Source organism: Paenibacillus sp. FSL R5-0914, from assembly GCF_038004525.1.
Lineage (GTDB): Bacteria > Bacillota > Bacilli > Paenibacillales > Paenibacillaceae > Paenibacillus_AQ.
Window position 1 is genome coordinate 1,672,471 of record NZ_JBBORH010000001.1, and the last position, 461,373, is coordinate 2,133,843.

Sequence of the window (461,373 nt, forward strand, 5' to 3'; positions counted from 1 at the left end):
CATCTGTGGAGAATGCCCTGAAGGCAGGGGAGGAGCAGGAACATATCGGCTTCATGCGGAAGATGGCTGATCCACAATTAATGGCCATAAGAGATGAAGATGCCGCATTAAGCGATCCGGTCCGTCAGGCGATAGATTATGTGGAAATGCATATAGAAGAGGCGATCAGCCTGCAGGAAGTAGCCGGACTTGTTCATCTGAACGGGAGCTATTTCAGTTCTCTTTTCAAGGAGCAATGCCAGATGAATTTCAGCGAATACGTCGCCCGTAGAAAATTGCAGAAAGCGAAGCAATTACTGCTGAAAACGAATCTGCCTATAGCGGAAATTGCCAGCCTTACGGGTTACCAGACGGTTAAATATTTCAACAAGCTGTTCAAGGAATACGAAAGAATGAGTCCAGGGCAGTATCGTTCTTCCATGAGGAATGGTATAGAAGCGAATATCCAATAACGGCTCGGCAAGGGGGGAATATCTACGAAGAGGATCGGATTATACATTACCCTTTTCTTAACATTGTTGTTGATAACAACTGCTTGCAATGGGGATAAGGGGAATAGCAGTAAGAGCGACGGCGAGAAAATCACTTTAAAAATGATGCATCTATGGCCGGATAGCAATAACTCCGCGCAAAACAAAATGGTAAAAGAAATCATCAGAGAATTTGAAGAAGCTAATCCGAATATCACCATTAAGACAGAAGTTCTTGAAAATGAGCAGTATAAAAGCAAACTGAAGGTACTTGCCGCTTCCAACGATCTACCGGACATCGGATTCACCTGGGCAGCAGGCTTTATGGATCCATATGTTAGGGGAGATAAGTTTGCAGCCGTGGACGATCTTTTACAGGATGAGTTGAAAGGAAAATTCGTAGCTGGTACGACGGAGGGGTACTCTTTTGATGGGAAGACGTATGCCCTTCCTGTCGAACTAAACATAGTTCCGGTCTACTATAATAAAGAAATATTTTCAGAATTTAATCTGCAGCCTCCCCAAACCTTGGATGATCTCAAAGCGATCATTCGAACACTGAACAACAATGGCATAACACCTGTTACTCTTGGCGGCAAGGACGGTTGGCCGGCTTCCTTCTGGTACATGTATCTAGCTGATCGTATTGGGGGACCTAACCTGATGGATAAAGCTGTTGCGGATCAGGACTTCACAGATCCTTCCTTGCTAGAGGCTGCAAGACAAGTACAAGAGTTGGTAAACCTGAACACATTCATCAAAGGCTACAACGGATTATCCAATGATGAAGCCAAGGTACAGTTCATGAACGGAAAGTCAGCCATGTTCGTTACAGGGACTTGGGAGCTGCCAGATTTCACGACCACTACAAATATAGCCCAAGAATTTAAAGTCAACATCGGTTATTTCAAGTTCCCGACAGTTGAAGGCGGCAAAGGCAACGTGGATGATTGGGTCGGTGGTCCGGGTACTGGATTGTTCGTTTCCAAAAATTCGAAGCATGCTCTGGAGGCCAAAGAATTCGTCAGCTTTTTCGTTCAAAAGTGGGGAGAGCATTCTGTAGTCAATGCAGGCGTAATCCCGGCTACCAAAGTAGATACTGCGGCCATCAAGCTACCGCAAATGTTCATTGATCTATTAAACGAGTTAAATAAGGCTAATAAAGTAACTCTTTATCTGGATACACAAATGAAGCCAGTCGCATCTACTATACACATGAATCAGATTCAGGCATTGTTCGGTGAAGCCGTCACACCAGAAGAATTCATCAAGAAACAGGATGATGCGCTAAAAGTGGATAAGTAATGATCAGAAATATAAACAGATCATGGAGACACCAAGGGAAAGATCCCTTGATGTCTCTTTTTTTGCGCTCTATAGAACTGAATCTAAAAATAGTGGAAGTTTTCCTAAAGAGGGTGTCCTTATGCTTAAGGATTGCAGGCTCTATAATTATGTATGCGGTTACAAAAAGCCGAAGTAATAATACAAAAGGGGAGGCAAAGATATGAAAAGTATGAAACGTAGTTTAGTGGGGATCTCTACATTGCTCGTGATGTCATCTGCTCTCGCAGCATGTGGTGGGAACTCGAATTCTAACTCATCTAGCTCAAGCCCAACGACTGCACCAGCAGCCAACGCTACCGAAGCTCCATCAAAAGGAACAGGCGAGAAAGTCACTATCAATCTCTGGAGCTTTACAGATGAGATACCTAATATGACCAAGAAGTATATGGAAACTCATCCGGACGCGAATGTTGAGTTCAAGACTACAGTTATTGCAACCACCGACGGCGCTTATCAACCTGCGCTTGATCAGGCTCTGTCCGCTGGAGGAAAAGATGCTCCGGACATTTATGCAGCTGAATCAGCATTCGTACTCAAATATACACAAGGGGACGCATCCAGCTATGCAGCCAACTATTCTGATATGGGCCTTGATGACCAAATGGTTAAGGATGCTGGCATCGCGCAATACTCGGTTGATATCGGTAGCTTAGACGGTAAATTAAAAGCCCTCGGCTATCAAGCGACTGGCGGCGCCTTTATCTATCGCCGCTCCATTGCGAAGGATGTTTTTGGAACAGATGATCCAGCCACCATCAAAAATGAAATTGGACCAGGCTGGGATAAATTCTATGATGCAGCCGCGAAGTTGAAAGCTAAGGGATACGGCATCGTTTCTGGTGATGGCGATATCTGGCACCCGATCGAGAACAGCTCTGACAAAGGTTGGATTGTTGATGGTAAGCTTCATATCGATCCGAAGCGTGAAGAGTTCCTGGATCTTTCTAAAAAGCTGAAAGACAATGGCTATCACAACGATACGACAGACTGGACGGAAGCATGGTACGCGGATATGTCCGGTGCCGGCGCTCAACCGATCTTCGGTTTCTTCGGTCCTGCTTGGCTCATCAACTACGTGATGAACGGTCAAGTAAAAGACACGAATGGCGACTGGGCGGTTTCCGAACCACCGACAGGCTTCTTCTGGGGTGGCACTTGGCTGCTTGCCAACAAAGACGTTACCAAGGACGAAGCCAAGAAACAGGCTGTTGCGGACTTTGTGAAGTGGGTTACACTCGACACCTCCGAAACGGGACTCCAACATTACTGGGCTAACGGTACGATGAAGGAAGGCGAGCAAGGTACGAAGGACAGCGTTGCTTCCTCCGTTGTCATGTCGAAGTCAAACGGTGAAGTTCCACTGCTCGGTGGTCAGAACATGTTCGACGTGTTTGTACCGGCCAATGCAAACGCTTCAGGTAAAAACTTGACCCAGTACGACGAAACAATCAACAAGCTCTGGCGTGATCAAGTGCGTGAATACACCGCGGGCAATAAGGACCGTGCCAAAGCGATCGAAACCTTTAAGCAACAAGTCAAAGACCAACTTGGCATTGAAAGCGAATAAGAAGGATTCGGAGGGGCGGGGGAGTAATCCCGCCCCTTCATATCAACTAAAGAGGTGAGAGCATGCGCCGCAAAAATGTGAACTATTCGAAATACGGTTATATTTTTACCTTCCCATTTGTTCTTGCATTTCTGATTTTCTCACTGTATCCCATTTTATATACCGCAGTCATTGGATTCACCGATATGAAAGGAATCATACCAAAACCGATCCATATTCTTGATAATCCTTTTCAAAACTTCAAAGATCTTCTCTTTGATAATCCTTCGTTCCGGAAGTCTTTGATCAACACTGGATTGCTCTGGATTACTAACTTCGTTCCCCAGATGCTTCTCGCGCTCTTGCTAACGGCATGGTTCACGAATAAGCGTCTCAATATAAAGGGACAAGGCTTGTTCAAGGTTCTGCTCTATATGCCTAATATCATCACAGCGAGTACGATTGCCGTGTTGTTTAGCACTTTATTCGCCTATCCGATGGGTCCTGTAAACAGTTTGTTTCAAATGTTGGGGTGGACCGACGCTCCGGTGTTCTTCCTGCAGGATAAGACGACAGCACGGGGCATTGTCGCGTTCATCCAGTTCTGGATGTGGTACGGCAACACCATGATCGTCCTGATTGCTGGCGTTATGGGTATAAATCCTGCTCTCTTCGAGTCTGCATCGATTGACGGGGCTAACGGGTTTCAAACCTTCTTCCGCATCACACTGCCGAGTCTGCGTACGATATTGCTGTTCACACTGATTACATCGATGGTGGGTGGTTTGACCATGTTCGATATTCCGCAATTATTCCTTGCAGGTGGACCGGACGATTCTACGCTTACCACGTCCATGTTTATCTACGGGCAAGCATTCAAGGGCAGCTATATGTACAATCGTGCTGCAGCAGCAAGCATGATTATGTTCTTGATTTCGGCAATATTGGCCGGAATACTGTTCTACGTGATGCGTGACCGTGATGCGTCAAGACTTAAAAAAATACAAAAACAAAAGAATAGAAAAGCTGCTATAGCAGCCCGTGAGGGAGGTGTAACACATGGCAAATAATCAGAAAAGCGGAACCGTTAACCGAAAGATCAACAAGACAATTATCTATGTTGTTTGCATCTCTTTGGCGGTGCTCAGTATCCTGCCGTTTTGGATCATGTTTGTAAATGCCACACGCTCTACACCGGAAATTCAAAGCGGACTTTCTCTGCTTCCTTCGAGCCACATGATGAGCAACCTGCGAGTGTTGCTCGATAAGAGCTTCGATCCGCTTCAAGGGTTCCTGAATTCATTTATTATTGCCAGTTCTGCAACCCTCTGTACAGTCTATTTCTCGTCCTTGGCGGCCTATGGGCTCGTCACTTACAGCTGGAAGCTACGGGGGCCATTCTTTACCTTTATCATGTGCGTGATGATGATTCCTTCCCAAGCAAGCGCAATCGGATTCTATCAGTTCATGTATAAATTACATTGGACCAACAATTTTCTCCCGCTGATTCTACCAGCAATTGCTGCACCGGCGGTGGTGTTCTTCATGCGCCAATACTTGCTCGCAACTCTGTCGATAGAGATCGTGGAAGCTGCGCGTGTAGATGGGTCTGGTGAATTCTTCACTTTCAACCGGATTATCTTACCGCTGATGATGCCGGCAGTAGCAACACAAGCCATCTTTGCCTTTGTGGCTAACTGGAACAACCTGTTCATGCCGCTGATATTGCTGACACAGAAGGAGAAATATACTATGCCAATCATGGTAAGCTTGCTCCGAGGTGATATCTACAAAACGGAGTTCGGCTCGATCTATATGGGTCTGGCTTTGACGGCTTTACCGTTGTTTATAGTTTACTTCTTGTTATCCAGATACATTATCGCGGGCGTGGCACTTGGTGGTGTCAAAGAATAACCCAGGCAAGCTGGCTTCGAATAAGGCAACACCATGGAACCAATCAATTCCAATCTAGGCCTGTTGATTAGCTAAATTATAGTTATGGAAATGTGAGAGCATTAGCTGAAAATACTTTAGGAGCGCCTTAGTGTACCTTTTTTTGAAATATCAGAAAGTATAAGTTTCACATGTCTACTCATGTTCTGATATTTCTCGCAGAAACGGAACCGTCCCTATAAGGACGGTAAAATCCATTTCTGCTTGGCTAATCAACAGGCGTAATCTCAATCAGGAGGAGAGTCCTATTATGGCAACAAAAAATGAACCGTTAGTTACCCATCTCTATACAGCCGATCCCTCCGCTCATGTATTTGAGGGCAAGCTGTATATTTACCCATCCCATGATATTGACCATGATGGACCTACAAATGATAATGGTGACCAATATGCGATGGAGGATTATCATGTGTTTTCCTTGGAAGATCCTACATCCCCCTGTGTAGATCACGGAGAGGCGCTTCATCTTCGGGATGTGCCTTGGGCTTCGAAGCAAATGTGGGCGCCCGATGCCGCGTACCGGCAGGGGACGTATTATTTATTTTTCCCGGCCCGGGACATGGAAGGTATTTTCCGTATCGGAGTGGCTACGTCAACTTCTCCATCTGGTCCTTTCCAGGCTCAAGAAAGATATATCGAAGGGAGCTTCAGCATCGATCCAGCCGTATTCGTGGACGAGGATGAAAGAGCCTACATGTATTTTGGCGGCTTATGGGGCGGACAATTAGAAAAGTGGCAAGACGGTATTTTTCAACAAGATGCGGTAGAAAAGGGCCCAGAGGAACCGGCTTACGGTCCTTGGGTGGGTGAGCTGAGTGAAGACATGCTGACATTCAAATCTGACCCTCAGGAGATCACCATTATTGATGAAGAAGGGAACTCTATCCTTGCGGGTGATGAAGACAGGAGGTACTTCGAGGGTCCATGGATGCACAAGTATAAAGGGAAATACTATCTCTCGTACTCTACTGGCACAACCCATAAGATCGTCTACGCGGTGAGTGATAAGACTTGCGGACCTTTTGTTTTTCAAGGTACGATTCTGAATCCAGTTATTGGCTGGACGACACATCATTCTATCGTGGAATTTAACGAGAAATGGTATTTGTTCTATCATGACGCATCGCTGTCTGGCGGCGTGGACCATAAACGCAGTATGAAATTTACGGAACTCCATTATGAAGAAGACGGCAGAATCCGGACGGTAGAGCTTTAATCGAATGTACAGCGTCCCTTTTTTATAGGGTTTATTATGAAATTATACTTAAGGGTGTCTTGAAGCTAATACTTCAGAGACATCCTTATTTGTGTTTTCACCTTCATATTACAGGAAATAATTTCTAATATTCTGATTGCTTTTTTTATAAATGAGTTTTATTGTAAAGAGGAATGAATATTCATTCCGCAAGAAGGAGAGGTGTTCTTATTGTCTACAAACAAGCAAGAGGAAATTTATAAAGCGGCTTTAAAATTATTTGCAGAAAGAGGTTATGATGGAACGACTGTCCCTATGATTGCGGAAGCGGCAAAAGTAGGAGCGGGTACCATTTATCGATATTTTAAAAGTAAAGAGTCATTAGTTAATTCATTGTTTCAAAAAGTAGTGATGGAGTTTTCAGAGATCATTAAAACTGATTTTCCAAACTCAAATGAAATTCGTGAGCAATTTCGCCATGTGTTTTATCAAATGGTCGGATTTGCAAAAAGCAATATATACGCGCTGCTATTTATAGATTCACATGCGGAGTCATATTATTTGAATGAGAAGAGCCGGAGCGTGTTTGATGGATTTATGAATTTTTTAGTCGCAATCATAGAAAGCGGCAAAGAGAGAGGGGTGTTCAGCTCCCTTCCTTCAAATGCATTGATTTGCATTGTTTATGGCGCATTTGTTAGCTTCTTCAAAGAAATTCAACATGGAAAAATAATTGAGACTCCAGAGCTTATTCAAGGAATAGAAAGAAGTTGCTGGAATGCTATCAGAATCGACTGACTCAGCTGATATAAAATAATAGTGTATGGGAGGATTATTCTATGGGAAATTACCTGTTAAATAATGGGGTTTTGTTACCAAAAGTCGGATTGGGTGTATACCAAATGAAAAATGAACACGAAGATGCAATCATTTGGGCATTGAGAAATGGATATAAGCATATTGATACCGCCGCTTTTTATCATAATGAGGAACTTGTTGCAAGTACAATTAAAAAATCAGGTGTAAATCGAAAGGATATATTTATTACAACAAAACTGTGGAATTCAGATCATGGTAAAAGAACGAAACAGGCTTTTGAAATGAGTTTGAAAAAACTGGGAACAGATTATATAGATCTTTATTTGATCCATTGGCCATCCCCAAAATATGTTGAGAGCTGGTTGATATTAGAGGAATTGTACAAAGAGGGTAAAATCAGAGCCATTGGTGTGTCTAACTTTGAACAAACGCACCTGAGTGATGTATTGAAGCATGGCTCAATAGTACCTGCAGTAAATCAAATTCATACGAATCCGTTTTTACAGCAGCCCGACTTGCATAATTATATGGTGAATAAGAATATCCAACATGTAGCGTGGAGTCCTTTTGGACATGGAAATAAAAATTTATTCGATAACCCTATATTAACAAGCATTGCTGAAAGACACGGTAAAACAACGGCTCAAGTTATGTTAAGATGGAACATTGAGCGTAATGTTGGGGTTATTCCCAAGTCGGTTAATCCTGCAAGATTAAAGGCGAATCTGGAAATCTTTGATTTTAGTTTATCTGATGAGGAAATGAAACAAATATCGACATTAGATAAAAACAAAAAGGGATTTGTTAATCCTGACAACAAGCTGTTTTTATGGGCTACTACACTTTTGCGGTAATTTAGTTGGAATTCCAAGAGGGCAATGATTAAATAGAAAAATCCTTGCCTTTTAGATTTATTAAAGTTATTATAGATTCACAAAGTCGTTAATTGGAATACTTAAAGGAATTATTCTTAGTATCTAGAAACAAGAAAATAGTGGATCTGGCAACAATTATAATGACGGAGTAAGATCCGTTCTTTTTTTAGGAAAATTAGAGATAACATAAGTCTCTAATATCTTTAATATAAATTGAAAAGCGAAAGGGTGAATAGAAATGACTTACGATTGTGTAATTATCGGAGGAGGACCGGCAGGTCTAAATGCTGCTCTGGTGCTAGGCAGGGCAAGAAAAAGTGTGGTTGTTATTGATGAAGGACGCGCACGTAATAGGGTTACTCGAGAAACGCATGGCTTTCTTACTAGAGATTCTATAAGTCCAAGCGAATTTAGGAGGATTGCGAAGGAGCAGATTAGTGCCTATCCATCCGTTAATTTTGCGGAAGATACCGCCCTATCGATTACGGGAACCGATGGCGATTTTCAAATTACGACGGTTAAGGGTCAGACTTTTCAAAGTAAAAAGGTGCTCTTCGCCATAGGGATGAAGGACCTCCCGATGGATATTAAGGGACTCTCAGACGTATATGGTAAAAGCGCCTTTATCTGCCCCTATTGTGATGGATGGGAACTAAGAGATCAGCCTCTTGTCGTAATTGTTAAGGGAGCCGATGCAACGCATATGGCCCAAGTGTTATCTGGTTGGACGAAAAAGATTACCATATGTACTAATGGATCTGATGACTTGACGGATGCACAACGCGAAGAGCTAAATCAACATAACATTCCTGTCTATGACTCACCGATTCAGTCGATCGAATCTGACAATGGCATGGTGCAGCAAGTTGTGTTGAAGGATGGTACTAGCATCGGATGTACGGGGATATTTTTTAGACCGAAGCTCATGATCGGGTCGGGTTTGCCACAAGCCATTGGTTGTGAACTCACAGAAACAGGAGCAGTCATCATCGATAATCTCGGTAAAACGAACGTTTCAGGCGTTTATAGTGCCGGTGATGCAGCAACACATCTTCATCAAGCCATTATTGCCGCTTCTATGGGCTCCTTAGCTGGGGTCGGCATTAACAATGAACTAAATGAAAAGGAATGGCGTAACATATGATGCTATTGTACAAAATAGTCTAATTCATTTATTCCCTTGAGCTGAATCTTCATCCAGATTAGTATAGAAACTAGCTATATTTATTCTGAGAGGGGTAGTTCAAAATAAAAATTGGATTTCTAATTATTGATATGCAAAACCTTTTCTTACACGATCATATGGAGAAGTTAAATGTAAGTGAGGCTTGTGAATACATTAATCATGTGTCTGGGTTACTTCGTGCGAAGGACCAAATCGTCATCCATATACAAGACATGGAAGGGGCGAATGCGGATACGGATCCAGAAGCAAGAAATAGCATACCGGAAATTACAGTAGCACCGACAGATATCCAGATGGCAAAAGAATATTCTAATGCTTTTTGGAGGACGGATTTGGAACAACTGCTACGTGAACATGGTGTTGAATTCATCATCGTTGCGGGCTTCGCCGCAGAACATTGTGTAACCTTTACTATTAACGGTGCACAAGAAAGAGGCTTTCAAGCAGCCCTTTTACAGAAGGCAATCCTTAGCACACGGCCAGATGCTATTACCTCGATTTACCGTGATCGGCACATGATCTCTTACCCGGTGATCGAATTTTTAATGGAGACCATTGCTTGAGATTCTACTAATAGAAGCTATTGTTTATAATTGGAGTTACGTATTAGATAACTAATATGTAACTTCATTTTATTATTGTGAAAAATACATATGGAGGTAATTAAGTTTGAGTACTCACTACTATCTCAGTTGGTTTAATAATTTTTTTCCAGAGAAGCTGGTCCATTGTTTGCATGAGGATATACAAGACAGAAAATCGCTTGTTATGATTAGCGCTGAACCGTCTGGTTATACAGGGGAGCAAATTAACATTGATGATGTTTCTGAATGTACATGGTTAAATCAGGCTAACATTATTTTTGATGAATATCATTTCATTGATTACCGCATGCAGAAGGAAGATGCGCAGCGATTAATTCACAACGCTTCTGTCATTTTTTTATGCGGTGGAGATCCTGTTTTGCAAAACGATTTTTTGGCGGATTATGAATTATCAAATGTTATTAAGAACAGCAATGCCGTTATAATGGGTGCCAGCGCCGGTGCGATAAACATGGCTGAAAAATGGTTATGCTTGAAAAACACTGGCAATGAAGTTGAAACAAGTACTATTTATGATGGTATTGGCTTTGATCATTTTGCCTATGAATCTCATTCTAAACGCGACTACGCTACGTTTGTTCAAGGTTACCTCTTCCCCTTGTCTGAAGAGATTGATGTTTATGCGGCAGAACAGGAGAGTGCAATGCGTGTAAAGGACGGCAAAATAGAAATAATGGGTCCTGTATATTTAATTTCCCACTCAAAGATTCAGAAATTGGTTGAGACGCTCTAATTAGGCTTACAGCGAATCATCTCAGGTTATTAATATCTCCAGGACTTATTGTTGGGCAGAAATGATAAATTTTAGACCGCCTTCAATGGCGGTCTTTCTATGTCCGGCAGATGCTAGCTGTTCATTTTATTGAAGTAATGGGCAGGATAACTCAGTAATTTCGCGAATAAGACGTTATAAGAAATCAGCGAGAAACTATAAGGAGCAGAAAACATGAAATGCCCTCACTGTAACAACGAATTAAGTGAACTTCCTTTATGTTACGGAAGTGAAGCGCCATATTATTTTTACACTGTACCAGAAGAGAAAAGAACAGAATTAATTAGAGATTTTTGTGTAATTGATGAACAGCATTTCTTTATTAGAGGACATATTGAAATACCAATAATTGATAGTAAAGAGAAATTTATATGGAGTGTTTGGGTTTCTCTTAGTGAAGAAAACTTTTTGAAATCTAATGAATTATTGCACGTAGAAGGAAGGGAAACTGAAAAACCTTATTTTGGTTGGTTATCGACTGAACTTTCAATATATCCAATAACTACATTATCGTTAAAGACAATGGTACATACACAAGAAGTTGGTGCTGTTCCGTTAATAGAATTAGAACAAACGAATCATCCACTTGCAGTTGAACAAAGAGAAGGAATTACAATGGGGAGAGTTAAAGAAATTGCTCATTTAATAAATCATAGTCTGTAAGAGAAGAATTTGAAAGTTGCTCTCCTTGGTCTGCTAAGGGTTTTTCGGTGAGGCGTAATCAGCAGATAACCCTGCAAGGCTAAGTCTATCGGACTGGTGCGTAATGTCGATTAAGCAAGCGGGGCACATTAGTGGGATAGCGGTTGCTTCGGCAGCCATTTTTTATTTGTTCAACTAACGGGCAGGTTAGTGAAACCACACAGTTTTCTCTAACGTATAATCATTATTCAAATTTTTCCAATATGGCTCATGCAGAGGTGAACTTGGCTGGAGCATTTTTATGACTTGGTTCAATTGGCGTTCTCGATCGCTCTCATCTATTCCTTAGTGTCAATTCCATTCACCTATTTTTCTACACAAGAGATACACTGGGGTTATGAAATTGCTCCAGCCGGTTTAACTTGGTTTGTGGCTGTCAGACTGTCACAACCGAGCAGCATTCAGCGGTGGATAGTACGTACCGCCAGACGAAGAGAAGCTCCTGATGAAGAAGACCTTAGTCCTTCCCCACATTGATATTCCATACTTTCAATTAGGGAGGACAACGATGAAAAAGATTTTGTTGTTTCAAAAATGGGCCAAGCCCATTCTCGTCATGTTGATTGGAGTTATTCCGATCATTGTGCTCAGCGGGTGTTCGACAGCATCCCAATCAAACTCGATTAATGCCGATTCAGCAGGGATATTTAACCACTTTTTTATTTATCCATTTTCGATCTTGATCAAATTCTTCGCGAATGCATTTCACGGAAACTACGGATTATCGATCGTGCTGATGACTTTCATCATCAGACTCGCGATTATGCCGCTCATGATGAATCAAACCAAGAAACAAATGGACATGAAAGAAAAGATGGCCGTCCTCCAGCCGGAGTTAACTGCACTTAAGGAGAAGTATAAGAACGACGTCAGTGCGGATGCAAAAAAACAACAGCAAGTCGAGATGATGCAGCTCTACCAGAAGCATCAATTTAATCCCTTAAATATGGGGTGTTTACCGATGCTTCTCCAATGGCCGATCACCCTCGCATTTTACTACGCAATTCGTCGTACCTCAGAGATTGCAGCGGACGATTTTCTGTGGTTTAGCTTGGGGAAAACAGATATGATTTTGCCGCTTATTGCCGCTGCGGTGTATTACGTTCAGTTCCGCGTGTCTCAATCCGTTTCAGCACAGTATCAGCAAAATCAAAATAACCAAATGGCTTTCATCGGATTGTTGTCACCGATCATGATGGGTGTATTTTCTTTTCAGATGCCCGCCGCGTTACCATTATATTGGGCAGTTGGCGGTATATTCATTATCGTGCAAACGATCATACTCAATAAAATGTACACGAAGCCAAATGTAGTGAGTAAAAACTTACCCACCGGTGTAGAAGATTTATGAAATTGAACCAGGTCATAAAACAATACTAAATACAAGGCATCTGAGGCGTGACCTCAGATGCTCTGTTTTTTATGTTGGCGGCTCGTTAACGGGGAACATAGTTCAACATAATGAGAAAAATGAAAGGGCCATCCCACAAAAGGATGGCCCTAAAACTTACCGTTACAGACAGCGCGGAGAACCGTATCATAAATAACGATTAAGCTAATGGGAAACTATAGCTCAATAACACCAGAACGAAGCTGCCGACTTGAATCGGCAGCTTTGTTCTGCTAACGGGCAGTTTTGTACAAGAGAAAATGATAAGCTGGAATAAACACTTGCAGTACTGATGGGAGAAAAAGGTGAATATATGGATTCAAATGAACTAAAACCTTTAATGAACAACACAAAATGGGAAGAAATAAGACAAGCAATGCTCAACTATGCTTTTCCAACCAAATGGAGGACTAAAGACATTGATACTGGCTATATCAGCCTTTGGGATGGAGATTGGTATTACCATTTTTCAGATGGTGGCTACAAATTTATTGAGTGGTTAGAAATTCATGCTGAAGATTACTTGATAAAAACTGATTTAATTCAAATCCTGAAAAAAATACATGTTCCAGGTGAAGTAACTACCGACTCCATCATAATTTATGGATATAACAAAACTAATGAATTCATTGATTATATTTGAGTAATTACACCAATGGGTAGCGTTAGCTCAAATACGATTAGGCAGCCGTCAGTCAACGCGATCAGCTGCCTTTATTCAACTAACGGGCAGGTTAACGCTATAAACCTCTTAGGATTAGTATGCTTAGGTAAAAGAAGTATTCTCATGAATTCTCTAATGTAAATAAATACAAATTCCACTTCAGTTAATCCATTTTCTATACATATTTTTAAGAGTATATTGAGGTAAATAAAGTGATTATTCACTTTGATAAATCCGAAATTGCTATGTCGGTATTATTTTATGGCTTCGTAAGGATTGCAAAACCATCGAAATATGGGAGTTTAAAACAGATGTTGTACCGTAGTTAGTTTTATGAAAGGAAGGTACAGGGGTGAGTATTTATTACGCTTCAAGCAAAGAGGATATCACTAAGGATGCACTCCAAGAGTTATTTCTTTCAGTAGAATGGGAGTCTGGCAAGTACCCAAACGAGCTTTTACAAGCAATCGGAGGATCTCATTCAATTGTTACCGCTTGGGAAGGAGGAAAGCTTGTCGGTTTAATAAATGCTTTGTCAGATGGTGTTTTAACGGTATATTTTCATTATATGCTTATTAATCCTAGTTATCAGAGTATCGGTATAGGTAAGGAAATGATGAATATAATGCTTGATAGATATAAAGGGTGTAAAACAAAAGTATTAATTTCTTATCCTCATGCAGTGGATTTCTATAATAAATTTGGCTTTAATACAGAGGATGGAGCTACACCAATGTTTATCTCAGAGTTGATATGATTGATGGTATAATTTTCTTATACAAATAATTACATAAATTAAATCCTTAAAAAAGGGGATGAGCAATATGGCAAATATCGAGCACTTGCAGACCGTGAATGTTCCAGCTTCAACGGTATATGAAGCATTAACCACTGCAAAAGGACTTTCAGAAATATGGACAAATGAACTAATAGTCAATGATCAGATCGGTTGTATAAATGAGTTTCGATTCGGCGGGAAAGGCTTAACAAAGATGCGAGTTGATGATCTTGTTCCCGATAAAAAGATTTTGTGGCAGTGTGTTGATTCAGATCCAGAATGGATAGGTACGACAATTTCTTTTGATATGAAGGAAAAAAACGGGAAGACTTCAATCATTTTTCGTCAGATGAATTGGGAGGAAGTGACCTCATTTTATCGCGTATGTAATTATAACTGGGCTATTTTTTTGTACAGTCTTAAACAGTATTGCGAAGAAGGCGAGGGTCTTCCGTATCATAAACGGAAGTTTTAGAACCATTGAAAACACGGATGGGTGACTAAAGTACATGATCCCGAGAACTGATTTCGAAAGTACTGGGTAAGTACGAAGAAGTTGTCACCCAAGTCTTGACAATCCTTCGTTCAACAAACGGGAAACCATAGTTCTATAAATAGCGGTAATCTAAGATTTTAATTTGCCTTGAACAACTGATGAATGAAAACGATTGAACTTTTGTGGTTAAACCATTAAATTTTTATGTTTTTAGCCTAAAAGATGCATTGACCCGGAAAAGGTTGGAGCCTATAATCATAAACAGGGAAAATTCATTAGATATGGAGCTATCTGTAACCTGAGGATTTCTCAATAGTTCTATTTGTAAACGCATACAATGAGGTTTTTCCATATTTTCTAAGAAGGAGGAGATTGATAAGTTAGATTGTTTCTTTTTTTCTCATTTTTGCAAACGTTTGCACAACGTAATTTGCACTTAAAATTAATAAGGAGGTTATTTAATTGGTACGAAAACAATCTAGGCGGTTTGTTTCTTGGTTGATCATTTTTTCGCTAATCTTTAGTTTATTCGGTTTATCGGGCGGGGCTTCAGCCAGCAACACTGATTATACAGTCTCCTATACGAACACCACAGCATCTTCTGTGACACTGCATTGGACTACGAATAATTGGACGAATACTACGGACACAGTCATGTCTAAAAGTGGGACCACGTTTACGGCCAACCTCAATGTGCAGGAGGGCGCAACACTCATTTATTGTTATCACATCACAGCCCCGACGGATAGCTGGGACAGCAACGGAGGGAAGAACTGGACGGTAGTTATTCCGGTTGCTGGGAAGTATGAAGCTGAGAGCGCAGCCTTGTCAGGTAGCGCAAAAATAAATACGAATCACACCGGATATACCGGCACTGGTTTTGTTGATGGATACACAACCACAGGAGCAACTACCACCTTTAATATTCAATCTTCCGCTGCAGGCGCCTATAATGCCACGCTTCGCTATGCCAATGCGACTGGCAGTGCCAAGCAAGTTTCCATTTATGTGAATGGAGCAAAGGTAAAGCAGACCACTTTAGCGAACTTGCCAAATTGGGATGCATGGGGTGACCAAACAGAAACGCTCTCCTTACAGGCAGGAAATAATACGATCGCTTACAAATTTGACTCGGATGATACTGGGAATATCAATATCGACTATCTAACTCTTTCAGCCACAGCAACGCCAACGCCTACCGCAACACCAACACCAACCGTAACACCAACAGTGACTCCTACGCCAACACCAACCGTAACAGCTACACCAACACCAACACCAACACCAACACCAACACCAACACCAACACCAACACCAACACCAACCGTAACACCAACACCAACCGTAACACCAACACCAACACCAACACCAACTTCGGCTGGCTTAACGGTTCATTTTAAGAAACCAGCAAACTGGAGCTCAACGATCCGAATCCATTACTGGAATCTGAGTCCGACAACGGTTCCAACAAGCGGAGCTTGGCCGGGAATTCTGATGAAATCGGACGGAAACGACTGGTACAGCTATACTATTGCCAACGCCACCGGCACAAGCCTTATCTTTAATGATGGAAACGGCAAACAGACGGCCGACTTGTCCCGCAGTGTAAAAGAGGGCTGGTATAACGCAGATAATGTGTGGTATGACGCTAATCCAGAAATTCCGAAGATCCCCGTGATTTCAGTCTCTCCTACGCCGAAGACATATGATTCTGCCCAAACTGTGAAGCTCTCCAGTATCAATACTGGCGATAAAATCTACTATACGACAGACGGGTCGACACCTACGACATCCTCTACCTTGTATACCACTCCAATCCAAGTGGCCTCTACTATGACCATTAAGGCTTTTGGTGTTAACTCCATCGGTCAAGCAGGCAGTGTAGGCACTTTTGCTTATGTCATTGACCTAAATCTCGACCTGCAGGCCCCAACGATAACCGCGAATTTACCTGTTGGGAATTCAAGCTCTGCCGTTACCGTCTCTTTTAATATAAAAGATAACAAAGCAGCAACGACCACCGCATATTACACAGATAATGGGACGGAACCAACTACCAGTTCAAATCTCTATGTCTCGGGCAATGCTTTAACTGCTCTAGCTGGACCGTCCATTCTTATTAATAAGACGACGACACTGAAATTCCTGGTGGTTGATGGTGCCGGAAATGAAACGAAACAGAGCTTTATCTATACGATTGGAAATAAAGGCGATTTCCGTGAAGACACCATTTATTTCGTAATTACTTCACGATTCTATGATGGTGATCCGAGTAACAATGTACATTCATGGGAGGATGCTAAAGCAGGAAATCCGGATTCAGACCCAGCTTGGAGAGGTGACTTTAAGGGTCTGATTCAAAAGCTCGACTACATCAAAGCGCTCGGATTCAGTGCCATTTGGATTACGCCAGTGGTGCAGAATGCCAGCGGGTATGATTATCATGGCTACCATGCGATTAATTTTTCCAAAGTAGATCCAAGGTATGAATCAGCGGGAGCCTCTTATCAGGAATTGATTAATGCAGCTCATGCCAAAGGGATAAAGGTTATTCAGGATGTTGTTGTGAATCATACCGGTAATTTTGGGGAAGAGAATCTGTTGCCTATGTTCAAAAAAGATCCGACTGCAGCGGACACCATAAATAACATGCTTAAAATTACGGATAAACTGCCAGCTAACTATGATACGATGACCCCTGATCAGCAATATCAGGCCAGACTCGCAATCATGAAAAATGCGGAAACCAACAATAACATGTATCACACCGAAAAAAGTCTTTCCTGGGAATCTTACACTGTACAGACAGGACAGATTGCAGGAGACGCTGTGGACTTGAATACGGAAAATCCTGTAGTGAATCAGTATCTAATTGACAGCTATAATCAGTATATTGATATGGGTGTTGATGCTTTCCGGGTCGATACTGTGAAGCATGTGAGTCGGTATGTTTTTAACAAATACTTTGTTCCTGCTTGGAAAACAAGAGGGGGCTCAAACTTCTTTGTCTTCGGTGAAGTGGCTACTCGGTACAGAGATGTATGGAATAGTGGGATTCCGGCAATATCGACTCCATTCTATACATGGAAAAGCTCGAAAGCCTATCCGGGTGATGGACAAAATGACTACGCTTCCAACAAGCTGTCAGTGGAACAAGAGTGGGCAGATAACTCTACTACAGCAGGGCAGCCAACCTCGAACAATGCTTTTTTAATAGGCAATAATTATCACGCGCCTGACTATTCGATGAAATCGGGTATGGATGTTATTGATTTCCCGATGCATTGGGCATTCAAGTCTGCACAGGAAGCATTCAGTATGAAGAGCGGTGATCAATATTATAACGATGCTACTTGGAATGTAACTTATGTTGACTCTCATGACTATGCACCTGACCAAGCCCCAGAGAATCAACGATTTTCAGGGACACAAGACACTTGGGCTGAGAATCTCTCGCTGATGTTCACTTTCCGGGGAATACCTGCGATCTATTATGGTTCTGAAATCGAGTTTAAAAAAGGATCAGTCATCGATGTAGGCCCGAATGCACCACTTAGCTCAACAGGGCGTGCTTACTTTGGAGATCAAATTGAGGGTAGCGTTACTGTTCAGGACTACGGTAAGTATACAAATGCTACTGGCACACTTGCCGATTCATTAAACTATCCTTTGGCAAAACATATCAGACAACTCAATTTAATCAGAAGAGCTGTTCCAGCCTTGCAAAAAGGCCAGTATTCCACAGAAAATGTATCCGGTGATTTGGCATTTAAAAGAAGATATACCGATAGCGCGAAAGGCATCGATAGCTTTGCGTTAGTTACGATCTCAGGAAATGCGACATTTACCGGAATTCCGAATGGAACTTACGTGGATGCGGTGACTGGCGATACCAAAAACGTTACTAACGGCACAATCACTCTGGTATGCTCTGGAAAAGGAAACGCTAGAGTGTATGTATTGAACGGTAGCGGTGGAATTGGAGTAACCGGAACCTACCTGAAGTAGTATAAAATCTTTTAGTAAAAAGAGAAGAAGCAACCTCAGTTCGGATTGTTCACCGATCTAAGGTTGCTTCTTCATATACAACTTAATCATTTAATCCTTTTCCATCCAGAATTTGCGGCATCCATTTTTCAACCCTAGATACTCGAGTTTTGGATTGCTTGGGTACAGAAAAATGATGAAGGTATGCTCTTTGCCGCCCGGGCGTCAAGGCTTCAAAAGCATTTTTCAAGACAGGCATTTCATCGAGTTTATTTTGAAACTCATCAGGAATGATGTAATCTGTATTCTTTTTAAATTCCACTTCCAAACCAGCTTTTTCAACTTCGATGGCTTCATAAATATATTCTTTTATGATGCTTTCTTTTTCAAGGATCTCTTGAACATTGGTGAACCGGATCTGGCGTGCAGCTTGTACATTCTCCGTTTGTTGAATCAGAATCCCATGGGTATCCTTTAATAAGACACCTTTATGAAATAGCAGTGCAATATATTCTTTAAATCCATGGATTAAGACTATGTTTTTGTTCTCAAACGTGTAACAAGGATGCATCCATTTAAAGTCTTCGGTCAACTCACAGTCAAGAACGATATTTCTCAACGTCTCGTATTCTTCCTGCCACTGTTTTACTTTCCTTAGAAATCCGTCCACCTTAGGATTCGTTTTACTATTAGTCATTAAGGAACACCCTTCTTCCTCGTAATCATATTAAGATTTCAACTTGCTTAGCTTGTCCCTTTTGTGGCTGATCTAATTGCATAGTTTGCATACTGACACTAGTAAAGCTAACATAAGATTAGATGTCTCTTATGGAAATGGCTAGTAAAACTTATGATAGCGAGGTATTTATGAACCGAATAGAAGTATCAATGTTTAATGCAAACTTCCTGCCACTTCATAAGCCAGTGATATTGTTGATCGCAAAATTCTTTGGATATACATTGTAATCCTTGGCATTGTACTATTCTTGAGATAATTTGAAAATGTCTGATCGCAATAAAATCGAAAATCGCAAGAAGTTCCCTGTCGCTCAGTGTGCGTATTTTACTATATCCATTATAAAAGCGTTCGTATAAACGTAAGGTTTGATCATACATTGATTCATGAAATTCATTAAAATGGGTATCATCACACATATATGCAACATCCATACTCGAATAATCACCTGAAGCGTCGTCAAAGTCAAAGAGAACATATTCGCCATGCTCGTTTCTGATCATATTTCCCGTATGAAGGTCACCGTGACAAAAGTTTTTTGGGAGCCTAGTGATGCGTTCCCATAATTCATTACCGTATTGATTAAGTTCTAGAATTTTTTCTGGATCAAAATGGAGTTCTTTCATATTGGAGATATAGCCATCGATGTAATCGACTTTCGTCCTGTTAATAAGTTTATTGGGATATAGTTTCATTAGGTTATGGAGTTCTGCAATCTGATTTCCGATACTCTCGGCCTCAAGCTTAACCTCGGGCATTGCGCCCTCGACATAATCGTATAATATACCTACGCAGCTACCAACCTGATTACTAAGCATAATATGGCTATCATTTTCGACAGTTCTAACCACAGATACTGCTGGATATGAATTTGCTTTTAAATAATCTAAGATCTGAACTGTCTGCAAGGCGTCATCCGATTTAAAGTTACGGTATATTTTAAACATATACTTTTGTTCTTGATTCTGTAAGTAATATACTTTACCGATCATTTCTCGATGAAGTTTGATATTCTCTATATTTATTTGATAGGCTCGCTTGATTTCACCGATAAGACTATCAACTTTCATGAGCTGAATTCTCCTTTGAGTAGAACTTGGGCTATATAAATTATCTTTACTGTATATCCAATATGTAAATACTAACGATAGCTTATGTCACAAACAAATATACGGAAGTATTTTACAATAATGACAGCGAAGTTGAATATGGGCTGTTCAGCGATATTTTTTTATGATAGGTGACAAATAACTTTTGTTTGGAGAGATAAACATTGAATACAATTACCGTAGATTTAGTTGCAAGATTAATTAATGAACAATTTCCCGCGTGGTCCGATTTAGAGATTAGACCAGTAAAATTCAGCGGGAATGATAATCGAACGTTTCATTTAGGTGAGCATATGAGCGTGAGGTTACCAAGTGCAGCAGCTTATGCTCCACAAGTAGAGAAAGAGCAACTATGGTTGCCCATATTAAGTAAAGAACTCACGTTACCTATTCAAATACCATTAGTCAAAGGGAAGCCTAACGAAGAGTATCCATTGCCGTGGTCTATCAATAAGTGGGTAGAGGGTGAGACATTAACGTACCAAAATATTAATAATCTTAACCAGTTTGCAAGAGATTTGGGAGCATTTTTAATAGAATTACAATCTATTGATGCTAGTGGGGGACCTTTAGCAGGAGAACATAATTTCTATAGAGGTGGATCTTTAGCTGTATATGATGAAGAGTCTAGACATGCGATTGAGCATAATAAAGATATTTTTAAAGAAGATCTATTGAGAAAAATCTGGGAATTAGCATTAGATTCTAAATGGAATTCCAAGCCGGTTTGGGTTCATGGAGATATTGCGCCAGGGAATTTACTAGTCAAAGATGGAAAGCTGTGTGCAGTCATTGATTTCGGAATCTTGGGTGTAGGCGATCCTGCTTGTGATGCGGCAATGGCTTGGACCTTTTTTGATGAGGATAGTAGAAAGGTATTCAAGAATGTATTACAGATGGATGAAGAGACTTGGAATAGAGCAAGAGGATGGGCTTTATGGAAAGCGTTAATCACATATAATGGAAATCGGTACTCTAACCCAAAGGTAGCGAGAGAATCTTTAAATATTATCAATTTAATAGCAGATGACTTCGAATTGTAGAAATTGCTCTACATAAAACATGTAAACTAACCCATACTAGTTCATAAGTATGATAATTTATGAACATTTAGCGACTGACAACGATTATCATATTAGAATTATTATAAATAACTTGACAGGCCTTAATTTGGTTAATTATAATAATTACAAATAGTATTCAGATATGTGATGTTTGCAGATTTGAATATTGTATCCACAAAAAATAAAACTTAAAGGAGATTTAAATAATATGTCACTTATCGGAACAGAAGTCCTACCATTCAAAGCAAGCGCATTTCAAGATGGGAAATTCATCGATGTATCAGAAGAAAACTTTAAAGGTAAATGGAGTGTAGTTTGCTTCTACCCAGCTGACTTTACATTCGTATGCCCAACTGAACTTGAAGATCTGCAAAACCAATATGAAACCCTAAAACAATTGGGTGTTGAAGTATATTCCGTTTCCACAGATACTCACTTTACACATAAAGCATGGCATGAAAGCTCTGCAGCTATTGGCAAGGTAAAATACATTATGATCGGCGATCCTTCTCATGTGATTTCCCGTAACTTTGATGTTCTGATCGAAGCTGACGGTCTTGCTGATCGTGGTACATTCATCATTGATCCAGACGGTATTATCCAAACCGTTGAAATTAATGCTGGTGGTATTGGTCGCGATGCTAGTGCACTTGTTAACAAAATCAAAGCAGCACAATATGTACGCAATCATCCAGGTGAAGTTTGCCCAGCGAAATGGTCCGAAGGTGCAGAAACTCTTAAACCAAGTCTCGATCTTGTAGGTAAGATTTAAGGAGCGAAAGCTAAATGAAATTAGATCAAGAAATAAAAGCTCAACTAGCTCAATACCTAGAACTCTTGGAAGGCGACGTAGTACTGAAAATCAGTGCAGGCTCTGACGAAGCATCTCAAGAGATGGAAGCGCTGGTTGATGAAATTGCCAAAATGTCAGCTAGGATAACGGTAGAAAAAACCGAACTGCCTAGAACCCCAAGCTTTAGCGTAAATCGTGTGGGTGAAGATACGGGCGTAACCTTTGCTGGAACTCCGCTAGGACATGAGTTTACTTCATTAGTGTTGGCTCTATTGCAAGTTAGCGGAAGAGCGCCTAAGGTTGAGCAAAGTGTTATTGATCAGATCAAAAGCATTAATGGCGAATATAAGTTTGAAACTTATGTCAGCCTAAGCTGTCACAATTGCCCTGATGTTGTACAAGCACTGAACCTAATGAGTATCTTCAATCCTGGCATTACCCATACGATGATTGACGGCGGAGTGTTCAAAGAAGAGGTAGAACGCAAAGAAATTATGTCTGTTCCAAGCGTTTACCTTAACGGAGAATTTTTCGAAAGTGGTCGTATGACGGTTGAAGAAATTCTAGCTAAAATGGGTAGTACTGTAGACGCATCAGAGTTTGACAATAAAGCTCCTTATGATGTTCTTGTTGTTGGCGGTGGCCCAGCAGGTGCAAGTGCAGCAATTTACGCAGCGCGTAAAGGAATTCGCACAGGGATTGTCGCTGAACGCTTAGGCGGACAGGTTAACGACACACTTGGCATTGAGAACTTTATCAGTGTAAATTACATTGAAGGTCCTCAGCTAGTGGCTAAACTCGAAGAGCAAGTGAAAGAGTATGGCATTGATGTGATGAAGTTACAACGTGCCACACGTTTAGATAAGAATGATTTAATTGAAGTTGAACTCGAGAACGGTGCTGTTCTAAAGAGTAAGACGGTCATTCTGTCGACAGGTGCTCGTTGGCGCAATATGGGTGTGCCTGGTGAAGCTGAATTCAAGAATAAAGGCGTAGCCTACTGCCCACACTGTGATGGTCCTTTGTTTGCAGGCAAAGATGTTGCCGTTGTCGGCGGCGGTAATTCAGGGATTGAGGCAGCTATTGACCTTGCGGGTATAGTGAAGCATGTAACGGTTCTGGAATTTGCTCCAGAGCTCAAAGCAGATGCTGTACTGCAAGATCGTCTCTACAGCCTACCTAACGTTACTGTGCTTAAAAACGTGCAAACGAAAGAAATTACCGGAACTGATAAGGTAGATGGTATTTCTTATATCGATCGTGCGACAGAAGAAACTCACCATATTGAATTACAGGGTGTGTTTGTACAGATCGGTTTGGTTCCGAACACAGATTGGTTAGGTGACATGGTTGAACGTACTCGCGTTGGCGAGATCGTTGTAGATAGCCATGGTGCCACAAATGTACCAGGAGTATTTGCTGCTGGCGATTGCACTAATAGTGCTTATAAACAAATCATCATTTCGATGGGATCCGGTGCAACTGCAGCTTTAGGTGCATTTGATTATCTGATCCGCAACTAATCGATACTGTTAATTAAAGCAAGTAACCCAAAGCCCTCACTTTTCACAAGGTGGGGGCTTTTTTGTATGCTATCCGTATGTTATGAGAGAAAAAGGGGATTTGTAAACTTTTTTGGAGGATTTTATGAGAATTCCTCGAATACATATTTCAAATATGAATTAAGCAAAATTGAGAATTTAGCACGGTTGGAAAAACCTTTTGCTGGAATGGAGACTATATTTCTGTGATTAATAATATTGAATCTTTAGACAAATTTATCGCGATTATACCTATAATAAAATTATCTGTTCCGGCTGATTTATCCATAGCCATATGTGATTTGGAACGGTTTGTTGCTTATTTTCCTGGCAATACCATTAATTTAAACATTACCGAAGGACAGCTTTTAAACAAAGAAGAACCGCTTTACATAGCTATACGAGAGAATCAAGAATTAAAGTCCGATGTTCCGGCCAACTTCTATGGATTTGAGTTTACGGGTACAGCGACACCTCTTCATGATCAAAACGGTCAGGTCATTGGCGGGATTGCAGTTCAGATTCGTAGACAAAGTGAATTAAAGGCTATTGTAGAACAAATCTCAGAATCACTGACCCAAGCTAATGAGCAAATCAATAATATTTCGTATGGATCCAATTCACTTGCGGATTACTCTCAGCAACTACTTATTCAATCCCAACAAGCTGGTAAGGATGTGGAGAATACTACAGAGGTCCTATCGATTATTAAAAAGGTTGCTGACCAAACGAATTTACTCGGGCTGAATGCAGCCATAGAAGCGGCTCATGCAGGTGAGAAGGGAAGAGGATTTGAAGTCGTAGCTAAGGAAATTCGGAAATTTTCACGGGAAACCGTTTCTTCTACTCAAAACATAAATGAAACCATGCTACAGATTAAGGGGATTACGAACCAAATGGCTAATTCGATAGAGAAGATAGCGGCTATCGGACAAGAACAGGCTGCATCTGTTCAGCATACTTCTGCATTTATCGAGGAAATAAAAATAATGTCTCAAAAGCTTAACGAGTTTGCGAATAAATTGTAGCAAGAGAATCAGTTCTTTTTTTGTTGAAACAAAAGAATATTTTAAACGTATATTTAAATTCATGGATGGTATAGTAAGATAGTAGTTGAGTAACAAACTTAGGAGGAATAAATTATGTCAACGCCGCACAATGCAGCACAAAATGGTGAAATCGCCAAAACAGTATTAATGCCAGGAGATCCGTTAAGAGCGAAGTATATCGCAGAAACCTATTTGGAGAACCCAACCCAATTTAATACGGTACGGAATATGTTTGGATATACAGGCACTTACAAAGGTAAAGAAGTGTCAGTAATGGGTTCGGGAATGGGAATGCCAAGTATCGGTATTTATTCTTATGAACTATACAAAAATTATGGTGTGGAAAACATCATTCGTATCGGTAGTGCAGGTGCCTACACAGATAAATTGAATTTATTTGATGTGGTACTGGCGGATAGTGCGTGGAGTGAATCTACATACGCCTATGTGCAAAGTGGTGTAGAAGGAGACGTACAGCTGCCAAGTAAAGAATTGAACGAAGTCATTGAAGAAGCGGCTAAACGTATTAACAAGCCACTTTTGACGGATAGAATTCATTCAAGCGATGTATTCTATCATGAAGATAACGTGCCAGGCCACAATGAATTTTACAATGAACATGGCTGTGTATGTGTAGAAATGGAGAGCTATGCATTGTTCCATAATGCGAAAGTATTAGGTAAACAAGCAGCATGTATTCTTACTATTTCAGATTCATTAGTTACTCATGCAGTAACCACGGCAGAAGAAAGACAAAATTCTTTCAACAGCATGATGGAAGTTGCATTAGAAGCAGCGATTTCTCTTTAAGATTAAGAAGTGAAAGATAAACTAAAACATCTTTATACAGAAATTGTATAGAGGTGTTTTTTTGTGTTTTCAAGACTAAAGAGGATATACCCTTAGGTTCGTTATTGACAAGAAGAAAAATCCAGATCATAATAACATATGAGCACTTGTTCATATGTTATTATGATCTGGAGCTTTTGAATACCACTGCGCGCGCATACAAATACTATCTTGCTGAAGGTAAATAGGAGGTAAATCATGAAGGACAAGAAGAATAACCACAATCATCAGATTGAGCATGTAGACAGGCAACACTCCGATCACGATCACAGCGATCACAATCACTCCCATGCAGGACATGATCATTCCCATGGGCCTCACGGTCATCATCATTTTGATCCTAGCGGAAACAAAAAAGGACTAATGATTGCATTAATAATTACAGTAGGAATTATGTTTTTGGAGTTTTTTGGCGGACTGATCACTAACAGCTTAGCGCTGCTATCGGACAGTGGGCATATGCTAAACGATGCAAGCTCCTTAGCATTAAGTCTAGTGGCGGTCTGGTTTGCAACTAAACCTGCATCTCCCAATAAAACGTATGGATTTCATCGGTTTGAAATTCTAGCGGCACTATTGAACGGGGTCACCTTATTTGTAGTTGCTGGTTTTATCATCGTGGAAGCTTATGGCCGATTCTTCGAGCCGCCTACGGTTGCAAGTGGTTCTATGATGCTGATCGCATGTATAGGTCTTTTAGCCAATGTTGCTAGTGCTTGGTCTCTTATGAGAAAAGGAGATGTAAAGAATAACATTAACCTTCGCAGCGCTTATCTTCATGTGCTTGGCGATGCTTTAGGCTCGGTAGGAGCTATTATTGCAGGTTTAGTTATGATGATTTTTGACTGGTATATTGCTGACCCGATTATAAGCGTACTAGTTGCTCTATTAATTCTTAGAGGTGCTTGGGGAATCATCAAACATACCGTTCATGTTCTTATGGAAGGTACACCGATTACAGTGAATCCTACTGAGGTGAAGGCAGTTCTAGAAAATATCGAGGGCGTTATAAATGTTCATGATCTTCATATTTGGACAATTACCTCGGGTCTTGATTCACTAAGCTGCCATCTCTTAATCAAAGATCAGGAAGATGATCAACGTATTTTGCAGCAAGCCATTCAGTTAATAGCGGAACGCTTCAAAATCCAGCATACTACTATTCAAATTGAGACATCGGTGATATCCCATGAAGTGATGAAAGTCTAATTATATTTTATATTTTGAATAGATTAGGGGGGCTATAGTATAATAAAACTATATGGAAAGGAGTGATTGGTGCATGGAAGATCATACGCACGAGCACGAATCATGTAGCACGGGTGAACGAAAAAGTCATCACTCTGAGAAGACTAAAAAGAACCTGGTTAGCCGACTCAATAGAATTGAAGGACAAGTAAGAGGGCTAAAGGGATTAATTGAGAAGGACACCTATTGTGATGATGTGCTGCATCAAATCTCTTCGGTCCAATCTGCTTTGAACGGCGTAGGAAAGCTTTTGTTAGAACATCATATGAAGAGCTGTGTCGTAGAACGAATTCAAGATGGTGAAAATGAAGTGTTAGATGAGTTATTAATTACCATCAATAAATTAATCAAATAATTGATAATAGAAAGGATTCGTTGGAATCCTTTTTTATTTAGATTCATATATAGTATAGGGGGGTATACTAATGTTGTTAGAAAATATACTGAAGGAGGACGACCCATATGAACGTAGAGGTATTTACAACACCGACTTGTGAGGATTGCAGAAATTTTAAAAAGTTCTTAAGTGAGCATCATATTCCATTTACTGAATTTAATATTGCAGATCATCCTGACCATGCAGATACGTTATTTAATCGAACGGGAAAAAGATTGGTTCCTACCATTTTCATTAACAATCAGGTATTCTTCGGATTTGTGTTCAATCGTCAAGAAATTGAGAAACAGCTGCTTGTCTAATGTTCAGTTCGGACAATTTCTCTGAGCATGATAAGTTAGCTCACGATTGGGTATATATAGAGTAGGGGACTATACTAAATTACATCTTGAGAGGAGCTTTTATGATGTCACATCAAAACTACAAAGCGTGTATTGAAGAATGTTTAAAATGTATGGTGGCTTGTAATCACTGTTACTCATCTTGCTTGGAGGAAGATCATGTTGGAATGATGAAGGAGTGCATTCGCCTGGATCGTGAATGTGCTGAAATATGCGGATTCACTGCACATGCCCTGTCGATGAACAGTAAATATGCCAAGGCCTTATGTTTAGCTTGTGCAGAGGCTTGTGAAGCCTGTGGCAACGAATGTAAAAAGCATGACCATGATCATTGCCAGCAATGTGCAGAAGCATGTTTTGCCTGTGCGAAAATCTGCCGTGAAATGGCTGCTTAACTCAGTAGGACTCTCTTCAGAGAGGACGGATTCATGAGGGAGTTTTCTCAGAAACAGGATTTCTGTTACTGAGAAAACTCCTTTTTAAGTATTTAGAGTATAGTTTGTCGCTTGACATAATATAGGGTAGGGGGGTATACTAACATCAAGAAGAGGATGATGCAAACAATGGAAATCATCACAAAAGTGGAAGAGGTGTTTATATAATGACTACTGCTGCGGCGGGACAATCACAAACATCATTACAAATCACAGGGATGACTTGTGCTGCTTGTGCAAACCGCATAGAAAAAGGCTTGAACAAGTTAGAAGGTGTAACAGAAGCCAACGTAAACTTTGCAATGGAAAGGGCTACAGTGACTTATGATCCGAACATAGTGGACGTAAGTAAGATGGAAGCAAGTATTCAGAAGCTAGGGTATAGCACGGCTAAAGAAGCTGTAGATTTACAGCTTGTAGGTATGACATGCGCTGCTTGTGCATTGAAAATTGAAAAGACTCTGAATAAACTGCCTGGCGTAAGCACCGCTAGTGTGAACTTTGCGATGGAAACAGCACATGTCGAATATAATCCCGTTGAAGTTTCTGTATCTGACATGCAGAAGCGGGTGGAGAAGCTTGGATACAAGGCTGTTCCCAAACAAGAGCAAGGTGACCCAGCGGAACAGCGACAACAAGATTTATCCAAACAAAAACGTAAGCTGCTGATCTCCGCGATTCTATCGTTTCCACTGCTGTGGGCGATGGTGAGCCACTTTTCCTTCACTTCGTGGATATGGCTGCCTGATCTTTTTATGAATCCATGGTTCCAATTGATTATGGCAACACCAGTTCAATTTTATATTGGTAAACAATTTTACATCGGTGCTTATAAAGCACTCCGTAACGGCAGTGCGAACATGGATGTTCTAGTTTCACTTGGGACCTCAGCGGCCTTTTTTTACAGCCTTTATTTAACCATTGTTTGGGCTGTCGATGGTGGGAGCGCGCATCATGGACCAGAAATGTATTATGAAACGAGTGCAGTATTGATTACTCTGGTTCTAATGGGAAAATTGTTCGAATCCTTGGCAAAAGGACGGACCTCGGAAGCTATTAAATCCTTGATGGGCCTGCAGGCCAAGACAGCTTTAGTTGTCCGCGACGGTGAAGAATTAAGCATTCCGGTAGAGGAAGTTATTACTGGTGATATAGTACTTGTTCGTCCAGGGAATAAAGTACCTGTAGATGGTGAAGTTCTGGAAGGGATCTCTTCAGTAGATGAATCCATGCTGACCGGAGAAAGCCTCCCTGTTGAAAAGAAAGCCGGAGATTCCGTCATTGGAGCGACGATTAATAAAAACGGTATGCTTAGAATCAAGGCAACAAAAGTAGGTAAGGAAACTGCTCTTGCGCAGATCATCAAAGTGGTAGAAGAAGCGCAAGGTTCAAAAGCTCCTATTCAACGGGTTGCTGACGTCATCTCCGGTATCTTTGTTCCTATCGTTGTTGGGATTGCCGTTATTGCATTTTTAGTGTGGTACTTCATCGTAACACCGGGTGATTTTGCAGGAGCTTTGGAAAAAGCAATCGCCATTCTGGTTATCGCTTGCCCTTGTGCTTTGGGTCTGGCTACGCCAACCTCCATTATGGCTGGTTCCGGACGTGCAGCTGAACTGGGAATCCTGTTCAAAGGCGGAGAGCATTTAGAGCAAACACATAAAATTGATACGATTATCTTGGATAAAACAGGCACAGTAACAAAGGGCAAACCTGAGCTTACCGATATTTTGGTCGAAGGCAACGAGACAGAATTTCTTAGACTGGTGGGTGCAGCCGAGAAGAATTCAGAACATCCACTTGCAGAAGCTATTGTCGCAGGCATCTTGGAAAGAAATATTGAATTGCCAGGGACAGAATCTTTTGAAGCTATACCGGGTTTTGGGATCAAGGCTGTCGTGGAAGGCAAAGAGCTGTTAATTGGTACTCGGCGTCTCATGGACAAATACGGTGTAGAGGCAAGTCATGCTTATAACATCATGTCTACTTTAGAAGAATCCGGTAAAACAGCAATGCTTGTTGCTATAAATAAAGGGTACGTAGGTATGGTAGCTGTTGCGGACACCATTAAAGAAACCTCTCAGGCTGCTGTCAGTCGGTTGAAAGGAATGGGAATCCAGGTCATCATGATTACCGGAGATAACGAACGTACGGCAAAGGCGATCGCTGCCCAAGTTGGCATTGATCATGTACGCGCTGAAGTGCTTCCAGAAGGAAAAGCGGAGGAAGTGAAAAAATTACAAGCGCAAGGCAAGATAGTAGCCATGGTTGGCGATGGTATTAATGATGCTCCAGCTCTCGCAACTGCAGATATTGGGATGGCCATTGGTACCGGTACGGACGTGGCTATGGAAGCTGCGGATGTTACTTTAATGCGAGGCGATCTATCCAGTATTCCTGATGCCATCTACATGAGCCGTAAAACGATGACTAATATTAAACAAAATCTATTCTGGGCGCTTGGATACAACTCCCTTGGGATTCCAATCGCAGCACTTGGTTTCTTGGCTCCATGGGTAGCGGGTGCAGCAATGGCGCTCAGTTCGGTTTCCGTTGTACTTAACGCGCTTCGTCTACAACGTGTGAAGATCCGTAACTAAATCGCTTGAGGAATGGAGACGGAGATAAGGATATGGGAGAGATAACGAAAATCGCAGTTGCGCCTCCAATTCAAGTGGGAGGAAGCCTGTTCACACCAGAGCAGCTTGCTACAATTGGAGCTATTGTAGGGACAAATGCAAGAATTGAAATGACATCTTTTAAACAGCTATATTTGGAGGTACCTCTGGAACATCGTGAAGAGATTGTGGAACAACTTGAGCGTACGGGCTTGGAAGTATATCCAGCGGGTTTTGTCACAAAAAGCCTGATTGCTTGTAATTTTTGTAAAGGGGCTGAGGAAGCAGGTCTGGCAGTTGCACAGAAATTAAATCAGTCCATCGCAGGGATTGAAACACCTATGCCACTGAAGATTGGTTATGCGGGCTGTGCACTCGGAACAAGCGAGCCTTTGTTGAAAGACATTAGTGTTGTCAAAATGCGTAATACCTATGAGGTTTTTATTGGAGGAGAACCTAAAGGACTTAAGACTTCAATCGCTCAATCCCTTAGATCAGGGCTAAGTGAAGATCAACTTATTCCAGTGATTCTGTCATTGATTAACTACTATAAGGCCAACGCCAAAGGCAAAGAGAAATTCAGAAAATTCATTGACCGGATGACGATAGAATTGCTGCAACAAGTTGTTGCAGTGTAGGGTAAGGTTATAATTTTAAGAGGGGCTTCCTTTATAGGAGCTCCTCTTTTTAGTGTGATCTAAGAATAATGCTACGAAATGCAAAGTTTGTAAAATTAATAAACTATTTAAGTAAATAAAGTGTTAAAATTTATAAAAATAATACCTTTATTATCAAGATAAATAGATGCCATAGGGGATGGCATGGAAGATGCGATGATCATTATATAAACAGAATGAGAGGGAAGTTGACCAAATTATGATCAATCTTAGTTCAGAGCGACAACAGCAAGTTAGCTATATTGGGATTACTGAGGCTGATTTAAATGTATTGAAAAGTAAGGAGAAAGAATTCAAGCAAATCGTAAGCTCCCTTGTAGATGAATTGTATAAGCAGATGATAGAGGAACCTGAGCTACTTCACATCATTGAACAGCACAGTACGCTTGATCGATTGAAGGAAACACAACAGTGGTATTTTTTATCCATGGCCTCGGGTGTGATTGATGAAGCATTTATTGAAAGACGACTGCTTATAGGCAAAATTCACTCGCGTATTGGTCTGACCACGAATTGGTATTTGGGCACTTACATATTATATTTGGATCTCGCTACAGCTTATTTTGAACGGATATTACCGACTGATTGGAAACCCGTCATTCATGCATTAACCAAGATGTTTAATCTGGATTCACAGTTGGTTCTTGAAGCCTACGAAGTCGATGAAAAAGCAAAAATAGAAAATTTATTGGAAAAGCAAAACCACTTGCTTACAGGTGTTAGTTCTGCGGTTCAAGAATTAGTATCCTTAATGGTTCAACTGAAAGATAGCAGTGAATCCATCGAGGAATTAGCTAGTAAGAATGCTGATTATCAAGAGAAAACACATCAAACTGTGTTATATCTCGACAAAGAGGTAGAGTCTATTCATCAAGTGGGTACAATGATTAGGGAAGTAGCTGATCATACGCATCTTTTGGGCTTAAACGCAGCCATTGAAGCGGCAAGAGCAGGGGAGTACGGAAGAGGCTTTGAAGTCGTCGCGAATGAAGTACGCAAGTTAGCTCGTCGCTCTAAAGATTCAATAGGGATGATTGATGAGAAGCTGAATAATATCAACTCCACACTGTCCAAGGTGAAAAAAGAATCGGAACACAATTTCATGTATTCCAGAGATCAGGTGAAGGGCTCTCAAGAACTGGCCTCCTTCGTGAATCTGATTGAAAAAGTGACCGTCGAGTTAGAAAATTTGAAATAATCAAGAATGTCCTCATATTGCGGATCGAATGTTATGTATTCATTTCTGGTACAAGGAGCGATGAGTGTGCCTGTAGATCATCATGAACAAGATACAGAAAATTCATCTAGAAAGATTGTGGCAGGATTATTCATGTCGCTGGATGGAGTGGTAGACTCGCTTGAAGCCTCACCTAAGAAGTGGGGGAGCAATGAAATGAATGAGACGATTGCTGCGGGTGTTGCACAGGCGGATACTGTACTGCTTGGACCACGTACTTACAAGATGTTAGCCCAGTTCTGGCAGCATCAGAGTGATGATCTACCCATGGCAAGATTCCTGAACCATTCTGACAAATATCTGGTCTCCAGTACGATTACGGAGGACATACTCGAATGGCAACCTGCGAGCCTGATCAAGGGCAAGCTCTTCGAAGAGATAATGAAGCTAAAGCAACGGCCTGGAAAGAACATTCAGATCCCTGGTAGTCCGAGATTAGTCAGATCCCTATTACAAAATGGATTGTTAGATGAGCTTAGGCTTAATATCTGTCCCGTAGTCATTGGCTCAGGAATGCGTCTTTTTGACGAGATCACGAATCAAGTCCCACTTCATCTTGTGGACTCAAAAGCTTACAGTAACGGTGTAGTAGGCTTAACGTATCGCATATAATCTTTGAAATGAAACACTCCTTCAGAATATTCTGAGGAGTGTTTTTTTGTTTAACAGTGCGGTTTAGACGTCGGTTTTGGAAACACCGTTTAAGCTGGGAACATAATCGGCAGCTTTATCGATGTTTACCATCTGAGCCGCTTCATTAAAGTTATTGTTATTCTGTGCATTGTTTTTCTTACTTGGTTGATGTTTGCCTGGTTCACCTTTGGGACTGGCGTTATTTTTTGGCATGACATTCACCTCCATATTCTCCCCATAGTATGAGAAGGTAGTTTGAATTTTATGCCAGACGTGGAGGTGATGGGGTGCACTCGTTGTTTATAGATGAAGGAATATCATGCATAAAAGTATATTATTCCCTATTGAAATCATTTAAAATGGTAGAGAATACATGGCTCGAATTACAAATATGTATAATTTTGTTCTTCCGGGAGATTCAAATGAGAGTGAAACCCGTTATTTTTTCATATCAGGGCTACTTTGCAGTTTTTGCTTTCTTATCATTCATTTTGTGGGGATCATCATATCAGCATATGGGCTTGTCTGGCATCAAAGAACGTGTAGCGAGTTTAGAAGGAAAATGTACGTTTAACTCGGAGAAGGGTAAAGGGTTGGAGGTTATTATTTATTTACCGACAACGACTTTTGTGGAGAAGAAAAATAGAGGAGGCGATGACGATGATACGTATCTTGTTGGTTGATGATCATCCTTCAGTTGGAGAAGGAACCAAGAATATGATTGAGCAGGATGCTGATATGGAGGTAGCCTTTGTTTTGTCAGCGATGGAAGCTTTCGATATGCTGGAGCAGCAAGGATTTGATGTGATATTATGCGATCTTAATATGCCTACAATTAGCGGACTCGAATTCACCAAAAGAGCCGTTCAGCGTGATCCCGAATCTAAAGTGGTGATTTATACCGGGTATGAAATCAGTGCGCATTATAACCTGTTGATGGAGTCAGGGGTTACAGGATTTATCTCTAAGACAGCTTCCAGAGAACAGCTGTTAAATACCATTCGTTGCGCACTAAGAAATGAGGCTGTCATTCCAGTTTCTTTACTCAAGCAGCTGCGCAGAAGTGATATCAAGATATCCAATAACCGAGATAATCAGCTCATTGAAGAAGTATCTATTAATCAAAAGGAACAAGAAATACTCCAGGAAGTTGCCAGTGGAAAAAGTAACAAAGACATAGCCAGCAAGCTCTTAATGTCACAAAGGACAGTGGAGTATAATCTGACGAGAATCTTCGAGAAGCTGAGTGTGCATTCGAGATCAGAAGCTATCGTAGAGGGAAAACGGCTGGGACTTGTTAGAACGGAGCAATTTTGAGCTGGACAAATACATAGTCTTGTAAATTTACAAATTCGAAGATATGAAGGAGAGATCTCATAATGATCGACATGGACAAAATATATTTGATTACAGATATCCCCGGTTATTCACCACAAATTAGTCGTCTTTTATCCATGATGAACTACGCAAGACACACAACATTAGAGGCTGTTAAGGACTTAAGTGTAGACCAACTGGACTACTTATTGGACTCAGAGAGCAACTCCATTGGAGCGTTATTATCACACTACGCTGCGGTAGAATATGCGTATCAAGTGGCTACGTTTGAGGGAAGAGATTTGTCTGAGGAAGAATTAACAATATGGGGGCCAGCGTTAAGCTTAGGAGACGAAGGGCGAGCGATGATTAAAGGGAATGATCTTAACTATTATTTAGACCGTTTAAATGAAGTAAGAGAAAGAACGTATGCATTGTTCGCAACCGTTGATGATGACTGGTTATATACAGAAGAGGAATTCTGGCATCACAAACAGGCGAACTACTATTTCATGTGGTTTCATGTATTCGAAGATGAAATTAATCACAGAGGCCAAATTAGATTGATACGAAAAAGAGCGCTAGCTTAAAGAAAGGGGAACATAAATGGAGTTCATAGAGAAGAGTATTAAGCCTTTATTTAACAAGTATCCGTTGCTCTCGAAATTTATCTTAGCAGTGCTAATCTTTGATATCGTCTATTACACAGGTAAAGAAGTTGGGCGAATTGCCTATTATATGACTCACTAAATCTTTATAAAATGTGCCTAACAGAAAAAGGCGAATTCGACTCCATGCTGAGTGAGAATTCGCCTTTTTCTATGACTTGACCTAAAAATAAACGGAGGAGAGTTACGAAGGGGCAATTTGGAACTGTAGGAGCGGTAGCGACCGCCTTTGTCTCCGAATTTCATCCGCTAACAGCGGTACAATTCAGGGAATTTGGAGACAACAGCGGCCGGAAGTCCAAAAGTTCCCCGTAGTTACCACTTCCTCCTTAAATGTATTGTCTCAAGATGAGGAGGGATTCCAGTTCATTATCAGTTCACATAAATTTGTTAGGATAGGCAACATCAAAGGAAGAGATAAAGAGCGTGACCCAGGAGAGGAAGAGATCGGAATGAACATATTAGAGGTTAAGAATGTTAAAAAATCGTATACTTTGTATGGTAAGGAAAAGGTTCCAGTACTCCATGATGTGAATTTAAGCTTTGAGACAGGTGAATTTGTCTCTATCCTCGGTGAATCCGGTTGCGGCAAGTCCACACTAATGAATATTATTGGTGGAATGGACTCTGATTATGAGGGCGATGTCCTTGTTCGCGGGAAGAACCTAAGCAAGATGACCGAAAAGGAAATGGATGACTATCGCAAAAACAACATCGGCTTCGTATTTCAAAACTTCAATCTGATTCCACACTTATCAGTCTTGGAAAATGTTACGGTTGCGATGCAGATGACGAATACAAGCGAGAAGGAACGTAATAAGCGTGCTATAGAGATTTTGACTGAGGTAGGATTAAAGGATCATCTGAAAAAACGTCCGAATCAACTGTCTGGTGGACAGAAGCAACGGGTATCCATTGCACGCGCATTGTCGAACAATCCAGATATTATACTGGCAGATGAACCTACGGGTGCGTTGGATAAGGATACAGGTGATCAAATTTTAGTTTTGTTGGACAGCATAGCGAAAAGAGGAATCTTGGTCATTACCGTGACCCACTCGCAGAAAGTAGCTGATTACGGTAGCCGTATCGTTAAGCTTGAAGAGGGATTGGTGAAAGACGATATTCATTTGAAGGAACGTTCCATGGCTACCTACGATGGGGGAGATGGTTCGGCCAGAAACCTCAGCTTAATGGCTTCTTTCAAAATGGCCCTTCAAAATATGAAGCTTAATGCCAAACGTAATGTATTGGTAGCTTTGGGTGGATCGATAGGTATTTTAAGTGTACTCTTGATGCTCTCCTTAGGAAATGGGATCACTAGCTATATTAATAATGAAATTAATTCAAGTATGGACCCTTTGCTGGTAGATATCACTAAGCCAAATCCAGAAGCCAAAGACATGAAAGGCCCAGAAGCGATGATGTTACCGGGTGTTTCGTTTACAAAGGCCGATGTTGAAACGATTCGTAACCTCCCAAATGTAGATCATGTGGAGACTATAACAACGATTACAGGTAAGTCTACTACGGTTTTTGGAGAACAAACGGGTAGTCTCACACAATTAACCACCTTAAACGATACATTTGATAAAGCGACGATTAAAGCAGGGGCTTTACCGAAAGAAAATGAAGTATTATTACCAACGAAAATAGCGAGTCAATTAAGTGGAAATGACCAACCGAATGCTATGGTAGGGAAGTCTATTCATCTGTATATTAATGAAATGGATGCTCAACATAAACCGATAACGTTGGAAAAAGAAATCAAGGTCTCTGGTGTTTATGAAGCCACTGATCCAAGAGCGCAAATGTCACCAACAGGATATATTCCAACACAGACACTGGAGCAAATGTATACTGATAAAGGGATTACCATTGGCCCGATTCAGGTTAATGCTTTTGCAACGGATATGAAATATGTGAATGATATTAATAAAGCGGCTGTTGATGCGGGCTTCTCGGGCTCCCAAACGGCAAAAATCATGGAGCGTATCACGACTTATGTGGATATGGCTACGATCGTTCTATCTGGTATTGCAGGGATTTCGCTCATCGTATCAGGGATTATGATATTGGTTGTACTTTACATTAGTGTAGTGGAACGGACTAAAGAAATTGGGATCCTTCGTGCGATTGGAGCAAGAAAGAAAGATATCAAGCGAATATTCTTTTCCGAATCCGCATTATTGGGTATATTTAGTGGTGTCTTCGCAATAATCTTTGCAGCTATTATTAGCTTTGGTTTAAATATACTTCTGGAAAATGCTTTTGGCGTAAAGCTTATTAACTTATCTGGATCTTATATCGTATTCGGATTAGTTGTAAGTACAGGGATTAGTATTGTCGCTGGTTTGATGCCTTCATCGAAGGCTGCCAAGCTCGATCCAATGGAATCTCTGCGATACGAATAAATACAATGTTGGAAAGGAAATTGATGTATGAGCACAATTCTAGTGGTTGATGATGATTCCCATATCCGCAAATTAATACGATTATATCTTGAAAAAGATCAGTTTTCCGTAGTGGAAGCGGAAGATGGTCAAATAGCATTAGACATTCTAGCTCATACAAAAATTGATTTAGCGATTGTGGATGTGATGATGCCTCATATCGATGGTATTGAACTGACAGAAGATATTCGATCTTATATTGATATGCCGATCCTAATGGTTACAGCCAAAGGAGAGTCTAAGGATAAAGTCAGAGGATTTAATGCGGGGTCAGACGATTATTTAGTAAAGCCGTTTGATCCCATTGAATTGGTACTGCGTGTGAAATCTTTATTAAAGAGATATCATGTAACCCCTTCGAATGTTATTCAATTAGGGGGAGTGACGATTGATCTAGGGAATTTAACAGTCGCTAATGCCGATCAAATGGTTGAATTGAAAAAGAAGGAATGTGAATTGCTGTTTGCTTTGGCGGGTTCGCCAAGGCAAATATTCACCCGTACTCAGCTAATAGAGAATATATGGGGAATGGATTATGAAGGCGATGAGCGGACGGTTGATGTGCATATCAAACGCTTGAGAGAACGTCTTGAACCCATCCCACAGTTCATTATTTCTACGGTAAGAGGACTTGGATATCGTCTGGAGCTAGCCTAGATGGTGAGAAAAAGTCTGCGTCTTCGAATCGTCGTTACGTTCATTGGTATTGTTTTAGTCAGTTTAATTATTTCCTTTTTTCTTTTTATGCAGTTTTCAGAAAAAAATAATACCCCAAACCATATGTTTATTAATATTGCTAAAGATATAGCAAAGGTGACAAATCTGATAGATGATCCGGAAAAAGTAAACGCATTTGCAGATCTGCTTAATCGATTTGGTATAGATATAGCGGTTGTTAATGAGCCTAGTGAATCTGTTTTTTCTTTAGACAATGAGAAAGTTGCTATCTTATTCAATTCCAACACAACCGATGCGGTCTTTCTATCGGGTAGGGGTGGACTTGCTATCGTAGGGGTTCCTAAGATAGATGATGGAAAAGGTGCTTTCATTATTAAGATTGATTTTTCATCGATTGTAAGAGGCTTGAGAATTACGCTTCTGTTTACACTTTTAGCTGTACTAGTCATCGGAAGCTTGCTTATCTTGTTCATGTCCAGGTATATTGTGAAGCCTATTAAGAAGCTAACTGTTGCAGCAAAGGAAATGGCGTCAGGCAATTTATCTGTCCGATTGACTTATCGTAATAAAGATGAATTTGGTGAACTGATGGAGAGCTTTAATCGTATGGCAAGTGAGCTGCAGAAAATGGACTCAGTTCGTGATGATTTTGTCAGCAATGTTTCTCATGAAATGCAGTCACCGCTTACATCGATTAGAGGATTTACAAGAGCGCTGCAAGACGGTGTCATTCCATTAGAAGAGCAAAAAGAGCATCTGGATATTATCTATGAGGAAACCTTACGCCTATCTAGGCTTAGTGATAATCTGCTCCGATTAGCCTCACTCGATTCGGAACACCATCCGGTTAATCCCACCACATTCCAATTAGACGAACAATTAAGAAGAACGATCGTATTAGCGGAACCACAGTGGGCACGGAAAGATATTATGATTGAATTGGATTTATTGCCTTGCGAGATCACGGTGGATAAAGATTTATTTGATCAGGTCTGGCAGAACTTAATAAATAATGCTATAAAATATACGGGGCAAGACGGTACCATTCATGTTGAAATTGAGATGAACGCGCAATTTGTGAAGGTTTATATTAAAGACTCTGGAAAAGGCATTCCTGAGGAAGCACTTCCGCTTATCTTTGATCGATTCTATATGGTGGAGAAGGCGCGTAGCAGCGCTCTTAAAGGGAATGGACTTGGACTTTCCATTGTAATGAAGATTCTGAAAATACATGATTGTAATATTGATGTGGAGAGTAAAGTTGGAGAAGGAACCCAGTTTGTTGTAACGATTCCTAGAACCTGAACCACATGAATAGTTAATGGGCTAAAGCTAAAGGCAAACTTTGAGGGGGATGATGATGCAAGATCTAAATCCTATCTATTTACGCGAATTGAAGCATACGGACTGGAAAGATGTTCATTCGTATTGTTCACAGGATCGTGTGTGCCGTTTTCAAGCCTGGGGTCCAAATACTGCTGATCAAACTCGTTCATTTGTGAGCCAGGCACTAGATGACTCTCAAAAAGTTCCCAGAACTCGGTTCGCGCAAGCCATAGTTGCAGTAGGAACTGAAAATTTGATCGGCATGGTTGAATTAAATATTAGAAGCCATACGGACAGAAGCGGTGAAATCGGCTATATTGTCCATCCTGATGTCTGGGGACAGGGAGTCGCTACAGCAGCAGCCGGACTAATGTTGAAGTTTGGTTTTGAAGAACTGCATCTACATCGAATATACGCGACCTGTGACCCTCGAAATAGTGGATCATCCAAGGTGCTCACCAAGATTGGCATGACCTATGAAGGCAGATTAAGAGATGCTTTACTCATAAAAGATGGCTGGCGAGATTCTTTAGTGTTTAGTGTATTGGAGCAAGAATGGGATAAGGAAGTGCGCTAAAATAAAGTCTTGCTTCTAAATGTCTAGTTCATTACAATATAAGTATTCGCTTATATAAGTGTTGGAAGGAGGAGAAGTAGGGATGCAGTCACTGACGGATATTGCAGATGATTTGAAGCTCTTAGGAGATAAGACGCGACTGGCCATGCTTTCACTTTTGAAAGAACGGGAATGGTGCGTGTGTGAATTCCTTGATATTTTTGATATATCCCAGCCGGCGATTAGTCAGCATTTACGGAAATTGAAGAATCGAGGGATCGTGAAAGAAAGCAAACGAGGGCAGTGGGTGCATTATTCATTAAATGTCGAGGATAAACCACATCTTAAGGCTGTTCTTCAACAAATGCCCAGCTCAGCCGCGATATTGGCTAGTTTGAATAAAGAAGTTAAAGCACCGCGCTGCGACTAAAATATAGTTGTAGTTTTTTAAAGTATATATAACTATATAGTTATATGGTGATATAGGATTTATTCGTAGATTATAGGAGTGTTGAGAAAGTGGTCATTCTAGCCATACTTATTTTTATGGTAACTTTAATTTTTGTAATCTGGCAGCCTCGAAATTTATCGATTGGATGGTCAGCCTGCGGCGGAGCGATCATTGCTTTACTAGCTGGGGTAGTTAGCTTTAATGATGTTCTGGATGTAACACAAATGGTTTGGAATGCGACGTTGGCGTTTGTTGCAATCATCTTAATTTCCTTAATTTTAGACAGTATTGGATTTTTTGAATGGGCTGCGTTACATATGGCGCGAGCAGCACGGGGGAACGGAACACGAATGTTTGTCTATGTCATTGTTCTTGGTGCGTTGGTTTCTGCCTTTTTTGCAAATGATGGAGCGGCGCTAATACTTACCCCTATTGTACTTGCTATGGTTAGAGCGCTGAATTTTGATGAGAAAAAAGTATTTCCATTCATTATTGCTAGCGGCTTTATTGCGGACACCACCTCATTGCCGCTTGTGGTTAGCAATCTTGTGAATATCGTATCGGCTGACTTTTTTGGAATTACCTTTATGGAGTATGCGGGGAAAATGATTGTACCTACGCTATTCTCATTGATAGCGAGTATCGTGGTGCTTTATTTCTTTTTTCGCAAAAGTATTCCGAAGCGATTTAATGATTCCGAACTAAAAGATCCGCAAGAGGCTATTAAAGATAAGAAGATGTTCCGATTATCATGGATTGTACTGGCTATTCTTTTAATAGGGTATTTCGTTAGTGGATTCTTGAAGATACCGGTATCAGTGGTTGTGGGAATCATTGCAATTTTGTTCATGCTCCTCGCGAGAAGAAGCCCTTCCGTCAAGGTGAAAGAAGTGCTTACAGGAGCACCTTGGGCGATTGTGTTCTTCTCCATTGGAATGTATGTCGTGGTATATGGACTTCGGAATGCGGGTCTAACTGATCTACTCGCTAAGGCGATAGGAATGATTGCTGATCAGGGTCTATTCGCTGCAACTATGGGTATGGGGTTCATTGCTGCATTGATCTCATCATTGATGAATAATCTGCCTACTGTAATGATTGACGCACTCGCAATTGATGCAACGCATACAACCGGAGTTATTAAAGAGGCATTAATATATGGGAATGTTATAGGTTCAGACTTAGGGCCAAAAATCACCCCGATTGGCTCACTAGCAACGCTGCTGTGGCTCCATGTGCTTTCGGCCAAAGGTGTGAAGATATCCTGGGGAACGTATTTTAAGACGGGTATTATATTAACTATCCCAACGTTGTTTATTACACTTTTAGGTCTTTATCTGTGGTTGTTGATTACTTAATTTGAAAAGGGGAAGATCAGGATGAACAAGAAAACGATTTATTTTTTATGTACAGGAAACTCTTGCCGGAGTCAGATGGCTGAGGGCTGGGCAAAGCAATATTTAGGGGGAGAATGGGACGTGTACAGCGCTGGAATTGAAGCCCATGGTCTAAATCCAAAAGCTGTACAAGCCATGAGCGAAGTAGGCATAGATATCACCGGACAGACCTCGGATATGATTGATTCTAATCTGTTGAATAATGCTGACTTAGTCATTACGTTATGTGGGGACGCTGCGGATAAATGTCCAATGACACCTCCGAAGGTCAAACGAGAACACTGGGGCTTCGATGATCCGGCAAAAGCGCAAGGGACCGATGAAGAGAAGTGGGCAGTGTTCCAGCGTGTGCGTGACCAGATTGAGGTAAGAATCAAACGATTTGCGGAGACCGGCGAATAGTTACCAGGTGAAGCATCCTATTCTTTTAAAAATATAAGAAAGTATAAGTTTCACACAATACCTTATCCTTATATTTCTGGCAAAAACGCTTACCGTCCTTTAGGGACGTTGGAGGCGTTTTTGCTTGTCTTAGGATATTTCACAACGGGCCACTTCACTTTTCGTAAGGCATTCATAACCTCTGGTCCAACGTTCAGGTTACTTTGAACCAATTCATGGGGAGTGAGAGCCATCCATTGATTCAGAGAAACGTCGGCAAAACGATCGCTTTTGAACATTTCAAGGAACCATAAGGAGTCGTCGCCTGTATTCTGAATATAATGTCCAAACGCAAAAGGAACATATCCTACATCGCCTGCTCTGTAGTTGAAGGTACGTGCTACACCATTTCCAGCGAATACGGTCATGCGTCCTTTTCCGGTAAGATAATACTGCCATTCATCGTTATTTGGATGCCAGTGCAGCTCTCTCATCCCTCCGGGTTCAATTTCTACCAATGCGGCAGCTACGGTTTTGGAGATGGGAAAGTTACTGGAATCGACTATTCTGACGCTTCCGCCGGGAGTCTTCAGCGGAGGTTGAGCCAATAAGGAATGTTTAAAGGTTTGTGGGATCTCTCCGTATGGAGATTCTACCCTTTGACTTTGCAATGAACCCGGAACCTGATCCTGATAAATATAGACCTGTTCGGTGGGAATGGAGTCAAATGCAGCGGCAGGCACCCCAAAGTTAGCCGAAAGCACTTCTTTCGGAGTATGAGCAAACCAATCGGAAATGGACAAGGTGTTTAGATCAGAGAAACTTCCATCGTCGAATACAAGCAGAAACTCACAGCCTTCTTCAAGACCTTGTATAGAGTGGGGAATACCTGGCGGAAAATACCATAGATCACCTGGCCCCACATCTGCTATGAAGTTTCGACCATTTTGATCTACGGCAGTAATTCGAGCTCGACCTAGCAGCATATAAGACCATTCCGCTTGCTGATGCCAATGGAGTTCACGTACTCCACCGGGGGTTAGGCTCATGTTGACGCCAGCTAGTGTAGTGGCGATGGGGAGGTCTCTGACCGTCACCTCTCTCGACCAGCCACCATGATTAAGCTGCATGTGTGCATCGGAGAAAGAGAATTTTAAATTGGGGACGAGACCGGCATCGGTCACAGGAGGAACAAACATATCCGGATTCTCCAAATCCCGCATAATATCACGTGGTCCTTTATCTAATCCCCCTGCGCCATCGCTTCGAATGGGCTGAGGGATATTTGTCGTTCTTGACGAATCCTGTCCATCTGCAGTCATCCATCGCACTCCTTTCATGATTCTAAATAACTCAATGAAAATATATGCGGAATGCTGTCTTTTATGATGAATAGCAAAAGTGGAACAAGTTGACATGCGCAAGGGGATCATAGATTATTAACCTATAGAGGTTAAGGTTCCAGACGGAGTAGAGAGGGAGAGGGGTTTGAGATGAATCATATTAAGGAGTCCTTACAACGATTAGGGAAAATAAGAGCTTATGTCATAGGTCTATTAGTGATTATGTTCGCCGCGGGTTCTGCGGTTACACCTACATCGGTGTCGGCAGCTGTCCAGTTAGGGACTCAGGTAATGCCACTGTCATACGGGGGGTATTACGTCCTTTTTCCAGGTAAACTCGCTCCTTATTTTAAATCAGGTAAATTAATGGTGCCGATTCGGGCTTTTTCGAGTGCGATAGGTGCAGATTTGCTCTATGACGCATTAACGAACAGCGTTACAGTTTCACTACTGGATCGCTCTGTAGGGAAGATTAAAGCAGGGCAGCTAGAGGCAGAATTTAATGGAGAGACAGAAGATTCATTAGGCATCGCCCCAGAGATCAAGGATGGAATCCTGTTTGTTCCAGCATCCCCTATTCTAGAGGGGTTAAAGACATTTCGCTGGGAAACTCAGTTCAATAACGTGAATAAATTAACCCTTGGCATTGGCGCCAGAAAAGGGGAGGAATGGGCGAAGCCTGAGGCAGATCGTGCGCTCACGCCTTACCCAGTGGAGACGACAGCACATCCGTATCCGTTATATCCTTTTAAGCTAACACAAGCTCAATCCGGAAAAGAATTCAGACTAACCTTAGGCGTGCAAAATACCTCCGGCTTCGTCATCCCTAAAGGGAATGCGGAACTAGAGCTGGTGAGTGTGGACCGCAAGGGGAATTCTTACTACCAAACCTTAAAAGGACCTGATGTGTTAACCTCCAAGGCGGCATTGTTGTCATTTTCCGTTTCCATTCCTACAGAAGCTGAATACGTCATTTTCAGATCTCGTACATTGAGAGCGGAATAAGTATCATAGGTGTTCTAACAAGATATACAGAGAGCAGGTTAAGAAATAGATGACAGGAAACGAAGGGCAGCACTATCGCTTCAGTGAAGCACCCATTTGGGAATTGCAGCGGGCTTATTATGAAGAACAGGGATTAAAGGCTTGGAATAATGATCAGGTTCCGCAGTATATTACGAGTAATCCTATGATTGCGACTGCATACGCAGAAATGATCTTCGGATTCCTGCAAGATCGGGCTGGACAAGGTCATCTCTCTGAAACAGTCACCATACTGGAATTGGGAGCAGGAGCGGGTCGATTAGCGTACCATATCCTTAAGAAACTATGCGAAATCATAGATTATGCGGGAACTCCGCTTCCTCCTTTTCGTTATGTGATGAGTGATTTACCCGCTAAAAATATAACCAGCTGGCAGCAGCACCCAAGCCTACTTCCATTCGTAGAGCAGGGTATACTGGATTTCGCACGTTTTGATGCAGTACAGGATACTGAACTGTATCTAGTGCACGCTAAGCTCAGCATCAAACCTGGTGATTTACAGCAGCCGCTGCTACTTGTAGCGAATTATTTTTTTGACAGTATCCCGCAGGAATTAATTTATGTGGATGAAGGTAAAATATTTGAATGTGAGGTGTCGATTCAGTATTCAACGGATGCAGATTCGGACAACCCCTCAGATGTACTCGGCAAAATCATTCCTCAGTATCATTATCGCCGTGCGGCTAATTACGAAGCGGAGACCTATCCCTATCATGACGTTATAGCGCTTTATCAGCAAAAGCTGGAGGATTCCCATATCCTGTTTCCGGTGGTGGGGCTTACATGTCTGGAGCGGCTTGCTAGGTTGTCTAAAGAAGGTTTCGTACTACTAACAGCAGATAAGGGAGATCACCGTATCGAGAATTGGGAATTTGCCGAGCCACCTGAGCTTATTCATCACGGAAGTTTCTCCTTAACGGCGAACTATCATGCGATTCAGCATGTGTTGGAGAAAAAAGGGGCTCAATCCTTATTTACCACACATCACTATAAAAACTTGAACATCGGATGTATTCTTATGCTGGACGCGCCGATGAGCTATACGAACACTCGGCTGGGCTACAAACGGTTTGTAGAGCGTTTTGGTCCGGATGATTTCTTCAGTATGAAGGAATGGGGCGACCATCAATTAGACGCTATGGAGATACAGCAAATTTTGGTCTTTTGGCGATTAGGCGGGTACGATGCGGAATGGTTTATCCACAGTGCTGAACGGATTTCTGAGCTATTACCCACTGCAAGTGATGAAGAAATGCTGGATCTTCAGCAGGGGATACGATTAATGTGGACAGGTTACTATCCGATGGAACAGAGCTATGACCTATCACTGGATGCCGGGTTACTGCTGTATGAAATGGATAAGTTCGAGGAGGCGTTAGCCTACTTAGAGCGGTCTATGCATGTCAATTCGGAAGAACCATTAGCCTCGGTGCTTTATAGTATGGCGATTTGTAATTATGAGCTTGGAGCTGAAGGGGCTGCACTGGATTACGCGCGTAGAGCTTTTGCTGTAGAGCCGGATAATGAAGTAGTGTTGGAACTAATAACGGCACTGAGCGAGGATTAAATCGTAAGAAGACAGAAGTACAGCACCATTTACACAGGACCATCTATTTGGTATCCTATACAAAATAATTAAACGCGATGACGAGAAGAGTAAATAAAATCATTCCTTCACAGAGAGCCCTGAATGATGAGAACAGGGTAAGGGAGATTTTATCGAAACAAGCCTCTGAGCGGCATATCGGAACCGATCGACGGGGATGGTATGACGGGAGCTCCTGTTATAGAGCTAGAGTATAAGCGCTGCGTAAGCTGCATTGCCGTACTTGATGAGATTAATATGGCGACATATTAATGAACCTGGGGTGGTACCGCGAGAATTTCGTCCCCAAGACCATAAGTCTTGGAGGTGAGGTTCTTTTTATTTTACAGAGGCGGATATCACTTATAAACAGGAGGTAATACCAATGAACAAGGAACCGGAAGTATTAGCAGAGAGTTACATCGACAGATTGATTCAAGAAGAGCTGGAAGCTGGGACTTACAGTAGAGATATTTGCACGAGATTCCCACCGGAGCCTAATGGGTATCTGCATATTGGCAGTGCGTATGCTATTCACACGAACTATACGACTGCGAAAAAGTATGGCGGGAAGTTCCATTTGCGGTTCGATGACACCAATCCTTTAAAAGAGGATCTGGAGTATGTAAATGCTATTTGCGAAGATATGTTATGGATGGGCTACCCGCCGGACCATACTTTCTACGGATCAGACTATTCGGAAAAAATATATAATAGCGCGGTAAAGTTAATTCAAAAAGGAAAAGCCTACGTCTGCGATTTATCACCTGAAGAGGTGTCAGCTTATAGAGGAACGCTTACGGAGCCGGGAAAGAACAGCCCTTATCGGGAGCGTTCTGTGGAAGAGAATTTGAAGTTATTCACGGAGATGAGGAATGGAGCCTATCCGACGGGAGCCAGAGTATTACGGGCCAAAATAGATATGAGCTCACCTAATATCAACTTGCGTGATCCAGTGATTTACAGAATCATTCATGCGGAGCATTATAGAACCGGCAACGATTGGTGTATCTATCCGATGTATGATTTTGCCCATCCTATACAAGATGCGATCGAAGGGATTACGCATTCCCTATGTTCCATTGAGTTTAAGGATCATCGACCACTGTATGAGTGGGTACTGAATGAACTGGATACCCCTGAGGCTCCAAAGCAAAGGGAGTTCGGACGCGTAAATATCACCGGCGTCGTTACTAGCAAACGGTATATTAGACAACTGGTTACAGGACATTATGTGGATGGCTGGGATGATCCAAGACTTCCAACGCTTCGCGGACTGCGGAGAAGAGGTTTTACGCCGGAGAGTATTCGGAATTTTGTGAAGGAAATTGGTTTTGTTAGAAATAGCACCATTGTAGATATTGCCATGTTAGAACATTCGCTTAGACAAGATTTGAAGGCGAAGGCAACTAGCGTGATGGCTGTTCTAAAGCCTCTTAAGGTGGTTATTACTAACTACCCTGAGAATCAAAGCGAATGGCTGGAGATTGAGAATAACAGTGAGGATAAGACGCTAGGGGAAAGGGAAGTTCCTTTTTCACGGACGCTTTATATTGAACAAGAGGATTTCATGGAGGAGCCACCCAAAGGTTATCACAGGCTGACTATAGGGAATGAGGTTAGGTTAAAGGGCGCCTACTTCATTAAGTGCAATGAGGTGCTCAAGGACGAAGCAACTGGAGAAGTTATAGAGCTTCGCTGCACCTATGATCCGAGAACGAAGAGTGGAAGTGGATTTAATGAACGGAAGGTTAAAGCGACCATCCACTGGGTATCGGCAGAGCACGCGATCAAGGCGGAAGTTCATCTATATGAGCGGTTGCTAAAAGATAACGACGGTCCTAAAGAAGAGGATGAGCGCTGGGACGCGTATCTTAATCCAGATTCCCTAACCATTCTGAAGGATTGTTTGTTGGAGCCTTCCATGGCGAGTGCACTTCCAGAAGATAAATTTCAATTCATCCGGCATGGATTCTTCTGTGTGGATAAGAAATATACCACAGCAGATAAGCTAGTACTGAACCGAATTGTGCCGCTGAAGGATACATGGAAAAAGAATTCGTAACCTTTAATGATGATATTTATGATTAGAGTAATTGGCTTAAGCCGGGCGAAGATCGGGTAATTCCTGATGTCGTCCGGTTTTTTTGTTCTTGGTCGTAGGTGGACAAGCATATGAAAATTTCTAATGAAACATATTTACATTTTTCAGAAATGAGCATATACTTTAAATATAAGTTGCACAGAGGAAACTTTCGTGTATATAGACAACTTTTTTTGGGCAAGAGGAGGAATGGACATGTTGGAACAAACTTTAATAGAAAAACCACATATAGAACAACCGCATATGAGACAACATAAAAACTCCATTTCGGCGCAAGCCGTACTTAATGGGGAGACCAAAGGAATTAAAAGATTACTTCCTTTCTTAGGTCCAGCGTTTATCGCTGCGGTTGCTTATCTGGATCCAGGTAATTTTGCCACCAACATTACGGCAGGTTCAAAATACGGCTATCTTTTATTATGGGTGATTGTAGCCTCGAATTTAATGGCCGTTCTTATTCAGGCGTTATCTGCCAAGCTTGGTATTGCTACAGGAAAGAATCTGCCGGAGATCGCTCATGATCGTTTTCCGAAGAGTGTATCGATCTTCTTATGGATTCAAAGTGAACTGGTGATTATAGCTACGGATCTGGCGGAGTTTATCGGGGCAGCATTGGGGCTTTATCTATTATTTGATATTCCCATGCTGCCGGCAGCACTCATTACTGCGGTCGGTTCATTTGCTATCCTAGAGCTTCAGCGCCGGGGTTACCGTTCCCTTGAGGCCGGAATTGCTGCAATGATTCTTATAGTTGTATTAGCCTTTGCTTTTCAAGTAATTGTAGCTAAACCGGATATGGGTGCTGTTGCTGTAGGCATGTTTACACCTAAGTTTGAAGGGGTGGATAGCATTCTTTTGGCCGCAGGAATTCTAGGCGCAACCGTGATGCCACATGCCATTTATCTACATTCATCACTTACACAGAACCGTATTGTCGGAGTAAATGAAGCGGAGAAGAAACAAATCTTTAAACTGGAATTCATAGATATTATTATTGCGATGATTATTGCAGGGGCAGTGAATCTGGCGATGGTTATTGTCTCAGCCGCATTATTTTTTAAAAATGGTATCGTGGTTGAGGATTTGGATGTTGCGTTTCAGCAATTTAGTCACTTAGCTGGACCCGTAACGGCGATCTCCTTTGGCTTAGGACTACTCATCGCAGGACTATCGAGCTCTTCTGTAGGAACTATGGCTGGCGATGTGGTAATGCAAGGCTTCATCAACAAAAGAATTAACCTGTACTTACGCCGTGCGATTACGATTATTCCACCTTTGGCTATCATTGGTTTTGGTGTAAATCCAACGAAGGCGCTCGTTATCAGCCAGGTGATCTTGTCCTTTGGGATTGCCTTTGCTCTGGTACCACTGGTTATGTTTACAAGCAATCGTCAGATTATGGGCGGGTTAGTGAATCGTAAGATGACAGCTGCTCTCGGCTGGCTTATCTCTGGTCTGGTTGTATCGTTAAATTTATTTTTGGTATATCAAATATTTGGATAAGGCAGGACATCTTTATTTGGTGAGTGAAAAAAGGTATACTTGAGCATGTTTATAATTCACGCCAGAGTAAGGAGATCGACAATGTCCATGCAAGAAATATCCGGTTATAAGTCTATAGCCCTTGATATTGCACAAAGAATTGTAAGCGGGGAATTTCCCGTACAGAGTAAGCTATCCGGGCGTTCTCTATTGGCAGGGCAATATCATGTTTCTCCCGAGACGATTCGTAAGGCTATGGGATTATTGAAGGATGAGAATATAGTGTTTGTTTCGCAGGGGAAAGAGATTATTGTCATCTCTGATCAAAAGGCGTATGAGTATATCACCAGGAATAACTATCTGAAATCAGCTTATTCATTGAAACAGGATCTACAGCAATTGTTGCTTGAAAAGAAGAAGCTCGACGGTAAATTTGAGAAGCTACTAACTGGAATTATCGAGGCATCAGACCGGATGAAGAATTTAAAGCCGTACCACCCGGAAGAAATTACAATCCATGAAGAATCACATGTGGTTGGCAAAACCATTGGAGCATTACAATTTTGGCAGAATACAGGGGCTACGATTATAGCGCTTCGCCGAGGTGCTGATATAACCATCTCTCCAGGTCCACATGTCATACTCAGAGAAAATGATGTACTTGTAGCCGTTGGTGATGAGAAAATGTACCAAAGAACGGAACAATTTATCAATAAAAATTGAGAAAATCATTTATAATAATAGCTTGAAAAAGGCTATCCAGCGGGGGTTATCACTGGATAGCCTTTTTTTATAATTAACATATTACAATTATTAACAAACAACTTATTGAACATATGTAGGTTGTCAGTTCGGGGATTGTTTGTTATAGTTTAACTTACAGAGTCGCCCGGAGAGATGATCTGACGATAGATATTAGAAGGAGGAACCTCATGCTGAAATTTGAAGGAGTAGGTAAGAAGTATGCTAATGGTTATGAAGCAGTTAAGAACATTAGTTTTGAAATCGAAGCTGGAGAAATACTAGTACTGATCGGTCCCAGTGGTTGCGGAAAGACAACAACAATGAAAATGATAAATCGTCTTGTCCCGCATACATTAGGCCATATTTATATCCACGGTAAAGATATCACCAAGGATAACCCCGTAAACCTCCGCAAGAACATCGGTTATGTTATTCAACAAGCTGGTTTGTTCCCGCACTACACCATAGAAGATAATGTAGGCTTGATTCCCGACCTAAAGGGCTGGGATGTGAAGAAGAAAAAAGAACGGGTGCTCGAAATGCTCCGCCTAGTCGGACTTGATCCTGCCATATTTGCCAAACGTTATCCGAAACAATTATCAGGTGGGCAGCAGCAGCGTGTAGGTGTAGCTCGTGCATTGGCAGCTGATCCCGAGATCATATTGATGGATGAACCGTTTGGTGCTTTGGACCCTATTACCCGTGAGCAGCTGCAGGATGAATTACTGCGCATGCAACAAGAAGTGAAGAAGACAATAGTATTTGTAACACATGATATGGATGAAGCACTGAAGCTTGGAGATAAAATCGCTATTCTTAAAGATGGTGAAATCGTTCAACTAGATACACCGTATGAGCTGCTCAGCCGGCCTGCTAATGATTTCGTAGAGTCATTTATCGGCAAAAACCGTATTTACCAAAACCCTGAGTATATCCCCGTAACAGAAGTCATGCGTGACAATCCATCCACATCTCTTCCAAGCCGCACGCTGGGTAAAGCTCTTACCTTTATGCGTCAACGCAAAATGGATACACTACTGGTTGGAAACGAGAAAGGTAAGCTGCTTGGCATAGTCTCCGCTTATGATGTTACCGCTAAAATGGAACAAAGCCTTACTATCGAAGAAATTATGACACCACCTGGGGTGGTGCTGCAGGATACAGCAACAGCAAGAGACGCATTATCATTGATTACGGAAGCTCCTTACGGCATTATTCCGATTGTAACCGCTGAGGGGAACATTGCCGGGATTGTTACAAGAGGTAGTCTTCTGACGGCGTTTGCAGCACAATGGGGCGGCACGAAAGAGGAGGAAGTGTCTGTATGAGAGATCAATCGTTATGGCAACAACTTATATATCAATTAGATATACGTAGGGAAGATTTGATTCATTCTATGGGAGTGCATATGCAACTTGTGCTCTTGTCCATGTTATTTGCAATTATTGTTGGCATTGCGCTTGGAATCATGATTACACGGGTTAAACCTCTGAAAGGGATTACTCTTGGTGCGGCTGGGATTTTTCAGACAATACCTAGTCTGGCGATGCTCGGATTTATGATTCCTTTATTTGGCATAGGGATGAAGACGGCAGTTGTAGCTTTGTTTCTGTATTCACTGCTGCCAATTATCCGCAACACCTACACGGGAATTACTGATGTGGATCCGTCTATAGTGGAAGCGGCCCGGGGAATGGGTATGAAGAGCTGGCAAATTCTATTCAGGGTTCAACTCCCTTTAGCTTTAAGTGTAATTATGGCGGGGATCCGTACTGCTGCAGTTATTAATGTCGGGACAGCAACACTGGCAGCCTTTATCGGTGCTGGCGGATTGGGTGAATTTATTTTCCTAGGTATTCAACGGAACATCGAAGCACTAACCTTACTTGGCGCTATTCCGGCTGCGATTCTTGCACTCGTGCTGGATTATCTGCTTGGTTTGCTTGAACGGTTAACGACTCCAAAGGGATTGAAAGTATAACTAAAACTCTGGTCTCGAAAGAATATAAAAGGGGAGATTATATATGAAAATTCCAAAATTGATGACAGGCGTTTTAACTACAGTATTAATGGGGGCGCTACTTGCCGGGTGTGGTGGCGGGAATAATAACGCTGCTGCGGGTAACAGTGGAGAAATCACAATTGGCTCTAAAAACTTCACGGAGAATGTTTTACTCGCTCATATGATGGCAGATTTGATAGAAGATAAAACAGATATTAAAGTGAAGCGCCAGATGAACTTGGGAGGCTCTAATGTAGCTTGGAGTGCACTTGAGAATAATAACATCCAGCTATATCCGGATTACACCGGTACCATTGTAGCTAATTACTATCAGGAGAAGACAGGAAACTCCGAGGAATCGTTGGCCAAAACCAGAGAACTGCTTGAAAAAGATGGACTGGCCTTTCTGGATCCATTCGGCATAAATAATACCTATACTTTAGCTGTTAGTCGCAAAACGGCTGAGAAGTACAATCTAAAGACTTTCAGCGATTTGGCGAAAGTATCTGGAGAAATGGTTCTTGGCGTAGAGTTCGAGTTCTTGGATCGTGAGGACGGGTACCCAGGTATCCAGAAACTTTACGGTATGGATTTCAAGCAGAGCAAAGGAATGGACCATGGTATCATGTACCGTTCGATCGACGATGGGGAAACAGATGTAACCAATGCATATGCGACGGATGCGCAAATTAAAGTACATGATCTGGTGATTCTGCAGGATGATAAGGAATTCTTCCCACCTTATGATGCAGGACCGATTATTCGTCAGGAAACGTTAGATAAATACCCTGAATTGAAAGGTGTCTTAAATCAATTGAACGGACAAATCAGTGACGAAGAAATGCAGCAATTGAACGCAGAAGTTGATGTGGATGCGCTCAAGGAAGAGGATGTAGCTCGTAATTTCCTGATCAAAAAGGGATTAATAGAAGGCTAAATATGAAATATAAACTAAAGCAGGCTAGGGAATTTCCTAGCCTGCTTCTTTGCTGATTATTTATAGGTCTGTCTAGTTTCTGAAGTAGTCTGCCAATCCTTCGGCGATAGCCTTGGCTGCTTTTTTCTGATAGGAGGATTTACGGACAATTGACTCATCTGTAGGGTTGGTAAGAAATCCGAGTTCAACTAAGGTAGCTGGAATTCGATTCTCCCTTAGGATGTGATAATCACCAAAGGACAACCCATTGCTCTTTAGACCGATGCCTTGTCCCAGCCGGGTTTCAATCGCCCGTGCCAGCTTTAGATCATCGGACTCGGAGTAAAAGAAGGTTAGTGTCCCGGACACTTTTTTCGGAGAAGAATTATAATGAATGCTTACAAATGCATCTGCACGCAGAGCCTCACTCATCTGAACACGCCGAGCGAGTGTAGGCTTCTGATCCTCCCGGGTACGTGTCATTTCTACCCGTGCACCTTTAGCTACAAGGGCATCGTGGAGATAAATTGCAGTTTGCAGATTCAAATCCTTCTCCATGGTGTTATATGTAGTGCCGAGCATTCCCGGATCACTGCCGCCATGACCGGGATCTACGACGATTAATTTTCCTCGTAAATTTCCTGTGTGCGAAATGCTGCTTGTAGTGCTTGTGCTTCTTGGCGTGGTTCCAGATCGGATATATTGCGCTGCGACCCAACCGATGTCACCGCTAGCTGTTCGAATTCGTGCCCAATCGTTCTGATGAAGGAGGAGGGTAGCTGTATCCTTAGCTTTTAAAGAACCGAGCACCTTATATTGGGTGCCTGGACCGCTTCGTACGCGTAGTGAATCTGCCGTAACTGTAACCTTTGTGGTGCTACTCAAGGCGCTGGTTGAGGTGGAAGAAGTGGTGCTGGGTTTGGAAGCTACCGATGATCCAGAAGCGCCAGATTGCTTGGAGCTATTGTTCACCTTTTTTAGGTAATAGCCGGCTACCCAGCCAGAGGTGTTCCCCGTCGTAACCTTCAACCACCCGTGTTGTTCATCGGTCACAGTTACTTTTGCTCCGTTCTTAATAGATCCTACAACAGTTGCATTCTTTGCCGGCTCATTGCGTACATTTAAAGAGTTCGCGTATACCTGAGCGGTATAACTTCCCGTTGCTGTTTTGGCTTCAGCAGGCTGGGGTGCTGCTATAGCTACAAGGCAAGCTGTGAGCAGTGTGACACCTATCATTTTTTTCATAGTATCCTCGCTTTTTCAGAGTAGTCATAATTCTTTACCCAATTTACGAGATTTAGAATAATATTTTCTGAGATGATTTATGAGAACTTGGCCTCTTTTCCGGTGGTCTAAAGACTTGTATAATTATTACATATCGGGAAGGATGAAGGAGCACTGCCGTGACTAAACCAAAGCTATTCATTGGATCTTCCAGAGAATCCATACGTTATGCAAGAGCGATTCATGAGCAGCTGAAGAGGGATGCTGAAGTACATCCTTGGTATGCCAATGCCTTTCGAGCGAATGAATACACGATGGAGGCACTGGAGAGAAATTTGGATGAGAGCGATTTTGCCGTATTTGTGTTCTCGCCAGATGATGTCGCCAAAATACGCGGTAAATTTTATTATGTGACTCGTGATAATACGGGGTTTGAAATGGGATTGTTTTGGGCCAGATTACGGCGTAATCGTGTTTTTTGCTTAGTGCCGGATCAGGTGACTGCCCGCGACGATTTAATCCCTGGACAGAATGTTGAAGAATATCATCTGTTGTCCGATTTGTCGGGAATTACAGCTTTAGAGTATGAGATGCACCATGATAATCCTACGGCTGCTGTGGATGTGAGCTGTGGTAAGATTATTGATAGTGTCCAGGGGTTTGGAAAATTCCGTGACCCGGTGAAAGATTTAGAGCAGCTAAAGATGGAATTAAGGCGCAAAGAAAGTATCCTTCATTTTTTTTGGCAATATAATAGTAATGTGACCATCTCTGAGGATGGAGAGAAGTATCACGCACTCAGTGAGGCGATTCGCAATTCTTTCTTACCTCCGAAGCATTGTCGTGTGATCGGTGCTGCGATCTGGCAGGCTCAAGAGAAGGAACAGCTTGTTCAGGTGGGAGGGAATGTCGGACGTGGGCACTCCTATTCCTTGACTGTTACGAAAGGGAATGAGAAGCAGCCTAGTGTGGTAGATGCATTTTTATCGAGCAAATGGACTTTTTTTCAACGCACGGAAGTTGCGGAGGTATATATCCTATGCTATCCTCTAGGTAAGAAGTATGTTCTTTCCGTACACTTTTCAGGGAGTGATGGATTATCTGCGGATGATCTTAAGGCGGTAGTTGCGAATAATCAGGATTTATTCCGTACCATCAATCATTTAGTAGGGGAGGATTCAGCATGAAGCGAATAAAGGGTATTAACAACTTATCGGGTGCTGTTCTCCGCTCTGCAAGTGGTGGAAGCAGGAGTGCAGAAGATAATAAGAATACCACAAGCAAAACAGGGTCGAGCCATTCCGCTCAGCAACCAGCTTCAGCTCAAATTTATACTGCGCCTTCTTTAGATGGCGGAGACGATGAATATAAGAAGCTTATTAGCGGGAAGGTAGACAACAATAAACCATCCTTTGCGTGATGAGCATAAGTGGCTGTCTCAAAAGTAGTGATCTACTTATGGGGCAGCTTCTTTTTTTTGAGAGTAATTAGGGAAAAGCTCCCTGAAAATAGCTGATAATTACTCTAAATGAGTGAAATCAGGGAATTCCTCCCTAAAAATCGGGGAAATATCTATATTTACCGTCGAATCAGGTTAATTATAGGGAGGTATTCCCTAATTGTTTGTCTATTGAGTAGAAATCTCCGATTTTCAGGGAGATATTCCCTAATTCTTGAGCAGAGCTTCCGGTTCACTTCTTACAGCAAGACACAATGTTGCAACAGCACAAAAAGCACTTCTCCACGAGTGAAGTGCACCCCTTAGAATAGACATTGGATAAAACCCCTGGTTTGTCCGATGAAATTCTAGGGGGTGTATTTTTATGGCGATTAAAGGACAGAAGTTCAAAACTTACTCGGATGAGATTAAAAAAGAGGCCATTCGTTTACATGTGGAGGAAAGATGGACTTACCGGAAAATTACGGAGCATTTTGAGATTCAAGACCAAGGGCGGGTAAAGAAATGGATGAAGAAATACCGAGAGCTAGGGGAATTTGGGTTACTAGATCAACGGGGGCGTCGTAAAGAATATATCGATCAAGATAGGTATGTTCAAAAGCTCAGACGGGAAAATGAAATGCTAAAAAAGTGCTTGGAAATCTGGATGCAGGAGGTGAAACGCACAAATATAGAACCATTGAGAGCGCTGCAAAAGAGTATGCCGTTAGCGACCTGTGTAAACTCTTTAGGGTCTCCAAAAGTGGATACTACGCTTTCTTGAAGCGCAAAGGAACAGATCGGGATCAGGAAGCAAAGGCGCTCATTCAAAAGGTATATGAACGGTATAACGGAGTCTACGGTTATCGCCAAATTCAATTATTCTTGCTACAAGACCACGGGGTTTGGATGAATCATAAGAAGGTACTCAGAATTATGCAGGATTTAGGCATTCGTTCGAGGATCCGCCGAAAACATCGTTTTAATTATGCTACTTCCGAAGGAGATCGTGTGGCGAAAAATATATTGAAACGGGATTTCAAAGCGGATGCTCCCAACCAAAAATGGGTGACAGACATTACGCAATATCGCATAGGCGAAAAGTGGCTCTATCTTTCAGCTATTAAAGATTTGTTCAATAACGAAATTATTGCTTATCAAATGAGCGCTAGGAACGACAATGAACTGGTTCTCCGGACCTTTCAGCAGGCGTGGAGTCAACAAAAAGACGTGACCGGACTGATCGTTCACAGCGATCAGGGGTTCCAGTACACGTCTCATGCATACCACGACATGCTGCCAAAGGTTGGCGCCCGAATCAGCATGTCTCGCCGAGGCAATTGTTATGACAACGCCTCTGTGGAGAGCTTCTTCTCGCATCTCAAAACGGAAGGACTCTATCCTTATGATATCCGAAATATCGATGAGGCACAAAGGAAAATTGAAGATTACATTCGATTTTATAACCAACATCGGCCACAACGAAAGCTAAATAAGCTGCCTCCGGTAGAGTACCGGAAACAGCTTATTGCCTAGGGTCTTTTTTCAGCGTCTATAAAATGGGGGCTTGACCACGAGCGGGAGAAGTGCTTTTTTATTAACTGGTACAGCCCCTCAGTTCTATCGGCTATTCTTCTTGGCAATCTCGCGTCGTACGACAGGGGCGACCTCAGTTGCCAATAGTTCAATAGCTTTGGCTACCTTGGCGTAAGGAAGGCCGCCGATGTCGAGCTGAGTCATAAAGCGGCTATGGCCGAACAGCTCATGCTGATAGAGGATTTTTTCAATAATTTGCTGCGGGCTACCTACAGCCATCGTGTTATCAGCAGATACATATTGCCCAAAGTCGTCACGAGACACGCTGTAATCTTGACCAGGTTTTGGGCTGATGGAATTACGATAACTATAGTAGTATGGGTAATATTCATCGAGCGCTTGCTGTGAAGTTTCGGCAATGTAGCCGTGGCTAGTAATCGCAATCTTTAAAGATTCAGGGGCATGACCCGCCTGAATTCCAGCGCGTCGATAAGTTGCAGCAAGCTCTTGGAAAGGTTCTGGACTACCGCTAAGAATGGCGATGGCCATTCCAGTTCCGAGTACGCCAGCTTTTTCCGCGCTTTCAGGAGAACCACCTACACCAATCCATACAGGAAGGCTTTGCTGAAGAGGGCGTGGTGCAATCTCAGAATCCTTCAAGGATGAGCGGAAGGAACCCTCCCAGTTCATAATTTCATGCTTATTAAGCTCGAGAAGCAGATTAATATTCTCGGCGAATAGTCGATGATAGTCTTCAAGTTCGTACCCAAAGAGCGGAAAAGATTCCACAAAAGCACCACGTCCAGCAATAATCTCTGCACGGCCATCTGATAGTAAATCAAGTGTGGCGAAATCCTCGAATACGCGCACGGGATCAATGGTGCTTAATACAGTAGTGGCGCTCGTCAACTTGATTCTGCGGGTAACCTGGGAGATGGCTGCCAGCACGACTGGAACCGAAGAAATCGCAAAATCAAGACGATGATGCTCACCTACACCGAATACATCAAGCCCCGCCTCATCCGCCAGCTTGGCCGCAGCTACAACTTCGTCGAGTCGTTGTTTCGGGCTGATCTTATTCCCGGTATGACAATCAGCTACAATGTCTCCTAAGGTGTAGATACCGAATTCAAAATCGGATGCTGGTGCTGTGGTTACCTCGTTACTCATGATTACAAACCCCTTGTTATTCATATATTTGATAAAGCTTGTTCGTTTATAGAAGAATGTGATTATTATAACACAATAACTTACAAATTGTAAGTTTATGAGTAAATGTTTTGATTTCTGCTCTTTGGGATGTCAAAATGAGGAAGAATAATCCATGTTCTTACATCCTGCTCGTCATTAGTATTATATTTTATTTTGAGAATCTATCCAATTGAAGCATTTATATGAGGAGGCGTGTGGTGGTGAGAGGAACATTATTGAAGTCGTATCTTCGTACTGTGATTATTGGTTTAGGGTTATTGCTTATGGTAAACCCGGTACAAGCTGCTGCGGTTGATTCGCACACCTCGTATGTAGGATCGAATTTTGAAGATTATTATGCAAACCTGCCTGCTGCGAAGGTGGAGTGGTCCACTACAATCGATGTACCAGCTGCTGAAAATTCATCAACGGATTACCTCATGGGTAATGGGGTTGTTTCTGTAGGAGAAGGGAAAGCTTTTATCCTACAAAAGGGTCAACTACTCGCTATTAATGTTCAGACTGGAAAGGTAGTATGGAAATATGGCGCCAAACTAAAGACACCACTGCTCTATCAAGACGGAGTAGCTTATGTGACTTCTGAAGCGGGTACCATTTATGCTGTTCATGCGGCTACTGGTAAAAATAAATGGAGCTCATTCATAAATAGCAAAGGTATCAGTCAATTGGTTATTGATAAAGACCAGCTATTTGCTACCGCAAGTGGTGATATTCAAAGTTACAATCTGAAGGATGGCAAGCTGCAGTGGCGTGATAATTTTAATGCACCGCTGTTTGATCCATTCGTGATTGAAGATAATTTAATATTAGCTGAAAACTCAGAATCCGGCGCTTATACGTATAACATCTTACATGCATTTGATCGTATAACCGGTAAGGAGCTCTGGAATAGTCGGAATCATAGTCTTCCGATTGCAGCAGGTAATGGAACGCTCATCTCACAACGGCAAGCTACCTTGATGGATCTTATCCCTTTGACAACGCTCGATCATCTAGATGTGAAGACAGGTAAGGTTGTAAAGACGGTAGAGTATAATCCTAATAACATTGACCCTGAGAACCCAGTGACAGAAGATGGATATATAAGTAGTGGCGGTATAGCTTGGATTATTGGGGACAGAATATATATCGGGGGACAAAAAGGGGTATTCAGCTATCCAGCAAATGCTGATCCTGCTACCGTAACACGAGATAATTACACTTACGCATCTATGGCAAGTAAGCTGTCCTATGCGGCAGGCCCTTATGATGGAAAAATTCTTTTCAGCGACAATCAAAGTATTTATGGTGTGAAAATGGTGAATAAAACCGCAGTCCAGTACGGCGGATTAAGCAATCCGATTGCCCGCTTCGATCTGCTCGGACATGGCATGTATGTAGCCCAGACGGATGGTAAACTAGTGGCTATAGATTTGATTAGTGCCAAACCGATTTTACAGCTTAAAACATCTGATCGAGTATTTGGACCCACACTGCTTGAGAACGGAATGATTATTGTACAAAGCAAAGGGAAGTTAACTGCTTTCAAGGAGCCTCAGGCTCTGAAGATGAAATAATAAAACGCATCAGCGGCTCGCCGAAGAATATTCGGTCGGGCCGTTTTCTATGAATTGGACTCTAAAATCCCAGTGCGAAAAACACAAATCTAATTTATAATTAATAGGTTATAGGTTTAAAAGATTACTAAGAAGGACCGGGGGATATCATGGAACAGCAAGCGATTTGGGCGATAGGTATTTTTCTACTGATTTATGGACTGATTATTTCTGAGAAAATTCACCGTACAATCTTAGCGATGTTAGGCGCTATTGTTATGGTAGCGATGGGTATTGTGGATCAGGAGACGGCACTGCATCATATTGATTTTAATACCATCGGATTACTTGTAGGCATGATGATGATTGTAGGGATTACTGCAGAGACAGGACTTTTTAAATATGCGGCAGTGAAATCAGCAAAGCTGGCGAAAGGGAAGCCGAGAAGAATCCTGATTGCTTTGTTTGTTGTTACTGCTGTGGCTTCTGCTTTCTTGGATAATGTTACAACAGTGCTACTTATGGTGCCTGTTACCTTCAGTATTACAAGGCAACTGCGCATAAATCCGCTGCCTTTTTTGATGTCACAAATTATTGCATCTAATGTCGGTGGGACGGCAACATTGATCGGAGATCCACCGAATATTATGATCGGAAGTGCTGTGAAAGAGCTGACTTTTATGTCCTTTATCAGCAATCTAACACCTGTGATTATCATCATTATGTTAGCGTATATCCCGCTTTTACTACTGATGTTTGGTAAGCAAATTAAATCCACTCCGGAATTGCAGCAAAGTATCATGAACATGGATGAGAAGGCAATGATTACAGATCATAAGCTGTTGCGAAAATGTTTGATCGTACTTGGAATTACGATTACGGGCTTCTTTTTACATCAGGCGTTACATTTGGAGTCAGCAACGGTTGCCTTAGCGGGGGCTTTTTTACTGCTCTTATTAACTGGAGGAGAACACATGCTGGAAAAAGCTTTTCACAGCGTGGAGTGGATTACGATCTTCTTTTTTATCGGACTGTTTGTTTTGGTATCAGGACTCGTCGAGACAGGTGTCATCGCGGAGCTGGCTGCCAACGCGATTGATTTAACGGGTGGGGATGTGCTCATGAGCTCGATGATGATCTTATGGGTCAGTGCAATTGCTTCTGCGTTTCTTGATAATATTCCTTTTGTAGCAACGATGATTCCTTTGATACAGGAGATGGGGCAGATGGGGATTACCAATCTGGAGCCCCTCTGGTGGAGTCTAGCCTTGGGTGCCTGCTTGGGTGGCAATGGTACATTGATCGGTGCCAGTGCTAATCTGATTGTTGCTGGTCTAGCTGGAAAAGAGGGTTATCCGATTACATTCATGAAGTATTTGAAGGTGGGTTTCCCTTTAATGCTGCTGTCCATTGTGATCTCAAGCATATATTTATATTTAAGATATTTGATGTAAACAAGTGTGTCTGAAAAAAGTTTTATTGTTGACAGCTTTTCAAATGGATGATATTTTAAATATTATAATTCCAATTGATTTACTTTGAATAAAAATTACCGACTGTTCCTACAGAGGTATTGCGAATGTAAAAGCGCAATACCTCTGTTTTTTTGTATACAGAATTTAAGGAGGGGTCACGATGGGAGAAGCGTTGCTGTCGATTTCAAATCTAAATAAACGTTTTGAGACTACCGGAGGGCATGTTCAGGCACTGTATAATGTTGATCTCCATGTGCAAGAGGGTGAATTCATTACGGTCATCGGGCCCAGTGGCTGTGGCAAAAGCACGCTGCTGCGCATCGTGGCCGGTTTGGACAGTGGATATACGGGGAGTGTTACCTTAGGAGGGACGGAGATTGGGGGTCCCGGAATCGATAAGGGATTTATTTTTCAAGAGCATCGTCTCTTTCCTTGGCTCACCGTAGAGAAGAATATTGCTTCTGATTTGCCGCTAGGCAACAAAGAAATTAGACGCAAGGTCGATGAGTTAATTGATCTCGTCAAGTTAAATGGGTTTGAGAAATCCTATCCCCGGGAGTTATCGGGAGGGATGGCCCAGAGGGTGGCGATAGCCCGTGCGCTACTGCGAAATCCCAAAATCCTGCTGCTGGATGAACCGTTTGGTGCACTGGATGCGTTCACTAGAGCGCATATGCAGACGGTGTTACTGGACATTTGGCGGGCTAACAAAACAACCATGATTTTTGTAACGCATGATATTGATGAGGCTGTATTTCTAGGTAATCGGGTAGTGATTTTAGAACCTCGCCCCGGGAAAATACGTAAGATTGTCCCGGTTGATTTGCCGTATCCACGTAAAAAAACAACGTCTTCTTTTCAAGAGTTACGCCTGAAGGTGCTGAATTATTTTGAAAAAGTCGATGAGCTTGAGCTTATTGACGGGGCAGGAATATAAATATGTCGACCATACCAATGGAGACCTCCGAAAGTGTTCAATATTCGAGGGTCTCTTTTTGTTATTTAAAGAGATTGTAAAGCTAAAAAAGGTGGGTGCAGAGCATGACAAACCGGGCTATAGCCGTAAGAACTTCCGGACGCCCCGGAAAGGTAACAACATTTGGACTGGGCCTTCTGCTGCCGGGCACTGTACTGATTCTGTGGCAGACCCTTGGACACTATGGAATGATCTCAGAGATGCTGTTCCCGACGCCGTATACCATTGCAGAATCATTTGTAACTTTGGCTGCTTCAGGGGATTTATGGCCGAACTTTAGGATCAGCTTGGTCAGAGCCCTTGCCGGATTCCTGCTCGGTGGTGGACTTGGTCTGCTATTAGGCATTCTCGTAGGTCTGTTCCGCAGATCAGAGAAATTGCTAGATCCATCCCTGCAAATGATTCGCATGATACCAAGCTTGGCTGTAGTGCCGCTATTCATTTTATGGTTCGGGATCGGTGAGGAGTCTAAAGTGCTGTTGATTGCTAAAGGAGCATTTTTTCCGCTTTATATTAATACGTTCATGGGCATTCGCGGCGTGGATAACAAGCTGTTCGAAGTATCTCGAGTGCTTGGATTCAGCCGGTTAAAACAGGTTGTAAGACTTGTACTTCCAGCGGCATTGCCGAATATTATTCTCGGAGTGCGCCTTTCCTTGGGGCTCTCTTGGTTAGGTCTGGTAGTCGCAGAGCTGATTGCTTCCACTTCAGGCATTGGGTATATGATGTCGGACGCGCGTCAATTCGCGGATACACCTGTGGTGTTCGTGGGAATTATTATTTTTGCCATTGCAGGACTGGTGAGTGATTCTATTGTTCGCTACATTGAACGTCGGCTGCTGAGATGGCAGGACAGCTATCGCGGATAAACAGAAAACGCGCAAGAAACGAAAGGGGGATGCGCCATGAGCGATGGAGCAGAAGCTATTTTGAATAACACTACAAGAGCAAGAGAATCGCTAGATAGCAGTGATATTGCTCCTTTATCGACTAAGAAATTGGAGAAATCCGCGGTACCTATAGCATGGAAATCTCTACTGTCAGATTGGGGAACAGGCGCTATCATTCCGGTGATTACAATAGTACTTTGGCAGCTGGCAGGAAGCACCGGACTGATCTCCGCGCAGTTTCTGCCGACTCCATTGTCGATCGCCAGAGCTTTTACAGGCCTATTGGTGACTGGAGAGTTAACTCATCATCTAGGTGTCAGTATGGGGAGGGCGGGAGTTGGATTTCTTATCGGAGGTGTTCTAGGCCTTTTATTCGGAGTACTGACTGGCTTGTTTCGCAGTGTGGAATATGTGCTCGATCCTAGTGTACAGGTCCTTAGGCTTGTTCCTCATCTAGCTATAGCACCGCTGATTATTTTGTGGTTCGGATTTGGGGAGATGTCCAAAGTAGTGATCATTCTGACAGGGTCATTCTTTCCACTCTATATTAATACGTTTATGGGCATCCGCAATGTGGACAATAAGCTGTTTGAGGTGTCCCGGGTGTTAGGCTTTAGTCCTTACCAAAAGCTGCGCAGGCTGATATTGCCGGCAGCATTACCCGGGATTTTGTTAGGATTGCGGCTGTCATTGGCTGTAGCATGGATCGGTCTTGTTGTAGCTGAACTCATTGGATCACAATCCGGCATTGGATTCCTGATCAATGAGGCGAAGCAGAACTCTAATACAGAGGTTGTGTTTGTAGGCATTATTATCTTTGCTATTGTCGGGAAGCTAATCGATTCTTTGTTCCGAATCATTGAACGCAAGTTCCTGTTCTGGCGCGATAGTTACGAAGGGTAAATCATTTGAGGAGGTCTTGAGCTATGAGTGGATCGATACAAAAAGGATCGTTGAATTTGGTGGCGGATGTGCTTGTTATAGGTGGAGGACCGGCAGGAACATGGGCAGCCCTTACGGCCTCAGCGAAGGGGGCGAAAGTTGTCCTCGCAGATAAAGGCTACTGCGGTTCGAGCGGTGCAACGGCCCCCTCAGGAACAGGAGTCTGGTATGTGAAGCCGGATGAGAAGCTCCGGGAGGAGGCCAAAGCAAGTCGTTATACATTGGGCGGTCAGTTGGCTGAATCCCGCTGGATGGACCGAGTGCTAGACCGTACCTATGCCAATATGAACAAACTTGGCGTTTCAGGATATCCATTCCCTGTAGATGAGCAGGGTAACCAGTATCGCAAGAGTCTTCAGGGACCGGAATATATGAAATTAATGCGTAAGCTTGTGAAAAAGGCGGGCGTTAAAATTTTAGATCATAGCCCAGCCATGGAGCTCCTTGCGGATGAGCATGGCGTAGCCGGAGCGGCTGGAGTCCATACCCAGAGTGGTGAGACCTGGACAGTTCAAGCAGGGGCAGTCGTTATTGCTACTGGGGGTTGTGCCTTCCTAAGTAAGGCGCTTGGTTGCAACGTGCTTACTGGTGATGGCTATCTATTTGCAGCTGAGGCTGGGGCGAACTTGTCCGGCATGGAATTCTCCAATGCCTATGCTATCTGCCCTACGTTCTCCTCTGTAACCAAGACAGCATATTACAACTATGCCAGCTTTTATTATGAGGATGGAAGCATTGTGGAAGGGGCGGGTTCCAAGAAAGGGCGTTCAGTTATCGCTCGGAATCTGCTAGCAGGCAATCAGGTATATGCCAAGCTGGATGGAGCACCAGAAGATTTAAGACCTCTTCTGCGGGTGGCGCAGACGAATTTTTTCTTGCCCTTTGATCGACAAGGGATCGATCCTTTCAAGGATGCTTTTCCGGTTACGCTTCGTCTCGAAGGAACGGTTCGTGGGACGGGTGGTATTCATATCACGGACGAAAGCTGTGGCACAGGTGTTCCCGGACTTTATGCGGCAGGAGATGCAGCTACCCGTGAGCTAATTTGCGGGGGATTTACTGGTGGTGGCAGCCATAATGCGGCTTGGGCTATGTCATCCGGCAGTTTTGCAGGAGAAGGGGCTGCTGTCTATGCGCAGAGCCTTGGCTCGAATGCAGCGTACCGTAATCCAGTCGGCTTATCATCTTCTCCACTGGTTCATCAAGAAGTGAAGCCTGGAGTATCAGCTCATACGTCAGAGGTTGTGTCTGCTGTGCAGGCTGAAGTGAAGCCGTATGACATTAATTTATTCCGTACGGATAAAGGGCTGACCTCTTCATTAGGTCGTCTGGATGAATTGTGGAAAGATCAGCGTAGCCGTGAGATTCAGCGTACACCTGAAGGGGTTAAAGCGCGTGAAGCTGAAGCCATGACTGCAACCGCCCGCTGGATGTACAATTCCGCGCTTGCCCGTACGGAGACGAGGGGCATGCATAAGCGTGAAGATTTTAAGGGAACGGATCAAGAACAGCATCATCGCTTGATTAGCGGTGGATTGGATCAGGTATGGGTGAAGACAGAAGCCGTGGCCAAGGAGGGTGTTCTATCATGATTGAAGTGATCAGCGCTGCCAGATGTGTAGAGTGCAACCAATGTGTATCGGTCTGCCCGACCAATGTCTTCGAACGGGTAGAGGATGGCATTCCTGTTATTGCCCGGCAGAGCGATTGCCAGACTTGCTTTATGTGTGAGCTGTATTGTCCTGTGGATGCTCTCTACGTTGCGCCAGATTCAGAGAAAGTGATTGGGGTGACAGAGGCAGGGCTTCAAGAGCAGGGATTACTTGGTGGTTATCGTGAAAAGGTAGGCTGGGGCAAAGGCAGACAACCGGTAGCAAGTCATGAGTTTATGTACAAATTGGCGTCGAGGGCAGGGTTCTGACCTTGATTAAGATTAAGATAAATAACATAAATCTAGGGGGAGAAAGAAATGAAACCAGCGTACAGAGAGATTCAAGGGAAACGTTCTAAAAGGATACGATTTGCACTTTTAACTACGATTATGATGGTTATGCTGGTTCTTCAGGCTTGCGGAAATAACGCTGGAGGAAATGGAGCATCTGCATCCGGCGGCTCTAGTACAGAGAAATCTGGAGGCAAAGCCGAAAGTAACGTTCCAGCGGTACTGAACTTTGGTTTTATAGGCTCTAATAAGCTGAATGTGCCAGGTGGCGCGGAGGGCTGGGGCTTTTATAAAGGGATCATTCAAGAAGAGTTGAAGAAATATGGCATTACTGAAGTGAAGCTTACGGGCTTTCCAAACGGCCCTGATCAGACAGAATCCTTAATTAGTGGTCGATTAGATATCGGCAGCCTTGGGGATACACCTGCTATTATTGCTTATGCTTCTGGCGCCAAGACACGTCTGATTTCACAATCCTCAGCCAACACTATCGGTTATCTAATCGGTAAGAAGGATGGACCAAAGACGGTGAAGGATCTGCAAGGGAAGACTATTGCCATTCAAAAAGGCTCTTTCATGCACCGCTATGTGGTTGGGTTACTTCAGGAGGAAGGCGTAACTGACTATAAACTCGTGCATATGCTCATTCCGGATGCTACCGCAGCTTTGGCCCGTGGAGATGTAGATGCTACGACTAATTTGGGTGTACCTGCGCTGAAGTTAATTGACCAAGGTTACACTCACTTAGACGATGCCTCGAAGCATCCGAACTTGCTCGGCACTAGTGCAACTGTCGTGTCCGAGGACTATCTGGCGAAATTCCCTGACTTTCCGAAGGCGTGGAACGAAGCCCGTGAGAAAGCCTTGGCGGATTTGAAACAACACGAGGATGAATATTATCAATTTTTGGCTGAAATCGGAGATACAACGCCAGAGCTGGCGAAGCAAGTAAATCCAATTAGTGATATCAAAGATACCGCGTTCACTGACGAAGGAACCAAGCTACTGGAGGGTACCAAGAACTTCCTTGTCGAAGAAAAATTAGCGAAAAAAGACTTCAATATTAGCGATTGGCAGCTGAAATAACAATTGCTTGGAAAGCGCAAATGCTTGGGAGGAAAAGATATGTCGCAGCTTAAGAAGGAAATGACAGTGGATGTGCTCGTGCTTGGCGGAGGTCCCGCAGGAGCTTGGGCGGCATGGAGTGCAGCGTCGCAAGGAGCAAAAGTAGTCCTGGCCGATAAGGGCTACTTGGGCACAAGCGGCGCCACTGCTCCGGGCGGTACAACGCTGCTCGTTATCCCTCCAATTGCCGAGCTGCGTGAGCAGGCGGTTCAATCCAGACTAAAATCTGGTGGATATCTGTCGGAGAATGCTTGGATTCACCGCGTGCTGGATCAGGTAGAGCAGAATCTGGCTCTAGTCGAGCAGTGGGGTTATCCTTTTCCGAAGGATGATGAAGGTAACTCACTGCGTACACATCTGCATGGACCAGAGTACATGCGGATTATGCGAAGAGTTGTCCGCAAAGTGGGGGTCACGATCCTCGATCAGTCGCCAGCGCTAGAGCTTCTTCATGATGAACATGGGGTTGGCGGGGCACGTGGGATTAACCGTCTGACAGGGGAGTCTTGGGAAGTGAAGGCCAATGCCGTTGTGATGGCAACCGGAGGCTGTGCTTTTCTCAGCAAAGGTCTTGGCTGCAATGTACTGACAGGAGAAGGGCTGTTGATGTCCGCTGAGGTGGGAGCCGATTTGTCAGGCATGGAATTCAGCCGCCAATACGCTCCGAGCTTTGCAGATGGAACTGTAACACGTGGCCGTATGCTAGCTTGGGCAACGCTTTATGATGCGGACGGTCATCCGCTGCATAAAGGGGATCGGACCTTTGGCAGCATCCCTGAAATGATGCTCAAGGGGCCGGTTTATGCTTCGCTCGATCTGGCAGATACAGCGGAGAAACAGGATTTTCTGCGAAAAGCGCATCCGATTTTCTTTATGCCGCTGGAGCGGGCGGGAATTGATGCGTTTAAGCAGAAATTCCCGCTCACCCTGCGCTATGAGGGAACCATGCGCGGCACTGGGGGTCTGCGCCTTACGGGCACGGACTGCCGGACGACCGTGCCCGGACTCTATGCGGCCGGAGATGCCGCATCTCGCGAGAAAGTGACCGGCGCCATCTCCGGCGGCGGGGCTTATAACGCTTCCTGGGCCATATGCAGCGGAAGCTGGGCAGGCCAGGGAGCCGCGCAGCATGCGCGGTCCTGCCGAGGGCAGGCGAACAGCCGCAATCTGACCGCAGCGGGACGCTACGGTTTGGCGGCTGGCGCCGACACCTCGGAAACGCTGGAGGTGAAGCCGCTAGTCGCGGCGATCCAGCGTGAAATCTTACCGCTGCAGATTAATTATTTCCGCAGCGAACCGGGCATTTCTTCAGCCTTGAAGCGGCTGAATGCCTTGATGCCCTTGTTGAACGGGCGCGTTCCCGCCACCGTACAGGGCATCGTGCAAGCACGCGAAGCCGCGGCTATGCTCGCGGTTGGTAGATGGATGTACACCGCCGCGCTGGCCCGGAAGGAGACGCGCGGCCTGCAAAAGCTCGCGGAATATCCGGAGCTTGATCCGCGTCAAACCCACCGACTGATTGTATCCGGTATAGAGCAAATAAGCATCGGTACCGAGGCTGTGCCCCATGCTCATGAACTGAATCTACTAAAGGAGGGGCAGGCGATATGATCGAACTAATCAGCGTGGAACGCTGCGTGGGTTGTAAACTGTGTACGAAAGTATGTCCGACAAACGTATTCGAAATGCAGGGGAAGATTCCGGTTATTGCGCGTCAGGAAGATTGCCAGACTTGTTTTATGTGTGAAGCTTATTGCCCTGTAGATGCACTTTATGTAGCGCCACAGGCAGATCAACTGATCGGTGTAAATGAGGAGGCGCTAATCCAGACAGGGTTGCTAGGGAGCTGGCGGGCTGAGATCGGCTGGGGACCGGGCGCTAATGGCTCAATGGCTGAAAGGGATACCACCCCTTATTTTGAAGTGTTTACCGAGCAGTACCGTACGTGAAAAAGCCGCCCAGAGTTGGAGTCTGGGCGGCTTATTGTTGTATAGAAATTCAATCTATGTAGGCCTTTGTCCCGGGATTTCCACCGCGAAGAGCGGTTTCAATCAAGAAATCTGGGGACAACAGCGGCCGGAAGTCCAATTATTCACCGCAGTGACTACTGTGCTTTAAGTTGATATCATTAGTTCGGTATATATCTAAAAAAAACTATAGCAGTGCTTCGATCGCTGGCTCAATATCCAGCGGATCCACAGTAGATTCGAATCTTGTAATTACATTGCCTTCGCGATCAATTAGAAATTTAGTAAAGTTCCATTTGATTTCGTCATTGTTCAGTGCTTCCGGATCTTTGCTCTCAAGCATGCTTTGAAGCAGCTTTCCTGAAGAATGGTTCATGTCGAAGCCTTCAAATCCAGCCTGCTCAGTAAGGTGAGTGAAGAGGGGATGTTTATTTTCGCCCTTTACTTCAACTTTCTCAAAGAGAGGGAACGTAACGCCGTAATTGATTTGGCAAAATACATTCACTTCTTCATTGCTGCCAGGTTCCTGTTCCCCAAACTGATTGGAAGGGAAACCGAGAATTTGGAAGCCACGATCTTCGTATCGCTCATAGAGCTTTTGCAGGTCGGAGTATTGGTGGGTAAACCCACACTTACTTGCTGTATTCACAATCAAAAGTACTTTACCTTTGTATTCCTCTAGTTCGATCTCTTTTCCTCGAATACTGCGTGCTGTATATGGATAAATGCTCATGCTGCTACATCCCTTCAGTTATGTATTGTCAACGCTAAAGCTGCCAGTGAATAAGAACAGGAAATATTTTCAATGATTTAATTGTAAATAATCAAAATATCGCTGTCAACTTCATACATAGAAAGGGATTGGAACCTTTTAATCAGTGGCAGAATAGTATGGGTATGGGTTATTTCATACTTCAAAGCCTATTCTAGCGAGTTGTTATAAGAATAATTGTATCTCATATGATTTTATTGCGTTAAAGCTACTCAGCGTTCCATTATTATCTTGCATCGGAAACATTTTTTGATTAAGATAGCAGAAACCAGCGCAAAAGACGCGCTGACATAAATAAGACTATGACGAAGAGAGTAAGCATTATAGCGGATCTTAACAGGGAAGGTGTGCCGGAGACTGAGAGCACCCTCATGAGACGATTAATGCCGAAGTTCACTTCCGAGTCGGCCCCTGAAGTAGTTTGTCACAGGTCGTGACAGGTATGAGTAGGGAGGCCCGCGCCCCGCGTTACCGGGTTTAAGATAGAGTTAATCTTTAGTCGAGGGAATCCGATTTTCTATTCCTTTGTGCTAGTTTAAGGGTTAATTCTAAATAAGGGTGGTACCACGGCTCCTCGTCCCTTGCGACGGGGGGCCTTTTTGCGTTTCAAATTATAAATAAGAAGAGGGAGTGGAAGGGTAATGAGTAACGTAGAATTGGATGTTCTTAGAGGTCGTCTGGATGAAATTAATGGGCAATTGCTGGAGCTGATCTCCGAGCGGGCTAAAATTGTGCAGGAGATTGGAGTAGTTAAAGAAAAGCAAGGTGTGCCTAAATTCGATCCAGAACGTGAAAAGAAAATGCTGGATCAGCTCGTAGCGAGCAACAAAGGACCTTTCACTAACGGAACCATCCGCAGCCTCTTCAAACAAATTTTTTCAGCATCTCTGGACTTACAATCCGATGAACATAAAAAAACTTTACTAGTAGCGCGTAAGAGTCACAAAGAAGACACTGTGATTGTTCTGCCGGGAGATGTTACTGTTGGCGGTCCTTCTTCACTGATGGTAGCTGGTCCTTGCTCTGTGGAAAGTGAACTACAGACCCGCACCGTAGCTGCAGCCCTGCAAAAAGCTGGTGTACGTGTTATGCGTGGAGGTGCCTTCAAGCCGCGGACTTCTCCTTATGATTTCCAAGGTCTAGGTATGGACGGCCTAAGAATATTACGTGAAGCAGCAAATGATTATGGTCTGCTGACCATCAGTGAAATTGTAGATCCAAGACATATTGAAGAGTCCTTAGATTATGTAGATATTATCCAGATCGGTGCACGGAACATGCATAATTTTGAGCTGCTTAAAGCGGTCGGAGAAGTCAATAAGCCTGTGCTTCTGAAACGCGGATTGGCTGCTACGCTCGATGAATTCATACATGCAGCGGAATACATCATGTCTCGTGGTAATACACAAATCATGTTGATTGAACGCGGAATTCGTACGTATGAAAAAGCGACCCGCAACACGCTCGATATCTCAGCAGTGCCTATTCTTAAGCAGGAATGCCATCTGCCAGTATTGGTCGATGTTACTCACTCCACAGGACGCAAAGATATTCTTATCCCTTGTGCAAAAGCCGCACTCGCAGCCGGAGCTGATGGTATTATGGTCGAGGTTCATCCTGATCCTGCAACTGCGTTGTCCGATGCTGCGCAGCAGCTGAATATTGATGAGTTCAACAACTTCTTTAATGAAGTGAAAGCTTCCGGACTATACCGGTAATCTAGAAATATAGAATTTGAATGATATTTCAAGGATTGGCTAGAAAATGAGGTGAATAAGCGCTTACAAGTCTATCTAATCTTTTTGTGAAGGTGAAGGCGGGTCGAGTACAATAAGGAACATTAGCGTTGCACCGGCCCCGGGTCTTTTTGAAAAGGCCTATATACCTTATTAGTCACAGGAGGAAATTAGATTTTGAAGCAGCTTACCTTAAATAATGGGTGGTTTTCTAACACTCGAACCGATATTTTATCGGGGATGACCGTAGCCGTTGCACTGATTCCTGAAGCGATCGCTTTTTCGATCTTGGCGGGAGTAAGTCCGATGGTTGGTTTATATGCCTCTTTTTGTATTGCAATTGTAACCGCACTTGCCGGAGGCAGACCCGGAATGATCTCGGCGGCTACAGGGGCTATGGCCCTATTAGTCGGAAGTCTCGTACTAGAGCATGGAATAGAGTATCTGTTCGCGGCAACTGTACTGGCTGGTGTGTTTCAGATATTGATGGGGATGCTAAAGCTGGGCCGATTCATCACTTTTTTGCCACAGCCGGTCATGACGGGGTTTGTCAACGCGCTGGCGATACTGATTTTCATGGCGCAGCTTACCCATTTTAAGGGACAAGGCTGGATGATGTATGGACTGGTAGCTCTGACATTACTTATTATCTATACGGTTCCTCGGTTTACCAAAGCCGTACCCTCAGCGCTTGTAGCGATTGTTATCGTTTCTATTCTTAGCATCGCTCTTCATCTGGACGTAAGAACCGTAGGGGATATGGGGAATATTACAGCAAGTTTGCCACTATTCCATTTACCGCAGATCCCGTTCACGCTGGATACGCTGCTTATTATTTTGCCATATTCACTCTCGCTGGCCGTAGTTGGGTTATTGGAATCACTGATGACTGCCACCTTAATAGACGATATTACGGGCACAGGGAGTGATAAGAACAGAGAGGCGAAGGGACAGGGGCTGGCGAATGTAGTCACTGGTTTTTTCGGAGGGATGGCAGGCTGTGCGATGATTGGCCAGTCAATGGTTAACATGAAGTCAGGAGGACGCACGCGTCTGTCCACGTTTGTATCAGGGATCTTTTTATTGTTCCTAATTATCGTACTTGGCGATGTGGTTAAGCAGATTCCGATGGGCGCGCTCGTTGGCGTAATGATAATGGTCTGTATCAGCACCTTTGAATGGGGCTCGCTTAAATCTCTAACCCGTGTTCCGCTTAGCGATGCGTTGGTTATGATTGTGACGTTGGTCACCGTGGTGGCTACAGACAATCTTTCTATTGGCGTTTTGTTTGGGGTTCTGCTAAGTGCTTTAACGTTTGCTTGGAAAATAGCTTCGATCCGCCTAACAGTTCAGGAAGCTGCTTCTTCCAAAACATATGCGGTTACCGGCCAGCTGTTCTTCGGCACGACAAGCCACTTCATTCATGAATTCGCCTACGATAGCGATCCGGATCATATTATTATCGATTTTTCACACTCCCATGTGTGGGACCAATCAGCAGTTCATGCCATAGCGAAGACGATGAGCAAATACGCCGAGCGTGGCAAAAAAGTCACCATTACCGGACTTAATGATCAGAGCTCACAGCTGGTTCAGCGGGTGGGATTATCCATATGAAAAAAGATTGCGCTATATGCGCGATCTTTTTTTTATAGCAGATATTAACTGTAAGAGTAGACGAGCAGGGTTTTACTTTTGGTGCAAACTGCTATAAAGTATAAAGTGGATAATGTTTATCCGCTTTATACTCGGGTGATATAGTCTACAGTTTGTATTAAGCAATTTACGTAGATTGAGGTGCTGTACATGCATATGAAAACAGGGGTAGAACAGTCAGTGTATGCACTGGTTCTGCTTAACATGCTGCCGGACAAGGCGGTGTTGTCTGGAGAAGCGATTAGCCAGCAGCTCGGAGCATCGGCGACCTATTTTCAGAAACTGTTAAGAAAGCTGGTAACCGCAGACATCATCACGTCTGTTCCCGGCATTAAAGGTGGCTTTAAATTAAAGAAGAGACCTGAAGATATTCGTGTATATGACGTTTACCTTGCGGTGGAAGGACAGCAGTCGCTGTATTCATCCAATGGTATTTTGGTAGACATGTTGGATTTAGAGAAAGAAGATAGCTGCTGCCTGTTAACCAATCTGATGGAAGAAGCTGAATCCTCTTGGAAAGCTGTATTAAAGCGGGAGACTATTGCTTCGTTGTCGGAGGAAATGCGTGGTGAACGCTTTAAAGATAAGATTGCAGCCTTAGAGGAATGGATCAGCAATAAAATGGTCATCTGACCAAAGAAGGGATGTATTCGCATGAGATTAAGCGTATTGGATCAGGCACCCGTGACAAGTGGTAACACAGCGGAAGGTGCTCTGAATAAAGCAGAAGAACTAGCTATTTTAGCAGATGAGTTGGGATATAGCAGAATGTGGATGGCTGAGCACCATGGCGGAAATACATTTGCTAGCTCGGCTCCGGAAGTAACGGCAGCCCGTTTAGCCGCTAAGACCAACCGTATTCGAATCGGCACCGGCGGTGTAATGATGATGCATTATTCTCCACTTAAGCTGGCGGAAGTATTTAAAACGTTAAGTGCTTTTTCCCCGGGGAGAATTGATTTCGGTGTGGGACGAGCTCCTGGTGGCGATACAAGTGCCATGTACGCTCTGTCTGAAGGCCGCGAGTTAATGCTGCATAACATGTATGATAAGCTTGGCATTACTATGCAGCTGCTTAGTGATCAGATTCCGGAAAATGAGTTATATGCCAAAAATCTTGCCGCTCCAACGAAGGTGGCGCTCCCTGAGGTATGGTTGTTAGGCTCGAGCGGCAACAGTGCGCGAAAAGCAGCACAGATGGGAGTCGGATACTCCTTTGCGCAATTTTTTAATGGTGCGATGAGTAATGAGATTTTGGATCAATATCGGAATAACTACCAGCCTTCTATCTTCATGGACAAACCTGAGATTAGTGTATCCTATATGGTAACCACAGCAGAAACGAAGGAAGAAGCTGAGTATGAGGCATTACCGCAGGATATTTTTCGGTTGATGATGAGCAAGGGCAGAATTACTCAGGTGCTGACACCAGAAGAAGCTCAGAACATATCGTTATCGGAAATTGACCGGATGTCAATCAAGGAAAGCCGTAAGATTCATTTGGTTGGTGCGGTTAAAGACATCGCCGTACGCTTGCAAGAAGAACAAGCTCAATATGGTTTCCAGGAAGCGATGATATGCAGCATTCCGCATTCGCAAGAGAAACGTCTAGAGGTTTACCGACTACTGGCGCGTGAACTGCTAGGTTCTTGATACTTTCCACTCAAACCCGCATTTGATGCGGGTTTTTGTATGCCCATTTAGCCTTTTGATCGACGCATGCCCTCAAAAGAAAATAAATTAACCCTCCCGCCCCCTAAAAGTAACAATTGAAATTCTAACTTCATCTATGATTAATGAAAGATTTAATTTTAAAAAGAGGATAGGAAGTGAATAGGAGATGTTTCCTTTACATAAATCCGTTACGCTGACAGTTTTGCTTCTAATGAATCTGCTGGCAGGTTGCCAACATCAGGTGGACCCATCCCCCTCTCAATCGGCTAACGATTACCACACATCAAGACCGAAGCCAACAGACACCTCTGCTAACCTCATGAAGCTGGAGTGGATGCTGGTGGATACAATCCCCGTAGTCTCTCAACTAAGTGCTCCACCTACAGGCGCTACTTTGATTACAGAGAAGAAGCTGGATAATTTCGGAGGAGTCAAAGTGAAGGTGTATACGATGGCTAGTGACGAAGACTATGTGTATGCCAAAATTTCTACTTCCAAAGGACAATACAGTCTAGGGGCGATAGGAACTTATAATTATCGTCAGCCGGAGGATATCAAGGTAGAAGTGGTGCGGATTTTTAGCGAAAAGGTGCTGAAAATCACCGGTGGACTAGGAGCAAATAACTCGCTCACTAACTATTATTTAATAGACGAGAGTGGTAACCCCTCGGGATTGCTGCAGATAGATACCGGACATTCCAAAGAGCTGGATGTTGATGGGGATGGATCTATTGAGGGTGTAGCCGCGCATGGAAATCCGATGAGTGCCTACATTTACCGCTGGAATGTTGATCACGCTGAGGTAACTTACGTTAATGATGCTTTAAAGGCGGACTCCGTAGTGCTAACGGATGAAGGAATATATGAAGCTTTTAATATCGGGGACAAGCAGAGCAAAAGATTCCGATTGACCCTAGAAGGACTGATCCCAGAGCGGTAACGCCATGACCACTGCTGCTGAAATATTTCCTGCGACCAATTCCCTCAAACCTCCGTATAGACGATTAAGCTTGAATGATTATCCATAATCTAGGAGGGGTATTGGATGAATATGCAAATGAATCCGAAATTGAAACAGCTGCGACCGGGGAAAATAGTTAGTGGTGTTGCAGCGGTGCTCATTGTATTGTTGATTGGCGCGAACTCTTTTGTATCTGTGGAATATGGGCATGTAGGTTTGTACAAAACCTTTGGTAAATTAAATGACAATACGTTGTCACCTGGCATTCATTTTAAAGTTCCGTTTATTCAGACGGTGATTCAAGTCAATACGCAGGTAACGAAAGCGGAGACCGATACTTCAGCCTCTTCAAAAGATCTTCAGCCCGTATCCACACATGTAGCGGTGAACTATTCCGTAAATAAGGCTTCTGCCTTTAATCTGATGAACAATATCGGAGGTAATTTTGATAATGTAATTATCAATCCGGCCATTCAAGAAATCGTTAAAGAAGTGACAGCCAAATATCCAGCAGAGGATTTGATTACACGCCGTGATGTAGTGTCGAGTGAGATCAGTGAGCACTTAACCGCTAGGCTGGCAAAATATGATCTGATCGTCAACGATATTAACATTGTTAACTTTAAATTCTCTGAGGCGTTTAACCAGTCGATTGAAGCGAAGCAGGTCGCCCAGCAGCAGGCGCTGAAAGCCGAAAATGATCTCCGGCGGATTGAGATTGAAGCGAAGCAAAAGATCGCCCAGGCGCAAGCTGAAGCCGAATCTTTAAGACTTAAGAAGCAAGAGGTTACGCCTGAGCTGGTGCAGCTGAAGCAAATAGAGGTTCAGGAGAAAGCGCTGGAAAAATGGAACGGCGTGCTGCCATCTGTAACAGGGGGAGCCACTCCATTTGTGGATGTTCAATCCCTGACTAAATAATTCATTATTGGATTTCTGATTTATATCACAAATTGCTAACATCTGCTCCTCTGATGGGAAAGCCCTACTTCTATAGAAGTAGGGCTTTTTATGCTATTAATATTGATAAAGCATTGTAGGAATTTGCCAACCAGCACCAACCGACCAGAAGAAGACATAATCGCCACGTTTGATTCGTCCGTCTTCGACTCCGCGTTGAAAGGCGATAAAAGGACTGCTTGTAGCCGTATACCCGAACTCGTCGCCTACATAGATGAATTTCTCATCAGTAAGTCCAAGACCCTCTTGGATGAGTTCGATATTTTTGAGAGAGAATTGTGAAAGGCAGAAGGCAGATATATCATCTGTAGTCAGGCCGTTTCTTGAGAGAAGCTCTTTCATGTCTGCAACCGCCGCATTTACACAAACAGTACCGTCAAAGGGTGTCCATCGTATCCGAATTTGCTCAGGTGTAATGTCCTCGTGATAAATATTCGATAAACCGCAAGCAGGGAACATAATATTCTCAGATCCCTCAGAATCAGTGTAATAAAGGGAGTCAATGAAGCCTGATTGCTCGCTACTTCGTTCCAGAATGACAGCTGCTGCGGCATCCCCGAAGTTAGGGTAAGTAATTTCATCATCCGTATTGCAGTGCACTGAGCTATAGTCGCTTCCCACGACGAGTGCGTACCGGATACTAGGATTAGCTTGCATATAACGACTTGTCTGCTCTACAGCAGACACCATTCCTGCACAGTTGGCATTGGAATCTTGCGTAATGGTCCGATGTTTACCTTGTAGCATGCGGTGCAGCAGGAGTGCGTTGGTAGGATAGGTATATTCCGGTGTCTGTGAAGCGAACATGATCATATCCATATCTTCACCTTGTAAATTGGCTTCTTGTAGCGCTTTTTGGGCGGCCTTGAGTCCCATCGTTAGGGCATTTTCATCCTTATCGTTTACGATGTATCTCCGGTCACGACCCATGACTTCTAGGAATCGCTTAATGTCCTTGCCCATACTCTGGAAATGCTCCAGATAATAATGATTAGATACGACATGTTCCGGATGGTAATAAGCGGCTTGGCGGATGGTTATATGTCCCAAATGAAACCTCCTATGCTTCAATAATTTCGTAATTTTCTAATTTCGTTGCCCGGGCTACTCGGCTTAGCTGCATTTTTAGGACAGGGCTTTTGGCAATAATGAAGGTTACTTTTTTAAATCCTGATTCTTTATACAGTATGTAGCATTGCTCAAGCATAGGAAGAGTGTCGGGCGAGGATACGTTTAATGTCTTGCAATCTAAAATGATCTCATATTGTGCTGGGTCAAATGTACTTACGATTTGGTTGTACTCCTGAATGAAGCGCCCGGCGTCCTCCGGTGACATAGAACCTTCTACTTGTACATTCAGTTTTTGGGCTGCAGCGTTTGAGGTGAAATTAAAGTTTCCCATTTTAAATCGATCTCCTCCTAAATATGATGAAAGAAAAATTTAAATAAATAGGCTAAAAAACCCATTTATATAGATATTATCGTATTTTTTAATGGGAAAGTTTAGGGGGATTATCCTTTATATTTTAAAAAATACAAGAAGGTATAAAATTAACTTGAAAAGATAATTTAGTAAATAATGACCTTCTCTAAGTGTATTTATATGAGTTAATCGAGGTTAGGGTGGGTCTGATCGTCCAGTCGACTTTGCAAAGCAGAGTTCTATTGGTATGATTACAGAGATGAAAAAAATTCACTATCCAAATCATGGAGGAATGACAAAAATGAGCGAAATTACACTATCGCGGATCATTGATCATACACTGCTTAAAGCAGATGCACGGAAAGAAGATATCGTTAAATTGGCAGAGGAAGCAAAAGCATATAAGTTTGCTTCAGTCTGCGTAAACCCTGCTTGGGTAGCTACTGCCCATGAAGTGTTGAAGGATACGCCTGAGGTTAAAGTCTGCACAGTTATCGGCTTCCCGCTCGGATCCTCGACAACAGAGACCAAAGCATTTGAGACTACCAATGCTATCGCTAATGGTGCAGGTGAAGTGGATATGGTCATCAACATCGGAGCGCTGAAAGATGGTAACAATGAGTTGGTTAAACGTGATATTGCAGCAGTTGTAGACGCAGCTCGCGGCAAAGCACTGACTAAGGTCATTATCGAGACCTGTTTATTAACGGAAGAAGAAAAGGTTCGTGCCTGCAAGCTTTCTGTTGAAGCTGGAGCAGACTTCGTAAAAACATCCACAGGATTCTCTACAGGTGGGGCAACGAAGGAAGATATCGCGCTGATGCGTGCAACGGTTGGACCTAATGTGGGTGTGAAGGCTTCCGGTGGTGTTCGTAGTGCAGAAGATGCACATGTAATGGTACAAGCTGGTGCAAGCCGTATTGGTACCAGCGGCGGTGTAGCTATTGCTAAGGGTGAAACAAGCCAAAGCAATTACTAAAAGAAGATAAGTAAAATGGTAGCGGTGAGATGAGGTGGATAAGCTTTATCCGCCGCTATTCTATTTTTTATTGCGTAGATGTTCTGTGTCAGGTACATATGGTTATACACGTTTCTTCGGCTTAAAAATTTTTATTGAAAGCGTTATCTGAGGTTCATCGGACATGCTTTCCTTCGAATAAATCAAAATATAATAATTCGCACCGGAATAATAAGATTTTTTTCTTTTCAAATGATGTCGTTTATGAGAGAATGGGTACAATTATTCTTTGTTAAAGATTTCTATTCTTATTTATAAAGGGAGGAAATACCTATGTCAGAAGACCGTAAGCTGTCATTTGAAACTTTGACTGTTCATGCAGGCCAGGAAATTGATCCAACTACTTTCGCACGTGCTGTACCGCTTTATCAGACCACGTCTTATGGATTCCGTGATGCTGATCATGCAGCGGATCTGTTTGCGCTCAAAGAATTCGGTAATATTTACACTCGGCTGATGAATCCGACTACAGATGTATTTGAACAGCGTTTGGCAGCACTAGAAGGTGGAGCAGGTGCACTTGCTACAGCTTCCGGGGCAGCGGCTATTTCTTTCTCCATTCTAAATATTGCGGGCGCTGGGGATGAAATTGTATCTGCGGCAAGCCTATACGGTGGAACTTATAATCTTTTTTCTACAACGCTGCCTAAGCTTGGCATTAAGGTGCATTTTGTGGATTCGGATAATCCAGAGAACTTCCGTGCTGCGATTAATGATAAAACCAAAGCTTTGTATGCAGAAACCATTGGTAACCCACAGGGGAATGTACTAGATATTGAAGCCGTTGCAGCGATCGCACACGAACATGGAATTCCTCTTATTGTAGATAATACGTTCCCAAGTCCATATTTACTGCGTCCGATTGAGCATGGAGCTGACATCGTTGTTCATTCGGCAACTAAATTCATCGGCGGGCATGGTACATCTATCGGTGGAATTATTGTGGACGGTGGTAAGTTCGATTGGAAGGCAAGCGGTAAGTTCCCAGGACTTACAGAGCCTGATCCAAGTTATCATGGCGTTGTTTATACGGAAGCTGTTGGACCGATAGCTTATATTATCAAAGCCCGCGTTCAATTACTTCGCGATTTAGGTGCTTCTATTTCACCATTTAACTCTTGGATGCTGTTGCAAGGGCTCGAAACACTCCATTTGCGGATGGAACGTCACAGCCAGAATGCACTAAAGGTTGCGCAATATTTGGAGGCACACGCAGATGTAGAATGGGTAAGTTATTCTGGACTTCCTACTCATCCATCTCATGAATTAGCACAAAAGTATTTACCTAAAGGCCAAGGAGCGATCCTTACCTTCGGTATTAAAGGTGGAAGTGCTGCAGGACGCAAGCTGATTGAAAATGTGAAGCTGTTCTCGCATTTGGCGAATGTCGGTGACTCCAAGTCATTGATTATCCACCCTGCAAGCACAACACATGCACAGCTGTCGGATGAAGAGCAAACCACAGCAGGAGTAACTCCGGAATTGCTCCGCTTATCGATTGGTACGGAATCTATTGATGATATTATTTATGATCTGGAACAGGCCATTGCCGCCAGTCAACAATAGAACAATGAAGTTCAAGGAAGGCATCTGCTGCTATGCGGCGATGCCTTTTTTTGTGATTTAATAAGGCTAATTATTCATATGATTTGGCAACGCTTGCATATTTCATGGGAGGTTCCCGTATTTATAAGTGTGGTAATAAGATGTCGGTGGCATGATGTTTATTTACTAGGCGTACCGGCAGCAATCCAAAGATAAAGGGTGGGTGCGAAGATGAAGGGTGAACGTCAGCAGGATGGTTTTCGGAGTAGTGAAGAGCGCCCGTTCAAGTTCATGTATAAGGCCGGTGATCGGGCTGTTGGGATGGAAATGAGTCAAGCCGGATCCGTTGCCTCCGCTGCCGCAGAATTTATCACCGGAGTAGAGCAGAAGGATGTCGTAGAACCTTTGAACCGTTCTTATTTTAAGCGCCCTGGAGAACAGTCGGCTTTCTTAGTGCTGCGTGAAGGACGAGAAGAACGTGAAGAGCGCCCTACTGCAAGAGAAGGAACAAGATCCGTTCAAGCTGGACCTTGTCTGATACGAAGTGAGGAATGGCTGCTTGAACCTGAATTGTTCTGTCTTTATGAGAACTGGTTATCCAGTGAAGATGAGCTGCAGGCTAATCGAATGCTGCAGCGGATTTATTATCGATTGCAGGCAGCGACCACAGCGCTGCTGGAATCGCCGGATGGTGAATGGGCAGCGCTCACCCTGCTGCATCCAGAGGAGCTTGCGGCGCAGCCCGCAAAGCTCACCGCGCTTCAGGACGCGCAGCTCGAAGCGCTTTTTACTGCGGTGGCGGAGAGCCAGCGTCAAGGCGGCGATTGCCGCCTTGACCTGCTGGTCGCCTACACCGCAAGCGGAGCCGAATTCGCGGCAAAGCGCGAATTCATCGAGGTCGTGGCCGATCAGACACTCGGCCACGCTTATGCGGCGGCGTGCCGCATCGGGGCGCTGATCGCGCCCGATGTGGAGCCCTCCGCCGCCGCGGAAATCGCGCGCATCGCCGATTTCCTAGTGCTCGACGGCGCGGCGAGCGAGCTCGCGCCGGAAGGGGCCGCCGCAGAGGGCTTCGCCCTGGCGGCGGGGGAGATCCTTGCCGCCGTGCGGAGCGTGAAGCCGGCGGCGGTAGTTCTCGCCGCGGGGACTCCGGCGGCGTCGGCTTTGGCCGATCTGTATCAGATCGGCCTCAGCGGGATCTTTTGCAGCGCAGGTCAGCGGACCGAAGCGCTGCTTAGAGCAGCCTGTCTGATCTGGATCGCCAGGCAGCAGGAAACACTGGATACTGCCGCCGGTGGAAGGCAGTAGGACAACAACGAAGCGGCTGTCACATAAGCCGCTTTCTCTTCTAAATAAGACGATCCGTTTCATTTAGAATCGATAAAAAGACAAAAGAGCAGTGATTCTGCCGTTATTGGAGAATCACTGCTCTTCGTTATTGAATGATCACTGTAATTTATTGTTGGGAGATCTTCTTCAACAGAGCTTTTAGATAAAATTCGCCACTAAACGGGCAGCTAACACATATTCTGAAATAAATGGCGTTTAGCTGAATAGATAGGCTTTACTTTTTAATTCCTGGTGGTATGATTAAAATATAAGTTGCACTAAGGAAATATAGTTGTACTATTGCAACAATGATTATCATTCTCACTACCTATAGTTATCAATCATGCTGTCCCGGCTAAGCCGGGGCAGCATGTGTCATTTTAGGGGTCTTAATAATGGCTCTCATTCTCACTTGGCAGAAGCAAAACTCCACAAAACAGAGCGTATGCTCACGAACTAAGTTTTGTTTCGAAGAAAAACCAATGAAGTTAGGCTCCACAAAACAAAGCGTATGCTCACGAAGCAAGTTTTGTTTCGAAGAGAAACCAATGAAGTTATCCTACAAAACTCTTAAGGACGGCGATTATTATGCAAGCAACATCAAAACATTTACCCAAGCAGTCATCTATCTCTGGCAGCATGAAGAAGCCAGGGGCTCCAAAGCGCCGGTTCGATCCGCGTGCCATGCTCAGCAATTCTGAAATGCAGGCTGCTCTGGGCAGCGGACTGCTTATGCTTTTCGCTTGGTCAGTTGGTGGATGGTCAGAAATTCTTTCCATAGCGCTCTATGTCATTTCTTATACGATTGGTGGCTGGAACAAGGCAAAGGAAGGCGTAGAAACGCTCGTCAAAGAACGAGATCTCGATGTGAACCTATTAATGATTGCAGCCGCACTAGGCGCAGCTTCCATTGGATACTGGAATGAAGGTGCTATGCTTATTTTCATTTTTGCACTCAGTGGAGCATTAGAGAGTTATACGATGGAACGTAGTAAAAAGGATATTTCCTCGCTGATGGCACTCAAACCGGCTACGGCTATGCGCATTGAAAAAGGAAGTATGAATGAGGTTAATATTGACCAGCTGGTGATCGGAGATCTGCTGCTTGTGCGCCCGGGAGATTTGATTCCGGCAGACGGCAAGGTATATCGGGGGGAATCAGCAGTAGATCAGGCTTCCATTACGGGAGAATCGGTTCCTGTAGAGAAATGTGCCGGTAGCGAGGTTTTTGCAGGCACTGTTAATGGAGAAGGCCCCCTTTATATTGAGGTAACGAAAGCAGCTGAGAACACCCTTTTTGCTAAAATCATCAAAATGGTAGAAGAGGCAGAGACGGAAGTTCCTAACTCGCAGCGTTTTATTAAAAGACTAGAAGCCATCTATGCACGGGTTGTCGTAGCCTCGACAGTGGCACTGATTATCCTTCCACCGTTTTTGCTGGACTGGAGCTGGAGCGCAACCTTCTATAAAGCGATGGTCTTTCTAGTAGTAGCATCACCTTGCGCTTTGGTCTCTTCCATTATGCCAGCGATGCTGTCAGCCATCTCCAAAAGTGCGCGAAAAGGGGTTCTGTTTAAAGGCGGGGTCCATCTGGAAAATATGGCACGCACAACGGTTGTGGCATTCGATAAGACAGGGACGCTTACAGAGGGAACTCCTCAGGTAACTGATTTTATTGCAGGTGAAGGCTACAGTCGGCAAGAGTTGCTAACGGTTAGCGCATCCATTGAGCATATGTCCCGTCATCCACTGGCGGAAGCGATTGTGCGTAAAGCAGAAGAGGAAGGTTTAGCGCTACAGGGAGTAGAAGACAGTAAAACCATTACAGGTTGGGGAATTGAAGGTCAAATCGACGGACATCTCTGGAGAATCGGAAAGTCTAATTTGCTCGATGAGCTGACTCCATCTGCTATGAATCCTGAACTAGAGCATTGGAAACTTAAGCGGCAGCAGTTGGCTGAAGAAGGGAAGACCGTCTCCATCATTCTGGACGGTGAGCAAATTGCCGGAATGATTGCTTTACAGGATACGGTTCGCCCACAAGCAGAAGCCGCAGTGCGTAAGCTGCAGGAGCTTGGGATTAAGGTGGCAATGCTTACCGGTGACCGTGACGCTACAGCTCAGGTTATTGCAGGTACAACTGGAGTGGATATGGTATTTGCCGATCTATTACCGGAGGATAAAGTGAAGCATATCAAAGCACTACGTGAAAAGTATGGTCACGTTGTTATGGTTGGTGATGGTGTGAATGATGCACCTGCTTTGGCGACAGCAACCGTAGGCATGGGGATGGGTATGAAAGGAAGCGGCGCAGCACTTGAAATAGCCGATGTAGTGCTTATGAATGATAATATAGAAGAGATCGCTTCAACGATATCATTGGCGCGTCGTTCGCAGCGTATTGTGAAGCAAAATATGATTTTTGCTGTGACTGTGATTGCAGTGCTTATGATCAGCAACTTTGTGCAAGGGATCGCACTTCCTTTTGGCGTGATAGGGCATGAAGGCAGTACGATATTAGTGATTCTAAATGGACTAAGATTATTGCGATAATATTTTTTAAAATTAAATTGTTCACAAAATAGTTTCGGAACTTGGGAGTCTGGCATATTGACATATTTGCTTTCAGTTATCATAATTAACACTACATTATAATTATTTTAAATAAGAAGCGACGTCATTGCCGTTTAGCTCAAGGAGGACATAGATATGTATAAATCAATAATTGTTGGTACTGGACCGGCAGGATTAACCGCCGCTATCTATTTGGCTCGTGCCAATTTGAACCCACTAGTAATCGAAGGACCTCAACCCGGTGGACAATTAACCACAACTACAGAAGTGGAGAATTTCCCTGGATTTCCTGAAGGAATCATGGGCCCTGACTTGATGGATAATATGCGTAAACAAGCTGAACGTTTTGGTGCAGAATTCCGTACGGGCTGGGTGAACAGTGTAGAACTTGGAGAGCGCCCTTTTAAGCTGAATGTTGAAGGAATGGGTGTTCTTACTACAGATACATTGATCATTTCCACAGGCGCTACAGCAAAATACCTCGGTATCCCAGGGGAGCAAGATAACGTAGGACGCGGTGTGAGCACCTGCGCAACCTGTGACGGATTTTTCTTCCGTAATAAAGAGATCGTGGTTGTTGGTGGCGGAGATTCCGCACTTGAGGAAGCAGGTTTCTTGACTCGTTTTGCTTCCAAAGTGACTTTGGTGCACCGTCGTGGAGAATTGCGTGCTTCGAAGATCATGCAGGATCGTGTACGCGCTAATGTTAAAGTAGACTGGAACTTGAACCGTACTCCTCTGGAAGTGACTTCGAGCGAAAGAGGCGTCAATGGACTAAAAGTGCTTAACAATGAGACTGGTGAAGAAGAAATCATCGAAGCAAGCGGCGTGTTTGTTGCGATTGGCCACCACCCTAATACCTCTTTCTTAGGTGGACAGATCACAACCAATGCGGATGGCTATATCATGACGAACCCAGGCACTTCCGAAACTAATATCCCAGGTGTGTTCGCATGTGGTGATGTACAGGATACTCGTTACAGACAAGCGATTACTGCAGCAGGTAGTGGATGTATGGCAGCTATGGATGCTGAGAAATATATCGAAAGCTTAGAGCACAGTGCAGTTATTCTATAATTTGGTTTGAAAAACCCTCATTGCTACAATTGATATCATCACTGTATTTCTTTTATAGGAGGTCATACCATGGAGAATGTAATTGTATATACCTCAACAAATTGCCCGCATTGCCGTCAGGTGAAGAGTTTTTTAAGCGAAAAAGGCGTATCCTACGAAGAACGCAATGTCGAGCAGAACGATGATTTTGCGCAGCAAGTATGGGACATGGGAGTGAGGGCTATTCCTGTAACTGTAATCGGTGAGCATAAAATTGTTGGCATGAACAAAACTCAGTTCGACAAAGCACTCGCGACTGTTTAAAAATATAAGAATTTATATGCTGCACAACTATAATATCCTTATATTTCTACGAAGAACCGATGTCGTCTTAATAGGACGATAAAGTCGTTTCTTCTTGTTAAATAAGATTTGCGTAAGGAAATTGTAATGGGCCGCTTCCGATTAGGAGGCGGTCTTTTTTGAAATATAAGAAAGTATAAAATATCTGCGAGCTTTAGCATACAAAAAATAGTCTGACGCATCTGTGCGCAGACTATTTTTATGAAAGTAGATCTAGAAGTAGAGTTTAGGTTTGAGTGAAAGATGTAATGAGCTGAAATAGTACGTATACAGCAGCGCCGCTGCCAATAAGAATAAATCCTGATTTCTTTTTAGCTTGAAAAAAACGGAGCACGCCGAGGCTGATCAAAGGGGCAATAATGAGCAGAAAAAGCAACACAGTGATGAACATCTGTGCCGAGATATCAGACGTATCAACATAGGTCATGGACTCGCTCTCCATTTCAAAAAAGGGGTTGTAGTGATAAATGTCACACTAGCTTGACCTTTATTATATAGGATTTCTGTTCTTTTTACTGCACTTTTGATTCACTCAAATGCGTCAATTTTACGTCAATTATTTCAAAATATAAGAATGTATATGTTCCACGCTATAAATTATTCTTATATTTCTCACATAAACGCTTCGCTTACCGTTATGGATTATAGGGTCACCCGAATATCGCCCAGGAAATGCATAACAGCAGAGAAACCTGCGCCGATCATCGTTCCACGGCTGCCGAGCTTAGAGAATGTAATTTCGAGTTGCTGCTTATGGTAAGGAAGAGTACGCTCAGCTACAACCCGACGCAGCGGTTCGCCTAGCCATTCTTCAGCCTCAGACAATGCCCCACCGATCACAATAAGCTCTGGATTGAAGCTATTGATTAGATTGGTCACCCCGATACCGAGATATTCACCCATCGTTGAGAAGTGATGCAGGGCGTCTTCTTGCCCGCCGGCTGCAAAGCGAACCAGCTCTGGCGTAGTATGGGCAGGGAGGGAGAGATCGGGATTATCATAAGTTTTCTCAGAGGCATATAACTCCCAACAACCACGACTCCCGCAACTGCAAGGCTTGCCTTGTGCTTCAATCGTCATATGTCCGGTTTCGCCGGCATATCCTCTTGCACCCTTGTACAGCTCCCCACCAATAATAATTCCAGATCCAATCCCTGATCCCGCACTGATGTAAAGGAGATGCCTTACCTCTCGTGCCGCTCCAAAGTTGAGTTCACCCTGTGCACCCGCGTTCGCTTCGTTATCAATGGTGACAGGAACGGAAAATTCAGCTTCGAGTATCGCTCGCAGCTCGACCATTTCCCAGCCAAGGTTGGGAGCGAAGAGTACAACACCATTTTCATCCACCATCCCGGGGACACCTACTCCGATGCCGACGATGCCGTAAGGGGATTCTGGGGCGTTGATAATCAAGCCTGAGATAAGTTTTTTCATTTGTTCCAGAACGTAAGGGAAATCATGGTTTTCTAAAGAGAAATCGCTTTCGTAAAGAATGCCCCCGCTCAGATCACATAAGACCGCTGTTAGCTGCTTTACCCGTAATTCTATGCCGATTACACTACCAGCCATCGTGTTAAAATGCAGCATTAACGGTTTGCGGCCACCGCTTGATTCCCCAGGTCCGACTTCAGTTACCAATTCTTGCGTGCACAGCTCGGCTACCAAATTGGACACAGTAGCTTTATTCAGTCCGGTCATCTCTGAGACCTTCGCGCGCGAGAGTGGAGAGTGTCTTCGAATGGTATGTAGTACAATCGATTTATTTATTTTTTTGACCAGCGCTTGGTCTCCAGTAACCTTCACAAATCACACATCCTTCTTAAATTATAAGAAAGTATAAGCTTCACGGTATACTTTCTCCTTATAATTCTCGCATAAACGCTTACCGTCCTTAAAAGGACGCTAAAGGCGTTTAGCTTGGCATAGTTCCCATTTGTTGTATGCCACTTAGTCTAGAGTGATGTGCTGCAAATTGCAATACGTAGCGTCCAGAGGAAATTTTCCAACAGGGATCTCCTATATTTGGGAAGAGGAGAGAGGAGGCTAGACAGGGTCCCAAAAAATGGACAAAAAAAACTTATCAAAACTTTGTTTAACCAATATACAAAGTCCAAAAGATGTGTTAAGATGATCCTGTAAACGCTTGCGGGCGAAGCACAAATTGAGGAGGATTACACAATGGCTTATTTTGAGACAGTGAACAAAATCTCTTACGAGGGAAGCCGTTCCACCAACCCTTTCGCATTTAAATTTTACAATCCTAAAGAAGTCGTAGCCGGCAAAACTATGGAAGAACATCTGAAATTTGCAATGGCTTATTGGCATACATTAACTGCTGGCGGTTCTGATCCGTTTGGCGCTGAAACAGCAATTCGCAGCTGGAACAAATTGAACGGTCTGGACAAAGCTAAGGCTCGCGCTGAAGCAGCATTTGAATTTATGGACAAGATGGATCTCCCTTACTTCTGCTTCCATGATGTAGACATCGCACCAGAAGGCGCATCTTTGCGTGAATTCTACAGCAACATCGACACCATCGTTGATATCCTTGAACAAGGCATGAAGACTTCCGGCAAGAAATTGCTGTGGAATACAGCTAATATGTTCACTAACCCACGTTATATGCACGGTGCAGGTTCTACACCTAACGCTGATGTTTTCGCACATGCAGCAGCACAAGTGAAGAAAGGTCTGGAAGTTGGTAAACGTCTGGGCGCTAGCAACTATGTATTCTGGGGCGGTCGTGAGGGTTACGAAGAATTGCTGAATACAGATATGGGTCTTGAACAAGACAACATTGCTCGTCTGTTCAGCATGGCTGTAGATTACGCTAAGGAAATCGGCTTTGACGGTCAATTCCTGATCGAGCCTAAACCAAAAGAGCCTACGAAACATCAATATGATTTCGATGCAGCAACAACGATCTCTTTCTTACAAAAATACAACCTCGACAAGCACTTCAAGCTGAACCTTGAAGCTAACCATGCTACGCTTGCAGGTCATACTTTTGAACATGAGCTTCGTGTAGCTCGTATCAACGGCATGCTCGGATCGCTTGATGCTAACCAAGGTGATACATTGCTCGGATGGGATACAGATGAATTCCCAGTTAACATCTACGATGCAACACTTACACTGTATGAAGTACTCAAGAATGATGGTCTTGGCAAAGGCGGAATCAACTTTGACTCTAAAGTACGTCGTCCTTCCTTTGAGCCTGAGGATCTGTTCCTAGCACATATCGCTGGTATGGATACTTATGCAAAAGGCTTGAAGGTAGCTGCTAAATTGATCGAAGATCGCGTATTCGAAGATTTCGTTGAAAAACGTTACAGCAGCTTCAATGAAGGCGTTGGTGCGGACATCGTATCCGGCAAAGCAACTCTGGCTTCCTTGGCTGAATATGCTTTGAACAATGAGAACCCACGCCCTAACCAATCCGGACGCCAAGAATACCTGAGAGCTACCCTTAACCAATACATCTTGGCTGAGTAGTCTTTACAGGGAGCTTGAAGCTTAGGCTTTGAATCCAGTTTGAACAAATGCAACGGGGGTTGCTGAAGAGAGCATTCTTCGGCAGCCCCCTTTTTGTACAAAGATATTCTAGAAATGCTCATAAATCTAAGTGGATGCTTACGAAGCGAGTTTTATTCGAAGTAGTTCAATGAAGCCTATGCTCATAAAACTAAGCAGGATGCTTTCGAAGTAAGTTTTATTGCGAAGAGAATCAAGTAGCTAAGCTCCATAAAACTTTTAGGAGGTAAAAAATGAAATACGTTATAGGTGTAGATTTGGGCACTAGCGCAGTGAAGACTGTTCTAGTGGACCCACAGGGCAAGGTGGCTTTTGAGCATTCCGAGTCCTACCCGCTAAGCAGACCGCAGCCGAACTGGAGCGAACAAAATCCTGAGGACTGGGTAAAAGGCACGCTGGTCAGTCTTCGTCGTTTGATTGAAGTATCGGGCATAGATCCATCACAAGTTGATGGTCTTAGCTTCTCCGGGCAAATGCACGGATTGGTACTAGTGGATAAGGAAGGGCAAGTGCTTCGTCCGGCCATTCTTTGGAATGATACTCGTACTACTGCACAGTGCAGAAGAATAGAGAAGACGCTCGGAGCAAAGCTTATTGAGGTTGCTAGAAACCGTGCACTGGAAGGCTTCACACTTCCTAAAATTCTATGGGTACAAGAGAATGAACCTGAGGTATTATCACAAGCGTATCAGTTCCTGTTGCCAAAAGACTATGTGCGTCTCCGGTTGACCGGTGATTATGCGATGGATTATTCCGATGCTGCAGGAACGCTTCTATTAGATGTAGGTTCTAAAACGTGGAGTGCTGAAATTGCTGAAGCTTTTGAACTGCCGCTTTCCCTTTGTCCTAGACTGGTAGAGTCCTTTGAACAGACAGGAACGTTATTGTCGGATATTGCGGAAGCATCAGGTCTTTTATCATCAACAAAGGTATTTGCTGGTGGTGCGGATAATGCATGCGGGGCTCTTGGAGCAGGTGTCCTTGGTGAAGGCCGGACGATGTGCAGTATTGGTACATCTGGTGTAGTTCTTTCCTATGAGAGCAACAAAGACTTGAATCTCGAAGGCAAAGTCCATTTCTTCAACCATGGTGAAAAAGATGCCTACTATATCATGGGCGTTACTCTAGCGGCTGGTCATAGCCTTACATGGTTCAAAGAAACCTTTGCGGCAGACAAAAGCTTTGATGAATTGCTAAGTGGAGTAGCTTCCATTCCAGCGGGTAGCGGCGGACTGCTCTTTACACCTTATATCGTAGGGGAACGTACACCACATCCAGATGCGAATATTCGCGGAAGCTTTATTGGTATGGATTCTGGGCATACGTTGACTCATTTTACACGTTCCGTATTAGAGGGCATCACCTTTTCGCTACGTGAATCTATTGAGATTGTACGTGATTCAGGTAAAGAGATTACAGAAATCATTGCGATCGGTGGCGGGGCTAAAAATGAGGCATGGCTCCAGATGCAAGCAGATATTTTCAATGCATCCATCGTGAAGCTTGAAAGTGAGCAAGGTCCGGCTATGGGAGCAGCGATGTTGGCAGCTTACGGTAGCGGTTGGTTCACATCACTTAGTGCATGTGCAGAAGCTTTCATCCGACCTGCGGATGTATATAAACCAGATCCGAAGCAAGCGGCAATCTATGACGGCTTATTTAACCTCTATCAGGAAGTCTACGATCAGACCCGTGAACTGAATAACAAGCTGGCAGCGTACCGCCAATAATTAAGGACGCCGAAGGGTTTATGCTTGATATGTCTGATAAAAAAGGTCTTTCGCATATGGCGAAGGACCTTTTTATGACCATCTCGTTTATTGATCTAAGGATAGGCTGTATTCGAAGTTGTTGCCGTTCCTATTTTTCTTCTGTAAAGTATGGGGTATCTCCAGGGCAGCGTTAAACTCTGCATGAGATAGTGAAGGTTTCGGGGGGCGGAAGGCCATGTTCCAATGGATTGTTAAGCTGTTGAATGACATCAAAATCCGCAATAAGCTGTTGCTTGCTTTTTTACTCACCACGTTACTTCCGGTATTACTGGTAGGCGGTTATCTTACGTTTGAGATGAGAACCATGGCGTTTCAGAGCGCACTGGAACAAGCTTCAATTAACGTAGATCGGGTAAAGAAAAGAACAGAAGAAGTCATCGGTGTATCTCAAGATATCGCATATCGCTTGAGCAATGATGCACGGTTGAAGAGACTTGCCATACGTCAGTATGTTAGCACTTATGATGTGGTGGAAGCTTACCGCGATTATTCGGATATGCGTGAGTATCTAAGGTTGTATAAAGATATATCCAACATTCGCTTATACACTGACAACGCTACGCTGCTTAACAACTGGGAGCTGATCAATCCTTCACCTGAGATTAAGGAGAGCCAGTGGTATCAGAGAGCACAGCGGTACGATAGTCTTGTCGGTTGGGAATATATCGAAGATGAGCGTGATAAGCGGAATTATTTAAGTCTTGTCCGCAAAATCGAGCTGGAGGGCTCCAGTAAGATCGGTGTACTCGTTATTAATGTGAACAGTCAGCAGCTTGCATCCATTCTAAGCCAGGAATCTTTTGATACCATGATCGTCGATGATCAAGACAATATCATTGCAGCGAACCGGAAAGATCGGACAGGTAAAAAGCTGGTGGATGTTTCTTTTGACACGAAGCTCTTGGGGCAGGGAAGTGGAAGCTATGAAGCAGTAGTAGATGGCGAAGCTTCCAAAATTGTGATCGAGGAGCTTAAACCACAAGCCAGCCGAAATGCACTACGAATTATATCTGTTTTTTCGATTGAAAGTATAGTTAAAGAACCCAATCAAGTGATTAAGCTTTCGATTACTGTGGTTGCGATAAGTGTTTTATTGGCCTTTTTAATTATATATAGCTTCTCCTCGTTGTTTTCGCGACGATTGCTGCATTTAAGCAGACATATTAACCGAGTCAGTACTGGGGATTTTGATACGACATTAAAGATTGATGGCAAGGATGAAATCGCCCTGTTAGCTCGTCAATTCAATTCCATGGTACGCAGCATTAATGATTTGATGTATGAGGTACAGGAATCCAATGCTCAGAATAGTCTGCTGGAACAGAAACAAAATGATATACGATTCAAAATGCTGGCCAGCCAGATTAACCCGCATTTCTTATTCAATGCACTAGAAGCGATTCGGATGGAAGCTCACATGAAGGGGCAAGTGGAAATTGCCCGTGTGGTACGTCTTCTAGGTAAAATGATGCGCAGTAACCTGGAGGTAGGCCGAAGTAAAATTTTGCTTAGTCAGGAATTAGAAGTGGTACGTTGTTACTTGGATATTCAGCAATTCCGTTATGAGGAGAGGTTGAAATATCAATTTACTGTAGACCCTGCCGTTGAATCTCTTTATATGCCCCCGCTTCTTATTCAGCCACTTGTTGAGAACGCAGTAATCCACGGACTGGATAATAAGATGGAAGGTGCATTTGTGACGGTGGAAGTTGTACAAGTTGGGGATCATGCTAAATTTACGATTACAGATAACGGAGTAGGAATATCTCCAATTCAGCTGGAGGAATTACTGAACACGCTTGAGCGTAAGGAAGAGCGTGAAGGTGAGCGAATTGGACTTCGTAATGTACATGACCGGCTAAAACTATCCTACGGCGCAGAATATGGGCTAACGATTGAAAGTAGACCTAATGTAGGAACGGTTATTTTCTTCTGCATACCAATGGAGGACAACAATCTATGATAAAAGTGATGATTGTCGATGATGAGCCGAAGCTACGGGAAGGACTTCGAAGTCTGATCCCATGGGAGAAGCTCGGTTATACGGTGGTAGCTACAGCAGCTAATGGCTTGCAAGCACTTGAAAAGTATCATACCTTCTACCCGGAGCTGATCGTTGCTGATATTCGTATGCCTGGAATGGACGGTCTGGAAATGATTAGTGAGCTTCGTAAAGAAGGCTCGGAAAGTCATGTGCTCATCTTAAGTGGACATGCTGATTTTGAATATGCTAAGCGGGCGATTGGATATCGGATCGACGGCTATTTGCTGAAGCCAGTGGATGAGGATGAGATGATCGTATGTCTGGAACAGCTACATGAAACGATCGAGCAGGAGCAACGGTTCAGTGACTGGAATGAGGAGGAGCCCGCTCGCAATAGGGAAACTTTACTCCGAGCGCTTCTGCAGCCAACTTCAGAGGAAGAACTGGAGGAGGACCTTAGCAGACATGTGGATGCGCTAGGACTCGATCAGGGGAATTATGAAGTCATTCTCATTGAATTAAGAAAAACAGCTGGTGCAAATGATGAGGATCTCCGGGGAATCAAAACAGTAATGGAACAGCATTTTAGTAATCATCCTAATGCATCATTCTTTACATTGTCACAGTATTTGGGCATTCTCATGAAGGATCCGGACCAGAGCGCGAGCAAGCGGGAAGAATTATATAAGGGATTATCTGCAGTGATAGAACCAAAGGGTTACGACTTCATTGCAGTAGCGGGGGGAGTAGTACCTCGACCTGAAATGGTGGGAGAATCGTTTAATTCAGCACGTGAACTGTTAAGACGTTCCTTCTTCTTCAAAAAGGGGATCATCATCAGTACAGATCCTTCAGGATTTCTGATGGAGATGAAGGAGAAGACTGAAGAGGATCAGGAGACGGAGAGTCGTCTGCTGCTTGCAGTAGAAACCGGAAGTCTGAGCGCGATTCGACCGATAGTGCTGACTATCTGTGCTGAACTTGTATCTGCGGGCAGCGACGAATTGCGAATTAAAGAGACCTTTGTGAGACTCCTTAGTACTGTCCTGGCCCGTCTGGAGCCTACGTATCCGGAAATTCGCACCTATGCAGCAGAGCATTCCCCTCCAATAGGGGAGCTTTATCAAAGTTATTATTTGTCTGATTTGCAGGATCAGGCTGTTTCATTTCTCGAAGAAATTGCGGGCCAGATGACCAGTGGGCGTGGAAATGAAATTAAGAAGATTACAGAAATAATCAACCGTCGCTACAATGAGAACCTAAAGCTGGAGACCTTATCCGAGTTATTCTGCTACAACAGCGCTTATCTCGGTAAAATGTTCAAGAACACCACAGGAGAATACTTCAATACGTACGTGGACAAAGTGCGGATTGAGAAGGCTAAGGAATTTCTGACGCAAGGGATGAAAGTATACGAGGTGGCTGAGAAGGTAGGATATATGAACCCTGATTATTTCAACGCTAAGTTCCGTAAATATGTAGGAATCTCACCAACTTCTTATCGAAAAAGCATCTAAGGATGGTGTGGTATTCTTGTCTTGTCTGTTATACCCGTGGCTGAGTTCAGGTGGTTTTCTGAACTTCAGTCCACGGGTCTTTTTTTTGTTTTCCCTACTCCCACCAATTGTACGTGGTGAAGTATTAATGCAGTTAAATAGACACCTGCTTAAGCTTATGCGGGTGGAGGGCTAATGCATTTTCTTTAGAATCAGGGCTCTAAACATCTGCTGGTAAAGGAGCGAAGAGGAATTTTTGGAACTGTAGAAGCGTTTAACGCTTCTAATTTTAAAAGGGCGACTGGTAGAAGAACGAAGAGGAATATTTGGAACTGTAGAAGCGGAGCGTTCGCCTTTATCCTCGGATTTCTACCGCGAGAAGCGGTTCAAATCAGGAAATCTGAGGATAACAGCGATCGGAAGTCCAAATATTCCGCGTAGTGGCTGGTTACCAGAAGCTTAGTTGGAAAATTCGAAAAAGGTGCGATCGAAAGTCCAAATATTCCGCGTAGCGACTAATATCCAGCAGATTGTTTTATGAACCGTATCAAAAGAATAATGCAGACGCAGCAGCATTAGCCCCTCTGTGTCGATGAGCCGAAATGAGAATTCACCCCGGACAAAAATCTCTAATTTTCACCTGATTTTAAGTCGAATTTATAGGGTACTGCAATCGCTTACAAAGTTTTAGAATTAAGGCATAGAGAGGAGGGGCTTTATGAAAGCGGACACAGTAACTGCTCAAATCCCGCCGGACACCCGAATGCGCAACAAAAAGCCTGCTTCAGGAGGACGGTTTTGGAGAAGCTTTAAGAATCAAAAGTATTTGTGGCTGATGTCGATACCTTTTGTAATCTGGGCATTCGTCTTCAGTTATCTCCCATTATGGGGCTGGACGATGGCTTTTCAAAAGTACAAGCCCGCACGTGGCTTTTTTGAACAAGAATGGGTAGGTTTTGAACACTTTAAGACATTGTTCAGTGACTCGCAATTCCTTCTGGCGCTACGTAATACGCTGGCGATGAGTGGAATGGGCTTGGTCGCAGGCTTTATCTTTCCGATAACGTTTGCAATATTGCTCAATGAATTGCGTCTTGGATTTTTTAAACGTTTTGCTCAGACCGTCTCGTATTTGCCTCACTTTGTATCATGGGTGGTTGCAGCGGGAATTGTAACTAAAATGTTATCTAGCGAAAATGGTCTTGTAAACGATCTCTTGTTAACAATTGGATTTATAGATTCACCTATCCAGTTCATGGCTCAGGGCCATCTCTTCTGGGGAATCGTTACTTTATCAGATGTGTGGAAAGAAACCGGATGGAATGCGATTATCTACCTTGCGGCCATCTCGGGTATTGGACCTGAACTGTACGAAGCGGCCCGAGTAGACGGTGCCAGCAGGCTCCGCCAGGTATGGCATATCACCCTTCCAGGTATCCGGCCGACCATTACAGTGCTACTCATTATGTCGATCGGTAATTTGCTAAATATCGGCTTTGAGAAGCAATTCTTGCTTGGAAACAACCTCGTTACCGACTATTCTCAGGTGCTGGATCTGTATTCTCTGAAATATGGACTTGGCATGGCGAGATATTCCTACGGTACCGCGATCAATATATTCAACTCAGTGATCAGTGTAATCCTGCTGTTTACGATTAATGGAATCTTCAAGCGTACAACTAAAGAGAGCCTTCTGTAACACAGAGGGCCCTTCTAACAATCGTGGCAGCAAAATTGCCCTTTTCTTGAAAGGAGAGCGTTACAGTGGGAAATACAGCTATCACCGGAAAGTCGTGGTCAGACCGGATCTTTGACTTCATTGTATACTTTGTAATACTGTTCGTGGTTGTAATCACGATCTATCCGTTTCTGAACGTGCTTGCGATCTCGCTGAATGATTCAGTGGATAGTGTGCGCGGCGGTATCACCATCTATCCTCGGGAATTTACCTGGGACAATTACTTGAAAATCTTCAGTTTCTCAGGGCTGATCACCGGGTTTAAAATATCCGCTTTGCGGACAGTCGTCGGTACTTTGTTCGGTCTGATCAGTGCCTCGATGCTAGCATTTACGATCAGCCGTCCTGATTTTGCAGGCCGCAAGTTCGTCTCCACATTCTTGGCGATGACCATGTATATCTCTGGAGGAATGATTCCAATATACATGCTGATCAAGGATCTGCACATGATGAACAGCTTTGCAGTCTACGTATTGCCTGGATTGGTTAGTGCTTTTAATGTCTTCGTTATCCGCTCCTTCATTGACGGCCTGCCGTATGCACTGCAGGAATCGGCGAAGCTGGATGGAGCTAATGACTTTACCATCTACTGGCGTGTCATCCTGCCGCTGATGAAGCCGGCGCTAGCAACAATCGCGCTGTTCCTAGCAGTAGGTCAATGGAATGCATGGTTTGATACGTATTTGTATAATGGTTCAAGCCCTCATCTGACGACATTGCAATATGAACTGATGAAGGTTTTGCAGAGTACAACCAGTGGTAATGGTGGCGATTATCGCTCCAACATTGCTTCTCTAGCTTCGAATCAAGTCTCGCCAGAGTCTATCAAGATGGCGATTACGATTGTCGTAACCGTGCCAATTTTGTTGGTGTATCCGTTCATTCAGAAGTACTTTGTTCAAGGTATGACACTTGGCGCTGTGAAGAGCTAATTACAGCTAACAGGGGAGCATAGTCTCCCCTAAGCTTTAAGAGTGTTTTGTATCCGTTTTCTTTTCTTGTGGGAAGTTTTGGGATAAGTATTAACAGGATTTATCTGTGATACGATAGATAAACAATTTTAAGGAGGGTTTATGTAATGGGGAATAATAGAAAAATAAAAGCTAAAGCAACTGCACTTACACTTACTTCTATTATGATGCTCGGCATGCTCGCAGGTTGTGGTGGAAACAACGGCAATAACGCAGCTGGAGATGCAGCTGGAAATGCAACAAATAAGGGGAATGCGGCTAATTCAGCCAATGCGGTTGAGGATACTTCTCCGCTCACGATGACTTTCTTCAGTGCTGACCCTAACCCGAACTGGACAGGCATGCAAGATGAAGTAGGCAAAGTGATTACGGAAAAAACGGGAGTTACCTTGAATGCTGAATACGCGGTTGGTGACCCTGCTCAGAAAGTAGCGTTGATCGCAGCAAGCGGTGATTATCCGGATCTGATCAGTGCCAAGACCGACGTAAGCAAGCTGGTGGATGCAGGCGCAATGCTTGATCTGACAGATCTGATTGAAAAATATGCTCCGAACATCAAAAAAGTATTAGGCGAAGAAGGCATGAAACGCTCACGCTATAGTGACGATGACCACGCGATCTATGCTATCCCTACGTATGCAGGTGTGGATAACAAATACTTTGATGCTGGCGGCGGATTTGAACTACAGCACCGTGCTGTTAAAGAAGCGGGATATCCTGCAATTAAAACTGTCCAAGATTATGAGAACGTAATCAAGGCTTACCTGGAAAAACATCCAACCGATGAAAATGGTAACAAAAACATCGGTCTGACCCTAAATGCAGATGATTGGTATATGTACATTACAGTAACTAACCCAGCATTCACTACTACAGGCTCTCCTGATGATGGAGAATATGCAATTGATATCGACACACAAGAAGTAACTTATCACTTCCGTCGTCCTGCTGAGAAAGAATATTTCCGCTGGCTCAACCATATGAACGATATCGGATTGCTTGACCCGGAAAGCTTCGTTCAAAAGTATGATCAGTACAAAGCTAAAATCGCTACCGGCCGTGTTATTGGTTTGATCGACCAAGACTGGGGTTATGGCGATGGAGAAAGAGCATTGAAAGCTGAAGGTAAGCTGGATCAAGGATACGGACACTATCCAGTAACCCTGTCTGAAGAGTACAAAGAAACTTCCTTCTGGCCTACAGGCTTTATGGGTGGTAACGGCATTGGGATCAGCGTAGATGCTAAAGATCCGGTACGTGCAATTAAATTCTTGGACTACTTAGCTTCCGATGAAGGTCAAGTATTGGTTAACTGGGGTATCGAAGGCAAGCATTACAACGTAGTTGACGGCAAACGCGTCATTCCTGAAGATGTGAACAACCGTAAATATAATGACACTACCAATTTCCAAAAAGAAACAGGACTTGGCAATGTCGGATCAAACTACGCTCTGCTTAGCGCTCACTATGGTGACGGCGTATTGGATCCAACTGGAAACTACTATACAACTCGTTTCCCTGAGCAAGTAACAGTAGGCTACAATGCAGTTGAAAAAGAAACACTTGCTGCTTATAAAGCAACAACTTGGAAAGACCTCTTCCCAAATGAAGATGAATTCAAAGTTAAACCTTGGGGCGCGGCATGGAACATCACGATTCCTGGGGATAGCGAAATTGTCGTTCTCGACAACAAGCTGAAGGATATCAGTTGGAAACGGATTCCTGAAGCCATCTTGTCCAAACCAGCTGATTTCGACAAAGTTTGGGATGCTTACATGGCTGAACTCGATAAAGCTGGTGTAACAAAAGCTGAAGATTTACGTGAAGAGCTGGTTAAACAACGCGTGAAACTTTGGAATGAGTAATTATTGAATTAAGGTTAATAAAATAAAAGCATGAAGATGGCGGGAAGTCCGAACGAAAGTCCGGGCTTCCCGCCGATTTGTTTTCATCTGTAATTACAGGATAGGAGGAATATACGTGGAAGAAAGTAAGAACACTGGGCGGCATAAGCTCTGGTATAAGCAGCCGGCAGTTGTATGGGAAGAGGCACTGCCCGTGGGTAATGGCCGTTTGGGCGGCATGATCTTTGGCGGAACGGAAGAAGAACTAATTCAACTAAATGAAGACACCTTGTGGTCGGGCTTTCCGCGGGATACAGCTAATTATGAGGCGCTGCGTCATTTGGCTCCGGCCAAACAATTAGTGGCAGAGGGGAAATACAAGGAAGCGGAAGCGCTAGTGGATGCCAAGATGTTAGGCAGACGGACTGAATCCTATCAACCGCTCGGAGACTTGCGAATGAAGTTCAATCTTGGTGGTCCTGTAGAGGATTATCAGAGGGAGCTTGATTTGGATCAAGCGCTTGCTACGGTATCTTATACTGCGGGGGATGTAAGGATTGTGCGCGAAGTTTTGGCCAGCAGACCAGATGAACTTATAGTCATTCATATCCGTGCAGAAGGAAAAGAAGGGCTGGGGATTTTGCCGGATTTCTCAGTGGCTCTGACTTCGCCGCATCCTTTCCGACTAGAGATCACTCCGGATGGCGCGCTGATGATGATCGGTCGTGCTCCATCGCATGTGGCTGATAATTATGTAGGAGATCATCCGCGTTCCATATTATACGAAGAGGGGCTTGGCATAAGTTTTGCCGCTGCAATGGAGATCCGTACAGATGGCGGCAAATGTAATGCTGAGAACGGCATGTTGTCGGTTTCAGGTGCGCGCTCCATTACGATCCGCCTAGCTGCCGCAACCGATTTTGTCGGGTATGACCGGATGCCAGGAAGCGGCGGTAAGCTGCCTTCGGAGTTGTGCCTAGAGCAATTGGCTTTGTCCTCTAATGGATATGCAGAGCTGAAGCAGCGCCATCTAGAGGATCATCAGTCCTTGTTCCGCCGCGTGGAGTTGACGCTTGCACCCTCGTCCTCCCGGATAGAGCTTCCCACGGATGAGCGACTAGTACGCTATCAGGAGGGGCAGGCAGATTCTGCGCTAGAAGCGCTGCTGTTCCAGTATGGCCGCTACCTGATGATTGCTGGCTCACGACCGGGGACGCAAGCTCTGAATTTGCAAGGGATCTGGAATCCCTTTCTTCAGCCGCCATGGAACAGCAATTATACGACTAATATAAACACTGAAATGAATTATTGGCCAGCCGAGTTATGCGGGTTGGGTGAATGCCATGAACCTCTAATCGATTTTATTACGGAGCTTAGTATGGCTGGCAGCCGTACAGCAAATATTCATTATGGCGCACGTGGCTGGACGGTGCATCATAATACAGATTTGTGGCGTATGACGTCTCCGTCAGACGGCAAGGCGATGTGGGCATTTTGGCCAATGGGAGGCGTTTGGCTCTCTCGCCAATTGTGGGAGCGTTACGCTTTCCGTCCAGATGAGGAATATTTGCGAAACACAGCTTATCCTTTGTTAAAGGGAGCCGCGTTATTTTGTCTGGATTGGCTGGTAGAACTGCCTGATGGAAGCTGGACAACGGGTCTGTCTACCTCACCGGAGAATGTATTCTTGACTGCTGATGGCACGCCATGCAGTGTTTCAGCTGGCTCAGCTATGGATTTATCGCTGATCGCTGAGCTGTTCAAGCATTGCATTCAAGCTGCTGAGATTTTGAATACCGATGCCCAGCTGAGGCAGGAGCTACGCCAGAAACAGGAACGACTCGCTCATCCTGGGATTGCACCGGACGGACGTATTCGTGAATGGAACGAGGATTTTGCTGAACAAGAGCCTGGGCACCGCCATGTCTCTCATTTGTATGATTTATATCCCGGGAATGTAATTAGTCCTTCCTCCACACCAGAGCTAGCAGAGGCGGCAGCGTTATCGCTTAAGAAGCGCTTGGAAGGGGGGGGCGGACACACGGGCTGGAGTGCAGCCTGGCTACTTAATCTATATGCGCGTTTGAAGGATGGAGAGAATGCGTATAGCTGTTTACGTCGTATTTTGCAGGATTCAAGTCTGCCGAATTTATTCGGTAATCACCCTCCATTTCAGATTGACGGTAACTTCGGAACTACGGCCGGAGTTGCTGAGATGCTCTTGCAGAGTCATCAGGAAGGGCTTGAATTATTACCCGCTCTTCCAGAAGAGTGGTCTGAAGGAAGTGTGAAAGGCTTGGTAGCCCGAGGCGGCTTTATCACAAATATAGAATGGCGTGAGGGACGCTTAACGAAGGCGGAACTGACCTCGACGCATGGACAAATATGCAGAATTTACAGTCACCAGCCTTTGCTCATTCAAAGTCCCGATGGTTCACGAATAGGGATAGAGATGGAATTTGAAACCGTTATAGGAGAGACCTATATCATTACACCGCAAAGCGAATAAAACACATCGTTCTAGCATATAGGCTGTTCTCAGAGTAGAATTATTCTACAGGGAGCAGTCTTTTTTTGCCTAAACGCTCATTATCTATTAAATGGTAGGGTTCATTACAAGTCTATAGGAGCCGGAGGAACGGAATATATATGTGGAAAAAACGCTTCACATTAGTAAAGATCATTCTGGGAGGAGTGATTATATTCGCTGCTATTCCACCGATGATTTATTGGGGCTGGGGTCATGCTTATGCGGCTTCGAGTTCACCCACCCTTCGTTCTGTAAATGAAGTAGCGCAGAAGCTAACGGGTGCAATGAACAACCGCAGGGAGACCATTACTTTTACTTATGAGAGCAAAGCTTCAAATTTGAAAACGAAAATACAAGCGGCTCTGGATCAAGCGATGGCTAGTGACCCTTATTTGTATTACATTATAGACAGCTACGGATATACTTATCGAGGAAGCGCAAGCTCTGTAAAAGTTACGGTGGAAGTGAAATATTTGGAGACGCTGGAGCAGACGGCTTTTGTAAACAAAGAAGTGAAGGCTGCGCTGAAGAAGATCATAAGGCCGGGCATGAACAATCATCAGAAGGTGAAGGCTATCCACGATTGGGTTGTGCTTCATCTGAAGTATGACACTTCGTATCGTAAATATACGGCTTATGAAGGATTGAAGAGTGGCAGCGCCGTTTGCCAAGGGTATTCGCTGTTGACCTATAAGCTGTTAAAGGAGGCTGGATTCACGAATAAAATCGTTGAGGGTACAGCCAAACAGCCTGGAGGACGTAGCCAGTTGCATGCCTGGAATCTTGTGCTGTTAGATGGACGGTGGTATCATCTCGACACGACTTGGGATGACCCGACACCTGATAAAGCAGGTGTGGTTAGCACTGCATACTACTTGAGAACGGATGCGCAGATGCGTCAGGACCATAGCTGGACGAAGTCTTATCCGGCAGCTTCTGTAGGTTATCATAAGACCTTGTCTGCGCTTGTGGAGCGTGGAGGACAGAATGCGGCTGTCTATAAACAGCTTCAGAAGGATCTTAATTATGAGCTATATGCCGAGGAGTTAATTGTACGTTCGGTAGGAGATCTGACTCGGCTAGCGAATAAGGCAATTGCCTCCGGTGAGGTGTCTATATTATTCCGTTATCAAGGGAGTGGGACCAAGCTTAAGAACGACCTGCAGGAGCTATATAAGCTTGGACTAGAGGATGTATCTTACTCCAGTTCTGCTTTTGACAATACGGGCGATCTCAAAGTGTTTGTGACCTGGGAATAGAAGGATAACAAAAAAGGACATCCCATAAGCCTAAGTGGCTACGGGACGTCCTTTTTTGTTTTTTACCGGGTCTATTTTATTCTGGGTGAGTACTTAGGTCGCATTTATCCAAAGGAATAATATTACTCTTCCGGAACCAGCGATAGCCTACCCAGATCAAGACAAACAGCGGCAAGCTGATATAGGAAACGGCGATACCATACCAGTCGATATTTCCACCTGAGAAGGCGCCCATATTCTGACCGAGGATAGCTACAATACAAAGTCCTAAAGCAAAGATAGGTCCGAATGGGAACCATCTAGCTCGGTAAGGTAGTTCATCTAGCGAATGCCCTTGTGCTATAAAAGCACGTCTGAAACGGTAATGGCAGACCGCAATACCCAACCAGTTAATAAATCCGCACATACCAGAGGCGTTCAGTAGCCAGTTATATACGGCACCGTCACCAAAGAATGAAGCGAGAAAGGCGAGCATTCCGACAGCCGTAGTTACTAGCAAAGCGCCAACAGGGACACCACGGCGATTGAGCTTACCCAGTGCGCGCGGAGCCATGCCATCCTTAGCCATTGCATACAGGACACGGGTGGAAGCATACATTCCAGAGTTCCCTGCCGACAGTACAGAGCTGAGAATGACGGCATTCATTACGGATGCAGCAATTGCAAGCCCGGCTTTATTGAACACGATCGTAAACGGACTGACTCCGATGTCATCGATGCCTCCACGCAGAAGATCTGGATTCGTATAAGGAATCAACATTCCGATTACAAATATAGCAAGGATATAAAAGATTAATATACGCCAGAATACTTGGCGGATCGCAATTGGGACGTTGCGGCGTGGGTTCTCGCTCTCACCAGCAGCAACGCCGATTAGCTCGGTACCCTGGAAGGAGAATCCGGCTGCCATAAAGACCCCGACGAAGGCGAAGAAGCCACCGTGGAAGGAGCTGCCCCCGATTTGGAAGTTACTGAAGCCTACGGCTTCTCCACCCATAATGCCGAATATCATGAGGACACCGACAACGAGGAAGGCGATAACGGTAATGATTTTGATAATGGCAAACCAATATTCTGATTCCCCGTAGCCACGAGCAGATAGGAAGTTTAGGCCGAACATCAGCAGTAGGAACACCAGACTCCAGAGAAAGGAAGGGCTGTCCGGGAACCAATATTTAATGATGACGGTAGCCGCTGATAGCTCTGCTGCAATCGTAACCGCCCAGTTATACCAGAAGTTCCAGCCGATGGCGAAGCCAAAGGCGGGGCTGACGAAACGAGTGCCGTAGGTACTGAAGGACCCGGAGTCCGGTAAATAGGTGGCGAGCTCCCCAAGACTAGTCATGAGAAAATAAACCATTACACCCACAGCCGTATAAGCTAGAAGCGCTCCACCAGGTCCTGCTGAAGCGATCGCGCCGCCACTGGCTAGAAACAGACCCGTTCCAATAGATCCGCCAAGCGCGATCATGGTCAAATGTCTTGCTTTGAACGATTTTTTTAGCGCAGGCTGATTTATGTTGCCTTGCGCTGGGTTTTGCTGATTGCCCTGCATGAATATGACACTCCTTATGATCTAATCTTACTGTTCATGAACGGGGAGTGCTGAGCTGCTGACTCCCGCAAGGCGGGAGGTATACTTCGTGATTTCCAGAAGGTTATGGATGACTGTACGAAACATACAAATTCTGTAAACGCAAAGAAGCCGCAAACTATGTCTGCGGCTTCCATCTATACAGCTCCGCATCATACTCCCTGTGAAGATAGCGCAACACACTGCAGTCTGCTATTTACGCAGGCTGTACAATGTGACAGTTCCGTGCCTTTCGGCAACGGCCCCAGCCTGCACCGCTGTAAGAGCTACAGCGCAAGCTTCGGCGGATATTCCTTTCGGCGTGATTCATAGACGGCTCTAACGTCTCCACACGCGTACTCTTTATATCCGCGACCTCTACCTCATCTTAGTATGACGAGGCTATCTTTACTTCATTCATTTATAAACAACAGGAATTAGTATAAAGCAAGTTTACTTCTCAAAGCAATGACAAAATCAGGTACTTCCATGTTAATTACGACGGCGTTCTGACATCTGTTGCCATACGGTGCCTGCTGCGGCTTCACCTGAGGCGATACGCTCCAAAGCCATCTTGGCCTGAAGGCCAACCTCGAACTCTGGATCATCTGCTGCAAGTGTGAGTGCATCTTGAGCTTCGGATGTGCCAACTTCATAAAGAAAACGAGCTGCGCGCCAGCGGACAAGCTTGCTCTTATCTGTTAGCGCCGCCGTCATCACTGGCGTGGCGGCAGGATCGCCGATGTCGGATAGCGTATCGCCAGCCGTACGTCTTACGGCTGGGGCGCTGTCAGCCATCGCCTCATAGAGCAGCTCCATCGCCTCAGGCGTGCGAAGGTCGCCTAGATACACGACCGCAAGCCTGCGAATATGCAGCTTGGGATCGTGTATCGCCGCCTTAAGCTCCGGCAGGAGCTCCGCCGTCGGCGTAAGATCCTCTAGCGCGGCGTAGCGCACGCGCCAATCCTCATGCTTCAGGTCTCGCAGCAGCTCATCCTGTGTGCGAGTTCGTCTCTGCTCGACGAACTCACCTTCGGCTCCGTGCGCAATGGCTTGCTGCACGAGGGAGTCGAGGCGTTCCTGCGGATACGCTGCCTCGATCTCTTGCTCGACCTCGCGCGCAATGTCCGCGGGCTCGCCATAACGCACGCCGTAATCAGTGAGCTTGCGCTCTTTGATCATCACGGCGCTAGCCACATCCATAACCGCTTTAGTAAAGCGGTTAGCTAAGGATATGCGCTCTTCATTCGCGCCCGTTTTGACGCGGATTTGCATCGGAATTCCGCGGAATAATTGGACGAAGACTTGCGCTTCCCCAAAATGAGCACCGGCATTCTCGTCAGCTAGGCTCCAATCTCCAGTTACACCTTCGCTGTTAGCGAAGCGGCTTTGAACTTCTCTTAGAATGGCTGCCCAATCGGCATTGCCTTTGCGCTCAAGTGCTGCGAAGTCAGCAGCATGATAAATGCTAATAACGCCCGGTATCGTTAACATTTCACGTGCCCAAGCAGGTGCGGAACGCTCACTTTCTGGAGTATAGGTTCTGCGAATTCCGGGTTCTAAACTTTCGTCCAAATGTAGCTTCATCGTATTTGGACTTGGAGTCGGTTCAATAAAAGTAATCTTCATACGTAGCTCCCCCTTGAACGGTATATGCACCGCCATACTTTATACACATATTATCTCATTTCTGGTGTGAAACCAAAAGAACTCTTCTATTATTTCGCTAAAGTCTGCAATTGTGAGGAATAAAAGGGCGAACCTTTACCATGCTATTTGTATATTTTGCAAAATACGCTGCTGTTCAATATAGTTGTAGTATATTCGCTAAAGTTAGGGTTGCTCGGTAAACTTCTGTAGAAGAGGTGTTGTATGCCTAAAACTCGTTACCATAACGTCGATAATGTAAGTACCGATAAATCATTAAAGGAATTTCGCCAGTGGCGTGAGGAACGTCGTCGCAAGAAGAAGGACTATTCATATGTTGTACCGAATACGCCGCCCAGATTATCTTATCTGTCTGAGAATCGATTGGAGTCTACCATTACGTGGATTGGGCATTCAACATTTTTCCTTCAATATGAAGGGATGAATATCATTACAGATCCCATCTGGGCGAGAAGGCTGGGCTTTGAGAAAAGACTGGGACAACCTGGGATTCCACTTAGCGAAGTGCCACCGATTGACCTGATTCTGATTTCGCACTCTCATTATGACCATTTGCATATTGCCTCTATCCGCAAATTATATCGGGCAGGGACAACGCTTGTAGTTCCTGTTGGTCTGAAGCGAAAAATGCTTCGCAAAGGGTTCCACAACTGTGTGGAAATGGAATGGTGGCAGGAGATTAAGCTAGGTAAGATCAAGCTTAGTTTTGTGCCTACCCAGCACTGGACGCGGAGAACGCCATGGGATACGAATACTTCTCATTGGGGTGGGTACATCTTGGAGCCCGCTGATTCCGGAAATCAGAAGTCTTCTCCGAATCTTTATTTCGCTGGGGACAGCGGTTATTTTCCAGGCTTTAAGGAGATCGGAAGTCGTTATAAGATCGATATCGCGCTTATGCCGATTGGGGCTTATGAACCGGAATGGTTCATGACCTCTCAGCATGTAAATCCTGAGGAAGCCGTTCAAGCTTTCCTAGATGTAGGGGCGGAGACCATGATTCCGATGCATTACGGTACCTTCAGACTTGCTGATGATACCGCCCGGGAAGCACTGGATCGCATGGAGAACGCCCGAGTTAAACACGCGATTTCGGACGAAAGAATTCGTATACTCGGTTATGGAGAAACACTGGTCGTACAAAAGGAGAATCGCACATCTGGGGAATAATTGAAAAAATTCCTCCTTAAAAGTTGTCGCCGTAAAACAGTTGGAATAAGTTTCGTAGGAGTGAGATCAGCTTAAATGCCTATTTCACGGGATTTTTGCACTGATTTTATGCTATAATGAGCCGAAACCCTAAAGTGAAAAGGATGGTAATGCGTAATGATTAGCACAAGCGGCGTAACACTCCGCTACGGAAAACGCGCTCTCTTCGAAGATGTAAACATAAAATTCACCCCTGGTAACTGCTATGGTTTGATTGGTGCCAATGGTGCTGGTAAATCAACCTTTCTGAAAATTCTGTCTGGGGAGATTGAAGCGAACACGGGTGATGTTCATATAACACCAGGTGAACGCCTTGCAGTTCTGAAGCAGAATCATTTCGAGTACGATGAATTCCCAGTACTTGAAACAGTAATTATGGGTCACACTCGTCTTTATGAAATCATGAAAGAAAAGGACGCGCTTTATGCGAAGTCTGATTTCACGGAAGCAGATGGTCTGCGTGCCGGTGAGCTTGAAGGCGAATTTGCCGAACTTAATGGCTGGGATGCAGAGCCGGATGCGGCGGCTATGCTGATCGGTCTTGGCATTATGCGTGAACTGCATGATAAGAAAATGGCCGAACTGAGCGGCAATGAGAAGGTACGGGTACTCTTGGCACAAGCCTTGTTTGGCCGTCCAAACAACCTCCTGCTCGATGAGCCTACCAACCACTTGGATCTAGAATCGATTGGCTGGTTAGAGAACTTCCTCATGGATTATGAAGGTACTGTTATCGTCGTATCCCATGACCGTCACTTCCTGAACAAAGTATGTACGCATATTGCGGATATTGATTTTGGCAAAATCCAGATGTACGTTGGTAACTACGACTTCTGGTACGAGTCCAGTCAGCTTGCTCAAGCTTTACAGCGTGATTCGAACAAGAAGAAGGAAGATAAGATCAAGGAACTGCAAGCCTTTATTCAGCGTTTCTCGGCCAATGCTTCCAAGTCTAAACAGGCGACTTCTCGTAAGAAACAACTCGAGAAAATTACGTTGGATGACATTCGTCCATCTAACCGTAAATATCCGTTCCTCAACTTCAAACCTGAACGTGAAGCAGGTAAGCAGCTTCTGACGATTAGCGGATTGACCAAATCGGTTGAAGGTGAGAAGGTTCTTGATGAAATCAGCTTTGTAGTTAACAAAGGTGATAAGATTGCTTTCGTGGGTCCTTACTCCCAGCCTAAATCACTTCTATTTGATGTGATCATGGGTGAGCAGGAAGCGGATGCGGGTGAATATGCGTGGGGCGTCACTACAACTCAAGCTTATTTCCCGAAAGATAACTCCAGCTATTTCGATGGCGTGGACTTGAATCTCGTAGAATGGCTGCGTCAGTATTCTAAAGATCAGGATGAGACGTTCCTGCGTGGATTCCTTGGACGGATGCTGTTCGCCGGAGAAGAAGCACTGAAGAAAGCGAGTGTATTGTCCGGGGGCGAGAAGGTTCGCTGTATGTTGGCGAAGATGATGCTGAACGGTGCGAACGTGCTTGTATTCGATGAACCTACCAATCACTTGGATCTGGAATCCATTACGGCACTGAATAACGGACTGATCGATTTCGACGGGACTATTCTCTTTACTTCCCATGACCATCAGTTCATCCAAACGATTGCTAACCGTATCATCGAGATCACACCTACAGGTGTAATTGATCGCACGATGACTTACGATGAGTATTTAGAGAATCCTGAAATTAAGGAAATGCGCCAACGCATGTATCCTGTAGAAGTATAATATTTACTTTCCGTTATGCGGAAGGAACCCGTCAAGCAGCTACTCTAATCCTAATAGGATTAGGGTAGCTGTCTTTATAATTTCGATTTTGAAAAGGTCACGGTAGGTGAAGCATGTGGACAGAACTATTTTTATTATGAGGCATGGGGAGACCGAGTTTAATACGCAAGGTCGTTACCAAGGACAATTGGATTCACCTCTGACTGAGCATGGAATGGATCAAGTCAGACAAATGGGTAGGCTGCTTCGTTATTCGTTGGAGCATCCCTCCGAATGGAAGGTGATTTCAAGTCCACTTGGGAGAGCGCTGCAAAGCACACAAATTTTGTGTGAAATCTTAGGTTATGATTTCAATAAAATAGAAACGGATTCTAGGTTAAGTGAAGTTTCCGTTGGTTCTTGGTCAGGGCTAACGCTCAAGGAAATTGAGCAGGGCTGGCCAAATAGTCTTGAAGATACGAGTATGTATGATTGGTATTTTCGTTCACCAGATGGAGAGAGCTATGAAGCGGTTCAGGAGCGTGTCACAGACTGGCTGGAGAGCTTGTCCTCCACTCCGCGGGTCATTGCGGTTACACATGGATTAACAAGTAGAATTCTACGGGGAGTATACGCGGGGCTTGCAAGACAGGAAGCCTTATCACTTGAGGTTTCCCAAAGCGCATGTTTTCAGTTGGCTAATTGTACAATAAAGAGAATCAGTTATGAATTTGATGAGTTCTAGCCCATCCTTTAAGGCAGGCGAACGCATAAAAGGCTGCGTTGTCCCTGAGGGATGCGCAGCCTTTTATGTTTATAAAATAGTACTAGGACCCGCCGGTACGACGGCGTTGGTTGTTAGGCTTTTTGTTATTCTGACTTTTTAGTGGTTTAGCGGATCCGGCCTGAAAAGTTGATCCAGGTTTGGAGGAAGATTGTTGTTTCTTCTGCTCCAGCTTTTGCCGGATAGCTTCAGCTAAATTGATTTTTCCTTTTTCATTGTTTTCGCTCATTATGATAACCTCCTTTGAAGCAAGTCCTTCACTTTATTCTAATTGTTTTTAAATGCTGCTACAAGGGCAAGAATAATTGAAAGAATTCTTTTCTAACAAGACTGAAAACGAGGAGATAGCCAAAATGGTTGATATTTACGAAGATATACGTAAAGGCGAGCGGGGCGCTTGGGTTAGCATAGCGGCTTACCTCATTTTATCGACTTTCAAGCTGGTTAGCGGTTATCTATTCGCCTCTAGTGCATTGGTCGCGGACGGAGTCAATAATTTAACTGACATCGTAGCATCTGCAGCCGTGTTGGTTGGTCTAAAGATTTCGCGGAAGCCACCTGACTCTGACCATGCTTATGGACATTTTCGGGCAGAGACAGTAGCTGCATTGTTGGCTTCTTTTATTATGGCGGTAGTAGGTATTCAAGTGATTGTGGAGGCGGTGCGGTCCTTTTTCGATCGTGCAAAGGAAACCCCGCAGCTATGGTCTGCTGGTGTGGCTCTAGTGTGTGCAGTAGCAATGATGGGAGTATACATATACAACAAAAGGCTGGCTAAGCAGATAAATAGTAGTGCACTCATGGCAGCGGCGAAAGATAATTTTTCCGATGCTATGGTTAGTATAGGTGCTGCTGTTGGGATTGTAGGTGCTCAGTTCGGACTGCCATGGATTGATTCTGCGGCGGCAGTAGTTGTCGGACTGATTATCTCTAAGACGGCATGGGATATTTTTCGTGACTCGACCTACCGGCTTACGGATGGCTTTGATGAAGATAGATTGATGGATCTACGTAGTACGATTGCTCGAACACCGGGAGTAGAGGGGATTAAAGATGTGAAGGCACGGGTTCATGGGAATCATGTACACGTGGATGTTGTAGTGGAGGTAGACGCGAATATTACAGTGGTGGAAGGTCATAGGATCAGTGACTCCATTGAAGAGAGAATGAGCAAGCTACACAATATTATGAATGTACAGGTGCATGTGGAACCTAAAGATTAAATTTGAAAAATTCTATTTTAAGGAAAAAACAAACATATTTAAGGAGGATTCAAGACTTTAGTCCTGTATTTTACCATAAAGTGGCATGATTATATGTGCAATTTGGAGCATGTTCCAAATCCCGGGCAAGCCTATAATGAGGGCATAAAGGAATGTAGTTCACACCTTTGTTGAAATCTCATCATGGTATTGGGGGAACGTATGATTAAATCACATAAGCAATTAACAGCATCCTTATTGGTTTCAGCTGCAATTGTTGCAGGTTTAGGAGTATCTGCTCCTGGAAATGCAGCAGCAGCCTCAAGTCCATCAAATTCAGTTATGGCAGCAGCAGCCGGTCAAACAGCGGTCATCGAGGCAAGTGTTCGCCTTCGCAGTACACCTTCTACAAGTGGAGAAGTAGTGAAGTATTTGCAAAAAGGAGATCAAGTGCAGATTGTGGCACAACCGAATAGCTATTGGTATCAGGTGAAAGCAGCGGATGGATCCGTAGGCTATACAAGTACAGATGATAAGTATATCAGCGTAAATTCATCTTCAGTAGGTACACCAACAGCACCATCAGCACAAACGGGAACCATAAAGTACGGAGTGAATCTTCGAACTGCGCCTTCTACAAGCGGAAAAGTACTGAGACTTCTGAAGAAGGGGGAACAAGTACAGCTTCTGGCACAGCCGAACAGCTCCTGGTATCAAATTCAAACCTCTGATGGTAGCATTGGATATATAAGTTCAAGTGATCAATATACTTCGTTCGCTAATAATGGGGGGACTGGGACGGTAACGCCGACACCAACGCCGCCAGCACCAGTACCACCTATTTCTACACCTGGGGCTTCTGCCCAAATCGAGAGCGTAATCTCAGCAGGTATGGGCTATCTGGGTACACCTTATGAGTTTGGTTCCAGCAGATATGATACAAGCACCTTCGATTGTTCTGATTTTATCCGGCAAATTTTCATGGATGCTGTGAATTTGAAACTGCCTGCTGATTCCCGTCAACAGGGAGATTGGGTGAAATCGAATAGTACGGTAGTTACGTCTACTTCCGGTTTGAAACGCGGCGATCTAATGTTCTTTATGGATTATAAAGGGAACTCCGCTTCAGCGTATGAAGGGATCGACAAATCTAAGGCAAGAATATCGCATGTTGCTATGTATCTAGGAGATGGACAAGTTCTCCATACGTATTCCGTAGCCTCAGGCGGGGTGAAAGTAGATAAATTAAGCGCTTCTTGGACGAATCGTTTCCTCTTCGGGGGATCGGTCATCCGATAATTATATAGGTATACAGAAGCGGCAGCATCGCATGTTTGTGACGGGTGAACAAAGGCGGCGTAAGCGCAAAAGCTACCCCCTCAGTAGAATGATCTACTGAGGGGGTAGCTTTTTGTAAATATAAGAATTTATATGTTCCGTTCTATAAATTATCCTTATATTTCTCGCTTAAACACTTGCCGTCCTTATAGGGACGCCGAAGCGTTTATGCTTGTTATCATCTTTTCTGTACTAATTACATAATTACATTGGCAGCAACAGGAACCTTTACCCACGCTTTTCCTAGCCAAGTGTAGATTTCTCTCCATTCATTGCCCCAAGTATCCGTAATCACTTCACCTGTGGTATCAAGCGTTTGAGCGCTAAGCCAGCCTGCGGGAATCATACTGCCAACTGAAAAGTGGAAAGCTGTTTTTTCGGTTAGAACAATTTGTGGTGTGGCTGGAGTAATATCCGATGGGGTAATGATCGTTTCAAATGATGTTGTGTAAGTGCTTCCAGTTGCGGTCGTAGAATCTGTAGTTGTCCCTGTTACCTCTGAGGCTGATGCTGTAGCTGCTATTGAAGCCATAAGTCCCAAGGCAACTGTAATGCTGGCGAATTTTTTCATGTTAAGTTCCTCCTCATTATGATCTAACTTCAAAATTTTTTCTTATTTTCTCAAGTGACATCTGTGTGGGAATGACCTATACTTTCTGCATGATGAATAAGATATATGGATACATATGGGAGGAGGCTACATCGATCTACCTCTGCGTCCCGTGAAGAGGGAAACAACAAACAGAACCAAGAATACGAAGAATAGTATCTTTGCAAGACCAGCAGCGGCTGCTACAAGATTGAAGAAACCAAAGATACCAGCGATTACAGCTACAACTAGCAGAATTGCGGACCATTTTAACATTACATATCACCTATCCTTTTTTTGATTTGTAGTCATTGTATAAACGGGGACTTTGATTCTGAAACAAAGGGGAGCAGGGAATTTTGACAACGCTCGACAGATTGTTTCGGCATATGGTAGTAGGGGTAACTATGCAGTATACAAGGCTGATTAGCCACTATTTATGAGATTTGGAAGGGGTTATGAATATGATCATTGAACTTAGTGTAGCTCTCGTTGCTATCGCATTCGCAATACTTGTTTTCTTTCTAATTAAGACTTTGCAGTCAGCGAAGCAATCTCTCGACAAAGTAAGCCAGACCTTGGTGGAAGTGCAGAAGACGATGGATGAACTGACTTATGAAGTGAAGACTACAGTCAGACATGCAAATGAAATTACCGCTGATGTACAGAATAAAATTCAGAAGATTGATCCTGTCATAGATTCTGTGAAGAATTTGGGAGAAGTTATGAATGAGTTAACCTTAACCGTTAAGCAAGTTTCAGTAACTGTGATTGAGAGATATCGTAAATCACATGAACTGAGGGAGAAGCGTAAGGGGGTATCCATAAAAGAAGCTCCGCTGACTCCAGCTGAGGAACGTACGGTAAACTCTTATGATGCTGTTAATAACGAGAAAGCACCGGGGAAAATAGCTACTGTGTTAAAAAGTGTAGATGTAGCTGCAACTCTTTGGAAAAAATTCCGTCATTAAAGTTAAGGCAGCAAGTCCTCTGTAAATGGCGGCTGCAGATAAGAAAGGTGGGATAACAACATGAACATTATCATACTCTTGTTTAGTCTACTTTCCCCATACTTTGATGCGTCTCCACAGTTGACGCCTATCTCGACTTTTAGTGATCAGCCTAAGACAGTTCTTACATTCGAACATTCCTCAGAAACGAGCCCTGCTATAAATCAGTTTGATTCACTGCAAGGTGTTGCTTTATATGCTACGAAGGAAGAATTGCTTCTGGCCAAGGGCAATCCGCTGGCGGTAACAAATGATCCATTGCAAGGGACAGAGGAGTACCAATACGCAGATGTAACAGTGGGTGTTGGTGAGGGGTTTGTACTGTATGTGCATGTCTCACCTTCTCAAGCACAGCAGTTTGGGCTACATGTAAATGGGGTGGGAATTGATCCCGTGAAGGATAATGTGCAATCGACCTTGGGTAAACCGTATTTTATTGCCGAAGATGGTGATGTATATATGAGAGGAAACAATGCGCTCAAAATATATCGAAATTTGGCAGGTGAATTTGAAGGTATTGATTTATTTGATAGTATTTCTTCTTAATATGTTTCACTTTTGACCATTTTGGTTAATAAACAGAGGCTGTCTTTACCATAGAGTAACCTCCCGAACCACTACATGTAGTGGTTCGGGAGGTTACTTTGCTGAAGGCGTAAATGAACCTATTACTATATTTACATATATTAAAAATAGAAATAACACATTTAAATAGCGTATGATATAGGTAATGAGTCGCAGAATTTTACGTTCGTAATACTATTCGTGTGAGGTGAAGATGATGAGAATCTTAATCGTAGATGACAATCCGACTAATGTTATCATTATCCGTGAAATCCTGAAAAAAGAAGATTACCGAAATTTCGTAACCGCATCCTCTGCAAAAGAGATGCTTACACGGTTGGGTATCGGTTCTGTGAGTGAAGATGGACGTCCTCGGATGTCAGATATCGATCTGATTTTACTGGATATGATGATGCCGGAAATGGATGGAATCGAGGCATGTCGTGTTGTACAGCAATACGAACACCTAAAGGATATTCCAATAATAATGGTTACAGCTGTTGGCGATTCCAAGAAGCTGGCAGAAGCACTGGATGCAGGTGCAGTAGATTATGTTACGAAACCCATTAACAAAGTGGAGCTGATGGCCCGAATTCGGCTCGCGCTGCGGTTGAAGCGAGAGAAAGATTGGCATAAGGAACGAGATCAGCGAATTCAAGAAGAATTGAGACTGGCCGCACTTGTTCAGAATGCTGTGTTGAGCTTGCCTCTTCAGGAAGAGAATTTTGAGGTCAATGCCATCTATCAGCCATCCTCTGAGCTTGCCGGTGATTTATACGCGTGGTACCCCCTTGGTGATGGCCGATATGGCGTGATCCTGCTGGACATTATGGGACACGGAATATCGTCATCTCTTTTTTGTATGTTTCTTGCTTCTGTGTTGAAGGACACGGTAACTACGTATGTAGAGCCGGAAAAGGTAATTCAGGAGCTCAATCGAAGGTTTAATCAGCTCTATATTGAGAAAAAGCTGATCCAATACTACTTTACGACCATTTATCTTGTGATAGATACCCGTATGAAACGTATTGACTACGTCAACGCCGGGCATCCACCTGCGCTATTTTTTGAAGGAGTGGCTAAGACTCCAGTCATGCTGGAAAGTAACTGTCACCCAGTAGGTTTGTTTGAACGGATTGATATTCAGCCACAGAGCTTAACCTATGAAGATGAAGGGCATCTAGTTCTTTATACAGATGGTCTATTGGAACTGGTTGAGGGCGAACAAGAAGAGCAGCTGGAATTTATGATTCAACATTTAAATGTTGAACATGAGTGGAACGATGAAGCTATTCGAGCTGCTTTTTTCAATGTTGAGGTTCCTAAAGAGCGTGATGATGATAAGTGTATTGTGTGGATCTCACTGAAGAAGGGAACAGATAGAGAATGAAGATAAAGGCTAAACTCTTAATTGGCTTCAGTGCCATGTTAGCGATTATGCTTGCGCTTACGATGATAGGATACGACCGCTTAAATTATATGAATAACCAACTGGAAGGGTATCAGGATAGATATATGAAGGGGCGGTCTTCTTCAGGGATGCGTGGAGAAGTCAATGATATGGCGCGAATATTAACCACGACCATGTTAAGTGCAGATGCATCATCGGTAGAATCTCAAAAGAATGAGATTGATAAAAAGATCACTAAAGCCAATGAGCACTACGAGAAAATAAAAGCGTCGATGACTAGCGCTGAAGAAATGCAAATGGTCAGTCAAATAGATGGCGCGTACACTACTTATTTAAATTATCAGGAAAAGGTATTGAAACTGCTATCGGCTGGTTATTTTCAGAATGCTAGCACGTATTCCAACACAGAGGGACAAGCGATTCAGAATGCCGTGTTAAACGCTCTGAACAGTCTCTCTGATTATAATGCTTTTATTATGAATGAAGAGAGTACGAAGGCCAACGAAGCTTATAAAAGTTCGACTCAGATGGTAGTTCTAATGATGATTATGGGCTTACTTCTCGGACTTGGAGTAGTTCTATGGATCATCCCAAGCATCACTCGGGGGCTTAATGTCGTTTCGATGATGATTACCAGCTTTGGCAACGGTAAAGTGAGGGCTATACGGCGTATAAAGGTTACTACTAAAGATGAAATTGGTGAGGTTGCTCTTGTCTTTAAAAAGATGGCTTTAGATCTTGAACAGAAGCAGCAAATGGAACAGGCCTATGCGCAAGCGCAGAATGACCAATCCTGGCTGAATGCGAATGTTGCTCGGGTGACGGAACTATTGCGAGGTGTTAGCTCCTTGGATCAGGTCTCACAGACCTTCATCAATGAGTTTACCCCTGTGCTGGGAGCACAGTTCGGAGCTGTATATTTAAAAGATGCCAATCGTCCTGATTTTTTACGAAGCAGTGGATATTATGCAGTAGATAATGATAAGAAACCTAAGGACGGGTTTGTGATTGGAGAAGGGCTTGTAGGACAAAGTGCGCTCGATATGCACCCGATCAGACTGGAGAAGGCTCCTGAAGACTATTCATCCGTTAAGTCCGGATTCGTGGATGCGCAACCTGGATATATTTCTATCCATCCGCTTATTTTTGAAGACGAACTGCTAGGCGTAGTAGAATTTGCTTCATTCCAACCTTTTAGCAGTTTGAAAAATGATTTGCTGCAACAACTCGCTAATAATTTAAGTATTATTTTTAATAATATTAGCCGTCGTTTGATCGTGGAAAAATTGTTGCGTGATTCACAAGCTCTTACGGAAGAGCTGCAGTGTCAGTCGGAGGAATTACAGACTCAGCAAGAGGAATTGCGCCGTTCCAATGAGAACTTGGAAGAGCAGACGGATGCGCTTAAACGTTCGGAAGAATTGCTCCAGCGTCAGCAGGAAGAACTGGAGCATTATAATACGGAACTTATTGCCAAGACCCGCGCTTTAGAGGAACAAGTGCAGGAGGTTGAAGAGAAGAAAGATGAAATTGAGCATGCAAAAATTCAATTAGAGAAACAGGCCAAGCAATTATCCGTTACTAGTAAATATAAATCAGAGTTCTTGGCGAATATGTCTCATGAATTGCGAACTCCGCTCAACAGTCTCTTGATTCTATCGCAGCTACTTACGGAGAATAAGGATGGCAACTTGTCAGAGAAACAGGTTGAATTTGCACATACGATTTATATGTCAGGTGCAGACTTGCTTAAGATGATTGATGAGATTTTGGACTTATCCAAGGTTGATGCTGGCAAAATGGAACTGAACCAAGAAGAAATTAAATTAACGGAGCTGAAGAGCTTTGTGAAGCAGAATTTTGCTCCGCAAGCGCTCAAAAAGGGACTTTCTTTAAAAATTACCTTTAACGAGCCACTGCCAGATAGTGTCATTGCCGATGGTCATCGGTTGAAGCAGGTGTTAAGAAATCTGCTTTCTAATGCCTTTAAATTTACGATGGAAGGATTTATTGAGTTCTCGGTTAGTCAAGCAGATGACAATCTTATTCCGCTAGATCTGCCAGGTGAAGTTGAATATATTGCTATTGCTGTAAAGGATAGCGGAATTGGTATTCCGGCAGACAAAACTGATATTGTGTTCGAAGCCTTCCAACAGGTGGATGGAACTACCAGCCGTAAATTTGGGGGGACAGGCTTAGGTTTGTCCATTAGCCGTGAGTTAGCACGTTTAATGGGTGGAGCTATTGTACTGGAATCCCGTGAGGGCCAAGGTAGTACCTTTACTATGTATTTGCCAGTTATAGGGAATTATATTAAGCAGCAACCTGCAGTAATAGAAGCTGCTGCTTCTAGAGAAGATGCAACCTTCGAGGGGTATATTGGAGATATACTTCCAACCCTTGTACCAACGCAGGCTCATGCACCTATCCCACAATTAGTGATCGATGATGATCGTGATCAATTAACTGCAAATGATAAGGTTCTGCTTATTATTGAAGATGATGAGAGCTTCGCAAAAATACTGCTGGATATGGCTCATGGCCGCAACTTCAAAGGACTGGTAGCCCTCCAAGGGGATACCGGATTGCAGATGGCGAAGACTTATTTACCAGACGCGATTATTCTTGATATTCAGCTGCCGGTTATGGATGGCTGGACCATCCTTAGAGAACTAAAGAGTGCATCACAGACTCGCCATATCCCTGTCCATGTCATCTCTGTAAATGATGAAGTGAAGCAGGGGCTTATGATGGGGGCAATGGCTTATTTAAGAAAACCTTCTTCTAGAGAGGCGCTTGAACGGGCTTTCTCGCAAATCGAGAACTACACCTCCAGTACGTTGAAGTACTTGCTGATTGTAGAGGATGATGAGATTCAACGTCGTTCGATCATGGAATTGATTGGTCATGACGATGTGGCTATAACCGCAGTTTCAACTGGCGGGGAGGCACTGAATGAGCTGCGGAAGCAGAGATATGATTGTATGGTTCTAGATTTGATGCTTGAGGATATGACAGGCTTCGATCTGCTGGATCAGATTCGTGATGATGAGGAATTAAATGATCTGCCTATTATTATTTATACGGGTAAGGATTTGGATGGCAAAGAAGAGACGCAGCTGCGCAAATATGCGGAATCAATCATTATCAAGGATGTACGTTCTCCAGAGCGGTTGTTGGATGAGACAACATTGTTCTTGCACCGGGTAGAAGCAAATCTTCCGGAAGATAAACGTAAGATTCTGCAGAAGCTTCATAATAAAGAAGAATTGTTCGAAGGAAAGAAAATATTGCTCGTCGATGATGATATTCGCAATGTCTTTGCGCTCTCCAGCGTACTCGAAGAGTATCATATGGAAGTGAAGTTTGCGGAGAATGGACGCGAAGCGCTGGAAATGCTGGTAGAGCAAGAAGATTTTGATCTTGTACTAATGGATATGATGATGCCAGAAATGGACGGATATGAGGCTATGCGCCGGATTCGCGAGATGCCACAGTATCAGAAACTGCCTATTATTGCGCTGACCGCCAAAGCTATGAAAGAGGATCGTGCCAAATGCATTGAAGCTGGAGCCTCTGACTATATGAAGAAGCCAATTGCAACAGGTCAACTTCTATCTTTAATGCGAGTCTGGCTGTATTCGTAACCTTAATATTGGGGTAATACTTTAAAAGAACTAACAAAAAGCCATTCTTCAAAAGTACGGCGTGTTGATAAGGGAGTCGGGATAACAATGAAAGCAATAGAACACGGATATGAGGAGCAACCCGTTCTGGCGGGAAGTGACGAACTGGAGCAAATTGAGATTGAGCTGCTTCTTGATGGGGTACACCGTTTATATGGCTATGATTTCCGGAATTATGCGTTGCCTTCATTAAAACGACGCATCTGGCATCATGTTCATGCGGAGAATGTACTCACCATATCCGCGCTGCAAGAGAAGGTTCTGCATGATCGGGCTTGTTTTGAACGATTTGTCTACAGTCTCTCTATTCCTGTGACTGAAATGTTCAGGGATCCGGGATTATTTCTAACTTTTCGCCAGAAGGTAGTTCCTTTGTTAAGAACTTATCCCTATATTCGTATCTGGCATGCCGGATGTTCCACTGGGGAAGAAGTTTATTCTATGGCCATCCTGCTTCATGAAGAAGGGCTTTATGATAAGGCTCGAATTTATGCCACAGATATGAATGAGCGTTCTTTACAGCAGGCTAAGGAAGGCGTTTATGATATTAGCAGAATGAAGCAATACACAAAGAATTATTTGGAGGCAGGAGGTACTCGGGCATTTTCCGAATACTATACTGCGAAGTATAACTCAGTTATTTTACAACCTTATTTACGCAAAAATATTATTTTTGCTGAGCATAATTTAGCTACTGACACTTCATTTAATGAATTTAATGTTATTCTCTGCCGGAATGTAATGATCTATTTCAATGATGAGCTTCGTGATCATGTTCACGGGTTGTTTCATGAAAGTCTAAGTCGCTTTGGAATCCTTGTTCTGGGCTCTAAGGAGTCCATTCACTTTACGAAATATAGCGATTGCTATGAATCTTTAGACAGAGTGGAGAAAATATACCGTAACATAAAATAACGCATGTAGGAGGGTGGTCCTATGGGGTTTCAAGAACCAATTCATATACTACTAGTAGACGACCGTCCTGAAAATTTGCTGGCGCTGGAGGCAGTGCTTGAGAGCCAGCATTACGAGCTAATTAAAGCTACCTCCGGTGAAGAAGCGTTGCGCTGTTTGTTAAGGTATGATTTTGCTGTCATTGTACTGGATGTACAGATGCCGGGTATGGATGGAATTGAAACTGCCAAATTGATCAAGGCCAGAGAGAAAACGAAGGAAATTCCGATTATTTTTATCTCTGCCAATAGCAAAGAAGCGGAGCATTTATTCGCGGGCTATTCGGCAGGGGCTATTGATTATATGGTCAAGCCTTTCATTCCGCAAATTTTGAACTCTAAGATACAAGGCTTTGTCGAAATGTACATCACGAGCAAGAAGCATCAGACTCAAACCATGCTGCTGCAGCAAAAGACGAAAGAACTGGAAATCATTAATAGTGAGCTTATCAAGGCAAAAGAAGAGGCGGAGATTGCCTCCAAAGCAAAGTCAGAATTTCTAGCCATGATGAGTCATGAAATTCGTACACCTATGAACGGCGTAGTTGGCATGATCGATCTGTTAATGGAGACGGATCTTACTTCTGAGCAAAAGGAATATTCGGAGATCATTCGGAAAAGTGCGGACACGTTGATTACGGTAATTAACGACATTCTTGATTTTACTAAAATGGAATCCGGAAAAATGGAAGTTGAAGAGCACTTATTTGAACTTCGAAATTGTATTCAAGAGGTGTTCAGCCTCTTCTCGATAGAAGCGGGAAAGAAGAACCTGGAGCTCGCTTATTTTATTGATCAGAAATTGCCTCGGCTTTTATATGGGGATATGGCTCGTTTACGCCAAGTTCTAATTAATCTGATCGCTAACGCAGTTAAATTCACAAATCAAGGTGGGGTCTATCTAGTCGCCTCGATTAAGAGTGTTGCGGATCATAAGATGGAAGTAGAATTCACAATTATGGATACGGGGATTGGTATTTCTCCGGAGAAATGTGACCGATTATTTGAGCCCTTTTCGCAGCTTGATTCTTCCATGACACGGAAATATGGGGGAACAGGTCTGGGACTAGCTATATGTAAATCTCTTGTCGGAATGATGGGCGGAGAAATTCGGGTAGAATCGATGGAGCAAAAAGGAGCTACTTTTATCTTTACGATTCAGGCATCCATGCCAGGAGAAGATTTGATAGGTGGATATCAAGAAGAGGAATCCACGCATCCTGTTCCCAATCAAGAGGGGAGAAGTAGAATCCTTGTTGTGGATGACCATCCGATTAATCAGCGTCTAATGGTCAGCATGCTGGATAAGCTGGGCTATGCGGCCGATATGGCTGAAGATGGTCAACAGGCTGTGGAGATGGCGATTAAACATCCTTATGATTTTATCTTTATGGACCTTCAAATGCCAGTGATGGATGGCTTAGAGGCGACCGCTCAAATTCGTCGAGAGGGTGGTCCTGCTGCCGAGAAGACCATTATCATTGCAATGACGGCGAACGTCATGGAAGGGATTCAGAATCGCTGTAAGGCCTCTGGAATGGATGATTACATCAGCAAACCGCTGAAGATGAGTAGTATAAAACAAATTATTTCTCGATATTCTAGCAACGACAATGTATTAGTAGAACCTGATATATCTATTTTCCAAGCGTAATCTAGTATTTACCAATCTGTTTTTTTAACGTTATCTGATTCAAAGGTATATCATTAAGGTTATTAATATAGAAAATATTTGTTCAGGAGAGATCGTCTAATGAATACGCATAAAAGTAACAAGTTCCATGCTAAGACAGAAACCAAAGGGAATGTATGCACCGTTTTCCTGAGTGGTGAACTTGATTTATCAGTTGCTTCCGATTTCCGCCTGGTTATGGAGCCACTTGTGGGAGATACCAAACTAGATTTAGTTATTAATCTAAAAGAATTAAAATACATCGATAGCACAGGGATTGGTATTCTACTTTCGATCCTGAAATCAAGACAAGGAATGGACGTTAAGTTTATGGTTGAGGATGTTCCTCCACAAATTCAGAAGCTGTTTGACATGACTGGTATTTCCAAGTTTTTTGCCTCCCAAGAGAATTCCCACTAGGAAAGGATAGAACAAAGAATGAGTGATGATGTGCAAAAAGTAATTCTTCAGTTGCCTGCTAGCGCAGAGTATGTGGATATTGTTAGGTTGAATTTATACGGCATTGCCTCGAAAATGGGTTTCACCTATGAGGATATAGAAGACATGAAAGTGGCAGTGTCAGAGGCGTGTAACAATTCAGTATTATATGCTTATGGCCAAAAAGACGGAGTAGTAGATGTTATTTTTGAGGTAGAAGAAAGCTCCTTATCCATTACAGTCAAAGACGAAGGGGAGAGCTTTGACGGCTTGGACAAGTCTAATGAACGTATGACACTGCACGATAAGGAGTTAAGTGACGTTCAGGTTGGCGGGTTAGGGTTCTACTTAATGCAAGCGTTGATGGATGACGTTAGTGTCGTAAGTGAAGCCGGAAAAGGGACGGTGGTAACTTTGAAGAAGCACCTTAATTTTAGCGAGGAGAAAGTATGAGTGACAAAGTGACTCCCCCCGAGTCCATGAATGAAGCAGTCACCCAAATTTGGGAGTATCAGCAGACCAAGGATAACGATCAGGCGACGTTGCTGATACAGAAATATGAGCCTATGGTGAAAATGGCTGCTGGGAAAATTTCCCGTAATCGCCCCGACTTGTATGAGGATTTATATCAGGTCGGGCAAATGGCGCTCATCCGGTTACTGCAGCAATATGATATCAGTCTCGGAATCCCTTTTGAGCCCTATGCGATGAAAAGCATGATTGGACATATGAAGAATTATTTGCGTGATAAATCTTGGTACATACAGGTTCCTAGACGGATTAAAGAAAAAGGAGCGCTTGTTCAACACGCGATTGATGAACTTACAGTGAAGCTTGAGCGTTCTCCTGCGGTCGATGAGATCGCTCATTATCTTGATCTGTCTGTTGAAGAAACTGTAGAAGTACTGGCAGGCAGAGAATGTTACCATTACGTATCTCTAGATTCACCGCTTTCTCAAGAGGAGACTGGAGCTACGCTAGGGGAGCTTATCAGCTCTGATGCGAACGATTACGAGACTGTAGAGAAACGAATGGATCTGCAGCAAGCACTAGGACAATTGAAGGAGCAAGAGCAGCAAGTGTTGCTGCTAGCCTTCCAAGATGGTCAATCCCAGCGGGCAATTGCTCAGAAGCTGGGGGTTTCACAGATGAGTGTTTCACGGATACAGAAGCGGGCCACTGAGAAGTTAAAGCAGATTATGGCCAACTCATCCTATTGAGCTCCTTTATGTGTAATATACATTACCTGGATTTGAATTCTACTGTTCGACGATAAGGACATGCCTCTCTCCGTGCCTGGAGAATAGCATGTCCTTTATTTGTGTTCCATAACGCCCTTACCCCGCTTGTCCCGCTAACCCTGAAGGATTAGACGGACAAGCGGGGTAAGGGGGAGCGGTGATAGATGGGCGATAGATAGCCCAGTTGTTAGCTGTTCGCATCGATGTATTTTTTGATCTCGCCAAGGTACTCACCGATCACGGGAACATCAAGAAATAGGCTAAGAATGTAGCCCAGAACACCAAGGACTACGAACGTTCCGAGAGATAGGCCGAGACCTCGGGATATACCGGCCATCAAGTTTGTGATAATTCTTTTTTTTGGATCTGAGTAGTTATCAAGGATGTCCTTAAATTCTGATTTTTCTAGTGAATCAGCAATCTTGTCCAGACGATTGTTTAAGCGTTTGACCTCATGACGTAATTCGAAAGGATGTTCATCAATTTCATATGCTTTTGTTTGGCTATTTGATTCTCCCATGGAGCACCCCTGCTTTCTGTAGCCCGATCGGGCATTCATTAAGGATCTATTCAATCAGATGAAACTTTATATAGGGTATAACTAAACAACAGCCAGCTGCGGACAGCTGGCTGTTGTCGGATGAAATGATAGCTGTATTATGCCGCAGATTAGTAACTGGATTTATAGGAGGATTTAACATCCTCTTTCGCATCTTTAGCCTCATCGGCGACTTCTTTAGAGGATGCTTTGGCTTCGTCAGCCACTTCTTTAGAAGCGTCTTTAACATCAGAGGCTACATTATTTGAGGCTTCACTTATAGTGTCACCAATTTTGCTGCCTGCGTCTTGAAGGGTAGCGGCAATTTGCTGCTTGCTGTCACTGACAGTAGTGTAGATATCAGAGGCTTTGACTGAAACCGTACTAGCCAGATCGGTTGCTTTTTCACCTACAGTTGTGGCAATGGCTTTGGTCTTGTCAGTTACGACACCAGCAACTTCTTTTGTTTTGTCAGTAGCAAGCGTAAGTTTATCGGACAGATCACTGCGCATTTCACGACCAGGCTTTGGTGCAAATAATAGGGCTGCTGCAGCACCTATTAAGCTACCAATAAAGATGCCTTTGAAAAAGTTGCTTCCGTTTTCTACTTCATGCTCTACTTTATGTTCTACGTTACTCATCACCAATCACTCCTTATAAGTTATCTTACTTCGTATTTAAACTTTGGCGTATAGGCTGAAACAATTGATGAGCAAGGCGTAGATGGCGAGGGGCTCTTGTTATGGACTATTTATTAACAGCTTGGAATACCGCATAGCCGAATTCGGGCAGATTCAGATGTAGTAATGATGTGAATTTTTCTGTTCGCTTCTGCGTCTCTAGGTTTACCCATATAGCATCCATCCCGGGTACAGGAATGGTGGCGTCGACTAGCACCTCTTCATTGTTTAGCACGATTAAGAAGCGGTTATGTTCGTCCCACCGTTCATATACAAGCAGTCTTGGGTGGTCCGGGATCTCCAGCGATTTAAAGCCGCTACTACGGAACGCAGTATGCGACTTACGAAGACCGATCGTCCAGCGATAGTATTCAAACAGTTCCCTGTTCTGTTTCTGGATGTCCCACTCCATACATTTACGATTATCTGGGTCATATTCACCTTCCATACCGATTTCATCGCCATAGTAAATACATGGTGTTCCCTGAAAGGTCATTTGGAACAAAACAGCCAGTTTTAATCTCCGGATGTCACCACCGCAAAGGGTCAGGAAACGAGTTGTGTCATGGCTGTCTAATAGATTAAAATTGGCCTCTGTAATTTGCTGCGGGTAATTCGCTAGCATAGTAGCAATCGATAGAGAGAATTGTGAAGCATTAATTTGTCCGTGAGCGAAGAAATTAATCTGAATATTGGTTAGTGGGTAATTCATAACGGCATCAAATTGATCGCCAAGTAGCCACGGCAAGGAGTCATGCATAATTTCGCCTACAAGATAGGCTTCTGGATTAATGCTTTTGATCGTATTACGGAATTGTCGCCAGAACGTATGAGAGACTTCATTCGCGACATCAAGCCGCCAACCGTCTACACCGATTTCCTCAATCCAATAACGACCAACGTTCAACAGATAATCTCTGACTTCAGGATTCTCAGTGTTGAATTTTGGCATGATAGGCTCGAATGCAAATGTGTCATAGGTGGGAATTCCGTCGATGACTTGTGGTGGCCACTCACGCACATGAAACCAATCGGCATAACGGGAAGAGCGCCCGTTGGTGAGCAGATCAACAAATGGCGGAAAGGTATGGCCGCAATGATTAAAGACACCGTCTAGAATGACGCGGATCCCTTTGGAATGACAGGCGTCGACAAGTTCTTTTAGCAAAGCGTTGGTTCCAAAATGAGGGTCCACCAAGAAATAATCCTTTATATCATATTTATGATTGGTGGTTGCCTCAAACAGAGGATTGAAATAGATGGCGGTAATGCCCAATTCACAGAGATAATCCAAATGGTCTAGTACACCTTGCAAGTCTCCTCCGAAGAAATTCCGGGGACTCGGCGTACCGCCCCAATCTAGCACATCTGCCGGATCGTTAGTAGGATCGCCATTTGCGAAACGCTCCGGAAAAATTTGATAAAATACTGCATCCTTTACCCATGCTGGAGGGGAGTGTACATCTTCACGGTTCAAGAAAGGAAAGTCGAATAAGCCCTCATATATTATGACTGGAGGCTCTGGGAAGAAGCCTTTTTCCAAATAATAAAGGACCTCATCTTTGTTATAAAGTGCAAAATAGTAAGTGAGTCTGCGATAAACAGGACGGACCGCAGCCTGCCAATAATCGAATAAGCTATCAGAAGCCATGTGCTGCATGGGAATCACCTCATGGGTTTTGTCCCAACTGTATTTATCTCCGCAAAAAAGATCAATCTTTGACACGTTATCCCGTTTAGTTCTTATGCGAATATGCAGTGTAGACTCATCGTAGGCATATGACCAATTCTGCCCCATGCGATGATAAACGGCTTCTTGTTGAATCATAATCAATTTCCATCCCTTCGTGGCCTGTAAACGCAAAAAAGGGCCAACCTCATGATAATCAGAGGTTGAACCCTTGGCGGTTTCATTGCCTTTAAATTTTGTCTGAATCTTATCATACCCCTCAAGATTAAAGCAAGAGATTATTTCACATGAATTCACAATATGGAATATTTAGTATGTAGTTAAAAAAAGGAGAAAATATAAGGAAAAACAAGAAAAGTGCTATTAAATCACCCCATTTAGATCTATACTCTGATTGCAATCCAAATTATGGGTATTATAGAATGAGGGCGAACGAACTTGATTTTTCTTAATACGCAAACAAATTAAAGGCACTGTTACCTAAAAGGTACAACCTCGGCACTTTGTGCAAATGAGGTTGTACCTTTTTTGCATGCTCTTTTTCTATGCGTGTTAGGTCTGATCACTTATGAATAAAGGGGAGATGAGCAAATGAAGAAGAGTAAACGATCTAAAATGCAAGCGGTATCATTTAGTTTGACCCTAAGTCTGCTGTTGGCATTGACGGTTACGGCTTGCGGTTCAGGCAATGGGAACTCTACGGCTCAGCCGAATTCAAGCCCGAATTCCACAGTGAACGAGCCGGGGGGAACTACAAATGAGACAAATCCCGCCGAAGAGGAGCTGAAACCGGAAGCTGGGGCCGAATTAACGGTCTGGGAAGCCAAGGAGCAGGTTGAGTACATGAAGCAGTTAGCCGCTGAATTCGAAAAAGAATACGGCGTTCCTGTCAAGGTTGAGGAAATGGCGGGCGGCGATCAGGGAACAAGGTTGGCGACAGATGGCCCGTCCAAACTAGCCGCCGATGTGTTGACTCTCCCGCATGATCAGATTGGTCAGGCTGTCAAAGCGGGATTGCTTTTGCCAAATGATGTGTTTGAGGAAGAAACGAAATCAACTATGGTGGAGACAGCTATTCAGGCATCGACTTATGACGGTATCCTGTACGGCTATCCTAAATCGGTGGAGACCTATGCGCTGTTCTACAACAAGGATCTGATATCCGAAGCTCCAAAAACTTGGGATGATGTGATCGCTTTTGCCAATACGTACAATAAGCCGAAAGAGAACAAATTTGCGATCATGTGGGAATTCGTCGGGTATTACAGCTATCCATTCATTGGCAGCTTCGGCGGATACATTTACGGTGACAACAATACGAATGTCAAAGATATCGGCTTGAATAATGAAGGCACCGTCAAAGGATTTACCTTTCTTCAGAGCTTAAAAGGAATTCTCCCATTGAATGCAGGAGATATCACCTATGACGTTAAAACTCAATTGTTTCAGGAAGGCAAGCTGGCGATGAACATCGACGGGCCTTGGTCCATAGCGATGTTCAAGGATCATGTTAACCTTGGAGTGGCGCCTCTTCCTAAGGGACCTGATGGTCAAGACAGCATTTCTTTTTCCGGTGTTAAATCGTATTATGTCAATTCCTATACGGTATATCCGGTCGCTAGCCGCTTGTTCGCACATTTTGCAAGCAGCAAGGAGAATCAGCTAAAGAACTTTGAAATGACGGGTGCGATTCCTGCGAGCATTGAAGCCGGAGAAGCGCCGGTAATCAAAGATGATCCGATTATAAGTGGATTCTTCGAGCAGTTCCAACACTCCGTGCCGATGCCTTCTCTATCGGAAATCAAATCCGTCTGGGAACCGCTAAAGGCAGCTTTTGTATCCCTGTGGAACGACCCGGGTCTTGATGTTAAGCAGACGCTCGATAAGACTGTATCAACGATTCAGGCCGATCTGGATTCGAAGTAAAGGACAGGTGACTTGAGCTATGCACAAAAAAACAGGTGCAGCGCTACTCTCGGCTATTATTCCGGGACTGGGCCAGTTCTTCAATCGACAGTGGCTGAAAGGATTAGTATTCCTGCTGGTGGGGTCTGCTGGAATCTATTTTATTGCTCATGATCTAATGGGTTATTTGCGGGGATTGATCACACTTGGTGAATTTCCAAGCCGTATGGTCAAGGTAGGTAAATTAACCCGGATGGTGGAGGGCGATCACTCCATTTTTATGATGATCAATGGTCTGATGTCATTGCTGGCGCTGCTGTTTTATACAGCTTTTCATTTACTGAATATCAGGGATGCCTTTCTAGTTGGAGCTGCGCGGGACCGGAATGAGCCCATTCATTCATTCGGTGAATCGCTCAGACATATGGGGCGTAGAAACTTCGCCTATCTTGTACTAGCGATTCCTTTTGTGGCAGTGGTTTTTCTGACGATATTGCCGCTTGTTTTTTCGGTGCTACTGGCGTTTACGAACTATGCCGACCCGATTTTACCGCCTGCGCATCTAGTAGAATGGGTGGGGTTCGGTAATTTTAATAAAATGCTAAGTTTGGATGTATGGAGTTCAACCTTCGGCGGAGTGCTGACTTGGACACTGATCTGGGCGATTATTGCTACTGCGACGACTTACATTGGAGGTGTGCTCATCGCTGTACTTATTCACCAGCCCCGTGTTCGGTGGAAAAAGCTTTGGCGTACACTGCTGATCGTTCCCTTTGCTATTCCTAATATGATTTCTCTGCTCGTCATGCGTAATATGTTCAATAATCAGTTCGGACCGATCAATAGTTATGTAAGAGCTTTGGGATTGGAGGGGGTGGCCTGGCTGACTAATCCTTTCTGGGCAAAGGTCACCGTAATTCTGGCTAATATGTGGATCGGAATTCCGGTTACCATGATTCTGGCCTTTGGGGTACTGACAACGATTCCAAGGGATATGTACGAAGCTGCTGAAGTGGACGGTGCTGGGGCATTCTACAAATTCCGCATGGTTACACTGCCTATGGTACTGTTCGCGACTGCTCCAATCCTGATCATGCAGTTTGCCGGTAACATTAATAGCTTTAACGTCATTTACCTGATGACCAACGGAGAACCGGTTAATCCGGATTACCAGTACGCGGGCCATACCGATCTGCTGGTGACTTGGCTCTACAAACTGGCGCTTAACCAATCGCAATACAGCTTTGCTTCCGTAATCGGGATTGTCATCTTCCTGCTGGTCGCGACCTTCTCCATCTGGAGCTACCGCCGAACGCGATCCTACAAAGAGGAGGATATGATTGCATGAAGCCAAAACTGACAGAAGTGTTTAAAACGATTGGAAGCCATTTGCTACTGATTGTGCTCAGTTTTATTAGTCTTTTTCCAGCGTTTTGGATTATTATGTCTTCATTCAAGACGGGAAACAGTTTGTTCAGCGACTCGTTGATTCCTAAAAATATCACGTTCATTCATTACAAGGAACTGTTTGAGCAAACTAAATATTTGATTTGGTTCATGAATACACTAAAGGTTGCAGCGCTGTCTACGCTACTTGGCACTTTTCTGCTGCTGTTGACTTCGTATGCCATCTCTCGCTATCGGTTCACGGGTAGAAAAACGACACTGACCGCGCTTCTAGTTCTGCAAATGTTTCCGGGATTCATGGCTATGATTGCAGTTTACGTGCTGCTGAACACGCTTGGGCTACTGAATTCCCATTGGGCACTTGTGCTTGTATACAGCAGTGGCGCCATTATCACCAATGTGTTTGTGGCTAAAGGTTTTTTTGATACTATTCCTAAAAGTCTGGAAGATGCTGCGCGGATGGACGGGGCGAGCCACATGAAAGTTTTCCTCTCTATAATGATCCCGCTGTCAAAACCGATGCTTACCTATGCCAGTCTTATGATATTTAATGGCTGCTTCGTGGATTTCATATTCGCGGACCTTGTATTGCGTACGGAAGAGACGAGAACACTCGCTGTCGGGCTTTTCCGGATGGTGAATCAAAGCAATTCGACCGAATTCACATTGTTCGCCGCCGGAGCGGTGCTGGTTGCTCTCCCGGTCACGCTACTGTTCATTTTCCTTCAGCGTTTCCTGGTGGACGGTCTGACCGCGGGTGCAAGTAAGGGTTAATTCGATTTGCGCTCCCACTATACAGCAGAACTGAATTCCATAAAAACCACTTCCTTTTCAGAAGAGCAAGAATCTGAAGCGGGAGTGGTTTTTTAATTTAAAAGCTTCATTTATGTTCCTGTCATTCAGGATTTATTGCTGATGGAATTGTTTTTGTGTGGTTTCTAAAATCTTCTTGGTGCGGAGAGGATTGAAGAATGATGAAAATAGGAGTAGAATTCCTCATGGAACTAACACTTAAGGGAGTTTGTGATGTATAAAAAATCCCCGGAGCACGGGGTTATTTTCTAGCATTTATTAAATGTAGAATCCTAATAAATCCTTGTGAGTTATAGAGCAGCAAAGAGAAAAGAGGAGAGTTACCATGGAAACAGTATTAGTACGAGAATATCGGTCAGATTTGCTGGAATGTGTCCATAGCGGACATATTGCTATCGTAGGAGAAAACGGCAACGTAAAGGGCTATGCAGGTGATCCTGAGTTTGTATCCTTTACCCGTTCTGCGGCCAAGCCACTTCAGGCTATCCCAGGCATTCGTGGAGGAATCGTGGAGCATTATGGTTTTACACCCGCTGAGGTTGCCCTAATGACTGCTTCTCACCGAGGAGAGAGCTACCATGTTGCTGCGCTAGAGAGTATTTCCTCCAAGATTGGGATCGATGAGCAACAAATGATATGTGCCACTAGCTATCCACTGGATTATACGAGTAGAGAGAATGCCATTCGCGGCGCGGGCAAAAGAAAGTTCTATCATAACTGTGCAGGCAAGCACATGGGGATTTTATCGTATAGTAAGCTCAAAGGACTACCACTTGAAGAATACTCTCAGCCGGAGCAAACGGTTCAGCGTGAGATTATAGATACGATTGCTTATATGGCTGGTGTAGCACCAGACAGTATTGGTCTAGGTACGGATGGATGCGGTCTGCCGGTATTTGCCATGCCTTTGACAGCCTTGGCGACTGCGTATTTGAAATTAGCCAATCCTGATTTAATTGCTGACGAGGCAACTCGCAGAGCGGTCACCACAATCACTGCGGCCATGAATGCTCATCCGGAGATGGTTTCTGGGTCTGGACGCCTTGATTCAATCCTTTTGGAAGATGAAAATATTATTGCTAAGGGTGGATTTAAAGGCGTATATTGCTTCGGGTTGCGCCGCGAGCGACTGGGCATTGCCTTCAAGATTCTGGATGGATCAGAAGAAGAGTGGGGACTTATTGTACAGGGGATTTTAAATCAGATTGGATACAGTCAGAAAAATACTTTGGAAAAGCTGCGTAATGCATTTTCAGGTGTGATCTACAATGATGGTGGTACACGGGTAGGTCATGCAGATACAGAATTTCAGCTTCATTTCATGAAATAGGAACTTAAAAAGGAGCCCGTCGCTGCGCATCCATCTCGGATTCGCAGCGACGGGCTCCTTTTGTAAACGAAGAACAATTATTTCTGACGTAGACGGCCGAGTTCGGAGACGAGCGCTTCCACCTGAGAAATACTGAGTCTATCACTGCCCATGGCTACCTCATAGACATCGAAGATATCTTCATATTTATCTACTGAAAAAGCGGAGGCTTGCATTGCAGCAGCACTTGCCATCTTCAGTTTGTTCTTGATGGCCTCGATCATATATTCAACATTTTCCTGACTAGGTTGTGTTAAATCCATAGGGTTATTAACATCCTTTCTGTACACTGATTCATGTATTTTACCATGATTGTGAGCTTGATCACCATTTTTTTGTCGGGCTCACAGAAATCATGTTAAATTAAAGGCATGAAATCAAAAATATCGTCGAAGGGAGGAAAGGTATTGGCAATTAGAGAACAGGGAAGCAGTAAACGAAGCAAAATGGACGATGTAGGATTGGTGTCCTTTTTTATGGAAATTGCAGCGCTACATTCAGCTAAGAAAGTTACCTTTCTGTGTATCGGAACGGATCGATCTACAGGTGATGCTCTCGGTCCACTAACAGGCAGCAAACTTCTGGAATATGGCTTTCCGCACGTAATCGGTACGTTGCCATCTCCTTGCGATGCAGATAATTTGGTGGCCAGAGTCGCTGAGATTCCATCTGAGCATATCATTATTGCTGTGGATGCTTGCCTAGGACCTCCAATAGCTCTTGGATATTACTTCGTTTCGAATGAGCCGCTTCAGCCAGCACAATCGGTGGGGGTATGCCTTCCCGCAGTGGGGCATTATAGCTTGGCGGCGATTGTAGATATCAACGGTCCCAAGCCCTATCGGACGCTGCAGACGACTCCACTACATAGAGTTATGGTTATGGCTGAACAAATTGCCGCCGCAGCAGCAAAAGGGTTTGGAATTGGGCGTTAAGAATAGGATGCTGGTTTCAAGGAGAGCTGTTTTGCTTAATAATAGATATTAGTTAATATATCTTAGTAATTTGGAAAGAGGGAAGCAGCCATGGAAAGAGTACGTTGTGACGGAAGCAATATTTGCTACAGTGATCAGGGGAAAGGCGAGGTTATTGTATTACTGCATGGCTTTTGCGGAAGTGCTGAATACTGGGAACAAATCATTCCCATCTTAAGCAGCGACTACCGAGTGATTGCTCCCGATTTACGTGGTCATGGAGCTTCAGAGGCTCCACTAGGCCCCTATACTATTGAACAAATGGCAGACGATGTTCTGGGCTTGTTAGATACACTAGAAATTTCTGAATGCACCATGCTGGGACATTCTCTTGGTGGGTATATTACACTTTCGTTCGCGCAGCGGTATGCCTCTCGATTGAAGGGCTTCGGATTAATCCATTCTACTGCATATCCGGATAGTGAAGAAGCTCGGGAGAATCGATTGAAAAGTGTCAGCAGGATTCAAAATGAAGGCATTACTCCTTTTGTGGACAGCTTCGTCCCAGGAATTTTTGCTAAAGCAACCGCTTCTGCATCACCGCAGCTGCTGGAGCGAGCTAAAGAAATTGGTTACAAAACGCCTCCACAAGGAGCAGCGGGAGCTGCGCTGGCGATGCGCGAGCGTCCGGATCGGCGTGATGTGATCACAGCTACCACGTTGCCGGTACTACTTGTTGCTGGCGAGCAGGATGAACTGATTCCTGCGGAGCGCACCTTTACTTCGGATAAACCAAATATAACGCAAGCTACGATTTCTGGAGCGGGCCACATGAGCCTCTTTGAAGCTCCTGAACGGTTAGCTGAGGTTATCAAGGAATTCACCCAAGCTACGGTTAGTATTAACAGCCATTCGTGATCGCTGAAATAATAATTCAAAAAGAGGCAGCTCCGCGTCAAAGTAACTGGCGTGGGCTGCCTCTTTTTTAGGAGACTATTTGAAACTTACGGATTACCAATCCGGCAAAGATAGCTATGGTTGTTACGCCGCCAATGAGGAACGGCATTTCATGTCAATAAGTAGAAGGATTCTAGTCATTATTTTTCCCGTAATTGCTTTAGTGGCATAGCGTAGTGCAATGGTTTAAGATAAATGAATAAAACACATATAATACCTAGATACAAAAGCTTCACAGTTACAGTATGGAAAAGGGGGAAGTTCATGTTCCGAAGAGACTATATTGTCCGAATGATCGAAGATATGACGGCGATGGTTGCCAAGGTTCTAACGCTGAAGCAAGAGCGAAAGACAACGGAAGCCTTATGGGAAATTGATGAGCTATTGAACCGACATTTTCCGCTGAACTCACGTCTTTTAAATTCACTATCTGTAGAAGATATTATAGATATGTTCCGGTTTAACGGTGTATTGGAGTCAGATAAGCTTCAAGGTGTAGCTAAGCTGCTTAAGGAAGAGGGCAGCATTTATGCTGCAAAAGGCGATCATGACGCGGCACTATTCAGAAGTATGAGAGCACTGCATTTATATTTGTACGCAGATTTGCACGGCGCTGATCGAGAAATGCTGCAGATGACGGAGGATATTAATGAACTTCTGGAGGAAGTCAAAGCGTATCGGCTTCCAGCCAAGACGGAACGGCTGCTTCTAGATTATATGGAGTCAATCGGACATTATAGTAAAGCGGAGGACAGTCTGTATCGACTATGGGAGCAGGGAGAAGATGTCTCACTGGAAGGTGATGAATTGTACAGACGGCTGCTGCTTAAATCACCGGAAGAATTGGAACAAGGTTCGCTTCCTATCCATGAAGTGGAACAAGGATGGAAAGAGTGGCACCGGATCACAGAAGTTCGAAGGGAGTCGGAAGCCTAATGAATACCCCCTTATTTATTATCGATGCCTTTGCAGGAAAAGCATATTCAGGAAACCCGGCAGCAGTATGCTTGCTGAAGCATCCAGTCGACGAGGCATTTATGCTTAAGACAGCAGCAGAAATGAACTTGTCAGAGACGGCATTTCTCTGGCCGGAGAATGATGGATATCGTCTGCGCTGGTTCACGCCCAAGGTTGAGGTTAATTTATGTGGCCATGCTACTCTAGCGAGTGCACATATATTATGGGAGGTGGGATTGCTGGATCCAGAGGTGGAAGCTAGATTTTATACACGCAGTGGGTTGCTTAGAGCTTCTCGTGCGGATGACCTCATCTCACTGTACTTCCCGCCTTATGAGCTTAAGTCTTCTCCTACAATTCCGGCTCTTATAGAAGCGCTTGGTATTACAGAAGAAAATGTGGTAGAAACTATGCTCTATGCTGACAATGTACTTGTACGGCTCGATCAGGAATCCCTAGTTCGCGAACTTAGCCCAGACTTCGGGGCTTTATCCCGGCTTGAAGAGCGAGCCTTTGCGGTTACTGCAGAAAGCTCCATCGAAGGCATTGATTGTGTGTCACGGTTCTTTGCACCGAAGATGGGGGTAAATGAGGATCCGGTCACAGGCTCAGCACATACTGCGCTAGCACCTTTCTGGGCTAGTCGACTTAACCGTACGCAGTTGACCGCTTATCAAGCTTCCGAACGAGGAGGCTTACTTCAACTTGAGGTAAGCAAAGATCAAATTAAGATGTCTGGCCGAGCAATAACTATTGTTAGTGGAGAGCTGCATGTGAAGCCCTGATAGGATAACTCTTGTAGAGCCGTGATATAATGGAACGATGATGGTTAGGAGACAATGATTCTCCATTTTTAATCCCGAAAGTGAGATGTGCGTTGTGGAATCTTTAAAAGCTCTTATTGAACAACTGATTAATGACCGTACCTTGATTATGGCTACCTTAAGCCAAGTACGTAACAAAGGGGAGACCTGTACGAAGGTACAGATTAAACCTGTCGAACTAAAAGGTAAGTTGCATTATCAGTTTGCGTCCTATATTGGTACAAAGGTTGAACATCGCAACGTACCGGCAGAATTAGCAGCGGAGGACATGACTCTTTTATTTAGAGAATCATATCGCCAAGGCTTGTTATGCACGGTGGAAGCGGATTATCAGGTGCTGATTAGCAAGAAATTCAAAGTATCCATCCTTACCAAGTCTCCAAGTAAAAAAGAAGAGCCGGATCTAGCACACAACCGCCGCAAGCGTTATGTGCTGGAGGATGGAGAACCTGTGCCATTTCTTGTGGAGCTTGGCATAATGAACAGAGAAGGAAAAGTGCTGGCCAAGCGATACGATAAGTTCCGGCAGATCAACCGTTTCTTGGAGATGGTTGAGGATGTGCTTGCCGATCTGCCAACGGGACGGCCATTAACGATTGTTGATTTTGGCTGTGGTAAATCGTATTTGACCTTTGCTCTTTATCACTATCTGACCGTCCGCAAGAAGCGGGAGCTTAATATTATTGGACTTGATTTGAAAGCGGATGTAATTGAGCATTGTAATGAGCTTGCTGCGAAAATCGGTTATGATCACCTGAAGTTCCTTGTGGGTGACATTGCCGAGTACGATGAGCTGGATCAGGTAGATATGGTTATAACGCTTCATGCTTGTGACACAGCTACAGATGCTGCACTCGAAAAAGCAGTACGTTGGGGCGCCTCCGTCATTTTGTCTGTGCCTTGCTGTCAGCATGAATTGTTCGCGCAGATTGAGAATGAAGTAATGAGTCCGATGCTTTCACATGGGATACTTAAGGAACGTTTCTCTGCCTTGGCTACGGATGCTATCCGTGCCAAATTGCTCGATATGATGGGTTATAGCAGCCAGCTGCTGGAATTCATCGATATGGAGAATACACCGAAGAATATTTTAATCCGCGCCGTTAAAAGCTCGGGTGGTGATAACTCCGTCAAATGGCGTGAATACACCGCATTCCGTGATTTTATAGGGGCGAAACCTTACCTTGAGCGCGTATGTGCTGACCTGCTTCCGAGTGAAATTTCGGTGGAGGGATAATAGCACGGCATTTTAGGAGCGGTAAGTTGCTTTAGTTGTATTTTGTGCAGCTATATATGCTTTGAAGATGCTTTTTTTGGACTTAATTGTACTCTGTACACTTAAAAATGAACAATTCTCCGCATATGGCGGAATTCTCGAAAAATAGTTGTACATTATGCAATTACACTAGGATGCAGTAACGAATATCAGAGGTTAGTTGTACTTTTTGCTTCTATATAGCTTTTTTGATGAGAATTGGGACGGTACAGCTCCTTCGTGGAGAGGTATCGTCCTTTTTGCATTCTAGTTTTGCGAAGGGGAAATGTGGAAAGGATAGAGATAACTTAACGAATATAGGGGTATCTAAATGGGGAGCGTTAACAGAGAGCGGAGTCTGGATTCAATAATCGTATATTTTAGTGCAGCCTTAGTCATCGCAGCCGGAGTAGGAGCTTGTTTGCTGCGTGGATTTTTTTTTACAGAGGAGATGTACCTCTTTCTGACCCTATGGTTTGTGATGTGTTCTGTGGCTTTGCTTTATTTGTACATTGGAGTAGGCAAGTGGAGAAGTAGCACAGGGGGAGCAAGTGGAGTACGTAGAGCTTTGAAAATAATGTTGACTGCACCTTTAATAGTTCTATCACTCTATCAGATTCATTGGCTAAGAGATCCTCTTTCGGCACAGGGAACAATGAATGAAATATTACGGTGGGGCTTGTATGCTAGCTTTGCATTTTTGGTTTGTTTTTGCGCGTTGAATCGGGTGGGGCGTCAGCTTATCATTGCTGCGTGGTCTATTTTGGGCATATTCTTAAGCATAAGTGCTTTGCTGGCAGTGTGCGGGGTGGTAGAGTTACCTTTCGCTATAGCCTACAGCAATTCATCGGAAGTAAGCATTACAGGTGCCAGATTAGCAGGGGTGATGGAATATCCTAATGCCTTTGGTGCTGTGATGGCTGTTTTTCTACTGGAGCGGCTGTTTGCTGTCGCTGCTTATTATGAAAGACCTCAGAAGAGTGTGGATAGATGCGATAGATTGGAACGGCGAGAACCGCGAAGCACGGCCGCCGCGCTGCTGCGCTTGCTGCCGCTGTTCCCGTACGCCGCGGCGCTGCTCCTCAGCGAGTCGCGCGGCGCGTGGCTGACGGCGGCTTGCGCCTGCGCCGCCGTCTTGCTCTGGAAGCGGCAGCTCATCGCGCCGCTTCTTGCCGCTGGCACCGCGCCCGTGGTCGCCGCGGCGCTGCTCTACCGCCAACTGGCCCGTGCCGGGTTGGCGGTAGAGCCTTTGCCCGGCCTGCTGTTGCTGGCCGGGCTTTGGGCCGGCGCGTTGCTAGCCGGCCTATGGCTGTGCCGCCGCCAGCGCAGCGCGGCGGGCAGTGCCCGAGCCACCATGCTGGCATTGGCGGCAGCAGGTTGGACGGCGGCGGGCACCGTCGTCCTCCTGCACGTGCGCGAGCGGATCACCGGACCGTCATCGACGGTATCCGCGCGTGGTCTGTTCTACCGCGACGCCTGGCGGCTGGCGGTAGAGGCACCTTGGCTGGGGCGCGGGGGCGAGACTTGGCGGAGTTCATACCTCGCCGCCCAATCTCGCCCTTATGTTGGCAGCCAAGTGCATAGCGGTTATCTCGACATCCTGTTGAACCTAGGATTTGTCGGCCTGGCAGCCATACTGCTTATGCTGCTAGCAGCAGGCTGGCTGCTGGCTAAGAGATCGCCGCGTCTGCTGCCGCCATTTTTGGTTATCGTTATGCATAGCGCAGTCGATTTTGACTGGAGCTACGGATTAATCTGGCTGCTGCTTTTTTGGCTGCCAGCACTTGCCCTGTCTGAATATGAGCAGAAACATCAATCTGCGAATACCCGCTTTACGTCCATAAGTTTGTTCACCACTCATTTCGCATCCGCGAACCTCAGCGCCCCTATCCCTGCATTCGCGAGCATGTCACCCCCATATTCCCGCCGACTATTCATCACTGTCGCCTGCTGCCTTTGTCTCATGCTATCTGTATTGTCCCTTCACGCCACACAAGGAGAGAGGTACTACCGGCAAGCAGTTCAGACGGTTGATCCCTCGGTGAAGGTAGATTTGCTAGAGCAATCACTAGCGTGGAATCCCCAGTCTCCTAAAACAGCTGTAGCATTATCCAGGCTACTTACGGGTGAACAAAGCGTGAGTATACTCCAGCAGAGTTTGCAATATTCTCCGGAGAATGCAAGTTTAAACTGGGAAATGGCTAGACGATGGATATACAGTGATGATCCGGGAGCTGCATTATATTGGATACGCCGAAGTATTAAGCTCGATAAATACAACTCTGTTAAGTGGGTCAAAGGGATTGAAGGCATGCTTATGATGGGCCGGAAGAAGTTAGCGGAAGGGAATCGAATGGAGGTCATAAGCTGTATTGCCTCAGGGAACGAGCTTCTGCGGGAGTATAGAGTGTTGGCAGAATACGAGGCAAGTAAAGGTGAGCAGCATAATGACCGGAAGTTCCAAATAACAGAACAAGCCGACGACCTGAGTCGACGGCTTAGTGTATTGGCTTCACGATTTTAACTGACGTGAAATGATCCAAGAGTATAGAACAGGAACGAGAATAACAAGTACAAGAGCTGTAATAATAAGGGTCTGAGACAAGACGCCGCTCAAAAAGGCTCCCCCAAAAATAAGCAACCCGCCGATCATCCACATTCTTCCGGAAAGACGATGTGTTTTTCGCCACACCTCTGGGCTAGAGAGCGTCCATGCTGTGCGAACACCGAACAAATAATTATCTTTTACCTGTGGCATGTAGTTGCCGAGCGCAATAAACATCACTCCTAGGGCTCCTATAGCAATTTTGCCCACATTAATATCTTTACCCAGACCGTAAGCAACCGTGAGCACGAGCATGAGATTAAAAAGCACCCCAATGGCGAGTCTGCTCATAGCATAGGCATTTTCGAACTTCTTATAATTTTCCCGTTTAGGATCGATGCTACGTGTGAATTGCATGATCAGCGGAAGCACAATACCCAGGATTCCGAACATAAAAATAGCTATGTTTTTATCCCAATACCGGTTGACTTTACCCGAAATTCCCCACTGCGCGGGCAGCTCCTGTGGCAGCTTGCCATAATTGATTAAAGCATAAGCTAATGAAGCTAAACCTAATATCACAATCAGTGTATCTTGCCATCTCCATTTAAAATCATTCATCTTCAATCAGCCTCCTTCTCAGAATCCATACCACGGCTTTGTTTTCCGTCCAGTGATTTGCTTTCCGTCTCCGTTTGCTTTCCCGTACGTGTAAGCTCGAGCAACCAGCCAAGAACCTCTTCGAGAACCGTCGTATTTAATGAATACATAATGAATTGACCTTTGCGTTCATCCTGTACGAGATCGGCATGCTTCAGTGCATTCAGATGGTGAGAAATGCTTGGTTTTGACATGTTGAAAAAATCAGCAATTTCACCTGCGGTTCGGTCCTTCTCCCTTAGTAACCGAATGATTTGGCGACGGGTAGGGTCAGCTAGTGCTTTGAAAGACTCATTCATATTCCACCCACCATTTCGATATTTAGGTAATTATCTAAATATATAATAACCATTCTTATTCTTATCTGTCAATGCGTATTCTCCTCATTTTGATTGAGAAAGAAATTGTCACCGAATCTTTGGATTTACCGGCGTTTGCGGCTATGCCCTTGCTAATACTAACTGTGGGCAAGTATTCGATGAATGGTTCGAAACATAGAAGCGGAGGAGAGGATATATGATGCTGACGAATAAGGTTGCAGTTGTTACAGGTGCGGGTTCTGGGATTGGGGAAGCAATTGCTCTTCTTTTTGCCCAGCAAGGGGCTAAGGTTATTGCTGCGGACATCCATCTGGGGGATGTTGAAGCGGTGGCCAAGAAGGCAGAACAAGGTCATGGCAACGGGGTGGTGTATCCTGTAAAGGCAGACGTTTCGAAGGAAGAGGATACTCAGCGAATGATTGATGCCGCAAGTACACAATTTGGTGGACTTCATATTCTCGTTAATAATGCGGGGATCATGGATAAAATGACCCCGGCTCATGAAATCACAGACGACTTATGGGAGAACGTAATTGCAGTGAACGTCACCGGACCCATGAGAGCCATTCGTAAGGTCTTACCGATTTTCATGGCACAAGAAGGTGGATGTATCATCAATGTAGCATCGATCGGCGGCTTAGAGGGATCACGTGCAGGAGTGGCCTATACTGCCTCCAAGCACGCTGTCATCGGTATGACTAAAAATGTAGGGTATCAGTACTCGAAGCTTGGAATTCGCTGTAATGCTATAGCACCAGGTGGGGTAAAGACGAATATTGATTTGTCTAATCCGAGTGCTTTTGGTAGTCAAAAGGCAGGAGATGGTATGGCGTCCATGCCGCGAACAGGGGAAAGCAGCGAGATCGCATCGATAGCTTTATTCCTGGCTTCAGAAGCTGCGAGCTTCGTGAATGGAACGGTAATAACGGCGGATGCCGGATGGACCGCTTATTAAACAGCTTTTACATTTTAGACAAACAGGTGTCCATTTCCATCTTCATTGCTGGAAGTGTACACCTTTTCTGGTTATACAGGTCGTTCTAACTCTTTTTAAGAGAGGGTCGATATAGGATAATGGCCTCGCCGCTGTAAGTAGATGTGATAAGGTTGCTTGTGCTAGAATAGGCTAAGAGAAACTGGAAAATAGAGCAGAGCGGCAGAGCTTTTAAAATATAAGAAAGTAAAAGTTTAGCATCTATACTTTATGTTCTTATATTTCTCGCTTAAACGCTAAGCGTCTTTATATAGACGCCAAAGATGTTTATGCTAGATACATAGCCATATTCTGCGGAAAAGGGAGGAGGAGTACGGTTGCATGTTATTTCTGATCTGATCTCAACATTGTTTGAATGGATTCAGAGTCTTGGTTATTTTGGGATTATGATCGGACTTATGATTGAAGTTATTCCGAGTGAAATTGTACTGGCTTTCGGTGGCTTTTTAGTATGGAGTGGAGATATTAATTTTTTTGGCGCCGTATTATTCGGTACGATCGGCGGAGTCATTGCACAGATTTTTGTATATTGGATTGGCCGTTATGGTGGCAGACCTGTTTTGGAGAAATACGGGAAATATATTTTCATTCAAAAGAAGCATATTGACCATTCGGAAGAGTGGTTCAATAAGTACGGGACTGGCGTAATCTTTACAGCTCGTTTTATTCCGGTTGTTCGTCATGCCATTTCCGTTCCAGCTGGGATATCGAAAATGCCTTTAGGTAAGTTCACTTTGTTGACTACGCTTGCTGTTATTCCATGGAGTGCTCTGTTTGTATATCTGGGTATGACCTTGGGGAATAAATGGGAAGATATTGACAAAGTAGCAGCTAAGTATACCAACGAAATTATACTTGTAGCGATCGCTCTGATCATCATTTACTTTGTGTTTAAATGGTACAAATCCAAGAAAAAGGGGACTACAAAATGAAGCAGAATGTAGCTCAAAAGTTTGGAAAAGGCCTAACACCGCGCCAATTCGTAGAAAGTATGACGAAGAATCAACAGGCTTTTGAATCCTGGTATGAGAAGTTTAATTGGGAAGATGAGAGCGATAAGGAATATTTCGAAAGTCTGAACCATCGCGACGATTTGCGAGTACTTATCCTAGCAGCGGATTGGTGTGGAGACGTAGTACGCAATGTTCCTGCTGTATTCCGTATTCTGGAGACGGCGGGAATGAAGACAGAGGTATTTATTTTGGAAGAGAATCCGGAGCTTATGGATGATTTCTTGACCATGGGTGGCAGATCTGTCCCAGTCGTGATTTTTGCAGACACTGGAGGATATGTGCTCGGACATTGGGGTCCTAGACCAGAGCATGTGCAGCGTATAATGAGAGAGTTCAAACGTGAGAATCCTGACCGTGAGGCCGCTGATTACGACAGCAAAATCGCAGAAGCACGTAAGGCCATGGGGCAAGCCTATGGGGAAGGAACGGAATATCAGGCAGTTATCGCAAAAGAACTGCGTAGTCTGATTTCCGGATTCTAAACTGATGCTAAATATACGTTCATTTAATCTGGGCCCGCTTCAAACGAATGCCTACTTACTGACAGGTGCGGATCCTGCGAAGGGTATCATCATAGATCCTGGTATGAATCCTGCTGCATTAGTGCGGAGTATCGAAGGAATGGAAATCGAAGCTATTTTGTTAACACATGCACATTTTGATCATATGGGCGGTGTAGACGAAATTCGTAAAGCTAAGAAATGTCCTGTTTATTTACATCCACTTGAAAGTGAATGGCTAAGCAGCCCCAAGCTGAACGGTTCACTAATGTGGTCGGAGGTGTCACCTCCTCTAGCTACAGATCCTGCGGAATATGATCTGGCAGAAGGGCAAGTTCTGCAGTTCATTGGACACACCTTCCGTGTGTACCATACACCTGGTCACTCTCCAGGCAGTGTAAGCTTCCTTTGTGGAAATGATCTATTCTCCGGAGATGTACTCTTTAAAATGGGAGTTGGGCGCACAGATTTGCCTGGTGGTAGGGAACGGGATCTGTTCGATTCTATTCGTGGCAAGCTATACAAAATGGATGATGAAGTGAAGGTTTATCCAGGACATGGTCCACGGACAACCATTGGATTTGAAAAGATTCGCAACCCTTATGTTCCTCAATAGACGTTGGTTCTAGTAGAACCGACAAAAACCGAGGAAGTTTTAATAGACAAAAGACTACAAAAGGACTAGAATGAGGTTAATTAAATGTAACATTAACCTCGCGAAGCACGCAGACTGCGGAATTAATCCCGGTTTGCGTTCTTTTTTTTGTCTTCATATAGGCTTAAAAGCATGGAGGGAAGTAGAATGGAGAAGAATATATACTACCCGCTGGACTACGGTTGGTATGACTCCAAGGAGAAATGGAACCATTTTTGCAGCAGTAATTGCCGATTTTTTTCGGAGTGTTCAGGAAAGGGTGGCTTTTGTTCATCCATAGAACGTAGAGACATACAATTTGAAAATAAGGAACTTCGTAATGGCTTGCTTCAGGAGACCTGTGGGGTTTACGGGGGAGTACCAGTGGTTTCAGGAGGCGAGCTCAGAAGAACGCCTCTTTTTTGGCATTTTCCGGCAAGGAAAGGGATAATTCAGCCCTGGCGGCGTAAGTTGTGGGATCTCAAAAAATAATTATAGAGTGGAATGAACGATTCATAATACATATTCGTACTACAAATAGAAACGAAATCTTGAATGGAGGGGCAGATGAGCGATCAGTCGCTGGAGAGAATCAGACGGGCACAGCAGGGAGATACTTCAGCACTGTCTTCACTGCTGCGGGAACACTATACTTTTTTATTCAAATATTTAATCAAGGTGACCATGGACCCGTTGCTGGCAGAGGATCTTGTACAGGACACCATGGTCAGATGTATGGAGAAGATCAACACCTATAACGGAACTTCTTCCTTTTCCTCTTGGTTAATCACAATTGCTACCAGAATATTTATTGATCGAAAGCGGCGCTGGAAGCGTGAAGCGGAATGGAAACAGCGGGAGCAACAGGAACAGGGGATCCGTTCGATTCGTTGGCGATTTGAGAGCAGGGGGGAAGAGTGGAGTGAAGTGCTGGATTCCCTCTCCAGATTACCTTCTGCGCAAAGAGTGGCCGTGCTACTGAAGCATTACTATGGCTATAGTTATGACGAAATTGGCGAAATCCTGCGAGTTCCTTCAGGTACAGTCAAGTCGCGTGTATCCCTTGGACTTAACCAACTACGAAAGGAGCTGAATGAGGATGGAGAAGGATAAAGATAAGGAGCCTGAGTTGTATTTGCATAAGCTTTCAGATGAGCTTGACCGGTTAGATGCACAATATAATGACATCACACCACCTTCATTACAGGAACTGGAGAGGTTAATAGTTGATGCCTCTGTGCATAGAAAGAGCATGGAACGTAAAGAGCTGCTGTTATTCTGGGGCATATCGCTGATTCTGATCAGTGTATTTCTATCCATTCTCGGTTCTGCACCGATGATCTATTGGATTATTCAAGCGCTTATTCCTATTGCGGGACTCAGTGCTCTAGGAATAGCGAGGATCAGGAGGAACAGAGAAGGTGCGCAAGAATGAATGAGCTGCAGGATGTGCCTCTATGGTTATGGTTTTGCATAGCGATAGCATTATTGCTGCAAGGGACATTGCTGTTCCGGGACGCAAGACGACGCGGAAGAAAAGCTTGGTTCTGGGGACTGTGGGCTATTACTACAGTTCCGTCACCCGCATTAGTCTACTTACTTGTTGTCATTCTTCCTGACCGACGTAGAAGGAAGAAGCAGTTGTAAAGCTTTAGTAAGAAGCTCGTTCCTTTCATCCTATTACAAGGAGTGGTACTTCATGGAAGAGGTAAAATGGGGTTTAATCATGCCGTTAATCATTCTGCAGGCTTTGCTTGCTATTATTGGACTGATATCTCTGGCCAAAGCGGATAACGTTCGTGGTCCAAAATGGATGTGGATTATTATCATTATTTGCGGAAATATATTAGGCAGCGTAGCTTATTTCACAATAGGAAGGAAAGATGTCTGATGTCACTCCTTCAAGTTACGAATTTGCGCAAAAGCTATGGGGCGCATGTTTCCGTAAATGATATAAGCTTTGAAATTGAGAAAGGACGGTGCGTCGCTTTACTTGGGCCTAACGGTGCTGGGAAAACGACCACACTTCGTATGCTGGCAGGGCTGTTAGAACCCACCTCTGGAATGATTTCATTTGAGGGGAGCCGTCCGGGAGCAGGATATCGCAGGGAATTAGGATATGTGCCACAGTCTCCAGCTTTTTATGGGTGGATGACTGGACATGAATATGTTATTTTCGCTGCAAAGCTTAGTGGAATGGGAACTAAAGACGCTACCAGCAGGGTATTGGAATCGCTTGAGCGTGTAGGGCTTAAAGGTGATGCTCGTCGCCGGATTGGTGGATACTCTGGCGGGATGAAGCAGCGGCTGGGTCTGGCTCAGGCGCTTGTGCATCGGCCTCGTCTACTATTGCTTGATGAGCCTGTATCTGCACTTGATCCGATTGGTCGCAGAGAAGTAATGGGACTGATGCGGGAAATACGTGAAGAGACAACTGTAGTTTTTTCTACACATGTGCTGCATGATGCAGAAGAAATTTGTGATGATATTATTTTAATGAATCAGGGCTTGATTGCTGAGAAGGGGTCTTTATCACAGCTTCGTTCACAATACAGCCTTCCTGTTATTCGTGTACGTACGGAGAAGCAAGAAAAAGCTATTCAGTGGCTGGAGTCTCTTGCTGCCAAACCGTTTGTACTAGAGACTCAGTTGTTCGGAGATCAGGCCATTTTTAATGTGAACGATGTAGACATGGCTCGTTGGACGATTCTGCAAGAAGCGGCGCAGCTTGAAATTCCATTGCTGCAATTTGAAGCGGGTTCTTCCACGTTAGAGGATTTATTTATGAAGGTGGTGGGAGTATGAGAAGCGCCTGGGTCCTTTATCGCAAAGAAATGCTCGAAATGACTCGCAGTTATAAGTTAATCTGGATACCTGTCGTTTTTATCATATTAGGCATTATGCAGCCGTTAACTACTTATTATTTGCCGGAAATATTAAAAGCTTCAGGTGATGTTCCCCCAGGACTGCTAGAGGGGTATGAAATACCGAGTGCCGCAGCTGTGATGGCGCAATCTCTGGGACAGTACGGAACGATCGGAATGTTAGTATTGGCGCTTGGCGCGATGAATGTTTTAGCTGGTGAGCGCTATAGCGGAACTATGGAATTAATTCTGGTAAGGCCGGTTTCTCCGGCCGCAATAATGTTCGCTAAATGGGCAGCGCAGCTGACCCTGTTGATCGTAGCTCTTGGATTGGGTGCGGCGGGCGCGGCTTACTACACGGAGCAGTTGATTGGTTCACTATCTTGGGGCGATGTTATCGCAGCTTCTGGAGTATATAGTTTATGGTTATTATGTGCTGTCTCGGCTACGTTGTTGTTTAGTGCCTTTTTAAAACCTCCAGTAGCCGCATTTTTAGCACTGGCGTTAATGGCTGGCTCGTCATTAGGCTTAAGCTTATTGCCTACATGGTTTGACTGGACACCCGCAGGACTTTCCGGGCTGTCAGCAGGAATTCTTACAGCTGGAGAGGGCTTTAGAGCAGGTCCATATCTTTCTGCCGGTGTATTGATCATAATTTGCCTTGTTGGGGCTTCGCTTTTGACAAGGAAGAATAACTTTCCCGACTGATTATTATCCTGTGCTGTATCGAATATAGTATATTTTAGTAGAATTCTCAGGATCGTCCGGCCTGCCGCTAGACAGTTCTATCTTTTTTTAGTAGACTGTTGAAATAAGCAAAATCATGATAGATTTTGGGGTCAGGAGGTAGGGCGATGCTGCGTTTAGGAGAAAAGATTGTCATTGTTGCGGACGCTTTTGAGCAGAGTCTTCCTATCGGGGAATACGGCTACCTAATTGCTTACGACCGCAATCCCGATAATGCGTTTGACTATGTTATACGTGTACCGGAAGCCAACAGGAACTTTTATGTTCCGGCTGAAGACATTGAGGCGGAAGAACATTTATTAGTAGCTGAGGCTGAAAGAGCAACGCATGAAGCGTTAATTGATTATGCTTTGTCCACGTACAATGAGAAGCTGTTCCATCATTTGATGAACGGTGAAGATATGGATACAGAAGAGACGGAAACAACGTCAACCGAAAGCATGTCCCAAGCAGATTTCATCAAACAAGTGAATCTTAGAGCTTGGATTTAAGGAAGGCCGGCGAAAGCCGGCTTTTTTGTTATAACCCCATCATTGAATTGTCCAAGCTTCTACAATATAATTAAAAACGTTATCCGGGCGCTTTAGCCCTTTAAACAGGAGGGATTTATCTTATGAGCATTACCGTTAAAGATGTGCAGCATGTGGCCAAGCTGGCTCGTCTGCAATTGAGCCCGGAAGAAGAGGCAACCTTTACAGAACAAATGAATGCTATTTTACAATATGCTGAGAAGTTGAATGAGCTAGATACGGAGAATGTGAAGCCGACCACGCATGTACTGCAGGTCAGTAATGTGATGCGTGATGATGTTGTGAAGGAAAGCCTAACGCAAGAGGAAGCACTTCTTAACGCGCCGGATGATGAAGACGGACATTTCAAGGTTCCAGCTGTTTTGGAATAACTACATAATTAGAAAGGGGGAAGAATCTTGAGCCTGTTTCAAAATCGATTGCCTGAAGTACATCGCATGTTAACTGCTAAAGAAGTATCGGTCAGTGAACTGACTGAAGAATCGCTGGCGATTATCGCTGAGCGGGATAAGAAAGTAAATGCATTTTTGACCTTGAACGAGGAGGGCGCTCGTAGTACCGCACGCGCTTTGGACGACAAACTGGCATCTGGAGCAGCACGTGGATTGCTGTTTGGTCTTCCTGCCGGAATTAAGGATAATATTGTAACTAAAGGACTACGCACGACCTGTGCCAGCCAATTTTTGAAAGATTTCCAGCCGATTTATAACGCTACTGTGGCTTCTAAACTGCAACAGGCAGATGCCGTAACGATCGGTAAATTGAATATGGATGAATTCGCAATGGGTGGATCTAATGAGAATTCAAGCTTTGGTCCTGTACGCAATCCTTGGGATTTAGAGCGTGTGCCCGGCGGTTCCAGTGGCGGATCTGCTGCAGCAGTAGCTGCTGGCGAAGTATTCTTCTCACTAGGCTCGGATACTGGGGGTTCCATCCGCCAGCCTGCTTCCTATTGTGGTGTTGTAGGTCTCAAACCTACTTATGGTCTTGTATCACGTTATGGACTGGTAGCCTTTGCTTCCTCACTCGATCAGATTGGACCATTAACACGTAATGTAGAGGATTCTGCATATGTGCTTCAAGCGATTGCTGGTTATGATGCCCAGGACTCTACTTCAGCTAAAGTTGAAATTCCTGATTATTTGAGTTCTCTGACTGGTGATGTTTCCGGACTTCGCATTGCTGTACCTAAGGAATACTTAGGAGCAGGTGTCGATGCTTCTGTGCGTGAGACAGTCTTGTCCGCACTTAAGGTGCTGGAAGGAATGGGTGCTGTCTGGGAGGAAGTTTCGTTACCACATACGGAATACGCAGTAGCAGCTTATTATTTGCTGTCCTCTTCGGAAGCTTCATCTAACCTTGCGCGTTTTGACGGTGTGCGTTATGGTGCACGTGTAGATGAAGGCGGAGGGTTGCTTGATCTATATCTTAATTCCCGCAGTCGCGGCTTTGGCCCTGAGGTCAAACGTCGTATTATGCTAGGGACTTATGCGCTTAGCTCCGGGTATTACGATGCTTATTATTTAAAAGCACAAAAAGTGCGTACTTTGATTAAACAGGACTTTGATGACATCTTTAAAAAATATGATGTGGTCATCGGGCCAACAGCGCCTACGACAGCATTCAAATTAGGTTCACAGACGGAAGATCCGCTGACCATGTATCTGAACGATATTCTCACGATTCCTGTGAGCTTGGCAGGTATTCCTGCCGTTAGCGTTCCTTGTGGCTTTGCGGAAGGCATGCCAGTAGGTTTGCAAATTATCGGTAAAGAATTTGACGAGAGTACGATTCTGCGTGTTGCTCACGCTTTTGAACAAAATACTGATCATCACAAGCAGCGTCCACAGCTGTAGTAAAGGAGGGAATGGGACTACTTATGTCTAAATACGAAACGGTCATCGGCTTAGAGGTTCACGTAGAGCTTCATACCAACTCTAAAATCTTTTGCGGATGCTCCACTGAATTTGGAGCCCCGCCTAACACGCATACCTGTCCTGTCTGCCTGGGTCACCCCGGCGTATTGCCAGTTCTAAACAAACAAGCGGTAGATTACGCTATGAAAGCAGCGATGGCGCTAAATTGTACCATTGGTGATGTTAGTAAATTCGACCGCAAGAACTATTTTTACCCGGATTCACCGAAAGCTTATCAGATTTCGCAGTTCGATCAGCCTATCGGTTTGAACGGCTGGATTGACATTGAAGTTAATGGAGAGACCAAACGAATCGGCATTACTCGTCTTCATTTGGAAGAGGATGCAGGTAAGCTCACTCACGTTGATGGCGGTTTTGCGTCGCTTGTCGATTTTAACCGAGTGGGAACACCGCTTATCGAAATCGTATCTGAGCCAGACTTGCGCACGCCAGAGGAAGCTCGGGCTTATCTGGAGAAAATCCGTGCGATTATGCAATACTGCGACGTATCCGATGTCAAGATGGAAGAGGGATCGATGCGCTGTGACGCGAACATCAGTCTACGACCAGAAGGACAAGAGGAATTCGGCATTAGAGCAGAGCTTAAGAACATGAACTCCTTCCGCGGAGTACTGCGTGGACTGGAGTATGAGCAATATCGTCAAGCTGAGATCCTGGATGATGGTGGAGTGGTTGTGCAAGAGACTCGCCGCTGGGATGAAGCACAAGGAAAAACTTTATCTATGCGTGGGAAAGAAGAAGCACACGATTATCGTTATTTCCCAGATCCAGATCTGATCGTGTTGCATATTGACGATGCCTGGAAAGAATCCATTCGTTCGACGATCCCGGAACTACCGGATGCAAGACAAGCTCGCTACAGTGAAGAACTGGGTCTTACAGCTTATGATGCTGGCGTGATTACTTCCTCTAAACCGCTAGCGGACTTTTTCGAAGGATGCCTTACTTATACGCAGGATGCCAAGGCTGTAGCTAACTGGATCATGGGTGAGTTGCTTGCTTATTTGAACAGTAATAACCTGGACTTGTCTCAGGTCAAAATTACGCCGCAAGGGCTCGGGGAAATGATCGGCCTCATTGCAGGCGGAACCATCAGCAACAAGATCGCTAAAACGGTATTTAAAGAAATGCTAGAGAGCGGTAAATTGCCTGCTGCAATCGTTGAGGAAAAAGGTCTGGTACAAATCAGCGATGAAGGTGCCATTAAAGGAATTGTGGAAGCAGTCGTAGCTGCTAACCCGCAATCTGTAGAGGATTATAAAGCAGGTAAACAGAAAGCCATTGGCTTCCTTGTGGGACAAGTTATGAAAGAAAGTAAAGGTAAGGCAAATCCAGGTCTTGCGAATAAACTTCTGATCGAGGTATTGAGCAATTAAAACGATTATCGTCTTTAGTGGTCGATAACGTTGTTTATACTTGGGGTAATATACTTATGTAATAAGCTAAGGGCTTGTCGGCAACGGCAGGCCCTTAGCGGCATATAAGGGGACTAGTAGGGATGAATACAATTATTAAGCTAAACCTCCAGGATGATAGTACCGTTAATGAACTATGGAGCCTCCAGCATAAGGCCTACCGGCTAGAAGCGGAGTTAATAGGGTTTCGTGAGATCCCACCGCTTATGGAGACGAGGGAGATGCTCAGCCACTCTAAAGAGGATTTTTACGGCTGCTTTGATGAAGATGAAGAACTGATGGGTGCTATTGCTATAGAAGAAGAATCCCCGGGCAAACTCACGATTACGCGGATGATGGTGGGACCGGACTTTTTCCGCAGAGGTATTGCAAGCAGTCTCTTGGAATATGTATTTGAACATTTTTCAGGGATGGAGCAATACATCGTATCTACGGGGAAGCTAAACCTGCCTGCCGTTTCTTTGTACAGCAAGCATGGTTTTGTACCTATGGGATCGCAGGAAGTTGCTCCCGGTGTGGAATTGATTGATTTTTATCGGAGTGGTTCACTTTGAAGAAGCATATACACAGACCCATGTTTACGAAAGGAGGAGCCGAGATATGACAAATGATTCTGCAATGCTCTCAGCGCAGGAAGAGCAGCGGGGTTCAGCCGATCTTGAGACTACGGAGAGTGAGATTCAGAAGAAGATAATCCCTCCACGTCCAAAACGGCGCCGCCGCAAACGCAAATTTATCGCTGGACTATTGGCAGCTCTCATCCCAGGAACTGGGCACTTATACTTTGGGCTTCTCCGCAAAGGAATTACCTTTATCTTCTTGATACTATTGGATATCTCAGCTTTAATTTATTTCTCATCCATTGGAATGCAGATTAATGTTCCGTTGCTTATTTTACTTGCACTAATTATTCCGGCGATATATTTCTATAATGTGTATGATGTACTGCAATCAGCGGACAAGATTCTCCGTTACCCTGAAGATCAAGAGCTTGATGATTCTGTGGCAAAAATAACTTCACCTCCTAAGCGTCGTAGTATCGTCAGTGAACCTGGTGTATCCTTTGGATTTCTACTTCTTTTAGGGGGAGCGCTTCTCATTCTGTTTCGCCAAAAGCCAGCATGGCTGCAATTTTTTATTGAGCATTACTCCGAAGTGGCCGTGTCTGCAGTTTTATTATGTGGTGGTATATATGTAGGAGCGAGAGAAATTGTCAGAGGAATCGTTTCGCGCAAAAAAAATGAGTCTCATAACCGGCGTGTAGGAAGATATACGGCATCGGTCTTGCTTATTGCTATGGCCATCCCGTTGTTTCTGGATTGGAGAGACGGGTCGGATTATATGCTTTTACTCTTGAAGTGGTGGCCGGTCATCCCAGTGTTATGGGGGATTGAGTTCCTGTTCATGTATTTCTTCTCTGGTCGTTCAGGCTCTGTACAAAAGGGAACAAGAATCAGATTGGATTTACGCGGCCTTTTATCTGCTATATTGCTTGCTGCGAGTGTGTTTATCGTTGCCGAACAAGAACATTACTTATATCTGTGGAAAAATGTGAGTCTCAACCTTACAGCAGCTGCAGTCGACTATGGCGAGGCGAAGGGAAGTAAATTCCAGAAGGCTCCGCTTATTGTTCCAGTGAAGCTAAATACAGCCAAAATATCCGTTGATGGTATTAATGGGGATATTTTATTGCACCGGGCTCCCGTAGATAATATTCAAATTACTACTACAGTTTGGGTAGATCAATTGGAAGGTCCGATGGCTGAGGCCATTTCGGAACAGTCCTTTGTGGATGTTGTTGAAGGACCAACTATAAAAATCACTTCAAACAGCAAGGCGTACGGAGAATCAGGTAAGCGTCAGCCGCGAATGGATTTGGACATTTCTTTGCCGGAAGACCGCCGGTTTAATCTCGATGTTCGCACTATGAATGGTGGGATCACCCTGCAGAACATAGAAGCGATCGAAGATATTTCGCTGGAAACGGGGAATGGAGAACTTATTCTTCATCGTATCTTTGGTAATGTGAAGGGGAAAACACTGAATGGAGCTGTGCGTGCGAGATCCGTCCAGGGCAGTGTTGATTTATCAACGAGCGGTGGCAATATGAATGCTTGGAATGTCACAGGAGCCTTGAAATTATCAACGGCAGTTGGCAATATCGGTGCAACCGGGAATGAAGCCGAGATCGATATTTCTAGCAAAAATGGTAATTTAGAGATTGATGGAGCCAGATCAAAGCTGCATGCAGAATCCTTGAATGGCATCATTGATGTTCGTTCGCATGAAGTCGGAGGAGACTGGGACATTTATAGTGCAGTTGGCGATATTCAATTGTATTTGCCGCAGTTAGGGAACTATAAGTTGAATGGCTCAAGTGGATATGGCGATATTATTTCAGATTTACCTACCTTAACCATTGATAAGAAGAAGATATCTGGTGAAGTGGGCACAGGTGAGTTCAAGATTCAGGTTGAGGGAAACAGCAACTTAAATGTGAGAGGTTATTGAAAAAAGTAATTTTTCTTATATAATAATGAATATAATGTATCGACTTCGTTGACAAGATTGAAAACCCAGTCTTACAATTATAAGAAATATTTCTTTTATTTTTAAATTTAAAAGGCGGTGACAGTCATGGGGAGTGGCGTACAACATGCATTGGAACAATTAAAAACAACAGGTGTCCGTATAACGCCCCAGCGTCATGCGATTCTTACGTATTTGATGGAAGCAATGAATCATCCTACAGCTGACGATATATATCGGGCATTAGAGCCTAAATTTCCGAGCATGAGCGTGGCAACCGTATATAATAATCTCAAGATGTTTATGGAAGCTGGCATGGTTCGTGAGTTGACCTATGGGGATAGCTCCAGCCGTTTTGATGCCAATGTGTCTGATCATTATCATGTTATATGTCAGAAATGCGGTAAGATTGAGGATTTCAGTTATCCTTCGCTTAGGGATGTAGAGCTGCATGCTGAGCAAGCTACAGGCTTTAAGATTACAGGATTGCGTATGGAGCTGCATGGATTTTGCAAAAGTTGTAGAGAGAAGCAGCATTAAGACTAGAATAGAACGGTATCAAGGCGATCTACCAAGTTATCACTAAACGTGCGAAATCCGAAAGCGGAGGACTCACGTTTTTATTTTTTTACAAATATAAGAACGACAACGTCATTTCTTCTTGAATATAACAATTTGTAGGATAAATGACTATTTTCTACTGGTTATACGAAACCAAGTGGATGTTATAATCGTAATGTTAGACTCTATTAAAAATCATATTATTATCTGGAGGATATATTTTGGACAGAAGACTGGGACAGAGGCGCGTCAAAAAGCGCGGAGGTTTTTTTAGACGTTTATTTGGACTTTTAATCATTGTAGCAGCAGCATATTGGGTAGTGTTTTATGTATTGCCAAATCGTCAGCACATAGATGTAGATTGGAAAGCTCAAGCGCACCCCATCTTTGTAAAAGGAGAGTATACAGGTTATTCTGCCTCGGGGACTGGGGATAGCATGTTATTACCATTACCATTGTTGCAAGAGTATGTGGATCCTTCCATTCGTTATGAAGAGAAGACGAAATCGGTCATCCTATCAACGGATAGTGAGCTCCTTTACATGCAGGAGGATAAAACCGATGCTAGTCTGAATAATCGTCCGCTGCAGCTGCGGTTAGCGCCTGAAGTAAAGGAAAAAGTGACCTACCTTCCTGCGGATGTATTAGAAGATCTATATGGGTTTGAAATACAGGAGGATACGAATACCGGAGCAATACTACTAATGACGGCAGGAGAGTCTGTCTCGCTAGGAAAAGTTAAAGGTGAAAAAGGCGACAAGTCAGTAGCTCTACGAAATGAGGCATCCATCCACGCACCTATAGTTGCGGATATGTCTCCTGGGGCAGTCGTGAATATTTGGAATGAAGAAAATAAGGACTGGCTGTTTGTACAATTAAGCAGCGGGTATGCAGGTTATGCCAAGGCAAGTGACATTGTTCGGGATGGTCAAAAGACAGTGGAACCGAAAAAATCCACGCCAACACGCGCTGAACGTAACTGGAAAGGGAAGTCAGTGAATTTGTATTGGGAGGCTGTTTACCAACGCAAACCTAACCCAGAAACCTTCGGTGAGCTACCAGGCGTTAACGTGGCTAGCCCAACCTGGTTTAGTATTATAGATGGTGATGGCAATGTGCGCAGTCAGGCCGACAGTGCGTATGTGCAGTGGGCGCATGGGCGCGGGTTAGAGGTATGGGGGTTGCTTAGCAATAGCTTCGATCCAGACATGACTACTGAGGCATTGTCCAGCTATGAGAAACGGATGAATGCAATCGTACAGATCTTAGAATATTCGGATTTATACAATTTGGATGGAATTAATATCGATTTTGAGAATGTGTATACGAAAGACGGAGAGAATGTCACTCAATTTATGAGAGAGCTAAAACCGATGGCTCAGGCTAAGAATCTAATCGTCTCCATAGACGTGACACCTAAATCCAATAGCGAGATGTGGTCAGCATTCCTTGATCGTAAGGCTCTTGGGACATTAGTCGATTATCTAATCGTGATGGCTTATGATGAACATTGGGCAGCTAGCCCTATCGCGGGCTCTGTTGCCTCCTTACCTTGGGTAGAGAATTCAATAAGCCGGATCATAGAGGAAGACAATGTGCCGCCTGAGAAGGTGATTTTGGGGATCCCATTGTACACCCGCATCTGGACTGAGGCTCAAGTAGATGGCAAGACAAAGGTAAGCTCCAAATCCGTTAGTATGAATGCCGTTGAAAAAATTATCAAAGAGAAGAAGCTAACTCCTACATTTGATAAGGCTGCTGGGCAGAATTACGTAGAGTACAAGGAAGATGGCGCTCTTAAGAAAATATGGATAGAAGATAAGGTTAGCTTAAAATCAAGAGTTGAGCTTGCTAAGTCCATGGGGCTTGGAGGCATCGGATCATGGAATCGCAGTTTTAGCAATCCATCAGCATGGGAAGCATTACAAGAGATTCATAAGTAATCATAATTTCATTTATAACAAACAAAGAGGCTCCCATATCGGGGGCCTCTTTGTTGTATTAACAAATATTTGAGTGCATTTTAACTAGTTAGTAATGAGCCTCTGTAAGGTGTGTTTAGTGGTTTAGTTGCTGATGCTCAAGCTGATCTGCAGTAATAGTAGCCTCAGCCCGATCCATAGTAAGAATGGTGTGGCAGAACATACAGCGGTCTGTTTTACCGAGCATCTTGGTCAGCTTGTGACACTCAGGGCACTCTAGCTGAACTGCACTCGTTGAGAGCATGCCAGCCCAGAAATAGATCGCAAGACTTGCCATCATGGAAATTAAACCGATTACAAGTCCGATTCCAGCGAATACTTTCCCAGTCGATCCCCAGAATACGATGCCTGCTGTACCCAAAACCATAAGTCCCATTCCGAGCATTGTGAGCAGTAATCCCCATGTGCGAAAAGCGTTGATCTTAGCCGTTTTAAACTTCATGAGTGTTTGCTCCTAACTAAATATAGTTGGGTTGTCCAGAAGGAACTGTCTTTCATATGTAGAATAATTATTATAACTGAATTATAACTGACTGGACGCAAATTCGCCAAATTTAATGGAGGGAAGCATGGAATTATCCAATGTAACTTTGTTGAGTGGAGAAACGTTTGAAGAAAATGTTTTAGGAGCTGTCGCTTTGCGGCAGAAAGGGAGTACTCCTTTTCAAAGCGCGCTACTTCACGATTTTGATATGGTTGTGTTAGTTTTACATGAGGAACAGGATTTAGAACATATTGTTCGCCACACCATTGCCGGTGACACACGGACCCAGTCAGTCCATATTGGCCTTTCCGCTTTGGAGCGGGCTGTCATGGCGGGAGATAATAACGAGCTCCTTACTAGTTTGATGATTGGGGAAGTGATCTGGGATCCCAAAGGAATACTAGGGGATATGCGCCGGGAGATTTTACAATTTGAAGGGCCTCTTAAGGAACGAGTTGAGTTCATGGAGTTTGCACGATTCTTGCATTTGTATGTGAAATCTAAACGGTATATAGAAGCTGGCTACATTATGGATGCATATAACTGTGTATTGATGGCTCTATATCATTGGGCAAGAATAGAAGTGAGTGAATCTGGTTCATTTCCAGAGCCGGCTGTTTGGGAGCAGGTTAAAAGTATGAACACTTCGGTCCATAAACTATATGAGGAACTAACCATCAGCACGGAGACCTTAGAGCAAAGAGTAGAGCTTGTTCTTCTAGCATGTGAATTTGGGATCATGTCCAAAATGACGGATTGTTGTGCATTGCTTTTCAATATTCTGAATAGTCGTAAGGAAGCGTGGAGTATAAAAGAATTACTACAGCATTCTGGCCTGTGTCAATTAGAGGCTGAGTTGCCCCTAGTTTTACGAAAGCTTGTTTCTCGTTCGCTAATCCGTGAGATTACTTTATGGGCTGACGGTCATGGGGGAGAGGGTCATGCGATCCGATATACCTTATAGAGAAGAAATTAGATGCAGGATTTGCCGGTAATCTATAGATAAAATAAGTTGGGATAGGGAGAGGCTGAGCACTCTCTTTTTTGTTTGCCCGCTATTATGATGCGCTCATATTTATTCTAATAAATTTATGGTTGACTCTTTCCTAGTTCATGTGTTAAATTATAACTCGTCCCTCTGACACAGAGATGTGCTTTCGAAAACATTCGAAAGACAACCGAAAAAAGAAATTAAAAAAAAGGTTGACTAAAACGAGGGCGCTGTGATATATTATAAAGGTCGCTGCTGAACAACACAACGACGAAATAAACAGCTTGATCTTTGAAAACTGAACAACGAGTGAGTGGGAAATCACGAAAGTGAAATCCAAAATTAGAGAATTAATTTTCTCGTCAGATGTTTCAAAATGAGCATATCGCTCTTTTCAATACTAATTGGAGAGTTTGATCCTGGCTCAGGACGAACGCTGGCGGCGTGCCTAATACATGCAAGTCGAGCGGAGTTATTTTGAAAGCTTGCTTTCAAAATAACTTAGCGGCGGACGGGTGAGTAACACGTAGGCAACCTGCCCCTTAGACTGGGATAACTACCGGAAACGGTAGCTAATACCGGATAATTTCTTTTTTCTCCTGAAGAAAGAATGAAAGACGGAGCAATCTGTCACTGAGGGATGGGCCTGCGGCGCATTAGCTAGTTGGTGGGGTAACGGCCCACCAAGGCGACGATGCGTAGCCGACCTGAGAGGGTGAACGGCCACACTGGGACTGAGACACGGCCCAGACTCCTACGGGAGGCAGCAGTAGGGAATCTTCCGCAATGGACGAAAGTCTGACGGAGCAACGCCGCGTGAGTGATGAAGGTTTTCGGATCGTAAAGCTCTGTTGCCAGGGAAGAACGTCCGGTAGAGTAACTGCTATCGGAGTGACGGTACCTGAGAAGAAAGCCCCGGCTAACTACGTGCCAGCAGCCGCGGTAATACGTAGGGGGCAAGCGTTGTCCGGAATTATTGGGCGTAAAGCGCGCGCAGGCGGTCATTTAAGTCTGGTGTTTAAACCTTGGGCTCAACCTGAGGTCGCACTGGAAACTGGGTGACTTGAGTACAGAAGAGGAAAGTGGAATTCCACGTGTAGCGGTGAAATGCGTAGATATGTGGAGGAACACCAGTGGCGAAGGCGACTTTCTGGGCTGTAACTGACGCTGAGGCGCGAAAGCGTGGGGAGCAAACAGGATTAGATACCCTGGTAGTCCACGCCGTAAACGATGAGTGCTAGGTGTTAGGGGTTTCGATACCCTTGGTGCCGAAGTTAACACAGTAAGCACTCCGCCTGGGGAGTACGGTCGCAAGACTGAAACTCAAAGGAATTGACGGGGACCCGCACAAGCAGTGGAGTATGTGGTTTAATTCGAAGCAACGCGAAGAACCTTACCAGGTCTTGACATCCCTCTGAATCCACTAGAGATAGTGGCGGCCTTCGGGACAGAGGAGACAGGTGGTGCATGGTTGTCGTCAGCTCGTGTCGTGAGATGTTGGGTTAAGTCCCGCAACGAGCGCAACCCTTAACTTTAGTTGCCAGCAAGTAATGTTGGGCACTCTAGAGTGACTGCCGGTGACAAACCGGAGGAAGGTGGGGATGACGTCAAATCATCATGCCCCTTATGACCTGGGCTACACACGTACTACAATGGCCGGTACAACGGGAAGCGAAACCGCGAGGTGAAGCCAATCCCATCAAAGCCGGTCTCAGTTCGGATTGCAGGCTGCAACTCGCCTGCATGAAGTCGGAATTGCTAGTAATCGCGGATCAGCATGCCGCGGTGAATACGTTCCCGGGTCTTGTACACACCGCCCGTCACACCACGAGAGTTTACAACACCCGAAGTCGGTGGGGTAACCCGCAAGGGAGCCAGCCGCCGAAGGTGGGGTAGATGATTGGGGTGAAGTCGTAACAAGGTAGCCGTATCGGAAGGTGCGGCTGGATCACCTCCTTTCTATGGAGAATCGTCTTCTGCAATGAAGACATTCAAATCGGAAGTTAAACTTCCAAAATCTCAGGTTTAGGCCTGTTACTCACTCGTTGCTCAGTTTTGAGAGTTTAAGCTCTCAAGTAAGACTTGATCCTTGAAAACTGGATACCGAAACGAATTTGCGTTTTAGAACATCTTTTAGCAACTTGTGCAAACAAGTAAATGTTATTAGTGAGATTTTTCTTAGGAAAAATCAAGGTTAAGCTAATAAGAGCACACGGAGGATGCCTAGGCGCCAGGAGCCGACGAAGGACGTGGCGAACAACGAAACTGCCTCGGGGAGCTGTAAGCAAGCTTTGATCCGGGGGTGTCCGAATGGGGAAACCCAGCTGTGGTAATTCGCAGTTACTCATCTCTGAACACATAGGAGATGTAGAGGCAGACCAGGGGAACTGAAACATCTAAGTACCCTGAGGAAGAGAAAACAATAGTGATTCCGTCAGTAGCGGCGAGCGAACGCGGAACAGCCTAAACCTAAGAGCTTGCTCTTAGGGGTTGTGGGACGTCTCACATGGAGTTACAAAGGAATATGGTAGGTGAAGAGGTCTGGAAAGGCCCGCGATAGAGGTAAAAGCCCTGTAACCTAAACTGTGTTCTCTCCGAGACGGATCCCGAGTAGTGCGGGGCACGTGAAACCCCGTATGAATCCAGCAGGACCATCTGCTAAGGCTAAATACTACCTGGCGACCGATAGTGAAACAGTACCGTGAGGGAAAGGTGAAAAGCACCCCGGAAGGGGAGTGAAATAGAACCTGAAACCGTGTGCTTACAAAAAGTCAGAGCCCTATTAATGGGTGATGGCGTGCCTTTTGTAGAATGAACCGGCGAGTTACGTTTAACATGCAAGGTTAAGTCGAGAAGACGGAGCCGCAGCGAAAGCGAGTCTGAATAGGGCGATTTAGTATGTGGACGTAGACCCGAAACCGTGTGATCTACCCCTGTCCAGGGTGAAGGTGCGGTAACACGCACTGGAGGCCCGAACCCACGCATGTTGAAAAATGCGGGGATGAGGTGGGGGTAGCGGAGAAATTCCAATCGAACTCGGAGATAGCTGGTTCTCCCCGAAATAGCTTTAGGGCTAGCCTCGGTATAAGAGTAGTGGAGGTAGAGCACTGATTGGGTGCGGGGTCCGCAAGGATTACCAAGCTCAGTCAAACTCCGAATGCCATATACTTATTGCCGGGAGTCAGACAGTGAGTGCTAAGATCCATTGTCAAAAGGGAAACAGCCCAGACCATCAGCTAAGGTCCCCAAGTGTGTGTTAAGTGGGAAAGGATGTGGAGTTGCACAGACAACCAGGATGTTGGCTTAGAAGCAGCCACCATTGAAAGAGTGCGTAATAGCTCACTGGTCGAGTGACTCTGCGCCGAAAATGTAACGGGGCTAAACACACCACCGAAGCTATGGCTAGATACGTATGTATCTGGGGTAGGGGAGCGTTGTATGTGGGTTGAAGGTGTACCGTAAGGAGCGCTGGACAGCATACAAGTGAGAATGCCGGTATGAGTAACGAAAAGATCAGTGAGAATCTGATCCGCCGAAAGCCCAAGGTTTCCTGAGGAAGGCTCGTCCGCTCAGGGTAAGTCGGGACCTAAGGCGAGGCCGAAAGGCGTAGTCGAAGGACAACAGTTTGAAATTACTGTACCACCGTAATCCGCTATGAGCGATGGGGTGACGCAGGAGGGTAGTGACGCGGACTGATGGATATGTCCGTCTAAGCAGTGAGGCTGATGTGTAGGCAAATCCGCACATCGTTAAGGCTGGGCTGTGATGGGGAGCGAAAATTACAGTAGCGAAGGTCATGATCTCACACTGCCAAGAAAAGCCTCTAGCCAGGAGAAGGTGCCCGTACCGCAAACCGACACAGGTAGGCGAGAAGAGAATTCTAAGGCGCGCGGAAGAACTCTCGTTAAGGAACTCGGCAAAATGACCCCGTAACTTCGGGAGAAGGGGTGCCCCGGTAGTGTGAATAGCACGAGGGGGCCGCAGTGAAAAGGCCCAAGCGACTGTTTAGCAAAAACACAGGTCTGTGCGAAGCCGCAAGGCGAAGTATACGGGCTGACGCCTGCCCGGTGCTGGAAGGTTAAGGGGAGTGGTTAGGGGTAACCCGAAGCTATGAACCGAAGCCCCAGTAAACGGCGGCCGTAACTATAACGGTCCTAAGGTAGCGAAATTCCTTGTCAGGTAAATTCTGACCCGCACGAATGGCGTAACGACTTGGGCGCTGTCTCAACGAGAGATCCGGTGAAATTTTAATACCTGTGAAGATGCAGGTTACCCGCGACAAGACGGAAAGACCCCATGGAGCTTTACTGCAGCTTGATATTGAATTTGGGTACGATCTGTACAGGATAGGTGGGAGCCGTAGAAATCGGAGCGCAAGCTTCGGTGGAGGCGCCGTTGGGATACCACCCTGATCGTATCTAGGTTCTAACCTAGTACCCTAATCGGGTACGGGGACCGTGTCAGGCGGGCAGTTTGACTGGGGCGGTCGCCTCCTAAAGAGTAACGGAGGCGTTCCAAGGTTCCCTCAGAATGGTTGGAAATCATTCGAAGAGTGCAAAGGCATAAGGGAGCTTGACTGCGAGACCTACAAGTCGAGCAGGGACGAAAGTCGGACTTAGTGATCCGGTGGTACCGCATGGAAGGGCCATCGCTCAACGGATAAAAGCTACCCTGGGGATAACAGGCTTATCTCCCCCAAGAGTCCACATCGACGGGGAGGTTTGGCACCTCGATGTCGGCTCATCGCATCCTGGGGCTGAAGTAGGTCCCAAGGGTTGGGCTGTTCGCCCATTAAAGCGGTACGCGAGCTGGGTTCAGAACGTCGTGAGACAGTTCGGTCCCTATCTGTCGTGGGCGCAGGAAATTTGAGAGGAGCTGTCCTTAGTACGAGAGGACCGGGATGGACGTACCGCTGGTGCACCAGTTGTTTCGCCAGAAGCATGGCTGGGTAGCTACGTACGGACGGGATAAGCGCTGAAAGCATCTAAGCGTGAAGCCCCCCTCAAGATGAGATTTCCCAATTAGTAAGACCCCTTGAAGACGACGAGGTAGATAGGTTGGAGGTGGAAGTGCAGTAATGCATGGAGCTGACCAATACTAATCGGTCGAGGGCTTATCCTATACTTAAAACGCAAATTCAATTCGGATTCAGTTTTCAGGCATCAAGCCTGGTATGAATATTCCCTGATAGCTCAGTTGGTAGAGCACTCGACTGTTAATCGAGTTGTCACAGGTTCGAGTCCTGTTCGGGGAGCCATATGGAGAGGTGTCCGAGTTTGGCCGAAGGAGCACGATTGGAAATCGTGTAGGCGCCACAAGCGTCTCGAGGGTTCGAATCCCTCTCTCTCCGCCACAAATTTTACTTAGTATGGCCCGTTGGTCAAGGGGTTAAGACACCTCCCTTTCACGGAGGTAACATGGGTTCGAATCCCATACGGGTCACCAAATTTTCACTTGATTTTACATAGTGGACTTTGGTACAATAACAATTGTTGTTTACGGAGGCTTAGCTCAGCTGGGAGAGCATCTGCCTTACAAGCAGAGGGTCGGGGGTTCGATCCCCTCAGCCTCCACCATATTCATTTAAGAACGACGCGGGGTGGAGCAGCCCGGTAGCTCGTCGGGCTCATAACCCGAAGGCCGCAGGTTCAAATCCTGCCCCCGCAACCAATTTTCATCAAGTAATTATATCTTTTGGAACCGTGGTGTAGTTGGCCTAACATGCCTGCCTGTCACGCAGGAGATCGCGAGTTCGAATCTCGTCGGTTCCGCCATTTTCTTGGCTCGATAGCTCAGTCGGTAGAGCAGAGGACTGAAAATCCTCGTGTCGGCGGTTCGAATCCGTCTCGAGCCACCATATAGTATACAACTTAATATGCCGGTGTAGCTCAATTGGTAGAGCAACTGACTTGTAATCAGTAGGTTGGGGGTTCAAGTCCTCTCGCCGGCACCATCTTTGGGGGATTAGCGAAGTGGCCAAACGCATCAGACTGTAAATCTGCTCACGTACGTGTTCGGTGGTTCGAATCCATCATCCCCCACCATTTTTTTAGGGGCATAGTTTAAAGGTAGAACAACGGTCTCCAAAACCGTTGGTGTGGGTTCAATTCCTGCTGCCCCTGCCAATCTTTATCTAAAGTCTTTCTCTAAAGTTTAATATGGCGGTCGTGGCGAAGGGGTTAACGCACCGGTTTGTGGATCCGGCATTCGTGGGTTCAAGTCCCATCGGTCGCCCCATTTACTTTAAGAAGAACAGCAACAATATTAGTTTAATATGGCGATTGTGGCGAAGTGGTTAACGCACCGGATTGTGGTTCCGGCATTCGTGGGTTCGAGACCCATCAGTCGCCCCTTTTATTTTAAAATGTTATTGGGGATTAGCCAAGCGGTAAGGCAACGGACTTTGACTCCGTCACGCATAGGTTCAAATCCTATATCCCCAGCCATTTTATGCGGACGTGGCTCAGCGGTAGAGCATCGCCTTGCCAAGGCGAGGGTCGCGGGTTCGATTCCCGTCGTCCGCTCCAAAGTTTTCATATGGCGCCATAGCCAAGTGGTAAGGCAAAGCTCTGCAAAAGCTTTATCCCCAGTTCAAATCTGGGTGGCGCCTCCATTAAGTTCATATGTGCCGGCGTGGCGGAATGGCAGACGCGCTCGACTCAAAATCGAGAGGGAAACCGTGGAGGTTCGAGTCCTCTCGCCGGTATATCAAAAAGGTTTGTAAAGTTGCTTATACAAGCAACTTTACAAACCTTTTTTCTTTGTCTTTGAGCTTTTATTCTTAAGCCGTTGAATTAGAGGCGTCTCTAATCAACGGCCTTTTTGTGTGGAATGTTGTTTTATTGACTGCTTAGTCGGAATGCTCGTGGGGTGAGACCAATTTCACGTTTAAACATATTGCAGAATTGGGCGTCATTCACAAACCCAGCAGCAGCTGATACTTCAGAGATATGCATTTGGGTATGTTGCAAGAGAGACTTTGCATAATCCAGACGTTTCAATAGTAGATAGCGCAGAGGTGAAGAACCGAATCGCTCTTTAAATAAATGGCGGAAACGATCATAGCTGTATCCAGACATCTCTGAAAGTGTTGCGACCGATAGCTTATGGCGGTAATGCTCATTCATATAGTTTAGAACATATTGGACTCTGTCTTCCGTTGGTGATTGAAACCCAGAGGCGCTAAGAAGCCGTATCAGATGAACAGTGATTTCGCTCATTTGAAGGTTCAATAGTTCAGAGAATCCATCTTGTTTGCGCGTAAACTCTGCTTTCATTCGAAGCAAGATCTGTAGAACAGTATGGTCTTTATCATCTTCATATACGCCTTGCAAATTCTCCATATTTGGGTGATTTGAATGGAAGCCTACAAATAGTATAGTAGCATCCTCGCGATGATTCTCGTCATGTTTATGATTGGGTGGTATCAGCGCGAATGAAGAAGAACGAAAATGATAACTTCGCGAACCTACATTGGTAGTTCCTAATCCGTTTAAATAATAGACTAGTTCATAACATTCATGCTGGTGTGGTGGAATATAGGTATTAACCTCATGTGCTGCATTTACAATATATAGAACACGATCCATGATGAGCCTCCAATAATTATGTTTTAGCCGAATCGCACAAAATTATGACCGAAATCATATAATTATTTTCATTAATATTTGATATGATCGTATCAAGAAATCCGAAGATTAGCAACCTGACTGGCCATCTCGTTCGGAAATTAGTCGGATTATTCGTAAAAATTATAATTTTCTCTCTTTTTTTGAGTGTATTCGTTAAAATCATTAAATTTTTGACAATGTTACATGAAAAATGAGAGTTTCCATCTAAATCGTGAAATATACAACGGACTAAGAAGGAGAATCTCTCAAATTACTAACCAACTATAAATAGGGGGAATAGAAAAATGAATAAGAAAGTTCTTTCTTTGTTGTTACTAGTAGTAATGGTAATGGTCACAGCCTGTGGAAATAATACGTCGAGTAATGGATCTTCCGCGAATGCAGGATCTAACGCAGCTGAAGGTGGAGAAACAGGTTCAGGGGATAAACTCAAAGTTGTACTTCTGATTCCAGGAACGCTTGGAGATAAATCTTTCTTTGACTCTGCGAATAGCGGTTTGCAAAAGGTTAAGGATGAGCTGGGTGCAGAAACAAAAGTTGTAGAAATGGGTGTCGATAAAACGAAATGGGAGCCTACGTTTAACGATATCGCCGCTGAGGACTGGGATGTTATTATTTCTGGCGGATCGGAAATTACAGAGATGTTTAATGCAACGGCTGAATTATATCCTGACAAAAAGTTCATTAACTATGATACCGATATAGATGAAGCACCAGAGAATATGTACAACATGTCTTATGCAACAAATGAAGTATCTTTTCTAGCAGGTGCTGTAGCGGCGCTAGCTACACAATCGGATATGGAAAATGCTAATCCTGAGAATGTGATCGGTTTTGTAGGCGGCATGGACATTCCAGGAATTAACGCTTTCTTGGTAGGCTACATTCAGGGCGCTCAATATGTTGATCCTGATGTGAAGGTCGCAGTATCATATGCTGGTGATTTCGTTAACCCGGCTAAAGGCAAGGAGCTTTCGCTGATTCAATATAACTCCGGTGTGGACGTTATTTTTAACGTGGCTGGGGGCACAGGTCTTGGAATCTTTGACGCAGCTAAGGAGAAGAAGAAATATGCTATCGGTGTAGACTCCGATCAGGCGATGTTGCTTAACGATACAGATAGCGAAAAAGCAAACTTGATCGTTACTTCTTCTATTAAAAAGATTGATAGTGCTATTCTGGGTGCCGTGAAGAGATTACAAGACGGTACACTTGAGATGGGTAAACGTGATGTGTTGAGCTTTGTAGATGATGGTGTAGGCATTGCAGAGAATGAAATCTATAAAAATATCTTTCCTGCCGATCTTCAGGCTAAAGTTGAAGAAGTGAAGCAAAAGCTGATCAATAAAGAAATTACAGTAGATAACGCGATGGGAATGGAAACCTCTGAAGTAGAAGCCATTCGTAACGCAGTTAAGCCTTAAGTATAGCTATAAAGTGATAAACCTACAGTTGGAGATTCTTCTTTTAGAAGAATTCCAGCTGTATATTTTTGCAGACCTCCAAGTCGAAAGGCGTTGAGACCTATGAACAAAGCTCTGCTGGAAATGCGGGGAATTACCAAGGTGTATCCCAATGGTGTCGTTGCAAATAAAGACGTGCATTTTTCTTTACGTGAGGGAGAAATTCATGCGATTGCGGGCGAGAACGGCGCTGGTAAATCAACTTTAATGAAGATCATGTTCGGCATGGAAGAGCCTAGTGAAGGTGAAATCTTTATCAAGGGTGAAAAAGTGAAGCTGCAATCTGCTCAGGATGCCATTGATAGAGGGATTGGTATGGTTCACCAGCATTTTATGCTGGTCCCTTCTTTTACAGTAGCAGAGAACATGGTGCTGGGCATGGAACCTCGTAAGGGCGTCGGCATCAATTATGCAGAAGCTGTACGCATGACCGAAGAGACTGCGAAGAAATACAATCTGGCAGTGGATCCAAAAGCAAAAGTGGAGGATCTCACGGTTGGTATGAAGCAAAAGGTTGAAATTCTGAAGGCGCTGCTGCGTGGTGCAAAAATCCTCGTTCTGGATGAGCCGACCGCAGTGTTGACCCCACAGGAAACAGAGGAATTGTTCCGGGAGCTTAAGCAGTTAAGAGAGCAGGGTCATACGATTGTTTTTATTTCACACAAGTTGAAAGAAGTTAAAGCGATCTGTGACAGAATTACGATCATGCGTAGTGGACGTAGTGAAGGTGTCTTCCAAACGAAGGACGTTACGGAGCAAGAAATCTCACGCCTTATGGTGGGCAGAGACGTCGTGTTGAAATATGACAAGGAGATTCTGTCTATTGGGGAACCGGTACTCACTGTGCAGGGCTTAGGTGTAAATGATGCACACGGCAAAGCGTTGCTAACAGATATCAACTTTGCAGTACGCGGGGGACAAATTATCGGGATTGCTGGTGTAGAAGGGAATGGGCAGACACAGCTCATTGAGGCTCTTACGGGTAGCCTAAGAGGGGTCTCAAGCCAAGGCTCTGTGCTAGTGAAGGGAAAAGATATTCGTGAATCGGATATTTTAGATATTCGTAAGCTAGGCGTTTCCTATATCCCAGAGGATCGGATGCATCAAGGGATAGCCAGTGATGCGAGCATAGCGGATAATCTGCTGTCCACTCAGTATCGTACAAAAGCTATGAATAAAGGTCCCTTTTTAAATGGATCACGAATTGCCAAGCTTGCAGTATCACTTGTAGAAGAATTTAAAGTCCGCTGTTCGGGACCTTCTCAGCCAATAGGTATGTTATCAGGTGGTAACATGCAGAAGGTTGTCGTAGCTAGAGAGTGTTCTACAGAACCGCAACTGCTAATTGCAGAGCAGCCGACAAGGGGCGTGGATATAGGCGCGGCGCAGTTCATACATCAAAAGCTGTTGGAGCTGCGCTCAGACGATTGCGCTATTTTGCTAGTGTCAGCAGACTTAAATGAGATCTTGGAGATCAGCGATAGTCTACTAGTGATGTATGAAGGAAAGATTGTTGCCTTTTTCGAGGAGCCTTCCAAGGTTAGTGAAGAAGAATTAGGGCTTTATATGCTAGGGATTCATCGACAGGACGAGGAGCAAATCAGGAGGGCCGTAAATCATGTTTAAAGTAAAATATTTTGAATACATTCGAACATCGGCAGTAATCGTAATTGCACTCGCTATTGCTTTTCTGATCATCTCATTGGTCAGCAATCAGCCGGTGAAGACGATTGGGATATTCCTATTTGAGCCGCTATCCAGTAAAGGTCATATCGGTAATGTGATTGAGATGGCCATTCCGCTCATGTTCACTGGGCTAGCAGTTTCCTTGTTGTTCCGGGCAAATATGTTCAATTTGGGAGCTGAAGGGATTTTCTATTTCTCCGGTGTCGTAACTTCCGTGTTGGCTATTCATTTAACGCTGGATGGGTGGCTTCATCCGATCGTAGCTATTGCTGCGGGTTCTATTGTTGGTGCGTTGCTCTCGGCAATACCCGGGATCCTCAAAGCCAAATGGAATGCTAATGAGCTGGTTACATCCTTGATGTTCAATAATATTTTGTTTGGAGTAGGTTTATATCTACTGAACTATCACTTACGTGATGCAAAAGCATTTGCCAATGTATCCTACAAATTCGAGAAAACGGCACTGCTGAGTAAAATGGTACCTGGCACCCGTATTCATACCGGACTTATTATCGTTATCGTGCTTATTATTGCAGCGCATTTATTCCTATACAAGACTAAATGGGGATATGAGCTGCGAATGACAGGCATCAACCGGAACTTTGCACGTTATTCAGGCATGAAGACCGCGAAGGTTATTATACTGGTTCACTTGATTGCTGGTTTTATCGCGGGAATGGGTGGTTCCGTAGAAGTGCTAGGGATGTACAATCGATTCCAATGGACATCGTTACCAGGTTATGGCTTAGATGGTGCTCTTGTAGCGATGTTAGCCAAGAATAATCCGCTATCCGTAATCGGCGCTGCATTGTTCCTTGCATATATCCGGATCGGAGCCGACATGATGGCACGTCTATCGGATGTACCTTCAGAGATGATTTCTATTATACAGGCGATTATCATTCTTCTGATTTCGGCTGAGCAATTTCTGAAGTTCTGGAAAAATCGGATGCTCTTGAAGGAGGCGAAGGAAGCGTGAACAGCTTGTTTGATGTAATTTTTACGACTGACTTTGCGTTTTCTGTTCTTCGAGTGACGACACCGATTCTATTCGCCGCTTTGGGAGCGTTAATCTCTAATAGGGCTGGCATCATCAACATTGGTATGGAAGGCATCATGCTTGTCGCGGCGTTAGCCGGTGTCATTGTAAGCAGCTACACGCATAGTGCGTGGGTAGGTTTACTTGGGGCTGTGATGTCCGGAACACTGATCGCTGGAATATTAGCTTTTTTCACACTGAAATTTAAAACACATATTATTCTCGGCGGTGTAGCTATTAATATGTTCGCTTCAGGAGGAACCGTGTTTATTCTTTATCTGCTGAGTGGAGACAAGGGTTCTTCTACTTCTCTGGCGAGTAAAGTGCTACCTAGTGTAGAGATTCCTTTACTGAAGGACATTCCAATGCTGGGGCCTATTCTATCAGGACATCACATTTTGACGTATGTATCTATTATTGCTGTGTTTGTTGTCTACTATCTCTTAAACCGTACACCGCTTGGTCTGCGCATTCGTTCAGTGGGTGAAAATCCACATGCGGCTCAATCTGTGGGAGTAAGTGTTGTGAAAATACAGTATATGGCTTTGCTGCTTAGTGGATTTTTCGCTGGTTTGGGTGGAGCTTACATGTCGATGGGTTACCTGTCACTGTTCACTCGCGATATGATCGCTGGTCGGGGCTGGATTGCGATTGCCGCAGAGTCTATGGGGAGAAGTACGACAGTGGGTACGGCGCTGACCTCTCTATTATTTGGTACGGCAGACGCCTTGTCGAATGCGCTACAGGTCTTGAAGATTCCTGCAGAACTGATCGCGACGCTTCCTTATGTAGCAACGGTAATTGGACTAGTGATCTATGCCGTATCTGAGACACGGAAAAAGAATAAAAAACTTAAAAGCCCGCTAGTGAAATAGCGATAAGAGTAACGAGGATTTATACAACTAAGGAGTGAATGACTATGCGAACACCTATTATTATTGACTGCGATCCAGGGCATGATGACGCAATCGCTATCCTGCTTGCAATAGCAAATTCGGAGAAGCTGGATCTGCGCGGGATTACAACGGTTGGTGGAAATCAGATCCTCGATAAAATCACAGAAAACGCACTTAAAGTGATCAGCTTTGTGAATGCTGATATTCCTGTAGCCAAAGGGGCTGCAGGTCCGCTGTTCGGCAAGCTTGTTACAGGTGAGGAAGCGCATGGTGAATCTGGCATGGACGGCCCACTATTGCCACCAAGTAAATTCCGGCCTGTAGAAGAAGGCGCTGTGGAATTCATGCTGAATATTATCCGTTCTTCGGAGGAGAAGATTACGCTCGTACCGATGGCTCCTTTAACAAATATCGCCCTGCTAATCACTGCTTATCCAGAGATTAAGGAAAGAATTGAAAAGATTTCACTGATGGGCGGAGGAATTTCTTATGGAAATGTAACCTCTACTGCGGAGTTTAACATCTATGTAGATCCTGAAGCTGCTCGTATCGTGTTTGAATCGGGTATTCCGATTACCATGAGTGGTCTGGATGTGACCGATAAGGCAGCCATTTTCGAAGATGAGATCGTAGCATTGAAAGAGCGTGGGCCAGTGTCCACTATGGTCGGAGAACTGTTAGATTTCTATTCGATCTTCGGAAAGAAAATGGGCTATGTCGGTAGTGCACTGCATGATCCATGCGCCGTAGCTTGGCTCTTGCACCCAGAACTGTTTGAATCCGAGCATCTATATGTAACGGTAGAGACAGAAGGTAAGCTGACGCGGGGAATGACGGTTGCAGACAAACGAAAGAAGACGGATCGCCCAGCGAATGTAGAAGTCCTGGTGGGAGTAGACCGGGAAGCATTTATGAAGTTGATTTTTGATTCACTGGAAAAGCTAGATCAAGAGCTGCTTGCGGCTGAAGGGAACTAACCTATGGCAGGATGGGAGAGACTTCAGGAGACGGTTCAGTTTGAATTGGTTCAGCGTGGAGAAGAAGGCTGCAAGATTGAAGGCTTCGCGGATAAACTAGCTGCTGCAGGTGCCGATGAGATTAAGCTGATGCAGGTATACAACGAGTTGATGGAGCTCACGGTTGCTGAGGACTTTCCTTATGAAGAGCCGTCTTCACTGGAGGAGATTCGTCGTCTTCGTCCAGAAGGTCCACGCAAGCTTGAGGCTGACTGGAGCGAAGCAGAATGGAGAGATAAGTTCTACGGAGCTTGGCTAGGTAGAAGCGTCGGTTGCGCACTTGGCAAACCATTGGAGTATTGGGACTACCTCTACGGTAAAGATGGACGTCCGGGCTGGGAGAATATTGAGCTGTGGTTCCGGGGTGCCGATGCATGGCCTATTACTGGCTATACGCCTGGGCATTCACGGGCAGAGGCAGAATATGGTCTTGGTTTAAGTGATTGGACGTATGCGAGTACCAGCGAGACTATTAAGTTTATGGAGAGCGATGATGATATTCGTTACACGGTTCTAGGCCTTATGCTGCTGGAGCAAAAGGGGCTGAGCTGGGATTCTTGGGATATCGGGAAGCTCTGGCATAAACATCTGACATACGCCCAGGTATGTACGGCAGAGACACAGTCGTATATGAATTTTGCGCAGGAAACGTCTCATCTGCATGGTGAGAAGCCTGCGGATTGGCTGGCGCGGCAGGAAAGAGTGCGGATGCACTTAAATCCATACCGGGAGTGGATTGGTGCGGCTATACGCGCAGATGGACTGGCTTATGGTGCAGCAGGCCATCCTGAGCTTGCAGCGGAGTTAGGCTGGCGCGATGCTTCTTTTTCACATGTGAAGAACGGAATCTATGGTGAGATGTTTAATGCGGCGATGATTTCGGCTGCTTTTGCTGAAAAAGATAACGAGCGTATTCTTGAGATTGGTCTTAGTGAGATCCCTAGTACTAGTCGCCTGGCAAGTGACGTTCTACGAGGTATAGATATTGCGCAGAAGGCCAAAAGTGAGCGTGAGTTGGTAAGTAAGATTTGGGATACATTCAGCCACTATGATGCGGTGCACACCAATAATAATGCTGCTCTTGTAGCTGCTTCGCTGGTCTATGGCGGGAATGATTTTGAAAAAGCGGTCGTTACATCCGTTTACGGAGGAATGGATACAGACTGTAATGGTGCTACAGTGGGTTCTATTATGGGAGCGAAGCTTGGAGCAAGTGTGTTGCCGGCTTCGTGGATTGAACCGCTCCATGATACGCTATATGCGGATCTACCTGGTTTTCATCCGATAGCGATTTCGGAATGCGCGGAGCGCAGCTATCAGGTCTTCTTGAAGATTCGAGGAGAGCTTGGCGAAAAGTCTTAGATCAAGGATTACGAAAAGAATGAAAGGATGTCTTAAGCTATCGAGCTTAGACATCCTTTTTTTTTCGTGGCGATCTAGTTCTTGAAATAGATGTAACAGCGGGTTTAGGAGTTAGGTAACAGGAGAATCCTGATTTGAAGAGGGATTAAGCTCAGTCATTTATTGGGAGATAAGCACGTGAAAATAGTCCGATATAATGGGCTTTTATTCTTTAATCCTTTTAATCTGATATATTATTAAAATAAAAATGATGACACAGAACATAAAATGCCTTATTATTTAAAGAGATTTTTAGTAAAACAGTTTTTAAATAATTATAGTACAAACCTTGGCTTAGAAGGTTTCAGAATAAACGGAAAGGAAGGGGGAGTTTGCAATCCTATCGCTGAGTCGGGTGAGTAAAGGATTCAAGCTGAAGGACGGCACATATCAGGCGGTAGATGATGTATCGCTTGATGTGAAGAAGGGATCGATTCACGGGATTATTGGTGAAAGCGGGGCAGGGAAATCCACGCTGCTACGATTGATTAATCTGCTGGAAAAGCCGGATCAAGGGACAGTTACCGTAGAAGGGCATAATTTAACCGAAATGCCGAGTAAACAGCTACGGAAAGCTAGGGAAAAGATTGGGATGATTTTTCAGCAATTTAATCTGGTCAATAACGTCACGGTAAGCCGCAACATTTCGATCCCTCTGGAACTGGCGGGGGTGCCGAAGCGTGAACGGATGAAGCGGGTGAAGGAATGTCTCGATTTTGTCGGATTGGCTGATAAGGCAGAGCAATATCCCGCACAGCTAAGTGGAGGACAGCGACAACGTGTGGCGATCGCCCGGGCGCTTTCGAACAGTCCAGGACTATTGCTATGTGACGAACCAACATCCTCACTAGATCCAGGAACAACTGCGGATATTCTAGACGTCCTGAAGCATATTAATGGGGGCCTTGGGGTTACGGTAGTGATTGTTACGCATGAGATGGATGTTGTCAAAAGCATATGCACTCACGTATCGGTGATGGAAAATGGCCGAATCGTAGATTCATTCTCACGCCAAGATGGTGATTTCCGGCCTGCTGCAGTCCGTACTGGATCTTACCGGGATCAAATTCTGGGTAAAGCGGGGGAAACGCATGTTTGATAGTGTACTTCAATATCAGGCACAGATGTGGGAATCGATCGGAGAAACTTTTATAATGGTCGGTATTTCTGTTGGTGCCGCACTGCTGCTGGGGCTTCCACTCGGGACGTTGTTGTTTTTTTGCCGAAAAGGGCAGCTCTATGAGAATAAAACATTGTCACTGGTACTCAACAGCATCGTAAATATTATCCGTTCATTTCCATTCCTGCTGCTTGTGGTTGCACTCATTCCGGTCACTCGTTTCCTCGTCGGAACTGCGATTGGAACAATGGCTGCCACGGTTCCGTTATCCATTGTTGCCATTGCTTATTACTCTCGTCTGGTGGAGCAGTCTTTGCTGGAGGTTCCTAAAGGAGTTATAGAAGCGGCGTTGTCTATGGGAGCCTCGAAGCTGGGATTAATCTTTAAGTTTCTGTATGTAGAGGCTCGTTCGGGTCTAGTGCTCGGACTTACTACCTCCACCATTAGTTTTATCTCTTACTCGACCGTAATGGGGGTTGTTGGAGGGGGCGGGGTTGGAGATTTCGCGATCCGTTACGGATATCAGCGTTTTGAGACTGAAGTGATGATCTATGCGATTGTTGTGATGATTGTATTGGTTCAGTTGGTTCAATTCACAGGAGGTACGATCTCACGGCTGTTAGATAAACGTTAATCGTTCAACCCGTACATCAAATTTTGTAATACAAAATGGTTAAACATATAAACTGGGGGTTAGTTGTAGTAATGAAAAAATCAATGATAGTTGTGCTTATGTTAATGGTATTGGTCGTAGCGGGTTGTGGCTCTAATAAAGCAGCCGAGAACAATTCTGCAAAAGGTAGCGATGAGCTAACGAAATTAAAGATTGCTACTTTGATTCCACCAATGACGGAAATTCTGGATATTGTGAAGCCACTTCTGAAGGAAGATGGCATTGATCTTGAAATCGTTGTGCTGTCTGACAATGTACAGCCTAATGAGGCTTTGGCGAATAAAGAGGTAGACGCTAACTTTTTCCAACATGTTCCTTATATGAAGCAATTTAATGAAAGCAAAGGCTCCAATCTAGTAGAGGTACAGCCTGTCTATGACGCTATTTACGGTGGATACTCGAAACGTTACAAGAATGTTGCGGATCTGCCGGAAGGCGCAACACTAGTAATGGCTAATGACCCTTCAAATATCGGCCGTTCTTTACAAATGTTCGCTGCAGCTGATTTGATTAAGCTAAAAGAAGGTGTAGGCATCAAGGCTACACAAGCAGACATTACTGAGAATCCAAAAAACTTTAAGTTTGAGGAAGTAGATCTATTGATGTTGGCCCGTATGCTGGATGATGGAGATCTAGTGGCAATGACTCCGGCTTATGCCAGCCCGCTTGGATTGACACCAAAGAAAGATGCACTGATTACTGAAGGCGCGGATTCTGAATTCACGATCACCTTGGTTGCGCGTGAAGACAACAAGGACTCTGATGCGATCCAGAAGCTAGCTAAACGGATTAGCGGACCAGAAGTGAAGAAATTCCTTGAAGATAACTATGCGGATATCGCGTTGCCTGCTTTTAAATAAGAACAACATGGATCTATAAACAGAAGGCAGGCCCAGCGATAATCGTAGGCCTGCCTTTTTTTATATAAGGAATGATGTGCTCCCTGTTACTCGGTTTCTCTCAGCCGTTCCACAATCGATGCTTGGCATAAGGTTTTATAAGCTTTTAGTGTTACTGAGTAAGCGATGGTTAATAAAACAGGAACAGTAAGGATAAAAGGCAGCCAACTCATCTGAAATACCATAAAGGCCATATTTTCCGTGATGCTTTTGGAAAGGTTATAGGTCAGGAATACACCTAATGTTGAGGTTATAAGGACGGTTAGCAGCACGGTGTAGAGTCCTTCAAGGATCAGCATACGTTTTAGCTGCTTTTTGGTCATGCCAATACTCTCCAGCATGGCAAATTCATTGCGGCGTGAGACTACCCCGGTGAGTACAGTGTTGATATAATTCAGCACCCCGATTAGAGCAATTACCAGGCTAAGCCCGTACCCAACGGTTTGAAAAATGCGAATGAATCCACCGAGCTCCTTCTTGTAATCCTCCCTGGATTTCAAGGATAATTCATTTGTCGAATCTGTTAGAGCCTTGGCTGCTTGTTCTACTAAATCCATTTTAGCTGGATCGACATGTAGTGTGGCTGTAACAATATTGGCTGGATCTGTGCCTTGCGGCATTTCCTTCTGCAGCTCCGAAGCAGGGAGGAAGGCGTTGTAACCTAATATAGAGAAAGATTTTGTTGTCGCAGCATATACTGCATCATATTTTAATACCGCCATCACTTCATAAGATTTCCCCGAATTCCCGAAAGTGATTGTATCTCCAGAATGATAATAGGTGCGGTAGCTATCTTCTTCTAATAAACTGGCCTCGGTAATGAGCGCAAACTTTCCTGAAGAAAACATCTGCCTATTAAACTCACCTTCGATAATATCTTTGTCCACAAGATCATACCAGCCTGGATCTAATCCATATAGATTAATGTTAACCATCCCCCCCTTATCTAAGGTGGAGAGAAGATAAGGATGTGGGTCAGCAGCTACCGTTGGTTCCAAAATAGCCCGGACAGCATCATCGACAGGAGATGGAACATATCTGTGGTAAACCTTATCAACACTTTCTACACCGTCAATTTTACTTAGATTGTTGGCGAATTCCTCTGAAAGCTTATATGGATCACCGTCTCGAGGCCCTGTAATACTGACTAGAACTTCATTCTGAACCACAAAATCACCGGAGATAAAGGCACCCAGATATTTATTCACATCCAGTGAGGAAATTACTGTGAAAATGGTACTGAACAAGATGATACTCAAGGAGAGTGAAGAGAGCATCAAGATCAGCTTTTTTTTGCTTCTGAACAGGTTGGAGAACGCCATGTTGTGAAGTTTTGCGCCATGTTTTGATTTTTTGGCTTTCCGTTTTCCACCGCTGCTGACTCCGGCAAATTTTACAGCCTCTACCGGCGAGGTTCGCGAGGCCATCCGGCCTGGCTTGCTTGCGGCAATCCAAACTGTTATATACGAGAATGCTGCTGCACCAATAAATATCCACGGGCTAACAGAATAGACATTATCGGTAGAACTACTTGAAATTGAGGTCGCCATGGGGAGAAGCAGTAGACCGAGCAAATATCCCAACCCTAATCCAAAGGGGAGCGCGACGAGATAAAGTGAGCGCGCCTGAATCGAGATGATCTTTTTCAGTTGTCGAGGTGTGGTACCGATGGTCTTTAGCAGCCCATAAAATTTCACATCCCGAACGACGGAAATAAAAAAGATATTGTAGATCAGCAAATAGCCGCTCAGCATTGTGATAAGAATGACAATTCCATAAGGAACGATATTCATTAGATTCTCGGAGAGAGAGACACTTGTATAAGCCGGATTTACACCATAGGGCACATCTAGGCCAGTGTCCGTCAAAATCTTTTGTACCTTCTTTTCAATATTATAAGAATTGTTAAACATCACCCCCAGGCCTGCGGTGTTCACATAAGAACCCGTTGCTTCAGAGATGTCCGGGTCAATATGGGAAATGTTCTTCTGTGTAAATGCTTCTGATACAAAAGCCAACCCTGACATCGCCAAATTTTGATCAGCTTCGTAATATCCGGAGAGCTTAAAGTCTTGACTTATGACTTTTTCACCCGTGTCTATATTCAGCTTCACACTCTGACCTAACTCATGTTTTGCTCCAAGCAAGTCTAGCACCCAAGTATTTAGGACGATTTCATTCTCTTGGGAGGGCAGTCCGCCAGCTATAAAGTTGATAAATCCGTGTTTGGCAAAATTCTCGTCAATTCGAAGGACCTCTACCCGGTTATTCTTGAACAGACTAGTGCTTATATCGCCAACGTTAAGAAAGACACCATACTCTTTGATGGATGGCTGATTCTTCAGCTTCTCCAACTCGGCAGGATTCAGATATTTGAAGCTTCCATGATAATCACTACCGGTAGTCTGCATTTGTGCGCGTTGCATCGATTGGTTAATACTGAGTGCCAAGGTAAATACGGCGGTGATCAAAAGCGTAGTCAGTACGATGGCACAGATGATAGTGAAATTGCGAGCCCGGTTGGCTTTGAGGCTTTTTTTGGCTAAAAAAGCAATGGTCTTCCGGTTATTCGTGCTGATCATGGCTGGCTCACTCCAGAGCTACCGGATTGTCCAGTGAAAATAATACCATCTTCAATACGGATTATCCGGTCAGCCGTTTGGGCAATCTGTTCATTGTGCGTGATCATCACGATGGTCTGATTGAATTTCTCGCTCATCTGCTTCAGCAGAATCAGCACTTCCTGACTTGTCTTGCTGTCCAGATTACCTGTAGGTTCATCTGCTAAGATGATTGAAGGTTTGGTCGCCAATGCTCTGGCTATTGCCACCCGTTGCTGCTGCCCACCAGACAGATTAGAAGGTAGATTATTTATCTTCTCCTGCAAGCCTAAAGTGCGGATGATCAGATCAAGATAAGCTTCGTCAATTTTGCCACCGTCCAGTTCAATGGGAAGTACAATATTCTCCCGCACATTCAGTATGGGTACTAGATTGTAGTTCTGAAAAACAAACCCCACCGATCTGCGCCGAAAAATGGTCAGCTTCTCATCACTCATCGCAAAAATATCGTTCCCGTCCACGTAAACCTTGCCCTCTGTTGCTCGGTCTAGTCCGCCAAGCATATGAAGAAGGGTACTTTTACCGCTGCCGCTGGTACCGACGATGGCGACAAACTCTCCTTTTTCCACCGTCAGCGATACGCCGTCCAGAGCCTTAACGCTAGAGCCGATCTTTCCATAGTGTTTTTTTAAATTTTCTGTCTGTAAAATAGGCATAACTCTTTCCCTCCTATGAGATCTTTTTTACTATGTTCCAAGAGTAGCAAATCAATCTGACAGGAGAGTGTCTGAATTCTGACCATAATGACACATTCTATATCATCTCTTGGGTAGGAAAACGGAGAAGCTTGTACCTTCCCCGGCTTCAGAACTAACTTTGATATGACCGCCTTGCGCCGTGATAATCTCTCTGGATAAAAACAATCCAATGCCGACCCCTTCGAATTCACGCGCCTGCTTCCCTCGGTAGAACCGCTTAAAGATGTGGGGAATTTCTTCACTGGGGATTCCAAGACCAGTATCGGTAAGCTGAATACAGGTAAACATCTCATTGGTTTCAGCTAGGATGGAAATTTGTCCACTGTGCGGCGTATATTTCACAGCATTCTCCAACAGGTTGAATAGAGCTTCACTTGTCCATTTGACATCGTGGCAGGCTAAGATATGTGTCCCGCAGTCAATATTGATGGTAATTTGTTTGTTTTCTGCTTGCGTATACACTTGGGATAACGCCTTGGTCAAAGTCTGAATGAGCGGTTTAGCTTCCATCTGCTGCAGGGAGATCATTCCTGTTTCCAGCCGTGATAATTTGATTAGAGACTGGATTAGCCAATCCAATTTATCTGACTGCGCTTGAATATGCTGCACGTAGTGCCGGACATTCTCATCCAGTCCGGGTATCTCCTCCAGCAACTGACTGAATACCATGATATTAGAGAGGGGAGTCTTAGTCTGATGGGAAATATCCGAGATTAGTTCTTTTATTTTGTTTTTCTCGGTTTGAATAATTCGCTCATTCGTCTTAGCAATCCCTATATATCGCTTCAGTTTATGTTCCATCGAAGACAGGGCTGTTTCTTCATAGTTAGTAAGTGGCGGCTGATCATGCATAGCCCGCTCAATCGCTGCATCCAAGGTCTGCATATAATTCGCGATCCTGCGGTTCCATAACCATACCCATGTGGCTCCTGTTGCTAACAGGCAGATGATGAACAGAATAGCGAGCTGGAGTAGATTCGGGTCGAACCCGTACCAAAACATAATTCTTCCGATAAAACATGCCACGAGAACAATAATGATCAACAAAAAGGGGCTATGTATTTGCTTGAAATGGGGAGGGGTTTCGTTTGTATTCATGACTTTTGCCCTTCAGCCCACATGTACCCCAGTCCGTAGACGGTCTTGATATATTTGGGTGCTGCCGGGTCGTCCTCAATTTTAGCCCGCAGCCGTTTGATGGCTACTGTCAACGCGTTTTCATCCACGAATTCGGCATCCATACTCCAGATCTTGTCTATTAGTTGTTCTCTGGTCATAATGTTGCCCATATTCGTCACCAGCAGCCTCAGCAGTTTTTGCTCGGTTTTACTCAGCTGGAGTGGTTGTTTGTATTTGCTGTACTCCAGGTTTTCAAAATTGAGTTCTAACGGGCCTAATGTTATTTTGCCAGTGGATTGCGAATCCGTTCTTCTAAGTACTGCCATTACTCTAGCGCGAAGAACCATCAGACTGAACGGTTTGGTGATATAATCATCGCCTCCCAGTCCAAAGCCGGTGATAATGTCGGATTCCATATCGTTAGCGGTGAGGAATATTATGGGTACCCGTGAGGTCTTACGTAGTTGTTCACAATAATCCAGCCCACTGCCGTCTGGCAGATTGATGTCCAGAATGATGAGATCGATAGGGTGAGTGGTGACAATATGCTCAGCCGCGGCAAGATCGTAGGCTTGGTGAATCACCACATCGTTTTGAGAAAGAGTGAGAGCGATCCCTTTATTTAAGCTGCGGTCATCTTCAACGATCAGTATGTTCACGGTAATTCTCCTTCGTTTCTGGGATTGAAAATATTAGGACAACTTCATTACAGTTTAAAAGAATGGTTCTATATAAGACAATAATATATCTTGCTTGCATCCCATTTATAGATGTGTAGGTTGATTATCTCCTATAGCTAGCCCAACAGTGGTCTGCAGTCGCACAGCTACCTCGACTAAGGTCCAGTACCAAAAACCGTCGTTGGTCTGTTTTGAAAGTCTGCGAATTGCTCTAGAATAAGGCTATAAGGTTAAGGACAACGAAAGGCGGTGAGAAAATAATGCAAAGAAGACAAGGAAACGGATTGGCGGTTGTGCTGATTGTGATTGGTGCGGTAATGCTTCTCGGTTTAGCGCTTCCTCTGATTCACGGTATTTTCAGACTACTGTTCCCAGTATTGCTGGTTGTTCTCGGGTACTATGGGATTAAGAGTGGACGCAAGGTTATCGGTTGGGTACTAATGTTCATTGGTGTCATGTCCCTGATCGCGAAGCTTTCCTGGATCATCGGACCACTTCTAGGTGTGGCGTTGATCGTATGGGGAGTGTCAGCTTTAAAGGGTAGAAGAAATGGTACTTATTAAGAAGGATTGTACTTAAACAAGAAGCAGGGAGGGAGCAGGAGATTATGAGTGTTTTTCGTCGCATGAGGGATATTACAGTAGCTAATCTAAATGAACGTCTAGAGCAAAGCCAAGATCCTGTGAAGCTAATTGATCAATTTCTACATTCAACTCGCGAGGAAATCAGTGAAGCTGAAAGATTGTATCAGCAATACGCTTCCCATACGAAGCAATTGCAACAGCAAGTGAACCAAGCGACTGCCATGAGAAATAAACGTGAGGAACAGGCATTACTCGCATTAAAGGCAGGAGAAGATCATCTTGCAAAGCTGGCTTTGCAAGAAAAGATCATTCACGAGGAAAAGTTGGAGCAGTACAGCGGGCTACTAGAACAAAGTAAGCAATCCTTGTTTGAACTTGAGGGACAGCTGAATGAGCTGAAAATAGAGTACCAGACAGTTTATAGCAAACGTCAGTATTACGCAGCACGTATGGAGTCGCTGAGACTGCAGCAACGTATGAACCAAAGAGCAAGTGCTTATGGTAACGGTGGTGATGTTCCCAAAATGTTCGGACGTCTGGAAGATCGGATGTCAGATTGGGAATTAGAAGCGAAGAGCTTGCGCGATGTGCGTCGCATGGGACAGGAATATGCGGTGCAAGCAGGTGAGACTGTAGCAACCGTACTCGAAAGAGAAATGGCTCGCTTAAAGGAGAAACTGAACAATGGTGGAAAGGAGTAGCGCTATGAGTCGATTATATCGTTCAACCAGAGATAAAGTGATGACGGGTCTTGCAGGTGGATTATCTGAGACACTCGGTATTGATTCCACGCTATTCCGGATTCTGTTACTGGTCAGCATTCCGTTTACAGGAGGTGCCGTGATTCCAGTGTACTTCATTGCAGCGTTGGTCATTCCGAAGGAGCCTACGCATTATAATCCTTTCGGACCAGGCCCTGGTGCACCGGGTGGCCCATTCGATGGTCCTTACTCAGGTAGACCGGAACATGGACACGGACCGCATGCTAATGGCGGACATGGACCTTATGGACGCCAACCTAACTACAATCCTAATTTTGAGAAGAACAACGCATATTCAGCTCCGGATTCCGGTTTGGATGCGATGATGAAGGATATCGAGAAAAAGGCTTTACAAAAAGAAGTAGAAGAACTCAAACAAAAACTGTCTAAATATGAGAAAGGGGAATTGTAAATCATGGGAGTATTTCAAAGAATTAAAGATATGACTAAGGCGTCGGTAAATGACTTGTTGGATAAGGTAGAGGACCCAATCGTAATGCTTAACCAATATCTGCGCGATATGGAGGCTGAAATCCACGAAGCGGAAGTTACAGTTGCCAAGCAAATGGCGAACGAACGCCGCATGAAACAACGCGTGGAAGAAGCAGCAAAAATGTCCGCACAACGTGGAGCACAAGCTGAATTGGCACTGAAAAATGGCCAAGAAGAAGTGACTCGCAAGCTGTTGGAAGAAAAAATCTACTTCGATCAAAAACAAGCGGAATACAGCGATCTTCATGCTCAAGCTGAAGTGCAAGCGAAGGAATTGGTTGGGCAGCTGCATGATATGAAGGATGAATTCTACAAGTTGCGCAACAAGCGTAACGAGCTCGTATCCCGTGCTCAAATGGCTAAAGCGAAGAAACAAATGACGCAAATCAGCAGCGTACATTCCATCGAAAGTGGCAGTGCGTCACTCGGATTCCACCGGATGGAAGAGAAGATTATGCAGCTTGAAGCAGAAGCAGATGTAATGCGTGCACCTTACAGCCCATCCGCTGCCTACACTAAACCAGTCGATGTTGAGAAGCAACTGAAAGTGGATGAGCAACTGGCTGCACTGAGAAGCAAGCTGAATGATACACCGGCTGCTCCTTCTTTAAACAAAAAAGAAGAATAAATCCTGTTCCTAAAACTTAAGTAGATATGATATGCTGGACAAGAAGAAGCCATACGGTATGGATCTCCATACCGATATGGCTTTTGTAGCGGCTGGCTATAATATATTGATGGTTGTAGTTTTGCTTACAAAGTTAGTTTTGCTACGCAAAACTTTTGGGAGGTGCGAAATGGATAAACGAAACCGTTTGATTGCCATCGGACTGATCGGTGTTGGCTGCATGATGATTTTTGGTAGATGGCTCGGCTTTTTCTCCATTGTCGCGCTTCTATTCCTGTTCCTAGGGGTCTACCGCACGACGTCAGGAAAAGTGAAGCAGGGTTATAAGCTGCTCGGGATTGGCGCTATATTACTTTTGCTGGATCATTTGGTGCTCGTGCTGGGGATTTGTTTGATTTCATTGGGGATGTTTTTTACTAAATCCAAAAGAGTTCAGCGTAAGGAAGGGTTTATGCAGAAGCAAAACTTTTCGTCTAGATTTGACTGGGATCGCTCACCCTGGGTGATGCATAGCCTCAGCTCATGGCATATCCTTGGAGAGGCCGATCTTGATCTTTCACTGGCTATGGCGGAGCAAAAGGAAACGGTTATGCTGTTTCAAGGAATCTTTGGTGATATGGACATTCAATTGTCAGATGATTATGGTGTAGAAATAGAAGCCTTTGTGCTTTTTGGATCGATTGAATTCGGTAATGGGCGCGACACTGGTATGCTAAACCGTCTGAATTGGAAGTCCCCTAACTATGAGAGCAGTGAATATAAGGTAAAGTTTAGTGTGTCTTATTTGATGGGAGATTTGGATGTGCGATTATCCTGATTAGTTTGATACAGAAGGGAGGGTCCCCGTATGGATAAAAAGAACAAAAATATGATGTCACGCAGTATGGGTGAGGGGGCTCTGTTCTCTTTTGTCATGCTGCTTGTGATATTGTACACCATGTATACATATGGCTATTTAAAGCCTTTTGAAAGCTGGATGATTGGATTACGCACGGCATTTACTCTAATTCTGCTGCCCATGGGGTTCGGGGTTGGCTTTGGTTTCTATCAGAGCTTCCGAGTAAAGCGAAAGTTGGAACGCCTGAGAGAAACTCTCGTATTGTGGGAGAAGGGAAACTTAACGCTATCTATGCCTGACTTGGGTGACGATGAGCTGGGAAGGCTCGGAGAACAATTAGGCCGAATTAGTGGAAAATGGGAAAACCAAGTGACAACACTGCAGCGATTGTCTACAAATAACGCGAAGCTCGCGGAGCAAGCACGAGTATCTGCTATTATGGAAGAGCGCCAGCGGCTTGCGCGTGAATTGCATGATGCAGTCTCACAGCAGTTGTTCGCGATCTCTATGACCGCCACGGCTGTAGGCCGGACGCTGGAGAAGGATTTTGACAAGGCGCAACGGCAAATTGCACTTATCGAAGAAATGTCTGCTGTAGCCCAATCAGAGATGAGAGCACTATTGCTTCATTTAAGACCTGTTTATTTGGAAGGTAAGGGATTAGAGCAGGGGCTGCAGGAGTTGATCAAGGAACTTAAGGTTAAGGTTCCGATTGAAATCGTGTTTGAGATGGACCCTGATGTACAATTGCTAAAAGGGGTAGAGAATCACTTATTCCGTATTGTGCAGGAGGCAATCTCCAATACGCTTCGTCATGCGAAAGCAGAAAAGATGGAAATCAGGCTGCATCGGCGAGGAGATACGGTTCGTTTGACGCTCCGTGATGATGGGATTGGTTTTGAATTGGATGATAGTAAACAAACTTCCTACGGTTTGTCGAATATGCAGGAGCGGATGAATGAAATCGGAGGTTCCATTCAGTTTATTACCGCTCCGGGTAAAGGAATGCGGATTGAAATTACCGTTCCGTTAGTCAATGAATAATAGGAGGAAAGAGTGACCATGGAGATGGAGGAAGCCATTAAGGTATTGCTTGTAGATGATCATGAAATGGTGCGGATCGGACTAGCTGCTGTTCTAGGTACTGAAGACGGAATTGAAGTCGTAGGGGAAGCTGGAAGTGGGGAAGAAGGTATCCGCCTGGCACAAGAGTACAATCCGGATGTAGTCCTGATGGATCTCGTAATGGATGGGATGGATGGGATTGAAACGACCAAACACTTAATGAAGCAGTATCCCGAAATCAAAGTTATTGTGTTGACAAGCTATCTGGATGATGAAAAAATGTATCCGGTGATTGAAGCAGGTGCGTTCAGTTATCTACTAAAGACCTCACGAGCTAGTGAAGTGGCAGATGCCATACGCGCTGCGGCAAGAGGCCAGTCTGTACTGGAGTCACAGGTCGCCTCTAAAATGATGAATCGTTTTCGAAACAATGCAAAGGGTGAATCCCCTGCTTATAAAGAGCTTACGGAGCGCGAAATGGAAGTATTACGCCTGCTGGCGCAAGGTAAATCGAATCAGGATATCGCGGACCAACTAATTATTGGGATCAAGACTGTGAAATTTCATGTAACGAATATTCTCGCGAAGCTGGGTGTGGAAGACCGGACCCAAGCAGCAATTTATGCATATAAAAATGGACTAGCTGAATAATTGGATATCCCAATTGGTGTGAGTACAAGAACTGGCCAGAGTAAGAAGGGCTGGTTTTTTTGTGTGCACGAGTATATGAAAATACTTGTCTCTGTATAAAATCTTGTAAAGCGGACATCCTGTTTAGTAGATTAATAGACCGGATTGAGAGGGTGTTGGATTGTGGGGTATGTGGAAGAAAGTAAGAGAAAGAGACACGGTGCAGGCCGAAAAAGCGGTATTAAAGGAATGTTGCTGGTATTGATACTATGCTGTACTGCGTTACTTTTGGCAGGTTTTCGGGGCGAAGGTGAAAAAGAGAGCAGTCAGATCGCCCAATTGAAAAAGTCACTTCCTCTCCTGACCTCCCTTGGTAAAAGTGTTACAGTACCCGGCTCCCCTCTTCGTTTAGTTTTAAAATGGCAGGGAGAATTCAATGGTGATGGTCTAGAGGCTGGTGTCACTGCAACTAACCTATCCGATGATCTTGGGTTGGGAGAAACAAGCCGGGAAGACGAGGGTGAACATCTTACTTATCGTTCGGCTGCCGACAAAGCCGGTTTGCAAACCACCATGTTCTGGAGTGAGCTTGGAAACGGACGTAGTTATGTGATTGTAACCCTGGAGACACCCGATTTGTTAAATGCTCCGGATCTGCAAGCTGAAGCAGAAGAAGCTGGCGCGAAACTTCGGAAGATCGGAATCGCAGCGGAATGGAACACCTCACTTCAGGGTGCTGCGAAGGAGCAGGAGGACCCTCAGAAGGCTCTATTGTTAACGGAGCAGAATATGTACGCACAACTGCCCGATCTTAAAGTACAGGAAAGCTACGAAGACGAAACAACAGCCAGCCATACTTATAGTACATCAGCATTGTTGCATTCCGTAATCAGCGGAAACCACGAGGTAGTTCTACAGACAGCTATTCATCAGGATACAAAAGAGGGAAGCAGCCGCGTTACGATTGGATTACCATTAATAACAATAGAATATTGAAAAAGACCAATCAAGGATCTATTGTAGAATGCCCGTACTTACAATTTTAACATCAACCTTGGTATGGAATTTTACTTTCCGGTAATCCTCAGACCAATTTTTGTTGCTCCAGACATTGTGATGATAAGCAATAAGTTTTCTTCCTACACCAAAGATATCACAGTTTGCCTTTTGGATTTCATTAACAACTGTCTTGGCTTCCTTTGTAAGCAAATCCGAAAGATCTTGATTGACTTTTTTAAGTTCTTTTTCGTCGAGTACATCCGTAAACTCTTCTACGACGGCTTGCAGCTCTAAGCCCAAATTCACATCAATGCTTTCATCAGCAGAAACGGATACCTTGAATTTTCGCTTTATTTTTTTTGAACCGACATTAATGGTAATGAAATTCCGAATATCATCGGAATGACCCAAATCAAGTTTCTTAGTGAAGCGGGCATTTTTCCCCTGTTGTCCCATCAGCAGAACCATCATGATTGACTGATCGGGGTTCAACATTCCGCTGTAGTTCTGGTCATGAAAGAGAGCCACCCCTTTCGTGATTATATCGCCCTCATCTCTGCCTAGATATGGAAGAGCAAAGTCATGCCCTGGATCCATCAGGGAACGGAACACGGTATCTGCCGTTTCTTTTGGAAAAATACTCATTTCTTCCAGACTATCGATCTTTTGCTTAATGAATTCCCCGATCTTTAATTCCCCAACCTTTTTTTGCTCAAGAATTTGGGCAGCTTCTCCTTCCGTAATAATTAGCCGAACGTTGGATGTTGGATTGCTTGGATCCCTGTAATTCACATCCAGAATAGGGTACAGGCCACGCTCAGCCGTAGTCCTTCCCATAAGCTCAAAACCATATTTAATAAATCTAATGTTTCCCCTAACTTTATTTCGCAATTGATTGCTCGCATTGCGCACAGTCGGTCCGAAACTCGAATGGATTTCATTCTTGGTAGCTTTCTGCTCAATATCGGGGGGGATGATTAATTCGATGGTTTCTTTGATCTCTCCGTTCTCTGTATAATCAATTGCTGCACAATAAGCCAGATGCAGGTCTTTCAAATATTCCCGGTCCCAACATCCAGTGAGACAGATGGAAACAAGGGCAATTAAAAGTAAATGCGACTTGAATTTCATGTCAAACTTCATGCAAGACCACCTGGCTTTCTCTTCATAAATAGGGAAATCATCAGCAATACCATCGATAATCCGGCAATAAACACATAGGTCGCATAGTTAGCGGCTGTATCAAAAAGATGTACATCAGCAGGAGTTACAGGTGCAAGTGCGATCATAAAAGTAATGATTTTTACAAACGGAGCAAAATGTTTATGGCTTTTTCGACTAAATAAAACACTGAGTCCAATGGATGCTGCGTAACAGTAGCTAACAATAGAACAAACAAGCGTGATGGCCCAAATCGGCAGAAATAGGATATCTGCACGGTCCACGATATAAAAGTTAAGAGATTTTACTAAGTAGATGACGGGTTCGGGCATGATTTTGATTTGCTCGGAGTTAAATACCATTAGACAGGTAGAGACCACAAAGACATAGAGCAGGGTTACGAACCCACTGGCTAGACTAATGGTCATTAATTTTTGTTTATTTGTACCTTCGGAAAGCGGATAGACGATCATCATCATTTCGAAACCATACATAGATTTAGTTGATTCCTGTGCTCCCTTCACGACATTCCAGAATCCGTTCTCCAAAAGGGGGAGCATAAATTCAAAATGAGCTTGAGTTAAACCATAGCTGACAAATAGGATAAGCGGGACAAAAAGAACTGTTGCCAATGTATAGAATCTGGCCAACACTGTAAGCTTTTCCCTTGCCAAATAGAGAGTCATGATCGAAAAGAGGGTTAATATAGCCCATCTTGGTGTGGATTGCAAAATCCACCTCTGCAGCACCTCTACCGCACTGAACATAATATTGGAGCCAAGCAGAACAAAGTAACTGATGTAAGCGATTATAAGTATTCTACCGATAATTGGACCTCCGAGCTTTAAACATATAGTAAATAAGTTGAGTCCGGGGAAATTTTTCAGCAGAACCCATAGAAGAATGATAACAATTTGGGTAATGATGCCCGCAATCAAAACAGAGAGCGCTCCTCCACCCTTGGCCGCTTCGTTAAGCTTGAAGGGAAGAGACAGAATACCAACCCCGATTTGGGCTTGAATCATAAAGCAGAAAAGTTGCCCCCTCGTTATCATTTTTTCTTTTTGAGTCATTCTTATAACTCCTGTCGTTCAGATTAAATGATTATTCTTCTTCTGCCTCTGATTTGCTTGTATTCTTGCGGATGGACCATATCGGAAGGCGCAAAAAGGTGTCTTTCAAGCTTTGAATATTTACCGGGCTTAGAGGCGTAAGGTAAGGTTGTCCAAAAGATTCAAGCTTACACAAATGTACAAAAATAAGTGTCAACCCAAATGATATGCCAATATATCCGAACAAAGAGGCAGCAACCATAAGTGGAAACCGCATAAATCGGATCGCGGAGCTCATCTCGTTGGAAGGGATAAGAAAGGATGATATGGCAGTCAATGCAACAACGATGATCATTGCGTAGGAGACCAATCCAGCCTTAACAATGGCATCCCCGATGACCAAACCACCTACAATCCCAATGGTTTGACCTACACGGCTGGGCAGACGGAGCCCTGCCTCCCGCAGCAGTTCAAATATGAGTTCAAGCAGCATCGCTTCTACCAATGGGGGGAATGGGATCCGGGTCAGTGAACCTTGAATTGTGAAGAACAATTGCAAGGGAAGGACGCTGGAGTGAAAAGAAACGGTGGCAATATAGAGCGCGGGCAGTTGGAATGCTGTTACAAAACCAATCAGACGGATAAAACGGACAAAGGAAGCAATCAGCCATCGATTGCTATAATCATCCGGCGTCTGATAGAAGGTGAAGAAGCTGGCAGGTACAATCAGAGCTGTGGGATCTCCATCCAACAGGATTGTGACGTATCCTTTCAGCAAGTAGAAGGAGGTATGGTCTGGGCGCTCAGTATTGATATGTTGTGGAAATATAGAGTACGAATTATCCTCCGTTAATTCCTGAATAAAGCCGGTGGAGAGCACCGAATCAAGAGTGATTTTTTTTATTCTAGATTCTACTTTTTTTACTAATTCAGGTTTGGCAAGGTTCTCCATATAGATTAAAGCTACCTTTTTGGGAGCGATTTTCCCAAGGGTGAAGTAGCGAACAGTAAGGTTTGGAGTGGTGATTTGTTTACGGATCAGGTATAAGTTAACCGTCATATCTTCAATAAAACCGTTATGCGGCCCCCGAATAACTGCTTCATTCAGAGGTTCGGTTATGGTTCGTTCGTGTTTGGCAGGAGTAGAGAGGATATAAAATTCAGATATTCCTTCAACAAAGTAGAGGCAGCCTCCGTTAATAAGTCCCTGAATGCCTTTATTTAGTTCTGTTTCCACACCGAAGCTGAGCGTTGTAAATAGTTTGGAAAGCTCTTTGTTTTTGCTATTGTGAAAAGGAGCAATCACATTCTGCTCAACCAGCTCCATGTCTGCCATGGACTCTAGATAAAAGAGAATTCCTTCAGTTCCGTTAAAGGATATTCTTCTTTTTTTGAGATCATTTGAATAGAACAAGGCTGCTTCAATGAAATCGGCGTTTTGATCTACAGTAGTGAATGAGATCTGTGTTTGGTCAGTCATTAAGGGCGCTCGACTTTCGAGTTATTTTCCTTTAACGTTCCCGAATGATTTGCAGAATATTCCTGAATGAAAGTAACTAATTGGTATAGGTGTTTGTCTGTACAGCTTGAGAAACAAAACGATTCACTTATATTAATGGATAAAGTGACAAACACTTCGTCAATATAGATAGTTCTATAAGGTGAAGTATAATTAGTAATAAGAAATTTTAATTGAAATTTGCGAAATCCCGAGAGTATTTGTCAGGAATCTGATAGCATCCTTTTTAGGAATATGCTAAAATGACATAACGTCGTTTTCTCGACGCTGAGAATGTCAATAAACTATATTACATACAGAAAGATGAGGAGCCATGGCTGAAAATCAAACCCTTGATGCACTGCACACACCCGGTGCTGTCTTTTTTATCTTTGGGGCAACCGGAGATTTAGCCCGGCGTAAGCTTTTCCCGGCGATTTACAGCTTGTACCGTGAAGGTAAGCTGGCACATGATTTTGCGGTAATTGGCGTGGCGCGGCGTCCGCGTACTCAGGAAGAATTTAGAAGTGATGTGAAGGAATCCATCCTTGAATTCTGCCGTTATAAAGCGGGAGAAGAGAATGAATGGAATGAGTTTGTACAGCATTTTGAATACAAATCTCTGGACATCAACGATATTGATGGCTTCCGTGAATTAAGAGCTCAAACAGAAGCTCTTGAAGAGAAGTTTAGAATTCCGGGCAATCGGATGTTCTATCTTGCGCTGGCACCTGAATTGTTCGGCAGTGTCTCGTTCAACCTTAAGGCTGGAGGCATGCTGGATAGCACAGGTTGGAATCGCCTCGTCATCGAGAAGCCTTTTGGATATAATCTGGAATCAGCTGAGCAGCTGAACGAGCAGATCCGTGAGGTGTTCAAGGAAGAGGAGATCTACCGGATCGATCATTATCTTGGTAAAGAAATGGTTCAGAATATCGAAGTCATTCGTTTTGCAAATGCTTTTTTCGAGCCGCTTTGGAATAATAAGCATATTGCCAATATTCAAATTACACTTGGCGAAACCGTAGGTGTTGAAGAGCGTGGTGGTTATTATGACCATGCTGGAGCGTTACGGGATATGGGCCAGAATCATATATTGCAACTGCTGACTATGATTGCAATGGAACCACCAAGCCGTCTGCTTGCAGAAGATATTCGTGACGAGAAGGTGAAGGTACTTCGTTCACTTCGTCCTTATGGTACATCTGACGAGGTTCGTGAGAACGTCGTGAGAGCACAGTATATTCAAGGCTTGCATAATGGAAAGACCCTTCCTGCTTATCGTCAGGAAGATAAGGTTGATCCTGAATCGAGTACTGAGACGTATTTTGCTGCCCGTGTGTTTGTAGATAACTTCCGCTGGGCTGGAGTTCCTTTCTATATTCGTACAGGTAAACGTCTACCGGTGAAGACAACGGAAGTGGTAGTTGAGTTCAAGGGAATGCCAACCAATGTTTATTTGGGACAAAAGCATACGCTGGAGCCTAACCTGCTTGTTATCCGTGTGAACCCTATGGAAGGTATTTATGTAAAGATTAATGCCAAGAAGCCAGGTTCCGAGTCTGAAATTCAACCACTAGCTATGGACTTCTGTCAGAGCTGCTTGGTTGGAATCAATTCCCCGGAAGCTTACGAGCGTTTGCTTCATGACGCGGCACGTGGAGATTCCACTTATTTCACTCGTTGGGATGAGGTATCGTCGGCATGGTCGTTCGTGGATCGTATTGCGAAGGCTTGGAAGGAAGAGTCGAGTGATCTTTCTGCTTATCCTGCTGGCACTTGGGGTCCGGTTGAAGCGGATCAATTGCTTGCTCAGGATGGCTTCCATTGGTGGCCGGTAAACGGTCAGGAAGAAGATAATGTAGTATGGCTGAAGAATAACTAAACTTTGCTTTAATGCTATCTCCCTGCAGAGGATGCAGGGAGATTTTTTGTAATGCTGAGATTAGAGAACACTCAGCCTCCCCAGGCCACTCTGGCTCCAAATGCCGCTCGGGCGACAGGAGCATTTTTTAAATAACTGCACTTTGTACAATTAAAATCACATATTGGGTGGAAATTAGTCTTTTAAGTGTATTCTCTGCAACTATTTTCTCCGCATAAGGCCGAAAAGCTAGCACATTGAATTTTTAATTGCATCAAATACAACTAAAGGCGATTGGAAATGCTAATACTTCTTATAAGTGTAGGAAATACAACTATTTTACTATAAGAGACTGTGGAGAAATGTGAAACGAAATTAAGGGAGGGGCCTATATTCAACGGGGGGCCATGGGGAGCCCTGTTTTCAATTAACACACACCTCTTTGGGATGACCGAACGGAGATTATCCTCCAATATGCATGTTTTAGTCGAGCTTACGGACAAATGTATGCGAAAAACCTAATACAATGTGCCGCCAGTAACGTAAACGAGCCGAATGTATGCGAAAAACCTAATACAATGTGCCGCCAGTAACGTAAACGAGCCGAATGTATGCGAAAAACCGAATATATTGTGCCGCCGGTAACGTAAACGAGCCGATTGTATGCGAAAAACCTAATACAATGTGCCTCCGGTAACGTAAACGAGCTAGCGCTGTTATCTGCCCTGAATCACCCGTGAATGGGCTTGTTATTAGGGAATAAGTGCAATAAGGACGCAGTCAGGCGTTTTTCTTGTTGAGCTACGGGAACTGGTGAACAGGATATAGACTTGATTTGGGAGATATTTTGCTGCAATAGCTTTTTAGTAGATAATGTCTGCCGGATTTTGATATACTTTAGAGGATGCTTTCACTTGAAGCGGACTGGAGCTAGACCTAAGATAGCTATTCATTCAGAAATGAAGGGGTATGAACGATGAGCAGAGCACCGATTTGAAGATAACCCCAGTGTAATTGAAGCAGAAGCAGGAATTTTATATATGAAGGGATATGTGTAATGAACAAAGCAATAGATCAGAAGCTGCAAAAGGAAGTGGACAGACGCAGAACCTTTGCGATCATTTCCCACCCGGATGCGGGTAAAACAACTTTAACGGAAAAACTACTGTTATTCGGTGGTGCTATCCGTCTGGCGGGAACGGTTAAGGCCCGTAAGGCGAACAAGCATGCAACGAGTGACTGGATGGAAATTGAAAAGCAACGGGGGATTTCTGTTACTTCCTCTGTGATGCAATTTGATTATTTGAATCACCGCGTGAATATTTTGGATACACCGGGTCACCAAGACTTTAGTGAGGACACCTACCGTACACTAACAGCAGCGGATAGTGCGGTCATGCTTATCGACGTGGCAAAAGGTGTGGAAACCCAAACGACCAAGCTGTTTCAGGTATGTGCTAAACGTGGGATTCCGATTTTTACTTTTATCAATAAGCTGGACCGTGAAGGACGCAGTCCGTTTGATCTAATGGAAGAGTTGGAGCAGGTACTGGGTATTCGCTCTGTGCCTATGAACTGGCCGATTGGTAGTGGACGTGAGCTATGCGGCGTATATGACCGGATGAAGAATCAGGTGGAGCTGTTCCAAGGTGACGATCACTCCGTAATCAAGGTGCAAAAGGTTGACGGATATCGTGATCCAATCATTCGTGAAATGGCTGGGGAATATCTGCATGATCAACTGTGTCAGGATCTGGAGCTGCTGGATGTAGCAGGCGATGCTTTTGACTATGAAAAAGTACTAAGTGGTGAACTCACACCTGTGTTCTTTGGTAGTGCGATCAATAATTTCGGCGTACAGACTTTCCTCGATAATTTCTTGGATCTGGCACCGAAGCCTGAACCACGCCGTAGTACTACAGGTTTGGTAGAACCAATGAACGAGAAGTTTACTGGCTATGTGTTCAAAATCCAAGCCAATATGAACCCGGCTCACCGTGACCGGATTGCTTTTCTACGTATTGTGTCCGGGAAGTTCGAACGAGGTATGAGCGTGAAGCATGTACGTGCGGGTAAGGACATTAAGCTGGCCCAGCCGCAACAATTCTTAGCGCAAGACCGTGATATCGTAGAGGAAGCTTATCCGGGAGATATTATCGGGTTGTTTGATCCAGGTATTTTTAGAATTGGAGATACACTGAGTCAGGCCGGAGATTTGGAATTCGATGAGCTGCCAACATTCTCACCAGAGATTTTTGCTAAAGTGAGTATTAAAAATGCTTTGAAATCGAAGCAGTTCCAAAAGGGTGTCGATCAGCTGACTGAAGAGGGTATGATTCAAGTATTCCGTACGGTTAACTTTGACGATATTCTGCTCGGTGTAGTTGGACAACTGCAGTTTGAAGTGTTCGAGTACCGCATGAAGGGTGAATATGGTGTGGATGTTCAGTTGCAGCGTATGCCATACCAGTTCGCGCGTTGGATCGTAGATGATGCTAAACCGGATGCGAGTAAGTTCCGAATTAACTCTACGCTCGTTACAGATAAGAAGGGCAATTTTGTCGTGTTGTTCGAGAATGAATATGCTATGCGGACAGCGATGGATAAGAACCCGACAGCTACGTTCCTAGAGATGGCTCCAAAAGCATTGCTATAGTAAGGAAGCTACAACTTTCTGATTGTTAATAAAAACCTCCGCCTTCAGCGTGCAATTGCACAATTAGAAAGCGGAGGTTTTTGACTAGTTGCGGCTACTTATGACGTGATATTCCCGGGAGTAATCGTCTCCAGGTGATCATGCAGCATAGAAACCAAATTGTCTTGCTTAGCGGTGTCTAAGTCCTTCCATATCATTTCAAACACGGCGCCAAGTCCCGGGAGTGCTGCTTCCGGTCCGTCTACCGAGCCTTCGATCATATGCCGCAAATCTTCTTCAGATTGACCATGCACTTTATGAATAATCGCCTGGCGTAAGTCAATAGTAACCGGCATAAAGTACCTCCTTTTTGAAATATAGTGATATTCACTTCGTTTTAATGTACCCTGTATAGGTGCTGGAAATTCAAGTTTTTGTTTGTGTATGCTATACTGTTTTAGATATAGAAATGCTACGGGAGGTACATAAGACATGGCCAAAAAACAATATGCCATCATTGGCATGGGGCGTTTCGGATCCAGTGTTGCGAGAGCACTCAGCGGTATGGGGTTTGACGTACTTGCGATTGATGCGGACGAGCAGCGGACACAGGAGATTTCAAATATAGTAACACACGCCGTATCTGCAGATTCAACGGATGAAGAAGCGCTACGCGCACTTGGTATTCGCAATTTTGATGTGGTGGTTGTGGCTATTGGAGAGGACATTCAAGCAAGCATTCTTACAACTTTAATCCTGAAGGACCTTGGTGTACCAGCAATTATCGCAAAAGCAAAAAGTGAGCTGCACGGCAAAGTATTAGGGAAAATCGGTGCAGACAAGGTGATTTATCCTGAACGGGATATGGGAATGCGGGTTGCGCATCATTTGGCTTCGCCTAATATATTAGATTATATCGAGCTGTCGCCTGATTATAGTATTTTGGACATGAAGGTATCCGGATCGATGCTTGGGAAAAATCTACAAGAGCTCGATATCCGTGCAAAATATGGCTGTAACGTAATGGCTATTCGCCAAGGTGAAGAGATGAACATCTCCCCTCGCGCAGAGGATCGCTTGATCGATGGGGATATCCTTGTAATCGTTGGGCATAAAGATAACCTGACGAAGCTGGAGATCGCGTATCAGTAGGTGAGTGTCCTGATAGAGTACGTTATTCCGAGGAAAGTTGGACTTCCGGTCGCTGTTGTCTCCAGATTTTTTGATTTGAACCGCTTGCTGCGGATAAAATCCCGAGACAAAGGCGAACGCTTACGCTCCTACAGTTCCAAATTTCCTCTCCATAACGTAATCATCAGGTTTATATGGGATTAGAAATGAAGAAGAATAAAGATAAGAGCAAGAATAACTGGCAAGGCATAAGAAAGGAAGACTTTATGGAAATCATGTCTCCGCAAAATACGCGGGTTAAAGAGTGGGCCGGGCTGCAGGAGAAAAAGCACCGTGACAAGGCTCGTAAATATATCGTAGAAGGCGTTCATCTGGTACAGGAAGCGCTGCTGGCTGAAGCAGATGTGGAATGCCTTGCTTATGACCTGGACAAGGGAATGCCCGCTGAACTGAAGGGGCTTCTTCAGTCCGTTCAGGGCATGGATGTGATCGGCGTAACAGCGGCGATCATCTCGAAATGCAGCAGCACTAATACACCGCAGCCGGTGTTCGCCATCGTGCGGAAGGAACAGCAGGCGGTAGAGGCTATCCTAGCGAAGAAGGATAGTCTGGTGGTTGTCCTGGACGGTGTCCAGGACCCCGGTAATGTCGGCACCATCATCCGCAGCGCGGATGCAGCGGGAGCAGACGGAGTGATCCTCGGCCAAGGCTGTGCCGACCTCTACAATCCGAAGACCATTCGTTCCACGATGGGCTCGATGTTTCATCTCCCGGTGGTGGAGGGAGATTTAAGTGAGATTTTGCCACAGGCCCGGGAACGCGGGGCATTGCTGGTAAGTACTTCGCTGCAGGGAGAAGAATCGTGCTATCAGCATGATTTTCACGGCAGTCAGTGGCTGTTGATTGGCAGTGAGGGCAAAGGCATTTCGCCGGAAACTGCGCGACTCGTGGACAAGAGTATCATCATCCCGATGGCAGGCCGCGCTGAATCACTAAATGCGGCGATGGCCGCGACGATTTTGCTGTTTGAGGGAATGAGACAGCGAGAGGCTTAAGTTGTTTCTAAAAAAGGAACGGACGATAAAAAACTGCAAGCTCATGATTGAGTTGCAGTTTTTTTGTCGTTTTTAAGAAGCCTGCTCAAACTGGCTATTGTAGAGCTCTGCATAGAATCCGTTCTGAGCCAGCAATTCTGCGTGGCTGCCGCTTTCCAAGATATCGCCGTCCTTCAGGACCAGAATCACATCAGCATTCTTGATCGTTGAGAGCCGGTGTGCGATAACGAAAGAGGTTCTGCCTTCCATAAGCTTATCCATCGCCTGCTGAATCAGCAGTTCTGTACGGGTATCCACCGAGCTTGTAGCTTCATCAAGAATGAGCATCGGCGCATCTTTCAGCATCGCGCGAGCGATGGTCAGCTGCTGCTTTTGGCCGGCGGACAGATTAACTTTATCGTTCAGTACGGTGTTGTATCCGTCACTTAAGGATTTAATGAAACGGTGCAGGCCAACGGACTTGCAAGCCTCTATAAGCTTCTCGTCTGTAATGTTCTGCTGATTGTAAATCAGGTTCTCTTTGATGGTACCCTCAAACAGCCAGGTATCCTGCAGGACCATACAGAACAGATCATGAATGTTCTCTCTCGTAAGGCTGCTGATCGGCGTATCATCGATGTAGATTTCTCCGCCCGTTAATTCGTTGAACCGGATGAGCAGATTGACCAGCGTAGTTTTGCCTGCGCCGGTAGGACCAACGATCGCCACTTTTTGCCCAGGTTTTACATCTGTCGAGAAGTTATTGATAATCAGTTTTTCTGAAGTCTCATACGCAAATTGTACTTGGTCAAATTTCACTTTACCTTTAGCAGTTGGCAGTGTGTTCTCTTTGTGGCTCTCGTCTTCCATTTCCTCAGCCTCCAGAAATTCGAACACGCGTCCGCCAGCTGCAGATGCAGCTTGCAGGCTCTGCGCGGCCTGGGCAATCTGGGACAACGGCTGGGTAAAGTAACGTACATACATAATGAAGGCGACGATAACCCCAAATGAAATCGTACCGTTCATGGCGAGTACACCTCCAACGATACAGACGGCAACGAATCCTAGATTACCAATAAAGCCCATCAGGGGTGGCATCAGCCCAGAGAGGAATTGCGCTTTGAAGGCGCTGTTCTTCAGTCCCTGATTTAATTCCTGGAAGGTAGTGCGCATCTGCGCTTCGCCATTATACGCTTTAACTACATTATGTCCTGTGTACACTTCTTCGACATGACCGTTGATTTTACCTAAATACTCCTGCTGGCTAGCAAAATATTTCTGCGATTTCTTCATAATGACCACCATAAGGCCAAAGCCGATGATCGTTGCCACGATAGCGGTAAGGGTCATAATTACATTGGTCTTCAGCATCATGACGATTGAACCGACGAACATAGCTAAGGCGGTTACGACATTACCAATACTCTGATTCATCGATTGCCCGATGGTATCTACATCATTCGTTACCCGGGATAAAATATCACCTGTGGCCGATTTATTATAGTAGGAGATTGGAAGTTTGTTCATTTTATGAGCCAGATCAGTTCTTAATTTCTTCGAGACCTTCTGGGTAATAATCGACATGATCAAGCCTTGCGAGAGTGACAACAACGCACCGACGCCGTAAATTACGACGAGGGTAATGCCAATGGTAGTAATGCCGTCCATATCGATGCTGCCGGTAAGACCAGCTGTAATTTTGTCGGTGATCTCGGAGAGTTTGTCCGGACCGAATAACGTGAGCACCGTCCCAGCTGCCGCGCAGATTAGCGCAATCACAATAACCGGAACATATTTACGGCAGTAGCGGAGCAGCTTGCTCCATGTATTCTGGCCTTTATTTTTGGTTTTCATTATGCAAGCTCCTCCTTTGTAAGCTGAGAATAAGCAATTTCCTGATAGACGTCGCAGGACTGCATTAGTTCGTCATGGGTTCCCATGCCTGCGATTCGTCCGGCTTCCAGCACAATGATCTTGTCGGCATCTTTAATCGTACCAATACGCTGTGCAACGATCAGCATCGTTGAATCATGCGCGTCTTTCTTAAGCTCACTGCGCAGTTTGCGGTCAGTCTTATAGTCAAGCGCGGAGAAAGAATCGTCAAAGATTAATATTTCTGGACGCCGGGCAATCGCTCTGGCAATCGACAGCCGCTGTTTTTGCCCGCCAGACAGATTCGTTCCGCCTTGGGCGATATGGGCATCATAGTTCCCCTCTAGCTTTTCTACAAATTCAGAGGATTGGGAAGTGTACACCGCATCTACAATATCTGAACTGAGGACCTGACCGGATCCGTTCTCACCAAATGCAATATTGGAGGACACTGTTCCGCCAAATAGAACAGCCTTCTGAGAGACATAGCCCATTTTATTCCGCAGCGCTTGCTGGTCGTATTCTCTGACATTGATACCATTTACCAGCACTTCGCCTTCTGTAGCATCATAGAAACGGGGAATGAGGTTAACAAGTGTACTTTTCCCGCAGCCTGTAGATCCGATAAAAGCAACCGTCTCCCCCTGCTTCGCCGTGAAGCTGATGTTCTCCAATACATATTCCTCTGCATCTGGATATTTGAAGCTAACCCCCTTGAATTCAATCTCATCTTCTCGCTTCACAGGGAATTGAGTTACTGATCCATTCTTCAAGCTAGGTACTGTTTCTAGCACTTCATTGATACGTTTAGCCGATACTTGAGCACGGGGCAGTAGAATAAAGATCATAATCAGCATCATAAAGGCCATAACCACTTGCATGGCATAAGATGAGAATACGATCATATCTGAGAACAAGCCCATCTTGGCAGTGCCCTCGGCTGCTTGAATGAGCACTGCACCCACCCAATAGATGGAGAGACTGAGTCCACTCATAATCAAAGTAATACTCGGCATCAATAGGGTCATTACATTGTTGGCAAATAGGTTGGTACTGGTAAGCTCGTTGTTAGCTACAGCGAACTTCTGTTCTTGATATTCCTCGGCATTATAAGCCCGGATGACACGAAGACCGTTAAGATTCTCTCTGGATACACGATTCAGATTATCTGTAAGCAGCTGCAGCTTTTTAAATTTAGGCAGGACGAGCACGATACAGACTGCGACAATAACTACTAGCAATGCGACCGCGGCACCTGTCGTAAGAGTCCATTCCCAGCTTTTGCCCGAAATCTTGAGTATCGCCCACACTGCGAGGATGGGGGCTTTCACAAGTAGCTGTAAGCCGATCACAATCAGCATTTGTACTTGCGTGATGTCATTCGTGGAACGGGTAATTAGACTGGCCGTTGAGAAGTTGCTGATCTCCTCCATGGAGAAGGACTGCACCTTATCGAACAATTTGGAACGCAGTCTTGCAGACAAATCGGCCGCTATTCTTGCAGCAATGCCCGCTACAACAACCGAGGTGGCCAGACTGCCAAGAGCACAGAGCAGCATCCAACCGCCTGCGACAAGGATTTCATTCATTTCGCTTCCTGGTGTCTGGATCAGCCGGGTAATATCACTCATGTAGTCAGGCAGTTCTAAATCCAGCCAGACTTGAGCGATAATGAACATGAGACTGATACCGAATAAGAACCATTCTTTGGGTTCCAGATTCTTGAGTAATTTCAACATAAGAATGACTCCTTTGCATTATCGTTGCTATGATCTTAACGGAGAATGATAAACTGAAAGTTAACTTTTGATATGAAAAGAAAGAAGAGACCGTCCCTTAAGCCATAGAATGACTGCTTGGGGTGGTCTCTTCTGTTTGAGCAGATATACGTGAACACATTAGCATTTTATAAAAAATACACATAATCTATGAATTCTTCAATAAAGTCTGCGCCAGTTTCACTTTTCCTTTTTTGATACATTGTGAATCCAACACTTTCGTACATCCGTTGAGCAGGGTTTAAATCGTCATTCGTGGTTACAATAATTTTTGTTACATCATTCTGGGTGATTCTATTAACCGCCTCTTGAAGCTGGATTTTACCATAGCCATTGCCTTTATGTTTTGAAGCAATGCAATTATGCCCAATTTCTGCATACTCAGGCATGTTTCTCGGGTCCCACACCACAAATCCGATGGGTTCATCATTTACAGTTGTGATAAAAGCATATCTATCTGCAATTTGTAAATGGTCAAAGAAAAAGTTGTCAAAATCCTGCCAATCAGAAATAGAGTTTTGTTCATATCTGCGATCAAATGAATACGCATCTGTCAATAATTCAAGGAGAATTCCCCGGTTAAAGCCGCTCAGTTTTTTGAATTGTACACTCATTTACTGGTAACCCCCAATTCTTTAGTTACCTTTTTAAAATCGGGGAGCAGCACGGTGAAAGTGGTTCCTTGTATTGGAACACTGTCGCAGGTGACGGTTCCGCCGTGCAGCTCAATGATTTTTCGGACAATCGTAAGCCCCAGGCCATTACCGGCAGTAGAGTGAGAGGTATCTTGCTGATAGAACTTGTCGAAGACCTTGGGAAGTGCACTTGGACTGATGCCTGCTCCATTATCACGGAACGTAATTTCAACCTGATCTTTCATCTGCCTCATAGTAACTTCGATTTCGCCGTGCTCAGGAGTGAATTTAATCGCATTGTCCAATAAATTCAGCCAGACCTGGTTCAGCATCTCTTTATTCCCAGGCACCATATAGTCCTGTACGTTGGCTTTGAAGGAAATATGCTTTTTCGTAAGTTTAGTATGCAGTAGCAGGACACATTGGCGAATTTGTTCTCCGACATTGAAGGGCTGTCGATCAGTTAATATGGCCTGTGCTTCCACTTTGGAGAGGTTCAATACATTGGAGGCTAGTGTAGCCAGACGGGTAGATTCCTCGATAATAATATCCAGATATTCATTCCGTTCATCCTTACTCAGCTCATCATCCTTCAGGATTTCAGCAAACCCTTTAATAGACACAATCGGAGTACGGAATTCATGGGAGAAATTGTTTACAAAGTCTGTTCGCAGAATTTCAATGCCACCCAGTTCCTCGGCCATCCGGTTAATATTCTCGGAAAGAATCTTGAATTCCGGAGGGTGCTTGAGCTGCAGTCGCATGGAGAAATCGCCTCCGGCCAGTTGGTCAATAGCATCAATAAATGTGCGGATTGATTTCAGCATCCTGCGACTGGTAATTACTGATGTGAAGGTGCCGATAATAATGCAGGCAATCAATATAATCAAGGTGAGAATTTTTTTGTCCTGAAGAATCCGCTCATCGAGTAGGCCGAAGGCTAAGGACAAGTAGGTCAGAATTCCGGTGATTAACACTGTAATGAGGAAAATAATGAATACAGCAAGCGAGAAGTAGATTGGCAGACTGATTTTGCTGCTTAGCTTTTTGATCATTTTCTCACCGCCTTGTATCCGAGACCGCGGACGGACACAAGTTCGAATTCCGGATAGTTTTCAAACCGTTTCCGCAATCGGTTGATATGTACATTAACCGTAGTGTCCGTAGTCTCGCTGTCCATCCCCCAGATTTCGTCCATCAGCTGGATTCGAGTGAAAATGCGCTCCGGATAGGATAAAAGCTTATAAAGGAGATGGAATTCCTTCTGGGGAAGCATCTGTTTTTCATTGTCTCGAGTTACTGTTAACGTATCAAAATCAAGAATAATTTTACCGACTACAAGCTTACGGGCGCTTACAATCTGCGAGCGGCGCAGTAGGGCTTGTATTCTCAACAGCATTTCTTCTGTATCTACAGGTTTGGTCATATAATCGTCGGTTCCGAGGCGAAAGCCTTTTTTCTTATCTTCTGGAAGCTGTTTGGCCGTGGCCATGAGGATCGGGATCATGTTGTTCGCATTCCTTAGCTCCTCGGCAAATTCATAACCATCCATCCCCGGCATCATGATGTCGAGAATAATTAGATCAATATGCTGGATTTCAAGAACTTCCAGTGCCTGGATTCCATTCTCGGCGGTTAATACTTCATAACCTTCCCGTTTCAGGACCGCGTTCATCAGCTTTCTGACATGCTTATCGTCTTCCACAACGAGGATCTTAATCATGGTTTCACTCCAATAGGTTTCGGATTTGACCGCTTTCCCCCATAATTCTAATTGATAAAAGTACTAAAGACAAAATCTTTAGTGGTTGGGCAAACTAGTTGTCTCCCGTTGAATTAGTTGAAACGACAGCGGCTGCAGCTCCATGTCCCTACCAAGCAGCGCTGGAGCCAACAGAAGAAAAGCATTCTCCGCTTGTCCCGCAATCGGATTCAGAATGGTCGTGATTCCAAGAGTTCGCGACAGCTCTGAATTATCAAAACCAACGATGGCGAGATCCCCGGGTACGTCCAATTTGTGCCTGCGTGCTTCGTTGAGAATACCCGCTGCCACCAAATCATTGGAGCACAGAATCGCATCTGGCCGGTCTGTTTCATCCATAAGGGAGCGCAGCAACTGCTCTCCGTCGTGGATACTGTAAATCGTAGAGTAATACCATTTCTCCATAACGGGCAGATTATATTTGGTCATGATTTGCTCATAGGCCAGGCGTCTGCTGTGGGTATTGATGCTGCTAGGACGGCCGAAAGCATTAGCGATGCGCTTATAACCTCGCTCTATCAGATGCTCCAGAGCAAGTGCATATCCATCATACTGGTTCATGGCAACGGACGGTATTTCAGGATGGTCCATACGCTGCCAGGATACGATTGGCCCGTATTTGCAGTAGGAAGAGATAACATTCTGTGCGTTGACGGAGGTCAGGATGAGCAGGGCGTCGACTCGTTTCATTTTGAGATCTTCAAAAGCCTGAAGCTCCTTCTGCTTATCCCCGCCGGTAGTATAAATAATCGTCTGGTATCCGTAACGACCTGAGATTTCGACGAAGCTGTTCATAAAACTCAGAATAAGCTCGTTTAGGTCCATGGTGATCATGCCGATTTGTTGTGTTTGACCTTTGGATAAAGAAATGGCATTTCGGTTAGGAACATAGTCCGTTTCTTTCATGATGGCGAGAATTTTCGCACGAGTCTCCTTGCTAACATGAGGCGATTGGTTCAGGACGCGGGACACCGTGGCTTTGGAAAAGCCCGACAGCTTAGCGATTTCGTCAAGAGTGGACATCGGTTTGTTCTCCTTCACATGATTAGTACTTGACATGTAACGCGTTCCAAGGTTTAGGATTCGAATTAGAGCAGTAATCCTATACTATCACAATAGCAAAGGCGGGAAAAAATATGGAATTGCAATTTCCAAAAGGATTCTTATGGGGCGGTGCTGTAGCAGCGAACCAGCTTGAAGGAGCATATCAGGAAGATGGTAAAGGGTGGTCCACCCAAGATGTTATGCCGAAGGGAATTAAGTCTGCGCCTACAGAGGTACCTACCGAAGATAATATGAAGTTAATAGGTATCGATTTCTATCACCGATATAAAGAAGATATTAAGCTGTTCGCGGAAATGGGCTTTAAAGTATTCCGGACGTCCATTGCCTGGTCCCGGATTTTTCCAAAAGGGGACGAGCTGGAGCCCAATGAAAAAGGTCTGCAGTTTTACGACGACCTATTCGATGAGTGTCATAAATACGGCATCGAGCCACTGGTGACTATCTCCCATTATGAAACTCCGCTACATCTGGCAAGAGAATATGATGGATGGGTTAACCGTAAGATGGTGGATTTTTACGAGCGCTATGTGAGAACGATATATAATCGTTACAAGAACAAGGTTAAATATTGGCTGACCTTTAACGAGATTAACTCCATTCTTGAGTTCCCATTTATGAGTGGCGGGATCAATACGCCGTTAGAGAAATTGAGTAAGCAGGATCTGTATCAAGCTATTCATCATGAGTTCATAGCAAGTGCTCTGGCTGTGAAAATCGGCCATGAAATCAATCCTGATTTCCAAATCGGGTGTATGGTGCTCAGTATGCCGATTTATCCGCTCACTCCGCATCCGGACGATTTGATCAAGGCAATGCAAAGTGATCACAAAAATATGTTCTTTGCGGATGTTCATGCTAGAGGGTATTACCCTGGCTATATGAAGCGGTTCTTCAAAGAAAATGGGATTCACATTCATTTTGAACCAGGGGACGAAGAGATTCTGAAGCATACTGTGGATTTCATATCGTTCAGTTACTATATGAGCACTTGTGAAACGGCTGATCCAGAGAAACAGATCAGAGGAGAAGGGAACCTGCTGGGTGGGGTGCCTAATCCGTATCTGGAAGCGAGCGAATGGGGCTGGCAGATCGACCCACAAGGCTTGCGTTATGTTATGAATATGTTCTACGACCGATATCAGAAACCGCTGTTTATCGTGGAAAATGGTCTTGGCGCTGTCGATCAGCTGGTATTAGATGGGAACGGCGAAAAGGTAATAAACGACGACTATCGGATCAATTATTTACGAGATCATCTGGTTCAGGTCGCGGAGGCTATTGCCGACGGAGTGGAAGTCATGGGCTATACAAGCTGGGGCTGCATCGACTTGGTTAGCGCAACGAGCGCCGAACTAAAGAAACGTTATGGCTTCATTTATGTGGACCGTCATGATGATGGTTCAGGTACTCTTGAACGATACCGGAAGAAGTCCTTCCACTGGTACAAAGAAGTGATTGAATCAAATGGACAGAACCTGTTCTAGGATGTCGGTTGACATCATGAATTGAACATGTTAATTTGTAAATAACAATTAATCGGATATCAGGATTGCTACTGCATAGCAGGCAAAACCTAAGTTTCATTTATGTTTACGGGAGATTTTTCTCTCGTGCATGAATGTGATTTAGGTTTTTTTGCGTTCATTCCTTCTCGATTGATTAATATATCGGTTACCAAAGGGGTGTAGGATAATGAGTTATGAACAGCTAGGTAAAGACATCATTCAATCTGTCGGTGGAGAGAAAAATATTAACAACGTAATTCACTGTGCTACTCGACTAAGATTCACGCTTAATGATGAACAGAAAGTTGATAAAGAAAAGCTGGATAAAATGGAAGGGATTATTGGTGCAGTTAGCAAAGGGGGACAATTCCAAGTTATTGTGGGTACCCATGTTGCTGATGTTTATAAAGAGATAAGCAAATCCATATCCCCTAGTAGTAATTCTGGCGATAATACGGTTAAGAAACCTATAGGAACCCTGATTTTTGATGTGATTTCTAGAAGCTTCTCGCCTTTAATTGGTGCCTTAGCGGGTGCAGGTATGTTGAAAGCGCTGTTAACTGTACTGACTTCGTTAAATATTTTAGCGGCGGATGGAGAGACTTACAAAGTATTAGCCGGCGCTAGTAATGCTGTGTTTTACTTTCTGCCAATTTTCCTGGGCATTACGTTATCGATTAGACTTGGTGTAAATGCTTATGTAGGGGGCGCTATCGGTGCGGCTTTACTCGAACCTAATATTACGGGATTAGCTAGTGTTGAATCTCCACATTTCCTAGGTATTCCTTTAGTAATGTCGGATTATTCATCGAGCGTTTTTCCGATTTTCATCGCCATCTGTATATATGCTTTACTAGATAAGCAACTAAGAAAATTTATACACAAGGATTTACAATTGTTCTTGGTACCTATGTTATGTTTGATGTTGATTGTTCCTTTGACCATTTTGGTTTTCGGACCGTTTGGAGTAAATGTAGGGAACTTAATCGGAGACGCTATTGTGTTCCTCAGCAGTAAGAGTGGTATTATTACGGGTGCAATTGTGGGGATTTCCTGGACGTACCTGACCGTGCTCGGTTTGCACTGGGGACTCGTTCCGATTATTCTTGAAAACATTGCTAAGGGTGGAGATCCGATCTATGCAATGGCAGGTATGGCTATTTTCGCCCAACTTGGTGTAGCCTTAGGGATTTTCTTGAAAACAAAAGACAAAAAGTTGAAAACATTGGCCGGAAGTACCTTTTTACCTGGCGCGCTCTCAGGGGTAACTGAACCTATTATTTACGGATTGTTGACACGTTACAAACGGACTTTTATTTATGTATCTATTGCCGGTGGTCTAGGTGGAGCGATGTCAGGTCTTGCTGGTGTAAAAATGGAAGTATTCGCATTTGTGAGCGTATTAAGTCTTCCTGCATTCTCACCTTTGGCTATTCAAGCGATCATAGCTCTTGGGACGATTATATTGGCTACGGTGATTACGATGTTCTTTGGTTTTGAAGACAAAAAGAAAGCGAATGCTGTGGAAGAAATATCGAATGGTGTAGAAGAAAAGACGAATACTGAAAAGAGCGAAGTTATTCTCCCACACGCTGTGAAAAGTACAACTATTGTAAGTCCTCTAGCTGGTAACGTAATCCCTTTATCCTCAGTAGATGATGCTGCATTTGCTTCTGAAGCAATGGGCAAGGGGATGGCAATCGAACCTTCAGAAGGTAAGCTGTACTCCCCGGTAAGTGGGGTTGTATCCACCATTTTCAGAACAGGTCATTGTATTGCAGTCGTATCGGATGATGGCGTTGAAGTTCTGATCCATATCGGTATAGAAACTGTGAAGTTAAAAGGGAAATACTTTGATGTGAAAGTGGAAGAAGGAGCAACGGTTAAACAGGGGGATTTACTGATTGAATTTGATCTCGAACAAATAAAAAATGAAGGCTATCAAAGCACAACGCCAATCATTATTACCAATACAGCTAACTATAGTGATGTCATTGGCACCAAGAAAGCGGCCATCAAACCGGGCGAAGATTTGATGACTGTTGTAGTTTGATTTAGTGCAGGCCATAAGAATTAACACGAAATCGATCTCTTAGTATGGATGCTGAGAGGTCGATTTTTTATGAAAAACATTATAAAAATATAGCTAGTTGCGCATAATGGAAAGGATTGTTAGATGCTTGTCGATTAAATAAGTCCATGGTATGATTTTTATAAATTAATAATTGTGGATTGTTACTGGTCGTGCAGGCAAAACCCGAAGTTTAGCCATTTGTTAATGGTTACTTTTGGTTTTGCCTTTTTTAATTTCTGGTACAAGGGGTTGCCGTATGCGGATCGAAAAAGTGTTAAACAACAATGTTGTTACTGTCATAGATGATCTTAATTTTGAACTGGTAGTCATGGGAAGAGGACTTGCCTTTAAGAAAAAACAAGGGGACTATCTAGAAGAAGACAAAATTGAAAAGATCTTCACTTTAAGCAATCAAAAGCTTTCAGATAAGCTAAAAACACTGCTTTCTGAGATTCCAATAGAGCATATGGAGCTTTCAGAAGAGATTATCAATTTCGCCAAGCTGCATCTAGGTAAAATGCTGGATGATAGTATCTACATCAGTCTGACCGATCATATCAGCTTTGCGTTAGAGCGATTCTCAAAAGGGATGAAGATTAAAAACGCCATGCTTTGGGAGATCAAAAAGTTCTATAAGGAAGAATATGAGGTTGGGAAAGCTGCACTTCAAATTATTCATTCAAAGTTTGGCATTATGCTTCCCGAGGATGAAGCTGGACATATTGCTCTCCATCTGGTGAATGCTGAACTGAATGAAGAGATGCCGAATATGGTCAATATTACGAAGATTATGAATGACATCTTAAATATAGTGAAGCATCATTTTAGACTAGAGTATGATGAGGAGTCCCTCGCTTATTATCGGTTTATCACTCACTTGAAATTTTTTGCCCAACGTCTCATTAATGGCACTCCACCGCCGGATAATGAGAATGGCCTATTTAATTTAGTGAAGGAGCAATACAAAGAAGCTTTCGCCAGCGTTGAGAAAATAAAAATATATATTGATAAAACATACAATCGTGAATTAACAAATGATGAAATGCTGTATCTCACCATACACATTGAAAGAATTACAAACCAAAAAATGGAGTAGCAAACATCCTAATGATCAAGGAAGCCCTTGATTTATTAGGATTTTTTTTAGTAAAAAGTCCAGCTATATTAAATTTTAACTTTGACTTTCGGTGGAATCACGTATAAGATAACTATTATGTTATCTATGATAATCATTATCAATAGAATGATAACAATTATCATAGAATATAACTTCGAGCGTTATATACAGGGGGATAAAGAGAATGCACAAAAGGTTAATTAGTTTATTTATGGTTATTGCTATCATATTGGTAGTATCGGGCTGTGGTACTAACCAAAAGAATAATTCAACATCAAACACGGGAGCAAATGACAAACCAGCTTCTGAAAACGCAAGTAGTGAATCTACAAGCGGTCCGATCGTATTAAAAGATTCTAAAGGCGAGGTTAAGCTGGATAAGCCTGCGCAAAAGGTTGTAGTTCTGGAGTGGACATTTACGGAAGATATTATTGCGCTCGGAATGCAGCCGGTGGGGAATGCCGATAACGAAAATTACAAGTTATATGTAACTTCTGAAGTGCCACTCGATGCAAGCGTAACGGATGTTGGTTCACGTGATGAGCCGGATCTAGAGACCATTGCTTCATTAAAGCCAGATTTGATTATTGCGAATACGGGCGGACACGAAGGAATTTATGATCAATTAAAAGGCATCGCTCCAACACTGATTTTCGGTCTGTATCCGGAAGAAGGACAAGGCAATCAGTATACGTTGATGGAAGATACTTTCAAAACAATTGCAGCGGCTGTAGGTAAAACCGCGGAAGGCGATAAGGTTCTTGCTGACCTGGATGCACATTATGCGGAAGCGAAGGCAAAGCTGGCTGAAGCAGGTAAAGAAGGCTTGAATTACGTGCTGACGCAAGCTTACAGCTATCAGAATGCAGCAACATTGCGTCTCTTTACAGACAACTCACTGGCTGTTCAAACGTTGGATCGAATTGGTCTAAAGAACGACTGGAAACCCGAAAAATTCGAAGTTTACGGCTTCACTACATCAACAGTTGAAGCATTGCCGGCTGTTCAGGATACTAACCTGATGTATATCGTTCAGAAGGATGATAATATTTTCACGAAAGAACTGAAGGATAACTCCGTGTGGAACGGCCTTAACTTTGTGAAAGAAAATCGTACCTTCGGATTGAGCAGTACTACTTGGGTGTTTGGCGGTCCGATTTCCTCCAAAGTTATCGTGGATGAAGTAGTAAATACATTAACGAAATGAGTGCTTTTATGAACGGGAAGAGCAGCAAAGAAGCCTCAAGTGGAATGACTTGGCGAATCATTGGAATATTTGGGGGCGGCCTTGCCGTCCTCTTTGTTCTGTCCATTCTAAGCCTAGGTTTCGGCGAAGCCAAAATTCCTGCAGCTACGGTATTGGAGGGATTGCTAAATCGCCAGGATGTGATGGAACATAATCTGCTCTGGGATATCCGGATGCCGCGTACGGTAATTGGCCTGCTGGCTGGGGCCGCTCTAGCTGCGGCTGGAGCATTATTGCAAACGATAACGAAGAATCCGCTTGCTTCCTCAGATACATTGGGGATTAATGCTGGAGCTTATTTTATGGTTGTCCTAGGTATGGTTACTTTTCCAGCTTTGCAGCATGAGTTCCCATTTTTGCTTGCAGTAGCAGGGGGGCTGCTTGCTGCACTGGCTGCCTATTTGTTGAGTGGTGGTAAGGGGGCCACGCCTGTCCGATTAGCTTTGTCAGGTATGATCGTGTCTATGGTTCTCGGCGCGTTTACATCGGCCCTACATATTTTTAACAAGAACGAAACGCAAAACCTATTTTTATGGGGCTCAGGCTCACTGATTCAGCTAGATTGGGACGGTGTTAAGTATGCCTGGCCTTTTGTTATTCCATTGCTAATAGCAGCTATGCTCGCAGGTAGGCAGTTTGATGCGTTGGAGCTTGATGAGTCCACTGCTCGTTCACTCGGGCAACGTGTTGGATTGGCACGGGGGTTAGGTCTAGGTTTATCTGTATTGTTGGCTGCAGTCGTGGTCAGCGTGGTCGGTCCGATTGGATTTGTTGGTCTGGTGGCTCCTCATCTGGTTCGGCTTAGCGGTATTCGAAAGCATCACCTGCTCATTCCTGCAAGTGCGCTGTGGGGAGCACTGCTCATTACGGCAGCGGATACGCTTGCGCGTATGGTTCGTAGCAGTGTAGGTGAGATGCCAGTTGGGGCGGTTATGGCGATTATTGGAGCACCTTGGCTCATATGGCTGGTGCTAACCAAGATGAAAAATATATCGGGTTCAGGCTCAGGTCAGTCATCTATGAATATAGGTGGAACAGCGCTTCGGATGCGCTTTGTTCCGGCGGTGATAACCATGACCGTACTGCTCGTTGCGGTTATCCTTGTGAGTTTGTCACTTGGGGGAACGAGAATACCGATTAGTGAGCTACTGAGCAGTCTTATCCACAGCGGAGATGGATCTTATTCCGTCCTGCTGAATTTACGGCTTCCGCGTACACTCGTTGCGGCTGGAGGCGGTATCGCGCTTGCCATTAGCGGTGTCTTGATTCAAAGCGCTGTCCGAAATCCGCTGGCTGACGCCTCCATTATTGGTGTGACCTCGGGTGCTGGATTGGGGGCGTTAACCGTAATGGTCGCTTTTCCGGCATTGACGGTATTAGCAGTCCCTATTGCAGCAATTGCGGGTGGTGCTTTGGCTGCAGCTTTTGTGTTTGTTATGGCATGGCGTAGAGCCTTGAATCCATCTGTCCTTATCCTGCTTGGAATTGCAGTATCAGCAATTGCTTCTGCGGGAATACAGGTCATGATCGTCAAGGGCAGTTTATGGAGCAGCAGCTCCTTAATTTGGTTAACGGGTTCGACTTACGGACGAAGCTGGAATCAATTTAATAGCTTGTTTATCTTCCTGATTGTACTCGTTCCTTTTGCTTATTATTTAGGACGTAGATTCGATTTACTAGCATTTGGCGATGAGAGTTCAACAGGTCTGGGCTTACCCGTTCGCGGAACTCGGCTTTGGGCGATGATTATCGGTGTGATGCTTGCAGCGGGAGCCGTTGCAAGTGTAGGAACCATTGGGTTTCTCGGACTTATGGCGCCGCATGCTGTACGGATGATGATTGGGCATCACACGAGACGATCCATTGTTCTGTCAGGATTACTTGGTGGATTAATGCTTGTGATTGCGGATACGCTGGGAAGAACCATTATGGCACCGAAAGAAATCCCATCAGGCCTTATTATTATGTTGATCGGAGCTCCGTATTTCCTATTTTTAATGTATCGGTCTCAGGTTAGAAAGGTGTAAACCTTGGGGAGAGAGTGGAAATACTGCTCTCTCTTTTTTATTTCTCTGAGTGCTTAGCTCGTCTTTCATCATGGGGTGATGGGTGTCAAGATTATTTTTTTGTAACCTATAAATCATGAAACTTTTATATACTTAGAAGCGTCAAATGAGTAGGTAAAAAATGTATTCGTCATTCCAGGAGGGTGGATCTGTGAAGAAGTTATGGATTTCAATTTTAGTAGTTTTAGTAGTCATTCCGATGATGTTTCAATCCTCTGTGAAGGCTGCTACTCCGATCAGTATTATTATTGACGGGGTTCGATTGTCAACAGATCAAGCACCCGTGATGGTGAACGGGCGGACGATGGTGCCGCTGCGGGCTATTTTTGAAGCCTTTAATGCCACCATCAAGTGGAATCAAAAAGCACAAACTGTAACGGCAACTAAAGATGATACAACGATTATGTTAAAGATTGGCTCAAAGACAGCAACCATTAACAATAAGGCTGTAACGCTAGACGTGCCTGGTTTGAATCTGAAGGGCAGAACGATGGTTCCAACAAGATTCGTCAGTGAAGCACTGGGCCATGAAGTGGGCTGGAACCCCAAGACGCAGGTTGTAACGATAACGACTTCAGCCTCGAACGTTGGAAATGCTGGTCCAGTATCGAACGTAATAGCGCAGGATGTAAGTGATTTCGGGGATGGTCGTGATCTTCAGGTTAGCTTTACTCGAGCGGCAAATGAGTCACTAGTGGATCATTACCGTGTTCTAATTGTGAAATCAGGGAATATTCTCAACTTGTCTTCTGCACAAACGATAACTTCTTATAATTATTCTACTGTATTACCAACAGGTACGAATCCTTCGGTCAAGTTGACGTCTGGCACGAGGACTATCGATGGTGATTCAATTAAGAATAATCAAGCATATGTGGCGTATGTCTTGACGGTTGGCAAAGGAAGTAATACCAGTGCACTTTCTATTGGGTCCTCCTCTATAACACTAGTGAATAAGACTGTAACAGCAATAAATAATGTACAAGTAAATGATATAAGTGATTATGGGGATGGAAGAGATTTATCGGTCAGCTTCAATAAGCTGTCAGATGAGTCGAAGATAAGTTCTTATCGGATATTCGTTGTTAAAGGTAATAATTATTCGAATTTTAATTTAAGCACAGCCAATAATGTATCTAGTGCGAACAGCACGCTAGTCAGTAAGACAGGGAATAATATCACTCAAATTTTATCTTCAGCATCCAGAGATACAGACGGAGCACTTCTTAAAACAGGCGTAAGCTATAGAGTGTTTGTTATGGCGATTGATAACAGTAATGCAGCTAATAATGTATTGTCTTCTGTTTCCTCTGCAATAACACTGACCAACATAGGTGTCTCTAACTTAACTGTCAGCGACGTCAGCAACTATAATGATGGCCGAGATTTAAGGGTGTCATTTACTCATGCGACGGATGAAACCTATATCAGCCAGTACCGGATCATGGTGGTTCCAACGTCATATTACAGTAGCTTTAGTTTAGCCGAAGCCAATAATGTAACAAATGCCAACTATACAGCGGCTAGTACAAATGGTACTTCAACCAGCCTAACATTGAGCTCGTCAGCCAGAGATGTACGTGGAGCTTTGATAAAGAATGCAGTCAGCTATAAAGTATATATCTTATCTATTGGAAGCGGAAGTAATTCAGGAGGGAATGTTCTTTCGAATGCTTCATCAGTAATTACATTAATTTATGATTCCAGTGTGAGCACAGTCTTTAACTTGAGTGTCAGTGATGTTTATGATTATGGAGATGGCCGAGATTTGAGAGTGTCATTTACTCATGCAACGGACGAAACCTATATCAGTCAGTACCGAATTATGGTAGTTCCGACGTCATATTATGGCAGTTTTGATTTATACGCAGCTAATAATGTAGTAAGTGGCAACTATACAGCTGTTAGTACAAGTGGGTCTTCTACAAATCAGGTCTTGTATTCGTCAACTAGAGATGTTCTCGGTGATCTGATTAAGAGTGGTAGTAGCTATAGAGTGTATGTGTTATCTGTTGGAAGCGGAGGTTATTCGGATTCTAATGAGCTCTCTTCCGCTTCACCGATAATTACATTGTTTAATAATTCCAGCCTAAAGGCTGTTACAAACTTGAATGTTAGCGATGTTAAAGACTACGGCGACGGCCGGGATTTGCAGGTATCGTTTAACCACGCCACAGATGAAACTTACATCAACCAATACCGGATTATGGTGGTACCTACGTCTGATTACAGCAGCTTTAGCCTGTCTGATGCAAATAATGTATCCAGTGCTAATTACACCTCGGTAAGTACATCAGGCAGCAGTACCAGTCAAGTATTAGATTCTTCCGCCAGAGACGTACGTGGTAATTTAATAAAGGCTGGAATTAGTTATAAAGTGTATGTATTATCTGTCGGCAACGGAAATTATGCGGGTCCAAATGCAATTTCTGGGGAATCATCAGCCATTACGTTATCTACGAATAAAAGTCCGGTGATCTCTGTAACAAATGTAACGTATAGAGAGGACAATGGTAGAATCCTGATCAGTTTCGACAAATCCGCCAATGAGAGCAATATTTCGGAATACCGAGTATTGGTGGTTCCGTCTAAACAAGGGTTTGGTACGGCGGATGCTCTTGCGGTGAATTCCTCTTATTATTCGTCGGTAATCCCTAACGGGACGAATCCTTCAACATTCACTGCGACAAGGGATGTTAATGGCAATGCAATTGTTAAAGGTGTCAAATATAAGGTGTATGTTCTTGCTGTAGCCAATAATAGTGGTGTACAGAATGGTGGTCTTTCAAATTCAACAGAAGAGTTTGAAATATAACCGAAATAAAGTTATTGTAAACATTTCAAGTTGACACCCTGTGTGATTTATCATATTATAATTCGTATTGTTATAAGTAAATAAACCAAACTCTATCCAGTGGATGGAGTGGCGGAATTTTGTCAAAGATGTATTCTTTGGTTTCAGTCGCCCCTTGTCATTTAGATGACAAGGGGCTTTATTATGTGATTTGGACGGTTCAATAGGACGGTTCAACAGAAAGGAAAGAAGATTACGATGAATATGAAGTTACTCAAATATGCTTTACTAGTATTTATAGGAGCATGTAGTTATGGATCGCTGTCAACGATCGTCAAGCTTGGAATGAACGATGGATTTAGAATGCAGCAACTGGTCGGGTCGCAATACTTTTTTGGATGGTGTATGCTGCTCTTGTTAGTTGTATTATTTTCCCGGAAAAAACTCGGATTAAAGGTAGGTGCTTCGTTATTAGGCGCGGGGATTACCATTAGTATGACGGGGATTTTCTATGGGTTTGCCGTCGAACAATTACCTGCTTCGATTGCGATCGTTCTCTTATTCCAATTTACTTGGATTGGTGTGATTCTGGAGGCTGTTGTAGATAAAAAATGGCCTAGTCGAGAGAAAATAATTTCAATGGTTATTCTTTTGATAGGAACCATATTAGCTGGGGGGATTCTAGAACCTAGTGTAGGCGAAATGACTACGAGTGGTATTGTTTTCGGTTTGATGTCTGCGGTGTCGTTTGCCTTTTATATTTTTGTTAGTGGAAGAGTGGCTACTCAGGTACCTGCTGTGAATAAAAGCTTGTATATGACTACAAGTGCAATGGTTATTATTATGGTTGTTTTTTCCCCTTCCTTTATTTATGACGGAGCACTTACAGATGGACTTTGGAAGTATGGTCTTCCTTTAGGGTTGCTTGGTATAGTTATTCCTGTGCTTTTCTTTTCTATTGGTGTTCCGAAACTGGGATCAGGTCTGGGAACGATTCTTGGAGCGGCGGAGTTGCCGGCAGCTGTAGTAGCCTCCGTGTTAGTCCTGCAAGAAGAAGTATCCCTACTTCGCTGGGTTGGAATTTTCGTTGTTCTGATCGGAATTGCTGCACCACAAATCATACCGATGCGAACAGGGAAAAAGTCACCTAAACCTTCCTCCAAACCATCACTCCGTAAGGTAGAACTTTAAACTGTATACTAACATCGATGGTATGATCAGGTCCTTATAGGATGAGATCATCAATCGGTGTTTTTTTTTGCGAAAAAAGATTGGTGTTAATTTTTCTGGTATGGCGAATCATTGTCTATTATATAGTGGTGCTATTCTATTTAATGGAGATGACCACTGATGAACAGAAATGGCTATGACTATTTTAAGTCTTTGCACGATCAAGAAAATCCGCTAATGCTATATAACTGCTGGGATGTAGCTTCGGCTAAAGCGATAGAAAAAGCCGGTTCAAAGGCTATAGCCACAAGCAGCTTCGCTATGGCGGATGCATGGGGGTATTCGGATGGTGAACAGCTCTCATTTGAGCAGCTACTGTGGGCTGTTACGAGAATAGCAGAACATGTATCTGTGCCATTGACGGTAGATATTGAAGGTGGGTATGCTGTAAATGAAGAGTCCTTAGCCAATAACATAGAACAATTATTCCAGCTAGACATCTGTGGGATTAATTTTGAGGATCAAAAGGTGAATCATCCGGACGATGAATTATGGGCAATCGAGGAACAAAGTCATCGTATTCGAACTATACAGCAAGTGGCAGCCAAACTTCAGAAGAAGGTGTTTATTAACGCCAGAACCGATCTCTTTTTCAAAAATGGGAAGCATTCTTTGGATTTAGTGAATGAAGCAATTGAGCGTACCTGTGCTTACGCTGCTGCTGGAGCGGATGGAATTTTTATACCGGGACTCACCGATCGAAACTTGATTGAATATTTTGTGCAGCAGTCACCACTGCCTGTAAATGTTATGGTGATGGATGGTATGATTTCAAATGCTGAATTGCAGGAGCTTGGCGTAAAAAGAATTAGCTATGGTCCATATAGTTACTTTCAAGCACAGCATAATCTTCAAGAAGATGCTCGGGCCATTCTGCAGCTACCTGCACATTATTTAGAAATGAGCTAACGACACTATGATCACGAATAAACAGCAAATCGATAAATATTATGAGATGTTAGTCGAAAAAAACTCCAATTATGAAGGTGTATTTTTTGTCGGCGTAAAAACAACAGGTATTATGTGCAGGCCAACTTGCCCCGCTAAAAAGCCTTATAAAGAAAATTGTGAGTTTTTCGCAACAGCCAAAGAAGCTTTGTTAGCGTCTTATAGACCTTGTAAAAGATGCCAGCCTTTGTCTAATCCCACGAAAATGTCCTTAGAAGTAAAGCTTCTTGTCGAAGCTATTGAGCGTAATCCGGAAAGAAAATGGACCGATAAAGATTTTGATGAGCTGTCGATAAGTGCAAATACAGCACGCCGGCAATTTAAGAAGCAATTTGGGATGACCTTTATTGAATATGCACGTTCCAGACGTTTAGGGCTGGCATTCAAACATATCAGGAATGGGGATTCTATCATAAACGTACAACTGGACAGCGGGTATGATTCGAGTAATGGGTTTAGGGATGCTTTTTCAAGAACGATGGGAACGGTCCCGAATCACTCCAAGCAGATTAAAGTGCTGTACTGTACCTGGATAGAAACGATATTAGGGTCTATGCTTGCGATCTCAGATGAAGAGTGCCTTTTACTGCTGGAATTTGTGGATCGAAAGGGACTTGAAAACGAAATTAAGAAATTACGTACTCGCTTGAATGCAACTGTTTTGCCTGAAAAAGTACCGGTGCTAGAGCAAATTGAAGAGGAATTAACTCTTTATTTCGCAGGGCAACTTACGGTGTTTAAATCACCGATTCGTTATTTAGGCTCTGATTTTCAGCAAAAGGTATGGAATGAACTTCGAAGAATTCCTGTAGGCCAGACGGTCTCTTACAAGGAGCTTGCAGAGAATATAAACAACCCTTCGGCTTGTCGAGCTGTAGCCAGAGCTAATGGAGCGAATCAATTATCGATCTTGGTTCCGTGTCATCGCGTGATTAATAGTAATGGTGAATTAGGGGGCTACGGCGGCGGCATTGCAAGAAAAGAATGGTTAATCAATCACGAGAACAACCTTAGTTCGAAGGTAGCTTATTAACTAAAAACATACTGAACTCGATGTGTCTGAAAGTCTGGATACGTCGTTTTTTTATGCTTTTACCAGATTTAAAAGTACTGTTTTAAGCAAAAGAAGGGAAAATTATGAATTCACAACAATATCCAATTGTGTTAGCATAATATATATTTTCATAAGAAAGCGAGCCTTATCTTAGGAGATTGGAGTGAACATCATGCTGAAGGTTCTGATCGTGGATGATGAGCCCTGGGTGCTTGAAGGGCTGAGAACGATGATTAACTGGGAAAAATATGGCTTTGAAGTGTGCGCGGAAGCCCATAATGGCTCAGAAGCATTGAGACTTATACAAGAATATAAACCGGAACTGGTCCTAACGGACATTAATATGCCGGTTATTAACGGTCTCGAGCTTATCGCAAAATTGAATGAAGTGATGACAAAGCCTCCGAAATTTGTGGTATTGACTGGGTATGATGACTTTAAATATGCACGTACGGCATTGCAGCAACGAGTGAATGACTATTTATTAAAACCTATTGATGATGAAGAAATAGAGTCCTTATTAAGCAGGATTACGCCTATGATCCAAAATGAAATCGCTTCCAATGAGGAGCTTGATAAGAAGCAATTCTTTGTCGTAAATAATATCGTCAACCGCCTAATACAAGGCGAGTATAACGAAAATTTAGAGCTTCTAACCCAGAGCACGTTGAAGCTTCAAGCGAATGCAGAGATAATGTGTATTCTTATCGAACCAGCCATGTCCATCAATCCATTGCATTCACGGATCGTCGACTATTTTCCCAAGGAATGTACCCGTTTCTTTCAGGATCGGTCGGGAAGAACAGGGATCATTCTTGAGTCTGCTTCTATTGGGAATGAGAGTCTGGACGCTATCGTCAACCAGATTCGTTCGGATATCGCTGAACATTTACATGAACCGGTACTCCTGGCGATTAGCACTAGAATGGTAGGCATATGTTCGATTCGAGAAATCTATATGCAAGCACTTGATGTATGGAAACGAAAGACACATCAGCAGAAGAGGGGGATCTTTTATTATAGCGAGCTTAGGGTTCTAAAGAAGAAGGAACACCATAAGGATCACTTCAAACAGCTGCTGGATAAGGTCCTGGCAAATGATTTAGAACAGATACAACCTTGTGTAAAAGAAGCGTTCGCCTCTTTCGTAGAGAATCTGTTGACGATTGAAATCGTGCAAGCCCAAGTGGCTCATTTGGAGCTTACAATTTGTACACTTATAGCTCAAATGAATGGTACTCCAAATACGATGATGATAAAGATTCAGCAAGAATATGGAAATTTAGGGGAATTAAATGATTATTTTGCATTAAGCCGCTATGTTCAAAGTCTATGTATGCTGGCGACGGTCTATCTATCTGAATTAGAGCAGCAGAATGAACAAAATACGATTTACAAGGTGATTCAGTGTGTGGATCGTGAATTTCGGAATAAATTGAAGCTTCAGGATTTAGCACGGCAATTTCATATCAATTCTACCTATTTGGGACAGCTATTCAGGAAACAAACGGGGCAGGGCTTTAGTGAATATTTAAATGCCAAAAGGATTGAGGAAGCCAAAAGTCTGCTTAAGCGAACGCAGCTGAAAATATCGGATATTGCGGTGCAGGTGGGATTCTCAAACACAGACTATTTTATTGATAAGTTCAAGCTGATTGTAGGGGTAGTCCCATCGGTTTATAAAAATGAAAATAAAAACTAATAGCTCTAGGGGAAGCAAGGTGTTTCGTATGGAGAGAAAAAAATTTAGATTTAGAAAAGTAGTGAATGACATTCCACTGAACTATAAATTTTCCCTCATTTACGTTATAGGCGTTCTACTCCCTATTATTATTATTAACCTTGTTTTCTTGGATCGGATTTCCGATTTGATCAAATCCAGAGAACAGCAAAACTTAGAAATCTCTTTAGAGAGGGCCAGAAAGGATATTCAAGATTTCATTGAGGGTGGAGTAGCAGTTAGTTATACGCTGTCCTCGGATAAGAATCTGTATGAATTGCTAGAGCGGAGGTATGGGAACTTGATTGAATTTTATGACACCTTCGACGAACAGCTTCGAGATCGGATGAACAGTTATATGCCAGTTAACAATCAACTTGAACGAATTACTGTATTTACGAATAATGACTCCATAGTTTCCGGTAGTAACTATCAGGTCATCACGGACAAGGTAAGGGAGAGTGAGTGGTATAAGCAGTTCAGTGCTGCGAATAAACATATGTTTCTTGCTGCTTATCAAATGAGCGCAGCGCCTAATGTGGCTTCTAATGCCCCGTATTTAAGTGTAATTGAGCGAATGGATGTATACAGCTCACTGAATACCTATGAGAAGCTGCTTAGAATTGACCTGGATCTCAGTAAAATATATGACATTATAATTAGAGAAAAGGATTATTTGAGTCTTTACCTGGTTAACGGGCAGGATGAAATCATTATGTCTGCTCAGAGCGGGTATCAGAGGGGTACGAAGGATCCTTATCCTGTGTTCGAGCTTCAGGATGATGAGCACAAGGAAGACATACATATTGTACCCGTTGGCGGGGCTAGTTATATAAAAAGCTGGCGAATTATAGGGGTTACGCAAGGGGAGCGTATTGCTCAGGCGATTATGGAGATTCGAATTTATGCGGGTATTTTGGCGTCCATTGTCACCTTGCTCACAACCGCCTTTTTATATGTGATGTTAAGATCGTACAATTATCGGGTGAAACGGTTGTCTAGGCATATGCAGAAAGTAACGAATGAGAAATTCGATCTGATTCAAATCGATGAAGGACAAGATGAGATTGGTGACTTGATTCACAACTTTAATAGAATGACCACTAAAATTAATTCTCTAATTAACGATGTATACAAACTAGAGATTCAAAAGAATAACCTGGAGATGGAAAGAGTAAGGGCTGAACTGAATTTTTTGCAAAGTCAGATGAATCCCCATTTTCTCTTCAATACTTTAAATGCCATTTTAGTGGTCTGTACCAAAAATAATTATTCGGACGTTACAGACATCATTAAGAGTTTATCCAAGTTGCTCAGAAGACTACTTAGCTGGAAAGAAGATCTCGTTACATTGGAAGAAGAAATGACGTTCATTGAGATGTATCTGAAAATAGAAAAATTCCGGTTCAGAGATAAATTTGACTATCAATTTGAGATCGATGAGCAGTCGCTGCAATATAAAATTCCAAAGCTAAGCATGCAGCCGTTAGTAGAAAATTCCTGTAAGCATGGTCTGCAGGCCATAGAAGGACTCGGTATCATTAAAGTAAAGACGGAAATCGAGGATGGTCGTTTGCAAGTTACGATTTCAGATAACGGCAAAGGGATCGAACCAAGCCAGCTTAAAGAAATTTTATTTAATGTTCAAAATGAAGAAGCCTCCTCAGGAACGAATATCGGAATCCGCAACGTGTATCGCAGACTGGAACTATATTATGAAGATCAGGTTCGCTTTGAAATCAGCAGTGTCCCGAATGAAGGGACTGTTGTCACGTTTGGCATTCCGCTAAAGCTCCTGGAACGAAAAAATAGCTAGAAAGTGAGGGAGCCTATGAAATACAAAGTATTGTTGATCGATGATGAGCCTAGTGCTCTTGAGGGGATGCAGCTATGGATAGACTGGCAGGCGCTTGGCTTTGAAGTATGTGGAACCTCCAGTAATGGCAAAGAGGGCTTACAGTTAATAAAGCAGCTACTGCCGGATCTTGTCATTACAGATGTAAATATGCCGCTAATGAATGGTCTGGAAATGGTTTCCGCCTGGCAGCAAGAGGAGACTAAACCGATTAAGTTTGCCATACTAAGCGGTTATAGTGAGTTTGAATATGCTAAGACAGCTATACGTTATGGCATTAACCATTATCTGATGAAACCGCTTTTCGAAGAAGAGGCGTCAGAAGAATTGAAGGAGATATATCGGGAATTAGAACAGGAAACTCAGAAGCGAAGCTTAAATCAAATGGCAAACTCAGAGGAAGTTGTCTCTCTTCTTAAGAGCATTCTGAATGAGAAGGCAGAAGATAAGTCAGACTTTACAGTTCTTACACGTCTATCGGAAGGCAAAAGCCTTTGGAATATTTGTTTACTACAGACAGACCCGACGATGTATACGGAAATCAGAGAGAAAGCAGTAGCTCTCCTAACGAATACGGAATCGATGTTTCTGATCGATCTGGAGGCTTTTTGCTTTGGAATCGTATACGGCTATCCTTCGGAGTCTGATGAGGGTGCCGCAATATATCCTGCAGTAGCTCCCTTGCTGAATGAACACCCTAAGCAAGCCATGTATATTGCAGTAGGTGATAGCGAGGGCTCTTTGCTTCAAATTGCGAATAGCTACCGAACGGCGAAAGAAGCGTTAATGTATTATTTTTATAATTCGGATCATTCAGGATTCTTGACCTATCAGGGAACCAAAGATAGTCCCTTCAGCTATCACTATGATCAAATTCAACTGATGGATGACTTAATGAGACCCATTAACACACTGGACATAAAAGGCTTTAAACAAGCTGTGGGCTTGGCCTCTCGCAGTTTTCGTGAGATGCGCATCGCTCCAGAGGTTGTGAAGAAGATCGTTATTCATATTATGTATAAGATCGTTGAGTTTACTTCGAAAGCTAGTGAAGTTCAGGTATCCTCCTTGTTAACCCAAATAACAATCCCCGAAATGCGGGACTCGATGATGAAGTTGAACGATTTAATGCGTAATCTTTTATCATGTGGTGAGGCGAGTATTGATATTCTTCTAAAAGAACAAATCCAAAAATCACAGGGGATTGTACAGGAAATCAACAACTATATTGAAGCGCATTATCACGAAAATCTTACAATTAAAAAGCTGTCGGAGGTATTCTTCCTGCATCCAGTGTATCTGGGACAATTATTGATCAAGAAGAATGGCATTCATTTTAATGAGCAGCTGCATGACCTCCGGATTAAGGAATCTGCGCGTTTACTTCAACACAATAAGCTGAAAAACTGTGAGATCGCCGAGAAAGTAGGGTATTCCAATTATAGTCAGTTTCTCAAACAATTTGAAAAGAAGATGAAGATGAGCCCTAATGAATTTAAACATACGAATACCTAAACTTTTTGGGGGTACACCTTTAGTTCTGGTGTATTATCAATGGCATCATCACCTCTATAATTTAACTTGTAAGGGCTTACAATATGGTTACACCAACAAAATATGGAGGTGCTTTATGGGGGGCAAGTCAATATCAAAGTTCAAACTTAGTCTGATTGCTGTGTTATCCCTAAGTTTTGCTCTAGCAGGGTGCGGTGGAAATAACAGCGGTAATACTGCTAAGGGGGAAAACAAACCGGCAGAAACAACAGCTGCAACTGCAACTGGAACCGATGATAAGAAGGTAGAGCCTTTTGAAGTTAGTATCTTTCTTGGAGAAGCAGGTCAGCAACCCACACCAGATAACAAAATTTACAAGATGATCAAAGAAAAAACAGGCGCATCATTCAATTTTGAATTCTTGGCTGGAGACCTTAAACAGAAGCTTGGCGTTATGATTGCCGGTTCGGATTATCCAGATCTGATGAGTTCCAATACCCAACTGACGGCAGCAGGTGCATTTATTCCTCTCGAGGACTTAATTGAAGAACACGCTCCGAATTTGAAAGCGCATTACGCAGCTTACTGGAACATGATGAAGGATCCCAATGATGGACACATTTATACACTTCCAAACTATGGTGCGTACAATGGTGAGATGAATACAACCTATTACTCTGGCCCAGCTTTCTGGATTCAGAAAGCTGTACTTAAAGATGCCGGTTATCCAACGGTTAAAACTTTGGACGAGTATTTCGATCTTATCGTGAAATATAAAGAGAAAAATCCAACCATTGATGGTCAACCAACAATTGGGTTTGAGATTCATAACAAAGACTGGAGAAACTGGGGATTGTTTAACGCTCCTCAGCATCTGATCGGTCATCCTAATGATGGCGGAGTAGTAGTTAAGGATAACGTAGCAGAAATCTTTGCGGATAAAGACTATGCAAAGCAGTACTATAAAAAACTTAATGATATGAATGCGTTGGGTATTATTGATAAAGAAGCATTTGTAATGGATTATGACCAATATTTAGCTAAATTGTCTAGCGGAGCCGTACTGGGAATGTTTGATCAGCACTGGAACTTTGGTAAAGCAGAAGATTCACTCAAGACACAAGGGAAAGATATGAGCACTTATGTAGGTCTGCCTCTTGTGTATGATACTAACACCAAAGATTATTATCTGGATCGTCCTGCTCTTAACTTGAATAATGGATTCGGGATTACTGTCAATGCTAAGGATCCAGTGAGAATCCTTAAACTTATGGACACATTGATTCAAGAAGATTGGCAAAGAACCCTCACTTGGGGGATTGAAGGCGAAGATTATCAAGTGGTAGACGGTCGCTTTATAAGAAACCAGGAGCAACGGGATAACGCAGTTGATGCTACATGGAAGCTAAGTAACAAAGCAGAAGCTTGGTATGCTACCGCTCCGAAAATGCAAGGGTACTTTGCAGACGGTAACTCAACGGATGCGGCAGCCCAACCAGAAGAATATAAAGCAGGGTTGGAAGCGTATGACAAGGAAGTTCTTGACGCATATGGATTCAACAGTTATGTAGATTTCTTCAGTAAGCCTGGACCGAACCCAGTGGCTTATCCTGCTTGGTCGATAGATCTTGTTGAAAATTCTCCAGCAAAAATTGCCGATACGAAGATGGGAGAAGTTAAGACCAAGTACCTGCCAAAAGCAATCTTGGCTAGCCCTTCCGATTTCGATAAAGTTTGGACTGAATTTGTTGGAGAACTTCATAAAGCGGATATTAAAGCTTACGAAGACAGAATCAATGAACAGCTTAAATGGAGATTTGATACTTGGAGTGTTAAATAGTTAGAGCTTGCTTAAAAATCAGAAAGTGGTGGCTTATTAGCCAACCACTTTCTGAAATATATGGATGATGTGGGGAGAAAATATATGGATGAGATTTTAACGGGAAAAAAAGTTAACCGGCATCCTAAAAGAAAAAAGAAGCAACCGATTACTATGACCTTGATTAAGAATCAGAAACAGCTGATTTGGATGTCAGTTCCATTGCTGCTGTATATTGTACTATTTGCGTACGTACCTGTTTGGGGATGGACAATGGCTTTTCAGGATTATAAACCAGCTAAGGCATTTGGCGAACAGACATGGGTCGGCTTGAAACACTTCAAGTTTCTATTTACGGATGATACCTTTTTAAGGGTACTACGAAACACACTGGCTATGGGATTAATTAATTTCTTTCTAGGATTTATAACCGCGATAACATTGGCCTTACTTCTTAATGAAATCAAAAATGTATTTTGGAAAAGAACCGTGCAGACCATATCCTACCTACCTCACTTTCTTTCCTGGATTATTGTAACAGGGATTGTAGGTGTCTCCCTCTCGGTTAACGACGGGATTATCAACATCGTGCTCATGAAATTATATCTTATCGATTCACCAATCCTTTGGTTGAGTGAAGGGAAGTATTTCTGGGGTATTGTGGGTGCTTCAACCGTCTGGAAAGAGGTTGGATGGAGTACAATCATCTACTTGGCTGCTATGGCTTCTATAGATCCAGCTTTATATGAGGCTGCTGAGATTGATGGGGCTAACCGGTACAAAAAAATGTTCAATGTAACATTGCCGGGAATTAAACCAACCATTGTAATCCTGATGATCATGTCCATAGGACATGTACTGGATGTCGGATTTGAGGTTCCGTACTTGTTAGGGAACGGGCTTACTGTAGACTGGTCGGATACGATTGATATATTTGTATTGAAATACGGGATTGGGCAAGGGAATTACTCCTTAGCCACTGCGGGAGGCATATTTAAAACAGTCGTAAGTGTAACGTTACTGCTTTTAGCTAACTGGACGTCGAAGCGGCTAGGGGAAGAGAGGCTGTTATAATCATGGAAAAAACTCAATTAATACCTCAGAAATCTCCAAAAAGTAATAGTAGAAAACGTATGAGAATTATAGGGATCGAACCAGTAGTGTTCGGTACCTTCAATACTATCTTTATGATATGTCTAGTCATTGTTACCTTGTATCCATTCTTGAATACTATAGCAGTTTCCTTAAATGAGGGAAATGATACCATCCGCGGCGGCATTTATCTATTGCCTAGGGAGTGGACTATACAGAACTACAAAGCTGTTTTTGCCTCTGGTACAATTATTCCTGCTTTTTGGATTTCGGTAGCACGAACAGTGATATCTACGATCCTGAATCTATTTTTAACCACAATGCTTGCTTATACTTTAAGCCGGAAAGAATATGTTTTCCGCAAGCAGATTACCTTTGTTTTCGTCCTAACCATGTATTTTAATGCGGGTCTGATTCCAAATTATTTCCTAATTAAGGATCTTCATTTGCTTAATACATTTTGGGTATATGTAATACCGACTATGATAAGTGCATTTAATATGATCGTCATCCGTACTTATATTGGTAGCATACATGAAAGTCTTATGGAATCCGCGAGAATCGACGGTGCCGGGGAATTTAAGATTTTCATGAAAGTAGTCTTCCCTTTATGTAAACCTGTTCTTGCTACCATTGCCCTTTTTGTAGCGGTAGGTGCATGGAACTCATGGTTTGATGCTTTTATCTACACCTCTTCCCGCCAGCACTTGAGTACATTGCAGTATGAATTAATGAAACTAATACAATCTAGTATGAATGCGAACAGTAGCGCAAGTGTAGCTAACGGGGCAGGGGTAACTGCGGAGTCAGCGGGGTCAATGGTAACTCCAAAGTCCATTCGTGCAGCCGTTACTATCGTTGCTTCGGTTCCGATTCTGCTAGTCTATCCATTCATGCAAAAGTACTTTGTAGTTGGAATGAACGTAGGAAGCGTGAAGGAATAAGTAGCTGGCACCCACTATTAAGGAATAGGAAGGTTGTTTGTTAAATTATGACCCAATCTCCAATCACATACACGAACCCAATACTTCCAGGCTTCTATCCCGATCCAAGCATCACACGGGCAGGGGATGACTACTATTTGGTTTGTAGCTCCTTTGAATATTTTCCTGGGGTACCTATCTTTCACAGCCAGGACTTAATTCATTGGACACAAATTGGTCATGTGCTCAATCGTGTAAGTCAGCTAGATACACGTAAAAGTAAAAGCTCTGGAGGTATATTTGCACCAACGATCCGATATCATGAAGGAACGTTTTACATGATAACGACCGAAATACACGGGAAGGGAAATTTCTATGTTACGGCTACGGACCCAGCGGGTCCGTGGTCAGATCCAATCATTATTCCTTATGGAGGCATTGACCCTTCTCTAATGTTTGATGAGGATGGAAAGGTATATGTAACCACCCAGCAGGGAGCAGATTATGATTCCCACGCTATTCAATATGAGATAGACATTGCTACAGGAGCAGCATTAACAGAACCTGTTGTCATCTGGACTGGGGATGGTGGACCTTGGACGGAAGGACCACATTTGTACAAAATTAACGGAATGTATTATATCATGTCTGCTTCAGGCGGCACGGCAAAGGAACACCGAGAAATTATCGGTCGTTCTTCCTCCCCTTACGGTCCTTTTGAAAGATTAGAGCAACCGATATTGACCCATCGCGGGACTGATAGTCCCATTCAGTATCTAGGACATGCTGATCTGATCGAAGATCGTAACGGGGATTGGTGGGCCGTATTCCTTGGAGTACGTCTAGTAGATTCCAAGTATACAGTGCTAGGAAGAGAGACCTTTCTTGCCCCTGTAACGTGGAATGAAGACGGATGGCCGATGATTGATAATAACGAAGATATCGTAGGAGTGGATATGAAGGTTCCGCGTGTACCGGGTCAATCACCAAAGCCTGCGCTAAGCGGAAGGTATGACTTTGAAGACGATGTATTACCGTTCGCAATGACCTTTCTTCGTAATCCCGCTGAGGCAAGCTGGTCTCTAAATGAACGCCCGGGATGGTTATCTCTTCGGGGTCAATCTAAGGGTCTCAGTGATATAGGACAGGTGGCCTTTATAGGAAGAAGACAGCAGCATACTTCAGCAGAATGGAGTACATTACTGGATTTTAACCCTACCGTGGACGGTGAAGAGGCTGGACTTTGTGCTAGATTGGATGAGCATGCACATTATGAGGTTGGCTTGGTGCAAAAAGATGGCCACAGAGTCATTGCAGCACAATTAACTATTGATGGAATAACCCGTGTAGAAGCAGAAGTACCAATTACAGCTGAGCGAATTTATCTGAAAATACAGGCGGAGCTTACCGAATATACCTTATTGTTCTCCTTGGATGGGCAGGAATGGAATAAGCTATCTACAGCGGCAGCATACCCATTATCCCCACAGGCCGTAAAAGGAAATGGATTTACAGGTGTTCTTATCGGTTTATATGCGACAGGTCATGGTAAAGTAGCTGAGGTACCTGCCCACTTTGATTGGTTCGATTATCGGTCATAATGAATAGCGTTTGTTAGGAGGGAACTTGTTGAGACAAGCTAGTGATTTTACAGAGCCTGCACTAAAGACAGTGTTCGCAGAGGATTTCAAGATTGGCGCAGCCGTCAACCCATTAACTATCCAATCACAGGAGCATTTGCTTGCTTATCATTTCAACAGTATTACCGCTGAGAACGAGATGAAATTTGAAAGTCTGCATCCACTTGAGGACACTTATAACTTTAGGGCAGCAGACCAGCTGGTTGCCTTCGCCAGGGAACATCATATGGCGATGCGCGGACATACCTTGATTTGGCACAACCAGACAACGGACTGGCTGTTTGAGGATAAGGGCGGAGGACCTGTAAGCAAAGAGATTCTGCTTGCACGAGTTAAATCACATATTCAGACCGTTGTAGGACGTTATAAGGAAGAAATTTATGCTTGGGATGTTGTAAACGAGGTAATCGCTGATGAGGGAGAAGAACTTCTTCGCCAGTCGAAGTGGCTCGACATTGTTGGCCCAGACTTTATCGCCAAAGCGTTTGAATTCGCACATGAAGCCGATCCAAAGGCTTTGTTGTTCTACAATGACTATAACGAATCCCATCCATTAAAGCGTGACAAAATCTATAAACTGGTGAAGTCGCTATTGGAACAAGGCGTGCCGATCCATGGCGTCGGATTGCAGGCACACTGGAATTTATACGATCCTAGTCTGGAGGATATTCGTGCAGCGATTGAAAAATATGCATCTTTAGGACTTCAGCTCCAACTGACAGAGCTGGATGTATCCATGTTCCGTTTCGATGATAGACGAATGGACTTAAAGGCAGTACCTGCTGAGCTGCTCGAGCTTCAAGCAGATCGATATGAAGCGATGTTCGCACTGCTGAGAGAATACCGGGACGTGATTAGTTCGGTCACGTTCTGGGGAGCAGCGGATGACTATACCTGGCTGGATGATTTCCCTGTTCGTGGGCGGAAGAACTGGCCGTTCCTATTCGATGAAGGGCATAAGCCGAAGCCAGCTTTCCATCGAATTATCACCTCTGCCACGAAATCATAGAGTGGGCAAGCTGCTCAAATAATGAACTGTGAACCCGTCCTTATATCGATTAAGGGCGGGTTATTTATAAGTTGATAGATTAGTAGTATGGATCTCAAAGGGCGGATTAAAGTGAGCGTGACAATTAGAACGATTCTGGAAGATTTAATAGGAGCCATGGAACAGATAGATGGGACTGTGGATACTCTTAAGCCGGGGAATCCGGAAATGGTGATTACAGGTATGGTTACGGCATTTTGCGCTACGCAATATGTTGTGGAACGAGCGGTTGCTATGAACGCCAATTTGTTGATCACACATGAAGGTGTGTTTTACAGTCATCATGAGACGAGCAAGTGGTTAGAGGCTGACCCTGTGTCTCGCGCGAAACGGAGTTTGATTGAGCGTTCTGAACTGGCTATTTTTCGTTATCATGATTATTGGCATCGGCATCAACCGGATGGGATCATGGTGGGCTTGCTACGAGAGCTTGAATGGTCAGCCTATGTGGTTGAGCAGCAATCCACTGCTACAATCCTATCGATTCCAGCTATGACGGTAAGTGAAGCGGCTCTGTATATAAAAAGAAAGCTAGGCATCTCCTATGTACGTGCTGCCGGAGACCTATCCCAGACATGCAGACAAGTGGGGATATTAGTAGGTTACAGAGGAGGTGGGACGATGGCTATTCCTCTTTTTAATCAGCATAATCTTGATTTAATTATTGCTGGCGAGGGCCCCGAATGGGAAACTCCAGAATATGTGAGGGATGCTGTCCACCAAGGCAGATCAAAAGCGCTGATTATGTTAGGTCATGCGGAAAGTGAAGCTCCAGGAATGAAATATTTAGCTGAAGTTCTGGCACAGAAATACCCAATGATTCCTACTTATTTTATTGCTGAACAACCGGTCTATCAGCTGGTTTAATTCGTATAAACCGAAATGAAGAATAAATTTGCATATTATGGAGAAAATGATTGGAAACCAGGTCACTGAGAAAGGAGTGTTTCAATGGAAATTCCTTTGGAGGCTGATGAAGTGTTAAGTCGTATCAAAAAGCTTCAAATCGATGGAAGCTCGATCAGCAAAAAACAAGTGAAGCAAAGCGATCCTGATCTTATGAGAAGTGCGCTGTTCTTTTTTCCGAGCTGGGAGCATGCATTGAAAAACGCCGATCTGTTGTAGCCATATGATTGTATAACGAAGCCGAGTGGTTCAGGGATTGATCTCTGATGGCCGCTCGGCTTTTTTTAGATATATTGAGTAAACAAGAGCAAAAGAAAGAGAAAACGAAGTGTATGCTCAATATGAAATGAAAAGCATGGCTTTCAACATTATTTTGCCCACGGCTCAACTTTACAAGAAACCTTACACGGAGTATGATTCATCACATAACTGACAATTACATAAGAAGTCCGCTTAATTTCCGTTAAGGAAAGCGGGGGAACCAACAACTGGGAACCAGTGTAACAATCGGTACTAGTTATGGGGTGAATCCTGTTCCAGGTGCAGAAATGCATCCATGCAGGTAGGGCAACTCTCACTGCCCGAATCCGACAGCTAACCTCGTAAGCGTATGGAGAGAGGATGAATGGCGTATTTGATGATGAATAGCCACAGAGAATCCCTCTGTGGTTTTTTGCTGCGTTAAAAAGCAGATATAGTTGTAGAACCTATCTATGAAAGAGGTGTTAACTTTGCCTATTGCTAAACTGAATGGAACTTCGCTCTATTACGAAATCAATGGAACAGGGGCTCCGGTTGTGTTTATCCATGGACATGGATTAACACATAGTATGTTCAAGCCACAATTGGAGTATTTTTCTGATAAATATAAAGTGATTCTGTGTGATTTACGGGGGAATGGCAAATCAGGTGAATTACTGCAGGCCCCAAACGAGATTATTGAAACCCAATGTCTAGATATAATTATGCTATTGAATGATTTGGGTATTCGTGAGGCTGTTTTTGTTGGGAGTGCCTATGGGGGGCTCGTCGTTCAGCATATTGCGAAACAATACCCAGAGCGAGTAAAAGCGATTGTTGTCGCGGATAGCTTTTGTAGAAGTCAGGCGTCAACGATAATTGGTAAAATCCAGCTTATGGCTGCTTATTGTAGCTGGTTAATGTATTACGCTCCAAGTGAGCTTGTACTGCCTTCGATTCGTATGATGTACCGGGAACGCTGGAATCTGGCTTATAACGAGATTAGAAGAGGACTTCTCGATAAACGTCCACGGGAATTGTATCGGCAAAGGCTGGCTACGAGCCATGTGGATTACACTAGATGCTTAAAGTCTTTTAAGCGTCCCGCCTTATGTATTGTAGGTGACTTTAGTGAATTTGGAGTTAATTGTATGAAGGATATGGTGTCTCAGCTGCCACATGCTCAGTTAGTGATCATCCCTAACGCATTAGATCCTAGTAATCTGTGTCAGCCGGAGAAATTTAATGCTATACTTCAGCGGTTTTTGGAGAAACAGCAGGAAACTCAGCAGATTAGTTGATCTTAGTGGTAAGTGAGAAATGAGGGGCGTCCCATAGCCGGGGAGTATGTACTGGCTACGGGGCGTTCTTCTGTATGTCTGTATTTTGTACAATGCTGTCTACTGATGTAAGATTAAAGATATTCGAGATTAACTATCTAAAGGAGCTGAGTCATGATGTCTCAAGCCGAAACCATAAAATTGACCTCATTATCTTCAAAAGGGGGCTGCGGCTGCAAAATCGGTCCCGCCGATCTCATGCAGGTTATTCGCAGTCTACCACCAACCGTTCCTAATCCGGATCTACTTGTAGGTTTGGATACCAGTGATGACGCTGGGGTATATCGATTAAGTGATGATCTGGCGTTAGTGCAAACTGTTGATTTTTTCACGCCGATCGTGGACGACCCTTATTCCTTTGGGCAAATTGCAGCAGCTAATGCGTTAAGTGATATTTATGCTATGGGCGGCAAGCCGCTTACAGTGCTTAATATTGTGGCCTTCCCTATTTCTGTTTTGGACAAAAGCATTCTCGGTGACATTTTGCGCGGTGCAGCAGATAAAGTGCAGGAAGCAGGAGCAACGCTTGTGGGCGGACATTCCATCGACGATAAAGAGCCTAAATTTGGATTGGCCGTTACGGGCCTTGTGCATCCGGACAAAGTAAGAACGAATGCAGGTGCGCAGGCAGGAGACAAGCTGATTTTGACTAAACCTATCGGTGTGGGCATCTTAACGACTTCTATTAAAAAGGATCAGCTATCCACAGAAGAAACTACACGCCTTACGACAGTCATGTCTACATTGAATAAAAAAGCGGCTGAAATCATGGAGCCCTATGATGTACATGCTTGTACAGATGTTACCGGATTCGGGTTGCTTGGACATGCCTCGGAAATGGCAAAAGGGAGCAATCACGGACTGATTATTCGTCAAGGCAATGTACCGATGCTGCCAAGAGTAAGAGAGCTCGCGGAGCAGGGCTTTGTTCCAGGCGGCACTAAGAATAACTTTGCTCATTTGGAGGGCAGTATTCTTTATCCGGAAGAGATGGACCAATTAAGCCGCTATATTCTGTGTGATGCTGTGACTTCCGGTGGATTGCTGATCTCTGTTGCTCCTGAACAAAGTGAGGATTTGCTAAAAGAGTTAGTAGATGCAGGTGTAGAAGCAGCATTGATCGGAGAGGTAACGGAAGAGCATCCGGGTCTGATTGCAGTTATAGCTGCGCAATAACGCTGGAGTTCAGCTTAGAGGCGACCTAAGAAGTTAGCCACCAGAGGAGAGAGCGCATTGTTTCAGGATATTACATTGGAAGAACTAAGAGTGTTAAAGAATAAGAAGCAGATCACCGTTATCGACGTTCGATCTCCTTCTGAATATAAAGATGCAACGCTGCCGGATAGCTTGAATATTCCCTTTTTTGATGATGAGGAACGGGCTGAAGTAGGTACGTTGTATAAACAGACAAGTGTGCAGGCTGCGAAAGAACGCGGTTTGGAGATTGCTGCTGCGAAGCTACCTTCCTTTGTCAAAGAATTTGCTGCGATTCAAGGGGACAAGGCTGTATTCTGCTGGAGGGGAGGTATGCGCAGCCGTACAACTGCGACCGTACTTTCTTTAATGGATATTCACGCTTACCGATTGATTGGCGGCTATAAAGCTTACCGTAAATGGGTACTCGATGAACTGGAGTCCTATGAATTCAAGGCGAAGCCTTATGTCATTCATGGAAATACGGGTACAGGTAAAACAAACCTGCTGCACCGCCTGAAGGCACAGAGCTATCCTGTTTTGGATTTGGAAGGAATGGCAGGTCACCGCGGTTCTATCTTTGGCGAGATCGGACTTCATGCAAACAATCAAAAAACGTTCGATAGTCTTCTTATGGAGGAATTAATTAAGCTTGGGGATGCTCCTTATGTACTGTTTGAAGCGGAGAGCAAAAAGATTGGGAAGGTCGTAATGCCCCCATTCATGGCCGAGCAGAAAGAGATTGGAACACAAATTTGGATTGAGATGCCACTACAAGCCAGAGTGCAGCAAATCCTTGAGGATTATCGACCAGAAGAATATAAAGAACAGTGCATTTCAGCATTTCGAAGTATCAAATCACGAATTCATATCCCCATTGCGGCGGAAATCGAGCGTTGCTTGCAAGCTGATATGTTCGGAGAGGCTGTTGCGCTGCTGTTAGAATACTACTATGATCCTAAATACGATTATACGTCTACTCAGTATGAAGGCATTGAGAGAGTTACCTTTAAGGTGAACAATTTGGATGAAGCTGAGGCTGCGGTAATCTCTTTTTTAAGTAATCAGAAGGTATAAGCTTTATGTATCGTAAAGTATGAGGGGTTTAGAGGAGGCTCGGCTTAACAAATGATCTATTTAGACTATAACGCTACAACACCTGTAGATAAGGAAGTAGCAGAGGTTATGATTCCTTATCTTTATGGTCATTTTGGCAATCCTTCAAGCAGTCATTCTTTGGGACAAAAAGCTAAAGTCGGAATCGAGCGAGCAAGAACACAGGTGGCTAATTTCCTGAATTGTACGCCGGGTGAGGTGCTTTTTACAAGCGGGGGCAGCGAGTCGAATAATACCGTTATCAAGGGCGTCGCCCAAACGTATCGACATAAAGGCAATCACATTATTGTGTCTGCTGTGGAGCATCCTGCGGTAATTAAACCGTGTCAGTATCTGGAGCAGTTGGGCTACACGATTACTTATGTACCTGTTGACGCGTATGGAACGGTGCAGGTAGATGATGTGAAAAATCAGCTTACAGACCAAACTATACTAGTCTCCATTATGCACTCTAATAACGAAACGGGCACGATTCAGCCGATCAAAGAAATAGCTGAGGTCTGCCATGAACGGGGTGTCCTTGTACATACCGATGCTTCGCAGTCCGCTGGAAAAGTAGAGCTTGATGTGGCTGAGTTAGGGGTGGATTTTCTAACGCTGGCAGGCCATAAATTATATGCGCCAAAAGGGATTGGAGCATTGTACATCCGAGAGGGCATTCACATCGAGCCATTAATTCACGGAGCAGGGCATGAGCAGGGGAGACGTGCCGGAACGGAAAACACCCCTTATATTATTGGATTAGGAAAAGCCTGTGAGCTTGCTTCGGACTCTGCATCCAGAGAGCGTGTGAAAGAAGTAGCGGATTATTTCTACGATAGATTGCAGAAGGCATTTGGCGACAGAATTCACCTGAATGGTCATAGGCATAAGCGATTGCCCAACACGCTTAACGTTAGTTTTCTTGGAGCGGTGGGTCACGAAGTGATTGCTTCGCTGGAAGATGTGGCTGCCTCAACAGGCTCAGCTTGTCATTCTGGAGAAACATTGATTTCACCTGTTCTAAAGGCAATGAATGTCTCAGCAAGTATTGGGCAGGGAGCGGTTCGTTTTAGTGTGGGACGGTATACGACTAAAGCGGAGATCGATGAGGTTATCGGTAAGCTGAAAGAGTATTTGTTGTGAGTGGATTGCCAGGGATAGCTAAGTTTGCTCAATATCGTCTCTCCGGATCGAAAGATTAAGAAATTTTAATCGAATATTATAACAAAAGCATCTGTTACTCCTTTAGTGGGGAGGGCAGATGCTTTTGTTTGTGTTAGTGATTATACAATAGTAAAGCCTGCACTTGCATAACCAGTGACTGTATTTACAAGGGTAAGACCTGTAGCAGTGGCTGAGAATACCATAAGAAGACGTGTCTGCGGTGTTACAGCAAAATTGATACCATTCGTAATTCCGCTGACAAAAGTTCCTAAATTAATAGTACCAGTGATAGATGGAAGTGGTACTATTGCACCTGGAATAGGAGTAAATGTGTTATTTGGTGTGGCCGATTGGTACAATTGCGCTGTTACATTTATCGTAGTACCAAGAAGCGATAAAGCAATGGTATTACTGAAGTATGCAGCAATAGATGTTATCACTCCTGAACGAGGAACGGACATTGCAAAGTTGATAAGAGGTCCAAGAACAGTACCTGTCAAATCTATATTTCCACCAACAAGAGAAATGCCTGTGGCTGAACTTCCGAAGCCTATAAGGCTTGTTGTTCCCACCAAACCACCTAAAACCGTGGTCATAATAATTGGTCCACCAGATGCCAGTGGAATGATTGCGCCATCACCGGTTGCCCCAGTAACTCCTGTAACTCCGGTAACCCCCGTCGCACCAGTCGGACCAGCAAGCCCGGCAGTACCCGTCGCCCCCGTCGGACCAGCAAGCCCGGCAGTACCCGTAGCCCCTGTTGGTCCAGCAAGCCCGGCAGTACCTGTAGCCCCTGTCGGACCAGCAAGCCCGGCGGTGCCTGTAGCCCCTGTCGGACCAGCAAGCCCGGCAGTACCCGTAGCCCCTGTAGGACCAGCAAGCCCGGCAGTACCCGTAGCCCCTGTAGGACCAGCAAGCCCGGCAGTACCTGTAGCCCCTGTCGGACCAGCAAGCCCGGCAGTACCTGTAGCCCCTGTCGGTCCAGCAAGTCCGGCAGTACCTGTCGCACCCGTCGCGCCAGCAATTCCAGCAGTACCTGTCGCGCCCGTTGCGCCAGCCAGCCCCGCAGTACCTGTCGCGCCTGTCGCGCCAGCAATTCCAGCAGTACCTGTCGCGCCCGTTGCGCCAGCCAGCCCCGCAGTACCTGTCGCGCCTGTCGCTCCAGTTGCCCCTGCTCCAGGACCTGGAGGTCCCTGTATACCTTGCGCCCCAGTAGCACCCGTCGCGCCTGTCCCGCCAACACCATATTCTCCTTGAGGACCTTGAGGACCTTGAAGACCTTGAAGACCTTGAAGACCTTGAGGACCCTGCGCCCCTTGAGGTCCTTGCGGACCAGTCGCACCTGTTGCTCCACCAGCAATTAGTAAATAATCTGATGAACTACCTGGTGTTCCTTTGGGTCCGGCAACAGTAGCTATATAAGTGCTGCCATTAAAGGTTACTACTTGACCCGCTGGATACAATGGGCTTTGTGCCGGATTAAAGACTACAATACCTTGCAGCCCTGCACCAGTGGCTCCTTGAGGACCCTGAGGTCCTTGAGGCCCTTGAGGCCCTTGAGTTCCTTGGGGTCCCTGAGGACCTTGTGGCCCCGTCGCACCCTTAATAGGTAAGCCGAGCGCTTGTGAAATAGAAGCTTGAATATGTCTGATTTGAATTACCAACTGATCTTTGCAATGAGAGTCTATTTTCGTGGCGAGGATAAAAGATAATAACTCGGCTAACAGCTGTTGAAGATTAGTACCCACGCTCACGACGGAGAAGGGACTGACCTCAGTAGATACAATGGTTATTTCTACTACAGAAAGAAGCTCCGTTCTAAAAGGGCTGCATATCCTAGCCTCATGCAAGAATTCCATGAGCTCTCTTAACACTCTTTGAAGATTGGAAATATGAAGTGTAGTGGGATTCGTAAGTGCGGGAGGTACCACTGTAGCAAGCTCTGTGACTATTTTTAATAGTGCAGCACACTCTCTTTTTCTGACAGGACTGCTTATTCTTCCTTGTTTGTTTAGGATAGCGTCACCTTTGAATGGTCTATGATAATGATCTGACATGCTTCTGTATCTCCTCCTTGAGCTTCTCCTTTTCATACCTTTAAAAATTGGGAACCTGCCCAATCAGCATATTCAGAGAAGCTGAAGTTGTTACAGTAATCGCTCTGGAAGTCGATACACATGAACCTACATTAAAAAGGCAAGCCACCGCTAATACAGTAGCCTGCCTTTTTTTGATAGAGTAGTTTAGTAGTGTTATTGATCTGTACTCCGTTCGCATTCTCACTCAGCCTTCAGTTTTATGAACGAGTATTAGAACGCCTGTATTCCATCGGCGTGATGCTGAAGTTGCGTTTGAACATCCGATGGAGATAAGAACTGCTCGTGAAACCGGTCATTTCAGCAATATCCGATACGGACAGATCGCTCTCTTTCAAGAGGCGACATACTTCCTGCATTCGTACATCCATGATGACATCCACAATAGCTGTCATTGTTTGCTGCTTATAAAGACGGCTGACATATATAGGTGACAGGTTAAGCTCATCAGCAATCTGGTTCAGGCCCAGGCTGGGGTCCGTGTAAGATTGATTGATTTTTTGGTTAATTTGACGGATCAGATCACTTTGCTTAGAGCTACGTTTATCGGCCTGTAATTCCTGAATATCCTCGAAGAGTTGGTAAAAAGCTTCTTCAAGCTCCTTCATCGTCTCGTAATTCTCAAGTGAAGGTATCTTGAGGATATCTTCCACAGATGTAGAGCTGAGCTTTTTGATATTATCGATGATTCTCTTAATCGATAGCGTCACCCTGGATAGCGTTAGTTCTAGTACATGGTAGGGGTATTGGTCCAATTCGCGCACGATGTCAGAGAAATGGCTACGGGCTTCGTCTGTTCTACCACTGGTGAGGGCATCGACCAGCTTTTTCTCGTTATCCGCAGGGTAAGAGTATAGGTTATTCTGCAATTCGTTAATCTTCTCCGCGTTGATTAGGCAGCCATGCCCATAAAAAAGTCTATGTTTAGAAGCTTCTTTGGCCTGGTTATATAGGCGGTTCAATCGATCTGGATTATCACTAATGGGACTGTACACTAGCGATAATCCTATTTTCAGATAATCGCAGCAAGCCACACGGATTTGTCGCAGCAGTACTTCGATCAATTCTGTATCGAGAGATTCAGCGGACGTCATACTGCTAAGTAACATAACTACGCTGTCATCGTTCATATCTACGCTTTCAACTTGATAAGTCTGACCGCAAATTTCCGAAGCAATATTCATGATCGCGAACTTGTATGCAAGTAGATAAGCACCTCGCTCTTGTCGCAGGGTATTGTATTCATCAATACGCAGCAATACAAGCCGATAACCTTCGTTTAAGTTGAAAGCAATACTTAGTTGCTCGAAATCACTAGGCTGGCTGCTGTGGGGGGCTTTTATACCGAGAACAAGATTACGTAATGAATTCTGTCTAATCGTAAACATGCTGTTGCGCTTGTCAGCTTCAAGGCTATTCATTCGGCTTACAATGGAATCAATAGGAAGATAGAGGCGTTTGGACAGCATTCTAGAAATGATAAGTCCGAATATTAAAATAATCAAAGAAATCAGTAGTGTTGTATTACGGATTTGGTTGGTCTGTTCTGTGATCACATTATATGGAGTAATGCGAACATACTGCCAACCAAGAGAATCTGGTGAAGTATAGGACACTAGCGATTTCTGGCCTTTAAAAGGAGCTGTGAAATAACCTGCGGAGCGGGATTTAACTTTATGCTCTATCCAACTGCTTTCATCCTCCGAGAGCTTCTCCAATGTCAGCTTGTTCCCCGATAGAAACCGATCTTGGTCATCTAGAAGGTAAGTCTTACCACTATCGGAAGTATTACTATTACCTAACTCCTTATTTATCCAAGCCGCTGAAATATTAACAATAACAGCAGAATTGATGGAGCGGTCCCAATTGATCGCATCATAACAGAGATAAGTATATACAGAGATAGCCTCTGATTTGGGTTCACCGATGGAGTAGGTACGCGGGATGGGAGTAAATGTTTTGTAATCCTGATAATGATTCAACATTTGAATGATTTCAGTGTCCTCTAATTCTCCTGTGGTGTACACACCGTTCTGCCCTTGCGCAGCCGAGATATATACCGTGTCATTATTCGGATTATATACATAGATGGATTCAATGTACGGCATAGAATTCAGATAGTTGTGGAGATCTGACATCGCAGCCGTAACCTCATAAACGGAGGGCTTGTTATAGAACAACAGGTGGGAAATAGTGCTAGTTCGATATAGTTGAAATGAAAGCGTTTGTGCCACTTCGGCCATATTGACTACCTTCTTGCCAGTCTGAGTCAGATCTCTTAGATCCGAGCGGAAGGTCTGTGTCTTCTCGACCCCGATATAGTATGTATAGTAGACAAAAGTAGAGACAAGAAGGGTTAACGATATGCAAAGGGTTATGGTGGTGAGCAGCTTGCCGTACAGTAGTCTTTTTCTTCGTAGACCATTATTCTTCATACCGTCCCCCCTGATCATCATATGAACTTCTTTTATTATAAATCGCCAAGAGTGAACAGAACAGTGAAGCAACCTTAGAATGTTGCATTTTTCTATCTGCAGGGAGTGAACAAACTAAATATTTGTGTACATAACAGCATTTTCTACAAGAATTATAAGTGTTAATCGGAAATAGACAAGCTTTGAAGTCTATCGAAGGCCCTTGAGTGATTTTACATAAATATCACAATTGTCCAATCCTTGTTTTGCAAGTTTGTGCAATAAGGCTTGTAAGCTTCACTTCTATGTTCAGGAGAATCTCCCTATAGTGGAATTATGCAGTTTCAATATTAAAGGGGAGTGAGAGATCTTGAGCCAAACCTCATCCAAAGGTATCTCAACCGTCGAACTTGGCATCCAGGCTGATGGTAGAGCACGCTTACGAACGAGAAGAAAGAAGAAAGGATTTCTGTATGAGCTGGTGCACAATCGGGTAATGTTTCTGATGCTGCTGCCCACCTTGATATTTTTTCTGGTGAATTCCTATTTTCCAATGGTAGGCATCTATTATGCGTTCACACAATTCGACTTCAACAGCAGCATGTTCAATTCCAAGTTTGTCGGGTTGCAGAATTTCGAGTTTCTATGGAGATCCGGTACGCTAGTGAAGCTGACGATGAACACGATCGGTTATAACATCGCTTTTATTGTACTTGGGAATGTACTGGCGATTGTTTGCGCGATTCTGCTAAGTGAATTGAGTGGGAAGTGGTTTAAAAAAATCAGTCAATCGGTGATGTTTCTACCGTACTTCGTATCCTTTGTAATTCTCAGCGTGATTGTCTACAACCTATTTAATTATGACAGCGGTTTCTTGAATACGATGCTTACACAGTTCGGGCTCGATCCGGTCGATGTCTACAGTAAACCTTGGGCTTGGATCTTTCTGATTATCGTTTTCTATCTATGGAAGAATCTTGGCTACAGCATGGTTATCTATCTAGCGGCGATTACTGGCATCAGTGACGAATATTATGAAGCGGCTACAATTGATGGAGCTAATATTTTTCAGCGGATCTGGTATATTACGGTGCCGATGTTGAAATCGACCTTTGTAGTTCTTCTGCTATTCGCACTTGGCAGTATTATGAAGGGACAGTTCGACCTGTTCTATCAACTAATAGGTAATAACGGGCTACTCTACAATGCGACGGATATTCTCGATACTTACGTCTATCGTTCGCTCAAAGTAACGTTTGATGTGGGCATGGCGACAGCAGCTGGGGTCTATCAATCCTTATTCGGCTTTGTCCTCATTATGACGGTCAACTATATTATCCGCAAAATTAACGACGACTATGCCCTGTTCTAGGAGGACAAGAAATGCGAATTTATAAGGATAAATATACTAAGTTGCTTCATGCAATCGCCTATTTGGTCATCATTGGATTGTCGGTTGCTTGCTTGCTGCCCTTTCTTCTAATTATTTCTGCATCATTAACCAGTAATGAATCCATTATCCGCGATGGCTATCATCTGATTCCGGCACAGTTCTCACTTGAAGGCTACAAGACGGTATTTATCTTTCCGGATGAGGTGTTGCGTGCATATGCCGTTACAGCTACCACTACTGTAATTGGAACGATACTAGGACTCTTCTTCATGACTATGGCAGGTTATGTGCTGGCCCGGAAGGATTTTAAATATCGTAATACCGTTTCCTTTTATATCTACTTTACGACCTTGTTTGGTGGAGGACTTGTTCCTTGGTACATCATGATCACCAAGTACCTCGGTTTGCTGGACTCCTATGCCGTATTGGTGCTACCTGGTCTGATGACGCCATTCTTGATCATTCTAATGAAAAACTTCATTAAATCAGCAGTCCCCGAGGAGCTGTTCGATTCCGGAAAAATTGACGGGGCCGGTGATTTCAGAATCTACTGGCAGATCGTGCTCAAGCTCTCCATGCCGGGAATCGCTACAGTCGGCTTGTTCCTTGCTTTGTATTACTGGAATGACTGGTTCACATCTTCTCTGTTCATTAATGATACTCATAAATACCAACTACAGTTCTATCTGTACAATGTTATCAATTCAGCACAATTTATTGCACAGATGGGTGCTGGAACTGGGGTGACACTTGCAACGGAAGTCCCTACTGAGTCTACTAAAATGGCGATGGCAATTGTTGTGACCGGTCCGATTCTATTTCTGTATCCGTTCGTTCAGCGTTTCTTCGTGAAAGGATTGACCATCGGAGCTGTAAAAGGTTAGAACCGTTAACCTACACCCTACCCGGGCTTAGGTACAATCGGCTAACATAGAAGAATAGTGAAAAGGGAGGATTCAGATGATCAAACTACGGGGTAAAAGTATGTCTATTCTGCTCACGTCAGTACTAAGTTTGACTCTACTGGCAGGCTGTGGAGGGAATTCGAGTTCCACGAATGGGGATAATACGGCAGTAAAAGAGAGCAACAAAGGCGGGAATACGTCTCAGGGTACCAACGCTGGGACAGAGGAGAAAACGGGGCTGGATACATCTAAGGAGGTTGAACTGCAATTTTATATGCTGGGCGATGCGCCTAAGGATCTTCCGAGCATTGAAGCGCAAATTAACAAGATGGCTAAAGAGGATCTGAATGCTACCGTTAAATTCATCTATACAACATGGACAGATTGGGATCAGAAGTATAAATTGCTGCTTTCCTCTGGTCAATCGATTGATTTGATCTTCACTGCGGACTGGACACAGTATCAAGCTTACGCTAAAAAAGGAGCTTTTTTGGCTATTGATGATTTGCTGCCGACGGCTGCCCCAGCCCTCCAGCAATTTGTACCGCAGGATATGTGGGATGCAGTTAAGATTAATGGTAAGATTTACACTGTACCTGCCACTTATAAGGAATATGTAACGAATGGTTTTGTTTGGCGTGAGGATCTTCGTAAGAAATACAATCTACCTGAGCCAACAGATCTGGCCAGCTACGAGGCTTATATGGATGGCATCAAGAAAAATGAACCGAAGATGATGCCGTTATCCCCTAACGGTAATGTGAGAGAGAATCTGCATGATCTTTACGCTGCACTTCACGGGATTGTCGGAAGTCCGTTACCTTATGGTATCGGAATCAAGTATAGTGAACCTTCGAAAGCTTATCTATATTGGGGCTCGGAGGAACATAAAGAAGAACTATTGACCATGAAACGCTGGCAGGAAAAGGGGTTAATTCCTAAAAATATATTGAACACGAAGGACACCCTTCAGGGTCCGATTATTGTGGGTAAAGCGGCAACTATCTTCGGAGATAACCCGACTCGCTTCAACGATACACTGATGAAAATGAAAGCGGGCCATCCTGATTGGGAGCTGGGTTACCATCCTTACGGTAATACGATTGGTTACGCCACGCCGGTTCATCCGATCCATAATGGATTCGCCATTCCGAAGAGCAGTAAGAACCCTGAACGTGCATTAGCCTTCTATGAGAAAATGGTTATGGATAAACGTTATAATCAGTTGACGCAATACGGTGTTGAAGGGGAAAATTATAAGGTTGATGCAGAAGGTTATTATGAGCTTATTGGAGACGCTTCTACGAACGGTTTCACTCGTGAAGGGATGAATGGCTGGGCTTGGCGGAACCCGGAATTTATGTTATTCGACAAATCCTATGATGGCGTCAAAGAGATTTTCGATGAGCTTGATAAGATTCAGAAGCCGGATATCTTCACAGGTTTCGCTGAAGATTACACTTCCTATCAGGCTGAAAAAGCGGCACTGGAGCAGGTAGAGAAGCAATACCTGTATCCGCTGCAAGCTGGATTGGTAGAGGATGTAGATGCGGGTCTAGCTACCTTCATGGAGAAGGCTAAGCAAGCCGGCCTTGAGAAAATTCAGGCGGAATATATCAAGCAATGGAATGCTTACGTACAGGAGAAGGGTCTGTAATAAAAAAGAGCAAGGGATGTTCCTTAAGCCATAAAGGCGGGGAGCATCCCTTTTTTGTATTCTAGGAGACTACGAGAAGCGCTGGCGGAATTCCCGCGGAGTGGTTCCCTCAATGCGGACGAAGCTGGAGCTGAAGTAAGGCGCTTGATTGAAGCCGACCTCCTCGGCGATCCGGGCAATCGTGTAACTGGTCTGCATCAGCAATAGCTTACTCTGCTGAATTCGGTAGTGTAGCAGGTAATCCATAGGTGCACAGCCGTATTCCTTTTTCATGCAACGAGCGATATATACAGGATGAAAGTTCAGGTTCACCCCTAGCTGCTGTGCTGTGATGCGCTCACGGAAATGACTGCGCAAATAGGAGGCAGCTTGCTCTGCACATATTTTGGAGGGAGAGGGACGCTCATGGCGGAGAGAGGCAGATAATTGCTGGAGAACCTCTTGGAATAGCAGCTGCTGCTGAAATGGAGTATCGCTCAAATGGGAATTAGGCGCTAGTTGATTCAGCTGCGAGAGCAGTTCTTCCATCTTGGACGGTTGTAGCAGAGAGGTATATTGGGGCAGCTGTAAGGTAAAAGTGCGTATATTAAATTCGTCTGAATGAAGAGGATGCTCCACTCTGGTATGTTCTGTCTCTGGTGTTGAAGCTGTAGCCTCGGAAATATTCCAATCGCCCACTGTCTGAAAATGCAGCCAATAATAAGAGGTGTGTTCCTTGCAGCTGTCCGTACTGAAATGATGGCTATCTGGACGAAGAAGCAGTGCCTGACCTGCACGTACCTGAAAGGTGAGACCTCCTTCATTCATATATAGGCAGCCCTGCTTGACTACAAGCAAGTCAAATACCTTGATATTGTGGCGGCTCATGTGGTAATGCCCTGGTGAGAAGGTGTGCAATCCACTTACGATATAATAGGGCATTGGCGGGACGATAAAATTAATAATGTTCATGGAGAGATCTCCTTTTATGAGGTTGAAATAATGAAATTATTGGTTTGAAATCTGTACCATCACCAAAAGTATATCATCTATAATTTAGTCTGACCTAAAGAAAAAATATGCTGTTTCTTAGGTCTATTATGCATGTTTGGTTTAAGGGGAGGTTTATTTAGTGAAAAAAGAAAGACAGGGCTTTGGACTATGGGTATTGGCTTGGCCTATATTTATAGAGGTGTTTCTTCAGACCCTGCTAGGTACGGTAGATACACTCATGGTCAGCCGTATTTCAGACGATGCAGTCGCCGTAGTCGGCATTTCCAATCAATTGTTCGGTGCGTTGACCACACTTTTTACCACCTTTGCGGGCGGTGCGGGGATCCTGATCGCGCAAAGAATGGGTTCAAAACGTTTCAGCGAAGCGCGTACGATTGCAATTATGGGCGTATCGGTTAGTCTCATTCTTGGTATTGTCGTGAGTATCATCCTGTTCTTCTATGCGGGTCCAATAGCGGGGATTCTAAATATATCGCCTGAGCTATTATCACTGTCCAATATCTATATCTCGTATGTCGGTGGCGGTCTGTTTTTGGTGGGGATGATTGCTTCCCTTGGAACAGCGATTCGTAATACAGGGAATACCAGAGGACCAATGTACACAGGGGTCATCATAAATGTCATTCACATTATTCTGAACTATACTTTTATATTCGGGATGTTCGGTCTGCCACAGCTAGGGCTTGCGGGAATCGCAATCTCAAGTATTATCAGTAGACTGGTCGGTGTGATCATGCTGTATACCATGTTTAGAGGTTCCTTCGAGATTAAGATTAGACTTAGGGACTTCCGTATATTCAACGGCAAGCTATTCAAGGAAATTATAAGGATTGCTTGGCCTCTAGGGATTAATTCTTCCTGCTGGGTGTTCTCTCAGTTGATTGTCTATTCCTTTCTAGCCGCACTGGGCGCAGAAGCGTTAGCCGCAAGGACTTATCTCAATACCTTAGAGTCCTTTTGCTTCACGTTAGGGTATGCAATCGCGCTGGCTGGACAGATACAGATCGCGCATTTGTTCGGGGCAGGGAAGCTGAAAGAGGCTTATCGTAGTGCATATCGCACGCTGTATATCGGCTTGGCTATTGTATCAGCGAACATGTTACTGCTATTTCTTTTCGGCAGGAATCTACTAGGTTATTTCACTTCCGACCCGCGGATTATTGCGATTGGGATTTCCTTACTGGCCCTAAATCTCCTACTGCAACCTTGCAAAATGTTGAATATGGGCATGGGTAATGCGCTGAACGCCATCGGCGATACCCGTTATACGATGTATACTTCCATCGTGTCTATGTCCATTATTGGAGTTGGATGTTCTTACTGGTTTGGAATCAGCTTAGGCTGGGGGCTCACAGGGATCTACTGCTGTATGATTGCTGATGAATTTGTGCGGGGGATGCTTGTTCTAATGCGCTGGAGAGGGAGGAAAGTTATCCGTCAGGCGGATATCGGTTTGAGTGAAGGGAATGCCTCACTACATGGAGCCGGGAAAAGAAGTACTTCGTTAACTATATGAGCGGGACTCTATAAGCCGACCATGGTAGGCAATGGAGTGCTTTCGGACTGGAGAGGCGCTATTCCTCGGAAAATTGCCCATAATGATGTCTTTTTGCACCAATAGCAATAGTGTCTCTGGGGTCCGATAGTTGCCCAAAAGAGCCGTTTTTTCGGAAATAGCGACTCTGGAGTCTAATAGAAAGTTTGAGAACTGCAAGTAACATCGAGCGACAACAAACATCAAGCATTCCAAACACCACTGAGCACCCTAAGTGCGCCAAGCACCAATCCCCATCTGCTGCGCAATCGCCCACCGAGCTGTGGGTGTTGGGTGACGTTTTTGGAGAGAGGCTACCCATGAGTAAATAATTACTTAAGGGTTAGCCTCTTTTTTGTGCGAGTATAAAATTTAAGTTTGATGGTTCTGAAATTTGATTATTCATTCATATAGAATTTGATTCTATGATATAAATGAGTTAGCCTTTAGAGCATAGGTACCTGTTTTATGAATACATACTACTGAAGGGTTTGAGGAAAATGCCGTTAAAATGGAGAGGCTTGACGATCCTAACACTGCTCTTAATGATGATACTAATATCGGGATGTTCTAATGGTACCGTTCACGTCACGGTGAATAAGAATCAAAGCGTAGATTTAGCAATGAATGTGAAATTGGATTCCCGAACAGAAGCATTGATCAGCGATAAAATGGAGAAGAGTCTGACAGATAAATTGAAGGAGGAAGGGATTCAGCTAGAAAAACGACAAGAAGGTAAGTCTACAGTCTATGAAATCCAGAAAAATTACGCTTCATTTGAGGATATAGGTTCAACCTCTATGGGGCTGGATATTGTGGATCTACAGCTCGTTACTAAAAAGAATTTGTTATTTACTAAGTATGATGTTGAAGCGCAGCCTCAATTTAATAGCTATGTGGATACTATTATGGATAACATGGGGACATTGAGTTTATCAAAGCCGATTATTCGGGCGGTGTTGAAAAACTTTGCATTTGATTTTAAACTAACGTTGCCAATAGATCTGATTGGTGATAATAATGCAGCTGTTGATGAAGGCAGAACACTTACCTGGAATGTTACGCTGGGGGATACGGAGCCGATCAAAATGCAACTTTATGTGCCGAATGTATGGAATATAGTGATCGTGTTAATCATCCTAGTGGTGGTGATCATTGCTGCGATTCTATTTTTCGTCAGAAAAAGAAAACACCGTAAAGTAAATCGTGCTTAAGTAGTTCGAGATATGTATTGATAGTGCCGGGAAGCCATGCTGCTTTACCGGCTTTCTTTACTTTATAGCAGGTGTAGAGTTATAATTAGTACCAAGTGCTAATATCAGATACTAAATGAAGAGGTGATTGGAATGACAGGTGCAAAAATTACAGCTATCGGAACTTATGTCCCGGAAAAAAGACTGACGAATGCCGATCTTGAGCAGATGGTGGATACTGATAATGAGTGGATTGTGGGGCGGACTGGAATTCGTGAACGCAGAATTAGTCGGCAGGATGAATACACAAGCGATTTATGTGTATCGGCAGTACAGGATCTAATGAAACGTTATGGAAAAAACGTTGAGGATGTGGATATGGTCCTTGTAGCTACTAGTACACCTGATTTTTCCTTTCCCTCAGTAGCTTCTTTGATTCAAGACCGCTTAAATATTCCGCAGACTGCAGGAGCTATAGATTTGAGCGCAGCCTGTGCGGGTTTTGTATATGCACTTCATACAGCTCATAGCTATGTTGCTTCAGGGATGCACCGTAAGGTTCTAGTGATTGGTGCGGATACGATCTCCAAGATTACAGATTATACTGATCGCAGTACATGTATCCTTTTTGGTGATGGGGCCGGTGCAGTGCTTGTGGAGAGTGATAAGCAATCGACGGGATTTTTAGGCTTTCAGCTAGCTAGTGATGGCAGCGGCGCGCATCATGTGTATCGCACGGGTCTAGCCCATACGGTGAATAATATTGAACTGGTAGATACACAGATGCTCGTACAGAACGGACGCGAGGTATTTCGTTGGGCGGTCAGAACCGTTCCTCTTGGTGTACAGCAGCTGCTTGAAAAAGCAGAAGTGGGTCTGGAGCAAGTCGATTGGTTTATTCCACACAGCGCAAATATGAGAATGATTGAGCCGATTTGCGAGCGTATGAACTATCCGATGGAGCAAGTGCTGCATAGTCTTGTGAATTTTGGCAATACTTCTGCCGCAACAATTCCCTTAGCTCTTGATTTGGGCATTCGTGAAGGCAAAGTAAAGAACGGGCACAAGATTCTGATGTATGGCTTTGGTGCGGGGCTGACGCAGGCCGGTCAACTGGTAGAGCTGAACTTGGATGAGCAAGTAGGGGAGCCAACTTTATTGTGAGTTGTTCAGGTAAACATAAATAATAAAACTTTGTTAAAGCAACGACCGTTTCTCGGTATTTTTTCGAGGAACGGTCGTTTTTGTTTCATTACTAAAAGTATTCTTGGGCATATATTATGCATGTATTAGGCTACTGTTGTGATCATATTCGGCTAATGATATGCAGATGTTATTCGTTTATTAGGCATCTTTTGGGATTGAGTTAGGCGTTTTGACCCATATCACAGCCTTTGGATGCATCTTTTGAAGTTTACAGATATTTAATGCTAGGCAAATAATCCATACCTACAATAAACACAGCAGACCCCAGTCTACCAAAAAAATAGTATGGGATGTACTTTGAATAGGATGAAGAAAGGAGGAGTTATCGAATATATCCGAGATAAGGGTAGTTAGCTCTTTTGTCGATGGAGAGTTCTCATGGGATTCAAAACTATAAAATAATGCTTGGGAGAGATGATTTTGTTCAGAAAAGGTAGGAAATTTGTTGCATTATTACTGGCACTCACAGTGATTGGTTCTACGATGCCGAATATCACCCCTGTGTTTGCAGCTGAAGAATCTGAGATTCTATCTGTAGATCAACCAACGACTTCTGTACCCACCGGCCGATATGAAGAAGCGCAGACGATCCACCTCACAACTGCAACGCAGAATGCTGACATTTACTATACACTCGACGGCACGCTTCCGGATGTTCATAGTTTGAAATATAACGGGCCGATCTCGATCTCCAAAACAACGAATTTGTCAGCCATTGCGATCAAAAATGGTGTGGCAAGTAAAGGAGTAACCTTCTCTTATATCATCAAGACCAAAGAAAAGCCATTACTCCAGTTTGTAGCGATGTCAGACGTACATGTGGGCTCGCATGCTTCAGCAGATGCACGTTATACCCAATTCTTTGATACGATAGGGTCGATTTTCCCGAACCCGGATGCGATACTCGTCGTTGGCGATATGATTAATGATAATGGGAACGACAAGCCTAATGACCATGTGATGGTTCGGGAAATTTTTGAGCAAAATTTAGCTAGAAAGCAGTGGAATAACACCCAGATCCGAATGGCTATAGGTAACCACGATTCCACCGTTGCTAAAGTCAACGAACATTATCCCACGGACTGGTTCACAAGCCAGCCGAATGGCTATTATGAATCTGAAATCGGTGGCTATCATTTCTTATTTTTAAACGGGAACAACTACAACTCAGATACAGGTCAGCGTAATTGGCTAAAGGGTAGACTTGCAGAGCTTACAGCTGAGCCGAAGAATCAGAATACCCCCATCTTCGTGAATGTGCACCAACCTATATCGAATACGGTAATGGATGGGCAACAGGCATCGAATCCTAATCTTTATACGGATCTCAAAGACTATCCTCAAGTGATTACCTTCTCCGGACATTCCCATCTGAATATTAGTGATGATCGCTCCATTTACCAGAAGGATTTCACTTCAGTTAACCTTGGCTCCATGTCTTACATTGAATCCGATCGTGGTTACTCCCAAGTGACTAAGAAGGGACTTGAAGGACGTTTTGAATTTCCTGTCAGTCAGGCCGACTTCGTTGAGGTATATGCGGATCGGGTTGAAGTGGATCGGATTGCGTTTAACGCAGATCCTGGAGATATCTACACAGACGGTAAGTGGACGGCTGAGCCGCAGCCTCCATTCAACAGTGCGGGTACAGTTGCTGGAGATAAGTGGGTCATTCAGCTAAAAGGCTCGACGAATGAAGCTATTAAGAGCAATTTCAAGTACACGACGGCTAACCGTAATAAGGTTGCTCCTGTATTCAATAGTGAGCTCGACATAACGAATCAGGATACGGTACCTTTACTTTCCTTTAAGCAAGCGAAAGATGATCAATCTATGCATCATTATGAAATCAATGTCATCGATAAAAGGTCCGGAGTTAGCAGCAAATCTGTGAATGTATTCTCTGACTATTACTTTTCCCCGATTCCGAATGCAATGAATATTCCACTCGAAGGACTTGCGCCTCAAACTTCATACATTGTTCAAGTGACAGCTGTTGATGCCTACGGGAATCGCTCTGCAACTCTTGAGCAATCGTTCACAGCCGGCAATGAAGCACCTGAACTGACGCCAATTGATCCATCGACCATGTGGAAGGATCTAGTGGTCGATATGAAATTGGATGGAAACCTATCCGATGAAGCTAAAGACGTGACAGGGCTTGCAAGTCTAGCAGGCAATGTAACGTATGTCGATGGTAAATCCAATAAAGCTGCGCTCATTGCAGCGGGCAATAGTAATTATATTGATTTGGGCAAGCGTGATGATTTGAAATTCGGAGCAGGAAGCTTCACCGTGTCTTTCTGGCACAAAGGCAATCTTTCCGGGGATCAGACTCTCCTCTCCAATAAAAACTGGAATAGTGGCGGTAACCTAGGCTGGTATATTGGACCTGCCTCCACCAATGGTATGACCTTAAATATCAGTGATGGAACGAAAAGAGCGGATATTACAGCATCAAGTGTAGGAACGGAGTGGCATCTCTTTACCATTACAGCGGACAGAACAAACAACTTAGCAAAAGTTTATGTAGATGGGACGGAGAAAGCATCGGGGAGTATTGCCTCGCTTGGTACTCAAAGTGTAGATACAACCTTTAACACGCTGATTGGTGTGGATGGCAACAAAGGAAATGGCGGAGCAACGATTACCATAGATGATCTGAGAATCTGGAAGAGATCGCTCACAGCTACGGAAAACAAAGCATTGTCGGATTCCTATAAGGGTGTTCAGCTCTTTACCTTTGAACAGCTCACCACATTAATTCATGACGCTGCATCCTTCCAAAAGAACAGCGATAAAGTCAGTGGTGTATCTTACCCGAAAGACCAGCTGGACGAGCTTGCGAACCAACTTCAGAAAGCCAGACAACTGACGGCAAGTAATAGCGAAACCGAAATTGACCTTGCTTATGTCGAGCTTCAGTGGGTCTATAAAAAAATACAACAGGCAGCAATATATTCCTTTATTCCTAAGAACGCATTCACTATCAACTCCTTTAGTTCTTATGCGGACAATGAAAATGCCAATGCTGCGAACATCCTAGATAACGATACCGCTACGATTTGGCATTCCAAATGGCAGGAGCCTGCAGCCTCATTTCCACATTGGGTGATTATCGACATGAAGGGTAGTAAGAACTTAACTGGTATTGGGCGCACTAGCCGCTTAAGTCAGACGGCTCTGGAATTTCCAAAGGATTTTGAACTCTACGCCTCGGATCAATTATCGGATTTGACCGATCCGGCGTACTTGAGCAATCCGGCGAATAAAGCGATCGGCACATTCCAGAAAACCTGGAAAGGCACGAGCTATCAAGACTTCAATATTTTGGATAAAGCGATACAAGGTAGATATGTGAAATTTGTTGTCACGAGCACCTATAACCCAACCGCTTTATTCACCAGTATGAGTGAAATCGATTTTACTGGTAGCTCAGTGCTCTCTGCGGATACACTTCTACAGATGTCCTTCGAGAATAATTTGGAGGATCAATCTGTAAATGCTATACCGGCAACACCGGTTAAAGATCCACAGTTCGTGAAAGGTCGCGTCGGACAAGCCTTGAGTATCGATTCCAAGAGCTCAGCGCTGCAATATGTTGATCTTGGCAAGCCAACAAGTCTGCAATTCGGTAAGGACAAGAACTTCTCGTTCGCATTTTGGGTTAAATCGCCTTCTGTCTCAGGAGACCCTGCGATTCTATCCAACAAAAATTGGGATTCCGGTGCAAATGCAGGTTATGCCTTAGCGCTGAAGGGAAGTGCACTCCAATGGAACTTTAATACATCCGGCGAATCGCGTGCAGATGCCCAAATTCCAAATGTTGTAGATGGCACCTGGCATCATATCGCCATATCGCATGATCGTGTTTCAGGGCGAGTTGATTTTTATAAAGATGGTGTTCCTGTAAATGTGACCAAAGTTAATGGCACGAACTATCAGGGTATAGCAAGCACCATGACCATTGCAGGTCGAACGGGTACGCTGGATACAGGATTGTCAACCATGATCGGAAATGATGGTACAGGCAATTACAGCAATGCGCTGCAAGTACAGCTTGATGAGCTTCATATGTATGGAAGAACATTAACCGCGCAGGAAGTTTCTGATATGTATAACAGTGCTCCGCCGCTTGCTTCCATTGAGGATTTTTCAGGTTCATTAAATCTGATCGGAGCTAAGCACACGGTTCAAGGTACGCAATTCCGATATAATCTAGATTTGCGTACACCTGATATGACGACTAAAGTGGACAAAGCTGTCGTTGAGATAGCTTATGATCCAGAACATTTCGAATTTGTCAGCGCATCTCGCGCAACCAAGACAGACGCCTCGACCCCTGGTATCGTTAGACTAGAACTTCCAGGAGGTAATGTCTATAACATCGAGAATCCGCTGGAGTATGCAAAGTCCAGAATCTCGGAGCTCAAATTCAATACGCTTGGTGCTTCCGGCCAAGGCATCATTGAAGTTAAGCATGCGGATTTCTATACTGGATCAACAAAACTAACGATTAAGGCATTTGATTCGGCGCCTGCCGTTATTCAGATCCATGCTAAAGCTTCCGAAGATCTTAATGCAGATGGTTATGTTACGATAGGTGACCTTGCACTTGCGAAAGGCATTTCGGATGAAGAGCTGGCAGATATGGCAGCCCAAGCCCAATACCAGCCCTATAAACGTGTAGTTGTCATCGGGATTGATGGTGGGGGTGTAGCGGTCTCCAAGGATGCGCCTTATTGGGAGACGCCTAGCTCCAAGAAAGAAAAGGTAGGTGATCGCCTGCAAATTCCAGCCATTCGGAACATTATCGAGCATGGAGCTATTAGCTATACGGCTAAAACTACTTTACCTTCCAGCTCATCTCCAAACTGGGGTTCGATGATTAATGGTGTTGGTTATGAAAAGCATGGTCTATATAATGACGATACCGCAGCCTACACATACAGTGAATCATGGGACTACCCAACGGTATTCAAAAAAATTAGGGAGGCATTGCCTGCTACTAAACAAACGGTATTCTCCACCTGGAGCAACATCGTTCAGGGGCATATTGAACCTTCTGTTGGTGTCGAAGGTTATTCCCTAGGAGATGAAGCTGATGTAGCGGCGTTCACGCAATACGCTGCTAGCGGCAAAGCGAAAGATACCTCGTTAATTTTCTTCCAATTGGATGATATGGATGGGGCGGGCCATGGTGATGGATTCTATACGAAGTCGTATTATGAGCAAATAAAGAAGACGGATAAGAACATCCAGACCATCTATGATGCTTTAAAGAACAATCATTTGTTGGAAGACACGCTCATCCTCATGCTGCCTGACCATGGTGGGGGTAAAGAGAATGCAGACGGAACTTTGGGCATGGCAACAAGTCATGGGCAAGATGAGCCCCTTGCCACCACAATCTTCTTCGCGGCGAATGGTAGAACAGTAGCCACCGAAGACGGGAAGGAAAAATTATTGCAAGGTGGGAATACAAGAGACTTGGCTGCAATAGTTCTAACTGCACTTGGCCTGAACCCATCCATTGGAGATTCTCATGTCATTGACGGTATGTTCATACCTCAAACCGAACAGAAACAATCGGGTGCTGCGGACTTGCGATTCACAAAATTAGTTGATGCTGCTACACAAAAGGTTAACGGTTATGAAGTATCAATCAACAATGCGACTTCAGATGTGACAGCCATCGATTTGAATGTAGACTCCAGCAGTCTCATCTTCTCATCGATTGAACCGGCTCAACCTGGCGTTAAGATTGTGCGCAAAGAGACGGTTAATGGAATGACAAGAATCATTCTAACCTCAACGAATGGCATTCAAGCAGATGCTCCGATTCTTAAGCTACGAGTATCACCACAAGAAAAGGCTACTGCTGTACAAATTACGCAAGCGATGATTGCAGATGCGAAAGGGCATGAAACGATGCCGAATTTGACCACTGCAACTAAAGAAGTACAGATCTCTCAGGCAACACTAGTAGATCTTCAGGTAAACGGTCAATCGTTGATCGGCTTCACACCGGATCAAATGAACTATGCGATTCGTGTACCGAATAATGTTTCGGTCGCAGAGGTCACTTATAAGGTAGCAGATCCTTTACTAAGCGTTCATGTCATAGGTGGTAAATCTCTGCAAGTAGGCGAGAATCTGGTGGAAGTGCATGTCCAAGCTCCAGACGGCAGCTCGAATGTGTATACCATTATCGTCATCCGTGAGTCAGAATCCTTACCTAACCAAATTCTGCTGTCCGATCTACGAATGAATGGGGAAACTCTACCAGCTTTTGCACCTAGTACGTTGAACTATAACGTAACGGTTTCCTATAGTACGTCGGTAACGGATATTACTTATACGGCATACGATCCGACTAGCGTAGTTAAGATTACGGGTAGTGGAGCCCTTGAGGTTGGTAGGAACGTCGTGAAGGTTACCGTGACAGCTCAAGACGGATTACAAAATATTTATACGATCATCATTACGCGTCAGCCTGAAGCGGAGTCTTCAAGCAATGCAGATCTGGTAGATCTTCGCGTTAATGGAACTACGATTCGTGGATTTGCCTCTGGGCAATACAACTACGAACTGACTGTACCTTACTCGACAACCGTTACGCGAGTAACCTATACAGCAGCGGATCCTATGGCTACTGTATCGATAACAGGCAGTGGAGATTTACATGTCGGCACTAATATGATCACCGTAACTGTGACAGCTCAAGATGGAACCAAACAGATTTACACTATTGCTGTTATGCGCGAAAATGATACCTCGACAACACCACCAACGGGTGGGGGGAACCCAGGATCAAGCGTTACGCCGCCAGAGGTGGTGAAGCCGGAGCTGCCTGCAGGGGCGGTTGTTATCCCAGATGAACTCTTAACGAAGAGTGCTGAAGGAAACATCATCTTGCAGCTTCAAGCGGATAAGAATCAAGTTATGATTCCGATCGATCAACTCGAGCAGATCGGCAATAGGGATCTAGAGATTCAAGTGAATGGGGTTCGTGCCATTGTATCCTCCAAAGTATTGAACGAGCTTCGTAAGCTTCTGCCATCAACTGCGAAGACAGCAACAATACTTTTGAAGATGGAAGCCATTCAATCGAATCAACTTACAATAACTACACCGTATTCACGGGTTAGTGACATCATGGACTTCTCATTAATCATGTCAGATGAGTCTGGTAATAAATATTCACTGAAGCAATTCCCAGTACCCGTGAAGATAACACTACCGATTCTAAATGGAACCAATCCAGCTCTAGCGGGTATTTATCGTATTGAGGAAAATGGCAGCTTTACCTATCTAGGGGGGACGATGAATCCGTCCAAAACCAGTCTTACCGTAGATTTGAATCATTTTAGCCAATACGTTGTTCTTTCGTTCCAAAACAGCTATCGAGATGTACCTGAAAGTCACTGGGCATACAAGACTATTCAGGAACTATCTGCTAAACAAATTGTGAAGGGACAATCTGACTCTATGTTTAACCCATCGGGTTCCATCACAAGAGCAGAATATGCAGCTCTCCTCAGCAGAGCGCTTTCCTTAACTGCGAGTCGTCCGACTTCATTCCAAGATGTAGTCGCTGGATCGTGGTACGAAGAGGCGGTCAATGCAACCTTTGAAGCAGGTATTATTCAAGGCGTATCCGAGGATCGTTTTAACCCGAATCAACAGATTACCCGCGAGGAAATGGCAGCTATGCTGGTAAGAGCCTATGCATATCGTACGGGCGTTAAGCCGGAAGCAAGCTCATTCCATGCGACTAATGACAGCTCTAAAGTTAGTTCTTGGGCAGTAACCTATGTACAAGGTGCGCTAGAAGCTAAGCTTCTGACGGGTCATCAGGATGGTAACTTCCTTCCGCAATCGATGACAACCCGTGCCGAGGCAGCTCAGAGTATTTCAAATCTACTTGCGAAATTCTAAAATGAAATTGTAAGTTCCCTACATGAAAAATCCCCTCAAGTTAGACAATGCCTTAGACATCTTATCGAGGTCTGAGACGTTGTAAACTTTGAGGGGATTTATTCATGTTATACCTTAGAATTTCAATTGGCTTCCGCAGGACTCGCGCACAACAAGCACTGGCTCCACAACAAATGAACCGCCACCTGACTGATTGTTAATCAAGTCATAGAGCATATGGGCAGCGAGGATACCAAGTCGTTGTTTGTTCTGACGGATGGTAGACAGTCTTGGTGTAGTATATTTGCAGGCTTCGATGTCATCACAGCCGATGATGGCGATATCCTCAGGGACCCGGAGGTCATGTTCTTTTAATGCACGGATGGCTCCTAAAGCCAGCAAATCAGAGGCAGCAAAAATGGCCTTTGGTAAACTGCCGCTTTGAATTAATTGTTGCATAGCCGTATACCCGCTGGACTCAAAGAAATCGTCGCCATGTACAAACCAACGCCGGTTCAAAGGGAGACCGAAACTTTCGATAGCTTTGGTATATCCTGCTTCCCGTAGATTGGATATTTCTGAATCCGCGGCACTTCCTATAAAACCAAGCTCCCTATAACCAAGAAGGTAAAAATGCTCTACGACCTTAGAGGATATTTGGAAGTTATCTGACATAACAAAGCCTGACTTTTTCCCTTTTAGTTCGAGATCTACCCCGATACAAGGGATACTGCTCATGTCCAGATCGTGGATCGTTGGCTCCATCTTCTGTCCAGATATAATGACACAGCCATCCACATTAAAATGAACAGCGCGCGCGAAGTAATCTCCGCTGCTAATAAATTTTTCGTTAGAAAAGAAGATGAGATCGTATCCCAGTACACCCATCTGTTTCTTGAAGGAGTTTAATACCTCAACGAAAAAAGGGTGCGTAAATTCTACATTAAGCTCACCCGCAAAAATCACACCGATCAGATTCGATTTTTTGGTTGCAAGTGTCTTGGCGGAGTTGGATGGTGAATATCCAGTTTGCTCGATGATCTCTAGGACTCTTTTCTTGGTCTTTTCCGAAACATCGCTGTAATTATTCATAATTTTCGAAACGGTCGAGACAGAAACGCCTGCCATTTCGGCAATCATTTTGATATTCATATGTTGTATAAGCCACCCTCCGCTTAATAGTTGGAATATGGGGGAAAGACTGTAGTAGAGCGGTTATTTATGAGTTTTTTTGAATGGAGTGAAGAGTAAAACAGTTATTTTAAGTCTATTCTTATTGCCGAAACAAGTCAAACGGATATTTTAATACTGAGATATATTCCGAAAAAAATAATGTAAAAAAATTCAAATTATATCTTTACAAATATGGAAATCTAAGCAACAATAACATTGTCGAAACCGATTTCGATTCTTCGCTTGAATTACGAATATTACGAAATTCGAGGAGTGATGTTTAGGATGAAGAGGAATTTCACGGCAGCAATAGCTGCTATGCTCCTTGTCACCGGGCTGCTATCACCGGTTGGGAGCATGAATGCTTCAGCGGCAGAGCCATTAAAGGGAAACTCACCTGATTCAGCGGCAACGAAAGTGGGAAATGAAACAATCGATGTATTGAAAGCGTTTACGGATGTATCTCCAAGCCATTGGGCTGCAGGTCCATTACAGCGTTGGAGCGCAAATGGGATTATAAGTGGATATGACGATGGGTCGTTTCGACCGGGTAAGGAAGTCACAAAGGCAGAGTTTGCGGCTATTATGAATCGTATATTTAATTATCAGGAGCAATCGGATAAGTTTCCAGCGGATGTGCTGGCTACAGACTGGTATAAGAGTGATATTGCCAAAGGGATTACAGCTGGATATTTAAGCAGTGATAAGAATAACAATATTTATCCTTCACATGCGCTTTCGCGTGCTGAGGCGGCACTATCCTTGGAGAAAGTGTTTCATTTCAATACGGACAAAAGTAGCACAGCAGCATTCACTGATTTGAACGGAGTCAGTGATGAAACTGCGAAAGCGATAGCAGCCCTATCGGGTGCTGGCTTTATTAAAGGTTATCCTGGAGGTTTGTTTAAGCCTGAGGGCGGAATTACACGTGCAGAGCTTGCTCAGCTTGCTGATCGAATGGTTTCGGGACTCATCTTAAAATCTGGAGAGACTTCGCTTGGAACAGTAAAGGGCAATGTAATCATTAATCATGCCGATGTGGTTCTTAAAGATACTGTCATCCAAGGCAATCTTTATTTAACGGAGGGGATTGCCGAAGGGAATGCGAAGCTTGAAGGTGTAAAGGTAACAGGGACTACGTTTGTACGAGGTGGCGGTGAGCAGAGTATTGGCTTACACAATACTTCTCTTGGGCCGCTTCAAGTAGCCAAACCTAACGGCAAGGTTCGAATTTATACCAGCGGTTCAACAGCTGTGGGTACTGTGCAGCTGCAGTCCGGAGCAATCTTGGAAGAGAGTGGCGATCTTACGGGAGCAGGCTTTGGGGATGTTGAGATGAACGTCGTTCCTCATATTATCTCACTTCGAGGGATATTTGCAGCGGTTCGCTCGGCAGACTCAGCAGTCAGCGGTTCTTTGCTAAGAATCTCAGGAACTGTTGCCAGTCTTACGGTGGGCAGCTCAACGCAATTGACTCTGGAGAACAATGCACAGGTGGCCGCGTTAATCCTGACTGCGAGCGCTGGAGGCACAGCGATTCAAGGCAGCGGAAGCGTAACATCAATAGATAACAAAGCGGATGGAGTAACGATTGGCGGCTCGCCATTAAAGAAAGGAAACACTAGTAAAACGACACTGCCAGTAGCAACTTCAGCCTCAAGCAGTTCTGGTAATGTTGGTCCAACACCAACCAACGATCCATGGACGCTGGTTTGGGGAGATGAATTCAATGAAGGGACCATTGATCCTACGAAATGGACCTATGACCTTGGAGATGGTTCGCAATTTAACAATCCAGGTTGGGGCAACAACGAGAAGCAATGGTATACAAGTGATGAGAAGAACGCAAAGATACAGGATGGTAATCTAGTGCTTACTGCTCGTAAAGAAGCAGTAAGTGGCAAGGAGTACACTTCTTCGCGACTTAAAACGAAAGGTCTGTTTAGTAAGAAATATGGGAAATTCGAGATTCGGGCTAAAGCGCCTACCGGAAAAGGGTACTGGCCAGCGATCTGGATGCTGCCGGAGAACTACGAGTACGGAAATTGGGCTTCCTCTGGTGAGCTTGATATTATGGAGGGATGGGGCAGCCGACCTAATACGGTAGCGGGCACCATCCATTACGGCGGCGAATGGCCTAACAATGTGTACTCTGGCAAAGAGTATGTATTCCCGGAAGGTTCTACGATTGAGCAATACCATACGTATTCTATTGAGTGGGAGCCGGGAGAAATTCGCTGGTATGTAGATGGCGAACTGTTTTTAACCAAAAATGACTGGTACAGCATCAGCAATGGGCAGCCTACGAATAATGCTTATCCAGCACCGTTCAATCAGGAGTTCCATCTGCTGTTAAATCTAGCTGTTGGCGGCAACTTCGATGGTGATCCAACACCAGAAACCGTGTTTCCAAAATCGATGCAGGTTGATTATGTCAGAGTCTATGAACTGACAGGCCGTGAGTATCGTGAGCCGGTGCCAGTAACGCTGGATAAGGAACCTTACTTGGAAGGCTCAAAGCTAGCACTTCCTGACGGCAACCTTGTCTATAACAACAACTTCACGGAGCAGGTTCCGGGAGATAATGGAATGGGTATACCGAATACTTCACACTGGGTTTTGTTTAAAGAACCAGGAGCTGATGCTACTGTCTCCACTGTACCGATTGGGGGACATAACTTCCTAAAGGTAAATATCAGTAATGCTGGAGGCAATGCGTATTCCGTTCAACCTCAAGCGATCGTATCTGTTGCTAAAGGTAGATTCTATAAGCTCAGCTTCGATGCGAAAACAGATGTATCACGTAATATTAGCGTTAAATTAACGGGGGGAGAATCACGTGGCTTTGCCGCTTATTCTCCGGCGCTTAAGGCAGAGCTGACTTCCGATCTGACTCATTACGAAACTATGTTTCAAATGAAGGATAACTCTGATATTGCAGCACGGATAGAGTTCAACATGGGAACTAACGCTTCTCCAGTTTGGTTAGGTAATGTCCGTCTGGAAGAGGTAGATAGTATTCCTTTTGATCATGACGGAATAAAGACACCGCTCGGTAGCGGTAATCATCTGTACAACGGCACTTTCGATCTTGGTGAGCCCAATCGGATGAGCTATTGGCACATAGAAACAGCCAATGGTGCAACGGCCGCCGCTAAAGTAGATGAAAAAGGCAAGCTGAATGTGAAAATTGGCGGCAGCGAAAGTGGCGAAGTTCGGTTGCTTCAGAAGGGAATTCAGCTCATACAGGGCCAAGATTATGAGCTTACCTTTAATGCTGCAATATCCTCTGCACGTACAGCCACAGTTCAACTTCTTGGAAAAGACGGCAGCGTACATGCACAGCAATCGGTTAACTTAGCCCAAGGTGAACAAGAAATAAAAGCCAGCTTCACCAACCTTACAGGTACAACAGATCATGAGGGACAATTCATATTACTTCTGAATGGTGCTGTGGATACAATCATCTTGGATAACTTCAAGTTGCTCCGTACGAGCTTTTATTATGATCCATCACTTGTCTACTACCCGCTGGTAAATGGTGAATTCAACGCTGAATTTTATGCCTGGGATCGTCTACTGACGGAGCAAGGCGGTCAGAGCAGTGCCACCGCTACAGAGGGTACAGCGAAGTTTAACATTACGAATACGGGAAGTCAGCCATATTCCGTGATGTTGTTTCAAAATAACTTGAAAGCTGCAAGCGGAATAGATTATGTGCTGGAGTTTGATGCCAGTTCAACCATAGCCCGAAAAATCGGTGTGAATGTTGAAAATGCGTCTTATCAGGCTTCGTTTACAAAAATTGTAGAGCTCACACCAGCAACGAATCATTACACATTCGAATTCCGTCAAGGCAGTAAGGACACATTGTCACTTAAATTCCTGCTTGGAAAGGTTGAGGGAATTAGTATTCCTCAAAGCCATGATATTATCATTGATAACGTGAAATTTGAAATCAAAAATGCACCGGCCAAACCGCAGGAATTACTAAGCGATAGCAGCAATAACAGAGTTTCGCAGCCGATTGAGCTAACCTTCATAGACCATGAGGATTGGAGAAAGAAAATCATTGCAGTGAAGGTTAATGGTATAACACTTGAAACCGAACAGTACACCATTCAGCCTGGAAAAATCACAATCGATGCGGCAGTATTTCCATCCGAGGGCAGCTATACAATCACTGTAGAAGTTGACCACTACGCAAATGTATATGTGCTTCAGACGATACTTGCTAACGATAACAATCTAGTCATAAATGGCTCGTTCGGCAGTGGGAAGACGGGTTGGTCTACATGGTCTGGAGAAGGTGGTGTTTCTGCGTTTGATGTGAAGGATGGCGTGGCAGAAATCTTGATTACGTCGGCAGGATGGGAGGCGTGGCATACACAATTCTACCAAGAGGGTATCCCACTGGAAGGCGGAAAAACGTATGAGGTGAGCTTTAAGGCGAAATCAACGGTTCCGCGGCAGATCATCCTAGAATACTCCAATACTTCTGCAGCTTCCGCTCAAGCTAAGTTTGATATTACTGCCGATTGGGCAACGTATGGCGCACAATTTATGGTGTCCAACAGCAATCCGCTGAAGCTGAATTATCTGATCGGCAAATCGCTGGGCACTGATCCTACGGCTAACAGTACGCCACATACGATTTCTTTTGACGATATTGTGGTCCGGGAGGTACAAGGTGGTCCGCCTGTGAACCCACCAAGCGGTACGCTGGATAATGGAACCTTTGATGTGGATTCCAAGGGGTGGAGCCAGTATTTTGATGGAATTGGATCTGCTGCTGTAAAAGATGGGGAATTTGCGATAGACCTGACGGGCACAGGGCAAGCTGCCTACAGCGCACAAGTGGATTACGAAAACCTGAAGCTTGTTCAGGGAAAGAAGTACACCTTGAAGTTTAAGGCCCGTTCTACGGTAAACCGTAATATTCAGGTAGCTGTGGAGCATAAAGGCGGGGACTACACCAAATATTTAGAAGCTGAGCTTATAGCTTTGACCCAGAATATGAAAGAATTCAGCTACACATTTACCATGAACGGTGCGACAGACGCAGGGGCTCATTTGGTATTTTTAGTAGGGCTTATTGATGGGAACAGTACGGAAACGAATAATGAAATTAGTGCGGGAAGCACGATTTATTTGGATGATGTAAGCTTAATCGAAAGTTAAACGAAAAAACGGCAGTGGTTTCCTTTTTCCAGGAGCACTGTCGTTTTTTTGTTTTGGAATTAAGATTCTTCTTTAGGGATAAATTCGAAGATCTTACCATTCTCAAAGGATTCTATTAATTTTAGCAACCAGCGGTAGTAATTAATGGATTCGGTAATCTTCTCTTCATCTGTATTTAAGAGCTGCATAAGTTTACTATCGTCACTATACTCTTTTTTCATATCGTTAATTTCTGCAAGTGATTTCGCTAGTGAGATCATATTTCCTTCGACGGCTTTTCTCCATTTAATAGAGAAGTAATCACTGAAGTTCTGATGCCAGTCAGGCACAGTGGTAAACAGGTCTTTGCGAGTCCCTCTCCCCCAAACTTTATCGATCATTTTCAGATCTAGGAGGGTACGGACTCCCGTACTCATGGACGTTTTGCTCATTCCCATTGTTTTGCTAAGCTCGTCCAGTGTCACTGGACCTTGATTGAAATACATATAACCGTATAAATGCCCAATGGATAAAGTGATGCCGTATAGGTCCATATTTTTACCGATAGAGTCTATCACGCGTTCACGGGCCTTACTAATCTTCTCTATTTGTTCGGGTGTTAACCCTTCTAAATCGTTCATGATGTCCCTCCTGAGGAATAGGTCGATAGACTGCTGCAACCTTATACAATGTATTGTAATCAAATCCCCCTCCATAAGTAAAGAAATCATGAATAAAGGAATTTGGTGTAAAACAGAGTATTCTATACATAAAGTACGTAAAGTTAAAACTGTACACTAAATTTTATCCGTATATGGTGTTTGCATGAATTTTCAATAGTCCGGTACACTACTATAAGTGAACTAAACCCGGATATATTTTCGGGAGAAGGAGGACGGCATGGCTATTATAGAGGTGAAAAAGCTAACCAAAGTATTCGGTCATGATGCGGGAAAGGCGATTCCATTATTAGAGCAAGGGTGGTCGAAGGAAAAGATCGCTCAGGAATTAAAGTTGACGGTCGGAGTCAACAAAGCCGAATTCAGCATTGAAGAAGGAGAAATATTCGTCATTATGGGATTGTCCGGCAGCGGTAAGTCAACGTTGGTTCGTTTGTTGAACCGTTTGATTGAGCCTACAGGGGGACAAGTCCTTTTTAAAGGAAAAGACGTCGTGAAAATGAACCCGGAGGAGCTTCGGCAATTTCGGCGCAAGAACATCGGCATGGTGTTTCAGAAGTTCGCATTGTTTCCACACCGGACGGTATTGGAGAATGCGGAATACGGACTTGAGGTTCAGGGCGTAGATAAAAAGAAGAGAACTGAACGGGCCATGGAGGCATTGCATCTAGTGGGATTAAAGGGCTGGGAGAATCATCGCCCGGATCAACTCAGCGGAGGGATGCAGCAGCGTGTAGGACTAGCAAGAGGACTTGCTAATGACCCTGATATCCTGCTCATGGACGAAGCCTTTAGTGCACTGGATCCGCTGATCCGTAAAGACATGCAGCAGGAGCTGCTGGAATTGCAGTCCAGAGTGAAGAAGACGATTGTGTTCATCACTCATGATCTAGACGAAGCCCTGCGGATTGGTGATCGGATTGCGCTGATGAAAGACGGTGTTATCGTGCAGATTGGTACACCGGAAGAGATTCTCATTCAACCTGCCAATAAATATGTAGAGCGGTTCGTGGAGGATGTGGACTTGTCCAAGGTGCTAACAGCAGCTCATGTGATGCGACAACCGGAAACGGTTAGACCTGAGCGTGGACCTCGGGTAGCACTTCAATTAATGCGTGATAGCGGAATATTCAGCTTGTATGTGGTAGACAAAGAAAACAAGCTCTTGGGTGTTATTACAGCTGAGGACGCAGCGCAGGCACTAAAGGATAATAAATCCATCCTAGAGGTTACACGGCGGGAGATCCCTCGTGTATATCCAGAAACGCTGCTCAATGATTTCTTTGAACTAATATCTGAGACACATTTGCCTGTAGCCGTCGTAGATGAAGCGGATAAATTAAAGGGCATTGTGATTAAGGGAGCCGTTCTTTCCGCACTCGCGGGTAACGCGGTACCGGAAGGAGAAGGATCTTAATGGACATTCCAAAACTGCCTTTAGGAAAGGCCCTCGAGTGGTTGGAAAACTGGCTAACTACGTATTGTGGCCCCTTGTTTGACTTTATCGCTACAATAATCGGTGGAATGGTTTCTGCAATTGAAGGTGCGCTGACCTTCCTGCCTGCATTAGTGCTTATCGTACTTATTGCAGCTTTGTCTTATTGGATTGGGAAATGGCGCATGGCTTTATTTGCGGTAATCGGACTGCTCTTAATCGATAATCTCGGATTATGGGGACCTTCGATGCAATCTTTAGCCCTTGTTCTAACCGCCTCGATATTGGCTGTAGTAATCGGCGTACCGATTGGTATTTTGTGTGCGCAGAGAAATGCGGTTAGAAATACAGTTACGCCTATTTTGGACTTTATGCAGACGATGCCGGCATTTGTGTATTTATTGCCAGCGGTATCTTTTTTCTCACTTGGGGTTGTTCCAGGTGTAATTGCATCGATCATCTTTGCGATTCCACCGACAATTCGTTTGACCAATCTCGGTATTCGTCAGGTTTCAGAGGAGTTAGTTGAAGCAGCCGATGCTTTCGGTTCAACACCAACTCAGAAGCTGGTTAAATTGCAGCTGCCGATCGCACTGCCAACGATTATGGCAGGCGTCAATCAGACGATTATGTTATCACTCTCGATGGTTGTCATCTCATCTATGATCGGTGCGCAAGGTGTAGGTGCCTATGTATACCGCGCGGTATCGCAGGCTAAGACAGGAGATGGGTTCGAGGCGGGGATTGCTATCGTTATTATAGCTATTCTACTCGACCGTTTAACGCAGAACGCACTAAAACCAAAACAGAGATAGGGGTTTTAAATAGATATGAAGAAAAAAAATATAGGTTTATTCCTGTTAGTGATTATGATGATTACTGTTATTGCCGGATGTTCATCCACTAGTAAAGAAAAAGTGAAATTGGCTTATGTGGCATGGGATTCCGAAATTGCGAGTACTTATGTTGTTAAAGAAGTACTTGAAACTAAGCTTGGAGCTACCGTTGAAATGCTGCAGGTAGATGCAGGCCCAATGTGGGCAGGGGTTGCTGATGGTAGTGCGGATGCTATGGTCGCAGCTTGGCTACCAAGCACGCATGCAGCTTATTTAGAGAAGTATGGTTCGAAAATCGAAGATTTAGGTGCTAATTTGAACGGAACTAAAGTTGGTTTAGCGGTTCCAGCGTACATGGATATTAATTCTATTGAAGACTTGAAGAACAGTGACCTGGCAGGTAAATTGAGCAATCGAATTATCGGAATTGAGCCTGGTGCTGGTATTATGACGACGACTGAAAAGGCTATTGCGGAATATGGTCTTAGTGAATATACGCTTCTAGAAAGTTCATCGGCAGCGATGGCTCAGGAGCTGCAAAAAGCCTATGACAACAACGAGCCTATCGTTGTAACGGGTTGGACACCACACTGGATGTTCGCCAATATGGACCTGAAATATCTGGAAGATCCAAAAGGTGTATATGGTGCGGATGAGCAAATCCATACGATGGTTCGTCAAGGTCTGAAAGAAGACATGCCGAATGTCTATAAGTTCTTGGATCAATTCGAGTGGACAGCAGAAGACATGGCGAAAGTAATGGTTGAGGTTCAAGGTGGGAAGTCACCAGAAGAAGCTGCTAAAACTTGGGTAGAAAACAACCCGGATAAAGTGAATGCGTGGATTCAAGGTGTAGAATTGTAAGTAGATAGAATTCTGTGGTATGATGTGAAGAATCAATGGATTACAAAAGTGTAACTTGTACGCTAACCACTGTTCTTTACAAATGCACTTCATAAGCAAAATCATTCAATAAAACACCCCGGAAGGGGTGTTTTTCTTGGGAATATAAGCAAAGTATTAAAAGGAATATCTATACTTTGCATATATTTTAATGCTCACACTTATGCTTTAGCGAAGTAAATCAGGAGGCAGCTGCTGCAAGGAGTCAAGAGAGGAGACTGCTTCATGACAGAGACCATAAATACCTGGATAGATTGGCTGCTGCAAATGCTTGGCCTTAGTGGACCCTCTATTTTATTTGTGACGATTCCATTGGCGCTGTTGCAGAGTATATTAGGATTTTTTCCGTTCGTAATTTTGATTGTCCTCCATGTTTCTGTATTTAACGTTATTGGAGGTATGATAATTAGTTGGCTGGCTTGTAATCTGGGTGGAATACTGATGTACTTCCTCATTCGACGATACCTTTACAATTGGTTTGATCGAAAATGGAGGTCTAAGCTGAAAAGGTATGACAAATGGCAGCGTTACTTGGACCGATATGGAATTTGGACGCTGGTACTTCTACGTACGATTCCCATTATTCCGAACAATGTAATCAATTTTATGTCCGCTGTTTCACCGATAAAAGCATCATCTTTTATTTGGGGAACCGTGCTTGGGAATCTGTCCTACATTTGGCTATTCGGTACGATCGGCTCAAGCTTAATCGTCCCTAGGGAAGAATGGAATGGATATATTACTTGGTATGCCGTGTTTATCGCTATTCTAATCGGTATCTTTATACGGCGGCACTGGGACCATCTACAGGAAGATAAACGGAGTAGAATGCACTAATATTATTTGATCATCAAATGAATGAAGAACGTTTCTTTGGCATTATCCGCCGGAGGGAACGTTCTTCTTTTTTGTCTTCTTTCCGAATACCTTAAACTAAGTGGAGGTGGCTTGACCTCTACGTAAGGTGGGAGGGACTATCGCAATGGGGAGATTAAGAAAATGGGGGAACCGAGGGCTAAGATTACCTGATCTAGGTCAGCTTCGGCTGCCAAAAATAAATGGGGGCGGGACGCCGAGGTTCTCTGGAAGAAGCTCCGCGTTCAAGTCAAAACCTAGTAGGGCAGCGGCAAGACCACAGAGTGCACGCTTTGAAGCTAAGCGAAGTAGAAGTCATATGAGATCATCCAGTAGGGCAGAGAGAAAGATGACCGTTTCCGGCGGAAACACGCGTAAGCCAAGAAGCCGGCGCAAATTTTGGTTGATTGCATCCTTGGTATTGATTGTGCTTGTACTACAAGCACTGCGATACGTGGAGCTGCACATGAAGCCACCTATCTTGCATTTAGCGCAAATTCGTGTGAAGCAAATCGCAACAGAGTCGATAAATAAAGCGATCACTTCACAAGTTGCGAACGGAGGAAATGCGGAGGAACTAATTGATTGGAAGACCGATAAGAACGGGAAAATATCAGGCTTTATGTTGAACTATGCGGAGCATATGCGTATTACTTCGCAAGCAGCAGAGGTAATCCAAACCACGTTGCAGGATTTGCATAATCAGACAGAATATATTCCGCTCGGTCAGGCACTAGGTAGTCCTCTCATCGCCTCTTATGGACCTGATATCCCGATCAAGATTGAACCGCAAGGTGCTGTTAAGGTTGAACTCAGCACTCGCCAGCAAAATGCCGGAATTAATATGATTTTAGTTGAGGTCTATATCCATATTGTTACGGAGGTAGCGGTGGTTATTCCTTTTGACATGGAGCCCCAAGTAGTGGATACGGAAATTCCTGTGTCATATTTGATGGTCGTCGGAGACGTGCCTATGTATTACTACGATAATCAGGGTCAGCCTGTCGGAGCTAATGGCAGCAGTGCCCCTGGAATTGCTATTCCTGCACCATCTGTAAGTGGAGATAAAAATGGAGTATCAGATCAGAGCAAGGATACCCCTGGGAATAGCCAAGAGGATAGCAATTCATCACCAGCTGCACCCAATTCTTCGAATACAGGCGCAGCTCATACAGAAGAAGGCGGCAAAGGTGTAAATGGAGGGAATTAAGGGATATCGTGCTTAACCGCTCATAGACTATAGGTAGAGTTGCTTTAAATAAATGGAGCGTGAGTCCAAATGTCACATGAATCGCTGAATATGGAACGCTTGGCAGGGAGATATGGTTTCCTTGAACGTGCCGGACTTTTACCCTTGCCAAGTGAAGATGGGATTTCTATTGTAGTTGAGCTTAGCCGTATGGAATGTGCCAGGGTCTGTTTACCCCTGTTGCTGCGCTACTCAGGAGTGGCTGTGCGCATTATTGCTGTTTCAATGACGCCCGATTTCCCCATGGAGGTATTAGCAAGACAGTTCTCGCCAGAGGAACCAGTGCTCTTCCTACCCTATGAGAAGGAGGAGTATATGCCCAACCTAGCTCTGGCCCATATCGAGACCACCTTTGCTGTTCTGCTTGAAGATTCGATTATGGTATCGCCTGGCTGGTTAAGCGAGTTAATGTGGGCTTCCTTTGATGATGCTTCCGTTAGAGTCATTGCTCCGCGTTCTTCTACCGAGAGGGGGGAAGGGAAGAAACGGCTTCACTTTGGTACTCATCATGAATTAGCTGAGCATGTAAGCTACAGTCTTGGGCGGTATCAAGGCGAATGGCGCGAGGTGGAAGTGCTAACCGGATCTTGTCTTCTATTCACTAAGGAATTGATTCAGCGAATTGGCGGCTTTGACACCTCGCTTCAAGCGCGGCATCTCATGATAGCTGACTGGTGTCTCCGAGCGCGGCAGATTGGAGCGAAACTGGCACTGAGTGAAGCTGTGTATGTTCATGCTATTCAGTCACTGGATAGATACCTGAGAACGAAGGACGAATCCAAACAGACAAATGGCTGGCAGACATACTACAAGAAATGGGCACTTGAAAGCGGGATAGAGAACGAAGGACTTTTAGTACCGCCTACTGAATCCTTAAAATTTCCACAGCCGGTTATACCATTGGGCAGGATACCCTTAGCTTCTCCGTTGGTAACGGCCATAGTGTATTGTGATGAAGCTTGGGATTGTGATGAGCTGAAGGAGCAATGGATAGCTGCACGGGAGCAGCAGAGCTACAAGTATATTCGCTGGATTTGGATCAGAGATACTTTGCTGGACGCTGCTCCTGAGTTTCCAGTTAGCGAACATGATGTAGTGATAACGGTTCATGGTGAGGATGGATGGTTACGGGCGTTAAAGAACGCATCTGCATTATATGAGAGTGAGATCATTCTGTATTTGTCCACTTCTATCCAATATGAGAAACGTTATATTGAGCGGGTGGTGAAGGCCATAACCCAAGGCTCCGCTGATCTGATCGTAAGTTTATCGACTGAAATGGAGGAAGCGGGGGTTCATTTGCTTGCAGGGGGAGATTCAGCGCTCACTCTACCTCTTGAACGTGTTGCTTACAAAGGAGGGATCGTGCCTGGGATGATTAGCAATAGGAAGTTTACTTCCCGTCAATTGCTGCTTCACCCTAATGCCTCTCTGGTAATAGGCTATATTGGGGATTTGTCCGATTCCAAGGAGGCACACCCATGAAATATTTAATTCTAAGCGGAGGTTCTTGGGAGGACTACGAATATAAAAGATTGCTAGAACTTCTTCCCGACCGGGAAGGGGTCTGCTTTGCTGGACGAATGACCAATGAGCAGCAGACTAACAATCAGATTAGGGCAGTTGCGGCTGCAGATATTTATTCTTTGAACATGAAGCAATACACGATTCTTGTCTCTTCTCCTTATTGGCTCTCAGAGGTTCTCTCCTTGCAGGCAGCTTATGTAGTGGCTCTACTAGAACGTTGTCCGGAAGAAGAAAAGAAGTGTTTATGGGATAAATACAGCGGTTTGCTTGGCGCAAAAGCTGACCTTGTAGCCACCCGATCTGAACGGATATATCTAGAGCAGAGCTTACGCAGGGAAGGTGTGCTCTATCTCGGCGGGGATCAGCAGGAATCCTATGGAGCTACCTTTCAGGGAGATCGGCTGTATTTTCTTACGGATTATGAGGTGCTGTGGAGGAAGGCCATAGTGAACTTGTGGCAGGATTCAACGATATCACCTGCTGATTGGGTTATTATACAGCTTGAGTTGCGGGCGGACTATTACATTTCCATGTGTGCTAAGCTGCCCAGTCAACCTGTTGTACATTACTTGGCAGCTTCCTATCTGTACTTGTTGGGGGATTCCGTAGCAAACCGCTATCTGACGCAATCTTTTGAGCTCATGGTGCTGTATGAATATTTAGATTGCCTTCATTCACATTTTCGCTTTTTTTCGGCTATAGAGGGTAAGACTGGGGATTTGGAAACTGCTGTTCAACAATATACGATTACGGCATTTACAGCTGAGGAGAAGCGGGATGCGGAAAGACTGCGGGGCTGGCTTCACTCCGGGCAGTACGAACTTGTCCGGGCAGAGCTGTTTCGTTTGAATGAGGATGAAGCTGCGGCAGTACGGATTCTGAGTTCGCTCACTACCTCAGAGGCAAAGATGTTATTGATTCAGAATTATATTCGGACCTTCCAATGGGAGAAAGCGCTAGAGCTTCAGCAAGATTTGGAGGGAAGTGTTGATGGGGTTATAGAAGGCACAATACACTTGCTACATGGCAGACGGCATGAGGCTATACGCAGCTTCTTGAATGCGGCAGGGCAAGACAATCAGGCGTGGCCGCTTTTATCAGAGATGGCAGATCTAGAAGAGGCGGTAAAACGATTGAAAAGGAGAGTGAAGGGATGAGTAGTCATAGATGGCCTCTCCGCAAAACAGCAGGTAACCGCTTGACCGCTATGATGCAGGTTCGAAACGAAGCTGGAAGGTATCTGGAGCAGGTACTTGAAGAACTGAGTGAGTTCGTGGATGACATTGTAGTTGTTGATGATGGAAGTACAGATCACACGGCACAGTTATGTCGTTCTTTTGCCAAGGTTACGAAGCTTGTGACACTAGAGACCTCCTTGTTTAATCGGGAGTGGGAGCTAAGGCGGATATTATGGGATTTGGCGGTATCTACGAATCCGGATTGGCTCCTGTCTGTAGACGCTGATGAGTTCTATGAAGAGGCAGCTAAACGGGAGATGAGACGGCTGATTGATCAGGATGTTTATGACTGGGTATCTTTCCGGCTATTTGATTTCTGGGGGGGCACCACCCATTATCGTGAAGATGAACATTGGAATATCCATACGAAGCATACTCGTACACTTGTCCGATATTTGCCGAATTTTCATTATTTCTTCCCGAAAATGGATCATCATGTTCCTAGGCTGCCGCTTTCTTACTCTGTATTGCCGGGTTTTCTTGCCGAACTGCGGGTGAAGCATTATGGATGGGCGGTTCCGCCGGAAGAGCTTCGACTTAAATATTCGCGTTATATGGAGCTTGATCCAGAGGGGCGCTGGGGGAGTCTGGAGCAGTACCAGTCCATTCTAGATGAGCGGCCCCATTTGATCGAATGGAAAGAATAGTTCTCAAATCCGAATCTGCCAGTCGGTTAGGTCTGACTGGCAGATCTAACGAGCAGCCCCCATGGGATTTGACCTGTGGAAATCCCATGGGGATAAGCTTTTGCCGCGAGTATGAGCTTGTAGTATGAGAGACCGACTGCAGCGGTAGTTCCCCCGATTCTGCGCAAAGCCATTTCATCTGATTGAGCGATCTTTGGAGTTTCCCCACAGGAGCAAGCTATTGCCACATATAATAGCCATTCGGCGCAGTCCGACGAGGCATTATAATGAGGGGTTTGACTGAGATAGATGGAACACCACTGTTTCTTTACGGGGGTAGGAGCCTCAAGCAATCCATAGTATAAGGGCTGCGGCAGCTTGCACCACTGGAATAAAGAGCCCTCTGATTGTCGATAAAGCGATAATACACTATCCCAAGCACCGACCTGAAGCAGTAATTGCATAGCGTAGCTCAGATCAGGAAGAACAGGCTTAATGTCAGAACGGCTTGTTATGATATGATGAATTGTTAGCATCCCCGGTCTGTATGGCGATATGGAGATAAGCCACTTCATGGCTGATTCAGTATCTCCAGCACGGCAAGACAAAGCCCAGAGATAACCGAGTATAGATGAACGTTCGGAAAGAACAGATGGATTATGAAGCAGCTGCTCAAGCGGTGCGAGAGTGTGTGCCCCCTCTTGCTGCTGAGTACAAGCAAGGAAAGCCTGCACAATGGTTTGAACGGCTAGCGGTAGCTGCGAAGCAAAAGAGAGAGTGACCAGCCATTCAAAGTCACGAGCATTGAGCGCCGCAGGCACAAGATAGCCTAAGGTAATTGGTGAAAGAGCGTGGATATGGCAGCGGGTCAATGCGATCAGACTTAACCTCTCTCCGGATAGCAGGCTTAGTGGGACAAGCTGTTTCCACGCATCCGTATAATCTGGTTTGAATTGTATAGCAGCCTCGTAGTGTTTCCGCGCGTTTGGATATAGAAATAACTTCTCGCATACTCTGCCCGCTAGTAGTTCTGTTCGATACGTTCCACTTCCCGAAGAAGATGGATATGGATGTGCTGTATCTCCGCTCTTCAGTGCTTGCTGCAAGAAGTGTCTAGCTTGTCTAAGCTGTCCTTGTTCGAGCAACAAAGCAGCATAGCCCTCTAATAAATCAGTGAAATCAGGAAACAATAAGCTCCCCGCATGAAAGACTTCCTCAGATTCCTGCTGCCTGTTACATCGTTGTAAGGCATAGGCAGTCTTTAGATAAATATCGGAGGCATACCCGGATTGGGTTGGAACATCAGCGAGTAATGGAAGAAGTACATCTGCCGCTGCATGATATTGTTCCTGTTGATAATGCTCTACCCCTAGTGCATAACGAAGGATTAGATGGTTCGGTTGAAGCTGCAGACCACTATTGATGAGAGCTAAATTGCGCTGGTATTTATTTTTGTGCTGTAGTTCATCCTCTAAATAACCGTAGTGATAAATACGCAATTCAGCGTAAGCAATTTCCCCCGCAGGAAGCTCCCAAATGCTGCTAGCCGTCTCCTCATGAATGATTCCACGAAAGATGATTCTTTCATCGTTTCTGAACAAGCGGCAGACATGATCGGTAACAAAATCCGCTTTAGGGGCGTCACCGATATAGTGGATAATGGGTAGCCAATATCCGTGAATATGCGATGCGTCCAGCAGGTGCTGGAGCTGCTCCCTCCTCCAATGATCTACAGCCTCATCGGCATCAAGTACTAGAATCCAAGAGGAAGTTGCATGCTTCAGACTTAGGTTTCGTGCTTTCGAGAAATCATTCTCCCAAGTCATATCGATGATCTTTGCACCGAACTTAGTTGCTATGTCTATGCTATTATCCTCAGACCCGGTATCCACAATGATGATTTCTGATACGATTCCTTGCACAGAGGACAGACATTTCTCCAGGTGTTTCGCCTCATTCTTAACGATCATACAAAGTGTGATATCGGGTGTGGTCATAGGAAACGTCCCTCCTATTCTGAAACTTTGGGAAGCGGAAGAGCTAGGCGTACTCTTTTGACCGCTGGTGAATAGGTAGCAGAAGAGGATAGTGAAGCAAGCAGACGATCCGCTAACACAATCTGTGAACGCCCCTGCTCAGATGCTTGATTAAATGCCACTTCTATAGAAATGGGCTGCTCTGTGGCATTTATCAGCTGTGCGGCTGCTTCATTACATCCCTCAGTCTGTAATAATTCTAGGAGAATCCTGTTCTTAGTCACTGTGTAGTCTGGCAGATGAGCGTGGAACCAACCGTAAATCTCACTCTCACGACCTGCACATTTCAGGGCTCGTAGTAGCCGGGCAATGACGGGAGTAGGTTCGGGATGAAGCTGTGCGGTTTTGGTGTAACAAGCAATGGCTTCGGTCTCATCACCCATCTCTTCACATAATTGACCCAGCATATAATAGGTTAAAAATGAACCGAATCCAGCCTCAGTATGGTAGCCGGGAGGAGCAGCTCCGATGATCAGCGCTTGTAGCAACGCTACTTTGGCTTCTGCAAAGGCACCTAATTGTAAGAGTAGAGCCCCTTTGATATGAGCTAAGTCTGGGTAATCCGGATGTGAGCTAATCCCACGGTCACAAGCTGCAAGCGCCCCAGGGTAATCTTTTAATTCTGCAAGCGAGCGAATTTCATATTTATGCAGCAGGTGGATGTAGCTTGTATCAGGCGGTGCCTCTTCTAGTGATTGTTGGATATGTTTTAGAGCAGGTTGATACTCCCCCAAACGCATATACTCAACAGCCATATTAAAATGGTGGAAAGGATCTTTAGGATTTAACCTTAGCTGCTCTTTCAGCAGCTCGACATTTCGTTTGATTTTATCTTTCTTGACCACTACCCCTTCTGCGTAACCATAATGATGGATGACTACAGTGGTCAAATGCATCGGTGCCTGGGGTGTAGCTGTTATGATAGCCTCAGCGATCTGTTCGTGAATAATACCGCTAAACCGGTACTTAGGGCGATTACGAAACATCCGAATAATCGGATTGACGGTGATCGTCTGTGAAGCGGGGGTTAACCCTTTATGATTATGAATGCGTAGGAAAAATGCCTCGTACTCCATATGCTCGGCACATAGCAGTAATTCTCCCTTGCTCTCCTCACTTAATTCCTCATCTCCATCTAGAACAAGAATCCATTGTCCATGGGCCTGCTGGAGACCTGCGTTGCGGGCAGCAGCAAAGTCGCCGCTCCAAGGGTGTTGTATGATTTTGGCTCCGAAACTTAGGGCAATTTGAACTGAAGCGTCGGTCGATCCAGTATCCACTATAATGATCTCATCGACGACTCCGCGTACGCTTTTTAAACATTGGCTCAAGCTATCTCCTTCGTTCTTAACGATCATGCATAAGGAAATTAGTGGCTTTCTTCTTGAACGGTTCATAGGGATGACCTCTTTTCGTTCTGACGGAAGCTCCACTGAGTGTGCCAAGGTGTACGATTCAGCAAGGTAATGGATTTACGGATAGCTCCGATATCCTCCTGCAATGGGCAATGAGCGTGGGCATCCTTTAAACTTTGTAGAGCGTCTTCCATACTCAGCTTCGCTTGCTGAAGATAACAGAGGGATAAGCCGATCCTTGCGGATTCATGCTCTGGCTCTTGTTCCAGCGCTTGCTGAAACCATTCACTGGCTTCGGAATAATGCCCTTTGTCAAAGATCATCTCACCAATATAAAAAAGCACGCTTGCATCGGCGATCTTATCACGAACAAGTACAATAAATTCCTCTCCTGCGGCCTGCCAATTCCCTTCTTTATATAATGCTGTGGCAAATTCAGATCGATAAGCAGGGAACAGGTCCACTAAAGTATGACTAAGTGTGAGCTGATGCAGCTTTACGGATTGCCCGATGAGGTCGGAAAGGAATGAGGAATATATGTGATCTACCTCTATTTCTACCGGACATGTCACTTGTTGGCGTTGGGATCGCTCAATGTATTCCAGTCCAGAACGAAGTTCACCTGATATATGGTTGAGCAAGTCCTTTTTAAATTCTCCATATCGTTCCCATTGGCAAATGGCCCAAAGAGTATACCACTGCTTTTGATGCTCTAAACCAAGGTGATCTTGGGAAGCTAGTGAGGTCATCTGCCCTATAGCTGTACCCGCGTCTTCTAGCTTGCCGGTGATGATGAGTGATGAGATGCTTCTATAAGCAGTATCCAATTCCAATGGAAAAATATCTCGGGATAAGGTAGCTATGGTCTCATAAGCATTTATCTCATATAAACTTTCAATGATCGCGGATCTACTGATTGAGGTAGTTGGGGGAACGAGTTGGATCAGTAAAGTGACGATTTCCTCATCGGGTACAGCTAAGCGTTGAAAAGCAGCAGCAATCCCCTGCAAGGCGGGCGTATATAAAGAATGGTGTTGAAGTGCACGATGAAAAAATCTCGCAGCATCCTCAAGAAGACCAAGCCGCTGTGAGATTAAACCCATCCGGTATAGGGGGCGAAAGGTAGTCATTCCTTGTTCACATACATATTTTCCGCTAAGCACCTCATGCTCAGGAATGGACTCCGCATGTTGATAAGCTAATAGCGCACGTTCCAAAAGGCCTTGGCTCTCCAAAGATTGCCCTAACAAAAAATGCAAATCAGGATAGTCGCCATAACGCTCCAGTTCAATCATCAGCAAGGGGTCAATCGCATTCATTTTTCCTTGAGCATGATAAATTTTACAGAGATCCCTAATCATCGTAGGACGATAGGAAGCTTCGAGTACTACATGGTGAAGGCCTTGACGAAGCAACGTCTCAGCTTCCAGAAGACGACCGTCCTGACAGAAGTTTACTGCCAAATTATAGGAGTGGAAAGGATCATCCGGATATTCGGTTAAAGCGAGGAGCAGCAGGTGTCTATTTCGATTGATTTTATCTTTTCGTGTCATGATTTCAGGTAAATATCCAAAGTGTATAATCTCAAGTTGACTGTGCTCAATCGCCGAGAAGTTATGTTTGCTAAGGATTGAAGTGTCAATTCCCTCATGAATTCTTCCACTATATTGATAACCCTGTCCATTTCGGAATAAGCGGACTGCACTGTGTTTTACCTTATCTTCAGGTCGTACACCAACCCAATTATCAATGTTTACTGTAAAAGCCTGAGCTTGTGTGTTCTGCAGAAGGCTCCGGAGTTCTGTAAGTGGGGTCTGCAAGCACTCATCGGCATCAAGAATAAGAATCCAATTTGTTGAGGCATGAACGAGCCCTTCATTACGAGCTGCCGCGAAATCGTCTGTCCATTTCCGTTGGAAGACTCTAGCCCCGTGCGCTTCGGCAATAGCTATGGATTCGTCGGTAGAGCCCGTATCGATCATCACAATTTCGTCAGCACCAGCTACGCTTGCGAGACAGTGAGGCAGGAGATCAGCTTCATCTTTTACGATGAGGTGGACGCCAAGCGTAATATTATTCACGGTTGTTCCTCCTTGAAAAGCATTATGTGTTTGTTGCACATATGTATAGCTGCTGACACAAGCATAAACGCCTTCGGCGTCCTTATAGTTAAAGAAAAAGCACATGGATATCCATGTACTCTTTCTTGTTACAACATATGATGGTCATCTGGATTACGTGCCCTGAGCATTGAAACTTACATTGATCGTGGATGCAGAGCCTGAATTGGCTGATTGATAGGATAGGCGGGTATATTTCAGGAATCTGGCTGGCACTATGACATCGATAGAGCCTGCTGCTAAAGGATTATCCCCCGTGGTATCGACGAAATAGTTCGTTCCATCAGCACTGATTTCCACACGTGTGTTGACCGGATTTGCCCCAGTATTGTTAATGAAGAAGGAATACGTTCCCAGTACGCTCGTAGTAACGGCTGGTAGAGGTGTATAGGTATTAGCAGTCGCAATACCTGTAGTGGTCTGTTCTATAAAGCTGCGTTGTGAAATAGAAGTGACACTACTTAGAGTACCGGCAGTAATCGTAGCTCCGAGCACACTAGTGATGGTGCCGTTAAGGATGTTGGTGATTGTACCTGCTGAAGATAGAGTACCAGCTGTGATGGTAGCTCCGAGTACGCTGGTAATGGTACCGTTTAAGATGTTGGTGACTGTACCTGCGGAAGATAGAGTACCAGCTGTGATGGTAGCTCCGAGTACGCTGGTAATGGTACCGTTTAAGATGTTGGTGACTGTACCTGCGGAAGATAGAGTACCAGCTGTGATGGTAGCTCCGAGCACGTTAGTGATGGTGCCCTCAAGGATGTTAGTAATAGTACCTGCGGAGGACAAAGTACCAGCTGTGATGGTAGCGCCGAGCACGCTAGTAATGGTGCCGTTTAGGATGTTTGTAACTGTTCCGGCGGATGATAACGTACCTGCTGTTATGGTTGCCCCAAGCACACTAGTGATTGTACCGGCGGTAATGGTAGCTCCGAGCACGCTGGTAATGGTGCCCTCAAGGATGTTAGTAATAGTACCTGCGGAGGACAAAGTACCAGCTGTGATGGTAGCGCCGAGCACGCTAGTAATGGTGCCGTTAAGGATGTTTGTAACTGTTCCGGCGGAGGACAAAGTACCCGCGGTGATCGTAGCGCCGAGCACGCTAGTAATGGTGCCGTTAAGGATGTTTGTAACTGTTCCGGCGGAGGACAAAGTACCCGCGGTGATCGTAGCACCAAGCACGCTAGTAATGGTGCCGTTAAGGATGTTTGTAACTGTACCTGCGGAGGACAAGGTACCCGCAGTAATCGTAGCACCAAGCACGCTAGTAATAGTGCCGTTAAGGATGTTGGTAACTGTACCTGCGGAGGACAAAGTACCCGCAGTAATCGTAGCGCCGAGCACGCTGGAAATGGTACCGTCAAGGATGTTTGTAACTGTTCCTGCGGAGGACAAGGTACCCGCGGTGATCGTAGCGCCGAGCACGCTGGAAATTGTACCATCAAGAATAATCGTTGTTAGATTTCCGCTTGGATCTGTAGTGAGCGGATGATCAATCAGCGAGGCATCTCGGCCGAATATAAGCGTTCTTAGATTATCAGGATTCGCTTGAAAAGAGCTATAGTTAGGCAAAGTTCCTCGTCCTTTCCTTATAAATGATTGAGTTATACCAAAAGACTGGGCTTGGACGTATACACATTCTTGCTTGCCAATACCCTTTGAATGTAGCGTGGAGGCGGAGACTAACAGGGTGATCTCCCTGATTCTTAATGTGTAAGAGATCATCGTTTTAGCTCTGCTTTTTTTGTTTTATTTTGCTGCGCTTTTTAAGCTCCAGGCCGTTATGGATTTCATTCACTTCCTACGGGCTTTCTGGAACTCAATCCATGAAAAGGCCCAAACCGTCGTTTGAGCCCTGAGCCTAAAAATAAACCGCAGTCCAATAAGCCGCAAACCGATAGGGACAATCCTTAGCCATTCGAATGGTGTGATATTAATATATGGTGGGAAATAGGGGGTGATTGGGCAGAAAAAGCAATATACGCACATTCCCACAACCTGTTACTGAGTGTGGCATAAAATAGAATAAGCTTAAGTACGGGGAGGATAACTCATGCCGAACGACTCAGTATTCAATCAGAGTAGCCAGCCACTTTTTACAGAACAAGTCAATACGTATGTTGCACCTGGTATAGATTCAGCTCCTGAGGGGGGAGCAGCTAAGGCGGGGTTATTGTTTGGAATCCCATTTACTTCTACGGTAACGACGGCTGCCCCGTTAGTTATTCAGATTAGTAATCCGGGAGGAAGCGGGCGTACCTTATATGTATCCCGTGTTACTGCCAGTTCAGCGACGGCGGCGGTTACTTTATCACTACTTCGGAATGCTACGGTCACCGGAACTACCGTCACACCGATTAATTATAATTTTGGCAGTGCGTTAACCAGTGTTATGACAGCAAGAACCTCGACGGCTGCGCCTACTGGAGGTCCGGCTACTCTAGTATCTCTATTGCTGGCGGTCGGTCCGGTCATTGTTGATTTTACAGGACAAATTGTTGTTCCTCCCGGAAATTCCATCACTACCTCCGTAACGATTGCATCGGGGTCATCAGCGGCGACAACGTCTATCAGCTGGTGGGAATATTAGAAACAGGAGGGGATAAATATGCCTAATCAATTTGTATTTAACGACAACGATCAACCGCTTTATGTGGATATGGTGAACACCTTCCAAGCGCCAGATATTAGCGCGCCGCCTGAAATAAGCGCTTCGCAGGCTGCAGTCTTGTATTCAACTAACACATCTGCGTCTAGTTTGGTCGTACTTAGTCTAATCTCCGCAATCGCTTCTATTCGGATTAGTAATGCTTCAGGCAGTGGAAAAACTGTTTATATCTCACGTATAAGCGGCAGTATTGGCGGTTCTTCTCTACTATCCGCAATGTCGGGTAGCTTTACAATTGTAAAAGGAGGGACGGTAACTTCACCAGCAACCTTAACGCCAACGAATAATAATTTGGGCAGCTCGGCGACGAGTGCGATGACCGTTCAGTCTTCCACAGCAGCCATTAGCGGGGGAACGACGCTTTTCAATTATCAATTGGCACCGGGGGCTTTCACACAGAACTTTACGGGCAGCATCATTGTCCCGCCTGGGACTGCTATTTGTGCTAACGTAATCTCATCCAGCTCCGCCGTAGGTTTAACGATTACCTCAGCGTTGGGTCTTCTTTGGTGGGAACAATAGCGTTCTTGCTGCGAACCATTCACAGAGCTGAACCTTGACATCACTTGGGTTGAGGTTTTACATAAAAGGGTGGAATGTATAGAAAATAAAGGGGATTGGCATTATACAATAAAGTTGCATGTCAGATTGGAATGTGAAAAGAGGGACAATTATGGAAAGTTGTTTATTTATTCATGGCTTTACCGGAGGTGAGCATGAGATCTCTCCCTTGTCCCAGTTTATGGAGCAGCATAATTACCGTTCCAGAACGTTTACCCTGAAAGGGCATGGGGGGAGCAGGAATGATTTATTGCATTCGGATCGACATGATTGGCAACAGAGTGCTGAAGATGAATTGACAGAGCTGTTAAAGACGGATGAAGGTGTTCATCTGATCGGCTTTTCTACCGGTGCCCTTATTGCTTCACATCTTTCTGTACGGTATAAACCCTGGATCAAATCCCTTACTTTATTGTCCACTCCCGTATTTCCGCTGAATCCTGTGGAGATTCTTAAGACTCTTGGGAGCTTTTCCATGCTAAAAACGTATATTAATAAATTCACTTCAACGCCCCCAAGGGCGACGAGAGAGTTTCAACGATTGGTCCGGGAGAGTTTTTCAATCTATCCGCATATTGAGACTCCAACCTTGATCGTGCAGGGTAAGCGAGATCATCTGGTGAAGACTCGAAGCGCTGACTTCCTGCAGCATACGATTCCTACAGCCCAAAAACAGGTGATAATGGTGGATAACAGTGGTCATATGGTTTGTCATTGTGAAGATAAGGACCGGATTATGAATGAAGTACTGCATTTTATTCAGAGTGTAGGAAGCTAAGCATATAAGGTGAATAATGAACCCCAAAGAGCCCCCAATAAGGAGGCTCTTTTTCTTGGGAATTTTAAATTTTATAGCTTGACAACGCATTCACAATCATGGTAATTTTTAGTTGGGAAACCGGTTTCCCTAAAATTATTTGTTTTTTGTGTTAAAGACGTTAAAAACATTAGAGACATCACTGGGCGGGCTTGTTTTTTAATCAAGGAAGTAGGCTTTAGAGTGTTATGAATACGCTTTAATAAGAGAGGGAGATGCACGCAATGAAACGTAGGTTATGGTATGTACCCGTTCTAATTACATCTATTCTTCTTTCTACCGTGATTAATTTGTTTGTCTTAACACCGCAAAAAGCTGAAGCGGCAAGCATCGGCACGATTAATGAAAACGACACTATTTATCAGATTATGGTTGACCGATTTAATGATGGAGATACTTCCAACAATGCTACTGGTGCGGCAATTCGCTATGGAGAAAACTCTGAGGAAGATTTCCGTTATATGAAAGGCGGAGACTGGCAGGGGATTATCGATAAGCTATCATATATTAAAAATATGGGCTATACCGCGATTTGGATTTCCCCAGTGGCTGAGCCACAAATGACTAACCGGGAAAACAACGGTACCGGTAAAAATACAGCCTATCACGGATACAACGTTAAGAACCCTAACGCTGCCAATCCATACTTCGGAACGAAGGAGAAGCTGAAAGAGCTTGTGGATTCCGCACATGCGCTTGGCATCAAAGTAGTGATTGACGTTGTGCCAAACCACGTCGGTGATTATATGCTAGGTTCCCAAGCCTATTATGATATCCCATCATTACAGCCAGTGGCTCCGTTCAATAATCCAGCATGGTACCACCATAATGGAGATATTAACTGGTCTCTAGCGGATGGAAGATATGATCAGTGGGCGCAGGATTACTTAGAGAATCATGATTTGGGCGGGCTAGATGACATTGATTTCGATGTTCCTGCGGCTAAGCAGGCGATATTCGATTCCATCAAAGGCTGGTTTGATTATACAGGCGCTGACGGTGCGCGTGTGGATGCTGCCAAGCTGATGAAGCCAACAGATATTGGTGAACTACAAAATTATCTGGGCGTTAATACATTTGGCGAGAATTTCGACGGAAATGCTGAATTTGTCTCACGTTGGGTCGGAAACAACAAGGAATGGGGCATGCTCGATTTCCCAATGTTCTTCTCCGTACTTAACAGCTTTGCTTATGGGCAGTCTTTTGAGTCCAATATCAAAAGCACCTTGGCACAGGATTCCTACTACAACGGGAATGCCAATCACATGGTTACCTTTATCGACAATCATGACCGCAACCGTTTTCTAACGGAAGCCGGGGGAAACGTTGATAAGCTGCAGAATGCTTTAACCTTTATTTTTACAGTTCGTGGAACACCTGTTGTCTTCCAAGGAACAGAGCAGAACAAAGGCAATGGCAACAGTCAGATCATGACAGGCGGTATTGCGGATACTTGGAACCGTTGGTCTATGGTGAAACGGGATGCAAGCGGAAACGTGATTGAGAACTATTTTAATGAAAATGCCAGCACCTACAAGCACGTAGCCAAACTTAATGAAATTCGTAAAAACAACCCAGCACTACGTACAGGTACTCAACGTGAAATGTGGGCTGCACAGAACTTATATGCCTTCTCACGTCGTATCGACACTGGAACTAATCAAGGTCAAGAAGCTATCTCTGTATTTAGTAATCAATCTAATGGTTCGCAAACGGTAACTATCCCGCTACGTGCCGAGAGTAGTTTGACCGCAGGAACAGTTTTGTATAATCAGCTGAATACTGCAGATACAGTGACTGTACAATCAGGCGGAGTAACTGGAAAGCAAATTACTGTAACTGTAGGTGCGAATTCAGCCAAAATCTATGCGAAACAACAACAACCATCAGAAACAGTTCCTCCAACTACTCCGACTAATGTAACGGCAACTGTTCAGAATGCATCTAGCGCTTTGATCAGCTGGACGGCTTCTACCGACAACGTAGGCGTAACTGGATATGAAGTTTATCGTAATGGTGTCAAGGTAGGCACAACGGCGACTACATCCTATACGGACAATGGTTTATCCGCTAGCACTACCTATAACTACACGGTAAAAGCATTTGATGCCGCAGGCAATCTATCTCTTCTTAGTGCGATTGCGTCTATTACAACACCAGCAGGGAACAGTGTCACGATTTACTATAAGCAAGGTTATACCTCGCCTTATATTCATTATCGCCCAGTAGGAGGTACATGGACGACATCTCCGGGTGTGGCTATACCTGTATCTGATGTAGCCGGATACAACAAAATAACGATTAATATCGGTTCCGCCAGCCAGCTTGAAGCATGCTTTAACAACGGCAGTGGCACATGGGACAGTAACGGGGGAAGCAACTATCTATTCGGTACTGGAACCTGGACTTATACGCCAACAGGAAGTATTACATCGGGTGGACCAGTGACACCAACGCCAACACCAACAGTAACACCGACACCAACACCAACACCAACACCAACACCAACACCAACACCAACGGTAACACCGACACCAACGCCGACAGTAACCCCAACACCAACGCCAACGGTAACCCCAACACCAACGACTACACCGACTGGCAACACTGCAATGATCTATTATAAGAATACGGCTTACAGCAGCTCTTACATTCATTACAAGCTGGATGGGGCGACAGTCTGGACGACGGCTCCTGGTGAACAGCTTCAAGCTTCTTCTTTCCCAGGATATAAGTCGATTACAATTCAGCTGGGCACTGCATCCGGACTGACCGCAGCCTTTAATAATGGCAGTGGTACATGGGATAACAACGGCAGCAGTAATTACCATTTTGATGCTGGAACCTGGAGCCTGGTGAACGGAAGTATCAGTGCAGGGGAACCTCAAGCAGACAGTGTGACGTTTCGTGTAAATGTTCCAGCGTCTACTCCGGTGAGCGGACCTGTGTATCTTACCGGTACCTTCAACAGCTGGAATGCAGCGGATCCAGCCTATCAACTTACTAAAGGTAGTGATGGGGTGTATTCCATCACACTGAGCTTACCAGCAGGAACAGCGGTGCAATATAAAGTTACGCGGGGCACTTGGACTAATGTGGAGGTAAACTCGAACGGATCGGACATTTCCAATCGAACGCTTACTCCAGCAGGCGGCGCACAAACAGTGAACCTGACCGTGCAGCGTTGGAAAGATCTATAAGTTACTATAAGAGTGGATCAAAATACCTTTCACATGCCAAGGAGCGGCCCCCGTGTGGGGCCGCTCCTTGGTAAGTAGTACGAAGCTTTTTCATTGTAGAAGATACAATAGAAAAGTAGTCCAATTATGAAGTTGCTCCAGAGAATTTAGCTCTCATCGTGGATTCACGAGGAATTAGTTCTGGCTCTAGTAGCAAATGCTTGTGGGGCGCATCATTGCCACGAATGCGCTCCATCAGCAGCTGCCCTGAAGATACACCCAGCTTAAACGTATCGATATTAAGCGAAGTTAAAGGAGGTGTTGTATATCGGGACAGCGGATATTCATCGAAAGCGGCGATGCCGAGTTCAGATGGAACATCAATTCCGAGTGCTTTTGCGGCTTGAAGCACCCCAAAGGCTACATAACTGTTCATACACACCACAGAGTCTGTCCGTTCTTCACGCTGCAAAAGCTCAAGTGCAGCATGATAGCTATCATGTTCATCAGCCTTGCAGTTAATGATCCATTGCTGAGGAACGGTAAGGTCAGCCTGCTGTAATGCGCTTAAGTATCCACCTAGGCGATGTGTATAAATTTTTTCCTGCTGCTGCCCGCCTATGAAGGCTATCTTTGAATAACCTTGTTCGATGAGATGCTCGGTCAGCATGTTGCCGCCTGCTTCATTATCGAAATCAACCCAACTTCCGGGGGTCATAATCTCTCCAATGGAGATGTAAGGAAACTCCAGTTGATTCAGTTCTTCAGATAGCTCTTCAGTCAGCACGGAGTTGTTGGCAATAATACCGTCGACACGTTTGCTAAACACAAGCCTATTTAGAAAATGGCCTTCTGGACTGCTATGTTGCACATTGGAAATGGTCAGCTCGTATTTTAAAGGTGCAATTACGCTCTCGATTCCACCAATAATGTTGTAGAAGAATTGGTTCAGAAACTCACTTTCTTTAGACATATCGACCAGTAAGCCAATATTGCAGCTGCTTTGTCTAGCTAACCCAGTAGCGATACTGCTTGGTGTGTAGTTCATTTGCTTCATAATCTCTCGAACCTTTTGTTTCGTTTCCTGTGATATTTTTGGGGAATCATTTAGTACTTTAGATACAGTAGATTTAGCCACATTGGCTGCTTTAGCAATATCAGAAATCGTTACTTTCATCGTCGTCCCTCATAACTTGAAAACGGTATTTGTAACCATAATAACACAAATTTAGCAGTCTCTCTAATGATGTATGAACAGATAGATAGAACGATAAAAGTATAGAAGGAGTCCATAAGTTATGCCTCAATCATGGTTTGTATATCATACAAGTGAAGATCCATTTGCCTATCCTGTAGGTACAGGGACCCTGAAGCTCAGATTATTTACACAAGCTGGACAGCAATTATCCTGTACCGTAATCCACTCGGATCGTTATGATTCTCCGGGGCAAGAAGTTCCTTTGCAGATGGAGCGGATTGGGTCGGCCGGTATTTATGAGATTCACGAAGCAATTATTCAGACCAGCACTAGAAGAAGCAGATATCTATTCCATATAGCGAATGCTGCGGGGCAGTATATCTGGTATGGAGAGAGGGGCGCGTCGGAGAATCGGGAACGAGCAGGTTCTTTTCAATATGCATATCTTCACCATTCTGAGGCTTTGAAGTTACCGTTATGGAGCCAGGATGCGGTGACCTATCAAATTTATCCTAACAGCTACAATGGTGGAACTCTAAAAGGCATTATGGACAAAATACCTTATCTACAGCAGCTTGGTGTGAACACAATTTACATGACGCCTGTATTTGAGTCTCCTTCCGAGCATAAATATAACACCTCCGATTATTATAAGATCGACCCTGCATTTGGCGATGTAGATGGATTGAAGACGCTAGTCAGTGAGGCACATCGTCATGGAATTAAGGTCATTTTGGATGCCGTGTTTAATCATTCGGGAGATCAATTCTTTGCTTTTAAAGATGTCATGGAACAAGGCGAGCAGTCTCCTTATAAAGATTGGTTCTTTATTCGTTCTTTTCCCGTAACACAGACGCCTGCCCCGAATTATGAGACATTCGCTAAAGCTGAAGCGCATATGCCTAAGCTGAATATGGATCATCCTGACACGGCTAAATATATGATAGAGGTTGCTAAGTATTGGATTCGTGAAACAGAAATAGACGGCTGGCGTCTTGATGTAGCGAATGAGGTCAACCCGGCTTTTTGGTCCCGGTTTCGGCAAGAGCTCAAGTCTGAATTTCCTGAAATTCTACTCATTGGAGAGATAATGCATGCTTCTGGGCCTTGGCTTAGAGGGGATCAATTCGATGGTGGCATGAATTATGTGCTTCGGGATGCCGTGCTGGAATTCTTTGCAGAGCAGTCAACAGGGCCAGATCGCTTTATGGAGCAAGTACTCCATCAGGAGGCGTTGTATAATGACCAGGCGAATTCGGCTATGTTTCAATTGATTGGCAGTCATGATACGTTGCGTTTTCTTACAGCGTGTAAGGAGGGGGGACGTGGCTGGGACCGCGAGAGTACGGCAATACAGCGCATGAGGCTGGCAGTTTTTTTTCAGATGACTTATATCGGTATTCCGATGATCTATTATGGGGATGAGGTTGGGATGGAAGGAGCTACGGACCCTCACTGTAGAAAAGCTATGGTATGGCAAGAGCAAGCTCAAAATACAGCGCTGCTGAAGTGGTATCAAGAGCTAATTTTCCTAAGAAAAAGCTGTGATATTCTACGAAAAGGTAAGTTTCGTCCTTGGTTCACGGATGAAGTCCGTAATGTCTTCGGTTATACACGGGGAATGGATCAAGAGAAGATAGGTTTAATTATCAATAATTCTCCGAACGCGTACGAGCTTGAGCTTAATGTATATCGTTCGGATAAGAATTTGCTTACCGATTTACTGTCAGGAGCTACTTTTAAAAATAATAACAAGCTTATAGTGAGCATTGAACCGTTTGGATGTTTAATGTTGTACTAAAATAGTATAAGGCCTCTCTTCAAAAGAAGGGGCCTTATTCATCAAGAAACGGGTGTCATCTCCAAAGGATGGCGAAGCCGTTTCTTTTTTAAAATATAAGAAAGTATAATTTTCACGCTATACATTATCCTTATATTTCTCGCATAAACGCTGACCGTCCTTTAGGGACGCTAAAGGCGTTTTTCCTTGTTTGTAGCACTTTTTTTATTTTTGTTCTTTAAGTCTCTATACTCCTGATTCTCCCATTGTTTTAGCAACGGAAAAGGGTCAAAAGCCCATTCAGTAATCCCTCGGTCACGGTAGATGCCAAAATGTAGATGTGGCGGGAATTTCCCTTGTGTTCCTGGATTTCCGTAACCTGAGCTGCCAACCCAGCCAATGATTTCACCTGGTGAGACGATATCTCCACGAGAAATGGATTTGTTATACCCGGATAAATGGGCGTAATAATGGTAACGGTTCTCGATATCACGAATTCCAATTCTCCAGCCACCGTAGCGGTTCCAGCCTTTAGTTTCCACTAAGCCAAAGCAGGTGCTGCGTACCGGCATACCTTGCGGTGCAAAGAGATCAGTCCCTTCGTGAATACGTGCCCCACCCCAGCTTCTGCCGGTTCCCCAAGTGCTACGATAAGAATAAGAATTACTTAAGGGAAGTGGAAAAGCATTACCTGACAGGTCAAGCCGACCAAAATGTTCATATAGCTTAGCGAACTGAGCTATGCGCTGAGAGGCACGACCATTGTGATAATACTCCCAAATGCCAATGCTGAAATCATTAGGTGAATCACCATATTTCTGCAAGTGTCTAGCCATACTATATAGAACATCAGCATCATTCTCTGGATCGGCGATTCCATCACCTGAGCCATCACGGCCGAAGCCGTTAAAGAAAGTGATGGATTCAGGAGAAGTATCCTCCTGATCCGGGTTGAGTGGACCGGACCATACGGGTGCTGGAATCATGATTCCAGTAAGACGGTTGGTGACGGGTTTGTCTGAGGAACCTTTTTTGGCGATGGTGCGTTCATATTGATCAATGGCTGCGAATCTAAACCAAGGGATTCCAGTGGCTGCACTCAGTTGATCATAAATCCCCCTACGGGCAGACCATATGGATTCTTTGCTAGCATTAACAGAATTGCCGCTGCTTTCCACCGGTTGGACTGTAGCCTGTACTGCAGCTGCTGGAACGGGAAGGCCTAAACCACCCCAAAGGATAGCGGCCGCGGACAGACATAACATAGTTCTCCGGTTATTAGTATTCTTAAATAGGGCCAGCAAGATAACAGCCTCCTTTTGTCCGGGCGTAGAATTGAATGTAGGCACTTCGGATAAAGCTTTTATTATAGATTGAAGCAAAAGGCTACTTTTTATCCGTTCTTGTCTAAAGGTACCAGTAAATTCTTCGCCGGAATCGAAGTTGAGATGCCCTGCATATTTCACAAAAACAGGCAATTGTAAAGCGCACATGGTATAATATGAGGCAGCATCTTTCATCTGCAGCATCACATTCAGGAGGAAGCGGGGTTTATTATTTTGACGAATAAAACAGCAAAGCAGCCTAAGCCGGATTGGATTAGAATCAAGCTAACTACCGGTGATAACTATCAGGAAATCAAGAGCATGATGCGTTCTAAAACTTTACATACCGTATGTGAAGAAGCTAGGTGTCCGAATATTTATGAATGCTGGGCAAATCGAACGGCTACCTTTATGATTCTTGGTGATATATGTACTCGCGCATGCCGTTTCTGCGCTGTGAATACAGGGTTGCCGACAGAGCTGGACCTGCAGGAGCCTGAACGTGTAGCAGAAGCTGCAGAGGGAATGAACCTTCGCCATTGCGTGGTGACCAGTGTGGCCCGTGATGATCTTGCGGATGGTGGCGCTCAGATTTTTGCTGAGACGGTAGCGGCAATTCGTAAACGCCTTCCGTTATGTAGTGTTGAAGTATTGATTCCAGATTTCCTGGGAGAACGGAATAGTCTAGAGATTGTTATGAACAGTAATCCAGACATTCTTAACCATAACATTGAGACGGTGGAACGGATGTCAGACCGTGTACGGGCTAAAGCGAAGTATCGCCGTTCGATGGAACTGCTGCGCAGAGCTAAGGAAATGAAGCCGGATATTCCTACCAAATCAAGCATTATGCTTGGAGTCGGTGAAGAGTGGGATGAGATTTTACAAGCAATGGATGATTTACGAGCCGTAAATTGTGATATATTGACTTTAGGACAATACTTGCAGCCTTCTCCAAAGCATTTGAATGTGGAGAAATATTATCCACCAGAGGAATTTGCGCTGCTTAAGGAAGAGGGATTGAAGCGTGGCTTTAGCCATGTGGAATCAGCTCCGCTTGTTCGCAGCTCTTATCGTGCGCATGAGCAGGTGAAATCTGCCGCTCAAGCTCGTGAGGAGCGCACGGTTTCTTCTAGTTAATTTTTTTGAAATAGTGACAAAGTCACAAAAAGGTTTTATTAAGGAGAGGGTTGAAGGAGCGATAGCATTCTGAAACACTCAGCCCATAGGTTACACATAAAAAAACGTTGATTTGAGTCATTGGAGAGAAATGTTGGAGCTGTAGGAGCGTAGCGTTCGCCTTTGTTGATTAATTTCACCGCTGATGCGGTTCAAATAGAAGAAATTAATCAACAACAGCGACCGAAAGCCCAATATTTCTCGGAAATGACGGCATAATCAACGAAAATACTTTCCTTCGAAAGGCAGGCGACAAAAGGTTTGATCGTTATAGGCGGAAAAGGCTACGAACTAATGTTAGATCATAAGGATGGTTGGAATCCGGAGGCGTTTCGCGGAAGATATAGCGAAGTGCTGGAAAGATACGACTACATTATTGGTGACTGGGGTTACAGTCAGCTGCGTTTGAAAGGTTTTTATCGGGACAACCACCCAAAGGTGAATCGGGATACAGCGATTTCTGGCATGGTCGATTATATTAATGAATATTGCAATTTTGGCTGCGCATATTTTGTGTTGCATAAGTTAAAAGAGGTACCACAAGAAGGTTTGTTCAAGGATATTCTGATCAAAGAAATACCAGAGCCGAGTGAGGAAGAAGATTCGGAGCTAGAAGCTGAAGATAATGATGGAGCGGCTATAGATAAAGAGCTCTCCTCTAAAGAAACATCATCTAAGCAAGGTTCGAATTCATCTGCTGCATTTAAAGAGATGACTTCTGCTAAGGATAGACCTCTGAGAGAACATCAAAGCCGAAATCACCGGGGTAAAGATTCGCAAGGGAAGAAATCCAAAAAGGAATTTCAAAGCAGACCACCACAAGGTCAATCCCAAAAACCCCAAAACACACAAAAGCCTCAAAATAATCAAAATACACAAAACACACAAAACACACAAAACATAGAAAATCCACAATCGTAACGATGAAAGCTGACCATAAGTAGAGTCCTTCTACGAATGAGACAGCTTTTTTCTTTTGAATAGATATGCACAAATAATAAAGGCAGCAAACCCCATCTCTGGAGAATTGCTGCCTTTTCTTATGGATTTATTTTATAGATAATTTCAATTGCTTCTGTGTAGCATTGTAACTCCATACGAGTGCCGGAAACTTCTTCTTAAAGGCATTTAATTCAATGTAGGTCTCACCATTCTGAGATAGCGCCTCTTTGGAGGAAAGCGTAAAGCCGGTAGATGTGCCTGTTCCGCTCTTTACGATGACCTTCTTGTTCTTCGCATCCCAGGTGATCTCGCCCTCGACAAGCGCAGCCAGCACCAGCGATGAAGCATAAGTTTTATCGCCCTGCTTCACAAGACCAACATTACCAGCAAAAGGAACCCCGTTGATATTTAAGATATGATGATCTCCGGTGACTTCTAAAGTCTTCATTCCAGCAATCTGCAGGGCAGTAATCAACTGTGCAGTTTTCCCTTTTACCTCAATATCCGGTGCGAGACCGATGTGATTAAAGTCTTCTTTTTTAGGTGTTAGATATTTCTGCGTGGTCAATTTCAGCATGTCGCCATTAGACACTGGAAGTAGGCTTTGAATACGCGCTTTGCCGTAAGAACGAGTGCCTACAACAGTAGCCAGCTTGTTGTCGCGCAGGGCGCCCGTAAGAGCTTCTGACGCACTTGCAGTGTATTCGTTGGTTAGAATTACGACGGGCACACCGATTTTGCTGCCACTAGTAATCGTTACAGGAGTTAACGCGCCACTTTGATCAGAGGTATACATCATGATGCCTTTATCCATAAAACTAGAGGCAATGTTGTATGCCGAATCCATGTAGCCACCCAAGTTATCACGTAAATCAAGCACCATGGATTTCATTCCCGCTGTACGCATCTTCTTCAGCATAGCGGCGAATTCTTCATCAGAATTCTGTGTGAAACCACTTAGCGAAATATAGGCAATCTTCGGACCAATGAGGGTTCCAAAAACGGAAGTCGAGTTCAATTCATTTCGGGTGACAACATAAGATTTTGTGACACCATTTCTGAGGATCAGCAGGGTGACCTTAGTGCCCGCGGCTCCACTTAGTTCCGAATCATCCGTTTCGTCAACAGGTATTCCGTTGATTTTGAGAATCGTATCGCCGCGTTTCAAGCCTGCCTTTTCAGAAGGAGAACCTGGAGAGATTTCTTCGATGTAGAGCTCTGTTGGCGTATATTGAAGTTTAACACCGATGCCAACGTATTCGAGATCAACCGCATGTTCAAATTGCGCCGCTTCCTCGGAATTGAAGTATTGGCTGTATGGATCATCCAGTGTGTTCACCATGCCGTCAATTGCTCCGCGAATCAAAATATCTTTATCTACATCTGAAAGATTATAGTTCTCCAATAGCTTCATTACTTCATTAATAAGATCACTGTTGTCTGTGGAAGCTTTAGCGGCATCTGCAGCGGAAGCCAGTGGAGCAAATGTAATAGATAAAGCTAGACAGCTGGTTAACAGTGCACTTATTATTTTTTTTGATTTCATGGAATCAAACACCCTTTTTATTAGGATTTCACAAGTTTATTGTAGATGCTATATGTGTCATCGATTGTCCATACACCAGTATCCGACTTGGATAGAATATAGATAAGGCCTTGCTCATAAGTCTCCTCTTCACTAGCTTCCTTGTCTTTGCTTTCTACATATATAGCAGCTTCTTTGGCACTGTAATAATAAATATTTGAAATGCCTGGAGTATAGGTAATATCATACGAAGCAAAGAAATCATCCAAATCTGCCTTGAGAGAGGAATCATATTCTTCTCCATATGAAGTCATCGTGGAAAGAACTGCTGTAGGATTCTGTTCGTTCATTGCTTGATAATACTTGCTAATAGTACCTTTGATGGCATCCGCATCGTTTTGAGGGATGTTGGCTGCTGGTTTTATACCTTGTTCATGAGTAAGGAGAACGGTCGAGCTTTGGGATTCCACGGATGAAATCTTCCAGCTTCCGTTCTTGCGGACCAGGGTATATACGTATTCATTCTCTGTATCTGGAGTATAAGTCCCACCTATTCTGCGTGAACTTTCAAGCGTATACACAGTGGCTTCGTCAGCTGTAATGTCGAGGATTTCCAAGCTATCAATAGTATTCTTTATGTCAAAAGCTTTAAAAGATTCATTGAGTTCGGCCACTGATTCCGTGTAAGAGTACTCCGGATCCATAAGGGAGTAGAAGCTAGTCGCTTTTTCTTCATTGAAATATTGATTAGACAAACGGATTAATGCTGTAATGGCTGCTTCGTCCTTACCTTTGGAGACAGGAGTAGTAATTTGTACACTTCTACTGGTAGAATTCCAGACAGCTGTGCCCCCGGTTGCCTCTGCGATAAAACGCAAAGGGATGTATGTAGTGCCGGCTGAGGAAACTGGTGCAGTGGTTAGTTTTTTAACGGTTCCGTTAACAGTAGCGCGGTTACTGCCAATTTTGAGGGTAATCGCAAGATTTGAACTTTTTCCTGTTACCGTTCCAGTTTTGGCATCCCAGAGAACTTGAAGTCCAAGCTTCTCAAAGACAACCCGGAAAGGTACAAGTACAGAATTGTTCGCTAAGTATGGGGATCCAGCGGTGAAGGAAACCTTACTTCCGTTAATATAAACATCAATTGGTTTCGATGCTGCAAAAGCCGGGACCGCAAGTATGAGGGCCAGTAGACTTATGCTTAAGAGGGATAAAAATCTTTTCAACAGTACTCTCTCCTTTTATGTAACTCTTTGTAAAATAGCCTCATTATACCATTTGGCTTCTCTCTCAGTCTATCAGTTGGTGTTAGTTTTGTCACACAAAAAAGCCGGAGAAATGGATATCTCCAGCCACTGAAAATCGTTGGATCGAAGGTTAATCTTAAACTAAAAAAGCTTCACGTACACGGTTCCAGAACGGAAAAGGACGGTACCTGGCGAAACTGACCTTCTTGTCCGATACTTGGCAGCGTACTGAAATCAGATCATCTACTGGGATATTGTTATGATCTATCGTGAGTAGTAAGCGCTGATCCTTACATGAAAGAATATCGCAATGGTGATGCTTCGGCAGTAGTAATGGCGACCCCATTGTTCGAAATACGCGGTTGTTAATTGAGGCGATTTCGGCAATCTGCAGCGCTTCTATAGATGGGTGAACCATGGCTCCCCCAAGGCTTTTGTTATAGGCCGTGCTACCAGAAGGAGTAGAAATACAAAGCCCATCACCCCGGAACATTTCGAAGGTAACATCATTGATGTCAACTTGAATCATTATAGTTCCATCTACCCCTTTAAGGGTAAATTCATTTAGGGCAATGTGGGACGAAGAACCGGATTTCTTGTGAATTTCCAGCTCAAGCAACGGATATTTCACGATACGAGGTTTCTGAGGCTCAGAATCCTCGGTTCCGCACATGTAGTCGATTAAGGTGGGTAGCTCTTCCGCTTGCCAGTCCGCATAGAAGCCTAAGTGTCCTGTGTGCACACCTACGAAGGCTAGATTGGGGATTTGATCGATAAAGGTATGAAAAGCGTGCAGCATTGTGCCGTCTCCGCCAATAGAGATGACGATTTCGGGAGACTCGGCATCCAGTTGCAGGTCCCGCTCCGCCGCCAGCTTGTGAAACTGCTCGGCAAGTTTGATTGATAGTTCATCACCGCGGTCCAGAACATAATATCTCAAGATGTACAGGCTCCTTTTGTATAATTCAGTCATACACCGATCATAATCAATCTTGACCCGGAACACAATATGTTAATCAACTTCGCCGTACCCATCGAATCATTGTCATGAATACAGGGATAAGCAGTGAGACTAGAATTGCAGCAGTTAATAATAGACTCAGCAGGGCGAGGCTTGCCGTGATCCCTGAGGCAGAAGGAGTAAAGGCAGCAGAGGCTGGTAATGATACCCATGTGGTAGACAGCCCTGTGTTCATCACAGGGTTCCAGAGCAGCAAGACCAATCCTGATGCGAGTATGGCGTGAATTAGCCGTGCAGTCAAAAATGGCAGATACCGCAGCCCGGTACCGTTCAGAATACTTGCCACCTGGGCATGTACAGATAATCCGCCCCAAGAGAGAATGAAGGCAGCTGCCGCTACCTTGAACTGAAGCGGGATGGAAGCTGCGGCTTCACCTGCTGAACGGGCACCGATTGTCACCTCAAAGAATCCGCTAATGAGAGCCTGAGCTAGTTCTGGAGGACCACCTACAAGGGACACAAGATGTCCGGTCATGTTAAAAAGGGAGGATAGGATACCGGCACGGGCTAGCAGTTCCATTAGCACATTGAAGAATACAACCAAACCGCCTACGACAATAATAAGCTTTAGCGAGGACTGGATTGCTCCCTTTAATAGCTCCCCAAAGCTCCGTCCATCTTTGCGCCGAGCCTCCTCCATGGCAAGAAGTGCTGCATGGATTCTTCCAAAACCTTTTTTGGCTGGAACAGAGAGGGCAGTAGAACTAGTTATGGATGGGTCTTGGGAGGGGGATCTCTGTTCTTTGCGTCCATGGAACGACATTAGCAAGCCAACAATCAAACCGCTCCCATAGTGGGCGAGGGCTAGGATGAGCCCCAACGATGCGTCTCGAAAGAAACCAACGGATACTGCACCTAACAGAAAGATTGGGTCAGAGGAGGTTGTGAAAGCGACTAATCGTTCGCCCTCTACTCTGCTAATCAGATTCTGTTCCCGCAGCTTAGCGGTTAATTTAGCGCCAACAGGATATCCTGATACATATCCCATCGCAGCGACAAACCCGCCGCTACCTGGTATACCAAAAAGAGGGCGCATCAATGGATCGAGCAGTGCACCGAAGAGATGAACGATCCCTAGGCCTAGCATGATTTCGGATATGACGAAGAATGGAAATAGGGAGGGGAATAACACATCCCACCAGATGGCCAGGCCTCGTAAGGCTGCGCCAAGGGATGCCTCCGGATGAAGCAACATCAGCAGCATACAGCCTGCCAATGTTAATCCCAGCAGTGGGCCGCCAATCTTTTTAAAAGTCATAATTAACGCCTCCTGATCTATGGTTAGATGTATGCGAAAAGAAGGACAAACAGCACAAAAAAAATAAAGGAAGCGGTTACATAATTCGGTGCTTTTTCGTTCGGAATATGATATTATGTAAATAAGAAATGCACCCTCTGTTACAAGAATAAATGGGATGGAGTGATGGCGATGAGCGTTGTAGCCGGAGTTCTCGTTTGTGCTTTTGTATATGTGATCCGGGTCTCTCTCGTCCCTTCAGGTGATGAAGAATTTCGGACCTACTGACAATAACCTCCAGGCGCTAAACTATAGTTTAGCGTCTTTTTTCTGCCGTTTAGGGGCACTTTCGACGGATATCCGAGCCGTGCTTTTTTTTGGTATAATAAAGTAAGAAACGTTTCATTAATATGGAAGAGAGCTGGTAACCTCAATGAATCCAAATGAGAGTATATATGAGAACCTAGGAGGAGCTGAGGCGCTACATCGTTTGGTGGAAGTGTTCTATGCCAAAGTGCAGCTTCATCCGCAGCTGGGTCCGTTATTTCCTGAAGACATTTCTCCTGTTCTGGAGAAGCAGTATCAATTCCTGACACAGTTTTTTGGCGGTGGCCCATTGTATTCAGAACTGCATGGACATCCCATGATGAGAGCAAGGCATATGCATATTCCCATTACTCCAGAACGTGCTGAAGAATGGTTGCAGTGTATGAAAGAGGCGCTTGAGGAGACCGGCGTAGAAGAGCCGCTACGTTCGTTCGTGCTTAGCCGTCTTGCAGGTCCCGCACATCATTTTGTTAACATGCCCCAGGAATAATAAGGGACAGGTTGATCCTGAAAGGAATGAGAGTACTTGCCAGAGTTAATACCCCTATATTCTATTAAGGTCAAATGTTGCAATTGTGAACATGAATTTTCAACCTCTCGCGTACGCCCTAGCCTAAAAAAGGCTATCCGCCGCGATGCTGATTTTTGCGCATATTACAAAAACGAGAATCCGGATTATTATGTTGTACGTGTCTGCCCGAGTTGTGGGTTTGCCTCTACAGAAAATTCAGCGGACAAGCTGACGGATCTGCAGCGAAAAGCATTTAATGAACAGGTAGGAAAACGATGGAAGAGCCGTGACTTTGGGGATAAACGAAGCTGGGAAACTGCACTTGAGACCTATAAACTGGCGCTTTTATGCGCTCAAAGTATTAACGATAAGGATCGAATTATTGCAAGTCTGCTTCATCACATTGCCTGGTTGTATCGATATCAAGGGAATACGGAACAGGAACAACGCTTTTTGCGCTATTCATTAGCTGAATATGTGAAGGTATACGAAAAAGACGGAATAGCTGGCAATGATGCCCGGCTCATGTATCTTATCGGCGAACTTAACCGGCGCATCGGAGAGTTCTCTGTGGCTGTAATGTGGTTCTCACGCCTGATTAATGATCAGAAGATTATGGATGCTGCGATGATTCGAGCTGCCAGGGAGCAGTGGGTTGTGCTAAGAGAGCAAATGCGCGGCGAAGCTGTAGATATTGATGCCGATGGATTGCCTTCAGGTTCTTAAAGCTTCACGAACAACAAAAAGCGCAGAAGAGAGTAATGCTCTCGTCTGCGCTTTATAAAAATGGTAAGATTGGGATTTAGATGACCTTCTATTTATCGGACTGCCCGATCGAATAGGAGGTAATCTCCGTCGTTATCTACAACTGTGGGACTGGCGCTGCAACATGGGAAGACAAGTAGTTTTTTCTTGCCGTCACGAACGATTTGCAACTCTTTTGGCTTCATAGGGAGAAGAACATTCTCCGAGTTGCAGAACGGGCAATACTGCACATACATATCGCCTAAAATAATGTCATAAGGCCAGGTATGACTAAAAGGAATCATTGTGAATCCTTCCCAGAAGGAGACTCTTCATTTCCATCCTCAGCTTGCGGTGAATTCTGCTTTTTGGATAGCTCAGCTATTTTTTGTAGCAAAATATGTTGGGGCATATGCATCAAGTGTTCCAGTGGAACGCCTAGTTGCTTGGATAACGTTATGGCTGTTTCCGGTGAAATTTGTAGTGGCTTCATATGGATGCCCTCCTAAAGTTTATCGGCTATGAATGTTCCGGTATCGTTATTCACTTTACCACGGTGTTAATTCAATTACAAAGAAAACGAAATGAGAGCAAAGGAATGGTGAGAAGACATGAAACAACCATTATCACTGACTTGGGAACTTGATTCCATATTTCCTGGAGGATCGTCCTCTACTGAGTTAGAAAGCTTTTTAAAGAATCTTGAACAAGATATTGCAGCCTTACAGGGTCTGGTGAAGAATGCTGTAGCTCCAACGGATGTTGAATCTACAAAGGCGCTGGACGAGGTTATAGAACTGCTTCAGAGCTGTTCAGGAAGACTTGTGGAGGTCTCTTCCTTCGCAGACTGTCTGGGCGCTCAGAATCAAATGGACAAAGGTGCGGTAAGACTGGCGGCTCGAGTGACAAGTATGCGTGCCGGATTCGAAGGCATTAGCTCACAATTCAGTAATGTGCTTCGTCAGACTACAGACAAGGTATGGGCAGAGTGGATGGCACGTCCGGAGATTGCTCCATTAACGTTCGTGCTGAGCGAGAGCCGTGACTTGGCCCGTGAGAAGATGAGTCCAGAGTTGGAAAGCTTAGCGCTAGAACTAGCCGTTGACGGATATCATGGATGGAGCGGGCACTATGATACGATTGTAAGCTCGATTAAGATCCCATTTGAGGATGAAGAAGGAACAAAGCTGCTCTCCGCAGGTCAAGCTTTTAACAAGCTGGATGATCCAGATCCGAAAGTACGTCAATCCATGTTCCATAAATGGGAAGAAGCATGGACCGAAGCAGCAGATAACTGTGCGGATACCTTGAATCACTTAGCAGGCTTCCGTCTGAAGCTCTATAAAGGAAGAGGTTGGGAAGATATTCTGAAAGATCCGCTAAGCATCAATCGTATGTCACAAGATACTTTGAATGCGATGTGGGACGTGATTACGAATAGCAAGCCTGCACTCGTGACCTATCTTCAGCGTAAAGCTAAGCTGCTTGGACTGGATGCTCTTTCCTGGGTAGATGTCGAAGCGCCAGTGGGTAAATCTTCAGGTAAAATCCCATATGATCAGGCCGCTAAAGATATCGTTACCCAGTTCCGCAAATTTAGTCCGAAGATGGCAGAGTTTGCAGAGCGTGCTTTTGATAATAACTGGATTGAGGTTGAGGATCGTCCGGGAAAACGTCCTGGAGGTTTCTGTACATCCTTCCCTGAGAGTAAGGAATCGCGGATTTTCATGACTTATAGCGGTACAACTTCCAATGTTTCAACCTTGGCACATGAGCTGGGACATGCTTATCATTCTTACTTGCTGGATGATCAACCTGTATTTAATCAGAACTACGCTATGAACGTTGCAGAGACTGCTTCAACCTTCGCAGAGGTCATTGTATCTGACGCTCAGGTTAAAGCCGCTGGCAACGCTGAAGAGAAACTGGCGTTGCTTGAAACGAAAATTCAAAACAGCGTAGCTTTCTTTATGAACATTCACGCTCGGTTCTTATTCGAGACTCGTTTTTATGAGAAACGTAAGGAAGGCCTTGTAAATGCTGAGGAGCTGTCTGAATTGATGGTGGAAGCACAGAAGGAAGCCTTCTGTGGGGTGCTTTCGGAATACCATCCTCATTTCTGGGCTTCTAAACTGCATTTTTATATCACAGATGTGCCGTTCTATAACTTCCCTTACACCGTTGGCTACATGTTCAGCACAGGCTTGTATCGACTGGCTCTGCAAGAAGGAGCGTCCTTTGCAGACAAATACGATAGCTTGTTGCAAGATACTGGTGTGATGACTTTAGAGGATTTGGTACTTAAGCATCTGGGTGTGGATCTTACGAAGCCGGACTTCTGGCAAGGCGCTACAGATCTGATTGTAGCTGACATTAATGAGTTCTTGGAGATGACGGAGCAATTAGTTTGAAAAAGTCTAAACTAAGACAAATTTAGCGGTAGAAAAAACAACAATTTTTCAGCATGAACACGCAAAAGTCCCTGATACAGGGGCTTTTTTTAATGATAAAATGTCGAAAAATCACGATTTATAAAAAGAAATATGCGATTAATCTATGGATTTCGCGCATCTATAGGGATAATAACCCAATTTTGCCGAATAATGTTGTTTGCCATTTGTTAGTAACCTATAATGAGTCTTAAGCCTTATATAAGGCACGCTAGAGTCCCACTTGGCTGAACTCACAAAAATAAGCAAGCGCTTACGAAGTCAGTTCTGCGAAGTGCACTCAAATCAAGCTATGCTCACAAAACTTTTAGGAGGAGAAGTAATGCTTAAGACGGAACAATTATCATTAGCGAGACAGATGGATATGGTGTTTAAGGAGCTGCAGGAAGAATTATCGGGATTAACTTCTGGTACGGTTTTTGTGCAAATACGAAATAACATGATCGGAAAATTCGGGATACGACATAATCCTCTTTTTGGGCGAAGCGGGGGATTCACTGATGCAAAAGAAGGGATGACAGATGGACAACAGTCTTCTTTTCGACTAATGGCACTGGAAAGCCTGAAATACAAGCGGCGTTGGACGCATGGTGAGATTTCTTATGAATTCGCCATTAGACAGGGAATGGTGATTGTAGATGCTACATTGGAGTCCAATTATAATATGGCGAATCTAATGATTCGATCACCTCGTAATGCCTTTGCTGAAAGTTCCGAACAGTTTTTTGGTTAAGCGTTGTTTACATAAAATTTCAATAATTGTGAAAATCAAAAACCCTCCCACAGCTTCAGAAAGAAGTGTGAGAGGGCTCGAAAGCTACTCGACTTTAGGCTTTATGCTTGATATCGCCCTAGCCGGATAAAACACTTAAGATAACGTTGTTACTGACGACCAGACAGTTGTTGTTCTGCCAGTTGTACTAGACGTTTAGTGATGTAACCGCCCAGAGAACCAGTTTCGCGAGAAGTGTAGTTCCCGTAATAACCGTCAGCTGGGATCGTTACTCCAAGCTCCTGTGCTGCTTCATATTTCAACTGTTGCAATGCCGCAGTTGCTTGAGGAACGACCAGGTTATTGGAACGGCTGCTACGACCTTGACCTGCTTGACCCATGTGTGTCACCTCCTTCGCCCGTTGTGAAGATAGTATGAGCGCTAAGAGGTTAATTCATGCATCACTTCGAAAGGTTTTAAGGATGGTAATTATTAGTGAAATAAAAGTGAGGATAGAAATCCTTTATTACTAGGGATTACACAAAAAAATCGGTCTTCCCTTACGTAATCGCAAGGCAAGACCGATATAATGTATATCTGCTTTAAATCTCAGGATAGATCATTTCCAGCACGGTGGATAGATTCTGACTCTGACCGGGTTCTACCGTTAAAAGACCTGTGAAGGAAGCATCCTCGGATACATTCGGTGCATTCGCGAGCCATGTATAGGGCTCAATACACAGAAATTGATCAGCCGGTCCTTTGGTATATAGCACCCAGTGACGGAATAGATTCTCGTCAGCAGTATAACGAAGGCCATAACCATCATCGCGTAATAATAAGGCTTCTACAGGCTGTTTTTCTCCAATACGTAGAGCAGTATCAAAATTAGTTCCCTGCATGTTCATTCCGGTGTTCAAGGCTTCCAGATCACCAAGTGGAATCAGATTGCCGCTAGGGAGCAATTCATCGTTCAGTTCATAAATACTATTTACTGGGAGCTTAAGATTCCAGCGCTCAGGTTCTCCATCAATCATAAACCAGGTGTGATAACCGATCCCAAAAGGAATTCGATGATCTCCAAGATTTGTAACCTTTAAAGTTTGGGTAAATCGGGCTTCCTGAAGCCTAAACGTCATTTCGAATTTAAGTGGGATAGGGAATTGCTCCATCCAGTGAGGATCATCTTCCGTTCGGAATTCAGTAGTGACCGCGCAACCATCCTCATCTTCTTCAATATCGCTGACACACCAAGCCTGAGTTCGGTGTAGACCATGAATATGATTGTCATTAGCGGTATTCTGGTCAAATTGATAACTTGTACCCTCGAACTGAAATTGGCCCTTGCGAATTCTTCCGGGTGGAATTAATAGCGGCATGCCAAAATGGTAAGGTTTTTGCATAAAGAAAGCTTGATCGCTTTCATCAGGCCGCCGTAGAATTTCCCGTTGTTTCTTGACATCAAACAATGAAATCACGTTATTTCCTAGTCGCGGCAAAAGCGTGACTTCCAGTTCACGGCTGTGCAAAATATAAGTATCATAACCGCCCCACTGCCCTTTGGTCACCTGTTTCATGAGATATGCTCCTTTATCGTAACTGTAATCGAATAGAACATGGATAACCTTATCATAACAGATTTATACGGTAGTGGTTAAGTGATTTGACAACTTCTCTTTATGGTTCTATGATGAAGGCATTAATTCATGATGATAATGTGATGACGGGGACAAGTAGGCAGGTATTGCACCTTCAGAAAGCCGGTGGTTGATGCGAACCGGTAGGACAAACCTGATGAATGGACCCCTGAGCGCCGAGCTTGAACGGGAGCTAAATGCCCTAGTAGACCGGCCGGATCTTCCCCGTTAACGGAAGACTAAGGCTGTTTTCTTCTTGTCTAAACAAGATTAAGCAGCGAATAAGGGTGGCACCACGGTCTCACGTCCCTTGCGGATGGGGCTTTTTTTGCGTTCTCGGAAACTTAGAAATGACATCAAACGGAGGTCTATATTATGAAAAAAGTAATGTCAGGCATTCAGCCAAGCGGTTCACTTACACTGGGGAACTACATTGGAGCACTGAAAAATTTTGTGAAGCTGCAAGATGATCATCAATGTTTCTTTATGGTTGTCGATATGCATGCAATCACTGTAGCACAAGATCCTGCGGCACTTCGTGAGCAGTCAGAGTCCGTAGCGGCCCTCTTTATTGCAGCAGGAATTGATCCTGCACGTTCTAATGTCTATATGCAGTCGCACGTGCCACAACACGCTGAACTGGGCTGGATCATGACGACACTTACAGCAATGGGCGAGCTGGAGCGTATGACCCAGTTTAAAGATAAATCATCAGGTAAAGATTCTGTTGGCGCTGGTTTATTCGTCTATCCTTCCTTGATGGCAGCAGATATTCTTGTTTATAATGCGGATCTTGTGCCAGTTGGAGAAGATCAGAAACAACATTTGGAGCTGACTCGTGATTTAGCTGGCCGCTTCAATAATCGTTTTGGCGAATTCTTTACCATTCCGGAGCCGTACATTCCAGAGGTGGGTGCACGTATTATGTCTCTGGATGATGGCACCAAAAAAATGAGCAAGAGCAGTGCTAACGCAGGCAGCTACATTGCTCTGTTAGATTCACCGGACGTAATCCGTAAAAAAATCAGCCGTGCAACGACTGATTCAGGACGTGAAGTAATTTTTGATCCAGCTAATAAGCCAGAGATCAGTAATTTGATGAGTATTTATTCCGAATGTTCTGGAATGACACTGGGGCAAATTGCCGATCGTTATGAAGGGCAAATGTATGGCGGCTTTAAGAAAGATCTTGCTGAAGTGGTTGTAACTACGCTTGAGCCTTTACAACAAAGATATAATGAAATTCGTAGCTCGGGTGCGATCACAGATATTCTTGCAGAAGGTGCTGATCGTGCGCGCATTGTTGCAACAGAGACGCTGAATGGAGTTAAAGAGCGAATGGGATTTCTGCCAGCTCGTTAATCTAATCAACGCTTAGGCTTTCCTGTTTGCGTCTGATCTTGGCCTTGAGGATAAATCCCCAGCCAATATTCATAACACAGAGAAATCCGAGCAGAAGTGCCAACCAAAAGCTATAACTGATCGCGATTGAAGCGGCAGTAAGAATAAGAATAGAAGAACAAGCGAACCAAAGTGAAAGTCCTTTACCCATTAAGAGAGCCTTCCTTTCTATGTCTGCTAAAATGAATCCCGGAGTATGATGATAATACTCCGGGATTTTTTGTGATTATAGAATAGATCTCTGCGTAAGTCTACAGTTTCATCGTAAAGAACCAGGGTCAATGGAAAATCGTTTGTCGAGCTTCTCGCTGCTAAGCCAACCTACATAAGTATTTAAAGGTCGATATTGATTGTCCATCACTAATACAGCCACAAATGGGTATTGTTTGCGATGTAAATAACGTACGTCCCCCCAGCGAACCATATATCCTGAAGGAAGTTCCTCGACTTCGGCTACTGCATAAGAGGTGAAGTATAGAAAGGACTGAATATCAGGGTGCGACTTGGATATCTCCACAGCGGGATGAGTCGAGCATACAGCATGTTTGAACCATTCCAGTCGGTTATTGACTAACTGCCCAACATCATAGCTACCATCTTTTTTCACTTTTACTACGTTCCAGCGCTTTAGTGAAATTGTAGGGATTACAATATAACGTTCGCCGGCACTATGATGTAAATCCTTAAGCTTAATATTACGCGTGAGACGTGCGTGAACGACGGTTCTCCAAATATAATAAAGAATAGTACAGGCATACAGCGTAATAAATAAAGGTTGCGGTGGAACGATACCGGTGATCCAGAGAAGGATGGCTGCGATATGGCTACCAAATATAAATGGATCAAAAATGTGGATGATGTTCCATGCAATCCATTTCTCCGTGAATGGACGTGCAGCCTGAGTGCCATAGGTATTAAATAGATCAGAAAATACGTGAACACCTACACCAATGAAGCTCCAGAGCGCAATATGGCTTAGAGCTTGGAAATCAGTAAAACCAAATAAGGGCCCTAACACGAAGGAAATCAGCGCGGGCCACAGAATTAGAAAGGGTAGGGAATGTGTGATTCCTCGGTGATTTCGAATATACATTGCATTGTCCTTCAGTCGAAGCGCAGTATCGGCATCAGGAGCCTGAGAGGCGAGCACTGTTGCCAGCATAACAGCCCCGGCCAGTTTCGGATCAGAAGCAACGATGGGATCAACGAAGGAAAGCCCAGCTAAGCCTAGGCCCATAACTAAATGTGTAGCAGTATCCATTGGTCAGTTCTCCTTTGTTGTTCGGAAGTTCTCTATTTAATAATTACCCAAATACAGCTCTGGTTATTAAGGGGATTGAAATAAATACAAAATAAATATTGTCACGTAATTGTCGAATTCATGAACTTACTGTTCCATGACTGTCAAAGTCTTCACGGGTTTGTTATGATAAAGTTAACAGCGAAGTTAAAAAAACTTCGGTTAGAACGTTACATGTTCGTTTAGAAGGAGGATCATTAGGTGTGGACAATCATATAACATTTCAAGCTTCTTCCGACTCTGCAGCCATGTCTGCAAAATCTCCACCGGAAGGTGCTAGCTGGCGTGATTTCATTGCAGTAACAAAACCCGGTATTATCCGATCTAACCTTATTGCGGCCTTTGCGGGATATTGGCTGGCCTCGGGTTGGGATGTTCATTACGGCAGATTAGTTCTGACTCTGCTCGGTACAATGCTGGTTATGGCTTCAGCCTGCGTTTTTAATAACTATTTCGACCGGGATCTGGACATGAAGATGGAAAGAACCCGTGAACGGGGGCTTCCTACAGGACGACTGAAACCAAACACTGTATTATTATACGCCATTGGGCTTGGTATTGCAGGTTTGATCGTGCTGTTTGCTTTTTCAGGTATGCTTGCCGGTCTGTTTGGAATTGTTGGCATGTTCGTTTACGTAGTAGTATACACGCTTTGGTTGAAGCGGACATCAACATGGAGCACCTCCGTAGGTGCGATTTCTGGAGCAATGCCCCCGGTAATTGGTTATGTTGCGGTTTCAGGAACGGTTGATCTAGGCGCTTGGCTGATCTTTGCCATGTTGTTTCTATGGCAACCCCCTCACTTCTGGGCGTTGGGCATTAGACGTAAAGAAGAATATAGAGCGGCAGGATTTCCATTACTACCTGTAGTTAAAGGAACGCGACGTACGAAGTTTCAGATGATTCCTTATGTAGCCCTTTTGCTGCCTATTCCAGTGTTAATGTACGCCTATGATTACGCAGGCATATTTTTTCTAATCATTTCATCAGCGTTGTCCTTGGCTTGGTTAGTATTGACCTTGATGGGCTTTAAGGCTAAAGATGATGAAGTCTGGGCGAAGAAGAATTTCCTCTTCTCCATTAACTACCTGACAGTTAGTTTGATCGTACTTGTATTGAATACGATTCACGGTTAAGAAGAGGGAGGGTATACGTGTCCGTGCAAACCTTTAAGCGTTATAAATGGACTTGGCTTCTGCTAATACTTGCTTTGATTATGGCTGGTTATCTGGCAATTAACTCTTTGAATTTAGGAAAAGAAAAATTGCCAGTAATCGGAGAAGTGCAGGACTTTTCTCTTGAAAATGTGAATGGAGACCAGGTTACTCTGGCTGATACACAAGGTAAAGCACGGCTGGTATACTTCTTTTTTACACAGTGTCCGGATGTATGTCCTATAACTACGTTTTTGTTATCTCAGACACAGAAGATTCTGGTCGAGGATGGCAGTTTTGGTAAAGATACGGGTTTTGTCTCTATCTCTTTTGATCCGAAGAATGATACTCGGGAAGCTATTAAGGCTTTTGCAGACCGGTTTCAGGCGAATTATGATGGATGGTATTTCTTGCGGGGGGATCAGGAAGAAGTTCGTAAGTTAGCGACGGATTCTTTTAAAGTACTAATCGCAGGGAATTCCAAAGAAAATTTCGTACATGCCAACCGTATAGCGTTAGTTGACCGAGACAATCAACTTCGTGCATTGTATGACGCAGGAGATACGGAGAACGTAACTCCTGAATTTCTTGCCGATCAGCTGACGAAATTGGCTCGGGAATAGAATATCAAACATTAAAAACGCCTTTTTCGAATCCCTCTTTATTGAGCGGATAACGAAAAAGGCGTTTTTTTAAATATACGATAGTATAAGTTTCATGCTATACATTATCCTTATACTTGTTTCAGCTAAAATGGAAGTGGTTCAGGGTAGATGATGAAATCTTCTAATCCGGCTTTTTCGAGCTGAGTGATGTTGTATTCATCAGGCGTACCTTCCACACCAGCATATCCGCGACGAGTATAAATATGATCGGCATCAGGGAAGGCATCCCGGAGCACACTGCGTATTTTTTTGCCAGAGCTATCGTTATCCAAATAAAGGTATACTTCTCCATCTCCTACTTGTTGCCGGAGGGATTCTAATTTTAGTGTATTTAATGTACCAAAGGTACATAGGATTTCTACTTCCGGTACCAGCACGCGCCGTAATCTGCTGCGATCGTTCTTACCTTCGACAATAATCGTTATGGACATTAGCTGACAATCACCTCCGGGAATGGGTCTAAGCTTCAGGCTCATTATAGTTTACCGAAGGATCGTCATTTTTAACAACTGTTTCTGCAAGAAAGTCTTCATTCCCCGGGAAATGTCGTAAAAGCAAAGAATCATGCGGCTCGCCCGTTCCATTTGGAAGTGAGGTTCGATAGTTTACCAGTGTTTTTAGGTGGAAGAAGAAGCAATGCTACCATTAGTAGTAGAAAGGCTATGAAGTAAGGAGAAACGAAGGACCTTAGCTGTCCAGCAGCCACGGGCCCAGCGAATGCACCAAGTGACATGGCTATCGACTGCATGGAGAAAGTCCGACCCATTCGCCCAGGGCCACCGAGACTAATAAAGAGTGATGCCATTGCAGGAAACAACACTCCTTTGGCTGCGCCGAGCATAAAAAGAATCGCAGCAGTCGGAATCCTGTGAAATGAAGCGAGTGCAAAGAAGCTGATGGCCATTCCCAGTAATGCCGCTGCTATTCTTCCCCCCGGAGAAAGACGGTTCAGGAAGAGCATGCTGAGCGTTACCAAAGCACCTAAACTGAGGAGTGACAGTAGTATACCAGTGGAAAGAATACTGTTGCTCCCTGTTTGAGATAGTGGGAGCTCGAAAAAGAGAACGCCTTGTGAACAGGAAACGAAAAAAGGTAAAAGGTAATACCGTTTGGATACCAGTTCATCATCTTTCGTTGGTATAGAAGGTTTATCTGGAACTTTTAATGCTGATGGCGCTGAGCTTAGCGGCTTTAATATATGTCTCGAAGGCGCAGGTACACTAAAAAAAGCCATGATTCCTGTTGCGATAAGGAGCCATCCAAGTGTGGTGAAGGTGCCAGAGTAGCCGGCTTTTGCTACGATAAAAGCTCCTGCAGCAGGCGATACAACTGAAGCTAACGTATGAACGATACCATGTCCGGACATATATTTACCCTGCTCTGTGGCATCCGATGACAAAGAAGCGAGTAACGTCATACAGGCTGGAGAGAGGAAAGCGAGCACGAATCCACTTGCTGCTCTTAGCATTAGCAGATGCCATGGAAGCTGTACATGAGCTTGCAGCAGTAGGATAGCTCCCGCTGCGACAAGGCTGAAGACGATGTAGCGGCGGGAGCCATTACGATCGACGAGTACGCCTGCAAGCAGATTGCCGGGAAGGTGGGTCAACGAGTACATGCCCATCATCCAGCCAATAAAGGTGGGTCCCGCACCAAGAGAGATGGCAAAGGGCGTAAGGACGGGATACTGAGCATGTAAATCGAAGAACGCCAAAAAGAGAAATAAGTATAGCCACAGCGCAGTTTTCACAGGGAAACACCTCCGAGAGCCACCTACAGCACAAGTGAATGCAGGACGGCGTAATAATGAAGAACCAATTCTTAAGCACTACTTGTACTTTACGTGGGACAGAGAGGGCTTATACCGCTTTTTTAATTCCGCTAGTAGGTATACCTTTTACGGAGGGTGGAACCATGAATTATGATGGGTATTCATGTATAATAATTAATATTGGCGTTATGTCTATGGGAAGAGAGAATCCTTGGGACGAAACTAGGCGATAGGGGTGTTGTGAGATTGATGGATCCAGAGGTATGGTCACAGTTTATAAGGGAAAATTGGCTAGTTATTGTAATTGCGCTTGTCCTGCTGTTTGCGGTTGTTAATTTGGTTAAAACCGTTCTGAAATGGGCGATTGTCATTGTGATCGTTGTAGGTTTGTTCATCTATAGTGGTGTTACAATGGACCAAATTGGTAACGCTGTGAATAAGGTGGCAGATGGAACGGTAAGCACGCTGAAGAAGGAAGCGCAAGAGGTTATGCTTAAAGAAGCGCAGGATGCGAAGTACACTTCAAATGGAGACGGGACCTTTACGATTACAACGCCGAATATTGAAGTGAAGGGCGCAGCGGGTGAAGATAAAGTAGAGGTTACTTTCCGTGGTGTGAGTCTTGGAAAGTGGAGTGTTACAGATACGACAAAAACATTTATAGAGGAAGCCCGAAAACATCAATAACAGGCTTGGACTCAAAAATATAACAAGCGAGCAAGCACGCGACTGAAAGGAGAGAGCGGATATGATAAACGGATGGATGACTAGTGTGAGTGATGCTAATATCATCTCCATCGCCCTCCTGCTGGTTGTAGTCTTCTCTCTATTGCAAGGCTGGAGCAGAGGTTTCTCAAGCGCTACCGGAAGATTATTTGGGCTGCTGGGAACAGGATTATTTACTATAGCATCTTTGGTATTAGCTATCCCAGCTGCGGCCTACCTCAATCCCTATGTAGAGACTTGGGCATTGGGTATTAGTCTTCCTGATACGAAGCTTACACAGTGGCAGCAAATTTATTATACGGCGGTGTCTGTGTTATCAGAATCACCGCTAGTTCGATTTCTATTGTTACTCCTGATTTCTTATCTGTTAATTCGTATGCTCTTAGGACTGTTATCCATGTTGCTTCCTTTTCCACAATTGCGGCGTACTAAGAAGTTTAAAGACAGAAAGATTACGCAGGTAAGCCGTATGGGAGGAGCAATGGTTGGATTAATTATCGGCTTAATGCGTAGTCTGGTAATTGTTCTCGCTCTTTTCATCTGTGTTGGATTAAATCCGGAGAGTGGATTTAGTCGTTATGTGGAGTCCTCTCCAATCTATAGTCAGAGCGCTGCTGCTGTATTTGAACCTATTGTTGGTGAGACTGTGCAGAAGAAACTTCCTATTCTGACAAAGACCGTTGCAGCAGAGATGAATGATATCCTTCGCAGAAAATATGAGGTTATCGATCATGAAATTCCTCAGGATATTATAGGAGCAGCAGAAGACATTGTTGGACAAGCACAAGAAGAAGAGAAAAAAGCGAGACTTCTCTATGATTGGGTAGGTACACGCGTGACTTACGATTATGCTAAGGCTGACAATTATTTGCAAAACAGGGTCTGGCATGAACAGACACCACAGGATACATTCGACACTCGGCAAGGGGTGTGTATAGACTATGCCCGACTGTACGCTGTGATGGCTCGTTCACAGGGCTTGCAGGTACGGGTTGTAACAGGTCAGGGTTATGATGGGCGTGGCGGATATGGTGCACATGCTTGGAATGAAGTATATATAAGTGATCGGCAAGCTTGGATTCCGCTGGATCCGACTTGGGCTAGCAGTGGAGATTGGTTCAATCCGAAGGATTTTGATGAAACGCATATTAGGGAGAACGCCCTCTGAGTGAGGGCGCTGAACTCCTGGGGTGTGGTACAATAAACTCAAGTAACGTCAGTTCTAACTTAAATGCGAGGGCATGCTCACAATAAGCAGCTAAGAACTCACCTTCATCATAAGAGTAATGTCTCAGGCAAAGGGTTGTCAGACATTTTTTTAAAATATAAGAAAGTATAAGCACTATACTTTATGTCTTATATTTCTCGCTTAAACACTTACCTTCCTTATAAGGACGGTCAAGGCGTTTATGCTTGTAGAAGGGGAGAAAGCTGGTGAGTTTGTTTGGTAAGCAGCTCCCGCCTAAGGACGGGATATCTTCAAGAAATTCTGTAGGCTTGAGACTGAATATTTTTTTCTTTGGCACTTTTTTTATTTTTTGTATTATTATCGTACGTCTTGCAGGTTTACAGTTTACTGAGGGAGCTCTGTTGAGTGAAGAAGAAACGAGCCGGGAAACGAAAATTGTTCCGCTCGCAGCGATGCGTGGGATTATTTTTGCTGCCGAAGGAGAGCAGATTGCCTATTCAACACCTACGGAGTCGCTTTACCTTACATTAACTAAAGATTATACAGCTAGAACGACAGATAAAGTAACGGGTGAGACCTCACTTACGGAAAAGGCGAAGAATAACTCCGATATGCTTGCGGCAAGGCTTGCGGCTGATTTTGCTAAATATGGAGATTCGAATGCACCGAAGCTGACGCAGCAAGATATCTTGGATTTATTAGATTTAGATTTCAAAAAGTATTTAGGTTATGTGCCGCGACGGATCAAGACTGGATTAATTCCAGAGGAAATAGCCTATTTCATGGAGCATAAAGACAATTATCCGGGGCTAACGATCGTGGAGGAGAGTGTTCGTCACTACGATAAAGATACGGTAGCGGTACAGACAGTCGGCTTTGGAAAGCCGTTTAAATCGACTGAAGATATAGCGATGTATAAGAATGTCCGTAGTGAAATGAAAAAAGATTCTCTCCCTGGACTTATGTATAAAGCAGAAGAATATGTGGGGTTTGATGGTCTGGAAATGCAGTATCAACGAGAGCTACGAGGAGAAAATGGTTATCAGGTCATTTCGGTGACTCCTCAGAATATGGCTGAGAAGGTTGAACAGAACGTTGCTCCTGTAAAAGGTAATAATATTTGGATGACCATTAATAAGAAGATTCAGATGAAGACAGAACAGGCCATATTGGATCAGATTAAATGGCTGCATACCAATGCTGTTCAAGGTGAGACGCATCCAGATGCTTTAACCGGATACGCGGTAGCAATGGAAGTGGAGACTGGAAATATTGTCGCCATGGCAAGCATGCCGGATTACGATTCAAATGTATGGACCAAAGACTCCTTACCAACACCTGTCTGGAATAAAATTATGAATAATCATCTAAACGGTACGATTACTTCAAATTCATCGGGTAGATCAGGGCATGATTTTAGTTCACTTGTGTTTATGGGATCTACGATCAAACCATTAAGTGTGTTAATTGGTTTAAAGGAAGGTTTTTTTAATACCTCAACAACCTATTCAGATGTGGGCATTACTTATTTCGGTAAGGATAATAAATCATCCGTAAGAAATTCATCGGGTCACGTATATGGTCCACTAGATCCAGCTAAAGCCATTAGAGAATCTTCTAACGTATTTATGATTGATATGGTGGGTAAGCAGCTTTACAAGAAATATCCGGGGGATAAAGGCATAGAGGTCTGGGACAATTATATGAAAAAATTCGGGCTGGGTGTATCAACGAAAAGTGGTCTCCCAGGTGAATCACCGGGCCAGATTAACTATACTGATCTTAAGGCCGCAGGCAGCTCGCAGGCCGCACTTATCTATGCTTCTTTTGGCCAACAGGGCAGTTATACTACATTGCAGCTTGCCCAGTATGCTTCTACTCTTGCTAATGAAGGGGTGCGTATTAAGCCTCAACTTGTTAGTAAGATCACGGATGCACAAGGTAAGCTGGTTAAGGAATTTAAAAGAGAAGTGCTTAATACAGTAACGTTTGACAAATCCTACTGGAAAGAGATCAAACAGGGGATGAGCAGTAAAGTTAGTGCTTTTGATGATTTTCCTTATGATTTTGCACGTAAGACAGGTACATCTGAAAAAACAGACAGAAAAAATATAAACCGCGATAATGGGGTATTTATTGCCTTTGCTCCGCGAGAAAATCCGAAGCTGGCCGTAGCGGTTGTTATACCAGAAGGGGGCTTTGGCTCCAACAGCGCTGCTCCGGTGGCTCGTAAAATTTTTGACGCCTATGATTGGGAGTATGGGCTCGATGGTGTGCCAAAAAAGAATGTTGCTCCTGCGTCAGACCCCGTTCAAAAATAATTAGAGAAAAAGGAGAGAAATAAACTGTGAGTTTTTTTCGTAAGCAGGCCTCACCTCCAGATGAGACCAACAGTAAAAGTTCCATAGGCCTGCGACTCAACGTGTTTTTCTTTAGCACGTTTGTTATATTTTGCGTAATTATTATACGCCTGGCTGTGTTGCAATTCGTGGAAGGACCAACTTTAACTGAAGTGGAGACAAGCAGAGATACCAAAAATGTACCTCTTGCATCCATGAGAGGTGTAATTTATGCTGCTGAAGGTGAGAAGTTGGCGTACTCTACGCCGGTTCAATCGCTGTATATTACGCTCAATAAGGAGTATACCGCTAAGCAAACAGATAAAAATACCGGTAAAACTACCCTAACTCCAGAAGCTAAAGCCAAGTCAGATGCATTGGCAGCCAAGCTGGTAACTGATTTCAATAAATATGGTGATCCAAAAGCTGAAAAGATGACAGAAGAAGATGTTATTGACGCACTGGATTTATATTTCCGAAAATCACTTGGCTTTATGGCACGGCGAATTAAGGCTGATCTGACTACTCAGGAAGTAGCCTATTTCATGGAACATAAGGGAGAATACCCAGGCCTTGAAATTGTCGAGGAAAGCATTCGTCATTACGATAAAGATACGGTTGCCGTACAGACGATAGGTTATATCAAGCCTTTTAAATCAGCAAACAGCCTTAATATTTATAAGAATATCTTAAATGCTATGAAGAACAATCCGGAGCCAGGGCTAACTTACAAGGACGACGAGTTTGTCGGATTTGACGGCCTGGAGCTGCAGTATCAGAGAGAGCTTCGGGGACAAAACGGCTATCAGGAAATCTCTGTCAATCCACAGAACATGGCAGAGAAAGTCGAACGTGTAGTCCCTCCTGTCAAAGGCAATGACGTCTGGACAACTATTAATAAGAACATTCAGATGAAGACAGAGCAGGCGATTATGGATCAGATTAAGTGGCTGCATTCCAATACTGTACAGGGTAAAACGCATCCTAATGCTTTAACTGGTTACGCTGTAGCGATGGAAGTCGATACGGGGAATATCGTCAGTATGGCAAGTATGCCGGACTACGATACGAATATTTGGACATCGGGATCCTTATCCACTGATGTCTGGAACAGTATCATGGATAACTACCAGAACGGTACCATTAATCCGATTTCTTCAGGGACGTCAGGTAATGGACTTAGGTCTGTACTGCTACTAGGTTCAACAATTAAACCTTTGAGCGTACTCGTGGGTCTGAATGAAGGTCTCTTTACAACCTCAACCTACTATCCGGATAGAGGTTTCGCGACTTTTGGTAAAACAGGTCATGAAACTAAGGTAAGAAACTCCGGAGGACATGTGTACGGTTCTATGGACCCTGCAAGAGCGATTGAGAAATCGTCGAATGCGTTCATGGTGGACATGATCGGTAAACGATTGTATGACAAATACAAAAGCAAAGGCGTAGATGTCTGGGATAAGTATATGAAAGAGTTTGGACTTGGTGTATCCACGGGAAGTGGTCTGCCAAATGAATTCTTAGGACAGATTAACTATACCAATATAGAGGCTGCGGGTAGCGCCCAAGCGGCACTTGTATATGCTTCTTTCGGCCAACAAGGTAGTTATACGGTGTTGCAGCTTGCCCAATACGTAGCTACACTTGCTAATGAAGGACAGCGGATCAAACCTCAGCTAGTTAGCAAGATTACAGATGCTGACGGAAAAGTAGTCAAGGAGTTCGGTCGTGAGGTAATAGATGAAGTAACAGCCTTCGATAAATCCTACTGGAAAGAAATTCAACAGGGTATGCGAAGTGAAGTTAGTGCTTTTTCTGATTTCCCTTATGATTTTGCTCGTAAGACGGGAACATCTCAACAAGTGGCAAAGGGTCAAATTCGCGATAACGGTGTATTTATTGCTTATGCCCCACGAAATAACCCTAAGCTGGCAGTAGCCGTAGTCATTCCAGAAGGGGGCTTTGGTTCCCAGAGTGCTGCGCCGGTCGCACGTAAAATTTTTGATGCTTATGATTGGGAATATGGACTTGATGGCGTTCCGAAGAAGAGTCTACAGTCAGGTAATAATACAAATGATCCTGCGAATGAAGGAACGACTACAGGTACTCAGTAACTTTGACTCTAAGGTGAATAATGATTAAAAAATAAACAGCTGCTCTATTGAGAGCATAAAAGAATGGAGGGGTGGCAATGACTGCCAAATACCGCCTGCTTGCTTTGGATATGGATGGAACCCTACTGAATGATGAACAGATTATTACACCTACAACGGTGAAATGGCTTCAAAAGGCGGTCGACGCAGGCGTTCATGTCTGTCTGTCGACAGGCCGAGCTTTTACAAGTGCATTTCCATATGCTGAGCAGCTTGGACTAGAAACACCTATGATTACTGTGAACGGTAGTGAGATATGGCGAGCACCACATGAAATTTATCGGCGATCATTGATGGATCCTATGCTGGTACAACAAATGTATGAACTTGCTAAAGAAGATGACATCTGGTTCTGGGCCTATTCTACGGAAAAAGTCCACAAACAGGATAACTGGGATGGGGATGTAACGGGCAGAGAATGGCTTAAATTCGGTTATCACACCGAAGATGATGAGCTTCGTCATAAACTGCTGCTTCGTCTTCAAGATATGGGTGGATTGGAGATTACGAACTCCTCTCCACATAACCTGGAGATTAACCCTCTAGGAGTGAATAAAGCAGCCGGAATCATGGAAGTCTGTAAGCTGCTAGGACTAGACATGTCCCAAGTTATAGCGGTTGGTGACAGCCTCAATGACCTTGCAGCGATTCAGCAGTCAGGGCTTGGGGTTGCCATGGGCAACGCTCAGGAGACGGTTAAAGAAGAGGCTGACGTTGTGGTGGCTTCTAATAATAATGATGGAATTGCAGAAGTCATTCAAAAATATATTTTTAATGAAGCTATTGCGAAGTGAATCCATAGAGCATATTTGCTATTAGGAGGTTAAGTGTTGACGATCCTGGGTTGGATTCTTATTATTGCTTTATTTGCCGTAGGGCTAGCGGGGGCTGTGTACCCTATACTGCCGGGTGCGCTTGCGATTTATCTTGCCTTTTTCGTATATGGCTGGTTCTTTTCTTTCGAGCCTTTTGGTGTCTGGTTCTGGATCATTCAAACGCTGATCGTTGTAGTTTTATTTATTGCTGATTACGTTGTAGGGGCGTGGGGCGTTAAGAAATTTGGCGGCTCACGTTCATCGATTATCGGGAGTACGATTGGGCTAATCATTGGTCCTTTTGTAATCCCAGCCTTTGGACTTATTATTGGTCCGTTTCTGGGTGCCTTTATAGGAGAATTGATCGTAGGTTCTTCACCAGCTAAAGCTGCCAAAGTAAGTGTAGGATCAATACTTGGGTTGTTTAGTAGTACTGTTGTCAAAATTGTGCTACAAATTATTATGGTCGTCCTCTTTTTTATATGGGTCGTCCGGTTTTAATTTTAACAGTGAAGAAGGGGAAATGGTTTGTCCAAGAAAGAGTCTTTCGTAAAAGGCACGCTTATCCTTGCTGCTGCAGCTTTGGTGGCAAGGGTACTCGGGCTTGTTCAGCGGGTGCCGCTGGATCATATTTTTGATGATGTGGGGAGAGCATCATTTGGGGTATCGAACAATATCTATTTAATGCTGCTCACCGTGGCTACAGCAGGTATTCCAAGTACGCTCAGTAAAATGGTCTCCGAGCGGTACGCTCTGAATCGTCCTGAAGAGGCGAGACAAGTGTATCATGCAGCATTGCTGTTTTCAGTAGCAGCAGGGGTAATCATGACGGCCTTGCTGTACATAGGCGCTCCGTTCTATGCGACACATATTGCTGATGTACCTGAATCAGCGATGGCAGTTAGGGCTATTGCACCTGCGCTTTTACTTTTTCCGGCAATTGCCATGATGCGTGGATATTTTCAAGGGCGCAACAATATGATGGCTGGTGGTATTTCACAGATTGTAGAGCAGTTCGCTCGCGTACTAGTCGCTATTTTACTAGCTTATATTCTATTACAGCAGGGGTATAACAATACAACTATAGCTGCGGGAGCATCCTTCGGTAGCGTAATTGGTAGTATTGCAGCATTTGGTGTCATGATTTATTTTGCAATCAAGCTGCGCCGAGAGGATAAACAGCAAGGATTAAATTACAATACCACTCAAAAATTGCCGATTTGGGGAATTTACAAAGATATTTTCACACTATCAATTCCGATCGTGCTCTCTTCACTTACGATTCCCGTAGTGAATGTAATTGATACTTCTTTGGCTGTTCCGCTGCTTATCGATCAGATGGGTAGAGAGAGTGCAACAGCAGCTTTGGGTATACTAACCACGCGTGCTCAAAGTGTGGCCGGAATTCCACCGGTACTAGCCATTGCACTAGGAACCTCGCTGATTCCGATCATTTCAGCTGCTTATGCCCGTCGGGATGAGGGACACTTGAAGAAGCAAATTACACTTGCTTTGCGGATTTCTATCCTGACAGGGATGCCAATTGTGTTGGCACTTGTGGCAGCAGCTTATTCTGTAAACGGGTTATTGTTCAGCAGCTTGGACGGAAGCGGAATTGTGGCGATGCTTACGATTGGAACGATCTTTCAGATCACCATGATGACAACGAACTCCATCTTGCTCGGTATGGGCAAATCACGCATTTCAATGTATTATGTGCTAGTGGGTATTATTGTTAAATTAGTCGCAAGCTTCTTACTAAGTAAGATATTTGGGATCTACGGGATTATCGGCGCAACAGCACTTTGTTTCGTAGTTATTACTATTCTTAACTTACGGATGCTGAAATCCATTGTACCTTTCGAAATTATGGGTAAACGGTGGGGCGGCTTCGCAATTGCGGTTCTGGTGTCCGGTGGTATTGGTTTTGGACTTAACCAAGCTGGAATTCTGTTAACAGATCTAATGCCTGCACGTCTGGCATTTCTGATCACTTGTCTTGTTGTAGGGGCCGCAGTTGTTGTTATTTATCTGGTCATGCTAATTGTACTGGGTGTGCTTACTAAACAGGAGATCTCCAGTTATCCGCGTGCATTGCAAAAATTGTTGAATCCGCTGATGAAATTGCAGCCTGCGCGTGTTCGTATGAGAGAATAAGTTTGACTTCTGCATGACATTTTGCTTCACTTAAAGAATAGAAATTTGACAGATATGGAAGAAAGGACTGAACAAGCTATGGATAAAATTAGTTCTCCTGCTGAATTTCAGGTAGCCATTCAATCTCCTCGATTAACTGTAGCCATCTTCAAGGCGGACTGGTGCTCGGATTGTAAATTTATCGATCCTTTTATTCCTGAGGTAGAGCAAGCCTATGCAGATCGTCTAACGCTGGTTGAGGTTGACGTTGATGCTGTGGGTGACGTTAGTCAGGAACAAAATATTATGGGTATTCCAAGCTTTGTCGCGTATTCCGATGGGCGTGAATTGGTTAGATTCGTTAATAAATTACGTAAATCCCGCGAGGAAATTGAGAATTTCCTTGATAAAGCGGTTCAAGTGCATCAAAGCCTTCAACAGTAATTCCGGAAAACCACCGCTTTCGCCTGTTCGAGCAAAAGCGGTGGTTTTTTAAGATGCTTCTTCATTACTAAAAACTGCGGGTGATATTTTTGTCGACAAATCAGTTGAAATGGCTTAGTTATCTTACTTGCCTTATCATGTTCCTCGCTGTACTAGGGGGAGCGGTTGTAACGAAGACTGGATCGGGATTGGAATGTGGAAATGAATGGCCGCTCTGTCATGGGAAATTGATTCCGGCCTATACTGTAGGTTCGATGATTGAATACACCCATCGCTTGTTTAGCGGATTGGCAGGGTTATTGTCACTTGCCTCGATGATTGCCTTTTGGCGTTATGCTCGAAATCGGCGGGACTTGTTAGTATATGCATTCATGACGTTGCTGTTTGTAATTGTTCAAGGTGGTATGGGAGCGCTTGCAGTGATTAAATCCCAATCTGCTGCTGTAATGGCACTGCATATGGGCTTTTCCTTGATTGCTTTTTCAAGTTCTCTAATGCTGGCTCTAGGAACTAAAAGGCGACATGAAGCAGGTGAGTACGATCCTAAGATGGAGCTTCAGAAGAAACCCGTCAGTAAGGCTTTCCGCAATTTAACCTGCTTCACGGCCTTATATTCCTATGTTGTTGTTTATATTGGAGCCTTTGTTAGTCATACGGATTCGCGCGGTGGATGTTCTGGCTGGCCGCTCTGTAACGGTGAATGGGTTCCTGAGCTTTCCGGGGGAGTAGGTATTGTTTTTACGCACCGGATTGCGGCTTTGATCTTATTCATTCTTACTGCGGTGCTTGGACATTTAGCTTTTTGGAAACATAAGGATTACCCAGAGCTAAGAGCTCTTGGCGTAGCGGCTGTTCTGCTGTGCTTGATGCAGGTATTTAGTGGTGCTGCTGTTGTTTACACACTAGATAATGAAAGATTGTACATATTTGCCGCTTTGGCTCATATTTTGTTGATCGCTAGTTTGTTTGGTGTCTTATGTTATATGAGTGTAAGAGTCTGGCAGCTGAATCGTGCGAGAAATGTCGTTGTTGAAAAAAATCCAACGAATCCAATGACACCGTTGTAACACCCTTGGTAGAAAGTTTCCACCGTGGATAGAGTCGCTTTACCTGCGGAATAATAAAGTGGAAATCGGTATATCGTGGTGCTGGACAAAACTTTAGGAGGACTGGGATATGCTGCGGGTTATACTTGGAGAGCCGCCTCGAAAGAACAGCGGTGTATTGGCTGACGCGATGGAGAACATGGCCACATTTGCAGCCTTACTGCGCAAGGAAATGAACGCTCATGAGGATAATGACCATGAATACCGCAAGCTGGAGATTTGGACACGTGGACTGATCTCCTCATTGGATGAATTGGAGCAAAGCTGGTTCGCAGCTGCTTTTTACCGGAAATCGGTAATCGCTGGTTATATGGACGATATGTCACCAGTGGAACAAGGCGATTATGCGCGGTATGTTTATTTTTATAAAGATGGATTTATTCGTGTGTTCTCTCTTCTGGACAAGCTTGGAACGGTACTGAATCATTTTTATGACCTCAAAACCTCCAAATTAAAAACGCACTTTTCTTATTTTACAGTACTGCGTCAACTTCAGTTATTGAATGTGCATCCTGCATTAGCGGATCAACTGGAACAGATCAAGAACTCTTATCGTGATCCACTGGAGAATCTACGCAAGCGCAGAAATGCTGAAATTCATTATATGAATTCCGAAATGCAGGATGATTTATGGCAGCGGCATCAAGGCTTGCATGACAAAATTCAGCTTGAGGATTTAGATAGCCATCTTGAGGATTTAAAGCAGTCCCTTGAAATGAACTGTAAAACATTAATCGCGGCATTCAGCTACAGCAATGAACAGCTGCGTAAGGAAATAAGCAAGGCAAAGCGTGTACAATCCTAAGCGTTCAAGATATTTCCTTTTGACAAAAAACAAGAAACTTACTATACTTATGCTTGCATTAAAGTCTGTACGAATTCAAACATAAAATTTCATACTCTATATCTTATCGAGAGTGGCGGAGGGATAGGCCCGATGAAGCCCGGCAACCGATTTGTATACAGCGCGATTAGCGTTATGTACAAATGTCATGGTGCTAATTCCTACAATGACGCAAGGTTTGTGGTCGTTGGCAGATGAGAAGGCATTGTCTAAATAAACACACAGAGCCTCTTGCGATCTGCATCGATCGTCGGAGGTTTTTTTGTATGGAATAAGTGAATTATAAAGGGGGCGACGAGCGTTGATTAATCTAAAAGGAATAACAAAGGTATATGGAAAAGGCAGCCATGCGGCTACAGCACTTTCCGGATTGAATTTGTCTATCGAAAAAGGTGAAATATTCGGAGTTATTGGCCATTCTGGAGCGGGGAAAAGTACATTGATCCGTTGCATTAATCTGTTGGAGCGTCCGACAGAAGGGGAAGTATGGGTAGATGGCATTGAACTAACCAAGCTTACCCAAGGCCAGCTGCAGGAGCAGCGGCGCAAGATAGGAATGATTTTTCAACATTTCAATCTGCTATCTTCTGCGACTGTATATGATAATATTGCTTTTCCTCTACGACTCACAGGTACCTCGAGAGCAGATATTGATGCAAAAGTGAAAGAACTGCTTGCTCTAGTTGGGCTTGAAGAACACCAGGATAAGTATCCGTCTCAATTATCAGGAGGACAAAAGCAACGAGTCGGCATCGCTCGGGCACTTGCCAGCGACCCTGATGTGCTGCTGTGTGACGAGGCAACCTCTGCGCTTGATCCACAAACGACAGACTCTATTCTTAAGCTATTGCTCGATATTAATAAACGGTTCCATCTGACTATTGTGCTGATCACTCACGAAATGCACGTGATTCAGAGCATTTGCGACCGTGTTGCGGTCATTCATGGTGGTGGTATCGTTGAGCAAGGTAAAGTCACGGAGGTATTCCTGAAGCCGCAGCATGAGGTCACTCGCGATTTCATTCGCAGTGAATCACAGAATGAGGGACCCCTTCGTACGGCGCTTGACGCTGCTGCTGGGGACAACTCTCAGGCCGTCAAAATTACTTTTTTCGGAGAGAAGACCTACGGCTCTGCACTTTCCAATGTAGTACGTGAGACAGGTGTTAGCTTCGCCATTCTGCATGGTACCATCTCAACGATAAAAGACGTACCTTATGGACAAATGATTGTTCGGTTCGAAGGTCCAGCTGAAGCGATCGCTGTGACGATAGCCGAACTAACCGCTCAAGGCCTTGAAGTGGAGGTGATTTCGTAATGAATTTCGCAGACTTAAACTGGCAAGAAATGATGGATGCTACAGTTGCTACCTTGCAAATGTTAATATTCTCTGGATTGTTCACAATTATTCTTGGTTTACCACTCGGAATTCTATTGTATTTATGGGGAAGATCGAATAGTATAGTAATCAGAGTAATTTACTCGGTCTTATCATTCTTTGTAAACATCTTGCGTTCCGTACCGTTTATCATTTTGATGGTGGCTTTAATTCCTTTTAGCAAAACCATCGTTGGAACCTCCATTGGAGTACTTGGTACGATTCCACCGCTCGTGATTGGTGCAGCTCCATTCTTTGCTCGCTTGGTGGAAACGGCATTAAGAGAAGTGGATCGTGGAGTAATCGAAGCGGCGCAAGGGATGGGAGCATCCACGAATCAGATCGTTATGCGTGTTCTTTTGCCAGAGGCTCGTCCAGGTCTGCTCGCTGGGGTTACGATCACACTGGTTACACTGGTCTCCTATACGGCAATGTCCGGGATGGTAGGCGGCGGCGGGCTAGGGGATCTAGCGATTCGTTACGGATATTACCGATATGAGAAGGAAGTTATGATTATCTCTGTAGTCTTAATGGTCATACTGGTGCAACTGCTACAAATGGCCGGTGATCGACTAGTACGACATTTCACACGGAAATAAGGTACGTCCATATATAGCCTTATTCATACAAATACCAAGGATAAGAGGGGGATTTAAAATGAAAAAATTACTACTTACTTTTTTTAGTCTGACACTGGTTGTGGTGCTGGCTGCTTGCGGCAATAACAATAATGCTTCTAACTCGGCTGCTACTAATGCACCAAAAGATGGTGCTGCAACTGAGTCATCTGCAGAACCTGTAAAATTGGTGGTTGGTGCTTCACCTGTTCCACACGCTGAGATCCTAAAAGCTATTGCTCCATTGCTTGAAGTGCAAGGAATTAAATTAGAAATCAAAGAATTCACTGACTATGTTCAACCAAACGTTCAGCTTTCAGAGAAGAATCTGGATGCTAACTTCTTCCAACATCAACCTTACCTGGATGACCAGAATCAAAAGAACGGTTCGGATCTAGTTTCTGTTACAGCCGTTCACGTTGAACCTTTTGGTGCTTATTCCAAAAAAATCAAATCCATCGACGAGCTGGCTGATGGTGCGAAAGTAGCCATCCCGAATGATGCTACAAACGGTGGTCGTGCACTGATCTTGCTTGCCAAAAATGGACTGATTTCTTTGAAAGATGATACCAACATCACATCTACCCAAGCAGATATCACTGAAAATAAGAAAAACCTTAAAATCATCGAGCTAGATGCAGCAATGTTAGGTCGTCAATTGGATGAAGTAGATCTTGCCTTGATTAACACTAACTATGCTTTGGAAGCTAACCTAGTTCCTACTAAAGATGCTTTGTTCATTGAGGGTACGGATTCCCCTTACGCTAACATCCTGGTAGCTCGTCCTGACAATAAAGATTCTGATGCAATCAAAAAGCTTGTCGCTGCACTGAATTCTCCAGAAGCTAAAGCTTTTATTGAAGAGCAGTACAAAGGCTCGATCATTCCAGCATTTTAAGACAGAAAGCTAACTTAATCTCTAATACAGCATAAAACCCGCTGCCTAACGGCAAGCGGGTTTTATGCTGTATGTTGTAGGGGAAGTGTAAATCCTCTATAATAAGAAAATCCCGATCTCCTGAAGAGGAGGATCGGGAATGATATTGAATGGGATTAGAATACTTGCATAACTTCTTGTACGCCTTCTACTTCTTCAAGAAGGGCGCGTTCAATCCCGGCTTTCAAGGTGATCGTGGAGCTTGGGCAGCTGCCGCAGGCACCCATAAGTTTCAACTTAACGATGCCGTCTTCTACATCGACCAGTTCAACGTCGCCGCCATCGCGTTGCAGGAACGGACGAAGCTTATCCAGCACTTCCAATACTTCATCATACATTTCGGTGCTTTGTGCATTCTCACTCATTTCTCAATCACTCCTTTCATAAGTTCATTATAGTACAAAAAGTTAAAAAATAAAATGGTTAGGCGGAATAGGGAGATCATCATGAGACCAATTATTGAATTTTGTGCCAGTAACATGGGTCACGGAACAGACAAGCTAATGCATAAGCTGGAGGAAAATCCAGATTACGATGTGATCGAATACGGATGCCTGAACAATTGTGGGGAATGTTATTTAACTCCCTTTGCCATGGTTGAAGGTGACATCGTTGCTGCAGATACGGTTGTCGAGCTAGAAGAGAAAATTGATGCTAAAATCAAAGAGCTAGAGGCTTGGTTCAACATGGACCTTGACTAAATGCTTTTTGTGGAAAATAAAGGGCTGCTCTTTTCCGTTATAAATACGGAAAAGAGCAGCCCTTAGGTTTATCCTAAAGTGCGTTTTGACATCCAGAGCACCCCGCTCTTGAGGATACGGGGAACCCTTCCTTTGACGGAGCGTTGGCCCATCAGACCAAATCCAGCTTTCTTACCTAGTGAGCCTAAGGTACCCTTTAGACGAATAGGATGAAGCTTAGGGGTCTCGCCTCGCCATAAGGCTTGAATAACCTGTGCGACCTGCTCACCCTGCGCTCCTGCGGCTTGTGCGCTTGGAGCGAATGGCAGGCTGGCACAGTCGCCAATCACATACACTTCTGGATAATCAGGTACACGATAATACTCATCCAGAATGATCCGTCCTCCGCGATCCTTCGGAACTGTTAATTCCTGAACGACCTTCACCGGTTGAATCCCTGCGGTCCATACCGTAACATCTGAAAGAATTTCCTCTGTACCGTTAAAAAGTGCATCTTTCTCTACATGGGATACAGAGACACGTCCAAGTGTCTGTACTTGATGGTGGTGAAACCATTCCTCCACGTACTGTGACAGCTTCGCAGGAAAGGCGGACAAGACACGTTCACCGCGGTCCAGAATAGCAATATTAAGGTCTGGACGGCTCTCCCGAAGCTCTGCCGCCAATTCCACTCCACTTAGTCCACCGCCTACAATGTTTATTGTTCCATAAGGCTTCACATCGTTTAAACGCTGATAAGTTTCGCGTGTTCCTGCAAAGGTCTGGATACTGCAAGTATATTGATCAGCTCCAGGGATGTTATGGTAATTGTCGGTACAACCTAGTGCAATGGCAAGAATGTCATAAGACACAGTCTCGTCAGGCTCCATTGTAACGATTCTGCTGTCCAAATCAATGGAAGTCACCTCACCGTAACGGATAGTGAGACGGGGATGAACCGGAAACTGGATCCGCAAGTGATAGTCAGTTACTGTACCTGCGGCAAGAGCATAATATTCCGTTTTGATTCCTTGATAAGGCATTCGGTCAATTAAGATAATTTCAATATCCTGAGGAAGGTGATTATTGAGCAATTCTTGAATTAGGGCCAAGCCGCCATAGCCGCCGCCCAGAACGAGTAGTGTTCTCATGCTGACCGAACTTCCTTTCCAATATAGGATAACGGATCTAAGGTAGTCTTTTATTCGTACACCTTTATCGCATTGTAGAACGTGTCGCGTTCTACTGGAATTCGTCCAGCACCTTTTACTAACCAGATCAATTCATCACGAGTGAGGCCTTCAGGTGTTAAGGCACCAGCCGCATGGCTAATGCGTTCTTTAAGAATAGTACCATGTACGTCAGAAGCACCGAAGTTCAGTGCAACTTGAGTAAGCTGAGGACCGATATTAATAAAGTACGCTTTGATGTGATCGAAATTATCCAGCATCAATCTGCTGATCGCAATCGTCTTCAGATCCTCATAAGCGGAGTTGCGGCGCATAATCCCTGCATTCTTGTTCTTAGGCTGCATAGATAATGGAATGAATACCATAAAGCCATTGGTTTCATCCTGTAGATCGCGGATCTGCATCATGTGCCGGATACGATCCTCATGAGATTCAATCGAGCCGTAAAGCATAGTTGTATGTGTCTTCATGCCAAGCTGATGTGCTGTTCGGTGAACTTCTAGATATTCTTCCACATTAGCCTTATCTACACGCATTTTTTTACGGTATTGATCGGATAATATTTCTGCGCCACCACCAGTAAGCGTCTTAAGTCCTGCAGCACGCAACTGCTCGAGTACCTCACGAATACTCAATCCGCTAATTCGGGTGAAAAAATCGATTTCGGCTGCAGTGTACGCTTTTAAGGTTACCTCAGGGAAACGTTCATTCAAGGCTTTTAAAGAATCCACGTAATACTGGAAAGGAACCTTGTCATTATGACCGCCTACGATATGGAATTCGCGCACACCTGGATGAATATGCTGTTCGACATATTGCACCATTTCCTGACCGGAAAGGGTATAAGCTCCCTCTTCTCCATCATCTTTGCGGAAATTGCAGAATGCACAGTGAGATTCGCAAACATTGGTGAAATATAGACTCATGTTTTCGATAAAATATACCCTGTTGTTGTTCTTTGCGAGATTGACTTCATTTGCTAACTGGCCAATCGTAAGTAGGTCGTTACTCTGATATAAATAAACGCCATCTTCTAAATTCAATCTTTCGCCGCCGCGAACTTTTTCAATAATGTTCATCATTCGGGCGTCTGTTTGGGGGGTGAAAAGAGTAGACATATTATGAATTCCTCCTGAAAGTTTTACGGGGTCCATTGCCCGCAGATAATTCCCAGACTTACCCAGATGGTAGCTGTTCATTCATGAAAATAAAGCGGAGGGTTATCCTCCGTGACAAATTTCCGAATTTTTACTTATGTTTGCCTTCCTTATTATAAACCTCTCTTATAAGGGGATCAACAGCTGGATATGGATGGTTTATTTTGGTGCGGCAGGTCAGGCATAAGGCAGTTGTGACTTGAGGGTAATGGAATAGTCGGTTATACTGAGTTTATTAAGTATATATTTTTAAGAAAGTAATTTTTGACCGGAAGGTCCCTTAAACATAAGTTTTTCTGTTGAAGTAAGTTAATTTATAGGAGGATATGATCATGATTAATATTAGCGAAAAGGCAGCAGAACAATTAAAGGCGATGCTTGCTGAACAAGAAGTGCCGAACATGTTCCTCCGTATTGGAGTAACGCCCGGCGGTTGCAGTGGATTCTCTTACGCTATGGGCTTTGATGATAATGAAACCGATCAGGACGTATATATGGACATCCAAGAAATGAAGGTTGTCGTGGAGAAAGAAAATCTTCGTTACCTTGATGGTCTCGAAATTGATTTTGAAGAATCCGGCATGACAGGTGGCTTCACCATTAATAACCCGAACGCTACTGCAACCTGTGGCTGTGGCTCAAGCTTCCGTACAGCTACGGATGCAGGAAAACCGAACGAAGAGCCTTGCTAATCGCGACGTTACGCCTTCAAGCCCCATGTTGAGTTCTACAACACGGGCTTGGAGGCTTTTTTTATTCTCAATGACAAAAGTCATCACAAGGAGCTCTAAGCATGCTAATTAGGAAATTAAACGCAGAAGAACAACCACCCTTACATTTGTTGTTATTAGCCGATCCTTCCCTAAGTCTTGTTGAAGCGTATTTAAAAAGAGGGCAATGTTTTGTAGCTGAAGTGGAGAATTGCATTATAGGTGTCTATGTTTTGCTACAAACGAGACCTGAGACAGTGGAGCTAGTAAATATAGCCGTTGATGAGAATCAGCAAAGTAAAGGGATAGGAAAGCAGTTGGTCTATCATGCGATTCAGAATGCGAGATTACTTGGTGCGAAGACGATTGAAGTGGGTACGGGGAATTCTAGTGTAGGACAACTGGCTCTTTATCAGAAATGTGGATTTAGAATTACCGGAATCGATAGAGATTTTTTTATCAGACATTATAGTGAAGAGATTGTTGAAAATGGGATCAAGGTAGTGGATATGATCCGTCTTACGCTAGATATATGAGTGACATACAAACAAAAGCCCTCCGATGGAATTCCTCGAGAGGGCTTTTGTTTGTTCCTGCGTACAATTAGGCTGGAATAATAAACTTGTAATTAATCATAAACACGATGAGCCCTGCGGCTCCAAGGGAAAAGGCAATACAGCCAGCACCCAGTGCTCTGCGCCTGTCTTTAATGAATTTAAAGCCAATAGCGCAGATCAGTATAGTCGTTCCAGCCAATACGATGGACATCCCAAGCATGGCCACCCAATATAATACCTCGAAAAACTGAGCCATTCCGAGCCCTCCCCGCGCTGTTTTTTAGCGAGCCTCTAATTCATTATTATATAGTAGGAATTGAAAATGTAACCGCTATTAATAATACAACGATTTTGAAGATTATTCTAGTTATAGTGAACTCATCCATTGCGATTTAGATGTCGAATGTTCAGAAATGAGGTTCTACAAAATCTGCAATCTAACCTGCGAGGTTGAGAATGTTGTCGATACAAGCTCTAAGCCCTTTTTGCTAAGAGCTTCCTCCTACACGGACAATCATACAAGAGGGTGGGGCCTTTTCTGAGTAATGTATAGGGTAGGCTGAAATGTGAAAGGAGGGAAAGGACGATGTCGGGAAGACAATTGGCTAGCAAATGGTTGAAGACAGAAGCATTGCTCAGTGACGCGAGGGTTTCTCATTATATACCAATGACGAGGGTGTATTCGGCTGACTCACTGTTAGCCATGCTCCGGAGATACGGAAATGTTGTTATTAAACCAATAGTTGGCGGTGGAGGCTACGGTGTAATTAAAGTGTTTCGGGATAGTCGAGGTTTTGGATTTACTTATATGGACAGAACTCGAATTTACAAGGACTTTAGATCCATGCGACGAGCGCTTCATTTCGTCAAGGTTAGACGTAAGTACTTGATTCAACAGGGGATTTCTCTCGCCAGAATTGGTGGGCGTCCTATTGATTATCGGGTCAAAGTAGTGAGGAATGGCGGTGTTTGGGAGTTTCGCTCTATGGTGGGAAGATTGGCCCGGCCTGGCCTGTTCGTAACTAATTTATGTAAAGGAGGCACGATGCTTTCTTGTCGAGAAGGACTTCGCAGATCCTTGCCTCGAGTTAAAGCCTCAGCGAAGAAAGCAGAAATGCGCAGGCTGACGCTCGTATGTATCGAACTGATGGAGCGGCATTTCCCTGGAATAGGCGAACTGGGTTTTGATTACGCCGTGGATTATTCAGGTAAAATATGGATTCTGGAGGTTAATACAAGACCTCAGTAAATTAACAAAAATTTTAGAATTGACGATAATAGAGTAGTAAGATAAAATTGCGTTTAGTTGCGTTCTTTTGGGGTAAATTATATTGTGATTTATTTACAATAAAAATATATTTTTAGCTGTATACAAGTGGTTCAGTCCTGTGTATAACTATTATCCCCATATTCCACTGTGCAGTTATCACCTTTGTAACGCTTACGCACATATTATACACAGGATTTCCACATGTACTTGTGGATAACACGAACGCTTGTTCGAAAAATGATAGTTTGATATGATAGATTTAGATCCAAATACAGGAAAGGTAGATGAACGTTATGGTTGAATTGTCCGATGAGATGCTTCTAGACTCTTACCATAGAGCGATAGAACTGCAACTAGAGCATGATTTCATCGCTCTTCTACTCGTTGAGATTCGCAAACGAAACTTACACTCTCCAGTTCATGCGGTTCTTCATTAAAAGAGCGCAAAGTATACCTTTGTAGCTGGCTACATATAAATAAACCGCGAGTCACAAACATAAAAGGGTATCCTGATAGGCTAGTATTGATAGGCCTGTCAGAATACCCTTTTTTATTGTGGTAGATAGAATTAGAGTTTCATATTACTACTGTGTCCTGGTGAAAGCTTGGCTTCCGGATCGATGTAGACTTTTGCGTTATTCACAGCCGTTGGGGCTTCGCCGAATCCTACAGCAATTAGCTTCAGCTTACCTGGATATGTGGTGATATCGCCGGCTGCAAAGATTCCCGGAATACTCGTTTCCATACGTGAATCAACGACAATGGAGTTCCCTTCAATATCGATACCCCACTCTGCAATGGGGCCCAGAGAGGAAACAAATCCGAAATTGACGATTACACTGTCGACTTCGATTTCTTGTGTTTCCTTGGTCTTGATATGGGATAAGGTAACCTTAGTAATAAACTCGTCACCATGCAGTTCTGTAATTTCAGTAGGTGTAATTACGTTAACTTTGGAAGCCATTAGATTCTCTACGCTGTGCTCATGCGCACGGAATTTATCCCGGCGGTGAATCAGGGTTACTTGCTCCGCGATCGGTTCCAGCATTAGTGCCCAGTCTACTGCGGAATCTCCACCACCGCTAATCAGAACTTTTTTATCTTTAAAGGCATTTAAATCATTTACAAAATAATGAAGGTTGGCTTTTTCAAACCGTCCTGCGTCTGGCAGTTCTAAACGACGAGGTTCAAAGGCGCCTACCCCAGCTGTAATGATAATAGCTTTACTGTGATATTCTGCTACATCGGTTGTAACTACAAAATGGCGTTCGTCCCGTTTCTGAACAGAAATTACTTTCTCCTCCAGCCGGATATTCGATTGGAACATATCCATTTGCCGTGTCAGGTTGTCAACCAATTCTTGTGCAGTTACTTTTGGAAAACCTGCTACATCATAAATGTATTTTTCAGGATAAAGTGCAGCAAGTTGTCCTCCCAATTGGGGCATACTTTCAATAAGTGTTACTGATGCCTGACGCATCCCACCGTAAAATGCGGCAAACATGCCAGCTGGACCGCCACCTATGATTAAAAGGTCGCTCATAGGAACGCCGGATTGCTCTTGTGTCACGGGATATTACACCTCCGAGTTGATATATTCATTTTGCCATACTTGTATTCTTTCTTATTATAAACATTGTGACACATACCTGCAAAGAAAGACTTTAGAACACAATAAGAATGTGACGTTTTTTAGTATTTTAATGTTTGATTAATAGTACACTAAGGTTTACAATGGATATGGTCAATTTAGAAATCCTTTAAGTTTGATTGGAATTTCTTCTAAATATAAGTGTATAAATTCACAAAAAGGACCGTACATTGTTTCAATAAAAAATACAAAGACAGATTTACCTCTTGGAAGGAGCCGGAACATGAGTAGTATTCCCAAAATCGTAATCTTAGGCGCGGGCTATGGGGGTATTTTGACCGCACAGCGCTTACAGAAGGCTTTGAACTATAATGAAGCGGATGTCACGCTCGTAAACCGTCACGAGTACCACTATTTTACTACCCATCTACATATGCCTGCCGCGGGTACAGACAGTATTGAACACACTCGGGTGTCTATTTCTAAACTAATCGATGAATTCAAGATCGATCTCGTTAAGTCATCTGTTCAGGAAATTCGTACCCAGCAGAAAAAGATTATTTTGGAGGATGGTACTCTTTCGTATGACTATCTCGTCATTGCTTTGGGCGGAGAGCCTGAAACATTCGGTATTCCAGGACTTGATAAATACGCACTGACGATCCGGAGCATCAACTCCGTTCGTTTGATTCGTGAACATATTGAGTATCAATTTGCCAAATATAAGAACGAGAACAATGCTCAGGAGCATATTAATTTCGTAGTCGGTGGTGCCGGCTTTAGCGGAATTGAATTTGTGGCCGAATTAGCTGACCGCATCCCTGGGTTGTGCAAAGAATTTGACGTTGATCCAAGCATGGTAAATATATATAACATAGAAGCTGCTCCAACAGCTCTGCCTGGATTTGCTCCTGAACTTGTTGAGTATGCGATGAACTTGCTCACTAAGAAGGGTGTTACATTCAAGATGGGCGTTGCGATCAAGGAATGTCTACCAAACGGTGTAATTCTGGCATCAGGCGAAGAGATTAAGGCTTCTACAATTGTCTGGACAGGCGGAATTCGAGGAAACCGTCTGATTGAAGCTGCAGGATTTGAAGCTATGCGTGGACGTGTGAAAGTAGATGAATATTTACGTGCACCAGGCCAAGACAATATCTTCATTATTGGAGACGGCTCCTTGATGATTAACCCAGAAGGGCGTCCTTATCCGCCAACGGCACAAATTGCTATGCAACAGGGAGAGTGCTGTGCACATAATTTGGTGGCTGCGATCCGTAATCAACAACCAAAGAAATTCGCATTCAGCAATAAAGGAACAGTAGCTTCTCTAGGTAAGGGTCAAGGGATTGCTGTAGTTGGCAGCAAAACTTACAAGGGCTGGACTGCAGCTCAATTGAAAAAAGTTGTGGATATGCGCTATTTGTTCATTATCGGTGGGATTCCGCTGGTTCTGAAAAAAGGAAGATTCTTATAAGATGCGTCACTGCAGCGTGCAGGTGCGTGGATTGCTGACCCGAGAAGAATTGGACCGATATAACGGACTGATTGAGGTTGGATCTTATCTGGAGGATCAGAATCAGTACGATCTAGCGTATGTTGTTCAAAAGGAAATTGATCTGCTCATTCTCCCTGGCATTGAACGCTTAAAGGAAAAAGGGCGAGCGCGTGACAGGGCTACGGCTGAATATTTGGAAAGTCTGCGTGATGATGAAGATAACAGCGAAGAGGATGAGGAAGCAGGAACTTCGTTATAGCATTTAAAAAGGGTGAGTCTCCATAAAGATCTGGAGACTCACCCTTTTTATTATTACAATTACAATTTAAGCATTTCTTCAAAAGAATCCTCAGTCAGCAGGTTGCCGACATAGAAAGGTCCGAATTCGCCGTAGCGAGCACTGACTTCGTCAAAGCGCATTTCGTAAACCAGCTTCTTGAATTGTAGCGGATCTTCAGCGAACAGGGTTACGCCCCATTCCCAATCATCAAAACCTACGGAGCCGGTGATAATTTGTTTCACCTTACCCGCATAACCACGTCCGATTAATCCGTGAGAAGCCATCAGCTCCCGACGTTTATCCATATCAAGCATATACCAGTTATCGGCGAGCTCGCGTTTCTTGTTCATTGGATAGAAGCAAATATGCTTCGCTTGCGGCAAAACAGGTTTTAGACGTGCGATAACATGCGGATTCTGCATAGGATCACTACCATCGCTGCCCCCCGCAAGGTAATTGCTTAATTCAACAATACTTACGTAGGAATAGGCTTTAGTTGTATATTGAGCAAAAGCGATTTTGTTAAAGGCCGTCTCAAGCTGGTTCAAATCTTCCAAGCTTTCGCGCAAGAACATCATTACGAAATCGGCCTTCTGGCCAACGATGGAATATACCGCGGAGCTGCCTTGTTTGGCTTCTTCGACAGGACTCCATTCTTGCATAAAAGCATGTAATTCTTCCAGAGCAACGGCACGTTCTTCATCATCTGCTGCCGTCCATGCGGTCCAGTTCAGTGAGCGGAAGTCATGCAATGCATACCAGCCTTCCAGTGTCATAGCGGCTTCGTTCATGATCTCACTCCTTAAAAGTTTTACGAAGCATAGGCTCCGCTTGAAATAACATCGCGTAAAACTAGCTACGAAGCTCCTGCATCATAGACTATGTATGATTTATTAATCTATATGCATTGTATCGCAATCAAGTTGCTTAGAGCAAATGATGACATTCCGTTGTAAGAGTATTAGACCTAATTTTGAATAAAGTTCATTGCTTCGTGACATTTTTTCTAGTAAACTTACTACTAGCCCGTATAAGATGTGCGCTTCTTTATAGAAAGGGGTAGTGACGGTAAGATGGGGTTTATTCCAGTGTTTATCCTAACCGTTTTATTCTTTGTGATGATGTTTGGTATTGGATTTATTCTTAACATGTTAATGAAGACAACCTGGTTTCCCGCTTATCTATTCGTACTTATTATTCTACCCGTCGTAGTCTATTCCATTTGGGATAGAAGCGCGATGTCGCTCTGGGAGCATCTCTCCAGTTTCCACTTTGTTGATTACTTGACTGGTGTCGCTGGTCTTGCAGGTGCTATATTGAGTGGATGGACCATTCAAAAACTGCGCTTTGGCGGTTACAAGATGTTTTAAAGATTTAATCGGAAGACCTGCGGCTCTGATATGAGAGTCGTTTTTTTGAACATATAAGCTTTTAGTTCTACGCTAAGAATCAATTTTGAAATTCAGCGAGAAACGGAACCTTCCTCTTCCAGAGGACAGTGAAGCCGTTTCTTCTTGTTTAATAGAGGTAGATAATCGTATGAAAAAGCTGATTATATAGCGAAAAGAGTCGGAATTGGTAGTTTATTTACATTTCCGGCGACGTTTTTTATGATAGAATAGAATCCTGTATGAATTCGTGAAAACAAGGGGGTATCCGTAGATGCGCATGAGTAACTTACATCATTTCACCGAACATCATCGGTACTGCGTTTCCCGCGAATTTGGTCTTAGTGTTATAGATGGACGTATGCTTAGCTCTGTGTATCAGCCTATGGTAGGAGCTTTTGCAATCAGTTTCTATCGCTTGCTGGTTGAACATGTACCAGCAGATAGCATTGGCTATTCTGGAGTGGAGCAACAGCGCAGATTATTTATGACGCTAGGCGTTGAACCAAATGAGAAAGGCCGCAAATATTTAATAGATCAGGCTTCCCGTTTAGAAGCGGTAGGTCTGCTACAGACCTGTCGAATCTATGTGCCGGAAACCGATGATTACTTATATGAATATGAGCTTATGCCGCCGCTATCGCCAGCTGACTTTTTTGCCACTCAGCATTTGACGTTGCTGTTACGCGATAAAATCGGCAAATTTGCTGTGCTGTCCTTACGGGAACAATTCTGGAATCGAGAGCCAGAAGAATGGAGTCGCAGATCCATAGGCAAAGAGAATATCTCCGTGCCTTTTTATGATATTTTTCAACTTAATACACATGTCATTGATTATGAGCTGGAGCAGGCACTTGCAGAAGTAGCCACTGTGCGTCAGCCTGGTATGCGTGAATCTGGAGAACAAGCGATTGGATATAGTGATATTATTTTGCGTTTTCCAAGGGAATCCGTGAACCGGGCTCATGTAGAAAAACTGCGTTTTGACCATACTCAAATGGGTGTTATTAACTATGTAGCTCATAAGTACGAACTCAGTCCGCAGGATTTATGTCGTCTGCTGGATGAAGATGGCGTGTTCTCACCGGATGGCGAGGTTATTCTGGATGCACTGCAATATAAAGCGAGCCAGCATTTCAGGCAGGATATGAAACGACAAGAAAAGCGTGAAGTTGCTGCTGCTAAGGTTGTTTCCATCCGTTCCAGTGCCTCTGAAGAGAATGATGATTCTATAGCACCACCGGAGCAATCTGTAGAGATGGAGTATTATGTAGAAGTACCACCACAATTTTTGTCCAAATGTGACATCCACCAATATAATATGATGCTGCGGAACGAACCTTATACGCGGCTGCTTCAAACTTTTTTCCCAGGTGCAGTACCCAGTCATTTGATGGATATGTTCGAGAAAATAGATTTGAACTATAAGCTAAGCGGTGAAGTAATCAATGTACTTATTCATTACTTAATGACTATGGTAGCCTCAGGTGGAGAACAGCGAATGAACCGCAATTTTGTGGAGGCTATCGCTTCCAATATGCTGGTTAAACAGGTGAACACCTACGAAAAGGCTGTAAAATATATCAGGGATCAGTCCAAAGTGAAAGGCAAGGGAGCTACAACTAACACGGCGGCAGGATCTCGATCACGTTCATATGCTAAAAATACAGGTCGATCCGCTAAACCGGAAATTCCGATTGTGCTGGACGATGGAAGTGCCGGAACGGTATCGGAAGAGGAATTCGCGGCGATGATGAAGAAAGCGGCAGAAATTAAAGCCAACAAGAAAAAAGGCGTTTCCCAAGCGCCGTAATGAAAGAGAGGTGGAACTATGGAGTCTATGGGCGATGTGCTTCGTTCGATTAACAATCCAACTCTACGGCAGCGTCAACGCGATCTTGAACAGGAGTTATTCAATCATCCGCTTGTGAAGGCATTACAGTCTGAACATCCTGAGTTAGATGATTCGCGACTGCGGCTTCATATGAGCCGCCTGTATCAATATGTAGAGGAAAGCCGCCACTGTGCGAACTGTCCGGGTCTAGAGAAATGTCCGAATGATTTCCCTGGTCACTTTAGCAAACTTACGGTCGAGAGCGTGAATGGTTCGGCGGACTTATATGAGCGCAAGACGGCATGCCGGCTTAAAGTGGCACAGGATAATCAGGATAGCATCCGCAAACGTATCCGTAGCTTTTATGTGGACGAGCGTGTGCTCAATGGCGGTTATGATGAAATAGATATTATGGGCAAGGATCCACGCCGGGTCTCTGCTGTTAATAAAATATTTGATTATATCACGAGCGTTAAAGAAGAGGGTCTGACCTCGCGCGGGATTTATCTACATGGGACTTTCGGAACAGGCAAAACATTTCTGATGTGTTACTTGCTTCATGAGCTTGCTGTTGCCGGCTATACTGGAGTTATCGTATATATGCCAGATTTTATCGAGGATTTGAAGTCGATCATGATGGACGGCCAGAAGATGAAGGAAACCGTAGATACGTTGAAAAACTGCGATTTACTTATTTTTGATGATATTGGTGCGGAGAACTTGAATCCATGGGCGCGTGATCATGTGCTTGGTGCGATTCTGAATTATCGGATGAACCGTAAGCCAACCTTCTATACCTCAAATTATCCGCTCGATGGTTTGGAGAAACATCTTAGCTTTACGAGCAAGGATGGCGAGGAGATTTATAAAGGTCAACGTTTGATGGATCGTATTGCTCCTTTTGTGGATGTTATTCCACTGCATGGGGAGAATCAACGGGGGACGATTAGATAAACTCGAAATATTCATAACCGTAACATTCAAAAGAGCAGCGATTCTCCTTTTATTGGAGGATCGTTGCTCTCTGTTTTTTCTTATTTACTCTCAAAAAAAAGAAGCCGCCCCCTAAGTAGCATTCACTACTTTTGAGACGGCCTCTGTTTATATTGCGATGATTCCCTTACTCCGAAATGAACTTAATGATAACCATGCCGAAAAAGACAACGGTCATAAATGCAGTCATTCCGAAAAATCCATTCATTAAATCGCCTAGATCATTGCGGGGTTCTTCGTTGATATGTTCTCGTGGGTCCCGTGCTTGCGCGTTGACATCCATAGCTTCTGCCTCCTTACAGGGACAATGCCTGTATTGTTAAGATGCAAATTGAGTTGACCATTATGAAATAAGTCATTGACATTTAATGCGCTTTCTTAGAGTATACCGAAAGGCTGGGGAGATTGTAAAGAAAAGAGTAACGTAAATAAAATTAGTTTGAGGGCAATATAATTGTATGTGATATATAACATATCCCTTAAAGATATGTTATACTGGAATTGTGTCGGTAAGTGGTAATTTGGTTATCATATTACATGAAACAATTTATTAACTTATATTTTCGGAGCAGCTTCCATAAACTAAGCTTTGGTTTAGAGTGGAGTAATGTTTCGTAAAACTTTAGAGGAGGAACAATATCATGGCTATCGTGAACGTGTCTGACCAAACCTTCAGTAACGAAGTGGAAGGTCAAGGTACTGTAGTAGTAGACTTCTGGGCTCCTTGGTGTGGTCCTTGTAAGATGATTGCTCCAATCTTGGACGAATTGTCCGCAGAACTGGGAGACAGCGTGAAGATTGCAAAATTGAATGTGGATGAGAATCCGGAAACGGCTTCCCGTTTTGGCGTGATGAGTATCCCAACCCTGATCTTCTTCAAAGACGGTCAACCGGTAGATAAAGTTGTGGGATTGAACTCCAAAGAATCCCTGAAAAATATCGTAGCTAAACATCAATAATTGTTAAATGCTACTGTTCGGGCCTCGGCCCTGCCGCTCAGCGCCTTCGGTTCATTCCGGAGGCGTTTTGTGTGCTGAATGCCAATTAATTATGGGTCCAATTTAGCTGGAGGGGATCATTTTGGACAATATCCGCAACAAACTGGCTCTATTACCCGACCTGCCCGGGTGCTATCTGATGAAGAATGAAGAAGGCACCATTATTTATGTGGGTAAGGCGAAGGTGCTTAAGAACCGGGTTCGCTCTTATTTTACAGGCAGTCATAATGGTAAAACTCAGCGGCTTGTCGCTAATATTGCAGATTTCGAATATATTGTTACGTCCAGTAACATGGAAGCGCTCATTCTCGAGTGCAATCTGATTAAGAAGCATATGCCGCGTTATAACGTACTTCTGAAGGACGATAAGACATTTCCTTATATCAAAATAACGAATGAAACTCACCCTCGGCTTGAAGTCACACGCCGGGTGATTAAAGATAAAGCAAAATATTTCGGCCCTTATCCTAATGGTTATGCTGCACAGCAAACGAAAAAGCTCCTCGATCGTATGTATCCTCTCCGTAAATGTGGCGTAATGCCAAAGGAAGTCTGTCTTTACTATCACATGGGCCAATGCTTGGCGCCGTGTGAGAAGGAAGTGCAGAAGTCCGAGTATGAGCAGATTACGCAAGATATCGCTGCTTTTCTGAGCGGAGGTCATGATGCGGTTAAGAAGGATCTACAGCAGAAGATGCAGGAAGCTGCTGAGGAATTATATTTTGAACGGGCGAAGGAACTGCGGGATCAGATTATCCATATTGATGCATTGATGGAGAAACAAAAGATTAACACCACAGATACTAAGGATCGTGACGTATTTGGTTATGCGGTAGACAAGGGATGGATGTGTGTACAGATTCTGTACATGAGACAAGGGAAGATGATTCAGCGCCACTCCTCTGTCTTTCCGTTCTATGGGGAAGCCTACAGTGACTTTATGTCTTATGTGACGCAGTATTACAGTGATAATCCTGCTCTGCCGCAGGAGATTCTTCTGCCGGATGTGCTTGACGAGGAAGCAGTGGTTGATAAAGAAGCTAAACCGGCGATTGTCATTGCTGCTCCAGCTGAAGAAGATCTACAAAAGGGGGAAGATACCCCCGAATCGCCTGAAGAAGTTGAGGCCCGTGAAATGGCCGCTGCGGAAGCATCAGCAGCAGGTGTCGTTGATGCTGCAGGTGGCGCCTCTATTCTACAGGAGTGGCTCGGCACCAAAGTGCTAGTTCCACAGCGTGGCCTCAAGAAGCAGATGGTCGGTATGGCCTGCCAAAATGCTACAGTCGCAATCGACGAGAAGTTCCGGCTTATTGAACGAGATGAAGTACGTACCTCTGGTGCTGCAATGAGCTTAGGCGAGAGCTTGGGGCTCGAACGCTTAAGCCGGATCGAGGCGTTCGATAACTCGAATATTCAAGGGACTAATCCGGTTTCTGCGATGGTTGTCTTCATTGATGGCAAGCCCGCACGAAAAGAGTATCGTAAATATAAGGTTCGTACGGTGGTGGGTGCGGATGATTATGGAACGATGCGCGAGGTCATCCGGCGGCGGTATGAACGGGTGCTGAAAGAGAACCTGCCGATACCAGATCTTATCGTAGTCGATGGTGGTAAAGGGCAGATATCCTCAGCTATTGATATTCTGGAGAACGAGCTGGGGTTATTCATTCCGGTCTGTGGTCTCGTCAAGGATGATAAGCATAAGACGGCTCAGCTTTTGGTTGGAGATCCGCCAGAACCTGTCGCTTTGGCTCGGGATAGTCAGGAATTTTATCTGTTGCAACGGATTCAGGATGAGGTGCATAGATTCGCCATCACCTTCCACCGTGAACAACGTGGGAAGTCCATGGTTACTTCTAAACTGGACTCCATACCAGGTATAGGCGAGAAGCGGCGCAAGGCGCTGCTTAAGCATTTCGGATCGCTAAAGAAAATTAAAGAAGCCTCCATAGAAGATTTTAAATCACTTTCTATTGGCGAAAAGCTGGCTAGTCAAATTCTTGAGGCGCTCAAGGATGAAGAGCCAGCGACATAGGCATTCGAAATACTGGAATGATGTATACGTAAATATAAAAAAGGTGTCACAGCAGTTTTCTGCTGTGACACCTTTTTTTATTATAGGTTATCCACCCGTTACTTCTTTAAATTACAGATGTAGGTTCAACCGGCTTAGGTTCTGATTTTTGCGGTGGATTAAACCGATAGACGATGTAGGCGACTATGAACGGCATGATAATCGCGAAGATACCAGCCCCTACATTCACGCTTTCCTTCATAAAGATCAGCGTAGCGCCCATCAGAATGCTGTCAAACACGACGTGACTGAACATGACGGCAATAAAGCCGTAACGAAGGAAAATATAGCTAAAGAGCAAACCAATCACGGTCAGCTCAATAGGACGGGAACTGATGGGGTAGATCGGATACAGCGTATGGCCAAACGCCCAAACCAGCGTGGTGATCAGGCAAGCAATGAACGTGCTTCGGAATACTTTTTTCAACATAGGAATTCCGAAAAAACGATAAATGGCTTCCTCGGATAAACCAGCGAGCCATGCAACGATGGGCAGCAGCCAAGCATATCTCATGTTGTAAGGAGATTGAGTAGCGTCAGTAGTGGACCAGTTCTGCAAGGTAAGTGATAATACGATGAACATAAGGGTCTGCACCCCTAGCAGCACGAATGCCCAGACGTATCCAGCCCGGATACTATCCAGAACATATTTTCCATAGCCAGGCTCTTTAGCACGAGGCCATGGGTTCATTCCCTCTTCTTTTTTCCATAGGCCGTCCCCTCCAACTAAAGAAAAATAGAGCAGGGAGGACATTAGGAGGCTATATAAGGCATAAATGATGAACATTATGACGGAAGTTATCTGAGCCTCGAGTCCTTCGCCTGAGGATTCAGGGAGCATATTATAGGTGCTGATCATCATGATTACAAAATAAGCTGAGCTTAGGAATATTCCACGCTTAAAGGAGGTATGTTCTCTTCTAAGTATGCTGTAGATGAGTGCCAGAATTCCTAAAGCTAAAGTAGGCAAACCGTAGCCGAATAAAGTAAACTTTTCCGCGAGAGAGGTCTGGTCCTTTACATAGGAGGTATGCCAGGCTGGAGCGGTGAATCCTGCTTTAAAGCTGGATACCTGTTCGCCAGTGAAATCGAAATAATAGTGTAGTAAGGATTCGCCGATCTGAACGGAACGATCTGTATACACGAGCCCGTAGTTTCCCGTATTCGATTCAATTTGTAGCTTGGCGGGATTTACATCCCATTCCTGAAGCCAGGGACGGGCAAGATTTTCTTTTTGTGCAAGTGATAAGGTAGTACCCTTGTCCTCTTCTTTTGCACTGGTGGATACATTGTTTGGTAATCCGGTACCTGATCCTTCTGCACCTTGTGTGAAAGCGACAACTGCACCAGTATACATATTGAGGTCAACAGAGATCAGTGGCTCTTGTTCCGCTGAAGGACTAAGTGTTACACGAAAGATGTCAAAAGGATATCGTTGATCCAATTTCTTTTTTGTATAGTCCTCCAAAAGCTTCTCGCGGGACATATAACCATAAAAGGAAGAGTCCGTATCGTACAGTACATTCCACTGATCGGTTGGTGCCTTGGTGTAGTTCAGCTTTTGTTCTGCGAATGATATGGCTTTGTCGCGGGCTTCCGCCTTACTGATGACAGTAGTATCTTCCCCAGCAGGGCTATTTAGCACCGAGGGAGCAATCTGAAACATAATAAATAGAATAAGACCGATAATGCCCGAGATGATGAGCCTCTTGGAGAGGGCACGTTGCTGTAAGGGCTGGCCAACGGGATTCATGTAACGCCTCCTTGTAAACTGACAATGTTATGTTCCATTATAGTATTAGTGCCATGATAGTTACAAAAATCATCGTATATTCTTTTTATGGGTAATAGAGATATTATAGAATAGGTAGCTGAATATATACCATGAATTTAAGGTGATTATTTCTTCATTTTTCATGAAAATCGATGCAATTGCAGGGAAAACACGGAAAAGTGATGAGAAAAGGCACTCTTAGTGGTACATCCTCTCCAAACCGCATTTTTCATATGAATCACCATTAATAGTGTCTTTGTGATTTATCGAAATAACATATATAATTTGTATGCAATTGTATATAGCCGAATTTCAGGTGAAAACGGGGGAACCATAAGAAGTAATGAAAAGATGAGTATACGCCATAGGCGTTGTCTTTATTCATCAGGGGTGAATTTCGTTCTAGGAACGAATAGGGCAGCCTGCACAGTCCGAATCCGTCAGCTAACCTCGTAGGCTAATTTACTGCAGGAACCAAGGGTAGCATTGGTTTTCCAGTGCTTTTTTTGTTGGAATTCTTTAAATTTTGATAAGAGGGTGAGCGTAGTGGCTTCACAGTTTCGCAGGGTTTCTGAATCAAAGTTCCTGAAGCTCTCTCCGCCTCAGATTATGGTGCTTGGTTTTGCATCGATCATTCTGATTGGAGCCTTGCTGCTTATGCTTCCCATTTCAAGTACCAGTGGGAATGTTGTGAGTTTTATTGATGCGTTGTTTACTGCAACATCGGCCACCTGTGTGACAGGACTTGTGGTGCTGGACACCGGTACGACATTCACCATTTTTGGGAAAACCGTAATTATGGTGCTTATCCAGGTTGGTGGCTTAGGGTTTATGACAATGGCGACCTTATTTGCCATGATGATGAAACGCAAAATTTCCTTGCGGGACAGACTGATCCTTCAGGAAGCAATGAACCAAGGCTCTATGGAGGGGATTGTTCGACTGATCCGGAGAGTACTTATTTATTCCTTGGTCATCGAAGGCTGTGCAGCGGTGCTTCTGTCCATACGCTGGGCGTTTGATATGCCACTGGGAAAGGCCATTTATTTTGGAATATTTCATGCGGTGTCTATGTTTAATAATGCTGGATTTGATATTTTCGGGGATTTCCGGAGTTTAACCGATTATGTATATGACCCGCTAGTGAACATCGTGGTGATGTTTCTGATTGTCTCTGGCGGTATTGGTTTTATTGTCATGTCGGATCTGGTGGAGTTTCGTGTCAAACGTAAATTATCTTTGCATAGCAAAGTTGTACTCTCCACCACTGCAGGGCTTATTCTTATCGGCGCTTTGGTTATTTTTATATTTGAATTTACGAATCAGCGCACACTGGGGAATTTAAATTTCGGCGGCAAAATATTATCGGCATTCTTTCAGTCGGTATCGCCCCGAACCGCTGGCGCCAATACGGTGGATATTGCCGGACTGCGGCAAGCCTCACAGTTCTTTATGGTTATTCTTATGTTTATTGGTGCATCTCCAGGATCAACAGGTGGCGGGGTCAAGACTACAACCTTTACGATTATGATTGGTGCAGTAATCGCGATGCTGCGCGGACGTGAAGATGTTGTACTGTTCCGCTACCGATTGGCGCAGGAGCGTATCTATAAAGCGTTGACGCTAACATTACTCGCTTTGCTATTGGTCCTCACGGTGTCGATGTTACTGTCCACAACAGAGGATAGTAATTTCTTAGCGATATTATTTGAGACGACCTCAGCTTTTGCCACGGTGGGACTAACCATGGGGCTGACACCTGAACTGTCTATCTTCGGCAAGATTCTGATCTGTCTGACCATGTTTGCAGGTCGGCTAGGTCCATTAACATTAGTGTATGCGCTTGGACCTAAACAGGGTAAACCATTGTATAAGCACCCAGAAGGTAAAATAATTATTGGATAGGAGTTAATCCGAAATGAAAGCACAGCAATTTGTAGTAATCGGTTTAGGCCGCTTTGGCTCAAGCCTTGCACTTGAGCTGATGGAAATGGGCTACGAGGTGCTCGGCATTGATCACCATGAGGAGCGTGTGGAGGAAATGAGCGATCACCTGACGCATGCGGTAGTGGCTGATGCTACAGATGAAGGAATTATGCGCTCGCTCGGCGTACGGAACTTTGACTGTGGGATTGTAGCGATTGGCGACAATATGGAACGAAGTATTCTGGCGGCGATTTTGTTAAAAGAGATTGGAGTCAAGCAAGTAGTAGCCAAGGCGATCTCGATCCTTCATGGTCGTGCGTTGTCCAGGCTGGGCGTGGACCGGGTTATTTTTCCGGAGCGGGATATGGGCATTCGTGTGGCACATCAGCTCGTGACACCCAATTTGCTGGATTATATTGAACTGTCCAAGGATTATAAAATCGTCGAGCTAACCGTTCCGTCTTGCATGAACGGGAAAAGCTTGTCAGATTTAAATACAAGAGCGAAATATGGCTGCAGTATTGTTGCCCTGAACCGGGAAAGTGGAATTATAGTGGCTCCAACGGCACATGATCATTTGAGTGAGGGCGACGTTATGGTACTCATTGGTTCTAATGAAAGTATTGATCGATTTGAGGATGAAGTTGTAAACCAAGATTAAATAGATAAGCCCTCCGTCCTTTACATGGGACGGAGGGCTTTTTTAATTAAGGCTGCACGCAGAGGTATGTACTATTTCTCTCGTTCCGTCAGAAACATCTCTTCTGTGACCTGCACGAGGCTGCGGGCCGCTGTGCTCAGGCTCCCATCGTCACGGTAAATCAGACAGGTAGTTCGCTGAGTCTGCTCCAGCTCCTTAATATGCAGAGAGACCAGCCCACCGCCGTTTAACAGCTGCGGACGCAGATAAGACTTGGGCAGTAACGCTGCCACATTGACTGTCGGCAGCAGCCGCACGATAGCTTCGAAGGAGTCAATCTCCATCCGAACGTCTGGATCAATTCCACAGCGCTGGAACAGATCGTCTGTTAGACGTCGGTACCAGGTGCCTTTGGAGAACAGGATCATAGGCAGTCGGGACAGATCATCCATGGTTAGCTTGGTAGATTGATTCAGAGGATGATGCTCAGAAACAACCAGTCGAAGCTGATCCTCAAACAGAGAAATACAGCGCAGTCCAGGTTCTTGAATAGAGGAAGCGATCAGACCTATATCTGACTTTCCTTCACTGACAGAGGAGACAATTTCATGTGTTCGGCCTGTGATTAGCTTCAGCTCCGCAGTTGGGTATTTCTCCATATATGCGTTAACTAGTGGAGGCAGAGTGGTCTGCAGTGAGGTAAGTGACGCCCCTAAGGTGACGAGCTTAGGCTCGCCTTCTTTGTATTTTGACAAAGCCTCCAGAAATTTAGAGCGCTGCTGTCGTTGTTCAAGTGCGTAGGAATAAGTAAGACGCCCAACCTCGGTTAACTCCAGACGCTTGCCATAACGATTAAATAGCGCGACACCCAGCCGTTCTTCCAGCTTGGAGATTTTACGAGATAGGGCAGGTTGGGACAGATTGAGCTGGCGGGAGGCCCGATTCAAGCTGGAGTGCTCCACAACCGCTGCAAAAACATCTAAATCGTCAAACATATTTATGTTCCTCTCGTAGTGCAATCTATAAACAGTAGTGACGAAATTCATAGCCATGAAGACAATACTTCTTGCTCCATAAGGAAATAAAAGATTTGTCGGAAAATGTTGTTTCTCTAAATGAGAATTATTATCATATAAAATCTATTCTTATGCGTTTATTGTATAACGTTTAATAATTAGATTGCAATTCCCTTATAAGGGAAAAAGGAGTAACATGAAAAGTGACACAAGATATTCACATTTTGTGAAAAAGAAAACAAAGTCCGGGAAACCAAGGATAGCGGTAAATATAGACGTTTTGTCATGACATAGTCTACGTTATCCTGTGTCAAATGTAGTTCCGGCGGTGAATACACAATAATGAAAACGCTGTTTTAATCGGAAAGGGGTTACTTTGTATGAAAGGATTTTATTCCAGAAAGATTCATTCCTTGCTAGGCGTTATCCCGCTTGGAGCTTTCTTCATTGAGCACATGATGACGAATTTTGCGGCTGTAGAGGGTGGCGCTTCCGGTTTCACTGACAGCGTGATATGGCTGAACAGCCTGCCGCTTGTCTTCTTCCTGGAATTGTTCGGTATATGGCTACCTCTGCTGTACCATGGCGTATATGGACTGTATATTGCCTATCAATCCAAGCCGAACTTGAACCGTTTCAACATTGAAAGAAACTGGCGTTATACGCTGCAACGTATTACAGGAATTATTACCTTTATCTTTATAGTCTGGCATTTGTTCCAAACCCGGGTTCAGGTGGCAGTTGGTAGTGTAGAGCATGAAGAGCTGGGCGGTCTGATGCATGATATCGTGACTCAACCACTGATGTTGACACTGTACATTATCGGTATCGTTGCAGCATGCTTTCACTTCTCAAACGGCCTATGGTCTTTCTTGATCAGCTGGGGAATCACGGTAGGACCTCGTTCACAGCGGGTATCCTCTTACCTTTGTCTCGGTATATTTGTTCTTGTAACGTTTATGTTCCTCATTTCGCTAGTCACTTTCCGTGATGCTGAATTTCAAACCGCAGCTTCCATAGCTCAGTCCATAAAGACTTTCATCTAAGTAATTATCCTCTCAGGACTAGATTCCAGAATCCTTTCTGATATTTTCAATAAAGGGAGTGAACTATCATGGCAACAGCAAATATCATTATCGTGGGTGGCGGTCTGGCCGGCCTGATGGCTACCATCAAGGCAGCGGAGTCCGGTGCGCATGTTCAATTATTCTCATTAGTGCCTGTAAAAAGATCACACTCCGTTTGTGCGCAAGGCGGCATCAACGGCGCGGTAAATACGAAAGGGGAGGGCGACTCTCCTTGGGAGCACTTCGACGATACCGTTTACGGCGGTGACTTCCTGGCGAATCAGCCACCGGTCAAGGCGATGTGTGAAGCAGCACCGGGTATCATCCACCTTATGGACCGGATGGGCGTAATGTTCAACCGCACACCTGAGGGATTACTCGACTTCCGTCGTTTCGGCGGAACGAAGCGTCACCGCACTGCATTTGCTGGCGCAACGACAGGCCAACAGCTTTTGTATGCGCTGGATGAGCAAGTGCGCCGCTGGGAGTCCGAAGGTCTTGTAACGAAACGTGAGAACTGGGAGTTCCTCTCGGCCATCGTCGACGACGAAGGTGTATGCCGCGGCATAAGTGCCCAGAATCTCAAGACGATGGAGATTGAGACTTTTCCTGCAGACGCTGTTATTTTGGCTAGCGGCGGGCCTGGTATTATTTTTGGTAAAACAACGAACTCCGTAATTAATACAGGCACAGCAGCAAGTGCGGTGTACCAACAGGGCGTACATTATGCCAACGGAGAATTTATCCAGATTCACCCAACGGCTATTCCAGGAGATGACAAGCTCCGCTTAATGTCGGAATCAGCACGTGGTGAAGGCGGCCGCATCTGGACTTATAAAGATGGAAAGCCGTGGTATTTCCTTGAAGAGAAATATCCAGCCTATGGTAACTTGGTGCCGCGCGATATTGCTACACGTGAGATTTTTAATGTGTGTGTGGATCAAGGGCTGGGCATTAACGGTGAGAACATGGTGTATTTGGATCTCTCTCACAAGGACCCGAAAGAGCTGGACGTGAAGCTTGGCGGGATTATTGAAATTTACGAAAAATTCATGGGGGATGACCCTCGTAAAATACCGATGAAAATCTTCCCGGCTGTGCACTATTCCATGGGCGGTATGTGGGTTGATTACAACCAAATGACAAACATTCCTGGTCTGTTTGCGGCAGGCGAATGTGAATATCAATATCATGGAGCGAATCGTCTAGGCGCTAACTCTCTGGTATCTGCCATTTACGGTGGTATGGTTGCTGGACCAAAGGCTGTTGAATACATTAAAGGTCTGAAGAAATCGTCACAAGATATCTCTTCTTCTGTATATGATAGCTTCCACAAAAAGCAGACGGACAAATATGAGTCTCTGCTAGCGATGTCAGGTACAGAGAATGCTTATGTGATTCACAAGGAACTGGGTGAATGGATGACCGCCAATATGACGGTTGTACGGCACAATCCGAAGCTGGAAGCGACCATTGGCAAAATCAAAGAGCTTAAAGAACGCTATCGCAATATCAATATGAACGATACGTCACGCTGGAATAACCAAGGTGTAGCTTTCACCCGTCAGCTATGGAACATGCTGGAGCTGTCCGAAGCGATGACACTGGGAGCGCTTATGCGCAATGAGAGCCGCGGCGCTCATTACAAGCCGGAATTCCCGGATCGTAATGATGAGGAATTCTTGAAGACCACGAAAGCAGCTTGGACTGCAGACGGTCCGCAAATCTCTTACGACGAAGTCGATGTCTCACTGATCCCTCCACGGGTCCGTGATTATTCGAAGGATTAATCTTTCCAGCAGTGAAACAGCTTGCGAGGCAAGCTTAATGAAATAAAATTAGGCAATTTGAGGAGGGAACCATTATGGCGGAAACTGCTACAGCTCCCAAAAACGTAAAGTTTATCATCACCCGCCAGGACGATCCACAAAGCTCATCTTATGTTGAGGAATTTGAGCTCCCTTATCGTCCGGGTATGAATGTAATCAGTGCTTTGATGGAAATTCAGCGTAACCCTGTGAATGCCAAAGGTGACAGCACCGTTCCTGTATGCTGGGATTCCAACTGTCTAGAAGAAGTATGCGGAGCTTGCTCGATGGTGATCAACGGCAAACCTCGCCAAGCCTGCGCAGCGCTTATAGACAATCTGGAACAACCTGTACGCATTGAGCCAATGAAGACATTTCCGGTGGTGCGTGACTTAGTGATTGACCGTACCCGGATGTTCAACGCACTGAAACGAGTAAAGGCCTGGATTCCAATCGATGGTACGTATGACCTTGGGCCGGGACCACGTATGCCGGAGAAGAAACGGCAGTGGGCTTATGAATTATCTAAGTGTATGACTTGCGGCGTATGCTTGGAAGCTTGTCCGAATGTCAACGAGAAGACGGATTTCATCGGACCCGCTGCCATCTCTCAAGTACGCCTGTTCAATGCTCATCCTACGGGTGAAATGAATGCGGATGAAAGATTGGACGCATTGATGGAAGATGGCGGTATTGACGGTTGTGGTAACTCACAGAACTGTGTGCGCGCTTGTCCAAAAGGTATTCCTCTTACCACCTCCATTGCAGAAATTAATAAGCAGACGACAAAACATATGTTCAAACGCTGGTTAGGTGTGTAATAAGTAGTACCGCCGGATCTTTAATATTGAGCTATCCTCAATGGTGGATTTATATTCGCTGAGGATAGCTTTTTTGTTTATAATTGGTAGGGAATAGGAAATTCGTCTAGCTCAGAAGAATGAATAGCATATGCTATAATATCCATTGTTAACGTACGTTAGGTGTGGAACAACAGGGAGGAATAATCGTGATTTGTCGGGAGCATGATGGAGCAATTGTAATGGTTAAACAGCATGATCACGGGAAGTTAGCTGGAGAGCTTGCCATTTGGTTTAAGGAAGAGCATGTGCCAGAAGAAGGACGCCGGGATGAGGTGCTTTGGGCGGTAGCTGAACATGACCGGGGCTGGATTGATCTGGATGAGACGCCCTTTTGGAACGATGCGGAACACGCGCCCTACAGCTTTATTGATTTTCCTGTAGTGCCGAAACTGACCTTTTATAAGCGAGGACTTGATGAGATCGAGGCGCGGACACCTTACGGAGCGCTTTTGTGCAGCTTGCATTTTGAACGACTCATTAAGATTTCGGGACTGGATTATCCAGAACTGACTTTATATCAAGAGCATGAAGAGGAACGTAGATCCCGTATTCACCGAGAACTGGAAGTATCCAAACCGATTGGTGAAGATGAGCTGTATTATGATGCCCGTCTTTTGGAATTCTGCGATGACTTATCTCTATATTTGGCTTTAAATGAACCGGGTAGCCCGAAATCTGAGGAGCATCCATGGTGGCGTGAAGGATTCTCTGGCAGTGAAGATTTCAGTTTTACGTCAGGTCGTACGATAACCGTGGAGTGGAAAGATAAGTCAACGTTAGTGCTGGATCCTTTTCCCTTTAAGAAGACGGTGGAAGTAGCCTTTATGCTGAAACGAGTCCAACAATCAGAAATTGCTAAGAGAGGCATCGCACCCGCATACCGTGATACGCCAGAGGAAGAATGTAGAATTGTACTGACGGCTCTAAACGAAAGCTGAAGGGAAGGAGAAACTCCGTATGAAGATACAATCGTCTGGGGCTTCTCCCAATAAGAAAAATAATCATTCAGGTAAAGGCACCCACTCTAGCGCCTCTGGCCGTCGATCTAAGGGCAAGACAACAATGACCCGCCGGCAATTCCTGGTTCGAGGTGCGGCTACTGTAATCGGCGCAGGCTTGCTCACAAGTGGTTACGCTTGGCAAGGGGAGCCCAACTGGATTCAGGTTACTAAGCTGAAGTTGTCCTTCAAAGATATTCCCTCTGCTTTTTCAGGCATGAAGGTTGTCCATTTCAGTGATACTCACCTTGGGTTTAATAAGGATGCCCGTGATCTGGCTCGACTTGCAGAACGTATCGCTAAGGAGGAACCGGATCTTATATGCTTTACAGGTGACATCGTGGACAGCAACCCTGAGGATCTTGTAGATGCCATACCTGTATTGGCAGAGCTGAATGCTCCACTAGGAAAATATGCGGTGCTAGGCAACCATGATTTCAAGAATACGAAGCGGATTATCGAGTTGTTTACATCTGCTGGGTTCCGGGTGCTAAGGAATGAATCTTATCTTCTAAAAAGAGGCGGGGCAGTTATGGCTGTGACCGGACTGGATGATCTGCTGCATGGCGAGCCTGACCCTGTGAAGGCACTCAAGGGTGTGCCTGCAGGAACCTTTACCGTTCTGATGATGCATGAACCGGATTATGCTGATATAGCAGAGGCTCATTCATTTCACTTACAGCTATCCGGGCACAGCCATGGAGGACAGATTCGCCTGCCGTTTGTAGGTGCGCCATTCACCCCTTATGGGTCTCAAAAGTACATAAATGGATTGTATTATACAGATATCAAGCGCATGCCAGTGTATGTGAATAGAGGTTTTGGCGAAACAGTCATGCCTTTTCGTTTTCTATGTAGGCCTGAATTAACGGTGATGACACTGCACCATTCATCGGATGAATAGGCTGATATTTTAGCTGCATGGAGGAGAGAGTATGAGCACTTATGAGGCAGTATCGTTCCAGACGCAACAAGGTGTGGCGGTTGACCTTAGGATGATTCCGCCCGAGGATGCCTGTCATTTGCAGCAACTGCTCTCCCACCCAGAAGTGCAAGCTCATATTCAAATACGCACCGGAGCTGGATCAGAACTTGCTCAGGTGGAGAAGCTGGTGAACCGGATGTTATTCGCATTCGATCCTTGCGCGTTACATGCGGGTATCTATTTGAAGGAGCAGCAGAAGTTGATCGGTATTGTTGCTTTACAGCATTGGAACCGCCGTGAGGGCAAGGCCACTTTAGGATATATGCTAGACCCGGTGTACTGGGGAGGCGGATTGGCGACAGAGGCGGTTGGCTTATTTTTAAATTACAGTGTTCATACGCTTGGAATCACGCGGATCGAAGGGCGCTGCCGAGGAGATAATATTAGATCCGAACGTGTGATGCTTAAGAACGGCATGATGCTGGAGCGAGTGATGCAAAGAGTAGGCTCCTTGGACGATGTAATGAAAGTATTCACATTGTTACACAAATGAAATAATGCCGTTATGAAACTCTAACAGTGTCCGGTTAAACTAAGTACATGACCCCCTTTTAAAAATATACTGCTTTGGGACCCGATGATTCGGGTCCATTTTTTTTGTCAGGACCTAATCCGATCGTTTATGATTAACAAACAGTCGAATGAATTGAGAAGGAGGCGTAACATCTTGAATGATGTAATACAGACGTTAATGAATCACCGTTCTTTCCGGCAGTATTCTGATCTACAAGTGGAGCCGGATAAGCTAAAGATAATGATCGAATCGGCCCAAGCAGCGCCCTCATGGGTTCATGGACAGCAGGTCTCCATTATAGCTATCAAGGATCCTGCGCGTAAGCAGCAGCTTTCGGTCTTGTGCGGCAATCAGAAGCATGTAGCAGCAGCCCCCATCTTTCTGGTGTTCTGCATGGACTTCTATAGAGCGAAATTAGCAAGTAAAATGGAAGGCAAGTCTTTTGAAGCGGTAAAAGATGTAGATGCTCTGCTCGTTGGAGCTACAGATGTTGGTATCTCAGTGGCTAACGCGATTGCAGCGGCAGAATCCATGGGACTTGGGATCATCCCTATTGGGGGTGTCCGGCGCAATACAGCAGGCGTTATTGATCTGTTGAAGCTGCCGGAGTACGTATTCCCTATCGTCGGGCTCTGTGTCGGATATCCAGCCGAAGAGACCGCACAGAAGCCGCGGCTGCCGCTGGAAGCGGTGTTTCATGAGGAACAATACAATCCAGATGTGGAAGGTCTCCTGGAGGCGTATAATCAAACCCACCGTGAATATATGCAGCAGCAGGGATTAACGGAGAGAGATTGGACGAGCACGATTGCTCATTTTTACGATATCAACCCGGAATATGGGGATGCGAAGCGCACCCTGAAGCAGCAAGGGTTTACCTGTGACAACCTATAAATAAACGACAATGCACCAAGCGGAGATTGGTTTAACGGAGGGTAACCCCACCCCTAAACCAATAACGCTTGGTGCATTTGTTCAAAATAAAAGAAATCTTTACAGTGAAACTTTAATTTTCTCGCGCTGCTTGTAATAAACCCAATGTGTAAAACCTATCGCTTTTAGCTGTGCAGCTACCGCATCTAGGTCTTCTGCGACTCGGGACGGCTTATGCGCATCCGAACCGAAAGTAACCTCAACGCCAAAATGATGTGCGCGCTCCAGTATATCTTCTGATGGATACCAACCGCCAACCAGCTTGGTTCCGCCTGAGGTATTAATTTCGATCGCCACGCCGCATTCACTAATTACTTGCAGACAGTCATCAATTGGCTTTGGAGCAGGGATTTCTGAAAAAGCAGGATAATTTCCCTTCATCGCATCAATGTGTCCGAGAATTTGAAACATGCCACTGCGGGCGGAATCAGCAATCAATCGATAATAATCAGACTTCACACGAATCTGTTCATTTTTGCTAAGCCCTTTCCAGCGACCCTTGTTAAAGATACTGACGCCACCAACACTATGTACCGATCCAATCACATAATCAAAAGGGTAGGCGGATAATGTTTTGCGGTAAAGCTCGGCATGCTCAGGGAAGTAGTCTGATTCAATACCTAGCAGAACGTCGATTACACCTTCGTATTCTTTTTTGAGGGAGAGGACTTCCTCAACATAGTTTGAGAATTCGGACTTACCCATAGCAATTAGAGGAAAAGCTTGCTCGGAAGGGCTTCCGAAATATGGGGTGTGGTCAGAAATGCCTATTACCCCTAAACCTGCTGAAATTCCGGCTTCGATATAATCTCTAATCGTTCCATCAGCATGGCCACAGCGAAAATGATGTGTATGCAGGTCAAATTTCATCAAGATCAACTCCTTTAAACAAGGTTATGCAATTAGCTCAGAAGTATCGATTCCACTTTTGGGTGTTTTTTATTCAGACCCAATAAATTGTGTCTCCGGCATACCTTTGAGATCACTGAGAAACTGTCTCATGGCTGAGTTCACGTATTTTCCAGACTTCGTTATGACGCCTACAGGATGCGTGACTTCCAATTCAATAATAGGCACAATTTTGAGGGAACCGGCTCGCACCTCAGCGGTCACTGACTGCTTGGAAATAATGGCTGCACCTAAATCGAGTTCTACCATCCGTTTCACTTCCTCGCTGCTGGTCAGTTCCATAATTACCTGTGGCTCTATGCCATGCTTGGAGAATACCTCGTCGGCAAATTTACGGCCCACTGTATCCGGTGAGAGCAGAATTAGCGGGGTTTTGTTTAGGGCTTCTATACCTGCAGTCTTAACTTGAGCCAGGGGGTGTCTAGGTGAGACCACCAACTCGAATGTATCATAATAAAGAATGGAAGTAGTCATACTCGGACTTCGTCCGATCAAATAGCCAATGCCGACATCGACAATGCCATTCTCGACATGTTGATAAATTTGAGACGAGGACATAGAGGAAATAGATGTTTTGATATGAGGGAACTGGTCTTTAAAATAGGACAAAATACGCGGTAAAATTTGAATTGCGATAGAGGTAGTAGTGCCGAGAATAATATGTCCTTGGGGATTATCTTCAAGGTCGGCAAGTCTCTGTTTAAGCTCCTCGACAATCGTCACAATTTGTTCCGCATGCTCCAGAAATACAGTTCCTCGATCGGTTAACGTAACAGGCTGGTTCCGGTCAACCAGCTGTGTTTTGAACTCTTCTTCAAGGCTCTTGATTTGTGCTGAAACCGCTGGTTGGGTCAAGTTAAGCAGTTCTCCGGCCTTGCGAAAGCTCATCGTTTTGGAGATCGTTATTAGTGTCTCCAGCTGGCTGATGTTCATGGAATACCTCCTTTGGACAAGCAAATATGAAAGTGATGGGGTGAAATATTACGTTCCATGTTGGCATTTGATTTAAATTATAGGAGATAATACCCGACAGAGCAATGTTGCAACATAAACAAACTTGGGTTCGAATTCGACATGTACATTAATTTTTGCTGAATTGTGCCGATATATAAAGTATAATAAATCCATATTACTTGGGACTTTTGGTATATGACTAAAGCACGATAAAGGGGGAGACAGGACTTTCATGAAAGCAGAAGTAATTAATCCGTTTTTAGAATCTGCACGGACAGTTATAGAACAAGTGATTCAGGTCTCGCCTTCCACTGGGAATTTAGGCATCAAAGAAATTGAACTGATCGATAATCATATATGGATTCAAGTGGGAATGACAGGCCAGCTGAGCGGAAATATTATATTTGGTATCGCAGAGCAGGTAGCCTTGCGAATGGTATCGATTATGATGGGCGGCTATGTGATTACGGAGATGGATGAGATGGGTCAGAGTGCAATTTCAGAGCTGGGCAATATGATCAGTGGAAATGCTAGTACGATTCTATATAATCAGGGGGTTTCAGTGGATATAAGTCCTCCCCAAATTATGAAGCTTGAGAGCATGTCCTTTTTGCCTCGCAGAGCACTTAGTATTCCATTGTTGATGGATGGGGTTGGAGAGATGGATATTCAGGTGATGATCTCTTAGGCAAGAGTTAGGAGCTGAAATACTTTTTATGGTACTTAAAGATAAGGTTGTTGTGATTACAGGAGCATCCAGCGGTATTGGTGCATTAACCGCACAAATGCTTAGTAAGCAAGGTGCGATTCCGATCCTTGTGGCACGTTCCGAAGCGAAGTTGAAAGAAACGGCGGCCGGTATTCCGGGCGTTTTTGGACTGTATACATGCGATGTAACAGATGCCGACGGTGTACAAGAGACCTTTGCTCAAATTTTGGCGACTTACGGCAGAATTGATATTTTGCTAAATAATGCTGGGTACGGTAAATTCGCCGCTTTTACAGAGATGGAGCCTCATGAGTTTGATGATATGATGGATGTTAACTATATGGGGATTGTTCGCTGTACGAAGGCTGTTGTTCCACATATGTTAGAGCGGGGAAGTGGCCAGATCGTAAATGTGGCTTCTATGGCAGGGAAGATCGGTACAGCCAAATCGGTAGCCTATACAGCCACCAAGCATGCTGTTCTCGGATTCACGAATGCACTTCGTCAAGAGCTGCGGAAGAGCGGAATCATCGTCTCGGCTGTGAACCCTGGTCCCATTGCCACTGATTTTTTCAAAACGGCTGACCCTTCCGGCAATTATGAAAAGAGCGTAGCTCGGATGATGATGACACCGGAACATGTCTCTTCCAAGATCGTAAAGGTCATGGAAACTGGCAAAGAAGAGATTGATCTTCCGGGTCTGGCAGGGTTTGGTATTCGGCTTTACGGTCTGTTTCCTCGTCTGGCGGACAAGCTTACTTATAATGCGATGAACAGAAAATAGAGCCTGCCGTCAGCATTATTGGCCTTCCATTTGGTGGAGAGGCCTTTTTGGCATATAATGAAGATATTATCTCAAGCGAAAAGGATGAATTACACTTATGAATAAAGCTTCTTTTGCGGCTATCGGCATTCAGGAAGACCTAGTTGCCCGATTGTCGGAATTCGGTATTAACGCTCCATCCCCTGTACAAGAGCAGACGATTCCACTTCTGCTGGAGGGAAGAGATGTTATTGCTGCTTCCCAGACTGGAACGGGTAAGACCTTGGCCTATCTGTTGCCTCTGCTTCAAACGATCAATCCGGAGCAGAAGGTGGTCCAAAAGCTGGTGCTCGCCCCTACACAGGAGCTGGCGATGCAAATCTTACGTGAGGCGGAACGTTATGGCGAACACCGTGGGATTCGAGTTATGGGTCTTATTGGCGGGGCAGCCATCAAACGCCAGATTGACAAACTGCGTGAGCATCCACAGCTTGTTGTGGGAACCCCTGGCCGGATTCGCGAATTGATTGGTCTTCGCAAGTTAAAGATGCATGAAGTCAGCACGATTGTTCTAGATGAAGCGGACCAAATGTTTCAGCTAAGCGGAGCCGGAGAGGTAACGAAAATTGTTAGCAGCGCACTGCGTTCACGCCAGCTCGTTATGCTGTCTGCAACCATTGGTCCGGAGACGAAAGCCTTGGCAAATCGTGAAATGAAGAATCCGGCAGAGGTTGGAATTGCTCCTGGTGTCATGACAGCAGAGAGTTTAGAGCATCACTACGTTGTTACTGAAGAACGCAACAAAATCGACATGCTGCGTCGGGTCATCCGTCATTACAATCCAGATAAGGCGATTGTGTTCGTGAATGCGACTGATGATATTGCAGAGGTAGAGGCTAAGCTAAACCATCTTGGACTGACCGCAGCCGCACTTTACGGTGATGCTGATAAAGTAACGCGCAGTAATGTACTGTCACGTTTCCGCGAAGGGAAATTCCGTGTGCTTGTTGCCAGTGATGTAGCTGCCAGAGGACTGGATATTGAGAATTTGTCACTGGTAGTAAGCTTCGATCCTGCCTTTGATTCCGAGCATTATGTACACCGTGCGGGTCGTACGGGTCGGATGGGAAAACGCGGATTATCCGTAACGATTGTGACAGAGCAGCAGACCTTTATTATGCGTAAATTTGCGCGTGAACTGGATATTGCCCTTGAAGAGCGGGAAATGGTCGGTGGCAACGTGCTAGCAGCAGATGAAGCGCGCAACGCTTTGAATAGTGGACGGGGACGAAATGAGAGCAGCGGACAACGCCGCGATGTTTCTTCTCCGCGCAGCAGTAAGCCACAGGTGCGAACATCTGGGAATGCAGGAACTCAGCCGTCTACAACCAGCACAGAGCAGCAACCTGTTAAAAGACTGGCAACGATCCAGACAAGTGAGGCAAGCGTTGAATCACAGCGCGATTCTCAGCGCAGTGTGAACCCTTCTGCAGGCGCGCGTGGAGGTGCTACTCCTGCACGAAGCAAACGCAGCAGCAATGCGGAACGTGAGAAGAACCGTAAGAATAAAGGAGCACCAAAGTGGTTGAAAGACAAAACTCCGAGAGGTGACGGTCAATGAATAATTCTCCCGTATTGCAAATTACGGGCCTCAGTGGTGGATACAGCCTGAATAAGCCGGTGCTGCATGATATTGCACTTCAGGTGCAGCCTGGCGAAATGGTTGGTTTAATTGGTTTAAATGGAGCAGGAAAAAGTACGACCATGAAGCATATTCTAGGATTGATGTCGCCCCATAAGGGCGATATCACAGTAAAGGGCAAGACTCGTGCTGAAGATCCCATCGGATATCACAATGCTTTGAGTTTTGTACCTGAATCGCCTCTTCTGTATGATGAAATGACAGTACGTGAGCATGTTGAATTTACAGCAAGAGCGTATGGGGTAGAACAAAGTGACTACGAAACTCGCACCTTACATCTAGCCAAGCTGTTCCATATGGAAGATAAGATGGACACGTTGTCGACTCATCTATCCAAAGGGATGAAGCAGAAGGTTATGATCATGTGCGCTTTCGTGGCACGCCCTGCGTTATATGTGATCGATGAGCCCTTTTTAGGACTGGATCCGCTCGGGATTCGCTCTCTGCTTGATTTCATGATGGATCTGAAAAAATCAGGCTCCTCTATTCTGCTTAGCTCTCATATTCTTTCTACCATTGAGAATTATTGCGACCGCTTTATTGTGCTGCATAGAGGTAAGGTGATTGCTCAGGGAACGCTGGCAGAAATTGCGGCAACCACTGGACTACAGGGGCTGACTTTGGAGCAGCTGTTCTACGAGCTGGTTCAGGGAGGGAAATAATATGGATTTGAAAGAGCTGCGGCGCACGCGGCGAGGTCGATTCATGGGAAGTATGCTTCCTTATGTGGGATATATCATTCAAAGCGGCGTAGCTATGGTCTTCCTCTTTGTGTTGATTGTCTTCTCTGCTTGGTATACATCGTTGTTACAGAATGTGCCTGAAGGTATTCCCATCCGCTGGATTATGCTTGCAATACTGCTGCCTGCAGCAGTAAATAGCAGCTTCCGCACCTATTTGCAGACTCCGGATACGATCTTTCTATTGCCTCAAGGACATCGAATGAAGGAATATTTCGCACCTTCGTGGGTGAGTGGGAACGTATGGAAGATTGTTCGATTGTTATTTGTACTCATTACCCTTTGGCCGTTGTACATACGTACAGATGACTCGCCTAAGCGGCTGTTATTTACAATATTGATTCTGATTGCTGTGAAGCTAATCGCGAGTTACGGCTTATGGAAAGAGATAGCTATGCTGTCGCGTCCGATGGCAGGCATATTCACTTTCTTACGCTGGGCAGTAGGAGGATTAATTATTGCCGCTTGGTTGTGGCAGCCTGCCGGTAGAAGCCTGATATTTATGGCGCTATTAGCAGCAGCCTATCTTGTTGCACTATCCGTACCTGGACGCCACGCCGTACCTTGGGAAAGACTAATCGCCATGGAAAAAAATCAAGGTGGACGCGCCCTGATGGTTCTGGGTTGGTTCGTGGATGTACCGGGCCGTGAGCAACGGGTATATCCTCGTCGTTATCTTTCCAAATGGGGGGCTCGGCTGCCTTGGCGTAAGGATACGGCTTACCGCTATCTGCTGACCAAAAGCTTCGCCCGAGGAGATATCTTCGGAATCATTATGCGGATTTCGGTACTGGCTTTGCTGCTGAATTGGTTGAACCATGACAGTTACTTCGGTACAGCCATCTATTTGTTCTTCCTGTTCATTATTGGTGTACAATTGTCGGCACTCCGCAAATTGCATAGTGAGTCTTTTTGGTTGACAGTGTATCCCTTTCCTGAAGGCAGTAAGGCGGATAACACAACGCAATTCGTATTCCGCGCGCATCTGGTAGTGGCACTGATTCTTGGTTTACCTTTCTTAGCCTCTATAGGCGACCGCCTACTACCAGTGATTGGTACCTTTGCAGCAGGGATTCTGGTATCCTTTCTGTTTAAGGGATACTTGTCCCGCAAAGCAGCACGGATGGTTGACGAGGATTTGTAAGAGATTATTTCAAAATAAAAAAGGCTTTCTCAAAAGTAGAGGATTCTACGGATGAGGGAGCCTTTTTTTGTGTGGGGAATGAGGTGTACCACTGGAAAAGGGAAAGAGCTCAAGGCTCTCTCCCGAGACCGTCATCTCTAGTTAGACAAAGAGTGAACGGCTGATGATTACCAGCAGGATAAAGAGAACCAGAATGGCGCCAGTGCTTGTGAATCCACCGCCACAACAACCGTTAAATCCGCCTCTTACTTCTTCGCTCATGTTCATTCCCCTTTCGGTGTGTGTTGTACTTGAGTACATCGTATTGTATGTGCGGAGAGAGAAGCATGTATAGGCCAATGCCGGAGGAGTCCAGAAAAAAATCAGCCCCGTAGAAACGGAGCTGATTGTAAGGAATATGAAAGATTTGTTAAGCTTTTTCCAGATCACGAACGCCTGCGTATACAAGATCAAACAGATCTTCGAGCTGTTCTTCTTCGATACAAGAGAAAGCAATCCGCAGATCTGTTTCACCGAGAGCGATAGTGCCCAGTCCGTAATTATGAATCAGGTGAAGCCGAAGAGCTTCAGCCGAAACAGTATGCAGCTTCAGACACATGAAGTAGCCGGAGTTAAAAGGATAATACGTCCATACGTCATCGCCGTATTTGCCGCTATCGAGCAGCGCTTTTACTTTATTCGCACGGCCCTTCATGATTTGGAACTTCTCTTCCTTCTGCTCTTCGAATTGTGGAGATTTCAATGCATCCAATACGAAGGTCTGTGATGGGTGTGCACCGCTGGAAATAGTGGCGCGAATGATGCCTAATGTTTTTTGCTCCAATGCAGCCAGCAAACCCTTGTCTTCCGAGGCATAAGTGATGAAGCCAACACGGAAGCCCCAGACGAATTCTTCTTTAGTTGCACCGTCAATTTTGATTGGAAGCACACGTGGGTGCAGATGAGCAAGCTTACCGAATAATGATTCCTTTAGTGAGTCTTCAAAGAACAGTCCGAAGTAGGCATCATCACTTACGACAACCACGTTAATGCCTTCCTCAGCCGCACGAAGGATAGCTGCGACGATTTCATCGCCTTCCTTAATCCCTGGAGTATATCCTGTAGGATTGTTAGGGAAGTTCAGCAGAACGATCGCTTTTCCGCGTTCTTTTTGAGCCAGTAGCGCTTCTTCAAGACCCGCACTGTTAAAGGTCATTTCTTCTGTAAAAAGCGGATAGTTAACGGTCTCCCCATGGCGGCGAATTCCGAAGGTTAGTTCATAGTTTTCCCAGTTCTTATCTGGGTAGATGATAGCGTCACCTGGCTCAGCGAAGAGGTCAGCGACAATGCTAAGCCCATGAGTCAGGGCGTTGGTTACAACAGGATTGCTGATGGTTTTACCTTCTAGCGATGGATTTTCGCGTAGCATCTTTTCACGCCATACAGTACGCAGCTCTGGTTTACCTGCTGGAGGAGCATAACTATACAGATCCTTAGGGCTGTAAGCGGAAAGCTTATCCTGAATGACACCGAGGTGCATAGGTACACCGCCTTCGGTAGCAATACCGATGGTTGCGTTGTATTTCTTGGCGTGAGCTCCTGCTTCAGCAGATTGACTCAGGATACCCTCCTTAGGGAAGTAAATTTCTTTGCCAAGCGTAGAGAGCATATCATATACATGTTCATTTCCTGCTTTGATACTTTCGTTTAATTGTCCAGCTAGTGGATTCATCAGTTTCATCCTTCCAGGGTTCTTTGGGGATACATACTGTTAACATTGCCTAACATTATATCACCGCCACTTGCAACCGTCACTTGGAAAGATACGTTTTTTTAAAATTTAAGGAAGTTTAAGTTTTACACTATACGTAGCGCTTATTTTGAACGAGAAACTGGTTTATCCGTATCTATTATTCGGAGTGGTAGGGGCAGTATTTTTTCATCATTTCAATGGTTTCTTCATCACGTGGATGATTTCTTTCAGATAGGCCGGAAATGACCCCGGAACGTCCTTCTTCTTTTAGATTCTGCCCAAACTTAAACTTCGCCGTGATCTCATCTGGGGTAATGCGCACTACCGCGACGCCCTTTAGACGGGGACGGTATTTAGGGTCCTCTGCATCTATCTGATTATAGCCGCCCTCGGGCTGGAGTTTTTTCATAAATAAGGAGAGTACGATGGCTTTTTCGCTAATGTCTTCGACGGGCTCGGCTATGCCGTAGGCGGTAACACTTTTAAAATATGCGGTTGCTGGGCAGGCCATCTCTGGGTCGCTAAAATAAGACGGAATCAGTGCATACTCATCCGCTACGGTAAAGCAGACCTTCTGCTGATTGCGGATCGCCTTCATTTTGCCGCCAGCATGACTACCGTGGAAATAGAAACACCCATCTGTATATACAAAATTCAGCGGTGTCACCCGCGGTAGCCCCTGTTCATCGCTTGTACCGAGAAAACCGAAGCTCATTCCGTCTAGAAAAGAGATTAATTCTTCCTCCTGATCTACTTGAAATTCTTTTCTGCGCATAGGGTTCACGTCCTTATTCTTAATAGTGTAGAGCATTTGCTCCGATGTAGATGTTCTTTCAAGAATAGTAGAGTAGTTGACAATTAAAAAGGACCAATTAAGATAGTTTTTAATGGACCACTTGCTGGCCAAGGAGGGAAACAATGAATATTACGCTGGCATTCGATCAATATCTGGCGATACACCGCTACAAATATTTAGCGTTATATCATGCACTTCGCGCTGGAATATTGGAGGGAACTCTCCCGGGTGGCACTCAGCTGCCGTCTACACGAAGTCTGGCTATGCACTATGACTTGTCGCGCGGATCGGTCTCGCAGGTGTATGAAATGTTGCTCGCTGATGGTTATGTAAGGACGGTGACTGGACGAGGGACATTCGTATCAAAAGATAGCTTTGTTTCAGCTTCTGGAGATAATAAGCGTGGAAATGTGACTTTGGGTGAGGCGGCAGATGCTGCTGGGGGAGGCTCTGCATCTGAGAGAACGATCCCACTTTCGGTATGGGGAGAACGACTGCTCACGCGCCCGACACCCTTGTATGAGCAGCGTAGCAAGAATGTTGTAAGCTTCCTTAGCGGCGGTATGCGGATGGAGTACTTTCCTTACGCCGAATGGCGCAGTGCGCTAACGTATGCTGGAGGGAAAGAAGGCGGTATGCTGCAAAGCACTTGTCCTCCCGAAGGAGATGAAGGGCTTCGCAAAGCTATCGCTGCGCATCTGCGGATTACCCGCGGGATTCGTGCGGATGTAGAGCATATCGTATTGTTTAGCGGTTCGATGCAAGGCATCGTTATTTTGACCCAGCTGCTGCTGGATGCAGGGAACGAAGCGGTTGTCGAGGATCCGGGTTTCCATGGGATTCGCCGAGCGGTAGAGATCAATGGGGGACGATTGCTGGTAGGAAAGCTGGATGATAGCGGTCTAATTCCGGAGGATTGGGATGCGCGTCTGTTGTTTGTTACACCAAGTCGCCAATTTCCTACAGGTGTGGTGCTCCCTTTGGAACGGAGGCGTATCTTGCTGGAATGGGCGCAGCGACATGAAGCGGTAATCATTGAAGATGATTATGACAGTGAGTTTCGGTGGTCAGGACGTCCAATCGAGCCATTAAAAGCGCTAGATCGCGGAGAACGGGTCGTGTATATTGGCTCCTTCTCAAACACGATGTTCTCTGGCCTTCGGCTTGGCTTTGCTGTGCTTCCACCCTCTCTGGTAAAGCCGACGATCGCCGCTAAGGCGCTATATGAGCCTTTACCAGTCGGACTGCTGGAACAGCGGGCATTGGCTCGTTTTATGAATACCGGCGGCTATGGCCGTCATCTGCGTCGGATGACCCGCATTTATGGTGAACGCGGTCGCATCCTTAGGACGATGCTGTCGGAACAGCTTAATGAGCTGTTTGAGCTGCTGCCTGGCGATGCGGGGCTGCAAGTATATGCGCGGTGGCTACGCAGTAGAGAAGAGTTCGTGGCATTCCGGGCGGCAGCGCACAGGCGCGGCACGGATTTCAGAGATGTGGCGTTATATCAAGTTTCGCCGGGGGAGCCAGCCGCATGTTTTGCTTTTGCCCATCTGAATGCTGTGGAGCTGGAGGAAGGAATAAAGCGCCTGCTTTTGGCGTGGGAAGATGTACAAACTGCAACATGACAAGGTATGATGGTGGGGATGGGAAGCAAAACGAAGTGAATGCTGACGATGCAAGTTATGCGGAGTAACTCAAGTAGATTATGCTAACAAAACAATGTGAATGCTTACGAAGTGAGTTTTGCGGAGTAACTCAAGCAGATTATGCTAACAAAACTTTTAGGAGGGAACGTTATGCTGCACGCATCGCCATCCTCTTTTGTTATATTACCTGCCTTGGCGAAGATTGTGTGCGAACCAAGCTGGAAATGGCAAAAAAGAGAGAAGTCGCTGCAAAATTATGATTTATTCTATGTATGGAGCGGGGAAGGGACGGTTATTCGTAACGGGGAACCCTTCCAAGTGGGCAAGGGGAGCTGCTTCTTGTTCCGTCCGGGTGACCATACTAGCGCTACTCATAATCCGCAAAGACCACTTGTCCTTACATATATTCATTTTGATGTCACCGGAGAGGTGACGGATGTTCCGCTGCCCTATCGCGTACTTGCAGAAACCGTTGAATTTGAGCATCTGCTTGCTCGTTACGTCCGGCTGTTCCTAGTGGATACGTACGCGGCTGAGGAAGAAGGGCAGCTTGTTCTAAAGCAACTAATGATTCATCTGCTTAGGGAGGACCGAGTGAAGCCTGTAGAACGTTATGCTAGCAACCATTTAACAGAGATTATTCACGAAATAGCGAATTATGTGAGCCAACATCCCGGGATTTCGCATCGCGTAGAGGATCTTGCTGCACGTGCAGGGCTGTCGCCTCGGTATTTCTCAATTAAGTTTAAGGAGCTTACTGGCTCTTCCGTTCAATCTTATGTCATTCGAGCTCGGATTGAGCGTGCTCAGCATTTGCTGCTCTACGCTGGGATGAATGTTACTGAGGTAGCGGATGCACTTGGATACCGTGACATTTTCTTTTTCAGCCGCCAGTTCAAGCAGTATACCGGAAAAAGTCCATCTGAGATCCGCTGATTTGCATTCGTTGTTTCAGTTATTTCATCCAAGGGTAAATACTTTGCAGTTTAGTTTACAGAGAATTTACATAACTTCTTGGAAGGGGAGACGCATGGGATGATGATCAGACGCCGAATCTGCAACACCGATTGTAAAAGTGGAGGCGCAGGACTTTTTAGAAACCGTTTGAGAAGATTAAAACAATCGAGTGCTTTTGCCATAGATAGCTGGTTCTAAAATGAGAAGGTATACAATCGCTGGATATGACCAAAGACTTTAAATAACCGGGGCCAACAGGCTTCCGGTTTTTTTGAAATATAAGACATAAACGCTTACCGTCCTTATAAGGATGCCGCTAGGCATTTATGCTTGGCAAACTGAAGGATTTATCGTTCCTCTCGTTGTATTTGATACAATAGAATAAATCTCCTGTGAGGGTAATTTTGCATTCTGTTGCATATCTTACATTCAATTGCCCAAAAAACGCCCATACTAGAGATTATCACGGTGATCTATTGCATGATGTAACAGAGTTCCAGAGCATATAGGTGGGAGGAGAGATAAAATGTACGAAATCGTACTGATACGTCATGGTGAAAGCCAGTACAATGTGCAGAATTTGTTTACGGGTTGGAGTGATCCGGATTTAACCGAGAAGGGTATTCAAGAGGCTAAGGCTGCTGGCAAGCTTTTGAAGGATGAAGGGTATACATTTGATCTAGCTTTTGCATCGGTACTCAAACGATCGATCAAAACACTCAACTATGTTCTCGATGAAATGGATCTGCTGTGGATTCCTGTGCAAAAGTCCTGGAAGCTGAATGAACGGCATTATGGTGCACTTCAGGGACTTAGTAAAAGTGAAACGGCGATAAAATACGGTGAAGAACAATTGCATCTCTGGCGACGGAGTTTATCGGTTCGGCCTCCACTGCTTGAGCTTAATGATCCTCGGTATGCCAGAAATGATATTCGTTATAGCAGTATTCGTCCGGAGGATATTCCGCGAGGCGAGAGTCTGGAAGATACTGTTCATCGTGTGGGTGATTTCTGGAGAAACCGCATCGTTCCCCTTGTACGTAAAAAGGAACGGGTGCTCATTTCAGCCCATGGCAATACACTGCGAGCGTTGATCAAATTTATGGAAGATATTGATGAGGCAGCACTGCTGGAGCTCAATATTCCTACAGGAGTACCACTCGTGTACAAACTGGATGAGGACATTAATCCAATCAGCCGCTTTTATTTAGGAGATCCGGAACAGGTTGCGGCCAAGGCGCGTGATGTTGCTAAGCAAGGACATGTGTAATAGGCGTAACAGATGTAAATAGAGCATATAATGACTTGAAAAGATTAAGGGACAGCCATGGGGCTGTCCTTTTATTTTTAGTGTGTAGTAGGTGTCCAAAAGGTAAATGCAGTAGATGTTAACATATTATCCATTGCCAATGATAGAATAATACTATATAGTTACATTGATAATGATTATCAATATCATCATATAATATGTCGATTGGAGTGAATTATTTTGTTTAAATCTCCAAAAACTTATCTATTGCTTGTGTTTACTTTGGTTATAACGTTACTGCTAGCAGCTTGCGGACAAGCAGTTGAGCATAACAACTCCTCAGTAGATGGGACAGAGAGTGCCGTATCTTCATCAAACACCAATGACTCATCCAGCGAAGTGGACATGGTTACATATCAAGCAAGTAACGGAGATATTCAAGTACCCAGACATCCGAAACGGATTGTCGATTTAACCTCCTTCGACACTGGATACTTCTTGGCGTTAGGTATCAAACCGGTTGGTGTTATGAATGGTGTCTTAAACAGTCCCTACTTTGAAGGAATGCTGGAAGGCGTTCAAGGCCTTGGGGATGAACCATCTCTTGAACACATTTTAGAGCTGAACCCTGATCTTATTGTTGTATTCTCCGGAATGGAAGGACTCGACAAGCTGGCTGAAATAGCGCCAGTAGTAGCCATTCAATACGGTGCAAAAACTATCAGAGATCAAATGCTTGATTTCGGTACATTAACGGGGAAAGAAGCCGAAGCTAAAGCTTGGGTGGAACAATGGAACAAAAAAATCAAAGAATTGAAGCCTAAGGTGTTAGCAGCTGTAGGTGGCAAAACCGTTTCTATCCTAAATCCGTTTTCCGGTGGACTATTCGTATTCGGTCACAGCTACGGGCGCGGTGGAGAAATTATTTATAATGAATTTGGCCTGAAAGCACCTCCTGAAGCGCAGAAAGAAGCTATAGACAGCGGCACTGGTTGGGCAACAATCTCCCTTGAGAAGCTGCCTCAATTTGCTGGAGATATTGTATTCACATGCCCATGGGCTGGCGATACGAGCGATCCGAAAATCGTCTATGACAACCCCTTGTGGAAGCATCTTCCTGCCGTAAAAGCAGGCAACGTATTCCAACTGGACCCAACCGCTGATACATATAGTGATCCCGTTACGCTTGAAGCGCAGTTAAATTACATTACGGAGAGTCTTTTATCTGCAAAATAATTCTACTTCAACGAAAGTTCACGAACTTGCATTTGGTTTTTATAGCAGGGAGAATCGGCATTAAGCGATGCTGATTCTCCCTGCTATTTTTAATGTAGCTGTTTTATAATGGGCCCATCTTAACTTCGGTTTATAAGTTTAGCTATCGGCCGAGTGAGCCTTTTTAGTTATTTTGAAAAACTTGAATTCTGTGATACATGAGTATATTCAATAAATCTATGAGGATTTTCTATGTTAGGATGATATTTCTGATGATAGTATTCAATGTAAGTTTAAAAAGTAAAGGAGGAATTAATGAACATTTTCGCACGTTTTAATTTGTAAGTATGAGTTAGGAGAATTATGTGAAAAATCTAAACCGGTTTAGATTTAATCAGTAACACACTTGATGCTTGAATAAGCCTTACTCCACAGCGGCTAGCGCTCTTAGAGAATAACTCCTTCCTGAAAGTAAAATCATCCTATCGGTTTATGAAGCGAACGTTTATGCATTAGAAATTTTTAATTGAAATCTCGCTCTTTACGATGACCCATTATCCTAAGCTGTACCTTAATCGAAAGGAATGGTGATAAATATGAGGAAAAATTGTAATCGCTTACTTAAAATATTATTCTGCTGCATTCTGATAACCTCAATCATAACGCCTAGTACCAGTTCTCCCGTTTTGGCTAAGGTTCTCCCGGGATTAGCGGATGTGTCCAGAGAAGTGGCCGCTGAAGGTATTGTGTTGCTACAAAATCCGGAGTATAAACCAGCAGGATCACAAGTAAATGAGAATGAACAAGTGCTCCCTATCAAGATGAGTGAAAATGTATCGGTATTTGGCCGCATACAAGCGCATTATTACAAGTCAGGCACAGGATCTGGCGGTGCGGTAAGAGTAGATTATGTGAATGGGATTCTGGAAGGTCTTCGGAACAATCCCAGTCTCAAGTTAAATGAAGATCTGGCGAAGGTTTATGCCGACTGGATCAAAAAGAATCCTTTCAACAATGGCGGTGGTGGCTGGGCAGCAGAGCCGTGGTCACAGGCAGAAATGCCTTTAACCGATGAAATTGTGGATGCAGCAAAAGCAAAAACGGATACAGCTGTGGTCATCATCGGTAGAACAGCCGGTGAAGATAAGGATAATACGGACGTCAAGGGTGCCTATAAGCTGACAGACCTTGAAGTAGACATGCTCAACCGGGTCTATGCCAAATTCGACCGAGTGGCCATCGTATTGAACGTAGCCAACGTTATCGATATGTCATGGGCTAAAAACTATCCCAAAGCTGCTATTTTGTACACATGGCAAGGGGGGATGGAAGGCGGTAGCGCAGTAGCCGACGTACTGACCGGAGATGTTACGCCAAGCGGAAAATTGAGCGATACGATTGCAGCTACACTTGCTGACTATCCTTCTACTGCACATTTTGGCAGCAAAACTGAAAATTCTTATAGTGAGGATATTTATGTAGGCTACCGCTATTTTGAGACCTTTGCTCCGGATAAGGTGCTCTATCCATTTGGGTACGGACTGTCCTATACCAATTTCAAGATCACGACTGATAATGTCAACGCTGGTGAGAATGAGGTTGCAGTGACTGTAACTGTTCAGAATACAGGTAAGGTGGAAGGCAAAGAAGTTGTACAGATTTATTACGGTGCACCACAAGGTAAACTTGGCAAGCCTGCCAAGGAGCTTGCTGCTTTTGCTAAGACCCGGCTGTTACAGCCTGGGGAATCACAGTCGATCACCATCACGTATGACACCAAAGATATGGCCTCATATGATGACAGTGGAATTACAGGTCATGATTCATCTTATGTCCTAGAAGCTGGTGACTATAATATTTACGTAGGCAACAGTGTAAGTGACAGCGAAAAGCATGGAGTATACAGCCTTAATGCTTTGAAGGTTGTAGAAACCTTGCAGGAAGCGCTCGCGCCAACTAAGGAATTTGATCGTATCAAACCAGGACAACCGAATGAAAATGGTACTTTTACCACTGTCACTGAAAAGGTACCGACACGGACTACCGACTTGGATGAAAGAATCAAGCAAAATCTCCCTGCGTCCATTCCACAAACTGGGGACAAGGGTTATACCTTATTGGATGTATACAATCAGAAAGTGACTATGGATCAGTTCATTGCACAATTGTCCAACAACGATCTGGGGGCCATTATTTTAGGGGAAGGGATGTCCAGCCCCAAAGTTACTGCCGGAACCGCTGCGGCTTTTGGTGGTGTCACTAAAAATCTGCTGAAATTCGGACTCCCTATCGACAGTGCTGCCGACGGTCCTTCAGGAATCCGGATGGAGACCAATGCAGAGAAGGCAACCAGTATCCCGAACGGGACGATGCTTGCCTGTACGTGGAACACCGAGCTGAATGAAAGATTGTTCGATCTTCTCGGTAAAGAAATGCTGATTAACAATATCGATACGCTGCTTGGACCGGGAATCAATATCCACAGAAGTCCCCTGAACGGAAGAAACTTTGAGTATTTTTCAGAGGATCCGTTACTGACAGGCATCATGGCTGCTGCGCAGACAAGAGGTCTTCAGAAGAACGGTACATCGCCTACTATTAAGCATTTCGCAGCGAACAATCAGGAAACGGATAGACATCTTGTGAATGCACTTGTCTCTGAAAGAGCGCTTCGCGAGATTTATTTGAAAGGTTATGAAATGGCAGTAAAGAGTGGAAAGGCGCGTTCAGTGATGACGTCCTATGGTCCGGTAAACGGAACTTGGGCTTCCAGTAACTATGACCTGAATACGACCATCCTCCGTGGAGAGTGGGGCTTTGACGGGATTGTCATGACAGACTGGTGGGCGAAGATGAGTGAGGATCAGGGCTTCTATGCCACTACCAATCGTTATGATGAAACCAACGGCAAAGCCATGGTCCGTGCCCAAAATGACCTTTACATGGTAATTCCGAACGATTATGCAGAAACGCATAAGAATCGGAATAACAGTACCTTTAATACGATGACATCGCTTGCTAACGGCAGTCTGACCCTGGGAGAATTGCAGCGTTCTGCCAAGAATATCACGAGCTTTTTGATGAAATCTCCAGCCTTTGCAAGAACGGCAAAGATTGATTATGTGGTCAATTATACGCCGGGAAGAGATTGGTTCCGGGTGAATACGGACAAATCAGGAGATCCACAGCTCTCTGATATTACGGTTGGCGGCAAAAAGATCAAAATATTTAATCCATTGAAACTCGACTATAAAGCCTTTGGTGAAACGACTGAAACTAGCAGCTATCCTGAAGTCAAAGCTACGGCGATAGCTGGTGTAGACGTAAGTATACGACAAGCCGATAAAGATAGACCGGCTGCTGTAATTACTGCTTCGGCCGGAGGAGAGAAACGGATCTACAAGGTTATTTTCTCTTCGGAGGAAGGCTTGGAACCGATTTTTGAGAATCCGACCTATGCTTATTTAAAGAATATCTCTATTGATGGTAAGCCGCTTGAGGGGTTTGCACAGACTAGGTTCAGTTATGATGTAGGTCTCAGTAACGGGGCTACTTTACCTGAAGTTACGTTTGAAACGAATGATGGTGTAAAAGCAACGGCCAACGTAGATCTCATCAATAAAAGAGTGACGATCAAATGTATCAGCTCCGATCAGGCGAATTCCTATGTGATACAATTTGGTACGACACCACAGAGCGATGAGTTCGATAGTACAAATCTAAGCAACTTCTGGACGATTAATAAAGAGACTGCTACCAATACAGAAAACAACAAAAACTGGTCTTTGAGCACTGCTCTCGGCAATTTGAGAATCATCGCTGAAAGAGGCGACTTCTGGAGTGATCATGCAGATTTGAAGAACTATTTCCAGCAGGAGGCCTTCGGCAACTGGGAAGCAACAGTGAAAATTAATATGAGCAAAGCGCCAAATCAAAATTATAACGGCGTCGGCATCACGGCTTCACAGGATAACAATAACTATATCTGGGTGAAGTATGAATACAGTAGCGGCAAGATCATCGGTATGACCAAAGAAACCGGAGGTACGGAGCCTGTTACCATCGGACAACTGTCTGCCAGTCAGCTCACCAGTATTTTTGGAGAAAAGAAAGAGCTGTATTTACGTTTGAAAAAAATAGGCAACAGCTATTCCGGTTATGTCAGCGCTGACGGCAAGGAATATATTTCACTTGGCAGTACAACTGCGAATTATGCCAATCCGAAGTTTGGATTACTTGCATCTAATGGAAGTCAGAATCTTACAGATCCATTTGTTGTTGATTTTGATTATGTCAGAATCAACAGTGATGTAGCTTTGGCAGTAAAGAAGATTGGGAAAAATACTAAATTGAAGGTAGCTGAGACGGAATTTGCCTCCATTACTCCGATAATCACGCCAGTAAGCAGTAATGACGTAGACGGTGGATTATGCTACACCAACACAAGTAAGGGAGAAGCCATCTCCTATAAGGTAAATGTAGAGAAAGAAGGCATGTACAAAGTCACATCACGAATTCGCTCTAGCCAATCGGATGTCGCCCAAATGTCCTTTGGCATCTATGATGGCGATAAGCTACTGGGTACCTTCGACCTCACCACGACTAAAGGGGTATGGAAAACCTTTAGAATTCCTGATATTCAGCTGTCGGCGGGCGAGCATACCCTTAGAATTGTATTTGAGAGTGCTGGTATTGACCTGAACTGGCTAACCTTCCAGCTGAAGCAGGACAATGTAGACACATCGGTGTTAGATGCGGATATCAAGGCTGCTCAAAATATCGATATGAATGCATACACAGCTTACAAAAAGCTCAAATTCAACGCTGTGCTGGATGAGGTTAAGGCTGTTCTTGCTGAGCCGATTAACGACGAGGTTGTTGCAGAAGCCATAGCTTCCTTGAAAGCGGCTATAACAGATTTGAGCATATCGTCTATGCCAATCAATATTGCTCCGAGAGAAACGCTGAAAGTAGAGAACGGTATTAGAATCTATCCTTATAATGCACCATGGATTTATGCAACGAATACCCAGTTCAGATTCGAAAGTGGTACGGATGCCATGAGTTATGTCAATTCTAATGACCTTGTTTATTTCGGTCAGGTTGACTTAACTAATCTTGTGGAAGTAAGAGTGCAGTATGCCCGTGAAGGCGGATCGTCTCCATCTTTTAAATTCTATACAGAGGCTGACAATACGGGTAAACCAGTTAAAAGAGCTACTACACAAGGAAGAGCATACGCTGATGCTTACAGCGGCGGAGGTTCTTTTGAACTTGGTAATGAATTTGCAAGCATTAGTTTTGCTCAGAAAGCAGGCGCTGCTTGGGGGAATTATGGAATGGCAAGCACTAAACAAACGCCTGGAAATTCTTACATTGATCATTATTTGACAGCGGAAACCTTCCTAGACAGAACCAAAGTGACTGGAAAACAAAATGTGTATATGATTTTTAACGGATTAAATGCAAATTTACAATATGTTGAACTCATTTATGCTGATCCGATTGAAGTCACCTTCGATCAGAATTATCTGGACTCACCGGCTCCTACCAAAGTAACCGCATTTAAAGGTGAAGCATTAAGCACCTTACCTCGGGTACCGGAACGTGAAGGCTACATTTTTGCTGGCTGGTTTGATAATAAAGAAGGGACTGGTAATGCATTAACCGTAGAAACGGTAATGAACATAAGCACGGTGTATTATGCCAAATGGACAGAAGATACCCATGCTAAAGAAATTATATCGATTGTTCAGCCGCAACTGCTGAGTGTGCCGTTCGGAACTGCTGCAGGAGAATTGAATTTACCAGCTACAGTGGAAGCTACATTGGGCAACAAAAGGGTAATTCACTTGCCTGTACAATGGGATAGTAAAGATTTCAACGGTGGAAAAGCGGGGAGTTATACGCTGGCAGGTAGCTTTGAGCTTCCTGAGGGGGTATTGAATAGTACCCATCAAACTGTTTCTATTACAGTGGTTGTACTGCCAGAAGGCACTAAACCTATCCAGATTACTAAAGTTGAGAAGCTGGAGGGCAAAAATGTTGAATTTGGCACCGCTTTTGATAAGTTGGAATTGCCGTCTTCAGCTACAGTAACGCTTGATACCTATGAGCAGAAGGAACTTGTTGTTAAATGGAGCCCTGCTGGTTATAACGGCAATGTGGAAGGATCATACGTGCTGAGCGGTACTATGGTATTAGAAGAAGGAATGATCAACCCTAATGATCTGAAAGCTTCCATCACCATTCAGGTAATGCCCGAAGTGATTCGTGTCGCTGAGATTGTCACAGTGCAGGATTTGGAAAGTAAGAGCGTTCCATTCGGCACTCCATTTAATGGATTGAAGCTACCATCATCGGTCATAGCTACTTTGAACAACGGTGAGACAAAGGCGATATCCATCGATTGGAATAGTGAAGGTTACAATAGCGATAAGCAAGGAGCTTATATCCTGAAAGGAGCGCTAGTACCTCTGGAAGGTGTCAGCAATCCCAAAGACCTGAAGGCATCCATTACGATCGAAGTACTGCCGGAGGTCATTACGATACCGGAAATCACGGCAGTGCAAGCACTAGCAAGTAAAAGTGTTGCTTATGGTACCAGTTTTGGCGCACTGGAGCTACCAGCTTCAGTATCAGTAACCCTGAATACCGGGATGAATAAGGTCGTTTCTGTTCAGTGGAACAAGGAAGGCTATAACGGTAATACGGAAGGAACGTACACCATCAAGGGGGATCTTGTCTTCCCTGAGGGTATAGCTAATCCACTTGGCCTGAAGGTACAGATCTCTGTGATCGTTAAACCTTACAGCGGTGGAGCTGGTGGTCAACCAAGTACACCAACACCGACTACCCCAGCGGAACCTTCAGTACCATCGATTCCTGGAGAAGTCGTAAAACCTGGAGAACAGCAGCCTCAGTCTCCGATAACAGATGGAAAAACGAAGACACCGGAGCTAATCAGACAAGAGCTTAAGAATAAGTTTAAAGATGCTACTCTAATTCCTAGCTGGGCAGAATCTGCGATTGCAGCGCTGGTGGAGAGAAATATTATCGGCGGACGCACAGACGGAAGCTTTGATCCAAGTGGGAAGGTAAACCGTGCCGAGTTTGTTGCCATGGTAGTAAAAAGCTTCAACTTCAGCATGGGCGAGAATCAAAAGCAGTTTACTGACGTTCTGAAAGATGCTTGGTATAAAAACTATGTTGAGATTGGGACTTCTAATCAACTGATCAATGGTATCGGTAATGGCATGTTTGCTCCTAATAGCAGCATTAGCCGTCAGGACCTGTGTGTAATTCTATTCAATGCATTGAAGAGACTGAATGTTGAATTGCCGCAAGCGACTAACCATGACTTCCCAGATGATGCTTCTATTGCGGGTTATGCTAAAGAAGCGGTCTATGCCTTCAAAGATCTTGGTATTGTAAATGGAGGCAGCGGTGGAAAAATGGATCCGACAGCTTCGGCCTCAAGAGCTGAAGCAGCTGTGATCATCAACAATGTACTGGATTACTATGCTAGCGTAACAAGCTCTAAAGTGAAATAAACAAAACAAGGGTATCCCGGCGCCGATTTTTAATCGGTTAGGGATACCCTTATTTTGTTATATTATAGCTTTACTAAAGCGGCCGATGTAGCGTCCCTAGCAATTCCCCCATCTTTACCTTCGTGTTGACCTCAAGCTTGGGTCTCGGGGTAAAAGTACCGCTCTCCATAAGTAGTACTACAGTAGAGCCGAACTCGAAATAGGCTAGATCATCGCCGATTTGCCACTCGGTAGCGTTAGCATCCGTATACCCGATGCTGCTGACGTTCATCGCGCCTACCTTTACTACTGCTGTTTCTCCGTAGTCTCCGGCGATATACGTGATAAGACGTTCATTGCGATTCAGTACGCCCTTCATATGTCGCATGCCGAAATCGTTGACAGGATAGGCTCGTCCACGAATATGATCACTCTCAACCTTATGTCCAGTAAGGGGAGAGTGAATCCGGTGATAATCCGTAGGACTTAGATAAAGGACGAAGAAAAATCCTCTCTTGTATAGCTCCAGATGCGGAGAATGATTCAGTAGATCCTCGATCTTATAATCCTGCCCTTTTACATTCATAATCGTACCAGAGGAAATGTCACCCATAGCAGTAATCATTGCATCTACGGGACTAACTAAAGCGTCAGCATCGGTTGCAATAGGCCGCATGCCAGGCTTCAGCCGGCGGCTGAAAAACTCATTAAGAGTGAGATATTCTCCAGGATTCTTCTCCGCTTGGGCGGAGGGGATTTGATAAGTCTTAATAAATACCGGGATTAGAAAACGGCTGAGTCTACTATGAGAAAAAGACCCCATTAACCGTGAAAGCCATCGGTGCGAGGATAGCTCGGTCATTAGCCGCAGCAATTGTTTTACCATGCCCATCTCCCTTCCATAATACAGCAGTACGGTCGTATGTGGCCGCCTTCTGCTCTGCATTATATTGACATAGAATAGGAGACAAATCAATAACTGTTATATATGAGGCTGTTCTTTTCTAGTAAAAAACGTGCGTATCCCATAGGTCTTCGGTAACTCTCCTTCCAAATCTCCGTAAGGCCGGCTTTGTGAAATCCATAGCGTTGGTCGCGGCCATTGCATTCTATGAAGAAGATGCGACCATCCTTTGTAATGCCTATATCCAGTCCGATATCGGCCAGCCCTGGAAGGTCTTGTTCGAGACAACGAGCTATAACAAGGCTAAGTGTTTCGACAGCCATACGGATATGGGCCGCTATTCCTCTAGAGAAGGCTTTTTCCAGCGCAAAGGAAGAGCTTAACGCTTCTCCTCCACGGGCTATATTAGAGACAAACCCCCCAGGGGGTGCTAGTTTAGCAAAGAGACCGGTAACCTGCCAATCGCCTCCCCAGCCGCGTTGAACGGTGACGCGTAAATCAAAGGGACGTCCTCCAATCTCAGCAAGGGGAATACGCTCCTGCACGAGATAAGGGACAGAGGCAAGGCGTGCCCGGAGCATTTTTGGCAGCGCCCCCTGATATACAGGAGTGCTTATCCAGCGCCGCATGGAGGGGGAGAGATAATTTAAGCTCCAGCGCTGAGGCCCTTTACGAACCAGTCGCATGACCCCATTCCCAATGCTTCCACGGCAAGGTTTAAGAATAAGATCGGGATAACGATTCATCATTTGTTTGAGTCCAGATACGCCAGTTGTTGCTGGCAAAACCTCACGCAGCTCTTCATGCTGCTCAAGCAGTTCATGGATCTCATCCTTGCCGTATCGATTGCAAGTATTGTACACCAAAGGATGGTGCCGTAGCAGACGTTGCATTCCTGGGCTATTCTGGCTGTATATGGCCCGGTTATGGATGACAGTTGGCGTAGAAACTACTACGCTTTTATATCCATGAGATCCCTTTATATAGGCGGCGCTGAAGCCTGAGTCTGTATCGATGTCCGCGAGCTTCAGAAAGCAGGGAACTAGGCCGTATGCAGCGGCCGCCTCTTCATAGTTGGATAGAGACTCCTGTCCTGTTTTTAGCCGGGGAACGCCCCGGTGCATATCGGCATTTAGTAGTATTCCAACGAGCTTATGCCCCATGTTTGTTCCTCCTGTTTCTTCCGTCACGTGATTCCCGCTTTTACTACTCTTGTCATTGTATGTTTGTACCCGCATGTCAGGGTGGACGAATGCGCGGCGGCAGAAGCCTTTTTTTAAATATAAGAAAGTATAAATTTCATCAGAATCTTATTAAGGGCTTATCGCAAAAGGGTGTCATCAGCCCATACCGCTGCATATGATGCCTAGGAGAAACAATAGATGGAAGGAGGAGACTGCTTGTGAGGGGTTCCAAAAAAAAGCAGCCGCGCAGTCCACAAAAACGACTCTACTATGTAGATAATCCCAATATAAAGGAACTGAGCATGCTGGAAAGCAAAGGCAGTTCTAAGGATTCGGGGAGCAGCAATGACGGAGTCAGTAAAGCAGAGCTCGCTGATGTTCAGGTAAGTGGAGGAGCAATCGCTGAAGTCGTTCAAGAGGAATCAATTTCCGTACCAGTTCTGCAACCAGAGCCAGAGCCTATAGTGGAAGAGCAGCTTCAGAAACAGGCGGATAATCTTCCTGAGACGATTTGGTTCGCTCCTGAAAAAGAGCGGTTCCAGCCCGTTTATACAGATGATCTATCGGATGCAGCAGTTACAGGAGCTAAAATCGCTCCACGTACCATTGACGGTTCTAAGCTGAAGTTCGGCATTATTGGTACACCATGGTTGCAAGATTACGCTGTACAGAGCATCAATATCGCGGACAAGGCAGTTACTTCTTCGAAAATCGCGCCTGAATCCATTGTGGGTGAACATTTAGCTGAAGGAAGCGTAAGTGGCGGTAAACTGCTGGATCATTCCATCAGTGGAGAGAAGCTGAAGAACGGTAGTATTAGTCCAGAGAAGCTGGCTGATCGGATTATCGGCGGCGGTCAAATTGCGGATAAATCAATTGAGAGCCGTCATTTGAGCGATCTGATTATTACGGCTGATCTACTGGAAGATGGAGCGGTTACTGGTGAGAAAATAGGAAGCAGCAGCATCACAGGCCGCCACATCGCAAACGGGAGTATTGACCGTTCCAAGCTAGCTGATGCAGCAGTATCTGGCGATATAATAGCCGATGGTGAAATCAGCAGCTCCAAACTGGCTGATGCTGTGATTGAGGGTCGCCATCTTAGCGATGCTTTGATAACCGCTAGACATTTGGCTCCGGGAGCGATCGGACCAGGGCAGCTTGCCAGCAAGCTGATCGGCAAGGAGCAGCTCCAGTCGGGTGTAATCGAAGGCGCACATGTAGCGGATGGTGCTATTGGTTCCAAGCAGCTAGGTGCAGAAGTAGTGAGAAGCATCCATCTAAGTGCAGAAAGCGTACACGGTTCCCATATCAGCGACGGGGAAATAACGAGTCGCCATCTAGCTGACCGAAGTATCTCCTTTTTAAAGCTAACAGAGGGTGCGGTAGGTACTGCACAGCTGGTTGAGCAAGCGGTCACCTCATCGAAAATCGCTGATCAAAGCATACTCGCACATAAGCTAGCAGATGAAGCTGTAACCACCAGACATATTGCCAAATCCGCCATACGCGGACCGCAAATTGCTATGCAAGCTGTTTCCTCTAATCATCTGGAACGTGAGGCTGTGAACCACTCCCATTTAGCTTCGGAAGCGGTAGGCTCGGAGCAGCTTATGGATGAAGCTGTTCATACGGAACATCTATCCTCTGGTGCTGTTACTGGAGAAAAGCTGGCCTCAGAGTCTGTGGGTGCGGAGCACCTGCGTCCACAGAGCGTTACTTCCGCCAAGTTAGCGGACGGAGTGGTGAGCTCGGCTAAACTAGCAGCAGGATCGGTCATTGGAAGTACGATTGCTCGTGAAGTGGTAAGTGGTGAGCATATCGCTTTTTGTGCAGTGGAGGAGAAACATCTAGCAGATGCCAGCGTGAGCGGTCGTGCCTTGCAGGATGCTGTAGTGGATAAAGATCATCTTGCCACTGGAGCTGTGGAACGGAGACATCTCGGAGAAAATAGTGTGACTACTGCTGCGATTCAGTCCGGTTCGGTTTCAGGCGATAAGCTGGCTTCTGCTTCGGTGAGAGAGATTCATTTGGCCGCTGGGGCAGTGCAGCCACATCATCTGGCAGATCATGTGGTGACATCGTTAAAGCTGTCCCCGGAAAGTGTATCGACGGATAAGATTAGTGATTTATCGGTCACATCGGCTAAGCTTGCTGATGGAAGTGTGGATTCCAGTAAATTAGCAGTGTCGGCAGTTCAGGCAGAGCATTTATCTGTGAATGCAGTTCATTCAAAATCCATTAGTGACAGTGCGGTTCAGAGCAGACATATGAATCCGGGAAGTATCGGCGGGGCGCATATCCGGCCGTTGTCCATCGGAAATGGTCATATCATTCCTAATTCCATCTCTTCGATTCAAATACAGGAGGGCAGCATTAGCGGGTCTAAGCTGGCCAAAGGGGCTGTGGATTCCCAGCATCTTTCACCGGGCAGTGTAGACGGCAGCCATCTATGTATGGATACGATTGAAGGACGTCATATCGGGCATGGTGAGATCAAGCTGGCTCATCTAGCCGAAGATGCACGTAGTTCCGACTTGCTGCCAGAAGGCAGTGTTACCGGAGAGAAGCTCGCAGAAGAATCCGTAGATTCTATTCATCTAGTACCCGCAAGTGTAGACGGAAGTCATCTGAGGCTGGGTGCAGTAGAAGGTCGTCACATTCAGCATGGTGAAATCACACTGGCTCATTTGGCAGAAGAAACGTTTAGCTCTGAGCTACTGCCTAACGGTAGTATTACCGGCGAGAAGCTCGCTGAGGAATCCGTAGGTTCTATTCATCTCATGGCCGGAAGTGTAGATGGCAGTCATCTGAGCTCGGATACAGTGAAGGGACGTCATATTGGGCACAGTGAAATCACCTTAGCTCATCTAGCCAAAGATGCACGTAGCGCAGACTTGCTCCCAGATGGCAGTATTACCAGAGAAAAGCTGGCGGAAGAATCTGTGAACTCAAATCATCTTATACCTGGAAGTGTGAATGGCAGCCATCTGAGCCCGGATACAGTAGAAGGCCGCCATATCGGGTACGGTGAAATCACCTTAGCTCATCTAGCCAAAGATGCACGTAGCGCAGACTTGCTTCCAGATGGCAGTATTACCAGAGAAAAGCTGGCGAGAGAATCTGTAAATTCAAATCATTTAATACCTGGAAGTGTGGATGGCAGTCATCTGAGTCCGGATGCAGTGGAAGGCCGTCATATCCGAAATGGTGAGATTACGTTAGATCATTTGGCAAAAGAAACGCGCAGCTCTGAATTGTTACCCGACGGTAGTATCACCAGTGAGAAGCTGGCAGTAGAATCCGTAGATTCAAATCATCTAATACCAGGAAGTGTAGATGGCAGTCATTTGAGTCCGGACGCAGTGGAAGGCCGTCATATCCGAAATGGTGAGATTACGTTAGCTCATTTGGCAAAAGAAACACGTAGCTCTGAATTGCTGCCGGACGGTAGCATTACCGGTGAGAAGCTGGCAGTAGAATCCGTAGATTCAAATCATCTAATACCAGGAAGTGTAGATGGCAGTCATTTGAGTCCAGACGCAGTGGAAGGCCGTCATATCCGAAATGGTGAGATTACGTTAGCTCATTTGGCAAAAGAAACACGTAGCTCTGAATTGCTGCCGGACGGTAGCATTACCGGTGAGAAGCTGGCAGAAGAATCCGTTAGTTCTATTCATCTTGAACCTGGAAGTGTAGGGAGTAGTCATCTGAGTTCGGGTGCAGTAGAAGGCCATCATATCGGGTATGGTGAGATTACAATGGCTCATCTAGCACCAGAGACACGCAGCTCAGAATTACTGCCGGACGGCAGCATTACCGGAGAGAAGCTGGCAGAAGAATCCGTAGATTCAAACCATCTGGCACCAGGAAGTGTAGATGGCAGTCATTTGAGCTCAGGTGCAGTAGAACGACGTCATATCGGGTACGGTGAGATTACCCTGGCTCATCTAGCACCAGAAACACGCAGCTCCGATTTCCTGCCAGATGGTAGCATTACGGGTGAGAAGCTGGCAGAAGAATCCGTAGATTCAGTTCATCTTGTACCAGAAAGTGTGGATGGTAGTCATCTGAGCCCGGGTACAGTAGAAGGACGTCATATCGCATACGGTGAAATCACCCTAGCTCATCTGTCAGAAGAGGTTCGTAGTTCTGATCTGCTGCCGGACGGCAGCCTTACCGGAGAGAAGTTGGCAAAAGCATCCGTAGATTCAAATCATCTTGTGCCTGGAAGTGTAAATGGAAGTCACCTGAGTCCAAGTACAGTAAAAGGCCGTCATATCCGGCACGGAGAGATTACTCTGGCTCATCTGTCAGAAGAGGTTCGTAGTTCTGATCTGCTGCCAGATGGTAGCATTCCTGGTAAGAAGCTGGAGGGTGGATCCATTCATGCTTTCCATCTGGCCCCAGGCAGCGTGTATGGGGGGCATTTAGCGGGGGATACGATAGATAGCCGTCATCTGCGATCTGGGTGTATCACCTTGAAGCATCTGTCAGAAGAGGTGCACAGCTCCGATCTGTTGCCGGATGGCAGCATAACAGGTGGAAAGATTGAAGGCGGAACTATCCAATCATTCCATTTGGCCCCAGGTAGCGTCTTTGGTGGGCATTTGGTAGAGGAAGCGGTGGATGGTCATCACATTCGATCAGACAGCATCACCTTGAAGCATTTGTCAGAAGAGGTCCGCAGTTCCGATCTATTGCCGCAAGGCAGTATTACTGAAGAAAAGTTAGCCGAAGGCTCAGTGAATGCTTTACATTTGCAGTCGTGGAGTGTGTACGGAGAGCATCTGGCTGACAAAATCGTAGAGGATCGGCACTTGCAGCCTGGTATCATCAAATTGGAGCATCTCGCAGATGAAACTCGCACCTCAGCGCTGCTTCCGGATGCAAGCATCGATGGAGCCAAGCTGAAGGCAGACAGTATTGATTCCGTTCATCTGATTGAGGGTAGTGTAGGCACGAAAGAGCTTCAGGACGAAGCGGTGGTTGCTTCGAAGATCTCTTCATTTTCTATTCAAGCGCGTCATCTAGAGGAAGAGAGCGTTCAAGATTATCATATTGCCCCCGGCGCAGTAAATGGGTTCCATTTGGCACCGAGTTCTGTAAATGCTGAGCATCTATCCTTCAGTCCGATTCAGACTGCAGGTAAGCGAGAAGCGCTTCAGCAGTTTGGAATGACAGCATTCATGTTCAATGGGGATGCTGAGAGTGTGGAAGTGACCGTATCGTTCGATGAGAACTTTGGTCATACCGGTTATGTGCTCGTCGCCATGACGAATCAACCTTACTTCTATGCTTCCTTAAAGAGCAGAGCCAATGGAGATGCAGTGATACAAGTGGTGCGACTGCGCGAAACTCCGCATTTCTATGGGGTCATCTCTTGGATTGCTATCGGCGCTCCATTAGCCAGACCGGCAGTGGATGATCGTGTGTTTGATTAATTCGCAATGATGATGTACAAAATGCTAAGCGCAGCCGATGGCTGCGCTTTTTGTTGTGTTGTCCTCCTAGCAATTAAGAGGGTGAGTACATTTGTCCTGTTTTCCACATGACAGGAGACAAAGGCCGTTACCCTGTTCGGCGTAGTACATAAACTGTGATGTAACCCTCAGCCTGACGAATAGGCTCTGTAAGGAAGGTGGATGAGCATGAAGCCCAAACGTACTTCTGCCCGCCGCACGGGACGGCGGGTCTCTCGGATCAAACGGCGGACTTCACGCCCAGTGCGGCAAGTCGCCGCAATCCCTATCGTTAACCATCCAAATCCCTATGTTTCTGTTATTATTCCTGCCATGAACGAAGCGAAGACCATTGCGGGAGTGATATCCGGAGCTAGAAGGGTCCATCCGCGCTGCGAGGTTATTGTAATCGTCAACGGATCAGCCGATCAAACGGCAGAAATTGCCCTTTCGCTTGGTGCGCATGTTATTTCCTATGAGTTGCCGCTGGGACACGACGCTGGTCGCAGTGTCGGAGCAGAGGTAGCTAAGGGAGAGGTTCTCTTGTTTACCGATGGAGATTTAGTGATTCCTGCCTCGGGGCTACGTCCTTTCGTCACCGCCATTAGTGGTGGCGCAGACATAGCGCTTAATGATTATTCCGGACCGGTACGGAGACTTTCGCCCCATCCGGTGGTGCTGTCCAAACATGCACTTAATATTTTGCTTGGCCGTCCGGATCTAAAAGGATGTTCGATGACGGCGGTTCCGCACGCAATCAGCCGAAGAGCGCTTGAAATCTTAGGGAGTCAATCATTATCTCGTCCCCCTCTGGCACATGCTCAGGCAGTTCTGAGTGGTTTACGTGTGGTAGCTGCTCACAAAGTGCATGTAGGGAAACTGAATGCGGTCAGACGTAAGGAAGATGGCACAGATCCTTTGCAGCAGTTGATTACAGCAGATCATATGGAGGCTGTATCCCTCTTGCTTGAACACCGGGGAAACAGGGCGGGGTTCAGCGACGGAACCCGGCGCAGAGAGATGGTGAGATGATGGTTGCTCTGTTACAAGTATCTGGTAGCTCTGCCGTTCGACGAGGAACAGCAACTCGTACGGTAAAGAAAAGTTCAGCATCTAGTCAGGCCAAAACAACACTGGCACCCCGCCAAAGGGTAGCGAATCGTTCGGTAAAAAGAGGCACCCCTACCGCTCGGCCACCGATTCTGTCTCGGCAATCCAAGGTAGGTCGCGAGGTGCTGAATTTACCGAGCTTACGTGGGACCTTGTCAGTTATTATCTCCGCGCGTAACGAGGAGCAGACCTTGGGACGTCTGCTGCAACAGGTATCGCGGCTGGGACCTACTGAAATTATCGTCGTGCTTAACGGTTGCAGCGATAGCAGCTTTCCCATTTCCAGACAACATCGTCAAGCTATAGTTGTGCATTGTCCGGAGTCAGTTGGACATGATGTAGGGCGGGCTATTGGTGCGAAGCTGAGTCGAGGAGATATTCTGCTCTTCCTGGACGGAGATATGGTTATCCCTGCATCTCAGCTCGGATTATTCACAGCTGCTGTAGATGGTGGAATTGACGTGGCTCTTAATGATTTGGATCCACTGATGCCTTCTTTTGGATTATGCGATGATGTTACTCGCAGCAAGCTGTTTCTGAATTATGCTCTTGGACGGTACGATCTCGGAGTTAGCTCTATGACGGCTGTTCCTCACGCGCTTTCACGGAGAGCACTTGAGACTATAGGCTACCGTGAATTAATAGTTCCTCCTAAAGCCCAAGCTCGTTCTGTATTAGAGAAGCTAAGGGTGGAGAAAGTTGGAACGGTGAATGTGATTAAGCATAATCGGCTGCGTCAAGCGAACATAGGCGCTGGAAATGCTGTGGAGAAACTGATCATAGGGGATCATGCAGAGGCTCTCCTTGAGGTGCTTTCCCGTCGAGATGACGGGGGCCTACTTAATAGCGAAAAGCAGCGTGAATACCGCAGACAAGTAGCCGCTTGGAGGAACCGGATATGACGATGACTAGTATTATTATTCCGACCTACAACGCGTTGCCACTGCTGCGGTCCTGTGTGGAATCGATACGTGCTTATACTCCACTGCCTTACGAGATCATCGTTGTAGATAATGCTTCATCAGATGGAACGGATGCCTATTGCCGCGCGAATCGTATAACGTTTATTTCATTGCCTGAGAATCGAGGCTTTCCATCCGCCTGCAATTTGGGTCTACTGCTAGCATCAGGGGATGATTTGTTACTGCTGAATAATGATGTGGTGGTTTCCCATAGATGGTTAACTAATCTGAAGAGATCGCTATATAGTGCTCCTGAAGTTGGTATTGTTGGGCCAGTGACAAACTATGCGAGTGGACGTCAACAGGTGAAGACTGATTATGAAAGTCTGTTAGATTTTCATAAGGCTGCAGAGATAACTAACCGTTCCAATCCTCAAAAATGGTTGGAGACTAAACGTTTGGTAGGATTATGTTTTTTATTCAAAAGAGAGCTACTTACTTCCGTAGGTCTGTTGGATGAGAGATACTCACCTGGACATTACGAGGATGATGACTATTGTTATCGCGCCAGGCTAAAGGGATACCGATTGCTCGTCGCAGGGGATTGCCTTGTACACCATGAAGGAAGTGCGAGCTTCAAGCAGGTATACCACACCGGGCTACAGGAGCTGGTGGAACGAAATCGTAAGCTCTTTATGAACAAATGGAATGTGGATCCAACGAGTTTCATATAAAGTGCAGATCCGAAGGCAAAGGACTTAGATAAAGAGGAGGAAAGTAAGTGAAAGGAGTCATACTGGCGGGCGGAACAGGATCCAGACTTCAACCGCTGACCCGGCTTATGAACAAACATTTGCTTCCGGTCGGCAAATATCCTATGGTCTGTTACGGCATAGATCGGCTTCGCCGGGGAGGGATTACCGACATTCTTCTGGTCATCAGCAAGCAATCTGCTGGTCTGTATACGGATTTTTTAGGCAGCGGTGCAGCATTTGGTGTATCTCTGACTTATAAGATTCAGGAAGCTGCTGGAGGCATTGCAGAGGCTCTCGATTTAGCAGAAGGATTCATTTTCCCTGGGGAACGGTTTGTCGTATTGCTTGGTGATAATCTGTTTATGGATGATCTGACGCCTTACGTGGAGAGCTATCTCCGGCAGCCTGAAGGTACAGCCAAGGTATTGCTGAAGCCGGTGGACGACGCACGTAGATACGGTGTTCCCGTGTTCGATAGTCAAGATTCCGCATGGATTGCTTATATCGAAGAGAAACCTGAGCATCCCAAGACCAAATTTTGCGTAACAGGTATTTATATGTACGATGAAGCTGTGTTTGACATCATCCGCCAAGTATCCCCTTCCAAGAGGGGGGAACTGGAGATTACCGATGTAAATAATATATATGCTGCTAACCGCAGGCTCAGCTATGATGTTCTCAAGGATTGGTGGAGCGATGCGGGGACGTTCCAGTCTCTGCGGGAGGCGGGAGAGAAGCTGAAGGATGCACTGCCATAAGTGGCAGCGGTAACGTGGAGTGGCCGGACTTGGGTCGGGCACTCCTTTTTTATAAACTATAAGAAAGTATATCTTTCACCATACTTTGCTTATATTTCTACGAGAAACGGGGGTCGTCCTTATGGACGGCTCCCGTTTTTTCTTGATTGGCGCAGCAGTCCGGACGAAGGACCTGATCTCAAGCTTGCGTAGAGATATTATCTTCATCAACCCGGTTCTGTTTGCGGTATTTGAGCGGTGAGGTTCCGGTCATGGTTTTAAATACTCTTCCAAAATGGGTCAGGTTACCAAATCCTGCACGCTCAGCGATTTCCGAAACGGTTAATTTGGAGTCCTGCAGCAGAGAGCGGGCTTCTTTGAGGCGGGTGTTATTTACATATTCGCTGAAAGTAAAACCGGTTGTGTCCTTGAACGTTCGGCTTAAATGGGAGGTGCTTATGGAGAACCTGTCCGATATGTATTCCAGAGACAGAGGCTCAGCGAAGTTACCGTTGATGAAATGGATGATTTGGGAAATTTTCTTATGGGTCCGGTTCGTTTCTACAAAATGCTCGTTTTGATCCGGAAGCTTTTTTCGTTGGATGAAGATCAGCAGCTCCATCAACAGGATTTTCCGATAGTAGTCGAAATTTGGAGGTCTCTTGGTGTCTTCATGAATCAATTTGCTAAAAAGATTTTCGACAAAGATCTGGTCGTTGCCGCTTAACTTGATCGCATTTGATCTGGAGTGAAAGCAGGAGAAGAGGTCACATGGAAGAGGGCTGTCCGCAAAAAAGTCACGAAGGAACTCCCTTTTAAACAATAAAGTAACTCTTTCGTACATCGTACCGTTTACATTAATCAGTCTGTGCAGGTCATTAGCGTTAATGAACAATAAAACCCCGCTGACGATTTGAAAGGTTCGGTCTTCTATAAAATAGTACAGCTCTCCAGACACTAAGTAGAGAATTTCATAAGCATCGTGATAATGATTTGAAGGCATACTTGAGACATTTTTTTTCTCTCGGCTAATGTGAAAGGGATCAGACTTATAGAAGTTCATTTCCAGGGGTGTCATCTCCAATCCGGCGGGAATGATCCTCGCAGAAACATGATCCATACCTGAATCAATCGTATCACGTTCATTGACCTGTTGAACAGGATAGAAATTAAATAGCGGTAAAAGTAGAAAATCATTAACAATAACAAAATATGCAGAGATTGAATAGAAATGAATGCGCTATATTTACATATAAATCGTATTTAAGGAGGGGAAAAGAAAATCAGGGTCCGCTGCAAGTGAAAGTTAAAGCGCTTAAACTATTATCTGCGAAAAGAGGGAACGAGAGTGCAAAAGAAGGGTCATTTGAAAAGAAGGCTGCACCAATCCATTTCTTTGTTGCTCGTGCTTATACTGCTGCCATTCCAGATTGCAAATGCTGCACCTGCACCAGATGCTGTCGGTTCAGATTCAATAACCGGTGTAAAGACGATTGCCGAATGGGTGTTTGATGAGGCCGCTGAAAATGTGGGGGTAATCTCGGCTACATACGGTATCTATGAGACAGCGTCTACTTTTCGCAATGTAGGCGGTGTGTTCGAGGATGTGGATGTAAGTAAGAAAGCGATCAGCTATCAGGGCTGGGACAATGGAAACGGGAAAAAGTATTGGCTTGCTACCGTGTCTACAACCGGGTTTGAGAAGATCACCTTATCCTCTGAGCAAAATTCATCCGGGTCAGGTCCGCGTGATTTTAAAGTGCAGACGAGTGTAGACCGACAAACGTGGGAGGATGTGCCGAATACGAATCTTAAAATGGCCGTCTCCAGTTTTGATTGCCCGGGAGATACCTGCAGATTGGTGAATACTCCCCTTCCGAACAGCAATGATCGGGAAATATTATATATTCGCTGGATCGTCAGCTCCGATAGCAACACCAGGGGGAATGATGAGGGCATAGGGGGTTCAGGTTCCAGTAGAATCCGAAATATCAAGGTGTCCGGCGAGCCGATCCCGGGGAAAGAACCTGTCATTCCTACCGTAGATCTTGTCCAGCAGCCTTCAGACGGTTCTGGAAATGTGTCTCCCGAAGCTCCCGTTGAAATCAAATTCAACAAGGCCATTGCCCTTGATCCGGGTTATGCTGTCCGATTTTCCGATGAGAACGATCAACCGGTTGATGGGGTTACACTTGAAGTCTTAAACAGAGATACTTTGCGGATAAACCATCCTCCGTTGACTTATGGGAAGTCTTACACGGTAACTATACCCAAGGAGCTTATCAAGGGGGCAGATCTTGTGCCTCTAGTTCGGGAAGTTTCCTGGAGTTTTGGCGTTCAGGATTCGCCTCTTGCTCCAAAATCCATCAATATGACGTTTAACGGAGATCCAAAGACGAGCATTGCCTTGGCCTGGTACACGGATGCAATGACGGATACTGTGGTACAGGTTATAGAAGCCTCAAAGGTTATGGGGAACATTTTCCCGGAGAACGGGGCTTTGACTTATCAGGGAGAGGCCGAAGAAATTGAGACCTTTATGAGTAAAAGCGACAGAAGCACGAACCATAAAACGAAATTTATTAGTCATAAAGTCATTGCAGACCAGCTTCAACCGGGAACAGCTTACAAGTTTCGGGTAGGTAACGGCAAATCAGGTGATTGGAGCTCTATCGGCTCGTTCACTACCGATGCTGCCGGCCACCAGCCTTTCCGTTTTATCGCCGGTTCCGATTCACAGGCTTCCAGCAAGTCTGACTTTGAGCCTTGGGGTGATACCTTCCGGAAAGCAGTTGATTATATAGGCGACCCTAAATTCCTGATCAGCGCCGGAGATCTGGTGGATAACGGTGATTTGGAGGAGCAGTGGCAATGGATGCTCGGAGCAGCCCAGAATCAATTGCTGCAAGTGCCATATGTGCCTGTACTTGGCGGTCATGAGGTCATGGATTATGACGGAGACGAGACGACGCCGAATAACAACTTCTACAACCATTTCAACTTGCCGAAACAGGTTGTTGCTGATACTCATGAAGGCTCTGTGTATTCTTTTGAATACGGTGATGCACTCTATCTTGTCTTCAATTCGCAGTATTCGGGGGCACTTGCAGAGAATGGGAAAGAAGTGGAATGGGCAGATGACCAATTCTGGGACCAAGTGGCCTGGATGAAGAGTACGGTCGCCCGCAGCGACAAGAAGTGGAAGTTTGTTACTTTTCACAAAAGCCCCTATGCAGCAGGCGACAACTCTGCACAATGGGAAGACGATCGCGTCCAGTTTTACAAGAAATACCTGATTCCTGCCTTTGACGAGATGGGCATCGATATGGTGTTCGAGGCCCATGATCATATGTATATGAGATCCTTCCAAATGTACAATGATGAAGTTATTCCCAAGGAGAAGCTGACATTTGATGGAGAGGGCAATGCACTCAACCCCAAAGGCACGGTCTATCTCATGTCCAATGCATTCGGAAATAAATTCTATTATAAGAACAATCAATATGAACTGGATGAGAATGGAGAACCCCGCGAGATTCAGGACGAAAACGGGAATCCGGTTCCTTATGATGATTACTTTGCAGCCATCGACGAACAGCCGGAGAAGAAGATGTTTACGGATGTTTCCATCACAGACCGGGTGCTTTCCTTTACAGCATATACCGCAGCCGTAGCGGATGAGAATCAGCCGGACACCGTTGGCGACGGCCTAAAAGCATATGACAAGTATGGGATCAAGCGAACGGACACCAAGCCGGACCCGGCGGAAGCGGTGAAGGTGAAATTGAACGGCAGCAAGGCGGTTCTGACCTGGAGTGCACCTTCCGCAAGTACAGAACCTGTAAGAGGATTCCGGATTTATGAGAAGAATGACAAGGTGAAGACACACTGGAGTATATATGTGCCAGCAGCGGAAGGTCAAACGGAATACACCTACACGGTAGATGATATCAATCCTGCGAAAAAATATGAATTTATTGTCAAAGCGGTCGGCACAAGAATCAATTCAGATCCGGTCGAAGTCAGTACAATCGAAGGTCCAAGCGAGTCGGAGCCGCCTTCAGCACCTTCAGATTTAAAAGGCACTGCGGTTTCTCCTTACCAAATCAACTTGAAATGGACGGCATCGGCCGGCAATATTCAGGCAGCGGGCTACAACGTATACCGCAACGGCAGCAAGGTCGGCACGACGAAGGAAATATCCTATGGCGATACCGGGTTAACTCCGGATACGGCCTATAGTTATACTGTGAAGGCCTATAATGCAGAAGAGAAGGAATCGCTGGCGAGCAATACCGTTCAAGTAAAGACCAAACCTTCATCCACTGGAGAGGGTGTCCATAAGGCATTTCCGCAGCATACGTCTTATGTGGCCGGCTCCATTAAGCCGAATCACTTGACTCAGGCCCAACTGGACGCTACGGTAGGCAGATTATATAACGAGTGGAAAACAAAATATCTGAAACAAAATCCATATCAGTCAGACCAGTATTACGTGTGGTATAGCGACGGAGATTGGTTTGAGAATAACGAGATTACAGTTTCAGAAGCGCATGGCTACGGAATGCTGATTACCGCTTTGCTCGCGGGTCATGATCCGGAGGCTAAGAAGTATTTTGACGGGATGTATCGCTATTTCAGAGCACATCCAAGTGAAATCAATCCCGATTTAATGGCATGGCAGCAAGCGGATACCGGCACCGAAATTATTGATATCAATGGTGTGGATTCGGCAACCGACGGCGATATGGATATTGCTTACGCTCTTCTGCTTGCCGACAGCCAATGGGGCAGCAGCGGGGAAATTAACTACTTGTCCCAGGCCAAAAAGGTAATCAACGCTATTATGAAAAGCGATGTCAACCATTCCGAGTGGACATTGAAATTGGCGGATTGGGTCAGTGACAATGATTCCATGTTCGGCAATGCTACACGTCCTTCCGATTTTATGCTGCAGCATCTGAAAGATTTTAAAAATGTATCCGGAGACCTCAATTGGGATCGTGTTACCGATAAGACTTACAACATCATTAATAGTCTGTATGAAAATTACAGTCCCAAAGCCGGTTTGTTGCCGGATTTTGTATTCAAGGATGATACGGATGGGCAATACAAACCGGTAAGCCAGAAAATATGGGATACCCCGGATGGATACTTCCTGGAATCGGAAAATGACGGGGATTACAACTACAACTCTTCCCGTATTCCCTGGCGGATAAGTACGGATTATCTCCTGACAGGTGATAACCGGGCTAAAGAGCAGCTCAGCACGCTGAACCGCTGGATTCGGGCTAAGGCGGATAATGATCCGGCCAAGATCCTTGCGGGATATAAGCTGGACGGCACAGAAGCAATCAATGATTATGCAGACACATCCTTCTCCGCACCAATGATGGTCAGCGCCATGATCGATTCATCCAATCAGGAGTGGCTGAATAGATTATGGGATTATAATGCGGCTGTTTCCACCGAAGACGATTTATATTTTGGCAATAATCTGCGTCTGCTCAGCATGATTGTGGCATCCGGCAACTGGTGGACACCAACCATCGTTGATACTGAGGCTCCCATGGAACCAACAATAGAGAGAGCGGAAGCGGTATCCAGCTCTGCCATTGATCTAAAATGGACACCTTCCACGGATAATTTGGGAGTAACGGGATACAGGATTTACCGCAATGACGTTGAAATCAAGACCCTGGAGGCAACAGAATACAGAGATAGCGGTTTATCTGCGGATACCCAGTACAAATACTATATTATAGCTGTTGATGCAGCAGGAAATACGTCCAAGATAAGCAATGTGAGAATCGTATCTACATTAAAGGCCAGCGGGGACGGTGGCTCGGGCAGCGGTGGAGGTGGTAACCCGACTCCAACGCCAACGCCGGCAGCTCCGAAGCCAAGTGAAGGTCCGTCGACAACACCGGCACCAACACCGGAACTGCAGCCAAAGAAACCTGTTTTCAGTGATATCGGCAGTCATTTGTGGGCCAAAGAGGCTATTGAAGCTCTGGCGGCTAAAGGAATCGTTCAGGGAACGTCGAGTACTTCCTTTGAACCGGGCGCCAAGATGAAAAGAGCGGACTTTATATTGCTTCTGGTCAGAGCGTTTAATTTAAAGGCTGGTTTTGAAGTGAGCTTTGCGGATGCCGATCAGGACGCATACTATTATGAAGCGCTGGGAATCGCCAAACAATTGGGCATTGCCAGCGGAGTCGGCGGCAACAGGTTCAATCCGGGAGCAGAGATTTCCCGGCAGGATATGATGGTATTCATCGTAAGAGCATTGCAGAAGTCAGGAAAATTAGCAGAGGCCGGTTCCATCTCCGACCTTGGCAAATTTGCGGATGCCTCCAAAGTGGCTGATTATGCCGTGAAGGCAGTAGCCGTACTAGTCAGAGAGGGCATTGTCCTTGGTGACGGGAAATTGCTCCATCCAACGGGAGCTGCAACCCGCGCCGAAACGGCGGTTTTCTTTTACAGAATCATCAATAAATATTATTAATCCAAAAGACCAACAGCCCGTTCCAATGGACCGGGCTGTTGGCCTTTTATTTTCCATTTACACGGCCTGTTGCAATTTTCTAAAGTATCCTGAGTCCGCCAATCCGCTTGTTTAGAGACGTAACTTGCCTTTATATCCTCGGCACCGTCCCGGCTTCTGCCGCATATGCTGTAGCAGGGCGTTTGAGCAAAGGAGACATGAAGGTGCAGAATAAAATAACAAAAGTCCTGCAGCACATGGCCCATACGCACGAACAGATGGCGCGGATACTAGATGCCGAGCGCCACGTGGCTGTCCGTATGTCGCAAATTGTCCACGATCTGCCAGATGCAGATCCCGGTTTTGACGGTATCAGCGGGATGATCGAAAGCTCAACTCAAGTAAACAAGAATATTATTGCTTACTTGAATGCACTTGCAGATCTGGAAGAAGCGATGGCTGAAGGGGTAGGCAGAGTAATTAAGGAATTGAACGGCCAAGAAGAAGAGTAACGCTATAGGAGCAGGAGGCGGATGATGAGCAGAGAAAAGGCTTATCTGCAAATGCTGGAGTCGACCGCCACTATCCAGTGGAACATTGCAATGATTCTGGAAGCTAAGGCGGTTGAAGCTGAAAAGGTAAAACAGTGGGCACAACATCATATCCACGCTAGAGCTTTCGAATCTCATGAAGAGCAGCTGAAGGAATCCCTCTCCATTCACGAAGTTATCGTGGAAATGGTCGAAGGGCTGACTAAACTGGAGAATGGACTCTACAGCAATTTAAAAGCAGTGCTGGGCAGTGGTGAAGATGATGGTGGCGGGGAAGGTTTTGGAGACATGTCAGGTGATGGGTTCAGTTTTGGAGAAGACAGCAAATGAGCGGGGACCGTCTCTCTGAACATGCCGTCAAGCTGGAGATGATCCGCTCCATTTCGCGCAGTCAGGCTGCTTTGGCGGCCATCTTGGAGAGCATCGCCGAATTGACGGGGCAATCTGAGCTGACGGCCCGCAAATTGAGCGACAATATCAGAATCTTAAGTGGGTATCAGAGCGCGATGTGCCGGATGATGTCCGGGATTTCACTACATCAACCGAAACGGGGAATTCCTGCTGCGCCATGGCTGAGCAAGGCATACGCCGTAGGAACCTCCAGAGATCATGGAGCACAGGAGGAATAGAAGCATGAAGAAAAAGAGCCTTAGAACATTACGTTCAGGCAGAACCCGCAGACGCACACTACTGCTCTCGCGGAAAACGAAAGTGCGTAGAGGTCTAGCCCGCAAACCCCGCAGAGGACTTTCTCGGAAAGTCGTTCGTTATGGAAAGACGAAGAAGGGGCTTTTGGTACGAAAGAAAAGAAGACTCCGCCGCAAGCTTGTTCGAAAGGTGAGGGTTATACAAGCACCAGTTCATGTAGTGCCGGTTATCGAGGCTCCACCTGCCCCGCAGGTCATTCCGCTCCCCCCGGACCTTGGCGTTTCGCCGGAAACGCCACCGGCAGACGCCTTTCAGCAGGGGTACACAGAAGCATACAACGTGGGGTTCGACGCCGGTTTCGCCAAGGGCTTCGAGGACGGGCATAAGCTGGAGTTTAATTGAGCAGCGGCAGGTAAGTTAAGAGGAAGGGACCCGGAGATCTAATCTATGACGTGTTATTCTGATCTTTCGTGTCCCTCAGCTTAGAGGGATTGCATCCTCTCTGGAATCATCCTACTATCGGAATTTGTCTCCGAATATGATAGACTTCTAAAACGAGAATCTATTCAGAGGTTTTCAGATGTCGATAAGAAAGAGGGGATAGCAGGATGCAAGTAGGAAATGGGATCAGAAAAGCTAGACAGGATGAGATCGAAGAGATCATGGAATTGATCTCAAAATGTGTACAAGTTATGCAGGCCGCTGGAAGCGACCAGTGGGATGAGAGCTATCCGAATAAAGAGATTATCGAACTGGATATCGCACAGGGTACCTTATATGTATGTGAAGAAGATCAAGCTATCGCGGGTATTCTTGTACTGGATGAGAATGCTTCTGAGGAATATAAGAAGATCGAGTGGAAGCAAAATCAAGGGCCACATCTGATTATGCATCGTTTAGCAGTTCATCCACATATTCAGGGAAAAGGGATTGCGACTAGGCTAATTGCTTTCGCGGAGGATTACGCAGCGCGTAATGGTTACACAAGTATTCGGCTGGATACTTATGCGAAGAATACTAGAGCATTGGAAATCTATCCTCGCCTTGGTTATGACCATAGAGGTGAAGTGGGTTTTCCGAACCGCACGGCGAACTTTCCAGTATTCGAGAAGGTGCTGAAACCGGAACATAGTTAGGAAGCTTTAACATAAAAAAAGGTTCAGAGGGTTAACCTCTGGACCTTTTTTCTTTATTCCCTTAACGGCATGTCTGATATCGAGTATCGGTATTTTTTTGATCCCGGTTAAGGATAAGAAGCCTTCTACCGGATACGCCGATCAGGTAACGAACGTTAACGATATCTTCATCGCTCATATCATCAATGGACAGAACTGCTGTAAGGCGTATTCTTGTTGATGTGCGACCCGTAACGGTGAGTCTTCTTGGGATAAAAGCAATGGTTCCTGTATCTCCCGATATTACATAAAGCCTGTTGTTTCTAGAAACGGTTTTTAAATTACAGAACATGGTGTTGCTCATTGTAATGCCCCAGTACTTTCTAAAATACGAAATGACCTTAGCTCTGGTACTGAATCTAACCGGCAGACGATAATAATCGGCGCCATCAACGCGGATCACTCTACGAGAATCGGCAGAATCGTAGACCTCGAACCATACTTTTTCAGCAGCGGCGATGAATGCTTGCAACTCATTTGGGGTTTGAGAAATTGTTGGCATTTGATCTCCTCCTCGCTATTACTTTATTAAAAGCGAAGCTATCGGTTCGGGTGATAGGACGAGTATAAAAGCGGAACTTAAGAAACATTGATAAATAGCGTGGGAAATCATAATTAAAGTCATGTTTTATTACATGAAAATAGAGATAATCATTATTTTTAATTGTAAACAGATCTAATTAAGAAATTTGTGTTAGTTTAAATAACTTTTGTTGACATTAAACATGTCTTTGTCTTATGATTGATTTATTCAAATTTGGAATAGAATAGCTTCTCTTTTCGTATGTCCTTAATAATTGGTTTAAGGGTTCTCTACCGGAAACCGTAAATTTCTGGCTACGAAAATATGCTACGGCATATTTTTGTGGCCTTTTTGTGTTACACCGTGAAACGGCAAACGAATGAACAATGAGGGGGATAAGGACAATGGGGAGCATTCTGATCAAAGATGCTGAGATCATTACAATGAACAAACAGGAGGAAATTATTGTCGGGGATGTTCGAATTAAGGATGATATCATCGTAGAAATCGGCATTGGTCTGATCCCGCAGGGAGACGAAAAGGTCATCGATGCCACGAACCGTACGTTAATTCCCGGTTTTGTTCAGACGCATATTCATTTATGCCAGACGTTATTCCGTGGGAAGGGAGATGATCTGGAGCTTATGGACTGGCTGCGTAAACGGATTTGGCCGTTAGAGGCAGCGCATGATGAGGAATCCCTTTATTATTCGGCGATGCTCGGTATTGGAGAACTGATTTCCAGCGGAACCACTACGATTGTTGATATGGAGACTGTTCACCATACGGACTATGCTTTTCAGGCCATTGCTAAAAGTGGAATACGTGCTTTGTCCGGTAAGGTGATGATGGATCAAAAAGGAGGAGATGTGCCTGAAGCACTGCAGGAGGATACCGCTTCTTCTTTACAGGAAAGTGTGGATTTGCTTGAAAAATGGAATGGCTATGGCAATGGAAGGATTCAATATGCGTTCTCTCCGCGTTTTGTAATATCCTGCACCGAACCCTTGTTAACCGAGGTACGAGATCTCTCCGCAAGGTATGATGTGAAGGTGCACACCCATGCTTCTGAGAATTTAGGGGAGATTGAGATTGTACAGGCGATGACCGGGATGCGTAACATCGTCTATCTGGACCATCTAGGATTAGCTAATGAGCGCTTAATACTGGCGCATTGTGTATGGCTGGATGTTGAGGAGCGGCGCATATTGCGGGATCGTGGAGTTCATGTAAGTCATTGCCCTGGCTCAAATCTGAAACTAGCGTCTGGAATTGCTGATACACCGGGGATGCTCCATGATCATGTGTCACTAAGTCTGGGTGCTGACGGTGCACCGTGCAATAACAATCTGGATATGTTTAATGAAATGCGGCTCGCGGCAATTATTCAGAAGCCTCAACATGGACCTACGACGATGGATGCCCGCAGTGTATTTCGTATGGCAACTATAGGTGGGGCAAAAGCGGTAGGGATGGAAGATAAGATCGGTAGTATCGAGGTGGGTAAAAAAGCAGACCTAGTGCTCCTGAATCTCTTCAGTTTCCATACCTTCCCCTCCTATGACGTAGATCCCATCTCTAGAATTGTATATTCAGCTACCCGGGCAGATGTGGAAACTACGATTATCGACGGGGAGATTGTGATGGAAAGAGGTCTGCTGAAGACTGTAGATAAGGAAGTTGTGTTAAATGAAGCGAACCGTTCTATTAAAAGATTGCTTAAGTATACTTCAATCGTCTGAAGATTGATCAACTCATAGTTAACAGGGATGTTCCAATGCCGAAAGAGCAGCGGGGCATCTCTTTTTTTGAGTGGAAGATAATTCTACCATTTTGATAAAAAAAGTAAGTATTGTTATACTAGAACAACCTGATATTTTACAAATTACTAGAATAGATTTGATATTTCGAACAAATGAACATGTAAGAGGGGATTATAAGTGAAAAAGCAAGGGCCGGATCGCGCCCATTTTTTTATCGTTGTTATATTGTTATGGTTAAAGCTGTTGCTTCTGAGAGTGTTGTTCTTTGATAGAATTGCTTGGGAATGGATTGCAGCGGATGTAGCGCCAGTCCTTTTTATTATGGGGATTTTAACGGTGATTACGCCATCTAGGGTGAGAACAACCGTCTATTGGATATTTAACGGCTTTTTATCGCTGTTGCTGTTCGCAGCCGCTGTATATTTTAATCACTTTGGTTCTGTTCCAACCTACCTGGCCTTATCTGAAATCAATCAGGTATTTCAAGTGAAGGCAAGCGTAGAATCTACCATAAAGAGTATTGATTACTTATTCTTCGTGGATTTTGTCATCTTCGCTATCTATGGTTTGATTCGCAGATGGAAACAAGGAAAGACCTACCCGCGTGAACGCTTTAGTTCCCGGAAGACAGGATTCGTGCATGTGGTGGTGATTCTGGTATCCATTATTGGAGGCTTTTCTTTATCGGCATATTCTGTCCACTCTGCACGGGGGATTACAAATGAGCTTGTACAGGCGGAAACTGCCGGATTTCTAAATTATGAAGTCGTTGCGGCGATTAAGATTAATGAAGATAACAATCTCATTGGAACGGGTGATATTAAGGATACGATTGCGAAGGTTGACGCGCTGCAATATTCTTATCCATATAGTGACAAGCCGGCGGGTACGACTCCTGATTATTTTGGCTCACAAAAGGGTAAAAATGTAATTGTGCTACAATTAGAAGCTTTTCAGAATTTCCCACTACATCAATCCCTGGATGGTCAAGAATTGACGCCAGTCATGAATAAGTTAGCGGATGAGGGCTTTTATTTTCCTCATGTTTACCAGCAGATTGGTCCAGGGAATACATCTGACGCTGAATTCATGAGCAATACGTCTATTTATCCGATTGGTACTTTGGCCATGTCTACCGGATTCGGGGACAGAGAATTGCCAAGCTTACCACGACTGCTAAGAGATAAAGGGTATGAGGCATACACCTTTCATGTGAATAAAGTAGGGTTTTGGAATCGGAATGAGCTATATCCGGCGCTTGGGTTTAATGGTTATTATGACAAAGATTATTTTACGAATGATCATTTTAATGCGTTTGGTGCTTCCGATGAACAACTGTATATTACGGGTGTCGAGAAATTGACAGAGCTGAAGAAGAAGGGAACTCCCTTCTACGCACAGATGGTGACAGCATCCAGTCATCATCCTTTCAAAATCCCAGATTCCTTTAAGAAAATCACTGTGCCTGATAATTTGAAGGATACGATGCTTGGTGATTATTTGACTGCTATAAACTATACTGATTATGCCATAGGTACTTTAATAGAAGGTTTGAAAGAAAATGGATTGTGGGATAACACTGTTCTGGTCATGTATGGCGACCACTTTGGCCTGCAGCCTCAGGACGTTCCGCCAGAGCAAGTGGAAAGTGCACTTGGTGTTCCATATGATTCCCGGATCAGCCGCTTTAATATTCCACTCATTGTGCGTGTGCCGGGAATGGAGCAAGGGAAGGTAGTAGAGCGTACGGGAGGACAACTAGATATCCTTCCTACGATTGCTAATTTAATGGGTGTTTCACTACAACAAGAAGGTTATACAGCCTTTGGTCATGACTTGCTCAACATTGATCGTAATGTGTTAGGGATGAGATATTATTTGCCTTCCGGCTCCTTCTTTAATGATGACATTCTCTATGTCCCTGGAAAAGGATTTGCAGATGGTGAAGCTGTGTCGCTGGATACGCTCAAGCCGGTAACGGACTTCTCGAAATATCAGAGCGATTATGAGTATGTATTGAAGCTAATGAATTTGTCCGACGAATATGTGAAGCTGTTACCACAGAGATAGGGGGAATCATGAAAAAGTTCTGGAAACCGGAGTATCTCGTAAGCCTTGCCGGCTGCGGTCTCATTATTTATCTGCTATTCGTAGGACCTTTTATTGGGGTTGCTGATAATGGAGATTTCCTGCGTATGATGAATACCATCGGTCTGAACTACTATGATACTGCAGCATCGTATACCGACCAGTTTTTTAATTTTAGCCATTCTCGTTTTGCGTATGAGAATTTGTTTAGGGGCTTCTATCCTTCTTCACAGATTTTGATTGTGCTTGTACCGAGGTTGATCGGCGGGCTCATACATGGCAGCTTTTTTGATGTTAGATTGCTCGGTGCAGTTTACGGTCTTCTTTTACTGGTGGCGACCTGGCTGCTGGTGAAGTACAATGCTCGCGGCTCTTATGTTACGGGGCTGCTGCTAGGTGCAGCTATTTTGTTTGTATTCTATGATATTGGGTATTTGGCATACTTTAACTCCTTGTTTGGAGAACCGGTATCGATGGTGTTTATGCTGTTGACCTTTGCACTGGGGTTAAGACTCACTAGCCAAGAAAAGCCTACGGCTAAGGGGTTAACCTTATTTTTTATTGCGATACTGTTTCTGGTCACCTCTAAAATTCAGAATGCGCCGATTGGGATTGCCTTTGCATTGATCTTCCTGCGGTTTATGACGCTTGATGGTGAGCGAAAATGGAGAAAGCTGGCCTTACGCTTTTCGATTGCGATATTTCTGGTATCCATCGTTGTGTACGTGACGGCGCCAAAAGAGCTGAAGCATATTAACCTGTATCAGACTGTGTTTTTTGGGATATTAAACGAATCACCAGATGTGAAGGGAGATTTGCAGGATCTCGGATTGCCGGAGCGGTTGGAGGTACTTGCGGGCACGAATTATTTTCAGACCGATACAGTGATCAAACAGGATGATCCTTCGCTGGTACCGGATTTCTACGACCGGGTATCCCATAAGGATGTATTGTTCTTCTACTTAAAACATCCAGGACGGTTAATAGATAATATGGAATATGCTGCTAGTAACAGCATGGCGATTCGTCCTTATTATCTAGGGAACTATGAGAAGGGTGAAAATAAGCCAGCAGGTGCATTATCGTACACTTACAGCGGGTGGAGCGAATTCAAGAACAAGCATATTCCGCATACGCTCGGATTTCTCACTATATTCTATCTGGTGTATTTTGCCGTGGCGGTGTTCCAATATTTCCGTAGTCGGGATGTTCGGGGAAGAGTTGCTGGTGAACTGCTGATGTTATTGGGACTGATAGGGATTTTCTCCTTCCTGGTTCCGATTCTTGGGGACGGAAGGGCTGACATTGGTAAGCATTTATTCTTGTTTAATGTGTGCTTCGATATGATGGTTGTAGTCATGTTCGGATGGGTTGTACACAAGGTAGTGGGAATTGTAAGACGTTAATTTATGGAACAAATCAAACAGCAAGTTTCCGATTATGGAGACTTGCTGTTTTTATTAAAATATAAGAATTTATATGTTCCATGTTGTAAATTATCCTTATATTTCTCGCTTAAACGCTTACCGTCCTTATAGGGACGTCGAAGGTGTTTATGCTTGTTCATCCTCTAATAGCTCACGCAGCATACCCTGGCGGTCATTCATAAATGCTTTGGTCACGGTATAGTGCTCTGTTTCCTCCAAGGCGACAGACCTTATGCCCTCACCTTCTAGAAGAAAAATCTCAGCTTCCGGATAGGACATTAGAATGGGAGAATGGGTCGCGATAATAAACTGTGAATCCTGTTGCACTAGCTCATGCATACGCACCAGCAGAGACATTTGCCGTAGAGGAGATAGAGCGGCTTCAGGTTCATCGAGAATATAAAGACCACGCCCTCCAAAACGATGAACGAACGCTGCGAAAAAAGACTCTCCGTGAGACTGCTCGTGCAGGGATTTACCACCGTAGGAGTTCTTGATCGGTGGGCTGAAACCCGGTTGTTCATCTAATTCATCAATGTAAGAAGCCACATTATAATAGCTCTCCGCGCGTAGAAAAAAGCCGTCCTTTGGACGTCTAACCCCTCTAGCAATTCTAAAATACTCATAGAGACTCGAATGAGAGGAACGAGTGTTAAAAGAGAAGTTAAGTGTTCCACCTTCAGGGTTAAAGCCCCACGCAGCAGCAATTCCCTCTAGCAATGTAGATTTCCCTGTGCCATTCTCCCCGACAAGAAAGGTTACTGGCTTTTGAAAAATAAGCCGATCCAGTGTTCTTACGGCTGGCAGATGAAATGGATAGGCTTGGAATGATGGAACCTGATCACGAAGTAGTTCTGCATGGCGCAAGTACAACGTGGTGTTATTCATAGTGCCCCCCCTTGTGAATGCCATAAATAATCATTTCCGCTCAGATATGACGAGATGTAAGTCTCAAGCTAGACCTTTATAGTGCGTGTTCTAAAAGTACGGTTTTCAGCACCGAGAAGATTGAAAGAAGGTTGAAACAGAGGAGCGGAGCGTAGTGGAAGCTACGTGAGCACCGGAAGTTTCGCCTGAATTCAATATTCGATGTCGAGTAAGCTTCTTGGGCTACTTCGTGATCAAAAGCGGACTTTTTGAACAACCTCTTATAGTATACCAGCATCCTGTGAGTGGATGAAATCATCTAAGGTTCGGGCAAGCCGGGCAAAAGACAGGGGACATCTGCCAATTTAGTTCTAGTAAAGACAGATGTCCATGAGGCGAGTGCTGACTCCGCATATAGTTATACTGTCTTGAGAATACGACGGGGCAGGGTGAAGGCCGTGAAAGCGAGAAAGAGAAAAAAACACAAGCATCCGCGAGAATATCGCGACGGTTATCACGAAGGATATCGTCTTGGCATGTGTGAGGCTGTGCAGCGTCTGAATACTCCAGGGGTCGAAGCTTGCCGACCATTTAAGTTAATGTATGTTCCTCAAGGATTTCAGGCGATCGACACTGGCGTAACGGAGGCGCTGCAGCAGCTTGTAAGTGAGCTTGTAATAAGTACTCCTGAAACGATGCTGGAAACCGCGGCACGGGAAATGCCTGGGGCAGTGCTAGTGATGAATGGGCTTCATGTATTCCCGGAAAATCATTTAGAACAGATTTCGGAGATAAGAAAGCTAGGCATCCCAACCGCCATTTGGTTTGTGGATGATCCTTATTTTACAGAGGACACTTCAGTCATTTGCAAGCATTATGATCACGTATTTACACATGAGCTGGGTTGCGTAGAGTTTTATCAATCCCTTGGGGTGTCATCGGTTCATTATTTGCCACTGTGTGTCAATCCAAAGATGTTCTACCCACGGCGTACCGGCCCGCAATATCAGTATGACATTGTATTTATTGGTAATGCATTTCGTAATCGGACAGAGCTGTTCGACGAACTGGCACCTTATCTTAAGGGGAAAAAAGTGCTTATCGCTGGGGGGTTCTGGGAACGCCTCGCAACCTATGATCAACTTACACCTTTTATCAGCAATGGCTTTATCCCGCCTGAGGAGACAGCCAACTACTACAGTGGCGCAAAAATAGTCATTAATATTCACCGCCCGTGGGAAGAGGGTCAGGATAACCGGAATAGCTACCGCCTTCCTTCACGCTCCATTAATCCGCGCACCTATGAGATCAGCGCCTGCGGTACTATGCAGCTTACGGATGTTCGTGAGGATTTGGGCAATTATTATCGGCCTGGTTATGATCTGGATACTTTTGGCTCCGCTAAGGAACTGCAGCAGAAGATTGAGTACTATTTGAAGCATGAAAAAGAGCGGCGAATCTATGCTTTACGGGGATTACGGACTACCATGCGAAACCATACATTCACTGCGCGTTTGCCTCATTTGCTGAATGTAATTGCTTCACGTGTATGAAATCTATAACGGGATAAAGGAGCGAGGATTATGAACAATAATGAATTTATTATGCCTACCCCCCCATTACCTCTTACACCTCCGGAGGAAGAAAAGCTGCGTGGTCGTCTGAGTGGTTTTAAGGGGGGGTATGATGAGGGCTATTTACGGGGGCGCCTTGCGATCCTGAATGGTCGATCTGAAGAAGTATTTCCTGTGCGGAATATTCATGTCATGTATGTCGCTTCTGGCAAAGGCTACCCTTACTCTCCTTTAGATGATGCGGTTCTTTGCGCACTACAAAAATTAACAGCTCAAGTCACAATTACGGATGTGCGTCAAAATCTAGTAGAGCTGGCTGCAGCGCAAAGACCGGATCTGGTATTGGTGCTAGACGGTATGGATTTACCTCTTGAGCAGATCGATGCTCTACGCACTAGTGGCATTCGGACAGCTATCTGGCTTACTGATGATCCTTATTACACTGACTTTACGGTCAAGATTGTGGCTCACTACGATTTTGTATTCACACTTGAACGTAATTGTATTGATTTCTATCGGGGACTTGGTTGCCCTGAGGTCCATTATCTTCCTTTTGCTGCTCACCTGGAGCATTACCGTCCTACTACAACACGTTCGTCAGTCAATCGGGAAGTTAGCTTTATTGGCTCCGCCTATTGGAACCGGGTGAACTTCTTCCGTGAGATTCTTCCTGATTTGATGAACTATAACACGGTGATTAACGGAATCTGGTGGGATCGTCTGCCTGAGGCTCCGCTCTACGGTGACCGTATTGAAATTGGCAAATGGATGTCCCCACAAGAGACGTCAGTAGCTTACAGCGGCTCCAAAATCGTCATTAACCTCCACCGCTCGCACATTGATGAAGTGGTTAATAACAATACGCTTTCGATTCCTGCCGTTTCTCCTAATCCGCGTACCTTTGAAATTGCAGCAACGGGCACGTTGCAATTAGTAGATGCTAGAGATGATATGGGATCTTTCTACAAACCGGATGAAGAAATTGTGACCTTTGCGAGTCCTCAGGAAATGATGGATAAGATCCGTTATTACTTAACCCATGAGGAGGAACGCCGGGCAATCGCGCTGCGTGCTTTTGAACGGACACTCAAGGATCACACTTACGCAAAACGTATTCACCAGATGCTAACAGTAATCTACGGCTAGACTTTGGCCCAAACTGGATATGGAAATGTGCGCTTAGCAGGGGACAGGTGTCGTGCCGGCATCTGTTTTTCCTCGATATACTGTAGAACCGGACCTCAGCGTATGCCTGTAACCTGATGAAAAGAAGCTGATGGAGCGGCTTGTATAGCTGAACGGAGGCAAAGGTGGGTTATGGACTGAGAGGGCGAGGCTCGGGCTAAGCGGATGCTTTCGAAGCGAGTTTTACTGCGAAGTAAGAAACTTGAGCAACGCTTCGTAAAACTAAGCGAATGCTTCCGAAGCGAGTTTTACTGCGAAGTAAGAAACTTGAGCAACGCTTCGTAAAACTTTTAGGGAGGTGAATGGCTGCTCCAGGCCCTCGTTAGGGAGCGCCGAAACGCCATGGCTGATAAAGCTACAATCGTCCTCTTTTCACATGTATCTAATACACGCAGTATTACCGGAGCGGAGAAGCTGTTGTTGTTTTTCGCTCAGGAGCTTTCTCCGTACTTTAATTGTATTCTCGTTGCACCACAGGACGGCAAGCTGACTGCTCAGGCTCGAAGCTTCGGAATAAGTGTACAGTTGCTCTCGATTCCTCTTTTATATGGAATGTACACTCCTTATGCAGGGCTCGAGGCAGATGCTCGTAAATTCCAGGAAAGCAGGGAGTACCACGAGTTAACAGACTGGCTGACCTCTCTGCGCCCGGCGTTTATTATTACAAGTACCTGTGTCCATGCTTTGCCAGCAATGGCTGCCAAGTCACTGGGCATTCCGGTGGTATGGAAAATATCAGAGACGATAACAGACAATGAATATACACCCATTAGTGTAGGGCTGATTCATCGGAATAGTAATGAGATTCTGGCTATTTCACAAACGGCAGCAGCTTGCTTTCCAGAGGAAGTAAGAGCGGAGAAAGTGATTCAGCTTCCGCCTTCTTGGAATGACAAAGAGATGATGATTGAGGCTTGGAGCAAGCTTCGGGGCGAACGACGGCGAGAGCTAAAGATTAAACCGCAGGAGCAGCTGGTCGGTTATATTTCTTCCTTTATTAATAAGGAAAAAGGATTGGAACATTTTGTGAAAATGGCTGTGCTTGTGTACGCGGTCCATCCTAGTGCGAAATTTGTTGTCATAGGTTCAGCTGGTGACAAAAGCTACTATGATCGGTGTGTCCGCAAGGTAAAGCTCGAGGGTCTGTATACCCGATTTAAATTTGTTGGTTATGCTGAATGCCTTCCATCTGCTTATTGCGCTATGGATGTGCTGGTTGTTCCCAGCCTGATCCGCGAAGGCTTTGGAATGACCGCTTTGGAAGGAATGGCTTTTGGAAAGCCTGTGGTCGCTTACGACTCCGGGGGCTTGCGGGAAATCCTGCACTCAGCAGGCTGCGGCGAAAATCTCGTGCCCGCGTCGGACATTTCCGCGCTGGCCGAAAGAGTCAACGTTATGCTGGCGCAGCCGGGACTGGCGATAACCATAGGCGCCCAAGCGCGGGAGCGAGTCGACGCCGTTTATGGTCCGGCGGCTTATCGGAGCCGCCTGCAGGGTCTTGCGGAGATGTGGAGCCTCCGCTATTGCAGCGCACCACCGGTGCGCGAGGCTGACAGCGTGGTGGAACCACCCGCTGTCCTGCCTGAATTGCCCGCTGCGTCGCCGGCTTTGCCGCGAAGCAAGGGCCTGCCGAGCCGCGTCGCCCGCAAGCGACGCGGCAAAGCCCGGGCGCGCCGGCGAAGCGGGCGCCCGTTGGTTTTGCGCCGCGCTGCTCGCAAGCGGCGTAAGGGCTCTGCCCGGCGGCGGAGCACCGCCGGGGGCAAGCGCCGCCGAGCCCGCCGGGGTGGGCGGCGGCGCGCTGCGTAAGTGCCTCGCTTGCCGCGAAGGTGGCAAGCTGAGCGGAAAGAGGGGCATTTATGCTCCAGATTATCACGAATTCGGATAAACGAGCGAAAAGAGGGGTATAAATGCCCCAGATTGCCGCGAATTCGGCTAAACGAGCGAAAAGAGGGGTATTTATGCTCCAGATTGTCGCGAATTCGGCTAAACGAGCGAAAAGAGGGGTATAAATCCCGCAAATTGCCGCGATTCGAGCCGGAACCGCCAAATGAACGGTATAAATCCCGCAAATTGCCGCGATTCGAGCCGGAACCGCCAAATGAACGGTATAAATCCCGCAGATTGCCGCGATTCCAGCCGGAACCGCCAAATGAGCGGTATAAATCCCGCAAATTGTCGCAAATCCAGCCGGAACCGCCAAATGAACGGTATAAATCCCGTAGATTGCCGCAAATCTGCTATTCTACCAATCCTGCTAAAAGCCCAACCCGCGCTTCTAGCAGTCTCAGTCCACCCGACTGAGCCAAGTCAGACCATCATCAAACAGGCAGGGGAGTGAACTCATGAAGATCATGACGATTTTAGGCACGAGGCCTGAAATCATCCGCCTCAGTGTTATCATTCCGCTTCTCGACGAACATGCTGAGCGGCACATCCTGGTGCATACCGGCCAGAACTTCACCGCCAGTCTCAGCGGCATTTTCTTTGCAGAGCTGGGACTGCGGGCGCCGGATTATGTGCTGCAGGATAAGCAAGCAGGACTCGGCGGCCAGCTTGCCGCCATGTTCGGAGGGCTAGAGAGCATTTTACAGAAAGAACAACCAGACCGTGTCTTACTTCTGGGGGATACGAATAGCGCGTTATGCGCGATTTTGGCCGAACGAATGGGTATTCCGGTGGTGCATATGGAGGCAGGCAACCGTTGCTATGACCTAAAAGTGCCCGAAGAGAAAAACCGCCGTGTCATAGATGCCGTTTCGACCATTAATATGCCATATACACAGCAGAGCAAAAGACACCTAATCAGCGAAGGCTTTCCAAGCAGACGTATTGTGTTAACAGGAAATCCGATTCATGAGGTCATGACTCATTTTGAACCGAAAATCCAGGCTAGCAGCATTCTGGAGCAGCTGAATCTTACCTCAGGGCAGTATTTCCTTGTAACAGCACATCGTGCAGAGAATGTAGATGATCCAGAGTCCCTTGTACAAATTATGTCAGGTCTTAACGCAGTGGCTGAGCATTTTGGAATTCGTTTAATATGCAGCATTCATCCTCGCACTCGCTCCAAACTAACTGAGCAATTTTCTCTTCCAATGAACCCTCTCGTTGAATTTCATGAGCCCTTCGGATTTTTTGATTTTGTTTATTTGGAACAGCACGCCTTGTGTGCCATCACCGACAGTGGGACCGTACAGGAGGAATGCTGCTTGATGAAAGTACCAACCGTTACGATTCGCAGAACAACAGAGCGTCCCGAAACGGTAGATTGCGGAAGTAACGTGGTGTCAGGTGTTGACCAGAAAAGTATTCTACGTAGCGTCAAGCTGATGGCGGCGCTCCGTCGGGATTGGGAGGCTCCGGAAGGTTACTTGACTCCGGATGTTTCGGTAAAGGTAGTTAAATTTTTGCTTGGAGGGAACCTGCATGTTCAATAATAAACGGATTGTGGTCACAGGCGGCACCGGTTCCTGGGGGCATGAGCTGATTAGGCAACTTCTGCCGCAAAATCCTAAGGAAATTATCGTATTCTCCCGCAGTGAGTCCGCTCAGGTGGCGATGAGCCGGGAGTTCGAGGATCAACGACTCAGCTTTATCATTGGCGATATCCGTGACAAGGATGCGCTGGTCGCCGCGTGCCGTGGCGTTGATTATATCTTCCATTTGGCGGCGCTCAAACATGTTCCGGTCTGTGAGGATCAGCCGTATGAAGCGCTCAAAACCAATGTTGTAGGCACTCAGAATGTAATCGAAGCAGCCATTGTGAATGGCGTTGAGAAAGCCATTTACATTTCTACGGATAAGGCTGCAAACCCGTCGAACTTCTATGGAATGACCAAAGCGATTGGAGAAAAATTGTTCGTCTATGCCAATCTAATTGGCTCAAACACCCGTTTTGTAACCGTACGTGGAGGTAATGTGCTCGGAACGAACGGCAGCGTAGTACATTTGTTCATGAAGCAGATCAAGGACAAGGGACAGGTACGTATTACCGATATGAAAATGACCCGCTTCTTTTTCACACTACGCGATGCGATTACGCTGTTATTTAAAGCTTCTGAGGTTAGCTTAGGTGGAGAAATCTTTGTCATGACGATGCCTACTTGCCGGATTATCGACCTGGCTGAGGTGTTAATCGAGGCCTCTGGAGAGCCGAATGTAAGTATTATCGAGACCGGAATTCGTCCGGGGGAGAAAATACACGAGATTCTAATGAGCGATTTCGAAAGCTTAACAACCGTTGTCTACGATGAACAGTATCTAGTGATTCTCCCTACGCTGAACATGCCAGAGTTAAAGGCACATTATAGCGCTTATCCTCATGTCTCTTTTAATAGTTTCAGCTCCGAGACGAATCTAATGGATCAGGAAGAGATCAAAAGCATCTTGATTCGAGGAGGTTTCCTGCAATGAAGCTGCTTATCCTTGGTGGAAACGGTATGGCGGGGCATATGCTGGCGGATTATTTCCGCCGCCAGGGCAAGCATCACGTCTTCCATACAACCCGGGATAAGAGCGATCTTGGCGGGCTGTATGTAGATGCGAACGATATAGCCGGAGTAGAGAAGCTGGTCGATATCGTCTCCCCTCATTGCATCATTAATGCGATGGGGGTACTCAATCAATTCGCAGAACGTGACAAAATAGGGGCTTACCACGTGAATGGCTTTCTTCCTCACCACTTGTGGCGGATGGCGGAAGCTGTTCATGCAAGACTTATTCATATCAGTACCGACTGCGTGTTTGAAGGAACACGCGGGGGGTACACAGAAGAGGATGTTCCTGATGGAACCTCTGCCTATGCGATTTCGAAAAGTCTTGGCGAGGTGCGGCAACCTGGGCATCTTACGATCCGGACTTCGATTATTGGTCCGGAAATCCGCCCAGACGGCATTGGTTTGATGGATTGGTTTCTGGCACAGCGTGGTCAAGTGTCAGGATACCGCCGGGTGATGTGGAACGGAGTCACTACACTCCAATTAGCTAAGGCAATGGATACGCTGCTGGATTCCACGGTATCGGGGCTGATCCATTTAGCGCATCCGAAGCCGGTAAGTAAGTATGAGCTGCTTCAGCATATTCAGGCTGCTTTTCATAAAGAGGATGTGGAAATCATCCCTGAGGATGAACATGTTCAAGATCGAACATTAGTGAATACAAGAACGGATGTTAATTTACCGTTGCCTTCGTACCCATTGATGCTGCAAGAACTGGCTGACTGGATGAAACAGTCAGAGATGTCCCCATGAAAGGTCAAAAACTACTGATTACCGGGGCTGCCGGATTCACCGGTCGACATGCCGTTCATTTGTTCTTGGCAGGAGGCGCTGAGGTTACTGCTGTGGTGCGTCCGCCATCCACAGCGGGTGCCCTAGCTTCCGCTTTGTTTCCAGAAGGAGTGAAGGTTTATTACTGTGATTTAAGCAATCGGAAGGCCGTAGCTGAGATGATCAAGGAAACTACACCGGAGGCTGTCCTTCATTTGGCAGGAAACAACTCGGTGCCCGAGTCTTGGCGTAACCCTTTGCTCTTTATGGAGACGAATGTGATGGCAACGTTATATTTGTTAGAAGCCATGCGAAGTCTACCTACCAGTCGAATTCTTGTAGCAGGCTCGCGACTTAAATTCAAACCGGGTGTGGTGGCAGGACCCCCACACCCATATAGCCTCAGCAAAACAATAGAAGAGCTGGTGTCTCTGGCTTGGGGGACGCTGTTTAAACAGCCCGTTCTGCTGGCTGAGCCCTGCAACCTAATCGGTCCCGGTCCTTCTACTGGTTTCTGCTCTTTATTGGCACAGCATATTGTTCGTAGTGAAGTACATGCAGGCGAAGAAATCCCTCCCTTTAAACTTTCATCTCGCTATGCATTACGTGATTTTTTGGATGTACGCGATGCTGTAAGAGCTTATGACTTTATATTGCGCGAAGGTACTAATGGAACCATTTATCAAATCGACTCAGGGACACAACGGCAACTTGGGGATATTGCGGAGCAACTGATAAGCCGCTCCAGTGCTTCAATTCCGATGGACTGGGGACCAGCACAAGCTGCTCTGTCTATTCCGGTTAACGGAGTGGCGGGGGATAAACTAATAACTTCAGATGCCTCTGCAACACCTGAAGACAATGTATCTTCACTGGGCTGGAAGCCGGGAATTGAGTTTAGTCAGTCCTTAACAGATATTTTGGACTATTGCCGCGTGAACTGGGAAGGACGGATGTTATGAGACCGAAAGTATCGGTAGTGATTCCTTTTTATAACTGCCCTTATATAGAACATGCCTTGCAAAGTGTGCTTTCACAGTCTTGGGAGCCATACGAGATCATCGTCGTCGATGACGGCTCGACCGTTCACACAGATCTGATTAGACCGTATTTTCCGCGAATTCATTATTTAGGGAAAAGTAACGGAGGAACCGCCTCTGCACTGAATCACGGCATCTTGCATGCAAGCGGAGACTATGTGGCTTGGCTCAGCTCAGATGACTTATTCTATCGAGACAAAATCAATAATCAGGTGCTGTTCATGGAGCAGAACAACCTGTTCATCTCTTATACCAACTTCAATTTTATTAACGGTCAATCTCAACTAGTTCAGATGAACGCATCGTTATTGTTTCCTAGTCACCTCGATTATTTACGTTGTTTTTTACAGGGGAACCCTATTAATGGCTGCACGGTGATGTTCAAACGAGAGGTATTTGGAGCGATTGGGCTTTTTGATGAATCACTTCCCTATACACATGACTATGATTTATGGTACCGCGCGATTCTGAACGGGTATGCACCTGTGATGCTGAATCAGTCACTCACCGCTTACCGTAATCATGAAGGGATGGGGACGCTTAAATATTACGATGTCATTATGGCAGAGGCAGCTGCAACCAACGCTCGCTACAAGGGTCCGCTCCAACACTTGATTTCTTCGATGGGGGGGTAAGAAGGTTATGTACCGGGAAATTGAAGTGAATGACTTTCTACCAATCTTATTGGAGCAGTTGAAATTCTGTGAAAGTATACTGGATATCGGTAGCGGCACCGGTACCCTGCTTGAACGGTATGAAGCCGCAGTTGTCCTAGGACTAGAAATTCACAGACCTTACCTACTGCATCGTGAATATAAATCACCTCACATTATTCCAGTGCATGGGGATGCTAGTCATATGGATAAATTATTTCTTCCTAAGACGTTCTCGGCAGTCACTTTTATCGATTCCATAGAACACTTTGAAAGGAAGGAAGGACAGAGATTACTCGGGATGGCCGAGAGAATCGCCTATAATCGTGTAGTTGTGTTTACACCTCGGGGTTTTTTTCCGCAGGAGGGAACGGACCATTATCACTTGCAAGGAGAACATTATCAAAAGCATCGGAGCGGATGGGAGCCGGAGGACTTTATGGAGCTGGGGTATGCTGTAACTGTACTTAAAGGCTTTCATCATGCTCAAAACCCATCGTTTCGTGAGGCGTATGGCGAAGGCCATGCTCCGGTAGATGCCTTATTGGCTTGCAAAACAGTATAAAGAGCGAGCTTCAGGTGAAGGAGGTGAGCGCATGAGTGAAGAACCTAAAGTGTCAGTGATCATTCCTTTTTATAACTGTCCATATGTGGATCTCGCCATCCAAAGCGTCTTGGAACAAAGTTATTCGAACATAGAGATCATTGTAATCGATGATGGATCTACTCTTTGGATGGAAAAGCTTGAGCCCTTCAGGGATAAGATTATTTATATACGAAAAAGCAATGGAGGAACCGCCTCCGCGCTAAACAGAGGGATAGGAGTAGCTACCGGAACTTATTTTGCCTGGCTAAGTGCTGACGATTTATTTCATCCGAATAAAATCAATCACCAGATGCAAATGCTCAAGAGCACAGATACTTTGTTTAATTATACAGCCTATTATTATGTAAACGAGCAGGGTGAGCGGATTTCAGAGACGATAAGTATGATTTTTGACAGCAGGGCACAGTTTATTGAGACCATGATGTTAGGCTGTCCGGTGAATGGAAGTACGGTTCTTCTCCATATGGATATCTTCCGCACAGTAGGGAAATTTAATGAGAAATTGTTGTATACACAAGATTATGATCTATGGCTGCGTATTTTGCCGTATTATACATGGTCTTATATAGAGGAACCGCTGCTTGATTACCGAGTTCATAACGAAATGGGCTCAGTGATTCACAAAGAGGAGCAGAAAAAGGAGATTGAGCAGGTACAAGCAAGACATCGCCGGGTTCTATCACGCTTGTTGCAAAAGGAGAGAAGGAAATGAAATTAATATTTCCTGTTCTAACTCTAACTAGGGGCGGGGCGCAGCGTATGCTCACGGAGCTGGCTAATCGTCTGACAGAAATGGGTCATGAAGTGACGATCCTCTTACCCAGTGATGGTGTCGTAGAATACGAGATGAAATGTAAACTGATCTATGCAAAAGAAGGAGAACTGGCAGCAAGCGATTTTCCTGCAGGAGATGTGATTATCTCCAACTTCTATACCACAGTCGAGGTATCACAGCGGGCAAGTGAAGAGGGGAAAGGCATTCATGTTCGATTGGCGCTTTGTTATGAGCCTACCTTTTTACCTGACAATAGCCGTTCTTTTTCATCGTATAATATTGCATCCAACCTACTGGTTCTATCACACTGGCAACAAGGAATTGTCCAGATGAACCATGGGATTAAAGGGAGAATCGTACCGATCGGGGTAGGTCCTGTTTTTAAAAATACGAAAATCCGTGATCGTAATAAAAGGCTGGTAATTTCCGCGATTATGCGCAAACCAGAGGGCGGATTCTCAGCTCACCGTGAGCAGGATTATTTACTTCGGCAATTAAACAAGGTTAAAGCCCACCATCCAGAGGTTGAAATATATTTAATTTCTCCTCCCGGAGAACAAGCGGAATCTGCAACGCTACAAGCCCTAGTGAACGACGAACGTTACCAAATAAGAACTCCAGCGAATGATACAGAACTTTGTTTCCACTATAGTGAGAGCGACATTTTCGTAAGTTCGAGTACGTATGATACAGGTTCGTTACCAGGGATCGAGGCTATGCGTTGTGGTGCAGCGCTCGTTACGGTTTACGCCGGTGGGAATAAGGAATATTGTACACATGGTCATAACTGTTTGATGTCCTACCGGTTTGAGAATCGGCTTGCAGATGACATTATAACCTTAATCAGAGACCCGTCTTTACGCCGACGATTGGCTCGTAAGGGGGAAGAGGTTTCACAGGATTTCACTTGGGAAAAAAGTACACGAATATTTCAAAATATGTTATTTGAGATTGTATCAAGGAATCCATTTTAGTATGTCCCAAAATTATAAAAGAACCTTCAAATCCACAAAAAAGTGGTTTGAAGGTTCTTTTGCAGTTAGAAGATGGCAAAGGAGTTCATCATTTCACGAAAAGACTGCGCATATTTTTCCGTACCGTAACGTGAAACCATATAATTTCTTCCTTGCTGGCGGAGTGCATTTCGCATTGGCATATTGTTCATTAGCTCTAGCCCTTCATTGACGGCCGTTTGGATGTTGCCAAGAGGATAAAATTTACCTGAAATATTATGCACAATAAAAGATCTAACGCCGTCGGAATCCGTGCTAAGTACGGGACAAGTGCAGCAAATGGCTTCCGCAACGGCATATCCAAATCCCTCTGTAACCGAGGTGGATAACAGAAATCCACCAGAATTGGCTATCGAGGAATAATAAATCGGCATCACATGATTTGGAATATTGGTAAAGGTACTCAGACGGTCATTCAGACCTAAGGTTTGCAATTCTTCTTGGAAGAGCTGCTTTTGATCTTCTGTGGCTAATTCAGGATCATGAAACATCCATAAATGAAGGTTTGGTTTGTGAAGGCGAATTTGATGGGCAATTCTCAAATATTCGCGCCAATTTTTGTTGCTTTCCAGACGCCCGACCCAAGCGATGACCGGATCAGCGGGAGGTTCAGCAGGGATGTGCTGAAAGGACTGAACATCAACAATATTGGGAATGACATACCGATGTAGCCATGGACAGATTTCAATAAACAGCTCCAGTAAATGATCCGTTGGTGGGATTAAGACAGCGTTACAGTAGGAGCGGAAATAAGGAATAGCGTCTTTGATTAGATCTTCCGCATGACTCCGTTTTCCAAGTCCTTGAGATTCGTATATCAAAATACCGCCATAACCGAGCTCACGCAGACGCTTGAGCAATAAATAATCGGATGTAACAATAATGGCATCATAGTTATGTGTCTCAAGTACTTCTTTAATCTCCTCATCTATAGAGGAAATGAAGACCGGAAAGTTAGCCTTATTCTGGCTTCCTGAACCAGGCATTAGATATAAAACATGACATTCGATCCCATTACGCTGGAGACTCTCGCACCGCAGCTTATTTAAAGTCTCCACCCCGCCACTCGGTATATAAAACGTGAATAAAACTTTCATGCACGTGCCTCCTGACTTTTGCGGAGCAATACCGACTCGTTGAAATACGGCTTACTGTTTATAAGATACGCCGATGTGCATTCGCAGGTGACGGTAAACAGTCATAGTTCCAAATCCTTTCAGGATAGCTTGTTCTTCGGAAGGTCATGCTAACGACTGTTACGCTGCACACATACAACAATAGAGATGGAGGATGAATTCATGATGCGATCCAAGATCAGCATGTCAGTCTCAGCCGCATTACTTCTAGGCTTGGTGAGTATTACAGGGTGTGGGACGAACACGGCAGAAAAGACTAATGTGCAAACTAATAGTGTCCGGGGGGTAAATGACGGACGTATCGGTGTAAACTCCGTGCGCGGAGGAACAATGGGTACGCATAATATTACTAAAATGGAGGTCAGTCAGGAGCTTGCTGATCGTATTGCTGCTATGCCTGAAGTTCGCACTGCGAACGTAATGCTTGCAGGTAAAAATGCGTATGTCGCCGTAACGTTACATGATACAACTACTGGTCTTCGGGCCAAAGGTACTACATCTTATCGAGCCAAATCGTCTACAGTTCCTCACAATTATGGACCGACTGGAGTAATGTCGGGTACAGGAAGAGTGAAAATAGGACGCGATGGAATGAATGATACAGGGGCCGTAACGAATGGAACGAACGGAGCTCTGAGAGGCACTGTGAATACAGTCCCTGGTACAACAAGCACTGGACCTGCAACACTTGGCATGGGTACTCACAGAAATGGAACAACCGGAATGGGAAGTCTGGGAACAGGTACAGGAACAACTGGGACAAGAACCCATACTTATAATAATGGACCTCTGCTGAATAGCAACGGTTCGAAACATGATGTCAATATGGGGATGGGTATTGGTAACGGAATGGGCATGGGAACCAGAAATACAACCGGAACCGGGACAGGAATGACAGATGGTTTGGGGACTGGAATGGGTATTCGCAGTACCACTCCAAACTACACCAATAGTACGCATGGTACGAATTACAGAAGTAATTCGACTCACATGAACAGTACTCATTCGACTCACATGAACAATACAAATAACACTATGAATATGAAAGAAACAGATACAGTAACTAAAGAAATTAAAGCGAAAATCGCTGCTGAAGTTAAAAAACATGATGCAACGATTAAGGATGTATATGTATCAGCAAACCCAGACTTTGTAGAGCGTGTTAACGTTTATGCAGAAGAGGCCCGTGCGGGTCATCCAATCAAGGGTTTTGTGGATGAATTCCGAACGATGGTTGAGCGAATTTTCCCGACGCGTAATTATTAATCAATAGTTCGATTTTATAAACCAAAAAAAGCAACAGTCCTCACCTTTGTGGCGAGAATTGTTGCTTTTTTATTATATAACCACCTTATTATATGGTAACTGGGCGACCACCAATCCATACGCCTCGCAAATTCAATTCAGCGTCAAGACGCAGGATATCACCACGTTTTCCGGCTTCCAAGGTACCGATCGAACGCTCCATTCCAATGGATATCGCCGGAGTAAGGCTTGCAGCACGGGAGGCTTCTTCTAAGCTGAGCCCTACTTCTTGTATGAGATAACGGAAGCCACGAATCATGGTAAGTGTACTACCCGCCAAAGCGGCAGGGTTATCTTTAAGTGTGGCGATGCCATCTTGAACCAGCACAGGTAAATCACCGATTGTATATTCACCATCAATAAGACCAGTTGCAGACATGGCATCTGTAATTAATAACAAATTGTTATCTTTTTTTAGATTAGCCACTAGAGAAATCGCTGCAGGATGAACATGTATGCCATCGGCGATGATCTCCGCACGAATGCGTTTATCAAACAGTACAGCACCAGCAGCTCCAGGCTTGCGGTGATGTAACGGTGTCATTGCATTAAACATATGCACGGCTTGATTTAATCCGGCATCTGCCGCGGCAATAACCTCTTCAAAGGAAGCATCGGTGTGACCGAGAGCAGCGGTAATACCATGCTTACGGAGCCAGAGGATAGCTTCTAGTGCACCTTCGCGTTCCGGAGCCAAGGTGACTTGCCGGATCATGCCCGGATAATCATTCTCCCATTGTTCCAGCCACTCAATATTGGCAAGAACAATATGCTCAGGGTTTTGTGCACCGGACCATTTTGGGCTGATGAACGGTCCTTCCAAATGCATGCCCGCGATTTGTGTGTATGGCATCTCAGTGGCGCGATATGCGTTTATTTCGGCAAATACTTGGTCAATGGCTGGCTTAGAGGCAGTCATAGTCGTAGCCAGCATGGTAGTTGTGCCTTGGGAGCTGTGAAATTTAGTGATGGTATTTAAAGATTCAGCATCACTATACATAAAGTCGTGGCCAGCTCCACCATGTACATGCACATCTACAAAACCAGGGATGAGCAGGTCTTCCGAAGCTTGACCATCAGCTGGCCAGTGCGCGTAAGCCTCTGGAAGCCATGCTGCCTCGCCGGCATAATGAATTTGCTCACCCGATACGGCAATCACGCCATGCTCAATTAATCCTTGGGGAGTCAGCACTTTACCAAGCAGTAATTTTCCTGGTTCTTTATTTATTTCAGCCATTTTCCTGCTCCTTCATCTACAAGGACGATTACATTCGGATGGCTCTGCAGTAAAGATGCAGGGCACTGGGTAGTAATCGGACCTTCAACGGCATTCCGGATGGCTTCAGCTTTGCCGGCACCGCGTACTAACAATAGAATCTGGCGAGCTTTCAGAATGCCGCCGATGCCCATGGTTATTGCTTGCCGCGGTACATCTTCCAAAGAGTCGAAGAATCTGGCATTTGCTTCCCGTGTGTCTTCAAGCAAATCAACGACATGGGTTTTGCTGCTGAGATTGGCATCTGGTTCATTGAACCCGATATGGCCGTTGCTTCCAATCCCGAGGATCTGCAAGTCAACCGGTCCGTTTTCTTCCAGCATTTTGTCGTATGCGAGGCACTCCGCTTCCATATCTGCTGCATTGCCGTTAGGGATATGTGTCTGTCCTGGGTCAATATCAATATGATTGAATAATTGCTCGTTCATGAAACTGCGATAGCTCTGCGGGTGATCAACAGGCAATCCGATATACTCATCAAGATTGAAGGAAGTGGCTTTCGAGAAGCTTACAAGTCCTTTTTGGTGCATTTCAACCAATTTGGCATAAACACCAACTGGGGAACTTCCGGTCGCTAGACCGAGCACCGCTTTTGGATTGCTTTGAAGCAGGCTGGCGATAAGATTCGCACCCGTTTGTACAAAATCTTCATCACTATTGAACTTAAGAATATTCATTAAGATTGACCTCCTCGTTTGTTTCGGTAATGTTGGACATTCAAATAAGATTGCTCCAGTCTAGGAATAAAATCCCCAAAACGGGTGCTGACCATTCCAGTAAACAAAATATCAATGATGTGTAGCTGGGCAATACGTGAAGCCATATCTCCTCGGCGCATTCCTTTTTCCAGAGAAGAGGAGAAGAGAGGAATATCAGCCAGAGTTGCCAAGGTGCTGCTGCCGTAAGAGGTTAGAGCGATTGTGCTTGCTCCGCTGGCTTTGGCACAAGTTAAAGCATCAATGGTCTCTGGGGTTTCTCCGGAATACGATACTGCGAATACGACATCGCCTTCAGATAGCGAAGAAGCAGATGTAATCTGCATATGGGAATCAGCGAAAGCGGTGCAATTCACGCCAATGCGGATCAGCTTCTGATAGAAATCTTGTGCGACAATGGAGGAAGTCGCCATCCCGTAAAGATCCACTCGCCGTGCTTGGCACAATAAATTAACGGCTGCTTGTAATCGTTCCAGATCTAGGAGTGAAGTAGTATCCCGAATGGATGTCAGGTGGTTCGTTTGCATCGCTTCCACAATTACGGAAAGCGGGTTACCTGCAACGATATCCTGATAAGAAGAACCGCCATCCTGAGGCGCTGCATCGCTATGAGCAATTTCAGCCGCCAGCTTTACTTTGAAATCTGGGAAGCCTTTAAAATGTAGAACCTTACAAAAACGTGTGATAGTAGCAGGACTAATACCGCATTGCTCCGCGAGTTCTGTGATGCCCATATGAACGATTTCACCTGGTGATGACAGGATCCGTTCCGCCAGCTTGCGCTCCATTTGAGACAGCTTGGACTTTTCATGCTCAAGTGCATATAAAATTGGGGACATCAATCCACCTCGACTTCTAATGTAGCTTTTTAAAATTATTTTTAAAATTACTTCTTCAAATAAGAAAATTATTTTCATACTCAGAATAAAACAAAATCTATCCGGATGCAAGGGGTAAAAATGAATACAATAAGGATAATATGCGAGAATTATTAGTCTCTCTTCTATTTAAATAAAAACGGCCCACTCACAGAAGACTGCGAGGTGGACCGTTTTTGAACAATACCTGAAACGTGCTATACCGTAGAACGTTCAATAATGCGATACTCAAGCTTACGGTGTACAGGATGACTATCATTATTTTGGATCTGATCATAGATGATCCGAAAAGCTGTAACGCCCATTTCGGGTAACTGGTTATCTATGGTGGTTAGACCTAAAAGTCGTCCGATCGGCTGGTCGTCAAATCCGATGACGGCCAGATCCTCAGGAATACGGATACCGTTCTTCCACGCTTCGATGATTAGACCGGCTGCCACATGATCGCCTGAAATAATTAGGGCATTAGGCCGGTTCTTCATTTTCAGCAGTTGGTGCAGTACACGTCCACCGTCCTCTTCATTCATACAGTTATACATCATCCATTCTTCCTGAAAAGGCTGGCCTGTAGCGGCTAGAAAGTCACTAAAGGCAATTTGCCGGATAGAACTACTGCTGCCATGTTGTCTGCCTTCACAGTAACCTATCTGTTCATACCCCTTATCATGCAAGTACTGCAGGCCGGAGCGAAAAGCGGAATAATGTTCGATATACACCGAAGAGAAGCGGCGTTCACCTCTATCTTGGCAGATGACTATCGGCCCATATGCTGTATACTCATCAATGACTTCTGAGCTCATTCTCGTAGATACAATTACCACGCCGTCAATTTCTTTGTTGCGCAGCATCTCCAGTACCTTGAGTTCTTCTTCATGACGATAATCGGTCTGGCACAGAATCAAGCGGTATTGCGCTAGCAACGCTTCTTGGGCTAAGCCTTCAATAATTACAGAGAAATAAAAAATGTTGATATTAGGGATAATAACGGCAATGGCGTGGGTACGGCCGGTAATTAGATGCACGGCATTCATATTACGCGTGTAGTTTAACTTTTCAATCGTATTTAAAACAGCGGTTCGTTTGGTTTCACTTACATAAGGATGATTATTGAGTACTCGCGAGACCGTTGTCACGGAAACACCAGCCATACGGGCGATTTCTTTTATATTAGCCATTCGAGAACAACAGCCTCCCTTTGGTGCTTGTGTGTAGTGTCTAGTCTTTTTATTCTATCATATCGTCCGTAAATTACTTTGCAAATAAAAAGCTTGCTATGGAATCCATTTCATAAATTAGACTGTAGTTGCAAGGGATTACCGGACTAAACCGGCGTAACCTAACGGGCGTGACGGACCGGTACATCTAGTTTCATTTCTAATGTAAAGGTCCGAGGATCGGCTTCATTTAAAATCTACAAAAAACGGTTGTCATCGTTAAAAGATGACAACCGTTTTTTTCTTTGTAGCTATACAGTTTGTGACGCTTTTGGTGCTCTATTGCGCAGCATCTCCCACACAATGAACGCAAGGACAAGCAGCTGAGGCACTAAAGTTTCCCAAGTTGGATACATCCCGAGCCAGCTAATAGAAGGTAATCCATCCTGTACATGTGCGGGTAGTTTCCCTGCGACTTGAAGGGAGTGAATGCTCTCTCCAAGAAAGCGGAATACTAAATAGTAAATAAGAAGTGTAGCTGTACGGAAGAAGGCAGCAATCGGCAATTTCGCACTTAAGGCAATAATTGCGTAACCTACAATTGCTAGAATGACTAGAGCACTACCGATCCCTAGCAGCAATTGAGACACTTTAATGGAAGGGGCCATCCCTACATAAAAAATGGTGGTTTCTGCTCCTTCACGTAAAATCGCAAGCGCTGCTACGGAGGACAAAGACCAGAGATTGCCCTTGGCTAATGCTCCATCCACTTGCCGTCCAACATAGTTGTTCCAATTTGCGGTATTTGATTTACTATGCAGCCAGCGTCCAATGGTAAGCATCATAATGACGGCTACAAGACCTGTGATGCCTTCAATCATCTCGCGTGCTCCACCAGATGCGGCGCGGGAAATGGTATAGGTGAGTAGAACGGCTAATGCGATACTCGCTACAAGTCCTACAGCTGCGCCAGACCAAATCCACTTCTGTGCTTTTGTGTTGCCATCACGTTTCAGGTAGGCCAGAAGGGCAGACAATACGAGGATCGCCTCCAGTCCTTCACGCAGAAGAATTAGCGCAGCATCCCAAGCATTATAGGTTGTCTCACCAGCCAAAGGAGTCAGCTCAGTGACCATATTATCCATGATCTTTAAGGCTTGATCTAGCTTAGGTGGATTAGAGAGCAGATAGCCAGTGACTGCTGCACTTTCGTTCTCAATATTGGTATAGACCGCTGGAGATGCGATCTGTACTTGTCCTTCAGCAGAGGGCCAATCTACGATGAATTGCTCCATGATATTAGCTGCTTCTGCGCTGTTGCCTGCTTTGGCGGTGGAAGAAGCTTTGTTGAGATGGCTGATCAGTCCTTCAATAGATGCTGGTTTACCGGAAGTATCTCCAGCATCTATTGCTTTGCCTTCACTGTAATCAGCAAGCAGCTGATATAAGGCTTCTGCTTCTGATTTCGCCGACTCCTCGCGGAGCGGTTCAGCCTGCAGCGCGATGCGCAACAGGCTGATCTTCGTCTCCAGCAAGCTGTAGACGGCGGAATTGTCGGCCCGGATGTTGCGCTCTGCCGGCTTCCATCCGCTGACGATGTCGCGGTACGCTGCCGCTGCCGCGCTCCAGTCGGCGCTGCGCACCGCATCCCGCGTGCGCTCCGCCGCGGGCAACAGCTTCGCCGCCGTCTCCTGGCCGGCGGCTCCAGTGTCACCGCCGTCCGTGCCGGAGGCGGCGGTGACATACGCGTCCACGCTTCTTGCGAGCGTGGACAGTGCCGTTTTGGCGGGCGCACCATCGCCCGCCGCAAGGGCCGCCGCCGCGTCTGCAAGCGCGGCGTCAACGGCGGCAGCCGGACCGGCAAGTGCCGGGTCCGGCGTGTTCGCGTTCGCGGTGCGCCACAGCGCAGCGAACGCTTCTACATCGGCGGCGGCCGCGTCCCAGCGGCTCTGGCCGGCTTCGACGAGCGCGCTGCCGACAGGCGGCAGCAGCTCGTCGACCGAGCCATCACCCTCCGCCCCCGCCGGGTTAGATAGCATCAGTATACATATGATGCTAAACAGAATCAGTACGGCTGCCTTCGATAGCAGCCGTTTATTAAGAGAGTACATCGGGATAATCCCCTTTCAATAATGGACAGGAATATTCGATTGGAAAATTAGGGCAGGCTTAGCCTAAAAGTGTTTCCCCGATGTAGCCGCCTTGGCGAATACCTGGGAAGCAGGCAAATACCGCACTGCCTGTATGCGTCATATATTCGTTTAGCCGATCACTTTTCGAGAGGCGCTGCTGGATCGCAACAAATTGCTTCATTAAATCTCGTTGAAAGCTGATGAATAATAATCCTGCATCGAGTTGACCTGTTGCGATATCTAATCCGCTGGAAATGGAGTAGGAGCGGCGCAGCATTTTGACGGTGCCGTCACCATGCGCTAAGGCAGAATGTGAATCCGGCGGAATGGCGGGCTTCCCGGAAGCATCAGTCGCTTTCAGATTCAGATCATCGAATTCGTCCTTTGCACCGATAGGTGCTCCGTTATGACGATAACGGCCGAAGGTGGCTTCTTGATCGCTCAGAGAGGAACGGTCCCAGACCTCAATTCGGAAACGTACACGGCGAACTGCCATATAAGTGCCGCCGCTCATCCATGAAGGACCGTCACTGCTGCTGTTCCAGACCACTTCGTTCATTTCTGCTTCGTTCGTAGTATCTGGATTTCCTGTGCCGTCTTTAAAACCTAGAAGATTACGCGGCGTCGCTCCCTTAGGATCTGCTGTTCCTGTGCGCTGGAAGCCTTCCTGTGTCCAGCGGAGTACGGCTGTGCCACGGGCGATACGTGCCAGATTTCGGATGGCATGGAAGGCCACCTGCAGATCATCAGCACATGCTTGGACACAAATATCTCCACCACACCACTTAGGATCCAGGTTGTCTCCCGTAAATGCTGGAAGATCGGCTAATAGGGTTGGACGCTTGGAAGACAAACCGAATCTGTTGTCAAAAAAAGAAGGGCCGACACCAAAGGTAAGCGTACAGCGTGAAGGGTTTAAACCATCCACTTCACCTGTATCGGAGGGTGGGAGATTAGGGTTGTCATTGACGTCGCCAATGAGGCTGCCAGTAGTAAGAGAAGCTGCGGCAGTTGTCCATGCTTGCATTAGCTTTTTTACATCGGCTAGCTTCGTTGTGGTCAGATCAAAGGATGCGAAGTAAATAAAATTTTGCGCAGGGGTTAGAATGCCGGCCTGATGACTCCCGTAAAAAGGAATGGAATCAGCATCGGTGGCTACTGTTGGCTCAGCTACGGCATTGCGCGCAGCCATAATTCCACCAACACCTCCACCACCTAATAATAGACCAAGGCTAGTGGCGCCAGTAAGCCGCAGCATATCGCGGCGGCTTAGTTTTTTATCTAATATAAGATTGCTCTTGGATTCTTCATTGAGAGGGGCACCCTCTGCATTCGCTGGTAAACCGGTAGATCTATTTTGCTTATTCATGATGATCACACTCCTAGAATAGTTCCCATGTTGGACAATGGCTCAGCCAAGGCATCCAAATTCTGACTCAACTTACGCACATCTTCTTCCTTCAGCTCTTCATAGGAAACATATCCATCTCCAGATTTGAAAGGAGCAAGCTCAGCTTGCAAGGCTGCAAACCGTTCACCAATCGTTTTTTCCAGCTCAGCATCTTTTTTCGCCAGTTCTGGCTTTAACAGCTCGTATATCTTTTGGGCACCTTCCACATTAGCGACGAAATCGTACAGATCTGTGTGGGAGTAACGTTCTTCCTCACCTGTTACTTTAGATGAAGAAACCTCATTAAGCAGTTCTACAGCACCAGTAACGAGCAGATTGGCATCGATCTCTACGGTCTCTACTTTTGCACGTAGAAGCTGGGCATCTTTCAATAATTGGTCAGCAACTTCGGTCATATCTTTGGTAGTGTTATCCTGCCAGAGTGCCTTTTCAAGCTTATGGAAGCCGCGCCATTCAGCAGCATCTACGTCATTCTCACGGGCATCAATATTCGGATCCAAATCACCAAGTGCTTCTGCAATCGGCTCAATTCGCTCGTAATACATGCGGGCTGGTGCATAAAGTGCCTTTGCATCCTCAATCTTTGCTTCTTTAACTGCGTTCGTGAAATTTTCTGTTTGCTTTACAAATTCATCACATTGCTCGATGACATATGTACGATATTGTTCAACCGCTGATGTAAAGTCGGCAGTAGTTGCTGTAGTAATATCAGATGTATTTGTTGCCTTGGTACTGTTAGCAGCAGCATTTGCAGAGTTATTATTGCTAGTGTTGCTATTACTGTTATTGTTGTTACTGGCACACCCGGTAAATAGTATGGAGGCTGCAAGTAGACCTGCAGGCACGGCATATGTGAATTTCATTGAATGAAGCACCCCTTTTTTTATATGTAAATGATAATCGTTATCATTTATGCTGGACTTATCATAAGTCCGTATACATTTACTGTCAATATAAAATTGTGATGTATTTCATAGTTATATTTTGCAAGATAAAAAAACTCTCGGGACTGGAAGTTGAGTTTGTAGAAATATATCTAATAACATCCGGGAATTAGTAAGTTAACACTTCGTTTGATTTGATCATTTATTTGCGCGAACGCAGCAGCTATCGCACCTCATAGTCGCTATTGGCCTAAAAAACACCAAAGATTGCTCTCTTCCTTATAATTAGTGGCACTGGTGTCCGAAGCTCTGCTTAAGGTGATAAATATACTAATAACGCCATCTGGGTCCGTAACCCTCAGAAGGAGATGATGAATACACTGTTGAAGCGGGCAGTCAACGACCAACAACACAAAACAGCGATTCTCCAATAATGGATGAATCGCTGCTATGTGTTGCTTACAATTTTTATAATTAACCGGGCCGTCTCATCTATAGGAAAAAAACTACTTATTCGACAGCCCCATTCTGTGTCGTCTTTATTTTATTGTTCATTATGGGATTCATGTTCCGTAGTGGGATGATTTTTGAATACTTCTGCGGCTTCCTCAGCAGAAAATTCCGGTTCGAATTTACCGACTAGTGGCAATTTGTTTAATTTCGTAGTTTGTACCTCTGCCTTAGTAGGTTGATTATTTTTCGAGTTGCTCATACTTACACCTCCTTTTAATAAGAAACAACAAGTTGTAGTTTGCCCTGTAAGGAGATGATTCTATCCAAGAGGATTTCAAGTTTTGCGGATGAATGTCCTCACTAAAGCGGTGTAATAAGCTTCGGATGGTTAAGCCCATTTTGTAGTTATGACAGCACCATTAACTTCATCAATACATAATATGTTTTGACTGTATCCCTTTACCTTGTTATACCAAACAAACCCAGGGCAAGGAGGGGTGACACCATTGAAGGGGAACGAACACCACAGCAAATTTCTGTTGACTCATCGTGAGCGCGAAGTTTTCGAGCTTCTCGTGCAGGACAAAACGACTCGTGATATCGCTGGTTTATTATTTATCAGCGAAAAAACAGTTCGGAACCACATCTCCAATGTAATGCAAAAACTAAACGTTAAAGGCCGTTCACAAGCGGTTGTCGAGCTGATCAAGCTTGGGGAGCTGAAAATATAGCTGGCCATGTCTTCGGAAGTGACGCGTTTAAGCCTTCTCCACCTCTAGGGGTGAGGGAAGGTTTTTTGTAGTGTCCGGAATATTAAATTTGACTACATTTTATGGATTGACGGATATTGGGAATGGTTGTAAAATCATCTTAAAGTTAAAACCTTTAAACTTTTGAAATCATTTTGATACTTTCGATAAAGATGAAACTGACATTCAATGTTCGATTCTCAGTCAGGACATAGTTGTGGCGAGAAGAGTTAGTCCTTTTTTATTTCCCTGAAAGTTATAACGTTTAAACTATTGAACTTGGAGGCATAGAAGCTTAGATGAACATTCATGATGTAGCCAAAAAGTCGGGGCTCTCTGTAGTGACCGTATCCAGAGTTCTTAACAATTCACCTTCTGTACGTGAAGGCAATAGGCGGAAAGTGCTGAGTGCTATGGAGGAATTAAATTATCAGCCCAATTCAGCGGCGCGGAGTCTCGTGCGTGGCAAGACGGGAGTCATCGGTATGTCGATTACCAACTTTAACGACTCCTTCTATGACCGCGTGATTCGCGTGGTGAACCGGAAGCTGGCAGAACAAGGTTACTTCTTGGCCCTGTCGATAGCCGAGAATGAGGATGAAGGCGTTAACTTCCTGTTTCAGAAGGACCGCGTTGACGGGATTATCCTGTTATCTCCGCTTGAGGAAAAAGAATATGTGGAGGAGCTGAAAAGAAAAAATATTCCGTTTGTCTTGCTGGATAACCAGCTCCAGCATGAGGATGTTCCCAGTGTCGTCGTCGATAACTATCAAGGGGGTTATGAAGCTACCAAGCACTTGATTGGTCTTGGACACACCCAGATCGCCTATATCGGTGGCCCTTCGGTGTTCCTGAGTGTAGCAGAGCGCAAGCGGGGTTATGTACAGGCGCTGGATGAAGCAGGACTATCGCCTTTCGGCACGGAATATTGCGGATTTACGGTAAGTAGTGGTTATGAGGTGGCCAAGAGATGGATCCGTGAAGATAAGCTGCCGACAGCCATTTTTTCAGGAGACGATTTTATTGCTTTAGGTGTTGTTCAAGCCCTGCGTGAGGAGGGGATTCTGGTACCTCAGGATATCTCAGTGGTTGGCTTTGATGATCAGCAGTTCGTAGGTGAATTTTATCCCCGATTGACGACAGTCAGACAGCCTGAGGCGCAAATGGGCAGCATTGGTGTTGATTTGCTGATGAAATTAATCAATGGGGAGGTGATGCCAGCTGTTGTAACGAAGCTCGCTCCTCAGCTTCTCGTGCGTGAATCCACCGCATCTGTAAGGTTAACCTAAATATTAGGAGTGAAACGAACTGTGAAGTACTTTTTGGGAGTCGATGCAGGGGGCAGCAAAACTTATGCAATGATTGCAAATGAACAGGGAACGGTCATTGGTGTAGGCAAGGGAGGGAACGGGAATCATCAAAATAATCGTGAACAGGCAGAGAACAGTTTGCACCAGGCTGTATCGGGAGCGATTATAGCGTCGGGGCTGACAAAGGATCAGATGGAGTATTCCTGGTTCGGTCTGGCTGGAGCGGACAGAGAATCCGATTTTCGAATTTTACGACCAATCATCAGCAGACTTGGCCTTCCCCGAACTGAGATTTCCTGCGATACCTGGATTGCCTTGCGATCAGGTACAGAGAGTAATTATGGGATCGTGCTGATCTGCGGCTCGGGAGTGAACTGCGCCGGTAAAAATCCGCGAGGCGTTACATACCAATGTGGTGGATTTGGCTATCGGTTCGGTGATTACGGCGGCGGCTATGATCTAAGTATTGAGGTATTTCGTAGCGTTCTTCGGGCGGATGATGGAAGAGAGAAAGAGACTGTCTTAAGCGAACGCTTAATTCATTTGCTGGGCTATTCCAGTGTTTCGGAGTTAAGGGAGGATTACCTGGATCATTCCAGAGACTTGCCTCCCCAGATTGCTGAGCTGCTGTTTCAAGCGGCAGATGAAGGAGACCAGGTTGCCATCGGACTGCTAACCAAGCAAGGGGATGAGCTCGGTTTGGCAGCGGTATCGACAATCCGCCATTTGGCTATGGAGGAGGATTCCTTTGACATCGTACTTGCAGGCAGCCTATTGACCAAAGGGGATCGCTCAGGCATCATCCGGCGGGCCATTGAACAGAGAGTGAAGCATTCGGCTCCAAATGGCACTTTAAGGATTCTAACCCGGGAACCAGTTGTAGGCGCGGTCGTTTTGGCAATGGAAAGCAGCGGTGTGCGTGTGAATCAGGAGGTTCTTGATCGTCTATCACTGGGTAAGGAGGGGCTATTATTATGAAGGAGACTTTGAAGCTCGTTGTCATCGGAGCGGGTTCATCGTATACGCCTGAGCTTATTGAAGGCATCATCATGCATCATAAAGAGCTTCCCGTCCGCGAAGTATGGCTGGTGGATATTGAGGCGGGAAGGGAGAAGCTGCATACGATTGCGGAATTAAGCAAGCGTATGATTGCTGAGTCCGGACTGCCAATTACCGTGACCCAGACGCCTGAGCGCAGGGAGGCCATCGCCGGAGCAGACTTTATCTGCACTCAAATCCGGGTAGGTATGCTGGAAGCGCGAAAATGGGACGAATTAATTCCGCTTCAATACGATGTCATCGGTCAGGAGACGACGGGTCCCGGAGGGATGATGAAAGGCCTGCGGACCATTCCGGTTATTCTGGATATTTGCAAGGACATCGAGGAGTTAGCTCCGGATGCCTGGTTGCTGAATTTTACGAATCCGGCCGGTATGGTAACTGAAGCTGTTCACAAATATTCATCGGTAAAAAGCGTAGGCCTGTGCAACTCGCCGATCGGTTTTCAAAAGTGGCTCTCTGAGTTCTTCGGACTTCCTATAGAGAAGATCTATGCGGAGTTTGTCGGCATCAACCACCTGCACTGGGTATCCGATATCGTAATTGACGGTAAAAGCAAGCTACAAGAGCTCATTGATTACCCCCAGAACTACAAGGCGAGTAATGTGCCGTTTGATTCCTGGGACCACCGGTTTCTGAATGCTTTGAAAGCCATCCCTTCTTATTACCTGAGCTATTACTACATGACGGACGCGATGCTTGCGGAACAGAAGGAAGCAGCAGCAACGACCGGATCGCGCGCTGAGGTAGTGAAGAAGGTGGAGGAAGAGCTGTTTGAGCTGTACCGGAACGTAGAGCTAAAGGAGAAGCCAAAGCAGCTGGAGCAGCGTGGTGGAGCCTATTACTCGGAGGCGGCAGTGCTGCTGATGCGCTCCATTTATAATGATTCCCGCGATATCCAGACGTTGAATGTAAGGAATAACGGAATGATTGACTTCTTGCCGGACGATGCCTCCATTGAGGTGAACTGTGTGGTAACTAAACAAGGTCCGCTGCCGATTCCGCTGCGCAAAATTCCGCTGCCCGTCAAAGGCCTGCTGGCCGCGGTCAAGCAATACGAGAGCCTCACCATCGAGGCGGCTGTGCATGGAGACCGGGATATGGCCCTGCAGGCTATGGTTCATCATCCGCTCGTGCCTTCGGTCACCGTAGCTGAACAGCTGCTGGATGAAATGCTGGAGAAGAACAAAGCGTTTTTGCCGTTGTTTCACTAGAATCGTCCAGAGGAGGAAAAACGGATGAACACGGCCGAGAAACCAAGTAGATGGAAGAAATTCACCAGTCAATTGGATTTACAGTCCATGGTTTGGCCGGGAATTATCTTTGTATTCATTTTTAGCTACATTCCGATGTATGGCGTGGTTATGGCGTTCCAGCAATACGATATTTTTGGCGGCATTATGAAGAGCCCCTGGGTTGGATTTATGCATTTCAGAATGTTCTTCGAGGCACCGGAGTTCTGGAATGTGATGCGAAATACCATTGTGATTAGCTTGCTTAAATTGATTATCTCTTTTCCAGCACCGATTCTTCTTGCACTGATGCTGAATGAGATCGGTAATATGGGCTTTAAACGCGTTATCCAGACCGTCAGCTATTTACCGTATTTCCTGTCTTGGGTTATTGTATCCGGTTTTGTATTTTCGCTGTTATCTGTTGACAACGGAACGGTAAACTATGTACTGGAGCGATTCAATCTGGTAGGGGAGCCAGTTAACTTCCTGGCATTACCCAAATACTTCTGGTCTATTCTAGTAAGTGTAAATGTGTGGAAGGAGGTCGGATTTGGGAGCATTGTCTATCTGGCCGCGATTGCAGGCATTGATCCGACTTTATATGAAGCCGCTTCCATAGACGGAGCAAGCCGATTTAAGCAAATTCACTTGATTACACTCCCCAGCATTACCCCCATTATCATCATCTTTATGATTCTTGCCATCGGCAGTCTGCTTAGTGCGGGCTTCGAGGACATTTTGCTACTGGCAACCAATCCAATCCTGCGACCCTACTCCGATGTTATCGACACCTATGTGTACCGTGTGGGGATATTAAATGCCAGATTCTCTTATGCGACAGCGGTAGGGCTTTTCAAAGCGGTGATCAGTGTCATTCTGCTGGTGATGGCCAACAAAATCGCGCGCCGGGCAGATGTTAGTCTCTGGTAGGTACTACTACTCATAGCGAATGCTTCCGATGCAAGTTTTATTGGGATGTATCGACTGTAAGTAATGCTCCATAAACCTTTTAGGAGAGGTGAACAATGAGACTAAGCCTGGGCGACAAAATCATGCAGCGGACTATTTATATCCTTTTGACGCTGCTGGCGCTACTTATGCTGTACCCATTTTGGAACGCGCTGGTCATTTCCTTTAATCTAGGGAGCGATACGGCGCTCGGCGGTGTAACCTTGTTACCGAGAGCATTTACCCTGGAAAATTATTATATTGTGTTTCAGGATCATCGCCTGCTGAATTCTTTTCTGATCACCATTCTTAGAACGCTCGGCGGCACGGCATTGTCTGTCTTCTTCACGGCCCTGTTAGCTTACGGAATGTCCAAGAAAACATTGCTTTTTCGAAAACAATATATGGTGTTCTTCATGATAACGATGTTCTTCAGTGGAGGGCTCATCCCTAGCTATTTACTAGTTCGCTCTTTGGGTATGCTGGACACCTTTTGGGTTCTGATTATCCCCGGCATCATCAGCGTCTGGAACATGATTGTCATCCGCACCTTTTTCAACGCTTTGCCGGATGGGTTGGAGGAATCGGCCAAAATCGACGGTTGCAGTAACTACGGCATTTTCTTCCGAATCGTTATTCCCGTCTCCGGCCCGGTGCTGGCCACGATTGCTTTATTTACTGCGGTCGGTTACTGGAACGACTGGTTTACGGGAGCGATCTATATTACGAAGGACGAACTGCTTCCTATACAGACCCTGCTGCGGCAGGTTATGAACTCCAACATTATGACCCAAATTGGTTCATCGAATGCCATCGCGCTGGATCATATGAACCGAAATCGGACGATTACTACGAAGTCATTGACCATGGCTACGATGATGATCGCTACTATTCCGATTATCCTGACGTACCCTTTTCTCCAAAAGTACTTTGTTAAGGGCGTAATGATCGGTTCATTGAAAGAATAGCAGTCTCCATATTATGTAGAAAGAAGGGAAAAGAATGGGCAATCGTATGAAATGGGTATCGCTTCTGCTGACTTCGCTGGTGCTTCTTCTCGCTGCCTGTAGCGGAGGGGGGAATTCTAACACTTCACCAAACACAAGCGAGAAAAATCTGAATACTGAGGTCACCACTGATGACGGCAGCGGGATTAAGCCCGTCACCTTCAGCTTCTATGGAAATTACGACTGGCTTACTACATCACCATGGGGGGATAATGAGGCGACAAAATGGATTCAAGAGAACCGTAAGGTTACTGTTGAACCGATTCAATCGGGAGGTGCGGCCGGAGAAAAACTCAACACGATGATCGTCGGTGGTGATTTACCGGATGTCATTTTTACTGACCGGGGATCCTCAGTGGAACGGCTGGTGCAGGCAGGGCAACTTGTTGCGCTGGATGATTACTATGACAAGTATCCGAACTTCAAGAAATATGTGAAGGAATCCACCCTGAATTTGCTCCGTTCAGATGACGGAAAAATCTATCAAATCCCCAACTGGTATACATCCGGGCAATTCGGCAACGGCGGATGGATGGTGAATAAAGATATTTATAATGAGCTCGGCAGACCGGCGCTGGAGACCTTTGATGATTTGTATCAATATTTACGCTTGGTGCAAGAAAAGTATCCGGATGTTGTACCTCTGGAGGTTGGCGAGAAGGGGGCAGGTCTGGAAATTATGTATGGCGGTTTTAAGGAGAACTCCACCAGTAAGTTCATTTCACTCATGGGATATCCGGAAGGCGACAAGCTGTCATCTATCTTGGACGATCCCGCTTACGAGGAGATGGTGCTGTATATCAATAAGCTCTATCGTGAACGGCTGATTACGCAGGATGCACTGCAGCAAACCCAGGATGCGGTCAAAGAAAAGGTCAATACCAGCCGGGTAGCGGTCATGGTCGAATCCAATATCACTACGTATGGAGCCGAGGGACACCGTGCACTGACTGCGAACAATCCGGACAGCGGTTATGAAATTATTTGGCCGATTCATAAAGCCGAACTAGACAAAACGCAAGTGTTTGTAAGCGGTTTCGAGACGCTGGGTTGGAACGTCAGTGTCATTACGGAAAAGGCCAAGGATCCGGAGGCCATCTTCGCTTACTTTGACTGGATTACGGGTCCGGAGGGACAGAAGGTGCTTTTCTTCGGTCCTAAAGGCTTGTACTGGGATGAGGAGGACGCAGACGGAGCACCAATTCCGAATGAGAAATACAAGACGACTCCTGCTAACGAACGTACCGAAACGATGAGAAAATTCGAGGACTTTAACTGGGCGGGAAATACGACCTTTATTGATACGGCGAAAATGAGCTTAGAGGCGTTGCTTTCCGCGAACCAGAAATCATGGGAGACAGTGGCGCAGTCCACGGTGACCTGGAAAACCGCGCTGGACATTACGGAATTTGTGAATACCGATCCGCTTCCGGATACGGAGATTGGCATCATCGCACAGAATGTCGGGGATATTTATACCCTTGCTTACGCACAAATGGTTCAGGCGAAGTCGGATGAAGAGGTATTGTCGGCACTGGAGACAGCCAAAAAGAACACCCAAAAAGCGGGGCTGGATAAGCTGCTTGAGTTCAGAACCGAAAAATGGCAGGAGAATGTCAAGAAAATCAACGCGACGAAATAAGACTTTTATAAAATCTTATACTTGTGGAGGCGATATTATGGCATTTGCGCTGAGATCGAGATGCATAGCAATGTTAAGCTTCGTATTGGTTTCTTCGATAGTAGGTGGTTCCATGCCGGCTAAGGCCGATGAGGAGAGTAATCCCCCTTTTGAAACGGAAGTTATTGTACGGACCGTAAACCAGTTTAAGAACACGGCGGATGTCCATAATTTCATTCAGCTGTCCACAAGCTACGGTGTCGATGTCATCAGCATGAACGTGAAGCAGGATGAAGATGATGAGGTTCCGTCTGGAAGTGTATTTTATCAGAGTGATATCGCTCCGATCGCGCAAGGCTACGAGAATTTCGATGCCCTGCAGGCTGTCATTACAGCAGCCCATGCTGCAGGAATTAAGGTTCATGCCTGGATTCCCCAGTTCCATGATCAGCAAGCCTTCCTTGCTCACGATGAATGGCAGATGCAAGCGCTGGTTAACGGGGTTCAGACTCCGTTCACAGGTTCTAACGGCAACGAATACTTCGTCAATCCGCTTCACCATGAAGTGCAGCAGTATGAGCGTTCCATTATTCAGGAAGTGATCGAGAATTATGCTGTTGACGGTGTTGTGCTAGACTGGATCCGCTTCGACAATTACAACATGGACGTCAGTGATTACACGGTTGCGAAGTATCAGGCGCAGTTCGGGTATTCCCCGCTCAGCATTGACTTCGATAGGGATTCGCCTCAGCGTGAGCAGTGGAATGAATGGAGGACCGATCAAATCGGACAGTATGTGGGCGATATTCGTCAGGATATCACCCAGTCCTCGAAGCCGGATGTGCAGCTCGGCGTGTATATTTTGCCGCCAGAATTCATTGAAGTTGGGCAGAATGTAGCGAAATTCAAGGATGATATCGACTTTGTTGCACCAATGGCGTACTTTGATGACTGGGAGTTCAATAGTGATTGGGTATACAGCACTTCCTACGGAATCCTGAAGGATACGAGCGACCGGATTAGCGGCAGTGACGTGGAAATTGTTGCGACGCTGGATAATGACTGGACAGATGATCAATATCAGGAGATTTACAAGGGGATCCGCGAGAATTATCTAGGTGTGAAGCGTCTGTCGTTCTTTGCTTACGGGGCCTGGCCAGAAGATGAGCTAGCCAATATCAAAGAACGTGAAACCTGGCCGACGCCAGGCTGGACGCCTCCGGTAGAACAAGACTATCCGGCTCAATTACCAGCAGGATGGAAGGCACGAAATATCGGTTCCATGCCGGGGAACGTTACCTACAATTCATCCAATAAGCAATATACACTCAGCAGCAGCTCTACGGATATTTGGGGAAATGGAGATCAACTGAATTATATATACCAATCCGTGAGCGGCAATGCGGAGATTATTGTTAAAGTGCAGTCCACTAGCCGATTGGACGGCTGGGCCAAGGCCGGCATTATGATTCGGGAGTCGCTGGGTCATAATTCGAAGCACGCAGATATGATGCTTACCCCCGAGAATGGGGCAACCTTCCAGTATCGTGCAGAGACCGCGGGCAATATGGTCGACCATACTGCGGCTGCCTCGGCTCCAAGATGGCTAAAGCTGACCAGAAGCGGAAATACCTTCAAAGGGGCTATTTCGACGAACGGGAATAACTGGCAGACGGTTGGAACTGTTCAGATCCCGATGAATCGCAAGGTGTATATTGGCATAGCGCTCAGCAATCCGGGGGATGATTCGAGGAATAAGGCCGTGTTTGGAAATGTGAAAATTACGGATTAAGTCTAATACAATTACAACTATACATCATCATTCGCTTTATTTTCTATGGGCAAAGCAAAGATATCAGAGGCTTGATTTGTATTTAGACCTCCTGGAAAGCACCCGAAGCCTGGGGATTTGCTGTCAGGGAGAGAAAGAACGGATACCGGCTGACTTTGGAATCTGAGGATGTAATATAATCGGCAGAACACAGTGCAAAGCAGATTGGGTTAGAAGACATTCATCTCCGAAATACGGGTGAATGTCTTCTTTCTTTGCTCATAGTGTTCTGAAAATGTCATTTATCGTGTAATACAAAGCATTAAGTTCTTCCATATAAACTGTTTTTATTTTGGTTTTATCAGGATTGTCACTTATCATTTCCATAAAGACATCCGGATCATTAATGATACCATTAAGACTTGCGCGCTTTAACAATTCTGCATCGGAAATATCATCCTTAAACGACAGTCTTAAGATTTCCATAGTGTCGTTTACTATACCTTTGAAATTCTCTTCTTCCCCAAAGAAAGTTGCAATCTTATTCAAAAAGTCTGCATATTTATCTGGTATTTTTGAATTTTCTGAAAAAAATATCATTTATATCTTCTCCCTATATTAATCGAATTTTTAAATAGTTTTAAGTAATTGGCCAGTCTGAAATCATCTAATTATAGTCAGAAACATTATAATTGGATTTGGAACAATTGGCGGTTAAAAATGATACAGTAGTACTGTTTACACAGATTAAGTGAGTACGATATATCGGAAATTCTAACTTGTTTCATAGAGTTAAGTTATAGTTGACCAATTCGAAAGCGGCGGAGGCTGGGGATGCTAAAGACAGTATCAGTTATTTTTAATGAGCGACCAAAAAGGTGGGGATTAAGAGGGGATCCATATCTTTGGGATGAGCTAGAGAGGTACTTTCAGGAAGTGAATTATCCATGTACAGGTGAGGAGTTTGCAGAGATATTCAAATACGCATTTGAGGAATTAACAGGAAGTAGCTTAGGTGATTTAGATAAACAAATCTATTGTGAGAAATACAGTCATGGTGGTATGTCCAGTGGGCATGTTTGTCTGGAGTTTTGGATTGAAGTAGCGATTCCATTGCTAATTGAACGATTGGAGGGATTAGCAATTTAAATTGGTGAACAATCGGATGCATCTCACCTTCCCCCCACCACCAATGTAATGTAAAAACTAAACGTTAAAGGCCGTTCACAGGTGGTTATGGAGCTGAAAATATAGCTGGCCATGTCTTCAGAAGTGACGCGTTTAAGCCTTCTTCACCTTTAGGGGTGGGAAGGTTTTTTGTTGTTTATGCATATTTGCTAAAAGAACATTCAATTGATAATCATTCTCAATACATATATAATTAATCCAAAGTAAGGGGAAGTAGGGATGAGCATGAAGCGTAGCGATGGTCTGAATGAAGCGGAAACGATTGATGCCCATAAGACGCTTAGATGCGAAGGGTTTAGTATTACTTACCAGTTGGACGGAAGCCACTTTGAGATAAAACCACCGGTCGAGTTAGGGGAGGGCAGCTGCCGGAGCCTGCTTACTCAGCGTTATCTTCAGATGACGGATTTTGATCTCCAATTTAATCGGGATATCGAAGCGAAGGGCGAGTTTAGAACACCTCGTACGGAGCTGATATTCTGTATGGGACATGGAATTGAATGGGGGACCTCGCTGAAGCAGGACTATTTTGCCATAGATACAGGAGAAAGTGTGCTGCTTCACGGCGGAGTAAGAAGTGAAAATTGTATATACCTTAGCGGAGCGGGCTACAGATTCCTCAGCATAGATATGAGTCCGGCACAATTTGAGCGGATGACCAGCGGACTGACCGAGGATACACGGCTCCAAGCCGGAGGAGGAGCTGGGTTATTTTTTGGCAAAAACGCTATCACACCATCTATCCGACTCATTCTGTCTCAAATTGCGGATTGTTCCTATAGTCAGGGTATGCGGGAACTCTATCTGGAGGGGAAAATGCTGGAGCTAATGGCTGTCTATCTCAATGAATCTTTATTTGAAGCTGATCGGATTTCCCACACAGTCAAGCTATCTAGAGATGATATGAAGAGCCTGCGACTAGCCAAGGAAATTCTGCAACGTGATTATTTACATCCACCGACGCTAGCAGGGCTCTCTCGCATTATTTGCCTTAATGAGTTCAAATTGAAGAAGGGCTTTAAGGAAATGTTCGGTTATACTGTCCATGCCTATGTGATCGAACAACGGATGCAAAGGGCACAGCAGCTGCTAGAACATGGAAATATGACGGTAAGTGAAGCAGCATCCAGAGTCGGATACGTGAATGTCAGCCATTTCTCAGCAGCCTTTCGTAAAAAATTCGGTGTGCGTCCTGGAGAGTATCTGATCAGTGGTAGACAGCGTTCTTTAGGAACAAGGATGTAAGCTCGCATCGAAAACAGATGCTCCTGATTTGGTTGATTATAATCCCGGAAATGGTAGCAACTATGAAGAGCGTTCCTATACACTAGTGCACAGAGAATCATTCTCAGTGCACTTTTTTTGTGCGTAATTATAAAGAGTGGGGGAACAGCTGTGAGTAAAACCAAAACTGGCATGTCGAGACTGCTGGAGATTGCCGGAGAGAAGCGGGGCCTGCTGATCCTGTCTGGCGTATTGTCATCTGTCAGCGCCGTGCTAATGATGGTACCATTTTTGTCAGTTTATTTCATCTTGGCCGAGCTACTGCGGCATGCAGCATCTCCTGGACAGGTTGACGGTGATGCAATGATCCGCTGGGGATGGATTGCACTCGGCGGCTTGGTTGGAGGGTTGGTGACCTCATATTGCGGTATTATGTGTTCGCATATTGCGGCTTTTCGTATTCAGTATAATCTGCGTGTGCGAATGACCGAACATCTAGGCAGATTGCCGCTCGGCTTCCTGAATGGAACTTCGACCGGCGCAGTGAAGAAGACGCTGGAACAGAATGTTGACAAGGTGGAAAATTTCGTAGCGCATCAGCTCCCTGATCTGGTCAGCGCGCTGGCGTCTACGGTGCTGATGATTGTGGCGATGTTCTGGCTGAGTCCGCCGTTAGCTGTTGCCTGTCTTCTACCGATCCTCATAGGAATGGTTGTGCAGTCAGCACTTATGATGAGCGGTAAGGGAAAAACCAGTGTGAAGCAGTATCATGATTCTTTGGAGCAGATCAATGCTTCGGCGGTGCAGTATGTGCGGGGGATGCCAGCGGTGAAGGTGTTCGGGCAGACGGTGCATTCCTTCCGAAAGTTCTACAGTGATATGACCAGATACCGTGATTATTGTCTGGAGTTTACGGACCGTTATCAGTCAGGTTATGTTCTGTTCAAAACATTGCTGGCCTCCTCGTTTACCTTTATTTTACCGGTGGGTGTTTTTATGCTAAGCGGCCAGCCGGACTCCATGTCCTTTGCGCTTGTGCTGCTGTTCTTTCTAATTATGGCGCCAGGCGTATCATCTCCGCTTTATAAACTGCTTATGCTGGCTTCGAGCACTCGGGATATCGGCGAAGGCGTAGAGCGGATGGATCGTCTTTTGGCACAGCAGCCTGTACCAGAAATAGCAAAGCCGCTATCACCGCAAGCTTTCGACGTTGAATTTATGGACGTAACCTTCTCCTACAATGAAGGAGAGGGGGCTGCGGCTGCGCTCAGCGAGGTCTCTTTCCGGGCAGAACAAGGGAAGGTTACAGCGCTGGTTGGACCGTCAGGTTCAGGTAAATCGACGGTGGCCAGCTTGGTGCCGCGGTTCTGGGACCCGCAAGAGGGTGCGATCCGTATCGGTGGAGTGGATATCCGTCATATGGCGATTCATGAACTGATGAATACAGTTGCCTTTGTATTTCAGGAGACCTTCCTGTTCTATGACACTTTGTATGAGAATATTGCCGTCGGCAAACCGGGAGCCACGCTGGATGAAGTTCAGGCTGCAGCAAGAGCTGCGCAATGCGACGAGTTCATCTCTCGGCTTCCGCAGGGATACGATACGTTAATCGGTGAAGGTGGCGTCTATCTCTCCGGTGGTGAAGAGCAGCGTATTGCGGTAGCCCGGGCTATCCTCAAAAATGCACCGGTACTTGTACTCGACGAAGCGACTGCTTTTGCCGACCCGGAAAATGAGCATCACATGCAGCTGGCACTAACGGAGCTTATGCGCGGGAAGACGGTTATTGTTATTGCTCACAGACTCTCCTCTATTCGTGAAGCCGCACAAATTCTGGTACTGCGAGATGGGCAAATCGTGGAGCGCGGAGATCACGATAGTTTGATTGATCTCAATGGACTTTACACTCAAATGTGGCATGCCTACAGTGACGCTGGAGATTGGCATTTGGAAAAAGGAGGGGAACAGCTATGAAGGTATTGCACAATATTACTGCTGGCAAACCGCAGCAGCTGCTGAAGCCTGTACTTTTTTCCTTACTGGCTAACATAGTTAGTGTGCTTCCGTTTGCGCTTGTAATTGAGGCGGTACGGTTGATTTTTGCTCCTTATATTACGGTGGGTGCAGAGCTTCAGATAGAACGGCTTTGGTGGATTTGCGCGGGACTAGCTGCTGTTATGGTACTGATGTTCCTGAGCGAGATCCCCGCTTACCGCACTGCATACCGCGGGGCTTACAATGTTGCGGCACAGGGACGGGCGGAATTAGCAGAACATCTGCGTAAGCTTCCGCTAGGCTACCTGACGCGCCGGGATCCCGGTGATCTGGCCAATATGATGATGGGCGATTTCACGCTGGTTGAGACAGGAATTTCACATCTGCTGCCACAGCTTGCAGGGGCTTTTGTACTGCCGATATTCGCACTTGCGGGTTTACTATTCCTCGACTGGCGGATGGCGCTTTCCATGTTCGTGGCACTGCCGGTTGCCCTCCTAATTATGTACCTGTCAGGCAGACTGCGGCGCAGATTAGGGACGAATCATATGAAAGCGAAACTGAACGCCGCGAATCGGCTACAGGAGTATTTGAATGGTATTCGGGTGATGAAAGCCTACAACCTGACGGGAGAACGCTTTGTCCGTCTGGATAGCTCTTTTCGAACTTTGATGAAGGAAAGTGTGAAGCTTGAAGGGATATTCGGACCGGTCATTCTAACGGCTATGGCTCTTCTTCGTGCGGGTCTGACCTTAATGGTATACGTAGGTGTGCATCTATTGTTAGGCGGGGAGCTCGGTATTTTGCAGCTGGCGGTATTCCTTATTGTCGGCACACGCATATATGATCCACTGACGACGGCGCTCGCCAACTATGCTGAATTCCGGTACAACGAACAAGCGGGTGAACGCATCGTAGACCTGCTTCGCCAGCCGGTAATGACAGGGACTACAGCTCCACTTCCCGATAGCAGTACCATTCGCTTTGACAATGTTACCTTCAGCTATGGAGGTGAGCCTGTTCTCAAACAATTAAGCATAGAAATGCCGCAAGGTTCATTGACTGCAATCGTGGGTCCCTCCGGCAGCGGAAAGAGTACAGTGCTGCGTTTGATCTCGCGTTTCTATGATCCTGACGAGGGAAGTGTTCTGCTAGGCGGACGCAATATTAAAGATATTGATCCAGAACATTTGCTAGGGTCTGTGTCGGTTGTGTTTCAGGATGTGTACCTGTTCCAAGATACCATTGGAAACAACATTGCCTTTGGGCGGCCGGGCGCGTCGCAGCAGGATATTCAACAAGCAGCAGAAATGGCCCGTTGCCATGATTTCATTATGAAATTACCGCTAGGTTATGACACGCCGGTAGGCGAGGGTGGCAGTACGCTTTCCGGAGGGGAGAAGCAGCGGATCTCCATTGCTCGTGCGATTCTTAAGAACGCTCCGATTGTATTGCTGGATGAGGCTACTGCATCGCTTGACCCGCAGAATGAAGCCGAAATCCAGAAGGGAATTGATGCGCTGATTACGGGCAGAACCGTTATTGTTATCGCGCATCGGCTGAAAACCATACGAGGTGCAGACAACATTATTGTGCTGGAAGATGGCCGACTGGTGGAGCAGGGACGGCATGAAGCTTTACTTCTCCGAGGCGGATTGTACGACCGTCTCTGGAAGCTGCAGCAGCAATCCGTCGGATTCCGCATCACGTCATAGGGAACGTCATTCACGCTTTTAGGAGGGCAAACGTATGGCTATCACAAAGGATGAATCTAACTGGCCGATTATAAGCCTAAGTCTGGGAGAAAATTTTGATCAGGAAACGGTAGAGGAATATACCGCTTATTGGGAAGAATTGCTCTCCCGTCAATCCCCCTTTGGTCTGATCATGCTGCATTCTTCAGAGAAAAACGCACGTCCGGAGCGTGCAGTCACACAGCTGTATATGAACTGGTGCAAGAGGAACAAACATGAAATCGCTCAATATTGCTCAGGCATCGCGGTTGTAATGCAGAACGCCAAATTGCTCGCTCTTTACAAGCCGGTTACGGCAGTGTCTACTAAAAGAACCTACGGCTGTCCCGGAGGCGCCTTCGCGAAAGAGGTTGAGGCTATAAAATGGCTGGAGGAGCTACTGGCTCAAGCATTATCGGGTGCGAAAATTTAATATAGTCGGCTATATCTTCGAAGCGGCAAGTTTAAGCCCTCTTCACCCTTTAGGGTGGAGAGGGCTTTTTTATCTAGGGATCCGGTAGTTTTGCTACTTATGGACGTTCTACTCTTGGCATAGAGAAAATTAATCCAACTCGTTGAATATAACTATCTGTGCAAAGAATGGAGGCTTTTTATGTGCTTTCATTGTTATAGAAAGATAAGAATCCGCCAACCCCTCACAACCAACATGTCAGAGTAAGCTTTTTTAAATATAAATGGCGTGTGTTGAATGAAGATAAATAATAATTATTTGAAAGAACAATTAAAACATGTATATTGGCTAATGGTGGACCTTGTGCTGGAAAGACTATTATAACCAAGAAGTTTGTAGAGGAACATTGCCAATGGTTATTTCAAGTTGTCGAAGAGATGATGGATTTCTTTATTATTGACTTGCTGAAGTTACCTGATGACAAACCAATCATAATAATAGATTTAGGAATAATGCCTGAATTTATATTACTGTTTATCCCGGAAGAGAGAATGATATGTTTTTATACGTCCGATGCGGAGATAGAGAGATTATATTACTTTAGAGAAGACTATAAGATGATTCTGGACTGCATTAACGCTTATACGTTATATCCAGAAGAAACAATTAAACACAGTAATAAATCTATGATTAAGTTCTCCAATGAAATAAAGAATGTTTGCACTAAGCTGGGGATCAAAACCATAGAAAGAACACCAAACATGAGCGTAGAAGAACAATTTAGGTTAGTTCGTGAACATTTTAAAATGTTGGGATAACTGAAAGGTATACCTACTCAAAGAAACCATTCCTTTGTCAGGAATGGTTTTTTCATAATATTTTGCGATCATCTAGTTGACCTAATGTTTAACATGATATCTTCCTTTAGGTACTACCAAAGGGGAATTTATACATAACTAGAAAAGTACACAGGTGTGCCCGTATAATAAATAGGAGCAAGTAATTGGCAGTAGACTGATGATGAGGGGAGATAAGACATGTTTTTCTTTAAGAAAAATAAAGGCATCACAAAAGAGGAACTGCAGGCCTTGGTTGAAGGCTTGGAGCAGTCTTATATGGATAAGGATGAAGAAGGTTTGAGCAAAAAATTTCATCCAGATAAGAGGGGAATGTCCTTTTTAAATCACTTTCAATTAATGATGACATTTCAAATCTATAATATAAAATCTGAAATTCTCGAATTTGAATTGCTGTCAATGGATGCCACTAACGCAGTCTTTACATACACTCGGAAGCATATTCATACCTGTGTCAACCCCGCCGATGAACGTGAGGAAAAAAGAAATCAAATTATCAGTTATTACGTTGAGGCTGTGAAGGAGAATGGTTCGATTTGGATTACGAGGTACAGCCCTTATAGCACGATTTTTGTAGATAAGAAGGGTGATTTCCTTAGTGGTGTGGATGCGGTCATTCCTCCTGGAGAAGAGATCAATTCAGGTATTGCGCGATTCATCCCGTATTTTCAGCTTGACAGCTATGTACCTGCAACATTCCATGTCTACAGTAACAGTCAATTTATCGGATATTATCCGCTAGGAGAATACCATCGGTACGAACCTTCGCATACGTTCACGATTAATTATTTTGATAAGATAGAGGCATCTTCTGTAGAGAAGCATACAGCGGATTATATCTCCCAAGAGACCTTGTTGACCGCTCAAGTACTGCATCAGACTGATAATAGCTCTGTAGTTGAGACGCAGTTGATGAGCAATAATGTATTAGAGCATGAACTTGTTACTAGCCTGCTTACCAAGAATGGCTTCTACATGATTAGATTTCTGTATGGCAAAGGGGAGCCGATGCCGCCAGAAGAGCGAGAAAAGTGGGAGCGTGAGATGGTCACTTTAATAGAAAAAGAGCACAGTAGTTAACTCAGAAACTTGCCGTTACAGACAGCACGCGAACCGTATCATAAGTAACGATAAGTTTTTTTGGTAATGAGAGACACCTGTAGTAGATGCGCTTGCTGGTTTGCGAGCTAATGAAGCCCGTTACTTTATGAATAAATACAAGCATGAATTTGCGGTCGTACAAGCCAGCGAAAGTCAGGAGACCCTTGATTATGTGACCCGAATTTTAAAAGATGAACGTGATATTGAGTTTGCGGCCAAACCTTTAGAAACGTCGCGTTTTCAAGTGGAAAATATTAAATTTGCTTATGTCTTTTATGAGGACGATCTTGCGGTCAACGTTATGTATACGGTTGATGCCCCTAAGAAGCGGGCTGTTTTGGTTTTAAGCTTTCTGAGGGGATGGAGATACCAAAGGAGCTAGAAGAGAAGTTTAAGTTTGCTAGGCAGAAGTCCAAGCTAGCTGGAACATTTCGGGGTTCGTTTTTTGTAATTATAAAAGAATATTAAAGTAAGAAAAATTGCAACTTAGATGAATCATCAAAGAAAGGGCCATCCTGTAAAAGGATGGCCCTAAATCTTGCCAGTATAGATGATTTGCGTAGGTTATCTATGGGAAAGACCTCCCAGTCAAGAGGCCGAATTTATCATTTGAGCAACGAAAACTTGAGTAGCGTGCGTACTTCACAATTATTTTGCATGAGTAGCTAGTATGGTGGAATGTAAGGTATAAATACCGTAGAAATGAGCTGAGGTAGCTAGTATGGTGAAATGTACGGTATAAATACCGTAGAAATGAGCTGAAGTGGCTGGAACGGTGGAATGTACGGTATAAATACCGTAGAAATGAGCTGAGGTGGCTAAGATGGTGAAATGTACGGTATAAATACCGTAGAAATGAGCTGAAGTGGCTAGAACGGTGGAATGTACGGTATAAATACCGTAGAAATGAGCTGAGGTGGCTAAGATGGTGAAATGTGCGGTATAAATACCGTAGAAATGAGCTGAGGCAGCTAGTATGGTGAAATGTACGGTATAAATACCGCAATCGCTATTGGCATAGAATACAACAAACTTCAGGTTTTGTACATTAGCGGACTATTATAGTTCGGTGTTAACTTTCTAAAAAACACTTCTCCTTAACTGTAACTATTCATATTAGTGATTTAGGTAATAAAAGAGTTAGTAATTTATTTCTTGGAGGATAGCTGTGGCATGCTTAGCAATGGCTATATCGACTTGGTTGGAGGTTCTCTGGGAGCATCAGATTTGATCTATTAAAATTGGTTTGACTAGTCACCTATCATTTGACAATGATAATGGTTATCGTTTACGATTTTGGCTTGTATAGGGATTTGCAGCTGCAAAGAATTAGCATGCTATTGGAATTGGGAGGATTAACAGTGAATTGGGAAGAATACATCCAGATATGGGACACTTCATGGATTCAACTGGTGGATATTCGCCAACATGTGATACGTAGACAGAGTAAGCAGCAACATATACTCCCAGCTAGTTGTTTTATATTTGTCGTGCGAGGGCAAGGTGCGATCTGGTTGGATGGTAATCGGCATTCATTAGAACGATTCTTTGTCTTACATGCGGGAAAAGGAAGTAGCATCAAGTTCGAGGTTGGACATGAGGATGTCACTTACTATTACATTTTATATAGAGGTACTATTTCTACTAAAGCTAGTAAAACAATATTGAAATCCTATCATATAAATAACCCTTTTCATCTGCAATACGCATGTAAACCTATTTCTCCGGTTGTTTTATATCGTCATGCGGAATCGATGTATGAGGAATGGAATCGCAGACCGGCTATGGAACGGTTCCAAGCGAAAATCCATTTCTATCAGTTCGTATATACACTTGTACAGCAGTTACAGCTTCAAGGAGTTGCCCCCAAAGAAATAGATTTAGTGGAACAGATCATTCAATACATTCACAAACATTATTATGAACCTATCTCACTTGAATCTATGGCAGAAGTTTGGAATTATAGCATTCAATATTTATCGAGGCAGTTCAAACGCCGGACAGGGAGAAGTCCCATTGAATATGTAATTCAGACGAGGATGGCTAAAGCGAAGGAATTACTGATTCAAACCGATGCCACCGTACAGGAAATTGCTGTAAACGTAGGTTATAGTGATGTCTTTTATTTTACCCGTCTGTTTAAGAAGCAGGTTGGGACGACGCCAGTTCAATACAAAAATAAGGTGAAGACAGGTTTGATCGTTTCAGATAGTCCATGGCAAGAGTTCTTATCCTCCATGGGCAAATATTCTTCTGCTTGTTATATTGATGATGATAATCATTATCAATTAAAACTTGAAGGGGATAAACAGATGTTAAAGGGGATCGAAACGAAAAAAGGATTAATGTTAATGCTTGTGCTTACACTGTTACTTGCAGCTTGCGGAAATGGGAACACTAGCCGTAATAGCAATGCGGGAGCAGAACCAACACAAAGTAAACCTTCCAATCAGGCCATTGAAAAAACAGGTTTGCGGAAAATAGCAACGGTCATGGGGGATGTTAATGTTCCAGCCAATCCCCAACGTGTTGTAGTTGATTGGGATTTGGGGCCAGTCTTGGCCGTTGGGGTAACACCGGTTGGAGCATCAAATACCCAACTGGAGTATTCTCAGTTTCTCAAACCTTTCTTAGATGAGACGGTACAAGATATAGGGGCAGAAGGAAGTATTTCTTTTGAGAAAGTATTAGAGCTAGCGCCAGACGTCATCATAACGTGGAATAAAGATGCTTATAGTAACTATTCAAAGATCGCACCGACCGTATTATTTGATACAAGTAAATACGCAACGATTCAAGAAGAGATTACAGCTATGGGAGAAATCCTTGATCGAGAAGAAGAGGCTAAACAGTTTGTGGCAGATTTCGAAAAACGTAAAATAGCTGCCCGCGAAAAAATTAATAATGTAATTGCAAAAGATGCAACTATTTCTATCGTAGATTATATCACGGTAGAGAAATTTTTAATGGTCATTGGTAATCAGGGTGAGAGAGGCGGCAGAGCTACTTACGATATTTTAGGTCTGAATCCCGCTCCAAAAGTTCAAAGTGAAATCATTGATAAGGAAATGAGCCGTGTTGAAGTTTCTTGGGAAACGGTAAATGATTATGTAGGTGACTACGTTATTGTCCTTACCGTAAAGGACAAAGAACCGCCTAAGTTGCCAGCAACCTGGAAGATGTTGGATGCGGTCAAAAACAATCGAATTATTGAGATTGATATGGAAAAATATTTTGCTGCAGATTCATACTCCTCCTTGTTACAAGCTGAAGATATTGCCGACAAATTATCGAAGCTGGCTTCATCAAAATAACCTTATTGGATTGAACCTACCTGAAGCCATCTAAATATAAAGACGAAGCCTATTATGGCTTCGTCTTTTGTAGTTTTGCATACCTTTTTCATCCTAGAAAATAAGGACCCTTTTACAAATGAACTATTGCACCGAAAGTACAGTCTCCAGCTCAGGAATATATTCCTTGACCATATTGTTGTCTTCCCACAGTCCTTTAGTCCCAGCTGGGGCTTGACCTTCGGAAACGACTAAGTACGGTTTGATGGTTACGGTACTCGGTATAGTCTTGAAGGGTTCAAAACGAACATTATAAGATTCGCTTAAGGGGTGAGCACCGATGGGCTTCAGTTGAACGCCACGTTCATCCACAATGTCAAATTGAAGAGCGATGACGCCCCCGTTAGCCCCCTTATATTTCGAAGGGATAGAAGCGAGCATTTCTTCTACGCTCTGGCCCGGTTTGGTTTTGTACTCAATGGATACCTGCGTTGTGATTGGGGTGATTTCTACCTTACTGATCTGCAAGTTAATGTTATCGTGATGCTTGGTCTCCTCTGAAGTTAGTACGGTAACGGGCGTTGATTTTGTAACAGGCAGAACGAATTCGAACGGGACATCGTAACCCTTTAACGTTACATTTACAGTCAAGTCAAACTGATCAGGGAACTGGACCGTCTGTGTTGTTGTACTCGGCTCATAATAAGTGTTCAAAACCTGAACCATTATGCTGGAAGCAGCCTCACCATCCATGTGTTCGTAACTCCAGAGCAGAGGTTGGCCTTTATAGAGAACCTCAAACGTATCCACCGCCCCTTTATTGGCATCTGAAGGCGGCGAATTGGGCTCCGAAGCCAGACGGTTTCCAGGAGTGGTTATATTCATAAGAATTCGGGTTCCGTCAAATAACAACGTTGGAATATTCATAGTCACATCGCCATGGGTCACGCTTTGGTTTACGTTTGTGATGAAATCCTCGGCTTGTTGAACACCGGGATCTAAGTTCTTTTCACCCCATAATGAATAGATTTGTCCCAGAACCGGAATTTGCTTGAGTGCATCAGCCATTGCGGGCGATACAAAGCCGGAAGACAGGACTGTAACTCCAAGGATTGCAGCGGCTGCAGTGGAAACCCACCATTTATTAAAAGTTTTGGATACATCTATCTTTCTCTGAACGGGGGAAATGGAATTATCGGTTTCCCTGATGATTTGGTAAGTCTCATTCAGCTTGGAGCGGGCAATATCCGATAACTGATCGGGAAGTAGGCTTTGGCAGTTCTTTAATTGTTCTTCTAACTTAGTATTTACCATGTCGCAACTCCATTTCTTGATTGAATTGAGATGAATGCTTTAGCTTTTTGCGGGCGCGATGCAGCCGGGTCTTCACGGCTACCGTAGAAATTTCGAGAATTTCGGAAATTTGACGGATCGACATGTCCTGTAAGTAATGAAGGTGAATGACAATCCGTAGATTCTCCTCAAGATGTTGAACGGCGTCCCATAATTCGATTTTCTCATAATCCTTGGAAATGGAAGGGACTTCGGGAAGCTCTCCATAAGGGAGGGCTCTTGCGTTGTTTTTGATCATTTTGTTGCATTCATTAATCAGGATCCGGAAGATCCACGTTTTGAAAAAAGCGGGCTCTCTGAGTGTATGGATGGACTTAAAGGCTTTAAGCATCGTCTCTTGCAGGGCATCTGCACAATCTTCGTCTTTGTTGACGATGGACCTTGCAGTTCTATATAAAGGTAACTCTATCTCCTGCATCAACTGCACGAATGCTTCTGGGTCCCCAGCTTTGGCTTTGACGACAATAGGATTAATATGCAAAAATTTTTACCTGCTTTCTTGACTAAAAGTCTTAGGATGTTCGTAACGTTACTTAAATATTAGATCGGATAGGTAGCTAGAAGGTTACAACGAAAGAAAACCTAAGATATCCGAAGACTGCACCGCTTGGGCAAAATCAGGACACACGGGATTCTCCAAGCATTCTGGGTTCACAAAATAATGTAGTATCTGGTGGGGCAGTTTTGCTTACTAAAAGCAAAAGCCCCCTCCGCCGTTTTGGCGGAAAGGGCCAGTCGTCCATGTTATTTGGTATTTTTATAAATGTTAGGTTTGTTTATTCAACAATTATCTTTAAATTTTCTATTTCTCTCTTATAAAATTCAATGGTCTTACCCTCTGTGACTTTCCAGTCCCTTTCTAGCAGCTCAATTATTTCGTGATGCTTTTCAATAGACTTATCATATTCCCCTTTTATTATATATATATGAGAAATGGCTTCAAATGCATCTGTATACTTTGGACTTTGCTGTAGTTCGTAACCTTTGGAATAGTATTCTATGGCTTCGTCGTACCTGCAAAGTTTAGCCATACAGTCTCCTCTGGAGGACCATGCAAGCCAATCCTCAGGATACAAATCAGTCATTTGCTCCCAGAGAGCCAGCGCCTGAGAAAGGTTACCCTCTTCCTTGCATATCAGCCCTCCATATTTTTGATATAAATGACCAGGATGGATTTGGTTCAATTGTTCCAGAATTTCTTTTGCTTCAATACATCTGCCGTCTGCGATTAAGTAGTTCATAAGCCAAACATAAGCCTGCCAGTAATCCGGGTGATTCGGCACGAAATTCTTATAATACGCAATGAGTTTATGGTGATTTGAAAAGTTCCAATCAAAAATGATTCCATTCTCCGCATCTCGCAAGGCATTATGATTACTTTTGCTGTCCGGAGCTAATAGCAGCGCATCCTTGGCATAATGGGAAGCCAATTCACGGTGCTCATCTGAACGATGAATGTGTAACTGAGCTAGCAAGGTGAGGGATGGGGATTTTTTTTGCGCATCATTTAGTTTTCCTTTTAAAAATTGTTCAGCATAGTTAAAATCGTCTTCGGATATAAAATGTTCAGTACTAATCATATTTCCAATTCGTTCTAAATGGGTATCATCGGTTAATGCAAATAATTCATCAATTGTAACACCAAAAATCACGGATAAATCAGGAAGAATCTGAATATCAGGCATGGTTACATTGTTTTCCCACTTAGATACTGCTTGGGATGACAGATTCAGTTTTGCTGCTAGTTCTTCCTGAGTTAGTCCTTTTTGTAATCGTAGTGTTTTGATTTTTTTTCCTATCTCAATATTCATTTGGATAACCTCCAATTCGTATCATTTCGACTAGTCAATTGAATTATAACTTTTTGTATAAAATATCCACAATGACCGCTTGGTTAAGCGAATTAACCTATCAGGTTAACTTGGTAGGACGTTGGTTCAATTTATAAGAAGGGCGATTTGAGATCTATCGACAATTCTCCTCTGAGGGTTGGAGGCGAGGGGATGTAAAAAATTTACTTGTGATCTCGATTTTCTTTCTCAAGGTTGCGGAGCATATCTTGTTATGACATACTCGTCAGCAAATGGTTCACTAAGTTAAACGATTGAACGAAACGAAAGCGGTGAGAATCATTAATAAACAGCAACAAGTCGAAGTCATCAAAGACGATTTCAAGATGTGCCAGAAGGTCTTTTTAGCTATTGGTAATGAGACAAGACAATCTATTATTACTGTACTTATGGAGACTACCTGTACGAACGGGTTACGCGTAGGTGAGATTACTGAAAAAACGCATCTATCACGACCTGCTGTCTCCCATCATCTAAGAATCTTAAGAGAAGCCGGAATTATAATGGTGAGGGAAGAAGGCTCTAAAAATTATTATTTTATGGACGTTAGAACAAAATTAGGAGTGTTAAAAAATCTTATAAACCATCTCGATGAATTTATGGAACAATATTATTAGAATTGGAGGTTTCTTAATGAAAGCGATGATCATTGAAAAATACGGGAAAAGTCCTCTTCTAATGGCAGACATTCCAACACCTTCAGTAGGTGATTATGATGTGTTGGCAGAAATCCATGCGGCGAGTATTAATCCTATCGATTTCAAGGTGCGGGATGGCAAAACTCGTATGTTGTTGAAATACGATATGCCGCTTGTGTTAGGAAATGATTTTTCAGGTATAGTCACCAAAGTAGGAAATAAAGTAACAAAATTCAAAATAGGCGATGCAATATACGGACGGCCAAGAAAAAATAGAATTGGAACCTTCGCAGAATATATATCCATACATGAGGACGACATAGCCTTAAAGCCTCAAAATCTTTCCTTTGAGGAAGCGGCGTCAATCCCATTAGTCGGGCTTACATCCTATCAAGCATTACATGATATATTACAGCTATCGGCAGGGCAAAAGGTATTGATTCAAGCTGGTTCGGGCGGCGTTGGGACCTTTGCTATCCAGCTTGCTAAAGCGATGGGAGTTAATGTGGCTACAACTACTAGCGATGCTGGAGCTAATCTGGTCAAATCTCTTGGGGCCGATCAAATAATCAATTATAAAACAGAACAATTTGATAAGGTCTTACAAAATTATGATGGAGTATTCGATACGATTGGCGGAGAGACATTAGAAAAGGCTTTTAAAATAGTCAAACCGGGCGGACAAATTGTATCGGTATCTGGGCTGCCCAATGCACGCTTCGGAGTTGAATATGGGTCTGGTTTTATAAAAACGAGTCTTTTTCGATTGGTTACCCGTAAGCTAACAAAATTAGAAAAGCAATATAATGCCAAATACAGCTTCTTGTTCATGAAACCAAGCGGGAGACAATTGGAGATCATTTCGGAGCTTATAGAAGCAGGGAAAATAAAGCCTGTAATTGATCAAATATTCTCTTTCGAAGAAGCTCAGAAGGCGATGGAGTATTCTGAATTGGGCAGGGCAAAGGGAAAGATCGTATTAAAGATAAAGTGATAGGGAATTTAACCCCACTCGTAGAATATAACTACTTGTGCCAAGAAAGGAGAATTTCGATGTGTTTTCACTGTTATAGGAAGATAAGAATCCGTCACCTCTCCGAAACCAACGTGTTAAAGTAAGATACTACACAAATCATATGGGGTGTACCGGATGAAGATAAATAATAATTATTTGAAGGAACAATTAAAACATGTTTACTGGCTTAATGGGGGGCCTTGTGCTGGGAAGACTACCATGACCAAGAAATTTGTAGAGGAGCTAGGCTTTCAAACATTGGGGGATGATGTCTTGAAATACAGACCATTCACTAGTCCTGTTGAATACCCTGCCCTTCAGTTTCCTAATCCTGATTTGGATTGGAATAAGTGGTTCAATAAACCCGTAGATGAGCACTGCGAGTGGCTATTTCAAATCGTCGAAGAGATGATGGACTTCTTTATCATTGATTTGTTAACAATGCCTAATGATAAACCAATTATAATAGATTTAGGAATAATGCCTGAACGTATACTACCGTTTATTCCAGAAGAGAGAATGATTTGTTTTTATACGTCCGATGAAGAGATAAAGAGATTATATTACTTTAGAGAAGATCATAAGATGATTTTAGATTGTATTAACGCCTACACGATAAATCCAGAAGAAACGATTAAACACGGTAACAAATCTATGGTTAAGTTCTCCAATGAGATTAAGACTGCTTGTAATAAAATGGGGATCAAAACCGTTGAAAGAATACCAAGTATGAGCGTGGAAGAACAATTTAGGTTAGTTAGAGAACATTTTGGATTGTAGAGATGACGAAAAGGCAGATCTATTACAAAGACCCCTTCCTTGTTTAGGAGGGGGTTGTCTTTATATATTGGTGTAAATTTTAATATAAGTGCAACCCATCCTAAGAATTCTCTACTATATAGATAAGAGTGTTTAAAAGGAGAAAAACGAATGGAAGACCAAGGAATAATCCACCTATACTTACAGCGTTCACAGCAAGCCATTTTAGAGACTAAAAATAAATATGGGGCTTACTGCAGAGTCATTGCAAGAAACATTATTTCAAATTTCTCGGATGTTGAAGAGTGTGAGAACGATACATACTTAGCGGCATGGAATGCGATACCGCCTAATCTGCCTAGGAATTTTTCGGTATTTTTAGGGAGGATCATCCGTAATATTGCGCTTGATAAGTATGGTTATAACACAGCGAAAAAGCGTAATCGTGAGTTTGAAGTCATTCTAACGGAACTAGAAGAATGTCTAGCTTCGCCTGATACTGTAGAAACAGAGTATGAAGAAGGTGAGATCGCAAACTTAATAAATCAATTTTTATATGGCATAGATGAGCAAGCGAGAAACATATTTATTGGAAGGTACTGGTATTCCTATTCAATAGATGAGCTTTCTATGAGATTTAATATGAGTAGTAGTAAAGTGAAATCTATATTATTTAGGACAAGAAATAAACTTCGAGTTCATCTAGACAAAGAGGGGGTTAACCTATGAAAAAAGAAGATTTATTTAAGGAGATCGGACTCATTGATGAAAACTTAATTGAAGCGGCTGGGCACAATGGAACAGAGAAAAGGAAAAAAGGAATTTCTAAAAAGTGGGTTATTTTGGTTGCCTGTCTTGTCCTATATAGTTCAACCGCTTCAGCTTTATTAGCAACAGAATATTATAAAAATCAAAATTCAGAGCCTTACATACGTTATTTAAATGCTGAAGACATGGAGTTAGAGCCTGCTACTCAATATGATGCGGAAAAATTTCTACATGCTTTAAAAAGTGATAATAATGAATATGTATATATTGCTATTAATAGGCTGGTAGAAAGCTTTAATGATCCCACGTTGAGAGTAAAAGCGTTAAAACAACTTCAGCCATTTATAAAAAATGAGAATCAAAAAATCGCTGATGCGGCTGCTTTTGCCGTAGATATTTTGTCGAAAAGTTATCGGAGCCCTTATATTGTTAAGCTAGCAGACGGAAGTATGATATTTACGTTGTTTAATAATTATTCGGATTATGGAAGTCAAAATGTCATTTGGAGAATAAAAGACAATGTGCTTAAAGAGTATTTAAGTTTTTCTGCACCATCTATGTATATTACAAAAATTATCCCTTCTCCAAATCATAAGTTAATTGCGATCGTAACATGCTCTAATAAAAGTAATTTCGTTCAAATTAGCAATATTGAAGAGGGAATGACAAGTCCAGAGTTAATAGAATCTGCAAGAGTCAAATATGGTGCACAAAAAGAACTAGATACATGGATTCGCAACGATCATGAGAATTATAGCTATGCTGATAACCTGGTGTGGAAAGACAATGATACATTAGTATTTGAAGGTTCTCTTGCCTACCAGAATACTGAGATTATTGAGAATGTTACTGTGAAATATCAGTTTAGTAAAAAGATAATAGAAGTAAAAGAGAAGGGGTTGTGACCATCGGATAAACGTACTTTTTTTTCTTGTCCACATTTATACCTTACCAAAACGATGGAATTGCATTTAATGAATAATATCGATAATAAGGGAGGTTTTGAGGATGGGAAATAGAAAAGCTGGCGGTTATGACCCCGTACAGATCTTTAACTCCACATCGTTTAATGCATTTGGAAAAGTTGAATATGCATCCATCTTATGTAGTGATGACAATTATAATGTTCAGCGTGACGAGACTTGGAAAGCTTCTAGCCGTGGAGTCTGTTTGGTGACTAGAATCACTGCAACGGTTAGAACGCCGAGTGGAAATATTCAAGCGGAACCTTATACGTCTTCCGGCACTTCTTACAGCCAGTTTGCCATTATACAGGTAGGGGTAAATAAGTTCCAAGTGACGCGTGTTGTAAGTAACAAAAGACGTAAGTAAAATTGCAAGCGGGGTATTATCAAGGATAGGCACCAAACATGAAAAGACGACAAGCCAAAGATAAGAGGCTGGTCGTCTTTTTTTTCGTTCTAATGTTTCTTATACCATAATATTCTGCGATGCATTGAGGAATCTTTCAAGAGCCGGAATGGGCGTAAGTCCGGTTGATAATTGCCTTCAATGATCCAAATCCGGCAGTTCCTGTCGATGCCTATATCGAACCCGACTTGTCTAAGCTTTGGGTAACGCTCTCCCAGTCGTGTAGCTGCCAATAATGCGATCTGTTCCGCTTTGACAAGCAAGCTCCGATCTCCGATTCGGGCTAATTTGAGTGCCTCAAGGACTGGAATGGTGCGGCTAGCCACATTTGTGACTAGATATCCTTGCGCCGCAACTTTCGCGTATGAGCCTGTCACGATCCAAGTGGATGAAGAGCTCTTTTGTCGCTGAACCATTATCCGAATGTCGAATGGCTTGTGTTGAATTTGGGCAAGCTGCAGACGCCTTTGGACAATATATCCACGACCTCTGTCTTTTTTACGGAACAATTTAAGTAACTTATCGCTGTCTGTCATGGTGAAGACTTTCTTTTCGTTATGAATACGATAGGCGTTTGCACCGTTTCGTTTAATGAACAGGATATCCCTTCCGTAACTCCCGTTGCGGGGTTTCAATACGACGCTTTGATAGTGAAGCAGCATATTCGTTAATGCGTTCTTCTTAAGCAACTGTGTCTCTGGCAGCCGTCCGGCGAGAGAGGAACCTTTGCGAAGGATGCGATATTGCAACCATTTGTCTCTTTTGATTAACATTAGAATCACAGCCTTTTTCAATCTTCTACGGTAATTCTAAGTCAAATTAGGAATCAGTATAAGTGGATATTCGTCCATATTTATGAGCCGAAGCAGGTGAAAAAGGCTTTTAGGCGGCTAAATTTCATTACTGTTCAGCTTCGGCTGGGCGCGGATTATTTATTGGCATTCGCCCAAACACTCTTTCCGCGAATGCATATGATGATTGTGCCTACTCATTGAAAGGAGCGATCATATATGGGATTTTTTCCAACGCCGGGAAGCGGCCAATTCCCAGGGTTTCCGGGTGGACCAGGAGGACCAGGAGGACCAGGAGGACCGGGTGGACCAGGTGGATTTCCTGGGACTCCGGGACCTCCAGGAGCTGCACCGGGAGGCGTTCAAGCGCCGACGGCACCTCCACCGCAATTCGTACCGCAAATGTCGGCCACCGCATTTGCCATCGACCCCGGTGCGATCAGAGGCTGTCTGTTTCGCAACACATACATTTGGCTGAACAACGGCGAGCAATTCTGGTTCTTCCCGGTATTCGTCGGGCGTAATTCTGTTGCAGGGTTCAGATGGTTCGGTCTCTTCTGGGGGTACTTCGGTATTGATTTGAATCGGATTCGCTCGTTCACCTGCTTCTAAAGCAGACAGCGAAAGAGAACAGCCCGGGGGCTGTTCTCTTTGGGGGTCTTTTATGGATTTATATCCTGGTATTTGTCGATATACAGACTCCCGTCCAATTGGAGCTCTGCGTAAAATACTTGATCTAAAGAATGAATGTTGGCTTTCTTTAATTGTTGGTTGAGCCAGACAACGGAGACATCTATTTTATTAAGATTCTTTTCTACGATTTTACCATCGATGATAAGCTCAGTTGGGATATTGTGAATAGGTGCAACGTTTACTTTTATATCTTTTTTTGTTGCAGGCAGCAGTTCTTCTTTTATCAACACGCTAAGTTTACCGTCAGGTTCCAGAATTGCAAATTCGACTTCTTCGGGTGAAAAGACATCCTTATTCCGAAGTAACATGCTTAAATCGTCGATGTTGAGGTGCTGCTTAGCTAATGCCTCTTCCAGAATCTTGCCTTCTTTGACGAGAATCGTAGGTTGGCCGTCGAGAATCTCACGTGCTTTGACAGAGCGCAGTCCAATCAATGCAACGCTGAACGCCAAGAGCGACCATAAGACCAAGCTAGATATTCCTTGCAGCAGCGTGATTTGTCTGTTGACGATAATTTCCGCAGTGGTGGAGCCGAAGGTGATCCCTGTTACATAATTGAAAAACGTTAGATGTCCGACTTGTTTTTTACCGAGAAGACGCGTCAAAACGAGTAGAGCAACGAAAGACGTTGCCGTACGAAATAGAATTTCTCCATATGTCATATGCTGAGCCCCTTCTTGCATAACAGATAGTCTTAAAGTGACCCCCATTTTCCTCGCTTATACTTGTTAAGTGAAAGGAATCGAATGAACATGAACGGCTGGACGAACGTTTAGATAGGACATGCCGTTGTGTTTTTAGTTAGAAACTGACAAAAAAGTATCCTGACTTTATAATTGTTTTATATATCCAAGTAGTGTCGCTGATCAGGAGGACGGAATGCAATTTCAACCAATGTATTATGACGGGGAATTATTTCTACCGAAGATTGAATTAAATATGATATTGAACCAATCGGTTGCTATTATAACGGACTTGAAGCGAAAGCAGCTTTTAATGAATCAATTAGTGGACCAATCTCAATATTATTTATTTCGGGCTGGGCAAAGCGAGTATATGCGTTTAACGGTGGAAGAGCTAATTACTTTTCTTATCCAAGTAACGGAGAGGAATGAGCGTGCCGCTTTGTTAATGGATTATTTTGTTCTAAAAGAAGAACGGAAGGTGAGGATCAAGGATCTAAGCTCATCTAAAAGGATGTATGTGACCTTGCTACGTGTTTTTTTTGCGCATCAGCCTACGCTTATACTGGAGGAACCTTATTTTTACTTGGAAGAGCAGGATCGTCGTCAATTCAAACGGATTCTGGATGATCTTTCGCAAGAAAAGCAGATATTAATTTTAACTTCGAATTTAGAGGATGCCCTTATTTCCTGTGATACCATTTATCGGTTGAACGAGTCCGGATTTCATCCATTGGATATTCGGGACTTCGAAGAGGATAAGCAGGAATTACAGAAACAAGACGAGACCAATATAACCTTGCAGAAGATCTCAACCAAAAGAAATGACAAAGTAATTTTATTTAATCCGCCTGAAATCGATTTTATAGAAAGTGTAGAGGGTTCGATCCTTGTTCATGTGGATGGGGAAAATTATGACTGTGCTTTGACGTTGACCGAACTCGAGCAAAGATTGTTAAATTTCGGTTTTTTTAGGTGTCATCGGTCCTACATCGTTAATCTGCAAAAAGTAAGAGAGATTATTACATGGACGAAGAATAGCTACAGCTTGCGGTTAAATACAGGTAAAGATGCTGTGGTTCCGTTATCCCGTTCAAAATTGTCTGAATTAAAAGCACTTCTGAACATTTAATTTCCTGGGTAATGTCGAACCAATAAAGCACTTTGTGGTACTATTCAGGCGATAATAGCTACATTTCGGCGGGTTTTGATGGCTGGAAGCATGCAATCTTTATATGCTTAAGGCATCAACGCTAAGGAAGTGGTGTTAATGGATGTTATCCAAGTAGAACGTGTCCGTAAGAGATTTGGAAATAAAGATGCGTTGGCAGATGTGTCTTTTTCAATTCCGAAAGGGGAAATTTTTGGCTTCCTCGGTCCGAGCGGTTCAGGAAAAACGACATTAATCAAGATTTTAACTGCGCAGTTAAATCCGACAAGTGGACAGGCAAGTGTATTTAACCAGCCAGCGGAGATGATGCAGCAGTCTGCACAGAAGATGCGCTTCGGCATTTTGACGGATAACAGTGGTCTATATGAAAGATTATCGATTGAGGAAAATTTGGAGCTGTATCGTAAGTTATATGATCTTCCCAGATCTGCGGTCGATAAGGTGCTGCAGTTTGTAAACTTAAGCGGAGAGCGCAAAAAGAAAGTCAATCTCTTATCGAAAGGGATGCGTCAGCGTGTCATGTTGGCCTGCGCGATTATCCATGAGCCCGAATTATTATTTCTAGATGAACCTACTTCGGCTTTAGATCCGGTAAACTCAGCACATATTTATAAAGGCTTACGCTACTTAAATGACAAAGGGACAACGATTTTTTTAACTACGCATGACATGGCTGAGGCAGAATTGATATGCAACCGCGTAGCGATTCTGTATCAGGGGCAAATCCAAACCATCGGTGCACCGAAGGATCTTAAACGACAGCACCGGGAGAACGTAGTTTGTGTTGAATTAATCAATGGGGAAGCTTACGAGCTCCCGATCGATGAGGGAACGGCTGATCAAATCGCGGATTGGATGAGACGAGGGTTAATTGACCGGTTAGAAACGAAAGAGCCAAGTCTAGGTGATATTTTTATTAAAATGACAGGAAGTGAGTTACTATGAGTATCTCATTAAAACGTGTCCAGGCGATATTTGTGAAGGATTACAAAGAGTTTTCTCGCAATTATGCGATCTCCATTATGTTGATTTTTCCAATTATCATTGCACTTCTTTTTCGACGTGTAGACCCGTCTGTGCCTGGAGTTTTCGCTATAGTTCTTAATCTTTCGTTTGTGGTAGTAGCCTGCTTTGCACAAGCATGCTTGATTGCGGAAGAAAAGGAGCATAACACTTTAAGATCATTAATGATGACTCCGGCCACGACCATGGATGTTTTAATCGGTAAAAGTACTTTAGTCTTTGTAATGTCTGCTGTTGTTCTGGCTATTGTTACGTACATAATTGGTTATGAGCCAGCTAGTATATGGGCGTTTGTGTCAGCATTGATTCTTTCGATTATTTTATACACAGCACTCGGAACGATATGTGGTTTATTCTCCAAGACGGTGCTTGAAGCATCCTTAGCTATACTTCCTGTGATGTTCGTATTCACTGGGGCACCATGGGGAACGTTACTAGTGGATGATTTTCCTATCTTCAAAGTGCTGGAGTACGTACCAAGCACTCAACTTGTGTATTTCTTAGAAATAAGCAATATAAGCTTTACGACGGGAGATTTATTAAAACCCCTCCTCATTACCTTGGCATGGACAGTTGTGCTAACAGTAGTGTCTGTCATTTTGTATCAGCGACGGTTGAAGGACGAGTAATGGTGCTCTTAAGGGACTTTAGCCAGCCTTCGATGGGTCTTTGGTAGGGTCGAAACAAGCGGCCGACTGAGACTATATGACGATTATTCTCTAATTGAGGCTGTGATGTTGTCATGACGGGGCCTGCTGGGTAATAAAGATGATTAGAACTTTCAAATTTGGCTGAATTTGGATTGGGAGCCGAGGAAAGGGAGGGAAAGATCATGGCGGCACAGACAGTATCAGGCATCAGCTCTGTACAGACCATTGCGGCCTACGGCGGTACACAG

The 461,373-nt window shown here is 44.6% G+C and carries 395 protein-coding genes, 16 tRNA genes, 2 rRNA genes, 1 pseudogene, 5 riboswitches and 2 other annotated features (2 of these 421 cut by a window edge); of the genes and pseudogenes, 319 read left to right on the top strand and 95 right to left on the bottom strand.

Annotated elements, in window-relative coordinates:
• The 17 genes from MKX60_RS07340 to MKX60_RS07420 all read left to right on the top strand — a co-directional run.
• Positions 1 to 452 carry the 3' portion of a response regulator transcription factor gene (locus MKX60_RS07340; RefSeq protein WP_076285547.1) on the top strand. The gene continues 352 nt to the left of window position 1, outside the view, so the window shows 452 of its 804 coding nt (coding positions 353-804); the start codon falls outside the window, past its left edge; it ends in the stop codon at positions 450 to 452.
• Between the two features lie 63 nt (positions 453 to 515).
• A complete protein-coding gene (locus MKX60_RS07345) occupies positions 516 to 1,775 on the top strand; it encodes an extracellular solute-binding protein (protein WP_445670746.1) in 1,260 nt (419 codons plus the stop codon).
• Between the two features lie 202 nt (positions 1,776 to 1,977).
• On the top strand, positions 1,978 to 3,384 hold the full coding sequence (locus MKX60_RS07350) for an ABC transporter substrate-binding protein (protein WP_081383079.1): 1,407 nt from the start codon (positions 1,978 to 1,980) through the stop codon (positions 3,382 to 3,384).
• A gap of 62 nt (positions 3,385 to 3,446) precedes the next feature.
• A complete protein-coding gene (locus MKX60_RS07355) occupies positions 3,447 to 4,433 on the top strand; it encodes a carbohydrate ABC transporter permease (protein ID WP_042192055.1) in 987 nt (328 codons plus the stop codon).
• Entirely contained in the window at positions 4,423 to 5,277 is an 855-nt protein-coding gene (locus MKX60_RS07360) for a carbohydrate ABC transporter permease (RefSeq protein WP_042192048.1), read from the top strand. The genes MKX60_RS07355 and MKX60_RS07360 overlap by 11 nt, the downstream gene beginning before the upstream one ends.
• Positions 5,278 to 5,566: 289 nt before the next feature.
• Positions 5,567 to 6,532 (top strand): glycoside hydrolase family 43 protein, encoded by a 966-nt coding sequence (locus MKX60_RS07365; RefSeq protein WP_341059432.1) that lies wholly within the window; start codon positions 5,567 to 5,569, stop codon positions 6,530 to 6,532.
• 210 nt (positions 6,533 to 6,742) lie between these two features.
• Entirely contained in the window at positions 6,743 to 7,309 is a 567-nt protein-coding gene (locus MKX60_RS07370; RefSeq protein ID WP_341059433.1) for a TetR/AcrR family transcriptional regulator, read from the top strand.
• A 41-nt stretch (positions 7,310 to 7,350) separates the two neighbouring features.
• Positions 7,351 to 8,184 (top strand): aldo/keto reductase, encoded by an 834-nt coding sequence (locus tag MKX60_RS07375; protein ID WP_341059434.1) that lies wholly within the window; start codon positions 7,351 to 7,353, stop codon positions 8,182 to 8,184.
• A gap of 259 nt (positions 8,185 to 8,443) precedes the next feature.
• Positions 8,444 to 9,349 carry an NAD(P)/FAD-dependent oxidoreductase gene (locus tag MKX60_RS07380; protein ID WP_341059436.1) on the top strand — a complete coding sequence of 302 codons (906 nt, stop codon included), beginning with the start codon at positions 8,444 to 8,446 and terminating at the stop codon, positions 9,347 to 9,349.
• Positions 9,350 to 9,459: 110 nt separating this feature from the next.
• Positions 9,460 to 9,954, top strand: coding sequence for a cysteine hydrolase family protein (locus MKX60_RS07385; RefSeq protein ID WP_305953499.1), 495 nt, complete (start codon positions 9,460 to 9,462; stop codon positions 9,952 to 9,954).
• Between the two features lie 106 nt (positions 9,955 to 10,060).
• A complete protein-coding gene (locus MKX60_RS07390) occupies positions 10,061 to 10,729 on the top strand; it encodes a Type 1 glutamine amidotransferase-like domain-containing protein (protein WP_076285540.1) in 669 nt (222 codons plus the stop codon).
• A gap of 213 nt (positions 10,730 to 10,942) precedes the next feature.
• A complete protein-coding gene (locus MKX60_RS07395) occupies positions 10,943 to 11,431 on the top strand; it encodes a DUF2199 domain-containing protein (protein WP_076285539.1) in 489 nt (162 codons plus the stop codon).
• Positions 11,432 to 11,978: 547 nt separating this feature from the next.
• The gene (gene yidC / locus MKX60_RS07400) at positions 11,979 to 12,821 is read left to right on the top strand and encodes a membrane protein insertase YidC (RefSeq protein ID WP_076285595.1); all 843 of its coding nucleotides are present in this window, start codon (positions 11,979 to 11,981) and stop codon (positions 12,819 to 12,821) included.
• Positions 12,822 to 13,173: 352 nt separating this feature from the next.
• Positions 13,174 to 13,503: a DUF6678 family protein gene (locus tag MKX60_RS07405; protein WP_341059439.1), complete on the top strand. Its 330-nt coding sequence runs from the start codon at positions 13,174 to 13,176 to the stop codon at positions 13,501 to 13,503.
• Between the two features lie 373 nt (positions 13,504 to 13,876).
• Positions 13,877 to 14,281, top strand: a complete 405-nt coding sequence (locus MKX60_RS07410) for a GNAT family N-acetyltransferase (RefSeq protein ID WP_038573410.1) — start codon at positions 13,877 to 13,879, stop codon at positions 14,279 to 14,281.
• Positions 14,282 to 14,348: 67 nt separating this feature from the next.
• A complete protein-coding gene (locus tag MKX60_RS07415) occupies positions 14,349 to 14,777 on the top strand; it encodes an SRPBCC family protein (protein ID WP_341059440.1) in 429 nt (142 codons plus the stop codon).
• Positions 14,778 to 15,260: 483 nt separating this feature from the next.
• Positions 15,261 to 18,806, top strand: a complete 3,546-nt coding sequence (locus tag MKX60_RS07420) for an alpha-amylase family glycosyl hydrolase (protein ID WP_341059441.1) — start codon at positions 15,261 to 15,263, stop codon at positions 18,804 to 18,806.
• A gap of 82 nt (positions 18,807 to 18,888) precedes the next feature.
• Here the strand turns inward: MKX60_RS07420 and MKX60_RS07425 are convergent, their stop codons facing one another.
• Together MKX60_RS07425 and MKX60_RS07430 are read right to left on the bottom strand one after the other, a co-directional pair.
• Positions 18,889 to 19,482: a YdeI/OmpD-associated family protein gene (locus MKX60_RS07425; RefSeq protein WP_341059442.1), complete on the bottom strand. Its 594-nt coding sequence runs from the start codon at positions 19,480 to 19,482 to the stop codon at positions 18,889 to 18,891.
• Positions 19,483 to 19,670: 188 nt separating this feature from the next.
• A complete protein-coding gene (locus tag MKX60_RS07430; protein WP_341059443.1) occupies positions 19,671 to 20,591 on the bottom strand; it encodes a phosphotransferase enzyme family protein in 921 nt (306 codons plus the stop codon).
• 203 nt (positions 20,592 to 20,794) lie between these two features.
• On the opposite strand from MKX60_RS07430, the gene MKX60_RS07435 reads away from it, so the two are divergent.
• The 13 genes from MKX60_RS07435 to MKX60_RS07495 all read left to right on the top strand — a co-directional run bounded on the left by MKX60_RS07435 (position 20,795) and on the right by MKX60_RS07495 (position 33,490).
• The gene (locus tag MKX60_RS07435) at positions 20,795 to 21,673 is read left to right on the top strand and encodes an aminoglycoside phosphotransferase family protein (protein ID WP_341059445.1); all 879 of its coding nucleotides are present in this window, start codon (positions 20,795 to 20,797) and stop codon (positions 21,671 to 21,673) included.
• A 229-nt stretch (positions 21,674 to 21,902) separates the two neighbouring features.
• Positions 21,903 to 22,466, top strand: coding sequence for an alkyl hydroperoxide reductase subunit C (gene ahpC / locus MKX60_RS07440; RefSeq protein WP_042192019.1), 564 nt, complete (start codon positions 21,903 to 21,905; stop codon positions 22,464 to 22,466).
• Between the two features lie 14 nt (positions 22,467 to 22,480).
• Positions 22,481 to 24,010: an alkyl hydroperoxide reductase subunit F gene (ahpF, locus tag MKX60_RS07445; protein ID WP_042192017.1), complete on the top strand. Its 1,530-nt coding sequence runs from the start codon at positions 22,481 to 22,483 to the stop codon at positions 24,008 to 24,010.
• Between the two features lie 224 nt (positions 24,011 to 24,234).
• Positions 24,235 to 25,056 carry a methyl-accepting chemotaxis protein gene (locus MKX60_RS07450; protein WP_341059446.1) on the top strand — a complete coding sequence of 274 codons (822 nt, stop codon included), beginning with the start codon at positions 24,235 to 24,237 and terminating at the stop codon, positions 25,054 to 25,056.
• Between the two features lie 114 nt (positions 25,057 to 25,170).
• Positions 25,171 to 25,887: a purine-nucleoside phosphorylase gene (gene deoD, locus MKX60_RS07455; protein WP_076285531.1), complete on the top strand. Its 717-nt coding sequence runs from the start codon at positions 25,171 to 25,173 to the stop codon at positions 25,885 to 25,887.
• A 237-nt stretch (positions 25,888 to 26,124) separates the two neighbouring features.
• Entirely contained in the window at positions 26,125 to 27,135 is a 1,011-nt protein-coding gene (locus MKX60_RS07460) for a cation diffusion facilitator family transporter (protein ID WP_081393157.1), read from the top strand.
• Positions 27,136 to 27,208: 73 nt separating this feature from the next.
• Positions 27,209 to 27,529: a metal-sensitive transcriptional regulator gene (locus MKX60_RS07465; RefSeq protein WP_042131123.1), complete on the top strand. Its 321-nt coding sequence runs from the start codon at positions 27,209 to 27,211 to the stop codon at positions 27,527 to 27,529.
• A 107-nt stretch (positions 27,530 to 27,636) separates the two neighbouring features.
• Complete coding sequence (locus MKX60_RS07470) at positions 27,637 to 27,873, top strand: glutaredoxin family protein (protein WP_060625785.1); 237 nt, start codon at positions 27,637 to 27,639, stop codon at positions 27,871 to 27,873.
• 104 nt (positions 27,874 to 27,977) lie between these two features.
• On the top strand, positions 27,978 to 28,307 hold the full coding sequence (locus tag MKX60_RS07475; RefSeq protein ID WP_042192011.1) for a four-helix bundle copper-binding protein: 330 nt from the start codon (positions 27,978 to 27,980) through the stop codon (positions 28,305 to 28,307).
• Positions 28,308 to 28,513: 206 nt separating this feature from the next.
• Complete coding sequence (locus MKX60_RS07480; RefSeq protein ID WP_339798750.1) at positions 28,514 to 30,946, top strand: heavy metal translocating P-type ATPase; 2,433 nt, start codon at positions 28,514 to 28,516, stop codon at positions 30,944 to 30,946.
• A gap of 32 nt (positions 30,947 to 30,978) precedes the next feature.
• On the top strand, positions 30,979 to 31,602 hold the full coding sequence (locus MKX60_RS07485) for a nitrite reductase (protein ID WP_076300944.1): 624 nt from the start codon (positions 30,979 to 30,981) through the stop codon (positions 31,600 to 31,602).
• A 238-nt stretch (positions 31,603 to 31,840) separates the two neighbouring features.
• Positions 31,841 to 32,839 (top strand): globin-coupled sensor protein, encoded by a 999-nt coding sequence (locus tag MKX60_RS07490; RefSeq protein WP_341059448.1) that lies wholly within the window; start codon positions 31,841 to 31,843, stop codon positions 32,837 to 32,839.
• Between the two features lie 33 nt (positions 32,840 to 32,872).
• Complete coding sequence (locus MKX60_RS07495; RefSeq protein ID WP_341059450.1) at positions 32,873 to 33,490, top strand: dihydrofolate reductase family protein; 618 nt, start codon at positions 32,873 to 32,875, stop codon at positions 33,488 to 33,490.
• A 63-nt stretch (positions 33,491 to 33,553) separates the two neighbouring features.
• On the opposite strand, the gene MKX60_RS07500 is transcribed toward MKX60_RS07495, so the two are convergent.
• On the bottom strand, positions 33,554 to 33,724 hold the full coding sequence (locus MKX60_RS07500) for a hypothetical protein (protein ID WP_156113190.1): 171 nt from the start codon (positions 33,722 to 33,724) through the stop codon (positions 33,554 to 33,556).
• Between the two features lie 209 nt (positions 33,725 to 33,933).
• Between MKX60_RS07500 and MKX60_RS07505 the strand changes: the two genes are divergently transcribed.
• From MKX60_RS07505 to arsC, 11 genes are all read left to right on the top strand, one after another.
• Positions 33,934 to 34,194 (top strand): hypothetical protein, encoded by a 261-nt coding sequence (locus MKX60_RS07505; protein ID WP_143759589.1) that lies wholly within the window; start codon positions 33,934 to 33,936, stop codon positions 34,192 to 34,194.
• Positions 34,172 to 34,828, top strand: coding sequence for a response regulator transcription factor (locus MKX60_RS07510; protein ID WP_341059451.1), 657 nt, complete (start codon positions 34,172 to 34,174; stop codon positions 34,826 to 34,828). The genes MKX60_RS07505 and MKX60_RS07510 overlap by 23 nt, the downstream gene beginning before the upstream one ends.
• A 62-nt stretch (positions 34,829 to 34,890) precedes the next feature.
• Complete coding sequence (locus tag MKX60_RS07515; RefSeq protein ID WP_341059452.1) at positions 34,891 to 35,418, top strand: DinB family protein; 528 nt, start codon at positions 34,891 to 34,893, stop codon at positions 35,416 to 35,418.
• 16 nt (positions 35,419 to 35,434) lie between these two features.
• Positions 35,435 to 35,578, top strand: a complete 144-nt coding sequence (locus tag MKX60_RS07520; protein WP_179085821.1) for a hypothetical protein — start codon at positions 35,435 to 35,437, stop codon at positions 35,576 to 35,578.
• A gap of 370 nt (positions 35,579 to 35,948) precedes the next feature.
• Positions 35,949 to 37,910: an ABC transporter ATP-binding protein/permease gene (locus tag MKX60_RS07525; RefSeq protein ID WP_341059453.1), complete on the top strand. Its 1,962-nt coding sequence runs from the start codon at positions 35,949 to 35,951 to the stop codon at positions 37,908 to 37,910.
• Between the two features lie 27 nt (positions 37,911 to 37,937).
• Positions 37,938 to 38,606: a response regulator transcription factor gene (locus MKX60_RS07530; RefSeq protein ID WP_042191977.1), complete on the top strand. Its 669-nt coding sequence runs from the start codon at positions 37,938 to 37,940 to the stop codon at positions 38,604 to 38,606.
• Complete coding sequence (locus MKX60_RS07535; RefSeq protein ID WP_341059454.1) at positions 38,607 to 39,932, top strand: sensor histidine kinase; 1,326 nt, start codon at positions 38,607 to 38,609, stop codon at positions 39,930 to 39,932.
• Between the two features lie 49 nt (positions 39,933 to 39,981).
• Positions 39,982 to 40,530 carry a GNAT family N-acetyltransferase gene (locus MKX60_RS07540; RefSeq protein ID WP_339798726.1) on the top strand — a complete coding sequence of 183 codons (549 nt, stop codon included), beginning with the start codon at positions 39,982 to 39,984 and terminating at the stop codon, positions 40,528 to 40,530.
• Positions 40,531 to 40,612: 82 nt separating this feature from the next.
• Complete coding sequence (locus tag MKX60_RS07545) at positions 40,613 to 40,939, top strand: ArsR/SmtB family transcription factor (RefSeq protein ID WP_341059456.1); 327 nt, start codon at positions 40,613 to 40,615, stop codon at positions 40,937 to 40,939.
• 89 nt (positions 40,940 to 41,028) lie between these two features.
• Positions 41,029 to 42,318: an arsenic transporter gene (locus tag MKX60_RS07550; protein ID WP_341059457.1), complete on the top strand. Its 1,290-nt coding sequence runs from the start codon at positions 41,029 to 41,031 to the stop codon at positions 42,316 to 42,318.
• Positions 42,319 to 42,339: 21 nt separating this feature from the next.
• On the top strand, positions 42,340 to 42,759 hold the full coding sequence (gene arsC / locus MKX60_RS07555) for an arsenate reductase (thioredoxin) (protein WP_076285522.1): 420 nt from the start codon (positions 42,340 to 42,342) through the stop codon (positions 42,757 to 42,759).
• 89 nt (positions 42,760 to 42,848) lie between these two features.
• Here arsC and MKX60_RS07560 read toward each other — a convergent pair whose 3' ends face one another.
• Positions 42,849 to 44,060 carry an oxalate decarboxylase family bicupin gene (locus tag MKX60_RS07560; protein WP_076285521.1) on the bottom strand — a complete coding sequence of 404 codons (1,212 nt, stop codon included), beginning with the start codon at positions 44,058 to 44,060 and terminating at the stop codon, positions 42,849 to 42,851.
• A gap of 171 nt (positions 44,061 to 44,231) precedes the next feature.
• On the opposite strand from MKX60_RS07560, the gene MKX60_RS07565 reads away from it, so the two are divergent.
• From MKX60_RS07565 to MKX60_RS07600, 8 genes are all read left to right on the top strand, one after another.
• The gene (locus MKX60_RS07565) at positions 44,232 to 45,086 is read left to right on the top strand and encodes a copper amine oxidase N-terminal domain-containing protein (RefSeq protein ID WP_076285520.1); all 855 of its coding nucleotides are present in this window, start codon (positions 44,232 to 44,234) and stop codon (positions 45,084 to 45,086) included.
• A gap of 49 nt (positions 45,087 to 45,135) precedes the next feature.
• On the top strand, positions 45,136 to 46,692 hold the full coding sequence (locus MKX60_RS07570; RefSeq protein ID WP_341059458.1) for an SAM-dependent methyltransferase: 1,557 nt from the start codon (positions 45,136 to 45,138) through the stop codon (positions 46,690 to 46,692).
• A 68-nt stretch (positions 46,693 to 46,760) separates the two neighbouring features.
• Positions 46,761 to 47,021, top strand: a binding site (T-box leader).
• Positions 47,022 to 47,095: 74 nt separating this feature from the next.
• Positions 47,096 to 48,775: a glutamine--tRNA ligase/YqeY domain fusion protein gene (locus MKX60_RS07575; RefSeq protein WP_341059459.1), complete on the top strand. Its 1,680-nt coding sequence runs from the start codon at positions 47,096 to 47,098 to the stop codon at positions 48,773 to 48,775.
• 282 nt (positions 48,776 to 49,057) lie between these two features.
• A complete protein-coding gene (locus MKX60_RS07580) occupies positions 49,058 to 50,317 on the top strand; it encodes an Nramp family divalent metal transporter (RefSeq protein WP_042194556.1) in 1,260 nt (419 codons plus the stop codon).
• A gap of 81 nt (positions 50,318 to 50,398) precedes the next feature.
• Entirely contained in the window at positions 50,399 to 51,019 is a 621-nt protein-coding gene (locus MKX60_RS07585) for a TrkA C-terminal domain-containing protein (protein ID WP_256716426.1), read from the top strand.
• A 209-nt stretch (positions 51,020 to 51,228) separates the two neighbouring features.
• Positions 51,229 to 52,368: an ABC transporter ATP-binding protein gene (locus tag MKX60_RS07590; protein WP_341059460.1), complete on the top strand. Its 1,140-nt coding sequence runs from the start codon at positions 51,229 to 51,231 to the stop codon at positions 52,366 to 52,368.
• Positions 52,365 to 53,021, top strand: coding sequence for an ABC transporter permease (locus MKX60_RS07595; protein WP_076285515.1), 657 nt, complete (start codon positions 52,365 to 52,367; stop codon positions 53,019 to 53,021). The genes MKX60_RS07590 and MKX60_RS07595 overlap by 4 nt, the downstream gene beginning before the upstream one ends.
• 43 nt (positions 53,022 to 53,064) lie before the next feature.
• Positions 53,065 to 53,979, top strand: a complete 915-nt coding sequence (locus tag MKX60_RS07600; RefSeq protein ID WP_341059461.1) for a glycine betaine ABC transporter substrate-binding protein — start codon at positions 53,065 to 53,067, stop codon at positions 53,977 to 53,979.
• A gap of 72 nt (positions 53,980 to 54,051) precedes the next feature.
• On the opposite strand, the gene MKX60_RS07605 is transcribed toward MKX60_RS07600, so the two are convergent.
• A complete protein-coding gene (locus tag MKX60_RS07605) occupies positions 54,052 to 55,203 on the bottom strand; it encodes an N-acetylmuramoyl-L-alanine amidase (RefSeq protein WP_341059462.1) in 1,152 nt (383 codons plus the stop codon).
• 158 nt (positions 55,204 to 55,361) lie between these two features.
• Between MKX60_RS07605 and MKX60_RS07610 the strand changes: the two genes are divergently transcribed.
• The 4 genes from MKX60_RS07610 (at position 55,362) to MKX60_RS07625 (ending at position 58,156) form a co-directional block, all read left to right on the top strand.
• Positions 55,362 to 56,369, top strand: a complete 1,008-nt coding sequence (locus MKX60_RS07610) for a TIR domain-containing protein (RefSeq protein ID WP_042191948.1) — start codon at positions 55,362 to 55,364, stop codon at positions 56,367 to 56,369.
• Positions 56,366 to 56,602 (top strand): hypothetical protein, encoded by a 237-nt coding sequence (locus MKX60_RS07615; RefSeq protein WP_076285512.1) that lies wholly within the window; start codon positions 56,366 to 56,368, stop codon positions 56,600 to 56,602. Before MKX60_RS07610 ends, MKX60_RS07615 begins: the two co-directional genes overlap by 4 nt.
• A gap of 403 nt (positions 56,603 to 57,005) precedes the next feature.
• Positions 57,006 to 57,404: a helix-turn-helix domain-containing protein gene (locus tag MKX60_RS07620; RefSeq protein ID WP_341059463.1), complete on the top strand. Its 399-nt coding sequence runs from the start codon at positions 57,006 to 57,008 to the stop codon at positions 57,402 to 57,404.
• Complete coding sequence (locus tag MKX60_RS07625; RefSeq protein ID WP_341060278.1) at positions 57,356 to 58,156, top strand: IS3 family transposase; 801 nt, start codon at positions 57,356 to 57,358, stop codon at positions 58,154 to 58,156. Before MKX60_RS07620 ends, MKX60_RS07625 begins: the two co-directional genes overlap by 49 nt.
• 84 nt (positions 58,157 to 58,240) lie before the next feature.
• Here MKX60_RS07625 and MKX60_RS07630 read toward each other — a convergent pair whose 3' ends face one another.
• Positions 58,241 to 59,326 carry an LLM class flavin-dependent oxidoreductase gene (locus MKX60_RS07630; protein WP_076285511.1) on the bottom strand — a complete coding sequence of 362 codons (1,086 nt, stop codon included), beginning with the start codon at positions 59,324 to 59,326 and terminating at the stop codon, positions 58,241 to 58,243.
• 242 nt (positions 59,327 to 59,568) lie between these two features.
• Between MKX60_RS07630 and MKX60_RS07635 the strand changes: the two genes are divergently transcribed.
• From MKX60_RS07635 to MKX60_RS07680, 10 genes are all read left to right on the top strand, one after another.
• Positions 59,569 to 60,924, top strand: coding sequence for an outer membrane protein assembly factor BamB family protein (locus tag MKX60_RS07635; protein WP_341059464.1), 1,356 nt, complete (start codon positions 59,569 to 59,571; stop codon positions 60,922 to 60,924).
• Positions 60,925 to 61,073: 149 nt separating this feature from the next.
• A complete protein-coding gene (locus MKX60_RS07640) occupies positions 61,074 to 62,357 on the top strand; it encodes an ArsB/NhaD family transporter (protein WP_341059466.1) in 1,284 nt (427 codons plus the stop codon).
• Between the two features lie 181 nt (positions 62,358 to 62,538).
• Positions 62,539 to 63,315, top strand: coding sequence for an ABC transporter ATP-binding protein (locus MKX60_RS07645; RefSeq protein ID WP_042191938.1), 777 nt, complete (start codon positions 62,539 to 62,541; stop codon positions 63,313 to 63,315).
• 104 nt (positions 63,316 to 63,419) lie between these two features.
• Positions 63,420 to 64,223, top strand: a complete 804-nt coding sequence (locus MKX60_RS07650) for an ABC transporter permease (RefSeq protein WP_076300680.1) — start codon at positions 63,420 to 63,422, stop codon at positions 64,221 to 64,223.
• A gap of 36 nt (positions 64,224 to 64,259) precedes the next feature.
• On the top strand, positions 64,260 to 65,147 hold the full coding sequence (locus tag MKX60_RS07655) for an ABC transporter permease (protein ID WP_341059467.1): 888 nt from the start codon (positions 64,260 to 64,262) through the stop codon (positions 65,145 to 65,147).
• Between the two features lie 23 nt (positions 65,148 to 65,170).
• The gene (locus MKX60_RS07660; RefSeq protein ID WP_076285506.1) at positions 65,171 to 66,778 is read left to right on the top strand and encodes an FAD-dependent oxidoreductase; all 1,608 of its coding nucleotides are present in this window, start codon (positions 65,171 to 65,173) and stop codon (positions 66,776 to 66,778) included.
• Positions 66,775 to 67,107 carry a 4Fe-4S dicluster domain-containing protein gene (locus tag MKX60_RS07665; RefSeq protein WP_149644870.1) on the top strand — a complete coding sequence of 111 codons (333 nt, stop codon included), beginning with the start codon at positions 66,775 to 66,777 and terminating at the stop codon, positions 67,105 to 67,107. Before MKX60_RS07660 ends, MKX60_RS07665 begins: the two co-directional genes overlap by 4 nt.
• Positions 67,108 to 67,155: 48 nt before the next feature.
• Positions 67,156 to 68,214 (top strand): ABC transporter substrate-binding protein, encoded by a 1,059-nt coding sequence (locus MKX60_RS07670; RefSeq protein WP_339243516.1) that lies wholly within the window; start codon positions 67,156 to 67,158, stop codon positions 68,212 to 68,214.
• Between the two features lie 39 nt (positions 68,215 to 68,253).
• Entirely contained in the window at positions 68,254 to 69,864 is a 1,611-nt protein-coding gene (locus MKX60_RS07675) for an FAD-binding protein (protein WP_341059469.1), read from the top strand.
• On the top strand, positions 69,861 to 70,202 hold the full coding sequence (locus tag MKX60_RS07680) for a 4Fe-4S binding protein (RefSeq protein WP_076285502.1): 342 nt from the start codon (positions 69,861 to 69,863) through the stop codon (positions 70,200 to 70,202). The genes MKX60_RS07675 and MKX60_RS07680 overlap by 4 nt, the downstream gene beginning before the upstream one ends.
• 205 nt (positions 70,203 to 70,407) lie before the next feature.
• On the opposite strand, the gene MKX60_RS07685 is transcribed toward MKX60_RS07680, so the two are convergent.
• Complete coding sequence (locus MKX60_RS07685) at positions 70,408 to 70,953, bottom strand: glutathione peroxidase (protein WP_042191922.1); 546 nt, start codon at positions 70,951 to 70,953, stop codon at positions 70,408 to 70,410.
• A 680-nt stretch (positions 70,954 to 71,633) separates the two neighbouring features.
• Here MKX60_RS07685 and MKX60_RS07690 point away from each other — a divergent pair.
• The 6 genes from MKX60_RS07690 to MKX60_RS07715 all read left to right on the top strand — a co-directional run bounded on the left by MKX60_RS07690 (position 71,634) and on the right by MKX60_RS07715 (position 77,937).
• Positions 71,634 to 72,710 (top strand): bifunctional 3-deoxy-7-phosphoheptulonate synthase/chorismate mutase, encoded by a 1,077-nt coding sequence (locus MKX60_RS07690; RefSeq protein WP_076285501.1) that lies wholly within the window; start codon positions 71,634 to 71,636, stop codon positions 72,708 to 72,710.
• Between the two features lie 192 nt (positions 72,711 to 72,902).
• On the top strand, positions 72,903 to 74,345 hold the full coding sequence (locus MKX60_RS07695) for a SulP family inorganic anion transporter (protein WP_445670756.1): 1,443 nt from the start codon (positions 72,903 to 72,905) through the stop codon (positions 74,343 to 74,345).
• A 189-nt stretch (positions 74,346 to 74,534) separates the two neighbouring features.
• Positions 74,535 to 75,017 (top strand): RrF2 family transcriptional regulator, encoded by a 483-nt coding sequence (locus MKX60_RS07700; RefSeq protein ID WP_042191916.1) that lies wholly within the window; start codon positions 74,535 to 74,537, stop codon positions 75,015 to 75,017.
• 21 nt (positions 75,018 to 75,038) lie between these two features.
• Positions 75,039 to 76,037 (top strand): LLM class flavin-dependent oxidoreductase, encoded by a 999-nt coding sequence (locus MKX60_RS07705; protein ID WP_341059470.1) that lies wholly within the window; start codon positions 75,039 to 75,041, stop codon positions 76,035 to 76,037.
• 187 nt (positions 76,038 to 76,224) lie between these two features.
• On the top strand, positions 76,225 to 76,998 hold the full coding sequence (locus MKX60_RS07710; RefSeq protein WP_341059471.1) for a hypothetical protein: 774 nt from the start codon (positions 76,225 to 76,227) through the stop codon (positions 76,996 to 76,998).
• 105 nt (positions 76,999 to 77,103) lie between these two features.
• Positions 77,104 to 77,937 carry a prohibitin family protein gene (locus MKX60_RS07715; RefSeq protein ID WP_042191910.1) on the top strand — a complete coding sequence of 278 codons (834 nt, stop codon included), beginning with the start codon at positions 77,104 to 77,106 and terminating at the stop codon, positions 77,935 to 77,937.
• 96 nt (positions 77,938 to 78,033) lie between these two features.
• Here the strand turns inward: MKX60_RS07715 and MKX60_RS07720 are convergent, their stop codons facing one another.
• Together MKX60_RS07720 and MKX60_RS07725 are read right to left on the bottom strand one after the other, a co-directional pair.
• On the bottom strand, positions 78,034 to 79,026 hold the full coding sequence (locus tag MKX60_RS07720; RefSeq protein ID WP_341059472.1) for a ketoacyl-ACP synthase III: 993 nt from the start codon (positions 79,024 to 79,026) through the stop codon (positions 78,034 to 78,036).
• A gap of 10 nt (positions 79,027 to 79,036) precedes the next feature.
• Positions 79,037 to 79,378: a hypothetical protein gene (locus MKX60_RS07725; RefSeq protein WP_042191906.1), complete on the bottom strand. Its 342-nt coding sequence runs from the start codon at positions 79,376 to 79,378 to the stop codon at positions 79,037 to 79,039.
• Positions 79,379 to 79,700: 322 nt separating this feature from the next.
• Here MKX60_RS07725 and deoC point away from each other — a divergent pair, with 322 nt between their 5' ends.
• From deoC to MKX60_RS07755, 6 genes are all read left to right on the top strand, one after another.
• The gene (gene deoC / locus MKX60_RS07730; protein WP_143759565.1) at positions 79,701 to 80,378 is read left to right on the top strand and encodes a deoxyribose-phosphate aldolase; all 678 of its coding nucleotides are present in this window, start codon (positions 79,701 to 79,703) and stop codon (positions 80,376 to 80,378) included.
• Positions 80,379 to 80,690: 312 nt separating this feature from the next.
• Positions 80,691 to 81,983 carry a homocysteine synthase gene (locus tag MKX60_RS07735; RefSeq protein ID WP_042131076.1) on the top strand — a complete coding sequence of 431 codons (1,293 nt, stop codon included), beginning with the start codon at positions 80,691 to 80,693 and terminating at the stop codon, positions 81,981 to 81,983.
• Positions 81,984 to 82,193: 210 nt separating this feature from the next.
• Positions 82,194 to 83,270 carry a hypothetical protein gene (locus tag MKX60_RS07740; RefSeq protein WP_341059473.1) on the top strand — a complete coding sequence of 359 codons (1,077 nt, stop codon included), beginning with the start codon at positions 82,194 to 82,196 and terminating at the stop codon, positions 83,268 to 83,270.
• Between the two features lie 609 nt (positions 83,271 to 83,879).
• On the top strand, positions 83,880 to 85,844 hold the full coding sequence (locus tag MKX60_RS07745) for a heavy metal translocating P-type ATPase (RefSeq protein ID WP_339798652.1): 1,965 nt from the start codon (positions 83,880 to 83,882) through the stop codon (positions 85,842 to 85,844).
• Between the two features lie 156 nt (positions 85,845 to 86,000).
• Positions 86,001 to 86,942 (top strand): thioredoxin-disulfide reductase, encoded by a 942-nt coding sequence (gene trxB / locus MKX60_RS07750; RefSeq protein WP_042191901.1) that lies wholly within the window; start codon positions 86,001 to 86,003, stop codon positions 86,940 to 86,942.
• A 69-nt stretch (positions 86,943 to 87,011) separates the two neighbouring features.
• A complete protein-coding gene (locus MKX60_RS07755) occupies positions 87,012 to 87,245 on the top strand; it encodes a glutaredoxin family protein (protein WP_042191899.1) in 234 nt (77 codons plus the stop codon).
• 265 nt (positions 87,246 to 87,510) lie between these two features.
• Here MKX60_RS07755 and MKX60_RS07760 read toward each other — a convergent pair whose 3' ends face one another.
• A complete protein-coding gene (locus tag MKX60_RS07760) occupies positions 87,511 to 87,711 on the bottom strand; it encodes a hypothetical protein (RefSeq protein WP_042191897.1) in 201 nt (66 codons plus the stop codon).
• Positions 87,712 to 87,926: 215 nt separating this feature from the next.
• Positions 87,927 to 89,087, bottom strand: coding sequence for an ROK family transcriptional regulator (locus tag MKX60_RS07765; protein WP_076285493.1), 1,161 nt, complete (start codon positions 89,085 to 89,087; stop codon positions 87,927 to 87,929).
• A gap of 375 nt (positions 89,088 to 89,462) precedes the next feature.
• Between MKX60_RS07765 and xylA the strand changes: the two genes are divergently transcribed.
• The 9 genes from xylA (at position 89,463) to MKX60_RS07810 (ending at position 104,412) form a co-directional block, all read left to right on the top strand.
• Complete coding sequence (gene xylA / locus MKX60_RS07770) at positions 89,463 to 90,779, top strand: xylose isomerase (protein WP_042131068.1); 1,317 nt, start codon at positions 89,463 to 89,465, stop codon at positions 90,777 to 90,779.
• A gap of 272 nt (positions 90,780 to 91,051) precedes the next feature.
• The gene (xylB, locus tag MKX60_RS07775) at positions 91,052 to 92,548 is read left to right on the top strand and encodes a xylulokinase (RefSeq protein ID WP_076300670.1); all 1,497 of its coding nucleotides are present in this window, start codon (positions 91,052 to 91,054) and stop codon (positions 92,546 to 92,548) included.
• A 217-nt stretch (positions 92,549 to 92,765) separates the two neighbouring features.
• Complete coding sequence (locus tag MKX60_RS07780) at positions 92,766 to 94,553, top strand: sensor histidine kinase (protein ID WP_076285491.1); 1,788 nt, start codon at positions 92,766 to 92,768, stop codon at positions 94,551 to 94,553.
• Positions 94,550 to 96,091 (top strand): response regulator transcription factor, encoded by a 1,542-nt coding sequence (locus MKX60_RS07785; RefSeq protein WP_076300668.1) that lies wholly within the window; start codon positions 94,550 to 94,552, stop codon positions 96,089 to 96,091. The genes MKX60_RS07780 and MKX60_RS07785 overlap by 4 nt, the downstream gene beginning before the upstream one ends.
• Positions 96,092 to 96,833: 742 nt before the next feature.
• On the top strand, positions 96,834 to 97,769 hold the full coding sequence (locus MKX60_RS07790; protein ID WP_231573511.1) for an ABC transporter permease: 936 nt from the start codon (positions 96,834 to 96,836) through the stop codon (positions 97,767 to 97,769).
• Between the two features lie 65 nt (positions 97,770 to 97,834).
• Positions 97,835 to 98,740: a carbohydrate ABC transporter permease gene (locus MKX60_RS07795; protein WP_042131063.1), complete on the top strand. Its 906-nt coding sequence runs from the start codon at positions 97,835 to 97,837 to the stop codon at positions 98,738 to 98,740.
• 146 nt (positions 98,741 to 98,886) lie between these two features.
• Positions 98,887 to 100,644, top strand: coding sequence for an ABC transporter substrate-binding protein (locus MKX60_RS07800; RefSeq protein WP_076285489.1), 1,758 nt, complete (start codon positions 98,887 to 98,889; stop codon positions 100,642 to 100,644).
• A gap of 115 nt (positions 100,645 to 100,759) precedes the next feature.
• Positions 100,760 to 103,132 carry a glycoside hydrolase family 95 protein gene (locus MKX60_RS07805; protein WP_341059475.1) on the top strand — a complete coding sequence of 791 codons (2,373 nt, stop codon included), beginning with the start codon at positions 100,760 to 100,762 and terminating at the stop codon, positions 103,130 to 103,132.
• 140 nt (positions 103,133 to 103,272) lie between these two features.
• Positions 103,273 to 104,412 (top strand): transglutaminase domain-containing protein, encoded by a 1,140-nt coding sequence (locus MKX60_RS07810; RefSeq protein WP_341059476.1) that lies wholly within the window; start codon positions 103,273 to 103,275, stop codon positions 104,410 to 104,412.
• A gap of 76 nt (positions 104,413 to 104,488) precedes the next feature.
• Here the strand turns inward: MKX60_RS07810 and MKX60_RS07815 are convergent, their stop codons facing one another.
• Positions 104,489 to 105,967 (bottom strand): amino acid permease, encoded by a 1,479-nt coding sequence (locus MKX60_RS07815; RefSeq protein WP_042131059.1) that lies wholly within the window; start codon positions 105,965 to 105,967, stop codon positions 104,489 to 104,491.
• Between the two features lie 201 nt (positions 105,968 to 106,168).
• Positions 106,169 to 106,374: riboswitch (Lysine riboswitch) on the bottom strand.
• Between the two features lie 103 nt (positions 106,375 to 106,477).
• Entirely contained in the window at positions 106,478 to 107,614 is a 1,137-nt protein-coding gene (locus MKX60_RS07820; protein ID WP_341059477.1) for a virulence factor, read from the bottom strand.
• A gap of 243 nt (positions 107,615 to 107,857) precedes the next feature.
• Here MKX60_RS07820 and MKX60_RS07825 point away from each other — a divergent pair, with 243 nt between their 5' ends.
• The 3 genes from MKX60_RS07825 (at position 107,858) to MKX60_RS07835 (ending at position 111,329) form a co-directional block, all read left to right on the top strand.
• Positions 107,858 to 108,823 carry an MBL fold metallo-hydrolase gene (locus MKX60_RS07825; protein WP_341059479.1) on the top strand — a complete coding sequence of 322 codons (966 nt, stop codon included), beginning with the start codon at positions 107,858 to 107,860 and terminating at the stop codon, positions 108,821 to 108,823.
• 156 nt (positions 108,824 to 108,979) lie between these two features.
• Entirely contained in the window at positions 108,980 to 110,605 is a 1,626-nt protein-coding gene (locus tag MKX60_RS07830; protein WP_042131056.1) for an ABC-F family ATP-binding cassette domain-containing protein, read from the top strand.
• Between the two features lie 115 nt (positions 110,606 to 110,720).
• Entirely contained in the window at positions 110,721 to 111,329 is a 609-nt protein-coding gene (locus tag MKX60_RS07835; protein ID WP_340972869.1) for a histidine phosphatase family protein, read from the top strand.
• 82 nt (positions 111,330 to 111,411) lie between these two features.
• On the opposite strand, the gene MKX60_RS07840 is transcribed toward MKX60_RS07835, so the two are convergent.
• Positions 111,412 to 111,597, bottom strand: a complete 186-nt coding sequence (locus MKX60_RS07840) for a hypothetical protein (RefSeq protein WP_042191867.1) — start codon at positions 111,595 to 111,597, stop codon at positions 111,412 to 111,414.
• Between the two features lie 124 nt (positions 111,598 to 111,721).
• Here MKX60_RS07840 and MKX60_RS07845 point away from each other — a divergent pair, with 124 nt between their 5' ends.
• Both MKX60_RS07845 and MKX60_RS07850 read left to right on the top strand, forming a co-directional pair.
• Complete coding sequence (locus tag MKX60_RS07845) at positions 111,722 to 112,591, top strand: cation diffusion facilitator family transporter (protein WP_042191865.1); 870 nt, start codon at positions 111,722 to 111,724, stop codon at positions 112,589 to 112,591.
• Between the two features lie 201 nt (positions 112,592 to 112,792).
• A complete protein-coding gene (locus MKX60_RS07850) occupies positions 112,793 to 113,869 on the top strand; it encodes a C40 family peptidase (protein ID WP_076285484.1) in 1,077 nt (358 codons plus the stop codon).
• Between the two features lie 235 nt (positions 113,870 to 114,104).
• On the opposite strand, the gene MKX60_RS07855 is transcribed toward MKX60_RS07850, so the two are convergent.
• Complete coding sequence (locus MKX60_RS07855) at positions 114,105 to 114,479, bottom strand: hypothetical protein (protein WP_341059480.1); 375 nt, start codon at positions 114,477 to 114,479, stop codon at positions 114,105 to 114,107.
• Between the two features lie 126 nt (positions 114,480 to 114,605).
• A complete protein-coding gene (locus MKX60_RS07860; RefSeq protein ID WP_042131050.1) occupies positions 114,606 to 114,773 on the bottom strand; it encodes a DUF1328 family protein in 168 nt (55 codons plus the stop codon).
• Between the two features lie 188 nt (positions 114,774 to 114,961).
• Between MKX60_RS07860 and MKX60_RS07865 the strand changes: the two genes are divergently transcribed.
• The 9 genes from MKX60_RS07865 (at position 114,962) to MKX60_RS07905 (ending at position 125,451) form a co-directional block, all read left to right on the top strand.
• A complete protein-coding gene (locus MKX60_RS07865) occupies positions 114,962 to 115,468 on the top strand; it encodes a DUF948 domain-containing protein (RefSeq protein ID WP_076285482.1) in 507 nt (168 codons plus the stop codon).
• A 60-nt stretch (positions 115,469 to 115,528) separates the two neighbouring features.
• Positions 115,529 to 116,053 (top strand): hypothetical protein, encoded by a 525-nt coding sequence (locus tag MKX60_RS07870; protein WP_076285481.1) that lies wholly within the window; start codon positions 115,529 to 115,531, stop codon positions 116,051 to 116,053.
• 235 nt (positions 116,054 to 116,288) lie between these two features.
• On the top strand, positions 116,289 to 117,461 hold the full coding sequence (locus tag MKX60_RS07875; protein ID WP_341060281.1) for a fused response regulator/phosphatase: 1,173 nt from the start codon (positions 116,289 to 116,291) through the stop codon (positions 117,459 to 117,461).
• Complete coding sequence (locus MKX60_RS07880; RefSeq protein ID WP_341059482.1) at positions 117,458 to 121,129, top strand: response regulator; 3,672 nt, start codon at positions 117,458 to 117,460, stop codon at positions 121,127 to 121,129. The genes MKX60_RS07875 and MKX60_RS07880 overlap by 4 nt, the downstream gene beginning before the upstream one ends.
• An 87-nt stretch (positions 121,130 to 121,216) precedes the next feature.
• Entirely contained in the window at positions 121,217 to 122,083 is an 867-nt protein-coding gene (locus MKX60_RS07885; RefSeq protein ID WP_042191852.1) for a CheR family methyltransferase, read from the top strand.
• 21 nt (positions 122,084 to 122,104) lie between these two features.
• Positions 122,105 to 123,775 carry a response regulator gene (locus MKX60_RS07890; RefSeq protein ID WP_341059484.1) on the top strand — a complete coding sequence of 557 codons (1,671 nt, stop codon included), beginning with the start codon at positions 122,105 to 122,107 and terminating at the stop codon, positions 123,773 to 123,775.
• Between the two features lie 99 nt (positions 123,776 to 123,874).
• Positions 123,875 to 124,213, top strand: a complete 339-nt coding sequence (locus MKX60_RS07895; RefSeq protein WP_042131044.1) for an STAS domain-containing protein — start codon at positions 123,875 to 123,877, stop codon at positions 124,211 to 124,213.
• An 18-nt stretch (positions 124,214 to 124,231) separates the two neighbouring features.
• A complete protein-coding gene (gene rsbW, locus MKX60_RS07900) occupies positions 124,232 to 124,684 on the top strand; it encodes an anti-sigma B factor RsbW (protein ID WP_042191848.1) in 453 nt (150 codons plus the stop codon).
• A complete protein-coding gene (locus tag MKX60_RS07905) occupies positions 124,681 to 125,451 on the top strand; it encodes a sigma-70 family RNA polymerase sigma factor (protein ID WP_042131042.1) in 771 nt (256 codons plus the stop codon). Before rsbW ends, MKX60_RS07905 begins: the two co-directional genes overlap by 4 nt.
• A 208-nt stretch (positions 125,452 to 125,659) precedes the next feature.
• On the opposite strand, the gene MKX60_RS07910 is transcribed toward MKX60_RS07905, so the two are convergent.
• From MKX60_RS07910 to MKX60_RS07920, 3 genes are all read right to left on the bottom strand, one after another.
• Positions 125,660 to 125,992: a DUF5665 domain-containing protein gene (locus MKX60_RS07910; protein WP_042191847.1), complete on the bottom strand. Its 333-nt coding sequence runs from the start codon at positions 125,990 to 125,992 to the stop codon at positions 125,660 to 125,662.
• Between the two features lie 149 nt (positions 125,993 to 126,141).
• Positions 126,142 to 126,651 (bottom strand): YtxH domain-containing protein, encoded by a 510-nt coding sequence (locus tag MKX60_RS07915; protein WP_076300659.1) that lies wholly within the window; start codon positions 126,649 to 126,651, stop codon positions 126,142 to 126,144.
• A 106-nt stretch (positions 126,652 to 126,757) separates the two neighbouring features.
• Positions 126,758 to 128,518 (bottom strand): glycoside hydrolase family 13 protein, encoded by a 1,761-nt coding sequence (locus tag MKX60_RS07920; RefSeq protein ID WP_341059485.1) that lies wholly within the window; start codon positions 128,516 to 128,518, stop codon positions 126,758 to 126,760.
• Positions 128,519 to 128,971: 453 nt separating this feature from the next.
• Here MKX60_RS07920 and MKX60_RS07925 point away from each other — a divergent pair, with 453 nt between their 5' ends.
• The 4 genes from MKX60_RS07925 to MKX60_RS07940 all read left to right on the top strand — a co-directional run bounded on the left by MKX60_RS07925 (position 128,972) and on the right by MKX60_RS07940 (position 133,835).
• The gene (locus MKX60_RS07925) at positions 128,972 to 130,306 is read left to right on the top strand and encodes a sugar ABC transporter substrate-binding protein (protein ID WP_341059486.1); all 1,335 of its coding nucleotides are present in this window, start codon (positions 128,972 to 128,974) and stop codon (positions 130,304 to 130,306) included.
• Positions 130,307 to 130,325: 19 nt separating this feature from the next.
• Positions 130,326 to 131,633 carry a sugar ABC transporter permease gene (locus MKX60_RS07930; RefSeq protein ID WP_042191843.1) on the top strand — a complete coding sequence of 436 codons (1,308 nt, stop codon included), beginning with the start codon at positions 130,326 to 130,328 and terminating at the stop codon, positions 131,631 to 131,633.
• Entirely contained in the window at positions 131,630 to 132,466 is an 837-nt protein-coding gene (locus MKX60_RS07935; RefSeq protein ID WP_341059487.1) for a sugar ABC transporter permease, read from the top strand. Before MKX60_RS07930 ends, MKX60_RS07935 begins: the two co-directional genes overlap by 4 nt.
• Before the next feature lie 364 nt (positions 132,467 to 132,830).
• Entirely contained in the window at positions 132,831 to 133,835 is a 1,005-nt protein-coding gene (locus MKX60_RS07940; protein WP_341059488.1) for an asparaginase, read from the top strand.
• A gap of 77 nt (positions 133,836 to 133,912) precedes the next feature.
• Here the strand turns inward: MKX60_RS07940 and MKX60_RS07945 are convergent, their stop codons facing one another.
• Positions 133,913 to 134,137 carry a DUF1128 domain-containing protein gene (locus MKX60_RS07945; protein ID WP_042191840.1) on the bottom strand — a complete coding sequence of 75 codons (225 nt, stop codon included), beginning with the start codon at positions 134,135 to 134,137 and terminating at the stop codon, positions 133,913 to 133,915.
• Between the two features lie 144 nt (positions 134,138 to 134,281).
• On the opposite strand from MKX60_RS07945, the gene yyaC reads away from it, so the two are divergent.
• The 6 genes from yyaC to MKX60_RS07975 all read left to right on the top strand — a co-directional run bounded on the left by yyaC (position 134,282) and on the right by MKX60_RS07975 (position 141,305).
• Positions 134,282 to 134,809: a spore protease YyaC gene (gene yyaC / locus MKX60_RS07950; protein WP_256716395.1), complete on the top strand. Its 528-nt coding sequence runs from the start codon at positions 134,282 to 134,284 to the stop codon at positions 134,807 to 134,809.
• A 90-nt stretch (positions 134,810 to 134,899) separates the two neighbouring features.
• Positions 134,900 to 135,706 carry an alpha/beta fold hydrolase gene (locus MKX60_RS07955; RefSeq protein WP_042191837.1) on the top strand — a complete coding sequence of 269 codons (807 nt, stop codon included), beginning with the start codon at positions 134,900 to 134,902 and terminating at the stop codon, positions 135,704 to 135,706.
• A 303-nt stretch (positions 135,707 to 136,009) separates the two neighbouring features.
• Complete coding sequence (locus MKX60_RS07960; protein ID WP_341059489.1) at positions 136,010 to 136,681, top strand: DUF6483 family protein; 672 nt, start codon at positions 136,010 to 136,012, stop codon at positions 136,679 to 136,681.
• Complete coding sequence (locus MKX60_RS07965) at positions 136,681 to 137,487, top strand: PhzF family phenazine biosynthesis protein (protein ID WP_042191832.1); 807 nt, start codon at positions 136,681 to 136,683, stop codon at positions 137,485 to 137,487. The genes MKX60_RS07960 and MKX60_RS07965 overlap by 1 nt, the downstream gene beginning before the upstream one ends.
• 85 nt (positions 137,488 to 137,572) lie before the next feature.
• On the top strand, positions 137,573 to 138,763 hold the full coding sequence (locus tag MKX60_RS07970; protein WP_076300657.1) for a class I SAM-dependent methyltransferase: 1,191 nt from the start codon (positions 137,573 to 137,575) through the stop codon (positions 138,761 to 138,763).
• A gap of 934 nt (positions 138,764 to 139,697) precedes the next feature.
• Positions 139,698 to 141,305: an O-antigen ligase family protein gene (locus MKX60_RS07975; protein ID WP_341060282.1), complete on the top strand. Its 1,608-nt coding sequence runs from the start codon at positions 139,698 to 139,700 to the stop codon at positions 141,303 to 141,305.
• Here the strand turns inward: MKX60_RS07975 and MKX60_RS07980 are convergent.
• Positions 141,294 to 141,947 carry an SdpI family protein gene (locus MKX60_RS07980; protein WP_341059490.1) on the bottom strand — a complete coding sequence of 218 codons (654 nt, stop codon included), beginning with the start codon at positions 141,945 to 141,947 and terminating at the stop codon, positions 141,294 to 141,296. The two genes, MKX60_RS07975 and MKX60_RS07980, sit on opposite strands and share 12 nt — an antisense overlap.
• 2 nt (positions 141,948 to 141,949) lie before the next feature.
• Entirely contained in the window at positions 141,950 to 142,285 is a 336-nt protein-coding gene (locus tag MKX60_RS07985; protein ID WP_341059491.1) for an autorepressor SdpR family transcription factor, read from the bottom strand.
• A 217-nt stretch (positions 142,286 to 142,502) separates the two neighbouring features.
• Between MKX60_RS07985 and MKX60_RS07990 the strand changes: the two genes are divergently transcribed.
• The 19 genes from MKX60_RS07990 (at position 142,503) to MKX60_RS08080 (ending at position 157,973) form a co-directional block, all read left to right on the top strand.
• Positions 142,503 to 143,261, top strand: a complete 759-nt coding sequence (locus tag MKX60_RS07990; RefSeq protein WP_340972847.1) for an SDR family oxidoreductase — start codon at positions 142,503 to 142,505, stop codon at positions 143,259 to 143,261.
• Between the two features lie 356 nt (positions 143,262 to 143,617).
• On the top strand, positions 143,618 to 144,232 hold the full coding sequence (locus MKX60_RS07995; RefSeq protein ID WP_042191826.1) for a DedA family protein: 615 nt from the start codon (positions 143,618 to 143,620) through the stop codon (positions 144,230 to 144,232).
• Positions 144,229 to 144,795, top strand: a complete 567-nt coding sequence (locus MKX60_RS08000) for a thioredoxin family protein (protein ID WP_042191823.1) — start codon at positions 144,229 to 144,231, stop codon at positions 144,793 to 144,795. The genes MKX60_RS07995 and MKX60_RS08000 overlap by 4 nt, the downstream gene beginning before the upstream one ends.
• Before the next feature lies 1 nt (position 144,796).
• Positions 144,797 to 145,429, top strand: coding sequence for an MBL fold metallo-hydrolase (locus MKX60_RS08005; protein WP_060625706.1), 633 nt, complete (start codon positions 144,797 to 144,799; stop codon positions 145,427 to 145,429).
• A 186-nt stretch (positions 145,430 to 145,615) separates the two neighbouring features.
• Positions 145,616 to 145,939 carry a hypothetical protein gene (locus MKX60_RS08010; RefSeq protein WP_341059492.1) on the top strand — a complete coding sequence of 108 codons (324 nt, stop codon included), beginning with the start codon at positions 145,616 to 145,618 and terminating at the stop codon, positions 145,937 to 145,939.
• Positions 145,940 to 146,014: 75 nt separating this feature from the next.
• The gene (gene sigY / locus MKX60_RS08015; protein WP_149644899.1) at positions 146,015 to 146,560 is read left to right on the top strand and encodes an RNA polymerase sigma factor SigY; all 546 of its coding nucleotides are present in this window, start codon (positions 146,015 to 146,017) and stop codon (positions 146,558 to 146,560) included.
• Positions 146,547 to 146,882, top strand: a complete 336-nt coding sequence (locus MKX60_RS08020) for a YxlC family protein (protein WP_341059493.1) — start codon at positions 146,547 to 146,549, stop codon at positions 146,880 to 146,882. Before sigY ends, MKX60_RS08020 begins: the two co-directional genes overlap by 14 nt.
• Entirely contained in the window at positions 146,879 to 147,094 is a 216-nt protein-coding gene (locus MKX60_RS08025) for a hypothetical protein (RefSeq protein ID WP_339267200.1), read from the top strand. Before MKX60_RS08020 ends, MKX60_RS08025 begins: the two co-directional genes overlap by 4 nt.
• A gap of 52 nt (positions 147,095 to 147,146) precedes the next feature.
• A complete protein-coding gene (locus MKX60_RS08030) occupies positions 147,147 to 147,338 on the top strand; it encodes a PLDc N-terminal domain-containing protein (RefSeq protein WP_036680175.1) in 192 nt (63 codons plus the stop codon).
• On the top strand, positions 147,338 to 148,252 hold the full coding sequence (locus MKX60_RS08035) for an ABC transporter ATP-binding protein (protein ID WP_341059494.1): 915 nt from the start codon (positions 147,338 to 147,340) through the stop codon (positions 148,250 to 148,252). Before MKX60_RS08030 ends, MKX60_RS08035 begins: the two co-directional genes overlap by 1 nt.
• Entirely contained in the window at positions 148,249 to 149,019 is a 771-nt protein-coding gene (locus MKX60_RS08040) for an ABC transporter permease subunit (protein ID WP_341059495.1), read from the top strand. Before MKX60_RS08035 ends, MKX60_RS08040 begins: the two co-directional genes overlap by 4 nt.
• Before the next feature lie 146 nt (positions 149,020 to 149,165).
• Positions 149,166 to 149,549 (top strand): hypothetical protein, encoded by a 384-nt coding sequence (locus MKX60_RS08045; RefSeq protein ID WP_042131017.1) that lies wholly within the window; start codon positions 149,166 to 149,168, stop codon positions 149,547 to 149,549.
• 122 nt (positions 149,550 to 149,671) lie between these two features.
• The gene (gene gatC, locus MKX60_RS08050; protein ID WP_042131015.1) at positions 149,672 to 149,959 is read left to right on the top strand and encodes an Asp-tRNA(Asn)/Glu-tRNA(Gln) amidotransferase subunit GatC; all 288 of its coding nucleotides are present in this window, start codon (positions 149,672 to 149,674) and stop codon (positions 149,957 to 149,959) included.
• A 27-nt stretch (positions 149,960 to 149,986) separates the two neighbouring features.
• Complete coding sequence (gatA, locus tag MKX60_RS08055; protein WP_042191806.1) at positions 149,987 to 151,444, top strand: Asp-tRNA(Asn)/Glu-tRNA(Gln) amidotransferase subunit GatA; 1,458 nt, start codon at positions 149,987 to 149,989, stop codon at positions 151,442 to 151,444.
• A gap of 11 nt (positions 151,445 to 151,455) precedes the next feature.
• Complete coding sequence (gene gatB, locus MKX60_RS08060) at positions 151,456 to 152,901, top strand: Asp-tRNA(Asn)/Glu-tRNA(Gln) amidotransferase subunit GatB (protein WP_405175035.1); 1,446 nt, start codon at positions 151,456 to 151,458, stop codon at positions 152,899 to 152,901.
• A gap of 122 nt (positions 152,902 to 153,023) precedes the next feature.
• On the top strand, positions 153,024 to 153,494 hold the full coding sequence (locus MKX60_RS08065) for a GNAT family N-acetyltransferase (protein ID WP_149644906.1): 471 nt from the start codon (positions 153,024 to 153,026) through the stop codon (positions 153,492 to 153,494).
• A gap of 46 nt (positions 153,495 to 153,540) precedes the next feature.
• Positions 153,541 to 155,451 carry a DUF4097 family beta strand repeat-containing protein gene (locus MKX60_RS08070; protein ID WP_256721707.1) on the top strand — a complete coding sequence of 637 codons (1,911 nt, stop codon included), beginning with the start codon at positions 153,541 to 153,543 and terminating at the stop codon, positions 155,449 to 155,451.
• Between the two features lie 126 nt (positions 155,452 to 155,577).
• Positions 155,578 to 156,009, top strand: coding sequence for a Fur family transcriptional regulator (locus MKX60_RS08075; RefSeq protein WP_042191799.1), 432 nt, complete (start codon positions 155,578 to 155,580; stop codon positions 156,007 to 156,009).
• A 242-nt stretch (positions 156,010 to 156,251) separates the two neighbouring features.
• Positions 156,252 to 157,973 (top strand): glycosyl hydrolase family 18 protein, encoded by a 1,722-nt coding sequence (locus MKX60_RS08080; RefSeq protein WP_341059497.1) that lies wholly within the window; start codon positions 156,252 to 156,254, stop codon positions 157,971 to 157,973.
• Positions 157,974 to 158,088: 115 nt separating this feature from the next.
• Here the strand turns inward: MKX60_RS08080 and MKX60_RS08085 are convergent, their stop codons facing one another.
• Positions 158,089 to 158,454 carry a DUF2614 family zinc ribbon-containing protein gene (locus MKX60_RS08085; protein ID WP_076285462.1) on the bottom strand — a complete coding sequence of 122 codons (366 nt, stop codon included), beginning with the start codon at positions 158,452 to 158,454 and terminating at the stop codon, positions 158,089 to 158,091.
• A gap of 127 nt (positions 158,455 to 158,581) precedes the next feature.
• Between MKX60_RS08085 and MKX60_RS08090 the strand changes: the two genes are divergently transcribed.
• The 19 genes from MKX60_RS08090 (at position 158,582) to MKX60_RS08180 (ending at position 166,193) form a co-directional block, all read left to right on the top strand.
• Positions 158,582 to 159,460 (top strand): nucleotidyltransferase-like protein, encoded by an 879-nt coding sequence (locus MKX60_RS08090; protein WP_042191792.1) that lies wholly within the window; start codon positions 158,582 to 158,584, stop codon positions 159,458 to 159,460.
• 428 nt (positions 159,461 to 159,888) lie between these two features.
• Positions 159,889 to 161,446, top strand: a 16S ribosomal RNA gene (locus MKX60_RS08095).
• A gap of 233 nt (positions 161,447 to 161,679) precedes the next feature.
• Positions 161,680 to 164,608, top strand: a 23S ribosomal RNA gene (locus MKX60_RS08100).
• Together the 16S and 23S rRNA genes with 16 tRNA genes alongside form the textbook arrangement of a ribosomal RNA operon.
• A 60-nt stretch (positions 164,609 to 164,668) precedes the next feature.
• Positions 164,669 to 164,744: transfer RNA gene (locus MKX60_RS08105), tRNA-Asn, on the top strand.
• A 3-nt stretch (positions 164,745 to 164,747) separates the two neighbouring features.
• A tRNA-Ser gene (locus MKX60_RS08110) sits at positions 164,748 to 164,840 on the top strand.
• Between the two features lie 17 nt (positions 164,841 to 164,857).
• A tRNA-Glu gene (locus MKX60_RS08115) sits at positions 164,858 to 164,932 on the top strand.
• A 55-nt stretch (positions 164,933 to 164,987) separates the two neighbouring features.
• A tRNA-Val gene (locus tag MKX60_RS08120) sits at positions 164,988 to 165,063 on the top strand.
• A gap of 17 nt (positions 165,064 to 165,080) precedes the next feature.
• Positions 165,081 to 165,157 (top strand) — tRNA-Met (locus MKX60_RS08125).
• A 26-nt stretch (positions 165,158 to 165,183) separates the two neighbouring features.
• Positions 165,184 to 165,261: transfer RNA gene (locus MKX60_RS08130), tRNA-Asp, on the top strand.
• Positions 165,262 to 165,268: 7 nt separating this feature from the next.
• Positions 165,269 to 165,344 (top strand) — tRNA-Phe (locus tag MKX60_RS08135).
• 20 nt (positions 165,345 to 165,364) lie between these two features.
• Positions 165,365 to 165,440, top strand: a tRNA-Thr gene (locus MKX60_RS08140).
• Positions 165,441 to 165,445: 5 nt separating this feature from the next.
• Positions 165,446 to 165,531, top strand: a tRNA-Tyr gene (locus tag MKX60_RS08145).
• Positions 165,532 to 165,538: 7 nt separating this feature from the next.
• Positions 165,539 to 165,612 (top strand) — tRNA-Trp (locus MKX60_RS08150).
• 36 nt (positions 165,613 to 165,648) lie between these two features.
• A tRNA-His gene (locus tag MKX60_RS08155) sits at positions 165,649 to 165,724 on the top strand.
• Between the two features lie 40 nt (positions 165,725 to 165,764).
• Positions 165,765 to 165,837, top strand: a tRNA-His gene (locus MKX60_RS08160).
• 21 nt (positions 165,838 to 165,858) lie between these two features.
• A tRNA-Gln gene (locus MKX60_RS08165) sits at positions 165,859 to 165,933 on the top strand.
• A 6-nt stretch (positions 165,934 to 165,939) separates the two neighbouring features.
• Positions 165,940 to 166,014 (top strand) — tRNA-Gly (locus MKX60_RS08170).
• Positions 166,015 to 166,026: 12 nt separating this feature from the next.
• Positions 166,027 to 166,100 (top strand) — tRNA-Cys (locus MKX60_RS08175).
• Positions 166,101 to 166,114: 14 nt separating this feature from the next.
• Positions 166,115 to 166,193 (top strand) — tRNA-Leu (locus tag MKX60_RS08180).
• Between the two features lie 133 nt (positions 166,194 to 166,326).
• Here MKX60_RS08180 and MKX60_RS08185 read toward each other — a convergent pair.
• A complete protein-coding gene (locus MKX60_RS08185; RefSeq protein ID WP_042191790.1) occupies positions 166,327 to 167,076 on the bottom strand; it encodes an AraC family transcriptional regulator in 750 nt (249 codons plus the stop codon).
• 326 nt (positions 167,077 to 167,402) lie between these two features.
• On the opposite strand from MKX60_RS08185, the gene MKX60_RS08190 reads away from it, so the two are divergent.
• From MKX60_RS08190 to MKX60_RS08230, 9 genes are all read left to right on the top strand, one after another.
• Positions 167,403 to 168,542 (top strand): BMP family ABC transporter substrate-binding protein, encoded by a 1,140-nt coding sequence (locus MKX60_RS08190; RefSeq protein WP_076285326.1) that lies wholly within the window; start codon positions 167,403 to 167,405, stop codon positions 168,540 to 168,542.
• Positions 168,543 to 168,644: 102 nt separating this feature from the next.
• On the top strand, positions 168,645 to 170,207 hold the full coding sequence (locus MKX60_RS08195; protein WP_042191787.1) for an ABC transporter ATP-binding protein: 1,563 nt from the start codon (positions 168,645 to 168,647) through the stop codon (positions 170,205 to 170,207).
• Positions 170,200 to 171,246, top strand: coding sequence for an ABC transporter permease (locus MKX60_RS08200; RefSeq protein WP_042131006.1), 1,047 nt, complete (start codon positions 170,200 to 170,202; stop codon positions 171,244 to 171,246). The genes MKX60_RS08195 and MKX60_RS08200 overlap by 8 nt, the downstream gene beginning before the upstream one ends.
• Positions 171,243 to 172,181, top strand: a complete 939-nt coding sequence (locus tag MKX60_RS08205) for an ABC transporter permease (RefSeq protein ID WP_341059498.1) — start codon at positions 171,243 to 171,245, stop codon at positions 172,179 to 172,181. The genes MKX60_RS08200 and MKX60_RS08205 overlap by 4 nt, the downstream gene beginning before the upstream one ends.
• Before the next feature lie 44 nt (positions 172,182 to 172,225).
• Positions 172,226 to 173,179: a nucleoside hydrolase gene (locus tag MKX60_RS08210; RefSeq protein ID WP_076285325.1), complete on the top strand. Its 954-nt coding sequence runs from the start codon at positions 172,226 to 172,228 to the stop codon at positions 173,177 to 173,179.
• Positions 173,180 to 173,182: 3 nt separating this feature from the next.
• Positions 173,183 to 174,580 carry an ADP-ribosylglycohydrolase family protein gene (locus tag MKX60_RS08215; RefSeq protein WP_341059499.1) on the top strand — a complete coding sequence of 466 codons (1,398 nt, stop codon included), beginning with the start codon at positions 173,183 to 173,185 and terminating at the stop codon, positions 174,578 to 174,580.
• 376 nt (positions 174,581 to 174,956) lie between these two features.
• The gene (locus MKX60_RS08220; RefSeq protein WP_076285323.1) at positions 174,957 to 175,718 is read left to right on the top strand and encodes a methionine ABC transporter ATP-binding protein; all 762 of its coding nucleotides are present in this window, start codon (positions 174,957 to 174,959) and stop codon (positions 175,716 to 175,718) included.
• Positions 175,711 to 176,373: a methionine ABC transporter permease gene (locus MKX60_RS08225; RefSeq protein WP_042191779.1), complete on the top strand. Its 663-nt coding sequence runs from the start codon at positions 175,711 to 175,713 to the stop codon at positions 176,371 to 176,373. Before MKX60_RS08220 ends, MKX60_RS08225 begins: the two co-directional genes overlap by 8 nt.
• Positions 176,374 to 176,444: 71 nt before the next feature.
• Complete coding sequence (locus MKX60_RS08230; RefSeq protein WP_042191777.1) at positions 176,445 to 177,272, top strand: MetQ/NlpA family ABC transporter substrate-binding protein; 828 nt, start codon at positions 176,445 to 176,447, stop codon at positions 177,270 to 177,272.
• A gap of 86 nt (positions 177,273 to 177,358) precedes the next feature.
• Here MKX60_RS08230 and MKX60_RS08235 read toward each other — a convergent pair whose 3' ends face one another.
• The 4 genes from MKX60_RS08235 to MKX60_RS08250 all read right to left on the bottom strand — a co-directional run bounded on the left by MKX60_RS08235 (position 177,359) and on the right by MKX60_RS08250 (position 182,408).
• Positions 177,359 to 179,893, bottom strand: a complete 2,535-nt coding sequence (locus MKX60_RS08235; RefSeq protein ID WP_341059500.1) for an ABC transporter permease — start codon at positions 179,891 to 179,893, stop codon at positions 177,359 to 177,361.
• Entirely contained in the window at positions 179,890 to 180,588 is a 699-nt protein-coding gene (locus MKX60_RS08240) for an ABC transporter ATP-binding protein (protein WP_341059501.1), read from the bottom strand. The genes MKX60_RS08235 and MKX60_RS08240 overlap by 4 nt, the downstream gene beginning before the upstream one ends.
• A gap of 102 nt (positions 180,589 to 180,690) precedes the next feature.
• Complete coding sequence (locus tag MKX60_RS08245; protein WP_341059502.1) at positions 180,691 to 181,728, bottom strand: sensor histidine kinase; 1,038 nt, start codon at positions 181,726 to 181,728, stop codon at positions 180,691 to 180,693.
• Entirely contained in the window at positions 181,725 to 182,408 is a 684-nt protein-coding gene (locus MKX60_RS08250) for a response regulator transcription factor (protein ID WP_341059503.1), read from the bottom strand. Before MKX60_RS08250 ends, MKX60_RS08245 begins: the two co-directional genes overlap by 4 nt.
• 281 nt (positions 182,409 to 182,689) lie before the next feature.
• On the opposite strand from MKX60_RS08250, the gene MKX60_RS08255 reads away from it, so the two are divergent.
• From MKX60_RS08255 to MKX60_RS08290, 8 genes are all read left to right on the top strand, one after another.
• Positions 182,690 to 182,992, top strand: a complete 303-nt coding sequence (locus MKX60_RS08255) for a LiaF transmembrane domain-containing protein (RefSeq protein ID WP_076285318.1) — start codon at positions 182,690 to 182,692, stop codon at positions 182,990 to 182,992.
• 44 nt (positions 182,993 to 183,036) lie between these two features.
• Positions 183,037 to 183,714, top strand: a complete 678-nt coding sequence (locus tag MKX60_RS08260) for a PspA/IM30 family protein (RefSeq protein ID WP_042130994.1) — start codon at positions 183,037 to 183,039, stop codon at positions 183,712 to 183,714.
• A 4-nt stretch (positions 183,715 to 183,718) separates the two neighbouring features.
• Positions 183,719 to 184,186 carry a PspC domain-containing protein gene (locus MKX60_RS08265; protein ID WP_042194525.1) on the top strand — a complete coding sequence of 156 codons (468 nt, stop codon included), beginning with the start codon at positions 183,719 to 183,721 and terminating at the stop codon, positions 184,184 to 184,186.
• A 3-nt stretch (positions 184,187 to 184,189) separates the two neighbouring features.
• Positions 184,190 to 184,894 carry a PspA/IM30 family protein gene (locus MKX60_RS08270; protein WP_042191765.1) on the top strand — a complete coding sequence of 235 codons (705 nt, stop codon included), beginning with the start codon at positions 184,190 to 184,192 and terminating at the stop codon, positions 184,892 to 184,894.
• A gap of 169 nt (positions 184,895 to 185,063) precedes the next feature.
• On the top strand, positions 185,064 to 185,711 hold the full coding sequence (gene liaF / locus MKX60_RS08275) for a cell wall-active antibiotics response protein LiaF (RefSeq protein WP_042191763.1): 648 nt from the start codon (positions 185,064 to 185,066) through the stop codon (positions 185,709 to 185,711).
• A gap of 30 nt (positions 185,712 to 185,741) precedes the next feature.
• Positions 185,742 to 186,776: a sensor histidine kinase gene (locus MKX60_RS08280; protein WP_042191761.1), complete on the top strand. Its 1,035-nt coding sequence runs from the start codon at positions 185,742 to 185,744 to the stop codon at positions 186,774 to 186,776.
• 18 nt (positions 186,777 to 186,794) lie between these two features.
• Positions 186,795 to 187,448: a response regulator gene (locus MKX60_RS08285; RefSeq protein ID WP_179085807.1), complete on the top strand. Its 654-nt coding sequence runs from the start codon at positions 186,795 to 186,797 to the stop codon at positions 187,446 to 187,448.
• Positions 187,449 to 187,610: 162 nt separating this feature from the next.
• Complete coding sequence (locus tag MKX60_RS08290; RefSeq protein ID WP_341059504.1) at positions 187,611 to 188,423, top strand: YwmB family TATA-box binding protein; 813 nt, start codon at positions 187,611 to 187,613, stop codon at positions 188,421 to 188,423.
• Between the two features lie 18 nt (positions 188,424 to 188,441).
• On the opposite strand, the gene MKX60_RS08295 is transcribed toward MKX60_RS08290, so the two are convergent.
• The 3 genes from MKX60_RS08295 to MKX60_RS08305 are packed head-to-tail and all read right to left on the bottom strand — an operon-like array spanning position 188,442 to position 192,119.
• Positions 188,442 to 189,569, bottom strand: coding sequence for a Ger(x)C family spore germination protein (locus tag MKX60_RS08295; protein WP_081383017.1), 1,128 nt, complete (start codon positions 189,567 to 189,569; stop codon positions 188,442 to 188,444).
• The gene (locus MKX60_RS08300; protein WP_076285316.1) at positions 189,566 to 190,660 is read right to left on the bottom strand and encodes a GerAB/ArcD/ProY family transporter; all 1,095 of its coding nucleotides are present in this window, start codon (positions 190,658 to 190,660) and stop codon (positions 189,566 to 189,568) included. Before MKX60_RS08300 ends, MKX60_RS08295 begins: the two co-directional genes overlap by 4 nt.
• Before the next feature lie 31 nt (positions 190,661 to 190,691).
• Positions 190,692 to 192,119, bottom strand: a complete 1,428-nt coding sequence (locus tag MKX60_RS08305) for a spore germination protein (RefSeq protein ID WP_341051697.1) — start codon at positions 192,117 to 192,119, stop codon at positions 190,692 to 190,694.
• A gap of 352 nt (positions 192,120 to 192,471) precedes the next feature.
• Between MKX60_RS08305 and zwf the strand changes: the two genes are divergently transcribed.
• Together zwf and MKX60_RS08315 are read left to right on the top strand one after the other, a co-directional pair.
• Positions 192,472 to 194,022, top strand: coding sequence for a glucose-6-phosphate dehydrogenase (zwf, locus tag MKX60_RS08310; RefSeq protein WP_042191750.1), 1,551 nt, complete (start codon positions 192,472 to 192,474; stop codon positions 194,020 to 194,022).
• Between the two features lie 1,036 nt (positions 194,023 to 195,058).
• On the top strand, positions 195,059 to 196,657 hold the full coding sequence (locus tag MKX60_RS08315) for a peptide chain release factor 3 (RefSeq protein WP_076285313.1): 1,599 nt from the start codon (positions 195,059 to 195,061) through the stop codon (positions 196,655 to 196,657).
• Positions 196,658 to 196,755: 98 nt separating this feature from the next.
• Here the strand turns inward: MKX60_RS08315 and MKX60_RS08320 are convergent, their stop codons facing one another.
• Complete coding sequence (locus tag MKX60_RS08320; protein WP_042130985.1) at positions 196,756 to 196,992, bottom strand: small acid-soluble spore protein SspI; 237 nt, start codon at positions 196,990 to 196,992, stop codon at positions 196,756 to 196,758.
• A gap of 136 nt (positions 196,993 to 197,128) precedes the next feature.
• Here MKX60_RS08320 and MKX60_RS08325 point away from each other — a divergent pair, with 136 nt between their 5' ends.
• Both MKX60_RS08325 and MKX60_RS08330 read left to right on the top strand, forming a co-directional pair.
• Complete coding sequence (locus MKX60_RS08325; RefSeq protein WP_076285312.1) at positions 197,129 to 197,788, top strand: potassium channel family protein; 660 nt, start codon at positions 197,129 to 197,131, stop codon at positions 197,786 to 197,788.
• A 245-nt stretch (positions 197,789 to 198,033) separates the two neighbouring features.
• A complete protein-coding gene (locus tag MKX60_RS08330; protein WP_042194519.1) occupies positions 198,034 to 198,822 on the top strand; it encodes a TrmH family RNA methyltransferase in 789 nt (262 codons plus the stop codon).
• Between the two features lie 72 nt (positions 198,823 to 198,894).
• On the opposite strand, the gene MKX60_RS08335 is transcribed toward MKX60_RS08330, so the two are convergent.
• The 6 genes from MKX60_RS08335 to MKX60_RS08360 form a co-directional block, all read right to left on the bottom strand.
• Positions 198,895 to 200,655 (bottom strand): ABC transporter ATP-binding protein, encoded by a 1,761-nt coding sequence (locus MKX60_RS08335; protein WP_341059505.1) that lies wholly within the window; start codon positions 200,653 to 200,655, stop codon positions 198,895 to 198,897.
• Positions 200,655 to 202,412 (bottom strand): ABC transporter ATP-binding protein, encoded by a 1,758-nt coding sequence (locus tag MKX60_RS08340; RefSeq protein WP_339798574.1) that lies wholly within the window; start codon positions 202,410 to 202,412, stop codon positions 200,655 to 200,657. The genes MKX60_RS08335 and MKX60_RS08340 overlap by 1 nt, the downstream gene beginning before the upstream one ends.
• A 167-nt stretch (positions 202,413 to 202,579) precedes the next feature.
• Positions 202,580 to 203,065 carry a GNAT family N-acetyltransferase gene (locus MKX60_RS08345; RefSeq protein WP_076300390.1) on the bottom strand — a complete coding sequence of 162 codons (486 nt, stop codon included), beginning with the start codon at positions 203,063 to 203,065 and terminating at the stop codon, positions 202,580 to 202,582.
• Positions 203,062 to 204,141, bottom strand: a complete 1,080-nt coding sequence (locus MKX60_RS08350; RefSeq protein ID WP_341059506.1) for a HAMP domain-containing sensor histidine kinase — start codon at positions 204,139 to 204,141, stop codon at positions 203,062 to 203,064. The genes MKX60_RS08345 and MKX60_RS08350 overlap by 4 nt, the downstream gene beginning before the upstream one ends.
• Positions 204,138 to 204,809, bottom strand: a complete 672-nt coding sequence (locus MKX60_RS08355) for a response regulator transcription factor (RefSeq protein WP_076285307.1) — start codon at positions 204,807 to 204,809, stop codon at positions 204,138 to 204,140. Before MKX60_RS08355 ends, MKX60_RS08350 begins: the two co-directional genes overlap by 4 nt.
• Before the next feature lie 78 nt (positions 204,810 to 204,887).
• Entirely contained in the window at positions 204,888 to 205,871 is a 984-nt protein-coding gene (locus MKX60_RS08360) for a LacI family DNA-binding transcriptional regulator (RefSeq protein ID WP_076285306.1), read from the bottom strand.
• A gap of 113 nt (positions 205,872 to 205,984) precedes the next feature.
• Between MKX60_RS08360 and MKX60_RS08365 the strand changes: the two genes are divergently transcribed.
• The 23 genes from MKX60_RS08365 (at position 205,985) to MKX60_RS08475 (ending at position 237,459) form a co-directional block, all read left to right on the top strand.
• Complete coding sequence (locus MKX60_RS08365; protein ID WP_076285305.1) at positions 205,985 to 207,397, top strand: glycoside hydrolase family 1 protein; 1,413 nt, start codon at positions 205,985 to 205,987, stop codon at positions 207,395 to 207,397.
• Positions 207,398 to 207,605: 208 nt separating this feature from the next.
• Positions 207,606 to 209,471, top strand: a complete 1,866-nt coding sequence (locus tag MKX60_RS08370; RefSeq protein ID WP_076285304.1) for a beta-glucoside-specific PTS transporter subunit IIABC — start codon at positions 207,606 to 207,608, stop codon at positions 209,469 to 209,471.
• 277 nt (positions 209,472 to 209,748) lie between these two features.
• Entirely contained in the window at positions 209,749 to 210,588 is an 840-nt protein-coding gene (gene licT, locus MKX60_RS08375; RefSeq protein ID WP_076285303.1) for a BglG family transcription antiterminator LicT, read from the top strand.
• 205 nt (positions 210,589 to 210,793) lie between these two features.
• The gene (locus MKX60_RS08380) at positions 210,794 to 211,816 is read left to right on the top strand and encodes an ABC transporter substrate-binding protein (protein ID WP_076300386.1); all 1,023 of its coding nucleotides are present in this window, start codon (positions 210,794 to 210,796) and stop codon (positions 211,814 to 211,816) included.
• An 8-nt stretch (positions 211,817 to 211,824) separates the two neighbouring features.
• Entirely contained in the window at positions 211,825 to 213,882 is a 2,058-nt protein-coding gene (locus MKX60_RS08385; RefSeq protein ID WP_076285335.1) for an iron ABC transporter permease, read from the top strand.
• Between the two features lie 190 nt (positions 213,883 to 214,072).
• Positions 214,073 to 216,736 carry a copper amine oxidase N-terminal domain-containing protein gene (locus tag MKX60_RS08390; protein ID WP_076285301.1) on the top strand — a complete coding sequence of 888 codons (2,664 nt, stop codon included), beginning with the start codon at positions 214,073 to 214,075 and terminating at the stop codon, positions 216,734 to 216,736.
• Positions 216,737 to 216,979: 243 nt separating this feature from the next.
• Positions 216,980 to 217,906, top strand: a complete 927-nt coding sequence (locus tag MKX60_RS08395) for an EamA family transporter (RefSeq protein ID WP_341060283.1) — start codon at positions 216,980 to 216,982, stop codon at positions 217,904 to 217,906.
• A 159-nt stretch (positions 217,907 to 218,065) separates the two neighbouring features.
• Positions 218,066 to 218,854, top strand: a complete 789-nt coding sequence (locus MKX60_RS08400; protein WP_341059507.1) for an isocitrate lyase/PEP mutase family protein — start codon at positions 218,066 to 218,068, stop codon at positions 218,852 to 218,854.
• A 7-nt stretch (positions 218,855 to 218,861) separates the two neighbouring features.
• Positions 218,862 to 219,926 (top strand): bifunctional transcriptional activator/DNA repair enzyme AdaA, encoded by a 1,065-nt coding sequence (locus MKX60_RS08405; protein WP_341059508.1) that lies wholly within the window; start codon positions 218,862 to 218,864, stop codon positions 219,924 to 219,926.
• A 193-nt stretch (positions 219,927 to 220,119) separates the two neighbouring features.
• Entirely contained in the window at positions 220,120 to 221,649 is a 1,530-nt protein-coding gene (locus tag MKX60_RS08410) for a response regulator (protein WP_341060284.1), read from the top strand.
• A gap of 28 nt (positions 221,650 to 221,677) precedes the next feature.
• The gene (locus MKX60_RS08415) at positions 221,678 to 223,483 is read left to right on the top strand and encodes a sensor histidine kinase (protein ID WP_076285332.1); all 1,806 of its coding nucleotides are present in this window, start codon (positions 221,678 to 221,680) and stop codon (positions 223,481 to 223,483) included.
• Between the two features lie 15 nt (positions 223,484 to 223,498).
• Positions 223,499 to 225,037, top strand: a complete 1,539-nt coding sequence (locus tag MKX60_RS08420) for a response regulator transcription factor (RefSeq protein WP_149645044.1) — start codon at positions 223,499 to 223,501, stop codon at positions 225,035 to 225,037.
• Between the two features lie 115 nt (positions 225,038 to 225,152).
• Positions 225,153 to 226,856: a sugar ABC transporter substrate-binding protein gene (locus MKX60_RS08425; protein ID WP_341059509.1), complete on the top strand. Its 1,704-nt coding sequence runs from the start codon at positions 225,153 to 225,155 to the stop codon at positions 226,854 to 226,856.
• Positions 226,857 to 226,940: 84 nt separating this feature from the next.
• The gene (locus tag MKX60_RS08430) at positions 226,941 to 227,909 is read left to right on the top strand and encodes an ABC transporter permease (protein WP_341059510.1); all 969 of its coding nucleotides are present in this window, start codon (positions 226,941 to 226,943) and stop codon (positions 227,907 to 227,909) included.
• 59 nt (positions 227,910 to 227,968) lie between these two features.
• Positions 227,969 to 228,871 (top strand): carbohydrate ABC transporter permease, encoded by a 903-nt coding sequence (locus tag MKX60_RS08435; RefSeq protein WP_143759544.1) that lies wholly within the window; start codon positions 227,969 to 227,971, stop codon positions 228,869 to 228,871.
• 47 nt (positions 228,872 to 228,918) lie between these two features.
• Positions 228,919 to 230,451 (top strand): glycoside hydrolase family 43 protein, encoded by a 1,533-nt coding sequence (locus MKX60_RS08440; RefSeq protein WP_341059511.1) that lies wholly within the window; start codon positions 228,919 to 228,921, stop codon positions 230,449 to 230,451.
• 28 nt (positions 230,452 to 230,479) lie between these two features.
• Complete coding sequence (locus MKX60_RS08445) at positions 230,480 to 231,499, top strand: endo-1,4-beta-xylanase (RefSeq protein ID WP_341059512.1); 1,020 nt, start codon at positions 230,480 to 230,482, stop codon at positions 231,497 to 231,499.
• 111 nt (positions 231,500 to 231,610) lie between these two features.
• Complete coding sequence (locus tag MKX60_RS08450; protein ID WP_076300403.1) at positions 231,611 to 232,405, top strand: Nif3-like dinuclear metal center hexameric protein; 795 nt, start codon at positions 231,611 to 231,613, stop codon at positions 232,403 to 232,405.
• A gap of 84 nt (positions 232,406 to 232,489) precedes the next feature.
• Positions 232,490 to 232,663 (top strand): hypothetical protein, encoded by a 174-nt coding sequence (locus tag MKX60_RS08455; protein ID WP_341059513.1) that lies wholly within the window; start codon positions 232,490 to 232,492, stop codon positions 232,661 to 232,663.
• 221 nt (positions 232,664 to 232,884) lie between these two features.
• Positions 232,885 to 233,069, top strand: a riboswitch (cyclic di-AMP (ydaO/yuaA leader).
• Positions 233,070 to 233,175: 106 nt separating this feature from the next.
• A complete protein-coding gene (locus MKX60_RS08460) occupies positions 233,176 to 233,985 on the top strand; it encodes an alpha/beta fold hydrolase (RefSeq protein WP_042191701.1) in 810 nt (269 codons plus the stop codon).
• A gap of 156 nt (positions 233,986 to 234,141) precedes the next feature.
• Entirely contained in the window at positions 234,142 to 235,200 is a 1,059-nt protein-coding gene (gene selD, locus MKX60_RS08465; protein WP_341060285.1) for a selenide, water dikinase SelD, read from the top strand.
• 57 nt (positions 235,201 to 235,257) lie between these two features.
• Positions 235,258 to 236,295 (top strand): tRNA 2-selenouridine(34) synthase MnmH, encoded by a 1,038-nt coding sequence (gene mnmH, locus MKX60_RS08470; protein ID WP_076285291.1) that lies wholly within the window; start codon positions 235,258 to 235,260, stop codon positions 236,293 to 236,295.
• A 51-nt stretch (positions 236,296 to 236,346) separates the two neighbouring features.
• Positions 236,347 to 237,459, top strand: coding sequence for a cysteine desulfurase family protein (locus MKX60_RS08475; protein WP_076285290.1), 1,113 nt, complete (start codon positions 236,347 to 236,349; stop codon positions 237,457 to 237,459).
• A 140-nt stretch (positions 237,460 to 237,599) separates the two neighbouring features.
• Here the strand turns inward: MKX60_RS08475 and MKX60_RS08480 are convergent, their stop codons facing one another.
• Both MKX60_RS08480 and MKX60_RS08485 read right to left on the bottom strand, forming a co-directional pair.
• Positions 237,600 to 239,537: an exosporium glycoprotein BclB-related protein gene (locus MKX60_RS08480; RefSeq protein ID WP_341059514.1), complete on the bottom strand. Its 1,938-nt coding sequence runs from the start codon at positions 239,535 to 239,537 to the stop codon at positions 237,600 to 237,602.
• Between the two features lie 239 nt (positions 239,538 to 239,776).
• The gene (locus tag MKX60_RS08485) at positions 239,777 to 242,011 is read right to left on the bottom strand and encodes an AraC family transcriptional regulator (protein ID WP_076285288.1); all 2,235 of its coding nucleotides are present in this window, start codon (positions 242,009 to 242,011) and stop codon (positions 239,777 to 239,779) included.
• Between the two features lie 475 nt (positions 242,012 to 242,486).
• On the opposite strand from MKX60_RS08485, the gene MKX60_RS08490 reads away from it, so the two are divergent.
• From MKX60_RS08490 to MKX60_RS08500, 3 genes are all read left to right on the top strand, one after another.
• Complete coding sequence (locus tag MKX60_RS08490) at positions 242,487 to 243,362, top strand: ABC transporter permease (protein WP_256721700.1); 876 nt, start codon at positions 242,487 to 242,489, stop codon at positions 243,360 to 243,362.
• An 11-nt stretch (positions 243,363 to 243,373) separates the two neighbouring features.
• Positions 243,374 to 244,267, top strand: coding sequence for a carbohydrate ABC transporter permease (locus MKX60_RS08495; RefSeq protein WP_076285287.1), 894 nt, complete (start codon positions 243,374 to 243,376; stop codon positions 244,265 to 244,267).
• A 70-nt stretch (positions 244,268 to 244,337) separates the two neighbouring features.
• Positions 244,338 to 245,945, top strand: coding sequence for an extracellular solute-binding protein (locus MKX60_RS08500; RefSeq protein ID WP_143764094.1), 1,608 nt, complete (start codon positions 244,338 to 244,340; stop codon positions 245,943 to 245,945).
• A 69-nt stretch (positions 245,946 to 246,014) separates the two neighbouring features.
• Here the strand turns inward: MKX60_RS08500 and MKX60_RS08505 are convergent, their stop codons facing one another.
• Positions 246,015 to 246,896 (bottom strand): helix-turn-helix transcriptional regulator, encoded by an 882-nt coding sequence (locus tag MKX60_RS08505; RefSeq protein ID WP_076285285.1) that lies wholly within the window; start codon positions 246,894 to 246,896, stop codon positions 246,015 to 246,017.
• A 160-nt stretch (positions 246,897 to 247,056) separates the two neighbouring features.
• On the opposite strand from MKX60_RS08505, the gene MKX60_RS08510 reads away from it, so the two are divergent.
• From MKX60_RS08510 to MKX60_RS08525, 4 genes are all read left to right on the top strand, one after another.
• Entirely contained in the window at positions 247,057 to 248,454 is a 1,398-nt protein-coding gene (locus MKX60_RS08510) for an MATE family efflux transporter (RefSeq protein ID WP_042191684.1), read from the top strand.
• Between the two features lie 518 nt (positions 248,455 to 248,972).
• Positions 248,973 to 249,686, top strand: a complete 714-nt coding sequence (locus tag MKX60_RS08515) for a DUF3153 domain-containing protein (RefSeq protein WP_076300373.1) — start codon at positions 248,973 to 248,975, stop codon at positions 249,684 to 249,686.
• Positions 249,687 to 249,818: 132 nt separating this feature from the next.
• On the top strand, positions 249,819 to 250,829 hold the full coding sequence (locus MKX60_RS08520; RefSeq protein ID WP_149645032.1) for a ketoacyl-ACP synthase III: 1,011 nt from the start codon (positions 249,819 to 249,821) through the stop codon (positions 250,827 to 250,829).
• Between the two features lie 462 nt (positions 250,830 to 251,291).
• Positions 251,292 to 258,812, top strand: coding sequence for an S-layer homology domain-containing protein (locus tag MKX60_RS08525; RefSeq protein ID WP_341059515.1), 7,521 nt, complete (start codon positions 251,292 to 251,294; stop codon positions 258,810 to 258,812).
• 114 nt (positions 258,813 to 258,926) lie between these two features.
• Here the strand turns inward: MKX60_RS08525 and MKX60_RS08530 are convergent, their stop codons facing one another.
• Positions 258,927 to 259,943, bottom strand: coding sequence for a LacI family DNA-binding transcriptional regulator (locus MKX60_RS08530; RefSeq protein ID WP_076285281.1), 1,017 nt, complete (start codon positions 259,941 to 259,943; stop codon positions 258,927 to 258,929).
• Between the two features lie 306 nt (positions 259,944 to 260,249).
• Between MKX60_RS08530 and MKX60_RS08535 the strand changes: the two genes are divergently transcribed.
• The gene (locus tag MKX60_RS08535) at positions 260,250 to 265,145 is read left to right on the top strand and encodes a carbohydrate binding domain-containing protein (RefSeq protein ID WP_341059516.1); all 4,896 of its coding nucleotides are present in this window, start codon (positions 260,250 to 260,252) and stop codon (positions 265,143 to 265,145) included.
• 59 nt (positions 265,146 to 265,204) lie between these two features.
• On the opposite strand, the gene MKX60_RS08540 is transcribed toward MKX60_RS08535, so the two are convergent.
• Complete coding sequence (locus MKX60_RS08540) at positions 265,205 to 265,765, bottom strand: GbsR/MarR family transcriptional regulator (protein WP_042191677.1); 561 nt, start codon at positions 265,763 to 265,765, stop codon at positions 265,205 to 265,207.
• A gap of 259 nt (positions 265,766 to 266,024) precedes the next feature.
• Here MKX60_RS08540 and MKX60_RS08545 point away from each other — a divergent pair, with 259 nt between their 5' ends.
• From MKX60_RS08545 to MKX60_RS08580, 8 genes are all read left to right on the top strand, one after another.
• Positions 266,025 to 267,221: a quaternary amine ABC transporter ATP-binding protein gene (locus MKX60_RS08545; RefSeq protein WP_042191675.1), complete on the top strand. Its 1,197-nt coding sequence runs from the start codon at positions 266,025 to 266,027 to the stop codon at positions 267,219 to 267,221.
• Positions 267,221 to 268,054 carry an ABC transporter permease gene (locus MKX60_RS08550; RefSeq protein ID WP_042191673.1) on the top strand — a complete coding sequence of 278 codons (834 nt, stop codon included), beginning with the start codon at positions 267,221 to 267,223 and terminating at the stop codon, positions 268,052 to 268,054. The genes MKX60_RS08545 and MKX60_RS08550 overlap by 1 nt, the downstream gene beginning before the upstream one ends.
• A gap of 15 nt (positions 268,055 to 268,069) precedes the next feature.
• Positions 268,070 to 268,939 carry a glycine betaine ABC transporter substrate-binding protein gene (locus MKX60_RS08555; RefSeq protein ID WP_076300369.1) on the top strand — a complete coding sequence of 290 codons (870 nt, stop codon included), beginning with the start codon at positions 268,070 to 268,072 and terminating at the stop codon, positions 268,937 to 268,939.
• Positions 268,940 to 269,203: 264 nt separating this feature from the next.
• Entirely contained in the window at positions 269,204 to 269,815 is a 612-nt protein-coding gene (locus tag MKX60_RS08560; protein WP_341059517.1) for a TVP38/TMEM64 family protein, read from the top strand.
• A 145-nt stretch (positions 269,816 to 269,960) separates the two neighbouring features.
• On the top strand, positions 269,961 to 271,043 hold the full coding sequence (yunB, locus tag MKX60_RS08565; RefSeq protein ID WP_371915736.1) for a sporulation protein YunB: 1,083 nt from the start codon (positions 269,961 to 269,963) through the stop codon (positions 271,041 to 271,043).
• Positions 271,044 to 271,112: 69 nt separating this feature from the next.
• Positions 271,113 to 272,567, top strand: coding sequence for a glycosyltransferase family 2 protein (locus MKX60_RS08570; protein ID WP_076285277.1), 1,455 nt, complete (start codon positions 271,113 to 271,115; stop codon positions 272,565 to 272,567).
• Entirely contained in the window at positions 272,564 to 273,766 is a 1,203-nt protein-coding gene (locus MKX60_RS08575; RefSeq protein ID WP_341059518.1) for a hypothetical protein, read from the top strand. The genes MKX60_RS08570 and MKX60_RS08575 overlap by 4 nt, the downstream gene beginning before the upstream one ends.
• Complete coding sequence (locus tag MKX60_RS08580; protein WP_076285275.1) at positions 273,763 to 274,494, top strand: glycosyltransferase; 732 nt, start codon at positions 273,763 to 273,765, stop codon at positions 274,492 to 274,494. Before MKX60_RS08575 ends, MKX60_RS08580 begins: the two co-directional genes overlap by 4 nt.
• Before the next feature lie 26 nt (positions 274,495 to 274,520).
• Here MKX60_RS08580 and MKX60_RS08585 read toward each other — a convergent pair whose 3' ends face one another.
• From MKX60_RS08585 to MKX60_RS08600, 4 genes are all read right to left on the bottom strand, one after another.
• Entirely contained in the window at positions 274,521 to 276,470 is a 1,950-nt protein-coding gene (locus MKX60_RS08585) for a glycosyltransferase (protein ID WP_341059519.1), read from the bottom strand.
• Positions 276,471 to 276,484: 14 nt separating this feature from the next.
• Entirely contained in the window at positions 276,485 to 277,906 is a 1,422-nt protein-coding gene (locus tag MKX60_RS08590) for a tetratricopeptide repeat-containing glycosyltransferase family 2 protein (RefSeq protein ID WP_076285273.1), read from the bottom strand.
• Positions 277,903 to 279,945 (bottom strand): glycosyltransferase, encoded by a 2,043-nt coding sequence (locus tag MKX60_RS08595; RefSeq protein ID WP_341059520.1) that lies wholly within the window; start codon positions 279,943 to 279,945, stop codon positions 277,903 to 277,905. The genes MKX60_RS08590 and MKX60_RS08595 overlap by 4 nt, the downstream gene beginning before the upstream one ends.
• Before the next feature lie 153 nt (positions 279,946 to 280,098).
• Positions 280,099 to 281,556, bottom strand: coding sequence for a DUF6385 domain-containing protein (locus tag MKX60_RS08600; RefSeq protein ID WP_341059521.1), 1,458 nt, complete (start codon positions 281,554 to 281,556; stop codon positions 280,099 to 280,101).
• Positions 281,557 to 282,037: 481 nt separating this feature from the next.
• Between MKX60_RS08600 and MKX60_RS08605 the strand changes: the two genes are divergently transcribed.
• The 4 genes from MKX60_RS08605 (at position 282,038) to MKX60_RS08620 (ending at position 287,230) form a co-directional block, all read left to right on the top strand.
• A complete protein-coding gene (locus MKX60_RS08605) occupies positions 282,038 to 282,574 on the top strand; it encodes a hypothetical protein (protein WP_042191654.1) in 537 nt (178 codons plus the stop codon).
• A gap of 18 nt (positions 282,575 to 282,592) precedes the next feature.
• Positions 282,593 to 283,174, top strand: coding sequence for a hypothetical protein (locus MKX60_RS08610; protein WP_341059522.1), 582 nt, complete (start codon positions 282,593 to 282,595; stop codon positions 283,172 to 283,174).
• A 151-nt stretch (positions 283,175 to 283,325) separates the two neighbouring features.
• Positions 283,326 to 283,991 carry an alpha/beta hydrolase gene (locus MKX60_RS08615; RefSeq protein ID WP_042191649.1) on the top strand — a complete coding sequence of 222 codons (666 nt, stop codon included), beginning with the start codon at positions 283,326 to 283,328 and terminating at the stop codon, positions 283,989 to 283,991.
• Between the two features lie 263 nt (positions 283,992 to 284,254).
• Positions 284,255 to 287,230, top strand: coding sequence for a carbohydrate binding domain-containing protein (locus MKX60_RS08620; protein ID WP_341059523.1), 2,976 nt, complete (start codon positions 284,255 to 284,257; stop codon positions 287,228 to 287,230).
• Between the two features lie 124 nt (positions 287,231 to 287,354).
• Here MKX60_RS08620 and MKX60_RS08625 read toward each other — a convergent pair whose 3' ends face one another.
• A complete protein-coding gene (locus MKX60_RS08625) occupies positions 287,355 to 288,386 on the bottom strand; it encodes a LacI family DNA-binding transcriptional regulator (RefSeq protein ID WP_341059524.1) in 1,032 nt (343 codons plus the stop codon).
• A 121-nt stretch (positions 288,387 to 288,507) separates the two neighbouring features.
• Here MKX60_RS08625 and MKX60_RS08630 point away from each other — a divergent pair, with 121 nt between their 5' ends.
• On the top strand, positions 288,508 to 290,208 hold the full coding sequence (locus MKX60_RS08630; protein WP_076285268.1) for an alpha amylase N-terminal ig-like domain-containing protein: 1,701 nt from the start codon (positions 288,508 to 288,510) through the stop codon (positions 290,206 to 290,208).
• Positions 290,209 to 290,378: 170 nt separating this feature from the next.
• On the opposite strand, the gene MKX60_RS08635 is transcribed toward MKX60_RS08630, so the two are convergent.
• Positions 290,379 to 291,452: a M23 family metallopeptidase gene (locus MKX60_RS08635; protein WP_081383020.1), complete on the bottom strand. Its 1,074-nt coding sequence runs from the start codon at positions 291,450 to 291,452 to the stop codon at positions 290,379 to 290,381.
• A gap of 294 nt (positions 291,453 to 291,746) precedes the next feature.
• Here MKX60_RS08635 and lipA point away from each other — a divergent pair, with 294 nt between their 5' ends.
• Positions 291,747 to 292,652, top strand: a complete 906-nt coding sequence (gene lipA / locus MKX60_RS08640; RefSeq protein WP_042191639.1) for a lipoyl synthase — start codon at positions 291,747 to 291,749, stop codon at positions 292,650 to 292,652.
• Between the two features lie 333 nt (positions 292,653 to 292,985).
• A complete protein-coding gene (locus MKX60_RS08645) occupies positions 292,986 to 293,612 on the top strand; it encodes a YutD family protein (protein ID WP_081383019.1) in 627 nt (208 codons plus the stop codon).
• A 127-nt stretch (positions 293,613 to 293,739) separates the two neighbouring features.
• Here MKX60_RS08645 and MKX60_RS08650 read toward each other — a convergent pair whose 3' ends face one another.
• The 4 genes from MKX60_RS08650 to ylbJ form a co-directional block, all read right to left on the bottom strand.
• Positions 293,740 to 295,179, bottom strand: coding sequence for a S41 family peptidase (locus tag MKX60_RS08650; RefSeq protein ID WP_076285267.1), 1,440 nt, complete (start codon positions 295,177 to 295,179; stop codon positions 293,740 to 293,742).
• 20 nt (positions 295,180 to 295,199) lie between these two features.
• Positions 295,200 to 296,384 carry a stalk domain-containing protein gene (locus MKX60_RS08655; RefSeq protein WP_339267067.1) on the bottom strand — a complete coding sequence of 395 codons (1,185 nt, stop codon included), beginning with the start codon at positions 296,382 to 296,384 and terminating at the stop codon, positions 295,200 to 295,202.
• Positions 296,385 to 296,541: 157 nt separating this feature from the next.
• Positions 296,542 to 297,345 carry an NAD kinase gene (locus MKX60_RS08660; protein ID WP_042191633.1) on the bottom strand — a complete coding sequence of 268 codons (804 nt, stop codon included), beginning with the start codon at positions 297,343 to 297,345 and terminating at the stop codon, positions 296,542 to 296,544.
• 76 nt (positions 297,346 to 297,421) lie between these two features.
• The gene (gene ylbJ, locus MKX60_RS08665) at positions 297,422 to 298,684 is read right to left on the bottom strand and encodes a sporulation integral membrane protein YlbJ (protein ID WP_341059526.1); all 1,263 of its coding nucleotides are present in this window, start codon (positions 298,682 to 298,684) and stop codon (positions 297,422 to 297,424) included.
• Between the two features lie 412 nt (positions 298,685 to 299,096).
• On the opposite strand from ylbJ, the gene MKX60_RS08670 reads away from it, so the two are divergent.
• Together MKX60_RS08670 and MKX60_RS08675 are read left to right on the top strand one after the other, a co-directional pair.
• Positions 299,097 to 299,480, top strand: a complete 384-nt coding sequence (locus tag MKX60_RS08670) for a globin domain-containing protein (RefSeq protein ID WP_042191628.1) — start codon at positions 299,097 to 299,099, stop codon at positions 299,478 to 299,480.
• A 36-nt stretch (positions 299,481 to 299,516) separates the two neighbouring features.
• A complete protein-coding gene (locus tag MKX60_RS08675) occupies positions 299,517 to 300,227 on the top strand; it encodes a DUF2225 domain-containing protein (protein ID WP_076285264.1) in 711 nt (236 codons plus the stop codon).
• A 92-nt stretch (positions 300,228 to 300,319) separates the two neighbouring features.
• On the opposite strand, the gene MKX60_RS08680 is transcribed toward MKX60_RS08675, so the two are convergent.
• Positions 300,320 to 300,550, bottom strand: coding sequence for a hypothetical protein (locus MKX60_RS08680; protein WP_042130921.1), 231 nt, complete (start codon positions 300,548 to 300,550; stop codon positions 300,320 to 300,322).
• A complete protein-coding gene (locus MKX60_RS08685; protein ID WP_042130920.1) occupies positions 300,547 to 300,738 on the bottom strand; it encodes a YycC family protein in 192 nt (63 codons plus the stop codon). The genes MKX60_RS08680 and MKX60_RS08685 overlap by 4 nt, the downstream gene beginning before the upstream one ends.
• A gap of 118 nt (positions 300,739 to 300,856) precedes the next feature.
• Between MKX60_RS08685 and MKX60_RS08690 the strand changes: the two genes are divergently transcribed.
• Both MKX60_RS08690 and MKX60_RS08695 read left to right on the top strand, forming a co-directional pair.
• Positions 300,857 to 302,656 carry a M3 family oligoendopeptidase gene (locus MKX60_RS08690; protein WP_341059527.1) on the top strand — a complete coding sequence of 600 codons (1,800 nt, stop codon included), beginning with the start codon at positions 300,857 to 300,859 and terminating at the stop codon, positions 302,654 to 302,656.
• A gap of 361 nt (positions 302,657 to 303,017) precedes the next feature.
• The gene (locus MKX60_RS08695) at positions 303,018 to 303,428 is read left to right on the top strand and encodes an O-methyltransferase (RefSeq protein WP_341059528.1); all 411 of its coding nucleotides are present in this window, start codon (positions 303,018 to 303,020) and stop codon (positions 303,426 to 303,428) included.
• 149 nt (positions 303,429 to 303,577) lie between these two features.
• On the opposite strand, the gene MKX60_RS08700 is transcribed toward MKX60_RS08695, so the two are convergent.
• On the bottom strand, positions 303,578 to 303,808 hold the full coding sequence (locus MKX60_RS08700; protein WP_042130917.1) for an alpha/beta-type small acid-soluble spore protein: 231 nt from the start codon (positions 303,806 to 303,808) through the stop codon (positions 303,578 to 303,580).
• Between the two features lie 202 nt (positions 303,809 to 304,010).
• On the bottom strand, positions 304,011 to 304,985 hold the full coding sequence (locus tag MKX60_RS08705) for an aldose 1-epimerase (RefSeq protein WP_076300354.1): 975 nt from the start codon (positions 304,983 to 304,985) through the stop codon (positions 304,011 to 304,013).
• A gap of 134 nt (positions 304,986 to 305,119) precedes the next feature.
• Positions 305,120 to 305,359 (top strand) — a binding site (T-box leader).
• A gap of 61 nt (positions 305,360 to 305,420) precedes the next feature.
• On the opposite strand from MKX60_RS08705, the gene trpS reads away from it, so the two are divergent.
• Entirely contained in the window at positions 305,421 to 306,407 is a 987-nt protein-coding gene (gene trpS / locus MKX60_RS08710) for a tryptophan--tRNA ligase (RefSeq protein ID WP_341059529.1), read from the top strand.
• Between the two features lies 1 nt (position 306,408).
• Here the strand turns inward: trpS and MKX60_RS08715 are convergent, their stop codons facing one another.
• Entirely contained in the window at positions 306,409 to 306,597 is a 189-nt protein-coding gene (locus MKX60_RS08715; RefSeq protein WP_234539791.1) for a hypothetical protein, read from the bottom strand.
• A 108-nt stretch (positions 306,598 to 306,705) separates the two neighbouring features.
• Positions 306,706 to 307,707 (bottom strand): metal-dependent hydrolase, encoded by a 1,002-nt coding sequence (locus tag MKX60_RS08720; RefSeq protein ID WP_341059530.1) that lies wholly within the window; start codon positions 307,705 to 307,707, stop codon positions 306,706 to 306,708.
• A gap of 242 nt (positions 307,708 to 307,949) precedes the next feature.
• Here MKX60_RS08720 and cyoE point away from each other — a divergent pair, with 242 nt between their 5' ends.
• Positions 307,950 to 308,882 (top strand): heme o synthase, encoded by a 933-nt coding sequence (gene cyoE, locus MKX60_RS08725; protein WP_042191612.1) that lies wholly within the window; start codon positions 307,950 to 307,952, stop codon positions 308,880 to 308,882.
• 17 nt (positions 308,883 to 308,899) lie between these two features.
• Positions 308,900 to 309,523 (top strand): SCO family protein, encoded by a 624-nt coding sequence (locus tag MKX60_RS08730; RefSeq protein WP_305953490.1) that lies wholly within the window; start codon positions 308,900 to 308,902, stop codon positions 309,521 to 309,523.
• Between the two features lie 125 nt (positions 309,524 to 309,648).
• On the opposite strand, the gene MKX60_RS08735 is transcribed toward MKX60_RS08730, so the two are convergent.
• On the bottom strand, positions 309,649 to 309,996 hold the full coding sequence (locus MKX60_RS08735; protein ID WP_076285257.1) for a DNA primase: 348 nt from the start codon (positions 309,994 to 309,996) through the stop codon (positions 309,649 to 309,651).
• A 131-nt stretch (positions 309,997 to 310,127) separates the two neighbouring features.
• Positions 310,128 to 311,315: an MFS transporter gene (locus tag MKX60_RS08740; protein WP_076300351.1), complete on the bottom strand. Its 1,188-nt coding sequence runs from the start codon at positions 311,313 to 311,315 to the stop codon at positions 310,128 to 310,130.
• Between the two features lie 270 nt (positions 311,316 to 311,585).
• Here MKX60_RS08740 and MKX60_RS08745 point away from each other — a divergent pair, with 270 nt between their 5' ends.
• The 13 genes from MKX60_RS08745 to MKX60_RS08805 all read left to right on the top strand — a co-directional run bounded on the left by MKX60_RS08745 (position 311,586) and on the right by MKX60_RS08805 (position 325,981).
• Positions 311,586 to 312,023 carry a hypothetical protein gene (locus MKX60_RS08745; protein WP_042191604.1) on the top strand — a complete coding sequence of 146 codons (438 nt, stop codon included), beginning with the start codon at positions 311,586 to 311,588 and terminating at the stop codon, positions 312,021 to 312,023.
• Between the two features lie 61 nt (positions 312,024 to 312,084).
• Positions 312,085 to 313,230, top strand: coding sequence for a transglutaminase domain-containing protein (locus tag MKX60_RS08750; protein WP_341059531.1), 1,146 nt, complete (start codon positions 312,085 to 312,087; stop codon positions 313,228 to 313,230).
• Positions 313,231 to 313,496: 266 nt separating this feature from the next.
• A complete protein-coding gene (locus tag MKX60_RS08755; RefSeq protein WP_341059532.1) occupies positions 313,497 to 315,572 on the top strand; it encodes a peptidoglycan D,D-transpeptidase FtsI family protein in 2,076 nt (691 codons plus the stop codon).
• Between the two features lie 26 nt (positions 315,573 to 315,598).
• Entirely contained in the window at positions 315,599 to 317,704 is a 2,106-nt protein-coding gene (locus tag MKX60_RS08760; protein WP_076300349.1) for a peptidoglycan D,D-transpeptidase FtsI family protein, read from the top strand.
• Positions 317,705 to 317,781: 77 nt separating this feature from the next.
• Positions 317,782 to 318,537 (top strand): Cof-type HAD-IIB family hydrolase, encoded by a 756-nt coding sequence (locus MKX60_RS08765; RefSeq protein ID WP_076285252.1) that lies wholly within the window; start codon positions 317,782 to 317,784, stop codon positions 318,535 to 318,537.
• Between the two features lie 36 nt (positions 318,538 to 318,573).
• Complete coding sequence (locus MKX60_RS08770) at positions 318,574 to 319,059, top strand: DUF456 domain-containing protein (protein WP_076285251.1); 486 nt, start codon at positions 318,574 to 318,576, stop codon at positions 319,057 to 319,059.
• Between the two features lie 27 nt (positions 319,060 to 319,086).
• Positions 319,087 to 320,715, top strand: a complete 1,629-nt coding sequence (locus MKX60_RS08775) for a putative polysaccharide biosynthesis protein (protein ID WP_076300348.1) — start codon at positions 319,087 to 319,089, stop codon at positions 320,713 to 320,715.
• Positions 320,716 to 320,793: 78 nt separating this feature from the next.
• A complete protein-coding gene (locus MKX60_RS08780; protein WP_042194485.1) occupies positions 320,794 to 321,138 on the top strand; it encodes a thioredoxin family protein in 345 nt (114 codons plus the stop codon).
• An 89-nt stretch (positions 321,139 to 321,227) separates the two neighbouring features.
• Entirely contained in the window at positions 321,228 to 322,205 is a 978-nt protein-coding gene (locus MKX60_RS08785; protein ID WP_076285250.1) for a COX15/CtaA family protein, read from the top strand.
• Positions 322,206 to 322,314: 109 nt separating this feature from the next.
• Positions 322,315 to 323,049 (top strand): Cthe_2314 family HEPN domain-containing protein, encoded by a 735-nt coding sequence (locus MKX60_RS08790; protein ID WP_042191592.1) that lies wholly within the window; start codon positions 322,315 to 322,317, stop codon positions 323,047 to 323,049.
• 100 nt (positions 323,050 to 323,149) lie between these two features.
• Positions 323,150 to 323,289, top strand: a riboswitch (SAM riboswitch).
• Positions 323,290 to 323,389: 100 nt separating this feature from the next.
• Positions 323,390 to 324,406 (top strand): methionine ABC transporter ATP-binding protein, encoded by a 1,017-nt coding sequence (locus MKX60_RS08795; RefSeq protein WP_339267032.1) that lies wholly within the window; start codon positions 323,390 to 323,392, stop codon positions 324,404 to 324,406.
• Positions 324,406 to 325,065, top strand: coding sequence for a methionine ABC transporter permease (locus tag MKX60_RS08800; RefSeq protein ID WP_042191587.1), 660 nt, complete (start codon positions 324,406 to 324,408; stop codon positions 325,063 to 325,065). Before MKX60_RS08795 ends, MKX60_RS08800 begins: the two co-directional genes overlap by 1 nt.
• Before the next feature lie 58 nt (positions 325,066 to 325,123).
• Positions 325,124 to 325,981: a MetQ/NlpA family ABC transporter substrate-binding protein gene (locus MKX60_RS08805; RefSeq protein ID WP_341059533.1), complete on the top strand. Its 858-nt coding sequence runs from the start codon at positions 325,124 to 325,126 to the stop codon at positions 325,979 to 325,981.
• A 155-nt stretch (positions 325,982 to 326,136) separates the two neighbouring features.
• Here the strand turns inward: MKX60_RS08805 and MKX60_RS08810 are convergent, their stop codons facing one another.
• The gene (locus MKX60_RS08810; protein WP_042130899.1) at positions 326,137 to 326,385 is read right to left on the bottom strand and encodes a NifU family protein; all 249 of its coding nucleotides are present in this window, start codon (positions 326,383 to 326,385) and stop codon (positions 326,137 to 326,139) included.
• A gap of 81 nt (positions 326,386 to 326,466) precedes the next feature.
• On the opposite strand from MKX60_RS08810, the gene MKX60_RS08815 reads away from it, so the two are divergent.
• Complete coding sequence (locus MKX60_RS08815; RefSeq protein WP_339267028.1) at positions 326,467 to 326,721, top strand: YuzB family protein; 255 nt, start codon at positions 326,467 to 326,469, stop codon at positions 326,719 to 326,721.
• A gap of 68 nt (positions 326,722 to 326,789) precedes the next feature.
• Here the strand turns inward: MKX60_RS08815 and MKX60_RS08820 are convergent, their stop codons facing one another.
• Positions 326,790 to 327,851, bottom strand: coding sequence for an NAD(P)/FAD-dependent oxidoreductase (locus MKX60_RS08820; RefSeq protein WP_341059534.1), 1,062 nt, complete (start codon positions 327,849 to 327,851; stop codon positions 326,790 to 326,792).
• A 50-nt stretch (positions 327,852 to 327,901) separates the two neighbouring features.
• Positions 327,902 to 329,008, bottom strand: a complete 1,107-nt coding sequence (gene mqnE / locus MKX60_RS08825; RefSeq protein ID WP_076285245.1) for an aminofutalosine synthase MqnE — start codon at positions 329,006 to 329,008, stop codon at positions 327,902 to 327,904.
• Between the two features lie 371 nt (positions 329,009 to 329,379).
• Between mqnE and MKX60_RS08830 the strand changes: the two genes are divergently transcribed.
• Positions 329,380 to 329,739: a HesB/IscA family protein gene (locus MKX60_RS08830; RefSeq protein WP_042191575.1), complete on the top strand. Its 360-nt coding sequence runs from the start codon at positions 329,380 to 329,382 to the stop codon at positions 329,737 to 329,739.
• Positions 329,740 to 329,840: 101 nt separating this feature from the next.
• Positions 329,841 to 330,293 carry a GNAT family N-acetyltransferase gene (locus tag MKX60_RS08835; RefSeq protein ID WP_076285244.1) on the top strand — a complete coding sequence of 151 codons (453 nt, stop codon included), beginning with the start codon at positions 329,841 to 329,843 and terminating at the stop codon, positions 330,291 to 330,293.
• 67 nt (positions 330,294 to 330,360) lie between these two features.
• Here MKX60_RS08835 and MKX60_RS08840 read toward each other — a convergent pair whose 3' ends face one another.
• Positions 330,361 to 330,570, bottom strand: a complete 210-nt coding sequence (locus MKX60_RS08840; RefSeq protein ID WP_042191571.1) for a hypothetical protein — start codon at positions 330,568 to 330,570, stop codon at positions 330,361 to 330,363.
• Between the two features lie 330 nt (positions 330,571 to 330,900).
• Here MKX60_RS08840 and MKX60_RS08845 point away from each other — a divergent pair, with 330 nt between their 5' ends.
• Both MKX60_RS08845 and MKX60_RS08850 read left to right on the top strand, forming a co-directional pair.
• Positions 330,901 to 331,563, top strand: coding sequence for a YheC/YheD family protein (locus MKX60_RS08845; protein WP_341059536.1), 663 nt, complete (start codon positions 330,901 to 330,903; stop codon positions 331,561 to 331,563).
• 314 nt (positions 331,564 to 331,877) lie between these two features.
• Positions 331,878 to 332,021: a sporulation histidine kinase inhibitor Sda gene (locus MKX60_RS08850; protein ID WP_036685584.1), complete on the top strand. Its 144-nt coding sequence runs from the start codon at positions 331,878 to 331,880 to the stop codon at positions 332,019 to 332,021.
• Between the two features lie 131 nt (positions 332,022 to 332,152).
• Here MKX60_RS08850 and MKX60_RS08855 read toward each other — a convergent pair whose 3' ends face one another.
• Entirely contained in the window at positions 332,153 to 333,127 is a 975-nt protein-coding gene (locus MKX60_RS08855; protein WP_094877850.1) for an NAD(P)/FAD-dependent oxidoreductase, read from the bottom strand.
• Between the two features lie 331 nt (positions 333,128 to 333,458).
• On the opposite strand from MKX60_RS08855, the gene MKX60_RS08860 reads away from it, so the two are divergent.
• The gene (locus tag MKX60_RS08860) at positions 333,459 to 334,652 is read left to right on the top strand and encodes an NAD(P)/FAD-dependent oxidoreductase (RefSeq protein ID WP_042130890.1); all 1,194 of its coding nucleotides are present in this window, start codon (positions 333,459 to 333,461) and stop codon (positions 334,650 to 334,652) included.
• A gap of 1 nt (position 334,653) precedes the next feature.
• Positions 334,654 to 334,932 (top strand): hypothetical protein, encoded by a 279-nt coding sequence (locus MKX60_RS08865; RefSeq protein WP_341059537.1) that lies wholly within the window; start codon positions 334,654 to 334,656, stop codon positions 334,930 to 334,932.
• Between the two features lie 59 nt (positions 334,933 to 334,991).
• Here the strand turns inward: MKX60_RS08865 and hemQ are convergent, their stop codons facing one another.
• A complete protein-coding gene (gene hemQ / locus MKX60_RS08870) occupies positions 334,992 to 335,744 on the bottom strand; it encodes a hydrogen peroxide-dependent heme synthase (RefSeq protein WP_042191564.1) in 753 nt (250 codons plus the stop codon).
• Positions 335,745 to 336,026: 282 nt separating this feature from the next.
• Here hemQ and MKX60_RS08875 point away from each other — a divergent pair, with 282 nt between their 5' ends.
• The 3 genes from MKX60_RS08875 to dnaI all read left to right on the top strand — a co-directional run bounded on the left by MKX60_RS08875 (position 336,027) and on the right by dnaI (position 339,129).
• Complete coding sequence (locus tag MKX60_RS08875; RefSeq protein ID WP_042130887.1) at positions 336,027 to 336,323, top strand: YuiB family protein; 297 nt, start codon at positions 336,027 to 336,029, stop codon at positions 336,321 to 336,323.
• A 292-nt stretch (positions 336,324 to 336,615) separates the two neighbouring features.
• Complete coding sequence (locus tag MKX60_RS08880) at positions 336,616 to 338,154, top strand: DnaD domain protein (RefSeq protein ID WP_042191562.1); 1,539 nt, start codon at positions 336,616 to 336,618, stop codon at positions 338,152 to 338,154.
• An 18-nt stretch (positions 338,155 to 338,172) separates the two neighbouring features.
• Entirely contained in the window at positions 338,173 to 339,129 is a 957-nt protein-coding gene (dnaI, locus tag MKX60_RS08885) for a primosomal protein DnaI (RefSeq protein ID WP_042191560.1), read from the top strand.
• Positions 339,130 to 339,295: 166 nt separating this feature from the next.
• Here dnaI and MKX60_RS08890 read toward each other — a convergent pair whose 3' ends face one another.
• Complete coding sequence (locus MKX60_RS08890; protein WP_143759540.1) at positions 339,296 to 339,451, bottom strand: YqzM family protein; 156 nt, start codon at positions 339,449 to 339,451, stop codon at positions 339,296 to 339,298.
• Positions 339,452 to 339,809: 358 nt separating this feature from the next.
• On the opposite strand from MKX60_RS08890, the gene trxA reads away from it, so the two are divergent.
• Both trxA and uvrC read left to right on the top strand, forming a co-directional pair.
• Complete coding sequence (gene trxA, locus MKX60_RS08895) at positions 339,810 to 340,127, top strand: thioredoxin (RefSeq protein WP_042130884.1); 318 nt, start codon at positions 339,810 to 339,812, stop codon at positions 340,125 to 340,127.
• Between the two features lie 121 nt (positions 340,128 to 340,248).
• Entirely contained in the window at positions 340,249 to 342,201 is a 1,953-nt protein-coding gene (gene uvrC, locus MKX60_RS08900) for an excinuclease ABC subunit UvrC (protein WP_339267016.1), read from the top strand.
• Positions 342,202 to 342,307: 106 nt separating this feature from the next.
• Here uvrC and MKX60_RS08905 read toward each other — a convergent pair whose 3' ends face one another.
• Positions 342,308 to 343,993, bottom strand: a complete 1,686-nt coding sequence (locus MKX60_RS08905; protein ID WP_341059539.1) for a CPBP family intramembrane glutamic endopeptidase — start codon at positions 343,991 to 343,993, stop codon at positions 342,308 to 342,310.
• Between the two features lie 314 nt (positions 343,994 to 344,307).
• A riboswitch (cyclic di-AMP (ydaO/yuaA leader) is annotated at positions 344,308 to 344,489 on the top strand.
• A gap of 134 nt (positions 344,490 to 344,623) precedes the next feature.
• Here MKX60_RS08905 and MKX60_RS08910 point away from each other — a divergent pair.
• Both MKX60_RS08910 and MKX60_RS08915 read left to right on the top strand, forming a co-directional pair.
• On the top strand, positions 344,624 to 345,919 hold the full coding sequence (locus MKX60_RS08910) for a TrkH family potassium uptake protein (protein WP_076300399.1): 1,296 nt from the start codon (positions 344,624 to 344,626) through the stop codon (positions 345,917 to 345,919).
• Between the two features lie 13 nt (positions 345,920 to 345,932).
• Complete coding sequence (locus MKX60_RS08915; RefSeq protein ID WP_042191554.1) at positions 345,933 to 346,601, top strand: potassium channel family protein; 669 nt, start codon at positions 345,933 to 345,935, stop codon at positions 346,599 to 346,601.
• Between the two features lie 71 nt (positions 346,602 to 346,672).
• Here the strand turns inward: MKX60_RS08915 and MKX60_RS08920 are convergent, their stop codons facing one another.
• Positions 346,673 to 347,575 carry a LysR family transcriptional regulator gene (locus MKX60_RS08920; protein WP_042191552.1) on the bottom strand — a complete coding sequence of 301 codons (903 nt, stop codon included), beginning with the start codon at positions 347,573 to 347,575 and terminating at the stop codon, positions 346,673 to 346,675.
• A 401-nt stretch (positions 347,576 to 347,976) separates the two neighbouring features.
• On the opposite strand from MKX60_RS08920, the gene MKX60_RS08925 reads away from it, so the two are divergent.
• From MKX60_RS08925 to MKX60_RS08955, 7 genes are all read left to right on the top strand, one after another.
• A complete protein-coding gene (locus MKX60_RS08925) occupies positions 347,977 to 348,642 on the top strand; it encodes a succinate dehydrogenase cytochrome b558 subunit (RefSeq protein WP_042130879.1) in 666 nt (221 codons plus the stop codon).
• A 68-nt stretch (positions 348,643 to 348,710) separates the two neighbouring features.
• Positions 348,711 to 350,453 carry a succinate dehydrogenase flavoprotein subunit gene (sdhA, locus tag MKX60_RS08930; RefSeq protein ID WP_042191550.1) on the top strand — a complete coding sequence of 581 codons (1,743 nt, stop codon included), beginning with the start codon at positions 348,711 to 348,713 and terminating at the stop codon, positions 350,451 to 350,453.
• Positions 350,454 to 350,527: 74 nt separating this feature from the next.
• Positions 350,528 to 351,292 carry a succinate dehydrogenase iron-sulfur subunit gene (sdhB, locus tag MKX60_RS08935; RefSeq protein WP_042130877.1) on the top strand — a complete coding sequence of 255 codons (765 nt, stop codon included), beginning with the start codon at positions 350,528 to 350,530 and terminating at the stop codon, positions 351,290 to 351,292.
• Between the two features lie 188 nt (positions 351,293 to 351,480).
• Positions 351,481 to 352,272 carry a DUF3891 family protein gene (locus tag MKX60_RS08940; protein WP_042191546.1) on the top strand — a complete coding sequence of 264 codons (792 nt, stop codon included), beginning with the start codon at positions 351,481 to 351,483 and terminating at the stop codon, positions 352,270 to 352,272.
• A gap of 19 nt (positions 352,273 to 352,291) precedes the next feature.
• The gene (locus MKX60_RS08945) at positions 352,292 to 353,236 is read left to right on the top strand and encodes a metallophosphoesterase (RefSeq protein ID WP_076285239.1); all 945 of its coding nucleotides are present in this window, start codon (positions 352,292 to 352,294) and stop codon (positions 353,234 to 353,236) included.
• A gap of 31 nt (positions 353,237 to 353,267) precedes the next feature.
• A complete protein-coding gene (locus tag MKX60_RS08950; RefSeq protein ID WP_076285238.1) occupies positions 353,268 to 353,810 on the top strand; it encodes a GNAT family N-acetyltransferase in 543 nt (180 codons plus the stop codon).
• A gap of 174 nt (positions 353,811 to 353,984) precedes the next feature.
• Entirely contained in the window at positions 353,985 to 354,725 is a 741-nt protein-coding gene (locus MKX60_RS08955; RefSeq protein ID WP_076285237.1) for an NADPH-dependent oxidoreductase, read from the top strand.
• 99 nt (positions 354,726 to 354,824) lie between these two features.
• Here the strand turns inward: MKX60_RS08955 and MKX60_RS08960 are convergent, their stop codons facing one another.
• Both MKX60_RS08960 and MKX60_RS08965 read right to left on the bottom strand, forming a co-directional pair.
• Positions 354,825 to 355,634, bottom strand: coding sequence for a histidinol-phosphatase (locus MKX60_RS08960; RefSeq protein WP_149644990.1), 810 nt, complete (start codon positions 355,632 to 355,634; stop codon positions 354,825 to 354,827).
• A 69-nt stretch (positions 355,635 to 355,703) separates the two neighbouring features.
• Positions 355,704 to 356,606 (bottom strand): LysR family transcriptional regulator, encoded by a 903-nt coding sequence (locus tag MKX60_RS08965; protein ID WP_042191539.1) that lies wholly within the window; start codon positions 356,604 to 356,606, stop codon positions 355,704 to 355,706.
• 253 nt (positions 356,607 to 356,859) lie between these two features.
• Here MKX60_RS08965 and MKX60_RS08970 point away from each other — a divergent pair, with 253 nt between their 5' ends.
• The 5 genes from MKX60_RS08970 (at position 356,860) to MKX60_RS08990 (ending at position 361,685) form a co-directional block, all read left to right on the top strand.
• Positions 356,860 to 357,315, top strand: coding sequence for a chemotaxis protein CheX (locus MKX60_RS08970; RefSeq protein ID WP_042130872.1), 456 nt, complete (start codon positions 356,860 to 356,862; stop codon positions 357,313 to 357,315).
• Positions 357,316 to 357,343: 28 nt separating this feature from the next.
• The gene (locus MKX60_RS08975; RefSeq protein ID WP_042191537.1) at positions 357,344 to 358,120 is read left to right on the top strand and encodes an SDR family NAD(P)-dependent oxidoreductase; all 777 of its coding nucleotides are present in this window, start codon (positions 357,344 to 357,346) and stop codon (positions 358,118 to 358,120) included.
• Between the two features lie 97 nt (positions 358,121 to 358,217).
• A complete protein-coding gene (locus MKX60_RS08980; RefSeq protein ID WP_341059542.1) occupies positions 358,218 to 359,720 on the top strand; it encodes a DEAD/DEAH box helicase in 1,503 nt (500 codons plus the stop codon).
• A complete protein-coding gene (locus MKX60_RS08985) occupies positions 359,717 to 360,463 on the top strand; it encodes an ABC transporter ATP-binding protein (protein ID WP_076285232.1) in 747 nt (248 codons plus the stop codon). The genes MKX60_RS08980 and MKX60_RS08985 overlap by 4 nt, the downstream gene beginning before the upstream one ends.
• A gap of 1 nt (position 360,464) precedes the next feature.
• Positions 360,465 to 361,685, top strand: a complete 1,221-nt coding sequence (locus MKX60_RS08990) for an ABC transporter permease (RefSeq protein WP_076285231.1) — start codon at positions 360,465 to 360,467, stop codon at positions 361,683 to 361,685.
• A gap of 141 nt (positions 361,686 to 361,826) precedes the next feature.
• On the opposite strand, the gene MKX60_RS08995 is transcribed toward MKX60_RS08990, so the two are convergent.
• The 3 genes from MKX60_RS08995 to MKX60_RS09005 all read right to left on the bottom strand — a co-directional run bounded on the left by MKX60_RS08995 (position 361,827) and on the right by MKX60_RS09005 (position 364,192).
• The gene (locus MKX60_RS08995) at positions 361,827 to 361,946 is read right to left on the bottom strand and encodes a YjcZ family sporulation protein (RefSeq protein WP_212567871.1); all 120 of its coding nucleotides are present in this window, start codon (positions 361,944 to 361,946) and stop codon (positions 361,827 to 361,829) included.
• A gap of 148 nt (positions 361,947 to 362,094) precedes the next feature.
• The gene (locus MKX60_RS09000) at positions 362,095 to 363,396 is read right to left on the bottom strand and encodes an aminotransferase class I/II-fold pyridoxal phosphate-dependent enzyme (RefSeq protein WP_341059544.1); all 1,302 of its coding nucleotides are present in this window, start codon (positions 363,394 to 363,396) and stop codon (positions 362,095 to 362,097) included.
• A 178-nt stretch (positions 363,397 to 363,574) separates the two neighbouring features.
• Positions 363,575 to 364,192 (bottom strand): pyridoxamine 5'-phosphate oxidase family protein, encoded by a 618-nt coding sequence (locus MKX60_RS09005; protein WP_042191524.1) that lies wholly within the window; start codon positions 364,190 to 364,192, stop codon positions 363,575 to 363,577.
• A 143-nt stretch (positions 364,193 to 364,335) separates the two neighbouring features.
• Here MKX60_RS09005 and pdxR point away from each other — a divergent pair, with 143 nt between their 5' ends.
• From pdxR to MKX60_RS09030, 5 genes are all read left to right on the top strand, one after another.
• Complete coding sequence (pdxR, locus tag MKX60_RS09010) at positions 364,336 to 365,841, top strand: MocR-like pyridoxine biosynthesis transcription factor PdxR (RefSeq protein ID WP_341059545.1); 1,506 nt, start codon at positions 364,336 to 364,338, stop codon at positions 365,839 to 365,841.
• A gap of 171 nt (positions 365,842 to 366,012) precedes the next feature.
• On the top strand, positions 366,013 to 366,798 hold the full coding sequence (locus MKX60_RS09015) for a helix-turn-helix domain-containing protein (RefSeq protein WP_042191520.1): 786 nt from the start codon (positions 366,013 to 366,015) through the stop codon (positions 366,796 to 366,798).
• Positions 366,799 to 367,345: 547 nt separating this feature from the next.
• The gene (gene gpmA / locus MKX60_RS09020) at positions 367,346 to 368,089 is read left to right on the top strand and encodes a 2,3-diphosphoglycerate-dependent phosphoglycerate mutase (RefSeq protein WP_042191518.1); all 744 of its coding nucleotides are present in this window, start codon (positions 367,346 to 367,348) and stop codon (positions 368,087 to 368,089) included.
• A 219-nt stretch (positions 368,090 to 368,308) separates the two neighbouring features.
• Positions 368,309 to 369,304 (top strand): ABC transporter substrate-binding protein, encoded by a 996-nt coding sequence (locus MKX60_RS09025; RefSeq protein ID WP_076285228.1) that lies wholly within the window; start codon positions 368,309 to 368,311, stop codon positions 369,302 to 369,304.
• A 695-nt stretch (positions 369,305 to 369,999) separates the two neighbouring features.
• Positions 370,000 to 376,836, top strand: coding sequence for a glycoside hydrolase family 3 N-terminal domain-containing protein (locus MKX60_RS09030; protein ID WP_341059547.1), 6,837 nt, complete (start codon positions 370,000 to 370,002; stop codon positions 376,834 to 376,836).
• A gap of 73 nt (positions 376,837 to 376,909) precedes the next feature.
• Here the strand turns inward: MKX60_RS09030 and asd are convergent, their stop codons facing one another.
• Both asd and MKX60_RS09040 read right to left on the bottom strand, forming a co-directional pair.
• Positions 376,910 to 377,701, bottom strand: a complete 792-nt coding sequence (gene asd / locus MKX60_RS09035) for an archaetidylserine decarboxylase (RefSeq protein WP_042191516.1) — start codon at positions 377,699 to 377,701, stop codon at positions 376,910 to 376,912.
• An 86-nt stretch (positions 377,702 to 377,787) separates the two neighbouring features.
• A complete protein-coding gene (locus MKX60_RS09040; RefSeq protein WP_076285226.1) occupies positions 377,788 to 378,882 on the bottom strand; it encodes a YheC/YheD family endospore coat-associated protein in 1,095 nt (364 codons plus the stop codon).
• A 239-nt stretch (positions 378,883 to 379,121) separates the two neighbouring features.
• Here MKX60_RS09040 and MKX60_RS09045 point away from each other — a divergent pair, with 239 nt between their 5' ends.
• From MKX60_RS09045 to MKX60_RS09065, 5 genes are all read left to right on the top strand, one after another.
• Entirely contained in the window at positions 379,122 to 384,347 is a 5,226-nt protein-coding gene (locus MKX60_RS09045) for a WIAG-tail domain (protein WP_341059548.1), read from the top strand.
• A 207-nt stretch (positions 384,348 to 384,554) separates the two neighbouring features.
• Positions 384,555 to 385,397, top strand: a complete 843-nt coding sequence (locus tag MKX60_RS09050) for a glycosyltransferase family 2 protein (RefSeq protein WP_305953491.1) — start codon at positions 384,555 to 384,557, stop codon at positions 385,395 to 385,397.
• Positions 385,394 to 386,377: a glycosyltransferase family 2 protein gene (locus MKX60_RS09055; RefSeq protein ID WP_341059550.1), complete on the top strand. Its 984-nt coding sequence runs from the start codon at positions 385,394 to 385,396 to the stop codon at positions 386,375 to 386,377. Before MKX60_RS09050 ends, MKX60_RS09055 begins: the two co-directional genes overlap by 4 nt.
• A complete protein-coding gene (locus MKX60_RS09060) occupies positions 386,374 to 387,111 on the top strand; it encodes a glycosyltransferase family 2 protein (RefSeq protein ID WP_341059552.1) in 738 nt (245 codons plus the stop codon). Before MKX60_RS09055 ends, MKX60_RS09060 begins: the two co-directional genes overlap by 4 nt.
• Before the next feature lie 47 nt (positions 387,112 to 387,158).
• Complete coding sequence (locus tag MKX60_RS09065) at positions 387,159 to 387,890, top strand: sugar phosphate nucleotidyltransferase (RefSeq protein WP_042191506.1); 732 nt, start codon at positions 387,159 to 387,161, stop codon at positions 387,888 to 387,890.
• A gap of 178 nt (positions 387,891 to 388,068) precedes the next feature.
• On the opposite strand, the gene MKX60_RS09070 is transcribed toward MKX60_RS09065, so the two are convergent.
• Complete coding sequence (locus tag MKX60_RS09070; RefSeq protein ID WP_341059554.1) at positions 388,069 to 388,932, bottom strand: AraC family transcriptional regulator; 864 nt, start codon at positions 388,930 to 388,932, stop codon at positions 388,069 to 388,071.
• A gap of 285 nt (positions 388,933 to 389,217) precedes the next feature.
• On the opposite strand from MKX60_RS09070, the gene MKX60_RS09075 reads away from it, so the two are divergent.
• From MKX60_RS09075 to MKX60_RS09100, 6 genes are all read left to right on the top strand, one after another.
• On the top strand, positions 389,218 to 394,377 hold the full coding sequence (locus MKX60_RS09075; RefSeq protein ID WP_341059556.1) for a glycosyl hydrolase family 8: 5,160 nt from the start codon (positions 389,218 to 389,220) through the stop codon (positions 394,375 to 394,377).
• A gap of 203 nt (positions 394,378 to 394,580) precedes the next feature.
• Positions 394,581 to 394,868, top strand: coding sequence for a hypothetical protein (locus tag MKX60_RS09080; RefSeq protein ID WP_042191504.1), 288 nt, complete (start codon positions 394,581 to 394,583; stop codon positions 394,866 to 394,868).
• 24 nt (positions 394,869 to 394,892) lie between these two features.
• Positions 394,893 to 395,237: a hypothetical protein gene (locus MKX60_RS09085; RefSeq protein WP_042191502.1), complete on the top strand. Its 345-nt coding sequence runs from the start codon at positions 394,893 to 394,895 to the stop codon at positions 395,235 to 395,237.
• Positions 395,234 to 395,536: a hypothetical protein gene (locus MKX60_RS09090; protein WP_042130853.1), complete on the top strand. Its 303-nt coding sequence runs from the start codon at positions 395,234 to 395,236 to the stop codon at positions 395,534 to 395,536. The genes MKX60_RS09085 and MKX60_RS09090 overlap by 4 nt, the downstream gene beginning before the upstream one ends.
• 4 nt (positions 395,537 to 395,540) lie before the next feature.
• Positions 395,541 to 395,957 (top strand): hypothetical protein, encoded by a 417-nt coding sequence (locus MKX60_RS09095; RefSeq protein ID WP_076285968.1) that lies wholly within the window; start codon positions 395,541 to 395,543, stop codon positions 395,955 to 395,957.
• Positions 395,958 to 396,163: 206 nt separating this feature from the next.
• Positions 396,164 to 396,691: a GNAT family N-acetyltransferase gene (locus MKX60_RS09100; RefSeq protein ID WP_042191497.1), complete on the top strand. Its 528-nt coding sequence runs from the start codon at positions 396,164 to 396,166 to the stop codon at positions 396,689 to 396,691.
• A gap of 61 nt (positions 396,692 to 396,752) precedes the next feature.
• Here MKX60_RS09100 and MKX60_RS09105 read toward each other — a convergent pair whose 3' ends face one another.
• Positions 396,753 to 397,232, bottom strand: a complete 480-nt coding sequence (locus tag MKX60_RS09105; protein WP_076285969.1) for a DL-endopeptidase inhibitor IseA family protein — start codon at positions 397,230 to 397,232, stop codon at positions 396,753 to 396,755.
• 258 nt (positions 397,233 to 397,490) lie between these two features.
• Positions 397,491 to 397,590: riboswitch (purine riboswitch) on the top strand.
• Between the two features lie 67 nt (positions 397,591 to 397,657).
• Here MKX60_RS09105 and MKX60_RS09110 point away from each other — a divergent pair.
• The 3 genes from MKX60_RS09110 (at position 397,658) to wsfD (ending at position 402,510) form a co-directional block, all read left to right on the top strand.
• Positions 397,658 to 398,995, top strand: a complete 1,338-nt coding sequence (locus MKX60_RS09110) for a 5'-deoxyadenosine deaminase (protein ID WP_341059558.1) — start codon at positions 397,658 to 397,660, stop codon at positions 398,993 to 398,995.
• Between the two features lie 198 nt (positions 398,996 to 399,193).
• Complete coding sequence (locus tag MKX60_RS09115) at positions 399,194 to 401,086, top strand: LTA synthase family protein (protein WP_341059560.1); 1,893 nt, start codon at positions 399,194 to 399,196, stop codon at positions 401,084 to 401,086.
• An 8-nt stretch (positions 401,087 to 401,094) separates the two neighbouring features.
• Positions 401,095 to 402,510, top strand: a complete 1,416-nt coding sequence (gene wsfD, locus MKX60_RS09120) for a glycan biosynthesis hexose transferase WsfD (protein ID WP_341059562.1) — start codon at positions 401,095 to 401,097, stop codon at positions 402,508 to 402,510.
• 147 nt (positions 402,511 to 402,657) lie between these two features.
• Here wsfD and MKX60_RS09125 read toward each other — a convergent pair whose 3' ends face one another.
• On the bottom strand, positions 402,658 to 403,419 hold the full coding sequence (locus tag MKX60_RS09125) for an AAA family ATPase (RefSeq protein WP_042191487.1): 762 nt from the start codon (positions 403,417 to 403,419) through the stop codon (positions 402,658 to 402,660).
• Between the two features lie 515 nt (positions 403,420 to 403,934).
• Here MKX60_RS09125 and MKX60_RS09130 point away from each other — a divergent pair.
• The 12 genes from MKX60_RS09130 to MKX60_RS09185 all read left to right on the top strand — a co-directional run bounded on the left by MKX60_RS09130 (position 403,935) and on the right by MKX60_RS09185 (position 415,473).
• Complete coding sequence (locus MKX60_RS09130) at positions 403,935 to 404,951, top strand: CgeB family protein (protein ID WP_081383023.1); 1,017 nt, start codon at positions 403,935 to 403,937, stop codon at positions 404,949 to 404,951.
• A gap of 51 nt (positions 404,952 to 405,002) precedes the next feature.
• Positions 405,003 to 406,118, top strand: coding sequence for a CgeB family protein (locus tag MKX60_RS09135; RefSeq protein ID WP_042194464.1), 1,116 nt, complete (start codon positions 405,003 to 405,005; stop codon positions 406,116 to 406,118).
• A 381-nt stretch (positions 406,119 to 406,499) separates the two neighbouring features.
• On the top strand, positions 406,500 to 407,963 hold the full coding sequence (locus MKX60_RS09140) for a glycosyltransferase (protein ID WP_341059566.1): 1,464 nt from the start codon (positions 406,500 to 406,502) through the stop codon (positions 407,961 to 407,963).
• A 162-nt stretch (positions 407,964 to 408,125) separates the two neighbouring features.
• The gene (locus tag MKX60_RS09145; RefSeq protein ID WP_341059568.1) at positions 408,126 to 408,458 is read left to right on the top strand and encodes a hypothetical protein; all 333 of its coding nucleotides are present in this window, start codon (positions 408,126 to 408,128) and stop codon (positions 408,456 to 408,458) included.
• A 41-nt stretch (positions 408,459 to 408,499) separates the two neighbouring features.
• Complete coding sequence (gene wecB, locus MKX60_RS09150) at positions 408,500 to 409,594, top strand: non-hydrolyzing UDP-N-acetylglucosamine 2-epimerase (RefSeq protein WP_076285976.1); 1,095 nt, start codon at positions 408,500 to 408,502, stop codon at positions 409,592 to 409,594.
• Positions 409,584 to 410,570 (top strand): polysaccharide biosynthesis protein, encoded by a 987-nt coding sequence (locus tag MKX60_RS09155; protein ID WP_076285977.1) that lies wholly within the window; start codon positions 409,584 to 409,586, stop codon positions 410,568 to 410,570. The genes wecB and MKX60_RS09155 overlap by 11 nt, the downstream gene beginning before the upstream one ends.
• Complete coding sequence (locus MKX60_RS09160) at positions 410,567 to 411,406, top strand: dTDP-4-dehydrorhamnose reductase family protein (RefSeq protein ID WP_076285978.1); 840 nt, start codon at positions 410,567 to 410,569, stop codon at positions 411,404 to 411,406. Before MKX60_RS09155 ends, MKX60_RS09160 begins: the two co-directional genes overlap by 4 nt.
• A complete protein-coding gene (locus MKX60_RS09165; RefSeq protein WP_042191474.1) occupies positions 411,403 to 412,386 on the top strand; it encodes an NAD-dependent epimerase/dehydratase family protein in 984 nt (327 codons plus the stop codon). The genes MKX60_RS09160 and MKX60_RS09165 overlap by 4 nt, the downstream gene beginning before the upstream one ends.
• Positions 412,383 to 413,099, top strand: coding sequence for a glycosyltransferase (locus tag MKX60_RS09170; protein WP_076285979.1), 717 nt, complete (start codon positions 412,383 to 412,385; stop codon positions 413,097 to 413,099). The genes MKX60_RS09165 and MKX60_RS09170 overlap by 4 nt, the downstream gene beginning before the upstream one ends.
• A 7-nt stretch (positions 413,100 to 413,106) precedes the next feature.
• Entirely contained in the window at positions 413,107 to 413,682 is a 576-nt protein-coding gene (locus MKX60_RS09175) for a class I SAM-dependent methyltransferase (protein WP_076285980.1), read from the top strand.
• Between the two features lie 31 nt (positions 413,683 to 413,713).
• The gene (locus MKX60_RS09180) at positions 413,714 to 414,436 is read left to right on the top strand and encodes a glycosyltransferase (protein WP_076285981.1); all 723 of its coding nucleotides are present in this window, start codon (positions 413,714 to 413,716) and stop codon (positions 414,434 to 414,436) included.
• Positions 414,433 to 415,473: a glycosyltransferase family 4 protein gene (locus MKX60_RS09185; RefSeq protein ID WP_076285982.1), complete on the top strand. Its 1,041-nt coding sequence runs from the start codon at positions 414,433 to 414,435 to the stop codon at positions 415,471 to 415,473. The genes MKX60_RS09180 and MKX60_RS09185 overlap by 4 nt, the downstream gene beginning before the upstream one ends.
• 65 nt (positions 415,474 to 415,538) lie before the next feature.
• Here MKX60_RS09185 and MKX60_RS09190 read toward each other — a convergent pair whose 3' ends face one another.
• Positions 415,539 to 416,609: a glycosyltransferase family 4 protein gene (locus MKX60_RS09190; RefSeq protein WP_042191464.1), complete on the bottom strand. Its 1,071-nt coding sequence runs from the start codon at positions 416,607 to 416,609 to the stop codon at positions 415,539 to 415,541.
• Between the two features lie 201 nt (positions 416,610 to 416,810).
• Between MKX60_RS09190 and MKX60_RS09195 the strand changes: the two genes are divergently transcribed.
• Positions 416,811 to 417,914 (top strand): YhcN/YlaJ family sporulation lipoprotein, encoded by a 1,104-nt coding sequence (locus MKX60_RS09195; protein ID WP_339266948.1) that lies wholly within the window; start codon positions 416,811 to 416,813, stop codon positions 417,912 to 417,914.
• A gap of 88 nt (positions 417,915 to 418,002) precedes the next feature.
• Here the strand turns inward: MKX60_RS09195 and nagA are convergent, their stop codons facing one another.
• The 8 genes from nagA to MKX60_RS09235 form a co-directional block, all read right to left on the bottom strand.
• Positions 418,003 to 419,190: an N-acetylglucosamine-6-phosphate deacetylase gene (gene nagA, locus MKX60_RS09200; RefSeq protein ID WP_341059572.1), complete on the bottom strand. Its 1,188-nt coding sequence runs from the start codon at positions 419,188 to 419,190 to the stop codon at positions 418,003 to 418,005.
• Positions 419,178 to 419,906 (bottom strand): glucosamine-6-phosphate deaminase, encoded by a 729-nt coding sequence (gene nagB, locus MKX60_RS09205; RefSeq protein WP_076285985.1) that lies wholly within the window; start codon positions 419,904 to 419,906, stop codon positions 419,178 to 419,180. The genes nagA and nagB overlap by 13 nt, the downstream gene beginning before the upstream one ends.
• Positions 419,906 to 420,784 carry a MurR/RpiR family transcriptional regulator gene (locus tag MKX60_RS09210; RefSeq protein ID WP_042191459.1) on the bottom strand — a complete coding sequence of 293 codons (879 nt, stop codon included), beginning with the start codon at positions 420,782 to 420,784 and terminating at the stop codon, positions 419,906 to 419,908. The genes nagB and MKX60_RS09210 overlap by 1 nt, the downstream gene beginning before the upstream one ends.
• A gap of 236 nt (positions 420,785 to 421,020) precedes the next feature.
• Positions 421,021 to 421,998, bottom strand: coding sequence for a LacI family DNA-binding transcriptional regulator (locus tag MKX60_RS09215; RefSeq protein ID WP_042191457.1), 978 nt, complete (start codon positions 421,996 to 421,998; stop codon positions 421,021 to 421,023).
• Positions 421,999 to 422,288: 290 nt separating this feature from the next.
• Positions 422,289 to 424,088, bottom strand: a complete 1,800-nt coding sequence (locus MKX60_RS09220; protein WP_341059575.1) for an FTR1 family iron permease — start codon at positions 424,086 to 424,088, stop codon at positions 422,289 to 422,291.
• Between the two features lie 58 nt (positions 424,089 to 424,146).
• Positions 424,147 to 425,478: an iron uptake transporter deferrochelatase/peroxidase subunit gene (efeB, locus tag MKX60_RS09225; RefSeq protein WP_341059577.1), complete on the bottom strand. Its 1,332-nt coding sequence runs from the start codon at positions 425,476 to 425,478 to the stop codon at positions 424,147 to 424,149.
• A gap of 5 nt (positions 425,479 to 425,483) precedes the next feature.
• Complete coding sequence (gene efeO / locus MKX60_RS09230; protein WP_341059579.1) at positions 425,484 to 426,383, bottom strand: iron uptake system protein EfeO; 900 nt, start codon at positions 426,381 to 426,383, stop codon at positions 425,484 to 425,486.
• Positions 426,384 to 426,948: 565 nt separating this feature from the next.
• A complete protein-coding gene (locus MKX60_RS09235; RefSeq protein WP_179085837.1) occupies positions 426,949 to 427,116 on the bottom strand; it encodes a hypothetical protein in 168 nt (55 codons plus the stop codon).
• A 247-nt stretch (positions 427,117 to 427,363) separates the two neighbouring features.
• On the opposite strand from MKX60_RS09235, the gene MKX60_RS09240 reads away from it, so the two are divergent.
• From MKX60_RS09240 to MKX60_RS09275, 8 genes are all read left to right on the top strand, one after another.
• Positions 427,364 to 427,588, top strand: coding sequence for a helix-turn-helix domain-containing protein (locus MKX60_RS09240; RefSeq protein ID WP_019908812.1), 225 nt, complete (start codon positions 427,364 to 427,366; stop codon positions 427,586 to 427,588).
• 317 nt (positions 427,589 to 427,905) lie between these two features.
• Entirely contained in the window at positions 427,906 to 428,895 is a 990-nt protein-coding gene (locus tag MKX60_RS09245; RefSeq protein ID WP_076285988.1) for a LacI family DNA-binding transcriptional regulator, read from the top strand.
• Positions 428,896 to 428,916: 21 nt separating this feature from the next.
• The gene (locus MKX60_RS09250; RefSeq protein WP_341059581.1) at positions 428,917 to 429,894 is read left to right on the top strand and encodes an N-acetylglucosamine kinase; all 978 of its coding nucleotides are present in this window, start codon (positions 428,917 to 428,919) and stop codon (positions 429,892 to 429,894) included.
• Positions 429,891 to 431,189, top strand: coding sequence for a 6-phospho-beta-glucosidase (locus MKX60_RS09255; protein ID WP_341059582.1), 1,299 nt, complete (start codon positions 429,891 to 429,893; stop codon positions 431,187 to 431,189). Before MKX60_RS09250 ends, MKX60_RS09255 begins: the two co-directional genes overlap by 4 nt.
• 24 nt (positions 431,190 to 431,213) lie before the next feature.
• Positions 431,214 to 432,140 carry an ABC transporter permease gene (locus MKX60_RS09260; RefSeq protein ID WP_042191444.1) on the top strand — a complete coding sequence of 309 codons (927 nt, stop codon included), beginning with the start codon at positions 431,214 to 431,216 and terminating at the stop codon, positions 432,138 to 432,140.
• Positions 432,141 to 432,235: 95 nt separating this feature from the next.
• Entirely contained in the window at positions 432,236 to 433,126 is an 891-nt protein-coding gene (locus tag MKX60_RS09265) for a carbohydrate ABC transporter permease (RefSeq protein WP_076285991.1), read from the top strand.
• Positions 433,127 to 433,160: 34 nt separating this feature from the next.
• On the top strand, positions 433,161 to 434,807 hold the full coding sequence (locus MKX60_RS09270; RefSeq protein ID WP_076285992.1) for an extracellular solute-binding protein: 1,647 nt from the start codon (positions 433,161 to 433,163) through the stop codon (positions 434,805 to 434,807).
• Between the two features lie 37 nt (positions 434,808 to 434,844).
• Positions 434,845 to 436,578: a family 10 glycosylhydrolase gene (locus tag MKX60_RS09275; RefSeq protein WP_341059584.1), complete on the top strand. Its 1,734-nt coding sequence runs from the start codon at positions 434,845 to 434,847 to the stop codon at positions 436,576 to 436,578.
• Positions 436,579 to 436,836: 258 nt separating this feature from the next.
• Here the strand turns inward: MKX60_RS09275 and MKX60_RS09280 are convergent, their stop codons facing one another.
• A complete protein-coding gene (locus MKX60_RS09280; RefSeq protein ID WP_042191436.1) occupies positions 436,837 to 437,157 on the bottom strand; it encodes a hypothetical protein in 321 nt (106 codons plus the stop codon).
• Positions 437,158 to 437,391: 234 nt separating this feature from the next.
• On the opposite strand from MKX60_RS09280, the gene MKX60_RS09285 reads away from it, so the two are divergent.
• From MKX60_RS09285 to MKX60_RS09325, 9 genes and pseudogenes are all read left to right on the top strand, one after another.
• A complete protein-coding gene (locus MKX60_RS09285) occupies positions 437,392 to 437,706 on the top strand; it encodes a hypothetical protein (protein ID WP_042191434.1) in 315 nt (104 codons plus the stop codon).
• Positions 437,707 to 437,964: 258 nt separating this feature from the next.
• A complete protein-coding gene (locus tag MKX60_RS09290; protein WP_341059586.1) occupies positions 437,965 to 438,990 on the top strand; it encodes a helix-turn-helix transcriptional regulator in 1,026 nt (341 codons plus the stop codon).
• Between the two features lie 171 nt (positions 438,991 to 439,161).
• A complete protein-coding gene (locus tag MKX60_RS09295; RefSeq protein ID WP_341060286.1) occupies positions 439,162 to 440,943 on the top strand; it encodes an ABC transporter ATP-binding protein in 1,782 nt (593 codons plus the stop codon).
• Positions 440,940 to 442,679, top strand: coding sequence for an ABC transporter ATP-binding protein (locus tag MKX60_RS09300; RefSeq protein WP_076285995.1), 1,740 nt, complete (start codon positions 440,940 to 440,942; stop codon positions 442,677 to 442,679). The genes MKX60_RS09295 and MKX60_RS09300 overlap by 4 nt, the downstream gene beginning before the upstream one ends.
• A 34-nt stretch (positions 442,680 to 442,713) precedes the next feature.
• Positions 442,714 to 443,130, top strand: coding sequence for a hypothetical protein (locus tag MKX60_RS09305; RefSeq protein WP_341059588.1), 417 nt, complete (start codon positions 442,714 to 442,716; stop codon positions 443,128 to 443,130).
• 323 nt (positions 443,131 to 443,453) lie between these two features.
• Complete coding sequence (locus tag MKX60_RS09310; protein WP_076300422.1) at positions 443,454 to 443,927, top strand: hypothetical protein; 474 nt, start codon at positions 443,454 to 443,456, stop codon at positions 443,925 to 443,927.
• 219 nt (positions 443,928 to 444,146) lie between these two features.
• On the top strand, positions 444,147 to 445,046 hold the full coding sequence (locus MKX60_RS09315) for a hypothetical protein (RefSeq protein WP_076300423.1): 900 nt from the start codon (positions 444,147 to 444,149) through the stop codon (positions 445,044 to 445,046).
• A 73-nt stretch (positions 445,047 to 445,119) separates the two neighbouring features.
• Positions 445,120 to 445,535 (top strand): annotated as a pseudogene (locus tag MKX60_RS09320) (phage tail protein); the annotation flags it as partial.
• Positions 445,536 to 446,428: 893 nt separating this feature from the next.
• Positions 446,429 to 448,381 carry an AraC family transcriptional regulator gene (locus MKX60_RS09325; RefSeq protein WP_341059590.1) on the top strand — a complete coding sequence of 651 codons (1,953 nt, stop codon included), beginning with the start codon at positions 446,429 to 446,431 and terminating at the stop codon, positions 448,379 to 448,381.
• Between the two features lie 123 nt (positions 448,382 to 448,504).
• Here the strand turns inward: MKX60_RS09325 and MKX60_RS09330 are convergent, their stop codons facing one another.
• The 3 genes from MKX60_RS09330 to MKX60_RS09340 form a co-directional block, all read right to left on the bottom strand.
• The gene (locus tag MKX60_RS09330; RefSeq protein WP_341059591.1) at positions 448,505 to 449,674 is read right to left on the bottom strand and encodes a DUF4179 domain-containing protein; all 1,170 of its coding nucleotides are present in this window, start codon (positions 449,672 to 449,674) and stop codon (positions 448,505 to 448,507) included.
• Complete coding sequence (locus MKX60_RS09335; RefSeq protein ID WP_076286001.1) at positions 449,661 to 450,194, bottom strand: RNA polymerase sigma factor; 534 nt, start codon at positions 450,192 to 450,194, stop codon at positions 449,661 to 449,663. The genes MKX60_RS09330 and MKX60_RS09335 overlap by 14 nt, the downstream gene beginning before the upstream one ends.
• A gap of 295 nt (positions 450,195 to 450,489) precedes the next feature.
• Positions 450,490 to 451,524: a helix-turn-helix domain-containing protein gene (locus MKX60_RS09340; protein ID WP_341059592.1), complete on the bottom strand. Its 1,035-nt coding sequence runs from the start codon at positions 451,522 to 451,524 to the stop codon at positions 450,490 to 450,492.
• Positions 451,525 to 451,889: 365 nt separating this feature from the next.
• Between MKX60_RS09340 and MKX60_RS09345 the strand changes: the two genes are divergently transcribed.
• From MKX60_RS09345 to MKX60_RS09370, 6 genes are all read left to right on the top strand, one after another.
• A complete protein-coding gene (locus MKX60_RS09345) occupies positions 451,890 to 452,180 on the top strand; it encodes an ArsR/SmtB family transcription factor (protein ID WP_042194449.1) in 291 nt (96 codons plus the stop codon).
• A gap of 16 nt (positions 452,181 to 452,196) precedes the next feature.
• Entirely contained in the window at positions 452,197 to 453,195 is a 999-nt protein-coding gene (locus tag MKX60_RS09350; RefSeq protein WP_341059594.1) for an NADP-dependent oxidoreductase, read from the top strand.
• 156 nt (positions 453,196 to 453,351) lie between these two features.
• Complete coding sequence (locus MKX60_RS09355; protein WP_341059595.1) at positions 453,352 to 453,996, top strand: hypothetical protein; 645 nt, start codon at positions 453,352 to 453,354, stop codon at positions 453,994 to 453,996.
• Positions 453,997 to 454,146: 150 nt separating this feature from the next.
• Positions 454,147 to 454,704, top strand: coding sequence for an RNA polymerase sigma factor (locus tag MKX60_RS09360; RefSeq protein WP_076286005.1), 558 nt, complete (start codon positions 454,147 to 454,149; stop codon positions 454,702 to 454,704).
• Positions 454,701 to 455,648, top strand: a complete 948-nt coding sequence (locus MKX60_RS09365) for a hypothetical protein (RefSeq protein WP_341059596.1) — start codon at positions 454,701 to 454,703, stop codon at positions 455,646 to 455,648. The genes MKX60_RS09360 and MKX60_RS09365 overlap by 4 nt, the downstream gene beginning before the upstream one ends.
• Before the next feature lie 103 nt (positions 455,649 to 455,751).
• Positions 455,752 to 456,075 carry a hypothetical protein gene (locus MKX60_RS09370; RefSeq protein ID WP_076300430.1) on the top strand — a complete coding sequence of 108 codons (324 nt, stop codon included), beginning with the start codon at positions 455,752 to 455,754 and terminating at the stop codon, positions 456,073 to 456,075.
• 89 nt (positions 456,076 to 456,164) lie between these two features.
• Here the strand turns inward: MKX60_RS09370 and MKX60_RS09375 are convergent, their stop codons facing one another.
• Complete coding sequence (locus MKX60_RS09375; RefSeq protein ID WP_076300431.1) at positions 456,165 to 456,887, bottom strand: YheC/YheD family protein; 723 nt, start codon at positions 456,885 to 456,887, stop codon at positions 456,165 to 456,167.
• Between the two features lie 237 nt (positions 456,888 to 457,124).
• Between MKX60_RS09375 and MKX60_RS09380 the strand changes: the two genes are divergently transcribed.
• Positions 457,125 to 457,517, top strand: coding sequence for a hypothetical protein (locus tag MKX60_RS09380; protein ID WP_042130783.1), 393 nt, complete (start codon positions 457,125 to 457,127; stop codon positions 457,515 to 457,517).
• A 50-nt stretch (positions 457,518 to 457,567) separates the two neighbouring features.
• On the opposite strand, the gene MKX60_RS09385 is transcribed toward MKX60_RS09380, so the two are convergent.
• Positions 457,568 to 458,260: a YetF domain-containing protein gene (locus MKX60_RS09385; RefSeq protein WP_076300432.1), complete on the bottom strand. Its 693-nt coding sequence runs from the start codon at positions 458,258 to 458,260 to the stop codon at positions 457,568 to 457,570.
• 217 nt (positions 458,261 to 458,477) lie between these two features.
• Between MKX60_RS09385 and MKX60_RS09390 the strand changes: the two genes are divergently transcribed.
• The 4 genes from MKX60_RS09390 to MKX60_RS09405 form a co-directional block, all read left to right on the top strand.
• Positions 458,478 to 459,413 (top strand): LytTR family transcriptional regulator DNA-binding domain-containing protein, encoded by a 936-nt coding sequence (locus MKX60_RS09390; RefSeq protein ID WP_341059598.1) that lies wholly within the window; start codon positions 458,478 to 458,480, stop codon positions 459,411 to 459,413.
• Between the two features lie 138 nt (positions 459,414 to 459,551).
• The gene (locus MKX60_RS09395) at positions 459,552 to 460,397 is read left to right on the top strand and encodes an ABC transporter ATP-binding protein (protein ID WP_076300434.1); all 846 of its coding nucleotides are present in this window, start codon (positions 459,552 to 459,554) and stop codon (positions 460,395 to 460,397) included.
• Positions 460,394 to 461,104, top strand: a complete 711-nt coding sequence (locus tag MKX60_RS09400; protein WP_076286011.1) for an ABC transporter permease — start codon at positions 460,394 to 460,396, stop codon at positions 461,102 to 461,104. Before MKX60_RS09395 ends, MKX60_RS09400 begins: the two co-directional genes overlap by 4 nt.
• 203 nt (positions 461,105 to 461,307) lie before the next feature.
• A protein-coding gene (locus tag MKX60_RS09405; protein ID WP_076286012.1) for a FlxA-like family protein crosses the window boundary here: on the top strand, positions 461,308 to 461,373 show its beginning. The gene runs 315 nt beyond the window's last position; 66 of the gene's 381 nt are visible here — the first part of the coding sequence; the start codon lies at positions 461,308 to 461,310; the stop codon falls past the right edge of the window.

Excerpts from the sequence above, each read along its gene's own strand:
- MKX60_RS07350 (WP_081383079.1), top strand. The coding sequence starts at position 1,978 with ATGAAAAGTATGAAACGTAGTTTAGTGGGGATCTCTACATTGCTCGTG.
- MKX60_RS07355 (WP_042192055.1), top strand. The coding sequence starts at position 3,447 with ATGCGCCGCAAAAATGTGAACTATTCGAAATACGGTTATATTTTTACC.
- MKX60_RS07360 (WP_042192048.1), top strand. The coding sequence starts at position 4,423 with ATGGCAAATAATCAGAAAAGCGGAACCGTTAACCGAAAGATCAACAAG.
- MKX60_RS07365 (WP_341059432.1), top strand. The coding sequence starts at position 5,567 with ATGGCAACAAAAAATGAACCGTTAGTTACCCATCTCTATACAGCCGAT.
- MKX60_RS07375 (WP_341059434.1), top strand. The coding sequence starts at position 7,351 with ATGGGAAATTACCTGTTAAATAATGGGGTTTTGTTACCAAAAGTCGGA.
- MKX60_RS07380 (WP_341059436.1), top strand. The coding sequence starts at position 8,444 with ATGACTTACGATTGTGTAATTATCGGAGGAGGACCGGCAGGTCTAAAT.
- MKX60_RS07395 (WP_076285539.1), top strand. The coding sequence starts at position 10,943 with ATGAAATGCCCTCACTGTAACAACGAATTAAGTGAACTTCCTTTATGT.
- yidC (WP_076285595.1), top strand. The coding sequence starts at position 11,979 with ATGAAAAAGATTTTGTTGTTTCAAAAATGGGCCAAGCCCATTCTCGTC.
- MKX60_RS07405 (WP_341059439.1), top strand. The coding sequence starts at position 13,174 with ATGGATTCAAATGAACTAAAACCTTTAATGAACAACACAAAATGGGAA.
- MKX60_RS07415 (WP_341059440.1), top strand. The coding sequence starts at position 14,349 with ATGGCAAATATCGAGCACTTGCAGACCGTGAATGTTCCAGCTTCAACG.
- MKX60_RS07425 (WP_341059442.1), bottom strand. The coding sequence starts at position 19,482 with ATGACTAATAGTAAAACGAATCCTAAGGTGGACGGATTTCTAAGGAAA.
- MKX60_RS07430 (WP_341059443.1), bottom strand. The coding sequence starts at position 20,591 with ATGAAAGTTGATAGTCTTATCGGTGAAATCAAGCGAGCCTATCAAATA.
- ahpC (WP_042192019.1), top strand. The coding sequence starts at position 21,903 with ATGTCACTTATCGGAACAGAAGTCCTACCATTCAAAGCAAGCGCATTT.
- ahpF (WP_042192017.1), top strand. The coding sequence starts at position 22,481 with ATGAAATTAGATCAAGAAATAAAAGCTCAACTAGCTCAATACCTAGAA.
- deoD (WP_076285531.1), top strand. The coding sequence starts at position 25,171 with ATGTCAACGCCGCACAATGCAGCACAAAATGGTGAAATCGCCAAAACA.
- MKX60_RS07460 (WP_081393157.1), top strand. The coding sequence starts at position 26,125 with ATGAAGGACAAGAAGAATAACCACAATCATCAGATTGAGCATGTAGAC.
- MKX60_RS07465 (WP_042131123.1), top strand. The coding sequence starts at position 27,209 with ATGGAAGATCATACGCACGAGCACGAATCATGTAGCACGGGTGAACGA.
- MKX60_RS07470 (WP_060625785.1), top strand. The coding sequence starts at position 27,637 with ATGAACGTAGAGGTATTTACAACACCGACTTGTGAGGATTGCAGAAAT.
- MKX60_RS07475 (WP_042192011.1), top strand. The coding sequence starts at position 27,978 with ATGTCACATCAAAACTACAAAGCGTGTATTGAAGAATGTTTAAAATGT.
- MKX60_RS07480 (WP_339798750.1), top strand. The coding sequence starts at position 28,514 with ATGACTACTGCTGCGGCGGGACAATCACAAACATCATTACAAATCACA.
- MKX60_RS07485 (WP_076300944.1), top strand. The coding sequence starts at position 30,979 with ATGGGAGAGATAACGAAAATCGCAGTTGCGCCTCCAATTCAAGTGGGA.
- MKX60_RS07490 (WP_341059448.1), top strand. The coding sequence starts at position 31,841 with ATGATCAATCTTAGTTCAGAGCGACAACAGCAAGTTAGCTATATTGGG.
- MKX60_RS07495 (WP_341059450.1), top strand. The coding sequence starts at position 32,873 with ATGTATTCATTTCTGGTACAAGGAGCGATGAGTGTGCCTGTAGATCAT.
- MKX60_RS07500 (WP_156113190.1), bottom strand. The coding sequence starts at position 33,724 with ATGCCAAAAAATAACGCCAGTCCCAAAGGTGAACCAGGCAAACATCAA.
- MKX60_RS07505 (WP_143759589.1), top strand. The coding sequence starts at position 33,934 with ATGAGAGTGAAACCCGTTATTTTTTCATATCAGGGCTACTTTGCAGTT.
- MKX60_RS07510 (WP_341059451.1), top strand. The coding sequence starts at position 34,172 with ATGATACGTATCTTGTTGGTTGATGATCATCCTTCAGTTGGAGAAGGA.
- MKX60_RS07515 (WP_341059452.1), top strand. The coding sequence starts at position 34,891 with ATGATCGACATGGACAAAATATATTTGATTACAGATATCCCCGGTTAT.
- MKX60_RS07520 (WP_179085821.1), top strand. The coding sequence starts at position 35,435 with ATGGAGTTCATAGAGAAGAGTATTAAGCCTTTATTTAACAAGTATCCG.
- MKX60_RS07525 (WP_341059453.1), top strand. The coding sequence starts at position 35,949 with ATGAACATATTAGAGGTTAAGAATGTTAAAAAATCGTATACTTTGTAT.
- MKX60_RS07530 (WP_042191977.1), top strand. The coding sequence starts at position 37,938 with ATGAGCACAATTCTAGTGGTTGATGATGATTCCCATATCCGCAAATTA.
- MKX60_RS07535 (WP_341059454.1), top strand. The coding sequence starts at position 38,607 with ATGGTGAGAAAAAGTCTGCGTCTTCGAATCGTCGTTACGTTCATTGGT.
- MKX60_RS07540 (WP_339798726.1), top strand. The coding sequence starts at position 39,982 with ATGATGATGCAAGATCTAAATCCTATCTATTTACGCGAATTGAAGCAT.
- MKX60_RS07545 (WP_341059456.1), top strand. The coding sequence starts at position 40,613 with ATGCAGTCACTGACGGATATTGCAGATGATTTGAAGCTCTTAGGAGAT.
- arsC (WP_076285522.1), top strand. The coding sequence starts at position 42,340 with ATGAACAAGAAAACGATTTATTTTTTATGTACAGGAAACTCTTGCCGG.
- MKX60_RS07560 (WP_076285521.1), bottom strand. The coding sequence starts at position 44,060 with ATGACTGCAGATGGACAGGATTCGTCAAGAACGACAAATATCCCTCAG.
- MKX60_RS07565 (WP_076285520.1), top strand. The coding sequence starts at position 44,232 with ATGAATCATATTAAGGAGTCCTTACAACGATTAGGGAAAATAAGAGCT.
- MKX60_RS07570 (WP_341059458.1), top strand. The coding sequence starts at position 45,136 with ATGACAGGAAACGAAGGGCAGCACTATCGCTTCAGTGAAGCACCCATT.
- MKX60_RS07575 (WP_341059459.1), top strand. The coding sequence starts at position 47,096 with ATGAACAAGGAACCGGAAGTATTAGCAGAGAGTTACATCGACAGATTG.
- MKX60_RS07580 (WP_042194556.1), top strand. The coding sequence starts at position 49,058 with ATGAGACAACATAAAAACTCCATTTCGGCGCAAGCCGTACTTAATGGG.
- MKX60_RS07585 (WP_256716426.1), top strand. The coding sequence starts at position 50,399 with ATGTCCATGCAAGAAATATCCGGTTATAAGTCTATAGCCCTTGATATT.
- MKX60_RS07590 (WP_341059460.1), top strand. The coding sequence starts at position 51,229 with ATGCTGAAATTTGAAGGAGTAGGTAAGAAGTATGCTAATGGTTATGAA.
- MKX60_RS07595 (WP_076285515.1), top strand. The coding sequence starts at position 52,365 with ATGAGAGATCAATCGTTATGGCAACAACTTATATATCAATTAGATATA.
- MKX60_RS07600 (WP_341059461.1), top strand. The coding sequence starts at position 53,065 with ATGAAAATTCCAAAATTGATGACAGGCGTTTTAACTACAGTATTAATG.
- MKX60_RS07605 (WP_341059462.1), bottom strand. The coding sequence starts at position 55,203 with ATGAAAAAAATGATAGGTGTCACACTGCTCACAGCTTGCCTTGTAGCT.
- MKX60_RS07615 (WP_076285512.1), top strand. The coding sequence starts at position 56,366 with ATGAAGCGAATAAAGGGTATTAACAACTTATCGGGTGCTGTTCTCCGC.
- MKX60_RS07620 (WP_341059463.1), top strand. The coding sequence starts at position 57,006 with ATGGCGATTAAAGGACAGAAGTTCAAAACTTACTCGGATGAGATTAAA.
- MKX60_RS07630 (WP_076285511.1), bottom strand. The coding sequence starts at position 59,326 with ATGAGTAACGAGGTAACCACAGCACCAGCATCCGATTTTGAATTCGGT.
- MKX60_RS07640 (WP_341059466.1), top strand. The coding sequence starts at position 61,074 with ATGGAACAGCAAGCGATTTGGGCGATAGGTATTTTTCTACTGATTTAT.
- MKX60_RS07645 (WP_042191938.1), top strand. The coding sequence starts at position 62,539 with ATGGGAGAAGCGTTGCTGTCGATTTCAAATCTAAATAAACGTTTTGAG.
- MKX60_RS07650 (WP_076300680.1), top strand. The coding sequence starts at position 63,420 with ATGACAAACCGGGCTATAGCCGTAAGAACTTCCGGACGCCCCGGAAAG.
- MKX60_RS07655 (WP_341059467.1), top strand. The coding sequence starts at position 64,260 with ATGAGCGATGGAGCAGAAGCTATTTTGAATAACACTACAAGAGCAAGA.
- MKX60_RS07660 (WP_076285506.1), top strand. The coding sequence starts at position 65,171 with ATGAGTGGATCGATACAAAAAGGATCGTTGAATTTGGTGGCGGATGTG.
- MKX60_RS07665 (WP_149644870.1), top strand. The coding sequence starts at position 66,775 with ATGATTGAAGTGATCAGCGCTGCCAGATGTGTAGAGTGCAACCAATGT.
- MKX60_RS07670 (WP_339243516.1), top strand. The coding sequence starts at position 67,156 with ATGAAACCAGCGTACAGAGAGATTCAAGGGAAACGTTCTAAAAGGATA.
- MKX60_RS07675 (WP_341059469.1), top strand. The coding sequence starts at position 68,254 with ATGTCGCAGCTTAAGAAGGAAATGACAGTGGATGTGCTCGTGCTTGGC.
- MKX60_RS07680 (WP_076285502.1), top strand. The coding sequence starts at position 69,861 with ATGATCGAACTAATCAGCGTGGAACGCTGCGTGGGTTGTAAACTGTGT.
- MKX60_RS07685 (WP_042191922.1), bottom strand. The coding sequence starts at position 70,953 with ATGAGCATTTATCCATATACAGCACGCAGTATTCGAGGAAAAGAGATC.
- MKX60_RS07690 (WP_076285501.1), top strand. The coding sequence starts at position 71,634 with ATGAGTAACGTAGAATTGGATGTTCTTAGAGGTCGTCTGGATGAAATT.
- MKX60_RS07700 (WP_042191916.1), top strand. The coding sequence starts at position 74,535 with ATGCATATGAAAACAGGGGTAGAACAGTCAGTGTATGCACTGGTTCTG.
- MKX60_RS07705 (WP_341059470.1), top strand. The coding sequence starts at position 75,039 with ATGAGATTAAGCGTATTGGATCAGGCACCCGTGACAAGTGGTAACACA.
- MKX60_RS07710 (WP_341059471.1), top strand. The coding sequence starts at position 76,225 with ATGTTTCCTTTACATAAATCCGTTACGCTGACAGTTTTGCTTCTAATG.
- MKX60_RS07715 (WP_042191910.1), top strand. The coding sequence starts at position 77,104 with ATGAATATGCAAATGAATCCGAAATTGAAACAGCTGCGACCGGGGAAA.
- MKX60_RS07725 (WP_042191906.1), bottom strand. The coding sequence starts at position 79,378 with ATGGGAAACTTTAATTTCACCTCAAACGCTGCAGCCCAAAAACTGAAT.
- deoC (WP_143759565.1), top strand. The coding sequence starts at position 79,701 with ATGAGCGAAATTACACTATCGCGGATCATTGATCATACACTGCTTAAA.
- MKX60_RS07735 (WP_042131076.1), top strand. The coding sequence starts at position 80,691 with ATGTCAGAAGACCGTAAGCTGTCATTTGAAACTTTGACTGTTCATGCA.
- MKX60_RS07740 (WP_341059473.1), top strand. The coding sequence starts at position 82,194 with ATGAAGGGTGAACGTCAGCAGGATGGTTTTCGGAGTAGTGAAGAGCGC.
- MKX60_RS07745 (WP_339798652.1), top strand. The coding sequence starts at position 83,880 with ATGCAAGCAACATCAAAACATTTACCCAAGCAGTCATCTATCTCTGGC.
- trxB (WP_042191901.1), top strand. The coding sequence starts at position 86,001 with ATGTATAAATCAATAATTGTTGGTACTGGACCGGCAGGATTAACCGCC.
- MKX60_RS07755 (WP_042191899.1), top strand. The coding sequence starts at position 87,012 with ATGGAGAATGTAATTGTATATACCTCAACAAATTGCCCGCATTGCCGT.
- MKX60_RS07760 (WP_042191897.1), bottom strand. The coding sequence starts at position 87,711 with ATGACCTATGTTGATACGTCTGATATCTCGGCACAGATGTTCATCACT.
- xylA (WP_042131068.1), top strand. The coding sequence starts at position 89,463 with ATGGCTTATTTTGAGACAGTGAACAAAATCTCTTACGAGGGAAGCCGT.
- xylB (WP_076300670.1), top strand. The coding sequence starts at position 91,052 with ATGAAATACGTTATAGGTGTAGATTTGGGCACTAGCGCAGTGAAGACT.
- MKX60_RS07780 (WP_076285491.1), top strand. The coding sequence starts at position 92,766 with ATGTTCCAATGGATTGTTAAGCTGTTGAATGACATCAAAATCCGCAAT.
- MKX60_RS07785 (WP_076300668.1), top strand. The coding sequence starts at position 94,550 with ATGATAAAAGTGATGATTGTCGATGATGAGCCGAAGCTACGGGAAGGA.
- MKX60_RS07790 (WP_231573511.1), top strand. The coding sequence starts at position 96,834 with ATGCGCAACAAAAAGCCTGCTTCAGGAGGACGGTTTTGGAGAAGCTTT.
- MKX60_RS07800 (WP_076285489.1), top strand. The coding sequence starts at position 98,887 with ATGGGGAATAATAGAAAAATAAAAGCTAAAGCAACTGCACTTACACTT.
- MKX60_RS07810 (WP_341059476.1), top strand. The coding sequence starts at position 103,273 with ATGTGGAAAAAACGCTTCACATTAGTAAAGATCATTCTGGGAGGAGTG.
- MKX60_RS07815 (WP_042131059.1), bottom strand. The coding sequence starts at position 105,967 with ATGCAGGGCAATCAGCAAAACCCAGCGCAAGGCAACATAAATCAGCCT.
- MKX60_RS07820 (WP_341059477.1), bottom strand. The coding sequence starts at position 107,614 with ATGAAGATTACTTTTATTGAACCGACTCCAAGTCCAAATACGATGAAG.
- MKX60_RS07825 (WP_341059479.1), top strand. The coding sequence starts at position 107,858 with ATGCCTAAAACTCGTTACCATAACGTCGATAATGTAAGTACCGATAAA.
- MKX60_RS07830 (WP_042131056.1), top strand. The coding sequence starts at position 108,980 with ATGATTAGCACAAGCGGCGTAACACTCCGCTACGGAAAACGCGCTCTC.
- MKX60_RS07840 (WP_042191867.1), bottom strand. The coding sequence starts at position 111,597 with ATGAGCGAAAACAATGAAAAAGGAAAAATCAATTTAGCTGAAGCTATC.
- MKX60_RS07845 (WP_042191865.1), top strand. The coding sequence starts at position 111,722 with ATGGTTGATATTTACGAAGATATACGTAAAGGCGAGCGGGGCGCTTGG.
- MKX60_RS07850 (WP_076285484.1), top strand. The coding sequence starts at position 112,793 with ATGATTAAATCACATAAGCAATTAACAGCATCCTTATTGGTTTCAGCT.
- MKX60_RS07855 (WP_341059480.1), bottom strand. The coding sequence starts at position 114,479 with ATGAAAAAATTCGCCAGCATTACAGTTGCCTTGGGACTTATGGCTTCA.
- MKX60_RS07860 (WP_042131050.1), bottom strand. The coding sequence starts at position 114,773 with ATGTTAAAATGGTCCGCAATTCTGCTAGTTGTAGCTGTAATCGCTGGT.
- MKX60_RS07865 (WP_076285482.1), top strand. The coding sequence starts at position 114,962 with ATGATCATTGAACTTAGTGTAGCTCTCGTTGCTATCGCATTCGCAATA.
- MKX60_RS07870 (WP_076285481.1), top strand. The coding sequence starts at position 115,529 with ATGAACATTATCATACTCTTGTTTAGTCTACTTTCCCCATACTTTGAT.
- MKX60_RS07875 (WP_341060281.1), top strand. The coding sequence starts at position 116,289 with ATGAGAATCTTAATCGTAGATGACAATCCGACTAATGTTATCATTATC.
- MKX60_RS07880 (WP_341059482.1), top strand. The coding sequence starts at position 117,458 with ATGAAGATAAAGGCTAAACTCTTAATTGGCTTCAGTGCCATGTTAGCG.
- MKX60_RS07885 (WP_042191852.1), top strand. The coding sequence starts at position 121,217 with ATGAAAGCAATAGAACACGGATATGAGGAGCAACCCGTTCTGGCGGGA.
- MKX60_RS07890 (WP_341059484.1), top strand. The coding sequence starts at position 122,105 with ATGGGGTTTCAAGAACCAATTCATATACTACTAGTAGACGACCGTCCT.
- MKX60_RS07895 (WP_042131044.1), top strand. The coding sequence starts at position 123,875 with ATGAATACGCATAAAAGTAACAAGTTCCATGCTAAGACAGAAACCAAA.
- rsbW (WP_042191848.1), top strand. The coding sequence starts at position 124,232 with ATGAGTGATGATGTGCAAAAAGTAATTCTTCAGTTGCCTGCTAGCGCA.
- MKX60_RS07905 (WP_042131042.1), top strand. The coding sequence starts at position 124,681 with ATGAGTGACAAAGTGACTCCCCCCGAGTCCATGAATGAAGCAGTCACC.
- MKX60_RS07910 (WP_042191847.1), bottom strand. The coding sequence starts at position 125,992 with ATGGGAGAATCAAATAGCCAAACAAAAGCATATGAAATTGATGAACAT.
- MKX60_RS07915 (WP_076300659.1), bottom strand. The coding sequence starts at position 126,651 with ATGAGTAACGTAGAACATAAAGTAGAGCATGAAGTAGAAAACGGAAGC.
- MKX60_RS07920 (WP_341059485.1), bottom strand. The coding sequence starts at position 128,518 with ATGATTCAACAAGAAGCCGTTTATCATCGCATGGGGCAGAATTGGTCA.
- MKX60_RS07925 (WP_341059486.1), top strand. The coding sequence starts at position 128,972 with ATGAAGAAGAGTAAACGATCTAAAATGCAAGCGGTATCATTTAGTTTG.
- MKX60_RS07930 (WP_042191843.1), top strand. The coding sequence starts at position 130,326 with ATGCACAAAAAAACAGGTGCAGCGCTACTCTCGGCTATTATTCCGGGA.
- MKX60_RS07935 (WP_341059487.1), top strand. The coding sequence starts at position 131,630 with ATGAAGCCAAAACTGACAGAAGTGTTTAAAACGATTGGAAGCCATTTG.
- MKX60_RS07940 (WP_341059488.1), top strand. The coding sequence starts at position 132,831 with ATGGAAACAGTATTAGTACGAGAATATCGGTCAGATTTGCTGGAATGT.
- MKX60_RS07945 (WP_042191840.1), bottom strand. The coding sequence starts at position 134,137 with ATGGATTTAACACAACCTAGTCAGGAAAATGTTGAATATATGATCGAG.
- MKX60_RS07955 (WP_042191837.1), top strand. The coding sequence starts at position 134,900 with ATGGAAAGAGTACGTTGTGACGGAAGCAATATTTGCTACAGTGATCAG.
- MKX60_RS07960 (WP_341059489.1), top strand. The coding sequence starts at position 136,010 with ATGTTCCGAAGAGACTATATTGTCCGAATGATCGAAGATATGACGGCG.
- MKX60_RS07965 (WP_042191832.1), top strand. The coding sequence starts at position 136,681 with ATGAATACCCCCTTATTTATTATCGATGCCTTTGCAGGAAAAGCATAT.
- MKX60_RS07970 (WP_076300657.1), top strand. The coding sequence starts at position 137,573 with ATGTGCGTTGTGGAATCTTTAAAAGCTCTTATTGAACAACTGATTAAT.
- MKX60_RS07975 (WP_341060282.1), top strand. The coding sequence starts at position 139,698 with ATGGCTGTTTTTCTACTGGAGCGGCTGTTTGCTGTCGCTGCTTATTAT.
- MKX60_RS07980 (WP_341059490.1), bottom strand. The coding sequence starts at position 141,947 with ATGAATGATTTTAAATGGAGATGGCAAGATACACTGATTGTGATATTA.
- MKX60_RS07985 (WP_341059491.1), bottom strand. The coding sequence starts at position 142,285 with ATGAATGAGTCTTTCAAAGCACTAGCTGACCCTACCCGTCGCCAAATC.
- MKX60_RS07990 (WP_340972847.1), top strand. The coding sequence starts at position 142,503 with ATGATGCTGACGAATAAGGTTGCAGTTGTTACAGGTGCGGGTTCTGGG.
- MKX60_RS08000 (WP_042191823.1), top strand. The coding sequence starts at position 144,229 with ATGAAGCAGAATGTAGCTCAAAAGTTTGGAAAAGGCCTAACACCGCGC.
- MKX60_RS08010 (WP_341059492.1), top strand. The coding sequence starts at position 145,616 with ATGGAGAAGAATATATACTACCCGCTGGACTACGGTTGGTATGACTCC.
- sigY (WP_149644899.1), top strand. The coding sequence starts at position 146,015 with ATGAGCGATCAGTCGCTGGAGAGAATCAGACGGGCACAGCAGGGAGAT.
- MKX60_RS08020 (WP_341059493.1), top strand. The coding sequence starts at position 146,547 with ATGGAGAAGGATAAAGATAAGGAGCCTGAGTTGTATTTGCATAAGCTT.
- MKX60_RS08025 (WP_339267200.1), top strand. The coding sequence starts at position 146,879 with ATGAATGAGCTGCAGGATGTGCCTCTATGGTTATGGTTTTGCATAGCG.
- MKX60_RS08030 (WP_036680175.1), top strand. The coding sequence starts at position 147,147 with ATGGAAGAGGTAAAATGGGGTTTAATCATGCCGTTAATCATTCTGCAG.
- MKX60_RS08035 (WP_341059494.1), top strand. The coding sequence starts at position 147,338 with ATGTCACTCCTTCAAGTTACGAATTTGCGCAAAAGCTATGGGGCGCAT.
- MKX60_RS08040 (WP_341059495.1), top strand. The coding sequence starts at position 148,249 with ATGAGAAGCGCCTGGGTCCTTTATCGCAAAGAAATGCTCGAAATGACT.
- MKX60_RS08045 (WP_042131017.1), top strand. The coding sequence starts at position 149,166 with ATGCTGCGTTTAGGAGAAAAGATTGTCATTGTTGCGGACGCTTTTGAG.
- gatC (WP_042131015.1), top strand. The coding sequence starts at position 149,672 with ATGAGCATTACCGTTAAAGATGTGCAGCATGTGGCCAAGCTGGCTCGT.
- gatB (WP_405175035.1), top strand. The coding sequence starts at position 151,456 with ATGGGACTACTTATGTCTAAATACGAAACGGTCATCGGCTTAGAGGTT.
- MKX60_RS08065 (WP_149644906.1), top strand. The coding sequence starts at position 153,024 with ATGAATACAATTATTAAGCTAAACCTCCAGGATGATAGTACCGTTAAT.
- MKX60_RS08070 (WP_256721707.1), top strand. The coding sequence starts at position 153,541 with ATGACAAATGATTCTGCAATGCTCTCAGCGCAGGAAGAGCAGCGGGGT.
- MKX60_RS08075 (WP_042191799.1), top strand. The coding sequence starts at position 155,578 with ATGGGGAGTGGCGTACAACATGCATTGGAACAATTAAAAACAACAGGT.
- MKX60_RS08085 (WP_076285462.1), bottom strand. The coding sequence starts at position 158,454 with ATGAAGTTTAAAACGGCTAAGATCAACGCTTTTCGCACATGGGGATTA.
- MKX60_RS08090 (WP_042191792.1), top strand. The coding sequence starts at position 158,582 with ATGGAATTATCCAATGTAACTTTGTTGAGTGGAGAAACGTTTGAAGAA.
- MKX60_RS08185 (WP_042191790.1), bottom strand. The coding sequence starts at position 167,076 with ATGGATCGTGTTCTATATATTGTAAATGCAGCACATGAGGTTAATACC.
- MKX60_RS08190 (WP_076285326.1), top strand. The coding sequence starts at position 167,403 with ATGAATAAGAAAGTTCTTTCTTTGTTGTTACTAGTAGTAATGGTAATG.
- MKX60_RS08195 (WP_042191787.1), top strand. The coding sequence starts at position 168,645 with ATGAACAAAGCTCTGCTGGAAATGCGGGGAATTACCAAGGTGTATCCC.
- MKX60_RS08200 (WP_042131006.1), top strand. The coding sequence starts at position 170,200 with ATGTTTAAAGTAAAATATTTTGAATACATTCGAACATCGGCAGTAATC.
- MKX60_RS08210 (WP_076285325.1), top strand. The coding sequence starts at position 172,226 with ATGCGAACACCTATTATTATTGACTGCGATCCAGGGCATGATGACGCA.
- MKX60_RS08215 (WP_341059499.1), top strand. The coding sequence starts at position 173,183 with ATGGCAGGATGGGAGAGACTTCAGGAGACGGTTCAGTTTGAATTGGTT.
- MKX60_RS08225 (WP_042191779.1), top strand. The coding sequence starts at position 175,711 with ATGTTTGATAGTGTACTTCAATATCAGGCACAGATGTGGGAATCGATC.
- MKX60_RS08230 (WP_042191777.1), top strand. The coding sequence starts at position 176,445 with ATGAAAAAATCAATGATAGTTGTGCTTATGTTAATGGTATTGGTCGTA.
- MKX60_RS08235 (WP_341059500.1), bottom strand. The coding sequence starts at position 179,893 with ATGATCAGCACGAATAACCGGAAGACCATTGCTTTTTTAGCCAAAAAA.
- MKX60_RS08240 (WP_341059501.1), bottom strand. The coding sequence starts at position 180,588 with ATGCCTATTTTACAGACAGAAAATTTAAAAAAACACTATGGAAAGATC.
- MKX60_RS08245 (WP_341059502.1), bottom strand. The coding sequence starts at position 181,728 with ATGAATACAAACGAAACCCCTCCCCATTTCAAGCAAATACATAGCCCC.
- MKX60_RS08255 (WP_076285318.1), top strand. The coding sequence starts at position 182,690 with ATGCAAAGAAGACAAGGAAACGGATTGGCGGTTGTGCTGATTGTGATT.
- MKX60_RS08260 (WP_042130994.1), top strand. The coding sequence starts at position 183,037 with ATGAGTGTTTTTCGTCGCATGAGGGATATTACAGTAGCTAATCTAAAT.
- MKX60_RS08265 (WP_042194525.1), top strand. The coding sequence starts at position 183,719 with ATGAGTCGATTATATCGTTCAACCAGAGATAAAGTGATGACGGGTCTT.
- MKX60_RS08270 (WP_042191765.1), top strand. The coding sequence starts at position 184,190 with ATGGGAGTATTTCAAAGAATTAAAGATATGACTAAGGCGTCGGTAAAT.
- liaF (WP_042191763.1), top strand. The coding sequence starts at position 185,064 with ATGGATAAACGAAACCGTTTGATTGCCATCGGACTGATCGGTGTTGGC.
- MKX60_RS08280 (WP_042191761.1), top strand. The coding sequence starts at position 185,742 with ATGGATAAAAAGAACAAAAATATGATGTCACGCAGTATGGGTGAGGGG.
- MKX60_RS08285 (WP_179085807.1), top strand. The coding sequence starts at position 186,795 with ATGGAGATGGAGGAAGCCATTAAGGTATTGCTTGTAGATGATCATGAA.
- MKX60_RS08295 (WP_081383017.1), bottom strand. The coding sequence starts at position 189,569 with ATGAAGTTTGACATGAAATTCAAGTCGCATTTACTTTTAATTGCCCTT.
- MKX60_RS08300 (WP_076285316.1), bottom strand. The coding sequence starts at position 190,660 with ATGACTCAAAAAGAAAAAATGATAACGAGGGGGCAACTTTTCTGCTTT.
- MKX60_RS08305 (WP_341051697.1), bottom strand. The coding sequence starts at position 192,119 with ATGACTGACCAAACACAGATCTCATTCACTACTGTAGATCAAAACGCC.
- zwf (WP_042191750.1), top strand. The coding sequence starts at position 192,472 with ATGGCTGAAAATCAAACCCTTGATGCACTGCACACACCCGGTGCTGTC.
- MKX60_RS08315 (WP_076285313.1), top strand. The coding sequence starts at position 195,059 with ATGAACAAAGCAATAGATCAGAAGCTGCAAAAGGAAGTGGACAGACGC.
- MKX60_RS08320 (WP_042130985.1), bottom strand. The coding sequence starts at position 196,992 with ATGCCGGTTACTATTGACTTACGCCAGGCGATTATTCATAAAGTGCAT.
- MKX60_RS08325 (WP_076285312.1), top strand. The coding sequence starts at position 197,129 with ATGGCCAAAAAACAATATGCCATCATTGGCATGGGGCGTTTCGGATCC.
- MKX60_RS08330 (WP_042194519.1), top strand. The coding sequence starts at position 198,034 with ATGGAAATCATGTCTCCGCAAAATACGCGGGTTAAAGAGTGGGCCGGG.
- MKX60_RS08335 (WP_341059505.1), bottom strand. The coding sequence starts at position 200,655 with ATGAAAACCAAAAATAAAGGCCAGAATACATGGAGCAAGCTGCTCCGC.
- MKX60_RS08340 (WP_339798574.1), bottom strand. The coding sequence starts at position 202,412 with ATGTTGAAATTACTCAAGAATCTGGAACCCAAAGAATGGTTCTTATTC.
- MKX60_RS08345 (WP_076300390.1), bottom strand. The coding sequence starts at position 203,065 with ATGAGTGTACAATTCAAAAAACTGAGCGGCTTTAACCGGGGAATTCTC.
- MKX60_RS08350 (WP_341059506.1), bottom strand. The coding sequence starts at position 204,141 with ATGATCAAAAAGCTAAGCAGCAAAATCAGTCTGCCAATCTACTTCTCG.
- MKX60_RS08355 (WP_076285307.1), bottom strand. The coding sequence starts at position 204,809 with ATGATTAAGATCCTCGTTGTGGAAGACGATAAGCATGTCAGAAAGCTG.
- MKX60_RS08360 (WP_076285306.1), bottom strand. The coding sequence starts at position 205,871 with ATGTCCACTCTTGACGAAATCGCTAAGCTGTCGGGCTTTTCCAAAGCC.
- MKX60_RS08365 (WP_076285305.1), top strand. The coding sequence starts at position 205,985 with ATGGAATTGCAATTTCCAAAAGGATTCTTATGGGGCGGTGCTGTAGCA.
- MKX60_RS08370 (WP_076285304.1), top strand. The coding sequence starts at position 207,606 with ATGAGTTATGAACAGCTAGGTAAAGACATCATTCAATCTGTCGGTGGA.
- licT (WP_076285303.1), top strand. The coding sequence starts at position 209,749 with ATGCGGATCGAAAAAGTGTTAAACAACAATGTTGTTACTGTCATAGAT.
- MKX60_RS08380 (WP_076300386.1), top strand. The coding sequence starts at position 210,794 with ATGCACAAAAGGTTAATTAGTTTATTTATGGTTATTGCTATCATATTG.
- MKX60_RS08385 (WP_076285335.1), top strand. The coding sequence starts at position 211,825 with ATGAACGGGAAGAGCAGCAAAGAAGCCTCAAGTGGAATGACTTGGCGA.
- MKX60_RS08395 (WP_341060283.1), top strand. The coding sequence starts at position 216,980 with ATGAAGTTACTCAAATATGCTTTACTAGTATTTATAGGAGCATGTAGT.
- MKX60_RS08400 (WP_341059507.1), top strand. The coding sequence starts at position 218,066 with ATGAACAGAAATGGCTATGACTATTTTAAGTCTTTGCACGATCAAGAA.
- MKX60_RS08405 (WP_341059508.1), top strand. The coding sequence starts at position 218,862 with ATGATCACGAATAAACAGCAAATCGATAAATATTATGAGATGTTAGTC.
- MKX60_RS08410 (WP_341060284.1), top strand. The coding sequence starts at position 220,120 with ATGCTGAAGGTTCTGATCGTGGATGATGAGCCCTGGGTGCTTGAAGGG.
- MKX60_RS08415 (WP_076285332.1), top strand. The coding sequence starts at position 221,678 with ATGGAGAGAAAAAAATTTAGATTTAGAAAAGTAGTGAATGACATTCCA.
- MKX60_RS08420 (WP_149645044.1), top strand. The coding sequence starts at position 223,499 with ATGAAATACAAAGTATTGTTGATCGATGATGAGCCTAGTGCTCTTGAG.
- MKX60_RS08425 (WP_341059509.1), top strand. The coding sequence starts at position 225,153 with ATGGGGGGCAAGTCAATATCAAAGTTCAAACTTAGTCTGATTGCTGTG.
- MKX60_RS08430 (WP_341059510.1), top strand. The coding sequence starts at position 226,941 with ATGGATGAGATTTTAACGGGAAAAAAAGTTAACCGGCATCCTAAAAGA.
- MKX60_RS08435 (WP_143759544.1), top strand. The coding sequence starts at position 227,969 with ATGAGAATTATAGGGATCGAACCAGTAGTGTTCGGTACCTTCAATACT.
- MKX60_RS08440 (WP_341059511.1), top strand. The coding sequence starts at position 228,919 with ATGACCCAATCTCCAATCACATACACGAACCCAATACTTCCAGGCTTC.
- MKX60_RS08455 (WP_341059513.1), top strand. The coding sequence starts at position 232,490 with ATGGAAATTCCTTTGGAGGCTGATGAAGTGTTAAGTCGTATCAAAAAG.
- selD (WP_341060285.1), top strand. The coding sequence starts at position 234,142 with ATGTCTCAAGCCGAAACCATAAAATTGACCTCATTATCTTCAAAAGGG.
- MKX60_RS08475 (WP_076285290.1), top strand. The coding sequence starts at position 236,347 with ATGATCTATTTAGACTATAACGCTACAACACCTGTAGATAAGGAAGTA.
- MKX60_RS08480 (WP_341059514.1), bottom strand. The coding sequence starts at position 239,537 with ATGTCAGATCATTATCATAGACCATTCAAAGGTGACGCTATCCTAAAC.
- MKX60_RS08485 (WP_076285288.1), bottom strand. The coding sequence starts at position 242,011 with ATGAAGAATAATGGTCTACGAAGAAAAAGACTACTGTACGGCAAGCTG.
- MKX60_RS08490 (WP_256721700.1), top strand. The coding sequence starts at position 242,487 with ATGTTTCTGATGCTGCTGCCCACCTTGATATTTTTTCTGGTGAATTCC.
- MKX60_RS08495 (WP_076285287.1), top strand. The coding sequence starts at position 243,374 with ATGCGAATTTATAAGGATAAATATACTAAGTTGCTTCATGCAATCGCC.
- MKX60_RS08505 (WP_076285285.1), bottom strand. The coding sequence starts at position 246,896 with ATGAACATTATTAATTTTATCGTCCCGCCAATGCCCTATTATATCGTA.
- MKX60_RS08515 (WP_076300373.1), top strand. The coding sequence starts at position 248,973 with ATGCCGTTAAAATGGAGAGGCTTGACGATCCTAACACTGCTCTTAATG.
- MKX60_RS08520 (WP_149645032.1), top strand. The coding sequence starts at position 249,819 with ATGACAGGTGCAAAAATTACAGCTATCGGAACTTATGTCCCGGAAAAA.
- MKX60_RS08530 (WP_076285281.1), bottom strand. The coding sequence starts at position 259,943 with ATGAATATCAAAATGATTGCCGAAATGGCAGGCGTTTCTGTCTCGACC.
- MKX60_RS08535 (WP_341059516.1), top strand. The coding sequence starts at position 260,250 with ATGAAGAGGAATTTCACGGCAGCAATAGCTGCTATGCTCCTTGTCACC.
- MKX60_RS08540 (WP_042191677.1), bottom strand. The coding sequence starts at position 265,765 with ATGAACGATTTAGAAGGGTTAACACCCGAACAAATAGAGAAGATTAGT.
- MKX60_RS08545 (WP_042191675.1), top strand. The coding sequence starts at position 266,025 with ATGGCTATTATAGAGGTGAAAAAGCTAACCAAAGTATTCGGTCATGAT.
- MKX60_RS08550 (WP_042191673.1), top strand. The coding sequence starts at position 267,221 with ATGGACATTCCAAAACTGCCTTTAGGAAAGGCCCTCGAGTGGTTGGAA.
- MKX60_RS08555 (WP_076300369.1), top strand. The coding sequence starts at position 268,070 with ATGAAGAAAAAAAATATAGGTTTATTCCTGTTAGTGATTATGATGATT.
- MKX60_RS08560 (WP_341059517.1), top strand. The coding sequence starts at position 269,204 with ATGACAGAGACCATAAATACCTGGATAGATTGGCTGCTGCAAATGCTT.
- yunB (WP_371915736.1), top strand. The coding sequence starts at position 269,961 with ATGGGGAGATTAAGAAAATGGGGGAACCGAGGGCTAAGATTACCTGAT.
- MKX60_RS08570 (WP_076285277.1), top strand. The coding sequence starts at position 271,113 with ATGTCACATGAATCGCTGAATATGGAACGCTTGGCAGGGAGATATGGT.
- MKX60_RS08575 (WP_341059518.1), top strand. The coding sequence starts at position 272,564 with ATGAAATATTTAATTCTAAGCGGAGGTTCTTGGGAGGACTACGAATAT.
- MKX60_RS08580 (WP_076285275.1), top strand. The coding sequence starts at position 273,763 with ATGAGTAGTCATAGATGGCCTCTCCGCAAAACAGCAGGTAACCGCTTG.
- MKX60_RS08585 (WP_341059519.1), bottom strand. The coding sequence starts at position 276,470 with ATGACCACACCCGATATCACACTTTGTATGATCGTTAAGAATGAGGCG.
- MKX60_RS08590 (WP_076285273.1), bottom strand. The coding sequence starts at position 277,906 with ATGAACCGTTCAAGAAGAAAGCCACTAATTTCCTTATGCATGATCGTT.
- MKX60_RS08605 (WP_042191654.1), top strand. The coding sequence starts at position 282,038 with ATGCCGAACGACTCAGTATTCAATCAGAGTAGCCAGCCACTTTTTACA.
- MKX60_RS08610 (WP_341059522.1), top strand. The coding sequence starts at position 282,593 with ATGCCTAATCAATTTGTATTTAACGACAACGATCAACCGCTTTATGTG.
- MKX60_RS08615 (WP_042191649.1), top strand. The coding sequence starts at position 283,326 with ATGGAAAGTTGTTTATTTATTCATGGCTTTACCGGAGGTGAGCATGAG.
- MKX60_RS08620 (WP_341059523.1), top strand. The coding sequence starts at position 284,255 with ATGAAACGTAGGTTATGGTATGTACCCGTTCTAATTACATCTATTCTT.
- MKX60_RS08625 (WP_341059524.1), bottom strand. The coding sequence starts at position 288,386 with ATGAAAGTAACGATTTCTGATATTGCTAAAGCAGCCAATGTGGCTAAA.
- MKX60_RS08630 (WP_076285268.1), top strand. The coding sequence starts at position 288,508 with ATGCCTCAATCATGGTTTGTATATCATACAAGTGAAGATCCATTTGCC.
- MKX60_RS08635 (WP_081383020.1), bottom strand. The coding sequence starts at position 291,452 with ATGTTATGTCTGTCCGCGGCCGCTATCCTTTGGGGTGGTTTAGGCCTT.
- MKX60_RS08645 (WP_081383019.1), top strand. The coding sequence starts at position 292,986 with ATGTTAGATCATAAGGATGGTTGGAATCCGGAGGCGTTTCGCGGAAGA.
- MKX60_RS08650 (WP_076285267.1), bottom strand. The coding sequence starts at position 295,179 with ATGAAATCAAAAAAAATAATAAGTGCACTGTTAACCAGCTGTCTAGCT.
- ylbJ (WP_341059526.1), bottom strand. The coding sequence starts at position 298,684 with ATGACTTTTAAAAAGATTGGCGGCCCACTGCTGGGATTAACATTGGCA.
- MKX60_RS08670 (WP_042191628.1), top strand. The coding sequence starts at position 299,097 with ATGAATCCAAATGAGAGTATATATGAGAACCTAGGAGGAGCTGAGGCG.
- MKX60_RS08680 (WP_042130921.1), bottom strand. The coding sequence starts at position 300,550 with ATGATTCCTTTTAGTCATACCTGGCCTTATGACATTATTTTAGGCGAT.
- MKX60_RS08685 (WP_042130920.1), bottom strand. The coding sequence starts at position 300,738 with ATGAAGCCACTACAAATTTCACCGGAAACAGCCATAACGTTATCCAAG.
- MKX60_RS08690 (WP_341059527.1), top strand. The coding sequence starts at position 300,857 with ATGAAACAACCATTATCACTGACTTGGGAACTTGATTCCATATTTCCT.
- MKX60_RS08695 (WP_341059528.1), top strand. The coding sequence starts at position 303,018 with ATGCTTAAGACGGAACAATTATCATTAGCGAGACAGATGGATATGGTG.
- MKX60_RS08700 (WP_042130917.1), bottom strand. The coding sequence starts at position 303,808 with ATGGGTCAAGCAGGTCAAGGTCGTAGCAGCCGTTCCAATAACCTGGTC.
- MKX60_RS08705 (WP_076300354.1), bottom strand. The coding sequence starts at position 304,985 with ATGAAACAGGTGACCAAAGGGCAGTGGGGCGGTTATGATACTTATATT.
- trpS (WP_341059529.1), top strand. The coding sequence starts at position 305,421 with ATGAAAAAAGTAATGTCAGGCATTCAGCCAAGCGGTTCACTTACACTG.
- MKX60_RS08715 (WP_234539791.1), bottom strand. The coding sequence starts at position 306,597 with ATGGGTAAAGGACTTTCACTTTGGTTCGCTTGTTCTTCTATTCTTATT.
- MKX60_RS08720 (WP_341059530.1), bottom strand. The coding sequence starts at position 307,707 with ATGGATACTGCTACACATTTAGTTATGGGCCTAGGCTTAGCTGGGCTT.
- MKX60_RS08735 (WP_076285257.1), bottom strand. The coding sequence starts at position 309,996 with ATGTCCATAACGATTATTGTCGAAGGTAAGAACGATCGCAGCAGATTA.
- MKX60_RS08745 (WP_042191604.1), top strand. The coding sequence starts at position 311,586 with ATGGATCCAGAGGTATGGTCACAGTTTATAAGGGAAAATTGGCTAGTT.
- MKX60_RS08750 (WP_341059531.1), top strand. The coding sequence starts at position 312,085 with ATGATAAACGGATGGATGACTAGTGTGAGTGATGCTAATATCATCTCC.
- MKX60_RS08765 (WP_076285252.1), top strand. The coding sequence starts at position 317,782 with ATGACTGCCAAATACCGCCTGCTTGCTTTGGATATGGATGGAACCCTA.
- MKX60_RS08780 (WP_042194485.1), top strand. The coding sequence starts at position 320,794 with ATGGATAAAATTAGTTCTCCTGCTGAATTTCAGGTAGCCATTCAATCT.
- MKX60_RS08790 (WP_042191592.1), top strand. The coding sequence starts at position 322,315 with ATGCTGCGGGTTATACTTGGAGAGCCGCCTCGAAAGAACAGCGGTGTA.
- MKX60_RS08800 (WP_042191587.1), top strand. The coding sequence starts at position 324,406 with ATGAATTTCGCAGACTTAAACTGGCAAGAAATGATGGATGCTACAGTT.
- MKX60_RS08805 (WP_341059533.1), top strand. The coding sequence starts at position 325,124 with ATGAAAAAATTACTACTTACTTTTTTTAGTCTGACACTGGTTGTGGTG.
- MKX60_RS08810 (WP_042130899.1), bottom strand. The coding sequence starts at position 326,385 with ATGAGTGAGAATGCACAAAGCACCGAAATGTATGATGAAGTATTGGAA.
- MKX60_RS08815 (WP_339267028.1), top strand. The coding sequence starts at position 326,467 with ATGAGACCAATTATTGAATTTTGTGCCAGTAACATGGGTCACGGAACA.
- MKX60_RS08820 (WP_341059534.1), bottom strand. The coding sequence starts at position 327,851 with ATGAGAACACTACTCGTTCTGGGCGGCGGCTATGGCGGCTTGGCCCTA.
- mqnE (WP_076285245.1), bottom strand. The coding sequence starts at position 329,008 with ATGTCTACTCTTTTCACCCCCCAAACAGACGCCCGAATGATGAACATT.
- MKX60_RS08830 (WP_042191575.1), top strand. The coding sequence starts at position 329,380 with ATGATTAATATTAGCGAAAAGGCAGCAGAACAATTAAAGGCGATGCTT.
- MKX60_RS08835 (WP_076285244.1), top strand. The coding sequence starts at position 329,841 with ATGCTAATTAGGAAATTAAACGCAGAAGAACAACCACCCTTACATTTG.
- MKX60_RS08840 (WP_042191571.1), bottom strand. The coding sequence starts at position 330,570 with ATGGCTCAGTTTTTCGAGGTATTATATTGGGTGGCCATGCTTGGGATG.
- MKX60_RS08845 (WP_341059536.1), top strand. The coding sequence starts at position 330,901 with ATGTCGGGAAGACAATTGGCTAGCAAATGGTTGAAGACAGAAGCATTG.
- MKX60_RS08850 (WP_036685584.1), top strand. The coding sequence starts at position 331,878 with ATGGTTGAATTGTCCGATGAGATGCTTCTAGACTCTTACCATAGAGCG.
- MKX60_RS08855 (WP_094877850.1), bottom strand. The coding sequence starts at position 333,127 with ATGAGCGACCTTTTAATCATAGGTGGCGGTCCAGCTGGCATGTTTGCC.
- MKX60_RS08860 (WP_042130890.1), top strand. The coding sequence starts at position 333,459 with ATGAGTAGTATTCCCAAAATCGTAATCTTAGGCGCGGGCTATGGGGGT.
- MKX60_RS08865 (WP_341059537.1), top strand. The coding sequence starts at position 334,654 with ATGCGTCACTGCAGCGTGCAGGTGCGTGGATTGCTGACCCGAGAAGAA.
- hemQ (WP_042191564.1), bottom strand. The coding sequence starts at position 335,744 with ATGAACGAAGCCGCTATGACACTGGAAGGCTGGTATGCATTGCATGAC.
- MKX60_RS08875 (WP_042130887.1), top strand. The coding sequence starts at position 336,027 with ATGGGGTTTATTCCAGTGTTTATCCTAACCGTTTTATTCTTTGTGATG.
- MKX60_RS08880 (WP_042191562.1), top strand. The coding sequence starts at position 336,616 with ATGCGCATGAGTAACTTACATCATTTCACCGAACATCATCGGTACTGC.
- dnaI (WP_042191560.1), top strand. The coding sequence starts at position 338,173 with ATGGAGTCTATGGGCGATGTGCTTCGTTCGATTAACAATCCAACTCTA.
- MKX60_RS08890 (WP_143759540.1), bottom strand. The coding sequence starts at position 339,451 with ATGGATGTCAACGCGCAAGCACGGGACCCACGAGAACATATCAACGAA.
- trxA (WP_042130884.1), top strand. The coding sequence starts at position 339,810 with ATGGCTATCGTGAACGTGTCTGACCAAACCTTCAGTAACGAAGTGGAA.
- MKX60_RS08905 (WP_341059539.1), bottom strand. The coding sequence starts at position 343,993 with ATGAATCCCGTTGGCCAGCCCTTACAGCAACGTGCCCTCTCCAAGAGG.
- MKX60_RS08910 (WP_076300399.1), top strand. The coding sequence starts at position 344,624 with ATGGTGCTTGGTTTTGCATCGATCATTCTGATTGGAGCCTTGCTGCTT.
- MKX60_RS08915 (WP_042191554.1), top strand. The coding sequence starts at position 345,933 with ATGAAAGCACAGCAATTTGTAGTAATCGGTTTAGGCCGCTTTGGCTCA.
- MKX60_RS08920 (WP_042191552.1), bottom strand. The coding sequence starts at position 347,575 with ATGTTTGACGATTTAGATGTTTTTGCAGCGGTTGTGGAGCACTCCAGC.
- MKX60_RS08925 (WP_042130879.1), top strand. The coding sequence starts at position 347,977 with ATGAAAGGATTTTATTCCAGAAAGATTCATTCCTTGCTAGGCGTTATC.
- sdhA (WP_042191550.1), top strand. The coding sequence starts at position 348,711 with ATGGCAACAGCAAATATCATTATCGTGGGTGGCGGTCTGGCCGGCCTG.
- sdhB (WP_042130877.1), top strand. The coding sequence starts at position 350,528 with ATGGCGGAAACTGCTACAGCTCCCAAAAACGTAAAGTTTATCATCACC.
- MKX60_RS08945 (WP_076285239.1), top strand. The coding sequence starts at position 352,292 with ATGAAGATACAATCGTCTGGGGCTTCTCCCAATAAGAAAAATAATCAT.
- MKX60_RS08950 (WP_076285238.1), top strand. The coding sequence starts at position 353,268 with ATGAGCACTTATGAGGCAGTATCGTTCCAGACGCAACAAGGTGTGGCG.
- MKX60_RS08960 (WP_149644990.1), bottom strand. The coding sequence starts at position 355,634 with ATGAAATTTGACCTGCATACACATCATTTTCGCTGTGGCCATGCTGAT.
- MKX60_RS08965 (WP_042191539.1), bottom strand. The coding sequence starts at position 356,606 with ATGAACATCAGCCAGCTGGAGACACTAATAACGATCTCCAAAACGATG.
- MKX60_RS08970 (WP_042130872.1), top strand. The coding sequence starts at position 356,860 with ATGAAAGCAGAAGTAATTAATCCGTTTTTAGAATCTGCACGGACAGTT.
- MKX60_RS08975 (WP_042191537.1), top strand. The coding sequence starts at position 357,344 with ATGGTACTTAAAGATAAGGTTGTTGTGATTACAGGAGCATCCAGCGGT.
- MKX60_RS08980 (WP_341059542.1), top strand. The coding sequence starts at position 358,218 with ATGAATAAAGCTTCTTTTGCGGCTATCGGCATTCAGGAAGACCTAGTT.
- MKX60_RS08985 (WP_076285232.1), top strand. The coding sequence starts at position 359,717 with ATGAATAATTCTCCCGTATTGCAAATTACGGGCCTCAGTGGTGGATAC.
- MKX60_RS08990 (WP_076285231.1), top strand. The coding sequence starts at position 360,465 with ATGGATTTGAAAGAGCTGCGGCGCACGCGGCGAGGTCGATTCATGGGA.
- MKX60_RS08995 (WP_212567871.1), bottom strand. The coding sequence starts at position 361,946 with ATGAGCGAAGAAGTAAGAGGCGGATTTAACGGTTGTTGTGGCGGTGGA.
- MKX60_RS09000 (WP_341059544.1), bottom strand. The coding sequence starts at position 363,396 with ATGAATCCACTAGCTGGACAATTAAACGAAAGTATCAAAGCAGGAAAT.
- MKX60_RS09005 (WP_042191524.1), bottom strand. The coding sequence starts at position 364,192 with ATGCGCAGAAAAGAATTTCAAGTAGATCAGGAGGAAGAATTAATCTCT.
- pdxR (WP_341059545.1), top strand. The coding sequence starts at position 364,336 with ATGAATATTACGCTGGCATTCGATCAATATCTGGCGATACACCGCTAC.
- MKX60_RS09015 (WP_042191520.1), top strand. The coding sequence starts at position 366,013 with ATGCTGCACGCATCGCCATCCTCTTTTGTTATATTACCTGCCTTGGCG.
- gpmA (WP_042191518.1), top strand. The coding sequence starts at position 367,346 with ATGTACGAAATCGTACTGATACGTCATGGTGAAAGCCAGTACAATGTG.
- asd (WP_042191516.1), bottom strand. The coding sequence starts at position 377,701 with ATGGTAAAACAATTGCTGCGGCTAATGACCGAGCTATCCTCGCACCGA.
- MKX60_RS09040 (WP_076285226.1), bottom strand. The coding sequence starts at position 378,882 with ATGGGGCATAAGCTCGTTGGAATACTACTAAATGCCGATATGCACCGG.
- MKX60_RS09050 (WP_305953491.1), top strand. The coding sequence starts at position 384,555 with ATGAAGCCCAAACGTACTTCTGCCCGCCGCACGGGACGGCGGGTCTCT.
- MKX60_RS09055 (WP_341059550.1), top strand. The coding sequence starts at position 385,394 with ATGATGGTTGCTCTGTTACAAGTATCTGGTAGCTCTGCCGTTCGACGA.
- MKX60_RS09060 (WP_341059552.1), top strand. The coding sequence starts at position 386,374 with ATGACGATGACTAGTATTATTATTCCGACCTACAACGCGTTGCCACTG.
- MKX60_RS09070 (WP_341059554.1), bottom strand. The coding sequence starts at position 388,932 with ATGAACTTCTATAAGTCTGATCCCTTTCACATTAGCCGAGAGAAAAAA.
- MKX60_RS09085 (WP_042191502.1), top strand. The coding sequence starts at position 394,893 with ATGAGCAGAGAAAAGGCTTATCTGCAAATGCTGGAGTCGACCGCCACT.
- MKX60_RS09090 (WP_042130853.1), top strand. The coding sequence starts at position 395,234 with ATGAGCGGGGACCGTCTCTCTGAACATGCCGTCAAGCTGGAGATGATC.
- MKX60_RS09095 (WP_076285968.1), top strand. The coding sequence starts at position 395,541 with ATGAAGAAAAAGAGCCTTAGAACATTACGTTCAGGCAGAACCCGCAGA.
- MKX60_RS09100 (WP_042191497.1), top strand. The coding sequence starts at position 396,164 with ATGCAAGTAGGAAATGGGATCAGAAAAGCTAGACAGGATGAGATCGAA.
- MKX60_RS09105 (WP_076285969.1), bottom strand. The coding sequence starts at position 397,232 with ATGCCAACAATTTCTCAAACCCCAAATGAGTTGCAAGCATTCATCGCC.
- MKX60_RS09110 (WP_341059558.1), top strand. The coding sequence starts at position 397,658 with ATGGGGAGCATTCTGATCAAAGATGCTGAGATCATTACAATGAACAAA.
- wsfD (WP_341059562.1), top strand. The coding sequence starts at position 401,095 with ATGAAAAAGTTCTGGAAACCGGAGTATCTCGTAAGCCTTGCCGGCTGC.
- MKX60_RS09125 (WP_042191487.1), bottom strand. The coding sequence starts at position 403,419 with ATGAATAACACCACGTTGTACTTGCGCCATGCAGAACTACTTCGTGAT.
- MKX60_RS09130 (WP_081383023.1), top strand. The coding sequence starts at position 403,935 with ATGTGTGAGGCTGTGCAGCGTCTGAATACTCCAGGGGTCGAAGCTTGC.
- MKX60_RS09135 (WP_042194464.1), top strand. The coding sequence starts at position 405,003 with ATGCCTACCCCCCCATTACCTCTTACACCTCCGGAGGAAGAAAAGCTG.
- MKX60_RS09140 (WP_341059566.1), top strand. The coding sequence starts at position 406,500 with ATGGCTGATAAAGCTACAATCGTCCTCTTTTCACATGTATCTAATACA.
- wecB (WP_076285976.1), top strand. The coding sequence starts at position 408,500 with ATGAAGATCATGACGATTTTAGGCACGAGGCCTGAAATCATCCGCCTC.
- MKX60_RS09155 (WP_076285977.1), top strand. The coding sequence starts at position 409,584 with ATGTTCAATAATAAACGGATTGTGGTCACAGGCGGCACCGGTTCCTGG.
- MKX60_RS09160 (WP_076285978.1), top strand. The coding sequence starts at position 410,567 with ATGAAGCTGCTTATCCTTGGTGGAAACGGTATGGCGGGGCATATGCTG.
- MKX60_RS09165 (WP_042191474.1), top strand. The coding sequence starts at position 411,403 with ATGAAAGGTCAAAAACTACTGATTACCGGGGCTGCCGGATTCACCGGT.
- MKX60_RS09170 (WP_076285979.1), top strand. The coding sequence starts at position 412,383 with ATGAGACCGAAAGTATCGGTAGTGATTCCTTTTTATAACTGCCCTTAT.
- MKX60_RS09175 (WP_076285980.1), top strand. The coding sequence starts at position 413,107 with ATGTACCGGGAAATTGAAGTGAATGACTTTCTACCAATCTTATTGGAG.
- MKX60_RS09180 (WP_076285981.1), top strand. The coding sequence starts at position 413,714 with ATGAGTGAAGAACCTAAAGTGTCAGTGATCATTCCTTTTTATAACTGT.
- MKX60_RS09185 (WP_076285982.1), top strand. The coding sequence starts at position 414,433 with ATGAAATTAATATTTCCTGTTCTAACTCTAACTAGGGGCGGGGCGCAG.
- MKX60_RS09190 (WP_042191464.1), bottom strand. The coding sequence starts at position 416,609 with ATGAAAGTTTTATTCACGTTTTATATACCGAGTGGCGGGGTGGAGACT.
- MKX60_RS09195 (WP_339266948.1), top strand. The coding sequence starts at position 416,811 with ATGATGCGATCCAAGATCAGCATGTCAGTCTCAGCCGCATTACTTCTA.
- nagA (WP_341059572.1), bottom strand. The coding sequence starts at position 419,190 with ATGGCTGAAATAAATAAAGAACCAGGAAAATTACTGCTTGGTAAAGTG.
- nagB (WP_076285985.1), bottom strand. The coding sequence starts at position 419,906 with ATGAATATTCTTAAGTTCAATAGTGATGAAGATTTTGTACAAACGGGT.
- MKX60_RS09210 (WP_042191459.1), bottom strand. The coding sequence starts at position 420,784 with ATGTCCCCAATTTTATATGCACTTGAGCATGAAAAGTCCAAGCTGTCT.
- MKX60_RS09215 (WP_042191457.1), bottom strand. The coding sequence starts at position 421,998 with ATGGCTAATATAAAAGAAATCGCCCGTATGGCTGGTGTTTCCGTGACA.
- MKX60_RS09220 (WP_341059575.1), bottom strand. The coding sequence starts at position 424,088 with ATGTACTCTCTTAATAAACGGCTGCTATCGAAGGCAGCCGTACTGATT.
- efeB (WP_341059577.1), bottom strand. The coding sequence starts at position 425,478 with ATGAATAAGCAAAATAGATCTACCGGTTTACCAGCGAATGCAGAGGGT.
- efeO (WP_341059579.1), bottom strand. The coding sequence starts at position 426,383 with ATGAAATTCACATATGCCGTGCCTGCAGGTCTACTTGCAGCCTCCATA.
- MKX60_RS09235 (WP_179085837.1), bottom strand. The coding sequence starts at position 427,116 with ATGAGCAACTCGAAAAATAATCAACCTACTAAGGCAGAGGTACAAACT.
- MKX60_RS09245 (WP_076285988.1), top strand. The coding sequence starts at position 427,906 with ATGAACATTCATGATGTAGCCAAAAAGTCGGGGCTCTCTGTAGTGACC.
- MKX60_RS09255 (WP_341059582.1), top strand. The coding sequence starts at position 429,891 with ATGAAGGAGACTTTGAAGCTCGTTGTCATCGGAGCGGGTTCATCGTAT.
- MKX60_RS09260 (WP_042191444.1), top strand. The coding sequence starts at position 431,214 with ATGAACACGGCCGAGAAACCAAGTAGATGGAAGAAATTCACCAGTCAA.
- MKX60_RS09265 (WP_076285991.1), top strand. The coding sequence starts at position 432,236 with ATGAGACTAAGCCTGGGCGACAAAATCATGCAGCGGACTATTTATATC.
- MKX60_RS09270 (WP_076285992.1), top strand. The coding sequence starts at position 433,161 with ATGGGCAATCGTATGAAATGGGTATCGCTTCTGCTGACTTCGCTGGTG.
- MKX60_RS09275 (WP_341059584.1), top strand. The coding sequence starts at position 434,845 with ATGGCATTTGCGCTGAGATCGAGATGCATAGCAATGTTAAGCTTCGTA.
- MKX60_RS09280 (WP_042191436.1), bottom strand. The coding sequence starts at position 437,157 with ATGATATTTTTTTCAGAAAATTCAAAAATACCAGATAAATATGCAGAC.
- MKX60_RS09285 (WP_042191434.1), top strand. The coding sequence starts at position 437,392 with ATGCTAAAGACAGTATCAGTTATTTTTAATGAGCGACCAAAAAGGTGG.
- MKX60_RS09290 (WP_341059586.1), top strand. The coding sequence starts at position 437,965 with ATGAGCATGAAGCGTAGCGATGGTCTGAATGAAGCGGAAACGATTGAT.
- MKX60_RS09295 (WP_341060286.1), top strand. The coding sequence starts at position 439,162 with ATGTCGAGACTGCTGGAGATTGCCGGAGAGAAGCGGGGCCTGCTGATC.
- MKX60_RS09300 (WP_076285995.1), top strand. The coding sequence starts at position 440,940 with ATGAAGGTATTGCACAATATTACTGCTGGCAAACCGCAGCAGCTGCTG.
- MKX60_RS09305 (WP_341059588.1), top strand. The coding sequence starts at position 442,714 with ATGGCTATCACAAAGGATGAATCTAACTGGCCGATTATAAGCCTAAGT.
- MKX60_RS09315 (WP_076300423.1), top strand. The coding sequence starts at position 444,147 with ATGTTTTTCTTTAAGAAAAATAAAGGCATCACAAAAGAGGAACTGCAG.
- MKX60_RS09330 (WP_341059591.1), bottom strand. The coding sequence starts at position 449,674 with ATGGTAAATACTAAGTTAGAAGAACAATTAAAGAACTGCCAAAGCCTA.
- MKX60_RS09340 (WP_341059592.1), bottom strand. The coding sequence starts at position 451,524 with ATGAATATTGAGATAGGAAAAAAAATCAAAACACTACGATTACAAAAA.
- MKX60_RS09345 (WP_042194449.1), top strand. The coding sequence starts at position 451,890 with ATGTGCCAGAAGGTCTTTTTAGCTATTGGTAATGAGACAAGACAATCT.
- MKX60_RS09350 (WP_341059594.1), top strand. The coding sequence starts at position 452,197 with ATGAAAGCGATGATCATTGAAAAATACGGGAAAAGTCCTCTTCTAATG.
- MKX60_RS09355 (WP_341059595.1), top strand. The coding sequence starts at position 453,352 with ATGAAGATAAATAATAATTATTTGAAGGAACAATTAAAACATGTTTAC.
- MKX60_RS09360 (WP_076286005.1), top strand. The coding sequence starts at position 454,147 with ATGGAAGACCAAGGAATAATCCACCTATACTTACAGCGTTCACAGCAA.
- MKX60_RS09365 (WP_341059596.1), top strand. The coding sequence starts at position 454,701 with ATGAAAAAAGAAGATTTATTTAAGGAGATCGGACTCATTGATGAAAAC.
- MKX60_RS09370 (WP_076300430.1), top strand. The coding sequence starts at position 455,752 with ATGGGAAATAGAAAAGCTGGCGGTTATGACCCCGTACAGATCTTTAAC.
- MKX60_RS09375 (WP_076300431.1), bottom strand. The coding sequence starts at position 456,887 with ATGTTAATCAAAAGAGACAAATGGTTGCAATATCGCATCCTTCGCAAA.
- MKX60_RS09380 (WP_042130783.1), top strand. The coding sequence starts at position 457,125 with ATGGGATTTTTTCCAACGCCGGGAAGCGGCCAATTCCCAGGGTTTCCG.
- MKX60_RS09385 (WP_076300432.1), bottom strand. The coding sequence starts at position 458,260 with ATGACATATGGAGAAATTCTATTTCGTACGGCAACGTCTTTCGTTGCT.
- MKX60_RS09390 (WP_341059598.1), top strand. The coding sequence starts at position 458,478 with ATGCAATTTCAACCAATGTATTATGACGGGGAATTATTTCTACCGAAG.
- MKX60_RS09395 (WP_076300434.1), top strand. The coding sequence starts at position 459,552 with ATGGATGTTATCCAAGTAGAACGTGTCCGTAAGAGATTTGGAAATAAA.
- MKX60_RS09400 (WP_076286011.1), top strand. The coding sequence starts at position 460,394 with ATGAGTATCTCATTAAAACGTGTCCAGGCGATATTTGTGAAGGATTAC.